This window comes from Streptomyces sp. NPDC036822, assembly GCF_055609145.1.
Genome location: NZ_JBVJPY010000003.1, coordinates 282,905 through 677,924 on the forward strand (window position 1 = coordinate 282,905; position 395,020 = coordinate 677,924).

A 395,020-nucleotide genomic window follows, 5' to 3' on the forward strand; every position below is an offset into this window, starting at 1 on the left:
CGGGGTCCACCTGCCTGGTGCTGATGTCCTCGGAGATAGGGGACGACTTCGAGGCGGAGCCGGTTTTCCGGTTCTGCTTCAAGGACGGCAAGCTGATCGAGAAGAAGTCCTACGAGGTCAAGCGGTAGCGCTGGCCGCGCCGTGTCGGTAGCCGTTGGGGAGTAGCTGTGGGGCAGCGCATCAGGGTCGTGATCGCCGATGACGAACCGCTGATCAGGGCGGGGATCCGGATGATCCTCACCTCGGACCCGGAGATCGAGGTGGTCGCGGAGGCCGCCGACGGCAGGGCGGCGGTCGACGAGGCCCGGGCGCACGCGGCCGACGTGGTGCTCCTCGACATCCAGATGCCGGTGCTCGACGGGCTCTCCGCCCTCCCCGAGCTGCGCCGGGCGGCTCCCTCGACGCGGGTGATCGTGCTGACCACGTTCGGCGAGCGGGAGAACGTGCTGCGGGCCCTGGAACACGGCGGTGCCGGGTTCCTCCTCAAGGACACCGCGCCCGCCGAGCTGATCCGGGCGGTGCGGGCCGCCGCCGCGGGAGACGCCTACCTCTCGCCGGCCGCCACCCGGCACGTGGTCGAGCGGCTCGCCTCGGGGCGGGAGGCGGCCCGTGCCGAGGAGGCCAGGGGCCGGGTCGCGGCGCTGAGCGAGCGGGAGCGGGACGTGCTGGCGCTGCTCGGAGAAGGGCTGTCCAACGCCGACGCGGGGAGGCGGCTGCACATGAGCGAGGCCACGGTGAAGACCTACGTGAGCCGGATCCTGGCCAAGCTCGGCTGCGAGAACCGGGTGCAGGCGGCGCTGCTGGCCAGGGACGCGGGGCTCTAGCCGGGAGTCCGGCGGGAAGGGAAGCGCTCCCGGCCGCCGTCGCGGGGCGGTCCGGGGGCGAGGCTGAGGGGTCGTCGGCCCGGGCCGGCGGGGGCGGGGTCAGCGGAGGGGGTCGGGGAAGCCGGCCGTGCCCGCGGCGTTGTAGCGGAGGAGATACGCGGCGAACCGGGCGAGATCGTCGGCGGACCAGTCCTTGAGGCGTTCCTGGTAGGCGGCGAGGCGGTTCGCCTGCGTGGACGAGAGAAGACCGGTGCCCGCCTCCGTCGGGTGCAGGACCTGCACGCGGTGGTCGTCCGGGTCCGGGCGGCGCTCCACCAGGCCCATCTTCTCCAGGCCGGCGACCTGCCTGCTGACCGTCGACTTGTCCAGCATGTAGTGCGCGGCGAGGTCCGTGGCCCGGCAGCCCCGCTGGTCGACGATGTGGGCGAGCAGCGTGTAGGAGACGAGCGGCAGCTCGGGGTGGAGCCGGGCCGCCGCGGCACGCGCCCGGCGGGCGAAGGCCGTGAGTTCCCGCTGGATGGTGTCGACGGAGTTCTCGCGGTCGCCGTCGGTCATGACGCTCCTCGGTGTGGCTGGCGGACTGTCCCGTGTCGGTTGTATAGTACAACGGTTGTTAGTTGTAAAAGCCAACCATGGAGGTGCGTACGTGACCGCCCGCCCCGCCCCCACAGGAACCAACCCCCCGGGTGCGCTGCGGCACACCCTCGGGCACCTGCTCACCCCCCTCCTCATGTGCATCGGCATGGGCCTCGCCTACCTCGGCGCCTTCCACGCCCCCCAGCCCCACGACCTGCACGTCGACATCGTCGGCTCCGGGCCCACCACCCAGGTCCTCGCCCAGACCCTCCACGACAAGGGCGACGGCGCCCTCGACATCAGCACCCTCGCCGACCGGGACGCCGCCGTCTCCGCGCTCCGCGAGCAGACCAGCTTCGGCGCCTACATCCCCGGGCCACACCCCGAACTCCTCGTCGCCTCCGCCTCCTCCGACACCAGCGCCATGGCCGTCGAGAAGGCATTCACCAAGGTCGCCGCCCAGCAGGGCGCGCCGCTCACCGTGACCGACGTCGCCCCTCTCTCCGCAGGCGACCCCACCGGGCAGGGCGTCTTCTTCCTCCTGGTCGCCCTGAGCATCGGCTCCTACGCGTCCGTCGCCGTGATCGGCGGCGCCGGAGCCGTCCTGGCCATGCGGATACGGGCCCTCCTCGCCGTCGGCATGTCCCTCGCCGTCAGCCTCGTCGGCACCCTCTTCGCCGGACCCGTGTTCCACCTCGTCGACCACGGCCTCGGCGGCCTCTGGGCCATGTCCTGGCTGTACTCGGCCGGCATCCTCCTCATCGGCGTCGGACTCCACACTTTCCTGCGCCGCTGGACCACCCTCGGCGTGATGGTGCTGTTCGTCATGCTCAACTTCACCAGCTCCGGCGGCATCTACCGCCCCGAACTCCAGCCCGGCTTCTTCGCCGCCCTGCACTCCTTCTGGAACGGCGCCGGCTTCGTCGAAGGCGCCCGCAGCCACGTCTACTTCGACGGCAACGCCCTCGGCGGCCACCTCCTCGTCCTTGCCCTGTGGCTCGCCGCCGGCCTCGCCCTCACCGCCCTCGCCGCACTGACCGAAACCCGCCGCCGTCAGCTCCCGGCCCCCACCACCGCATCCACGCCGGCACAGACACGGACGCAGACGAAGCGGGAAACGCAGGCCGACGCCGAGGCGGAGATGGAAGAAGCCGTCGGCGTGTAGCCGTCCCTCGTGAGGGGCACCCCGGCGTCCACACAGCACCGGTTGTCCACAGGGGCAGACGGCTCGAAGAACCCGGCGGTACGGTCGTCCCCAGTTGATGTCGGACAGATCGCACCACACGGTGGCGAGGTCGGGGGAGGACGTTCCATGAGCGAGATTCGGACAGCGGTACCGGGACAACGGGACACCGGAGACGAACGCATCCCGCACGTCCCCGGGTTCGCTCCGCGCGCCAGCGCGGGAGCGACGGACTCCCCCAAGAAGCAGGGCAAGCACCTGCGCGAACGGATCCCACGCTCCGCGCACAAGGAACTGTCCCTCCCCGCAGGCCGCCCCGACGCCCTCCGCGCCGTGGAGGAGTCGAGCCGCGACCGGGTCCCGGAACTCGCACCGATACGCGTCGGCAGAATGGCCGCCGGCCCCTTCGCCTTCCTCCGAGGCTCCGCCGGGCTCATGGCCCACGACCTCGTCGGCTCCCCTGTCACCGGCATCGCCGCCCAGATATGCGGCGACGCCCACGCGGCCAACTTCGGCCTCTACGGCGACGCCCGCGGCGGACTCGTCATCGACCTCAACGACTTCGACGAGACTGTCGTCGGCCCCTGGGAATGGGACCTCAAGCGGCTGGCCACCTCACTCGTCCTCGCCGGACGGGAGGTGGGCGCCGACGAGGACACCTGCCGGGCCGCCGCGTTCGACACCGTCGGCGCCTACCGCCGAACCATGCGGCTCCTGGCCCGGCTCCCCGTCCTCGACGCCTGGAACGCGATCGCCGACGAGGAACTCGTCTCCCACACCGACGCCCGCGACCTGGTCGGCACCCTCGAACGGGTCTCGGAGAAGGCCCGGAACAACACCAGCGCACGCTTCGCCGCCAAGTCGACCGAGACCGTCACCGACGCCGAAGGCGGCGGCCGACGCTTCGTCGACGCGCCACCCGTACTCCGCAGAGTCCCGGACGCGGCGGCGGCGGCCGTCGCCGCCTCCCTCGGCCCGTACCTCCACACCGTCTCGGAGGACCGCCTGCCGCTCCTCTCCCGCCATGCCGTCCACGACGTCGCGTTCCGCGTCGTCGGCACCGGCAGCGTCGGCACCCGCTCCTACGTCGTGCTGCTGCTCGACCACCGAGGCGAACCGCTCGTCCTCCAGGTGAAGGAAGCACGGCCCTCGGCCCTGCTCCCCCACCTCCCCGATGTCGGCTTCACCGTCCAGGAGCCCGGGCACGAGGGACGGCGCGTGGTCCTCGGACAAAAGCGCATGCAGGTCGTCAGCGACAACCTCCTCGGCTGGACCACGGTGCAGGGGCGCCCCTTCCAGGTGCGGCAGTTCCGCAACCGCAAGGGAAGCGTCGACCCGGCGGCCCTCACCGCCGACCAGGTCGACGACTACGGCCGTATGACCGGCGCCCTGCTGGCCCGCGCCCACGCGCACAGCGCCGACCCGCGCCTGATAGCCGGCTACTGCGGAAAGAACGAGGAACTGGACGAGGCGATAGCCGCCTTCGCCGTGGCCTACGCCGACCGCACCACGGCGGACCACGCCGACCTGGTGACGGCGGTACGCGACGGCCGGATTCCGGCCGAGCTGGGCGTCTGACGGCGGTGCCCGCCGCCCGGCGGCGGGCACGGCACACGGGGGCAGGGGGTGGGGAGGGGTGGGGGAGGGAGGGGGGAGGGGCCCCCGAGGGACCGTAGGCTGGTGAGGTGACGAGCCGGAGCGAGGACATGGACGTGGACCGAGACGCGGACGCAGGCGTGGACCAGGGACAGGACCAGGGCCCGTCCCAGGGTTGGGATCAGGGCTCCGCCCGGAGTGCTCACCAGGACGCCGCGCAGGGCCCCTCTCAGAGCGCCGCCCAGGGCCCCTCCGGGAGCGACGATCAGGGTTCGGGGCAGGGTCATGAGGCCGGTCCGGCCGGGGTGCAGGGTGCCGGGGAGCGGCCCGAGGCGCGGCTGGAGAAGGCCGTCAGGGTGGCCGAGCAGGCGTTGATCGAGTTCGAGATCGCGGTCGAGACGTTCCGGGTCGAGGTGGAGAACTTTTCCCGGCTGCACCACCAGAAGCTCGGTCCCATGTACGCGCGGCTCGACGAGCTGGACGCGCAGATCGCGGAGGCGCGGGCGGCCAGGACGGGCGACGCCGAGGATCTGCGGCGGGCGCGCGAGGCGCGGGCGGCCGTCATGCCGATGCCGGGCGTCGACGAGCTCTTCCATGACTGGCTCGACTCCGACGGTCTGTCCCCCGAGGCCGCCGCCATGCTGACCGATCAGCCGGTGCGGCCGCCGAAGCGGGTCAGGCCCAGTGAGGAGGCCCGCAAGCTGTACCGCGAGCTGGCGCGGAAGGCGCATCCGGATCTGGCTCGGGAGGATGGCGAGCGCAAGCGGCGCGAGGAGTTCATCACCCGGGTGAACGCGGCCTACGCCCGTGGTGACGAGACCATGCTGCGCGAGCTGTCCGCGGAGTGGGCGGCCGGTCCGACGCCGGCCGAGGAGCGGCTGAGCGAGAGCGAGGAGCTGTACGCCCGCCTCGAGTGGCTGTCGCAGCGCAAGGAGCTGCTGAGCCTGGTCGCGCGGGAGCTGGAGGAGAGCGCGATCGGCGCGATGCTGCGGATGGCGTCCGACGATCCGGACCATCTCCTGGAGGAGATCGCCGAGCAGCTGCTCGCGCAGGTTTCCGAGCGTGAGGCGGAGCTGGCCGGGCTGGTGCAGTAGTTTTCCCGGGAGGCTCGGTTTGGTTCGAGCGATCCGTACGCGTACGAGAGAAGGCACGTCCCATGAATTTCGCCCCGCTGCCCTCGGTGGACGCGGCCTCTGTGCCGGCCGATGCCCTGGTGTTGGACGTCCGGGAGGACGACGAGTGGGCGGCCGGGCACGTCGAGAACGCCCTGCACGTGCCGATGAGCGACTTCGTGGCGCGCTTCGGTGAGGTGACGGAGGCGGTGGCCGAGGGGCGTCGCGCGTATGTGATGTGCCGGGTGGGTGGCCGGTCGGCGCAGGTCACGCAGTATCTGGTGCAGCAGGGGATCGACGCGGTGAACGTCGACGGCGGCATGCTCGCCTGGGATGGTGCCGGGCGTCCGATGGTGACGGATCACGGCAGCCCGGCCTTCGTTCTCTGAGCGCTGTCCCCTGCCCTGCGGTGCTTCCGCCGCCTCTGAGCGCTCGGTGGCCTGAGGCGGGGGCACGTTTCAGGCGAGGGGATGGGCGGCCAGGAGGTCGCCCAGGGTCTCCTCGTGGGCCGCGGCGGGGCCGAGGGACAGTTCCAGCTGTTTGGCCCAGGCGTGGTAGCGGTGCAGGGGGTAGTCGGTGTCGGCGCCGAAGCCGCCGTGGAGGTGCTGGGCGGTCTGCACCACGCGGCGGATGCCTTCGGAGGCCCAGATCTTGGCGACGGCGATGTCGGCTTCCGCGGGGAGCGGGCCGCCGGCCGAGGTGCTGGTGCGCCAGGCGGCCTGCCAGAGGGTGACTTCCATGGCGCGTAGGTCGATGTAGCGGTCGGCGGCCTGGACGGCGACGGCTTGGAAGGTGGCCACGGGGTGGCCGAACTGTTCGCGTTTTCCGGTGTACCGGCTCGTCATGGTGAGGACGGCTTCACCGAGGCCCAGGGCGAGGGCGCAGGTGCCGGTGGTGAGGACGGCGCGGAGTGATTCCCAGGCGCCGTCGGTCTCGATGACGTCGGTGGGGTCGAGGCGGACGGCGTTGAGGTGGAGTCGGGCGAGGAGTTCGCCGCTGGTGGAGTACTGGTCGGCGAGGGTGACGCCCGGCTGGGTGCGGGGGACCAGGGCGAGGACGGTGCGTCCTTCGGGGGTGTGGGCGGGGACGGCGATGCGGTCGGCGCCGTGGGCCCAGGGGACGGCGCTCTGGAGGCCGTCGAGGGTCCAGTGGCTGTCGTCGCGGTGGGCGGTGACGGCCTGTTCGGCGGGGTCGTGGCCGCTGAGGCCGTTGGGGGCGGCGGTGAGGACGAGTTCGCCGCGGCCGACGCGGGGCAGGAGGCCGGCGGCGAGGTGGGCGTCGGCGTAGCGCTCGATGGTCATGGCGACGGCGCTGGTTTCGAGCAGGGGTACGCGGGCGAGGACGCGGGCGGATTCGCGCAGGACGAGGCAGAGGGCGATGGTGTCGAGGCCGGCGCCGCCGTGTGCGGGGGTCAGGACGAGGCTGAGGAGGTCGGCGGCGGCGAGGCGGGCCCAGAGGGGCCGGTCGAGGTCGTCGGCAACGGCGCCGGGGGTGAGGGCGGGGCTGGGTACGGTGTCGGGTGCGATGTCCGCGAAGGCCGCCCGGGCCGCCTCGGCGGCGGCCTGCTGTTCCTCGGTGAAGGTGAAGTCCACGGGCTTTCCCTTCCGTTGCCTGCCTGGCGTCTGTCGTGACGACCCGTCTGGCGGGTCCTGACGGGCCGTCAAGATAGAACAGGTTCTAGGCGATGGGAAGGGTCGCTCGGGCGGCGCGTGGGCGGTCAGCGGTCGAAGTCGAGCTCCACTTCGGGGGTGGCGGGGTGGGACTGGCAGGCCAGGACGTATCCGGCTTCGGTCTCCTCCGGCTCCAGGGCGAAGTTGCGGTCCATGCGCACCTCTCCGCCGACGAGGAAGGCGCGGCAGGTGCCGCATACGCCGCCCTTGCAGGCGTACGGGGCGTCGGCGCGGGCCTTGAGCACGGTGTCGAGGAGGGTCTCGCCCTCTTCCACGGGCCAGTTCCCGGAGCGGCCGTGGAGGGTGGCCGTCAGCGTGGCGTGGACCGGTGTGCCGGTGGCGGGAGCGGGGGCGTCGGTGGAGCCGTCGTCGACGTGGAAGATCTCCTGGTGGATCCGGCCGCGTGCCACTCCGAGGCCGTGCAGGGTCCGTTCGGCGCTCTGGACGAGTCCGAAGGGGCCGCAGAGGAACCAGCCGTCGATCTCGTCGACGGGCAGCAGGGCGGGGAGCAGGCTGGTGAGCCGTTCCTGGTCGAGTCGCCCGGAGGGCAGGCCTGACTGCTGTTCTTCGCGGGAGAGGACGGTGACGAGCTGGAACCGGTCGGGGAAGCGGTCCTTCAGGTCGGCGACGTCGTCGAGGAACATCGTGGAGGAGGCGGTGCGGTCGCTGCGGATGAGGCAGAACCGGGCGTCGGGCTCCTGGGTGAGGAGGGTCGCCGCCATGGAGAGGACGGGCGTGATGCCGCTGCCGCCGACCACGGCGGCGAAGTGGCCCGGGCGCGGGGTGAGGACGAAGCGGCCCATGGGCCGCATGACCTCGACGGTGTCGCCGACGGCCAGTTGCTTGAGCGCGTACGTGGAGAACTCGCCGCCGTCGACCAGGCGGATGCCGACGCGCAGTGCGGGGTCCTGTCCGGGCGGGGCGGCGGGGGCGCAGATGGAGTAGGTGCGGCGGATCTCCTCGCCGTCGCGCGCGGTGCGGCGCAGGGCGAGGTGCTGGCCGGGCGTGTGGCGGTAGGCCTCGCGCAGTTCGGGCGGGACCGTGAAGGTGACGGCCACCGAGTCGTCCGTGAGCTGCTCGACGTCGCTCACCCGGAGCGGATGGAACTCGGCCCGTCCGGCGCCTGAGGACACCATCTACAGCTCCTTGAAGTGGTCGAACGGTTCGCGGCAGGCGGTGCAGCGGCGCAGGGCCTTGCACGCGGTGGAGGAGAAGCGGCTCAGTAGCTCGGTGTCGGTGGAGCCGCAGTGGGGGCAGCGGATCGCGAGGGTGACCGCGACCGGTCCTCCGGCCGGGCCCTGGGGGCGGGGTGGTGCGATGCCGAACTCGGCCAGTTTGCGGCGGCCTTCGTCGCTGATGTCGTCGGTCGACCAGGCGGGTGCGAGGACGGTGACGACGGAGACGTCGGGGATGCCGTGCTCGTGGAGCGCGTGCTCGATGTCGTGGGACATGGTCTCGATGGCGGGGCAGCCGGTGTAGGTCGGGGTGAGTTCGACCTCGACGCGGTCGGGGCCGAGCATCCGGACGCCGCGCAGGACACCGAGTTCCTCGAGGGTGAGGACGGGCAGCTCCGGGTCGGGGACGGCGCCGGCGATGCGGCTCAGTTCCTCTTCCAGGGCGGTCATGGTCACCATGTCGCCCCCGGGTGGCTGCGGTGCAGGTGCTGCATCTCGGCGAGCATCCGGCCGAAGGATTCGGTGTGCAGTCCCTGCCGTCCGGCGCCGGCGGCCCAGGCGCCGGTGCGGGGGCCGTCCGGGAGGGTGAGGGTGGCCCGGGTGAGGACGGCGGTGAGGGAGTCGAGCCAGGCGGCTTCCATGGCCTTGTGGTCGACGTCGAGGCCGTCGACGGGCTGGAACAGTTCGCCGGTGTAGCGCCACAGGGCGTCGCAGGCGCGCTGCATGCGGTCGTGGCTCTCGGGGGTGCCGTCGCCGAGGCGGAGGGTCCAGTGTTCGGCGTGGTCCTGGTGGTAGGCGACTTCCTTGACGGCCTTGGCGGCGAGGCCGGCCAGGGGGCTGTCGCCGGTGGCCAGCTGTCCGTAGAGGAGTCGCTGGTAGGTGGAGAAGTAGATCTGGCGGGCGATGGTGTGGGCGAAGTCGCCGTTGGGCTGTTCGACGAGCTGGACGTTGCGGAAGTCCCGCTCCTCGCGGAGGTAGGCGAGCGTGTCCTCGTCTCCGACGAGGGAGAGCAGGACGCGGGCCTGGCCGAGGAGGTCGAGCGCGATGTTGGCGAGGGCTACGTCCTCTTCGAGGACGGGGGCGTTGCCCGCCCATTCGCCGAGGCGCTGGGCGAGCACGAGGGCGTCGTCGCCGAGGGCGAGGGCGGCCGCGGGGGTGAGTGCGGTGTCGCTCACAGGTGCTTCACCCCCTCCGGGATGTCGTAGAACGTCGGGTGGCGGTAGGGCTTGTCGGCCGACGGCTCGAAGAAGGGGTCCTTCTCGTCGGGGGAGGAGGCGGTGATCGCGGTGGAGGGGACCACCCAGATCGACACGCCTTCGTTGCGGCGGGTGTAGAGGTCGCGGGCGTTGCGCAGGGCCATTTCGGCGTCGGGCGCGTGCAGGCTGCCCGCGTGGGTGTGGGACAGTCCGCGGCGCGAGCGCACGAACACCTCCCAGAGGGGCCATCCGTCGGTGGTCATGCCCGTGCCTCCCCGTCCTGCCGGTCCGCGCGGGTGCCGCGCTCGTCGTGTTCGGTGTGCTGGTCGTTTGCGTGGTGTGTGGCGCGCGGGTCGTGCTTCTCGGCGTAGGCCGCGGCGGCCTGCCGGACCCAGGCGCCGTCTTCGTGGGCCTGGCGGCGCTTGCTGAGGCGCTGGTCGTTGCAGGGGCCGTTGCCCTTGAGGACTTCCCGGAACTCGTCCCAGTCGATGGGGCCGAAGTCGTAGTGGCCGCGCTCCTCGTTCCACCGGAGGTCGGGGTCGGGGAGGGTGAGTCCGAGCGCCTCGGCCTGGGGGACGGCGATGTCGACGAACCGCTGGCGCAGGTCGTCGTTGGAGTGCCGCTTGATCTTCCAGGCCATGGACTGGGCGGAGTGGGCCGACTCGTCGTCCGGCGGGCCGAACATCATGAGCGAGGGCCACCACCAGCGGTTCACGGCGTCCTGGGCCATGGCGTGCTGGGCCTCGGTGCCCTGGGAGAGGGCGAGCAGCGCTTCGTACCCCTGGCGCTGGTGGAAGGACTCCTCCTTGCAGATCCGGACCATCGCGCGGGCGTACGGGCCGTAGGAGCAGCGGCAGAGGGGGACCTGGTTGGTGATGGCGGCGCCGTCGACCAGCCAGCCGATGGCGCCGACGTCGGCCCAGGTCAGCGTGGGGTAGTTGAAGATCGAGGAGTACTTCTGGCGGCCGGAGTGGAGCTTGTCGAGCAGTTCGTCGCGTCCGGTGCCGAGGGTTTCGGCGGCGCTGTAGAGGTAGAGGCCGTGGCCGGCCTCGTCCTGCACCTTGGCCATGAGGATGGCCTTGCGCCGCAGCGAGGGCGCGCGGGTGATCCAGTTGGCCTCGGGCTGCATGCCGATGATCTCGGAGTGGGCGTGCTGCGCGATCTGGCGGACGAGGGAGGCCCGGTAGGCGTCGGGCATCCAGTCGCGTGGCTCGATGCGCTCGTCGGCGGCGACGGCGGCGTCGAACACCGCCTCATAGGCGGCCTGGGTCGCTTCCTGGGCCGTGTCCTGCCCGGGCCGCGCGTGCTGCGCGTCCGGGGTCACTGCTGTCGCTGCCGTCCCTGCGGTCATCAGATCCCCTACCGACCGATCGTTCGGTTGAATGACTTCAATGGTGGGTCGGCGGCCCGTATGGTGTCAACCCTGTGGATAACGTGGTGGGCCGATCGGGATCGGGGCGGGGATGGACGCGTACGACGGCGAGGATGTGCGTGAGGGGGTTCCGGCGCCCCCGTACGAGGCCCTCCGGCCCGGCGCCGGGATAGCGTCCCTGTCGATGCCGTACCAGGTCGTCGCCGCCGTCGCACTGGCCGTCGTCGGGGTCTTCGCCTGTGTCCACGTCGGCATGGTGTTCCTGCACGTCGCGCCGTCGAACACGCTGACCAAGCAGCACGGGGCGGCGGTCGACGGCTGGGTGTATCCCGAGTTCGAGCAGAACTGGAAGCTCTTCGCCCCCAACCCGCTCCAGCAGAACATCGCCGTCCAGGTGCGGGCCGAGGTCGCGGCCGACGACGGCCCCCGGCGTACCACCGACTGGATCGACCTCACCGCGCAGGACGCGGAGCGGATCCGCGGCAGCCTGTTGCCCAGTCACACCGACCAGAACGAACTCCGGCGGGCCTGGGACTTCTACCTCAACTCCCACAGCGCCGACCACCGGCCCAACGGGCTGCGCGGCCGGCTCTCCGAGAGCTACATGCGCAGGATCGTGATGCTCCGGCTCGCCGAGGAGGACCTCGGCGGCACCGTGGAGGCCATACAGCTCCGCTCCTCGACCCGCGCCGTCCCCGCTCCCGTCTGGAGCGACGAGAAGACGAACACCGACCCGGTCCACCGGGAGGTGCCGTGGTGGAAGGTGCGCTCCGCCGACCTGCCCGAGCGGACGCGGGACGACCGCGAGGAGGGGGACCGGTGAACCCGTCCACACCCCACGCAGCCCACGGCCGCGACGCCCGTGAGCCGATCGACCGGCGGCTCGCCCGGGCCGTCCAGCGCGTCACCGCGTCGGCCCTCGGCCCCTACCAGAGCGCCATCGTTCGCATCGGCTTCTCCCTCACCTGGCTGCTCTTCCTGCTGCGCGAGCTGCCCCACCGCCACGAGCTGTACGGACCGGACGGCCCCTGGTCGTGGGAGATGGGCCGGCAGCTGATCACGGACAACGGCGCCTTCACGGCGCTGATGTGGTCCGACGGCCGGCTGTGGTTCGAGGTCGTCTACGGGCTCGCCGTGCTCTCCGCCCTCCTGATGCTGCTCGGCTGGCGCACCCGCGCCGTGTCGGTGGTCTTCATGGCCGGGGTGCTGTCGCTGCAGAATCGCTCCATCTTCGTCGGCGACGGCGGCGACAACGTCGTCCACCTCGCCGCCGTCTACCTCGTCCTGACCCGCTGCTCCCAGGTCTGGTCCCTGGACGCGCGCCGGGCGGCGCGGGAGGCGTACGAGGCCGGGGACGAGCCGCCGCCGCGGCGGGACGTCGTCGGGCCGCTGCTGTGGACCGTGCTCGGCGGGTTCCTGCTCGCCGCCACCGCCTTCTCCGGTGTGACCGGCGAATGGTGGCTGCTGGTGCTGATGTGGGTGCTGTGGCTGGCGCAGGCGCTGTGGTGGCTGGTGTGCCGCTTCGCCCCCGGCGAGCCACGCGTCCTGCTCGACGTGCTGGCCAACCTCGCTCACAACGCCACCCTCGTCGTGATCATGGCGGAGGTGTGTCTGATCTACGCCACGGCGGGCTGGTACAAGATCCAGGGTTCGCGCTGGCAGGACGGCACCGCCCTCTACTACCCGCTCAAGCTGGACTACTTCGCGCCCTGGCCGGCCCTCTCCGACGTGCTGGGGTCGAGCGCCGTGATGGTGATGGCGCTGACCTACGGCACCGTGTTCGTCCAGGTCGCCTTCCCCTTCGCGCTGTTCAACCGCAGGGTCAAGAACGTCCTGCTGGTCGCGATGATGCTGGAGCACGCGGGCATCGCCGTCCTGCTCGGGCTTCCCGTCTTCTCGCTGGCGATGATCTCCGCGGACGCCGTGTTCCTGCCGACGGCGTTCCTGGTGGGGCTCGGCGCGGTGGTGGGGCGCGGCCGGGACCGGCTGCTGTCGCGGCTGCCGGGCCGGTCGGTGCCGAAGCAGCGCCGTACGGGCGAGGAAGTCGCCCCCCGTACCCTCGTCGGGTGAGCACCACCGAGAATCCCGAGGCCGGCGGGTCGGCCGAGCCGGTCCAGTACGACGAGGGGCACGCGCCCGAGGTCGGCGTCGGGCCGCACCCGCTGCCCTGGCCGGAGGGCGAGCGCTACGACCGCGAGCTGCTGGCCGAAGGCGACCGGCGCAACGTCGTGGACCGCTACCGGTACTGGACACGGGAGGCGATCGTCGCCGACCTGGACACGCGGCGCCACGACTTTCACGTGGCGGTGGAGAACTGGGGCCACGACTTCAACATCGGCTCCGTGGTGCGCACCGCGAACGCCTTCCTGGCCAAGGAGATCCACATCGTCGGCCGCCGGCGCTGGAACCGGCGGGGCGCGATGGTCACCGACCGCTACCAGCACGTGCGCCACCACCCGGACACCGAGTCGCTGACCGCGTGGGCCGCGGCCGAGGACCTCCCGATCATCGGGATCGACAACCTGCCGGGCGCGGTGCCGCTGGAGCGGACCGTGCTGCCGCGGCGCTGCGTGCTGCTCTTCGGGCAGGAAGGGCCGGGGCTCACCGAGGAGGCCCGCGAGCACGCGATGATGGTGTGCTCGATCGCCCAGTTCGGCTCCACCCGGTCGATCAACGCGGGGGCGGCGGCCGCCATCGCCATGCACGCGTGGGTGCAGCGGTACGCCGAGATCGACGCGAGCGCGCAGCTCGCCGCCCTCCCGGAAGGCGCGGAGGCGCCGTAAGGGCCTCCGCGCCGGTGGGGTCAGGCCTGGCGGCGGACCTCCACCACCCGGAAGCGGTTGGAGACGAACGCCCCGTCGCACAGGGCGGCGTTCGCGGCCGGGTTGCCGCCGGAGCCGTGGAAGTCGGAGAACGCGGCCGTCTGGTTGACGTACACCCCGCCCGTCAGGTTCAGCGAGAGCTGGGCCGACTCCTCCAGACAGACCTCCTCGACCGCGCGCTCGACCGACGCGTCGGTGGTGTACGCGCCGACCGTCATCGCGCCCTTCTCGCGGACCGTGCGCCGCAGCAGCTCGAGGGCGTCGTCGGTCGAGTCGACCGAGACGGCGAACGAGACGGGGCCGAAGCACTCGGAGAGGTACGCGGCCTCGGCGTCCGGCTTGGAGCCGTCCAGCTTCACGATGACGGGCGTGCGCACCACGGCGTCCGGGAAGTCCGGGTTGGCCACCTCGCGGGAGGTGAGCGCCACCTCGCCGAGGTCGGCGGCGGCCTCCAGACGCGCCTTCACGTCGGGGTTGACCAGAGCGCCGAGCAGGGCGTTCGCCCGGGCGTCGTCGCCGAGGAGCCCGCCGACCGCCCCCGACAGGTCGGCGACGACCTCGTCGAACGACTTGGGGCCGGCGTCGGTCGTGATGCCGTCGCGGGGGATCAGCAGGTTCTGCGGGGTGGTGCACATCTGGCCGCTGTAGAGCGAGAGGGAGAACGCCAGATTGGACAGCATGCCCTTGTAGTCGTCGGTGGAGTCGACGACGACCGTGTTGACGCCGGCCTTCTCGGTGTAGACCTGCGCCTGGCGGGCGTTGGCCTCCAGCCAGTCGCCGAAGGCGGTGGATCCGGTGTAGTCGATGATCCGGATCTCGGGGCGGACGGCCAGGGTCTTGGCGATGCCCTCACCGGGCCGCTCGACGGCCAGCGCGACCAGGTTCGGGTCGAAACCGGCCTCGGAGAGGACCTCGCGGGCGACGCGGACCGTGAGCGCCAGGGGCAGCACGGCGCGGGGGTGCGGCTTGACCAGGACCGGATTGCCGGTGGCGAGGGAGGCGAACAGGCCGGGATAGCCGTTCCAGGTCGGGAAGGTGTTGCAGCCGATCATGAGCGCGATGCCGCGGGCGACCGGCGTGAACTGCTTGGACAGCTCCAGCGGGTCCCGCTTGCCCTGCGGCTTGGACCAGTCGGCGCTGCCGGGGGTGCGGGTCTGCTCGGCGTACGCGTACGCCACGGCCTCCAGGCCGCGGTCCTGGGCGTGGGGGCCGCCGGCCTGGAACGCCATCATGAAGGCCTGGCCGCTGGTGTGCATCACGGCGTGGGCGAATTCGTGGGTGCGGGCGGAGATCCGGGCGAGGATCTCCACGCAGACCAGGGCCCGGGCTTCGGCCCCGGCGTCGCGCCAGGCGGCCATGCCGGCGCGCATGGCCGGCAGCAGGACGTCGATGTCGGCGTGCGGGTACTCGATGCCGAGTGCCGGGCCGTACGGCGAGACCTCGCCGCCGGTCCAGCCGTCCGTGCCGGGCTGGTCCAGCTCGAAGCGCGTGCCGAGCGCGGCCTTGTGCGCCTCGAGTCCGGCGGCGGCGTCCAGGGAGCCGTTCTCGCCGTACGCCTTGGGGTGCTCGGGGTGGGGTGACCAATAGGCACGGGTGCGGATGGTGTCGAGCGCCTGGTCGAGTGTGGACCGGTGCGTCGCGGCCAGGTGGTCGATGGTCAGCTGAGCGGCGGCCATGGGCGCAACTCCTCGTCGAGCTGGGCAGGGTCAGGCGGACAGAGTTAGAGTAACCGAACGATCGGTCGGGACAAGGGGGTCTGTCGAAGCTGTGGACACCCCATCGGGGAGGATCAGTCGTATGACCGCCAATGTGAGCGACGCGGTGCCGGACGCCGGTACCGAAGCCATCGACCGGAGCCGCGGCGTCGCTGTCGTCGGCACGGGCACCATGGGCCAGGGAATCGCCCAGGTGGCCCTGGTCGCCGGCCATCCCGTACGGCTCTACGACAGTGCCCCCGGCCGGGCCGAGGCGGCGGTGGCCGCCCTCGCGGCCCGGCTGGACCGGCTGGTCGAGAAGGGCAGGATGGACCGGGCGGAGCGCGACGGCGCGGTGGCCCGGCTGCACGCCGCCGCCGACCTGACCGAGCTGGCCGACGCGGCGCTCGTCGTCGAGGCGATCGTCGAACTGCTCCCGGTCAAGCAGCAGCTCTTCGCCGAGCTCGAGAAGATCGTCGGCGACGACACCCTGCTCGCCACCAACACCTCCTCCCTCTCCGTCACCGCCATCGCGGGCGGGCTGCGCCTGCCCGGCCGGTTCGTCGGCCTGCACTTCTTCAACCCGGCCCCGCTGCTGCCGCTCGTCGAGGTCGTCAGCGGCTTCGCCACCGACCCGGCCGCCGCCACGCGCGCGTACGAGACGGCGCGGAGCTGGGGCAAGACGCCGGTGCGCTGCGCCGACACCCCCGGCTTCATCGTCAACCGCATAGCCAGGCCCTTCTACGCGGAGGCGCTGCGGGTGTACGAGGAGGGCGCGGCCGACCCGGCCACCATCGACGCCGCCCTGCGGGAATGCGGCGGGTTCCGGATGGGGCCCTTCGAGCTGACCGACCTCATCGGCCAGGACGTCAACGAGGCCGTGACCCGCTCCGTGTGGGAGTCCTTCTCCCAGGATCCCAAGTTCACCCCCTCCCTCGCCCAGCGCCGGCTGGTCGAGTCGGCGCGGCTCGGCCGCAAGTCGGGGCAGGGGTGGTTCCCGTACGGGGAGGGCGCGACGGCCCCCGAGCCGCACACCGCGCCGCCCGCGGAACCGCCCTCCGCGGTGGTCGTGCAGGGCGATCTGTACCAGGCGGAACCGCTGGTCCGGCTGCTGCAGGAGACGGCGTCCGTCACCGTCGACCTCCGCGAGGACGCGGTCGCCGGCTACCCGGGCTGGATCGAGCTGCCGAGCGGGGCCCGGCTCTTCCTCACCGACGGGACGGCCGCCGACGACGCGGCGATGCCCGTCATCCACTTCGACCTCGCGCTCGACTTCGCCACCTGCGAGCGGATCGTCCTCGCGCCCGCCGTGACCGTGGACGAGCGGTCGCTGCGGGAGGCGATCGGGCTCTTCCAGGCCCTCGGCAAGAAGGTCAGCGTCATCAAGGACGTCCCGGGCATGATCGTCGCCCGTACCGTCGCCATGCTCGCCGACTTCGCCCTGGACGCCGCCACGCGTGCGGTGGCGGACGCCGACGACATCGACACCGCGATGCGGCTCGGCGTGAACTACCCGCGCGGCCCGCTCGCCTGGGCCGAGGAGCTGGGCGCGGACTGGGTCCTGGAGACGCTGTCGAATCTCCACGAGGAGTACCCGACGGGCCGCTACGCCCCCTCCCAGGCGCTGCGCCGCCGGGTGGCCGCCGACGCGGCCGCGGCCGCGTCGGAGCGGGACGCGGACGCGACGGGCGGGGAGGGCGCGTCGTGACGACCGCGAAGCGGGACACCTACACCCCGGAGACGCTGCTCTCCGTCGCCGTCCGGGTCTTCAACGAGCGGGGCTACGACGGCACGTCCATGGAGCACCTGTCCAAGGCCGCGGGCATCTCGAAGTCCTCGATCTACCACCACGTCTCCGGCAAGGAGGAGCTGCTGCGGCGGGCGGTCAGCCGGGCGCTCGACGAGCTCTTCGCCATCCTCGACGAACCGGGGGCGAGCCAGGGGCGGGCCATCGAGCGGGTCGAGTACGTCACCCGGCGTACCGTCGAGGTGCTGATGGCGGAGCTGCCGTACGTCACCCTGCTGCTGCGGGTCCGGGGCAACACCAGGGCCGAGCGGTGGGCACTGGAACGGCGGCGCGAGTTCGACCAGAGAGTGGCCGATCTGCTGAAGGCGGCCGCGGCCGACGGGGATCTGCGGGCCGATGTGGACATTCGGCTCGCCACCCGTCTGCTCTTCGGCATGATCAACTCGCTGGTGGAGTGGTACCGGCCGCATCCGGGCGGGGACGCGGACCGGGAGCAGCTGACGGACACCGTCGTCCACCTCGCCTTCGACGGGCTGCGGACGGCCCGCTGAGACAGCCGGGCGGGGCCCGCCGGGCGGTGGGCCGCCCGGTGTGGCCCGCCCCGGGCGCGGGGGGCGGTGGTGCGCGTGCAGGGCCCGAGGGCCGTGCCGTGGGCCGGGGCGTGGTGGGGAACCCACCCGGTCCGCCGTCACCCCGCGTGGTCGGGGTCCAGGTCCGTCTCCTCGAAGACCAGCAGCGTGCGGGTCGAAAGGACCTCGGGAATCGACTGGATCCGGGTGAGGACCAGCTCCCGCAAGGTCCGGTTGTCCGGGGTGTGCACGAGCAGCAGGACGTCGAAGTCGCCGCTGACCAGTGCGATGTGCGCCGCTCCCGGCAGGGCCTGGAGCTGCTCGCGGACCGTGCGCCACGAGTTCTGGACGATCTTGAGCGTGATGTAGGCGGAGGCCCCGTGCCCCGCCCGCTCGTGGTTCAGCCGGGCGCTGAACCCCCGGATCACCCCGTCGTCGATCAGCCGGTTGATGCGGGCGTAGGCGTTGGCGCGGGAGACGTGGACCCGCTCGGCCACGGCGCGGATCGACGCGCGCCCGTCCGTCTGGAGGATGCGGAGGATGGACCTGTCGATGGCGTCCAGCGGCCGCGCCGCGGAACCCCTCTCCCCCTCGTGGGCCATTTGTTCATCCGCCATGTCCCCCCGCCTCTCTCCCATGGACGACCTGCCTCTATCCCAGGCTGTGGAGAACCGATTGTCCACAGGCTGAGGGCGCCTGTAGCCAAAATGCCTCCACGACCGAACAATCGGTAGGTGAGGCGCGCCACATTCGCGCCACCCGTCTTCGGGTCTTATGCCCGCTCCCACGAGGAGGTGGACTCGTTGCAACAGCGCAGTTCGACAGTCCAAGAGCCCCCCGCTGCCGCCCCGGTCTACCGGCCCACCCCGCCTCCGGCGTGGAAGCCGCGCACGGACCCCGCCCCGCTGCTGCCCGACGCCGAGCCGTTCCGGGTCCTCGGCACGGACGCCGTGGCCGACGCCGACCCCGAGCTGCTGCGGCGGCTCTACGCGGAGCTGGTGCGCGGCCGGCGGTACAACGCCCAGGCCACCGCCCTGACGAAGCAGGGCCGGCTCGCGGTCTACCCGTCGACCACCGGCCAGGAGGCCAGTGAGGTGGCCGCCGCGCTGGCGCTCGAGGACCGCGACTGGCTCTTCCCCTCGTACCGCGACACCCTGGCGGCCGTCGCCCGCGGTCTCGACCCCGTGCAGGCGCTGACGCTGCTGCGCGGCGAATGGCACACCGGATACGACCCGCGGGAGTACCGGATCGCTCCGCTGTCCACCCCGCTCGCCACCCAGCTGCCGCACGCCGTCGGCCTGGCCCACGCCGCCCGGCTCAAGGGTGACGACGTGGTCGCGCTCGCCATGGTCGGCGACGGCGGCACCAGCGAGGGCGACTTCCACGAGGCGCTGAACTTCGCGGCCGTCTGGCAGGCCCCCGTGGTGTTCCTGGTGCAGAACAACGGCTTCGCGATCTCCGTACCGCTCGCCAAGCAGACCGCCGCGCCGTCCCTCGCCCACAAGGCCGTCGGATACGGCATGCCGGGCCGGCTCGTGGACGGCAACGACGCCGTCGCCGTCCACCAAGTGCTCACCGAGGCCGTGGCGCGCGCCCGTCGGGGCGGCGGACCGACGCTGGTCGAGGCCGTCACCTACCGCATCGACGCCCACACCAACGCCGACGACGCCACCCGCTACCGCGGTGACGGCGAGGTCGAGACGTGGCGGGCCCACGACCCGATCCGGATCCTGGAGCGGGAGCTGACGGAGCGCGGACTTCTCGACGAGGACGGCAAGCGTGCGGCGGCCGAGGCCGCCGAGACGATGGCCGCCGCCCTGCGCGAGCGGATGAACGCCGACCCGGTGCTGGACCCGATGGACCTGTTCGCGCACGTCTACGCCGAGCAGACCACGCAACTGCGTGAGCAGGCGGCTCAGCTGCGCGCCGAACTCGACGCCGAGAGCGAGGCGTGATGACCACCGCGCAGAAGACGGCGGACCGGGCCGCGGCCAAGCCCGCCACCATGGCGCAGGCCCTGCAGCGGGCCATGCGCGACGCGATGGCCGAGGACCCGACGGTGCACGTGCTCGGAGAGGACGTCGGCACCCTCGGCGGCGTCTTCCGGGTCACCGACGGGCTCGCCAAGGAGTTCGGCGAGGACCGCTGCACGGACACCCCCCTGGCCGAGGCGGGCATCCTCGGCACGGCGGTCGGCATGGCGATGTACGGGCTGCGGCCGGTCGTCGAGATGCAGTTCGACGCCTTCGCCTACCCCGCGTTCGAGCAGTTGATCAGCCACGTCTCGCGGATGCGGAACCGCACCCGCGGGGCGCTCCCGATGCCGCTGGTGGTCCGGGTGCCCTACGGCGGCGGCATCGGCGGCGTCGAGCACCACAGCGACTCCTCCGAGGCGTACTACATGGCGACCCCGGGGCTCCATGTCGTCACCCCGGCCACGGTCGAGGACGCCTACGGCCTGCTGCGGGCGGCCATCGCCTCCGACGACCCGGTGGTCTTCCTGGAGCCGAAGCGGCTCTACTGGTCGAAGTCCGACTGGTCGCCCGAGGCGCCGAAGGCGGTGGAGCCGATCGGCAAGGCGGTGGTGCGGCGCAGCGGCCGCAGCGCCACGCTGATCACGTACGGGCCTTCCGTGCCGGTCTGTCTGGAGGCGGCGGAGGCCGCGCGGGCCGAGGGCTGGGACCTGGAGGTGGTCGATCTGCGCTCGCTGGTGCCGTTCGACGACGAGACGGTCTGCGCGTCGGTGCGGCGCACCGGCCGGGCGGTCGTGGTGCACGAGTCGACCGGCTTCGGCGGGCCGGGCGGGGAGATCGCGGCGCGGGTGACCGAGCGCTGCTTCCACCACCTGGAGGCGCCGGTGCTGCGCGTCGCCGGATTCGACATCCCGTATCCGCCGCCGATGCTCGAGCGGCACCACCTGCCGGGCGTGGACCGCGTCCTCGACGCGGTGGCGCGGCTGCAGTGGGAGGCGGGGAGCTGATGGCCCAGGTGCTCGAATTCAAGCTGCCTGACCTCGGCGAAGGCCTCACCGAGGCGGAGATCGTGCGCTGGCTGGTGAACGTCGGCGACGTCGTCGCCATCGACCAGCCCGTCGTCGAGGTCGAGACCGCCAAGGCGATGGTGGAGGTGCCCTGCCCTTACGGGGGTGTGGTGACGGCACGGTTCGGTGACGAGGGAACCGAGCTTCCCGTCGGCGCTCCCCTGCTGACCGTCGCGGTCGGCGGCACGGAGACCGGGGCGGGGACGGTCGCCGCGTCGGCCGGCGCGGCTGCCGGGTCCGCCGGGGCGAGCGGGTCCGCGGGCACCGCCGCGGCTGCCGAGTCCTCGGAGTACTCCGGCAACGTGCTCGTCGGGTACGGCACGGCCGGACCCGCGGCCCGACGCCGCCGGGTCCGCCAGGCGAGCCCCGCCGCGGCGGCGGCCCCCGCCGCCACACCCTCGGCGCCCGCTGCCGCACCCTCGGCGCCCGCCGTTTCCGCGGAGACCGCGAACGGTGCCCACGACGGGCCCGTCCCGGTCATCTCGCCGCTCGTGCGCAAGCTGGCCCGGGAGCGGGGACTGGACCTGCGGGAGGTGCGCGGGTCGGGACCGGAAGGGCTCATCCTGCGCGCCGACGTCGAGCAGGCCCTGGCCGCCGCGGCGACCCCTGTGCAGGCCCCTGTCACCGCACCCACGCCTGTCGCCTCCGCGGCGCACGGCGAGCGGATTCCGCTGCGCGGGGTCCGGGGGGCCGTGGCCGACAAGCTGTCGCGCAGCCGGACGGAGATCCCGGACGCGACGTGCTGGGTCGACGCCGACGCGACCGAGCTCCTGGCCGCCAGGGCCGCGATGAACGCGGCCGGCGGCCCGAAGATCTCGCTCCTCGCGCTGCTCGCCCGCATCTGCACCCACGCGCTGGCCCGCTTCCCGGAGCTCAACTCCACGGTGGACACGGCCGCCAGGGAGATCGTCCGGCTGCCGTCCGTGCACCTCGGGTTCGCGGCACAGACCGAACGCGGCCTGGTCGTCCCGGTCGTCCGGGACGCCGGTACGCGCACGGCGGAGTCCCTGACGGCGGAGTTCGCGCGGCTGACCGAGGCGGCCCGGCAGGGGACGCTGACCCCGGCCGACCTGACCGGCGGGACCTTCACGCTGAACAACTACGGGGTGTTCGGTGTCGACGGCTCCACGCCGATCGTCAACCACCCCGAGGCGGCGATGCTCGGCGTCGGCCGGATCATCCCGAAGCCCTGGGTCCACCAGGGCGAGCTCGCCGTACGGCAGGTCGTCCAGCTGTCGTTCACGTTCGACCACCGGGTGTGCGACGGCGGCACGGCGGGCGGCTTCCTCCGCTACGTCGCGGACTGCGTGGAACAGCCCGCGGTGCTGCTCCGCACCGTCTGATCCACGGCCGGGGGCGGGCCAGGACGGCCCGCCCCCCCCGGACGGTGACCTTTCGACAGGGCGGCGGCCCCGGCCCCGCACGTGGCCTCCCGTCGCCGGAGGCGTGTTCGGGCGCCTCCTGTCCCCCTGAAGCCCTCTGAAGCCCCCGGACCCGGCCCGTGCCCTGGGGCGGGCCCCGGGCAGGCGGGGGATGTCTCCGTCCGTGAGACGTCGCCGATCTTCCGGGTGCATCCCGCCGGGCGCGGCCCATACTGCTGGGATGACGACCGCGTATGACGCCATCGTGCTGGCCGGAGGGGCCGCCAGGCGGCTCGGCGGGGTGGACAAACCCCAGGTGAGGGTCGGTGGGCGGGCGCTGCTCGACCGGGTGCTCGGCGGCTGTCGGGAAGCCGCCAGGACGGTCGTCGTCGGGGACCGACGTCAGACCGTGCGGCCCGTGGAGTGGACCCGCGAGGAGCCGCCCGGCGGGGGACCGCTGGCCGCGCTCGACGCCGGAGTCCGGCGGGTGACGGCCGAGCAGGTGCTCGTCCTCTCCGCTGACCTGCCTTTTCTCGACGAGACGACCGGTCGCCGTCTCCTCGACACCCTGAACAAGACGTCAGGCCCGCCCGACGCGCCGCCTGCCGAGGTCGCGCTGCTGGTCGACGGCGAAGGGCGCGACCAGCCGCTGGTCGCCGCCTACCGCACCGAGTCACTGCGGCGTGAGCTGTCTCTCATCGCCGCCGAACACGGCATCCTCAGCGGCCTCCCCCTGCGTCTGCTCACCGGAAGGCTCCGCACCACCCGGGTCACCGCGGAGCCCCTCGCCTCCTTCGACTGCGACACCTGGGAGGACATCGCCACGGCCCGGGCCCGTATCAGGGAGCATGGGAACGTGCTGGACGAATGGATCACCGCAGTCAAGGACGAGTTGGGCATCGAGATCGACGTCGACACCGGCGTCCTGCTCGACCTGGCTCGTGACGCCGCCCACGGGGTCGCCCGCCCCGCCGCGCCGCTGACCACGTTCCTGGTCGGCTACGCGGCGGCTCAGGCAGCCGCCGGTGGCGAAACCGCCCCGGAGGCGGTCGCCGAGGCCGCCCGCAAGGCCGCGGCGCTCGCGAACCGGTGGGCCGCGGAGACGGAGCAGGGCACCGCAGGATGACACCGCAGGAGCGCGGGACCGACACCCGCCCGCAAGCCGTCGCCGCCACACGTGCCACCACCGGCCTCGACCCCCGCCCCGGCCCGCGGGCCGCCACGGGGCCCGAGGCCGGCCCTGAGGCGACTCCCGGCCCTCAGGCCGCCCCCGGCCGTCGAACCGGCTCCGGACCCGAGCCCGGAGCGAGGCCCGCGACCCCCTCCAAGCCCACGACCCGCTCCGCCCCCTTGTCCGGCCACGACCCTCTGTCCGGCCTCGCCCCCGAGACCGGAACCGCCCCCGAGACCGGAACCGCCCCCCGGACCGGCACCGCCCCCCTGACCCGCCCCGGTCTCCAGGTGGCGGCCGCTCCCGAGCCGCGCCCTCGCGACACGTCCGGTCCCCAGCCCACCCCCCAGCCCGCCTCCCATGCCGCCGAGAGCGACAGCGACAGCGACGGTGTCGACGACGCGCTCGCCCTCCTCGGGCGGCCCCGCACCGCCGGGCCGCGCCCGGAGCAGGCCCACCGAGCCACCTCGTGGCCCGCGGCGCGGTCCGTCGCCGTCCGGTCGGGAGCGGAGGCCGGGGCAGGCCGCGCGCCGCGCGCCGTCCCGCTCGGGCAGGCGCTCGGCCAGGTGTTGGCCGAACCGCTGCGCGCGCTCACCGACCTGCCGCCCTTCGACACCTCCGCGATGGACGGCTGGGCGGTCGCCGGCCCCGGCCCCTGGGAGATCCGCGAGGCGGAGTCCGTTCTCGCCGGAGACGCCCCCGCCGGCGCGCTCGCCGACGGCACGGCGGTACGGATCGCCACCGGCGCCCGGATCCCGGCCGAGACGACGGCGGTCATTCGCAGCGAGCACTCCCGCACCGACACCGGCGGACATCTGCACGCCCGGCACCGGGTGGTCCACGGCCAGGACATCCGTCCCCGGGGCCAGGAGTGCCGCTCCGGCGACGACCTGCTGCCCGCCGGCACGCCGATCACCCCCGCGGTGCTCGGCCTCGCCGCGGCGGCCGGATACGACGCGTTGAACACCGTGCCCCGGCCCCGGGTGGAGATCCTGGTCCTGGGGGACGAGCTGCTCACCGCGGGCCTCCCCCACGACGGCCTGATCCGCGACGCCCTCGGTCCGATGATCGGCCCGTGGCTCAGCGCGCTCGGAGCCGAGGTCCTCGCCACCCGCCGGATCGGCGACGACGCCGAGGCGCTGTACGCGGCGGTCACCGGGTCGGAAGCCGATCTGGTGATCACCACCGGTGGTACGGCAGCAGGCCCCGTCGACCACGTTCACCCCGTCCTCGCCCGAGCGGGCGCCACCCTGCTCGTGGACGGCGTGAAGGTCCGCCCCGGCCACCCGATGCTCCTCGCCCGCCTTGACTCCCCCGACAAGGCGCAGGAAGCCGAGCGCCCCGGCAGGTATCTGGTCGGCCTGCCCGGCAACCCGCTCGCCGCCGTCTCCGGGCTCCTCACCCTCGCGGAGCCCCTGCTGCGTGCGTTGGGAGGTGCCCCGGCGCCCGCGCCGTACCGGGCACCGGTACGCGACGAGGTGCACGGCCATCCGCACGACACCCGGCTCGTCCCGGTCGTCCATCGCGGCGAGGAGGCCGTACCCCTGCACTACAACGGCCCGGCGATGCTCCGGGGCATCGCGGCCGCGGACGGCATGGCCGTAGTGTCGCCCGGCGGCGCGAAGCCCGGTGACGTCCTGGAGATTCTCGACCTCCCCTGGCCCGTGGCGCCGGCCGCAGGAGCGTCCCAAGGAGTGTGTTTCACGTGAAACTTCCCAGTCGGGACATCATGGCCCGCCATGTCGACGAAAAGGTGGTCCCCTCCCGGGTCCACATGCCCCGACAGGTCGTCGAGCGGCCGCTGCGCCAGGTGGGCAAGCGGCTGCTGATGGCGCTGGCGGTCCTCCTCGTGACGGTCCTGATCGTCTATCTCGACCGGGACGGGTATCACGACAACGCCAATGAGACGGTCTCTTTCCTCGACTGCTTCTACTACGCGACCGTGACGCTCTCGACCACCGGATACGGCGACATCGTCCCGTACAGCGACTCGGCGCGGCTCGTCAACATTCTGCTGGTCACGCCCCTGCGCGTGCTTTTCCTGATCATTCTGGTCGGCACCACTCTCGAGGTCCTCACCGAACGGACCCGGGAGGAGTGGCGGCTGAACCGCTGGAGGTCCACCTTGCGTGACCACACCGTCGTCGTCGGCTTCGGTACGAAGGGGCGATCCGCGATCCAGACGCTCTGTGCGACCGGACTGCGCAAGGAGCAGATCGTCATCGTCGATCCCTCGAGCAAGGTGATCGAGACGGCGAACGCCGACGGCTTCGTCGGTGTGGTCGGCGACGCGACCCGCAGCGATGTGCTGGTCCGCGCCGAGGTGCAGAGGGCCCGTCAGATCGTCATCGCCACACAGCGCGACGACACCGCCGTCCTGGTCACCCTCACGGCCCGGCAGCTCAACCGGGGCGCGAAGATCGTCGCGGCGGTACGGGAAGAGGAGAACGCGCCGCTGCTGCGCCAGTCCGGCGCGGACGCCGTCATCACCAGTGCCAGTGCGGCGGGCCGCCTGCTGGGGCTTTCGGTGCTCAGCCCCAGCGCGGGCACGGTGATGGAGGACCTCATCCAGCAGGGTTCGGGCCTCGACCTGATCGAACGGCCGGTGATAAAGGCCGAGGTGGGCAAGAACGTACGCGAGACCGAGGACCTGGTGGTCAGCGTGCTGCGCGGACACCGGCTGCTCAGCTACGACGACCCGGCCGCCAGTCCCCTGCAGTTGACGGACCGTGTGATCACGATCGTGCGCGCGGCGGCTGTCACGCCGTTGTCGACGCCGCCGGAGTAGCCTCGCCGCCATGCATGCGATCACGATTCCGGAACCCGGTGGTCCCGAGGCCCTGGTGTGGGCCGAGGTGCCCGATCCCGTGCCCGCCCAGGGCGAGGTCCTCGTCGAGGTGGTGGCGAGCGCCGTCAACCGCGCCGATCTGCTCCAGCGACAGGGCTTCTACGACCCGCCGCCCGGTACCTCTCCGTATCCAGGTCTGGAGTGCTCCGGACGGATCGTCGAACTCGGCCCCGGGGTGTCCGGCTGGTCGGTCGGCGACGAGGTGTGCGCCCTGCTCGTCGGGGGCGGTTACGCGGAGAAGGTGGCGGTCCCCGCAGGCCAGTTGCTGCCTCTCCCGGAGGGGGTGGACCTCGTCACGGCCGCGGCGCTGCCCGAGGTCACCAGCACCGTCTGGTCGAACGTCTTCATGATCGCCCACCTGCGGCCGGGTGAGACGCTCCTCGTGCACGGTGGGGCCAGCGGCATCGGAACGATGGCGATCCAGTTGGCCAAGGCGGTGGGTGCGCGGGTGGCGGTGACCGCCGGCGGGCCGGAGAAGCTGGCGCGCTGCGCCGAGCTGGGCGCGGACATCCTGATCGACTACCGCGAGCAGGACTTCGTCGACGAGTTGCGCAAGGCGACCGACGGAGCCGGTGCGGACGTCATCCTGGACATCGTCGGGGCGAAGTACCTGGACCGCAACGTCAAGGCGCTCGCCGTCAACGGGCGGCTCGCCGTCATCGGCATGCAGGGCGGAGTGAAGGGCGAGCTGAACCTGGCCGCGCTGCTCGCGAAGCGGGGCGCGATCACGGCGACGACACTGCGCGCCCGCCCGCTCGAGGAGAAGGCCGCCATCGTCTCCGCGGTGCGCGAGCACGTCTGGCCGTTGATCGGCGCGGGCACGGTCCGTCCGGTCGTCGACCGCACGCTGCCGCTGCGGGACGCCGCCGAGGCCCACCGGGCGCTCGATTCCGGGACGCACGTGGGGAAGGTCCTGCTGCTCGCGCAGGGCTGACACCCGTCCTATGCCAAAGGGGCCCGGCACACACGCTCGTGTGCCGGGCCCCTTCGCGCGCTGTACGGGCCGGGAACTCCTAGGCCGTGTCCGGAAAGACTCGCCTGGGTCGCGATCGACTGCACACCCCTGGAGGTCTGGGTTGCGATCGGCCGGACACCCCTAGAGGTAGGGGCCGGAGCGGATCGCGTGGCCGTGGCCCTGGTCGTCGTCCTCGTCGTGCGAGGTGCCCGGCGGGAGGGCCCGCCGCATCTGCTCCAACTGGGCACGGGCCGCCATCTGCTGGGCGAACAGTGCCGTCTGAATGCCGTGGAAAAGACCCTCCAGCCAGCCCACCAACTGGGCCTGCGCGATGCGCAGCTCCGCCTCGGAGGGGATCGCCTCGTCCGTGAACGGCAGGGAGAGACGCTCCAGTTCCTCGACCAGCTCGGGCGCGAGCCCGTCCTCCAGCTCCTTGACCGAGCTGGCGTGGATGTCCTTGAGCCTGACGCGGCTGGCCTCGTCGAGAGGTGCCGCCCGTACTTCCTCCAGGAGCTGCTTGATCATGCTGCCGATCCGCATGACCTTCGCAGGCTGCTCGACCATTTCCGTCACCGGGACCTCGCGGGATTCGTCGTCACCCTGAGTGCCGCCGAGAGCCATACCGTCCTGTCCCACGATGAGGACCTGGGGGCTCTCCTGCGACCGTTCATTCCTCGGCATCTCCATGCCGCCATTCTCTCGCACACATGCCTCACCACACGGTGTGCCCCTGTACGAGGGTGATCCACCCTCGTACAGGGGCACAGCAAGGCAACGGAACGGGCGGGAACGGCCCGGTCAGGTCGCGGCGCGGCGGGCCAGGGCTCCGCGTGAACGGGTCACCAGGGCGGCCAGGATCGCGGCGCCGAGGGGGACCAGGACCAGCAGGGCGAGCAGCGTCGCCCACGGCATGACGATCGTGACCTGCGGAGGCGTGAGCGCACCGCCCCAGCCCTCCGCGAGGGCCTGCTCGAAAAACCGCTCCCGCTGGCGCTGCTCGGTGAGACGCAGCCCGATCGCCGGCAGCACTCCGGCCATCGATCCGAGAATGACACCCATCGCCGCGACCACACCGCACTGGAATCCGCTGAGGCTACGGCGGACGCGGGGCGGTGCGCCGACCGCGGCGAGGGTCTTGAGGTCCGCCTCGGCGTCGGCCTGCGCGAGACCGGTGGCGATACCGGCGGCGCCGATGGTGACCAGGCCCGCGAAGACGGTCAGTGCCAGGAGCACGATGCTGGTGTCGCCGACGAAGCCCTCCTCCACGCGGAGGTCGACATCGCTGCCGATTTTGGCGAGCTCGCCGTCCAGCTTCTGCCGGGCCTCGGTGCCGGGCAACGTGTCGGTGGAGAAGAACGAACCGAGCGGCACGGTGGAGAACCCCGCCGCCTTGGCCGCGGCCGGGGTGATGAGCCCTTGCAGGCCGTACGCCTTGTGGTCCCCGGTCACCAGGTGGGCGGGGAGGGTCTTGACCACACCGGGGAGCGGCTTGCCCTCCTGCTCGGCCCGGTCGGCCGCCTCCGCGTCGGCGATCAGCTTGACCGAGATCGTGCTGTCCCGTCCGACCTGCGCCCGGGAGAAAGTGACGATCTTGCCGTCGGCGAGCGCCTTCTCGGCGGCCGCGTCCTTGATGCCGAGCACCTTCAGGACGGGGGCGTCACCCACGAGCAGACCGCCTTCGGCACCGATGATCCCGCCGTTGCCGCTCTCCAGGCAGCGCCAGTCCTTGGCCAGCTTCTCGCGCTCAGCCCGGGTGAACTTGGACGCCGGGTCCTCGCCGTCGGCGCTCGGACCCCACAGCGGGCACTCGTTGGCCTTCGGGATGACGATGTCGAACCGGCCGCACCCCGGCTCGCCGCCGTAGGGCGCGCAGGTGGGCTTGCCGACGTGGACGCGGGCGACGTCGGCGCGGGTGTCGACGGGGAACAGACGCTGGACGGCGTCACGGACCGCCGGAACGTCCCGGCCGCCCTCCTCGACGACGAGCGCGGAGACCGCGCCGTACGGGAGCTGGGCCTGGTACTCGGCACGGGCCTCGGCCTCGTCGCTCGCCGCGTAGGTGGAGACGGCGACGGTACCGGCGACGGCGGCGAGCACGGCGGCGACGGCGGGGGCCGTACGACCCCGGTTGCGCACCGCGTCCCGCAGGGCCAGCCGCGGTGACAACGGCAGCCAGCGGCCGATCCGCCCGAACAGGCCCACCAGGGCCGGGGTCAGGGCGACCACGCCCAGCTCGGCGATGGCGCTGCCGCCCGCGACGATGACGAACTGGTCCGTGACGACCGAGCCGTACAGGGCGATGGCCCCGCCGAGGAGCACGGCGCCGAGGCCCACCATGGGCAGCACACGGCTGCTGCGGCGGACACCGCGGCGGCCGGTGAGCGAGGCCAGGACGGTCTGCCGGGAGGCGGTGACGGCCGGGACGATCGCCGCCAGCAGGCCGGTCAGGACGGCCAGCAGGGCGATGCCGAGAAGCTCCAGCGGGCGGACGTCGAAGGCGCCGAACCGCTGGCCCATGTACTGCTCGAGGAGAGGCTGCAGGGCGAAGGTCAGGATCAGGGCCAGGACCGTGCCGACGACGGCCGCGGCGACACCGATGACCAGGCCGCCGGCCAGGACGATGGCGCGGATGTGGTTCCGGGCGCCGCCGTTGGCTCCGACGAGGCCCAGCTGGCGGCGCGAGCGGCGCGCGCCGACGGCGAAGGCGGGGCCGGCAAGGAGACAGATCTCCAGCATCGCCAGGCCCACGACGGTGCCCAGGGCGGCGAGTTCGGCGGTCTGGGCGCCGACGCTCTGCTGGTAGTCGCCCCAGCCGGCCATCTGGAGGAGCGGGACCTCCGAGTCGGCGGGCGGGTCCAGCAGGACCAGGCGCGAGAGGACCGCCACGCCCTTGGTGTTGATCTGCTGCACGCTGTTCCACGTGAAACCACCGGAGTGCTTCACCAGATACGTGGTGGAGGGCTGCGGCTTCGACAGGCCGGCGCTCTCGGCGGCCTTCGCGTACGGGGCGAGGAAGGCCCCGGGCAGGGCGTTGACCTGGTCGGTCTTCAGGTCGTTGGGCAGTTCGTAGGCGCCGACGATCCGGTACGGGCGGTCGTAGCCCCGCGCGGAGAGGGTGGAGCCGATCGACAGTCCGCTGGTCTCCAGGAAGTGCGTGGTGGCGGCGACCTCGTCGGACTTCTCGGGGAAGCGGCCCTCCTGGAGACTCATGATGCCCCCGGCGACCGGGTCGGCGGCCTTCAGTTCACGGACCTCGGTCTGGAGCAGTCCGTGGACGGTGGTGAGCTTGGCGTTGCCGGTGGTGTCGGTCAGGACAATAGAGCCGGCCGGGATGGCCTTGGTGACATCGGTCGGGCCGCTCGGCCAGACCGCGTCGCCGTAGTCCTTGGCCGGCGTGTGTATGTCCCCGTCAGGGGACTGGTAGATGGGCACGCCCGCGTACTGCGTGTCGCTGAAGCGGGCGTCGGCCGCGCCGATGCTGCGCTCCAGCTGCTCCTGGGGGGAGAGTTCGGAGCTGCGCAGGGTCAGGTCGGCGGCGCTGACGCCCAGGATGGGCAGGGCGATCATCGCGAGGACGAGAAAGCTGCGGCCTTTGAAGCGCCAGGCGTCGCGGCGGGCGATGCGGATGGCGGCGCGCCAGGAATGGAACCAGTTGTTCACCGCTCGGCCGCCTGGCCGGACAGGAGCGAGTCGGCGTCGCTGCGGACGGTCTGGTCGACGACGGCGCCGTCGCGCAGGAAGACGACCCGGTCGGCCCAGGCGGCGAACCGCGGTTCGTGGGTGACGAGGACGCCCGCGGCGCCGGCGTCGCAGCGCGAGCGGAGCAGGGCGAGGACGGATTCGCCGGTCTCGGAGTCCAGGGCTCCGGTGGGTTCGTCGGCCAGGACCAGGCGGCGGTCGCCGACGAGGGCGCGGGCGATGGCGACGCGCTGCTGCTGGCCGCCGGACATCTCGTCGGGGAAGCGGTCGGCGAGGTGGCCGAGCTCCATCTCCTCCAGGGCGGCGAGGGCCTCGGTGCGGGCCTTGCGGGCGGAGACGCCGTCCAGCTCCCGGGGCAGGGCCACGTTCTCGGCGGCGGTCAGGGCCGGGATGAGGTTGTAGTCCTGGAAGACGTAACCGATGCTGCGGCGGCGCAGGGCGGCGAGCGCCTTGCGGCCGGCGGTGGTGATGTCGGTGTCCTCGACGATCACCCGGCCGGAGGTCGGGGTGTCGAGCCCGCCCGCGATGGTGAGCAGCGTCGACTTGCCGGAGCCGGAGGGGCCCATGACGGCGACGAGTTCACCGGGGTAGACGGCGAGGTCGATGCCGCGCAGGGCGTGCACCTCGGTGGCGCCCGAGCCGTGCACGCGGGTGAGGTTCTGGAGTTGCAGCACGGGCTTCTGTGGCTGCCGTGACTGCTGTGGCTGATGGGACTGCGCTGTGGTCATGGAGGGGTCCCCCTAGGTCGTACGCGGGATCGACGCCCGGATGACGGGCGGTGGGCGCGTACGGAGCGGTCGAAGAGGCGGTACGGATGGTGGGGCCGCGGGTCGGCCCGGTGCGGTGCGGTCCGGGTGGCGGCGCGGCGGTGGGTGGAGCGGAGTCGGGCGGGGTCGGTGCGGAGGCTCCGCGGAACAGCGGCTTACCGTCCGGGGAAGACGCTTCCCGTGTGGGGAAAGAGGCTTCTCCGGCGGGACCGGCCGGCGGTCAGCGCAGGGGTGCCGGGCGCACGTCCTCGGCGGGCGTGACCGCCCCTGCGGGCGTTCCGGTCTCCTTGACGGCGGCGGCCGTCGCCGAGAGGCGGATCAGCCGGGCCTCGCAGTGGTCGAGCCAGCGGGCCTCGGCCTCCGTCTGGAAGATCAGCTGTTCCAGGACGAGCAGCCAGGCCACGTCGTCCCGTTCCCGGCTCTCCCCGCTCTCCAGCGCGGCGAGGGCCTGGGCCTTGAGCCGGGTGTAGTCCTGCATCGCCTTCACGGTGTGATGGCGCTGGGACTGGATGACGGCACGGATGTCCACGCCGGGCGCGCCGACGGCCATGGCGAGCTTGATGGCCAGTTCGTCACGGGCGGGGCTCGTGCGGTCGACGGGCTTCTCGAACCAGGACCTCAGCTCGGCCCGCCCGCCGTCGGTGATCCGGTAGAGGGCGTGGCCTGCCTCGTCCTCCCCGTCCTGGGCGACCATGCCGTCGCGTTCGAGACGGTTCAGGGTCGTGTAGACCTGGCCCACGTTGAGCGGCCAGGTGGAACCGGTGCGGGACTCGAACTCCGTACGGAGCTGTGAGCCGTACCGAGGACCCCGTTCGAGGAGGGCGAGAAGCCCGTGACGGATCGACATACTCAGTATGTATACCGAGTATGTCCACGCCGACAAGCGACCTCAGACGGAACCGTCGCGTCCGTCTCAAGGGGGACCCGGAGGCTCAGCGGCGCCGCATCCGGATGCCGAGGAAGCCGATCCCGAGGCCCATCAGGGCGAGGCCCGCGCCCAGGGTGAGGACGGGAATCTGCCGGTCAACGACGGTGGAGGTGGATTCCGTGCCCAGTCGGCGGGCGGCGGCGGGCAGGCTTTCGGGCGCTCCGGAGGGGAGCGTCGCCTCCGTCGCGGGTACCCCTTCGTGGTCCTGTGCCTCGTCCTCCGTCAACGTCGGAGGGTCGTCGGCTGTTGCGGTTTTGGTACGCGAGGGGTCGGCCGACTCGCCGGGGGAGAGCGGTACCGGCACCGGGGACGCGGCGGGGCGGCCGGGGCGCTCACGCCCCTGTCCGGCCGGGCGTCCGGCGAGCGAGGCGGACCTGCTGGGGGCGCCTGGTTCGGAGGGCCCGGGCGTCACCGAGGGCGCGGCGGGGGCGGCGGGCGCTCCGGAGGCGCCGGGCGTGGCCGCCGTCCCGCGACCCGGGGCCGCCGTGGCCGGCCGCGAGGCCGTGGCCTTTCCGGAGGCGGGCCTCTCGACACCCTTGCCGGGGGCCTTGCCGGGCGCGCCCGGCCTGTGGGTCGTGGGAGCTCCGGGGCGCTTGCCCCCGCCCGCCGCCGATGACGCGGCGGGAGCCGAGGGGGCGGAAGGTACGGGAGTCGTCGCCGGAGCCGGCTGCGCGGCGGAGGCCCCCGCCACGCGCTGGTCCGGCTGCGCGGCGGAGGCCCCCGCCCGCGCCGCGCGCACGTCCGGTCGCGCGACGGAGGACCCCGGCCCCGAGTCGGAGACCCGGGCGGCGCCGGACCCCGCTCGCGCCACAGAGGGTGCCGCCGTCCCGCTCACCGCGGGGCCCGCCGGCCAGGCGGACGCGTTCTGCGCTCCGTAGGAGAGGGGCGCGCCACTCACCACCAGCGAGCACACGAACACCGGGCCGAGGGCCCGTCGCCGTGCCCCGCGGAGTACTGGAGTCACGGGGTGACCCCCTCCCGTACCGAGCCGCCGAGGAATCGAACTCAGCGTCACATGTCGGGACACTTCCGGCATCCCGGGCGGGACAGGCGGAGGACGACCGCGGTGGGAGGAGTCTCGGCGCCCCCGTGAAGGCCCACCGCCGAGCCGCCCCCGCGAAGGCCCACCGCCAAACCCCACCGCCGAGCCCCGCCCCGCGAAGGCCGCTGAGGCCGAGCCGGCAGGAGCGGCCTGAGCGGGGGCAGGGCGGGCGGAGGCTACTGCGGCGGGTTGCCGGTCGACACCTTCAGGGTGAACTCGGCGTCTTCCTTCGAGGCGTCCTCGCCGGACGGCGGGTACTGCTCCAGGACGGTGCCCTCGCCGTAGGTGGCCTCGTCCACCGGCGTCTGCGTGGTGATCTTCCACCCGGCGGCCTGGATGCACGCCTTCACGGACTGGATGTTCTTGTAGGTGAAGTTCGGGATCTGGAACTTCGCCGGGTCGTCGTTCGACTCGGTCGGCTCCGTGCACTTCTTCGGGTCGATGGTCTTCGTCAGGTCCGGACCCTTGTGACCGGGAGCCGCCGACTGGCTCTGGCTCGGGTCGCCGGTCGCGTTGGCGTTCGGGTCGTCCTTGTTGAGGGAGATCGCCGTGATCACCCCGCCGATCACGACCAGCACCACGACGATCGCACCGACGAGCACCGGCATGTTGCGGCCGGAGCCGCCCGATCCCCCGTGGCCGCCGACGGAGGACGGCGACGCGGAGGTCGAGGGCTGCGGCGACATCGTGTACGGCCCGGGCGTGGGCGTCTGGTACGCCGGGGCCTGCGGCGGATATCCGTACGAGGGCGCGGGGGCCGGGGTGGGGACGCCGTACGGCCCGGGCTGCGGTGTCGGAGCCTGGTAGGGGTGCTGCACGCCCTGCGTGGAGGGCGGCGGGGTCTGGCCGACCGGCGGGAAGACGGCCGAGCCGACGCCCGCACCGCTGCTGACCGGACCGCCCGCGACGATCACGGGAGCGCCCGTCTGGCCCGCCGACAGCACCCGCAGGCACTCGTCCTGCATCGCCGCAGCGCTCGGGAACCGCTCGTTCGGGTTCTTCTTCAGCGCGCGGGCGACGAGCGCGTCCATCGCCGGCGTCACCGACCGGTTGATGGAGGAGGGAGCGACCGGCTCCTCCTGGACGTGCGCGTAGGCGATGGCGAGCGGCGAGTCCGCGTCGAACGGGAGGCGGCCGGTGAGCAGCTGGAACAGCATGATGCCGACCGAGTAGAGGTCGGATCGGGCGTCCACCGCGCGGCCGAGCGCCTGCTCGGGGGAGAGGTACTGCGGGGTGCCGACGACCATGCCGGTCTGGGTCATCGAGGTGACACCGGACTGCATCGCACGGGCGATGCCGAAGTCCATGACCTTGACGACGCCGCGCTTGGTCATCATGACGTTGCCGGGCTTGATGTCGCGGTGGACCAGGCCCATCTCGTGGCTGGTCTCCAGGGCGGCCAGTACGTCGGCCGTCACCTTCAGCGCCTTGTCGGCCGGCATCGCGCCGTACTGCCGCACGTCGGAGGCGAGGACCGAGCCGAGCGGCTGTCCCTCCACGTACTCCATGACGATGTACGGCATGACGGCGCCGTCGAGGGTGTCCTCGCCGGTGTCGAAGACCGAGACGATGTTGGTGTGCGACAGCTTCGCGACCGCCTGCGCCTCACGGCGGAACCGCTCGCGGAACGACTGTTCCCGGCCGAGCTCCGTGTGCAGGGTCTTGATGGCGACCTGCCGGTCGAGCGCGCTGTCGTAGGCCAGGTAGACCGACGCCATGCCGCCTTCGCCGAGCAGATCACGAAGCTGATAACGGCCGTTCGCGACCGAACCGCCCGCATAGCGGCCCTGTGCGCCGTCCTGGCTCATTCGTGCTTCCCCCTACGCGCGCGTGGCGGCGCTCCACCGATTTTTCCTGGCCAAGTCTGCCCCAGGGCACCGACACGTCAAGCCGGGTGCCCGTTCCGTGACCCTCAGCACAAGAAGCGTCTCGGAAGCGTTACAGGAACCGCCTGGAATTTGCACAGGTGTACGCGGAAGGGGTTGGATGGCCGGTCCATCTCGGACCGTGCTGTCGGACGGAGCCTGTAGCGTGACGGGTCAGACGTGACGGCAGGGCACGGCAAGACATGACGGCGAGGACTGATGGCACCCGAATCCGAAGCAGGCGGCGGCGGTGTGCCGGATGCCGGGGCGGAGTCCTGGGGAGTCGGCGGCGTGGTCGGTGACGGGCGCTACCGCCTGACCCACCGTCTCGGGCGCGGCGGCATGGCCGAGGTGTTCGCCGCCGAGGACGTGCGTCTGGGCCGGACCGTCGCCGTGAAGCTGCTCCGCGCCGACCTCGCCGAGGACCCCGTCTCCAAGGCCCGCTTCACCCGTGAGGCGCAGTCGGTCGCCGGCCTCAACCACCATGCCATCGTGGCGGTCTACGACTCCGGCGAGGACGTCGTCGGCGCCCAGTCCGTCCCCTACATCGTGATGGAGCTGGTCGAGGGCCGCACCATCCGCGATCTGCTGATCAGCGCCGAGGCGCCGGGCCCCGAGCAGGCCCTCATCATCGTCTCGGGCGTTCTCGAGGCACTCGCCTACTCCCACCAGCACGGCATCGTGCACCGCGACATCAAGCCCGCGAACGTCATCATCACGCACGGCGGCGCGGTCAAGGTCATGGACTTCGGCATCGCGCGCGCCCTGCACGGCGCCCAGTCGACGATGACGCAGACCGGCATGGTCATGGGCACCCCGCAGTACCTCTCCCCCGAGCAGGCCCTCGGCAAGGCCGTCGACCACCGCTCGGACCTGTACGCCACCGGCTGTCTGCTCTACGAACTGCTGGCGCTGCGGCCGCCCTTCACCGGCGAGACGCCCCTGTCGGTGGTGTACCAGCACGTCCAGGACATGCCGGTCCCGCCGTCCGACGTGGCGCAGGCGTCGCCGCCTGAGCTCGACGGTCTGGTCATGCGCTCGCTGGCGAAGGACCCGGACGACCGGTTCCAGAGCGCCGAGGAGATGCGGGGCCTGATCCAGTACGGCCTGCAGATGCTCCAGCAGCAGGGCGGCCACACGGGCACCTGGAACACGGGCCCGGTGGAGCTGCACGAGGGTGCCCACACGCCGGGCGGCGGCGTCACCGCGACGACCGCGCTCGGCCACCCGATGCACCACGAGACCTCGCAGGGCCCGATCCTGCCGCCGATGAACCCCGACGACGGCGGGTACGACGGCCACGGCGCGTACGGCAACGGCCGCAGGGGCCGCGGCAGGATGTGGCTGTTCGTCGCGCTCGCGCTGATCGCGATCGTGGCCGGCGTCGCCTACGCCGTGGACAAGGCGGGCGGTGGAGGCGGCGGTACGACGGACAAGCCGACCGTCACCACCTCGCCGTCCACGACGTCCCCGACTCCGACGCCGTCGCAGGACCCCACGGAGGAGACGGGCTCGCCGGACACCTCCTCGGGCGGCAACCAGGACACCTACGAGCCGTCCTACCGGCCGTCCTACCGGCCGACGACCCCGAGCACGCCGTCCGGCGACCCGTCGACGCCGCCCACCGATCCGACCGACGGCGGAACGGACGACGGGGGTACGACGGAGGGCAACACCACCGAGGGCACCACCGAGGGCACCACCGAGGGCACGACGGAGGGCAGCACCACCGAGGGCAGCACCAACCAGGGCACGTCCTCCGGTACCTCCTCCGGCACGACGACCGGCACCACGACCGGCGCCATCGGCGAGCCCACCGGGGGAACCACCCCCTGACCGCTCCTCACCTCACCCCGTGAACGCGTCGCGCACCGCCTCGTATTCGCGGGTCCACCACACCACCAGGGCCGACGCCGCGGGAAACTGCGGGTCGGCCCTTCGGTCGTGGAGCTGGTAGCGCCAGCGCAGTATCCAGAAGTCGTTGAGACGCTCCCACCACACCCGGTGCACCGCCGCCGCCAGTTCGGCCCCGTCCGCGCCCGCCGCGCGCCGGTAAGCCCGGGCGTACGCCCGCACCTTCCGCAGCGCCAGCTCGCCGGCCGGACGGACGAAGAAGATGGCGGCGGCCCTGACCGCCTCCTCGGCGCGCGGCCGGACGCCGAGGCGGTCCCAGTCGACGATCGCGGCCGGCTCGGCGCCCCGGTAGAGCAGGTTCAGGGGGTGGAAGTCGCCGTGCACCCAACCGGCCGCGGCGGCGGGCGGAGGGCGGCGGTGGGCGTGCTCGGCGAGCAGGAAGCGGCGTTCGACGAGCCGGTGTTCGGCGAGTTCGTCGAAGCTGTCACGGGGGCGCCGGGCGCGGGCGAGGCGGAGCAGTTCGTCGATGATCCGGAAGGTGTCCTCGGGCCGGGCGCTCGCGTACGGCCCGCGCTCGTACGTCCCGCCGGGCGGGGCCTCCATCACCTGCTCCAGACAGGTGTGGACGTGCCCGAGGAGGGTGCCCAGGCGGCGGGAGCCGGCGGCGGAGAGCTGGGCGCCGTCGCGGTGGCGCCCCTCGATCCAGGGGTGCAGGGCGTAGCAGCGGCCGCCGATCACGGCGACGGTGCGGCCGGCCCGGTCGGCGAGCGGCGGCGCCACGGGCAGTCCGAGGGCGTGCAGGCGCTCGGTGGCCCGGTGCTGGCGGCTGATGGTGTCCCGGTCGGCGGTCGGAGCGTCGAGGTGCTGCTTGAGGAAGTAGGAGCCGCGGGTGGTGGCGAGGCGGTAGCCGCGGTTGAGGAGGCCCTGCGAGACCGGTTCGCAGGAGAGCGGCTCGCCGGCGTGGCGGTAGCGGCGCAGCAGGTCGCCGAGAGGCGGAGCGAGCGTTTCAGATGAGCGCGGCACTCACCAGATGTTAGATCACGCTACGTGGTGGGTCTGTCGCGGGACGGAGTGCCCGCCGGGGGGAGGGTGGTGCGGCCTCGGGTGCGGCGGTGTGGCCGAGGGTGTGCACGGTCACGAAGTGGGGCTCGACGCTCAGGTAGACCGGTTCGAAGGGGGCCCCGTCCACGGAGCGCGGCGCGGGGCCGAAGGCGCCCAGCGGGGCCGGACCGGTGGGGTCACCGGGCGACGGGTCGCGTCCGGCCGGGTGACGTCCGCCCGAGTGACCCCCGGCCGGGTGACGCCGGGCGGATCCCGCTCGGGCGGGCTAGTGCCGCTCGGCCTGCATCCGGGCCACGTACGCGGCGGCCTGCGAGCGTCGCTCCATGCCCAGCTTGGACAGCAGGCTGGAGACGTAGTTCTTGATCGTCTTCTCCGCGAGGTGCAGTCGCTCGCCGATGGCCCGGTTCGTCAGGCCCTCGCCGATCAGGTCGAGGATCCTGCGCTCCTGGTCCGTCAGGTTGGCGAGCCGGTCGTCACCCTTCGGGTTGTTTCCGTCGCGCAGCCGTTCCAGGACGCGGGCGGTCGCCACCGGGTCGAGCAGCGACTTGCCGGCCGCGACGTCCCGTACGGCCGAAAGGAGCTCGTTCCCCCGGATGGCCTTGAGGACGTACCCCGAGGCACCGGCCATGATCGCGTCGAAGAGCGCCTCGTCGTCGGCGTACGAGGTGAGCATCAGGCACTTGATCTCGTCGTTCCGCGAACGGACCTCGCGGCAGACCTCGACGCCGCTGCCGTCCGGAAGCCGGACGTCGAGCACCGCCACGTCGGGACGGGTCGCCGGGATCCTGACCAGGGCGTCCGCCGCCGTGCCGGCCTCTCCGACCACCTCGATGTCGTCCTCCACGGAGAGCAGCTCGTGGACGCCGCGCCGGACGACCTCGTGATCGTCCAACAGAAATACACGGATTTTTCCATCTTCGCGCACGGGGTCAGTCTCACATATTGGCTCTTCCCGTGCCCGGGGGTGCCGGGATACCGTGCCCGTGTTCCGGCGGCCGCACGGCCGTTGCACCGCGCTGACCAGCTGTGTTCCCGTATTCCTCGATTTACTTGGAAATCCAAGCAAAATCGCAGGTCAAATGGGGTTTCGCAGGAATGCGGCGCACTGGGTAACGTGCCTATGACAGGGCGCTCGCCGGGGCACCTGTCACGCCTGTCCCCGGCTGCGTCGCACCCACCCCGTGCGCGGGTCGGATAAGGCGGAGCCTCCCCTTACCTCCGGTAGGGGGGACCCCAGGCCCACCCGGCGAACCCGGGGGCCGGACCGACGGAGGAGCACGCACGTGACCGTGGAAAGCACTGCCGCGCGCAAGACGACGCGACGCAGCAGCGGCACCAAGCGCACCGCCAGCGCGAGCGTCAAGAAGGGGCCGGGCGCCGAGCCCGAGCTCGTTCAGCTGCTGACGCCCGAAGGGGAGCGCGTCCAGCACCCCGACTACGACATCGACCTGAGCGCCGACGAGCTGCGCGGCCTCTACCGGGACATGGTCCTCACCCGCCGCTTCGACGCCGAGGCAACCGCCCTGCAGCGTCAGGGCGAGCTGGGCCTGTGGGCGTCGCTGCTCGGCCAGGAGGCCGCGCAGATCGGCTCCGGCCGGGCGCTGCGCGACGACGACTACGTCTTCCCGACCTACCGTGAGCACGGCGTCGCCTGGTGTCGTGGTGTCGACCCGACCAATCTGCTGGGCATGTTCCGCGGTGTGAACCACGGCGGCTGGGACCCCAACAGCAACAATTTCCACCTGTACACGATCGTCCTCGGCTCGCAGACCCTGCACGCCACCGGCTACGCCATGGGCATCGCCAAGGACGGGGCGGACTCCGCCGTGCTCGCGTACTTCGGCGACGGGGCCTCCAGCCAGGGCGACGTCAACGAGTCGTTCGTCTTCTCCGCGGTCTACAACGCCCCGGTCGTGTTCTTCTGCCAGAACAACCAGTGGGCCATCTCCGAGCCCATCGAGAAGCAGACCCGCGTCCCGCTCTACCAGCGAGCCCGCGGCTTCGGCTTCCCCGGCGTCCGCGTCGACGGCAACGACGTCCTCGCGTGCCTCGCCGTGACCCGCTCCGCCCTGGAGCGTGCCCGCCGGGGCGAGGGCCCGACCCTCATCGAGGCGTTCACCTACCGGATGGCCGCCCACACCACCTCCGACGACCCGACCCGGTACCGCCGCGACGCCGAGCGTGAGGCGTGGGAGGCCAAGGACCCGATCCTGCGCCTCAAGGCGTACATGGAGAACGAGGGCCACGCCGACGCGGCCTTCTTCGAGGAGCTCGAGGCGGAGAGCGAGGCGCTCGGCAAGCACGTACGCGAGGTCGTCCGCGCCATGCCCGTTCCGGAGCACATGGCGATGTTCGACAACGTGTACGCGGACGGGCACGCGCTCGTCGACGAGGAGCGCGCGCAGTACGCCGACTACCAGGCGTCCTTCGCGGGCGGAGAGGCCGAGTAGACATGGCTGTACAGAAGCTTCCCCTCGCGAAGGCGCTCAACGAGTCGCTCCGCAAGGCCCTGGAGACCGACCCCAAGGTCGTCATCATGGGTCTGGACGTCGGCAAGCTCGGCGGTGTCTTCCGGATCACCGACGGGCTGCAGAAGGACTTCGGCGAGGACCGCGTCGTCGACACCCCGCTCGCCGAGTCCGGCATCGTCGGCACCGCGATCGGCCTCGCGCTCCGCGGCTACCGGCCGGTCGTGGAGATTCAGTTCGACGGCTTCGTCTTCCCGGCGTACGACCAGATCGTCACCCAGCTGGCGAAGATGCGGGCCCGCTCGCTCGGCACGGTCAAGATGCCGGTCGTCATCCGCATCCCGTACGGCGGTGGCATCGGGGCCGTCGAGCACCACTCCGAGTCCCCCGAGTCGCTCTTCGCGCACGTCGCGGGCCTCAAGGTCGTCACCCCGGCGAACTCCTCCGACGGCTACTGGATGCTCCAGCAGGCGATCCAGAGCGACGACCCGGTGATCTTCTTCGAGCCCAAGCGCCGCTACTGGGACAAGGGCGAGGTCGACACCGAGGCCATCCCCGGCGAGCTGCACAAGGCCCGGGTCGCCCGCGAGGGCACGGACCTCACGCTCGCCGCGTACGGCCCGATGGTGAAGACCTGCCTGGAGGCCGCCGCGGCCGCCGCCGAGGAGGGCAAGTCGGTCGAGGTCGTGGACCTGCGCTCGATCTCCCCGCTCGACTTCGACACCATCCAGGCATCGGTCGAGAAGACCCGCCGCCTGGTCGTGGTGCACGAGGCCCCGGTCTTCTTCGGCTCCGGCGCGGAGATCGCCGCGCGCATCACCGAGCGCTGCTTCTACCACCTGGAAGCCCCCGTCCTGCGGGTCGGCGGCTACCACGCGCCGTATCCGCCGGCGCGCCTGGAGGAGGAGTACCTGCCGGGCCTGGACCGCGTGCTCGACGCCGTCGACCGCTCGCTGGCGTACTGAGGAGAGCATCGTGACGATCCGCGAATTCAAGATGCCCGACGTGGGCGAGGGCCTCACCGAGGCCGAGATCCTCAAGTGGTACGTCCAGCCGGGTGACACGGTCACCGACGGCCAGGTCGTCTGCGAGGTCGAGACGGCCAAGGCGGCGGTCGAGCTGCCGTGCCCCTTCGACGGTGTGGTGCACGAGCTGCGCTTCCCCGAGGGGACGACGGTCGACGTCGGCGAGGTCATCATCTCGGTGAACGTCGGCGGCGCGGCCCCGGAGGCCGAAGCGCCGGCCCAGGCGCCGGTCGAAGCGCCCGCTCCCGCCGCCGAGGAGGAGGCCGAGCCCCAGGGCCGGCAGCCGGTCCTGGTCGGTTACGGCGTGGCCGCGACCTCCACCAAGCGCCGCGCCCGCAAGGCCGCCCCGGCCGGTGCCGTGCAGGCGCCCGCCCCGGTGGCACCCGCCCCGGCGCCCGCCGCGCCCGCCTCCGTACCGGAGCAGCTCAACGGGCACGGTCCGGCGAGCGGCCGCCCGCTGGCCAAGCCGCCGGTGCGCAAGCTGGCCAAGGACCTCGGGGTGGACCTGACGACGGTCACCCCCACCGGTCCGGACGGGATCATCACCCGGGAGGACGTCCACGCGGCGGCCGCCCCGGCTCCGGCCGTTCCGGCGCCCGCCGCCGCTGCTCCGGCACCGACGGCCTCGTCGGCCGCGGCCCCGGCTTCCGCCGCTGCCGCGCCCGCGGTGGCGACGGACGCGCGGGAGACCCGTATCCCCATCAAGGGAGTCCGCAAGGCCACGGCGGCGGCGATGGTCGGCTCGGCCTTCACCGCGCCGCACGTCACCGAGTTCGTGACCTTCGACATCACGCGCACGATGAAGCTGGTCGAGGAGCTGAAGTCCGACAAGGACATGGCGGGCCTGCGGGTCAACCCGCTCCTGCTCATCGCCAAGGCCGTCCTGGTCGCCGCCAAGCGCAACCCGGAGATCAACGCGGCCTGGGACGAGGTGAACCAGGAGATCGTGCTCAAGCACTACGTGAACCTGGGCATCGCCGCGGCCACCCCGCGCGGGCTGATCGTGCCGAACATCAAGGACGCGCACGCCCAGACCCTTCCGGAGCTGTCGCGGTCCCTGAGCGAGCTGGTCGCCACCGCCCGCGAGGGCAAGACGACCCCGGGCGCGATGCAGGGCGGCACCTTCACCATCACCAACGTCGGCGTCTTCGGCGTCGACACCGGTACGCCGATCCTGAACCCGGGCGAGTCCGCGATCCTCGCGGTCGGGGCGATCAAGCTCCAGCCCTGGGTCCACAAGGGCAAGGTGAAGCCGCGTCAGGTCACCACCCTGGCGCTGTCCTTCGACCACCGACTGGTCGACGGGGAGCTGGGCTCCAAGTTCCTGGCCGATGTCGCCGCGATCCTGGAGCAGCCGAAGCGGCTGATCACCTGGGCGTGATGCGCCCGTACGTCTGAGTTCCGCTGTTTCACGTGAAACGCCCGGCCGGTGGCAGTGCCCCGGCCGGGCGTTCTCGCGTGCGGAGCGGCATCGGGCTCCTGTGGTTCAGAACGGCATCTTGCCCCGCGCCTTGCGGCCTGCGGAGCCGCTCTTGCCGACCGCCTTCTGGCTGCTGTTGAAGGGCTTGCTGAACAGGCGGCCCAGCACGCCGGGCGCCTTGCCGCCCGCGCGGGAGCCGAGGCCGAGGGTGCGCTGCGTGCCGCGCTGAGGGTGGTGGGAGAGCCGGGGCACGAGGAACGCCAGGACGGCGAGGACGACGCACACGGCGACTATGCCGACGATGAGCACGAGAAACTCCTTGTCTGCGGGTGTCGTGTTCGCGTGCCCGGCCTCACACCGCCCATGCGTCCACATCGCGGACGGGCCTGCCTGTTGCACCCCTGTTGTATCTATGCTGTGCGCATGCCTTCCGCGCCGCCCGCAGCCGACCGCGTCTACATGCACGTCAAGCAGGCCGTCCTCGACCGCCGTTACGAAGGCGGGACCCTGCTCACCGAGGGGGAACTGGCCCTGGCCGTCGGCGTCTCCCGGACGCCCGTGCGCGAGGCGCTGCTCAAACTGGAGATGGAAGGGCTGCTGAAGCTCTACCCGAAGAAGGGCGCCCTCGTCCTCGCCGTCTCCGCGCAGGAGATCGCCGACGTGGTCGAGACCCGCCTGCTCGTCGAGGAGTTCGCCGTGCGCCGGGCCGTCCCCGCCACGCCCGCGCTGATCGCGCGCCTCGAGGAGCTCCTGGAGGAGCAGAAGTGCCGGGCCGAGGCCGGGGACCTCGCCGAGGTCGCCGTCACCGACCGCTGCTTCCACGCCGAGATCGTCCGGCACGCGGGCAACCAGATCCTCGCCCGCCTCTACGACCAGATGCGCGACCGGCAACTGCGGATGGGCGTCGCCGTGATGCAGTCGCAGCCCGACCGCGTCGCCAAGAACATCGCCGAACACGCCGAGATACTGGAACGGATCCGGGAGGGCGACGTCGAGGGCGCCGCCGCCTGCGTCCGGCAGCACCTCAGCTGGGTCAAGGTCCTGGTCAGGGGTGAGGCGCGGTGAGCGGACGCGGATTCGGATCCTCCGCCGCCCTCCCCGGCGACCCGCCCGGCGGCAGGCGCGCGGCCCTCGTCTGGGGCGTCGGCGTCGCCGTCTACTTCGTCGCCGTCATCTTCCGTACGTCCCTGGGCGTCGCCGGCCTCGACGCCGCCGACCGCTTCGACGTCAACGCCTCCGCCCTGTCCACCTTCTCCATCCTCCAGCTGCTCGTCTACGCCGGCATGCAGATACCCGTCGGCCTGATGGTCGACCGGCTCGGCACCAAGAAGGTGCTGACCCTCGGCGTGGTGCTCTTCACCGTCGGACAGCTGGGCTTCGCGCTCTCCCCCTCGTACGGCATGGCACTCGCCTCCCGCGCGCTGCTCGGCTGCGGCGACGCGATGACCTTCATCAGCGTGCTACGGCTCGGCAGCCGCTGGTTCCCGGCCCGGCGCGGGCCGCTGATCGGGCAGGTCGCCGCCCTCTTCGGCATGGCGGGCAACCTCGTCTCGACCATCGTCATCGCGCGGGCGCTGCACGGCGTGGGCTGGACCGCGACCTTCGTCGGCAGCTCGGTCGCGGGCCTCATGGTGCTCGTCCTGCTGCTGCTCTTCCTCAAGGACCACCCCGAGGGGTACGCCCCCGCGCCGGTCCGGCACGCCGGATCCGCGTTCGTCCGGAAGCAGATCGCCGAATCCTGGCGCGAACCCGGCACCCGGCTCGGCATGTGGGTGCACTTCACCACCCAGTTCCCGGCCATGGTGTTCCTGCTGCTGTGGGGCATGCCGTTCCTCGTCGAGGCGCAGGGGCTCTCGCGGGGAGTCGCCGGCGAGCTGCTGACGCTCGTGGTGCTGTCCAACATGGTGGTGGGGCTCGCCTACGGTCAGATCATCGCCCGGCACCACGCGGCGCGGGCCCCGCTGGCCCTCGGCACGGTCGCGGCGACCGCGCTGGCGTGGGGAGCGACCGTCGCCCACCCCGGCGACCGGGCGCCCATGTGGCTGCTGATCACCCTCTGCGCGGTCCTCGGCGCCTGCGGACCCGCCTCGATGATCGGCTTCGACTTCGCCCGCCCGGCGAACCCGCCGGAGCGTCAGGGCACCGCCTCGGGCATCGTCAACATGGGTGGTTTCGTCGCCTCGATGACGACCCTGCTCGCCGTCGGCGTCCTCCTCGACGCCACCGGCGACAACTACCGGATCGCCTTCTCCTCCGTCTTCGTCCTGGAGGCGCTGGGCGTCACCCAGATCCTCCGCCTCAGGTCCCGTACCGCGCGACTCGAGCGGGAACGCCTGGTCGCCAGCCGAGTGGAGGCCGTGCACGTCCCGGTCTGAGCCCGGCAAGGCCCGGCGCGACCGTTCTCCGGCCGGAGCGGCCGGACGCGGGAGGGGCGTGCTACCGGGGCGTCACCGCGAAGTTGTCCAGGATCGCCGCCACCAGGTCCGCGTCGCCGTCGGTCTTGATCCGGTCGGCCACGTCCGCCGGCCGGACCCGGCCGCAGGCCAGACGGACGTACGTCTCCCAGTCCGTCGCCAGCGTCGCCGCGGGCCCGAGCGACGGCGCGCCGTCGACCGATCCGCGGCCCTCCGCGTCCACCCTGACGGTCCGCAGGAACTCGACGGGCCCGTGGACGTCGATGACGACCGCCGAGCTCGCCGGCGCGCCCGCGTCCTTGGCGACGACCTTGGGCAGCGCCTCCAGCAGCACGTCACGGGTGATCAGGGCGGCGGGGGAGTCGAGGTTGCCCGGCCGGCCGAGCGCGGCGCGCAGGTCCTGCTCGTGCACCCATACGTCGAAGGCCCGCATCCGGTAGGCGACTTCCAGGGTCTGCTCGGCGCCGAGAGGCGCACGGATCAGATGGTCGGGCTGCCGGTTCTCGTTGCGCAGCTGCCGGGCACGGCGGATCAGGACGTACTCCAGCTCCGAGGTCATCTCGGGGCCGGTGTGGTGCCGCCGCACGTCGACCTGCATCTCCATGTAGCGGGCGAACTCGGTGCGCACGTGGTAGAGATCACGAGGCAGGGAGTGGATGGGGCGCGGGTCGCCCAGCATCTCGCACTCCATGCCGATCACATGGGACACGATGTCGCGCACCGACCAGCCCGGGCACGGAGTGGCGCGGTTCCATTCGCCTTCCACGAGCGGCTGCACCAGCTCGGATATCGCTTCGATGGAGTGGGTCCAGGCGTCGGCGTAGGTCTGAAGGCTGGGATGGACGGTCACGGGACCCCTCGGCGGTTCTGCGGTGCGCGGGCTGAAAACAAGACTGCGTGGGAGGCTCGGACGCTAAGTTACGCTGCCCGAAGGCACCCCGGCAGTGCTTTCGTGTGACGATCGTAGGCCCGTGTTGACGGCTCGAATGCCAGGACGGTGGTAGTGTGCGCGCCTCGCTGATCCAGATCGCAGTAGACCCGGATGAACCGGTTGACTCCCGCCGGGCGCGCGTGGCCGCTCTCGTACGCGCGGAGCGCGGCGCCGCCGACCTCGTCGTCCTGCCGGAGCTGTGGCCCATGGGGGCCTTCGCGTACGAGTCCTTCGCCGCCGAGTCGGAGCCGCTGAACGGGCCGACGTACGAGGCGATGTCGGCGGCCGCCCGGGACGCCGGGGTGTGGCTGCACGCCGGGTCCGTCGTCGAGGCGGCGGGCGGCGAGCTCTACAACACCTCGCTCGTCTTCACCCCCGGGGGCACCCTGGCCGCGAGCTACCGCAAGATCCACCGCTTCGGCTTCGACAAGGGCGAGGCCGTGATGATGGCGGCGGGCGAGGAGCCGGTGACGGTCGCGCTGCCCGAGCTGACGGTCGGCGTCGCCACCTGCTACGACCTGCGCTTCCCCGAGCTGTTCCGGGGCCTGGTGGACGCGGGCGCCCAGGCGTTCGTGGTCCCGGCCGGCTGGCCGGCCCGCCGGCGCGCGCACTGGACCCTGCTCGCCCAGGCGCGGGCCGTGGAGAACCAGGCGTACATGCTGGCCTGCGGCACGGCCGGCACGCACGCCGGCGTCGAGCAGGCCGGCCACTCCCTCGTGGTCGACCCCTGGGGCGAGGTCCTCGCCGAGGCGGGCTCGGACGAGGAGATCCTCCGGGTCACCCTCGACCCGGCGAAGGTGACGACGACCCGGGAGCAGTTCCCCGCGCTGAAGGACCGGGTCCTGGGCGTGGCGAAGCCGCCGCGCCCCTGAGTGCGCGGCCCTGGGGCCGCGGCGGCCGGAACGCGGGCCCGCTCCGCGGCCCTGGGGCCGTCGGCCTGCCCCTCGGCGGCGCCTTGGACCGCGGGCCCCCGGCGCGGCAGGCGGGCCGGCGCGCTTCCCTCGGCCGGCGGCCGCCCCCCCGGCCTCCGCGCTCAGTCCTCCCGGTCCTCCCGCTCGCGCTCGGCCATCCGGATGACGCACACCGCCACGGCGATCAGCAGCGCCGCGTCGGCGTCCTCACGGACGACGTTCACGGCGTACGTGTCCCGGGCCCGGAACCACCGGCGGGAGATGTGGGCGAGGAGTTCGCCCTCGTACTCCACGATGAACTCCCGGTCCAGGATCCGGCCGCTGACGTCCAGCTCCGTGCCCTCGACCAGCGTGACGCGGTAGTGGTTGCGCAGCAGCGAGAGCCGCTTCCTGCGGATCGTGGCGAGCGGCCGTTCGTCCCGCTCGATCGTCATCGCGTCCCGCAGGGCGAACACCTTCTGCCGCAGCGTGACGAGGACCTGCCCGAGAGGGTCCTTCAGCTCCAGGGTGTCGCGCAGCCGCAGGGCCTTGCCGTCGACGAGGAAGGCATGGCGGCCGTTCTCGTCCTCGATCCAGTAGTCGTCGCCGACGGCGAAGAGCTTGTCGCGCACGAGGTATTTGTGGGGGATCGTCGCCTGTTCCCCGGAATGTCGCTCCATGAGGAGAGCGCTTCCCCGCAGGGCCGGCCTTCACGCGTGTCCCGACGCCCGCCCGTGCCGGACACGCCGCTTCCGCCCCACCCGTCCCCGGCTTTCACGCGTACGGCACCCTTGAACCATGAACGATGCCGTCCCGGCGCCCACCCCCGCGCCCGCGCCCCGCCGTGCCCGTGTCCGTGCCCCCGAGCTGATCGGCAAGGGTGGCTGGCTGAACACCGGCGGAGACGATCTGACCCTCGCCGACCTGCGCGGAAAGATCGTTCTGCTCGATTTCTGGACCTTTTGCTGCATCAACTGCCTGCATGTCCTCGACGAGCTGCGTGAGCTCGAGGAGCAGCACCGGGACACCCTCGTGATCGTCGGCGTCCACTCCCCGAAGTTCGTGCACGAGGCCGAGCACCAGGCCGTCGTCGACGCCGTCGAGCGGTACCAGGTGCACCACCCGGTGCTCGACGACCCGGAGCTCGCCACCTGGAAGCAGTACGCCGTACGGGCCTGGCCGACGCTCGTCGTCATCGACCCCGAGGGCTACGTCGTCGCCCAGCACGCGGGCGAGGGGCATGCCACCGCCATCCGGAGCCTCGTCCAGGAGCTGGAGGCCGAGCACGAGGCCAAGGGGACGCTGCGGCGCGGTGACGGGCCGTACGTGCCGCCGGAGCCGGTCGCGGGGGATCTGCGGTTCCCCGGGAAGGCGGTCGTCCTGCCCTCCGGCAACCTCCTCGTCTCCGACACCACACGGCATCAGCTCGTCGAGCTGGAGCCGGACGGCGAGAGCGTCGTACGACGGATCGGCGAGGGCGAGTTCCGGGAGCCGCAGGGGCTGGCCGTGCTGCCCGACGGCAAGGTCGTCGTCGCCGACACCGTGCACCACGCGCTGCGCCTCCTCGACCCGGCGACCGGCGCGATCGAGCTGATCGCCGGGACCGGCCGGCAGTGGTGGCAGGGCTCCCCCACCTCCGGCCCCGCGCTGGAGGTCGACCTGTCCTCGCCGTGGGACGTGGCCTGGTGGCGGGGCAAGGTGTGGATCGCCATGGCCGGCGTCCACCAGCTGTGGACGTACGACCCGGAGACGGGGACGGTGGAGGTCGCGGCCGGCACCACCAACGAGGGCCTGGTGGACGGGCCGGCGGCCGAGGCGTGGTTCGCCCAGCCGTCCGGGCTCGCCGCCACCGAGGACCGGCTGTGGGTCGCCGACTCCGAGAACAGTGCCCTGCGCTGGGTCGACACGGAGGGCGCGGTGCACACCGCCGTCGGCACCGGTCTCTTCGACTTCGGTCACCGGGACGGCGCCGCCGATCAGGCGCTCCTCCAGCACCCGCTGGGCGTCACCGCCCTGCCCGACGGGTCGGTCGCCGTGAGCGACACGTACAACCACGCCCTGCGCCGTTTCGACCCGGCCACCGGCGAGGTCACCACTCTCGCCACCGATCTGCGCGAGCCGGCCGACGCCGTCCTGGTCGGGGACGACATCGTCGTCGTCGAGTCCGCCCGGCACAGGCTGACGCGGCTGCGGCTGCCGGAGGAGGCGGTGCGGGTGGAGTCCGTCGCCTACCGCACCCGGCGCGAGGCCACCGAGGTCGCCCCCGGGCGGCTCCGCCTCGACGTCGTCTTCCAGGCGCCGACGGGCCAGAAGCTGGACGAGCGGTACGGTCCGTCCACCCGGCTCCTCGTCTCCTCGACCCCGCCCGACCTGCTGCTGGGCGGCGAGGGGACGGGCACGGACCTCTTCCGGGAGCTGGAGCTCAACCCGGACCTCGCCGAGGGCGTGCTGCACGTCTCGGCGATGGCGGCGTCCTGCGACGACGACCCGGCCAACGAGTACCCGGCCTGCCATGTCCACCAGCAGGACTGGGGTGTTCCGGTGAAGGTGACCGCGAGCGGCGTCGCCCGGCTGCCGCTGATCCTCGCCGGCATGGACGCCTGACCGCGCGGTCCTCTCCGGGAGGGTGACCCGCCGCGCGCCGCCCGGCGGGGCACCCTCAGGGGAGGATCCCCTGGTTCGAGGACGGGCGGCCCGCCGCTCCGTCCAGGCAGCCGGACACCCAGGCCGCCGGGTCGTGGACCGACCGGTCGCCGCCCATGCCCCGCCGTTCCATGGCGGCGCACTCCCCGGCCAGCAGGGCGCGGGTCCGTTCCCCGGTCAGGTCGTACTGCCGGATCCGGACGGCCTGGAGATAGCCGCCCTCGTACGCGATGTCCGTGCCCCACGGGGGCCGTTCGTCGAACTCCGCGATGCCGTACGCCGCGACCGCCATGCCGAGGAGCATGGCGGTCGCGGCGCAGACGATGAACTTCCGCCGGGGCGGGCCCTCGTGACGATGCATAGGGGCGATCGTGTCGCGTGGGGCCTTTCCCGGATGTTTCGCGCGTACGGGGGCGTGCCGGAGCGCACCCGCGCGTACGGCGGTGCGCCGGAGCGCACCGGTGTCAGTAGCGACGAGTGGGGTCGTCGTCCACGACGGTGGGCGCCACCGGCCGTACGACCGCCCGACGGCGCCGCGCGATGCTGGTGAAGGTCGCGACGCCGATGAGGCCGACCGCCATGAGGATCAGCCCCACGAGGTCGAGGTTGACGCCCTGGAGCTCCCAGTCCGTCGCGAACGTGAGTATCGCTCCCACGGCGATGAGGATGATGCAGCCACCGAGGCCCATGGATCCCGCCTCCTCCTGGAGTAGTGGGAGTCGCGTACCCCGGTTGTCCGCCGCTATCCCTCCAGGAACGCCACCAGCGCGTTCGCCAGCAGGAACGGGTCGTCGGCGCCGCAGAGTTCGCGTGCGCTGTGCATGGAGAGGATGGCGACGCCGATGTCCACGGTGGTGATGCCGTGGCGGGCGGCGGTGATCGGGCCGATCGTCGTGCCGCAGGGCATGTCGTTGTTGGAGACGAACGTCTGCCACGGCACGCCCGCCCGCTCGCAGGCGGCGGCGAAGACGGCCCGGCCGCTGCCGTCGGTCGCGTACCGCTGGTTGACGTTCACCTTGAGGATCGGGCCGCCGTTGACGCGCGGGTGGTGCGTCGGGTCGTGGCGCTCGGCGTAGTTGGGGTGGACGGCGTGGCCGGTGTCGGAGGAGAGGCAGACCGTACCGGCGAAGGCGCGGGCGCGGTCCTCGTAGGCGCCGCCGCGGGCGTAGACGGACCGTTCGAGGACGGAGCCGAGGAGGGGGCCCTGGGCGCCGGTGTCGGACTCGGAGCCGTTCTCCTCGTGGTCGAACGCGGCGAGGACGGGGATGTGGGTCAGGCCGGGCCGGGCCGAGACGGCGGCGAGCGCGGCGACGCCGGCGTGGACCGAGAGGAGGTTGTCCATGCGCGGCCCGGCGACCAGTTCGCGGTCGCGGCCGAGGTAGGAGGGTGCCTCGACGGGGTGGACCATCAGGTCCCAGCCGGCCACGTCGTCGGCGTCGACGTCCGCCTCGGCGGCGACGAAGGAGATCAGGTCGCCCTCGTGGACGTCACCGAGGCCCCAGATCGGCTGCATGTGGCGCTGCCGGTCGAGCTTGAGGCCTTCGTTGGCCTGGCGGTCGAGGTGGATGGCGAGCTGCGGGACGCGGAGCACGGGCCGGTCGACGTCGACCAGGCGGTGGGTCCCGTCGCGCAGGGTGAGGCGGCCGGCGAGGCCGAGGTCGCGGTCGAGCCAGGTGTTGAGCAGCGTGCCGCCGTAGATCTCGACGGCGACCTGGCGCCAGCCCTGCGTGCCCATGTCGGGCTGCGGCTTGACGCGCAGGTTGGGCGAGTCGGTGTGGGCGCCGACGATGCGGTACGGGGTGTGGGGGGCGGCGCCCTCCGGTACGTACCAGGCGATGAGCGCCCCGCCGCGGACGACGTACTTCCCGCCGGCCGTCGCGTCCCAGGCCGCGGTCTCCTCGACCTGCCGGAAGCCGGCCTTCTCCAGGCGCTCGGCGGCGGTCGCCACGGCGTGGTACGGCGACGGGGAGGCCGCCAGGAAGGTCATGAGGTCATCGGTGTGGCCGCGGTCGAACGGGTGCGACGGGCCGGAGGGTGCGCTGCTCATGCGTTCACCTTACGCACGGTCCGAAAGCCGTCGAGCGGACCCCGGAAAACGGAACGGCCCGCCCCCCTCCCCGGGGACGAGCCGTTCCTGTGTGGAGGAGGCGCGTGCTAGAACGCGGCCTCGTCCAGGTCCATCAGCGAGCCGTCGACGGCCTCGGCGAGGGCGCGCTCGGCGGAGACGCCCGGCAGGACGTTGGCGGCGAAGAACTTCGCGGCGGCGATCTTGCCGGTGTAGAACGCCTTGTCCTTGGCGGAGGCGGTCTCCAGCTTCTCGGCGGCGACGGCCGCGCCCTTCAGCAGGAGGTAGCCGACGACGACGTCGCCGGAGGCCATCAGCAGGCGGGTGGTGTTGAGACCCACCTTGTAGATGTTCTTGACGTCCTCGCCGGTGGCGGTGAGGTCGGTGAGCATCGTGCCGACGATGCCCTCCAGGTCCACGGCGGCCTTGGCGAGCGCGTCGCGGGCGGCGGCCAGCTCCTCGCCGCCGGTGCCGACCGCGAGGAACTTCTTGATCTCCTCGGCCAGCGCGTTCAGGGACGCGCCCTGGTCGCGGACGATCTTCCGGAAGAAGAAGTCCTGGCCCTGGATGGCCGTGGTGCCCTCGTAGAGGGTGTCGATCTTGGCGTCCCGGATGTACTGCTCGATCGGGTACTCCTGCAGGAAGCCGGAGCCGCCGAAGGTCTGGAGGGACTGCGCGAGCTGCTCGTAGCCCTTCTCGGAGCCGTAGCCCTTGACGATCGGGAGCAGCAGGTCGTTGAGGCCGACCAGCGCCTTGGCGTCCTCGCCGGCCGCTTCCTTGAGCTGGATCTCGTCCTGCACGGCCGCGGTGTAGAGGACGAGGGAGCGCATGCCCTCGGCGTACGCCTTCTGCGTCATCAGCGAGCGGCGGACGTCGGGGTGGTGCGTGATGGTGACCTTGGGGGCGGTCTTGTCCATGAACTGCGCCAGGTCGGTGCCCTGGACGCGCTCCTTGGCGTACTCGAGGGCGTTGAGGTAGCCCGTCGAGAGGGTGGAGATCGCCTTCGTGCCGACCATCATGCGGGCGAACTCGATGATGAGGAACATCTGGCGGATGCCGTCGTGCTTGTCGCCGATCAGCCAGCCCTTGGCGGGGTGCTGGTCGCCGAAGGTCATCTCGCACGTGTTGGAGGCCTTCAGGCCCATCTTGTGCTCGACGTTGGTGGCGTAGACGCCGTTGCGCTCGCCCAGCTCGCCGGTCTCCCAGTCGAAGTGGTACTTCGGCACGAGGAAGAGGGAGAGGCCCTTGGTGCCGGGGCCGGCACCCTCGGGGCGGGCGAGGACGTAGTGGAGGATGTTCTCCTCCATGTCGTGCTCACCGGACGTGATGAAGCGCTTCACGCCCTCGATGTGCCAGGAGCCGTCCTCCTGCTGGACCGCCTTGGTGCGGCCCGCGCCGACGTCCGAACCGGCGTCGGGCTCGGTCAGGACCATCGTGGAGCCCCACTGGCGCTCGACGGCGATCTGCGCGACCTTCTTCTGCGCCTCGTTGCCCTCGTTGAAGAGGATGCCAGCGAAGGCCGGGCCGGAGGAGTACATCCAGACGGCCGGGTTCGCGCCGAGGACCAGCTCCGCGTAGGCCCAGATCAGGGAGCGCGGGGAGGTCGTGCCGCCGATCTCCTCGGGCAGGCCGAGGCGCCAGTACTCGGAGTCCATGAAGGCCTTGTAGGACTTCTTGAAGCTGGCCGGGACCGGGGCGGTGTTCGTCTCGGGGTCGAAGACCGGGGGGTTGCGGTCGGCGTCGGCGAAGGACTCCGCGAGCTCGTTCTCGGAGAGGCGGGTCAGCTCCTCCAGGACGCTCTTGGCGGTCTCGACGTCCATCTCCTCGAACGGACCGGTGCCGTACACCTTGTCGCGCCCGAGGACCTCGAAGAGGTTGAACTCGATGTCGCGGAGATTCGACTTGTAGTGCCCCATGGCGACGGCTCCGTAAGGATCGGGGAGGCAGGTTCCTCGTACACGTACCAGCAAGTAGCTAACGCTCTCATCGATGATGCTACCCGTCGGTAATAAGAGCAACCCCTCTCGGGTCATCTGTGACGCAGTAGGCTCGTGGTCCATGTACGGCTACGACCAGAATCCGGGCTCCCAGCAGCAGTACGCCCCGCCCCCGCAGCAGCCGATGCAGGGTGGGATGCAGGGCGGAATGCAGGGTGGCATGCAGGGTGGGTACGGCCAGCAGGCCCCGCTGTACCCCGAGCCGTCGCCGCCCTCGCTCGCCGACGCCGTACGGGCCTTCACGACCGGTTCGCTGGCGGCCGAGGACTTCCAGCAGATCTTCGCGACCTCGAAGGTCTACTGCCCCCGCGGCGACAACCCCGGGTTCCTGGCCCTGCACAACACGCAGCAGCCCGTCATCCCGATGTTCACCTCGCTCAAGGAGCTGCGGCGGTACGCGGGCAAGGAGTCGAAGTACTTCGTGATCACCGGCGCCGAGGTGATCGACCTGCTGCCGACCGGCTACGGCTTCGTCCTCGACATGGAGGGCGATCACCGGATGGTCTTCGACGCGAAGGCCGTGGAGCAGATGGTCGACTTCGCGATGCGGCGGATGTACGGCTGACGCGGGCCGACGCGGCCTACGCGGGCCAGGGACGACGCGGGAGAGCGCCCGGGGGAATTCCTCCCGGGCGTTCCGCGTTCCGGGTGGCAGGAAGTTCATTGTTCAACTATTCTGGACCCACAAGGATGGAGGTCCTGAGATGCCTGCCGTGACCGTCGAGAACCCGCTCAGCCTGCCGCGCGTCGCCGCCCCCGCCGACGCCGTCTCCCGCCCCGTGCTCGCCGTGACCACGGCGCCTTCCGGCTTCGAGGGCGAGGGTTTCCCGGTGCGCCGCGCGTTCGCCGGGATCAACTACCAGTACCTCGACCCGTTCATCATGATGGACCAGATGGGGGAGGTGGAGTACGCCCCGGGCGAGCCCAAGGGAACGCCGTGGCACCCCCACCGCGGCTTCGAGACCGTCACCTACATCATCGACGGGACCTTCGACCACCAGGACTCCAACGGCGGTGGCGGCACCATCACCAACGGCGACACCCAGTGGATGACCGCGGGCTCCGGACTGCTCCACATCGAGGCCCCGCCGGAGTCCCTCGTCGTCAGCGGCGGGCTCTTCCACGGGCTCCAGCTCTGGGTGAACCTGCCGGCGAGCGACAAGATGATGGCCCCCCGCTACCAGGACATCCGCGGCGGCCAGGTGCAGCTCCTCGCCTCGCCCGACGGCGGCGCGCTCCTGCGCGTCATCGCCGGCGACCTGGACGGCCACGCGGGCCCGGGCATCACCCACACGCCGATCTCGATGATCCACGCGACGGTCCGGCCGGGCGCGGAGGTCACCCTGCCGTGGCGCGAGGACTTCAACGGCCTCGTGTACGTCCTGGCCGGGCGCGGCTCGGTCGGCGCGGAGCGACGGCCGGTCCACATGGGCCAGACCGCCGTCTTCGGCAAGGGCGGCTCGCTCACCGTCCGCGCGGACGAGAAGCAGGACGGGCACGCGCCCGACCTGGAGGTCGTCGTCCTCGGCGGCCGGCCGATCCGCGAACCGATGGCGCACTACGGCCCGTTCGTCATGAACAGCCAGGCGGAGCTGCGCCAGGCCTTCGAGGACTTCCAGGCCGGCCGGCTCGGCACGATCCCGGCGGTCCACGGGATGGGCGAGTAGGGACGGATACGGGGGCGGGCGGCCGCCCCCGTGACCGCCGGCCGGTGGGCGCCTCCGCTTGAGGGACGCGGCCGTCCGGCCCGGCGGCCGGGGCGCCATGCCAGGCCCGCCGGCCGGGGCCCGGCTCCGGCGTCCACACAGGCCCGCCGCCGCCCGGTGCCCGCACCGGCCCCTGTCGCCCGGCTGCCGGGGGTGCCTTGCCCGGCTCCGGCCCCGGCGTCCACAGCGCCCCCGGCCTGACGAGGCGTCACCCGCGCGGCCCGCCCCGCAGGACGGCGTACGGGCCGCGTGATCGGGTGGGGACCGTGCAGCAGCAACCGCCCGCGTCCCCGCACCCTCCCCCGCCTCCGTCGCCGCCCCCGGGCCCGCGGCCGCTCCTGCCCGAGGCGGTCCGGCGGGTCGCCGCCTGGTGCATCGTCGTGTTGTTGCTGACCGGGGTCGCCGCGGTCGGCGTGTGGTTGTGCGTCGTCTTCAAGACCGCCGTCACCCCCGTCCTGCTCGCCCTCCTCGGCACCGCGCTCCTCGGCCCGCTCTACCGTCGACTGCTGCGCGTCAAGGTGCGCAAGTCCCTCGCCGCCGCGATCACCTGCGTCGCCGTCGTCGCGGTCGTCGGCGGCGCCGCGTACATCGTCGTCAGCGCGCTCGTCGAGACCGGCGACCAGATCGTCGCCTCGCTGCGGCAGGCCGCCCGGGACCTGACCCGGCACCTCGGCGCCACCGGCACCTCCCTGGACGACGTCGCCGCGAACGCGAAGGAGCTGCTGGAGAAGTTCGGCGGGACCGCCGCCTCGGGGGTGATCAGCGGCCTGAGCGTGGTCGGCGAGATGATCGCCGTCGCCGTCCTCGCCCTGCTCCTGGTCTTCTTCTTCCTCCGGGACTCCGACAAGGCGGTCGGTGCGCTGCGCTCCCTCGCCCCGCGCTCCACCGGCGACACCATCGAGGCGATCGGCCGCCGCGCCTTCGAGGCCGTCGAGGGCTTCATGCGCGGCACCACCTTCATCGCGCTGATCGACGCCCTCCTCATCACCATCGGTCTGCTGGTCCTGAGGGTCCCCGGCGCCGTCGGGCTCGGCGCGCTCGTCTTCGTCGGCGCCTACATCCCGTACCTCGGCGCCTTCATCTCCGGCGCGGTCGCCGTCCTCGTCGCCCTCGCGGACCGGGGGGTCGTGATCGCGCTGTGGGCGCTCGGGGTCGTCCTGGCGGTCCAGGTGCTCGAAGGACACATCCTCCAGCCCGCGATCCAGAGCCGGACCGTGCAGATGCACCCGGCCGTGGTGATGCTGGCCATCACGGCCGGAGCGTCCGTCGCCGGAATCCTCGGCATGCTGCTCGCGGTCCCGCTGACGGCAGCCGCGTTCGGCGTCATCGGCGAACTGCGGGGGCGGTACGACGAGCAGCGCGCGCCGCTCGCGGAGGGCGACGGGGGCTGACGGCCCGCGGCAGGGCGTGTTCCGCTCCGGCGTCCGGGCGGGTCGGGGTGAGTGGCGCCGGGCCACGGGCCCGGCCGGCACCGGGGCCCGGTCACGTGCCGGGCGGGGCACGGCGGGTCAGGTGGCCGCCGGCATGCCTCCCGGCTCGAAGCCGGCCAGCATCTGCTCCAGAGCGGCCTGGTCCGGTCCCACGAACGGGTCCGAGTCCGGCGCCATGCCGATCGTGTCGAGGAGCGAGTCGATCATCCGGACGGCCGGCGGCAGATGCGTGCTGAGCACGATCTCCGGGTTCATCTCCCGCAGCGGTTCCATCGACGCCCGGTACTTCGCCGCGTCCACCATGTGCACCCACGGGCTGTCCACGGTCGCCCAGAGCAGCTGGGTGGCCCGCAGCTCGTCCGGCTTCAGGTCGGCGGCGTGTCCGCTCTCCGCCAGCTCGGCGGTCGGCATCGGCCCGCCGAAGCAGTCGGAGGTGAAGCAGGTGCGGGTCCTGTCGTCGTAGAACCCGACGGTGGCCGGGTTGTCGAAGAGCGGCGGCCTGAAGGCGCGCAGCGTACGGTCGCCGACGTCCAGCGACTGGCCGGGGTTGAGGAAGTAGACCCGGTCCGGGGGCAGCGGGCGCTCGGTGGTCATGATCCCCGCGCCGATGAAGGTGGTCACCACGCGCGCCCGGGGCGCGGCGACGAGCAGGTCGAAGATGCCGCCGGTGTGGTCGCGGTCGGGGTGGGTGAGCCAGATCCAGAGGATGTCGGCGGGGTCGACCACGCCGCCGATCGCGCTGACGAAGTCCCGGTCGGAGACGGAGAGCCCGGTGTCGACGACGACCGGCTCCCTCGCGGTGAGGACGTAGGCGTTGACGGGGATGTGTCCGATCCCCGGCACTTCGAGGCTGTCGGCCAGGACGGTGGTGTCGCTCCCGACCTTGTGGGTGTCCATGGTGTTCTCCGTGGTCCCCCCCGGCGGCGGCCGTACGAATCCAGTCTCCTCCGCCCCCGCCCGCCCCGCGCGCCCAAGGAACCGGCGGCGCGGCCGGGGCCCGTACGGCCCGCCGGAGCCGTACCGCGGGACTTATACGGCCCGCCGGAGCCGTACCGTCCACCACCCCCGTACGCCCCGGGGGTCTCGCCCGGTCGCCCCGCCTAGGCGCAGCCGGCCCCGGCCCCGTCACCGTCGTCCGGCGGCTCGTTCAGCTCGAACCAGATCGACTTGCCCTCGCCGCGCGGATCCACGCCCCAGGCGTGCGCCAGCATCTCCATCAGCACCAGACCGCGCCCCGACGAGGCCATCTCCCCCGGGTGCCGCTTGTGCGGCAGCTCGTCGCTGGAGTCCGCGACCTCCACCCGCAGGCGGCGCGTCTTCTCGTCGCAGGTCACCTCGGCGACCAGCAGCGCGTCGCCGTCCGTGTGGATGAGGACGTTGGTGACCATCTCCGAGACCATCAGGACCGCCGAGTCGACCTGGTCCGCGTCGGCCCAGTCGTGCAGCAGCTGCCGCAGGTGCTGGCGGGCGGCGGCGATGCGTTCCGGCTCGGCCTGGGCCACGGTCATCATCGTGCGGCGCGGGGCCTCCCGGGCGATCGTGCCCTGGCGGGAGACGAGCAGGAGGGCGATGTCGTCCTCGCGGCGGTCGGCGAGCGGCCCGGTGGTGTGGTGGGAGCCGGGACCGTGGACCGCCTGGACGAGCTCGTCGGCGAGCTCTTCGAGGGACTCGCCGTCGTGCCCTTCGAGGAGCTCGCGGACCCGCTCCCAGCCGCTGTCGAGATCGTGGCCGCCGGTCTCCAGGAGCCCGTCGGTGCACATCATCAGGGTCTCGCCGGGCTCCAGGGTGAACCGGGTCGTCGGATAGTCGGTGTCCGGGTCGATGCCCAGCGGCAGCCCCCCGGCGGTGGGCCGCAGCAGGACCGTTCCGTCGGCCATCCGGACCGCCGGGTCGGGGTGGCCGGCCCGGGCGATGTCGACGACCCCGGTGACCGGGTCGATCTCCAGGTAGAGGCAGGTGGCGAAGCGCAGCCCGCCGCCGTCCTCCCCGTGCCCGCCGCCGCTTCCGTGGCGGTCGCCGGGAGCGAGGTCGCCCCGCACGCGCCCGCCGCCGTTCACGCCCGCGCTCCCGCTCGCCTCGCCGTCGCCGCTGGTGATCCCGTACAGGAAGCGCGAGGCGCGGGAGAGCACGGCGTCGGGCCGGTGGCCCTCGGAGGCGTACGCGCGCAGGGCGATCCGCAGCTGCCCCATCAGCCCGGCGGCGCGGACGTCGTGGCCCTGGACGTCGCCGATGACGAGCGCGATGCGCCCGGCCCCGGCGCCGCCGGCCCGGGACGTGCCTCCGGGGAGCGGGATCATGTCGTACCAGTCGCCGCCGACCTGGAGCCCGCCGCCGGTCGGGACGTACCGGGCGGCGACCTGGAGGCCGGGGGCGCCGGGCCCGAGGACGGGCATCATCGTGCGCTGGAGCCCGAGCGACAGTTCGCGCTCGGACTCGGCGACACCGGCCCGGGCGAGGGCCTGGGCGAGCATGCGGGCGACGGTCGTCAGGACGGAGCGCTCGTCGGGGGTGAAGGCGACGCGGTGCTTGAAGGCGGCCATCCAGGCGCCCATGGTGCGGCCGGCCACGATGAGGGGGAGGTAGGCCCAGGACTGCCGGCCGAAGCGCTGCGCGAGCGGCCAGGTGACCGGGAAGCGCCGGAGGTACTCCTCCGGCGACGGCAGGTAGATCGCCCGCCCGGTCCGGGCGACCTCGGCCGCCGGGTAGTCGGTGTCGAGGGACATCGAGCTGAAGGGGCCCTCGTCCCCGGCGTGGTGTCCGTGGTGGCCGATGATCGTCAGACGGTCGCCCGCGACCCCGAAGACGGCGAGGCCGTCCGGCGAGAAGCCCGGCATCGAGAGGGAGGCGGCGACGCGCAGGACCTCGGAGGTCGACCGGGCCTCGGCGAGCGCCCGCCCCGCGTCGAGCAGGAACGCCTCGCGCGAGCGGCGCCAGTCACCGGTGACGGGGGTGCGGGCGGCGGTGCCGGGCTGCGGCTCGGCGACTTCCTGGAGGGTGCCGACGAGCGTGTAGTCGCCGCCGTCGATGAGCGGCTTGGACCGGCTGCGTACGGTACGGATCACCCGGCCCTGCTCGTCCATGATCCGCAGCCGGGCCTCCGCGAGGGTCCCCTCCGCGACGGCCAGGTTGACCACGCCGTCGATCTCGTTCCAGTCGACGGGATGAAAGCGGGAGCGTACGGCCGCCTCGGTGAACTCGGCGGGCTCGGCGGGCAGCCCGAGGAGCCGGGCGGCCTCGGCGTCGAGCGTGACGATCCCGGAAGCGTTGTCCCAGCGCCACAGGCCGGTCGCGATCGCGGCCAGGACGTCCTCGGTGCGCATTGCCCTACTTTATGAATATCGGACAGCAAGACGCCACCGAGACTATTCGAAAAGCGATCTTGGGTGGCCCGGTACCCTTGACGGGCCTGGACACGTCCCGGCTCCCCACCGATTTCGAAGACTGGATGAACGACGATGCATCGGTACAGGTCCCACACCTGCGGCGAGCTCCGCGCCTCTGACGTCGGCACCGACGTCCGGCTGAGCGGCTGGCTGCACAATCGGCGCGACCTGGGCGGCATCCTCTTCATCGATCTGCGCGATCACTACGGCATCACGCAGCTCGTCGCCCGCCCCGGCACCGCCGCGGCCGAGGTCCTCGACAAGCTGACCAAGGAGACCGTCGTCCGCGTGGACGGCAAGGTCGTCTCCCGCGGCGCCGAGAACGTCAACCCCGAGCTGCCGACCGGCGAGATCGAGATCGAGGCCGCCGACGTCGAGGTCCTCGGCGCGGCCAAGCAGATCCCCTTCACCATCAACGCCGACGACGGCGTGAACGAGGAGCGGCGGCTCGAGTACCGCTTCCTCGACCTGCGCCGCGAGCGCATGCACCGCAACATCATGCTGCGCTCCGCCGTCATCGCCGCCATCCGCTCCAAGATGGTGGCCCTCGGCTTCAACGAGATGGCGACCCCGATCCTGGCCGCGACCTCCCCCGAGGGCGCCCGCGACTTCGTCGTCCCGTCCCGTCTGAACCCGGGCAAGTTCTACGCCCTGCCGCAGGCGCCGCAGCAGTTCAAGCAGCTGCTGATGATCTCCGGCTTCGACCGCTACTTCCAGATCGCGCCGTGCTTCCGCGACGAGGACGCCCGCGCGGACCGCTCGCCCGGCGAGTTCTACCAGCTCGACGTCGAGATGAGCTTCGTCGAGCAGGAGGACGTCTTCCAGCCGATCGAGAAGCTCATGACCGAGCTGTTCGAGGAGTTCGGCGGCGGCCGCCACGTCACGTCGCCCTTCCCGCGGATCCCGTTCCGCGAGTCGATGCTGAAGTACGGCAACGACAAGCCGGACCTGCGCACCGCGCTGGAACTCGTCGACATCACCGACGTCTTCGCGAACTCCGAGTTCAAGGCCTTCGCCGGCAAGCACGTGCGCGCCCTCGCGGTGCCGGACACGGGTGACCAGCCGCGCAAGTTCTTCGACGGCCTGGGCGACTACGCCGTCTCCCTCGGCGCGAAGGGCCTGGCCTGGGTCCGCGTCGGCGAGGAGGGCGCCCTCACCGGCCCGATCGCCAAGTTCCTCACCGAGGAGAACGTCAAGGTCCTCACCGAGCGCCTCGGCCTCGCCGCCGGCCACGCCGTCTTCTTCGGCGCCGGCGACTTCGACGAGGTCTCCAAGATCATGGGCCCGGTCCGGGTCGAGGCCGCCAAGCGCGCCGGCCAGTTCGAGGAGAACGTCTTCCGCTTCGCGTGGATCGTCGACTTCCCGATGTACGAGCGGGACGAGGAGACCGGCAAGATCGACTTCTCGCACAACCCGTTCTCGATGCCCCAGGGCGGCCTCGAGGCCCTGGAGACCAAGGACCCGCTGGACATCCTCGGCTGGCAGTACGACATCGTCTGCAACGGAATCGAGCTCTCCTCCGGCGCCATCCGGAACCACGAGCCCGAGGTCATGTTCAAGGCCTTCGAGATCGCGGGCTACTCCCGCGAGACCGTGGAGACCGAGTTCGCGGGCATGCTCCGCGCCTTCGAGTACGGCGCCCCGCCGCACGGCGGCATCGCCCCGGGCGTGGACCGCATCGTGATGCTCCTCGCGGACGAGCCCAACATCCGCGAGATCATCGCCTTCCCGCTCAACGGCAACGGCCAGGACCTCCTGATGGGCGCCCCGACGGAGCTGGACGAGAGCCGCCTGCGCGAGCTGAACATCCAGCTGCGCAAGCCGGTCGAGAAGAAGGTCGTGGACGACCGCCCGGTGACGGAGTCGGTCCACCCGGACGCGGCCCGGTAGTCAGCACGTCAGTAGCCGTCCCACGGACGGGTGAAGGCCCGGGATCCTCGGATCCCGGGCCTTCGGCATATGCCACGCTGCCGCCCATGGCGTCCGTGGGGAAAAGTCTGCCGTGAGCGTCCTGACACAGGAGGGGTTCGAGGAACTCGCCCGTCTCGGCGAACGCGTGGACGAAGCGCTGCGTCTGGAGTTCATCGACGGCAGGATCGGGGAGAAGGCAGTGCCGGACGGCAACTGCGGGCGGATCATCGAGTGGCTGACGCGACTCTGCATCCGAACGAACGTCGGCTGGTGGCTCTATCCGGACCAGGGCCTACGGATCGAGAAGTACCGCAAGGGCAACGCCCGCCCCGACGGCTGCCTCGTCCCGCTGGACGCCTTCGTCGGCCAGGGCGAGTGGGCGAGCGCCGACGACGTCCTCATGGTCGTCGAGGTCACCTCCGGCGACTCCGACACCGGCCGCCGCGACCGGGTCGAGAAGCCGCGCGCCTACGCCGAGACGGGCATCCCGGTGTACCTGCTGATCGACCGGACCACCGGCGAGGTCAAGGTCCACTCCCAGCCGGACGGCGAGCGCTACGAGATGGTGGCGACGGTCCCCTTCGGAAAGACGGTCACACTCCCGGACCCGGTGGGCATGGAACTGGACACGGCGCCGCTGAAGGACTGGGCGGGCTGACGGGGCCCGGGCCCGTTGTGGACCACATTTACTTCTCGGATTGTCGTGGGAAAAGGACTGCGCAGCTCTCGATCGTGCGTCGAAACCTACCCTGTCGTCTCATTGTCCGTTTGGGTGATGCGTGGAGCGAATTCCTCCATGTAATCGCGATGTTCGACTTTGATTGCGGATTCCGGGATCTCTCCCAGGGGTGAGAGATCGACACCATCGAGCTTTCCGCACCCATCGAGATCGCTCAAGGCGTGCAGGAGGGCCTCCAGTGCAACGCGAGATTCTTCGTGCGGAGTTAGCATGGCGATCAAATCGCCTGTCACCCGAGCCTGGGTTTCCGACAGGAGGTTGACGAAGTCCTGCACGCGATCGCTCGCCTCCGTACGGACCGCTTCATTGGAACTCAGGAGGTCCGCGAGGAATTCGATGTAGTGCTTAGTCTCCATTGGTCCCACCTTCCGAACTACTGCGGGTAAGGTACTGGCAGATGGCTGGGCCATGGAATGTGGGTGTCATTGATTGCCTTTTCATTGTAGTTCGGACTATTCGGGTTTCCGATCTGAGCGTGATATAGATTACCCGCCTCGTCCTGGAACTGGTGCGATATTTGAATCCTGTAGATCGGGCCGCTGCTGGCATTGGGGCCGGCATGTGGGCCGAGGTCGGGACCGTGGACGCGCATACGAACCGTCTTTCCCGTGACATCGTCTGTCCATTTCCACTTGATGCCGTGTTCGACACCACCGGGGATGGGCTTCCAGGCTTCTTGAACGGCGTCCTTAGGGATGATGCTCAATGGGTCCACATCTCCACGAAGATCCCAGCCGCCACCCTCGATCCGGGGCGGGCACGGCGACAACCCCAGTGGGTCGCTCCACGTGTGGGGGTTGTGGACGTACGTCGACGGGTTCGGGGCCGGGCTCAGGCCCAGGGGGTCCTGGGTGAGGTAGCGGGCCGATTCAGGGTCGTAGTAGCGGAAGTGGTTGTAGTGGAGGCCCGATTCCGGGTCGAAGTACTGGCCCGGGAAGCGGAGCGGAGTGTAGGCCGTCGCGTCGCGGGTCCAGGTGGTCGTGCCCCAAAGGGTGGAGCGGGTGCGCCATGCCAGGGCGCCCGACTCGTCGACGAGTTCCGTCGGGGTGCCGATCAGGTCGGTGACGATCGCGAAGAATCGTTCGTCGTCCGTGCCCGTGCGGCGTTCCGTCTGGGACAGCGGGCGCAGGCCCGCGTGGTCCCAGGTCAGGGTGACGTCCGCGGTCGTCTGTTCGCAGAGGGTCGTGCCGTCCCAGGTGAAGTGGACCGTCTCCAGCGCCGACCGCTTGGATATTCGGCGGCCCAGGGGGTCGTACGCGTAGTGCCAGACCGTGCCGTCGGGAGTCGTGACCGACGTCAGGCGGTCCTCCGCGTCCCACGCGTACCGCCAGGTGTCCGGCTTCCGGGACAGGCGGGTCTTGCGGCGCAGGACGAGCCGGCCCTGGGCATCGTGTTCGTAGTGCACGGCGCCCGCCCGGGTGATCCGGGTTCCCTGGTAGGCGCGCGGGCCGGTCGCCGCGTGGGCGGGGTGGGTGGAAGGCCAGTCCGCCTCCGTCTGGTTGCCGGCCTCGTCGTACGCGTAGCGCTCCGTCCAGCGGTCCGCCCGGACCGCCGTGACCCGGCCCGCCGGGTCGAGGTCGAAGCGGCGCGTCCCCGAGAGGCCGTCCGTGACGGAGACCAGTCCGCCGTCCGGGCGGTAGCCGTACGCCCGGTGCTGGAGGTTGCCGGACCGGGACGTGACCTGCTGAGCCGTCAGCCGGCTCATCACGTCGTACGACGACGTCAGCGACACGAAGTCCGCGACCGTGCGCTCCACCTCGCGCCCCAGGGCGTCGAAGGCGAAGGCGAGTTCACGGCCGGAGGCGGTGAGGCCCGTCCTGCGGCCCACCGCGTCGTACGACCACGTGCTGACCGAGCCGCCCGGCGTCGTCCGGCCCACCCGACGGCCCTGTTCGTCGTACGCGTACGCCAGCGTCCGCCCGTTGACCGTCTCGGACGTGAGGCGGCCGTAGCGGTCGCGGAGGCGCTCCAGCCTCGCGTCCGTGTTGGTCGCCACCGCCAGTTCGTCGAAGACGTCGTACTCATAGGTGGTCACCGCGCCTTCGGCGTCCTTGCGGACGATCCGGCCGAGGGCGTCGCGCTCGAAGCGGACCGTCTGCCCGAGGCCGTTCACGCGGGAGACCAGCCGGCCCGCCGCGTCATAGGCGTAGCCCAGCGTCCCGCCGTCGAAGTCCGTCTCGGCGAGCGTCCGGCCCGCCCCGTCGTAGGCGTAGTCCCAGGTCAGTCCCTGCGGGTTGGTCACCCGTGTCAGCCGCAGGTTCGTGTCGTGGGAGAACTCGTAGCGCACCCCGTCCGGGCCCGTACGGGAGGTCATCAGGTCGAAGTCGGTGTAGGTGAAGCGGGTCGTGGCCCCCACCGCGTCCGTGTGGCTGAGGCAGTTGCCCTCGCCGTCGTACGTCCAGGACTCCACTGTGCCGTCGGGCGCGACGCGCCGGGACGGCCTGCCCTCGACCGTCCACTCCAGCCGCGTCACCGCGCCGAGGGGATCGGTGACGCGGACCGTACGGCCGAAGGCGTCGTGTGCGTAGCGGGTCGTGGCCCCCAGCGGGTCGGTGACCTCGACGGAGAGGCCCCGGGCGTCGAGGACCAGCCGGGTGGTGGCGCCGAGCGGGTCCGTCACCGAGGTGAGCCGTCCCGCCTCGTCGTAGGCGAACTCCGTCCGCGCGCCCGAGGGGGCGGTGACCGACGTGCGGTTGCCGCGCGCGTCGAAGGTCTGGCGCACGGTGTTGCCGTCGGCGCCGATGATCCGTACCGGGAAGCCGTCCTCGTCGTACTCGGCCCGCGCCCGCCGCCCGTCCGGACGCTCCAGCACCGTCACGCGGCCCTGCTCGTCGTAGGTGGAGCGGCTGACGTGGCCCAGCGGGTCCGTCCGTGACAGGAGGCGGTGGAAGCGGTCGTACTCGTAGCGGGTGACCGCACCCAGCGGGTCGATCTCGGCGACGACCTGGGCGCGGTCGTTGATCAGGTGGCGCTCGGTGTGTCCCATGCCGTCGGTGACGGCGGTCATGCGGAGCCCGCTCTCCGGATCGACGTCGTCCCAGGTGAACGTCGTTTCGAGGTGGCCGTTCGCGCCCGACTGGTAGGTGCAGCGGTCCCGTTCGTCGTAGACGTAGTCGAACCGGCTGTCGTTGGTGTCGGTCCACGAGGTGATCCGGCCGTGCTCGTCGCAGCCGAAGCGCAGGGGGCGGCCGGAGGAGCCGGTGACCTCGGTCAGGTGGCCGTCGGTGTAGCCGTAGCGCAGGATCTCCTGGTCGGATCCGTCCTCCGCCGCTCCCGCGAGGTGGAGGGCCGTCACGCGGCCCTCGCTCGTGGTGAGCCTCAGGTGGTAGCCGCCGTGGTGGACGATCGACGCCGGGGCGCCCGTCTCGTCGTACTCGAAGGTGATCCAGCGGCCGTTGCGGTCGTCGACCTGTGCCAGGAGCGCGAGGCCGGCGTCGTGGTCCGTGAAGTGCCAGACCCGGCGGGTGTCGGGGTCGGTGATCGTGTAGCCGTCGCCGACCCTGTCCAGCGGCCACTGCCGGCCGTGCGTGGGCATGACCGGGACACCCGGGGCCGGGTGTGGGTACGCGAGGAGGCTGCCCTCGTCGCAGCTGAAGACCACGCCCTCGGAGTCGATCTCGAGGCGCTGGTCCACCGTCGACGACCACGTCGGGCCGAACCAGCGTCCCGAGCGGCGCGAGGAGTCGTAGGTGCGCCGGAAGACGAGGGGAAGGGAGCCGGGCAGGGCGATGTCGGTCTGGGGAAGCAGCATGCGCCCGGTCGCGATGTCGACCGGGTCCTTCTTGCACACCGTCTTGCTGCACTCCTTGGCGGTGCTGTCCGGGTCCTTCTCGTGGTCCCCGCGGCTGCCGCCCGGCTTGCCGGGCCCGTCGGGCAGGTGCTTGGTGCCGTTCAGGCCGGCCCGCAGGCCGCCCCTGACGACCCCGCCGCCCTTGGTGCCGATCAGCTCCGGCAGCAGCCGGCCGAGGAACTCCGACGGGTCGCCCTTCGCCGCGTCCCAGGCGTTCTTCAACGCCCTGTCGGGGTTCGCCGCCGTGGAGACCAGACCGGCGAGCGTCATGTTGACGCCCTTGTAGTACTCCGCCGGGTGGGTCAGGTTGTACGGGTCCGTCGGATTCACCGAGCGGACGAAGTTGACCAGGCCCGCCGTGCCCTTGATGACGCCTCCGCCGAAGTGGGCCAGCTCGATGCCCTGGCTCAGGCCGTAGTCCATCAGTTCGAGCTTGGCCTTCTCGCGGCCGGTCGGCTCCTTCGGCGCGTGGGCCAGAGCGGCGTGCACCGCCGCCTTCGCCGTCTCGCCGGCCTCGTTCCGCGCGTGACGGGCGTCCTTCAGGATCTCGCGAGCGCGTCGCCGCTTGGTCTCGCCCGGGTCGGAGAACTCCCCGGGGTGGGGCAGCGGGCTGTCCCCGTGGCGGGCCGCGTCGTAGGCGGCGGCCTTCTTCTCGTAGGCGTCGTGTGCCGTCCGAGAGTCCTTGTCGCCCTCCTTGTACAGCGCGATCGCCTCGCGCGCCTTGCCCTGCGCGCTCACGATCGCCTGCGCGTACGTCTCCAGCGCCTTGGCCGCGTTCTCCATCGCGTCCGCCGCGTGCAGCCAGTCGGTCGGCAGCGTCCGGAACTTCTCCCGGAAGGCGTTGGCCGCCTCGCCCTTCCAGTGGCTGGGGTCCAGCTTCTTCATCCCGCCGCCGACGAGGTCGAACGCGCGCTGGAAGTCCCGCAGGTTCTTCACCGCCGCGGCGATCCTCTCCGGCTTGCCGTGGACCAGCTCGTTCGCTTCCTCGGTCTGCCCGAGCTGCTTCTCCCCGACCTCCGCACCGAGGGACGACGCGGTGTCGTCGCCCCAGTCCTCCACGACTTCGGCGATGCCGTCGTGACCGTAGTGCCGCAGCCCCTGGCCGGCTTTGTCGGTCGCGTAGTCGACGCCCTCGCCGACGAGCTCCTTGCCCTTGTCGATGCCGTCACCGATCTTGTCGATGCCTTTGTCGACCAGACCGCCCCAGTCCACCCCGCCCAAGCCCGCCATCAGCGGTTCTCCCCCCACCGCGGCTGCTCGGCCTGGTCGATCGTCGCCTGATCGGGATCGAGCATGTCCTTCAGTTCCTCGTCCATCCCGTCACGCAGCGCCGGATCCAGCGCGCCCGAGCGTTCCATCGAGTCCAGCAGCGAGTCCTCGACGTCGTACGCCGTGTTCTTCCAGGTCTGCTCGACCTCCTGGTGCGCCCCGGTGAACGACTCGGGGGTCCAGTCGGCGCCGTCCCACATGTGCTGGTCGCGAATGGTGTCCCAGCGCATCTGCTTGACCTCGTCCTCGGACAGGTGCGGGTTCCCGTTGAGGGAGTTCGCGCCGATCTTGAAGGAGTCCTTGATGTACTGCTCCTGCTCCGCGAACGAGCCCGCCGACAGGCCCACACCCTGTGCAAAACCGTTTCCCCGAAGGGTCAGCGCCCGTACGCCCCACTCCCACCGGTTGCAGAAGGTCTCGAACTCGGACGTCAGGCCGCCGTGCCCCAACTCCAGCCCTGACAGCGCCAGGTCGGAGAACCCCCGGCCCGTCGACGCCTCCCCGATCATCCCGAGATCCTTCAGCTCGGAATGTGCCAGGTCGATGCCCTTCACGATCTCCGCCAGCGCCGCCGCCGGCGCCGCGAGTTCCGGCTCGTTCCCACTCATCGCGTCCCTGTTCCCCCGAGATCCACCGCCACCGCGTCCGGGACGATCCCCGCCACCGGCGGAAACAGCATCCCGTCCGCACCGCCCGCGTCCAGCGCCACCCCGGCCGGTCCCGGCAGCATCGGCACCATCACATCCAGCAGCCGCGCGCCGAGGACCGTCCGGTACGCCCACTCGCGGCCCGCGTCCCCCCGCGCCCGAGCGAACCGCGCCAGGGCCTCCTCGTCGGAGAACGCGCAGATCCACCGGACGCCGTTCTGATCCGCCGTCCACAGGCTTCCGTGGTCGTCGAAGGGCACCAGGACGGCTGTGCGCCGGAATTCGCCGAGCAACCGCGCAAACTCCCGCCGCGCGAGCGCCGCTTCGGAGGCCGGCTCCCCGTCGGGCGTGGTCAGGGTCGGAGCCGCCGGGGTGTCCCTCCGGTCCCGCTCCGGCGGCGTCGCCGGGAGTGGCGTGTCCGCCAAGTCGGTCAGTCTGGAAGCCCGTTGAGGCTGCGATATGTCATCCCCGTTCACATCCACCCGCACATGCTGTCACGCGAGGATTTCCGTGAGCAACGGCCTTGTTGGCGGGCAGGCGGCGCAGGTGCCCGGTTCTGGGCCGCGGAAGGCCCGGTCGCAGGTGTCGCAGTTCTGGAGGGGGTGTCTCGTGGCCGGGGCCGTCGTGCCGAGCGGTGGCAGGGGCGGGAGCTTGGCGTCGAGGCGGTGGGCCAGAAAGGCGGCGGGGCGGTACAGCGGCTCCCGTGGCAGGTCGGCGGTCAGGGCGCGCTGGACGGCCTCGGGGGTGAGATCGCGCTCCAGCCACGCGGCGACGCCCGGCACGAGGTGGTCGGCGTCCGTGGCGGAGAGCAGGAGGCGGGGGTCCTCGCGGCGCAGTCCGGAGAGGACCCCCAGGGCGGTCCGGAGGAGGTCGGGGGCGGGGTACGCGGGCTGCGGTACGGCGGGCAGGGCGCGGCGTCGGTCCTGCCGGTCGGCGCCGCGCCGGGGCGGCGGAGAGGGCGGGGGCGGGGCCTCGGGCGTCGGTTCATCCTCGGTGCCGGTGCCGGTGCCGGTGCCGGTGCCGGTGCCCGTGCCGGTGTTGGCGCTGGTGCGGCCGGGCTGGTTGCAGGAGACCGTGCGGGTGACCATCTGGCCCCCCTCGGTGCGCACGCGCGTCCGGCGCAGATAGCCGTGGGTCTCCAACTCGCGCAGGGCGCCCGCGATCCGGGTCTTCCCCTCGGGGAAGCGGCTCGCAAGGGAGGCGATGTCGACCTGGGCGCCGCTGGGGAGGGACTGGATGTGGACGGACAGGCCGATGGCGATCAGCGACAGTGCGACGTGCTGGGCGAGGTGGTTGCCCACCACGACGAAGCGTGTGGTGTGGCGGGTGTTGTCGTGGATGACGCCGCCGTGGCGCGCTGCCTCGCGGACTCGCTCCGTGGGGTGGTTTTTCCAGTCGTTACGGGACCGGGCGTGCGGGCGCACGCTAGTGTGCTGGGTATCCATCGGGAAGCTTCTTCTTCCTTGATGGTCAGGCCCTCGCCTCGGGATTAGCGGTCCCGGCGAGGGCCGACGCATGTCAGCGGTGAGGTGGTCTGTCGCGCTGAGCGTAGATCAAGCAACCCATCCCAAAGCCAGCCGAGTTGGTGTTTTTCACCCGAGTGAGTGAGTGGCTGCCGAGCGGGGGGAGGGGTGGGGCTTGGTGCGGTTTCTTTCTCTTCCGTTGTTATGTGGGAAGACCGGCCGTCCTACCGGCGTCCGCGTTCCCGGCGTTCGGCGCCCGAGGCGTTTGGGCAGGTCAGCAGCGTAGAAGATCGAGCTCCGCCCATACGGTCTTCCGAGGGACGGGACCTGGCTCGACACCCCAGCGGTCGGCGAGCGCCTCGACCAGGAGCAGCCCGCGTCCGGAGCCCCCGTCGGGGGACGGCGGCCGGAGGCGGGGCAGCGCGTCGGCCCGCGTGTCCGTCACCTCGATCCGGAGGACAGCCTCCTGAGCCAGAAGCGCGACACGGAAGTTCCGGCCGGCGACGCGGCCGTGCGTGGCGGCGTTCGCCGCCAGCTCCGCGACGAGGTGCGCGGCGGCCTCGGTCACGCCGTAAGGCAGCTCGTGCCGCGTCCGCAGCCACTCGACGGCGAGCAGCCGGGCGAGCCGAGCGCCGCGCGGCGTGGGGGACAGCAGGACCTCGAAACGGGCTGCTGAGGAGGGCTGGGGACGGGTGGCGTTCTTCTGGTTCACCTCACCGAGCGTGGCCGCCCTCGCCTACCGTGAACAGTGACGATTCCGATGCGTAGGGTGACTGTCCGGAGCTTGTCCACTGCTGTCCGGGCTGTCCGAACTCGTCGGAGGGGTAGGGGCGTCGCGGCACGAGAGGGCGGACAGAGGGGTGCGGGCATGTCGGTGGACGGCGAGACCGGGGTACGACGGCTCACGACCGAGGCGGACGACCCGGGGTGGGAGGTCGACCCGGACGACGACTGGGGCGTGGCCGTCATCGCCACGGTGGGACGGCAGTTGCGGCTGCGGAGGGAAGCGGTGGGCATGCGCGCCGCCGAGTTCGCCCTCGCTGTCGGATACGGCGAGGACCTCATTTACAAGATCGAGAGCGGGAAGCGGATCCCCCGCCCCGAGTTCCTGGACAAGGCGGACGAGGTCCTGGGGGCGGGTGGGCTGCTCTCGGCCATGAAGGAGGACGTGGCGAAGGTCCGGTACCCGAAGAGGTCCGGGAACTGGCCAAGCTGGAGGCCCGGGCGGTGGAGATCGGCGTATACGAGTGCATCAGCCTGAATGGCCTTTTGCAGACTCCCGCGCACGCACGAGCCCTGTTCGAGGCACGGCAACCCTCGTACGCAGGGCCGGAGGTGGAGCGTCTTGTGGTCGCACGCATGGCGCGAGTGTCGGTTTTCGACCGGTCGCCGGCACCGGCGCTCAGCTTCGTCCAGGAAGAGGCGACGCTGAGGCGCCGTGTCGGCGGCACAATGGTGTGGCGGCAGCAGCTCGAACGCTTGCTGGAGGTGGGACGCATGAAGAACGTCTCGCTCCAGGTCATGCCGACGCGAAGTGATGCTCACCCTGGCCTCAGCGGGAGGATCGAGCTGTTGAAGTTCGAGGACGGCACAGCGGTGGGGCGTTCCGACGGTGCGTTCAATGGGCGCCCGACGCACGAGCCGAAACAGCTGCGGATTCTTGAGCTGCGGTATGGCACCATCCGGGCTCAGGCGCTTCCGCCAAGGGAGTCACTGGCCCTTATCGAGCAACTGCTGGGAGAGACATGATCCGCAAGGCCCCCGCCGGCGACGCCTCCGTACTGGCGTGGTTCAAGAGCAGTCACAGCAGCGGCCCGGAGGGCGACTCCTGCGTCGAGGTCGCCACCGCCCCCGGCACCGTCCACGTCCGGGACTCCAAGTGCGTCGAGGGCCCGCAGCTCGCGCTGACGCCGACTGCGTGGGCGGGCTTCGTGGCGTACGCGGTGGCCGGCCGGCCTCGGTGACGACGCGCGGCCCGCTCCTGGTGGGAACCAGGCGCGGGCCGCGTGCCGTACGTGGAGCAGCGGACGTCAGTCCTTCTTGGGCTCCTCCAGGCGCGGGAAGAGCACCGCGCCCTTCGTCACCGTCGTGCCGGCGGGGAGCTGACCCCACGTGGCGGAGGACTGGACCGGCTGGGCCGCCAGGGCGCCCAGGGTCGCCTCGGCGCCCAGCGAGTCCCACAGGGCCTGCGAGGTCTCCGGCATGATCGGGTTCAGCAGGACCGCGACCGCGCGCAGCGACTCGGCCGCCGTGTAGAGGATCGTCGCCAGGCGGGCGCGGCCCGCCTCCGAGTCGTCCTTGGCGACCTTCCACGGCTCCTGCTCCGTGATGTAGCCGTTGACCTGCTTCACGAAGTCGAAGATCGCCAGGATGCCGCCCTGGAAGTCCAGCTCCTCGCCGATCTTCCGGTCGGCCGTCTCGACCGCCTTGGCCAGGCCCTCGTGGATCGCCGTCTCCGCGTCGCCGTCGGCCGTCGAGGCCGGCAGGGCGCCGTCGAAGTACTTGCCGACCATGGCCGCCACGCGCGACGCCAGGTTGCCGTAGTCGTTGGCCAGCTCGGAGGTGTAGCGGGCGGTGAAGTCCTCCCACGAGAACGAGCCGTCGCTGCCGAAGGCGATCGCCCGCAGGAAGTACCAGCGGTAGGCGTCCACGCCGAAGTGCGAGGTGAGGTCCTGCGGCTTGATGCCGGTCAGGTTCGACTTCGACATCTTCTCGCCGCCGACCATCAGCCAGCCGTTGGCCGCGACCCTGCCGGGCACGGGCAGGCCCTGCGCCATCAGCATCGCGGGCCAGATCACCGCGTGGAAGCGCAGGATGTCCTTGCCGACCAGGTGCACGTTCGCCGGGAACGTCTCGTCGAACTTCTGCTGGTTCGAGCCGTAGCCGACGGCCGTCGCGTAGTTCAGCAGCGCGTCGACCCACACGTAGATGACGTGCTTGTCGTCCCACGGCACCGGGACGCCCCAGTCGAACGTCGAGCGGGAGATCGACAGGTCCTGCAGCCCCTGCTTGACGAAGTTCACGACCTCGTTGCGCGCGGACTCCGGCTGGATGAAGCCCGGGTTGGCCTCGTAGAACTCCAGGAGCTTCGGGCCGTACACGCTCAGCTTGAAGAAGTAGTTCTCCTCCTTGAGGATCTCCACCGGCTTCTTGTGGATCGGGCACAGCTTCGTGCCGTCCTCCGCCTCGATGAGGTCGCCCGGGAGCTTGTACTCCTCACAGCCCACGCAGTACGGGCCTTCGTACCCGCCCTTGTAGATCTCGCCCTTGTCGTACAGGTCCTGCACGAACTCCTGCACGCGGTCCGTGTGACGCTTCTCCGTCGTCCGGATGAAGTCGTCGTTCGCGATGTTCAGGTGCTCCCAGAGCGGCTTCCACGCCTCCTCGACGAGCTTGTCGCACCATGCCTGGGGCGTGACGTCGTTCGCCTCGGCCGTGCGCATGATCTTCTGACCGTGCTCGTCCGTGCCGGTGAGGTACCACACCTTCTCGCCGCGCTGACGGTGCCAGCGCGTGAGCACGTCGCCTGCGACGGTCGTGTAGGCGTGGCCCAGGTGAGGAGCGTCGTTGACGTAGTAGATGGGGGTCGAGACGTAGAACGCCTTCGCCCCCTGCTTCTCGGATCCAGTGGCCGCCATGGTCGAAATCCTAACGGTCTGCCGAAGATCCACTCACATCGCCGAGGGGGGCCGGGAGCGCGGAGAGGTCCGCGAAACGTTCCCCGGCGTAGAAAGGACCGTGCACAGCGGCGAGGGAGTGATCATGCGCGTACTGGTCGCCGAGGACGAGCAGGTCCTCGCGGAGCTTGTCGCCACCGGACTGAGGCGGGCCGGCTTCGCCGTCGACACCGTCTACACCGGTGACGCCGCCCTCGCCTACCTCGGGCTGCACGACTACGACGTCGTCGTCCTCGACCGCGACCTGCCGCGCGTCCACGGCGACGACGTCGCCCGCGCCCTGGTAGCCGGGACCTCCCGGACCCGGATCCTGATGCTGACGGCGGCAGCCTCCCTGGAGGACCGCGTCGAGGGGCTCGACCTGGGCGCGGACGACTACCTCGGCAAGCCCTTCGAGTTCCCCGAGCTCGTCTCCCGGGTCCGGGCCCTGCGACGGCGCAGCGCCCGCCCCGTACCGCCGCTGCTGGCGAAGGACGGCCTGCTGGTCGACACCGCCCGCAGGACGGCGACCAGGGACGGGCGGGGCCTCGACCTCTCCCCCAAGGAGTTCTCCGTGCTGCAGATCCTGCTGGAGGCGGACGGCGCGGCCGTCTCCGCCGAGGAGCTCCTCGAACGCGCCTGGGACGCGCACACCGACCCCTTCACCGGCGCCGTGCGGGTCTGCGTGAGCAAGCTCAGGGGCAAGCTGGGGGAGCCGGCGCTGATCCGCACGGTGCAGGGCGTGGGGTACGCCCTGTGATGGGCGCGGGCTCCACGATCCGCACCCGGATCGCGCTCGTGTACGGAGGCGTCTTCGTCGTCCTCGGCGGGTGCCTGCTGGCGGTGGTGAACCTGCTGTCGCGTGCCGGTACGGAGGGGGAGGCGGAGGCCATCGCGGCGCGGGTGCGGGTGGTGGCGCCGTTCGAGACCGTCACCGCCTACCGGCTGAGCGGTGACGTCAGCCGGGCGGCCGGCGAGCAGATGCTCATGTGGTCGTGCCTCGCCCTCGCCGCCATGGCCTTCGCGGCGGTCGCCGTGGGGTGGTGGACCGCGGGGCGGATGCTGCGGCCTGTGCACGAGATGACGGCACGGGCGCGCCGGCTCTCGGAGCGGACCCTGCACGAGAGGCTCGCGGTGAGCGGCCCCGACGACGAGCTGAAGGAGCTGGGCGACACGATCGACGCGCTGCTCGGACGGCTGGAGCGGGCCTTCGACAGCCAGCGGCGGTTCATCGCGAACGCCTCGCACGAGCTGCGCACCCCCCTCGCCACCCAGCGGGCCGCCATCCAGATCGGGATCGAGGACTCCTCGGACGTGAAGCAGGTCCTCCTCGACACCAACCGGCGCAGCGAGCGGCTCATCGAGGGGCTGCTGGTCCTGGCGCGGAGCGAGCGGGGCCTGGAGGAGCGGGAGGAGGTGGACCTGGGGGCGGTGGTCGTCGAGGAGTGCGAGAGGTACGGGATCGACTGCCGCACGGGCGGTGCCGGGACCGTCCGGGGGAACCGGGTGCTCCTGGCCCAGGTGGTACGGAACCTGGTCGCGAACGCCGTCGCGTACAACGTCCCCGGCGGCACGGTGGAGGTGACGGCGCGGTGCGGTGTGGTGACCGTCGTCAATACCGGCCCGGTGGTCGCCGCCGCCGACCTGCCCGGTCTCTTCGAGCCCTTCCGGCGGGGCGAGGGCCGCGACCGGATGGGGCCGGGCGCGGGGCTTGGCCTCTCGATCGTCCGGTCGATCGCGGGCGCCCACGGCGGGGCGGCGGACGCGGTGGCCCGGAGCGAGGAGGAGGGCGGCGGCCTGGTCGTGACGGTGACGTTGCCCGTCGCCGCGGCGGGGATCGCGGCCGCCGGCCGTCGCTAGACGGGGACCCGGGCCCCTGGGACCGGACACGAAGGAGGGGTGGCCCGCCGATCGGCGGGCCACCCCTCCTTCGTGTGTCAGACCTGCCAGTCGGCGAGCAGCCCGCGGAAGAAGGCGGGGTGCGCCGTCTCGGCGGGGGTCGGTCCGGCGAAGAACGTGCCGGTACGGGGGGCGGTGAGCTTACGGAGGTAGTCGAAGGCCTTGTTGTCCTCCTCGCCCCAGGCCACGAACTGCCAGTGGATCGGGCGGTCGGCGGCCTGGGCCAGGGCCTCGGTGGCGGCGGTCTTCGACTCGGGGGCGCCGTCGGTCTGGAAGACGACGAACGCGGGACGGGTCGGGTCGGCCTTCTCGTGGTGGGCGAGGACCTCTTCGACGGCGCGGTGGTAGTTGGTGCGGCCCAGACGGCCGAGACCCGCGTTGATCTCGTCGACGCGGCCGTCGATGCCTTCGGGGCGGAGCTCGGCGGTGCCGTCGATGTCGGTGGAGAAGAAGACGGCCGTGACGGTGGCGTCCTCGGTGAGGTGGGCGGCGAGGGCGACGGTCTGCTCGGCGATCCGCTGGACGGAGCCGTCCTTCAAGTACCCGCGCATCGAGCCCGACCGGTCCACGACGAGGTACACGGCGGCCCGCGCCCCCGTGAGCCCCTGCTTCTTGAGCACGGTCCCGGCGGCCTTGTAGGCGTCCACGAGCTGCGGCGCGCTCGCCTTGACCTCGGCGAGGGCGACGGCGGGCACGGCGCCGTCGGCGACCTCGGCCGGGGCGGTGGCGACGGGTTCGGCGTCGGGGGCCGGTTCCGCGGCGGGGGCGGCGGCGACGGGTTCGGCGTCGGGGGCGGCTTCGGCGTCCGCTTCGGTCTCGGCGTCCGCTTCGGTCTCGGCCTCCGCTTCGGCGGCGACGGCCGGTTCCGGCAGGGAGCCCTCCTCGGCGGCGGGCGCCTGCGGCTCGTCCGCGTCCGCGTCGGTCTCCGGCGCGGCCTCCGCCTCGGCGGGCTCGTCCGCGACGGCCGGCTCCTCGGCGGCCGCTTCCGGCTCCGCCGGGGCGTCGGCCTCGTCGGCCGGGGTCTCTGCCTGCTCGGGCGCCTGGTCCTCGGGCTCGTCGGCCGGGACCTCGGCAGCCGCCTCGGCGGGCTCGTCCGCGATGGTCGCCTCGGCGTCCGCGGGCGCCTCGGACTCGTCCGTGGCCACCGCCCCGGTCTCCTTGGCCGCCTCGACGGCGGACTCGGACTCGACGGCCGGCTGCTCGGCGGCAGCCGTCTCGGCGGTCGCTTCCGGCTCCGCCGGGGCGTAGGCCTCCTCGGCCTCGACGGCCGGTTCCTCGGCAGCCGGGGTCTCCACCTCAGCCGCCTGCTCGGGCGCCTGGTCCTGGACCTCGGCCTCGACGGCGGGCTCCTCGGCGGCAGCCGTCTCGGCGGTCGCTTCCGCCTCCGCTGGGGCGTCGGCCTCGGCAGCCGCTGTCTCCCCGGAAGCCTCGGCCGGCGCGTCCGCGACGGCGGGCTCCTCGGCGGCGCTCGCTTCCGGCTCCTGGGCAGCCGGGGTCTCCGCAGCCGCCTCGGCCGGCTCCTCGGCAGCCGTCTCGGCCACAGCGGTCTCCGCGTCCGCCTTCGCCTCCACGGGCTCGTCCGACGCGACCGTCTCGTCGGTGTCCGAGGGCGCGTCGGCGGTCGGTGCCGTCTCCGTCTCGGACGGCTTCCCGTGGGCGTCCGTGACCAGCGGCTCCTCGATCGCGGTCGTCTCCGGCTCCGCCGGGGCCGGGGCGCCGTCGCGGGCGGCCGGGACGCCCGCTCCGTCCGCCGGGCCCTCGGGCTCGTCGGACGAGGGTCCCGTGCCCGCCGACCCCGCGCCCGCCGGCACGCTCTCGCGGGCCGTCGTCGACGTGCGGGCCTGCGGGACCTTCGGGTTGTCGAAGGCGGCCGCCACCAGGTCGTCCGCCGCGCGCTTCGCGGCCTCGTCCGGCGGGGTCGGGGACGGGAGCGTCACCGAGCCCGCCCCGTCGGGAGTCACGCGTTCCGACGCCGTCTGGGGCGGAACGGAGGTTGCCGTAGTTTCGACGTGCTGGTCCGCACGGTCGCGTCCGAACACCTTGCGCAGCAAGCTCCGAATGCCCATGGGCGAGGCCTTTCGCATGAGTTGGGTGCGGTGTATGTCCGTACTGGGTGAATCATCCCTGGCCAGGGCGGACACGTAAGGTTAGCGGCCCCTGGTGTGTCGCCTTCGGCGCCCCGACACGCGGTGTCGCGGCGCCCCCGCCGGTACCCCCGCCGGGACGCCCGCCACCCCGGTCGCCGCGCATTCATCCGTCGTTCACTCCGGCGCCGCCCCCGCGCGGATGTGCACACATAACGTCACCGCCGGACGGATTCCCGACACCATGTCGGCGCAGGGTTGCGCCGGAGGAGGACGAAGTGCGCAAACTGCTGCCGCTGCTGAGCACCAACCCGCACGGAGGCGGCCGTTCCGCCCTCACCTGCCGGTTCCGCTGTGGCGACGCCTGCTTCCACGAGGTGCCGAACACCAGCGACAACGAGTACGTCGGCGACGTCATAGCCGGCGCCCTCTCCCGCCGCTCCATGATGCGCGCAGCCGCCGTCGTGACGGTCGCGACCGCCGCCGGGACCGGCCTCGCGGTCGGCAACGCCCCCGTCGCCGAGGCCCGTACGCCCAAGCCCGGCACTCCCGGCCGCACCGACGGCGCCCGTGGCCTGCGGTTCGCCCCCGTCGCGCCCAACACGGCCGACCAGGTCACCGTGCCCGCCGGTTACTCCCAGAACGTCGTCATCCGCTGGGGTGAGCCGATCCTCCGCGGCGCGCCGGCCTTCGACGCCGACAAGCAGACCGCCGCGGCGCAGGCCGGCCAGTTCGGCTACAACAACGACTTCCTGTCCCTGCTGCCGCTGCGCGGCGAGCACGGGCGGCAGGTCCTCGTCGCGAACCACGAGTACACCGACGAGATCCTGATGTTCAAGGGGTACGACCCGGCGAACCCGACCCGCGAGCAGGTGGAGATCGCCTGGGCCGCCCACGGCCTGTCCGTCGTCGTGGTCCAGGAGGAGCACCGCTCGGGCAGGCTCACGCCCGTCTCGCGCCACCCGCTCAACCGCCGGCTCCACACCACCAGCGAGTTCGAGCTGACCGGTCCGGCCGCCGGCTCCGCGCTGCTGCGCACGTCCGCCGACCCGACCGGCCGCAAGGTCCTCGGCACGCTCAACAACTGCGCCGGCGGCACCACCCCGTGGGGCACCACGCTGCACGGCGAGGAGAACTTCAACCAGTACTTCGCCAACGGCTCCAGCGCCACCGACAAGCGGTACGGCATCGGCACCGGCGCCACCGAGCGCAAGTGGGAGCGGTTCGACAAGCGCTTCGACCTGGCGCAGGAGCCCAACGAGGCCCACCGCCAGGGCTGGGTCGTCGAACTCGACCCGTACGACCCCGACTCCACGCCCCGCAAGCGCACCGCGCTCGGCCGCTTCAAGCACGAGGCCGCGCAGCCCCGGCTGACCGAGGACGGCCGCCCCGTCGTCTACATGGGCGACGACGAGCGGTTCGACTACTTCTACAAGTTCGTGTCGTCCAGGCGCATGAAGAAGGGCAACTCCCGGGCGGCCCGTGCCCACAACCTCACCCTGCTCGACGAGGGCACCCTGTACGTCGCCAAGCTGACCGGTGACAGCCCGCAGGACGTCGACGGCACCGGCAAGCTCCCGAACGACGGCGAGTTCGACGGCTCCGGCCAGTGGATCCCCCTCGCGACCGGCAACGTCTCGCACGTGCCCGGGATGACGGCCGAGGAGGTGTACGTCTTCACCCGCCTCGCCGGTGACAAGGTCGGCGCCACCAAGATGGACCGCCCCGAGGACGTCGAGCCGTCGCCGCGCACCGGCCGCGTCTACGTCGCGCTCACCAACAACTCCGACCGCGGCAAGGCGGGCAAGGCCCCGGCCGACGAGGCCAACCCGCGCAACCTCAACAAGCACGGGCAGATCCTGGAGCTCGCCGAGCACTGGGACGACCCGGCCTCCGACGGCTTCGCCTGGCGGCTGTTCCTCGTCGCCGGCGACCCGAACGACCCGGCCACCTACTTCGCCGGCTTCCCCAAGGAGAAGGTCTCGCCCATCTCCTGCCCGGACAACGTCGCATTCGACCCGTACGGCAACCTGTGGATCTCCACCGACGGCAACCAGCTCGGCTCGCACGACGGCCTGTTCGGTGTCGCCACGCAGGGCGAGCGGCGCGGTGAGCTCAAGCAGTTCCTGACGGTCCCGAAGGGCGCCGAGACCTGCGGCCCGATCATCCAGGACCGCCGGGTCCTCGTCGCCGTCCAGCACCCCGGCGAGATCGACGGCGCGTCCGTCGAGAAGCCGGCCTCGGTGTGGCCCGACGGACCGGGGAAGATCGTCCGTCCGTCCGTCGTCGCCGTCTGGCGCAAGGACGGCGGGGACATCGGCGTCTGAGCCCGACGGGGGGCCTCACACCACCCCCAGGCCCTCCCTGAAGCGGACGAACTGCTCGGCCGGCTCGCCGGTGAACGACCACGGCACCCACGACGCCCGCGGTCCGAGCATGCCGAGCAGTTCCCGCGCGATCTCCACCTGGCCGGCGTAGCAGGCCGCGTGGGCCAGATAGTTCAGGTCGACGACCTCCTCGGGGTCCACGGGCCGGCCCGGCTCCCGGCCGCCGATCCACCGGGCGTACGTCCGGCGCAGCTCGGTGACCGCCAGCTCGTGCTTCCAGTGCTGGTCGAAGCCGCGCACGGGGCCCCTGCCAAGGGCCCCGTCGGCGATGTAGCGGTACTCCTCGACCCGGGCCAGCTGGACCAGGACCGGCAGCGGGGAGCCGGGCGGAGCCACGCCGGCCGCGTCGCGCGCGAAGTCGTACATCGCCCCGTGCGTGCCGTGCCACCGCGCCGACCAGTAGCGCAGCAGCTGGGCGTGGCCCTCGACGTGGTACGGGTCGCGCCGCCGGACCTCGTCGAACCACTGCCGCAGCTGCCGGCGCGGCACGCCGCCTTCGTGGAGGCGGGCCACCGTGAGGAGGGAGACCCAGGGCATCGGGTCGCCGGGTGCCGCCTGCGCCGCTGCGAGGCAGGTGTCGACGGTCGCGTCGAGCCGCCCCCGGTCCACGGCGGCGCCCCGCCCTGCCGCGATGGCCGTGTCGAAGATCCGTACGACCTCGGTCGCCGCCCGCAGGACCGCCGCGTCGGGGTTGTCCGGTTCGGCGGCCCGCCAGGCCTCGACCGCGGAGCTGCCCGCTGCGGCGTGCGCGAGGAGCCGCAGGCGGTGCGTGCGGCGGGCCGGGTTCTGGGCGGTGGACGCCAGCAGGTCCCGAACGCCCTGCCAGCGGCCGATGACGATGTCCTGCCGGGCCTCGGTGAGCGGGCGGTCCCCGTGGTCCGGGTCGAAGTCGGGCGTGAAGCGGGCCGCACGGCCCGAGCGTCGGCGGACGTGCATCGGCTTTCCTCCCTCGAAGACGCGAAGACTCGGCTACGGCTGTGGTGCTGATCATCTGTGGGACCGCGGGTCCGCGAGCGGTGGGGCATGGGGCCGGCCCGATGCCGTCGACGGGCGGCGCCGGTTGTCAGAAGTCGGTGGCCAGCGACTCGTCCGCGCGGCGGGCCCGTGCCGGGCCGCCCGCGAAGGGGTCCACCGCCGCCAGCGCGCTGACCGCGTCGAGCCGGGCGGGGCGGTAATAGGCGCTGCCCTTGCGCCAGTACACGGTCATCGGGACCACCCCGACGAGGAGCCCGCCGAGGCCGATGGTCAGCGCCGTCGTCGACAGCTCGCCCAGCGATTCGACGAACGCCCAGAGCATGAAGGCCGAACCGGCCAGCGGCCACACCCCGCCGAGCAGGAAGTGCCGCAGGGAGGACAGGAGCACCGACTTGTACGCGACGACGGCGGCGATGCCCGCGAGCCCGTAGTAGAACGCGATCAGGAGGCCGATCGCGGCGACGCCGTCGCGCAGGATCCGTCCCACCGAACCGGCGGCCGCCGCCGCGCCGAACATCAGCAGCGCGGCCGCGCCGACCGCGGCGATCGCCACCCACGGGGTGTTCCAGCGGCGGTGCACGGTTCCGAGCGCGGCCGGCATGGTGCGGTCGCGGCCCATCGCGAAGAGGGAGCGGGTGACCTGGATGAGGGTGGTCTCCAGGGTCGCGACCGTGGACAGCAGCACGGCCGCGACGAGCAGCTTGCCCCCGACGCCCGGCCAGATCTCCTGGCCGAGGACCGCGAGGACGTTGGCCCCGGACGCCTCGATCTGCCCGGCGGTCAGCAGCACGTTGACCGAGATGGTGAACGCCTCGAAGAGGAGGAAGACGACGCCGACGCCGACGAGCGCGGCGATGCCCGCCGTACGGCGGCTGTCGCGCGTCTCCTCGCTGAGGTTGCTGGTGACGTCCCAGCCCCAGAAGTAGAAGGCGGCGATCAGCGCGCCCGCGGCGAAGCCGGAGGCCCCGTCGAAGTGGGAGAAGCCGAGCCAGGACCAGTCGAACGCGGTCGCGTGCCCGCGGTGGGCGAGCGCGGCGAGGACGAACCCGACGAGGATGACCATCTCGACGGCCGACATGACCAGTTGGGCTCGTACGGTGAGCCGGGCGCCGCCCAGCACCACCAGCAGCATCATCAGGAACCAGCCGGCGCCGACGGCGGCGGCCAGCGGGGTGTTCTCGGCGAGCTCGGGGTCGACGAGGGAGAGCGTGAGCGCACCCGCGGGCAGGGATCCGGCGACCATGAAGATGGTGGTCGACACGACGAGGGCCCAGCCGGAGAGGAAGCCGAGGAAGGGGTGGAGGGTGCGGCCCACCCAGGAGTACCCGGCGCCCGCGTTGACGTCGATCCGGCCGAGGCGCGCGTAGGCGAGGACGATCCCGAGCATCGGCAGCGCGCAGTAGAGGAGTGCCGCGGGTCCCGCCAGGCCGACCGCGCCGAAAAGGACGGCGGTGGTGGCGGCCAGGGAGTAGGCGGGTGCGCTGCCGGCGACGGCCATGACGATGGTGTCGAAGGTCCCGAGGACGTTGGGCTGGAGCCCTCTGCCGGTCGTGGTGCGCATGGCGATGTCCTTGGATGGCACGGGGAGATGGCGCAGGACGGGGTGACCGTGCCGGTCGGGCCGGATGGCCCGGTGGGAGCACGGGTCAAGGTGAATCGAGCGCATCGTAGTCGCCCCGGTGGATTCCGGTAACGGCGGCGGGGAGGGTTCCACTGGGTGACCGTCGGTAAGTTCCTTCCCAGGCCCCCAGGCGTGGTGCCGGGCGGCGACGCCGGCCGGGAAGGGGTGTGACGGCCCGGCGAGTTCGTTCCGTTTGGCCGGGTCCACAGGCGCCGTCGTGACGATGTCCTGCCGGGTCGGGTCGGCCGCCGTGACGATGTCCTGCCGGGTCCGGCGGCCGTCGCTCCGTCGTCCCGGGTGACGCGGGCCGCCCGGCCGGTCTACGTCGGGGTGGTCGTGCGGGACTCGCCGGGCGCCGCCTCGTCCGGGTCGGTCCGCGGGGAGGCGATCGCGCGGGCCGCCCGCACCTCGTGGCGCAGGGGCGCGAGCACGCCGTCCTCGTCCTCGGTCAGTCGCGCCCTGACCTCCACGAGTACGGCGCTGTGGCGCAGGTTGTCCGCCAGTTCGCGCAACTCCCGCTCCACCTCGGCCACCTCGGCCGGTTCCGGGGCCGGTGCCCCGTGGTCGACGCGGACGCGGGCGGCGGTGGTCGCGTCCACGATCCGCTCGACGGCCACGACCAGCGGCCACCAGGCGGAGGCCAGGGCGCCGGCCGGCGGTGGTTCGGTCAGGGCCCGCTGGAACTCCGAACGTACGCTCGACAGATCGCGGAAGAGGGCGCGCCGGGCCCGCACCCGGGCCGCCGCCCGCTCCTGAACCCGTTCCTGTGCCGACCGGTCCTCGGGCGCCCCGTCCCTTCCGCTCGCCGTGCCGGCCGCCGTGGCCGTGGCTGTGCCCGTGTCCGTGTCGAACGCGCACCGGACGTAGGTCGCGGTGTCCGCCACCGCGTCCGCGAGCCGGTCGCCGATCCGGGTGTGCCACGACTCCGGCCACAGCAGGTATCCGGCGACGAGCGCGATGCCGCAGCCGATGAGGGAGTCGTAGAGCCGGGGCAGCACCAGGTCGAAGCCCTGCCGGTTGAGGAGGTCGGAGAGCAGCAGGATGACGGGGGTGATCGCCGCCGTCTGGAAGGCGTACCCCTTCGCGGAGAAGGCGGGGATCAGGGCGGCGAGCACCATCATCACCGGCACGTCCCACCATCCCCGGGGCACCTCGGCGAGGACGAGCGCGGCGACGACGAGCCCGAGGGCCGTGCCGAACGCGCGCAGCACGGCACGGGAGAAGACCGAGCCGAAGTCCGGCTTCATCACGAAGGTGACGGTGAGCGCGACCCAGTACGAGCGGGGCACGGCGATCAGCGAGACCAGCGACTGGGCGAGTCCGATGCAGAGCGCGAGCCGCAGCCCGTACCGCCAGGACGCCCCGGAGAACAGGACGGCCCTGGCGGTGCGGCGGGCGCGGACGCGCAGCGACGCGGGGCGGCCGAGCCGGTCGGCGGCGTCGAGATGGCCGGGGTCGGCCTCGTGGACGACGCTCGCCGCGTGGCGCAGGGCCCGGTCGACGGCCTTCTCGGAGGGCCGGGTGGCCTCGGGCAGGTCGAGGACGTCGGCGCGGGTGCGGCCCTCCTCGACCGCGTCGGCCAGCGCGCGGACGGCCGCCGGGATCTCGTCGGGCAGCGGCCGGTGGAACCGGTTTGCCGCCAGATGGGCGGCGGGCGCCGCCTCGACCAGCGGGATCACCACGTTCAGCTGCGCGAGGAGGCGGACCAGGGACGGGGCCCGGCCGTGCTGGCGGGCACGGCGGCCCAGGATGAGGTCGTACGCCTGGTTGAGCGAGGTGGTGACGGCCTGCCGTCGGGCTTCGTACGTGTCGGAACCGGCGGCTTCGAGGAGGTCGGCGACCGCCCGGTAGGTGCCGGCCACGGCCGCGCGTTCGGGGACCTTGCCGCGCAGCGGCCAGCCGAGCAGCGTCAGGACGAGGACGAAGCCCCCGCCGAGGGTGAGCAGGAGCGGGGCCTTCCACCAGGGGTCGGGCATGGGCAGGCCCGCGCCGACGACGGCGTTGAGGAGCAGGACCAGGCCCGACACGGAGGCGACGGCGCCGATCGAGGAGATCATCCCCGAGACCAGCGCGACGAGGGTGAGCGCGGCGACGGCGAGCCAGCCGTGGCCGAAGACGAGGGTGCCGAGAGTGACGCCGAGGGCGCCGAAGAGCTGCGGGAGGGCGATGTTGAAGATCCGCATCCGGTACGCGTCGGCGGTGTCGCCGATGACGCCGGAGAGGGCGCCCATGGAGACCAGCGCTCCGTAGACGGTCCGGTCGGCGGCCATGCCCACGGCGAGGGGGACGGAGAGGGCGATCGAGGCGCGGGCGACGGCGGCCCAGGGCACGGGGGCGGCCTGGGGCCGCAGGCCGGCGGTGAGCCAGGAGGGCGGGGTGAGCCGTGGGGTGCGCGCCATGCGACCAACGTACGGCGCTCGTCGGCCCGTACGCGGGGCGACCGCTCCGCGTCGTGCCGTCTCGGCCGCGGGGGATCGGCGACCGGGCGCATCGTCTCAACGGAGAGCGTGCCTGGAGCGGGGTGTCGACGCCGACGGCAGCGGTGGTCGTCTCCTCCGGCCGGCCGGCCGGGCAGGCCGGGTCGGGCCTCCTTCTCAGCTGCGGTAGTTCTCCACCTCGGCCGCCGGGCGGACGGCCGCCGTGTCGGGGTCCTCGCCGAACTCGGCCTTGGCGCGGCGCTGGCGCAACAGGTCCCAGCACTGGTCCAGTTGCACTTCGAGTTCGGCGAGTCGGGAGCGCTCCTCGTCGAGCAGTCCGCCCACGCGCTGCCGCAGGGCGCGTTCCTCCTCGACGAGCGTGCCGATGCTCTCCAGGATCTGGTCGTCGTCCATGCGGTCGAAGTGGTTCATGTATTCAAGCGTGGCTGATCGGGGCCCCGAGCGCAGGTCGAGACGCCCGCGCGCCCCGCGCCGTCAGTGGCGCAGGGCCTGTCCGATCTCGGCCTTCGTCGCGCCGGAGAGCGGCCGGTTGCTGCGGGCCGTGCCGGTCTTGGACGCGCCGGGCGCGACACCGTCGACGGACAGGACGACCGAGTCGAGGAGGCCGCCTCCGTCGTCGCGGAAGTTGACCAGGACCGTGTAGTCGGCGGTCCGCGCGTCGCCGCCCGCGGGCCGGGAGACGGTGACCTCGGTGGCGACCCGGTCGCCGTCCGCCTTCACCGGCCCGGCCTTGACGTCGCCGGTGGCGTCCACGCCGTCCTTGATCTCGCCCATCTTCGACGCGGCCGCCCCGGTCGCGGACGAGACGACGCCCTCGACCTTCGCCCTGTCCTCCTCCGTGCAGGCGGAGGAGGACAGGGCGAGGAGCGCGGTGGCGGTCGCGAGGACCACGGCCCGTCGACGGTTCACCGGGGCGCCGCGCTGCCGCGGCCCGGGGTGTCGTCATAGGTGGCGAGCGCCCAGATCACGAAGATCGAGACGGCGATCGAGAGCAGCGACCACCACGGCTGGTACGGGATGAAGAGGAAGTGCGCGACGGCGTTCAGGACGGCGAGGGTGAGACCGGCGACCCGGCCCGCGTCCGAGCCCCTGAGGATCGCGAAGCCCGTGACGGCCACGACGATGCCGAGGATCAGGTGGATCCATCCCCACGTCGTGAGGTTGAACTTGAAGACGTAGTCGCCGATGTCGGCGTAGATGTCGTCCTGGGCGATCCCTGCGATGCCCTGGAAGATGTCCATGATGCCGATGACCAGCATCAGGACACCGGCGAAGAGGGTGCCGCCGGCGGCCCAGGCCGCCCCGGCGCCGGGGCCGGTCCTACGGGGTGCGGTGTTCTGGCTCATGGGCCCATCGTGGAGCCGAACGGCCGGGTCCGATCGCTCAGCGGGGCCGGACGGGTGAGCGCAGGAACGCCGCCAGGGCCGCGTCGAACTCCTCGGGCCGCTCCAGGTTGGGCAGGTGGGCGGCCCGTTCGACGACCACGAGCGTGGAGTGGGGCAGCGCCGCGTGCATCGCCTCGGCGTCCGGCACGGGGGTGTAGGTGTCGTCCCGGCCCACGACCACCAGGGCGGGCACGGCCACGGTGGTGAGCAGTTCTCGGTAGTCGGGTCGCTCGGCCCGCCCACGGAGCGCGGCGGCCGCGCCCGCCGGGTCCGTCGCGCACATCATCCGGTGGACGTGGGGCGCGGCATGGGTGTTGTACGGGGCGACCATCCGGTCGAGCACCTCGTCGGCATAGCGGCGCATGCCCTCGGCGAGCAGCCGGTCGGCGGCGGCGTTGCGGGCCGCCTTCCCCTCCTCTGTCTCGGCGGCCGGGAAGGTGTCGGCGAGTACGAGACCGAGGATCCGCTCGGGGAAGAGGCGGTAGCACTCCATGGCGATCTGGCCGCCCATGGAGAGCCCGCCGAGGACGAACTCCGCGACGCCGAGCCGGTCGAGGAGGGCGGCGAGGTCCCGGGCGAAGTCGGAGAGCGGGGTGAGGCCGGGGACGACGGTGGTCGCTCCGTAGCCGCGCAGGTCGGGGGCGATCACCCGGTGCGTCTCGGAGAAGCGGTCGATCTGCGGCTGCCACATGGTGCGGTCGAAGGGGTGGCCGTGGACCAGGACGAGCGCGGGGCCCGTGCCCTTGTCCTCGTAGCCGATCGTGATTCCGTTGATCTCTGCGGAAGGCATGGTCGGAGGCTAGGCAGGCGGCCGGTATCGGTGCAATGAAATCTTTGCTCTCGGTGCAATGGCGGTGGTCGCGGCGGTTGGATGGACGCGGGCGGGCTGTGGAGGGCGGTGGGTGGGCGTGGAGGATTACCGGAGGATCGCCGACCGGGTGGCGGAGCGGATCGCCGACGGGCGCCTGCGGCCCGGCGACCGGCTGCCTCCCCAGCGCGTCTTCGCCCGCCGTCACCGGATCGCGGGCTCCACGGCGATCCGGGTGTACGGCGAGCTGGCCAGGCGGGGCCTGGTCGTCGGCGAGGTGGGGCGGGGCACGTTCGTCCGGGCCGCTCCGCCGCTGCCCGGCCCCGCGCTCGCGGAGGCGACCGGGGCCGCGCCCGTCGACCTCCAGCTCAACTACCCGGTGGTGGCGGGCCAGGCGGAGCTGATGGCCCGGGCGCTGGCGTCGCTCGCCCGGGCCGATGTGCTGGCCGGGGCGACCGCGCGTCCCGTGGCGGCGGTCGGGACGGCGCAGGCGCGGGCGGCGGCCGTCCGCGTGCTCGGGCGGGGCGGCTGGGAGCCGGACCCCCAGGGGGTGCTGTTCTCGGGCAACGGCCGCCAGGCGATCGCGGCGGCGGTCTCCGCGCTCGTCCCGCCCGGCGGCCGGCTCGCCGTCGAGGCGCTGACGTATCCGCTGGTCAAGGCGGTGGCGGAGCGGCTCGGAGTACGGCTGGTCCCGATCGCGCTCGACGGGGAGGGCATGCGCCCGGACGCCCTCGCGGCGGCACACCGGGCGGCCCCGCTGGGCGCGGTGTACGTCCAGCCGACCCTGCACAACCCGCTGTCGCTGACGATGAGCGGACGCAGACGCGCCGAACTGGCGGACGTGCTGCGCCGCTCGGGCCTGACGGCGATCGAGGACACGACGTGGGCGTTCCTGGAGCCGGGTGCCGGGGAAGCGCGGGGGGCGGCGTCCCCGCCGCCCCTGGCCGCGTACGGCCCCGAGCACGTCGTTCTCGTGGACAGCCTCTCCAAGCGGCTGGCCCCCGGTCTCACGGTCGGGTATCTCGTGGCCCCCGCCCGGCACCGGGAGGCGCTCGCGGAGGCGCTGCGCTCCGGGGCGTGGACGGCGGGCGGTCTCGCGCTGGCGGCGGCGACGCGCTGGGCGGAGGACGGGACGGTCGCGGAGGTGGTGGCGGCCAAGCGGAGGGACATGGCGGCCCGGGGGGACCTCGTGCGGCGCCGGCTCGGCGCGTATGCGATCCGCACCTCGCCGCACGCCGCCTACTGCTGGTGGGACCTGCCCGCCCCCTGGCGGGCGGAGACCTTCGTCGCGGCGGCGGCCGAGCGCGCGGGAGTGGCGGTCACGCCGGGCAGCGCCTTCGCGGTGGGCGCCGGATCGGCCCCCGACGCGGTGCGCGTGGGGCTCGCCTCGCCGTCGCTGCCGGAGCTGGACGCCGCCCTGGCCCGGCTGGCGTCGCTGGCCGACGCAGGGCCCTGAGCCCGGAGGCTCGCCCCGATCTCCGCACCCCGTTCCACTTGCGGGTGAGCCCGTCGCGGGTGTGCCCTTGAGGAGGGAGGGGGGCGAGATGTGAAGGAGCTCCTGCCATGGCACATGCCGCGACGCAGGCCCGGCGCCGTCCTCGGCGCAAGGACCAGCAGAAGGGCCACCGGCTCGGCACCCACGGATGGATGCTGCCCGTCATCCTGGGCGTGATCTACGGCCTCTACACGTCGACCGTCGCCCGCCACGGAGGCCCCGGCACCTGGCAGCAGGCCGTCCTCGGACTGGTCTCCGCCGTGGCGCTCGCCGTCGCCGTCCACTCGCTGCGCCGTTGGCAGCGGGCCCTGCCCCGTGAACTGCGCGCGGTGGCCTGGGCGGCGCTGTCCGGCATCGCGATCGGTTTCCTCTTCAGCCTGTCCAACGCCAGCGTGCTGACAGCGGTGGTGTACTCGCTGTTCGTCGCCTTCGGCGCGTTCTGCGTCGCCTTCTACGTCTTCTACACCCACGAGGACGCGACCGGACGTCCGGCGGGCCGCCCCTCGTAACGGCCCGCGCCCGCCCCTCGTAACGGCCCCCGCCGCTCGTCACGGTCCGCCCTTCGTCATGGTCCGCCCTTCGGCACGGCTCCATCCGCGCCGCGGAGACCGGCGAGCGCACGACATCGCGTAAGCGGTGGACCGGGGCGCGTGACCGTCGGAGACTGGGGAGGAGCGGCCGGAAGGGCCGCACGGCATGTTCCGGACCCTTGGCTTCCGGGCCCGGCTCCGGCGCCCGTCGTCCCCCCGGAGGGAAGCGCGTATGACCGACCTCGCCATCGAGACCGAGGGCCTGGTCAAGGTCTTCGGCGCGAACCGCGCGGTGGACGGTGTCGACCTCCGCGTCCCCGCCGGCACCGTCTACGGCGTCCTCGGCCCCAACGGAGCCGGCAAGACCACCGCCGTCAAGATGCTCGCGACCCTGCTGCGCCCCGACGGCGGCCGGGCCAGTGTCTTCGGCAAGGACGTGGTGCGGGACGCCGACACCGTACGGGGCCGGGTCAGCCTGACGGGGCAGTACGCCTCCGTGGACGAGGACCTGACCGGCACCGAGAACCTCGTGCTCCTGGCCCGGCTCCTCGGCCACGCCCGGCCGGCCGCCCGGGAGCGGTCCGCGCAGCTGCTCGCCGCGTTCGGACTCGCCGAGGCGGCCGACAAGCAGGTCAAGCACTACTCGGGCGGGATGCGGCGCCGTATCGACATCGCCGCGTCCATCCTCAACACCCCCGACCTGCTCTTCCTCGACGAGCCGACCACGGGCCTCGATCCGCGCAGCCGCAACCAGGTCTGGGACATCGTCCGCGCGGTCGTGGCGCAGGGCACCACCGTGCTGCTCACCACGCAGTACCTCGACGAGGCCGACCAGCTGGCCTCCCGTATCGCCGTGATCGACCACGGCAAGGTGATCGCGGAGGGCACGAAGGGCGAGCTGAAGGCGTCGGTGGGCTCCGGTTCGGTCCACGTGCGGCTGCGGGACGCCGAGCAGCGTCCGGCCGCCGAGCGGGTCCTGGCGACCGCCCTGAACGCCTCCGTCCAGCTCGACCCGGACCCGGTCGCCCTGACCGCCACCGTCAACGGCCACGGCACGGACCTCGGCGCCGCCGAGCAGGCCGCTCGGGCCCTCTCCGAGCTCGCCGCGTCCGGGATCACGGTCGACAACTTCGCGCTCGGCCAGCCCAGCCTCGACGAGGTGTTCCTCGCCCTCACCGACCGGAAGGGAACGACGGCATGAGCACCGTCGCCACCAACAAGGACGCGCAGCGGAGCGACGCCCTGGACTTCGAGGCCCCCCGCGCCGAGGAGCTGACCGCGCTCCTGGTCGGGCGGGAGCGGCCGCCCCGGCCCAGCGCGCTGTCGGCGTCGCTGACGTTCGGCTGGCGCGCCATGCTCAAGATCAAGCACGTGCCGGAGCAGCTCTTCGACGTGACCGCGTTCCCGATCATGATGGTGCTGATGTACACGTACCTCTTCGGGGGCGCGCTGGCCGGGTCGGTCTCGGCGTACATCCAGTTCCTGCTGCCCGGCATCCTGGTGATGAGCGTCGTGATGATCACGATGTACACCGGGGTGTCGGTCAACACCGACATCGAGAAGGGCGTCTTCGACCGCTTCCGTACGCTCCCGATCTGGCGGCCGGCCCCGATGGTCGGCTATCTCCTCGGGGACGTGGTGCGCTATCTGATCGCCTCGGCGGTGATGCTCACCGTCGGCCTGCTCATCGGCTACCGCCCGGACGGCGGAGTGCTCGGCGTCGTGGCGGGCGTGGTGCTGCTGATGGTGTTCTCGTTCGCGTTCTCCTGGATCTGGACGATGTTCGGGCTGATGCTGCGCAGCGAGAAGTCGGTCATGGGCGTCTCGATGATGGTGATCTTCCCGCTGACGTTCCTGAGCAACGTCTTCGTGGATCCGAAGACGATGCCGGGCTGGCTGCAGGCCTTCGTCAACAACAGCCCCGTGACGCATCTGGCGACGGCGGTACGGGAGCTGATGGCGGGGCACTGGCCGGCCGCGGACATCGCCTGGTCGCTGGGGTGGTCGGCGCTCTTCGTGGTGGTCTTCGGCGCGGTGACGATGCGGCTCTACAACCGCAAGTAGCCGTGCGTCAGTCCAGGCGCAGGTCCGCGAGCTGCTGCTCGAACGGCACGACCTCGTCGTCCTCCGCCTCCCGGGCCGGCCGGGCCGCGACGAACTCCGCCAGCTCCCGCCCGGCGCGGGCGATCCGGGAGGGCAGGCCGTCGGTGTACTCGTCGCCGCCCGAGCCCCAGTCCTCCGACGCGGCGTAGACCGCGGTGGGGACCACGAGCGCCCGCAGGTAGGCGAAGAGCGGCCGCAGGGCGTGGTCGAGCACGAGGGAGTGACGGGCCGTACCGCCCGTGGCCGCGACGAGGACCGGCTTGCCGGTGAGCGCGTCCGGGGCGATCAGGTCGAAGAAGGACTTGAACAGGCCGCTGTACGAGGCGGTGAAGACGGGGGTCACCGCGATGACCCCGTCGGCGCCGGTCACGGCGTCGATCGCGGCCTGGAGACCGGCCGAGGGGAAGCCGGTGACGAAGTTCTTCGCGATGTCCACGGCGAGGTCGCGAAGCTCGACCACCCGGACCTCGACGGCGTACTCCTGCTCGGTCAGGCGCTGCTCGGCGGCCTTCGCGAGACGGTCGGCGAGCAGCCGGGTCGAGGAAGGGGCGCTGAGTCCGGCGGACACGGCGACCAGCTGGAGCGTCTGCATGGCTTACGCCTCCTGAGTGCGTACGGCGGGGTGGAGCGGGGCGGTCGCCGGGACACCGGCCGGCCGCAGGTTGGCGAACTCCTTGCGCAGCACCGGGACGACCTCCTCGCCGAGTATGTCGAGCTGTTCCAGGACCGTCTTCAGCGGCAGACCCGCGTGGTCCACCAGGAACAGCTGACGCTGGTAGTCGCCCACGTATTCCCGGAAGGACAGCGTCCGTTCGATGACCTCCTGGGGCGAGCCGACGGTCAGCGGGGTCTCCCGGCTGAACTCCTCCAGGGACGGGCCGTGGCCGTAGACCGGCGCGTTGTCGAAGTAGGGGCGGAACTCGCGGACCGCGTCCTGGGAGTTCCTGCGCACGAAGACCTGTCCGCCGAGGCCGACGATCGCCTGCTCGGCCGTGCCGTGGCCGTAGTGCGCGTACCGCTGCCGGTAGAGGCGGACCATCTTCTCGGTGTGCTGCTTGGGCCAGAAGATGTGGTTGGCGAAGAACCCGTCGCCGTAGTACGCGGCCTGCTCGGCGATCTCGGGGGAGCGGATCGAGCCGTGCCAGACGAACGGCGGGACGCCGTCCAGCGGGCGGGGCGTCGAGGTGAAGCCCTGGAGCGCGGAGCGGAACTTCCCTTCCCAGTCGACGACGTCCTCCCTCCACAGCCTGTGGAGGAGCGCGTAGTTCTCGATGGCGAGCGGGATGCCCTGGCGGATGTCCTGGCCGAACCACGGGTAGACCGGGCCGGTGTTGCCGCGGCCCATCATCAGGTCCACGCGGCCGTCGGCGAGGTGCTGGAGGGTCGCGTAGTCCTCGGCGATCTTCACCGGGTCGTTGGTGGTGATCAGCGTCGTGGACGTGGACAGGATGAGGTTCTCGGTGCGGGCCGCGATGTGGCCGAGGAGCGTCGTCGGGGAGGACGGCACGAACGGCGGGTTGTGGTGCTCGCCCGTCGCGAAGACGTCGAGGCCGACCTCCTCCGCCTTCAGCGCGATGGCGACGGTGGCCTTGATCCGCTCGTTCTCGCTCGGCGTGCGGCCGGTGGTGGGGTCGGCCGTGACGTCGCCGACGGTGAAGATCCCGAACTGCATCGTGCTCACCTCTCGCGGACCGGCTCACTCGGCCGGTGTTGGTTGAACCTTAAACTATCCACTCCAACGGCGCACCCCGCCGTCCTATTCCGCTGCGCCGGGCGCTTCCGGCCCTCCGGCCAGGGAGGACCAGCCGCCCGGAGCGGCCCGCGCGGGCTCCCGTAGAGTCGCCGACGTGAACGGTGCGATAGCGGTCGTCGGAATCGGCGCGGACGGCTGGGACGGACTGCCCGAGAGATCTCGCCGGGCCCTGCGCACCGCCGAGGTCCTCGTCGGCGGCCCCCGCCAGCTGGACCTGCTTCCCCCGGCCGAGTGCCCCGGAGAGCGGATCGCCTGGCCGTCGCCCCTGCGCCCCGCCGTCCCCGGCCTGCTCGCCGCCCACGAGGGCCGCGAGATCGCCGTCCTCGCCAGCGGCGACCCGATGTTCTACGGCATCGGCCGCACCCTCGCCGAGACGATCGGCGCCGACCGGCTCCACGTCCTGCCCCATCCCTCCTCCGTCTCCCACGCCTGCGCCCGCCTCGGCTGGCCGCTGGAGGACGTCGAGACGGTCACCCTGGTCGGCAGGCCCCTCGCCTCCCTCGCCGCCGCGCTCCACGACCGGCGCCGTCTGCTCGTCCTGAGCGCGGACGGCGCCACTCCGGCGGAGGTGGCGGGACTGCTGCGGGCGAAGGGCTTCGGGGAGACCCGGATGCGGGTCCTCGAACAGCTGGGCTCGCGGGACGAACGGATCGTCGAGGCGACCGCCGCCACCTGGCCCGAGCAGCCCGGCCACCCCCTCAACATCGTCGCGCTCGACTGCGTACGGTCCCCTGACGCACCCCGGCTCGGCGCGGCCCCCGGCCTGCCGGACGAGGCCTACGAGCACGACGGCCAGCTCACCAAGCGGTACGTCCGGGCGGCCACGCTCGCGGCGCTGGCCCCCGCCCCCGGCGAGCTGCTCTGGGACGTCGGCGGCGGTTCGGGCTCGATCGGCATCGAGTGGATGCGCACGCACCGCTCCTGCCGGGCGATCGCGGTGGAGAAGGCGCCCGAGCGGGCCGCCCGGATCGACCGCAACGCCGCCGCCCTGGGCGTACCCGCCCTCCGGGTCGTCACCGGACCGGCGCCCGAGGCGCTCGCCGGGCTGCCCGCACCCGACGCGGTGTTCATCGGCGGCGGTCTGACCGCGCCGGGCCTGCTGGACGCCTGCTGGCAGGCGCTTCCCGTCGGCGGCCGGCTGGTCGCGAACACCGTCACGCTGGAGTCCGAGGCGCTGCTCGCGGACCGGTACCGCCGGCTCGGCGGCGAGCTGGTCCGGCTCGCCGTCGCCCAGGCCGTCCCCGTCGGCGGCTTCACCGGCTGGCGGCAGGCGATGCCGGTCACCCAGTGGTCCGTAACGAAAGGTTCTGAGGCATGACCGTCTACTTCATCGGCGCCGGGCCCGGCGCGGCCGACCTGATCACCGTGCGCGGCGCGCGGACGCTCGCCGCCTGCGGGGTCTGTCTCTACGCCGGCTCCCTGGTCCCCCGCGAGCTGCTCGCCGAGTGCCCGCCGGACGCCCGCCTCGTCGACACGGCCGACCTCGACCTGGACCGGATCGTCGCCGAGATCGTCCGCGCCCACGAGGACGGACAGGACGTGGCCCGGCTGCACTCCGGCGACCCCTCCGTCTTCAGCGCGGTCGCCGAGCAGATGCGGCGCCTGGACGCGCTGGGGATCCCGTACGAGGTCGTCCCGGGCGTCCCGGCGTTCGCGGCGGCGGCCGCGGCCCTCAAGCGGGAGCTGACCGTGCCCACCGTCGGCCAGACGGTCATCCTCACCCGCATCGCCCAGCAGGCCACCCCCATGCCCGAGGGCGAGGACCTCGCGACCCTCGGCCGCAGCGGCGCGCTCCTCGTCCTGCACCTGGCGGCGCGCTACGTCGACCGCGTGGTCGGCGAGCTGCTCCCGCACTACGGCGCCGACTGCCCGGCGGCGGTCGTGGCGATGGCCAGCCGCCCCGACGAGGTGATCCTGCGGGGGACGCTGGAGGACATCGCGGCCCAGGTGAAGGAGGCCGGGATCACGAAGACGGCCGTCATCCTCGTCGGCCGGACGCTGGCGGCCACCCAGTTCCGCGACAGCCACCTCTACGACCCGGCGCGGGAGCGGCACGTCTGCTGACGCGGAACGGGGCCGGCGGTCCGTCGCGGACGACGTGCCACCGGCCCCGGGAACGCGCGGGGGAGGCCTCAGCTGTTGGGGCGCTTGCCGTGGTTCGCGCCCTTCTTCTTCCGGGCGCGTCGCTTGTTGCCTCGCTTCGACATGGGTACGAACCCTTTCGATCGGGACTCTTTGCCCTCGCGAGTCTAGGGTCGCGGGGGCCTCGCCGCATGCGGGAGCCGTGGGGCCCTCGTGGGCGCCGTGCGCTTGGATGGGCGCGTGACCGTACACGACGTAGCCCGGCGCCTGCCGGAGCCGGCCGCCCTGCGTGACCACTGCCGCGCCCTGGCGATGCTGGACGCGGTGCTCAGCCCGGAGTGGGAGGACCGCTACCACTCCTTCGACGCGCACTGGTCGCCGACGGAGGAGATGGCCTCGATGCGCGACGGCCAGGGCGACGAGTTCTCGCTCGTCATGTCCCCCGCCGGGGTGTACCTGCGGGGCTTCGCCCATGCGATCGGCAGCGGCGGGCGGCGCGCGGTCGCGCGGGTGCCGGAGGCCTTCCGGGCGTACGTGGAGGAGCCGGCGTTCGCCCACCCGGACGGCGAACCGCTTGTCACGGTCTGCCTGTGGCGGCTGACGGGGGACAGCGCCTGGCAGGTGGGGGCGGCCTCCCTCGACGAGGCGCCGGAGCAGGACACCCGGGTCGAGGACACCCCGGCCGAGGACGCCCCGGCCGAGGATGCTCGGGTCGAGGAGGGCCGGGTCGAGGGCGCCCCGGCCGAGGGCGCCCGGATCGAGACCGCCCGGGCCGCCGGTGCTTCCGCCCGTGACACGGACGACACGGACTTCCTCTTCGGCCTCCTGGTCGACCGCTCGGCCGAGGCGTACGCGCGGTGGGCCGGGGAGTACTTCGAACTCCCCGTCGACCTGGACGCCGTACGGCACGTGCTCGCCCTGCGCCCGCTCACCGACGAACTGGTCGCCGCCCTGAACCCCCGGGTGACCCTGGCCGGCCTCGCCGAGGACATCACGGAGATCGGCTACCCACGCGCCCGCTGACCCCGACGAGCCCCGGCCCCGAGCGGCCGGGTCACCGTGTCCGGGCCGGGTCCTTCGAGCCCCCCCGCGGTCCCGTCCCGTCCTGCGGTCCTCGCGGGCCCCGCCCCGTGCGGCCCCTCTGGCCCGTCGGGCGGGCTACACCTCGCGCGCCCGGCCGTGTGGCCCATCAGGCCCTCCGGCGGGCTACACCCCGCCCGGGCCCCGCGGGCCCCTGACGTCCGAGCGGCCCACGACCGTACCCGCCCGGTCGATGCAGATCACGTCGACCGCGACCGGCGCGCCCCGGAGGACCGCCAGGGCCTCGTCCCGGGCCCGGGACGCCACCAGGTCACCGAGGGGCACGGCGGCGGCCTCGCAGAGGCGCAGGGCCTCCAGGCCCGTGTTCGCCGAGGCGATCCGGTCCGCGAGGGGCTCCGGGGCGCCGCCCGCGCGGGCCAGGTCCGCGAGGAAGGGCTTGTCGACCTGCGAACGGGCCGAGTGCAGGTCGAGATGGCCGGCCGCCAGCTTGGAGAGCTTGGCGAAGCCGCCGCAGACCGTCAGCCGGTCCACGGGATGGCGGCGGACGTACTTCAGGACGGCGCCCGCGAAGTCGCCCATGTCGAGCAGGGCGATCTCCGGCAGGTCGTAGAGCGTCGTCACCGTCCTCTCGGAGGTGGAGCCCGTGCAGCCCGCCACATGGGTGAGGCCCGCCGCGCGGGCGACGTCGACGCCGCGGCGGATGGAGTCGATCCATGCCGAGCAGGAGTACGGCACGACGACGCCGGTCGTCCCGAGGACGGACAGCCCGCCGAGGATGCCGATCCGGGGGTTCCAGGTGGAGCGGGCGATCTCCTCGCCGTGGTCGATCGAGACGGTCACCTCGACGTCGCCGGGGGCGCCGTGCGCGGCGGCGACCTCGGCGACGTGCTCGCGCATCATCCGGCGCGGGACGGGATTGATCGCCGGTTCCCCGACCTCCAGGGGCAGGCCGGGCAGCGTGACGGTGCCGACGCCGGGTCCGGCCCGGAACACGACGCCGGAGCCGGGCGGGAGGAGCCGTACCGTCGAGCGGACCAGCGCGCCGTGGGTCACGTCCGGGTCGTCGCCCGCGTCCTTCACGATCCCCGCCATGGCGTGGTCGGGGCCGCGCTCCTCGGCGGCGAGAGCGAACGCCGGACGCCCGCCCTTCGGGAGCGTGATCGTCACCGGGTCCGGGAAGTCGCCGCCGAGCAGCGCCGTGTACGCGGCCGTCGTCGCCGCCGTCGCGCAGGCACCGGTCGTCCAACCGGGGCGCAGACCCGTGTGCTTGAGTTGGGCCTCGCGCCCGCCGCCGGAACTCATGAACGGACTCCCATGCACGTACTCATCCTCGGAGGCACGACCGAGGCCCGCGCCCTGGCCGCGGCGCTCCACTCCGAGGTCCGGGTCACCAGCTCCCTCGCCGGACGGGTCGCGCGGCCGCGGCTGCCGGAGGGAGAGGTGCGGATCGGCGGGTTCGGCGGGGCCGAGGGGCTGGCCGACTGGCTGCGCGCACAGGGTGTGGACGCGGTCATCGACGCCACCCATCCCTTCGCGCGGACCATGAGTTTCAACGCGGCCCGGGCGGCCGCCACCGCCCATGTTCCCCTGCTCGCGCTGCGGCGTCCCGGCTGGGTCCCGGTGGCGGGCGACGACTGGCGCTCCGTCGCCTCCCTGGAGGAGGCGGCCGCCGCCCTGGACGGCCTCGGGGAGCGGGTGTTCCTGACGACGGGACGGATGGGGCTCGCCGCGTTCGCCGACTGCCCGCAGTGGTTCCTCGTACGGTCCGTGGACGCGCCCGACGCCCCGATGCCGGGCCGTGTCGAAGTCCTGCTCGATCGGGGGCCCTTCACGCTCGAAGGCGAGCGGGAGGTGCTGCGCCGCCATCGCGTCGACGTCCTCGTCACGAAGGACAGCGGCGGCGCGGCGACCGCCCCGAAGCTCCGTGCCGCGCGGGAGGCGGGCATCCCGGTGGTCGTCGTCCGTCGCCCGCCCGTACCGGACGGCGTCCCGGTCGCCACGACCCCGGAGGAGGCCGCGGCCTGGGTCCGCGGCCGCCGCTGAGCGGTCCCGGCCGGGGGCCCGCAGCCGTTCGCGTGGGCACGCCGGGACGCGCGCCCGGCCCGCGCCGGGCGGTCCGTCCTCCGGGCGACAAAGACCGGTCCCCGTCGTTCAATGAGAGGCATGGGAAACGTCCGTGGCCTTCTCGGCGCGGGGCTCGTCGGGCTGCTCGGCGGAGCGGGGCTCGTCGCGCCCGGCCCGTCGCCGCCCCCGCCCCAGCCGCCCGCCCAGCTCGACCGGGCGGACGTACGACGCGCCGTCGACCGGCTCGACGGAGTCGTCCAGGCGGCCATGAAACGCACCGGCGTTCCGGGCGTCGCCGTCGCCGTCGTCCATGACGGCGAGGTGCTGCACCTGAAGGGGTACGGCGTGCGGAAGGCCGGCGAGAAGGCGGCCGTCGACGCCGACACCGTCTTCCAGCTCGCGTCCGTCTCCAAGCCGATCGCCTCGACCATCGTCTCCGGGGCCGTGGGCACCGGAGGCTGGACCATGCCCGTTGCCCCGCACGTGCCGGGTTTCCGGCTCAAGGACCCGTGGGTGACCTCGCACGTGACGGTCGAGGACCTCTTCTCCCACCGCAGCGGCCTGCCCGACCACGCGGGAGACCTGCTGGAGGACCTCGGCTACGACCGCGCGTACATCCTGTCCCACCTGCGCCACGAGCCCCTGGCCCCGTTCCGCGCGAGCTACGCCTACACCAACTACGGCCTGACGGCGGCCGCCCAGGCCGTCGCCGACGCGAAGGGCGTGCCCTGGGAGAAACTGGCCGCCGACACCCTCTACAAGCCGGCCGGAATGGACTCCACCAGCTCGCGCTTCGAGGACTTCGTGAAGGCCCCCGACCGCGCCTATGGCCACGTCAAGGTGGACGGCGTCTGGAAGCCGGAGTTCGTCAGGGACCCGGACGCCCAGGCCCCCGCCGGCGGCGTCAGCTCGACCGCCCGTGACATGGCCACCTGGATGCGGCTCCAGCTCGCGAACGGCAAGCTGGACGGCCGGCAGATCGTCGACGCCGAGGCCCTGGAGCGCACCCACCAGCCCGAGTCGGTGTCGAACCCGCCCCACGCCCCGGCCGCCCGGACCGGTTTCTACGGCCTCGGCTGGAACGTGAGCTACGACGACCAGGGCCGGCTCAGGCTCTCCCACACGGGAGCCTTCGCCGAGGGCGCGCACACGAACGTCACGATGCTGCCCGGCGAGCAGCTCGGCATCGTCGTCCTGACCAACACCGCGCCGGTCGGCGTCGCCGACGCCGTCGCCCTCGACTTCTTCGACATCGCGCAGACCGGCGAGGTCAGCCGCGACTGGATGCCGATCGTCGACGCGCTGTACCAGCAGGAGGCGGACGCGGGCCGTTCGAAGACCGACTACGCCCACCCGCCGTCCGGTGCGGCGCCCGCGAAGGCGGCGGAGACCTACGCGGGCACGTACGAGAACGACTACTACGGCCGGGCCGAGGTCGTCGCCGGCGCCGACGGCGCCCTGACGCTCCGTCTGGGGCCGAAGCCCCAGACGTACCGGCTCACCCACTACGCCGGCGACACGTTCAGCTTCCCGACCGCCGGCGAGAACGCCGTCGGGCTCACCGGGGTCACCTTCACCCCGGACGGGAAGTCCTTCACCGTCGAGTACCTGGACACCGAGGGCCTGGGGACCTTCACCCGTAGCGGCGGGGCGTCCAGGTGATGGTCCGGCCGTCGCCGCGCTCGACGGCCCGGGTCTGCGAGGAGCCGATCAGCAGCAGCGTGCGCATGTCGACCTCCGACGGCTCCAGCGTCTTCAGGGTCACCACCCGCACCGACTGCTCGGGCCCGCCCACGTCCCGCGCCACGACCACCGGCGTCTCGGGCGAGCGGAGTTCGAGCAGCAGGTCACGGGCGGCCGCCACCTGGTGCGTACGGGCCCTCGACCCCGGGTTGTAGAGGGCGAGGACCAGGTCCGCCCCCGCCGCGGCGCGCAGCCGTTCGGCGATGACGTCCCAGGGCTTGAGGCGGTCGGACAGGGAGATCGTGGCGTAGTCGTGGCCCAGCGGGGCGCCCGCCGCCGCGGCCGCCGCGTTGGCCGCGGTGACCCCGGGCAGGACGCGCACGGGCACGTCCGCGTAGCGCGGTTCGGACGCCACCTCCAGGACCGCCGTGGCCATCGCGAAGACGCCCGGGTCGCCGCCGGAGACGACCGCGACCCGCCGCCCGCGCCGCGCCAGGTCGAGGGCGAACTCGGCCCGCTCGGACTCGACCTTGTTGTCGGAGCCGTGGCGCCGCTGGCCCGGCCGCAGGACCGGCACCCGGTCGACGTAGGTGGTGTAGCCGACCAGGTCGTCGGCGTTGACCAGGGCGCCGCGCGACTCCGGCGTCAGCCAGGGCGCGCCCGCCGGGCCGGTGCCGACGACGACGACCTCGCCCCGTTCGCGTACGGGCGCCTCCTGGTCGATGCGGGAGGGCAGCACGGCCACCGAGAAATAGGGGACCGAGGCCGGGTCGACCTCGGCCAGCGTCGCCGTCCGCTCGCCGGCCATGAACGCCCGCTCGACGTACCGCGCGTCGTCGAGCCGGCCGGCCCGCTCCAGGGCGCGCCGCACGGTCGGGAAGGTCCGCCCCAGCTTCATCACGACCGCCGAGTCCGTGCCCGCGAGCCGGGCCGTCAGCTCGTCCTCCGGCAGCGTGCCGGGGATGATCGTCAGGACCTCCTCCGCCTCGCACAGCGGCTCCCCGAGCCGGGCGGCGGCGGCGCTCACCGAGGTCACGCCGGGGATGACCGTCGTGTCGTAGCGGTGTGCCAGACGCTTGTGCATGTGCTGGTACGAGCCGTAGAAGAGCGGGTCCCCCTCGGCGAGGACGGCGACCGTGCGGCCCGCGTCCAGGTGGGCGGCGAGCCGTGCCGACGCCTCTTCGTAGAAGTCGTCGAGCGCTCCCCGGTAGCCGCCGGGGTGGTCGGTGGTCTCCACGGTGAGCGGGTACATCAGCCGCTCCTCGACGTGGTCCTCGCGGATGTGCTCGGCCGCGATGGAGCGGGCGATGGACCGGCCGTGGCGGGCCGAGTGGTACGCGATGACGTCGGCGGCCTCGATGGCCCTCACGGCAGCGACGGTCATCAGGTTCGGGTCGCCGGGGCCGAGTCCGACCCCGTACAGCTTGCCGCTCATGCCTGGATCTCCGCCTCGGTCGCGATCGCGTTGACGGCGGCGGCCGTCATGGCGCTGCCGCCGCGCCGTCCCCGGACGACGAGGTGGTCGACGCCGGAGGCGTGCGCGGCCAGCGCGTCCTTGGACTCGGCGGCGCCGATGAAGCCGACCGGTATGCCGAGGACGGCCGCCGGGCGCCCGGCGCCCTGCTCGATCATCTCCAGGAGGCGGAAGAGGGCGGTGGGCGCGTTGCCGATGGCGACGACCGAGCCTTCGAGGCGGTCGCGCCACAGCTCCAGGGCCGCCGCGCTGCGGGTCGTGCCGAGCTCGGCGGCGAGGGCGGGCACGGAGGGGTCGGAGAGGGTGCAGACCACGTCGTTGTCGGCGGGCAGCCGCTTGCGGGTCACCCCGCTGGCCACCATCTGCGCGTCGCAGAGGATCGGCGCGCCGGCGCGCAGGGCGGCGCGGGCGCGCGAGACGACCTCGGGCGAGTAGGCGAGGTCCCGGACGAGGTCGACCATGCCACAGGCGTGGATCATCCGGACCGCGACCTGGCTGACGTCGGCGGGCAGACCCGCGAGATCCGCCTCGGCGCGGATCGTGGCAAAGGACTGGCGGTAGATCTCCGCGCCGTCCTTCTCGTAGTCGAACATCCTGTTGCTCTCGCTCATCTCGTGGTGGGTGTACGGGCTGTCGCCACAGCGGCCGCCAGTTGCGTTCTCGGGGTGGGGACGCCGTCGACCTCGTACGTTGCGTCGCCGGTGGCGACGACGTCGACCCAGGTGCCCTTGGGGTGGCCGCAGCGCCGTGCGCAGCCGGAGAAGTGGACGGGGAGCCCGCCCGCGCCGTGGCCGGGGGTCGCGTCCGCCCGGACGTCGGCGAGCGACTTGGCGCACCCGGGCCGTCCGGTGCACGCGCCCACGCCGAGCCACGGGGAGCCGGCGCGGGTGATCAGTCCGGCCTCGGCGAGCGCGTCGAGCCGCGCCCCGGCGGCCGCTCGGTCGGCGAGGCCGGTCACGACGGCTCCGCGCCACGGAGTGAGCCGCAGCTCGCCACCGCCGCCGTCGTCGTCGGGGGCGAGGGCGCGCAGCTGCGCGGAGGTGAGGCGGCCGAGCGGGACGGCGACGGCGACGGCGTGCTTCCCGGTCAGGGGGTGGGCGTGGACGCCGGGGCGCGGCCCCGCGCCGTCGGCGTCCGGGCCCGCCGTGCCGGGGGCGTCCGGCGCCAGGGGTTCGGCCGGGACGCCCGCGCGGTCGAGCGCGGCCGCGAGGTCCGGCCCGACGCCCTCCGGGAGTTCGCGCACGCGCCAGGCGCCGGTGCCGGCCTCACGGGCTGCGGCCAGGAAGGCGTCGGCGGCCGCGAGGGCGGCGCGGGGCGCGTCGGCGGCCGCGACCCGGAAGACCCGGCACCCGGCGACCCGCAGCAGCGCGCCGGATCCGGAAGCTCCTGACGTCATCGCGGACATCGCGGACGTCGTGGAGGTTGAGAACAACGTCACATCCGCGCCGAGTCCGCCGACGTCTTCGCGCCCGTCGTCCAGGGCGAAGAGAAAACGACCGGAAAGTGCCGTCGTCCAGTCCCGCGAGCACAGCAGGGCGTCCAGCTCACGCGCCCACAACTGCACGTCTTGGCAGCCTTTTCCGTCGACTCCGGCCAGGGGCGAGGCGACGATGTTCCGGACGCGCTCGTGGGTCACGGAGGGCAGCAGTCCGGCCGGGGCCAGCAGCCCGGCGAGGGCCGCCCCGCAGTCCTCGCCGAGGCCGCGCAGCTCCACGTTCCCCCGTGAGGTGACGCTGATCCGGCCGTCGCCCAGCTCGTCTGCCGCCGAGGCCAGACACCGCACCTGACGCGCCGTCAACAGCCCTGCGGGCAGGCGCAATCGCGCCAGGCGGCCGTCGTCGGCGGGGTGCAGTCGCAGCGCCCCGGGGCAGGCATCGCCACGGTCCCGTATGAGAGGTTCGCCCTGGTTGGGCGTTGTGGGTGGGGTGGGCGGCATGGCGGCGAGCATACCCACGTGGATCCGGCCGACCCTTCGGGCCGCCGCGCGCAGGATCTACTATGCAGACGGCATGGGGTCCCAGGACCCCGGGGAGGAAGCCCGGTGAGATTCCGGCGCGGTCCCGCCACTGTGAGCCCGTCCCGGGAACGGGGGCCGGGTGAGTCAGGAACTCCCGCCGTCCACACGACCACCCGGGGCGCGGACAACCCCGAGGAAGGCCTGCGCTCGCATGCGAATTCTGTTGCTGTCGCACTCCGACACCGACCTGCTCAGCGCCCGCGCGGCCGGCGGCCCGGTCGCCTACCGGTTCGCCAACCCCTCCCGCCTCGGCCTCGACGAGCTGCCGGGCCTCCTCGACGACACCGACCTCGTCGTCGTCCGCCTCCTCGGCGGGCTGCGCGCCTGGGAGGACGGCCTGGACGCCCTGCTCGCCGACGGCCAGGCCCGCCCCGTGGTCGTCCTCAGCGGCGAACAGGCCCCCGACGCCCAGCTCATGGAGGCCTCCACGGTCCCCATCGGCGTCGCCACCGAAGCCCACGCCTACCTGGCGCACGGCGGCCCGGACAACCTGGAGCAGCTCGCCCGGTTCCTCGCCGACACCGTGCTGCTCACCGGCCACGGCTTCGAGGCCCCGGCCGCCGCCCCCACCTGGGGGCCCCTGGAGCGCGAGCCGAGGAACGCCGACGGCCCCACGGTCGCCGTGCTCTACTACCGCGCCCACCACATGAGCGGGAACACCGCCTTCATCGGCTCCCTGTGCGACGCCCTCGAGGACGCCGGCGCCCGCCCGCTCCCGCTGTACGTCGCCTCCCTGCGCGCCCCCGAGCCCGAGCTGCTCGACCGGCTGCGCGGCGCCGACGCCATCGTCACCACCGTCCTCGCGGCCGGCGGCACCAAGCCCGCCGAGGCCCAGGCGGGCGGAGACGAGGAGGCATGGGACGCCGGCGCGCTCGCCGCCCTCGACGTGCCGATCCTCCAGGCGCTGTGCCTCACCGGCTCCCGCGCGGCCTGGGAGGAGAACGACGAGGGTCTCTCCCCGCTGGACGCCGCCAGCCAGGTCGCCGTGCCCGAGTTCGACGGCCGGCTCATCACCGTCCCGTTCTCCTTCAAGGAGATCGACGAGGACGGCCTGCCCGCGTACGTCGCCGACGCCGAGCGCGCGGCCCGCGTCGCCGGGATCGCCGTCCGCCACGCCCGCCTGCGGCACATCCCGAACGCCGAGAAGAAGCTCGCCCTGGTCCTCTCCGCGTACCCGACCAAGCACTCCCGCATCGGCAACGCGGTCGGCCTCGACACCCCCGCCTCCGCCGTGGCGCTGCTGCGGCGCCTGCGCGAGGAGGGGTACGACTTCGGGCCCGAGGACGAGATCCCCGGTCTGGTCTCCGGCGACGGCGACGAGCTGATCTACGCCCTGATCGAGGCCGGCGGCCACGACCGGGACTGGCTGACGGAGGAGCAGCTCGCCCGCAACCCCGTCCGCATCCCGGCCGCCGACTACAAGCGCTGGTACGCGACCCTGCCCGAGGAACTGCGCCGCCACGTCGAGGAGCACTGGGGCCCGGCGCCCGGCGAGATGTTCCTGGACCGCTCCCGCAACCCGGAGGGCGACATCGTCCTCGCGGCCCTGCGGCGCGGGAACCTGCTGATCCTCATCCAGCCGCCGCGCGGCTTCGGCGAGAACCCCATCGCGATCTACCACGATCCCGATCTCCCGCCGTCCCACCACTACCTCGCCGCCTACCGCTGGATCGCCGCCCGCGCCGAGGACGGCGGTTTCGGGGCGGACGCGATGGTCCACCTCGGCAAGCACGGCAACCTCGAATGGCTGCCCGGCAAGAACGCCGGCCTCTCCGCCGCCTGCGGCCCGGACGCCGCGCTCGGCGACATCCCGCTGATCTACCCCTTCCTGGTCAACGACCCGGGCGAGGGCACCCAGGCCAAGCGGCGGGTGCACGCCACGCTCGTCGACCACCTGGTGCCGCCGATGGCCCGCGCCGACTCCTACGGCGACATCGCGCGCCTGGAGCAGCTGCTCGACGAGTACGCGCAGATCTCCTCCATGGACCCCTCGAAGCTGCCGGCGATCCGCGCCCAGATCTGGACGCTGATCCAGGCCGCCAAGCTCGACCACGACCTGGGGATGGAGGACCGGCCCGACGACGACGGCTTCGACGACTTCCTGCTGCACGTCGACGGCTGGCTCTGCGAGGTCAAGGACGCGCAGATCAGGGACGGTCTGCACGTGCTCGGCGGGGCGCCGAAGGGCGAGGCGCGGGTCAACCTCGTGCTGTCGATCCTGCGCGCCCGGCAGATCTGGGGCGGCACGCAGGCGCTCCCCGGCCTCCGTGAGGCCCTGGGACTCGACGAGTCGGCCGCGACGCTGCGGACCGCGGACGAGGCCGAGGAGAAGGCCAGGGAGCTCGTCGAGGCGCTGGAGGCCGCGGACTGGTCCGTGGACGCCGTCGCCGGGATCGCCGGCGCGTACGGCCCCGAGGTCGCGGACGTCCTGCGCTTCGCCTGCGAGCAGGTCGTGCCCCGGCTCGCCGCCACCACGGACGAACTCACCCACGCCGTGCACGCCTTGAACGGCGGCTTCGTGCCGGCCGGGCCGTCGGGCTCGCCGCTGCGCGGGCTGGTCAACGTGCTGCCGACCGGCCGGAACTTCTACTCCGTCGACCCCAAGGCCGTCCCCTCCCGCCTCGCGTGGGAGACCGGGCAGGCGCTCGCCGACTCCCTCCTGGAGCGCTACCGCACCGACAACGGCGATTGGCCGACCTCGGTCGGTCTCTCCCTGTGGGGCACGAGCGCCATGCGCACGGCCGGCGACGACGTGGCGGAGGCGCTGGCCCTGCTGGGCGTCCGCCCGCTGTGGGACGAGGCGTCCCGCCGCGTCAACGGCCTGGAGCCGATCCCGCTCGCCGAGCTGGGCCGCCCCCGCATCGACGTCACCCTGCGGATCTCCGGTTTCTTCCGGGACGCGTTCCCGCACGTCATCGGCCTGCTGGACGACGCCGTCCGGCTCGCGGCCGCCCTCGACGAGCCGGCCGACGCCAACTACGTACGGGCGCACGCCCAGGCCGACCTGGCCGAGCACGGCGACGAGCGGCGCGCCACGACCCGTATCTTCGGCTCCCGCCCGGGCACGTACGGTGCGGGGATCCTCCAGCTGATCGACTCGCGCGACTGGCGCACGGACGCGGACCTCGCCGAGGTCTACACCGTGTGGGGCGGCTACGCCTACGGCCGCGGTCTCGAAGGCCGCCCGGCCCGGGCGGAGATGGAGACGGCGTACAAGCGGATCGCCGTGGCGGCGAAGAACACCGACACGCGCGAGCACGACATCGCCGACTCCGACGACTACTTCCAGTACCACGGCGGCATGGTGGCGACCGTCCGCGCGCTGAAGGGCACGGCCCCCGAGGCGTACATCGGCGACTCCACCCGCCCCGAGACGGTCCGCACCCGCACCCTGGTGGAGGAGACCTCCCGGGTCTTCAGGGCCCGTGTGGTCAACCCGAAGTGGATCGAGGCGATGCGCCGCCACGGCTACAAGGGCGCCTTCGAGCTCGCGGCGACCGTCGACTACCTCTTCGGCTACGACGCCACGACCGGCGTGGTCGCCGACTGGATGTACGACAAGCTCACCGAGACGTACGTCCTGGACCCGGAGAACCAGGCCTTCCTCAAGGACGCCAACCCGTGGGCGCTGCACGGCATCGCGGAGCGTCTCCTGGAGGCGGAGTCCCGCGGCATGTGGGAGAAGCCGGACCCGCAGGTCCTTGCGGCGCTGCGCGAGGTGTTCCTGGAGACCGAGGGCGACCTGGAGGACGACGGCACCGAGGACTGACGCCCCGGGCCGCCGTTCACGCCGGACACCGGGCGGCGGCCCACGGCGTCAGTTCCAGACGCCGTCCCCGGAAACCCTCCCGGAGACGGCGGTCGTGGGTGACGATCACCAGCGTGCCCGGGTACACGGCCAGGGCCGCGTCGAGCTCCTCCACCAGGCCGGGGGAGAGGTGGTTGGTCGGCTCGTCGAGGAGGAGCAGGTCCGCCGGACGGGTGACCAGGTGGGCGAGTTCCAGACGGCGGCGCCCGCCGGCCGACAGGTGCCGGACCTCGGTGGTCAGGTCCTTCGCCGTGAAGAGCCCCAGGGCGAGCAGCTCCTCGGCACGGTCCGCGCCGAAGGACTCCGCCACCGTGCGGGGGCCGTCGGGCACGGCGGGCGGGTCCTGGCGCAGCACGCCGACCCGGCGCGGGGCCGTCACCGACCCGCTGTCCGGGCGGAGTTCGCGCGCGAGGAGCCGGAGGAGCGTGGTCTTGCCCGCGCCGTTGGGCCCGGTGACGAGCAGCCGTTCGCCGGCGCCCAGGTGCAGGGAGTCCAGGCGCAGCCGCCCCTCCACCCGTACGCCGGTCAGGTCGACCGCCGCCGGCTCCCCCTCGACCCGCGCCGTGAAGCGCAGCGGCTCCGGTGGCGCCGCCACCGGGTGATCGGTGAGCCGCTGGAGCCGTTCCCGCGCCGCGCGGATGCGGCTCATCGCACCGTGCGCCCGTGACCGGGCCCGGAAGGCCCCCGCCCCGCTGAAGGAGGCCGGTGCCTTGCGCGGGATCGCGGAGAAGCGGTCGATGTGGGCGTCCGCGAGCGCCGAGTGACGCGCCAGCTCGGCCCGCCAGTCCTCGTACTCCTGCTCCCAGCGCGCCCGTTCGGCCGCCCGGCCGGCCAGATAGCCGGTGTAGCCGTTGCCGTACCGCCGCAGGCGACGCCGTTCGTGGTCGACCTCCAGGACGGTCGTGGTGACCCGGTCGAGGAAGACCCGGTCGTGGGTGACGGCGACGACCGTGCCCCGGTGGGCGCGCAGCCGCTCCTCCAGCCAGGCGACGGCCTCGTCGTCGAGGTCGTTGGTCGGCTCGTCGAGCAGCAGCAGTTCGGGGTCGGCGGCGAGCGTCGCGGCGAGCGCGAGCCGTGAGCGCTGCCCGCCGGAGAGGGTGGCGAGCCGGCGGTCGCGGTCGAGCGGGTGGGGTTCCCCGAGCCGCCGGAGCGTCGTCCCGACCCGTCGGTCGGCGTCCCGCCCGCCGCGCGCCTCGTAGGCGGCGAGCAGCTCCGCGTACCCGTCGAGGTCGCCCGTGCGCGCCAGGGCGGCCTCGGCCGTCCGGATCCGCCGCTCCAGGTCCCGTACGCCGGCGAGCGCGAGGTCGACCGCGTCGCCGACGCGTGCGGTGCCGGGCAGGTCCAGGGTCTGGGCGAGGTATCCGCTGCCGCCGGGGGACTCGACGGTGACGGTGCCGTTGTCGGGGGCCTCCAGGCCGGCGAGGAGCCGGAGGAGGGTGGACTTCCCGGAGCCGTTGTCGCCGACGACGCCGACGCGTTCGCCGGCGCGGACGGAGAGGGAGACCCGGTCGAGGACGAGCCGGTCGTCGTAGCGCTTGACGACGTCGGTGAGGAGGACACGGAACAAGGGCGCATTCCTTCGGTCGGCGGCGGGGCGCGTGTAATACGAGACGAGACGTTTCGTCTTGTCTCGATCCTAGGGTGGTGCGCCCTCTTTGGCAAGACGTTTCGTCTCGTCTCGGGTCCGGAGTCCCGGCCGGAGGGTCACGGGGCGGCTCTCAGCGGTCGCCCAGGACCCGCACGGCCTCGATCATCAGGTCCCAGAACCCCGGGACGTCGACCTCCATCCCCACCTCCGCGTTGGCGGGCCGCCCCGTCACCCCGTCGAGGTCCACGAGCGTCGCGCCGCGGGTGTACGTCCCCGCCAGCTCGACCGTCACGGGCGCCCGGACCAGGCTGATCAGCGACGGGTCGATCAGGTGCGCCACGGTCAGCGGGTCGTGCAGGGGCGGGGTCTCGAAGCCGTACACCTCGCGGTAGGTCCCGGCGAAGTAGGTCAGCAGCTCGACGCAGAGCCGGGCGAGCGGGGTGCCGAGCGCCGCGATGCGCGACACGATCTCGGGGGTCGCGCGCACCTGGTGGGTGGCGTTGAGGCCGAACATCGTCACCGGGCGCCCGCAGGTGAAGACGATGTCCGCCGCCTCCGGGTCGCAGAGGATGTTGAACTCCGCCGCCGGGGTGGTGTTGCCGCGCCCGGTCGATCCGCCCATGAGCACGATCCGCTCGATCCGGTGGCTCAGCTCCGGGTGCGCGAGCAGGAGGGTCGCGACGTTCGACAGCGGCCCGGTCGCCACGAGGGTCACCGGCGCGGGGTGCGCGAGCAGGATGTCCCGGACGAGGGTGAGCGCGTCGCGGGGGTCGCGCGGGACCCGGGGCTCGTCGTCGCCGAAGCCGGGCCCGTCGAGGCCGGAGTCGCCGTGGATGTTCTCGCCGGCCAGGGGCGCGCCGTGCAGCGGCCGGTCCCGGCCGGGCGCGATGGGCACCCCCTCGATCCCGGCGACGGTGCACACCCGGCGCGCGTTCAGGGTGGTGCTCTCGACCGTCTGGTTGCCCGCGACGGTGGTGATGGCCAGCAGGTCGATCGCCGGATGGGCCGCGGCCAGCAGGATGTTGAACGCGTCGTCGTGTCCGGGATCGCAGTCGAGGATCACGGGTACGGCCATGCCTCCACGGTCCCACAACCCCGCCGCACGGTCACCCGCCGCGCCCGCGCGCCGCCGGACTCCGGGGCCGTGGCGGCCCTGGGTGCGGCGCGACGGGCGCGAGACATCACCCTCACTAGTTCCCGCCGTAACTCCACTTGTTCTAGTAGAGTACAAACAAATAGCCCGAGGGAGGCTCTCCGATGAACCGTGGCCCGACCCGTCTCAGAGTGCTCACCGCACTCCCGTTCCTGCTCGCGCTCGTCCTCCACCTCACCCTCCTCGCGCTCTGGAGCGACCGGCTGCCCGACCCGCTGGCCACCCACTTCTCCACCGCCGACGGCGGCCGCGCCGACGGCCTGACCGGCCTGACGGGCTTCGTCCTCGTCAGCTCCGGCCTGCTCCTCGCCGTCGGGACCGGCTGGACGCTCCTGACACGCCGCGGCACGCTCTGGGGAGCGTGGGCGACCGCCGGCTTCACCACGGCCCTCTTCGCCCTGCTCCTCCGGGACAACCTCGACGCCGCCGACGCGAGCCAGGTCGTCTCACCGCTGGTGAACCTCACGGTCGCGGTTGGGGCGGCGGCCCTCACGGCCCTCGCGGGCCTGGCCCTGACCCGGTGCGTACCGCAGGAGCCCGGGAAGCCAGGGGCGGGCGGCGCGGACGAGCCACGGCTGCCGCTCGGCGCGAGCGAGGTCGCCGGCTGGTCCCGCGCGACGGACTCGCGCTCCATGACGGTCGTCGGGGCCGTGGCCGCGGCAGCCGGGCCGGCCGGCCTCGCCGGGGCGTACCCGGCGCCGTGGTGGCTCGGCCTCGTCCTGCTCGTCCCCGGCCTCCTGGTCCTGCTCCTGGCGCGGGTCCGGGTCACCGTCGACCGGCGCGGCGTGACCGTCCGCCCCGCCCTGGCGCCCTGGCCCCGCGTCGGCGTCCCCCTGGAGGGCGTCGAGGGGGCCGTCGCCCGGGACGTCGACGCGCTGCGCGAGTTCGGCGGCTGGGGGTACCGCGTCCGGGCCCATCGGACCGGCCTGGTCCTGCGGTCGGGCGAGGCGCTGGTCGTCCGCCGCGAGGGCGGTCGGGAGTTCGCGGTCACCGTGCCCGACGCGGACACGGCGGCGGCCCTGTTGAACACGCTGGTCGAGCGCCGTGGGAGGGTCTGACCATGCTCTTCCGGGTCGATCCCGCCTCCGCCGTCCCCCTGGGCGACCAGATCGCCGCCTGCGTCCGGGGCGCCCTCGCCGACGGCTCGGCCACGGCCGGCGAACGCCTCCCGGCGGCCCGGGAGCTCGCCGACTCCCTGGGCGTCAACGTCCACACGGTCCTGCGGGGCTACCAGCGGCTGCGCGAGGAAGGGCTGATCGAACTCCGCCGCGGCCGGGGCGCGGTCATCGTCCCGGGGGCGGCGGTCCCGGACCGGGCGCGCCTGGTCGGCCGGGTCCGCGCCGTGGTCGCCGAGGCCCGGGAGCTGGGTCTGTCGGACGAGGACGTCCTGACCCTGGTCCGCACCAGCCTGACGGCCTCCTGAGGCACGAACCGGACGCGGCGGGGCCGGCGAGGCCGGCGGGTGCGGTCAGCCGGGCCGACGCGTGCCGGTCACCCCAGGGACTACCGGTCACCCGGGCAGCGCACGGGTCGCCCCGCGCCGCGTACCCGGCATTCCCCCGCCCCGTTCTGCCGCGTCCTACTGCCAGTTGACCCGGGCGCGTACCACCCGGGCGGCCTTCCAGCCGATGCTGACAGCGTAGGCGGACAGCGCCGACGGGGCCGCCTTGAGCCGCAGGACCAGCTCCCCGCCGCGCGGACCGACCCGTCCCGTGCGCAGCTGCTTGCCCGGACCCGGGAGCGACAGCGCGTGCTCGTCCGCCCGGCGCGAGATCCGGCCGCCGAGCGCCGCGCCGAGGCTGCCCTCCGCGCTCACCCCCTGGGCGGTGCAGCGCAGCGAGATGCGCCAGTCGCCGTTCGGGAGCGCGCCGCCGTCGGCGACGGTGGCCAGGTCGACGGCGGCCCGGAAGCAGCCCCGGCCGTAGTCGTACGTCTCCTTGCCGCGGCTGACCGTCAGGTGGGGCGAGGGCACCTGTTCGGCGCGCACGGCGAACTCCCGGCCGCCGCGCGCGTCGCGGAGCACCACGTCGGTGGTCAGGTCGTCGGTGTCCACCTGGTCGACGTAGGCGTAGCCGGAGAGTTCGAGGACGGTGCCCTTCCAGGCGAGGCGGTCCACCCAGCGGCGCGGACTGGCGCCGACCGTGACAGCGGTGATGTCGCAGAGCCGCTCGTACTCGGGGGAGTCGGCCGAGGGGAACGGCGGAGCCGCGTACACTTTGCCGTCGCGGACCCGTGCCTTGCCCGGGCGGCCCGCGAGGTCCCAGGCGACCACGCCGGCCAGCTCCTCGACGAGCCCCTCGCGCAGGCAGTGCGCGACCAGCCGCTCGGCGACGCTCAGCTTCGCCAGGACCGCCGGAGTGACCCACTCCCGTGCGTACGGCCGGGCCAGCTCGACGAGCGCCGCCCGCTCGGCCTCGTCGGCGGCGACGAACCGCGCGTCGAACCGGCGCAGCATCTCCACCCGCACATGGCGGCAGACCAAGTGGTCGCGCAGCGGACCGGGTTCGGTCATGCCGGTGACCATCTCGACCATCTCGGCCGCCTGACGCAGGGAGAGTTCGAGATCGATGCCGTCCGCGGTGATGTTGCCGTCGTCGCCGCGCTTGACGACGTAGTAGCAGGTGTAGTCGCCGACGACGGAGATCACCTTGCTGTGCAGATAGGCGCGCGCGACGAAGTGCTGGTCCTCGCTGATGCGCATGTGCTCCGGGAACCGGAGGCCGTGCTTCTCGATGAGCTCACGCCGGAACAGCTTGAACGGCATGAGGGTGTAGTAGATGTCGCCCTTCGACAGGTCGGCCTTGTCGACGTTCTTGGCGAAGACCTGCTTGGGCACGCGCCGCCCCACGCCGACCAGCTTCGCCAGGACGACGTCCGAGTCGTTCTTCTCGGCCATCGCCACGAGCCGCTCCAGGGCCTCGGGCCCCAGGCAGTCGTCACCGTCGAGGAAGAAGACGTACGTTCCCTCCGCGTGGTCGAGTCCCACGTTCCGCGGCCGGCTCGGCCCGCCGGAAGCCTCCTGATGGACGACCTTCATCCGCCAGGGGTACTTCTCCGCCCACCGGTCCAGGACCTCGCCGCTGCCGTCCGTGCTGCCGTCGTCCACGGCCACGATCTCGAGGGCGTCCATGCCGATGGTCTGCTGCGCGATCGAGGCCAGCGTCTGCTCCAGGTACGGCATGGCGTTGTAGACGGGCACGACGAGGGAGACCCTCGGTGTGCGCGGGACGTTCATCGAATGGTCCCCCTGTGTGGAAACGGTGAATACGGCGATGAGGAAGATGCGGAAAACGAGGTCGTGGTTCTGTACGGCGGGGCGATTGCCCGGAAGTACCGGCGGATCTCAGCTGCTGAGACCGGCTCCGCATCGATTGGCGCGGATCCTACCGCCTGGAATGCAGCCTTCAGGCCGGTACGTCCATGTTCTCATCCGACCGTGTGTGAAGGCCGGTTGAGCCATCCGTCGTGGCGTCAGCCGCCGATCACGGCGATGTCCAGCGCGGGCAGGCGCTCCGGGTCGGCGACGATGTCGATCTCCGTGATGAGGCCGTCGGCCGTCGTGAAGCCGAGAACCAGGAACAGCCGGCCGGAGCGGGCCATCGCCAGTCCGACGGCGCCGTCGACGAGGGCGGGACCGGTGAACCGCGCCCGTCCCATCGCCGCCATCGCACCCTCGGCCACCGTCCGGGCGCCGCGGACGACGACCGGCTCGGCGGTCGGGACGACGAACCTGTCGGCCCGCAGGACGACGTCCGGATGCAGCAGCCGCAGCAGGGCGTCGAAGTCCCCGCCGCGCGTCGCGGCCAGGAAGGCGTCCACGAGCCGGCGCTGCCGGACCCCGTCGGGGTGGGCTCCCGGAGCGGCCCCCTTGACGCGCCGCCGGGCCCGGCTCGCGAGCTGGCGGGTCGCCGCCGGGGTGCGCTCGATCATCGGCGCGATGTCGTCGAACGGCACGGCGAACATGTCGTGCAGGACGAAGGAGAGCCGCTCGGCCGGGGTGAGCGTGTCCAGGACGACCAGGAGCGCCATTCCGACGGAGTCGGCCAGCAGGGCCTCCTGTTCGGGGTCGGCGGCCTGCTGGCGGACGAGGGCCGGGTCGGACCCGTCCCGGCCGGGGGAGCCCGGCCGGTCGAAGGGGTCGAGGGGGTCCTCGCGCCGGTGCTCCCGCGAGCGGAGCATGTTCAGGCAGACGCGCCCGACGATGGTGGTCAGCCAGCCGCCCACGTTCTCGATCCGGCCGGCGTCGGCGCGGCTGACACGCAGCCACGCCTCCTGGAGGGCGTCCTCGGCCTCGCCGAGCGAGCCGAGCATCCGGTAGGCCACGGCGCGCAGATGCCCGCGGTGCTCCTCGAAACGCTCGATCGGCAGGCCGGGGTCGTCCATCGGTCGGTGTCCTCGCGCAGGGGAAAGGGGAAGCGGTACGTGTTCAACCTAGCGAGTGAGCACGGACGTTGACGCGGGTGTCCACATCCGGCGCCTACTCCCCTACGCGTACCAGCGCGAGCGTGATGTTGTCGGGGCCTCCGGCGTCGATGGCGGCCTTCCACAGCTCGAAGGCGGCCCGGCCGTCGTCGTGCACCCGCAGCAGGGCGGCGATCTCGTCGTCCGGTACGGGATCGGTCAGGCCGTCGCTGCACACCAGGCGCCGGTGCCCGACGGCCAGCGGGGCGGACGAGACGTGCGGGGTGACGGCGGTGAAGTCCGGGCTGCCGCCGAGGGTCTGCGTCACCACGGACGTGGTCCGGTGCCCGGGCGCCGGCGGCGGGCTGTCGTCCACGCTGACCTGGCGCAACGCGTCCCCGGTGGCGTCGTACACCTTGCTGTCGCCGACGTTGAACGACAGCAGGGCGTCACCGAGCACGACGACGCCGGCGACGGTGGTCCCCATCGTGGAGAGCGCCGGATCGTCGCCGGCGGCCTCGTACACCGCGCGGTTGCACAGCTCCACGGCGTCGCGGACGGCTTCCTCCCCGTCCAGCGAGGGCCCGAGCCACGAGAGCCGCCGCACGACCAGGGCACTGGCCACCTCGCCGGCGGGCTGCCCCCCGAGCCCGTCGGCGACCGCGACGACGAGCGGCCTGCCGAGCGGGAAGACGAAGGTCTGCGGGGTCTCGGTGACGGTTCCGCACAGGATCCACGGCCCCACGGCCAGGCTGTCCTCGTTGTGCTCGCGCACCAGCCCGTCGTGGCTGAGTGCGGTCACCGCGACATAGGCCACACCTTCATTGTGTACCGGCACCGGGAAGCATGTAGCGGTGAACCCGCAGGACCTTCGGCCGCCCGGCGTCCTGTGCGAAGCCCATGCTCTGCGCGATGGGCATCATCTGCTCGCCGAACCGGTCCATGTCGGCTTCGGACTCCCACAGGTCGAAGACCTCCAGGCCGCCGTCGGCCTGTACGCAGGTGTGGGAGAGGCAGCCCTGGAAGATGCCGGGCACCTCCTGGAGCCTCGCGCTGAGGGCGTCGTACTGCTCGGTCGTGACGCCGGGGAGTACGGCATGGATCAGGATCGCCATGGGTGGTCTCTCCTCGTACGGATGCGGGGGCCGTCCCCCGCCGCCCCGTGGCGGCCTCTGCCCACGCCCAGCACACCACGCCGGCACGGGCCCGGCACCCGAGCCCGTCGCGTCTTGCCCCGGACGGGTGGCACGGGCGCCACCACCGCCGCCCGTGCGCACCGGCGCGCCGCTCGTCCCCCCGGCCCGCATCCGTGCCCCGTCACTCGGCCAGGTGGACCTCCAGGGCGGTCCGGACCGCCGACTCCAGCGCGCCCTCGATCCACGCGGGCTTGATCGACGTGTGGCAGCCGGCGAAGTGCAGGCTGCCCTCGGGCCTGCGGATGTGCGGGAACAGCTCGGTGTGCTGGCCGGGGAGGAGGACGGAGGCCTCGCCGTAGGCGTACGGGTCGCGCATCCACGACTGGGTGCGGCCGACGCCGGTGTAGAACACCTCGATCCGCTGCCCGTACACCTCCTGCAGCCCGGCGAGCGCCCGCGGGTAGCGCTCCTCGTCGTCGAAGGCGTCCCACTTCAGAGCGTCGTCGGACCAGCTGTAGGAGGCGAGGACGACTCCGCCCGGGCTGCCCTCGACGGGGTAGGACGGCTGGAACATGAAGCGGTTGGGGTTGTCGGTGGCCGAACCGCCGCCGACGACGTGGGCCGCCTCGGGCTGGTCGCGGGCGACGTGGCGGCAGGCGGCGTAGTGGGTGCGCTGCCCGGCCGAGATGTGACCCCGGGGGACGGAGGGGTGGGCGCCCAGCAGGCTGCCGTCGTGCGGGGTCCGGCCGAGCCGGTACGCGCGGTGCAGCCCGGGCCGTACGGCCTCCAGCTCGCGCTTCCAGTCGGCCTCGTCGAACTCCCACCAGCGGCGGCTGAACTCCAGGAGCACCTTGGTGGCGGCGTCGTAGTGGAGCTCGGTGACGGCCCGCCGCTTGCCGTAAGAGAGGGCGGGGGTGACGGGGATGTGGCGGAGGCCGGAGAACGGGACGGTGATGATCGCGGTGTCGCCGGTGAACGTCTCCCGCTCGACTCCGCGGCGGCCGCGGCCCTCCGAGACGGTGTCGATGGTGACCTTGCCGTCCCCGTGGGTGATCCGGGTGGCACGCCGGTCGAGCCGTACGAGGTCCTCCACCCGCTCGTAGAGCGCGTCGACCAAGGTGCCCGTGCCGTCGGGGAGTTCGAAGAAGGCGGTGTCCGGGCTGATCAGGGAGGCGCCGATGAAGCTGTGGATGAAGGCGAGGTGGAGACGGGAGGTGAGGTTCTCGACGGTCCCGACGAGGTCGACCGTCCGCTCGTCGAGCTTCGCCTCGTCGGTCAGGTAGCGGTACATGGACATGTGGCCGTACCGCTGGACGACGCGGGCCCAGCCCTCGACGAGGGCCTTGCCCTGCTTGCCCTCGATCTCCGCCCGTACGGGGGCGAAGGCCTCGCGCACGATCCGCGAGGCGGGGACGGACTCGTAGCGCGCGGGCACGCCGAAGGAACGGTTGACGGCCTGCGGTGCGGTGGCGTAGTCGGCGCGGCGGACGCGGATGCCGTTGACGAGGATCCAGGTGCGGTAGGCGGGGCGGCCGGTCGCGTCGACATCCACGAGGTGGAAGCGCCGGCGCTTGAGGCCGAGGCTGTCGATGAGCCCGGTGACCAGGGGGTGGCTGTCGGGGATCCGCATCGCGCCGGCCTCGGCGTACTGCTTGGGGTCGGCGAAGGGCGGGGCGGCCTGCTCGTGCCCGCCCGCGCGGAACGTCTTGATCCGCCCGCCCACGCGGTTGCCGTTGGCCTCGATGACGGTGACGCGGTGCCCGGCCTCGCGCAGGAGGTGCGCGGCGGTGAGCCCGGCGGGCCCGGCTCCGACGACGAGCACGTTCCTGCGGCGCCGGCCCCGGGGCAGCCCGTCCCGCAGCAGGATGTCCGCGTAACGGGGCGCCAGCGGCTCGTCCTCCTCGTCCCGTACGAGGATGGCCCGGGCGACCGTCAGGCAGGCGGCCCAGTCCGTCCCCGCGGCGACGGGCGCCGCGACGGCCTCGGCCCCACCTGAGGCCCCGACGGCGACGGGCACGACCCCCGCCCCGGCGACGGCGCCCGCCCCGGCGATCAGGGTGCGGCGGGACGGCCCGGGCGAGGGCGAGGGGGACGGCTGGTCGTGGGGCGCGTCGGAGGGGAGAGGGCTCTGCGCCGGCTCGATGATCATGGAGTAACTCTGGCGGGTCGCCGAGGCGCGGAACGCCCGGAAGCGGTTTTTCGGTCGGTAATCACCCGAACGTGGCGCTACCCTCCGTAAAGCTGACGAACAGACCGCTCCCGTCCCCCGCGCCGGCCCGGGCGGTTCCTCTCGCGCGCCGCCGCCGCGGGCCCGCCCCGGCCCTGCGGTGGCGGGCCTGAACCGCCCCCCGCGCGCGTCACGCGCACCTCGGCCGATGATGGGAGTACGGCCGAACACGCGGAGCTGATCATGACGGGTTGGCGGGTCAGGGACTACGCCCAGGACGATCTCGAAGCGCTGGTCCGGCTCGACGCGGAGAGCGGTACGGCCGAGGAGCCGCCGCTCTTCCCCCTCTCGGACACCGTGGCGGCCCTCCAGGCCCTCCACCCGGCGGTGGTGGCCACGGCGGACGAGGTGGTGGTCGGCGCCGCGGTGAGCCGGGTGGAGGGTGACAGGGCGTGGATCCTGCGCATCTGCATGGCGCCCGCCTGGCGGCGCAGGGGACTCGGCAGCAACCTGGTCACGGCTCTGGAGCACCGGCTGTTCGCCGGGGGCGTCCGGACGGTGCACGCGGCTCTGCCCGAGGGCGGGACGGGCGCCGCCGCCCTGCGCAACTGCGGCTTCGGCGACCGCCCGGACCTGGTCTTCTTCGAGAAGCGCGGGCCGGTGACCGCTCAGGAGGTCGGCATGCTCGCCTCGATCGGGGCGGAGCTGCCGCCCGGGGGGCTGTGGCAGAAGGTCGCGGGCATGCAGAGGGAGAAGCGGCTCGTCGAACGACGTCTGGTGCTGCCGCTGGCCCATCCGGAACTGGCCGCCCAGCACGGCGTGGAGCCGCCGCGCGCGGTGATGCTGTTCGGTCCGCCGGGGACCGGGAAGAGCACGTTCGCGCACGCGATCGCGAGCCGCCTGGGATGGCCGTTCCTCGAACTGTTCCCCGCGCGCCTGGCCGCCGAGTACGGGCTGGCGAACGGGCTGAACCGGCGCTTCGACGAGATCGCCCAGCTCGACCACGGCCTGGTCTTCATCGACGAGGTCGAGGAGGTCGCCGGGACACGCAGCGGTGCGGACGCGACCGCGGTCGGCGTCGTCAACGAACTGCTCAAGGCGATCGTCCGGTTCCGCGGGCAGGAGGGGCGGCTGCTCGTGTGCGCCACGAACAACGTGACCACGCTCGACCCCGCGTTCCTGCGGCACGGCCGTTTCGACTACGTCCTGCCCATCGGCCCTCCCGACCACCGTGCGAGGACCGCGCTGTGGGAGAGCTACCTGGACCGGGCGGGCGCGGAGGCCGACAGCGCGGCGCTGGCGTCCGCCAGTGAGGGCTTCACCCCCGCCGACATCGCCCATGTGGCCCGTACCGTCTCGCAGCTCCAGTTCGAGCGCACCTTCGACACCGGCACCCGGGCGCGCCCCACCACCGACGACTACCTGGACACCCTCGGCGACACCAGACCCACCGTCAGCGCCGCCATGACCCAGGAGTTCGCCCAGCAGACGCGGGACTTCGCCCGCCTCTGACGCCTGGCGTCCGGCCGTCCGGCGTCGGGTGTCGCGGCGTCCGACGTCCCGGCGATGTCCGGCGTCGTGGCCTCCGGTCTCTCGGCGTCCCGGGCGTCCGGCGTCGCGGCGTCCCGGCTCAGACCTCGTCGACGTGGGTACCGGTGAGGGCGGACGCCTCGCTGGTGGTGAGCCAGGAGAGGCCGGACGCGGCGGCGGATCCGGTGTCCACGGTGAGGTGGAGCCGGGTGCCGCCGTCGGGAACGGGATAGCTGCGCTGTTCCGTCCCGGCGAAGGAGTTCCGGATCACTTCGGCGACCGCGCGGGCGGCCTCGGGGGTGGCGGCGACGATCCGGATCTCGGCGTGGCCTGCCTGCGGCAGTGTCTCGTTCTCGTCGGCGAACTGGTTCTCGACTGCGTGTCGCATGGGTCCCCTTCGGGGCGAAGCGAGAGGCCGGCGGGTGGGTTGTCCCGGGTGTCGGGTGCCCCACCCGCGGCCTTCGGTCGGAGGAGTGGTCTGTGGGGATCAGGGCCAGGTGCCGGTGCGCCGGTGGCCGGGAGTCTGCCCTTGCTGCTTCTGATGGCCCCGGCCGGGCGGCCGGGCGAGGGCGGGGTACGGGGCGCTGAAGTGGTAGGCCGCGATGCGTGCCTCGTGCTGGGCGTTGAGCCGGTGGATCAGGGTCATGCCGAGCATGATCAGGAAGGCGCCTGCCGCGAGCGTGATCAGGATCTCCATGTCGTCATCTCCCCGTGACGCCCGGCACGGAAATCATCCGCGCGCCGATGACGGGGTGCCGGACGGGCGGCGGGGCCGACCCGCCGTCGGTCTCCCAGGCGTCCTCACGGCCTCGGGCCTCCCGCATGCGGCGTTCGGTCGTTCCTTCGTCGGACATCAGCACACCGGCCGGGAGGGCGCTGCCGGGGACGGCGGCGACGGTCATGAAGCGGGCCGCGGCGGCGGGTTCGGTCTCGGGCGGGATCACCAGCAGGTCGCAGCGGCCGACGGTGTAGGAGAGCAGGATGACCTTGTCGGGGTCCTGCTCGGTGAACCAGCCGACGTGCACGGTGTGCCCAGTGACGGGGACCTTGTGCGGGATGACGGGCCAACGGGTGGGGTTCACCATGACGCGCGTGATGCGTCCGAAGCGGGCCTCCAGCGCGTCGACCAGCGCGGGAAGCTCGGCCGCGAGGTCGCGTGAACGGGGCCACCAAGCGCCGTCCAGCAGGCCGGAAAGGGAGGTCTTCGGCGTCAGCGACAGGCGCGACGGCAGCGGGGGTGCGAGGGTGGCGGTCATGATCGCGGACCCGTCTCCGGGCCGTCCTGCAGGACGGCCCAGTGTCTTGATCGCCGGAAACGACGTCCGCGTGGGAGCGGGTGTTCGAGTTACTCCCGGTACTTGAAGCGTACTCCGCCCCGGGGGCGGACGAGTGGTGTCCGTAGGACGACATCGGGGGGAGTACCGCGTGGGTGACCCACCGCCGGGGGCGGCAGCCCTGAGAGGAGCCAGGGACCGGTGTCCGGAAAGGTCCGGGAACCGGCGAAGCCCCAGGTCGACGAGACGACCTGGGGCTTCGGTCACGAGCGCATGTCCCGCCTCGGGGTCACCAGCCGCCCGTCACGTCCCGGGCCGCACCGAACGTGGTGTCGCCCCGGCCCGACCATGCCTTCAGCTTTCCCGTGGCGTCGTCCCGGGCGAGCAGGTCCGCCTTGCCGTCGCCGTCGATGTCGCCGGCCGCGGTGGTCTGCGAGAACTTCCAGCCGTAGGTGACGTGGACGGGGGCGTTGAAGTAGCCGCCCGCGTTGTGGGTCCACATCTTGAGCGAGTCGGTGGCGGGGTCGCGGGCGATGATGTCGGCCCGCCCGTCCTCGTTGAAGTCGGCTGCGATGGTCTGGGCGAAGTCCCAGCCGGCGGTGAGGTGCGCCGGGGCGTTGAAGGTGCCGTCGCCGCGGCCGGCCCAGATCTTGAGGTCGCCGTCGGCGTCCTTGGCGATGAGGTCGGTCTTGCCGTTGCCGTCGAAGTCGGCCGCGGCGGTCTGGGTGAAGTTCCAGCCGCCGGTCACGTTGGTGGGGCTGAGGAATTTGCCGTCACCCTGGTTGATCCACAGGCGGAGCGTGTTCCGCGGCACACTCGCATCAGGGCCCTCGTAGCGAGCCATGATGTCGGCCTTGCCGTCGCCGGTGAAGTCCCCGGCGACGGTCTGGGAGTAGTTCTGCCAGCCGCCGGTGAGGTCCTTCGCGGCGGTGAAGGTGCCGTCGCCCCGGCCGAGCCACATCTTCAGGGTGCCCGTCGGATCGTGCCGCGCCAGGAGGTCGGAGATCGAGTCGCCGTTGAAGTCGGCGGACACGGTCTCTCCCATGGGGAGCGACGCCCGAGGGATGCGGTCGGCCAGCGTGCGGCCGAGGAGCTCCGTGCCGGCGTCGTTGAAGTGCAGCTTGTCGGTGCCCGCGACCGAAGGCCGAAGGGCGTAGGGGTCGTCGAGGTCCTTGGTGGCGACGTCGAAGTCGATGTAGTCGTCGATGTCGCTCGTGGTGCGGATGTAGTCGTTCACCGTCTGCCGGACGGCCTCCCGAACGCGGAAGTTCGATGCGGTCTGGCTGTAGCCGGAGAAGCCCGGAATGGTGGCGACGGTGACCCGGACCCCTCGGGCGCGGGCCTGGGACGCGATTGTCCGGATGGCGTGAGTGACCGTGGCCGCCGACGCGCCGTCGATGATGATGTCGTTCACGCCCTCGTAGAGAACGACCTCACGGACGTTGGGCTGGGAGAAGACGTCGCGGTCGAGGCGGGTGACCGCGCTGGGGCCGAGTCCCCCAGTGCGGTCCTCGGCGATCCGGTTTCCGTTGAGGCCGGCGTTGAGGACCCCCCTGCCGTCGCCCTTCTGCTTGAGGAAGCTCGCGTAGAAGTCGGGGTAGCGCTTGTTCGCGTTCAGGCTGCTGTGGCCGGCGTCGGTCTGGGAATCTCCGAGGGCGACCACGGTTCCCGGGTTTCCGCTCGTGGCCACGTCGACACCGCTGACCACGCCCCAGAATTGGACCTTGTCGTACGGGAAGGCGTTCTGATCCACGGAGGTCGTCCGGTCGCCGCCCTTCCAGACGGTGGAGTACGAGGTGGCCTTGGTGTACGCGTGGTGGGCGAAGAACTTCACCGTACCCGGCAGGTAGTAGCTGACCAGCAGGTTCTTCCCGGCGGTGACAGGGAAGGCGACCGGGTCGCTGACGAGTTCGCCGCCGGCCGGAAGGGTGGCCTGCTGACTGCCGCCGAACGTCAGGGTGACCGGGGTCTGCGTGGCGGTTCCCCCGGCGGACTGCGTGGCGACCGTGACGTGACCGAGCTTCAGCGGGTCGGGAGAGAACGTGTTGGCGAACCGCAGGCGGACCGTGCTGCCGCTGGTGTGCGGGTTGACGACCATCCGGAGGGTCTGGTTCGTCCAGTCGGGGTATCCGATATCCATGGAGGTGGACGCCGCGTTGCCGAAGGACGCGGCCCAGCTACCGGTCCAGGAGGCTCCGCCGGGCGCGGCCGGTGTGCTGCGTACGGCCACGGAGAAGACGTGCAGACGCTGTCCGCCGGCGGGGGCGGTGGGCAGGGTGACCGAGGCGACCGTCTTGCCCGCGGTGAGGGGGACGGTGACCGCGAACAGCTTCACGGGGGTGGTGCCGCGCGCCGAGCGGTCGAGGACGACGGCCGCGGCGACCGTGTTCCCGGCCTCCCAGTCACCGACGCCGTCCAGCGTGTACGCCGAGGTGCTGCCGTCGCTGTAGTGCACCGTGCCGGACCCGGTCACCGCGCCCCCGGTGGCCGTGAGCAGGAAGCCGAGGGCGTTGCCGGCACCGGCCACGGGGACCCGCTGGCCGTCGGCGACGACGTTGTCCGGCTGGCCGGGCGCTACGTCGGGGAGCGTGTAGGTGGTGCCGTTGACCGTGACGCGCGCTCCCCGCGTCCACCCGGCGGCGCTGAGCGCGTCGGCCGACAGGCTGTCGCCGCTGCCGTCGAGGTTCGCCACACCCGGATCGGCCTGCGTGGCGATACCCGCGTTGTTGAAGGCGCTGCCGAACGTGGGGTAGGTGGTGGTCTCGGCGGCGGCCACGGGTATGGCTGCGAGCCCGGTGGTGGCCAACCCGAGAACGAGGGCGGTCGCCACGACTCTCGTCCTGCTGGACCCGAATGCGGTGCGGGGCATGGAGGGAACTGCCTTTCCTGGCTTCGTCGAAGTCTTGAGCGCTGCCGCCAGTCTGGTGGTTACCAGCCGCCGGTGACCTTGGCGGCGGTGCCGAAGGTGGTGTCGCCGTGGCCGGCCCAGATGGTGAGGTCGCCGGTGGTGTCGTTGCGGGCGATGAGGTCGGCCTTGCCGTTGCCGTCGAAGTCGGCGGCGGTGGTCTGGGAGTAGTTCCAGCCTGCGGTGACGTGGACGGGGGCGTTGAAGTAGCCGCCGGGGTTGTGGGTCCACATCTTGAGGTTGCCGTTGGTGTCCTTGGCGATGATGTCGGCCTGGCCGTCTTCGTTGAAGTCGGCGGCGGCGGTCTGGGTGAAGTTCCAGCCGGCGGAGAGGTGCGCTGCGGCGTTGAAGGTGCCGTCGCCTCGGCCGGCCCAGATCTTGAGGTTGCCGTCGGTGTCCTTGGCGATGAGGTCGGTCTTGCCGTTGCCGTCGAAGTCGGCGGCGGCGGTCTGGGTGAAGTTCCAGCCCGCGGTGACGTTCACGGCGGCGTTGAAGGTGCCGTTGCCGCGGCCGGCCCAGATCTTGAGGTTGCCGTTGGCGTCCTTGGCGATGATGTCGGCCTTCGCGTCGCCGTTGAAGTCGGCGGCCACGGTCTGGGTGAAGTTCCAGCCGCCGGTGACGTTGACCGGGGAGTTGAAGTAGCCGCCCGGGTTGTGGGTCCAAATCTTCAGCGTCGCCGAGGCGTCGCGGGCGATGATGTCCGCCTCGCCGTCACCGTTGAAGTCCGCCGCCGCCGTCTGCGTGTACACCGCGGCCGGGGGTACGTCCACGGGGAACGGATCGGCGGGGTCGGAACCGAGTCCCACCTGAGGGCCGCAGACGGGCCACTGGTTCTCGCCCGCGGCGTCGAGGAGCTTCTCGCCCATCAGGATCTGCTCGTTCTTCGTGGCCTGGTGCGGGTAGGCGGCGTACTGCGTTCCGCCGATCGACTGCCAGGTGGCGAGGCTGAACTGGATGCCTCCGTAATAGCCGTTGCCGGTGTTGATCGACCAGTTGCCGCCACTCTCGCACGCGGCGAGCTTCTCCCACGTACTGATCGAGGCGGCGTGGGAGCTTCCGGCCGCGCCGCCGAGCGCGACGATCGCGGAGCAGGTCGCGAGGGAGAGGGCGAGCGTACGGCGGCGGACGGTGGAGGTGCGAGAGGGCATGGCGAAGGAACCTTCCGGGCGGAGAGCGGGGAGAAGAGCGAGGAGGACCGGCCGCGTCGCGGGCCGGGGGCCGGTGCCGTACCGATCACGTCCGTACGGCACCGGCGAAGGTGGGTGCATGGGTCACCGGGTGCCGGTGATCCGGGCGGGGCGCCGAAGGTGGTCACCGGCCGCCGGTGAGCTGGGTGCCGGTGTGGTGTTCACCGGCCACCGGGCAGCTCGGTTCTGGTGTGGTGGTTACCAGCCGCCGGTGAGCTTGGCGGCGGTGCCGAAGGTGGTGTCGCCGTGGCCGGCCCAGATGGTGAGGTCGCCGGTGGTGTCGTTGCGGGCGATGAGGTCGGCCTTGCCGTTGCCGTCGAAGTCGGCGGCGGTGGTCTGGGAGTAGTTCCAGCCTGCGGTGACGTGGACGGGGGCGTTGAAGTAGCCGCCGGGGTTGTGGGTCCACATCTTGAGGTTGCCGTTGGTGTCCTTGGCGATGATGTCGGCCTGGCCGTCTTCGTTGAAGTCGGCGGCGGCGGTCTGGGTGAAGTTCCAGCCGGCGGAGAGGTGCGCTGCGGCGTTGAAGGTGCCGTCGCCTCGGCCGGCCCAGATCTTGAGGTTGCCGTCGGTGTCCTTGGCGATGAGGTCGGTCTTGCCGTTGCCGTCGAAGTCGGCGGCGGCGGTCTGGGTGAAGTTCCAGCCCGCGGTGACGTTCACGGCGGCGTTGAAGGTGCCGTTGCCGCGGCCGGCCCAGATCTTGAGGTTGCCGTTGGCGTCCTTGGCGATGATGTCGGCCTTCGCGTCGCCGTTGAAGTCGGCGGCCACGGTCTGGGTGAAGTTCCAGCCGCCGGTGACGTTGACCGGGGAGTTGAAGTAGCCGCCCGGGTTGTGGGTCCAGATCTTCAGCGTCGCCGAGGCGTCGCGGGCGATGATGTCCGCCTCGCCGTCACCGTTGAAGTCCGCCGCGGCCGTCTGCGTGAAGACCGGGGCAGGCGCGGGGTCCACCCCGCCGATCGGCGAGACGTAGCCGCTCACCTTCTGGGAGTTGTAGTAACCGTTGCTGATGGTGCCGTAGGTCACGGCGCCGCTCTGGTTGCCGCCGATGGTGGTGATGGTGCCGTCGGCGTTGATGGACTTCACCAGCGCCACGTGGTCGGCGTATCCGGCGCCGTTGTAGTTGAAGACCACCGCGTCACCGACGTGCGGGGTGCTCTGGAGTCCACCGTTGTACTGGCCGAAGCTTCCGGCTGCCGCGGTGAGACCGGTGACGTTCACACCGGCCTGGGCCCAGACCCACTTCGCGAAGTCGGCGCACCACGCTTCCGAGCAACTCCCGTAGTAGCCGGAGCCTCCTGCGCTGTTCGTGTCGCACGGCCCGTTGCCGAGGTTCTGCTCGGCTATGCCCGTGATCGTGGTGCCCACACTGGCCGAGGCGGGATGAGCGCCGGCGAAGACGAGGGCGGGAGCGAGGGCCGCGGTGGCGAGCATGGCCTGCAGCGTGCGGCGAAGAGCGAGCTTTGACATGGTTTTTCTCCTGTTTTCGGGCATGGTGAAGTTCGTGTGGGCACGTGGGTGCCGGGGTGGTGCCGGGTGTGTGAGGAGCGGTCGGTCGGGCGAGGGAGCTGCCGGTCACGGACGGCTCAGGGGGCGATGGCCACCTTGGCCGCGGCCACGCCGGCCTGCTGGTTGGACGGCTGGGAGACGGCATGCACCTGGAGTTCCGTGACACCGGCGCGCAGACCGGCGTCGAGCGCGACCCGGTAACGGATCCTCGTCACCGCGTCCCTGGGCAGGGGCGCACCGCCGGTGGCGGCGAGAAGATAGTCCATGCCCGATGCCTGCGGCAGCGGGGCGGGCTGCCAGGCGTGGGTGGCCGGATCGAAGCGCTCCAGGCGGCCGGGGACGGATCCGAGGGGCGCGAGCCCGCCGTCGTACTGGTCGAACCGCACCACGGGGGCGATCAACGGGAAGTCGGTGTCCCCGGAGTTGCGCAGCGTCACGGTGAACTCCACCGGTGCGCCGCCGGAGACCAGCCGGGGTGAGGCCGGCAGGCCGTCGATCTCGACCGTGAGCCGCGCGGTGTCGGCGACTGTCAACCGTCCCTCGGGGAGACGCTGCGCCTGCCCCGCGGGCGGGGTGGGAATCGGAGCCGGGGCGTGCGGAGCCGTCCGCGAACCCTGGGGTTCGTCGGGGGTGCCCCCGCGCTTCGGAGGGAGCACCGCCTGCGGTGACCGGGCGGCCGGCGAGGTGGCCGACGGCTTCGAGCCGCCGGGAGCGGCGGTCTGGGCCGGTGCGGCGCCCGCGGTCAGGGCATGGGGAGGTGACGGTTGGGAGCTTCCGCAGGCGGTGAGCGGGCCGGTGAGTCCGACGGCGATCAGAACGGCTGCGGCGAGGCGCCGGGGGGAACGAGTGCGGGAGCTGACGGACGGCATGGTGGCTCGATTCCTCTGCGGGGGCCGATGAGGGGTGAAGGCCGGGCGTGGGACCTAGCCCCAGATCACGAAGTCGTCGGAGGTGATCGACAAGGCGAGGACGGCGCTTCGGCGGGAGGTGAAGGGCTTGGGCATGACAAACCTCCCGGTGGCGAAGCGGTGAGGACGGGTCGAGGGGCGGCGGCGAGGACCTCGGGCCGCGGTCGCGTCAGGTGGCCGGACGCGCTCTCGTCAGGGAATCCGCCCCGGCGGGCGGGCACTGCTACTGCCAGGTCATGTTGTCGGTCCCTGTGGCCGGAGGAGCGTCCGTGGTCGCAGTGGCGACGACGGACTCGGAACCCGCCGCGGCGGTCGCGGCGGCGGTGCCGAGGAGGACGGCGCCGAGGGCGAGGACGGTGACCGCGGCGGTCTCGGCGATACGGGTGCGCAGCATGACGTGGTTCCTTTTCCTGAGTGGGCGGTAGGACTCCGGATCGCATCCCGCGGTGATGCCGCATCCAGTGGCCCGACCGGGTTTCCCCGGCGGCGAGTTCTAGCTTTCCCCCAGCTCAGGCCCGGGAGAAGAGGTTTCCTGTGGACGGAATCGGCCCTGGACGGTTTCGTCCACGGCGACCGGACCGGCAACGCCGACGAAGGATTCGTAGACGGGGGCGAGGAGCGGCACGTATCCCTCGACGACCTGCCACCCCCGCAGCTCGGGCCGTTCGGCCACCACCCGCCGACAGGCCGTCAGCGCCAGCTCCTCGGCCTCCTCCAGGCGGTCGGCGAGCAGGTAGACGCCCAGGACGGGGCGGGCGGGAGTCGTGAGGTGCACGGCGACGTGCTCGACTCGCCCGAAGGCGGCGACGTCGCTCACCCAGACGCCGATCTCCTCGGGAACGTGACCGCCCACGGGTCGGCGCAGATGGACGTGAACGAGATACATGTCCGTCAGGCTTTCAGCTGCGGCAGCCGTTGACCTGCCCGCTTTCGGGCCGATTGGGGACATGGCCGGAACAGGCCAAGGGGTTGGTACAACCCCAAGTCCGGAATCGGCCAGGGGGTTGGAACAATCTTTTCTGCCTGGTCACCCGATGGGTGTACCTGGCATGATCCTCGTCCGTCGATCTACCTGTCGAAGACGTTCCGGGGGGGATGTTAGAGATGCTCGTCGAATTGGGCCTGGACAGCACGGCAGAGGCTGTCTACCGGATCATGCTCGCCCACCCACAGCACGGCGTGCGGGCCATCGCCGAGAACCTGGATCTGGCCGAGGGCCAGGTCCGCACCGCGTTGGACACACTCAGCGAACTGACGCTGATCCGGCCGTCGTACGAATCCCGCAGCCAGCTGAGGGCCGTGCCGCCGGCCCTCGGCATGGAGGTCCTGATGGCCCGCCAGCAGGCCGAACTCGCCGCACGCCAGCAACGCCTCGAAGCCTCAAGGGAGGCGGCGGCTCGTCTCATCGCCGACTACGCGACCCTGACGCCCACGGTCAGCGGACCCGGCGTGGAACAGCTCGACGGCCTCGACCAGATCCGCGAACGCCTCGCGATCCTGACCCGGGACGTACAGGAGGAGGTGCTGGGGTTGAACACCGACGGAGCCCAGACCGCCGAAGCCATGGAAGCGTCCCGTCCGCTGGACCAGGAACTCTTCGACCGCGGCGTCCGCATGCGCACGGTCTACCTCGACAGCGTCCGCAACGACGAACCGACCCTCGGGTACGCGGACTGGCTCACCACACGCGGCGCCCAGGTGCGCACGGCGCCGATGCTGCCGACCCGGATGATCGTGATCGACCGCAAGACCGCGGTCATTCCACTCGCCAGCCAGGACACGGCGGTCGGAGCGGTGGTCCTGACGAGCGACGGCATCGTCACCGCCCTCTGCGCGCTCTTCGAGACCATCTGGTCCTCGGCCCAGCCTCTCGGCAGCGGCTCCGTGCATGACGAACACGGCCTCACCGCCCAGCAGAGCGCGACGCTCCAGCTCCTTGCCGCCGGTCACACGGACGACGCCATAGCCAAACGCCTGGGAGTCTCCTCCCGCACGGCCCGGCGCATCGCCACCGACCTCATCGACCGGCTCGGCGCCCGCAGTCGCTTCGAAGCGGGCGCCCGCGCGGTCCAGCAGGGCTGGCTTCCCCAGTCGGCCTGACGGGTCGCGCCGGGCCCTGACAGGCCTGGACGACTGGACGACGACGAAGCCCCAGGTCGCTGACCTGGGCCTTCGTAGAACCGATCACGCGGACGCGTACGCGCCCGCCCCCGATCACCTGCGCCGGCGCGCTCCCGCAGTCGGGGGCGGCGCATGCTTGGTGTGCGGGGTCGGCGGGACCGGGTAACGTCTTTGGCATGTTCTTCCAGACGCCGATTTACGAGTGAGAGCGTGACGGGCTCCCGCTGACGTCCTTCGACGTCGCCGCGCCCGTCCCCCACCGATGCGTCCGTAGATCACTTCACATCGTTACCGGGAGAACCCATGACCGTGAGCAAGAACATCAACAACCCCGTGGGCCAGGGCGGCGGCCAGCGCAAGAGGCTGTCCCGCGCCGAAAGGCAGAACAACGGCCCGCACCGTAATCTCGACCGTCAGGGTGCCGCCGACAAGAAGGCGGAGCTGGTGCGCAAGATGCGCGAGAAGGCGGAGTCGGCCGAGGCCGCCGGTCGGACGGGCGACGACACCGCACAGAGCTGACGCCCCGCCGCCGTGGGGTGGCAGCGCACCGGGCAGCCACAGGTGCGGCGGCCCCGGCGTCGGACCCTTACGGGCACGCGAATGGCGCGCGGGTCCGAAGAGGTCAGGACACGAATGAAGCCCCAGGTCGCCGACCTGGGGCTTCGTTGTGTGACAGATACACGGGTCACCGTTGATGTCGCTCCGGCCAGTGGCCTGAACAAGCCCCTGCCTGGCCCTGCGGCGCTGCCCTACAGTCGTGCGATCACCGCCAGCTGCCACAAGGGGGCACCGCATGCGCACCGCACTCGGCCTTGATGCCATGTCGGAAGCCGTGTACCGCGGCATGCTCGCTCATCCACAGGAGGGCCTGAGCGCCCTCGCCGAGCGTCTCGGGACGACCCTGACGGTCGTACGCCAAGCCGTGGACACCCTGAGCGAGCTGTCTCTCCTGCGCCCGTCCGGCGAACACGAAGGGCTGCGGGCTGTCTCCCCCGACATCGGGATGGAGATCCTGATGGCTCGGCAACAGGAGGAGCTCGCCGCTCAACAGCTGCAGGTCGAGGCTTCCCGCATCGCAGCGGCCCAGCTCATCGCCGACTACGCCGATCTGCGCCCCGACCACATGCACCCGGGCGTCGAGCAGCTCATCGGCATCGACCAGATCCGTGACCACCTGAGGCGACTGACCCGGGACATGCGCGAGGAGGTCATGACGTTCGCGCCTGCCGGCGCCCAGAAGCCCGAACACATCGAGGCGGCCAAGCCGCTCAACCGCGACCTTCTGGAACGCGGCGTCCGGATGCGCACGGTCTACCTCGAGAGCGTTCGCAACAGCCCCCATACGGTCGCGTACCTGAACTGGCTCGCCGACCTCGGTGGCCAGGTCCGTACCGTCCCCTCGCTGCCCACCCGCATGATCGTGGTCGACCGGGCCACCGCCGTGATTCCGGTGAGCAGCGACGACACCGCGGCAGGCGCCGTCGTCCTGACCGGTCAGGGCACGCTCACGGCGCTCTGCGCCCTGTTCGAGCGCGTGTGGGATGCCGCTCAGCCGCTGGGCGACACGGCCGGCGTCAATGATCGGGGGCTCAGCGCCCAGGAGCAGAGTGTGATCGAGCTTCTCGCCAAGGGCTGCACCGACGAGGCGATCGCGACGCGCCTCGGCGTGTCCCCACGCACCGCCCGCCGCCTGGCGAGCGACCTCATGGAGCGACTGGGGGCGCGCAGCCGCTTCGAGGCAGGTGTCCGCTCGGTCCAGCAGGGCTGGCTCCCCGCCCGCTGACCGGGAGGCGCCCGGAACGCGGGGTGGTGCGAAGAAGGTGCACCGCGCACCACATCGCCGTCCTTCTCGCCGCTCACCGACAGCGATGACCTTCTTGCTCTCCGGCCAGGCCCCGTCCCTCCGCGACCGGAAAATCGGTGGCAGGGCCGGTCCGCCGCCGGTGACGATCGTGGCATGCCCCCCTTCCTGGAGACCGACCGGCTCGTCCTGCGCGCGTTCACGGCGGCCGACATCGACCATCTGCTCGCCCTGGACAACGACCCCGAGGTCATGCGCTTCATCAACGGCGGCCGCCCCACGAGCAGGGAAGTGATCGAGACGAGAAGTCTCCCGCGGCTCCTGCACGACTACCCGTGCTGGAGGGCCCGCGGCTACTGGGCCGCGCAGGAGAAGCCCACCGGCGCCTTCCTGGGCTGGTTCGAGTTCCGGCCGTTGCAGGAGGGCAGCTCCGCCGTGGTGGAACTCGGCTACCGCCTGAACCGGGCGGCGTGGGGACACGGCTACGCCACCGAGGGGTCGCGGGCCCTGGTCCACAAGGGGTTCACGGACCTGGAGGTGGAGCGGGTCACCGCCAACACGATGGCCGTCAACACCCGCTCCCGTCGCGTCATGGAGAAGTCGGGCCTGTCCTTCGTCCGGCACTTCACCGGGGACTGGCCGGAGCAGATCGAGGGCTCCGAGCACGGGGAAGTCGAGTACGAACTCTCCCGGGCCCAGTGGGAGCGGTCTCGATAGACGTCGGCGGACCGGCGTGCGGCCCGGTCTTCGCGTGCTACCGGGAGAGGGCGTGGCCGCCGCAGCTTACGAGGTGACCGGAGCGCGGTACGCCGCGAGGAAGGTACGCACGCCGGCTGTCGCGTAGAGGTCGAGGTCGGCTTCCGTGTGCCGGGCGCTGCCGTGGAACATGGCCTGGTTCACGGGGATCCACAGCAGGAGCCCCGCGAAGTGGTGCGCGGCCAGCACGGGGTCGTCGGTGCGGATTACGTCCTCGTCGGTGAGGCGCCGGAAGGTGGCGGCCAGGGTGACCAGGACCCGCTCGAAGCCCTGCTCGTACCAGGCGGCGCCGAGCGTGGGGAAGGCGTCGGCGTTGGCGATGATCAGCCGGCGGAGCCGGATGACCTCGGGTCGGGTGAGGGCCGCCAGGAGCCGGCGGGCGAGACGGGTCAGGTTCTCGTCCAGTTCGCCGGCCGTGGCGGGGACGTCGGCCACCAGCTCGATCATGCCGTCGATACGGTCGGTGGTCGCCAGGATGATCTCGGAGAAGAGCTTCTCCTTGTCCGCGAAGTGCTTGTAGACGGTCTGCTTGGAGACCGCGGCCAGCTTCGCGATGTCGTCCATGCTCGTTCCCGCGTACCCCTTGTCCAGGAACACGGTGGTCGCGGCGTCCAGGATCGCCTGGTGCTTGCGTGCCGAACGGCTGTCCATTGCCGACTCCTCTTGCCCTTCGTCTTCCCGGTCTCCCGAAGAGTACTGGACTGACCAGTACTCGAATCGGTACTGTACCGTCCAGTTCCGAAGCGGTGGAGGCTTCCGGCCGGACCGCGTACCTATGGGGGGTTGCACATGGACAAGGTCTTCTCGGCCGACGGCACGGCCATCGCGTTCGAGCAGCGGGGCTCCGGCCCCGCGCTGGTGCTCGTCGGCGGCGCCTTCATGACACGGCACGCGTCCGCGGAACTCGCCGCTCTGCTCGCCGACCACTTCACGGTGCTCACCTACGACCGGCGGGGCCGTGGCGACAGCGGCGACGGGCCGTCCTACGACGTACGGCGTGAGGTCGAGGACCTGGACGCGCTGATCGAGCACGCCGGCGGCGAGGCCATGCTCTTCGGTATGTCCTCCGGCGCCGTGCTGGCCCTTGAGGCCGCGGCCCGGGGCAGCGCCGTGACCCGGCTCGCCCTGTACGAGCCGCCCTTCGTCACCGACGACAGCCGTCCGCCGCTGCCCGCCGACTACGTCCCCCACTTGGAAGGACTCGTGGCGCAGGGCGCGTGCGGCGACGCGGTGGCCTACTTCATGACCGCGGCCGTGGGCCTGCCGGCCGAGGTCGTCGCCGGCATGCGACAGGCCCCCTTCTGGGCGGACATGGAGGCCACCGCCCCCACGCTGCCCTACGACGGACGGATCATGGGCGAGACCATGTCCGGCCGCCCCCTGACCGGCGACCGCTGGCGGACGGTGACGGTCCCGGTCCTCGTCGGCAGCGGCGACGCGGGCGCCCCGCACATGCTCACCGGCGCACGCGAACTGGCCGCGATCGGAGAGAACTTCACCCTCCAGGTCTTCCCCGGCCAGGAGCACGACATCGACCCGAAGCTCCTCGCCCCGGCCCTGACGGCCTTCCTCGCCGCCGGATAGCAGGCATGAGCAGGGTCTTCGCCGGTCTGGGCCCTACAGAGCGCCGCAGGGGGTCCTGCCGAGCAGGACGATGAGATCGTCCGGCAGAACGTCGCCCGTTCCGGCGCCCGGGGCATGCGGCGCCACCTGTTCGCCGAGGGGGAGGCCGGCCGGCCTCCCCCTCGGGTGTTCCGCGCTCCCGTTGCCCCGGGGGGCATCGCCCATCGCGGGGCCGCTCGACCACCCGCGCGGCGGCACCGCTGTTCACCGCCCGGAAGGGCTCGGAGGGCTTCTTCCGGCGCTGGATCAGCCCCCCACACCCGCTACGCCTTCCGCGCGGACGTCCAGCCCTGGCGGCGGAGGTTTTCGAAGCCGTCCAGGAGGAGGTCAAGGGCGAATTCGAACTCGAACTGGTCGTCGCAGCCGCCACCCACCGTGGACCCCCCGTCGTGTGCGGCCGTCGCGGCCAGTTCCGCGATGTTCGGGTAGTGCGCCGCCGACCCGGGGTCCGGCGGGCCGGAGGGGCCCGAGGTGTCGAACAGTTCCTGGCTGAAGCCGAGGAGGCGGCTGCCCATCGCGTGCATGACGTGGTGCGTCAGGTCGGCGGAGAGGCCACCGCCCCGGAAGCTCCCGGCCATCGAGTCCAGGTACGCGAGCACGGCCGGGGTGGGGGCGGTCCGCGACTCGATGACCCGGACCGCCCAGGGGTGGCGCAGCAGGACCCGCCGGGCCGAGAGGATCCGCCCGCGGACCACGCCCCGCCAGTCGGGGCCCTCGGCCGGCGGGTCGATCTCGCCGACGACGGCGTCGGCCATGCCGTCGAGCAGCTCCTCCTTGTTGGCCACGTGCTTGTAGAGAGCCATCGGTACGACGTCCAGCTCCTGGGCGAGCCTGCGCATGCTGAGCGCGTCGATGCCGGTGGTGTCGGCGAGCGCGACGGCCGCGCGCAGGACGCGGTCCCTGTTCAGGGGGATCCGTTGCGCGCGTGCGGCTTCCTGCCGGGTCATTCCGGTTCGGCCCTTCCCTCCTCGACCACTGTCTCCTTGACGAGTGTACGTCGTACACCTATGGTCGCTGGCAGGTGTACGGCGTACACCAGGCTTCGAGTGAGGGGTACTGGAGAAGATGAGTCCGGACCGGAGAACCGCGGTGGCCACCGGGTCGCTGTTCCTGTTGACCGAGGCCGCGGCGATAGCCGGGGCGATCCTGTACCGCCCCCTGCTGGGCGCCGCGGACGGCCGGCTCGCCCAGGGCGCCGACACGCGGGCACTGCTCGGGGCGCTCTGCGAGGTGGTGCTGGTGGTGGCGGTGGCCGGTACCGGGGCGGCGCTGTTCCCCGTCCTGCGGCGCCACGGCGAGGGGCTCGCGCTCGGGTACGCCTTCGGGCGGCTGCTCGAGGCGGCCGTCATCGCCCTCGGGATCGTCGCGGTCCTGGCGCTCGTCACCCTGCGGCGGGACGCGGGGGCGGCGGGCGGCGCCGACGCCGCGCTGGTGGCGGTGCACGATTGGACGTTCCTGCTCGGGCCCAACATCGCCCTCGGCCTGAACACCGTCCTGCTCGCGTACATCGCGTACCGCGCCCGGCTCGTACCGCGCTTCATCGCGGTGCTCGGACTGGTCGGCGGACCACTGATCTGCGCCTCGGCCGTCGCCGTGATGTTCGGGGCCTACGCGCAGCTCTCCGTGGCGGGGGCGGCCGCCGCGCTCCCGGTGTTCGCCTGGGAGCTGGCACTGGCCGGCCGGCTGATCGTCAGGGGATTCGGGCCCGGCACAGGCGCCGCGTCCCGGGCGGACGGAGACGTGGTCGTCGCCGCCGTCGTGAAGGTCTGAGGGATCCCGGCAACGACGAAGCCCCAGGTCGCTGACCTGGGGCTTCGTTCACGAGCGGATGACGGGAATCGAACCCGCGCTACGAGCTTGGGAATCACCGAGGACCAGCTTGGTCACCCCCTGCCTGACCTGCAGAAACGGTTCCTCTCGTGGCGCTTCTCGCTGGCTCGGCGATCTCCGTGGTGACCGCTGTTCACCGCCTCGAAGGGCACGGATGGGGCACGACCGGCTTCCTCGGAGATGGGGCGCTTCCTCCGCGGGCCGGATGCCCGGTGATCAGTCGTCGGGTGGGCTTTCCGCTTCCTGGAGTCTGTCGGCGATGTCATCGGCCCACTCCTGAGCCCACCGGCGCAGCTCGATGGTCTGCTGGTCGTCGAGTCCGTAGGCCGCGAATTCGGTGTCATCGATCCAGTCCGCACCGGCGAGCCGGGCCTGAAGGTCGGAGAGGTCGAAGCTGTCACGGGCGTGGCGGCGGCCGAGCTCTTCGAGCTCGATGTGACTCCAGCGATCCCTTGCCGCTCGGACGTCGATCAGGTCACGCGCCAGGCCCCGGTCTGCCAGCGCGCGAACCTTCGTGCCGACCACGTCCTCCAGGGAAAGCACCAAGCCGTGCCGAGTCCTCACAGGCGGACGCCAGAGTGCTTCCTTGAGGACATCGACCTCGCACTCCTCGCCCGTGGAGTTGTCGGTGACGATCAGCCGCGCGGACAGCGGGTCGGTTTCCAACGCTCGTACCTGCCAGCCGCGTTGTTCCAGCCCGGCGCGCACGGCGGCGGCGATCTTCTCCATCGGTTCCGGGTTCTCGGTGGCGACATCGAGGTCCTTGCTGAGCCGGTCGACCAGTCCGTGTGCCTGGACGGCGTAGCCACCCGTGAGCACGAGCGGGTAGACATCGCCCACGGCGAGGACATCCGCGAGGAGCCGCCGGTGCAATTCCGTGAGATTCACGCAGCAGCCTGGGCGTCGGGCCTCAGTTCGTCGAAGGCGTCCTCCCAGACATCGCGGATGTCCCGGCTGATCAGTGTGCGCAGGGCGGGCCACATGGCGACGAGCAGTTCCCGGTTCAGGTATTGAACCAGGTCATCGTGCTGCCCTTCGGCCAGCACGATCCGATAGCAGCTCATCCGCAATCGGGGCTGGTCGAGGTCGAACCGAGACAGGCCGGACCACGCGAGGTGCAGCGGAAGGTCGACGTGGCCGTGGGCGGGGCCGCCGAGCTCCGAGAGCTTGGCGGGAAGCCGCCTGGCGAATCTGGTGCGGCGGAGCTCGGGAACGCTGGGTGCGGCTGCCATGTCTCGATTATTCCGCAGGAGGGCGAGGCGGCTCCTGTTTCCGGTACAGGTAGCACCCGGCTCAGAGCTTCCGCCTGGCCGCAGTGGCGCTCACTCCGTCGTAAGGGCAGGTCAGAGTATGGATGCGACGTCTCCGGCGAGACGATGCGATGTTCATGCCCCTCCGCGTGCCCCCTCTCGCGGGGCTGAAGGGTGTACGAACGGTGAGACCGGCCTGCCAACGACGAAGCCCCAGGTCGCTGACCCGGGGCTTCGTCAAGAGAGGATGACGGGAATCGAACCCGCGCTACAAGCTGGGAATCACCGCTGCTATGGCCGTCCATACAGCCTCTGACCTGCGGACATGCCTCTTCGCGGGTCCTTCCGGGAGGCTCTGCTCACACCCGTGGTGACCGCTGTTCACCGCCCTGGAGGGCACGGATGGGGCACGCGCCGGCCCCCGCTCGGCGGTCCGGTGCGGCTGGACGGGTGTAGTTCGGCGCATGACTCCGGCGCCGTCCGCCGGGTGCGCCGCTCGGCCGGATTACATGGGCCTGCGCCTCGGCGTGGGGCGTGCCGGTGCCCTTCACGGTCCCGGACCCGACGACTGGAAGAGCACCATGGCAGAGCGCCACCCTCGCAACCGCACCGGCCGCGGCCCGCTACGTCGCGGGCTCGCCGCCGCCGTGCTCGCGGTCGGCATGCTGACGGCTTCAACGGCACCCGGATACGGGACCGGCCCGACCACGCCGGCGCCCGGCCCCCAGTTCACGCCGTTGACGGCGGCCGTGATGACCGAACCGGCGCCGTTCCGCGCCACGGACGGCAAGACGCACCTCTCGTACGAACTGCTGACCACGAACGCGCTGCCCAGCAGCGCACGGGTGCGGCTGGACCGGGTCGAGGTGAGGGACGCCCGCACGCACCGGGTGGTGGGCTCGCTGAGCGGGCAGGCGCTGGCCGATGCCGCCAACCCGGTGGGCGACCCCCTGCCGGGGGCGGACGGGTACACGCCGGCGCCCCCGGGGCCGACGCCGACCGTCATTCCGGGCTCCCAGCAGTGGGTCGTCTGGCTCGACCTGGTCCTCGACCACGGTCAGCGGGTGCCCAAGGTCCTCGAGCACCACCTCTCGGGTGCCGTCCTCACCGCCTCCGGCTCCTCCCCGTTCGAGGAGACGGTCCAGATCACCCCGACCGACCGCACCGCGCCGCTGAACCTCGACGCGCCGGTCCGTCCCGGCACCTGGTACTCCAGCGAGTCGTGCTGCGGCAACACCCACCACCGGCGCGGCCTCGGCCCGATCAACGGCCGCTTCTACGTGCCGCAGCGCTTCGCGATCGACTGGTACCGGGTCGGCGAGCAGGGACAGACGTGGGAGGGCGATCCCGCGCTGCTCACCAGCTACCTGAGCTACCGGCAGCCCGTCGTGGCGGCGGCGGGCGGCAGGGTGGTGGAAATCCAGGACGGGATCCCGGACAACACGCCGCCCGTCACGCCGCCGGTCCCGCCGATCGGGGAGACTGTCGGCAACCACGTCACCGTGGAGGTCGCGCCCGGCCGCTACCTGCTCTACGCCCACCTGACGCCCGGCTCGCTCAAGGTCCGGGAAGGCGACCACGTCGAACCCGGCCGGGTCCTCGGGCTGATCGGCAACAGCGGCAACTCGACCACGCCGCACCTGCACTTCCAGGTGACGACCACGCCCGAGTTCTTCCCGACCGACAGTCCGCCGTTCACCTTCCGGAAGTTCCGCGTCGTCGGACACGTCGACCCCCGCCTCTGGGACGACAACCTGGGCACCCAGCCGACCGGCGTCCTCCCGATCACGCCCTCGCCGTACGACGGCCTCCACCACGCGCGCTATCCGCTCGACCGTGAGGTGCTGGAGTTCTGACCGCTCCCGGCCGGCCCGGCGCGTGACGCCCGGAGAGCCCCGGACAACGACGAAGCCCCAGGTCTCTGACCTGGGGCTTCGTTCACGAGCGGATGACGGGAATCGAACCCGCGCTATAAGCTTGGGAATCACCCGGTACTTGGTCCGCGCATAGCCGATGACCTGGGAAAACACCCACAGGGAGTAGTGTCGGACGTTCCGGTGAGCCCCTTGTTGACCGCCATGTACCGCTCCTACTGGCACGTTGTGGCACGGCATCCCGAGGGGCGTCATGGGAGACGGGTCTTCACTGCTTCACGGTGCCGCCGGGTCGTCCAGCGCCGGCGTACCCGGCCGCCGGTTTCGCCGAGGGCGACCAGGAGGGCGGCGAGGTAGGTGGTGTCATCGAGCTTGCCCGATGTCACGCGCCCATTCCGTACATCAAACCGGTACATGGGTTAGTCTTGGTACATGTCGATGAAGCGCACCAACGTCTACGCCGACCCGGAAGACCTCGCGATCATCAAGGAAGCGGCCAAGCGTCGCGGTATAAGCGAAGCCGAGATCATCCGGCAGGGCATCCACCTTGCCGCCATGGCCAACCGTGTCTGGGACGAGCCGCTGTTCTCCCGTACCTTCGCGGGCCCGGGGCGCACCCTCGCCAAGGGCGAGATCCGTGACGTCGTCGCCGACGCCGTCCAGCGTGACGCCACCCCTGGAGCCACAGTCGCGTGATCATCGTCATCGCCGACACGTCCGGCCTGTTGGCCGCGCTCGACTCCACACATCCCGAGCACGAGGCGGCGCAGGAGGCGATCATGGCCGCAGGACTCCTGGTCATGTCTCCGCTTCTGCTTGCCGAGCTCGACCACGTGGCCACCCGTGAACTCGGCCGCGAGGCCGCGTTGAGCGCGATCGACGACATTCGCGGCTGGATGCGCCGAGGCAGGGTCTCGGTGCCCGAGATCACCGAGACCCATCTGAGCGTCGCCCAATCCGTTCGCGTGCGTTACCGGGGGCTGGATCTCGATCTCGCGGACGCGGTGAACGTGTCCCTGGCCGCGGACTACGACACCGCCGCAATCCTCACCCTGGACCGCCGGGACTTCCGCGCCGTACGCCCCCTGGGGCGGCACAAGGCGTTCCGTGTCCTGCCTGATGATCTCCCGCTCTGAATCGGCAGTGCCATCTGGGAGTTCAAGGCAACAAGCAAGCCCCAGGTCTCTGACCTGGGGCTTTGCTGTGGAGCGGATGACGGGAATCGAACCCGCGCTATAAGCTTGGGAAGCTCATGTTCTACCATTAAACTACATCCGCGCGGCGGACCGAAGATCGGTACCGCAGACTCGGACACTGTACCCCATGCCGATGTTCGCGGCGAAGCCCGTCATCGCGGAGTGCCGCCTGGAGCGGTGTCCTCTTGGTCCCCTAATGTGGCTGTCTCGTCCAGCACTTGTCGGGGAAGGGACTTGATGGGTTCGATGGAGCGCACCGTCGTCCGTTGTGCCGAAGGGCACGTGTTCAGTACCGCTTCGTTCCCGCTGCAGCAGCTCGGGGCCGGGCGGATCGGGCCCGGGCGGCTCGTCCGGTGTCCGCGGTGTGCGCGGTTGCGGCATGCGGTGCCCGTGGAGCTTGAGCAGCGGTGATGTCCGTGGGCGCGGTCCCTGCCCGAGTGGGGCGGGCCCGCGCCCTCTGCGTATCGTGGGGGGGTGCTTCTCTCAGACAAGGACATCCGGGCCGAGATCGACGCCGGACGGGTACGCATCGACCCGTACGACGAATCCATGGTGCAGCCCTCGAGCATCGACGTGCGGCTTGACCGCTTCTTCCGGGTGTTCGAGAACCACCGCTACCCCCACATCGACCCCGCCGTCGAGCAGCTCGACCTGACGCGTGAGGTCGAGCCGGAGGGCGACGAGGCGTTCATCCTCCACCCCGGTGAGTTCGTACTCGCCTCGACCTACGAGGTCATCTCACTGCCCGACGACATCGCGTCGCGCCTGGAGGGCAAGAGCTCCCTCGGGCGGCTCGGGCTCGTCACGCACTCGACCGCCGGGTTCATCGACCCCGGGTTCTCCGGGCACGTGACCCTGGAGCTGTCGAACCTCGCGACCCTGCCGATCAAGCTGTGGCCGGGGATGAAGATCGGTCAGCTGTGCATGTTCCGGCTGAGCTCGCCCGCCGAGTTCCCGTACGGCAGCGAGCGGTACGGCTCGCGCTACCAGGGGCAGCGGGGGCCGACGGCCTCCCGGTCGTTCCTGAACTTCCATCGGTCCCAGGTGTGAGGCGGCTGTCGTCATGAGTGAAGTACGCGAGAACCTGACGTACGAGGGCTTCGGGATCGCCGTCCGCGAGCTCGCCCAGAGCATCGCCGACGACGGCTACGAGCCCGACATCGTGCTCTCCATCGCCCGCGGCGGCGTCTTCGTCGCCGGCGGGCTGGCCTACGCGCTGGACTGCAAGAACATCCACCTCGTGAACGTGGAGTTCTACACCGGCGTCGGGACCACCCTGGAGATGCCGGTCATGCTGGCGCCCGTCCCGAACGCGATCGACTTCTCCGACAAGAAGGTCCTGATCGCCGACGACGTCGCCGACACCGGCAAGACCCTCAAGCTCGTGCACGACTTCTGCGTCGACCACGTCGCCGAGGTCCGTTCCGCGGTCGTCTACGAGAAGTCGCACTCGCTCGTGAAGTGCGAGTACGTGTGGAAGAAGACCGACGAGTGGATCAACTTCCCCTGGTCGGTCTTGCCGCCCGTCATCCAGCGCGAGGGCCAGATCCTCGACGCCTGAGCCGCGCCGCCTGCCCCCCGGCCGCCCGACGAGCGGCACCCGGGCGTACGAGGCGGCCAGGCTGACGTGACGCCCAGGCACAGGAGAGGGGCCCCACCGCAGCCGGTGAGGCCCCTCTCGTGCGTTTCGTGGGGTCCCTACAGCGTGCCCAGCTTGATGATCGAGAGCAGCGCGACCAGTTGGATCGCCGACGCGCCCAGCGCCTTCGGCCACGGCAGGTCGTGCGAGCGGCTCACCATGGCGGTGAGCAGCGCGCCCGCCGCCAGCCAGGTGATCCAGCCGAGCACCTGCACCAGGCCGTTCTCGCCGCCCAGGAACATCGCGAAGATCAGCCGGGGGGCGTCCGTGATCGACATGATCAGCATCGACAGGCCCACGGTCGGCTGCCAGGAGCCGTCGCCGCCGAGCTGGCGGGCCAGCGTGTGGGTGACGGCGCCCAGGATCAGTCCGCCGACGACGAAGCCGACGCCGGTCATCAGGACGTACGGGATCGCCGTCGACAGGGTCGCGTTGATCGCCTCGTCGCGCGCCTGGTCGAAGCCGAAGATGGCGAGCAGGCCGTAGAGGAAGGTCACGACGAGCGCGGGGCCCCAGACGGCGTAGTCCCGCATCTGCAGGAACGTCGGCGCGGGGCGCAGCACGATGCCGCTCAGCAGGGCCTTCCAGGGCAGCCGGGGGCCCGTGGGGGCGGGGGCGGCCTGGTAGGAGGCGCCGTCGCCGTACGGGTCGTCGTGGATGCTGAACGCCCGTGTGTGGCCCGGGTTGTCCGCCGCGCCCGGGTGCGGCTGCGGGGCGTGCTGCGGGTGTGGTGCGTGCGGGTCGCCGAAGTACTCCGGCTCGCCGTACGCCTGCTGTTGCCCGTAGTTCTGCCCGTACTGCTGTCCGCCGGGGCCCTGCTGGGGCCACTGCTGCTGCGGGTACGGCGGCGGGGCCGCGTTGTACCCGTTCGGCGCCTGCTGCGGTCGTTGTTGCGGGGGGCGGTTGTCCCGGCCGCGTCCGTTCCTGAATCCAGCCACGTCATCGAACGTACCCGGTCGCGCCGCGAGGGGCTCGATCAGCACCGACCTTGCCGCTGAGCTGTGACATCCCCTAAGGGGTACCCCGGGGCCGTCAGGGGCGCGGGGCGGGCCCCGGAGACGACGGGAGGGCCGCCCCGCCGGATCGCGGGACGGCCCTCTCGTACGGACGGCGGTACGGGACTACTGCGCGGGCTCCGGCTCCGGCTCGGGCTCGGCCGGCAGCTCTTCGACCGGCTTCTTCACCGAGTCGAGGAGCAGCTGGGCCACGTCCACGACCTGGACGGACTCCTTGGCCTTGCCGTCGTTCTTCTTGCCGTTGACCGAGTCGGTCAGCATGACGAGGCAGAACGGGCAGGCGGTGGAGACGATGTCGGGGTTGAGGGACAGGGCCTCGTCGACGCGCTCGTTGTTGATGCGCTTGCCGATCCGCTCCTCCATCCACATCCGCGCGCCGCCGGCGCCGCAGCAGAAGCCGCGCTCCTTGTGGCGGTGCATCTCCTGCTGGCGCAGGCCGGGGACGGCCGACATGATCTCGCGCGGGGGCGTGTAGACCTTGTTGTGGCGGCCCAGGTAGCACGGGTCGTGGTAGGTGATCAGACCGTCGACGGGCGTCACCGGGATCAGCTTGCCCTCGTCGATGAGGTGCTGGAGCAGCTGCGTGTGGTGGATGACCTCGAACTCGCCGCCCAGCTGCGGGTACTCGTTCGCGATCGTGTTGAAGCAGTGCGGGCAGGTGGCGACGATCTTCTTCGCCGACTTCGGCTTCTTGGTCGACTCGTCCTCGTCGTCCTCGCCGAACGCCATGTTGAGCATGGCGACGTTCTCCTGGCCGAGCTGCTGGAACAGCGGCTCGTTGCCCAGGCGGCGGGGCGAGTCACCGGTGCACTTCTCCTCGCCACCCATGATCGCGAACTTGACGCCCGCCATGTGCAGCAGTTCGGCGAAGGCCTTGGTGGTCTTCTTGGCCCGGTCCTCCAGGGCGCCGGCGCAGCCGACCCAGTAGAGGTAGTCGACCTCGGTGAGGTCCTCGACGTCCTTGCCGACGATCGGGACCTCGAAGTCGACCTCCTTGGTCCACTCGACGCGCTGCTTCTTGGCCAGGCCCCAGGGGTTGCCCTTCTTCTCCAGGTTCTTGAGCATCGTGCCGGCCTCCGAGGGGAAGGCGGACTCGATCATCACCTGGTAGCGGCGCATGTCGACGATGTGGTCGATGTGCTCGATGTCGACCGGGCACTGCTCGACGCAGGCGCCGCAGGTGGTGCAGGACCACAGGACGTCCGGGTCGATGACGCCGTTCTCCTCGGCGGTGCCGATCAGCGGGCGCTCGGCCTCGGCGAGGGCGGATGCCGGGACGTCCTTCAGCTGCTCCTCGGACGCCCGCTCGTTGCCCTCCATGTCCTTGCCGCCGCCGGCCAGCAGGTACGGGGCCTTGGCGTGCGCGTGGTCGCGCAGCGACATGATCAGGAGCTTGGGGGAGAGCGGCTTGCCCGTGTTCCAGGCGGGGCACTGCGACTGACAGCGGCCGCACTCGGTGCAGGTGGAGAAGTCGAGGATGCCCTTCCAGGAGAACTGCTCGACCTGGGAGACACCGAAGACGGCGTCCTCGGCCGGGTCCTCCCAGTCGATCTCCTTGCCGGCCGTCGTCATCGGCAGGAGCGGGCCGAGCGCGGTGGAGCCGTCGGCGTTCCGCTTGAACCAGATGTTCGGGAAGCCGAGGAAACGGTGCCAGGCCACGCCCATGTTCGTGTTGAGCGAGACCGTGATCATCCAGGTGAAGGACGTGACGATCTTGAGCGCCGCGAAGAAGTAGGTGAGGTGCTGGATCGTGTTCAGGTCCAGCCCGTCGAGGGCGGCGATGAGCGGGTACGAGGCGAAGAAGCCGGGCTCCCAGCTCGTCACGTGGTGCTGGACGCCTTCGAGGGCGCGCAGCGTCATGATGCAGACGCCGACGATCAGGATGACGGCCTCGACGAAGTACGCCTGGCCGGTCTTCGAGCCGGTGAAGCGGGACTTGCGGCCCGCCCCGCCCGGCCGGTTCAGCTGCCGGATCACGATCAGGGTGAGGATGCCGAGGACGGTCATCAGGCCGAGGAACTCGGTGAAGACCTCGTAGGGCAGCCAGTCACCGATGACCGGGATCAGCCAGTCGGCCTGGAACAGCTGGCCGAAGGCGTTGACGATGGTGAGCAGCAGCGAGAAGAAGCCCACCGCCACGAACCAGTGCGCCACGCCGACGATGCCCCAGCGGTTCATGCGGGTGTGGCCGAGGAACTCCTTGGCCAGGGTGAGGGTGCGCTGCGTGGGGTCGCCGGTGCGGGTGCCCGTGGGGACGGGCTGACCGAGCTTCACGAAGCGGTAGATCTGCGCGATGGCGCGCCCGAACAGCGCGACGGCCACCACCGTGATGACGATCGACACGACGATCGCGGCGAGTTGCATGAGGGGCTCCTCGGGCGGGCCTGCGAGGCGGAGTGCCGACACTGCCGAGTGTGGCACTACTAAGCGGTAACTTATTCAGTCCGTGCTGAGATTACCGCTTCGGGGCGCCCCGCTGTAGCGGCGCCCGCGGTGATCTGTGTCGCTCAGGCAAGCCTTGCCGGCGGAGTGGTTCCCGCCGTCGCGCGACGTCTGCGGACTGCTGGAAGCGTACGCGCCAGGATGGCCAGATCCATGCCGAGCCAGTGGTGGTCCACATAGTGGAGGTCGAGCAGTTCGCGCTCCTCCCACGGCAGCTCCGAACGGCCGCTGACCTGCCACAGGCCGGTGACCCCCGGGCGTACGGAGAGACGGCGGCGGGCCTCGCCCGCGCATTCGCGGTGGCCGGGGACCAGCGGGCAGGGGCCCACGAGGGACATCTCCCCCCGGACGACGTGGAGCAGCAGCGGCAGCGCGGCGAACGGTCCGGGCGTGCGGAAGGTCAGTATCCGGAACGTCCTGCCCTGGCGGCCGGCCATCGTCCGCCGGCACAGCACCGCGCCGGGGCGCTCCTCCTTGCCGGGGCGCTCGGGGCGCTCGGGGCGCTCCGGGGGTTCGGAGGGCTCGGTGCGCCCGGGGCGTCCGCCCCCGCCGTGGGCCCGTTCGCCGTCGGGGCGCCGCCCCTCGCCCGCCGGGCGCGTGGCGAGGAGCAGGGCGACGCCGAGGAGGAGGGGGGACAGGAGGAGCAGCAGGGTCAGTCCGCCCATGAGGTCGAGTGCGCGCTTGGCCGTCATGCCCCCACCACACCCTTTCGTGGGATATTCGTGAGGTATCGGACTCTCTCACGGAGCGGTGTCCGGGCCGGGGGACCGACGCGCCCGAGGGCCGGTCGGACGGCCCCCTTTGAGCCATCCGCAGGACGAAGAGTTGAGTCGGGGACGCTCAGGTCTGTTGACGCGATGGGGCCCGTGGTGCATCCTTGAGTCAGTTCCACTCAAGTCGGTAGCTGGAGGAATCGAAATGGCACGTGCGGTCGGCATCGACCTGGGCACGACTAACTCCGTCGTCAGCGTTCTGGAAGGCGGCGAGCCCACCGTCATCACCAACGCCGAGGGCGCCAGGACCACGCCGTCCGTCGTCGCCTTCGCGAAGAACGGTGAGGTGCTCGTCGGCGAGGTCGCCAAGCGCCAGGCGGTCACGAACGTCGACAGGACCATCCGGTCGGTCAAGCGCCACATGGGCACCGACTGGAAGATCGACATCGACGGCAAGAGCTTCAACCCGCAGCAGATGAGCGCCTTCATCCTGCAGAAGCTGAAGCGCGACGCCGAGGCCTACCTGGGCGAGAAGGTCGTCGACGCGGTCATCACCGTCCCGGCGTACTTCAACGACTCCGAGCGTCAGGCGACGAAGGAGGCCGGTGAGATCGCGGGCCTCAACGTCCTGCGCATCGTCAACGAGCCGACCGCGGCCGCCCTGGCCTACGGCCTCGACAAGGACGACCAGACGATCCTCGTCTTCGACCTCGGTGGCGGCACCTTCGACGTGTCGCTCCTGGAGATCGGCGACGGCGTCGTCGAGGTGAAGGCCACCAACGGTGACAACCACCTCGGTGGTGACGACTGGGACCAGCGTGTCGTCGACTACCTGGTGAAGCAGTTCGCCAACGGTCACGGCGTCGACCTGGCCAAGGACAAGATGGCTCTCCAGCGTCTCCGCGAGGCCGCGGAGAAGGCGAAGATCGAGCTGTCGTCCTCCACCGAGACGTCGATCAACCTGCCGTACATCACGGCCTCCGCCGAGGGCCCGCTGCACCTGGAGGAGAAGCTCACCCGGGCGCAGTTCCAGCAGCTCACGGCCGACCTGCTCGAGCGCTGCAAGACCCCGTTCCACAACGTCATCAAGGACGCGGGCATCCAGCTCTCCGAGATCGACCACGTCGTTCTCGTCGGTGGCTCCACCCGTATGCCCGCCGTCGCCGAGCTCGTCAAGGAGCTGACCGGCGGCCAGGAGGCCAACAAGGGTGTGAACCCGGACGAGGTCGTCGCCATCGGCGCCGCCCTGCAGGCCGGTGTCCTGAAGGGTGAGGTCAAGGACGTCCTGCTCCTCGACGTCACCCCGCTGTCCCTCGGTATCGAGACCAAGGGCGGCATCATGACCAAGCTCATCGAGCGCAACACCACGATCCCGACCAAGCGGTCCGAGATCTTCACGACGGCCGAGGACAACCAGCCGTCCGTGCAGATCCAGGTCTACCAGGGCGAGCGCGAGATCGCGGCGTACAACAAGAAGCTCGGCATGTTCGAGCTGACCGGTCTGCCGCCGGCGCCGCGTGGCGTCCCGCAGATCGAGGTCGCCTTCGACATCGACGCCAACGGCATCATGCACGTGACCGCGAAGGACCTGGGCACGGGCAAGGAGCAGAAGATGACCGTCACCGGCGGCTCCTCGCTGCCGAAGGACGAGGTCGACCGGATGCGCCAGGAGGCCGAGCAGTACGCGGACGAGGACCACCGTCGTCGCGAGGCCGCCGAGTCCCGCAACCAGGGCGAGCAGCTCGTCTACCAGACGGAGAAGTTCCTCAAGGACAACGAGGACAAGGTCCCCGGTGACGTCAAGACCGAGGTCGAGACCGCCGTCGCCGAGCTGAAGGAGAAGCTCAAGGGCGAGGACACCGCGGAGATCCGTACGGCCACCGAGAAGGTCGCGGCCGTCTCCCAAAAGCTCGGCCAGGCGATGTACGCCGACGCCCAGGCCTCGCAGGCCACGGGCGGCGAGGCCCCGGGCGCCGACGCCAAGGCCGACGACGACGTCGTCGACGCCGAGATCGTCGACGACGAGAAGCCGAAGGGCGGCGCTGTCTGATGACGGAGGAGACCCCGGGCTTCGAGGAGAAGCCCGACGTCCCCTCCGGCGCCGAATCTGACGACGCCGTCGAGGCCGCCGAGACCCCCTCGCAGGAGGAGGGCTCGGCGGCCCCGGCCGGGGACGCAGCCCAGACGGCCGGCCTGACGGCCCAGCTGGACCAGCTCCGCAGCGCGCTCGGTGAGCGCACCGCGGACCTCCAGCGGCTCCAGGCCGAGTACCAGAACTACCGCCGCCGCGTGGAGCGGGACCGGGTCACGGTCAAGGAGATCGCCATCGCGAGCCTCCTGTCCGAGCTCCTGCCTGTGCTCGACGACGTCGGCAGGGCCCGGGACCACGGCGAACTCGTGGGCGGGTTCAAGTCGGTGGCCGAATCGCTGGAGACCGTCGTCGCCAAGATGGGACTCCAGCAGTTCGGCAAGGAGGGCGAGCCCTTCGACCCGACGATCCACGAGGCCCTGATGCACTCGTACGCGCCGGACGTCACCGAGACGACCTGCGTGGCGATCCTGCAGCCGGGGTACCGAATCGGCGAGCGGACCATCAGGCCCGCGCGCGTGGCGGTGGCCGAGCCCCAGCCCGGGGCGACGCCGGCCGCGAAGGAAGAGAAGTCGGCAGACGAGGAGAGCGGTGGCCCCGAAGAGAGTGCGTGACACGACCCCGCGAGCACACGCGGAGCCGGATCGCACCCCCTGCGGGCCGACGTGAAGATCGTCCGGGAGGAGGGACGTCGATGAGCACGAAGGACTTCGTCGAGAAGGACTACTACAAGGTTCTCGGCGTCCCCAAGGACGCCACCGACGCCGAGATCAAGAAGGCGTACCGGAAGCTCGCCCGCGAGAACCATCCGGACGCCAACAAGGGCGACATCAAGGCGGAGGAGCGCTTCAAGGAGATCTCCGAGGCGAACGACATCCTCGGTGACCCCAAGAAGCGCAAGGAGTACGACGACGCCCGCGCGCTCTTCGGCAACGGAGGCTTCCGTGCCGGACCGGGCGGCGCGGGCGGAACGTTCAACTTCGACCTGGGCGACCTCTTCGGCGGCGCCCAGGGCCCGGCCGGAGCCGGCGGCTTCGGGGGCGGCCTCGGAGACGTCTTCGGCGGACTGTTCAACCGCGGCGCGGGCGGCCCCGCCGGTGCGCGGACGCAGCCCCGCCGCGGCCAGGACATCGAGTCCGAGGTGACGCTCAGCTTCACCGAGGCCGTGGACGGGGCCACCGTGCCCCTCCGGATGTCCTCCCAGCAGCCCTGCAAGGCCTGTTCCGGCACCGGCGACAAGAACGGCACCCCGCGCGTCTGCCCGACCTGCGTCGGCACCGGCCAGGTCTCGCGCGGCGGCAGCGGCTCCTTCTCGCTCACCGACCCCTGCGTGGACTGCAAGGGGCGCGGCCTCATCGCCGAGACCCCCTGCGAGGTCTGCAAGGGCAGCGGCCGGGCCAAGTCCTCGCGCACGATGCAGGTCCGCATCCCCGCCGGAGTCTCCGACGGCCAGCGGATCCGGCTGCGCGGCAAGGGCGCGCCGGGCGAGCGCGGCGGCCCGGGCGGCGACCTGTACGTCGTCGTCCACGTCGACACGCACCCGGTCTTCGGCCGCAAGGACGACAACCTCACCGTCACCGTGCCCGTCAGCTTCGACGAGGCGGCGCTCGGCGGCGAGATCAAGGTGCCGACCCTGGGCGGACCCCCGGTCACGCTGAAACTGCCCGCCGGCACGCCCAACGGCCGGACCATGCGCGCCCGCGGCAAGGGCGCGGTCCGCAAGGACGGCACCCGGGGCGACCTGCTGGTGACGGTGGAGGTCGCGGTGCCCAAGGAGCTGGACGACAAGGCCCGCGAAGCCCTCGAGACGTACCGCGAGGCGACGGCGGGCGAGGACCCCAGAGCAGAACTCTTCCAGGCCGCGAAGGGAGCTTGACGCGATGGACATCCGACCGGGGCGCAGCCGCAATCCGTACGAACTGACCGACGAGACACCGGTGTACGTCATCTCGGTGGCGGCCCAGCTGTCGGGTCTGCACCCGCAGACCCTGCGCCAGTACGACCGTCTCGGCCTGGTCTCCCCGGACCGTACGGCCGGGCGCGGCCGGCGCTACTCGGCCCGTGACATCGAACTGCTGCGTACCGTGCAGCAGTTGTCGCAGGACGAGGGCATCAACCTGGCGGGTATCAAGCGCATCATCGAGCTGGAGAACCAGGTCGCGGCGCTCCAGGCCCGGGTGGCCGAGCTGTCGGCCGCCGTGGACGGCGCGGCGATGGCGATGCAGCAGCGCGAGGCGCAGGTGCACGCCTCGTACCGGCGCGATCTCGTTCCGTACCAGGACGTGCAGCAGGCGAGCGCGCTGGTGGTCTGGCGGCCCAAGCGCGGCGAGTGACCCGGGCGCGACGTCGACCGTCAGGGCTTCAAGGTTCCGGCCGACCCGGGCGCGACGCCGACCGGGAGGGCCGTAAGGCTCCGGCCCCCTCACGACGCCAAGGCCCCCTCCGTTCCGGTTCTCCCGGCGCGGAGGGGGCCTTTGCGCTGCCCGGGGTCCCCGGGTGCCCTCACCCGTGTCGGGGGGCCTCTCGGGCCCGCCAGGAGACGCTCCCGGACCCCTGCGGGGATGGGCCTGGCCCGCGGCCCGGCGGACCGGCTCGTTCCCGCCCTCGGGGGTGGCTCAGGGGATCAGTTCCCCCACGATGTCCCCGACCGTCTCCCACGAGGGTGCCGCGCCCGTGCCGAAGGCGGCCGCGAGGGCGGTGCCGACGGCGATGTCCAGGGGGCTCGGGGCCGCCGGTGTCGTCCAGTCGGTGTCGACCCTGCCGTCGCCCGAGGACTCCAGGGTGCCCAGGCGGCGGCCGTCGCGCAGGAGCCGGCTGGCCACGTGCGAGCAGGGGAGGAGCCGGTAGCGGGTGCCCAGGACCGTTGCGTCCACGCGGTAGGACCGCCGCAGCAGGCGGCCCCGGGCGGGCCGGACGCGGGCGGGCCGCCCGTCGACGGTGAGCGCGAGCGCGGCGCGGTCACGGGTGCCGATGGGCACCAGGCGGTTCACGCGGGCGCCCGGCGCCCGCACCAGCTCCACGGTGGGCAGTCCGTGGCCGGACACCCGCAGCCTTCCGGCCGGGCCGTCCAGGTCGATCCGTACGTACATCGTCAGCCGTCCTGCTCCAGGATCCCGGACTGGGCGATCAGGAAGCCGAGCTGCGCCCGGCTGCCGCTGCCGAGGGCGGCGGCGAGCTTGGCTATGTGGGCGCGGCAGGTGCGGACGTTCATGCCGAGGCGGCGCGCGATGGCCTCGTCGACGTGGCCCTCGACGAGGAGCTTGGCGATGGAGCGTTGGACTCCGCCGATGCCGTCCACGGACGGGCTGTAGGGGATCTCCTCCTCCCACGGCACGCCGTGCAGCCAGAACTGGTCGAAGACGCCGACGAGGTACTGGACCAGGCCCTCGTGGCGCAGTTCGAGCGCCACCCGCCGGTCCGACCGGGCCGGCACGAACGCGATCTTGCGGTCGACGATGATCAGCCGGTCGATGATCTCCTCGAGGGTGCGCACCTCGAGCCCGTACGGCGCGATCCGTTCGACGTACCCCATCGTGGCGGAGTGGTGCCGCGCGGTGTGCTGGTAGAGGGTGCGCATGCGGATCCCGCGGTCGAGCAGGGGCTCCACCCGCCGCAGGCCCGCCTGCACGACCTCCGGCTTGCGCCCGCTGCCCGGCTGGATGGTGAGCAGCTCCTCGGTGCACTCGTTGATGACCCGGTCGAGCGTGGCGTTGATGAGGCTGAGGCCCTCCAGGACGGTGATCGCCTGGGTGGCCGACGGGTCGGGCGCGTTGATCGTCATGAATGGCTCGAACGTGTCCGCCAGCGAGATGGCCAGCTGCCGACGCTGCTGGATCTCCCGCTCGATGGGGTGTATGAGCTTGTTCAACGCGATGGACGGCGGGATGGGCCGCAGCCACTGGGAGTCGTCCGGGTCGGGGTGCAGCAGCGACAGTTCGATCAGGCAGGGGACGGGTTCGACCTCCGCCCGGGCGATCCGTCCGGCCCGCAAAGCGGTCGCGTACACACGTTTTCCGGCGTCGCACAGCTCGCCCGGACCGTGCCGTGTGTCGGTATCACCCTGCTTCGGCTCCATTTGCACCCCCCTCAGGGTCCTGAATTACAGGAACATGATGCCTGGCATCGCTGGTGGAAGGGTTCGGAGTGAGCCATCGTCTTATTCGCGGGGGAGGAGGTAATGATCAAAAGAGGTGGAGATCGGCCATGACCAGGATGGTTCGTGCACTTGGCGCCATAGCTTTCGCTGCTGCGGCTGCCCTCGGCGCTCTCGCCCTCGACGGCGAGCCGACGTGGGACACACCGCCCGCGAACAACGTTGTCGCCGCCCCGGGCGAACCGACGTGGGACTCCACGCCGACGGTCGCGGGGGAGCCCACATGGGACTTCGTGCCGACGGTCAAGGGGGAGCCCACGTGGGACTCCGTGAAGACCGTCGAGCGCGAGCCGACGTGGGACTCCCTCCCGGCGGGCGCGGACGCATGACCGTGCCGCCGGACGACCGGGTCTTCCGGCGGGAGATGGCCTCGGCCTACCGATCCGGGTGGCATTTCATCGACCTCGTCACGGCCATTCCCCACCGTGGTGATTCGTTGATGGTCACTCTCTTCGGAGAACCGATCGTCGTCGCTCGTGAGCAGGACGAGGACGTCCGCGCCTACCGGTGCCTGCGGAGGCCGCGTGGCGCCCCGCAGCCGGTCCGCTGTGCCATCCGGTACGGCATGATTTTCGTCAATCTCGACCAGCGTGACCACCAGCTGCTCGAGCCCGAGACCATCACCGCCACCCCCCGCAGTGCCTGAGCGATTCCCCCGTCGTTGTAGATCGCTCAGGTGCTTCCCCCACACAGCGGCGCCATCGCGGACCTGAAACGCGATGGCGCCGTTGTGCTGTCCGGGTTCGGGTCGTCGGGCGGACGAGACCCGCGCGCGGTCGCCCGGGTGCGGCAGGGGCGGGTGTCCCCCCGGGTGCCGGCTGTCTCCCCGGATGCCGGCGAGGTCCGCCTCAGGCCCGGCCCATCGCCCGGGTCAGGGCGATCTCGATGACCACCCGGTCGGGGTTCGGCGTCGGGACCCGGCCGTAGCGCTCGGCGTAGCGGTTCACCGCGTCCGCGACGACCTCCGGCTCGGTACGGATGCGGGCCACGCCCTCCAGGGTCGCCCAGCGCCCCTTGTCCACCTGGCAGACCGCCACGCGCGCGCCCTCGGACCCCGCCGCCAGGACGTTGGCCACCTTGTGGCTGTGCTTGTTGGTGATCACCCGGGCGATGCCGTTCTCGCCGCCCTCGGGGTCGTAGGTCACCCCCACCGCCACCACGTGCGGCGTCCCGTCCGGGCGGGGCGTCGTCAGGGTGCACATGTGGTAGTCCCGCCAGAAGCTGAGGTACGAGTCGTCCGGGTTCCTCGGGTCAGTCGCCATGCCGCCAAGGCTATCCTTGAGTGGAATGGACTCAACTTTGTGTACGCTATAGGAGTCATACGAGGCCAGCCCGCTGTGACAGGAGGAGAGACCGCACGTGGACGCCGAACTGACCAACAAGAGCCGGGACGCCCTCAACGCCGCGAGCAGCCGCGCCGTGTCCGAGGGCCATCCCGACCTGACCCCCGCGCACGTCCTCCTGGCGCTGCTCGCCGGCCAGGACAACGAGAACGTCACCGACCTGCTCGCGGCCGTCGAAGCCGACCAGGCCGCTGTACGGTCCGGTGCGGAGCGGCTCCTCGCCGCCCAGCCCAGCGTGACCGGATCCACGGTCGCGCCGCCGCAGCCCAGCCGCGACCTGCTCGCCGTCATCGCCGACGCCGACCAGCGCGCCAAGGAGCTCGGGGACGACTACCTGTCCACCGAGCACCTGCTGATCGGGATCGCGGCGAAGGGCGGTCAGGCGGGCGAGCTCCTCGCCCAGCAGGGGGCGAGTGCCACGAGCCTCCTGGACGCGTTCGAGAAGAGCAGGGGAGGGCGCAGGGTGACCACACCCGACCCGGAGGGTCAGTACAAGGCGCTGGAGAAGTTCGGTACGGACTTCACGGCGGCCGCGCGGGAAGGAAAGCTGGATCCCGTCATCGGGCGCGACCAGGAGATCCGGCGCGTCGTCCAGGTCCTCTCGCGCCGGACCAAGAACAACCCGGTCCTCATCGGCGAGCCCGGGGTCGGCAAGACCGCCGTCGTCGAGGGCCTCGCCCAGCGGATCGTGAAGGGCGACGTGCCCGAGTCCCTGCGGAACAAGCGCCTGGTCTCGCTCGACCTCGGCGCGATGGTCGCGGGCGCCAAGTACCGCGGCGAGTTCGAGGAGCGCCTGAAGACCGTCCTCTCCGAGATCAAGGCCAGCGACGGCCAGATCATCACCTTCATCGACGAGCTGCACACCGTCGTCGGCGCGGGCGCCGGCGGCGACTCCGCGATGGACGCGGGCAACATGCTCAAGCCGATGCTGGCCCGCGGCGAGCTGCGCATGGTCGGCGCGACGACCCTCGACGAGTACCGCGAGCGGATCGAGAAGGACCCCGCCCTGGAGCGCCGCTTCCAGCAGGTCCTCGTCGCCGAGCCCACGGTCGAGGACACCATCGCGATCCTGCGCGGTCTCAAGGGCCGGTACGAGGCCCACCACAAGGTCCAGATCGCCGACTCCGCGCTGGTGGCCGCCGCCACCCTCTCCGACCGGTACATCACCTCCCGGTTCCTGCCCGACAAGGCCATCGACCTCGTCGACGAGGCCGCCTCGCGGCTCCGGATGGAGATCGACTCCTCGCCCGTCGAGATCGACGAGCTCCAGCGCGCCGTGGACCGGCTGCGGATGGAGGAGCTGGCGCTCAAGAACGAGAGCGACCCCGCCTCCGTGCAGCGCCTGGAGAAGCTGCGCCGCGACCTCGCCGACAAGGAGGAGGAGCTGCGCGGCCTGACCGCCCGCTGGGAGAAGGAGAAGCAGGGCCTCAACCGCGTCGGCGAGCTGAAGGAGAAGCTCGACGAGCTGCGCGGCCAGGCCGAGCGCGCCCAGCGCGACGGAGACTTCGACACCGCCTCCAAGCTGCTGTACGGCGAGATCCCCTCGCTGGAGCGGGAGCTGGAGGAGGCCAGCGAGGCCGAGCAGGAGGCCGCCAAGGACACCATGGTCAAGGACGAGGTCGGCTCCGACGACATCGCGGACGTGGTCGGCTCCTGGACCGGCATCCCGGCCGGCCGCCTCCTGGAGGGCGAGACGCAGAAGCTGCTGCGGATGGAGGACGAGCTGGGCCGGCGCCTGATCGGCCAGACCGAGGCGGTCCGGGCGGTCTCCGACGCCGTGCGCCGGACCCGCGCCGGCATCGCCGACCCCGACCGGCCCACCGGTTCCTTCCTCTTCCTCGGCCCCACCGGCGTCGGCAAGACCGAGCTGGCGAAGGCACTCGCCGACTTCCTCTTCGACGACGAGCGCGCCATGGTCCGCATCGACATGTCGGAGTACGGCGAGAAGCACAGCGTGGCCCGGCTCGTCGGCGCGCCTCCCGGCTACGTCGGCTACGAGGAGGGCGGCCAGCTCACGGAGGCGGTCCGCCGCCGCCCGTACAGCGTGGTCCTGCTGGACGAGGTGGAGAAGGCGCACCCGGAGGTCTTCGACGTCCTGCTGCAGGTCCTCGACGACGGCCGGCTGACCGACGGCCAGGGCCGGACGGTGGACTTCCGCAACACCATCCTGATCCTCACCTCGAACCTGGGCAGCCAGTACCTGGTCGACCCCCTGACCGGTGCGGAGGAGAAGAAGCAGCGGGTCCTGGAGGTGGTCAGGGCCTCCTTCAAGCCGGAGTTCCTCAACCGTCTCGACGACCTGGTGGTCTTCTCTGCCCTCGACAAGGCCGAACTGAGCCGGATCGCCCGGCTCCAGATCGAGCGGCTCGCCAAGCGGCTCGCCGAACGCCGGCTCACGCTCGACGTCACCCCGGCGGCGCTGGAGTGGCTGGCCGACGAGGGCAACGACCCGGCGTACGGCGCCCGCCCGCTGCGCCGCCTGATCCAGACGGCGATCGGCGACCGGCTCGCGAAGGAGATCCTCGCGGGCGAGATCACGGACGGCGACACCGTCCGCGTCGACCGCTTCGAGGACGGTCTGATCGTGGGACCGGCGACGTGACAGCGGTGGCCTGACCCGGTCACGGACAGCTCCGCCTCTCCGCCATGGGGAGCAGATCTTGTCAGCCCGCAGCGGATCGCGGGAGGCGGGGCTTGCCACGGACCGCCCGGCATGGGAGAGGATGGCGGCAACCGTACGAAGGGATATTCACGGTGAGCATCGACCCGTCCTCGATTCCGAATTTCGGGGGCCAGCCCCAGCCTCAGGCCGCAGGACCGGCGGGCCCCGTCGTCCCCGACCAGGACCTGGTCAAGCAGCTCCTCGACCAGATGGAGCTGAAGTACGTCGTCGACGACGAGGGTGACCTCGCGGCGCCGTGGGAGGAATTCCGCACGTACTTCATGTTCCGCGGTGAGGACGAGCAGAAGGTCTTCTCCGTGCGGACGTTCTACGACCGCCCGCACTCGGCGGACGACCGCGTCAGGATCCTCGACGCGATCGACGACTGGAACCGCCGCACCCTGTGGCCCAAGGTCTACACCCACCTGCACGAGGAGGAGGACGGTTCCGCGACCCTCCGCCTCATCGGTGAGGCGCAGATGCTGATCGGCACCGGCGTCGCCCTGGAGCACTTCGTGTCCTCCACGGTCAGCTGGGTCCGCGCCTCGATCGAGTTCGACAAGTGGCTCGTGGAGCAGTTCGGCCTGGAGTCCCCCGAGGACAAGGAGTCCGGCGAGTCCGAGTAGGACTCCACGCCGGACTCGCGGGGCCCGGGCGCGGGCCTCAGAGCGCCATGTGCGCGAGCGTCAGCAGATAGACGCCGTAGCCGAACGAGAGCCCGGCCAGGGCCGTGATCACCACGATCGCGGCCCTCGGCCGGGCTCTCGTCAGTGCCAGGGCCAGCGGCAGCAGCAGCGGGAACGCGGGCACCAGGAAGCGCGGCTTGGACTCGAAGAAGCCGGAGCCGCCGACGGTGATGAGGACCAGCACGCCCGTGTAGACGAGGACGGGCAGCGGCGGGCGCTCGGCCACCGCGAGCAGCGCGAAGAGCACCACACCGGCCGCGGTGATCACCAGGGCCATCGCGAAGCCGAACTGCGTCGGCCCCTTCAGCATCTCCCGGACGAAGCGCAGCGCGCCCTCGCCGAAGTCGAAGCGCGAGGTCCAGCCGTCCTGGACGGCGAAGTAGCCGCCGAGCGGATCGCCCCGGCGGGCGCCGACCCACAGCACGTACGAGAGCCAGCCGGCGGGGGCCAGCGCGGCGGCGGCCCACACCGCCCCGTCCACCCGCCCGCGCCGCCGCCACAACTCGTAGCCGGCCGCCGCCAGGACGGCGGCCGCGACGGCGATGCCGTTGGGCCGGGAGAGCCCGGCCAGGGACGCGAGCACGCCCGCCCACAGCCAGTGGCGGGTGAGCAGCGCGTACAGCGACCAGGCGGCGAAGGCCGTCATCAGGGGTTCGGTGTACGCCATGGTCAGCACGATCGAGTGGGGCAGCAGGCCCCACAGCAGCACGAGGACGACTCCCGTGCGGCGCCCGTGCAGCCGTTCGCCGACCAGGTAGACGCCCCAGGCGGCAGCCCCCGCGGCGAGCCAGGACAGGAGCAGGCCGGCGGTGCCGCCGGTGACCGGCAGGATGGTGGTGAGGGACCGGACGAGCCCCGGGTAGAGCGGGAAGAACGCCAGGTCGGACTGGACCACGCCGTCGGGCCAGCGCAGGGTCCGGCCGTAGCCGTGCGCGGCGATCCGGACGTACCAGTCGGAGTCCCAGGACTTCGCGAGCAGCGCGCGCGGCGAGCGGCCGGTGTGCCAGGCGGCGAGGGCGAGGACGAGCATCCCGGTGAGCCGCGCGGCGGCGAAGAGGCCGAGCGCCGGCGCGGCCCGGTGCAGGGCCGCCCGCGAGCGGGGGACGCCGCGGACGCCGGCGGACGCCGGGCGGTCGAGAGTCTCGGCGGACAGGGTGCACCTCCGTGCGCGCGGGAATCAGGTCGGCCCGACAAATCGGTCTACCTGACAATCCGCGCGGCACGGAGGGGGCGCGCGAGCGCGACGGGCCCACCCGGGTGAAAGATTTCCGGCTCAGGGTGTGCGGGGTGATCGGGCCGGGGTCCGGGGTGAGCGGGTCAGGACGCCAGGGCCTTCAGACGGCCGACCGCCTCCTCGAGGACGGGACGCCGCTTGCAGAAGGCGAAGCGGACGAACGGGGCGCCGGCGTCACGGTGGTCGTAGAAGACGGCGTTCGGGATGGCGACGACGCCGGCCCGGTCGGGGAGGGAGCGGCAGAAGGCGATGCCGTCGGTCGCGCCGAGGGGCCGGATGTCGGCGGTGACGAAGTAGGTGCCGGCCGGGCGGTAGACGTCGAAGCCGGCGGCGGCGAGGCCGTCGCTCAGCAGGTCGCGCTTGGCGAGCAGGTCGGCGCGCAGGCCGTCGAGGTACGTGTCCGGCAGGCGCAGCGCCTCGGCGATCGCGTACTGGAAGGGGCCGGAGGCGACGTACGTGAGGTACTGCTTGGCGGAGCGGACCGCGGTGGTCAGCGCCGGGGTGGAGGTGAGCCAGCCGACCTTCCAGCCGGTGAAGGAGTAGGTCTTGCCGGCCGAGCCGATGGTGACCGTGCGCTCCCGCATGCCGGGGAAGCTCGCGAGGGGGACGTGCACGGCGTCGTCGAAGACGAGGTGTTCGTAGACCTCGTCGGTGACGACGAGCAGGTCGCGCTCGACCGCCAGTTCGGCGACCGCGGCGAGTTCGGCGCGGGTGAGGACGGTGCCGGTCGGGTTGTGCGGGGTGTTGAGGAGGATCAGCCGGGTCCGGTCGGTGACGGCGGCGCGCAGCTCGTCCAGGTCGAGGACGAAACGCCCGTCCACCGGACGGAGGGTGACCGGCACGCGGGTCCCGCCCGCCATCGCGACGCACGCGGCGTACGAGTCGTAGTAGGGCTCCAGGGCGATCACCTCGTCGCCCGGCTCCACGAGGGCGAGCAGCGCGGCGGCGATCGCCTCGGTCGCGCCCGCCGTGACCAGCACCTCCGCGTCGGGGTCGTACTCCAGTCCGTACCGCCGGCTCTGGTGTTCGGCGACGGCGGTGCGCAGCTCGGGGACGCCGGGCCCCGGCGGGTACTGGTTGCCGCGCCCGTCACGGAGCGCCCGGACGGCGGCCTCCCGGATCTCCTCGGGCCCGTCGGTGTCGGGGAAACCCTGGCCGAGGTTGATCGCCCCGGTCTTGACGGCCAGTGCGGACATCTCGGCGAAGATCGTCGTTCCGAACTCGGCGAGCCTGCGGTTGAGCAGCGGTCGTGTCATGGCGGCCATCCTGGGCCGAAGCTCTGGAGTTCCTCAAGTGCGCTTTGGGCGCCGACGGGGAAGGGCATCCCCCCTCCACAGCGAATACACGGGGGTGGAACGAATGGAAGTACTACTGATCGCGGGTGTGGTGCTCCTCGTCGGAGTGTGCGTGCTCTCCGGCCGGGGCGGGCGGAGCCGGTCGCGCGGCCGGCGGCGCAGCTGGTGGGAGGGCGGTGGCGGTTCCGACGGCGGTGGTTCGTCGTGCGGCTCGTCCTGCGGGAGCAGCTGCGGAGGTGGCGGCGGCGGGGGCGACTGACCCCGGCGGGACGGCTCCCCCCGGGGCGGGGACGGGGTGAGCGGCCCGGGGCGGACCGCTCCGGGGGGTGGCGGGGGCGACCGGCACGGGGCCGGTCGCCCCTCGTCTCCGAAGGGGCCCGGTGGGGCGCAGGGGCCTGGTGGGGCCAACGTCCCCCAGGCTCCTTCTTGTTGCGGACGCGCTGTCGATTCGCCTTGAACAGTTGAACCGTGGGGCCCCCGAGGGGATGGAAACCACGTCAAGTTGGGTAAAAACGCTGTGAGCTTCCCGCAGTTCATGATTCCCTCGCTGTTGGAAACATCCAGCCCTCGGACCGTGTGTGGACCCGAGTCGGCGATCCCCCACTCCCGTTGGACCCTTCTCCGGGGCGCCCCCGGCCCACCCGTCAAACCGTGTTTGCGGAGCCGACCCATGCTCACGACCCTGAAGACCTCCTACACCGACACGCGCGCGGCCGACCTGGCGTGGGCGCTCGGGCGCGAGCCGCTGCCCGCCCTCGCCGTCCTCGATCTCGAACTGGCCGGAGCGAAACTGCAGTTGCGCCTGCTCGGCGCCTCCCACCAGGTCCTTCTGCAAGAAGAGGGCCGCAGCTGTTCGGAGACGGTGGCCTGCATGCCCGGCAGCAGTACACCGCTGCCGCTGGGCGTCTCCAAGCGGGTGGGCGAGTGGGACTACGAATTCGCGGCGCGCGTCGAGACGCTGTCGCACGGCTCCTTCGCGGGCCGCGCCCAGGAGCTGCTCGCGCTCGTCGCCGACCACCCGAACGGCCTTGCGGGGACGTTCCCCGGCTCGCCGCACGCCTTCACGGCCATGCTGGCGCAGCGCCACGAGGGCCAGGTGCGGTGGCGCACCTGGCACGCGTACCCCCAGGAAGGGCAGCTGGTCGTCACCCGGACACGGATCGGCGTTCGTATGCCTGCCGCACTCTGATGCGCCCCTCGGGTGCGTCAGGTGCACTCGTGTGGGTGACAGGAAGCGATACGGGTGTGACGTAGCGTTACGTGCATGATCGATCCGCCTGTCACCATGCCTCCCAAGAGGGTGACGCGGCTGCCTGTGCGGCCGAGTGCGGTGCGGTCTCCGGTCCTCGTGGTGGTCTTCGTCTGCGCGGCCTGCGGACTGGTCTACGAACTGGAGCTGGTCGCGCTCGCCTCGTACCTGATCGGCGACTCGGTCACCCAGGCGTCCGTCGTGCTGTCCGTGATGGTCTTCGCGATGGGCCTGGGATCGCTGCTCGCCAAGCGGCTGCGCTGTCGCGCGGCGGTCGGCTTCGGCCTGGTCGAGGCCGGCCTCGCGCTGATCGGGGGCTGCTCCGCGCTCGTGCTGTACGCCGCGTTCGCCTGGCTCGGCGAGTCCCGGTACGTCCTGGTGGCGTTCTCGCTCGCCATCGGGGTGCTCATCGGCGCCGAGATCCCGCTCCTGATGTCGCTGATCCAGCGGGCCGAGTCGGCGCGCGCCCCCGGCGCGCGGGACGAGGACGACCCCGCCGGGACGGTGGCGGACCTCTTCGCCGCGGACTACGTCGGAGCGCTGGTCGGCGGCCTCGCGTTTCCCTTCTTCCTGCTGCCCTGGCTCGGCCAGCTCACCGGGGCGCTGGTGACCGGCGCGGTGAACGCCGTGGCGGGCGGCGGCCTCGTGCTGTGGCTGTTCCGGCGGGACCTGACCGCCCGGTCCCGGGCACTGCTGATCGGTGCCAACCTCACCGTCCTCACCGTCCTCGCCACCGCGACCGTCCTCGTCGACGACTTCGAGCAGGCTGCGCGGCGCGCGGTCTACGGCGACAGCGTGCGGGTCGCCGTCCGCACCGGGATGCAGGAGGTCGTGCTGACCGGCGAGCGCGGCGGGCCGCCCGAGCTGTTCCTGGACGGACGGCTCAGGGGCGGAGGCCGGGACGAGTACCGCCACCACGAGTCGCTGGTGCACCCCGCGATGAACGGGCCCCATGCGCGCGTGCTCGTCATCGGCGGCGGGGACGGCCTCGCCGCGCGCGAAGTGCTGCGGTATCCGGCAGTCCGTTCGGTCACCGTCCTCGCGCTCGATCCCGGAGTCGTCCACCTCGCCCGGACCGACCCTCAGCTCGCCGCGCTCAACGGCAACGCCCTGCGGGACCCGCGCGTGCGGGTGGTCCACGCCGACGCCTTCCACTGGCTGCGCGGGGCGGGGACGGGCTCGGAGCCGGTGCCCGAGCCGCGGTACGACGTGATCGTCTCGGACCTCCCCGACCCGGGGATCACCTCCAGCACCAAGCTGTACTCGGAGGAGTTCTACGGACTGGCCGCCCGGATCCTCGCGGACGGCGGACGGCTCGTCGTCCACGCCGGACCGGCCTCCGGCCGCCCCCGCACCTTCTGGACCGTGGAGGCCACGCTGCGGTCCGCCGGGTTCGCGGTCCGGCCCTACGGCGCGAGCGGGGGCGGCAGCGGCTTCGCCGGGGGCCCCGACCGGGCCGGGCGCCCCGGCCGTGAGGGCGCCGGAACGGCGGACCGGGGGTACCTCCTCGCGGCCCCCGGCCCCTACCCGCCCGCGCTGGGCCTCGCCGCCGACGCGCCCCGGCTGCGGTCCGTCACGGTGGGCGGACTGGAGGCGGAGGCGCGCAGGGTGGAGCGGACCCGGCCCGGCGACCTGCCTCCTTCGACGCTCGTCCACCCGCGCTACGGCGGCTGACCGCGGTCGGCGAGGCGGTCGGCGGGCATTCCGGCGGGGGCCGGGCGCCTGCCGACGCCGGCCCCGGGCGGGTTCGGAGGCTTCCGCCGTGCCGCGGGGTCCTCGGTGCGGGCTGCGCGACCGGGGGTCCGCCGGGCGGGTTCGGAGGCTTCCGCCGTGCGCGACGCCGTGCCGTGGCCGTCGAAACAGGCGACGGGGCGACCGGGGCTGAGTAGGCTCGGTTTCCATGGAGCATGAGGTGTTCGTTCCGGTTCCGGCCGAGGTCCTGCGCGAGACGCTGACGGACCCGGCTCGGGTGGCGCGCTGCGTCCCCGGCCTCCAGCAGGACGCCGACGCGGAGGCGGGCCCGCTCTCGGGCCGCCTCAAGGTCCGGGCCGGCGGTCACACGATCACCTACCGGGGCGCGCTCCGGCTGACCGAACGCGACGGGGTCCTCTCCGTCGACGGCGAGGGCACGGAGGTGCGGGGCAAGGGCTCGGCGAAGCTGTCCCTGACGCTCAGGCTCACGCCGGTGAAGGACGGCACCTCGCTCGGCTTCAGCGGGACGCTGACCGCGGACGGCCGCCTCGCCGAGCTGTCCGAGGAGACGCGTGCCTCGGCCGGTGCCCGGCTCTGCGACCGTCTCGCGGAGAGCCTGACCGCCGCGGCGGTCGCCCACCTCCGGACCGACGCCGCCACCGACGAGACGGACGCGGACCTGGAAGCGCACGAGGACGCCGCTGCCGCCGCTGCCGCCGCGGCGCAGGCCGGATCAGGCGCCCGTCCTGACCTGTCCGGGCCGGACGCGGAGGACGAGGCCGACAGCGACAGTGACGGTGTCGACGACGGGGTGGAGGAACCCCACCGGCCGTCCGTCTACGACACTCCCGTCCCACCGCCCTCCCTCGACCCCCTCCTGGGGGACGACTTCGAGGACGCGCCGGTGGAGTACCCCGCCGAACCCGCCGCCGCCGAGGCCGCGCACGCCCGCCGGACGATGATCGGGCGCAGTGCGGAGGAGGTCGACCACGCCCCGCCGCGGGGCCGGTACGCCCCCGTCCCCGCTCCGGACTCCAGCAGCGCCGGCGCCACCCTGCGCTGGATCGCCCCCGCGGCCGCACTCGCCATCGCCTCCGCGGTCGTCGTCGGCCGAGCCCTGCGTCGCCGCCGCTGATCCCGTCTAAGGTCGGACCGTGACCAAGCAGACGCGACTGACGGCGGGCGACGCCGAGTTGACCATCGACCCCGACAACGGCTGCCGGATCGAGAGCCTGCGCATCGGCGGCACCGAGCTGTTGCGGCAGGGGGAGCGGTACGGGTGTTTCCCGATGGTTCCGTGGTGTGGCCGTACCGCGAACGGGCGCTTCCAGGACGGCGCGACCAGCCACCAGCTGCCCCTCAACGCGCCCCCGCACGCCATCCACGGCACCGGCCGTGACACGGCGTGGAAGACGGCCCGCGCCGGTGAGCGCGAGGCGGCCTTCGCCTACGACCTCGCGGCGCCCTGGCCGTACCAGGGGCGGGTCACCCAGCTCTTCGAGCTGACCGAGGACAGCCTCACGCTCACGCTCGGCGTGGAGACGGCCGGGGACAGCTTCCCGGCTCAGGCCGGCTGGCACCCCTGGTTCCTGCGGAACCTGGGCGGCGACGGCCAGGACGTGCGGATCGACTTCACCGCCGACTGGCAGGAGGAGCGTGGGGCGGACCACCTCCCCACCGGCCGGAGGATCGACCCCGCCCCCAGCCCCTGGGACGACTGCTTCGGCATGCCCGCCGGCGTCGACGTCACCCTCACCTGGCCGGAGCAGCTGGAGCTGAAGGTGACCAGCCGGTCCCCCTGGGTCGTCGTCTACGACGAGCCGAAGGAGGCGGTCTGCGTGGAGCCGCAGTCCGGTCCGCCCAACGGCCTCAACACCCACCCGCGGTACGTGACCCCCATCGATCCCCTGGAGATCTCGGCGACCTTCGCCTGGCGGCGGCTCTGAGCGGCCCCGAGGACAGCGCGGCGGGTCCCCGGCCGGCGCCGGCCCGCCGCGGGGCCCCGAGGGTCTGCGCGGGGGAACTCGACCGGCCTGATCGGCAGGTCACCCCCTAAGCTCATGGTCATGACTGACGTACGTGCTGACCTGCTCCAGCAGATCAAGGACAAGGCCGTGGTGCACGGCAAGGTGACCCTCTCCTCGGGGCGGGAAGCCGACTACTACATCGATCTGCGCCGGATCACTCTGGATGGCGAGGCCGCGCCGATGGTCGGTCAGGTCATGCTCGACCTCACCGCGGAGCTCGACTTCGACTGCGTCGGCGGGCTGACGCTGGGCGCCGACCCGGTGGCCACCTCGATGCTGCACGCCTCCGCCGCGCGTGGGCAGCGTCTGGACGCCTTCGTCGTCCGCAAGGCGCAGAAGGCGCACGGCATGCAGCGCCGCATCGAGGGCACGGAGGTCAAGGGCAAGCGCTGCCTGGTCGTCGAGGACACCTCCACCACCGGCGGCTCGCCGCTGACCGCGGTCGAGGCCGTGCGCGAGGCGGGCGGTGAGGTCGTCGCCGTGGCCACGATCGTGGACCGGGGTGCGGCCGGCGCGGTCGCCGAGGCGGGGCTGCCGTACCTCACCGGATACCAGCTGAGCGACCTCGGGCTCGTCTGACCGACGCGAAGTCGTGACGTAGCCCTGGGGGTGCTTCTGCATCGCCTCTGACCTGGGGTTTTTTCAAGGGGTGGAGTGTTTCACGTGAAACACTCCACCCCTTCGTCATGGTCTCCGGACGAGAGTCTGGAAAGATGGGCCCCGACGATGACGTCGCCCCAGGTCAGGGTCAAGCACGCCACGCACACACCGCACATCACAAGGAGCGGACGAATGCCCATCGCAACCCCCGAGGTCTACAACGAGATGCTCGACCGGGCGAAGGCAGGCAAGTTCGCCTACCCGGCCATCAACGTGACCTCGTCCCAGACCTTGCACGCTGCGCTGCGCGGCTTCGCGGAGGCCGAGAGCGACGGCATCATCCAGATTTCGACCGGCGGCGCCGAGTTCCTGGGTGGCCAGCACAAGAAGGACATGGTCACGGGCGCCGTCGCCCTGGCCGAGTTCGCGCACATCGTCGCCGCGAAGTACGACATCACGGTCGCGCTGCACACCGACCACTGCCCGAAGGACAAGCTGGACGGCTATGTCCGCCCGCTGCTCGACATTTCCGCCGAGCGCGTCAAGGCCGGTCGCAACCCGCTGTTCCAGTCGCACATGTGGGACGGCTCCGCCGAGACCCTCGCCGACAACCTGGCCATCGGCCAGGAGCTGCTGGCCAAGGCCGTAGCCGCCAAGATCATCCTTGAGGTCGAGATCACCCCGACCGGCGGCGAGGAGGACGGCGTCACCCACGAGATCAACGACGAGCTGTACACCACCGTCGAGGACGCCATCCGTACCGCCGAGGCCCTGGGCCTGGGCGAGAAGGGCCGCTACCTGCTGGCCGCCTCCTTCGGCAACGTCCACGGCGTCTACAAGCCGGGCAACGTCGTGCTCCGCCCCGAGCTGCTGAAGGACCTCCAGGCGGGCGTCGCCGAGAAGTTCGGCAAGGCCTCCCCGTTCGACTTCGTCTTCCACGGCGGCTCCGGCTCCACGGCCGAGGAGATCGCCACCGCACTGGAGAACGGCGTCGTGAAGATGAACCTCGACACCGACACCCAGTACGCCTTCACGCGTCCGGTCGCCGACCACATGCTGAAGAACTACGACGGTGTGCTCAAGGTCGACGGCGAGGTGGGCACGAAGTCCACCTACGACCCGCGCACCTGGGGCAAGCTGGCCGAGGCGGGCATGGCCACGCGCGTGACCGAGGCGTGCGCGGCGCTGCGCTCGACCGGTACGAAGCTGAAGTAACCGCTGTTGTGCGACGGGCCCGGCACCACGAGAGTGGTGCCGGGCCCGTCGGCGTATCCGGAAGTGAGGCGTGGTGTTCGATTTCGACCGGGAGACGGACCGGCGCGGTACCTGGTCCGTCCAGTGGGACGGCATAGCGGACCGCTTCGGCGTCCCCGAGCTGCTGCCCTTCACCATCTCCGACATGGACTTCGCCTCCCCGCCGGCCGTCCTCGACGCGCTGCGCGCGCGGGTGGACCACGGGGTCTTCGGCTACACCGACTGGCGTCTCGGGGAGTTCCGGGAAGCCGTACGGGAGTGGTACGCGACGCGGTACGACACCGAGGTCGACCCGGAGGCGCTGGTCTACGCCCCTTCCGTGCTCAACCAGCTCTCCCAGCTCCTGCGGATGTGGACCGAGCCAGGGGACGGCGTCGCCGTGCACACCCCCACGTACGACGGCTTCCGCAAGGCCGTCGCCGGCCTCGGCCGGGAGCTGCGGGGTGTGCCGATCGGTGACGAGGAGGCGCTGGAGGCGGAGCTGGCCCGGCCCGGCACCCGGATGCTGCTGCTCTGTTCGCCGCACAACCCCACGGGCCGGGTGTGGCGGGAGGACGAACTGGCGCGGTTCGCCGCCCTCGCCGAGCGGCACGGCGTCGCGGTCGTCAGCGACGAGATCCACGCGGACATGGTGGCCGAGGGCCGGCGCCATCTGCCCTGGACGCGCTTCGCCGAGGCGGGGCGCGGCCGGCGGTGGGCCGTGGTGACGTCGGGGACCAAGTCGTTCAACTTCCCCGCGCTGACCGGCTCGTACGGGATCATCGGCGACCCCGGCGAGCGCGAGGCGTTCATCCGGCGCATGGAGACCGGCGAGGGTCTCGCCTCTCCGGCCGTGCTCTCCCTGACCGCGCACATCGCCGCGTACCGGCGGGGCGGGCCCTGGCTGGACGAGCTGCGGGCGTATCTGGCCGGCACCATGCGGATGCTCGCCGGGCGGCTGTCCGACGGGCTGCCGGGGGTGCAGTGGTCGCCGCCGGAGGCCGGCTATCTGGCATGGATCGATCTGCGACCGCTCGGCATCGACGAGAGCGCGCTCCAGCGCGAGCTGATCGAGACGGAGAAGGTCGCGATCATGCCGGGCGGGGTGTACGGAACCCCGGGCTTCGTCCGGCTCAACGTGGGCTGCCCCCGGGCGAAGGCGGAACGGGGCGTGGACGCCCTGGTGAGAGCGGCGGGCAGGCTGCGGACCCGCTGACCGGACGGGGGAACCGCTCACCCGATACCGGGAGGCGGGCTGTCGGCGCGGTGATCTACTCTTCGCTCACCGGCCCCTGACGTAACGGGGCCGGGGACCATTGGGGGGTCACATCATCGTGCGCAAGCGCACTCTTTCCGCCGTGACGTCGCTCGCGGTTCTCTTCAGCTCCGCGGCGCTCGTCGCGGGTTCGGCAGGCTCCGCCGCTGCCGACGGCAGCAAGGTCCTGCCGGTGTCGTCCGTGGGCGACATGGTGGTGGACGGTGTCCACCAGAAGGTCTTCATCAGTGACCCGACCGGCGGCAAGCTGGTCGTCACCGACTACGCGGGCACGGTCCTGACGACCGTCGTGGACCTGCCCGGCGTGAAGAGCCTGGAGCTCTCCGCCGACTCCTCCCGCGTCTACGCGGCCGTGGCCGGCAAGGACACGATCGTCGAGGTCGACACGCAGACCGCTCAGGCCGTGTCGTACGCCGTGGGCGCCGACGTCCAGGGCGCTCTCGCCCAGGCCGGCGGCAAGCTCTGGTTCGCGTACGCCGGGGCCGAGGTCGGCTCGCTCGACCTGACCGGCGGGGAGCCGGTCGTCGCCCTCGACCAGGTCGAGGGTGGTACGTGGTCCAGCGGCGCCACGCTGCTGCTCGGCTCGGACCCCGCGGCGCCGCACGTGCTGGCCGTCGGGGACAAGGACTCGTCGCCGACGACCCTGGCCGTCTACGACGTCTCGACCGGCGTCCCGGCCGTGAAGGCGAGCAAGTCGGTCAACGGCAGCCTCCAGGAGCTGGACGTCACGCCGGACGGGCAGCAGGTCATCACGTCCAGCGGCGCGCCGTACCACCACCCGGCGTTCTCCGCCACGGACCTGTCCGAGCAGATCCAGTACACCAGCAACCCGTACCCGAACTCCGTGGCGATCGCGCCGAACGGAAGCATCGCGGGCGGCACGTTCTCCTGGTACGACCCGGACGTCCACGTCTTCGAGCCGGGCACGGCGAAGCCGGTGCGGCAGTACGACTTCCCGAACACCGGCGGCAACAGCGGCGCCGACACCCTGCTGCCGGGCGCCCTGGCCTGGGCTCCCGACGCCGCCAAGCTGTTCGCGGTCTCGGAGAACAGCTACGGCGTGCGCACCCTGCGCGTGTACGACGACTCCACCAAGGCGCTGCCGGTCATCACGGTCAAGGCGCCCGCGACCGCGGCCCGCGCCAAGCCGCTGACGGTGACCGGCACGGTCACCGCCACGCGGCCGCTGCCGGCCGGGACGACCGTCGCCGTGACCCGGTACGACGTCGAGGCGCCGCAGGGCAAGGCCCTCGGCACCACGACGCTCTCGGCCGGCGGGGCGTTCTCGCTCACCGACACCCCGACCGCGGCCGGGAACGTCACCTACAAGGTGGCGTACGCCGGAGGCGCCGCGCACGCCGCGGCCTCCGGGACGGCCCTCGTCAAGGTGGCGCACGTCAAGACGGCGCTGACGCTGGACCGGAACGGCCTCACGGTCAACTACGGCACCAACGTGACGTACACGGCCACCCTCGGCCCGACGTACAAGAACCGCACCGTGGAGATCTGGGCCGACCCGTGGGGCCCCGAGCCCAAGCGGCTGCTCAAGCGCGGCACGGTCAACTCGGTGGGCAAGCTGTCCGCGACGATGTGGATGAGCCGCGACACCACGGTGACGGCGGTCTTCACGGGCGACGCGCGCAACGCGTACGCCTCGGCCAAGTCCGGGGTCTACACCCGGGCCGGCGTCACGACGGCGCTCTCCCGCCACTACAAGTGGACCAAGCTGGGCAACGTCTGGCACCAGACCTACCGCCAGTCGGCCGACGCGCTGATCACGACGTGGCACAACGCCTACCCGGACCGCCACACCCGTCTCGACCTGCAGTACTACTACGCCGGTGCCTGGCGTGACGGGGGCTCGGAGTACTTCCGGCTCGCGTCCGACGGCAAGTCGTACGTGACGCTCGACGGCGACGGGGCGGCCGGCATGAGCTTCCGCGTCCGCTCGGCGTACATCGACGGCGCCGCAGGCGACAACGTGAACGCCACGGTCTACGGCCCGTGGAAGTACTTCAACTTCACGCGCTGAGCCGTCCGGCCGTTCCGGGCCCCGTCCGCCGTCCGGCGGGCGGGGCCTTCGCGTTCGGGGCAGCATGCAGGCATGGAGGACATCAGGCTCGCCTCGCGAACCGGGCGATGGATCATGCTCACCACCGTCCTCGGCTCCGGGATGGCGTTGCTCGACTCCACGGTCGTCAACGTCGCCCTGCCCCACATCGGCGAGGACTTCGGCGCGGACATGGCCGACCTCCAGTGGACCGTCAACGCCTACATGCTGACGCTCGCCGCCCTGATCCTGCTCGGCGGCGCCCTCGGCGACCGGTACGGGCGGCGGAAGGTGTTCGTCGTCGGGGTGGTGTGGTTCGCGGCCGCGTCGCTGCTGTGCGGGCTCGCCCCGAACGCCGGGATCCTGATCGCCGCCCGCGCCCTCCAGGGCATCGGCGGCGCGCTGCTCACCCCCGGTTCCCTCGCCCTGATCCAGGCCAGCTTCCACAAGGACGACCGGGCACGGGCGGTCGGGCTGTGGTCGGGGTTCGGCGGCGTGGGGGCGGCCGTCGGCCCGTTCGTGGGCGGCTGGCTGGTCGACGGGCCAGGCTGGCGGTGGGTCTTCCTGCTGAACGTGCCCCTGGCCCTGCTGTGCGTGCCGGTGGCGCTGCGGCACGTCCCCGAATCGAGGGACGAGAGCGCCCACGGCCGCTTCGATGTCGCCGGTGCCGTGCTCGGTGCGGCGGCGCTCGCCTTCGTCACCTACGCGCTGATCGCCGAGGCGTGGTGGGCGGGAGCCCTCGGCCTCGCGGTCGGAGCCGGGTTCGTGGCCCTGGAGCGGCGGCGTGAGGAGCCGATGGTGCCTCCGTCGATCTTCGCGTCCCGGCAGTTCACGGTCGTCAACCTGGTCACGCTGTGCGTGTACGCGGCGTTCGGCGGCTTCTTCTTCCTGGCCACGCTCCAGCTCCAGGTGGTGTCGGGGTACACCGCGCTCGGCGCGGGCACGGCGCTGCTGCCGACGACCGTCCTCATGCTGCTGCTGTCGGCGAAGTCGGGCGAGCTGGGGGAGCGGATCGGACCGCGGATCCCGCTGACCGTGGGGCCGCTGCTCTGCGCCGCCGGGATGCTGCTGATGCTGCGGGTGGGGGAGGACGCCTCGTACGTGAGCGACGTGCTGCCGGCGCTGCTCGTGCTGGGCCTCGGGATGACCGCCCTGGTCGCGCCGCTGACCGCGACCGTCCTGTCGTCCGTGGACGTCTCCCGGGCGGGCCTGGCGAGCGGGATCAACAACGCGGCCGCGAGGGCGGCGGGGCTGCTCGCGGTGGCGGCGCTGCCGACGCTGGCGGGCATGGGCCCGGAGGCGTACCGCTCGGCGGAGGAGTTCGGGGAGACCTTCCGGCGGGCGATGCCGATGTGCGCGGGGCTGCTGGTGGCCGGCGCGGTGCTGGCGTGGGCGACGGTCCGGAACCCGAAGGCGGCCGCGGAATGCCATCCGGGCTGCCGGGTGCACTGCGGGGTGACCGCGCCGCCGCTGGAACCGGGGGAGCGGGGGCGGTCCGGCGACCGTTGAGCCGGGCGGGCGGGGGCGGTCCGGCGCTCGTCGATCCGGGCGGGCGTCGGAGGTTCGCGGGGATCCGTCGATCGCCGGGCGAGCCGGGGGCGGTCCTGGGCCGGGGGTGGCGGCGAATCCGGCGACCACCGAGCGGCGGCGCTGAGGCAGACTGGGGCCATGGCACTCCACGAGAACCTGCTGGGCGGACCGCCCCCCACCCACCTGCCCGACGATCCCGAGCCGCGCGAGCTGCTCGCGAGCGGCACGGCACCGGCGGACGTCGCCGCGAAGTACCCGACCTCCTCGCTCGCCTGGGCCCAGCTCGCCGACGAGGCCTACGACGGCGGCCGGGTCATCGAGTCGTACGCCTACGCCCGTACCGGGTACCACCGGGGCCTCGACGCGCTGCGCCGCAGCGGCTGGAAGGGCCACGGCCCGGTCCCGTGGGAGCACGAGCCGAACCGCGGCTTCCTGCGGGCCCTGCACGCGCTGGCGCGGGCGGCGGGCGACATCGGCGAGAAGGACGAGTACGAGCGCTGCTCGACCTTCCTGCGCGACTCCTCCCAGACGGCGGCCGACACCCTCGGCTGAGCCCGCGCTTCCGTACGAGACGGCACCCACCCCGAGCGAGCGACACCGCGCGCCCGGGGTGACGCGTCTGCGCCGCACCCGAGCGGCGCGGCCGGCCGCACGCCCGCGCCGAGCCGGAGGACCCGCCGGATACCGGCCCGGGTCCGGCCACGGACCCCCGCGAGCCGCCCCGCGCCACGGGACCCGCGCCCGCCCCGGGACCCGCCCCGCGCCCCGCCCGGCGCCGGGCCCCGGGCCCCGGGCCCGCCCCCGTCGGCGCCCTCTCCCGGACCCCCTTCCATCAAAACCGGTCATAGTCCGCCGGTCGTTCGAGGCGCGTTCGAAGGGGCGGTTACGATCCTTCGGACCGTTGGACCGAGCCGCCGGCGCGGAGGCCCCACCCTCTCCCCCATCCCGGCACACGCAGGGGAGAAGTCTGTCTTGGGCAAGCGCGCGGCCGCACCCGCTGGACGGCGACGAGCACCGGACCGCCGCCGAGGGCGCGGCCGGGCCGGACGGCGCCCCGTGGCGCGGCTGTTCCTCCTCGTGCTCGGCCTGGTCGCCCTGTCCCTCGGCGGCGGCGCCGCCCTCGCCCACCTCCGGGACGACCGGAGCGCCGGCGCCGCGGCCGCCCCGCCGCCGGACCCGGTGGCCACGACCACCGCGCCCCGCCCCACGCCGCCGGCGCCCCCGCCCAAGCCGACGACCTCCCCGAAACCCACGCCCAAGCCGAAGCCGACGGCGAAGCCCGGAAAGCCGACGGTCCCCACCAGCGGAGCCGGGACCTTCACCACCGCCCGGGCCTCCGGCGCCCCCGTCGGCACCGGAGGCTCGCTGCGCCGCTACCGCGTCCAGGTCGAGGACGGCATCACCCTCTCCGCACGTGAGGCCGCCGCCGAGATCGAGCGGATCCTCGCCCACCCCCAGGGCTGGGCGGCCCATGGCCGTGGCCGGTTCCAGCTGGTCACCGAGAACGCCGACTTCGTCATCCGGATCGCCACCCCGGCCACCGCCGACAGGCTCTGCCTCGCCAACGGCCTCAACACCCGCGGCGAGCTGAACTGCGAGACCACGAGCGGTGTCGTGGTCAACCTCCGGCGCTGGACGCTGGGTTCCCCGACCTTCGCCGGCCCGCCCTCCGCGTACCGCCACCTGATCATCAACCACGAGGTCGGCCACGAGATCGGCATCCGCACGCACATGGGCTGCCCCGGCGAGGGGAAGCTCGCGCCCGTGATGATGCAGCAGATCAAGGGCCTCCACGGATGCAAGTCGAACGCGTTTCCGTATGACGAAGACGGTAGCTACATCAGCGGTCCGATCGTGTCATGATGCGGAGGGGACGCGTGCGACGCAGCTCGCGCACCCGAGGGGACCGGGGCTCCACTGCCACACGGAAGGAGCGGACCGCTACCCGGTAATACGTATCGAGGAGACAGAAATGTCCACCTTCCCCGATGCCTCTGGAGCCGGTTCGGTCGATGACCCGAACCTCGACTTCGCGGGCACGACGCCGTACGAGGACTACGTCCAGGCGGACGTCCTCACCCACCTCCAGCACCTGCGCTCCGACGATCCGGGCGAGATGGTCTTCCTGGTCACCACCCAGGTCATGGAGCTGTGGTTCACCGTCATCGTCCACGAGTGGGAGACCGCCGGCCGCGCGCTGCGCGAGGACCGCGTGCCCGTGGCGATGGACGCGCTGAAGCGCTCCGTACGCGAGCTGGAGGCCCTGAACCACTCCTGGCGGCCGCTCGCCCAGCTCACCCCGGCCCAGTTCAACGCCTACCGCGGGGCCCTCGGCGAGGGTTCCGGCTTCCAGTCGGCGATGTACCGCCGGATGGAGTTCCTGCTCGGCGAGAAGTCGGCGTCGATGCTGGTGCCGCACCGCGGCGCGCCCCGGGTCCACGCGGAGCTGGAGAAGGCGATCCAGGAGCCGAGCCTCTACGACGAGGTGCTCGGGCTGCTGGCCCGGCGCGGGCTGCCCGTGCCGGCCGCCGTCCTCGGCCGCGACCTGTCGAAGAGGTACGAGGCGTCGCCCGAGATCGAGCGGGTCTGGGCCGGGATCTACGCCGATCCCGACCAGAACGCCGAACTCGTGCGCCTCGGCGAGGCGTTGAGCGACGTCGCCGAACTGGTCTGGCGCTGGCGCAACGACCACCTGGTGGCGACCCGGCGCGCCATGGGGTCCAAGACGGGCACGGGCGGTTCCGCGGGCGTGGCCTGGCTGGAGAAGCGGGCCCAGAAGAACGTGTTCCCCGAGCTGTGGACGGCCCGCAGCCATGTCTGAGTCCTTGCGCGAGAAGGCGCTGCGGCGCGACGCCGAGGACGATCTCGGCAAGCTGCGCGAGAAGTTCGCCCTCGACGAGGTCGTCTATCTCGACGGGAACTCGCTCGGGGCCCTGCCCGCCCACGTCCCCGCCCGCATGGCGGACGTCCTCACCCGCGAGTGGGGCGAGCTGCGCATCCGGTCCTGGGACGAGAGCGGCTGGTGGACCGCGCCCGAGCGGATCGGCGACCGGCTCGCCCCGCTCGTCGGCGCCGCCCCGGGCCAGGTCGTCGTCGGCGACTCGACCAGCGTGAACGTCTTCAAGGCCGTGGTGGGCGCCGTCCGGCTGGCCGGCGACGACCGGGACGAGATCCTCGTCGACGCGACGACGTTCCCCACCGACGGGTACATCGCCGAGTCGGCGGCCCGGATGACCGGCCGCCGGCTGGTGCCCGTCGACCCGGCCGGCATCCCGGCCGCGGTGGGCCCCCGCACGAGCTGCGCACTCGTCAACCACGTCGACTACCGCACCGGACGTCTCCAGGACCTGCCCGGCATCACGGCGGCGCTCCACGCGGCGGGCGCGCTCGCCGTCTGGGACCTCTGCCACAGCGCGGGCGCGCTGCCCGTCGGCCTGGACGCCCACGGCGTCGACCTGGCGGTCGGCTGCACGTACAAGTACCTCAACGGCGGGCCCGGTTCGCCGGCCTACCTGTACGTCGCCGAACGCCATCAGGCCGCCTTCGACTCGCCGCTCCCCGGCTGGAACTCGCACGCCGACCCGTTCGGCATGACGTCCGGCTTCCGCCCGGCCGAGGGCGCGCGGCGCGGCCGCGTCGGCACCCCGGACATCCTCTCCATGCTGGCGCTCGAAGCGGCGCTGGACGTGTGGGAGGACGTCTCCCTCGACGCCGTGCGGGCCAAGTCGCTCGCCCTGACGGACTTCTTCCTGGAGTGCGTACGGGAGTACGCGCCGGCGGGCCGGGTCGCGTCCCTCACCCCCGCCGAGCACGGTGAGCGCGGCAGCCAGGTGGCCCTGCGCTGCGCCGAGGCGCCCGCCGTGATGGCCGAGACGATCCGGCGCGGGGTGGTCGGCGACCTGCGCCGCCCGGACGTGCTGCGGTTCGGCTTCACCCCGCTCTACGTCGGCTTCGCGGACGTGGAACGGGCCGCCCGGGTCCTCGCCGAGGTCCTGGCGGACGTGCCGCCGCACGGCTCGCCGGAGGCGCGCGCCGACGCTCCCGCCGACGGGCACGGGAAGGCGGGTGCGGGGGTCCTCTCGGAGGCGGTCTCCGACTGAGGGCCGAAGGTCCGATGATCGCTCGATCTGCGGGGGCCCCGGTCCTGGTACGGTCCCCGCAGGTCAGGCCAATTCGGCCCCGTCCCCGAGAGGTTGGAGCAGCATGCCGGACCCCGCCGCGCGCGACGCAGCCGAAGAGGCATCGGCCTTCTCGCACCCGGCCGTCGCCCCCGACGCGTCCGCCGCCTACGGCGAACACCCCGACCAGATCGTCGACTTCTACGCGCCGCGGGACGGCCGGCAGCGGGCTCCGCTCGTCGTCGCGCTGCACGGCGGCGCGTGGCGGGCCCCGTACGACCGGTGGCATCTGACTCCTTTCGTGGACTTCCTGGCCCGCCGCGGCTTCGCCGTCGCCAACGTCGAGTACCGGCGCGGCAGCGACATCCCCCGGCAGGGCGGCACCACCCCGGTCGCCGGGCGATGGCCGGAGACCTTCGACGACGTCGCCGCCGCGCTCGACGCCGTCCCCAGGCTGGCCGCCGAGCACCTGCCGCAGGCCGACCCGCGGCGGATCGTGCTCACCGGACACTCCGCGGGCGGCCACCTCGCCCTGTGGGCCGCCTCCCGGCACGTCGTCCCGGCGGACTCGCCCTGGCGGCTGCCGGCCCCGCCCTCGCTGCGCGGGGTCGTCGCCCTGGCCCCCATCGCCCACTTCGACCGGGCGGTCGAGCTGGCCGTCTGCGGTGGCGCCGTGACCCAACTCATGGGCGGAGACGGCGAGTTCGATGTACGGGCCCGGTACGCGGACCCCGCGCTGCTGCTGCCGACCGGGATCGCGACCACGATCGTCCAGGGCCGCGACGACGTCGTCGTCCCGCAGGCCGTGGCGGAGGCGTACGTGGACGCGGCGGCCAAGGCGGGGGAGACGGTCGGGTTCACCCTCCTGCAGGACGTCGGCCACTTCCCGCTGATCGACCCGGCGGCGGACGCGTGCGCGGTGGTGGCGGAGGAGATCGCCCAGCTCGCGTTCTGACCCTCGGCGTCGTCCCCGGTAGTACTCAGGGGGGAGGCGGAAGGATCCATATTCCTGGTGACGACCGCGCCCCCCGGCCCGCCTACCGTGGACGACGTGACCCAGACCCGTGAACAGAGCCGCAGCCCCGAGTTCCGCCTGGCCCAGGGCGCGCTCGGAGGGCTGCGCAAGGACCTCTTCCGCAACGCCTTCGCCTACCGCCCGCTGCCGATGGCGGCACTGGACGGGCGGATCGCGAGACGGCTGCCGGACCGGATACGCGCCCGAGCGGGATGGACCCCGCACGCGGTGGTCGCCGGCTGGGCCTTCCTCGTCTTCCTGATCGGCGCCGCCGCCGCCGAGGGCTCGGCGCCTCCGCTGATGGCGATCTACGCCTTCGGGCCCGCGCTGATCGTGCTGATGACCCTCGTCCGCCCGGTGCTCGCCTTCTGGGCGTCGCTGGCCGCCACCCCGTTCCTGGGGTTCGTCGGCGGCTTCGGGGACGGCTGGCCCTGGTCGCCGAACATGTTCGCCGCGCACGTCATCGTCATGACGGTGGTCGCCGCCCGCACCCGGCCCCGTACCGCCGCCTGGATGTGGCTGATGACCTGCGGATACGCGGTCTTCGCCGAGTTCTTCCTGGGGATGGGCGGTGACACCACCGACGCTGCGCCGCTCCTCTTCGTCGCCGCGCTCGCGCTGCTCGTCGTCACCGTCGTCCAGGTCCGCCGGCAGGCCGATCAGGAGGTCACCGCCCAGCAGACCGTGACCGCGCACGAGCGCTCCCGCCGCACCCTCCTGGAGGAGCGCACCACCATCGCCCGCGAGCTCCACGACGTGGTCGCGCACCACATGTCGGTGGTCGCCATCCAGGCGGAGGCGGCACCCTACCGGGTGGAGAACCCGCCGCCGGAGCTGGAGCAGGCGTTCGTCACGATCCGCGAGAACGCGGTGGCGGCCCTCACGGAGCTGCGGCGCGTCCTCGGGGTCGTACGGGCGGAGGACTACGAGGCCCCCGACGCCCCGCAGCCCACCCTCGCGGACCTGGACGGGCTGGTGGCCAACGTGCGCGACGCCGGGCTCGACGTGGAGAAGACGGTGACCGGCGCCGTCCGCGAGCTGCCCCAGGGGGTCGAGCTCTCCGCGTACCGGATCGTCCAGGAGGCGCTGAGCAACGTGCTGCGGCACGCGCCGGGCGCCGGGGCGAAGGTCGAGGTCAGCTACGTTCTGGGCGGTCTCGGGCTGCGGATCGTCAACGGACCCGGGCGCGGCGTCTCCAAGCCCTCCCCCGGGGCGGGCCACGGGATCACCGGCATGCGGGAACGTGTCACCATGCTGAACGGCGAGATGACGGCCGAGCCCACCGAGGACGGTGGCTACGAGGTCACGGCGTTCGTCCCGGTGGCGCGCGAGGAGGCCGAGCAGTGATCCGTGTACTGATCGTCGACGACCAGATGATGGTCCGCGAGGGCTTCTCGGTGCTGCTCGGCGCGATGCCGGACATCGAGGTCGTCGGCGAGGCCGTCAACGGCCGCGAGGCGGTCGCGCAGGTCGCGGCGCTGCGCCCGGACGTGGTCCTCATGGACATCCGGATGCCGGAGATGAACGGCATCGAGGCGACCCGCGAGATCGTGGCCGCGGACGCCGACGCCAAGGTGCTGGTCCTGACGACCTTCGATCTCGACGAGTACGTCTACCAGGCGCTGCGCGCCGGGGCCTCGGGCTTCCTGCTGAAGGACGCGTCGGCGCGGCAGCTCGCGGACGGGGTACGGGTGGTGGCCGCGGGGGAGGCGCTGCTGGCGCCGACGGTCACCAAACGGCTGATCACCGAGTTCGCGAAGGCGGTCGAATCACCCAGGCAGCCGGCGTTGTCGCAGGTGGGGGAGTTGACCGAGCGGGAGACGGAGGTCCTGGTGCTGATCGCGCAGGGGCTCTCCAACGCGGAGATCGCGGACCACCTGGTGGTGGCCGAGTCGACGATCAAGACGCATGTGAGCCGGATCCTGGTGAAGCTGGGTCTGCGGGACCGGACGCAGGCGGCGGTCTTCGCGTACGAGGCGAGGCTGGTGCGGGTGGGCGGGTAGCGTCCGGCCATGGACGTTGCCTTCGACCCGTGGTCGCCCGAGTTCGTCGCCGATCCCTATCCCGCGTACGCCGAGCTGCGGGCCCGTGGCCGCGCGCACTGGTTCGCGCCGACCCGGCAGTGGCTGATCCCGCACCACGCGGACGTGTCGGCGCTGCTGCGGGACCGGCGGCTCGGCCGCACCTACACCCACCGCTTCACCCATGAGGAGTTCGGCCGCGAGGCGCCGCCGGCCGCGCACGAGCCCTTCCACACCCTCAACGACCAAGGGCTCCTCGACCTGGAGGGTGGGGACCACACGCGGATCCGGCGGCTCGTCTCGAAGGCGTTCACGCCGCGGACGGTGGAGAACCTGGCGCCGATGGTGGGGCGGCTCGCCGGGGATCTGGTCGGGGGCCTCGTCTCCCGGGGCGGCGGGGACCTGCTCGCCGAGGTGGCCGAGCCGCTGCCCGTCGCCGTGATCGCCGAGATGCTGGGGATCCCGGAGGAGGACGAGGAGCGGAACCGGCTCCGGCCCTGGTCGGCCGACATCTGCGGGATGTTCGAGCTGAACCCGTCCCCGGAGACGGCGCAGCGGGCGGTACGGGCGTCGATCGAGTTCTCGGACTATCTGCGGGAGCTGATCGCCCGGCGGCGGAAGACCCCGGGTGGCGATCTGATCTCCGCGCTCATCGGCGTGGAGGAGCTGACGGAACAGGAGATGATCTCCACCTGCGTCCTGCTCCTGAACGCCGGCCACGAGGCGACGGTGAACACCACGGTCAACGGCTGGTGGACGCTTCTCCGGCAGGACGCCCGTCCGGAACCCGGAAAGTTGTCCACAGCTGTGGAAGAACTTCTGCGGTACGACACCCCGCTCCAGATGTTCGAGCGCTGGGTCCTCGACGACATCGAGATCGGCGGCCAGGTGATCCCGCGCGGCTCGGAGGTCGCCCTCCTCTTCGGCTCGGCCAACCGCGACCCCGCCCGCTTCGGCCCGACGGCGGACGTCCTGGACCTCTCCCGCGCCGACAATCCGCACATCACCTTCGGCGCGGGCATCCACTACTGCCTGGGCGCCCCGCTGGCCCGGCTCGAACTGACGGCGATCTTCGGCGAGCTGCTGCGCCGGGCGCCGGGGCTGCGCCTCGCCGCGGAGCCGACGTGGAAGCCGGGTTTCGTGATCCGCGGCTTCGACGAGCTGCTCGTGGAGGTGTGACGGCCCGGGGGTACGGAGCCTCGGCGGATGCCGGGGCGGCGCGGCATCCGTCGAGCCACCCGGCCCGGACTCCCTAGCTCCTCGCGTCCTGCGGCTTCCTCGCCTCCTTCGGCAGCGTCAGGCCCCAAGCCCCCGGCAGGACCGTCCAGGTCCGGCGGCGCACGGGGCCCGCCACCACGGAGTCGGCCTGGTAGCGGAAGTCCGGGCCGGACACCGTGAGGACGTGCGCGGTGGTGTGGAACGACGGCGCGGACGGGAGAAGCACCGTGACGTCGGCCATCCCGCCCAGGGAGCGGACCGTCACCCCCTCCACCGGCGCGTTCACGTCGCTGAGCAGGACGCCGTCCGCCTCCACCCGGAGCCGGTACGTGCGGACCGCCGGATGGGCGGGAGAGGGCCGCACCAGGGTGCGGACCAGCGAGCGGCAGGTGCCCCAGACGGTCGGCGGGGCGAGGCCCAGGACGTCGCCCGGCACCGCCGGGACGCGCAGATCGCCCAGGACGACCCCGTCACTGTCGTCCACCAGGAGGTCCAGGCGGCGTACCGCCCCGTCCAGGACCGCGCGGGCCGCCGCCACCGCGCTCTGCGGCACGCCGAGGGCATGCGTCACTTCGAGGGAACCCGGAGCACCGATCGGAACGAACGAGAGCTCCCCGTGCGCGAGCTCACGCTCCCGGTGCAGCAGGGTCACCGTGCGTAGCAGGGTGCGGTCGTCGCCGACCACCACGGGGCGGCGCGACCCCCGCCGCGCCAGGGCCCGGGAGAACTCTTCCGGGCTGTTCGGGAGGCAGATCTTCGCTTCCGCTCCCGCACACAGGACATCTTTCGCGATCCGTACGGACTCGCCGTCACTTCGGCGGGCGACCGGGTCGATGACCACCAGCAGCTGGTCGTGAGCCGACACCTCGGTCCTTCCTCGGGTAGCATCTTTGTGCAAGAGCCCCTTGCGCTATTGCGCCAGGGGCTTCGTCTATTCCGGGGCACACCGGTGAGGCGGCGGACGCCCGCTGACCTTGACATGCCCCGCCCGGAAGGGGTGTACGCCTGTGCCCGCACTTGTGCTGCTCGGTGCTCAGTGGGGTGACGAGGGCAAGGGAAAGGCCACCGACCTCCTCGGTGGATCCGTTGACTATGTGGTGCGTTACCAGGGCGGCAACAATGCCGGCCACACCGTCGTCGTAGGCGACCAGAAGTACGCGCTGCATCTTCTCCCTTCCGGAATCCTCTCCCCGGGGTGCACCCCGGTGATCGGAAACGGTGTCGTCGTCGACCCGGCGGTCCTGCTCTCCGAGCTGAGCGGGCTGAACGAGCGTGGCGTCGATACGTCCAAGCTCCTCATCAGTGGTAACGCGCATCTCATCACGCCGTACAACGTCACCCTCGACAAGGTGACGGAACGGTTCCTCGGGAAGCGCAAGATCGGCACCACCGGCCGGGGCATCGGCCCGACCTACGCCGACAAGATCAACCGCGTCGGCATCCGGGTCCAGGACCTCTACGACGAGTCGATCCTCAACCAGAAGGTCGAGGCGGCGCTCGAGGGCAAGAACCAGCTCCTCGCCAAGCTCTACAACCGCCGCGCCATCGATGCCGCGCAGATCGTCGAGGAGATGCTCCAGTACGCGGAGCAGATCAGGCCCTTCGTCGCCGACACCACCCTGATCCTCAACCAGGCGCTGGACGACGACAAGGTCGTGCTCTTCGAGGGCGGCCAGGGCACCCTCCTGGACGTCGACCACGGCACGTACCCCTTCGTCACCTCCTCGAACCCGACCGCGGGCGGCGCCTGCACCGGTGCCGGCGTGGGCCCGACGAAGATCAGCCGGGTCATCGGCATCCTCAAGGCCTACACGACCCGTGTCGGCGCCGGCCCGTTCCCGACGGAGCTGTTCGACGAGGACGGCGAGGCGCTGCGCCGCATCGGCGGCGAGCGCGGTGTCACCACCGGCCGTGACCGTCGCTGCGGCTGGTTCGACGCGGTCATCGCCCGGTACGCCACCCGCGTCAACGGCCTGACCGACTTCTTCCTCACCAAGCTCGACGTGCTGACGGGCTGGGAGCAGATCCCGGTCTGCGTCGCGTACGAGATCGACGGCAAGCGCGTCGAGGAGCTGCCGTACTCGCAGACCGACTTCCACCACGCGAAGCCGGTCTACGAGATGCTGCCGGGCTGGTCCGAGGACATCAGCAAGGCCAAGACCTTCGCCGACCTGCCGAAGAACGCGCAGGCGTACGTGAAGGCCCTGGAGGAGATGTCGGGCGCCCCGATCTCCGCGATCGGCGTCGGCCCCGGCCGCACCGAGACGATCGAGATCAACTCGTTCCTGTAGGACACGCGGGAGCACCTGCGCGAGGGCCCGCACCCCGATCCCCGGGGTGCGGGCCCTCGCGCGTCCGTCAGCGCTTGCCGGGCCTCGCGCGTCCGTCAGCGCTCCCCGGGCCTCGCGCGTCCGTCAGCGCTCGTCCAGCCGGGTGTCCCGGCCCACCTTGTCCCATGCCTCCAGATCCCCCCGCACCCGGTCGAGGTGGCCCAGGATGGTGTCGATCGAGTCGTCGCCGAGGGCCAGCCGCAGCGGGGTGCGCTCCGCGTCGAGGGCCTTGAGGACCGCCGCCGCGGCCTTCGCCGGGTCACCGGCCTGCGTACCGCCGCCGGTCTCCACGTACCGCCGGGTCGCCCCCACCGTCTCCGCGTAGTCGGGGATGTCGTCCCCGCTGAGGGTGTGGCTGCCGAACAGGGCCGTGCGGAAGGCGCCCGGCTCCACGATCAGGACGTCGATGCCCAGCGGGCGCACCTCGTCGGCCAGCGCCTCGGACATCCCCTCCAGGGCGAACTTGGTCGCGCTGTAGGCACCGAAGCCGGCCATCGACATCTGGCCGCCGACGCTGCTGAGCTGCACGATCGCGCCCGAGCGGCGCGCCCGCATGGAGGGCAGCACCGCGCGGGTCAGCGCCGCCGGGCCGAAGACGTGCAGGTCGAAGAGGGAGCGCAGCTCGGCGTCGCCGGTCTCCTCGACCGACCCCACGTGCGTGCGTCCCGCGTTGTTCACGAGCACGTCGACGCGCCCGTGCCGCTCGACGACGTCGCGGACGACCGTCTCGATCGCGGCGGTGTCCGTGACGTCCAGGGTGACCGCGTCGACCTGGTCGGGGTGGGCGGCGACCAGGTCGTCCAGCGTGCCGACGCGACGGGCCGCGGCGACCACGACGTCGCCGGCGGCGACCGCGGCCTCGGCGAAGGCGCGCCCGAAGCCGCTGTTGGCGCCGGTGATCAGCCAGACCTTGCTCATGTCCGTACTCCCTCGTCCGTGTCCTCGCCGGATGCCCGGTCGCCAACAAGCCTGCGCCCAGAGGCTGTTGCCCGTCCAAGATCCGTCGTGATAACCCATGGGCATGACCACGGACGTGCACGGGCGGGAGCTGCGGTACTTCGTCGCGGTCGCCGAGGAGCTCCACTTCACCCGGGCCGCCGAACGGCTCTTCGTCTCGCAGCCCGCGCTGAGCAAACAGATACGGGCCCTGGAACGACAGCTCGGCGCCCCCCTCTTCGACCGGAGCCGGCAGGGGGTGCGGCTCACGTCCGTCGGCGCGGCCCTGCTCCCGCACGCCCGCGCGGTGCTCGCCTCCTGGGACGAGGCGTGGGCGGCGACCCGGCGCGCCAAGGAGGCCGCGGACGCCACGCTCGTCGTGGGGATGAGCACCAGCCCCGGCCGGGGCGGCCTGCTGCCCGCCATCCGCTCCCGCTTCACCGCGACGCACCCACGGGCGCGGCTGAGGCTCCGGCAGGTCGGCTGGGACGACCCGACGGCCGGCCTCGCCGACGGCACGAGCGACGTGGCCTTCGTCTGGCTGCCGCTCGCCGCGCCGGAGCGCTTCCGCTGGGTCGTGGTGGCCTCCGAGCCGCGACTGGTGGCCCTTCCCGAGACGCATCCGCTCGCCGGCCGCGAGAGCGTCGACTTCACCGAGCTGCTCGACGAGCCCTTCCTCGCCCTGCCCGCGCACGCTCCCGAACTGCGCGCCCACTGGCTCGCCCTGGACGCCCGCGAGGGACGCCCGCCGGTCGTCGGCGGTGAGATCGCCAGTACGGACGAGACCTACGAGGCCCTCGTCGACGGTCTCGGCATCTGCCTGGTGGCCGCCGGCAACGCGCCCCTGCTCACCCGCGGCGGTGTCGTCACCCTTCCCGTCCACGGCGTGGCCCCGAGCCGCTTCGCCCTCGCCTGGCGTGCCGACGACCCCCGGACCCTCGTCCGCGACTACGCCCGCGCGGCGGCCGCGGGCGTCAACATGCCCGCAGGTCAGTGGCCTTGAGACGGAAATCCACCTTGTGCGGAGATCACGTCGGGTACTTAATGGGGGCTTCACCGACGACCCGACCCGACGAGAACGGGTCCACCCTCAGGGGGAACCATGGACACCACCGGGGCACCGCCGCCGAAGCCTCCGTCTCCGCCTCCGCCTCCGCCCCAGCAGGCGCCGCAGCACCCGCCCTTCCCGGCGGCGATGCCGGGGAACGGCATCGATCTGAGCATCAGCAAGCGGCTCTTATGGGTGGGCGGCGCGGCCTATCCGCTCCAGAACATCGCCCGCGTCTACACCTTCACCCTGCACCCCCGCCGCAAGGAGGCCGTCCTGCGCTTCCTGAAGCGGGTGGCGCTCACGCTCTCGGTGGCGGCCGTGCTCACCCTGCTCGGCGGGCTGGCGACCATGGGCAGCGAGGGGGCCGAGACGGTCCTCACCTGGGTCTGGCTCCTCGCCTTCGGCGTCCTGGTCTACGCCCTGGTGGACATGATCACCGTGCTGTCCGCCCAGTCCCACTTCGTCCTGGCCGTGGAGACGTCCGGGCCGTCGACCGCGCTGGTCACGGCGCAGAACCCCGACCAGCTGCGACAGCTCGTCCACTCCATCGCGCACGCCATCGAGAACCCGGAGACGGAGTTCCAGGTGAGGGTGGAGACGCTGACGATCAGCCCCAGCAACTACTACTTCGGCGACAACGTCAACATGTACGGCGGAACGGGCAACGTGGGGATGGCCGGCGCATGAGCGAGAACAACTACTACTACGGCAACACCGTCAACATGCACGGCGGGACGAACAACACCGGCATGGTCAACCACCAGTCGGGCACGGTCGGCGCGCAGGCCTCCTCACCCGCCCTCGAGGCGGCCGTGGCGGAGCTGCTCCAGCTCGTCCGGGAGCTGCGCGGCAACGTACCGTCCGCGACGGCGCAGTCCATCGACGAGGCGCTCCCCGCTCTCGCCGCTCCCGCGTCCGACACACCGCCGGAGGACCGGCGTCGCGCCCTCATGACCGTCGCGGGCATCGCGGCGACGGCCGGGGCCATCGGCCAGCCCGTCCTGGACTCCGTCCGGGCCGTCCTGGAACTCATCGGAGCCTGAGCACCGCCGGCCGCGGCTGTCCCGGCCGTTCCCGTGGCAGCCCTCAGCGGCGGTAGTACTCGTTCGGCTCCCCGTCGAGCATGGGGTACACGAGCAGCCGGTCGCGGCCCTTGAAGCGGTCCATGGCCACATAGCCGGCCGTGCCGCTGTGCTCGCAGTCACGGTCCGAGGAGTCCGGGTCGGGGGTGTGCGGGCCGATGATCAGGGGTGTGCCGGCGCCGGCCAGGAGCGCCGTGGAGGAGCAGTTGACCGCATCCGGTGTCGGATTGCCCTCGTCGTCCAGGCGGGGGAATCCGCGCTGGAAGCGGAAGAGCGGCGCCCCCACGGGGCCCTGGGTGATGGTCAGCTCGTCGGAGTAGCGGTCGGCGTTCGGGCCGAAGACGAGCGGGTCCGGTTCGGTCCTCCAGGCCCCCACGAACCGCGCGGGGACGATGTCCGTGCCGGTCCCCGCCTTGCGGAAGGCGGCCTTCGCGGTGCCCGAGGTCCACTCCAGGACGTCGGGCGAGCGCAGGCTGAGGGTCTGGTGGGCGGCGGCGGTGCAGCGCTGGGCGGGAACGCTGGTGGTCACGTCGGACGCGCCCAGAACGACCTTGTCCTCGTCGGCGGAGACGAGCCGCGAGCGCCCCATGCACAGCCGCTCGTCGGTGACCTGGACGTACACGACGCTCTTCGCCCCCGCCGCGCCCTGGGTGATCTCGATCCGGGAGGTCTCCCTGGGGTGGTCGGCGGAGCCGCGCATCACGCCCTCCCACGCACCGAGGAACGCGGCCGGGACGATGCCGGCCGGGCGGGCCGCCACGCTGCCCGTCTCGCCGCGTGCCCGGTTCTTCCGCTCGTCCGGCCCGGTGGAGGGATCCGGCCAGAAGACGTACGTGAGGCCGGCCGCCACGGCGACGGCGAGCGCGGTGGCGGCCGCGACCACGGCCGTGCGGCGGCGGCGGCGCGGCGGCCCGGGAACGGGCAGGGGGGTCGGCTCGTCACCGGAACCCCTGCCGGAGGGGACAGGGCGGGTCGAGCCGTCGTCAGTGAGCGCTCCGCCCGCGACCGGGGCGCCGTCGGTCCGCGCCTGCGCGGTCGCCCGCGCGCTCGTCTCCGTAGGGGTCTCCGCGGCCGTCTCCGCCTCCAGGAGCCGGGCCGCGTGCCGGCCGAGGCGGGCCAGCAGATCGGCGGGGAGCCAGGGGTCGGCGACCGTGATCGTCCCGGCCAGTTCGGACGCCTCGGGGCGGCCGGAGGGGTCCTTGGCGAGGCACGCCCGTACCAGCCCGGCCAGTTCGGGCGGCAGCCCCGTCAGGTCGGGTTCGTCGTGGGCGATGCGGAACATGGTGGCGTGGACGCCGCTGTCCGCCGTACCGAAGGGCGAGCGGCCCGTGGCCGCGTAGGCGAGGACCGAGCCGAGGGAGAAGATGTCCGAGGCCGGCGTCAGCTTCTCGCCCCGCACCTGCTCGGGCGACATGAAGCCGGGGGATCCGACCACCGCTCCGGTGCTGGTCAGCCCCCCGTCGGTGACGGTGTCGACGGCGCGGGCGATGCCGAAGTCGATGAGCTGCGGGCCGTCGACGGTCAGCAGGACGTTGGAGGGCTTGAGGTCGCGGTGGACGAGCCCGGCCGCGTGGACATGGGTGAGCGCCCGGGCGAGCCCGGCCGCCAGCGCCCGTACGCTCGACGCAGGGAGCGGCCCGGGCTCCTCGCCCACGACCTCCCGCAGCGAGGGCCCCGGCACATAGCCGATGGCGACCCACGGCGGCTCGGCCGCCGTGTCCGAACCGAGCACCGGGGTCGTCCCCGTGCCTCCGACCCGCTCCAGGGCGGCGACCTCACGGGCGAACCGGCGCCGGAACTCCTCCTGCGCGGCCAGCTCCGCGTGCACGACCTTCACCGCGACCGTCCGGCCGCCGGCCGAACGGGCCAGGAACACCCGTCCCATCCCGCCGACCCCCAGGCGGCCGAGCAGACGGAACGGGCCGATGCCGACCGGGTCTTCCGGGTTCAATGGCTCCACGTCGAAAGAGGATGCCAGACGGCACCCGCCGGTTCTCGTGGCCCGCTCAGCCTTCACCGCAGATCCGCAGGCCCTGGGGCGTCGCACACGGCAGGTGGCCCTGGGCGCGGATGATGTCCTGCCCTCCGCCGCGGCTCAGATAGGTGAGGAAGCTCGCGGTCAGCGAGCCGGCCGCCGGCTGCCCCCAGGTGTACGCGTACTCGATCTCCCGGTACGGGTACGTCGACTCGCCGATCTCGTCCACGGAGGGGAGGCGGCCGTCGATGGCGATCCGGTGCAGGCCCTTCCGCCCGCCGGCGGCGCGCAGCTCCGCGTAGCCGATGGCGCCGGGCAGCCGGGCGACGGTCGCGAGCACCTGTTCCGTACTGTCGAGTTCGCAGCGCAGGACCCGCGCCTCCAGGTCGTCCCGGGTCTCGCAGTCGCGCGAGGAGTTCGCCGGCTCGTTGCGGCCGAGCACCCGGCGCTGGAAGACCTCGCGGGTGCCGGAGTTGGCGTCCCTGCTGACGAGCAGGACCCGCCGGCTCGGGCCTCCGTCCAGCACGCTCCAGTCGGTGATCTCGCCCCGGTACAGGCGGCGGACGTCCTCGGTCGACAGGTCGCCGACCGCCGTCCCGTCGTGGAGGACGAGGGTGAAGAGGGAGACGGCGACCCTGTTCTCCCGCAGCTGTGGATAGCCGCCCGGCTTCGGTCCGTCGGAGAGCGCGATGACGGCCGGGGAGCCCTTCCCGCCCGCGGCCCCGGCCGCCGCCAGCTCCCGGATGCCCGCCGTCGACCCGTGGGCGTCGACCAGGACGGTGGAGCCCTCGCAGTCCTCCTCGTACGTCTTCGCCGCCTGCCGCACCACCGGCGCGAAGGCCGTCGAGCCGGTGACGGTGAGCGTGCCCCGGGCGCAGCCGATGGGCGGCGGTGTCTCGTTGCGCACGATGATCGTGGCGAGGGTGACCACACAGGCGGCGAGGACGAGGGCGATGTTGCGGGCCGCCGGGCTGAACGTCGGCGTCCGGTCGTCGACGCTCCTGCTGTGGTTGCGGTGGACGTCCGTCTCCCGGAGCGTGCCGGTGAGCTCGATCTCGTCGAGGTCCACCCGGCCGGACAGCAGGACGAGCAGCTTGAAGTACTGCTTGCGGCCGAGCGCCACCTTGGGCATCAGGACCGCGTTGCCCTCCTTGCGCAGCCGGGGCTCCGCCTCCAGGTGGCGTCTGATCCGTTCGAAGGGCTGGGGGACGGTGGCGACGACGGCCTGCACGGTCTTGTCGTCGAAGGTGACCCTCAGCCCTTCGAAGCCGTCGGACCGCTCGTAGTCCGCGTGGTGGATGTCCTTCAGGCCGTCGTTCTCGATCCGCAGCAGGACGAGCGTCGAGCCGTCCGTGCCGCCGACCTCGCCGACCCGCACGGTCATGTCCCCGACGGTCTGGTCGCCGTCGCGCAGGGGGGTGTTGAGCTGGACGCGGTAGCCGAGCCGCCGGCCCCGCTGCATGAAGCGCTCGTAGGTGACGACACCGGCCGAGACGAGGACACCGATGAGCGCGGTGACCACGGCGATGACGTTCTCTGCGGTAATCCACTCCATGGCCGGGACGGTACGGACGTCTGTGCGAGCGCGGGGGCGGTGTCGCCTGCCGCCACCTGGAGTTCTCCCTTCCTTCAGGTGGCGGCGCTGCTGTTGCTGGGGACCGGGGGCGTGGGTGTAATGGCCACGAGGGGGCCCCGTCGGAGAGGAACCCCATGCGTGTCGTCGAAGTGACCGCCTACGGCGGTCCCGAGGTGCTGAGAATGGCCCGCCGGCCCGAGCCGGAGACCGCCGACGCCCCCGGGCGGGTACGGGTCCGGGTGAAGGCCGCCGGGGTGAACCAGACGGATCTGAAGATCCGCTCCGGCCGGTTCGCCGCGGGTCTGGGCGACCTCGCGCCGCCGTTCGTCCTGGGCTCCGACTTCGCGGGCACCCTCATGGACCCGGCCCCGGGCATGCCCGCCGGCACGCGCGTGGCCGGGTTCGTGCCCTGGGCGGAGGAGCGCACCGGCGCCGGCACCTACGCGGAGATCATCCAGGTCGAGCCGGCCTGGCTGGCCCCGGTGCCCGACGAGGTCGACTTCACCACCGCGGCCTCGGTGCCGCTCTCCTCGCTGACCGCCCAGCAGGCCGTCGATCTGCTCCGCCTCCCGGCGAACTCCGTGGTGCTGGTCACGGGCGCGGGCGGGGTGGTGGGCAGGTTCGCGGTGCAGCACGCGGCCGCCGCCGGTCATCGGGTGCTCGCCGTCGCGAACGAGGGGGACGAGGCCGAGCTGCGGGTCCTCGGCGCCGAGCACACCGTGCGCCGCGGGGCGCCCGAAGACGTGATCACCCAGCTCCTGGCGGCCGCCCCGGAGCGCGTGGACGGCGTCTTCGACGCCGCGCTGATCGGCGACCCCCTGCTGCCGGTGCTGAAGGACGACGGCGTCTTCGTCTCGGCCTCGGCCGAGCGGATGCCGACCCCCGAACGGGGCATCTCGGTGACGGCGGTGCGCGGCACGCCGGACGCGGCCCGGCTGAAGGAGACGCTGGAGCTGGTGGCCTCGCGCGACCTGGTCACACGGGTGGCCGACGTGATGCCCCTGGAACTCGCGGCCGAGGCACACCGCCGCGTGGAGGCGGGCCACCGCCCGGGTCGCCTGGTGCTCCTGGTGTGAGAACCCGGTCTGGGGCGCCCGGTGCCCCTGGTCCGGGAACCCCGCCCGGGGACGCCTCCGGGCCAAGGACCGTGGGCGCCGGCCCGGGTGGCGGATCTGCCGCCCGGGCCGGCGCCATGCGACCGTGCGTGATCGTTCGGGGCCCTCACGCCGACGGGTAACCTGCGGCCATGAACCCCGACGCCGCGGACGGCGCCTCCGAGGCGGACGAGCGGCGGACCCCCGCCCGCCTCCGCGCGCTGCCCAGCCGCCTCCTCGCCCTGACCGCCGCGCGGGCGGACCGGCTGGTGAGCGCGGGCCTGGCCGAGGAGGGCGCCCGTAAGTGGCACTACGCGGTGCTGGTCTCCCTCGACGAGTTCGGGGCGACCAGTCAGGCCGGACTGAGCCGCCGCACCGGCATCTACCGCAGCGATCTCGTCGCCGTCATCAACGAGCTGGCCGGGCAGGGCCATGTCGAGCGCACCCCCGACCCCGGGGACCGCCGCCGTAATGTCGTCACCCTGACCCCGGGCGGCCGGGCGCACCTCCAGCGCCTCGACGGAATCCTCGACGGCGTCCAGAACGAGCTGATGGGAGCCCTGTCGGCGTCCGAACAGGCGCTGCTGACAGGCATGTTGGAGCGGCTGCTGACGCACTGACGGGCGGCGGGGAAGTGTCACGAATTTTGGTCTAGACCTTGACAGGTCCAGACCAAAGCCGCTTCGCTTGGCCTTCCCCCACGGAAGGACGAGCGCATGCTGCGACGCCTGCTCATACTCGTGTCCGCTCTCTGTACGGCCGTCGGACTGGCCGTCTTCCTCCCCGTCGCGTCGGCGGGCGCGGCGCCCGCCTGTGTGACCGCGTGGAACTCCTCCAGCGTCTACACCGGCGGGATGACCGCCTCCTACAACGGCCACAACTGGTTCGCCAAGTGGTGGACGCAGAACGAACGTCCGGGCTCCTCCGACGTCTGGCGCGACGAGGGCACGTGCGGCGGCGGTGGTACGACCCCGCCGCCGACCTCCGGATTCGTCGTCAGCGAGGCCCAGTTCAACCAGATGTTCCCGAGCCGGAACTCCTTCTACACGTACAGCGGCCTGACGGCGGCCCTCAGCGCCTACCCGGGCTTCTCGAACACCGGCAGCGACACCGTGAAGAGGCAGGAGGCCGCGGCCTTCCTCGCCAACGTCAGCCACGAGACCGGCGGTCTGGTCCACATCGTCGAGCAGAACACCGCGAACTACCCCCACTACTGCGACCAGGGCCAGCCCTACGGCTGCCCCGCCGGCCAGGCCGCCTACTACGGCCGCGGCCCCATCCAGCTCTCCTGGAACTTCAACTACAAGGCCGCGGGTGACGCGCTCGGCATCGACCTGCTCAACAACCCGTACCGCGTGGAGCGCGAGTCGGCCGTCGCCTGGAAGACCGGCCTCTGGTACTGGAACACCCAGAACGGTCCCGGCACGATGACCGGCCACAACGCGATGGTCAACGGCGCCGGCTTCGGCCAGACGATCCGCTCGATCAACGGCGCCCTGGAGTGTGACGGCAAGAACCCCGCCCAGGTCCAGAGCCGGGTGAGCAAGTACCAGCAGTTCACCCAGATCCTGGGCGTGCCGACGGGTGCCAACCTGTACTGCTGACGCCGTGACGGCCGCGCCTCGCGCGGCTCCGTGGAGGGGGCCGACGCCCCCTCCACACGTCCGTCCGGCGTGTGACCCGGGCGAGGCTGTACGGACACGACCTAGGCCGGGCCGCCCGCCTCGACCGCCTCCAGCGCCGCCGACAGCCGGTCGAGGACCCGCGCCGTCTCCGCGAGCGCCTCAAGGCCGCCCAGCTCCGCCGCCAGACGCCCGGCCAGTTCCGCGTGGCCGGGATCGATGCGGCCGATCGCCGCCCGGCCCTCGGCGGTCGGGGTGAGGAGCTTGGCGCGGCGGTGGGCCGGGTTCGGCTCGTACGCCGCGAGCCCCCGGGTCACGAGGAGGTCCGCGATCCGCTGGACGCTCTGGCGGGTGATGCCCATGGCCCGGGCGATCCCGGCGACCGGCAGCGGCTCCCGGAGCACCGCCCCCAGCACCTGCCACCAGGCCGCCGTGAGGCCCGCGGGCTCGGTCAGCCTCTCCGACACGGCGAGGAACTGACCGTTCAGACGGAAGACCCCGAGCGCGGTGCGCGAGAGGGCGTCCTGCTGCTCCCGGCTCACGACCGCCCCGGCTCCTCGGCCGCGCCCGTCGCCGCGTCGGCGCTCCCGCCCGCGGCCTCATCCTCGTCCTGCGCGTTGAGCGTCTCGTACGCCGCCGGGTCCGAGTCGTGGAAGAGGCGGTACCAGGCGTCGAGTTTCTCGCCCTCGAAGGCGGCCATCCGGCCCAGCACCTCGCGGGCGAAGGCGACCGGCTCGGTCGGCCCTGCGGTGATCAGGTCGCCGGCGCCGTCCGCACCCCTGTCCGTGACGGCGTCCGCGTCGACGTAGTGGGCGGCCCCCTTGTAACCGGTGGCGGCGAGGTAGAAGGAGATGGCGCTCGTGTGGGCGCGGTCGTCGAGGAGGCCCTCGCGGGCGAGGCCGGCGGTGGCGCCACAGATCGCCGCGACCGGCGTGCCGGAGTCGAGGAGTGCGCGGGCCTTGGCCGCGAAGGGGGCGAGCGCGTCGCCGGTGTCCCAGAGGTCGGCGCCCGGGAGGATCAGGAGCGCGGTGTCCTGCGGCCGCAGGTCGGCGAGGGCCAGGTCGGGGGTGACGCGCAGCCCGCCGAGGGTGGTGACCGGGTCGGTGGTGGGGCCGACGGTGCGGATCTCGTGGCCGGCGCGGGCGAGCCAGGCCGTGGCGTGACCCGTCTCCCAGTCGGCGAGGGTGTCGTAGACGGCGAGATGGACGGTGCGGGGCATGTCGGGCCTCCTGCGGAGTCGGTGCCGTGCCTTATGACAGTAGGCTGTCATTTCGACAGCTTGCTGTCAATAGGCCCCGTGGTGCGCCCGTGCCCCCGTCCGCCTCACAAGGTGTCGCGTCCCGGTCGGTCTCGGTGGACAAGATGGTCATGGCCGCTCCGACCTGCGCGTCCTTACCCTGGGCCCATGACCCCTCATGTCGAACCCGACCCCCAGGCCGGCGCGGCCGTGAAGGCCGCCGACCGCGCGCACGTGTTCCACTCCTGGTCCGCCCAGGGCCTGATCGATCCGCTCGCCGTCGCCGGCGCCGAGGGTTCGTACTTCTGGGACTACGACGGCAACCGCTACCTCGACTTCACCAGCGGCCTCGTCTACACCAACATCGGCTACCAGCACCCCCGCGTGGTCGCCGCCATCCAGGAGCAGGCCGCGAAGCTCACCACCTTCGCGCCCGCCTTCGCCATCGACGTACGCTCCGAGGCCGCACGCCTCATCGCCGAGCGCACCCCCGGCGACCTGGACAAGATCTTCTTCACCAACGGCGGTGCCGAGGCCGTCGAGAACGCCGTCCGGATGGCCCGTCTGCACACGGGCCGCCCCAAGGTGCTCTCCGCCTTCCGCTCGTACCACGGCGCGACCTCCACCGCGATCAACCTCACCGGCGACCCGCGCCGCTGGGCCTCCGACACCGGCTCCTCCGGCGTCGTGCGCTTCTGGGCGCCGTTCCTCTACCGCTCGCCGTTCTACGCCACCACGGAGCAGCAGGAGTGCGAGCGGGCGCTCGCGCACCTGGAGGACACCATCGCCTTCGAGGGTCCGGCCACCATCGCCGCGATCATCCTGGAGACCGTCCCCGGCACCGCCGGCATCATGACCCCGCCGCCCGGTTACCTCGCCGGGGTCCGCGAGATCTGCGACAGGTACGGCATCGTCTTCGTCCTCGACGAGGTCATGGCCGGCTTCGGCCGCACCGGAAAGTGGTTCGCCGCCGAGCACTTCGGCGTCGTGCCCGACCTGATCACCTTCGCCAAGGGCGTCAACTCCGGTTACGTGCCCCTCGGCGGTGTCGCGATCAGCGCCGAGATCGCCGCGACGTTCGACAAGCGGCCCTACCCCGGCGGCCTGACCTACTCCGGACACCCGCTGGCCTGCGCCGCGGCCGTCGCCACCATCCAGGTCATGGAGGACGAGAAGGTCGTCGAGCACGCCGCCCACATCGGCGAGACCGTCCTCGGCCCCGGCCTGCGCGAGCTCGCCGAGCGCCACCCGTCGGTCGGCGAGGTCCGCGGCATGGGCGTGTTCTGGGCCCTCGACCTCGTCAAGGACAAGGAGACGCGCGAGCCGCTCGTCCCGTACAACGCGACGGGCGAGGCGAACGCCCCCATGGCGGCCTTCGGCGCGGCGGCCAAGAAGCACGGTCTGTGGCCCTTCGTCAACATGAACCGCACCCACGCCGTACCCGCCTGCAACGTCTCCGAGGCGGAGGCCAAGGAGGGCCTCGCGGCCCTGGACGCGGCGCTGAGCGTGGCCGACGAGCACACCGCGTAACCGCCGGATCGCGGCCCGAAGCGGCCGCTCCGGGCGTCCCTCCGTCTGGTCTAGGGTGTCCCAAGCCGGACGGAGGGGGCCGACGATCATGGCCGCGAGCGCAGCTGTCACCCGCAACACCCTGCGGCGGCAGATCGCGGACGCGCTCCGTGACGAAGTCCTCGCTGGGCGTCTGCGACCGGGCCAGGAGTTCACCGTCAAGCAGATCGCCGAGCAGTACGGGGTGTCGGCGACGCCGGTTCGCGAGGCCCTGGTCGACCTGTCCGCGCAGGGGCTGCTCGACTCCGACCAGCACCGCGGTTTCCGCGTGCACCAGTTCACGGTCGACGACTACCGCGGCATGGTCGAGGCCCGGATGCTCGTCGTCGACGGCATCTTCCGCCGTCACGCCCCCGCCCCGGCTCCGCTCACGGCCGCCGTGCCCGACGTGGGCATCGGCGTCGCCCTCGTCTCCGTACGGCGCCGCGGCGAGGCGGCGGCGCGGGCGGCCCGCGCCGGGGATCTGGACATCCTCATCGGCTACGACATCCGCTACTGGCGCGAACTGGGCCGGCTGGTCTCCGCGAACGACTACATCGCCGACTTCCTGCACCGGCTGCGCGTCCAGGCGTGGGTGTTCTCCGTGCCGTACCTCCGCTCCGACCGGGACCGGCTGGGCTGGCTGTGGAGCGGACACGTGGACCTCGTCGACGCCATCACCCGCGGGGACGCGGAGGCGGCGGTCGCCTATGTACGGGCGCACAACGCGCAGTCGCTGGAGTGGGCGGACCGCCTGGACCGACAGGCGGGTTGACCCGGGGCCTCCACGGGCAGGTCACCAGCGGGTGTGCGGCGTGTCCCGCGCCGATTACCCTGGCCGTCCCTGCAACTGACGGAGAGCGAGCCTCCCTTGGCCTGTGACCTGTGGCTGGTCCCCCTTGTCGACGTGCTGTGCCACAGCCCCGACAATCCCTTCGCCGAAGAGATCGCCGCCTACGACAAGGCCCTCACCGCGTCCGGCCTTCCGACCGTCCCCGTGTTCGCCTACATGCCCGGGCTCTCCGGTGACGTGGCACCCGTCGCCGGATTCGACTACGACGCCCTCCACTTCCTGCGCCGCGCCTACCTGCTGCAGATCTGCGGCCTCCCCGTCGAGCCGGTCGACGAACTCGGCGGGGACTACGAGCAGCTCCTGGAGATGTTCGAGACGACCGCGCAGCAGTCCCACCTCGTCTGGCACTACGACCACGCCGGTGCGTACGTCCCCGTGGACTTCCCGGCCCCCCTCTCCAACGACGAGCTCCTGGAGGGCGGAGGCCCGCTCGGGTCCTCGCAGGGGCTGCTGCGCGAGCTGGAGTTGGTGGCGCCCGCGCTCGGGATCGATCCGGCCAACCCGCCGGCCGCGCCGCTGCCGCCGGAGCGGCCGACCTCGCTGGAGGAACCGGCGGTGCCGGTCGCGTACGACGACAATCCGTTCGCCCGGGAGCGTCATGTGTGGCTGGGGCTGCACGCGGCGGCGACGCGGAGCCTCGGGCAGGGATCGATGATCATCCTCAGCTGATCCGTCCCCGGTCCGGCGGAGGGGCGCGCGGAGACCGGCGCCCCTCCGGTCAGCGCGGCTCCGGCGGGCGCTGCCTCGGCATGTTCGGGCGGGTGCCCGGGGGCAGCGGGAAGCGGTGCGTCGGAGGGCCGGCGTCCGGACGGGAGGGGCCGGTGCCGACCGACTGCAGGGCCAGCGGCGCGGGACCGGAACGGAACTCGACCATCCAGTCCACCGTCTCGGCCCGCACCAGCTCCGTCACGTCCTCCGAGAAGCGCCGCAGCACTCCCAGGCACCGCTCCGCCGCCTCGCTCGCCGTCCCCTCGGTCGGCCCGAGCACCTCGCGCACGTTCTCGGACGCCCAGTCGAACTGCAGCACCTGGAGCCTGCGCTGCACGGCCTGGGCCGTCGCCACGTCCCTTATCCAGCCGGACGTCAGCCCGAAGTACCGGTCGCACGCCAGGCAGGCCGCCGCGAGCAGCAGGGACAGATAGCCCCACCCGGCCGCCCCGTGCGCCGCGACCCCCGTCAGGTCGAGGAGCGGCAGCGCCGCGCCCGCGATGACGCCCAGCGCCGTACCGACCCGGAGCGCGCGTGCGCAGCGGCGCTTGCGGGCGCGGTCGGAGAGGTACCACTCCGCCGTGCGCAGGGCGTTCGTCTCGACCCACCGGTACAGCTCGTCCAGCCGTTCGGCGGGCTCGCCCCAGTCGCCGAGCGGGAAGGGCGCCCCGGTCAGGTCACGGGACGCGGCGGGTTCTCCGGGCAGTCCCGCACGCCCCTGCTGCCCGTGCTGCCCCGGAGGCGGCTGCGGCGGCTGCATCTCCGGCTGCTGGCTCACCGGGGAACTCCTCTGTTCAGCTCAGCGACGCTCGTGTCCATCTGTGACGTGCGGTGCACGTGGTGCCTGCCCTTCCTACCGCCGAATGGTGGGCTGTGGGCCCGGAATCCCGGGATTTCCGCCCGCAAGAGGGTTGTGATCAGGTAGAGGAGCCCGCAGTTTCTCACTCGAAAGAGTTGTGGCGGCGTCCCGGGCGGGGACCACGTAGGCTCGGCCTACCGAACATCAGCCGTCCGGATGCCCTGCGTATCCGTCGAAATGCCAGGAGTGACCGTGATTCCCGGTGGTGGCCAGCCCAACATGCAGCAGCTCCTCCAGCAGGCCCAGAAGATGCAGCAGGACCTCGCGCGCGCTCAGGAGGAGCTCGCCGCGACCGAGGTCGAGGGGCAGGCGGGCGGTGGTCTCGTCACGGCGACCGTGAACGGCTCGGGCGAGCTGCGCGGCCTGGTGATCGACCCCAAGGCCGTGGACCCGGAGGACACCGAGACGCTGGCCGACCTCGTCGTGGCCGCGGTCAAGGCCGCCAACGACAACGCCCAGGAGCTTCAGCAGGCCAAGCTGGGCCCGCTCACGCAGGGCCTGGGCGGCATGCCGGACCTCGGTTTCTGAGCCCTCGCGAGCCCTTCCGGGCCCTCCTGGGGCCACGGTTCCCGCCCCGGCTTCCGCGCCCGCACTTCTAAGCCGCCCCCGCAGCTACTACCGTAAGAATCAAGCAGACCCGAGAAGGGCGTTCCGTTGTACGAAGGCGTGGTTCAGGACCTCATCGACGAACTGGGCAGGCTGCCCGGCGTCGGTCCCAAGAGCGCGCAGCGGATCGCCTTCCACATCCTCCAGGCCGAGCCGACCGACGTGCGCCGGCTCGCGCACGCGCTGCTCGAAGTGAAGGAGAAGGTCAGGTTCTGCGCGGTCTGCGGCAACGTGGCACAGCAGGAGCAGTGCAACATCTGCCGCGACCCCCGCCGGGATCTGACGGTCATCTGCGTGGTCGAGGAGCCGAAGGACGTCGTGGCGATCGAGCGGACGCGCGAGTTCCGTGGGCGGTACCACGTGCTCGGCGGCGCGATCAGCCCGATCGAGGGTGTCGGCCCGGACGATCTCCGTATCCGGGAGCTGCTCACGCGGCTCGCGGACGGCACGATCACCGAGCTGATCCTGGCGACCGACCCGAACCTGGAGGGCGAGGCCACCGCGACGTACCTGGCGCGGATGATCAAGCCCATGGGACTGAAGGTCACGCGCCTCGCGAGCGGCCTGCCGGTCGGCGGCGACCTGGAGTACGCCGACGAGGTCACCCTGGGCCGTGCCTTCGAGGGGCGGCGCCTGCTAGATGTATGACGACAGGGCCGACACGGCCCGTGCGCTCGTCCGTGAGCTCAAGGGAGGCACCCTCGATGTCTGACGCCACGCTGCACTCCATCACGCAGGACCCGGACGACTTCGCGGTCCAGATCGCCGACTCGATCGAGTCGTTCATCGTGGCCACGACGGAAGTGGCCAAGGGCGACGAGCCCGACAGCGCGGTCCCGTTCCTGCTCCTGGAGATCTCGCAGCTGCTGCTCGCGGGCGGGCGGCTCGGGGCGCACGAGGACATCGTCCCGGACGAGCGGTACGAGCCGGACACGGGCCCGGACGTGGACGTCGACGACCTGCGCATGAGGTTCGCCATGCTCCTGGAGCCGGTGGACGTCTTCTCCGAGGTCTTCGACCCGTACGAGCCCCGCAAGGCGCCGGTGCCCTGCCGGATCTCCGACAACCTCGCCGACATCGTCACGGACCTGCGGCACGGCTTGGCCCACTACCGGGCGGGCCGCACGAGCGAGGCGCTGTGGTGGTGGCAGTTCTCGTACTTCTCCAACTGGGGCCCGACGGCCTCCGGCACCCTGCGCGCCCTGCAGTCCCTGGTCTCCCACGTCCGCCTCGACCAGCCGCTGGCGGAGCTGGACGGCCTCGACACGGACGAGGACCTGGCGGAGGACGACCTCGCGGAGGAGGCCGGCCGCGTCATGGCGGCGGAGATCGGCGGCCCGCTGGGCATCGGCGTGCGCGTGGTGAAGAAGTAGCGTCCCGTGCGTGGGGCGAGGGGACGGCGGCCCACCGGGCCGCAGGCGTTCCGGCCCCGGAAAGCCACTCGCCCCGCCCCCGTCCGCGGCTTCGGCCTGTGACCCCGCCCACAAGTCCGCGTAGCGCGTCCCACCCTGGGCAGGGAGTCGTCCACGGGCGGCCCGGGCCGACGGCCGTGATCACTACCTGAGCGGGACATCTCAGGATGTGATATAGGGTCGGTGATTCCGGGCTGCTCGTTAAACTGAGCCGACCGCAGTGATGACTGCGGCAGACACTGAGCGAGGAGCGCACGTGGGCCTTGTCGTGCAGAAGTACGGAGGCTCCTCCGTTGCCGATGCCGAAGGCATCAAGCGCGTCGCCAAGCGAATCGTGGACGCCAAGAAGAACGGCCACCAAGTGGTCGTCGTGGTTTCCGCGATGGGCGACACGACGGACGAGTTGATCGATCTCGCCGAGCAGGTATCCCCGATCCCTGCCGGGCGTGAGTTCGACATGCTGCTGACCGCCGGAGAGCGGATCTCCATGGCGCTGCTGGCCATGGCGATCAAAAACCTGGGCCACGAGGCCCAGTCGTTCACGGGCAGCCAGGCCGGCGTCATCACCGACTCGGTCCACAACAAAGCGCGCATCATCGATGTCACGCCGGGCCGGATCCGTACCGCCCTCGACGAGGGCAACATCGCGATCGTCGCCGGCTTCCAGGGTGTGTCCCAGGATAAGAAGGACATCACCACCCTGGGGCGCGGCGGGTCCGACACCACCGCCGTGGCGCTGGCCGCCGCCCTCGACGCCGAGGTCTGCGAGATCTACACCGACGTCGACGGTGTGTTCACGGCCGACCCGAGGGTCGTCAAGAAGGCGAAGAAGATCGACTGGATCTCCTTCGAGGACATGCTGGAGCTCGCCGCCTCCGGCTCCAAGGTGCTGCTGCACCGGTGCGTCGAGTACGCACGCCGCTACAACATCCCGATCCACGTCCGCTCGTCCTTCTCGGGACTTCAGGGCACATGGGTCAGCAACGAGCCGCAAGGGGACCGCAAGGTGGAGCAGGCCATCATCTCGGGCGTCGCCCACGACACCTCCGAGGCGAAGATCACCGTCGTCGGCGTGCCGGACAAGCCGGGCGAGGCCGCGGCCATCTTCCGTGCGATCGCGGACGCCGAGATCAACATCGACATGATCGTCCAGAACGTGTCCGCCGCCTCCACCGGCCTCACGGACATCTCCTTCACCCTCCCCAAGGCCGAGGGCCGCAAGGCCATCGACGCCCTGGAGAAGGCGAAGGGCGCGATCGGCTTCGAGTCGCTGCGCTACGACGACCAGATCGGCAAGATCTCCCTGGTCGGCGCCGGTATGAAGACGAACCCGGGCGTCACCGCCTCCTTCTTCCAGGCGCTGTCCGACGCGGGCGTGAACATCGAGCTGATCTCGACCTCCGAGATCCGCATCTCGGTCGTCACCCGCGCGGACGACGTGAACGAGGCCGTGACGGCGGTCCACACCGCCTTCGGTCTCGACAGCGACTCGGACGAGGCCGTGGTCTACGGCGGCACCGGTCGGTGACGAACCGGTGTCCCCGGTGTACCTCCTCGCGCACACGGCGCTCCTGACGGCCGCGCGCACGGGATCGGCCCCGGCCTCGGGGCCGGTCCCGGCCGGTCCCGGCGAGCCGTCGACGGGCCGCCGATGAGCGGCAAACCGACGCTCGCGGTCGTGGGAGCGACCGGAGCCGTCGGCGCGGTGATGCTCCGGCTCCTCTCGCAGCACGCCGACGTCTGGGGCGAGATCCGCCTCGTCGCCTCCCCCCGCTCGGCCGGCCGCAAGCTGGCCGTGCGCGGGGAGGAGACCGAGGTCCTCGCGCTGAGCGAGGAGGCGCTGGAGGGCGCCGACCTCGCCCTCTTCCTCGCGCCCGAGGACATCGCGGCCCGCTGGGCGCCGATCGCCGCGGCCAAGGGCGTGGTGGTCGTCGACACCTCGGCCGCGTTCCGGCTGGACCCGGACGTCCCGCTGGTGGTGCCGGAGATCAATCCCCACGCCGCACGGGTACGGCCCCGCGGGATCGTCGCCGGCCCCGGCTGCTCCACACTGGCGCTGATCGTCGCCGTGGGCGCCCTGCACGCCGAGTTCGGCGTCAGCGAGCTGGTGGTGACCGCCCAGCAGGCCGCGAGCGGTAGCGGGCGGGCGGGCGTCGCCGCCCTGCGCGAGCAGCTGTCCCTGGTGGCCGGGACCGAGCTGGGCACCCACCCCGGCGACGTACGACGCGCCGTCGGGGACGGCACCGGTCCCTTCCTGGGGCCCGTCGCGCTCAACGTCATTCCCTGGTCGGGCGTGCCGATGGAGGACGGCTGGTCCTCCGAGGAGCTGCGCATCCGCCACGAGACACGCAAGATCCTCGGCCTCGCCGGGCTGCCCGTCGCCGCCACGTGCGTGCGCGTGCCGGTGGTGACCGCCCACTCGGTCTCCGTCCACGCGCGCTTCGAGCGGCCCGTCACCGTCGCCCGCGCCCACGAGATCCTGGCGACCTCGCCGGGCGTGGTGCTGTACGACGATCCGGCCGCCGGTGACTTCCCCACACCCGCAGACGTCGTGGGCACGGATCCCACGTGGGTGGGGCGGGTGCGCCGCTCGATGGACGACGAGCGGGCGCTGGAGTTCTTCGTCTGCGGGGACAATCTCCGCAAGGGCGCGGCCCTCAACGCCGTGCAGATCGCCGAATCGGTCATTCGCCACGAGGCCCCGGAGCGTCCGGAAATCGGCGTCGGGTGACCGCACATTTTCGTAGAATCTGTGAACGTCCTGTGATCAAGGCGTCAGCAGATGGCTCTTGAACTGGGCCGATGCGATGTTCGAGGATTATCTTCCCCCCATTCTGCAACCGTAGTTCGGGCGGGACGCGTCTCAGCGTGCGCCCCTGCGGTGCCTCGCGAGCGCGCTGCGACGTGCTGCGAATTCGGGGCATTGGGGAAGAACGGGTGCGCATGACGGCAAACGGCACACCGTCGAAAACGGTGGCGTACGCGTACAACCCTGACGGGGGGAAGCGTGTCCAACAGGCGTGGCAGAGGTACTGGACATCTCAGGGGTCGTCCCGCTCCGCGGCGCGGCGGTCGCCCCGGCACGGGGCACGGTCGTCGTCCCCGTACGCGGCACGGTGGTGCGCCCGCTCCGGCGGCCACGGCCGGCCGGCGGCATGCCGGTGATCGCCCCCATGCCCACCAGAAGCCGGACGACCGGAATGATCGGCATCCCCGCGCCGCGCGAGAGCGCTGACGATGTGGCCGCCGGGACCACCGTCGACCACCTGACGGAGACCTACCGCGCCCACTACCGCTCGCTGCTCGGGCTCGCGGCGCTGCTCCTCGACGACACGGCCTCCTGCGAGGACGTCGTCCAGGAGGCGTTCATCCGGGTCCACTCGGCGCGCAACCGCGTCCGCGACCCCGAGAAGACGCTCGCCTACCTCCGCCAGACGGTCGTCAACCTCTCCCGCTCCGCGCTGCGCCGCCGCATCCTCGGACTCAAGCTCCTCTCCAAGCCGATGCCGGACATGGCGAGCGCGGAGGAGGGCGCGTACGACCAGCTGGAGCGCGACGCGCTCATCAAGGCCATGCGCGGGCTGCAGCGGCGGCAGCGCGAGGTGTTGGTCCTGCGGTACTTCGCCGACATGACGGAGGCCCAGGTCGCCGAGACCCTGGGCATATCCCTGGGCTCGGTGAAGGCGTACGGGTCGCGTGGCATCGCCGCCCTGCGCGTCGCGATGGAGGCGACGGCATGAGTTCCGGCGACACGCACTCCGACGGTCTGCGACCGGACGGTCCGCGACCGGACGACGGTCCGCCACAGCACGGTCTGCCCCCGAGTGGCTCGGAGCCCGGGGGCCGGCAGCCCGGCGGTACGAGTGAGCTGCCCGACGGTGATCGCGACGACATGGGACACGGGATTGTGAACGACGGGCCCGACAAGGCGCAGGCCGACGACCTCTTCGGGGGCGACGGCCCCTTCGGCGGCGAGGAACGCGCGCTGCGGCAGCTGCTCCACAGCGCTGTCGCCGACATCGAACCCACCGACGGCGCCCTCGACCACCTGCGGCGCGCGGTGCCCGCGCGCCGCGCCCGCAAGCGGCAGGCCGTCGTCGGCGTCGCCGCCGCCGTGGTCCTGATCGGTACGGCCGTCCCGGCGTTCGTGCACGTCGCCAACTCCGGAGGGACCGCGTCCGACAAGGCCGTCAACGCCGGTCACGGCGAGCAGGCCCAAGGCGGCACCGGCTCCGAGACCGGCGTGGAGGGCGGCGAGAAGGGGCCGGGCACACCGACCGGCGCCACGACTCCCAGCCAGGGCGAGGCCGCGGGGGCCGGTGAGCCCGAGACATCGGCCACCGGCGAGACGGGCGGCACGGTCCCCGGCTCCCCGCCCGCCGCCGACGCCGAGTCGGACTCCGCCCGCGTGTGCGAGGCCGGTCAGCTCGGCGTCAGCTCGGTCCAGGCCGGCGCGCCCGACGCCGACGGCAAGGTGTACGGCACCTTCCGCATCGCCAACATCTCCGGCAGCGACTGCGTGGTCAGCGGCGCCGGCAGCGTGGGCTTCGAGGCCAGGGGGGCCGCCGACCCGTCCAGGATCACGGTCGTCGCCCACGCGGCCGGGGACGCGGCGAGCGGTCTGCCCGACCCCGCGCAGGAAGCGTCGGCGCTGGTCCTGAAGCCGGACAACGCCTACGAGGTGAGGTTCGCCTGGGTCCCCGCCGAGACCTGCCCGACCACGGGCACCTCGCCCGACCCGACCACCCCGTCGGACGCCGGCGGCACCTCGGCCGGGTCCACGGGATCGACGGGCACGGACACCACGAACAACGAAGCGGCGACCCAGCTCGGCGCGGAGGACGGCACCCCGGCCGAAGGCAGCGTCGCGGTCAGCCACACCGCCGAACCCGGCGGCCCCTCCGCCGCGGCGACGATCCCCAACGCCTGCGCGGGGACCATCTACCGCACAGGCGTCATCGACGCCTCCTGACGCGTCCAAGGGCTCACGGGAGAGCCCTCAGGCAAGACCCAGTTCCTCGTCCCGCTGGGCCTCCGCCTCGCGGCGCAGCAGACGGAACCACATGAAGACGACGAAGCCCGCGAAGACGAACCACTCCGCGGTGTAGCCCAGGTTCTGGAAGGCCTTCAGGTCCAGGGACGTGCCCGCCGCGGCGGTGGCGGGGACCGGGGTCAGGCCGGCGGGCGACTTGGTGAGCGTCACCCATGCGTCGTAGACGTCGTCGGTGACCATGTTCAGCAGGGCACCCGCGCTGATCATGCCGAGCTGGCCCTCCGGCAGACCGCCCGCAGCGTGCACGCCCTGGGTACCGGCGCTCTCGGACGCCTGGAGGGCGCCCACCACGGTGACCTTGCCCGACGGCGGGGCCGGCGCCTTCGCGCCGGCCGGCAGCCAGCCCCGTACCACCGGCAGGGACTTGCCGCCGTCCGTCTTCAGCATCGTCAGGACGTAACTGCCGCTGCGGCCGTCCAGCTCACGGTCCGGGACCAGGAACTGCTCGCCGTACCGGCCGCTCGCCTTCGCGTGCCGGCCCGAGGTCTCCTTGTCCACCGGGAGCAGCCGCTCCAGCGGCTCGGTCCGCAGCGTCCCCGGCTCCGGAGCCCGCTCCGCCTCCTGGTGGGTGTCGACGCGGTCCTCGAACTTACCCAGCTGCCACACGCCCATGAACAGACAGAACGGGATCGCCAGCAGGACGAAGACGTTGATCCCCCACCAGCGGGGCGTTCTCAGGAACCGGTACACCCCTCCACGGTACGCAGCCCCCTCACCCCGCGACCGGCCGGGTCCCCAGGTGACGCGCGGCGAAGTCCAGCTCAAGCCGCACCTGCTTGATCCGCTCCTCCACCACCAGGGAGCCGTGCCCCGCGTCGTACCGGTACACCTCGTGGACCGCGCCCCGCGCCGCGAGCCGCTCGACGTAGTTGTCGATCTGGCGGATCGGGCACCGCGGGTCGTTGACGCCCGCGGAGATGTACACCGGGGCCGTGACCTTGTCGACGTACGTCAGCGGGGACGAGGCCTCGAACCGGCCCGGCACCTCCTCGGGCGAGCCCCCGAAGAGCGTGCGGTCCAGCGCCTTCAAGGCCTCCATCTCGTCCGCGTACGCGGTCACGTAGTCCGCGACGGGGACGGCGGCGAGCCCCACCGACCAGGAGTCCGGCTGGGTGCCGAGCCCCAGCAGGGTCAGATAGCCGCCCCAGGAGCCTCCCGACAGGACCAGCCGCGCCGGGTCCGCGAGCCCCGACGCCACCGCCCACTCACGGACCGCCGCGATGTCCTCCAGCTCGATCAGCCCGACCCGGTGCTTCAGCGCGTCCGTCCACTCCCGGCCGTACCCCGTCGAGCCCCGGTAGTTGACCCGGACCACCGCGTACCCGTGGTCGAGCCACGCCGCCGGGCCCGAGGCGAAGGCGTCGCTGTCGTGCCAGGTCGGGCCGCCGTGCACCTCGAACACCGTCGGGTAGGGCCCCTCGCCCTCGGCCGGCCGCTGGACGAGGGCGTGGATACGGCCGCCCGGGCCCTCCACCCACACGTCCTCCACCGGCACCGAGTCCGGCGCCTTCGGGCCGGGCGGGTCCAGGACGACCTCGCCCGTCGTCGAACGCACCACCGGCGGGCGGGCCGCCGACGACCAGAGGTACTCCACACTGCCGTCGGGGCGGGCCGTGGCGCCCGACACCGAGCCCGCCGGGGTGTCCACCCCCACCAGAGCCCCGGTCGCGATGTCGTACCGCCACAGCTCGCTCCGCGCCTCGTAGCTGTGCGCGATCAGCAGCCCCGAACCGTCCGGATACCACTCCGCCGAGACGTCCCCCGGCAGGTCGAGCCGGAGATCCCGCTCCTCGCCCGTCGCCACGTCCCAGAGGAGCGGCTCCCACCGCCCCCGCCGCTGATGTCCGACGAGCAGCCGGGTGTCGCCTTCCACCGGCGCGAAGCCGAGGACCGCGAGCCCCAGCTCCTGCGTGCCGCCCCTGGTGTCGTCGAGCTCGGCCAGGACCGACGCGTCCTCGGCCCGCAGGACGCGCAGCGCGGAGTGCATGGCGTCGCCGTGCTCGGTGTGCTCCACCACGATCAGCGACCCGTCGTGCGACAGGTCGCCCACGCCCGCCGACTCCCGGTGCCGGTAGATCTCCACCGGCTCCTGCCCGCCCCGCACGAGGTGGATCGTCGAACCCTCCTCGTCCGTGGAGCGGCCCACGACGAGTGTGCCGTCCCGGCCGATCGCGAGCCCCGCCGGATAGGAGGGAGCGAGACCCGGCACCGCGGGCTCGTCGGCGCCCCCCTCGAACGGCTGGCGCATCCACACGCCGAACTCGTCCCCGTCCTTGTCCGAGAACCACCAGATCCACCGGCCGTCCGGGGACAGCGTGCCGTCCGTCGTTCCGTTCGGCCGGTCCGTGACCTGCCGCTGTGTGCCGCGCGCCCGGTCCCAGGCGTACAGCTCGTACGTGCCCGTGGCGTTGGACACGAACAGCGAACGGTCCGGCGCCTCCTCCGCCCACTCGGGCAGGGACACGCGCGGCGCCCGGAAGCGCTGCTCCCAGCGGGGGATCTCGGTGAAATCGTTGCTCTCCGTCATGGCACCCATGATGCGCTGCGCCACCGACGAACGGTCCGCCCGCCCGCGATCTGTGGATAACCTCCGCGGCGGCCGTCGGCCGCTGCCTCCCGGAAGACGTCGGCGGCTCGCGCCCCGGCCTCGGAACGGCCGGTCTCCGCAGGGGCGTTGTCGGCGCGACTGTCTACGATTCCGTCATGACCGCATTCGTCGTGGCCGCCGTCTTCCTCCTGCTCTTCGGCATCGGCGTGCTCCGCGACCGCCGGCGGTTCGGCAACGCCGTGTACCTCGGCCTCGCCGTCACCTTCCTCTGCCTCGGCCTGCTCGCCGAGATCGACGCGGCGCCACCGGGCGTGGCCGAGACGGTGATGGTCGTCGTGCTCCTCGTGCTCTGCCTCGGCCCGGTCGTCCTCGCCGGGCTGCTGTGCGCGAACGGCGTGAAGATGGTCCGCAAGGAGGGCAGGCACCCCTCCAACCTGCTCTCGCTCCTCGTCGGCCTGGGCATATACGGGCTGATAGGCCTGATGATCGTCGCCGTGGTGACGCGTTCGAGGCCGCTGGGCATCGCCGTCGGGACGACGCTGGTGGTCATGGCGTACGTCTCGTTCCTCTTCGTGTGCTTCGTCGGCTACGCCTACCTCTACGGCCGCATGCGGGTGCGCCGGGACGCCGGCTTCGTCGTCGTCCTCGGATCCGGCCTGATCGGAGGGACGCGCGTCCCGCCGCTGCTCGCGAGCCGGCTGGAGCGCGGACGCGAGGTGTACGACGCGCTCGCCGCGCGGGGCGGGAGGCCGCCGGTCCTGATCGTCTCGGGCGGGCAGGGCCCGGACGAGGGCGTACCGGAGTCCCACGCGATGGCGGACTACCTGGTGGAGCGGGGCTTCCCCGAGGACCGGATCGTCCGGGAGGACCGCTCGGAGACGACCGAGGAGAACATGGTCTTCAGCAAGCGGCTGATGGACGAGATGGACCCGGGCGCCCGCTGCGTGATCGTCACCAACAACTTCCACGCCTTCCGTGCCGCGCTGATGGCGCGTCGGGCCGGAGTGGAGGGCCAGGTCGTCGGGTCGCCCACCGCCGCCTACTTCTGGCCGACCGCGACCATCCGGGAGTTCGCGGCGGTCTTCCTGCACCACGGCAAGGTCAATCTGGGGATCTGCCTGATCCTGGTCCTGCTGGGGGCGGCGGTGAGCCTGGCCGGCTGAGGACGGCCCTGATCCCGCGGTTGCGTACGACGGTGGTGGCGACCGCGGCGGCCAGCGCGGCGGCGCCGAGGCCGAGCGCCACTCCGGACGGGCCCGACTCGTCGACGCCCTCGCCCCGCGGCTCGGACCGGACTCCGGCGGGGGCCGGCTGAGGAACGGGTCGATCGGCTGCGGTGGCCGTCGGCCCGCCACCAGCGAGGACGAGCGCGACGGCGGCGGGTACGGCGGCCCGTGCTATCTGCCTGGTGTCCATGTCTCCCAGAGGAACGGAAACCGCCCGTCCGGGCCAGCCGGCAGCGCCCGTTCGGGTCAAGCGGGCCACCGGGACACGGTCACCGGGGTGCGGTCACCGTCGGGTCGGCCACCGGCGTGTCCGCCTCGCTGCCGTCCGGCGAGAGCCAGGCCATGCCGATGAGGAGGAAGACGACGAACGCGATGCCGCCGGCAGCCGCGGCCGTCTTGCGGGGGCGGCGCCGGGAGAGCTCGGCGAGTCCGCTCTCGCCCCGCCGCGTGGCCTGCCGCCGTGCCTGCGGCCCGCCCACCGGTCTCGTCTGCGGCCCCCCCTGGAGCCCGCCCTGAGGCGCGGTCCGGGCGGGGGCGGGGTGCGGCGCCCGGGCGGGGTACGGCCCGCTCTGGTGCGGGGCCTGCTGCCGGGACGCGCGCTGGTGCTGCGCAGGCGCCTGCGCGTGCGGCCGGGGGTGGGACGGGGCGTGGGGCTGCGCGAGGGGCTGGGGGTGCGGCTGGGGGTGCTCGCGCCAGGCGCCGGAGGCGAACCAGTCGGCGATGTCCCGCGCGGCGGGCCGCTGTTCCGGCTGCTTGGCCAGCATCGAGAGGAGGTACGCCTCGAACGCGGCCGGCAGCCCCACCCCGAGCTGCCGGGGCGGAGCCGGAGGGGTGTCGATGTGCTGGTACAGCAGGGCCGTCGCCGTGTCGCCCTGGAACGGGGGCCGCCCGGTGAGGAGTTGGTACAGCACGCAGCCGAGCGAGTACACGTCGGACGCCGACGAGGCCGGCTGTCCCAGCGCGCGCTCCGGGGCGAGGTAGAGGCCGGTGCCGACGATCTGTCCCGTGGTCGTCAGCGCTGCCGACGGGTCGTCGACGAACCGGGCGATGCCGAAATCGGCGAGCTTCACGGCCCCGCCGGCGTCGACGAGCAGGTTCCCGGGCTTGATGTCCCGGTGCACCACGCCCTCCCGGTGCGCCGCGGCGAGCCCGGCGGCGGCGTGCGCGGCGATGACGGCGACCCGCTCCGGGGGCAGCACCGCGGGGGCGCCGGAGTCGGTGGCGAGGCTCGGTCCGTCGACCAACTCCATGACGAGGTACAGCTTTCCGTCCCACGTACCGAAGTCGAAGACGCCCACGACATGGGGGTGACTCAGCCGGGCGGCGGTCTGCGCCTCCAGCCGGAACCGCTCACCCGCCGACGGGTCCGCCTCGTGCCCCAGCATCAGCTTCACGGCGACGGACCGGCCGAGGACCTCGTCCGTGGCGTGCCACACCTCGCCCATGCCGCCACGCCCGATACACATCCGGAGCCGATATCGGTCCGCGACCAGCACCTGAGACCCAGCCTTTCGTCGGTCACCCCACCTGACAGGAACACTCCAGAGTAGAGCGACCCGATCATGGGCCCGATGCCGAGGCACCCCTCGGAACGACCTTGAAACAAGCGGGGGACCAGCACGGGGGGACCCCCGGGCCAGGGCCCGGCCGCGAGGCGGAAACGAGTCAGGGGCCCGACCCGCTTTCGCGGATCAGGCCCCTGACCTGGTGTTTCAGCTGTCGGGGTGGCGGGATTTGAACCCACGACCTCTTCGTCCCGAACGAAGCGCGCTGCCAAGCTGCGCTACACCCCGATGTCACTGCTCAGTTCTTCACGTCGCGGCGACATCGATTACTTTAGCCCACCCGCGCCCTGAGACGAAATCCGGTTTTCGCGGAGTCGCACCGCAGGTCGGACGCGGTCCAGGCCGACGATCAGCAGGCCGCCGGCGTAGAAGACGAGCCCGAGGACCGCCGCGTTGAGCAGGACGCTCGCGTAGCCGTGCTCGGCGACGTCGAGGAAGGGGTACGTGTAGCGGGTGCGGGCGTCCGGGGAGAGGAGGGCGCCGCGGGTCAGGGCGAAGGCGAGGTAGGCGGCCGGGGCGGCGAGCCACTGGGCCGCGTGGCGCCACCGCAGGGCTCCGGGGAGGGTCAGGACGAGCCAGTCGAGCGCCGCGCCGATCGGGGTGACCGTGTGGAGGAGCTGGTTGGCGACGGCCTTCCCGCCCCTGAGCCCGGCGATCTCGGCGGCCTGGTTGAACGCGCTGGACTCGTTCGCCAGGACCAGGTGGAAGACCAGGCCGACCACGCCGATGCACAGCAGTACCCCGCCGGTCCACGGCGCGGGCAGCGGGGGACGGCCGTTCCAGGCGCGCAGGGCCGAGAGCGCGAAGACGACCGCGACCGCGATGTTCGACCAGATCGTGAAGAAGCTCAGGACGACGGGAACGCTGCCGAGGACGCATTCGATCACCACGCCGGTCGCGGCGGCCAGCGCGATCAGTGCGCGGAAGGCCGCCGCGACCGGCCGGCGCACGGCGGGCAGGACGGCGGAGGCGGGCACGGCTGCGGTCTTGGGCGTGAGCATGCCCACCACCGTAAAGGCTGACCCCCGTAAGGGGACGAATCGCTCAGGCGCGCGCCGTCAGCGTCAGCAGCGTCGCCTCCGGCGGGCAGGCGAAGCGGACCGGGGTGAACCGGTTGGTCCCGCATCCCGCCGAGACGTGGAGGAAGGACGTCCGCTCCGCCACGGTGTGCGTGGACAGGCCCTTGACCCGGTCCGTGTCCAGGTCGCAGTTGGTCACCAGAGCGCCGTAGAAGGGGATGCAGAGCTGGCCGCCGTGCGTGTGGCCCGCCAGGACCAGTTCGTAGCCGTCCGCCGTGAAGGAGTCGAGCGTGCGCAGGTACGGGGCGTGGACCACGGCCATCGAGAAGTCGGCCGAGGTGTCGGGCCCGCCGGCCACCCGCTCGTAGCGGTCGCGCTTGATGTGCGGGTCGTCCAGGCCGGTGAAGGCCAGCTCCAGGTCGGGCAGCTTGAGCCGGCCGCGGGTGTTGGTGAGGTTCACCCAGCCCGCCGCGTCGAAGGCGTCGCGCATGCCCTCCCACGGGTTGTGGACCGCTCCGACCACGGGGGCGTTGCCGTTGAGGCCGTGCCGCCCCTGGGCCTTCTCCAGGAGGTAGCGGGCGGGGTTGCGCAGCCGGGGCCCGTAGTAGTCGTTGGACCCGAAGACGTACACGCCCGGGAACTCCATGAGCGGGCCGAGCGCGTCCAGGACCTCCGGCACCGCCTCCGTGTCGGAGAGGTTGTCGCCGGTGTTGACCACGAAGTCGGGGCGCAGCCCGGCCAGCGACTGCAGCCAGGCCCGCTTCTTGCGCTGACCGCACACCATGTGGATGTCGGAGACCTGAAGGACCCGCAGATCCCGCATGCCCCGCGGCAGTACGGGGACGGTCACCCGCCGGAGGCGGAACGAGCGGGCCTCGAAGCCCGCCGCGTAGACGACTCCGGCCGCTGCCGTCGCCGTGAGACCTGCCGTGATCTTCAGGGGGATCCCGTACCGTGCGCGCATCTCCCCATCGTCGCAGACGGAGCGTGCGCGGTCGCCGCGCGGGCGGCAGTCGGGCGGCACGGGACCGGCACCCGGGGCGGGGCTGGGGCGGTCGCCCAGGGGGCCCGCGCGTTCCCGGGCGTTAATGCGGGGGCGTCCGGCGCGTCCCACCTGACACACTTGCACCCATGACCACGCTCAAGGCCAAGCTGCAGGAAGACCTCAACGCCGCCATCAGGGAGCGCGACGAGCTGCGCTCCTCGACGCTCCGGCTCACCCTCTCCGCGATCACCAAGGAGGAGGTCGCCGGCAAGACCAAGCGCGAGCTCTCCGACGACGAGGTGCAGAAGGTGATCGCCAAGGAGGCGAAGAAGCGCCGCGAGGCCGCGGACGCCTTCGCCGCGGGCGGTCGTGCCGAGTCCGCCGAGCGGGAGAAGGCGGAGGGCGTCCTCCTCGACGCGTACCTGCCGCAGCAGCTCGGCGACGACGAGCTGGAGCAGATCGTCGCCGCGGCCGTCGCCGAGGCCGCGGGCGCGGGCGCCGAGGGGCCCCGTGCGATGGGCGCCGTCATGAAGATCGTCAACCCGAAGGTCGCGGGCCGCGCCGAGGGCGGCCGGGTCGCCGCCACGGTGAAGAAGCTCCTCGCGGGCTGAGCCCGCCGAGCGGGGCGGGCCGCGCGGGTCGAGCGCGTGGCGACCCGTGCGTGATGCCGCGCGCGTGACCCGCCGTGTGACACCCCCGCCGCATATGAGGAAGGGCGCCCCCTCCCGGGGGCGCCCTTCCTCATATCCGTGACCGTCGGTCGTCGGCCGCCTGCCTACCGACCGCCGCCGCCATTGCCGCCGCGACCGTTGCCGCCGCCGATCAGGTCCGGCGGGAGGGTGATCCCCGGGAAGATGTCGTCGTCGTCCCGGCCGCCGTCGCCCGGCTTGTTGTCGCCCGGCTGCCGGGGCTTGCCCTTCTCCTTGTCCTCGGGCTTCTCGCCACGCGGTACGGAGATGGGGGCGAACTGGGGCGTCTCGGAGGCGCTCAGCGCGCCCGTCATCGCGATCTTCCAGATCGGGCCCGGCAGACAGCCACCGCAGACCTTGTCGTACACCTCGCCGCCGATGGTGATGTCGTACATCGACGTCTTCTCGCCGACGTCGTCACCGACCCAGACCGCCGTGGACAGGTTCGGCGTGTAGCCGACGAACCAGGCGTCCTTGCGGTCGTTGGTCGTACCCGTCTTGCCGGCGTTGTCGCGGTCGCTCAGACCGGCCTTCGTACCGGTGCCGTCCTCGACGACGCCCTTCAGCATCTGGTTGATGAGGTCAGCGGTCCGCTCGCTCATCGCCCGCGAGCACTCGCTCCGCGGCACCTTCAGCTTCTGCCCGGTCGCCGTCGTGATCGACTCGATGGCTACCGGGGTGCAGTACTCGCCCCGGTTGGCGAAGGTGGCGTACACGGCCGCCATGTCCAGCGGGGTGGCCTCCTGGCCGCCGAGGGTGATCGACGGAAGCTCCTTGAGCTTCTTGCCGAGCTCACGCTCGTACCCCATCTTCTTGGCCATCTCGATCGTCTCGCAGAGGCCGGTCAGCTGCTCCAGCTTGGCGAAGTACGTGTTGATGGACTTGCCGAGCGCGCTCGTCATGTCCCAGCTGCCGGCCTCGGACTCCAGCTCGTTCTGCAGGACCCAGTCGCCGGCGCCGGCCGGGCCGCCGGCGCAGGTGTTGTACGAGCTCATCGGCAGCGTGATCTTCCACGGCGTGGCGAAGGACTGCGCCGGGCTCAGCCCCTTCTCCAGCGCCGCCGCGGCCGTGATCGGCTTGAAGGTCGAGCCGACCTGGAAGCCGTAGGTGGTGCCGCCCATCTTGCTGCCGACGGCCAGGTTGAGTGTGGTCTGGTGCTGCTTCTGGTCGAGGCCGTACGGACGGGACTGACCCATCGACAGGATCTTGCCGCTGCCCGGCTGGACCTGGACGACGGAGGCGGCGACCTTGTCGTCCTCGTAGATCTTGGCGACGGCGGCCTCGTTGGCCGCCTCCTGCGCCCGCGGGTCGAGCGTGGTCCGGATGGTCAGACCGCCGAGGTTCCAGAGCTTCTGACGCTCCTCGGACGTCTTGCCGAAGACCGGGTCGCTCAGGATCGTCTTGCGGACGTAGTCGCAGAAGAAACCGGCGCCGTCGACCGCGGTGATGCAGCCGTTCTTCGGCGCCTTCACCTTCAGCTTGATCGGCGTGGCCATGGCGCGGTCCGCCTCCGCCTGGCTGACGTCCTTCACGTCGGCCATGCGCTGCAGCACGATGTTGCGCCGCTTGGTGGCCTCCTGGACGTCGTTGACCGGGTCGTAGCGGCTCGGCGACTGGACGAGGCCGGCCATCATCGCGGCCTCCTCCAGCTTGAGGTCCGCGGCGGGCTTGGAGAAGTACCGCTGGGAGGCCGCCTCGATGCCGTACGCCTGCTGCCCGAAGAAGGTGATGTTGAGGTAGTTCTCGAGGATCTTCTTCTTCCCCAGCTCCTCCTCGACCTGGATCGCGTACTTCAGTTCGCGCACCTTGCGGCCGATGGTCTGCTGGGTGGCCTGGGCGACCTTCTCGGGGTCGTCACCGGCCTCCTCCACGAAGACGTTCTTGACGTACTGCTGGGTGAGCGTGGAGGCGCCCTGGGCCACGCCACCCGACTGGGCGTTGCGGTTGATCGCGCGCAGCACGCCCTTGAGGTCGACGGCGCCGTGCTCGTAGAACCGCGAGTCCTCGATGGCGACGATCGCCTTCTGCATGTACGGGGAGATCTTCTCCAGCGGCACGACCTTGCGGTCGCGCGAGTACACGGTGGCGATGGCGCCGCCCTCGGAGTCGAGGATCGTGGTGCGCTGACTCAGGGGCGGGGTCTTCAGGTTGGACGGGATCTCGTCGAACCCCTCGACCGTGCCCTTGGCGGCCAGTCCGAGTGCTCCGGCCGCGGGCAGGGCGATGCCCGCCAGTACGGCTCCGGAGAGCACACTGACACCCAGGAACTTGGCGGCCTGCTGGGTCCGGGTCAGACCTCCGCCGGAGCGCTTGTTTGCCATGAGGGGCAGCCTAATCCGTCGATGGCGGCGTTCAACGGGAGCGGGGGCCCCTCGGAGCGTTCGAGTACCAGACCGTGACATCCGAACGGCGGCGGCGGGGGTGACGGGCGTGTCGGGAGCGACGCGATCGCGGTGCCGAGGGGGGCGCACGGCGGAGTGCGGCCGGGGGCACGGGGGCGCGAGGGGGAGTGCAGCCGGGGGGCGGACGAGGTACGGAGGGGGCGCCGGCCCGGTCGGAGGAAGGGGCCTCGCGCGACCCCGCGCCTTCGTTCCGATTCGCCGGACAGGCGCACAGGCGTTGGCCTAAGCTGCTCTCGACTGTCACGGCGGTGTGGTTCTGCCTCAAGACCCGGGCGTGACATCGGCCTTGCGCACCCCACGAACCCGAGCGTGGAAAGCCATGCCCGATTCCGCCCCATGTGTCACCCGGCGCCCCAAGTGACTCCGGCAGAGAAGAATGAACTGTACCGGTATGCCGCTTTGGGCCCGCATGTCCTCGGGTCACTCCTCTGGGTGATCTGCCGCGTACGCATAGTCCGTTCGGGCCATTCAAGATTGGGCCCGAAGGGGGTGTTGCGCTGTGCCCACCTTCCGTAACGTCACCAACTGGCAGCGGTGAATATGCCGCTACCGCCGTGGGGGAGCCTCGATTCGGGAGAGGACGGCGCCGGTATGGGCTGGGTAGCTGACTGGAGTGCGCAGGCGGCCTGCCGCACTACCGATCCGGATGAACTTTTCGTGCAGGGCGCGGCGCAGAACAGGGCGAAGGCGGTGTGCACCGGGTGCCCGGTGCGGACCGAGTGCCTGGCCGACGCCCTCGACAACCGCGTGGAGTTCGGCGTGTGGGGCGGCATGACGGAGCGCGAGCGCCGTGCACTGCTGCGCCGGCGGCCGACCGTCACCTCGTGGCGGCGACTGCTCGAGACGGCGCGCACGGAGTACGAGCGCGGAGCGGGCCTGCTGCCCGTGGCGATGGAGGACGACGCGACCTACGAGGCGTACGCGGCGGTGGGGTAGCTCCCGCGCCACGTACGAGAGGTACGGGGTCGGTGGGATGGCTCCCGCGCCACCGGCGAGAAGTACGGGGTGCGGGGACGTGGCGGCGGTGAACCCGTTCGCGGCGCACCGGGTGCGCGGCGGGTGGGGCGACCCTGGTCCGGCCGCTCACCCGCGGATCCGGTGGCTTACGCGGGGGGAACGCGCCCCGCCGTGAGCCGATCACCGATGGCGCGCAGCCCCGCGAGATCGTGCACGTCGCCGGGCAGGGCCGCCACTTCGGCGACCGCCACCTCGGGGTGGAGCGCCGTGAAACGGTCGCGGGTGCGCTGCTCGCGTGCGAGCACCTGCATGCGCTCGGCGTGCAGACGCAGCAGTCCCGCGGTCAGCTGCCGAATGTCCTCGGCGTCGGGGTCGTGCGCGGCCGTGGGGTCGGCCCGGTGTTCGGCCGTGGGGGCGGCCTCGTGCGCGGCTGTGGGGTCAGCCTGGTGCTCGTCCTGCGAGTGCTGCGTGTCCTGCTGGTGCGGGGATGGTGCGGCGGCGGTGGCGAGGGTCGACGGCTCGGGGGAATTCACCCGGGAGCCACGAACACCAGTCTTCCCGGCCCCCTGATCCACAATGCGCCCCTCCTCAAGATTTTCAGCGGCGGCCCGCGCCCGCTCGGCCGACAGCCGGGCGGCGCCGCTGCCGTGGACGCGGTTGAGGACCAGACCGGCCAGGGGCATCTCCTCGGCGGCCAGCCGCTCCACGAAGTAAGCGGCCTCCCGCAGCGCGTCCCGCTCCGGCGTCGCGACCACGAGGAACGCCGTCCCCGGCGCTTGGAGCAGCTTGTACGTCGCGTCCGCCCGGGTCCGGAAGCCGCCGAACATCGTGTCCATGGCCCCCACGAACGTCTGGACGTCCCTGAGGAACTGACCCCCCAGCAGCTTCCCCAGCGTCCCGGTCATCATCGACATGCCGACGTTGAGGAACTTCATCCCCGCCCGGCCGCCCATCTTCGCGGGCGCGATGAGGAGCTTGATGAACTTCCCGTCCAGGAAGGAGCCCAGCCGCTTCGGCGCGTCCAGGAAGTCGAGCGCCGAGCGCGAGGGCGGGGTGTCGACGACGATCAGGTCCCACTCGTCACGGGCTCGCAGCTGGCCGAGCTTCTCCATCGCCATGTACTCCTGCGTACCGGCGAAACCGGCCGACAGGGACTGGTAGAAGGGGTTCTCCAGGATCGCCCTGGCCCGCTCGGCGTCCGCGTGCGCCTCGACGATCTCGTCGAAGGTCCGCTTCATGTCGAGCATCATGGCGTGCAGTTCCCCGCCGTCGGACCCCTTGATGCCGTCGACCTTCCGGGGGATGTTGTCGAGCGAGTCGATCCCCATCGACTGGGCGAGCCGCCGTGCCGGATCGATCGTCAGGACGACGACCTTCCGGCCCCGCTCGGCGGCCCGTACCCCGAGGGCCGCCGCGGTCGTCGTCTTGCCGACGCCGCCGGCCCCGCAGCAGACGATGATGCGGGTTCCCGGGTCGTCGATGAGCGGATCCAGCTCCAGGGCGGGGGCGGAATCGATTCCGTTCGACGGCACGACGCCCGCCGTCCCGGCCGCCGCGTCCGTGTCGCTCACCCTCGCCGCCTCCGTCTCCGGCTCCGTCACGCTCCCGCCCCTTGCTTCCGCAGTTCCTTCGCCAGCCGGTACAGGCCCGCGATGTCCCCTCCGTCCCCCAGGAAGGGGAGCTCGTACGCCGGCACGTCGAGCCCGGTGAGGACCGCCCGCTGCTCGCGTTCCAGCTCCACGCGCTGCGCGTGCTGCGCCGCCTGTTCGAGGAGCGGCCCGACCAGCTTCGTACCGCCGCCGACCCCCGCGGCGGCCAGGGTCCTCGCGACCGCGTCCCGGTGGTCCCCGGACGCCGCCCGCACCGCCGCCTCGTCGAGGACGTGCGGGCGGACCATGTTCACGATGACGTTGCCCACCGGCAGTTCGGCGTCCCGCAGCTCCGCGATGCCGTCCGCGGTCTCCTGGACCGGCATCTCCTCCAGGAGCGTCACCAGGTGCACCGCCGTCTCGGGCGACTTGAGCACCCGCATCACGGCCTGCGCCTGGTTGTGTATCGGGCCGATCCTGGCCAGGCCCGCCACCTCGTCGTTGACGTTGAGGAAGCGGGTGATCCGGCCGGTCGGGGGCGCGTCCATGACGACGTGGTCGTAGGTGTGGCCGTCGTGCTTCTCGCGCCGCCGGACCGCCTCGCACGCCTTGCCGGTCAGCAGCACGTCCCGTACGCCCGGGGCGATGGTGGTCGCGAAGTCGATCGCGCCCAGCTTCTTCAGGGCCCGGCCCGCGCTGCCCAGTTTGTAGAACATCTGGAGGTAGTCGAGGAGCGCGCGTTCGGCGTCGATGGCCAGCGCGAAGACCTCGCCGCCGCCCGGGGCGACGGCGATCTTGCGTTCCTCGTACGGAAGGGCCTCCGTCTCGAAGAGCTGTGCGATGCCCTGTCTGCCTTCGACCTCGACGAGGAGGGTCCGCTTGCCCTCCGTCGCGAGGGCGAGCGCGAGGGCGGCGGCGACCGTCGTCTTACCGGTACCACCCTTGCCGCTGACGACCTGGAGCCTGCTCACGCCGTCGAGCCTAACCACTGGCACCACGGCCCGGGCGCGCACGGGGCGGATTGGGCGGTCGAAGGAGCCCGCCGGACCCCCGACACGTGCGCGCGGACCCCCGCCACGTGCGCGCGGCCCCCGCCACGTGCGCGCGGCCCCCCGCCACGTGCGCGCGGCCCCCCGCCACGTGCGCGCGGACCCCCGCCACGTGCGCGCGGCCCCCCGCCGCGCCCCGCCGGCCGGCCCGGCTTCGGGGGCGCCGGGACGGGGAGCCCGGCGGGGCAGCGGATACAGTCGGCTCCATGACCAAGTGGGAGTACGCGACTGTGCCGCTTCTGGTGCACGCGACGAAGCAGATTCTGGACACCTGGGGCGAGGACGGCTGGGAGCTCGTCCAGGTCGTGCCCGGGCCGAACAACCCCGAGCAGCTCGTGGCCTACCTGAAGCGGGAGAAGCCGTGAGCGGGGCCGTGGAGGCCAAGCTGGCCGAGCTGGGCCTGACCCTGCCCGCCGTCGTCCCGCCGCTGGCCGCGTACCAGCCGGCCGTGCGGTCCGGTGCCTACGTCTACACCTCGGGCCAGCTCCCGATGGTGGACGGCAAGCTTCCGGTGACGGGCAAGGTCGGCGCCGAGGTCACCGCCGAGGAGGCCAAGGAACTCGCGGCCACCTGCGCGCTGAACGCGCTCGCCGCCGTGAAGTCGGTCGCCGGTGACCTGGACCGGATCAAGCGGGTCGTCAAGGTCGTGGGCTTCGTCGCCTCCGCCGCCGACTTCACCGGCCAGCCTGCCGTGCTCAACGGCGCCAGCGAGCTGCTCGGCGCCGTCCTCGGCGACAAGGGCGTGCACGCGCGCAGCGCGGTCGGCGTGGCGGTGCTGCCGCTGGACGCCCCGGTCGAGGTCGAGGTCCAGGTGGAACTCCAGGACTGACACCCGGGCCCGCCGCCGCGACGGCGGCGGTACGGCGTCGCTTCCCGGTGACGCCGTCCGTACCGCGCCACGTCGGTACGTCCCCGGTACGTCGCCACCGCGTCCGTACCCGCCGAACATCGGTGAAGAGCCGGTTCCCCCACCCCGGGGGGATCGGCTCTCGTGCATCCCGGGCGCCCGGCATACCATCCGGCCATGGCGAATGGTCAGTGGTACCCCCCGGAATGGCCCGACCGCATCCGCGCTCTCGCGGCCGGCGAGCTCGTGCCCGCGGCACCCAGACGCGCCGCCACCGTCCTGCTGCTCCGCGACGGGGCCGAGGGGCAGGGGCCGAGCGTCCACATGCTGCGGCGGCGCGCCTCCATGGCCTTCGCGGGCGGTGCGTACGCCTATCCCGGCGGCGGGGTCGACCCGCGCGACGAGCACCCGGTGCGCTGGGCCGGGCCGTCCCGGGAGACCTGGGCCGAGCGGCTCGGGGTCCCGGACCCGGCGCAGGCCCAGGCCGTCGTGTGCGCGGCGGTGCGGGAGACGTACGAGGAAGCGGGCGTGCTGCTCGCCGGGCGGACGGCGGACTCGGTGGTCGGCGATACGACCGGCGACGACTGGGAGAAGGACCGCGAGGCGCTGGTCGCCCGCGAGCTGTCCTTCGCCGACTTCCTCGACCGGCGCGGCCTGGTGCTGCGGTCCGACCTGCTCGGCGCGTGGGCGCGCTGGATCACGCCGGAGTTCGAGCCCCGGCGGTACGACACGTGGTTCTTCGTGGCCGTGCTGCCTGCCGGGCAGCGCACCCGGAACGCCTCCACCGAGGCGGACCGCACCGTCTGGATCCGTCCCGCCGACGCGGCGGCGGGCTACGACCGGGGCGAGCTGACCATGATGCCGCCGACGATCTCCACCCTGCGGGGCCTGGAGCGCTTCTCCACGGCGGCCGAGGCCCTGGCCGCGGCGGCGGAACAGGACCTGGCTCCCGTCCTCGCACAGGCCCGCCTCGACGGCGACGAGCTGATCCTGAGCTGGCCCGGCCACGACGAGTTCACCAAGCACATCCCGAGCGGGGGCGAGGCCCGATGACGGACGCGGCGGCGCTGCCCGGACAGCCGAGGGGCGGAGCCCTCTCCGGGCGCGCGACGGCGCGCGCCTACAACGTGCTCGCGCCGAATCCCTCGGCGATGACCCTGGACGGCACCAACACCTGGATCGTCGCCGAGCCGGACTCCGACGTCGCCGTCGTCATCGATCCCGGCCCGCTCGACGACGCACATCTGCGCCATGTCGTGGACACCGCGGAGAAGCTCGGCAAGAGGGTCGGGCTGACGCTGCTCACCCACGGCCATCCCGACCACGCCGAGGGCGCGAGCCGGTTCGCGGAACTGACGGGGACGCGCGTGCGCGCCCTCGACCCGGCGCTGCGGCTCGGTGACGAGGGGCTCGGGGCCAGGGACGTGATCGACGTCGGGGGTCTGGAGCTGCGGGTGGTGCCGACGCCGGGGCACACCTCGGACTCGCTCTCGTTCCATCTTCCCGCCGACCGGGCCGTCCTGACGGGCGACACGATCCTCGGCCGGGGCACCACGATCGTCGCCCACCCGGACGGGCGGCTCGGTGACTACCTCGACTCGCTGCGCCGGCTGCGCTCGCTCACGGTGGACGACGGGGTCCACACGGTCCTCCCGGGCCACGGGCCGGTGCTAGAGGACGCCCAGGGGGCGGTGGAGTTCTATCTCGCCCACCGCGCCAACCGGCTCGCGCAGGTGGAGACGGCCGTCGAGAACGGCCGTACGACCGCCGCGGAGGTCGTCGCGCACGTGTACGCGGACGTGGACCGCTCCCTGTGGCCGGCGGCCGAGCTGTCCGTACGGGCGCAGCTCGAGTACCTCAGGGAGCACGGCCTGATCTGAGTCATGGCCTTCCGTGCCACCCCCGGGAAAGATCTTCGGCTCGTGCCTTACGCTCCGCTTACTTGTGGCCGTAGCTTTCGGGGGGTAAGCCCGTGTTCGTCATATCCATCCTGCTGCTCATCACGGCGGTGGTGCTCTTCTTCGTCGGTCGTGCCCAGGGCACGACCGGACTGAAGCTCGGCGCCCTCGGCGCCCTCATCGCCGGTGTCTTCTCGCTGCTGGGCTCCATGGTGTACGTCATCAGCGCGTACGAGGTCGGCGTCCCGGTCGCCTTCGGCAAGGTCGGCTCGCCCATGACGTCCGGGATGCACATCAAGTCCCCGTTCACCGACGTCACGACCTTCTCGACCCGTCCTGTCGACCTCAACCTCTCCGACAAGGACGTGGTGGAGGTCCGCTCCTCGCAGGGCGGTGTCATGTACGCCGAGGTGACCGTGAAGTGGGCGGTGACGCCGGCCAAGTCGGTCGAGCTCTACCGGCTCGCCGGCAGCGAGGACGCCATCCAGCAGCGGCTGGTCTATCCGGACAGCCGCGAGATCGTCCGCAACGTCTTCGCCCGTCACACCAGCGAGCAGGGCTACGCCAGTGACCGCGAGAAGATCAACGCCGAGATCGGCGAGCTGATCAAGGAGCGTCTCGCGCCCCGCGGGATCGCCGTCACCACGGTCAACCTGCGCAACGTGAAGCCGTCGGACGCGCTCCAGGGCCAGATCGACCGCAAGATCCAGCAGCAGCAGGCCACCGAGCGCGCCACCGAGGCCGCCCGCACCGCGAAGGCCGAGGCCGACCGGCGCCGCATCGAGGCCGAGGGCATCGCGCGGGCCAACAAGATCCTGAACGAGTCGCTGACGGACAAGGTCCTGATGAACCAGTGCATCGACGCGTACAAGGAGGCCGCGGCGAAGAACCCGGTGTACGCGGTGCCGTGCGGCAGCGCCGGCGGGAACCCGTTGATCGTGGACGGCACGAAGAGGTAGGACCGTCCCGGCGCGCGAGCCCTCGCGCGCCGGGACCCGGCACACGGAAAGGGCCGCCCCGGTTTCGACCGGGGCGGCCCTTCTCGTACGAATGGGGTACGGAGCACGGCGTACGGGGCGCGGTGGGCGCCGGTGTACGCCCCCGCCTACCGCGAGCGCTTCGCGAGGCGCTCCACGTCCAGCAGGATCACCGCGCGCGCCTCCAGGCGCAGCCAGCCGCGCTGGGCGAAGTCCGCGAGCGCCTTGTTGACCGTCTCGCGGGAGGCGCCGACCAGCTGGGCCAGCTCCTCCTGGGTCAGGTCGTGGACGACGTGGATGCCCTCCTCCGACTGCACGCCGAAGCGGCGCGAGAGGTCGAGGAGGGCCCGGGCGACACGACCGGGAACGTCCGAGAAGACCAGGTCGGACATCTGGTCGTTGGTCTTGCGCAGCCGGCGGGCGACCGCGCGCAGCAGGGCGGTGGCCACCTCGGGGCGGGCGTTCAGCCAGGGCTGGAGGTCGCCGTGGCCCAGACCGAGCAGCTTCACCTCGGTCAGCGCCGTGGCGGTGGCGGTGCGCGGGCCCGGGTCGAAGAGCGACAGCTCACCGATCAGCTCGCCGGGGCCGAGGACGGCCAGCATGTTCTCGCGGCCGTCGGGTGAGGTGCGGTGGAGCTTCACCTTGCCCTCGGTGACCACGTACAGGCGGTCGCCGGGGTCTCCCTCGTGGAACAGCGCGTCGCCACGGGCGAGCGTCGCTTCACTCATCGAGGCGCGCAGCTCCGCGGCCTGCTCGTCATCGAGCGCCGCGAAGAGCGGGGCGCGCCGCAGAACGTCGTCCACGAGTTCTCTCCTATGTCGACCTGCTCAGGGGATCTTGATCCCATGATGCCGGACGCACAAAACAGTGCGATCAATCACAACAAGTTTGACGTACCGAACCGCCCGTCCGTACGCCAGGGGCCCGATTGGGTCGTGATCGGCCGTGCCCGGGGCGGATGTCGGTGGTGGCCCTTAGGCTGGCCGGGTGTCCAACTCGCCGGTGAGAGCGCAGGCTAAGGGGGCTGGGAGAGTGTCCGCGAAGGGTGATTCCGCTGTGGGCGAACAGGGTGGGTCCAATCGGGCAAATGCGACAAAAGGCCCGATGAAGGCGACGGAGAAGAAGACTCCGACGGCCTCCAGGGCGACCCGGGCGGCCTCGAAGAAGCCTTCCACGACCTCGAAGAAGGCCACGGCGGCCCCGGCGAGGACTCCCGCGTCGAAGAAGGCCACGGCGGCCTCGAAAGATCCCTCGGCGGCCGTGAAGAAGGCCCCGGCGGCCTCCAAGAAGTCCTCGACGGCCGCCACGAAGGCCCCGGCGGCTGCGCGGGTGGAATCCCGGCTCGGCATGGTCAGGCGGGCCCGGAAGATCAACCGGGAGCTTGCCGACGTCTATCCGTACGCCCATCCCGAGCTGGACTTCCGCAACCCCTTCGAGCTGCTCGTCGCCACGGTCCTCTCCGCCCAGACCACCGACCTGCGGGTCAACCAGACCACCCCCGCCCTCTTCGCCCGCTATCCCACGCCCGAGGACCTCGCCGCCGCCGTCCCCGAGGAGGTCGAGGAGCTCATCCGCCCGACCGGCTTCTTCCGGGCCAAGACCAAATCGATCATGGGCCTGGCCACGGCCCTGCGGGACGACTTCGGCGGCGAGGTCCCCGGCCGCCTCGACGATCTGGTGAAGCTGCCCGGTGTGGGCCGCAAGACCGCCTTCGTCGTCCTGGGCAACGCCTTCGGGGTGCCCGGCATCACGGTCGACACCCACTTCATGCGCCTCGCCCGGCGCTGGCGGTGGACGGAGCAGGACGACCCGGTCAAGATCGAGGCGGAGATCGCGGAGATCTTCCCCAAGAGCGAGTGGACGATGCTCTCCCACCGGGTGATCTTCCACGGCCGCCGGATCTGCCACGCCCGTAAGCCCGCCTGTGGCGCCTGCCCGATCGCCCCGCTCTGCCCGGCGTACGGCGAGGGCGAGACCGACCCCGAGAAGGCGGAGAAGCTCCTGAAGTACGAGAAGGGCGGTTTCCCCGGCCAGCGGCTCAACCCGCCGCCGGACTATCCGGGCCGCCCGGCCCCGCCCGCTGCCGGCGTCGCCCCCGGGGCGGACACCTGACCGGGCCCGGAGGGAACGAAGCCATGCTCCGATCGCGTTGGGAAACACGGGGGTGCCTATGACGCGCACTGACGAAGAGACAGCGGCCGACCCGACACACGGTGTCGGGACCGGAGGGCTGCTCAGCCGGGCCGGGCTTCCGGAGTGGCTGGGCCCCGTCGAGCGGGCCGCCCGCACGGTCCGGCCCGAGCAGCTGAGCCGCTTCCTGCCGCCCTCGGACGGCGCGGGACGCCAGTCCGCCGTGCTGATCCTCTTCGGCGAGGGCGAGCGGGGGCCCGAGCTGCTGCTGATGGAGCGCTCCGGAAGCCTGCGCTCGCACGCCGGGCAGCCGTCCTTCCCCGGCGGCGCCCTCGACCCCGAGGACGGGGACCCGGCCGACGGCGGTCTGCTGCGGGCCGCCCTGCGCGAGGCCGAGGAGGAGACCGGACTCGACCCCTCCGGCGTCCAGATCTTCGGCGTACTGCCCCAGCTCTACATCCCGGTCAGCCGGTTCGTCGTCACTCCCGTCCTCGGCTGGTGGCGCGTCCCCAGCCCGGTCGGCGTGGTCGACCCGGCCGAGACCGCCCGGGTCTTCACCGTCCCCGTGGCGGATCTCACGGATCCGGCGAACCGCGCCACCACCATCCATCCCAGCGGCCTCCAAGGCCCCGCGTTCCAGGTCGCATCGGCCCTGGTCTGGGGTTTCACGGCCGGAGTGATCGACAGGATCCTGCACTACGCCGGCTGGGAGAGACCGTGGGACCCCGCCAAGCAGCTCCCGCTCGACTGGCGGTCATGACAGGCTGACCCAGGCGACCGAGACGAATCTGCGAGGCTATCGACGGTGAACGTGCTGGACATCCTGCTGCTGCTCGCCGCCGTGTGGTTCGCGATCATCGGTTACCGCCAGGGTTTCGTGGTCGGCATCCTGTCGGTGATCGGGTTCCTCGGCGGCGGCCTCGTCGCCGTCCTCCTGCTCCCCGTCCTCTGGAAGCAGCTGACGGACAACTCGCCGGTCAGCACCACGGCGACCGTCCTCTTCGTGATCGTGGTCATCGTCTGCGCCTCGGTCGGGCAGGCTTTCACCACCCACCTGGGGAACAAGCTGCGCCGGCACATCACGTGGTCGCCCGCGCGCGCCCTGGACGCCACCGGCGGCGCGCTCGTCAACGTCGTCGCGATGCTGCTCGTCGCCTGGCTGCTCGGCTCCGCGCTCGCCCGCACCTCGATGCCCACCCTGGGCAAGGAGGTGCGCAGCTCCAAGGTGCTGCTCGGCGTGGAGCGGGTGATGCCCGATCAGGCGTCCACGTGGTTCGCCGACTTCACCTCCACGCTCGCCCAGAACGGCTTCCCGCAGGTCTTCAGCCCGTTCGCCAACGAGCCGATCACCGAGGTCCGGCCCCCGGACCCGGCGCTCGCGGGCAGCCCGGTCGCCGCCCGCGTCCAGCGGTCGATCGTCAAGGTCGTCGGTACGGCCCAGAGCTGCGGCAAGGTCCTCGAAGGCACCGGCTTCGTCTTCTCCGACCGTCGCGTCATGACCAACGCCCACGTCGTCGGCGGTGTCGACGAGCCCACCGTCCAGATAGGGGGCGAGGGCAGGCTGTACGACGCGAAGGTCGTGCTCTACGACTGGGAGCGTGACATCGCCGTCCTGGACGTGCCGGACCTGGACGCCGAGCCCCTGCGGTTCACCGAGGACGACGCCCGCAGCGGCGACAACGCGATCGTCGCGGGCTTCCCCGAGAACGGCTCCTACGACGTCCGCTCGGCGCGCGTCCGAGGACGCATCAGCGCCAAGGGGCCGGACATCTACCAGCGCGGCGAGGTGCGCAGGGACGTGTACTCCCTGTACGCGACGGTGCGCCAGGGCAACTCCGGCGGCCCGCTGCTCACCGCGGACGGCGAGGTCTCCGGCGTGATCTTCGCCCGCTCACTGGACGACGTGAACACCGGCTACGCCCTGACCGTCGACGAGATCCGCGAGGACATCGCCCAGGGTCGGGCCGCGAACCAGCAGGTGGACAGTCAGGGCTGCGCGCTGTAACCGAAAGGGCGCGTACGGTCAGTCGCGCGTGTGGCGGAGCCGAGCCGAGACCCAGCGGGCCCGGCGGCGCAGGATGAGCGGGATGCCGATGTCGTCCTGCGCGGCATGGGAGCGACCCTGGTCCTGCGGGCCACCCCTCTCCAGAGAGCTCGGCCGAGCGGCCGAGCGGCGGTTGCGTGCTGTGTCACCGTAGTCGTGCGTCCAGCCCATACTTCGACGTCTGCCCGGGGCCCAAGGTCGGTAACCGCCCTGGGACCCGCCAATTGGAGTATGCGCCCGGCAATTGGCCGTTCGAGCGACGGAACTGCGTTCGCATGTACGGGCGTCGGCTCAGCGGTCCGGCTCGGGGTCCTTGAGCCAGTTGATGAGCTCCGTGGAGAACGCCACCGGGTCCTCCTCGTGCGGGAAGTGACCCAGTCCGTCGAAGAGCCGCCAGCGGTAGGGCGCTTCCACGTACTCGCCAGACCCCGCGGCACTGCGCGTGCGCATCGCCGGGTCCGTCGAGCCGTGCAGGTGCAGGGTCGGTACCCGCACCGGGCGCTTCATACGCCGGTTGAACTGGATCCCGTCGGGCCGCGCCAGCGAACGCACCATCCAGCGGTACGGCTCGATCGAACAGTGCGCCGTGGACGGGATGCACATCGCCCGCCGGTACACCTCGATCGCCTCCTCGTCCGGCAGACCGGGGCCCGACCAGTCCTGGATCAGCCGGCCGACCAAGGCCCCGTCGTCCGCCACCAGCTGACGCTCCGGCAGCCAGGGGCGCTGGAAGCCCCAGACGTAGGAGCCGGCCCGTGACTGCGCGAAGTCGGAGAGCATCGCCGAACGCCAGCGGCGCGGGTGCGGCATCGAGGAGACGGCGAGCCGGCGCACCAGCTTCGGGCGCATGACCGCCGCCGTCCAGGCGAGGTAGCCGCCGAGGTCGTGCCCGACCAGCGCCGCGTCCGGCTCACCGAGGGAGCGGATGACGCCCGTGACGTCGAGCGCCAGGTTGGCGGGGTCGTAACCCCGCGGCGTGCGGTCGCTGCCACCCACGCCCCGCAGGTCCATCGCGACGGCGCGGAATCCGGCGTCGGCCAGCGCCGGCAGCTGGTGGCGCCAGGTCCACCAGAACTGCGGGAAGCCGTGCAGCAGCAGCACGAGCGGCCCGTCACCCATTTCCGCGATGTGGAAACGCGCGCCGTTGGCGGCCACATCGCGATGGGTCCAGGGTCCGTCGATCCGTACGGGACTGCCGGTGCTGCTGCCGTTGCCGTTGCCGGCGCTGCTCTGGGGGGCGGTCATGCAGACGAGCGTCCCACAACGACGGCCTTGTCCTGGACCGTCACCGGCAGGGCCGGCCGCTCGGGCCGGGGGTGCGGCTTGGCGTTCTGCAGGACGGCGGCCGTCTTCTTCGCCGAGGCGATCGACTTCTCCGGGGGCTTCACCTTCTTGAACTTGCCGTAGGCGATCAGCCCGAGCAGCCCCGCGAGCAGCACGTTCGCCGCGAAGGAGAGCAGGAAGCAGACCGAGATGTGCCAGCCGCTCCATGCCTGGATGCCGTAGGCGAGCGCGAAACTCAGCATGGGCAGCGAGAACAGCAGCACCGTGGCCGCGGTCCCGCCGGCGGCGCCGCCGATCGCGCCGCGCTTGACGTCCTGCCGGATCTCGGCCTTGGCCAGGGCGATCTCGTCGTGCACCAGTGCGGACATCTCGGCGGTCGCCGAGGCGACCAGCTGGCCGAGGCTGCGCTCGGCTCCGTTGACCGGGTCGCTCATCGCTGCTCCCTTTTCTCTTGACGGTCCGACCTCAGATCATGCCGGACGGTCGGCGTCATCGCGCGGTGCCCCCGCCAGTCGCGCCCTTTCGCGATGTTCGGCGGCCTTCCTCTCGTGGATCGCGGCCATCCGGAGGTGGTACTCCGGGTTGTCCTCCTCGTACACGTCGGGGATGCCGTCCTCGTCCTCGTCGCGCTCCTCGTCGGCGAGCAGCGCCTCGTACTTCCGTACCCGCAGTTTGAGCAGAACCGTCGCGCAGACGGCCGCGATCAGCGAGCCGATCAGGACGGCGGCCTTCACCTCGGCGGTCTGGGCCGTGTCGCCCTCGAAGGCCAGCTCGCCGATGAGGAGGGAGACGGTGAAGCCGATTCCGGCGAGAGTGGAGACGGCGAAGACGTCGGCCCAGGCGAGGTCGCGGTTGAGCTGCGCACTGGTGAACCGGGCGGCGAGCCAGGTGCCGCCGAAGATGCCGACCGACTTGCCGACCACCAGGCCGAGGACGACCCCGAGGGTGACGGGCTGGGTGAAGACGTCGCCGAGCGACTTCCCGGTGACGGCGACCCCGGCCGACAGCAGGGCGAACAGCGGCACGGCGAGAGCGGCGGAGAGCGGTCGGACCAGGTGCTCGATGTGTTCGCCGGGCGAGTGCTCCTCGCCCTCCCGCCGGGTGCAGCGCAGCATGAGGCCCATGGCGACACCGGCGATGGTGGCGTGGACTCCGCTGTTGTACATCAGGCCCCAGATGACGAGGGCGAGCGGGACGTAGACGTACCAGCCGCGGATCTCCTTGCGCAGCAGCAGCCAGAAGACGGCGAGGCAGGCGACGGCGCCGCCGAGCGCGGCGAAGTTGAGGTCACTGGTGAAGAAGACCGCGATGATCAGGATCGCGAACAGGTCGTCGACGACGGCGAGGGTCAGCAGGAACGCCCGCAGCGCGGACGGCAGCGACGTGCCGATGACGGCGAGGACGGCGAGCGCGAAGGCGATGTCGGTGGCGGTGGGCACGGCCCAGCCGTCCATCGAGCCGCCCCCGAGGGCGTTCGTCAGGACGTAGACCAGCGCCGGCGCGGCCATGCCGCAGAGCGCGGCGATCACGGGGAGCGCGGCTGCCTTGGGGTCGCGCAGTTCGCCGGCGACGAGTTCGCGCTTGAGCTCGATGCCGGCGACGAAGAAGAACACCGCGAGGAGGCCGTCGGCCGCCCAGTGCTGGAGGGAGAGGTCGAGCCCGAGGGCGGCGGGGCCCAGGTGGAAGTTCTGGACGGAGGTGTAACTGGCGCCGATCGGGGTGTTGGCCCAGACGAGCGCGGCGACGGCGGCGACGAGGAGCAGCACACCGCCGACGGTCTCGGCCCGCAGCGCGTCGGCGACGATCCGTCGCTCGGGGAGCGGCAGCAGGCCGAGGAACTTGCGGTCGCCGGGGGCGGGCTCGGGAGTGGGCACGGGGGGAGACCTCCGGTCGGTTGGGCAGCACGAACCACATGCCGACCAGACTTCCCGGCGCACCTAGGTCATTCCTGTCGCGTCACTGACGCGTTCCTTACCGTACCTAACGACGCGGGGGAGTGTCCGGTGATCGTCACTGTAGGGAAGAACGACCGGCCCGGCCCGTCGCCGCGTCGGAGGGCGCCGAGGTTCGACGGCAGAGGCCCCCGAGCTTCGGCCGAGGCCGCCGCGTGGCAGCCGAGGGACGGCCCCGGCCCGCGGCATGGGCGGGGCGGCGGCCCCACGGGCGCGCGCCCGGCCCGGAAGCCGGGGCGGGCGCGCGCGTGAGTCGTCGGGCTGGGGTGACCGTTCCTCAGTCCTCGCTGGTGGCGGTGGGGAGCTGGGTCTGGATGAGGGCCATGACGGAGGAGTCGGTGAGGGTGGTGACGTCTCCGAGTTCGCGGTTCTCGGCGACGTCGCGCAGGAGGCGTCGCATGATCTTGCCGGAGCGGGTCTTGGGGAGTTCCTGGACGGGGAGGATCCGCTTGGGCTTGGCGATCGGGCCGAGAGTGGTGCCGACGTGGTTGCGCAGGTCGGCGACGAGGGAGTCGTCCTGGTTCGCCGAACCGCGCAGGATGACGAAGGCGACGATGGCCTGGCCGGTGGTCTCGTCGGCGGCGCCGACGACGGCGGCTTCGGCGACGGAGGGGTGGGAGACGAGGGCGGATTCGACCTCGGTGGTGGAGATGTTGTGACCGGAGACGAGCATGACGTCGTCGACCCGGCCGAGGAGCCAGATGTCGCCGTCGTCGTCCTTCTTGGCGCCGTCGCCGGCGAAGTACTTGCCCTCGAAGCGGGACCAGTAGGTGTCGAGGAACCGCTGGTCGTCGCCCCAGATGGTGCGCAGCATGGAGGGCCACGGCTCGGTGAGGACGAGGTAGCCGCCGCCGCCGTCGGGGACCTCGTTGGCCTCGTCGTCGACGACGGTGGCGGAGATGCCGGGCAGCGGGCGCTGGGCGGAGCCGGGCTTGGTCTCGGTGACGCCCGGCAGCGGGGAGATCATCATGGCGCCGGTCTCGGTCTGCCACCAGGTGTCCACGATCGGGGTCTTTCCGGCGCCGATGTGCTCGCGGTACCAGACCCAGGCCTCGGGGTTGATGGGTTCGCCGACCGAGCCAAGGACGCGCAGGCTGGAGAGGTCGAACTTGGCGGGGATGTCGTCGCCCCACTTCATGAAGGTCCGGATCGCGGTGGGCGCGGTGTAGAGGATGGTGACGCCGTACTTCTGGATGATCTCCCAGAAGCGGCCCTGGTGCGGGGTGTCCGGGGTGCCCTCGTACATGACCTGGGTGGCGCCGTTGGCGAGCGGTCCGTAGGTGATGTAGGAGTGGCCGGTGACCCAGCCGATGTCGGCGGTGCACCAGTAGACGTCGGTGGCCGGCTTGAGGTCGAAGACGGCGTGGTGGGTGTAGGCGGCCTGGGTGAGGTAGCCCCCGGAGGTGTGCAGGATGCCCTTGGGCTTACCCGTGGTGCCGGAGGTGTAGAGGATGAACAGCGGGTGCTCGGCCTCGAACGCCTGGGGGGTGTGCTCGGCGGACTGGCGGGCGACGATGTCGTGCCACCAGACGTCGCGGCCCTCGGTCCAGGCCACGTCCTGGCCGGTGCGGCGCACGACGAGGACGTGGGCGACCTTGTCGGTGCGGGTGAGGGCCTCGTCCACGGCGGGCTTGAGGGCGCTCGGCTTGCCGCGGCGGTAGCCGCCGTCGGCGGTGATGACGAGTCTGGCGTCGGCGTCCTGGACGCGGGTGGCGATGGCGTCGGCGGAGAAGCCGCCGAAGACCACGGAGTGCGCGGCGCCGATGCGGGCGCAGGCCAGCATCGAGACGACGGCCTCGGGGATCATCGGGAGGTAGATCGCGACGCGGTCGCCCTTGGTGACGCCCAGCTCGGTCAGGGCGTTGGCGGCCTTGGAGACCTCGTCCTTCAGCTCGGCGTAGGTGATGGCCCGGCTGTCGCCGGGCTCGCCCTCGAAGTGGATCGCGACCCGGTCGCCGTTTCCGGCCTCGACATGACGGTCGACGCAGTTGTAGGCCACGTTCAGCTCGCCGTCGGCGAACCACTTGGCGAACGGCGGGTTCGACCAGTCGAGGGTCTCGGTCGGCTCGGTGGCCCAGGTGAGCCGCCTCGCCTGCTCGGCCCAGAAGCCAAGCCTGTCCGCCGCGGCCTGCTCGTACGCCTCCACCGTCACGTTGGCGTGCGCGGCCAGCTCGACAGGCGGCGCGAACCGCCGCTCTTCCTTGAGCAGGTTGGCCAGGCTTTCGTTGCTCACGACATCTCCCTTTCCCAGGGCGTCCTATGTGCCTATGTGTCCCGCGTCCTAGCTCATCAGTCAGGAGCCCGGGTGACAAGAGTCTCCAGGAAATTGGTTTAGACCTATGAGCCGGCGGGCGTGCGGTGGCCCCTCCTTCCCGGGCGGCGGAAAGAAGGGGCCACACACTCTCACGGACGGGCGGGACGGATGGTTCAGGACGCGCGCACTTCCTGGGCCGCGGTGGGCAGGACCCGGTCGAAGACGTCGTCGTAACCGTGCGGTTCCTCGGAGTCGGCCAGCAGATACGCCTGCGCCTCTCCGACGTGGAAGTACATGCCGTGCAGGGTCAGACTGCCGTCGGCCAGCCGCCGCGCCACCGGTTCGTACGCCCGCAGGTGCTCCAGCTGCTGGACGACGTTGGTGAGGCAGAGCTGCTCGACGGCGTCGGCGGGCAGCCGTCCGGAGATCCGGGCCCAGGCGTGCCGGCGGTTCGTCATCCGCTCCAGGCTGGGCAGGCCGTGGCGCAGCCAGCGCCGCAGGGGCGTCTGTGGGGCGTCCGGTCTGCTGCTGAGCAGGGCCTGCATCGCCCCGCATCCGGAATGTCCGCACACGGTGATCGAGTCGACGCGCAGGATGTCCACCGCGTACTCGATCGCCGCCGCCACCGAGTCGTCGCCGTTCTCCTCGCCGGGCAGCGGGACGAGATTGCCGACGTTCCGCACGGTGAACAGGTCGCCCGGCCCACTTGAAGTGATCATGCTGGTGACGAGCCGGGAGTCGGCGCAGGTGAGGAAGAGCTGGGAGGGCCGCTGGCCCTCGCGGGCGAGGCGGGCCAGCTCGTCGCGCACGAGGGGCGCGGTGTTGCGCTGGAACTTGCCGATGCCGCTGGCCAGGTGGTGGCCGTTCGTGCTCGGGGTCTCGTCCGTCGGGTGTTCGCCGCAGTGGTGGTTGCGCCAGGGGGTCCAGGGGCGGCAGCAGGCGTGGGCCTCGGAGGTGGGTTCGGTGATGCGGACCCCGCGGGGGCCGGTGATCTCCACCGTGCCGCCGCCCCGGACGTGGGCGGCCTGCCAGTCGTGGAGCGTCTCGTAGGCGGCGTGGTCCATGAAGGATCCGTCGAGCTCGACCACGACGTGGCTGCCCCGGGGCATCTGGTGCAGCACCCGGCTCAGCCGCGGGACGGCGAGGAACGTCAACTGCCCTCGTACGCGGACGAAGTGGCCGCTGTCCCTCTCCTCGCCGGTGACGCGGGTCTTGGCCAGACGGCCCATGGCGACCGCGATGGCCACGGCGATGCCGAGCGCGACGCCTTCCAGGATGCCGATGAGCCCCACGCCGGCCAGGGTGACGCCGTAGACGAGGACTTCGCGGTGCCGGGTGACGCTGCGGATGTGGGTGATGCTCACCATCTGGATGCCGACGACCATGACGAGCGCGGCGAGCGCGGGCAGCGGGATCAGGTCGAGGACGGGGACGAGGAAGAGCGAGGCGAGCACGACCCACAGGCCGTGCAGCATCGTCGAGTCGCGACTGACCGCGCCCGCCGAGACGTTGGCGGCGCTGCGGACGGCGACGCCCGCGACCGGCAGTCCGCCGAGCGCCCCCGAGACCACGTTCGCCGCTCCCTGGCCGGCGAGTTCGCGGTCGAGGCGCGAGCGGGGCACCCCGTGGCCGTGGTCGGCGCGGCCGGCGACGAGCTTGTCGACGGCGACGGCCGAGAGCAGCGACTGCACGCTGGTGACCAGCGTGATGGTCAGGACGCCGGCCGCGATGCCGAGGACGGGGCCCTGGGGCAGCTCGGGAAGGGCGTGGCTGCGCCAGGAGGGCAGGTCGACGCGCGGGACGGCGAGTCCCGCGAGCGCCGCTCCGGCCGTGGCCGTGGTCACCGCGGCGAGCGCGGCGGGGACCTTCCGCAGGATGCGTCCGGCGCGTCCGGGCAGCCGGGGCCAGAGCAGCAGGACGGCGACGGTGAGCGCGCTGATGGTGAGCGCTGCCGGGTGGAGGTCCGCCAACTGGTCGGGCAGACCGATGACGTTGTCCAGGACGGAGCTCTGGGGGCTGCCGCCGAGCACGATGTGGAGCTGGGCGACCGCGATGGTCACGCCGATGCCGGCGAGCATGCCGTGCACGATCGCGGGCGAGACGGCGAGCGCCGAGCGGGCCACCCGCAGCGCGGCGAGACCGAGTTGGGCGAGGCCTGCGAGGACGGTGATGGCGCAGGTGGTGCGCCAGCCGTAGATCTGGATCAGTTCGGCGGTGACGACGGTGAGGCCGGCGGCGGGGCCGCTGACCTGGAGCGGGGCGCCGCCGAACCAGCCGGCGACGAGTCCGCCGACCGCGGCGGCCACCAGGCCCGCCTGGAGGGGCGCTCCGGTGGCGAGCGCGATGCCCAGGGAGAGGGGCAGCGCGATCAGGAAGACGGCGATCGAGGCGGAGAAATCGGCGCCCGCGATGCGGAAGCGGCGGCCGCCGGGTGGGCTGTGGGGGCGCTGGAAGCGTGGCGGGGGTGTGGTGCGGTCGGGTGTGCAGAGGGTCATGGTCCCGTCTCCTCCGGGGCGGCGCGGTCGCGGCTCGTGCGGCACGAACGTCGGGGTCGCGGCCGTGGGTCACGGCGTGCAGTGGCGGGATGCCGGGCGCTGATACTCGAAGCGAGTGTCAACGCTCGGTAAATGGATCGTAATGGAGAGTAAAGACTGGGGCATTAATTTCGGGGCAAACAGGGCAATGTTTCACCGATTCGGGTGATGAGTCGGCGCTTTGCCGCTTGTCGTTTCATCTCTCCGGCGGCGGTGGTGCGACGTTGACGTCGCTCGCAGAGGACGCTCGCACGGAACCGAGGAGAGGTGGGCGGATGAACGCCGCCGGGAGCAGGACCGCCGGGAGAAGGACCACTGTCCACAGGAGGACGCTCGCCGTCGGCGCCCTCGCCACCGCCCTGATCACCGGCCTCGCCGGATGTTCGGGCTCCGAAGGGGCCGGCCCGAGTGGTGCCCCGGGCGCCAGGAAGGGGCAGGCCGCGGCTCCCCAGAGCGCCGTGCGCCTGATCGGCGACGGCTCCACCGCCTTCACCGGCGCCCAGCCGAACCAGGCCACGTGGCAGCGGATGAAGCCGGGCCAGAAGCCGCCGCAGTTCGTGGTGTTCTCGTGGGACGGCGCCGGCGAGGACAGCCAGAAGCTCTTCTCCCACTTCCGCAAGGTCGGGAAGAAGTACAACGCGACCATGACGTACTTCCTGAGCGGCGTGTACCTGCTGCCCCAGGAGAAGAGCAAGCTCTACGAACCGCCGCAGCACGCCGCCGGCCGCTCGGACATCGGCTTCAACGACACCGAGGGCATCCGCGCCACCGTCCGTGAGCTGCGCGGCGCCTGGCAGGAGGGCAACGAGGTCGGCACGCACTTCAACGGGCACTTCTGCGGCCCGGAGAGCGGTGTCGGGAACTGGTCCGTGGAGGACTGGAAGAGCGAGATCAGCCAGGCCAAGTCCTTCGTGAAGAACTGGAAGACGAACTCCGGCCTGACCGCCGAGCAGCCGCTCCCCTTCGACTACGAGAAGGAGCTGGTCGGCGCCCGCACGCCGTGCCTGGAGGGCCGCAAGAACTTCGTGCAGGCGGCGAGCCAGCTGGGCTTCCGCTACGACACCAGCGGCGTCAACGACCACATCTGGCCGAAGAAGGACCACGGCCTGTGGGACCTGTCGATGCAGCTGGTCCCGGTCCCGGGCCGCGCGTTCCAGACGCTGGCCATGGACTACAACTTCCTGGTCAACCAGTCCGGCGGGAAGACCCAGGGCGACCCGTCCATGCACCAGTTCTGGGGCAACCAGATGCGCGACGGGCTGGTCCAGGCGTTCAACCGCTCGTACCACGGCAACCGGGCGCCGCTGATCATCGGAAACCACTTCGAGTCGTGGAACGGCGGCACGTACATGCGTGCCATCGAGGAGACGATCGCCACCGTCTGCGTCCAGAAGGACGTGAAGTGCGTGTCCTTCCGGCAGCTCGCGGACTGGCTGGACGCGCAGGACCCGGCGGTCCTCGCCAAGCTGAGGACCCTGAAGGTCGGCGAGGCCCCGCCGGGCGGCTGGGCGACCTTCCTGGGCCCCCAGCCGATCCCCCCGGCGAAGCAGAACGTCAAGCAGGCCGGGCCTCAGGCGGGTTGAACAGCGCACGTCGCCGGTGAACGGCGGGCCGGCCGGCCGTCACGCGGGCTGAGCGGCGCCCAGGGCCTCGCTCAGCACGAACCCGGGGTCGACCTGCGCGGCCAGGTCGGCCCCCGTCTTCTCGTTCCCCCAGCTCTCCGCGTTCCTCAGGTGGAAGTGGACCATCTGCCGCGTGTAGCGCTCCCAGTCACGATGGACGTACGAGTCGTCCGCCGCGTCCTGGAGGGTCTGCAGCGCCATCCGGTTGTCCGCCTCCAGAAGCTCGAAGCGCGGCGGGCGGCCCTTCTCCATCGCGCGGACCCAGTCCGAGTGCCCGACCGTCACCAGCAGGTCGTCCCCGACCTCGTCCCGCAGGAAGTCCAGGTCGTCGAGGCCCTGCACCTTGTTGCCGACGACCTTGAGCGCGACCCCGAAGTCCCGCGCGTACTCCTTGTACTGGCGGTAGACCGAGACGCCCTTGCGGGTCGGCTCGGCGACCAGGAAGGTCATGTCGAAGCGGGTGAACATCCCCGAGGCGAACGAGTCGGAGCCCGCCGTCATGTCCACCACGACGTACTCGTCCTGCCCGTCGACCAGGTGGTTGAGGCACAGCTCCACCGCGCCGACCTTGGAGTGGTAGCAGGCCACCCCGAGGTCCGACTCGGTGAACGGCCCGGTCGCCATCAGCCGGATGTCCCCGTCGTCCAGCCGGACGGTCCGGGCGCACGCCTCGTACACCGGGTTGTCCTCGCGGACCCGCAGCAACCGCGAGCCCTCTCCGGGCGGGGTCGTCTTGATCATCGTGTCGGCGGAGGCGATCCGCGGATTGCAGCCCCGCAGGTACTCCTTGATCAGCGGCAGGTGCGCGCCCATCGCGGGCAGGGCCGCCGCCTCGGTCTCGTCGAGCCCGAGCGCGGCCCCGAGGTGCTGGTTGATGTCGGCGTCCACCGCGACGACATGGGCTTCATTGGCGGCGAGGTGGCGGATGAACAGCGAGGACAGCGTGGTCTTCCCGCTGCCGCCCTTCCCTACGAAAGCGATCTTCATGTTCACCTAGCGTAGTGGCATGGTCGCGGCATGTGGTCAAGAGGCGTGAAGAAGACCACTCGAACGTGGGCCGGGGGTCGCGGGCGCGTAGCCTCGCTACTTATGAGTACGCACGCCTCTGACCCCTTGGCCGCTCTCGGCTCCCTGCCGGGTGTCGCCGACTCGGTGGACTCCGTACGCAAGGCCGTGGACCGCGTCTACGGCCACCGTGTGATGCGGCGCCGCAGCAACGAGATCACCTCCGAGGCGGCGCTGCGCGGTGCGCGCGGCTCGGCCGCGCTGTCCGGAGCCGACTGGGCCCTCGAAGAGGTCCGTCGACGCACCGACTTCAGCGGCGACGCCGAGGCCCGCACGGTGGGCGCGGCCCTGCGCCTGAGCGCCGAGGGCGGTCAGCTGCTCTCCATCTGGCGCCAGTCACCGCTGCGGGTGCTCGCCCGCCTGCACCTGGTCGCCGCGGGGGACGCGGGACGCGGGAACGCCGCCGAGCGCCCGGGCGGGGAGCGGGACGGGGCGGCCGACGCGGTCGGCAGGCCCCGGCTGGCGGGCGAGGCCGTGGACGAACCGCTGATCGAGGCGCCCCTGCCGGATCCCGCGGAGGTCGCGGGCCGGCTCGACGGACTCTCGGAACTGATCATCGCCGGCGGTACGGCTCCGGCGCTGGTGACGGCGGCCGTGGTGCACGGCGAACTCCTCGCGCTGCGCCCGTTCACGTCCTGCAACGGGCTGGTCGCGCGGGCCGCCGAGCGGATCGTGCTGATCGGCAGCGGCCTGGACCCGAAGTCGATCTGCCCGGCGGAGGTCGGGCACGCGGAGCAGGGCCGCGCGGCCTACGTGGCGGCCTTCGAGGGCTATCTGTCCGGAACGCCGGAGGGTGTGGCCGCGTGGATCGCCCACTGCGGGCGGGCGGTCGAGCTGGGCGTACGAGAGTCGACGGCGGTCTGCGAGGCGCTCCAGCGCGGCGCCGCCTGAGTCCGCAAAGGGTTGCGGCGGTACCCGTTCAGGTACCGCCGCTGGCACGTCGGCCGAGTTACCAAGCGTCCTCGATATGTGCCCATCAGGCGGGGATCTTCGCCCTACGCCTGGTGCGGCTGGCCCGTAATCGACGGGTCGACGTCGCGTGGGTGCCCGACTTCGGTGCTGGGTCCGTGGGGCCTTCTTGCTCAACAGGTCATCCTCTCGGATGTCCCAGGTCTCGCGGGCCTGATTCCTTTCTACTCCTGTCGGAGTGGAAGGGAAAGTGGTGGCTCCACTTCTTTACTTCCGGATCAAATTCGGGCAAAGCGATCGGCAAGTGCGGCCTGCCGACGACGGCTGGCGTACCAGACGAGACCGGCGGTCGCCGCCGCCGCGCCCACGGCCGCGGCGGCGACGAGCGCCGGCCGTGGCGGCATCCTGAAGCCGGGCAGGCGCTGCTTGAGCCGGACGGGCTTCTCGAAGAGCAGCACCGGCCAGTCCCGGGCGGTGGCCTCCCGGCGCAGCGTCCGGTCCGGGTTGACCGCGTAAGGGTGGCCGACGGCCTCCAGCATCGGAACGTCGGTCGCCGAATCGCTGTAGGCGAAGCAGCGCGAGAGGTCGTACCCCTCCGACTCCGCGAGCTCCCGGATCGCCTCCGCCTTGGTGGGTCCGTAGGCGTAGTACTCCACCTCGCCGGTGAAGCAGCCGTCGTCGCCGACGACCATCCGGGTGGCGACGACCCGGTCGGCGCCGAGCAGCTCGCCGATCGGCTCCACGACCTCGGCCCCGGAGGTCGAGACGATCACGACGTCCCGTCCCGCGGCGTGGTGTTCCTCGATGAGGGACGCGGCCTCGTCGTAGATGAGGGGGTCGATCAGGTCGTGCAGGGTCTCGGCGACAAGCTCCTTGACCTGCGAGACGTTCCAGCCTTTGCAGAGCGCGGAAAGATATTCGCGCATCCGCTCCATCTGATCGTGGTCGGCGCCGCCCACGAGGTAGACGAACTGGATGTAGGCCGTCCGCAGGACGGCGCGGCGGTTGATCAGCCCGCCTTGGTAGAAGGACTTGCTGAAGGTCAGCGTCGACGACTTCGCAATGACCGTCTTGTCCAGGTCAAAGAAGGCGGCTGTGCGCGGCAACGAGTGGTTTTCCACGAGCCTGAGCATAGGTGCCCGCCATTCGGCGTACGCTCGGGCGTGTGGGTTTGCCTGAGAAGGCTCTCGGGTACACCATGGAAGTCACGGATCGTTCGCGACCGTGCTAACCCGGTCCGGCTCCTCCCCCCCCGAGTCGGCCGGAAAGACGACCCCCGCTCTCCCCCCCGGCGGGGGTCGTCGCATGTCCGGACGCGTTTTCGTCCCTCGGACGGTCATCCCTTCCCCTCTCGTCGGTCTGTCGGCCGCGAAGTCGCCATGCCCTGATTTCGTCACCCAACGTAATCGAGGTGCTGCTCTCCGGGAAGCCCCCGCAGGGGGCATGGAGATATTCACAGCGACGGGGTTATCCACAGATTCTGAGTGAGATCCCCAAGATTTCCGGCACTGCCCCACGGTGATTCCAGCCGCGATGTTCGCGGACGACAGGAATCACCGATTGATCCCGTCCCCGCCACCGACGCGGACGGGATCACACCGACAGGGGGAGTGGGACGTGACGGGATCCATCGCGTACCGGACATCGAGGACCTCGCGGTCCATGAGGGCCTCACGGTCCTCGGACGACGGCGGCGGGCCGGCCGGCCAGGAGCGGCGGGCCGGGCCGCTGATCGTGACCGAGGACCTCGCGCTCCTCGACGACCTGCTGCGGCTGTGCGCCGCGGCCGGAGCCGAGCCCGAGGTGCACCACACGGTGCCGGAGCGGCGCGCGGACTGGTCCGACGCCCCGCTCGTCCTGGTCGGCGAGGACGCCGCTGACCGCTGCCGGGCCGCCGCGCGCCGCCAGGGCGTGATCCTGGTCGGCAGGGACCGGGACGACCCCGACGTCTGGCGGCGGGCCGTCGAGATCGGAGCGGAGTGCGTGCTGCGGCTGCCCGACGCGGAGAGCTGGCTGGCCGACCGGATCGCCGACGGGGTCGAGGAAGCGGGACGGCAGGCCCTGACCATCGGCGTCATCGGCGGCCGCGGCGGTGCGGGCGCGTCGACACTCGCCTGCGCCCTCGCGCTCGCGGCCGCCGGAACGGGGCGCCGCACGCTGCTCGTCGACGGCGACCCCCTCGGCGGCGGTCTCGACATCCTGCTCGGGGGCGAGCGGACCGAGGGCCGACGCTGGCCCGACTTCGCCGCCTCGAAGGGGCGGGTGGCCGGCGGAGCCCTGGAGGAATCGCTGCCGTCGGTGCGAGGCCTGCGGGTCCTCAGCTGGGACCGTGGCGACTCCGTCCTCGTGCCGCCCGAGGCCATGCGTTCCGTCCTCGCGGCGGCCCGCCGACGAGGCGGGGTGGTCGTCGTGGACCTGCCGCGCAGGCTCGACGAAGCGGTGACCGAGGCACTGGCCCAGGTCGACCTCGGCCTGCTGGTCGTCCCCGGAGAGCTGCGGGCCGTCGCCGCGGCCCACCGGGTCGCCTCCCTGGCCGGGATGGTGCTGAGGGACCTGCGCGTGGTCGCGCGCGGGCCGTACGCCGCGGGGCTGGACGCGCGGTGGGTGGCGGACGCGCTGCGGCTGCCGCTCGCCGGGGAGTGCCCCCATGATCCGGACCTCGCGGCCGCCCTCGACGCCGGCTCCCCGCCCGGCGCCGGGGCCCGCGGACCGCTGAGCCGGTTCTGCGCGGAGTTCTGGGAGCGGGCGCTGGCGACGGAGGGCGTGGCATGAGCGGCGACGGACGGCCCGTGAGCGGCGCCGGACTGCTGGACGCCGTCCGGCAGCGGCTCGCCGAGAGCGGTGCCGAGCCGACACCGGCGAGGGTGGCGGCGGCGCTGCGGGCCCAGGGGCGGCTGCTCGGCGACACCGAAGTCCTCGGAGCGGCCGAGGCCCTGCGCTGCGAACTGGTCGGCACGGGACCGCTGGAGCCGCTGCTCACCGATCCCGAGGTCACCGACGTGCTGGTGTCGGCGCCGGACCGGGTCTGGGTCGACCGGGGAGCCGGTCTCGAGCTCACCGGCGTCTCCTTCGCGGACGCGGCGGCGGTACGACGCCTGGCGCAACGCCTCGCGGCGGTGGCGGGCCGCCGTCTGGACGACGCCAGGCCCTGGGTGGACGCCCGGCTGCCGGACGGCACCCGGATGCATGCCGTGCTGCCGCCGGTCGCGGTCGGCTCGACGTGCCTCTCCCTCCGGGTCGTGCGCCCGAGAGCCTTCTCCGTGGCGGAGCTGACGGCGGCGGGCACGGTCCCGCCCGGCGGGGAGCGGGTGCTGCGGGCGCTGATCGAGGCCCGGGTCTCGTACCTGATCAGCGGCGGCACGGGCTCGGGGAAGACCACGCTGCTGTCCACCCTGCTGGGGCTGGTGGGGGCGGGGGAGCGCATCGTCCTCGCCGAGGACTCGGCCGAGCTGCGCCCCGACCACCCCCATGTGGTGCGCCTGGAGGCACGGCCGGCGAACCAGGAGGGCGCGGGCCTGGTGACGTTGCGGGACCTGGTGCGCCAGGCGCTGCGGATGCGGCCCGACCGGCTCGTGGTCGGTGAGGTCCGGGGCGGCGAGGCGGTCGATCTGCTGGCCGCCCTGAACACCGGGCACGAGGGCGGCTGCGGCACCGTCCACGCCAACACGGCGGCGGACGTCCCGGCCCGGCTGGAGGCGCTGGGGACGGCGGCGGGGCTCGACCGGGCGGCGCTGCACAGCCAGTTGGGTGCCGGGCTGTCGGCGGTGCTCCATCTCGTGCGGGACAGGGCGGGCCGGCGGCGGATCGCCGAGGTCCACGTCCTCGAACGGGACCGGGAGGGCCTGGTGGTGACGGTGCCCGCGCTGCGCTGGGACGTGGACGGGTTCGAGCGGGAGCGGGGCTGGGGGCGGCTGCGGTCGCTGATCGGGGGCGAGCGGTGGTGAGGGACCCAGGGGTGCCGGCCCAGGTGGCGGCCGTCCTGTGCGCGGTGGTCGTGCTGTGGAGGCTGTACGAACGCGAGCGGGGGCGGCGCCGGGTGGTCGCGGTGCTCGCGGGGATGGGGGCGCGGGGGAGCGGAGGCGTCGGCCAGGAGGCGGCTCCGGGCGCCGGGACGAGGGCGTGGTGGACGGCCGGTCCGCGCTGGTGGGGCCTGCTGCGGGAGCGGCGCGAGTGGCTCTGTCTGCCGGCTGCGGCGGTCGTCGCGCTGCTCGGGGAGTCACCGCTGCCGCTGGCGGCGGGGGCCGTCGCGGTGCCGCTGGTGGGGCGAAGGCTGCGCGCGGTGGCGCTGCGCGGACGGCGGGAGGAGCGGTCCGACGGGGCGGTGGCCTTATGCGGCGCGGTCGCCGGTGAGCTGAGAGCCGGTCGGCAGCCGGCCCAGGCACTCGTCTCGGCGCTCGGCGAGGCGGGGGCGGCCGGGGCGCTGGGCCCGCGTGAGGAGGCCGCGCTCCTCGCGGCGGCCCGGTTCGGCGGGGACGTGCCCGAGGCACTGCGCGAGGCGGCCCGACAGGACGGCGCGGACGGCCTGGCCGGGATGGCGGCCTGCTGGCAGGTGGCCGTGGACGGCGGGGCGGGCCTGGCCGCCGGGCTCGACCGGCTGGAGTCCGCGTTGCGGGAGCGCCGGGACCAGCGGGAGCGGATGAAGGCGCAACTGGCGGGCGCCTGGGCGACGGTGGCCGTCCTCGCGGTCCTGCCGCTCGTCGGCCTCGCGCTCGGCACGGCACTGGGCGCCCGACCGCTGCACGTGCTGCTGCACACACCGGTGGGCTGGGGCTGCCTGGCCGTGGGCGCGGTCCTGGAGACGGCCGGCCTCTGCTGGGCCGCGCGGATCGTCCGGGGAGGTGAGGAGGGGTGACCGACGTGACGGGGCCGTGGGCGGGAGCCCTGATCGCGGTGGAGTTCCGGGAGTTCGGGGGGTTCGGGGAGTTCGTCCACAGGCTGGGGACGGCGCTCCTGGTGGCCGGAGCTCTCGCCGGGGCGGTCACGGCCCTCGCCGAGCGGCGGCGCGGACGGCGGACGCGGAAGCGCCTCGCGGCGCTCCTGGGGGCCGGGTTCGCCACCGTACGGCCGCGAAGGACGGGCCTTCCGCCGTGGTCGCGGACGTGGGCCGCACCGCTCGCTGCCGCCGGCCTCGGATACGCATTGTTCGGCGGCGGCGTCGGCTGCCTGGTGGCGGTCGGGGCGGCGTACGGGCTGCGGAGGTGGTCGGCCCGTCGCGCGGCCACCGTGGGCGAGGCCGAGGAGGTGGCGCGGCAACTCCCGCTCGCCGCGGATCTGCTGGCGGCCTGCGCCTCGGCCGGTGCGGGGCCGGGGGAGGCGGCGGAGGCCGTCGGCCGCTCGCTGGGCGGGCCGGTGGGCGAGCGGCTGGCACGGACGGCCGCCGAGCTGCGGCTGGGGGGTGAACCGGCCGAGGTGTGGCGGAGGTTCGGAGCGATACCCGGCGCGGGAGGACTGGCCCGCTGCCTGGAACGGGCCGGTTCCTCCGGGGCGCCCGCCGCCGAGGCGATCGCGAGGCAGGCGGCCGGACTGCGGGCCGAACACGCCCGACGGGCGGCGACGCGGGCGCAACGGGCCCAGGTCCTGATCACCGCGCCCGTGGGCCTCTGCTTCCTGCCCGCCTTCCTGGCGGTGGGAGTGGCCCCGGTCGTGATCGGCCTCGCGACCGGACTACTGCGGAGCTGAGGGGCGACGCATGCCTCCGCCGCAGACGAAGAACAGCCAACGCAGCACAGAACAACGAACGCATCCCACACACACACCCACGGGGGTTGGCATGAAGAACACGAGGAACGGCGAGAGCGGGTCGGGCATGGCGGCCCTCCGGACCTGGTGGCGGGCCCGGAAGGCGGCCCGTTCGGACGCGGGGATGACCACGTCCGAGTACGCGATGGGGACGATCGCGGCGGCGGCCTTCGCCGCCGTGCTGTACAAGATCGTGACCAGCGGATCGGTCTCGGCGGCGCTGGAGTCGGTGATCGGGAAGGCGCTCGATGCGCCGTTCTGACCGGGGCTCCGTGCGGGACCGGGAGTTCCGGGACGGGGAGTGCCCGCAGGGGCGGAAGTCCGTGAAGGACCAGAGGTCTGGGAAGGGCCGGGAGACCCGGCGCAGGGGCGGGCATCCCTTGCGGGACCGGGGCCGGGACCAGTGCCAGGACAGGGGCTCGGTGACGGTGGAGGCGGCGATGGCCCTGCCCGCCTTGGTGGCCTTCACCGTGGCTCTGGTCTGGGCGCTCGCCGCGGCCGCCGCGCAGATCCAGTGCGTGGACGCGGCGAGGGCCGGGGCACGGGCCGTGGCCCGCTCCGAGCCGGTGACGACGGCCGAGGCGGCCGCCCGGGCAGCGGCCCCGGAGGGCGCCACGGTGGCCGTGGAGCGCTCGGGGGAGCTGTGGCGGGTGACCGTCCGGGCGCCGGCCCCCGGGCCCGGCGGGATGGGCCTCACGCTGCGCGCCGGGGCCGCGGCGCTCGCCGAGGACACGATCCTGGGCACGCTCCAGGGCACCGCCGGGGACACCACCGGTGGGACGGCCCGGCCGATGGCCTCGCTGGGAGACACGCCGGTGCGGGGTGCGTCGTGAGGGGCCTCGGGCTCGGGCGTGGTCCGGTGAAAGCCGGCCGAGGGCCGATGGCGCGCGTCGTGAGGGGCCTCGTGTTCGGGCGTGGTCCGGTGGGTGCCGGCCGGGTGGTGGCCCGCATGGCGAGGGGCCCCCGGCGGGCGGTGTGGACCCGCCGGGGGCGATCGGGGGGTGGCGACCGTGTGGACCGCGTTCGCGGCCTGTGTCCTGTGCGTCGTGTTCGGGGCCGTGCTGGCCCTGGGCCAGGCGGTGGCGGCGCGGCACCAGGCGGGCGGGGCCGCGGACCTGGCGGCCCTCGCCGCGGCCGACCGGGCGCTGTGGGGCGAGGAGGCCGCCTGCGCCGCCGCGGCCCGGGTGGCGGCCGCTCAGGGGGCCGAGGTCCTGCGCTGCTCGGTGCGAAGCGATGTCGCCGACGTGACGGCATCGGCGCGCCTGGGGCCGTATGCCCCGGCGGTCAGGGCGCGGGCGGGGCCTCCGCAGGCGCTGCCGGGGCTTCCCGGAGCAGTTCCGTGAGGAGCCGGACGGCACCGCGCTTGTGGAGCGGGTCGTTGCCGTTGCCGCACTTGGGGGACTGGATGCAGGACGGGCAGCCGGCCTCGCACTCGCAGGAGGCGATCGCCTCGCGGGTGGCCGTCAGCCACTCCCGGGCGGTGCGGAAGGCCCGCTCGGCGAAGCCCGCGCCACCCGGATGGCCGTCGTACACGAAGACGGTCGGCAGCAGGGTGTCGGGGTGCAGCGGGACCGAGACCCCGCCGATGTCCCAGCGGTCGCAGGTGGCGAAGAGCGGCAGCATGCCGATGGAGGCGTGCTCGGCGGCGTGCAGGGCGCCACCGAGGATCTCCGGGTTGATCCGGGCGGCGTCGAGCTGGTCCTCGGTGACCGTCCACCACACGGCCCGGGTGCGCAGGGTGCGGGGCGGCAGGTCGAGCTTGGTCTCGCCGAGCACCTCGCCGGTGATCAGACGGCGGCGCAGGAAGGAGACGACCTGGTTGGTGACCTCGACGGAGCCGAAGCAGAGCCGTCCCGCGCCCCAGGGGATCTCGGTGTCGGTCTCCAGGACGGAGATGGCGGTGGTGTCGCGGGCGGTCGTGGAGTACGGCGGGGAGGCCTCCTCGACCAGTGCCACCGAGTCCTTCAGGTCCAGGTGCTTCACCAGGTAGGTGCGGCCCTGGTGGAGGTGGACGGCGCCGTCGTGGACGGCGGTGTGGGAGGCGGCCTCGTCGACCGTGCCGAGGAGGCGGCCGGTGGCGGCCTCCACGATCTGCACCGGGCTGCCGCCACCGCCGCGGATGTCGGTCAGATCGGCGGCCCGCTCCCTGCGGGTCCAGTACCAGCCGCCGGTACGCCGGCGCAGCAGGCCGGCGGCCTCCAGCTGGGGCAGCAGGTCGGGGGCGGCCGGGCCGAAGAGCGCCAGGTCGGGGTCGGTCAGCGGGAGCTCCGCGGCGGCCGCGCACAGATGGGGTGCGAGCACGTAGGGGTTGTCGGGGTCCAGGACGGTCGACTCGACCGGCTGCCGGAAGAGCGCCTCGGGGTGGTGGACCAGGAAGGTGTCCAGCGGGTCGTCGCGGGCGATCAGGATCGCCAGGGCGCCCTCCCCGGAGCGCCCGGCCCGGCCCGCCTGCTGCCACAGGGAGGCGCGGGTGCCGGGGTAGCCGGCGATCAGGACGGCGTCGAGGCCGGAGACGTCCACGCCGAGCTCCAGGGCGGTCGTGGCGGCCAGGCCGAGGAGCTCGCCGGAGTGCAGGGCGCGTTCCAGGGCCCGGCGCTCCTCGGGCAGGTAGCCGCCTCGGTAGGCGGCCACCCGGCGGGCCAGGGAGCGGTCGACCTCGGCGAGGCGTTCCTGGGCGATGACGGAGATCAGCTCCGCGCCGCGCCGGGAGCGGACGAAGGCGACGGAGCGGACGCCCTGCACGGCCAGATCGGTCAGCAGGTCGGCCGTCTCGGCGGTGGCCGTGCGGCGCACCGGGGCGCCCTGTTCGCCGTGGAGCTCCGTCAGCGGCGGCTCCCAGAGGGCGAAGACCAGCTCGCCGCGCGGGGAGGCGTCGTCGGAGACCTCCGAGACCGGCAGCCCGGTCAGCCGGCCGGCCGCCACTGCGGGCTCGGCGGAGGTGGCGGAAGCGAGGAGGAAGACGGGGTCCGCGCCGTAGCGGGCGCAGACGCGGCGCAGCCGGCGCAGCACCTGGGCGACGTGGGAGCCGAAGACGCCCCGGTAGGTGTGGCACTCGTCGATCACGACGTAGCGCAGGGAGCGCAGGAAGGAGGACCACCTGGGGTGGCCGGGGAGTATGCCCCGGTGCAGCATGTCGGGGTTGGTCAGGACGTAGTTCGCGTACTGGCGGACCCACTCGCGTTCCTCGACCGGCGTGTCGCCGTCGTAGACGGCAGGCCGGATCCGGTTGCCGAGCGGGGCGGCCAGCTCTCGTACGGCGCGCCGCTGGTCGGCTGCGAGGGCCTTGGTGGGGGCGAGGTAGAGGGCGGTGGTGCCGCGCCCGTTCGCGGCCTCGGAGCCGTCCAGGAGGGCGGAGAGGACCGGGGTGAGGTAGGCCAGGGACTTGCCCGACGCCGTGCCGGTGGCGATCACCACGGATTCGCCGTCCAGGGCCCGCTCGGCGGCCTCTGCCTGGTGGGCCCAGGGGTGCTCGATGCCGGCCGCCTGGATCGCGCTGATCACTTCCGTACGGATGCGATGCGGCCAGACGGCATGGCGACCCGCCCGGGCGGGCAAGTGCTCCGTATGAGTGATGCGCGCTGCCCGGCTCTCGCCCTGGGTGAGCCGGTCGAGGACCACGCCGGGAGACGGGCGACTGCCCGGGCTTTCAGCGGGTCCACTGGGGCGGTGATTCTTGGCCATCGGCACCGAGTGTGTCACTGGCGTGACGGACAATGCTCCCAAGGCGTCGTGCATGGCTGCTGGTAAGTGATTGAATGCCATCGCGGCTGGCGATCCGTCCCCCGACTCCGCCCGGGAGACCCGAGGGGCGACCGCTCGATAGCAAGGTGCTGGAGGATCCGTGGACCTGTCCCTGTCGACTCGCAATGTGTCCGGCCCGAGTGGCGACCGTACGGTCGTCGAGGTCGGTGGCGAGATTGATGTGTATACCGCGCCCAAGCTGCGCGAGCAGTTGGTCGAGTTGGTGAACGACGGCAGCTACCACCTGGTTGTCGACATGGAGGGCGTGGACTTCCTCGACTCGACCGGCCTCGGCGTGCTGGTGGGTGGCCTGAAGCGCGTGCGCGCGCATGAGGGCTCGCTGCGCCTGGTCTGCAACCAGGAGCGCATTCTCAAGATTTTCCGGATCACCGGCCTGACCAAGGTGTTCCCCATCCACACCACGGTCGACGAGGCCGTCAACGCCACCGACTGAGGTCGGAAGAAGGTCGAGGAGAGCCGGGCCGGCCAGGCCCGGTCCTCCGAGTTGCCCGTCCATCGTTCCTAGGGGGACCGCATGGCCACCGTTGAACTCCGCTTCAGCGCCCAGCCCGAGCACGTCCGCACGGCCCGCCTGGTGGCGGCCGCGGTGGCACGCCGGGCCGGGGTCGACGAGGCGGTTCTCGACGAGGTCAGACTCGCCGTCGGCGAGGCGTGCTCCCGGGCGGTCGGGCTGCACCGCGGCCATGGCGTGACCACCCCGGTCCGCGTCGTGCTGACCGAGGAGGAGAAGAGCTTCTCCATCGAGGTCGGCGACGAGGTGCCGGGCGCGGGGGTGGCGGCGGCCGACGCCGCCGGTGTCCCCGGCGCGCGGTCCGCGGCGCCGGTCGAGGAGTTCGAGGACCCGGACGGTGAGGACGAGATGGGCCTCGCGGTCATCCGCGGGCTCGTCGACGACGTCGAGGTGAGCGCCGGCGAGCAGGGCGGAGTGATCCGCATGAGCTGGCCGACGACCGCGACGGCCGTGCTTCCCTGAAGCGGCGAGAACCGAAAAAGAGGCCCTGCTGAGCAGGGCCTCTTTTCATTTCTCTAGATCATGGATCATGTGTTCATGCTTTTGCCCCATTACTGCTTCCGGTGGGGAAGTGTGAGGCAATGGGGAATTCCATTTGCGGCGCCCTGTTTTGATCGGGTTCCGCTCCCTACAATCCGTCCACATCTTGAGCTCGCAACGTCAAGGAGGACGAATGGCGGGGCTCTTCAACCCAGAACTGGCCGGACACCCCACTTCTCTCGCCGCAGCGGTACTCACCGACGGAAACCGGACGATCGTGATCGTCATCGCGGCCGTCGCGCTCGCGGCCCTGCTCGTCGCCCAGCTACTGGTCCGCCAGGTGCTCTCCGCAGGTGAGGGCACCGACGCGATGAAGAAGATCGCGGCCGCCGTACAGGAAGGCGCGAACGCCTATCTCGCGCGGCAGTTGCGCACTCTGGCGATCTTCGCCGTCGTCGTGTTCTTCCTGCTGATGCTGCTCCCGGCCGACGACTGGTCGCAGCGCGCCGGGCGCTCCCTCTTCTTCCTGGTGGGTGCGCTTTTCTCCGCGACCACCGGATACATCGGTATGCGGCTCGCCGTACGGGCAAATGTGCGCGTGGCCGCCGCCGCGCGTGAGGCGACCCCGGCGCCGGGCGAACCGGAAAAGGATCTGACGGCCGTCTCGCACAAGGCGATGAAGATCGCTTTCCGCACCGGCGGAGTGGTCGGCATGTTCACCGTGGGACTCGGCCTGCTCGGCGCCTCATGCGTCGTCCTGGTCTACGCCGCCGACGCGCCCAAGGTCCTGGAGGGCTTCGGCCTGGGCGCCGCCCTCATCGCCATGTTCATGCGTGTCGGCGGCGGCATCTTCACCAAGGCCGCCGACGTCGGAGCCGACCTCGTCGGCAAGGTCGAGCAGGGCATCCCCGAGGACGACCCGCGCAACGCCGCCACCATCGCCGACAACGTGGGCGACAACGTCGGCGACTGCGCCGGCATGGCCGCCGACCTCTTCGAGTCGTACGCGGTGACGCTGGTCGCCGCCCTCATCCTCGGCAAGGCGGCCTTCGGCGACCTCGGCCTCGCCTTTCCGCTGATCGTCCCGGCGATCGGCGTGGTCACCGCGATGATCGGCATCTTCGCGGTCGCCCCGCGGCGCGCCGACCGCAGCGGAATGAGCGCCATCAACCGCGGATTCTTCATCTCCGCGGTGATCTCCCTCGCGCTCGTCGCCGTCGCCGTCTTCGTCTACCTGCCCTCCTCCTACGCCGACCTCAAGGGCGTCACGGAGCCCGGGATCCAGGCCCACGAGGGTGACCCGCGGGTCCTCGCGCTGGTCGCCGTCGCCATCGGCATCGTCCTGGCCGCGCTCATCCAGCAGCTCACCGGCTACTTCACCGAGACCTCCCGGCGCCCCGTCAGGGACATCGGCAAGTCCTCGCTGACCGGCCCCGCCACGGTCGTCCTCGCCGGCGTCTCCATCGGTCTGGAGTCCGCCGTCTACACCGCCCTGCTCATCGGGCTCAGCGTCTACGGCGCCTTCCTGCTCGGCGGCACCTCCATCATGCTGGCCCTCTTCGCGGTCGCCCTGGCCGGCACCGGGCTGCTCACGACCGTCGGCGTGATCGTCGCCATGGACACCTTCGGCCCGGTCTCGGACAACGCCCAGGGCATCGCCGAGATGTCCGGCGACGTCCAGGGCGCGGGCGCGCAGGTCCTCACCGACCTCGACGCCGTCGGCAACACCACCAAGGCGATCACCAAGGGCATCGCCATCGCCACCGCCGTCCTGGCGGCCGCCGCCCTCTTCGGCTCCTACCGCGACGCGATCGCCACGTCGGTCGCCGAGGTCGGGGCCAGGGCCACCGAGGCGAACCTCGTGATGGACATCTCCCAGCCCAACAACCTCTTCGGGCTGATCCTCGGCGCCGCGGTCGTGTTCCTCTTCTCCGGGCTCGCGATCAACGCCGTGTCCAGGTCGGCGGGAGCGGTCGTCTACGAGGTGCGGCGGCAGTTCCGCGAGCACCCGGGGATCATGGACTACTCCGAGCAGCCCGAGTACGGGCGCGTCGTCGACATCTGCACCAAGGACGCGCTGCGCGAACTCGCCACGCCAGGGCTGCTCGCCGTGCTGGCCCCGATCGCGGTCGGCTTCTCCCTCGGCGTCGGCGCCCTCGGCGCCTACCTCGCCGGGGCCATCAGCACGGGTGCGCTGATGGCGGTCTTCCTGGCCAACTCCGGCGGCGCCTGGGACAACGCCAAGAAACTCGTGGAGGACGGCCACCACGGCGGCAAGGGCAGCGACGCCCATGCCGCGACCGTCATCGGGGACACCGTCGGTGACCCGTTCAAGGACACCGCGGGACCGGCGATCAACCCCCTCCTGAAGGTGATGAACCTGGTCGCCCTGCTGATCGCACCGGCCGTGGTGCAGTTCAGTTTCGGCGACGACGCGAGCGCCGGACTGCGGACGCTGATCGCGGTCCTCGCGATCGCCGTCATCGTCGGCGCGGTCTACGTCTCCAAGCGGCGCTCGGTGGCGATGGGTGACGAAGACAACGCCGACGACCGCTCGGACACCCCTTCGAGCGCGCCCCTCGTTCCGTAGCACCTGGTCAAGGAGAAGGCGGACGGCACGTCCTGACGTGCCGTCCGCCTTTTTACGTGCGGACGTGAGGCGTGTCTCCCTTGGTGCAAAAGGCTGCAATACGGGATGAACCAGTCCCACGAAAGGTGGATGTCGCCCGCTTGGCGTGTATGTTCCGGGGCCGAGAGCCTTGGAAGGGACCGATCCGGTGAACAAGAAGCTTGCGGCCGCACTGTCCGGCGGCGCGGTACTGGTACTCGCGCTGTCCGGGTGCAGCGACGACGGCGACAAGGTAAACGACTGGGCCAAGACGGTCTGCGACCAGGCGAAGCCCCAGATCCAGAAGCGGGCCGACGCCCAGCAGCTGATCATCTCGACGGCGGCGGACGGAAAGCCCGCCGACATCCAGGCCGCCGACTCGAAGGCGTTCCAGGACATCGCCGACGCCGACCGGGCGCTCGCCAAGGCCATCGACGGGGCCGGTGCGCCGCCCGTCGACAACGGCGAGAAGGTCCAGCAGGACGCGATCAAGGAACTCAACGCGACCGCGGTGGCGTACGAGGGTCTGAAGAAGCAGGTCGACGCGCTCGACCCGAACAACCAGCAGAAGTTCGCGGACGGGCTGCAGGGCGTCGCCGACGGTCTGAAGAAGATCGAGAAGATGGACCAGGACGCGCTGGCGAAGCTGCAGGGTGGTGAGCTGGGCACGGCGATGGCGAAGCAGCCCGGCTGCCAGAAGGCGAAGCCCTCGACGCCGGCCGCGAAGCCGGGCTCGAAGCCCTCGAAGCCGGCCGCCACGGCGGCAACGACCGCCAAGCCGTCGGCGACCGCGAGCAAGAGCGCGGAGTAGCGGGAACGCGGAGCCGCGAGCGAGAACGCTGAACGGCGAGAACGCTGAACGGCGAGCGGGAGCGCGGAGGGCCGATGGAGCGGAGCCGGGCCGGAACGCGGGGGCCGTGCCCGCCCCGTTCCGGCCCGGCTCGCTCATGTCCGGGGCCGTGCCCGGCCGTTCTCGCGGACGTCGCCGCGGCCGTGCCCAAGCCGCCCCCGCCATCCGGTCGTCGTCGGCCGGGAGTGACGGGCCGGGGTGCGCCACGCGCGTGCCGCCGGGCGTGGGGATTGTCGGTGGGGGCGGTCACAATGGGCGGGTGAGTACGACCAGCCTGACCACCAGCCTTCCGGTGCCCGCGCACGCCGCCCGACTGCGCGAGGCGCTGCTCGCCGCCGACTTCACCGCCGACGGGCTGCTCGAGCTCCTCGGCGCTTCCGCCTACGCCGCCCTCGCCCGCAGCGAGACCGTGCCCGCGCTGAGGGCCACCCGCGGCGACTCCCCGCTGGAGACGCTCGTACGGCTCTTCCTGCTCCAGGGCTCCGTCCCCGGCGAGCGGGCCGCCGCCGCGCTGCCGCTGAAGGAGGCGCTGGCCGACGGCTGGATCGAGGAGGCGGGCGGCGGGATCCGGGCGACCGTCGACGTACGGCCGTACGGCGGGCCCGAGGGCGAGGACTGGTTCATCGTCTCCGACCTGGGCTGCGCGGTCGGCGGAGCCGGCGGCATCGGCAGGAAGGACGAAGGGGTCGTCCTCGGCGTCGGCGGCGCCTCCACGACGCTCGCGGGCATCACCGTCCGTACGCCGGTCGCCTCCGCGCTCGACCTTGGTACCGGCTCCGGGATCCAGGCCCTGCACGCCTCCCAGCACGCCACCCTGGTCACCGCGACCGACCTGAACCCGCGTGCCCTCGAGTTCACCCGGCTCACGCTCGCCCTCTCAGGGGCGCGCGAGGCCGAGCTGCTCCAGGGCTCCCTCTTCGAGCCCGTCGACGGCGACACGTACGACCTGATCGTCTCCAACCCGCCGTTCGTCATCTCTCCCGGCGCCCGGCTGACCTACCGCGACGGCGGGATGGGCGGCGACGACCTGTGCCGCACGCTCGTGCAGGAGGCCGGGGAGCGTCTCAACGACGGGGGATACGCCCAGTTCCTCGCCAACTGGCAGCACGTCGAGGGTGAGGAGTGGCAGGACCGGCTGCGCTCCTGGGTGCCGCGCGGCTGCGACGCGTGGATCGTGCAGCGCGAGGTCCAGGACATCACCCAGTACGCCGAGCTGTGGCTGCGGGACAGCGGTGACCATCGCGAGGACCCGCGGCGGTACACCGATCGGTACGAGGCGTGGCTGGACGAGTTCGAGGCCCGCGGGACCAAGGCCGTCGGCTTCGGCTGGATCACCCTGCGCAAGAACGCCGCCGTGGCCTCCGGCGCCGTGGAGCCGTCGATCGTTCTGGAGGAGTGGCCGCACCCGGTCGAGCAGCCGCTGGGCGACACCGTGCGGGCCCACTTCGAACGTCAGGACTATCTGCGGACCCGGGACGACGCCGCCCTGCTCGCCGAGCACTTCGTCCTCGCCCCCGAGGTGGTGCAGGAGCAGGTCGGGCTTCCGGGCGCGGAGGACCCGGAGCACGTGGTGCTGCGTCAGAACCGCGGCATGCGGCGCGCGACCAGGGTGGACCACGTGGGGGCCGGCTTCGCGGGCGTCTGCGACGGGTCGCTCAGCGCCGGCCGGATCCTGGACGCGATCGGGCAGTTGACCGGCGAGGACCCGGTGCTGCTGCGGGACCGCACTCCCCAAGCGATCCGGCTCCTCGTGGAGGAGGGCTTCCTGCTGCCCGTCGCCGAGGCCGGCGGCGCCTGATCCGGCGGCGCCGCCCTGAAGGGGCGTCAGCGGGTGGGCTCCGCGGCGGCCGGCGAGGGGCTCGCAGGCGCGGACCGGTTCCGTTTCCGGTTGGTCGCCCGACTCGTCGTGGCCGGCGGCGCGACCTCCCGCCGCGCCCTGCCCCCGCAAACGGCCCGGCCTCCGCTTCTCGCAACGCCGCTGGTCAGGGCGCCGACCCAGGTCTCCTGCCCGGCTTCCCCCGGCCGAAGGCCGGGCCTCGCCGACGACCCGTTCCACCCCGGCGGCGCCGCCGACCTCGCGGCTTCCGCCTCCCGCGCGTCCGCGGCGACGACCGGGCCGCCCCTGACCACCGCGCCGCCGTGCCCCCGCGCGTCCGCCAGGGGGCGGCGCTGCTCCCCTCCGAGCCCGCGGTGCCCGCCGTGGCGCTTCTCACGTCCTCCGGAGGACAGACGGACGGACGGACAGACGGACAGACGCACGGCCCGAGGCCGGACGCCACCGCCGGTCCGCCCACTCGGCGCGATGTGACGAACCCGTCCCAGGGACTCGCTCCGCGCCCGCTCCGACCGGCCGGACGGCCTTCCCGGTCAGCCGCTCGGCGCCCGCTCCGACCGTCCGCACGTTCCGGCCGGACGCCATCGCCGGTCCGCCCACTCGGCGCGATGTGACGAACCCGTCCCCGTCAGCCGCTCCGCGCCCGCTTCGATCGGCCGGGAGTCGTTCAGTACCGGCCATCTTCGTGAACCGGGGCGGCCGCGCCCGCGCCGTTCACCCGGAATTCGCGCCCTCGACGCCGGAAGGTGCCAGCCTCTGCGAAGGGATGACCGGGGCATGACGGACGAACGGGGTACGGGCATGGAGAGCGGGCCTGCGATCTTCGCCGGGACGGCGTTCGCGCTGTTCGGGGCCGCGCTGCTGCTGTGGACGGGGGCGCGGGTGCTCCAGAGCGAACCCGTGGCGCACGGAGTCGCGCCGGGCACGGCGGCCGTCCTCACCACCCTCTTCGGGGCCGTCTTCCTTCTTCTCGGGGTCTGGTGCTTCGGCCGCCTCTGAGCGCGCCCCGCCCCGCCCGGCCGGAGGTCCGGGCGGCAGGAATGCCAGGAGTCGGGTTACCGTTCGAGTGGCCGTTGCGGGCTTTCGCCGTTTGACACGGGGGCGGGTTGTACCGTCACACTCCGCAGCGACGACAGCGTCAGCGTCACCGTGACGTGCAGCTGCCGTGTGTGCCAGGGCCAGTGCCGTACATGCGTACGTGCCACCGAGCGTCGACCGGAGAGAAGAGCGAAGTTGTCCCCGACCAGCGAGACCGCACAGGGCGGCCGCCGACTCGTCATCGTCGAGTCGCCTGCCAAGGCGAAGACGATCAAGGGCTACCTCGGCCCCGGATACGTCGTCGAGGCGAGCGTCGGGCACATCCGCGACCTCCCCAGCGGCGCGGCCGAGGTGCCGGAGCAGTACACCGGCGAGGTGCGCCGCCTCGGAGTCGACGTCGAGCACGACTTCCAGCCGATCTACGTCGTCAACGCCGACAAGAAGGCCCAGGTCAGGAAGCTCAAGGAGCAGCTGGCCGGGGTCGACGAACTCTTCCTCGCCACCGATGAGGACCGCGAGGGCGAAGCCATCGCGTGGCACCTCCTCGAGGTCCTGAAGCCCAAGGTCCCGGTCCACCGGATGGTCTTCCACGAGATCACCAAGGACGCGATCCAGGCCGCCGTCGCCAACCCGCGCGAGCTGAACAAGCGCATGGTCGACGCGCAGGAGACCCGCCGCATCCTCGACCGGCTCTACGGCTACGAGGTCTCGCCGGTCCTGTGGAAGAAGGTCATGCGCGGCCTGTCCGCGGGCCGTGTGCAGTCCGTCGCGACCCGTCTCGTCGTCGAGCGGGAGCGCGAGCGCATCGCCTTCCGCTCCGCCGAGTACTGGGACCTGACCGGCACGTTCTCCACCGGCCGCGCCGGTGACGCCTCCGACCCGTCGTCGCTGGTCGCGCGCCTGGCGACGGTCGACGGGCGGCGGGTCGCCCAGGGCCGTGACTTCGGCGCGGACGGGCGGCTGAAGTCCGAGCAGGTGCTCCACCTCGACGAGCAGAGCGCCCGGGCGCTCGCCGCGGCGCTGGCCGAGACCTCGTTCAGCGTGCGTTCGGTCGAGTCGAAGCCGTACCGCCGCTCCCCGTACGCCCCGTTCCGGACCACCACCCTCCAGCAGGAGGCGAGCCGCAAGCTGGGCTTCGGGGCCAAGGCGACCATGCAGGTCGCCCAGAAGCTGTACGAGAACGGCTTCATCACGTACATGCGTACGGACTCCACGATCCTCTCGGACACGGCCGTCGCCGCTGCCCGGGCGCAGGTCACGCAGCTGTACGGCGCCGACTACCTGCCGGAGAAGCCGCGGGTCTACGCGGGCAAGGTCAAGAACGCGCAGGAGGCGCACGAGGCGATTCGTCCTTCGGGTGATCGTTTCCGCACTCCGGCGGAGACCGGCCTCACCGGCGACCAGTTCCGGCTCTACGAGCTGATCTGGAAGCGGACCGTCGCGTCCCAGATGAAGGACGCGACCGGTAACTCGGTCACCGTGAAGATCGGCGGCCGGGCCGCCGACGGCCGCGACGCGGAATTCAGCGCCTCGGGCAAGACGATCACCTTCCACGGCTTCATGAAGGCGTACGTCGAGGGGGCCGACGACCCCAACGCGGAGCTGGACGACCGTGAGCGCCGGCTGCCGCAGGTCGCCGAGGGCGACGCGCTGTCCGCCGAGGAGATCACCGCGGACGGCCACGCGACCAAGCCGCCGGCCCGCTACACCGAGGCCTCGCTGGTCAAGGAGCTCGAGGAGCGCGAGATCGGCCGCCCGTCGACGTACGCGTCGATCATCGGCACGATCCTGGACCGCGGCTACGTCTTCAAGAAGGGCACGGCCCTCGTGCCGTCCTTCCTGAGCTTCGCCGTCGTCAACCTGCTGGAGAAGCACTTCGGCAGGCTCGTCGACTACGACTTCACGGCCCGGATGGAGGACGACCTCGACCGCATCGCGCGGGGCGAGGCCCAGGCCGTGCCGTGGCTGAAGCGCTTCTACTTCGGCGAGGGCAGCCAGGACGCGGCGTCCGGCGGCGCGGCCGACGCCGGCAACGGCGACGGCGACCACCTCGGCGGTCTGAAGGAGCTGGTGACCGACCTGGGCGCGATCGACGCCCGGGAGATCTCCTCCTTCCCGGTCGGCGACGGCGTCATGCTGCGCGTCGGCCGCTACGGCCCGTACGTCGAGCGGGGCGAGAAGGACTCCGAGGGGCACCAGCGGGCGGACGTCCCCGAGGACCTGGCTCCGGACGAGCTGACCGTCGCCTACGCGGAGGAGCTTTTCGCCAAGCCGAGCGGCGACTTCGAACTCGGCGTCGACCCGGTCAGCGGGAACCGGATCGTGGCGAAGGACGGCCGGTACGGCCCGTACGTCACCGAGATCCTGCCCGAGGACACCCCGAAGACCGGCAAGAACGCGGTGAAGCCGCGGACCGCCTCGCTCTTCAAGTCCATGGCCCTCGACACGGTGACCCTCGAGGACGCGCTCAAGCTGATGTCCCTGCCGCGCGTGGTGGGCACGGACGCCGAAGGCGTCGAGATCACGGCGCAGAACGGCCGCTACGGCCCGTACCTGAAGAAGGGCACGGACTCGCGGTCGCTGACGGACGAGGAACAGCTCTTCACGATCACGCTGGAGGAGGCGCTCGCGATCTACGCGCAGCCCAAGCAGCGTGGCCGGGCGGCGGCCAAGCCGCCGCTCAAGGAGCTGGGCGTCGACCCGGTGAGCGAGAAGCCGGTCGTCGTGAAGGACGGGCGCTTCGGCCCGTACGTCACCGACGGCGAGACGAACGCGACCCTGCGGACCGACGACAGCGTCGAGACGATCACGCCGGAGCGCGGCTTCGAGCTCCTCGCGGAGAAGCGGGCCAAGGGCCCGGCGAAGAAGGCCGCCAAGAAGGCGCCGGCCAAGAAGACGGCGGCGAAGAAGGCGACGCCCGCGAAGAAGGCGGCCACGGCGAAGAAGACCGCGGCCAAGAAGACGACGACGGCGGCGAAGAAGACGACGACCGCGTCGGCCGCGGCGAAGAAGACCGCGACGAAGAAGACGACGACGGCGGCGAAGCCGGAGTAGCGCCCGCGGGCGCGAACCGATCGAGCGCCACGAAGGGGCGGGGGCGGAAGCCTCCGCCCCTTCGGCGTTCCCGGGCCGGGGCCCGGCCGATGCGATGCACGGGTGCTCGCCGGTGCTCGCGGGTCGGGTTCGGGGTCGGGCCGGTGCGTTTCCCGCCCGCTCCGGGGCCGGGGGCCGACCGGTCCGCTTCCGTCCGTTCCCGGGCGGGGCCCGGCCGGTCCGTCCCCCTCACTGTGCGACCGTCCCCTCCTCTCTCCCCCGACGTTTGTTCGGGTGGAGGCCACGGGGAGTGAAGGCGTCCGGATAGGGTGGACGGATGACGCGAGCAGAGCAGCCAGACTCCGACGTCGCCCTTGTCGCGGACTCCCGCGAGCGTGCCGTACGCGCCCTTCTTCGCCATCAGCCCTTGCGACGCTTGTGGAGCGCGCAGTTGGCCGGGAGTACGGGCGACGCCCTCGCCCTCTTGGTCCTGGTGCTGTTGGGGTACCAGGCCGCCGTATCCGAGGGCGCCCTCGGCGGCGGGTACCGGGGGGCCGCGTTCGCCGTCGCCGCCGTCGTCGGCGCGAGACTGCTGGCCGCCGTGCTGTTCGGGGCCGTACTCCTGGGTCCGCTCACCGCGCTGACCGGGCCCGCGGGCCCGCTCGACCGCCGCTGGACCATGATCGGCGCCGACGGCCTGCGGGTCGCGCTGCTCGTGGTGGCGCCGCTGTGGATCGTCTGGACACCGGACAAGGCCCTGTGGTTCGTGCTCGGGACCGTCTTCGTCGCCGGCGCGGCCGAGCGGCTGTGGACCATCGCCCGGGAGGGCGCGGCCCCCGCGCTGCTGCCCGCGCCGCCGCCGGAGGGCGCCGCCGTCCGGCCGCTGCCGGACCACATGGACGCGCTGCGCCGGCTCTCGCTGCGGACGGGGTTCCTCGCGGTCCCGGCGGCGGCCGCCGTGCTGCTCGTCGCGACGCTGATCGGGAACCTGCTGGCCACCGGCATCGACTGGTTCTCGCTGCACCAGGCCGCACTCGGCGCGTACGTCGCCGCCGGCCTGTTCGCCGCCTCCGTCTCCGTGCTGTACGTCATGGAACTGCCCGGCGGACACACCCCGCGGCCGCGTTCGCCCCTGGAGGGCCTGCGCCGGCCCGCCGCGGAGAAGGGACGCACGGGCGCCGTCCCGCTGTTCGTCCTCGCCTGCGCCACCGTCGCCGGAGCCGTCACGGCCGCCGCGGCCGTCGCCGTCCTGCACGCACATGACCTCACCGGCGGGCCCGTCACCTTCGCGCTCCTCATCCTCGCGCTGAGCGGCGCCACCGCCGTCGGCATCCGCACCGGCGGCTCCGTCGTCCCCGCGCTGTCCCGGCGCCGACTCCTCGCCCTCGCGATCACCGTCACCGGCATCGCGCTGCTCGCGGCGGGCCTCGTGCCGGACACCGCGACGGTGCTGCTCCTCGCCGTCCTCGTCGGATACGCGGGGGGCGTCGCCGCCCACACCGGCCACACCCTCCTCGACCAGGAGACGGAGGAGGCCCGCCGCCCCCGGATGACCGAGCACCTCCAGGCGGTCGTCCGGGTCGCCATGGCGGTCGGCGCGCTCGGAGCGCCGCTGCTCGCCGCCGCGATCGGCCCGCACCGGCTCGCCTCCGGCGACTTCGTCTTCGCGCACGGCGGCGCCGCCTTCACCCTGATGCTGGCCGGCGCGCTGCTGCTGCCGGTCGCCGCCCTGGTCCTCGCCAAGACCGACGACCGGGCCGGCGTACCGCTGCGGCGCGATCTGCGCGACGCGCTGCGTGGCGCCGACCCCGTGCAGGCGCCCGCCTCGACCGGCTTCTTCATCGCCCTGGAGGGCGGCGACGGAGCCGGCAAGTCCACGCAGGCGAAGGCGCTCGCCGAGTGGATCCGGGCCAAGGGCCACGAGGTCGTCGTCACCCGCGAGCCTGGGGCCACCCCGATCGGCAAGCGGCTCCGCTCGATCCTGCTCGACGTCTCCTCGGCCGGGCTCTCGAACCGCGCCGAGGCGCTGCTGTACGCCGCCGACCGCGCCGAGCACGTCGACTCGCTGGTCAAGCCCGCCCTGGAGCGGGGCGCGGTGGTGATCTCCGACCGCTACATCGATTCGTCCGTGGCCTACCAGGGCGCCGGGCGTGACCTGTCGCCGACCGAGATCGCCCGCATCAACCGCTGGGCGACCGGCGGCCTCGTCCCGCACCTGACGGTGCTGCTCGACGTCGCGCCGGAGACGGCGCGGGAGCGGTTCACCGAGGCGCCGGACCGGCTGGAGTCGGAGCCGCCGGAGTTCCACGCGCGCGTGCGGGCCGGTTTCCTCGCGCTGGCCGCGGGCGACCCGGGCCGTTACCTGGTCGTCGACGCCGGCCAGGAGCCGGAGGCCGTCACCACCGTCGTACGCCACCGGCTCGACCGCATGCTTCCGCTCTCCGAGGCCGAGGTGAAGGCCCAGGAGGAGGCCCGCCGGAAGGCCGAGGAGGACGCCAGGCGCCGGGCCGAGGAAGAGGCCGCGCGCAAGGCGGAGGAGGAGCGACTGGAGCGCGAGCGCCAGGAGCAGCTCGCCCGGCTCCGTGCCGAGGAGGAGGAGCGCAAGCGCCGCGAGGAGGAAGAGGCGCGGCAGCGCGAGGCCGAACGGCAGGCGGCGGAGGCGCGTCGGCGTGCCGAGGAGGCCAGGCTGGCCGCCGAGGAGGAGCGCAAGCGCCGCGAGGCCGAGGAGAAGGCCCGCCGCGAGGAGGACGAGCGCCGTCGCAAGCAGGCCGAGGAAGAGGCCCGGCTGCGTGAGGAGGCCGAGGAGCGCCGCCGCGAGAAGCAGCGCAAGGCCGAGGAGGCGCTGGTCAGGGCCGAGGAGGCACGGCGTCTGGCGGAGGCCGCCGCGGCGAAGGCCGCGGAGGAGGCGGCGCGGAAGGCCGCCGCGGAGGCGGCGGAGAAGGCGGCCCGGGAGGCCGCGGAGCAGGCCGCCGCTCGGAAGGCGGCCCAGGAAGCGGCGGCGGAGAAGGCCGCTCAGGAGGCCGCCGCTCGCGAGGCCGCCGAGGCCGCCGCGGCGGAGCAGGTCGCCGCGCGCGAGAAGGCGGCACGGGACGCGGAGGCCGCGAGGGCGGCCCGCGAGGCCGCCCGGCAGGCCGCCGAGGTCGCCGAGGTGTCGCCGAACGAGGTCACGGTCGCGACGCCGGTCGTGCGGCCCGAGGAGCCGGGGTCCGACGACGTCACGCAGACCGTGCCGAAGGTGTCGCCGAACGAGATCACCGTCCCCACGCCGATCGTGCGGCCGGAGCCCGAGGACGTTCGGCCCGAGGAGGAGACGACGGTCCTGCGGCCGGTGCGGGACGCCGGCCGGACCGCCGTACCGCCGCCGGTGCGGGACGCCGACGAGACCGCTGTGCTGCCGCCGGTGCGCAGGGACGCCGACGAGACCGCCGTGCTGCCGCCCGTACGGGACGCGGGTCCGGCCGACCGGGTGCCGCCGGGCTTCTTCCGGGACGAGCGGCCCGCGGCCGACTCGCAGGGCGCGAACGACCGGACGCGTGAACTTCCGCAGCTCGACGAAGAGGGCCGGCCGCGCCGCCGCTCGGACTGGGCGGAGGAGACGCCGCTCGACGACCTGCCGACCCTGGCGGACGAGCTGCTCGGCCCGCACGACGACGAGGACGACGGCCGGCGCCGCCGCCGCTAGGTCGTGCCTGTCAAGGGAACGGGTTCCCCAGGGGGGCTCACGAGGGGGCCGAGCCCTCTCGTGAGCCCCCCGTCCGCTTCCCGCCCGTCAGGGGTCAGGCGTACGGGAACCGGTGTCAGTCGGGTGCTCCACAATGGAGGGCGTACCTGAGGAGGGCACATGGCCGTATGGGACGACCTGGTCGGACAGGCGAAGGTCGAGGAGCAGCTCGCCGCCGCCGCGCGCGACGCCGACGCGCTCGTGACCTCCCATGCCGCCGGTGAACCGGACCCCGAGGCCTCCAAGATGACCCACGCGTGGCTGTTCACCGGCCCCCCGGGCTCCGGGCGGGCGACCGCGGCGCGTGCGTTCGCCGCGGCGTTGCAGTGCGTCAGCCCCGACCGGGCCCTGGGCGGAGCCCCGGGGTGCGGATTCTGCGACGGCTGCCACACCGCCCTCGTCGGGACGCACGCGGACGTCGAAGTGATCCGTACGGACCTCCTCTCCATCGGTGTGAAGGAGACCCGCGAGCTCGTCCGCCGCGCCCAGCTGTCCCCCGCGGGCGGCCGCTGGCAGGTGATCGTCCTGGAGGACGCCGACCGCCTCACCGAGGGCGCGGGCAACGTCATCCTGAAGGCGGTCGAGGAGCCCGCGCCGCGCACGGTCTGGCTGCTCTGCGCGCCCTCGCTGGAGGACGTGCTGCCCACCATCCGCTCCCGCTGCCGGCACCTGACCCTGCGCACGCCCCCGGTGGCCGCGGTCGCCGACGTCCTCGTCCGCCGCGACGGCGTCGAGCCGGCCGCCGCCCTGGCCGCCGCCCGGGCCACCCAGGGCCACATCGACCGCGCCCGCCGCCTCGCGACCGACGAGCGGGCCCGGTCCCGCCGCGCCGTCGTCCTCAAGCTGCCGCTGCGCGTCGGGGACGTCGGGGGCTGCCTCAAGGCCGCCCAGGAGCTGATCGACGCGGCCGGCGAGGACGCCAAGGAGGTCGCCGAGGAGATCGACGTCAAGGAGACCGAGGAGCTGAGGGCCGCCCTCGGCGGCGGGCAGGGCTCGCGGATGCCGCGCGGCACCGCCGGCGCGATGAAGGAGCTGGAGGAGCGCCAGAAGCGGCGCAAGACGCGTACCCAGCGCGACAGTCTGGACCTCGCCCTCACCGACCTGACCGCCTTCTACCGCGACGTGCTGACGCTGCAGCTGCGGGCGAGGACGCAGCTGGCCAACGAGGACGTACGCGACGCGGTGGAGCGGATCGCGCGGGACACCACCCCCGAGCGGACCCTGCGCCGGATCGAGGCGGTGCTGGCCTGCCGCGACGCCCTGGAGCGCAACGTGGCACCGCTGCTCGCGGTGGAGGCGATGACCATGGCGCTGCGCGACTGACACGGCCATGACGGCGGCCGGCACCGGGACGACGACCGGAGAATCCCGGCCACGACGCGGCCGGCACGTCGCGACGGCCCGGAGAATCCCGGCCATGACGGCGGCCGGCACCGGGATGACGGCCCTGAGGTGCCCACCGTCGTCACACCGAAGACGCCGGACGACAGTCCCGGAACGTCCCACAGGCGCCCCGTGGTTGTCCACAGGATGAAGTCCGACTGGACACGCTCCGTACGCATGCGGATACGCTCCGGTCATGGACTCCAGGCGTTTCCTCCGTACGTCCGCCACGGCCCTCGCGGCCGCCGGCCTGATCCTCTCCGGCTGCACGGGCGGGAGCGACGCCGCCGCGCCCGGGGCGGCGCCGGCCCCCCGGGCGTCGGTCGCCGGTCTGGAGGGGTTCTACGCCCAGAAGCCGGTCTGGCGCGACTGCGGGGTGCCGAAGTTCGAGTGCGCCACGCTGCGGGCCCCCCTCGACTACGCCCGTCCGGACGCCGGTGAGATCGAGCTCGCCGTCTCCCGGGTCAGGGCCACGGGCCCGGGCAAGCGCCTCGGTTCGCTCCTGGTCAACCCGGGCGGGCCGGGCGGCTCCGCCGTCGGCTATCTCCAGGGGTACGCGGGCATCGGCTACCCCGCCCCCGTCCGCGCCCGCTACGACATCGTCGCCGTCGACCCGCGCGGGGTGGCCCGCAGCGAACCCGTCGAGTGTCTGACGGGCCCGCAGATGGACGCGTACACCCAGGTCGACCAGACCCCGGACGACGCGCGCGAGACGGCCGCGCTCGCGACCTCGTTCAAGACGTTCGCGGCGGGCTGCGAGAAGCGCTCGGGGAAGATCCTGCCGCACGTCTCCACGGTGGAGACGGCCCGCGACATGGACATCGTGCGGGCCGCCGTCGGCGACCGGAAACTGACCTATGTCGGGGCCTCCTACGGCACGTTCCTCGGCGCCACCTACGCCGAGCTGTTCCCGGAGCGGGCGGGGCGCCTCGTCCTGGACGGGGCGATGGACCCCTCCCTGCCGGCCGTGGAGCTCAACCGCGACCAGACGGCGGGCTTCGAGACCGCGTTCCGGTCCTTCGCCGCGGACTGCGTCGCGAAGCCCGACTGCCCGCTCGGCACGACGTCCGTCGCCGCCGCCACCGACAACCTCAAGGCGTTCTTCCGTGCGGTCGACGCCCAGCCGGTGCCGACCGGTGAGAGCCGCAGGCTCGGGGAGTCGCTGGCCACGACCGGCGTGATCGCCGCGATGTACGACGAGGGGGCCTGGCCGCAGCTGCGGGAGGCGCTGACCCGGGCCATCGGCGGCGAGGGCTCGGCCCTGCTCGCCCTGGCCGACAGCTACTACGAGCGCGAGCCGGACGGCTCCTACGCCAACCTGATGTTCGCCAACGCCGCCGTGAACTGCCTCGACCTCCCGGCCTCCTTCTCCGGACCCGCCGAAGCCGAGGGGGCGGTGCCGTCCTTCGAGAAGGCCTCCCCGGTCTTCGGCGCGGGCCTCGCCTGGGCCGCCCTGAACTGCACCTACTGGCCGACTCCCGCCACCGGCCGCCCCCACCGCATCACCGCCGCCGGCGCCCCGCCGATCGTCGTCGTCGGCACCACCCGCGACCCGGCCACTCCGTACAAGTGGGCCCGCTCCCTGGCCGATCAGCTCACCTCGGGCACGCTGCTGACCTACGAGGGCGACGGCCACACGGCGTACGGCCGCGGCAGCGACTGCATCGACACCGCGATCAACACCTACCTCCTGGAGGGCGCCGTCCCGGAGGAGGGAAAGCGCTGCTCATAGGGGTGGTCGGAGCACCCCCGGAAACTGTGTAGACTTGGCGAGGCCGCTGCGCCCACCATGGGAACGCACGGCATGCCGCCTTAGCTCAGTTGGCCAGAGCAACGCACTCGTAATGCGTAGGTCTCGGGTTCGAATCCCGAAGGCGGCTCGGATCAGCCCCAGGACTCACTCGCCGTGACCTGGGGCTTTTTCATGCCCGGGACGTGCCGGGCATGAGCGACGGGATCTCGCCGGCCTGCGTGAGCGAAGGGGCCCGTAAGGCGCCCGGGGCGGGCCCGGCCGCCGTCGCCGGCGCTCACGTCGCGTAGTCCTCCACGTAAGTGGCGATCAGGCCGAGCAGGGCGTCGGCCCGGTTCCGGTCCTCGTCGTGGGCGCGCAGGGTCGCGTCGGCGGCGCGGAGGCGGGCCAGGGCGGCCGGTTCGCCGTCGACCACGTCGTCGACCAGCGGCGAGGTGACCAAGTCCAGGCATTCGGTGAGCAGACGACGCGTGGCCGGGGACGGGGGGCTCGCGTCGGGGACGGTGTACGCGGCGGTGAGGTACCGCGCCGGGTCGGTGAGGCTCCAGCCGACCACGGCGCCGTCCTTGACGAGCAGTGCCACGTCGGGGGCGATGCCGACGCGGGCGTCCAGGGGGCCGTCGAGGACGTCGAGGTCGCGCAGGCAGGCCAGCTCGGCATCGCCGGGGGCCCGGCACAGCACCGTGCACATCTCCTGGCGGAAGTCCCGGACCTCGTCCGCGCGGAGCCCGCCCGGGCGAACCGCGGGCAGGACGGGGATGCGGGGGACGGCCTCGGCGTCCGCGGACACGTACGGCATCCGGAACTCGGTCCCGGCCAGTTCCCGGGTGTCCGGGTCGAACCGGAGGGCGTCGAGGGTGTCCCACAGCAGGTCCTGGCTGCCGAAGGTGCCCGAGAGGAACCGCTCACGCTCCTCCCCGTCCGCGTAGCGGGCCACGTCCACGGAGTCGCCCGTGAAGCGGGGGGTGATGCGCAGCGGGTCGTCCGTCACCGTTGCGCGCCAGTCTCCGTCGAACGACAGTTTCATGGCCACTCTTGCCTCATCTGATCTGCCGCGCCGGGGCCAGGAAGCCGCCGTCGGTCGGGATTCTGCCCTGCACGATGTCCTCGTGGGTGACCGGCTTGCCGGGGTCCGTCGGTTTGCCGCCGAGCGCCGCCGCGCCGGAGTCGCCCTTGATGCCCGAGTCTCCGTACGCCGTGATGGCCTGGCCCTGCTTGGACCCGGGGCCGTAGGCCACGACGATGTCGTTGTCCTTGCGGAAGACGAAGTTACCGGCCTGGCCCGAGGACTGGTACACGGCATCGGGGTTCTTAAGGATCTCCAGGACCCGCTCGTCGGTGAAGCCGTGCCGCGTGTCCCCGTGGTACTTCGGGTGCTTGTTGATCTCACCGTTCTCCGCCCTCTCCGCGATCCCGTCCAGGATCTTGTCGATCCGCTGCTGGGCCTTCTCCTCCTTCGTGTACTTGGGCATGAGGCCGTGCGGGTCGTACCCGCTGAGCGGGTTGTCCACGTAGGCCACGGGGTTCGGAGCGGGAGCCAGACCGAGGGGGTCCGGGGAGGTGTAGCGGCCGGTCTCCGGGTCGTAGTGGCGGAAGTGGTTGTAGTGGAGGCCGGTCTCGGGGTCGTAGTACTGGCCGGGGAAGCGCAGAGGCGTGTAGGCGCCGCTCTCCCGGGTCCAGGCCGTGGTGCCCCAGAGCGTGCTCCGGGTGCGCCAGGCGATGTCGCCCGCCTCGTCGACGAGTTCGGTCGGCGTGCCGATGAGGTCGGTGGCGATGGCGAAGAACCGCCGGTCGATCTCCTTCTGGCGGTCGTCGGCGGTGAGGATGCGCTCGGTCTGGGTCAGGGGGACGTCGTGACGGTGGTCCCAGGTGAGGGCGACGGTGTTCGGCTGGTCCGGCCGGTGGGTGGTCTGCTCGCACAGGGTGAGGCCGTCCCAGGTGAAGCGGACCTCCTCCACGACGCTCTCGCCGCCGGCCGCGAGGCGCTGTTTGGCGGTGCGGCGGCCCAGCGGGTCGTAGCGGTACGTCCACCGCGTCCCGTCGGGGGTGGTCACCGAGGTGAGGCGGTTCTCCGTGTCCCATGTGTAGCGCCAGGCGTCGGGCTTGCGGGAGAGACGGGTCTTCTGCCGCAGGGTGACACGGCCGAGGGCGTCGTGCTCGAAACGGATGCCCCCGGCGCGGGTGAGCGTGGTGCCGGAGTAGGCGCGCGGTCCGGTGGCCTCGTGGCCGGGGTGGTGGGACGGCCATGACGCCGAGCTCTGGTTGCCCGCGGCGTCGTAGGCGTACCGCTCCGTCCAGCCGCGCGCGTGGACGGCGGTGACGCGGCCCACGCTGTCGAGGTCGAAGGTGCGGGTGCCCGACAACCGGTCCGCGACGGACGTCAGCTGACCGTCGGCGCGATAGGAGTAGGCGCGGCTGTTGACGGCGCGCGCCCCGGCGGTGATGTGCTGGGCGGAGAGCCGTCCGGCCTCGTCCCAGACGGAGGTCATGGTGATCGTGTCGCCGATGGCCCGGGTCAGTTCGCGTCCGGCGGCGTCGTGCGTGAAGTCGACGCGGTGGTCGCCGGTGGTGAGGCGACGGGCCCGTCCGTCGGCGCCGTAGGCGTAGGAGGTGACGTGACCTGTGGGGGTCGTCCGGCGGGTACGACGGCCCAGGACGTCGTAGGCGTAGGCGAGGGGGCGGCCGTCGACCAGTTCGGTCTTGACCTGGCCCCGGCGGTCGTACTGGTAGCGCAGCTCGCCGTCCGGCCCGCACGCCTCCAGCAAACGCCCGGCCCGGTCGTAGGCGTAGGTCGTCACGCGGCCGTCGACGTCCTTGCGGACGACCTGGCCGAGCGGGTCGCGCGTGAACGAGACGGTCCCGCCGAGCGCGTCCGTGCGCGCGGCGAGCCGGCCCGCGGGGTCCGTCCGGTAGGTGAGGGTGCGGCCGTCGAAGTCGGTCTCGGCGACGATGTGGCCGGCCGCGTCGTAGTCGTAGGTCCAGGACAGGCCGTGCGGGTCGACGACGCGGGTGAGGCGCAGCTCGTTGTCGTGCTCGAACTCGTAGCGGGCGCCGTCGGGCCGGGTACGGGCGGTCAGCAGGTCGAAGTGCGTGTACTCGAGGCGGGAGACGCCACCGGACGCGTCGGTGTGGGTGAGGAGGTTGCCTTCGCCGTCGTAGGTCCACGACTCGGTGGCGCCGTTCGGGTCCGTGCGCCGGGCGAGTTGCCCGTCGGCGTGCCACTCCATGAGGGTGACGCCGCCCGTCGGGTCGGTGACGCGGACCGGCCTGCCGAGGAGGTCCCGCTCGGTGCGGGTGACGGCGCCGCCCGGGTCGGTCACCTCCACGGGCAGTCCCGCGGCGTCGCACACCAGCCGTGTCGTCGCCCCGAGGGCGTCGGTGACGGAGGTGAGGCGGCCGCGGTCGTAGGTGTAGTGGGTGGTGGCCCCGGCCTCGTCGGTGACCGCCGTACGGTTCCCGAAGGCGTCGTACGCGTGGACCCTGCGCGAACCGTCCGCCGCGACGACCTCGACGGGGAGGCCGAAGGGACCGCGCAGGGTGCGCAGTTCGCTTCCGTCGGGGCGGGTGGCGGCCACCACCCGGCCGTCCTCGTCGTACGAGAAGGCGGTGGTGCCGCCCAGCGGGTCGGTACGGGTCAGGAGGTTGCCGCGGGCGTCGTAGGTGAAGCGGGTGGTGTGGCCGAGCGGGTCGGTGAGGGCCAGGAGGCGGCAGCCGGGACCGAAGAGGTGGCGCGTCGCGTGCCCGTCGGCGGTGGTCAGCGTGGTGGTGTGGTGACCCGTCAGCGGGTCGGGCTCGGTGTAGGTCAGGGTGAGCTGGACGTGGCCGGCCTCGCCGCCTTCGGCGACGACGCGGTCGCGTTCGTCGTAGACGTAGTCGTAGCGGCTGTCGTTCGAGTCGATCCAGGCGACGACGCGGCGGCGGTCGTCGTAGACGTAGGTGGTGGTGGCGCCGGACGGCTTGGTGACGGTGGTGAGATCGCCGTTCTCGTAGCCGTAGGACATCAGGGGCACGCCGGCGCCGCTCTCGCCCGTGCGGGCGAGGGTGAGGCCGGTGACCAGTCCGCCGGCGGACGACAGCGTCACCTGGTGGCCCGCCGAGTGGACCAGGGCCAATGGCAGGCCGTCCTCGCCGCGGTCGATGTGGATCGTGTGGCCGTTGCGTTCGGTCACCTCCGACAGCCAGGCGACACCGTCGTCCCCCGGTTCGCCCCCGGACGGCGCCCTGAAGTGGAAGGTCACGCCGCTGTCCGGGACGGTCACGGTGTAGTCGCCGTCGGCATCGCGGGACAGCAGGGTGCGGAACCTGCCGGCCGTGGGCGCGGTGGGGACGCCGGGGGCCGGGTGGGGGTACGCGACCAGGAGCCCGTCGGCGGTGACGTGGAGGACGCCGACGGCGTCGATCTCCAGCCGCTCGTCGACGGTGGAGGTCCAGGCGGGGCCCAGGAAACGGCCGACCGCGCAACCGGACTCGGTGCGGCGGGTGAAGACCAGCGGCAGGACACCGGGCAGGTCCACGTCGGTCTGCGGCAGGTACATCCGGCCCGTGGCGAGGTCCACGGGGTCGCCGCCGGCGGTGCGCTCGCCGTCCGGGGTGTCGTGCGTGCCGTCCGGGGCGTCGTCGAGCAGCCTGCGCGCCTTCGCGGCGTCGGCCATGTCGGCGGCGACGCGCACGCCCTTCACCGCGGCGCCGCCACCACCGGTGGCCACGGTCAGCGCGGCGTCGGGCAGCAGACGGCCGAAGCCCTCGTAGGGGTCCTTCATGAAGTCGTCGATCATCTGCTTGCCGGTGCCCACCGGGTCGTTGGCGGCGACCACGAGCCCGGCGGCCAGGCTGTTGAGGGACATCGCGTACTCGGCGGGGTGCGTGATGTTGTACGGGTCCGTCGGGTTGACGCTGCGGACGAAGTTGAGCAGCCCCGCCGTGCCCTTGATGACGCCGCCGCCGACGTGGTCCCCCATGATCTGGAGTTCCTGCAGCCCGTCGCCCAGCTGGTCGGCGTACGAGGGCTTCTCGGGCGCCTTGTCGCGGGCGGCGCGGACCGCCGTCCGGGCGGTCTCCGCGGCCGTGTTCCGCTGCCTGCGGGCCTCGGCGAGGAGGTCCTGCGCCTCCTGCATCAGCTTCTTGCCGGGGTCGTCGAACGTCGGGGCGGGACAGGGCGGCAGTGAGGACGGGTCGCGCTTGTCGGCGGGCTGGGCGTTGTACCGCTCGACGGCGCTCCGGTAACCGTCGATCTTCCTGCGGTGGGCGTCCGCGGCGTTCTCGGACGCCTTGACGCCCTCCTTCCACTTGTCGATCGCCGTCTGGGCCTGACCCTGCGCCCAGGTGACGGTGTCGGCGAACGCCTCCAGCGCGGCCGCCGCCTTCTCGCAGGCGTCGGCGCCGGTGTACCACTTGGGCGGCTGGGTGCTCACGGCGGTCCGCAACGCCTGGGCGGTCGCGCCCTCGAGCCGGGAGGCGTCGAGGCCCTTGAGGCCGTCGCCCGCGCTGTCGAAGGCGGTCTGGAAGGCGCGGAGCTTCGATGCGGTGGAGTGGAGGGTGCTCGCGCTGCCGTAGATCAGCTTGGTCTTGTCCTCGGTCTGCCCGAGGTCCATCTCGTCGACCTCGGCGCCCATCCGGTTGGCGACCGACCGGGACTGCTCGCGCACCCAGTCCGCGCCGGACTCCCAGCCGACGTCGTCCAGCCGGTCGGCGGTCCAGTTCCCGGCGTCCTCGACCCGGTTGCCCACCCACTCGGCGCCGTCCTCGACCACGTCCTCGACCGCGTCGGGCGTGATGTCGCTGATGAAGTCGCCGATGCCCATGCTCAGTTCCCCCCGGAATCGCCCTGGTGCTGCGCCTGTCGGGCACGCTCCTGCGGCGAGGGGCCGAAGGTGTCGTCGAGCGCCCGGTTCCACTGGTCGTCGGAGATGCCCAGCGCGTCGTTGAGCATCTCGGACCGCTGACCGCCCTGCCCCTCGGTGAGGACGGCGCGACCGGTGTCCTTCCAGGTCTGCTCCATCTCCTCCCCGGCCTTCTCGAACGACTCGGGGCTCCAGTCCGGGTCGAGGGCGTCCGGCGTGAAGACGTCGCCCCAGTCCTGCCGGGTGATCTCCTCCTCGGAGGCGTGCGGGTTGCCGCCGATCACGGCGTTGACGCCCACCTTCAGCGTGCCCTCGACGTACTGGTCGTGCTCCCACTGGGTGCCCGCCGCCAGACCGAGGCGGTCGGCGATCCCGCTCGCGTCCCGCACCAGGGCGCGCACACCCCACTCCCAGCGCTCGCAGAAGTCCTCGAAGTCGACCGCGAGGCCGTGGTGCCCGGCCTCCATCCCGGTCATCGACAGCTCGGAGAAGCCCTTGCCCATCACCGAACCGGTGGCGCCGCCGAGGTCGCCGAGCTGGTCGATGGTCGCGCCCACGCCCTGCGTGAACTTGACGACGGACGCCTTGTCGAGATTCAGGTCGGCACCGTCACCGCCCATGGCCCCGCACCTCCTCCGCGGCGCCGAGGTCGACGGCGACGGCGTCGGGGACGATGCCGGCGACCGGGGGGAAGAACATCGACGCGTCCTGCGTGGCGATGTCGACCGCGAGGCCGGCGGGCTCGCCCAGGGACGGCACGATCTCGTCCACGATCCGCGCGCCCCGCAGCGCGGCGTACTCCACGGGCCGGTCACCGGGCCCGTGGCGGAGGGCGAACCGGGCCAGCGCCGTCTCGTCGGTGAACCCGCAGATCCACCGCACCCCTCCCGAACGCACCGACCACAGGCCCCCGTCGGCCACCGGCACCAGGAGGATCGATCGCCGCATCTCGCCGACCAGCGCGCGGGGGTCGTCGCCTCCCCTTCTCCGCTCGGCGATCCGCTCGGCGAGTGCCGCCCTTGGCTGCCGCACGCTACCTCCCCGTCCGTCGTGGGTGACTGATGGCACCGTAGAGCAGGACACCCGGCATGGCACGGCCGGTTCCGTGCGGGGGCCGGGCTCCCGGTCCGTCCGCCAGGCGGGCGGCGGTGGCGGTCCGTGGGTGGAGGACGTGACAATCCCGGATCGAGATCATGGAACGGAAAGAACGAGGGGGCACCATGACCACCGCCGACGAGCGGGCGTCCGAGCCGGGAGAGCCGGACGTCACCGAGCGGACCAGGTTGCGGCGCATGCGGCACAAGGGAAGCCACCGGCGGGAGGACCTGGAGGCCGTGCTCGACGCCGGGTTCCTGTGCCATCTCGGGGTCACCGTCGACGGGACCCCGATGGTCGTGCCGACCGTCTACGGCAGGGACGGCGAGCGGCTGTACCTGCACGGGTCGGTCGCGAGCCGGAGCCTGGTGCAGGCGCCCGAACGGGCCGTCTGCGTCACCGTGACGCACGTGGACGGGCTGGTCCTCGCCCGTTCCGTCTTCGAGCACGGCGTCAACTACCGGTCCGCGATGATCTACGGCGTCCCGAGGACGGTCACCGACCCCGAGGAGAAGCTGCGCGGGCTGCGGGCGCTGACCGAGCAGTGCACGCCGGGGCAGTGGGAGTACGCCCGGCAGCCCAGCCGCAAGGAGCTCGCCGCGACCGCGCTGGTCGCGCTCGATCTCGCCGAGGCGTCGGTGAAGACGGCGAGCGGGCCGCCGGACGACGGGGACGGGCCCGACGCGGAACTGGGCCTGTGGGCCGGGGTCCTTCCGGTGGTCACCACGCTGGGGGTACCGGTCGCCGACCCGGTCCTGCCGCCCGGCATCGAGCCGCCGGCCCATGTGGTGGAGCGGACGGGGCAGATCATCGGGGGCGGGGCTCCGGCCTGACGCGTACAGATGCATGGACGGCGTTCGCGCCGCCTCGCGCAGAACCCGTCGGCCGAGCCGCCTCGTGCAGCGCCCCTGCGGCCGCGCCGCCCCGTCCCGCGCCCCGGCGTCCGCCCCGCCCCGCCCGTCCCGCGCCGACCGATCGCGCCGCCCCGCCCTGCCGCGACCTGACGAAGTCGGAGGCGAAGCGGCGGCCCGTCGGCCCCCGCGGGGCGCTCCGGGCCCTGGGGGCGGCGGCGGGGCGTCCCGGGGAGCCGCGCAGTTCCGGAGCGGTACCGCCATCCCGACCGGTCCGTTCGGCCTTCGCCTTTCGGCCCGGGTTTCCCGGAGCCGGGCGTGCACCACCTGATTGCGCACGGTCCCCATATCCGCTCCCGTCCTGTAACGTCGAACACCCAAAAGGGCACCCCGATCTCCGTACCGGGATCGACCATCCGGGGCCGAATGGTTCGGGGCGATCAAAGGATTGACCGACTTTCGATCCGTTGAGTGAGGATGGGTCACATGGGGGGCTTCGCCGACCCGGGCCGCGGTACCCGCGCGGATACGGACTTCTCGTCGCTCGCGGCGCTGATCGGCCAGGACGAGATCTGCGTCGACGTCTACCGCCTGGTGATCAGTGAACCGCGCTGGGGGCTCGCGGAGATCGCCAAGGAGCTCTCCGTCGAGGAAGCCGCGGTCCGGGTCAGCCTGGACAAACTGGCCGAGTTGTCGATGCTCTACCCCACGAAAGACGCGACGGATGTCGCCCCGATAAGTCCCGAAGTCGGACTCGCCGCCTACATTCACCGCCGGGAAACCGAAATCCATTCCCAGCAACTGGAGTTGGCGACAATTCGGGCGGCGACCGCCGAACTCACCGCGATCTACGCCGCCCAGCGCGCCCGGCACGGCAACGCCGGTCTCGAACAGCTCGAAGGCGTCAACGAGGTACGGGCCCGGCTCTCCGAACTCGCCCGGCACGCCGACACCGAGATCCTCGCCTTCATGCCCGGCGGCGCGCAGAGCCCCGAGGCGCTGGAGGCCAGCCGTCCGCTCGACGAGCAGAGCCTGTCCGCCGGCGTGAAGCTCCGGACCATCTATCTGGACAGCGTCCGCAACGACCGGGCCACCACCGAGTACGCCCGCTGGCTCTCCGAACTCGGCGGCGAGATCCGCACCATGCCGTCCCTGCCCCTGCGCATGCTGATCGCCGACCGGTCCGTGGCGCTGCTGCCGGTCAGCCCCGAGGACACGCGCGCGGGAGCGGTGATCCTGCGCGCCCCCGGCGTCGTGACCGCGCTCCTCGCGCTGTTCGAGCTGGTCTGGGAGCGGGCCACACCGCTGCACGGCCGGCAGCGGCCCGCCGCGGGCGCGCCCTCGGAGCAGGAGATCGAGCTGCTCCGGCTGTTGCAGAAGGGGCTCACCGACGAGGTCGCCGCCCGGAAGCTGGGCCTCTCGCTCCGCACCGCCCGCCGGATGATGTCCGCCCTCTCCGCCCGCCTCGGCGCACGCAGCCGCTTCGAGGCCGGTGTCCTGGCCGAGCGGGCCGGCTGGCTCTGAGTCCCTCGGCGGCTCCGAAGCGCCGCGAAGGGTCAGCCGTCATCAGCGCGCATGCCTCTGACGCTTTGTCATCGGAGCCGGGAGGCCCTTTGCTGCCATGGCACCAAGCTGCCCGGAGCGCGGGGACGTACCCCGTGAATCGGCTGGGATTCTCTTCGCCATGTACGCCATCCATCTCGAGGTCCCGTCCGGCGAATTCGGGTCGGCGCGGATCGATCCCGACGATCTGGCCAGAGTCGTCCGCCAGATCTCCAGCTGTCAGGTGGAACACGTCTATCTGCCCCGGCCGCCGGAACCCGATCGGCGCTCCGTCGTCTTCGTCTCCGCCGCCTCCGCCCCCGAGGCGGGGACGGGGGTCCTCGCGGCCGTCCGTTTCCTGCTGCGGCCCCCGTCGCAGCGGGTGCGGGTCGAGCTGAGGATGCCCCGGAAGGGGCGGGATCTCGGGCTCTGCCACGGGATCGTGTGCGTCGTCGACGACCGCGCGCCCTGACGCTGGCCACTTGCAGCCACTGCACCTTGGTGCCAGGAGATTCCCTTGAAGGGCCCCGCGGGCGGCTGACACATTCATGAAGACGCCGCCGGGTCCCGAGAGCGTCGGACTTCCTCAGAGTTTCGCAGGGTCCGCGGCATCCCGCGAGCGCCGCGCATCCCGGGAGTTACGTGCCGCCCGAGAATCCCGCGACATCCGAATCCTCCTGATCCACGACTGGGAAAGGCTCCACGTCTATGAATCCTGGTGCGATTTCCAGCGAATCGCTCGATGATTCGCTCACCCTGCACGAGAACTTCGAGCGGACCGCCGCGCGCTTCCCGGAATCCGTGGCCGTCACCGACGGCCGTACGCGACTGACCTACCGCGAACTCGACGTACGTGCCGAGCGGCTGGCCCGTACGCTGCGGGCGGCCGGCGCCGGGAGGGACCGCCGGGTCGGGCTCTGCGTGGAGCGCGGGACCGATCTCGTCGTCGGAATACTCGGCATCCTCAAGTCCGGTGCCGGATACGTGCCGGTCGACCCGGCCTATCCCGCCGAGCGCCGCGATTTCGTCCTGGCCGCCTGCGACGCGGGCGTCGTCGTCGCGAGCGGTGCCACGGCCGGCCTGCTGGACGGGCAGCGGGTCGTCCTCGTGGACGCCCCCGCCGAGACCGGCCCCGAGGGCGACCGGGCCCCGGCCGGCCACCAGGGCGCGGACGGGTCGAGCCTGGCGTACGTCATCTTCACCTCGGGCTCCACCGGCGAGCCCAAGGGCGTCATGGTCGAACACCGCAACGCGGTCCGGCTCTTCACCGCCACCGAGCCGGTCTTCGGCTTCGACGAGAGTGACGTCTGGAGCGCCTTCCACTCCGCCGCCTTCGACTTCTCCGTCTGGGAGATCTGGGGCGCGCTGCTGCACGGCGGGCGTCTCGTCGTCGTCGGTTCCGACACCGCCCGGGACCCGCGGGCCTTCCACGAGCTGCTGCGCCGCGAGCGGGTGACGGTGCTCAACCAGACGCCGTCGGCGTTCCGCAACCTCGTCCAGGCGGACGAGGCCGCCCCGGCCGACGACCCGCTCAGCCTGCGGTACGTCGTCTTCGGCGGCGAGAAGCTGGACCACCGCGCGCTGACGCCGTGGACCGACCGGCACGGCCTGGAAGCGCCCGCGCTGATCAACATGTACGGCATCACCGAGACCACCGTGCACGTCACCTGGAAGCGGATCTCCGCCGCCGACCTCGCGGGCGACGGCGAGGGCCGCAGCCTGATCGGCGAGCCCCTCGCCGACCTGCGGATCGACGTCGTCGACGAGCGGGGCCGCTCCCTGCCGATCGGCGAGGAGGGCGTCCTCCACGTCTCCGGCGCCGGTGTCGCCCGCGGCTATCTGGACCACCCCGCCCTCACCGCCGAACGGTTCGTCGAAAGGACCGCCGCCGACGGGACCACCGCGCGGTGGTACGACTCCGGCGACCGCGGGGTCCAGATCGCCCCCGGCACCTTCGCCTACGCGGGCCGCGCCGACCGGCAGCTGAAGGTCCGTGGCTACCGCGTCGAGCCCGGGGAGATCGAGGCCGTCCTCACCCGGCACCCCGACGTCCGGGACGCCGTCGTCCTCGCGGCCGACTTCGGCGAGGGCGACCCGCGCCTGGTCGCGTACCCCGTGACCACCGCCGAGCCGGAGCGGCTCGTCGCCGAGCTGAAGGACGCCGTCGCCGACGCGCTTCCGCGCTACATGGCGCCCTCCGCCTACCTCCCGCTGGACGAGCTGCCGGTCACGGTGAACGGCAAGCTCGACGAGGACGGCCTGCGCAAGCGGCTGGAGCTCCGGCTCGCCGCGACGTCGAAGACCGGAACGGGCGCCGTAGCCGGCGACGCGGTCACGGTCGCGGCCGGTTCCGGGGACGAGTCCGTCGAGGACGTCCTGCGTGACGTCTGGACGGAGGTGCTCGGCACCGACGGCATCGCGGACACCGACGAGTTCTTCGACCTCGGCGGCACGTCCTTCTCCCTGATCCACATGCTCAGCGTCGTCAACGAACGGTTCGAGACCGACCTCAACGTCGGGACGCTCGCCGAGGGCGCGAACATCGCCGCCCTCGCCGCCGCCATCCGCAGCCGGCTCGCCCTCACCTCCCGCTAGGAGCACAGCACATGACCACGCACGCCCAGAAGTCCCAGAAGTCCTTCGCCCTCTCCGACGAGGAGCTGGCCACCTTCCACCGGCAGGGGTTCATCGGCCCCTTCACGCTCTACCAGCCCGACGAGATGCGGGAGATCTGGCGCAAGACCCGGCTGCAGATGCTCGACCGCAGCCACGCCGTCTACCCCGACGACGAGCTGTCCGGGGCCACCAACATCTCGAACTACGACCGTCACCTCGACAACGACTTCCTCGCCGCCCACATCGGCAAGCGGGAGATCGTCGAGCGGGTCGCCTCCATCCTCGGCCCGGACGTCATCTGCTGGCGCACCGAGTTCTTCCCCAAGCACCCCGGCGACGAGGGCACCGACTGGCACCAGGCGGACACCTTCGCCAACGCCTCGGGCACGCCGCAGATCCTGTGGCCGGACAACGCCGAGTTCGGCGGGACGATCACCGTCTGGTCCGCGTTCACCGACGCCAAGGTGGAGAACGGCTGCCTGCAGTTCATCCCCGGGACGCATCAGCAGATGAACTACGACGAGACCAAGCGGATGCACTACGACCCGAACTCGATCAACGGGGTCGACAAGGACGGCGTGCGCCGCGGCTTCTTCGGCTACGACTACCGTGAGCTCCAGGTCGACCCGGACTGGAAGCCCGACGAGGACGCCGCCGTCTCGCAGGTCATGGAGCCGGGGCAGTTCATCATCTTCTGGTCGACGCTGATGCACGCGTCCCACCCGCACGAGGGCCTGACCAACGAGATGCGGATGGGCTTCGCCTCCCGGTACGTCCCGTCCTCGGTCTCCGTCTACCCGGGAAGCGACCACATCGAGGAGTACGGCGGCCGGATCAGCCTGGAGCGCTACGGCAGCGTCCTGGTCAACGGCGCCAACAACAACCCCTCCAACCGCATGGTCACCGAGACCACGCGCGGGAAAAAGTTCTGAGATGACCACGACGACCCTGAGCGTGGTGGAGGCGCTGGAACTGTGCCAGCCCCTCCTGGGATCGGCCCGCGAGACGCTGCGCGTGTTCCCCGCGAACGGCCGGGGCGGCGACGCCCTCGGCCCGCGGGACGTCGAGCGGTGCAACGAGGTCCTGGCCGGCATCGGCGCCTCGTACGGGCTGACGGTGCCCCGGTTCGTCTGGCCGGCCCCGGACAAGCCCTCCAGCCTGGAAGTGGCGCTCAGCAACTTCCTCGACCTGGAGCCCGGGGCCTGGCGGCCGGTCGCCGACCGCTCGGGGGAACCGTCCGGCGGCGCGGCGGGCCTGGCCGGGCTCGCCGCCCTCCCCGGCCGCCGCCGGGTCCGGACCGAAGGGCTGCCGTCCTTCGACTCGTTCTCCTCGGGGGCCGCCTCGCCGGACGGCGAGGCCGTCGTCCTCGTCCTGCCCTGCGGCGTCCCGGCCGCCCTGTTCCGCCCCTGGCTGGACGAGCTGTCCCGGGACCGGCAGGTCGTGACGTACGAGAACCCGTACCTCTTCGGCGACTGGGAGTCCCTGGACACCCCGGACGGCGACTTCGGCGAGGAGGTCGCCCTCGTGGGGGCGGTGCTCGCGGAGTACGGCCTGCGGCGGGCGCAGCTGATCGGGATCTGCGGCGGCGCCCCCGTGGCGCTCGCGGCGGCCGCCGAGTTCGGGGACCGGGTGGAGACCCTGACCGTCCTCCACCCCGACCTGAACTTCGGCGAGGGGGTCATGCGCACCCCGTTCCAGAAGCAGTTCCAGGGCCTGCTCGCCGGCGCGGCCTCCGGCCACCGCCGGGCCCGGGAGGTGCTCGACCTGTTCCTCGACCCGAACATGCTGTTCGGCGTGCCGACCCGGCTGGCGCCCTACGTCCTCTATCCGTACGGCGACCTGGAGCTGTTCCACCGGTACGCCCGGCTGAACAACGCGCTCATGGCGTACGACGCGAACGAGTCCGCGCGCCGGATCGGGCAACGGGTGCTCATCGCCACCAGCCGTACCGACCGGATGACCCACCCGGAGACGGCCCACCACTTCCACGGGCTCGTGGCGGGGGCGGCCAGGGTCGCGGAGCGGGAGTCCGGCAGCCATCACGACGTCCTGATCCCGGACCAGGAGATCTACGCCATGATCCGGGAGTTCGTCGGCGGTGGTGCGTGAGCGCCGAGGCGGAGCCGGAGCGGGGCCCGGGGGCGGAGCGCGTGGCCGTGGTCACCCATGTGACGCGCTACGCCGGGCCCGGCTGCGTCGAGGCCCTGCGCAAGGCCGGCTACACCGTGCTCTGCCACGACGAGACCTTCCTCGACGAGGCCGCGCGGACCGCGTACGAGGACGGCCGCGACGGGGCGGTGGCCTCCCCGGCCAGGACCGCGACCGGCGCGGTCGGGCAGGCCGTGAAGCGGTACGGGCGGCTCGACCTGGTCGTCAGCAACGACGTCCACCCGGCCCGCTACCTGCCGGTCGACCAGGCCGATCCGGCGGAGCTGCGGCAGGCGGCGGAAGCGCTGCTCGTCACTCCGGCGGCGGTCCTCGCCAAGGCCGCCGCGCACATGAAGCGCCGGGGCGGCGGACACATCGTGCTGATGACCTCCGCGGCCCCGCTGCGGCCCGAGGCGGGGTTCTCGACGTACAGCTCGCTGCGGGCCGGAGCCTCCGCCTACGCGCGGGCGGCGGCCCGGGAACTGGCGCCGCACGGCGTCACCGTGCACGCCGTCGCGCCGAACTTCCTGCGCAGCGAGACCTACTACCCGCCCGAGCTGTGGGAGACGGAGGAGGGCCGGGCCCGGCTGCGAGACCTGCTGCCCGCCGGCCGCCTCGGTACGGCGGAGGAGATCGGCGACCTGGTGGTCTTTCTGGGCAGCGGCTCCGCCGACTTCCTCACCGGCGACGTCCTGCACTTCACGGGCGGCTGGATGTAGCACCGCCGGGCCCTGACCGCCCGAGCCCCGCGCCCGGCCCCGTCACCCGTCCGACCGATCCGCCCGAACCGATCAGAAGGAGAGTCCCGCTGTGAGTGCTCGGCAGACAGCACCCGAGGAGAGCGAGGTCACGCCCGGGCAGAGCCTGGTGGAGCAGGCCCTCGTCGAGATCTGGAAGACCACGCTCGACCGGCCGTCGGTCGGTCTCGACGACGACTTCTTCGCCACCGGGGGCGACTCCCTGCTCGCCCTGGTCACGATCGAGCAGATCAACCAGCGCCTTGGCTGGTCCCTCAACATGGGCGACCTGCTGCGCCACCGGACCATCCGGGCCCTGAGCGCCCACAAGGCGCTGCTCCAGGCCGCCAACACCGAGCGGTCGGTGATCCGGATGAGCAACCAGGGCTCCCGCACGCCGCTGCTGTTCATCCACCCCGGTCTCGGTCTGGTCGACGGATACGCCCGGCTCGTACGGCTCCTGGGGACGGACCGCGGGTGCTTCGGTCTCCAGTCCCCGCACATCAGCGCGGTGGACGTGCCGGACGACATGCGGGCGATCGCGGAGCAGTACGCGGACCTCATCGAGGACGAGTTCGGCGAGGACGACTTCCACCTCGTGGGCGCCTGCGCCGGCGGCGTGATCGGCTACGAGATCGCCCGGATCGCCGAGGAACGCGGGCTCGGCCTGCGCAAGCTGGTGATCGTCGACGGCTACCTCGACGGCTCGGCCGACCCCGGGGACGCGGAGGACGAGGCCGCCCGGCTCGTCGAGTTCCGCGACGACGTCCTGCGGGTCGTCGACCCGCACACCACGCACCCGCCGCTCGCCCCGGCCGACGCTACCCGGGAGGGCGTCTACCGGGAGATCACCACCGTGCTGTTCGGGGCCGAGGCCGCCGGCGCGGGGGCGGCCACCCGGTTCGCCGAGCGCCTCCACAAGGCGTTCCGCACCACCGCCCGCGCCCTGGAGACCCACCGCCCCGAGCCGCTCGACATCGACGCGCTGATGCTCCTGGCGAAGGACAACGAGACGCTGCCGCACTGGCGGTCGGTGATCACGGGCGAGCTGACGACCGAGGTCATGGACTCCGACGAGCACGGGGTGCGGCTCTGCGTGACGGACGCGGCGCACATCGCCGCACGCATCGACGACTTCGTGGGCGAGGGATAGGGCGACATGGACCAGCCGAGCAGCAACCCCTTCGAGGACGAGTCGGGCGTGTACCGCGTCCTGGCCAACGAGGCCGGCGAGCACTCGCTCTGGCCCGACGCCGTCGCGGTCCCGCGGGGCTGGGACACCGTCTTCGGCCCCGACGCCCGGGCCGCCTGCCTCGGGTATGTCGAGGAGCACTGGACCGCGCTCGCGCCGGCGGGCTCGCCGGGAAGGGACGGCCGCTCATGACCGCGCGGACGGAGAGCCCCGCCGGGCCCGGCGCCACCTGGACCTCCGGACTCGTCGCCCGGTTCGAGGAGCAAGTGGCCCTGGACCCGTCGGCGGTCGCCGTACGCGGGGAGGGCGCCGCCCTCACGTACGAGGAGGTGAACGAGCGGGCCAACCGCGTCGCGCACTGGCTGATCGACCGGGGGATCGGCCCCGAGGACACCGTCGCCGTCGCCCTGCCCTCCTCGCCGGACCTGGTCGCCGCCCTCCTCGGCACGCTCAAGGCCGGCGCGATGTACCTCCCGCTCGACCCCGGATATCCGACCGAGCGCCTCGCCTACATGACGGCCGACGCCCGCCCGCGCGCCCTGATCACGACCACCGCGATCGCCCCCGGCCTGGGCCCCGTCGACCCCTCCACCGCCCTGCTCGCCCCCTCCACCGGCCTTCTCCGGGGGAGCGAGGCGGCCGGGAACCCGGTGGACCGCCGCCCGGGCCCCGGCCAGGGGGCGTACACCATCTACACCTCCGGTTCGACGGGCCGCCCCAAGGGTGTGGTCGTCACCCACCGCTCGCTGGCCAACTTCCTGGCCTTCATGTCCGCGCACCATGGCGTGCACCCCGGGGACGTGGTGCTGTCCACCACCCCGATCTCCTTCGACATCGCGGGGCTCGAGCTCTACGTCCCCCTGGTCAACGGCGCCACGCTCCACCTCGTCCCGCGCGCGACCGCCGTCGACGGCGCCGCCCTGCGCCGCCGCCTCGCCGAGGCCCGGCCCACCCTGGTCCAGGGCACCCCCGCCCTGTGGCAGCTGCTCCGGGAGGCAGGCTGGACACCGGCCGACGTTCCCGCCGGGACCCGGCTGCTGTGCGGCGGCGAGGCGCTGCCGAAGGACCTGGCCGACTTCCTGTCCGCCGACGGCCACGCCGAGGTGTGGAACCTCTACGGCCCCACCGAGACGACCATCTGGTCCCTGGTGGCCCCCGTGCGCCCGGGCCGGCCGGTCACCATCGGCACGCCGATGTGGAACACCGGAGTCCATGTCCTGGACGAGCGCCTGGCGCCCGTGGCGCCCGGCGAGCCCGGCGAGCTGTACCTCTCGGGCGACGGCCTGGCGCGCGGCTACCACGGCCGGCCCGCGCTCACCGCCGAGCGGTTCGTGGCCTGCCCGTCCGGCCCTCCCGGCACCCGGATGTACCGCACCGGAGACGTCGTACGCCGCCGCGCCGACGGAGCGCTGGACTTCCTCGGCCGGGTCGACGAGCAGGTCAAGATCCACGGCTACCGCATCGAGCTGGGCGAGATCGAGGAGGCGCTGCGCCGCCTGCCCGAGGTCGCCCAGGCACGCGTCGTCGTCCGCGAGGACGCGCCCGGCGCCGGCGGGGAGGACCGCGCCCCCGGCAGCCGCCACCTCGCCGGCTACGTCGTCCCCGCCCCCGGGCACACCCCCGAGCCGGCCGCCCTGCGCGACGCGCTGCGCGCCTGGCTGCCCGCGCACATGGTCCCCGCCGGCATCGCCGTCCTCGACCGCTTCCCGCTCACCCCGGCCGGCAAGGTGGACCGCAAGGCCCTGCCCGCGCTGGAGTTCGCGCACTCCACCCCGTACCGCGCACCCGACACCGACCGCGAGCGGGCCGTCGTGGACCTCTTCCGGGAGGTGCTGCGCGTGGCCCGGGTCGGCGCCGACGACAGCTTCTTCGACCTCGGCGGCAACTCGCTGCTCGCCACCCGCCTCGTCGCCCGCTTCCGCTCCGCCCTCGCCGTCGAACTCCCCCTGCGCGCCGTCTTCGAGGACCGCACCCCCGCCGCTCTCGCCCGGCGACTCGACGGCGGCGCACCCGCCCGCCCCGCGCCCGGCGTGCGGGAGCGCGGCGCCCGCGTGCCCGTGTCGTACGCCCAGCAGCGCCTGTGGTTCCTGCACCGCCTGGAAGGACCCAGCGCCACCTACAACCTGCCCATCGCCGTCCGCCTCACCGGAGAGCCGGACCTCGACGCCCTGCGCGCGGCCGTCGACCACCTGCTCGTACGGCACGAGAGCCTGCGGACGTACTTCGCCGAAGGGCCGTCGGGCGCCGAGCAGATCGTCGTCCCGGCCGGCGAGGCGCGGGTCGAGATCACCCTCCACGACGTGTCCGAGGACGCCTTGCGCGCGGCGGTCGACCGGGCCGCCGGGCACCTCTTCGACCTGGCCGCCGACATCCCGGTCCGCGTCGACCTCTTCCGCACCGGCCCCCGCGACCACGTCCTGCTGCTGTGCATCCACCACATCGCCAGTGACGGCTGGTCCCTCGCCCCGCTCGTGAAGGACCTGTCCGACGCCTACACCGCCCACCGCGCCGGCACCGCCCCGGACGCCCCCGCGCTCGGCGTGCAGTACGTCGACTACACCCTCTGGCAGCGCGAGCTGCTCGGCTCCGCCGACGACCCCGGCTCCACGATGTCCCAACAGCTCGCCTACTGGCGCGAGCGGCTCGCGGGCGCCCCCGCCCTCCTCGACCTGCCCACCGACCGGCCGCGCCCCGCGCTCGCCACCTTCCGCGGGGACGTCGTCCGCTTCGACGTGCCCGCCGCGCTCACCGAACGGCTCCAGACGCTCGCCCGACGCGAACACGCCAGCCTCTTCATGGTGCTCCAGGCGGCGGCCGCGACCCTGCTGACCAAGCTCGGCGCGGGCACCGACATCCCCCTCGGCTCCCCGCTCGCCGGCCGCGCCGACAGCGCCCTCGACGACCTCGTCGGCTTCTTCGTGAACACGCTGGTCCTGCGCACCGACACCTCCGGCAACCCCGCCTTCACCGAACTCCTCGCCCGGGTCGGAGCGTCGAACCTCGGCGCGTACGAGCACCAGGACCTGCCCTTCGAGTACCTCGTCGAGGTCCTCGACCCGGCCCGCACCACCAGCCACCACCCGCTGTTCCAGGTCATGCTGGTGCTCCAGAACAACATCGAGCCCGACTGGCGGCTCGCCGGCCTCGCCGCCGTCCACGAGACCGTGCCCACGCACACCTCCAAGTTCGACCTGACGATCGAGCTGACCGAGCGCTTCGCGCCCGACGGACGTCCCGGCGGCCTGCGCGGCGAGATCGAGTACGCCACCGACCTCTTCGACCGGGAGACCGTCGAACGGCTCGCCCGCCGGTTCCTGCGCGTCCTCGACACGGTCGCCGCCGACCCCGACCGCCGCCTGGACGCCATCGACCTCCTCGACGAGGAGGAGCGCGCCACGCTGCTCGACGGGTGGAACGCCACCGCGCTCGACCTGCCCGACACGACCTTCCCCGCCCTCTTCGAGGCCCAGGTCGCCCGCACCCCCGACGCGCTCGCCCTCGTCCACGAGGACACCGAACTCGGCTACGCCGACCTCGACCGGCAGGCCAACCGCATCGCCCACTGGCTGATCGCCCACGGCATCGGCCGGGACGACGTCGTCGGGCTCTCCCTGCGCCGCTCGCCCGAGCTGCTCGCCTGCCTCCTCGGCATCCTCAAGGCCGGCGGCGTCTACCTCCCGCTCGACCCCGACTACCCCTCCGACCGGCTCGCGTTCATGGTCGAGGACACCCGGCCCAAGGCGCTCCTGACCACCGGCGACCTGCTCGCCAAGCTGCCCCCCGAGGCGGCCGACGTGCTCCGGCTCGACCTCGCCGACCCGGACGTACGCGCCGGGCTGGCCGCGCTTCCCGGCCACGCCCCCACCGACGCGGAGCGGCGCGCCCCGCTGCGGCCCGAGGACCTCGCGTACGTCATCTACACCTCGGGCTCCACCGGCCGGCCCAAGGGCGTCGCCGTCACCCACCGCGGCATCCCCAACCTGGCCCGCGGCTACATCGAGCGGTTCCGGCTCGACGCCGGCTCCCGCTTCCTGCAGTTCTCCTCGATCAACTTCGACCCGACGTTCTGCGAGATGTGCTGCACCCTCCTCGCGGGCGCGGCCGTCATCCTGACCTCCCCCGAGGAACTGCTCTCCCCGGACCGCCAGCGCGCCCTGACCGCCCGCTTCCGGCCCACCCACATCACCTTCTCGCCGACGATCCTCGGCTCCATGGCCGAGGACGCCCTCACGGACGTGCCGCACCTCATGGTGGCCGGCGAGGCCTGCCCGCCCGGGCTCGCCGCGACCTGGTCGCACGGGCGCACGATGATCAACGCCTACGGCCCGACCGAGGCGACCGTCGACTCCCTGTACTGGGAGTGCGGCAGCGCGGGCCCGGAGTTCGAGGCCGACTCGGTGCCGGTGGGCCGCCCGCTGCCCAACACCCGCGTGTACGTCCTGGACGCCGCGCTGCGGCCGGTCCCCCCGGGCGTCACCGGCGAGCTCTACCTCGCGGGGCACGGACTGGCCCGCGGCTACCTCAACCGCCCCGGCCTGACCGCCGAACGGTTCGTCGCCTGCCCCTACGGTCCGCCCGGCGGCCGCATGTACCGCACCGGCGACCTCGCGAAGTGGCGCACGCTCCCCTCCGGCCAGGGCGTCGTGGACTTCGTCGGACGCGCCGACGACCAGGTCAAGATCCGCGGCATGCGCATCGAACCCGGCGAGATCGAGGCCGTCCTCGACACCCACGAACGCGTCGCCCAGTCGGTCGTCGTCGTCCGCGAGGACACCCCCGGCCACCAACAGCTCGTCGGCTACGTCGTACCGAGGACGTCCGACGCGGCCGGCCGCGCCCGGGCCGGGCTCGCCGACGACATCGCGCACGTCGACAGGTGGCTGGAGATCCACGAGCAGGGCTACAGCGAGCAGGAGGACCTGGGCGTCGAACAGGACTTCACCGGCTGGAACAGCAGCTACGACAACCGGCCCATCCCGCTGCCGGAGATGCGCGAGTGGCAGGCCGCCACCGTCGGCCGCGTCCTCGGCCTGAGGCCCCGCCACGTCCTGGAGGTCGGCGTCGGCTCCGGGCTCGTCCTGTGGCAGGTCGCCCCGCACGTGGAGACGTACACGGGCGTCGACTTCTCGCCCTCCCTCATCCAGACCCTCGGTGCCCGGGTGAAGGAGTCGGACGCGCTGCGCGACCGGGTCGTGCTGCGCAGCCTCGCCGCCCACGAGATCGGCGACCTGGCCGGCCGGCGCTTCGACACCGTCGTCGTCAACTCGGTCGCCCAGTACTTCCCCAGCGTCGCCTACCTGGTCGACGTCCTCAGGCAGGCCATGGAACTGCTGGAGCCGGGCGGCCGGATCTTCCTCGGCGACATCCGCCATCTGCGGCTGCTCCACCCCTTCCTCACCGCGACCGCCCTGCACGGCGGCGCCCACGCGGACGACCCGGTCACCGCCGTACGCGACCTGGTCGACCACACCGTGCGGCTGGAGGGCGAACTCCTGCTGGATCCGGCGTTCTTCAGCCGGATCGCCGAGGAGATCGAGGACGTCACGGGCGTCGACATCCAGCTCAAGCGCGGCCACTTCCGCAACGAACTGACCGACTTCCGCTACGAGGTCGTCCTGCACAAGCGGGGCGCCGCACTCGTCTCCGTACGCGACGCGGAGGAGCTGGCCTGGCAGGATGCCACCGGCCCGGACGGACCGGACACGGCGGGTCTGGACGCTTCGGACGCCACCGGCCCGGACGGCCCCGGTACCGCGGGCCTCGACGCCCTGCGGGACCGGCTGGAGCGCACGCGCCCGGCCGTGCTCCGCGTCACCGGCATCCCCAATCACCGGGTCGCCGCCGAGGTGGAGGCCGCGCGCCTGATGCGCACCGAACAGTCCGCCCGCGTGCGCGACCTGGGCCTCGCCACCCGCGCCCGCCCCGGCGTCGACCCCGAGGCCGTCCACGCGCTGGCCGGGCGGCTCGGCTACACCGCCCGGCTGACCTGGACGGACACCCCGGGGGGCGACCGCTTCGACGCGGTCCTGCTCGCCGGGGACACCGCCCACCCGCTGCTGACGGACCTCTACGTCCCCCGGGCGTCCGACGGCCGGTCGCTGTACGACCACGGCAACGACCCGCGTGCGCAGGACCACGGCCGCGCCCTCGCCCTGGACGTCCGGCGCCACGCGGCCCGGACCCTCCCGGAGCACATGGTGCCCGCGGCCGTCGTCCCCCTCGACACGCTCCCGCTCACCCCCAACGGCAAGCTCGACACCCGCCGCCTGCCGGCACCGGACTTCACCCCCCGGGCCGCCCGGCCGCCGCGCACCGCACAGGAGATCACCCTCGCCCGCCTCTTCGCCGAGGTCCTCGGCCTGGAGACAGTCGGCGTCGACGACCGCTTCTTCGACCTCGGCGGCGACTCCATCCGCTCCATCCAGCTGGTCAGCCGGGCCCGGGCCGAAGGGTTCGTGATCACACCCCGGGACGTCTTCCGGCACCAGACCGTGGAGACGCTGATCGCCCACGCCGGCCGGCAGACCGCCACCTCCGCCCCGGACACGACGGAGGCGGCAGAACTGCCCTTCTGGCACAAGGTGCTGGAGACCCCCGACCCGGCGTACGGGACACCGGGCGGCGTCCGGGCCGAGTCGGTCCGCGTGCTCCCGGCGGACCTCGCGGAGGCGCTGCTGGGCGCCCTGCCGCGGATGTTCCACGCCCGGCCCGCGGACATCGCGCTCGCCGCCCTCGCCCCGGCGCTCATCGAGTGGCGCGGGCGGAGGATCCCCGAGGCCCTGTCGGCGCTCCGCGTCGACCTCGCGACGCCGTCGGTCCCCGACCCGGTCCCGGTCCGGCTCACCCCCGGCCTGGCCGACCTCGACCGGAGCCTGACCGACCCGCGCGCCCTCGCCCGCGCCCTGAAGCGGGTCAAGGAGCAGGTCAGGGCGCTGCCGGACGAAGGCCGCCGGCACGCCGCACTGCGCCGGGCGAGCGCGGACGCAACCGGGCCGGAAGGGGTGTTCGCGCCCTCGCAGGTCTGCTTCCGCTACGACGTGGACGCCGCGCCGGCCCCGTACCCCCTCCTGCTCGACGTCCGGCGGCGCGAGGACGGCGGGGCCGAGGCCGTCTGGCGGTGGGACACGGCGCTCTTCCCGGAGCAGGACGTCGCCGCGCTCGCCGAGCGGTGGACCGGGCTGCTCGCCGGCCTCGCCGGGCTCACCGACCACCCGGATCTCGGCGGGCTCACCCCTTCCGACGTGACGCTCCTGCCGCTCAAGCAGTCCACCCTCACCGCACTTGAGCGGACCTACCCCGGCCTCCAGGACGTCCTCCCGCTCGCCCCGCTCCAGCAGGGCCTGCTGCTGCACGCCATCGCCGCCGACCCGGAGAAGGGCGACGACCCCTACCAGGGGCAGACCCTCTTCGACCTGGAGGGCCCCCTCGACCCCGACCGGCTGCGGCACGCCGCGCACGGCCTCCTGGCCCGCCACGCCAACCTGCGGGCGAGCTTCGCCGTACGCGGCCTGGAGACACCCGTCCAGGTGGTGCGGGACGCCGTCGAGCCGCCCTGGAGCTTCCACGACCTCTCCGGGCTCACCCCCGGCGGGCAGGCCGCGGCGGCGGACCGGATCGTCGCCGAGGACGCGGCGCTCCGCTTCGACCTGGCGGCCGGCCCCATGCTCCGCTTCTCCCTGCTGCGCTTCTCCGACACCCGCCACCAGCTGCTCGTGGCGGACCACCACATCCTCCTCGACGGCTGGTCCATGCCCGTCGTCTGGCAGGACCTGTTCGACCTGTACGCGGGCCGCGCCGCCGACCTGCCGCCGGTCACCCCTTTCCGCGCCTACCTCGCCTGGCTGGCACGCCAGGACCGCCAGGGCGCGCTCGACGCCTGGCGGGAGTACCTCGCGGGCGTCGGGGGGCCGACCCTTGTCGGCCACCCCGGCCTCGCCTCCCACGTCCTGCCCGTCACCACCACCGCCGTCCTCCCGGCGGCACTGACCCGGGACCTGGAGCGGGCCTGCGCCCGCCTCGGCGTCACCCTGAACACCGCGCTCCAGGCGGCCTGGGGCATCCAGCTGGGCCGGCTCACCGGCACCACCGACGTGGTCTTCGGCACCACTGTCTCGGAGCGTCCGGCCGAGATCGACAACATCGAGTCCGTCGTCGGCCTGCTCATCAACACCGTGCCCCTCCGAGTGCGTTCGCAGCCCGGCGAGCCGCTCCGCGAGACCCTGCGGCGGGTCCAGTCCGCCCAGCTGGAGGTGTTCCCGCACCGCCATCTCGGCCTGACCGAGATCCAGCGGCTGGCCGGGGCGGGCGAAATCTTCGACGCGTACTACGTCTTCCAGAACTACCCTGACCAGACCGGCCCGTCCGCCGGTGCCGACGGGCCGCGCGTGCGCGAGCGGACCCAGGGCGCCAAGGGCGTCTCCCACTATCCGCTCGGCATCACGGTCATCCCGGGGGAGCGGCTGGAGATCCTGTTCGGCCACCACCCCGACCTGTTCGACCGGCGACGGATCGACACCATCAAGGAATCCCTCATCGACATCATCGAAGCGATCGCGGGGGAGGGGCCGGCGTGAAGAACCTGCTGACGCTCGTCCGTGAACTGCCCATCGCCGTCCGGATCCTGCTGCTGTGCGCCATGGCGCGCTCGGTCAGCTTCTTCGGCATCCTGGCCTATCTGCCGATCTACCTGAACGACTCGCTGGACATGAACGGCGCCACCGTCGGCTACGTCCTCGGCGTGTGCCTGCTCGTGGGCACGATGGTGAGCGTCTACGGCGGCTACCTCGCCGACCGGTTCGTGAAGGTCCACTTCATGATCGTCCTGGACGTCGTGCTGACCGTGCTCTACGCCGCTCTTCCGATGGTCGGCTCCCCGCTCCTGGTCGTCGGCATCCTGCTCGTCGCCAACACCGCCTCCTCCTCGATGAGCGTCACCGCCAACGCGCTCCTCGCCGACCTGCTGCCCTCGGAGAACCGGGCGAAGGTCTTCTCGCTGCGCTACTCCCTGCAGAACATCGGCGCCGCCGTCGGGCCGTTCCTCGGCGTGTGGACCGTGCAGGCAGGAACGGGAGGCCCGTTCCTGCTGGCCGCCGGCGTCATCTTCGCGGCCCTGCTGCCCCTGGTGATCTATCGCAGGCTGTTCACGGCGACCGACGCGCCCGAGGACCGGCCCGCCGACGCCGCCGCCTCCGACGAGGAGTCGATGAACTTCCGGGAGGTCCTGCGGGTCATGCGGGCCGACCGCCGGCTCGGACTCTTCACCCTCGGCGGCATCCTCAGCATCGTCGTCTACGGGCCCCTGCTGACCTACATGTCGCAGTACCTGGTCCTCGTCGAGTCCCGCGACTCCGCCTACCGGCTCGTCGCCTACATCTCGGCCGCCAACGCGATCGTCGTCATCTCCACGCAGTACGTCATCGGCAGCCGGCTGAAGGAGAAGACGCTGCTGCGCTGGCTGACCTGGGGGACCGGGGCGTTCGTCCTCGGACTCATCGGCATGGCCCTGTCGACGGAAGCGTGGATCATCGTCGCCGCGATCGTCGTCTTCACCATCGGCGAGGTCATCGTCGTGCCGGCCGAGTACATGTTCATCGACGCCATCGCCCCGAGCAATCTGCGCGGCAGCTACTTCGGCGCCCAGAACCTCGTCCACATCGGTGTGGCCATCGGCCCGATCATCTGCGGATTCCTCCTCGTCCACGCCTCCCCGGCCGCGATGTTCGCCGCGCTGATCGCCCTGGTGATCGCCGGCTGGTGGTTCTACGTCCTCGGCTGCCGGGCCGCCGTCCCCCCGACGGCCACCGCCGGCCTCCCCGACGCCCGGAAAGTGAACCCGTGAGGTGACCATGAGCTTCGACCGGATCGTCCAGACCACCCTGTGCCCGTTCGCCAAGCCGTCGAGGATGGGCCCGCCCCTGGCCGTGACCTCCGCCGACGTGGAGGCGGAGCTGCTCGCCCACCGCACCGCCCTCGCCGACTTCTTCCGCACCGCGCGGGCCGAGGAACGCGACGGCATGGTCCTCACCTTCGAGGACCCCACGCTGGGCGCCACCCTGGAGTCCCTGACCCGGCTCACCCGGCGGTTCTTCGAGGCGCTCTGCGCGATGTACCCGAGCGTCTACATCCAGGACTCCCCGGACCCCGACGAGACCTGGTACGCGATGATCGAGGGCGAGCGCTTCTTCGTCGTCTCCTTCGCGCCGTGCTACCCCGAGCACTCGCCGCGCCACAACCACGGCAGCCCGCACACGTACTTCCTGCTCCAGCCGGCCTCCACCTTCGAGCGCCACGCGCCCGCGATCGACAAGCGGCGCGAGCGCATCCACCGGGCCTTCTCGGCGGTCGGCAGGCCGTACGACGCCCACCTCGCCAACGTCGAGAACGACATGTTCAAGTCCGTCATGCCGATCGCCCCCCTCGACCGGCCCGTCCGGTGGTGGCAGGACGGGAGCGACGAGGACACCGGGGAGGTCGCGGCGACCGGGGCGGCGGAGGCGCACCGGGCGGGCCGGGAGGTCGCGGCGGCCGGGGCGCACCGGGCCGTCCGGTCCGTCGCGGCGGAGAAGGCCGGGTAGGAGGAGGGATGCTGGAGGAACTGCTGCCCCGGCCGGTCGCGACCGCCGAGGCGTTCGGCGACCCCGCGGGCCCGCCCGTCCCCTACCCCGGGGAGGAGCACCTGCTGCCCCACGCGGTGCCCGCGCGGCGACGGGAGTTCACCACGGCACGGGCCTGCGCCCGCCGGGCCCTCGGCCGGCTCGGCGCGCCGCGGGTCGCCATCCCCCACGACTCCGCATCGGCCCCGGTCTGGCCCGCCGGGATCGTCGGCGGCATCACCCACTGCGCCGGCTACCGCGCCGCCGCGGTGGCGCGCGCCGCGGACGTCGCCGCCCTGGGCCTCGACGCGGAACCGCACCGGGCGCTCGACCGCACCGGCGTCCTGCACATGGTGACGGACGCCGCCGAACGCGCGCACCTGGCCGAACTCGCCGCGCTGCGGCCCGACGTGCACTGGGACCGCGCGCTGTTCAGCGCCAAGGAGAGCGTCTACAAGGCGTGGTCGCCGCTCACCGGCCGCTGGCTCGACTTCCTGGAGGCCACGGTCGCCTTCCAGCCGCGTACGGAGACGTTCACGGCCCGGCTGCTCGTGGACGGGCCGCTGGTCGACGGCGTGCGGCTGGGCGGCTTCGAGGGGCGGTTTCTGGTCAGGGAGGGGCTGCTGGTCACCGCGACGACGGTGTGCCGGTCCCCCGGCGCGGGCCGCCGTGCCGACAATGACCCCGACCTGGCCCGATCGAGGGGAACTCCGTGACCCGTGCTGCCGATTCACCGCTCACCGCCTACGGGTGGGACACCGACTGGGCGGCCGCCTTCGCCCCGTACGCGCCGACGGGCCTGGTGCCCGGCCGGGTGGTGCGGGTCGACCGGGGCCGCTGCGACGTGGTCGTGGCGGCCGACGACGACCCACCCGGCACCCGTGCCCCGCTGCGTACGTTACGGGCCGAGAGCGATCCCGCGAGCGGCCTGTGCACGGGCGACTGGGTGGCCGTCGACACGGCGCCGCCGGCCGGCCCCGTGGTACGCGCCCCGCTGCCCCGCCGCACCCGCTTCACCCGCTCCACCTCCTCGGCCCGCTCCGAAGGCCAGACCCTCGCCGCCAACATCGACCTCGCCGTGATCGGCGTCTCGCTCGCGGTCGAGCTGGACCTCGGCCGGCTCGAACGGTTCCTCTCCCTGGCCTGGTCCAGCGGCGCCCAGCCGGTGGTCGCCCTGACCAAGACCGACCTCGTCCCCGACATCACCCACCTCGTCGCCGACGTCGAACAGGCGGGCCCGGGCGCCGGGGTCTTCCCCGTGAGCTCGGTCAGCGGAGCCGGCCTCGACGCCCTCGCCGCCGAGCTGTCGGGCCGTACCTCCGCCCTCCTCGGGCAATCGGGCGTCGGCAAGTCCACCCTCGTCAACGCCCTGTTGGGGACGGAGGAGCAGGAGTCGGGGCCCGTGCGGGGCAGCGACGGCAAGGGCCGCCACACCACCACCGCCCGCGAGCTGCTGCTCCTGCCCCGGGGCGGGGTCCTCATCGACACCCCCGGGCTGCGCGGGGTCGGCCTGTGGGAGGCCAACGACGGTCTCTCGCAGGTCTTCTCGGAGATCGAGGAGCTGGCCGTCCACTGCCGCTTCCACGACTGCGAACACCACGCGGAGCCGGACTGTGCCGTCCTCGCGGCGGTCGAGGCCGGCACGCTGTCCCACCGCCGGTTCGAGAGCTACCGCAAACTGCTGCGCGAGAGCGCCTGGATCGCCTCCCGCACCGACGCCCGGCTGCGCGCCGAACTGAGCAGGGAATGGCGGCGCCGAGAGGCCGCGGGGCGCGAGATGTACGAGCGCAAGCGTGGCGGGAAACACCGCAAGGCGTTCTGACGGTGGTCCCGCCACCACCCCCGCGGATACCCGTCTGGCCACTTGCAGCCACTGCACCTTGGTGCCACCGCAACTTCTTGTGACGCCCGTTCGGACCCTGACAGATTACCCATCGGCGGCCGGTGAAGGAGAGCCACACAAATGGCAGGCTCACCGGCCCGTCCGGGGGAGGGGAATTTCCTCCCGTCACTTCGACGGAATCGGACGAGAAAATGCGACGCAAGGCATTCGTCTACCTGATCTCCTGCGCTGCGGCCGTCACCACGACGGTCCTGGGAACCACCACGGCGCGGGCCGCGGACACCTACCCGGTGACCTCCGCGGCGCAGAGCGGCCCGACCACCGCCGCCACCGGTCCGAACGACGACGGCGACAGCTGGGGCTGGGACTGACACCCCCGGGCAGCAGGGGCCTCGGCCCCGCCCGCCCCGCCACCACCCACGCCAGAGAGGGCGAATTCCAGTGACCCATGACCAGGGCGTACTCCACTACGACTTGTCCACCGGCGAAGTCGCCCAGCTGGACGCGCTGATCGCCGAGCTGAAGGCGGGGGACTGCGACCCGGGCGACCCGCTCTTCCACGACCGGGCGTGGGAACTCGCCACGCGGCTCCCCGTCGGACTGCGCAGGTTCCTGGCCGATTTCCGCCGCGAGGACCCCGCCGCCGCTTTCAAGATCAGGGGATTCGTCGTCGACGACACCGCCGTCGGCCCCACCCCCCGGAACTGGGCGGAAGCCGCCCGGTCGGTCCGCACCCGCCGCGAGGAACTCTTCCTGTCGCTGATCGGCACATGCCTCGGGGAAGTGTTCAGCTGGCCGACCCTGCAATCCGGAAGAATGATCCAGAATGTGCTGCCGATCGCCGGCGAGGAGAACGAGCAGAGCGGCCACGGCAGCGATGTCCTGCTCGAATGGCACACCGAGGACGGCTTCCACCCGTACCGCTGCGATTATCTGGCGCTGTTCGGAATCCGAAACCACGACCGAGTTCCGACCACCGTGGCCTCCGTACGCGATGTGACCCTCGGCGAGGACACCCGCAAGATCCTTTCCGAACCGCGTTTCTACATTCTTCCCGACGACGAACACCTGCGGCAGCTGGCCGCCCAGCAGCCGGACCACCCCGGACTGGCGCGCATGCGGGCCATGCGCGAGACGCCGGAGCCCGTGGCCGTCCTCTTCGGCGCCCCGGACTCGCCGTACCTGCGGATCGACCCCTTCTTCATGCGCTGCGTCGAGGGGGACGCCGCCGCCGAGCAGGCCCTCAAGGAGCTGGTACGGGAGCTGGAGTCCGCGACCCGGGACATCGTGGTCGAGGCCGGCACCCTGCTCGTCGTCGACAACTACCTCGCCGTGCACGGCCGCAAGGCCTTCACCGCCCGCTACGACGGCACCGACCGCTGGCTCCAGAAGGCGATCATCACCCGGGACCTGCGCAAGTCGCGCGAGACCCGCGACACCGCCGCCGGCCGCGTCCTGATCTAGTACCAGCGGCCCCGTACCCTGCCGGCCGACCACGGCCGCGTCCTGGTCGGGACCAGCGGTCCGAGCGCGGCCGCGTCCTGTTCCACCGGTTCCACGCCAACGGCCGCCTTCGGCCCGTGGACCGACGACACCGCACGAGGCAAAGGGAGGTGAGGCGCGTGACGGCAGCGTCGACGAGTGTGCCGCTGGACGCGATCGTCATGGCGGACGTCGCCGTCGTCCTGCTCGTGGGCGCCCTGATGGTCGCCCTCGGCCGACGGCTGCACCAGCCACCGGTGGTCGCGGAGATCGCGGCCGGGCTGATGCTCGGCCCGAGCGTCCTCGGGCTGCTGCCGGGCGACCTGCCCGTACTGATCTTCCCGCCCGAGGCGCGGCCCGCGCTGTCGGCGCTCGCCCAGGTCGGCCTGGCCCTCTTCATGTTCCTGGCCGGATGGGAGCTGGACCTCGGCCGGCTGCGCGGCCGGACCCGGTCCGTCGGCTCGACCGCCGTCCTCGCGATGGCCGTGCCGTTCGCGGTCGGCGCGGGCGCGGCGGCACTGCTGTACCGCTCCACGGCCCCCGACGGCGTCGGCGCCGACATCTTCGTCCTCTACCTCGCGACCGCGTTCTCCATCACCGCGTTCCCGGTCCTCGCCCGCATCATCCGCGACCGCGGGCTCGGCCACACCCGTGTCGGCACCCTGGCAATGGCCTGTGCGGCGGCGGGCGACGTCGTCGCCTGGTGCGTCCTCGTCCTCGTCGTCGCCCTGGCGGGCGCCGGCGGCACCGGCGGCTTCTTCACCGTCCTCGCCCTGACCGCCCTCTACGCCGCGGTGATGGTCCTCGCCGTACGGCCCCTGCTGCACCGGCTGCTGCGCGCGGCCACCCCGGGCCGGCCCGAGACCGGCGTCCGGCTCGTCCTGGTGGTCGCCGGAGTGCTGCTCTCCTCCTACGCCACCTCGTGGATCGGCATCCACGCCATCTTCGGCGCCTTCGCCTTCGGCCTGGTCATGCCGCGACCGGAAGAGCCCCGCCTGCGCCGGCAGCTCGCCGCACCGCTGGAGAAGACCTCCTCCCTGCTGCTCCCGGTCTTCTTCGTCCTCACCGGCCTCTCCGTCGACATCGGCGACCTCGGCGCGTCCGGCTTCCTCGCCCTCCTGCTCGTCCTGGTGGCCGCCGTCGTCGGCAAATACGCCGGCGCGGCCATCCCGGCCCGCCTGTCGGGGATGAGCTGGCGCGACGCCGGAGCGTTCGGCACGCTGATGAACACCCGGGGGCTGACGGAACTCGTGATCCTCGGCGTGGGCCGTGAACTCGGCCTGATCGGACCGGAGCTCTTCACCATGATGGTGCTCATGGCCCTGGTGACCACCGCGATGGCCGGGCCCCTGCTGCGCCTGCTCGGCGTGGGGGACGCGGCCCCGCCGGCCGGGGGAGGCGACGGCGGCGACCAGGCCCACGACAGCCGCAAGCAAGTGATCGGAGTCCCCTGATGCCCGCGCCCGTCTCCCGGACCCGCCTCCTCGGCTACGAGCACCGCGCCGACGGCACGGTCGTCATCACCCGTGCCTGCCGGATCGTCGCGGTCGTACGCGGCGACGCCCGGGTCCTGCGCCTCCTCGACGACCTGGAGGACGGCGACGCACAGGACGTGCTCGCCCGCTGGGCGACCCTCACCGCCGCGGCAGCGCTCTGACGAGAGCCCCTCGGGACCGGCGGGGCTCTGACGAGAGCCCCGCCGGTCCCGAGGGGCTCTCGTCACACGGCTCATGGCACGGCCGAGCGCCGGGCGGCCCGGGCAGGTCCGGGCCGCCCGGCGCGGTCGAGAGGACGAGCGCCGTACGGAAGAGCCTCAGTCGCCGTGGCCGGGCCCGCCGCTGCCGAAGCCGCCGCTGGAGATCCCGCCCCACTTGCGCTTCTCCTCGGTGGGCGGTTCGGACGACGTCTCGCCCGAGTTCTTCAGCTGGTACGGCATGAGACGGTGCTCGCCGTCCGACTGCGGCACCTCGGCGGACGTGCGGTACTCCGACTCCTCGCCGGGCAGCCCCGCGTCGTCCGGCCGGTGCGGCTGCTCCTCGGGCGTCGGGGGCCGGGGCTCACGGTCGCGGATCCTTCGACCCCAGGCGAAGGCACCGATGAGCACGGCGACCACGACAAGGCCGCCCAGGAGCTGGCCCAGGCCCCGGTTCCAGACGCCCGCGGCCATCGTCACCTCTGCCGACTGCATCACGAAAGCGTTCATATGCGCCGAATACCCTCGTTCGGTCCGCTCAGACATTCCAGAGCCCGAACCTTTTTCCCCGGTACCTGAAACATTCCCCGGGGGCCGTCGCATCAAAGAGGTGTAGCGACGAGGACGAGGAAGGGGAGGGTATGCAGAAGTCCCGCGCGGACGAGTTCATGGAATTCGCGTCCGCCCGATCGGGGCACCTTTTCCGGTCCGCATGCCTCATGACCAGCGGCGACACCCATCTCGCCGAGGACCTGGTGCAGGAGACGCTCGGCCGGCTGTACGCCATGTGGGGACGGATGGGACGGATCGGCAACCCGGCCGGATACGCCCAGACCGTGCTCGTGCGCACGTTCCTCGGCCATCAGCGGCGGCGCTCGGCCACCGAGCGGCCCCTCGGGGAACTCCCCGACCGGGCCCCCGAGGGAAACGACGACCCCGCCCTGCGGATCGCCCTGCTCGACGCGCTGGCCGCCCTGACGCCCAAGGACCGGGCGGTCGTGGTGCTGCGGTACTGGGAGGACCGCAGCATCGAGGAGACCGCGGAAGCGCTGCAGGTCAGCTCGGCGGCGGTACGCACGCGGTCGGTCCGGGCCCTGGGCAAACTGCGGGACGGGCTCGGCGGCAGCATCGCCGCCTTCGCCTCCCGCTGAAGCCCCCGCTTCAACAGCTTCATCTCGAACCTTCGAACCTTCGAACCTTCGAACTTTCACTCTTTCACTCAGGACGGAGACGGTGATTCGGCATGCCTCTGAACGAGGGACCCGGCCGGCACGGACAGCACGAGGAATTCGAGGAGAGGCTCGGTGAGGCCCTGCGCCACACGGGTGACGGCTTCGCCGCGGACGACCGCCACGAGCTCGCGACCGGCGGCCTCCGGCGCGGCCGACGACGGCTGGCGCGCCGCCGCGCGGGCATGGTGACCGGCAGCGTGCTGGCCTTCGCCCTGGTCGGCGTCGGCGGCGTCTACGGCGGCGACCTGCTGGGCTCGGGCGACGGCACCGTGGAGGGGACGGCCACGGTCGGCGCGTCCAAGCCGACCGCGGCCGGCGCCGAGACTCCGGCCGAGCGCAAGCCGGACGAGGCGCGGATCCCGGTCGAGGACATCGCCGCCGTCGTGAAGGCGAACACCCCGGCCGGCACCTGGACCTTCCAGGGGCTGGAAGGGACGGGCCAGTCCGTCACCGGCGTCTACGACGACGGCCGCGGCAAGGCCGGCTTCTCCCTCGGCCTGTACCGCGCCGGGAACACCGGCGAGGCGGGCTCCGACCAGGTGGAGTGCCCGGACAAGACCTACGTCCCGTACGACGACTGCGTCAGCGAGCAGCTGCCGAACGGCTCCCGTCTGATGGTCCTCCAGGGGTACGAGTATCCGGACAAGCGCGTGGAGACCAAGAACTGGCGGGCGGTGCTGCTCACCAAGGACGGCATCCTCATCGACGCGAGCGAGTGGAACGCCGCCACGCAGAAGGACTCCCCGATCACCCGCGAGAACCCGCCGTTCGACGCCGCGCAGCTGAAGACGCTGGTCACGGCCCGGGGCTGGCTGCCGCTGATCAAGCAGCTGCCGCCGGACAGGAAGGCGGCCCCGGTCGACCAGGCCGACCCCGGCACCCCGCCCCCGGCGGCCGAACTCGGCAAGGGCGAGATCCAGGCGATCCTGGACGCACTCCTCCCCAAGAAGCTGCGGGTGGTCGGCCGGGGCGGTGACGTCGGGTTCGGCCATGTCGTCGTGAATGACGGCAAGGGCAAGAGCCTCGTGCAGATCAACGTGCAGCCCCGGATGGGCGACGTCGCCGGCGAGCTGTTCGGCAGCGGCGACGTCACCACCCTGCCCGACGGCCGGAAGGTGAAGCTCACCCAGCAGCCCGGTGAGAAGGGCGGCGCGGGCGTCGTGTGGTGGACGGTCGACACCATCACGCCGGACGGCTTCCGGGTCGTGGTCTCCGCGTTCAACACCGGCGCCCAGCACGAGGCCGCCACCCGTGCCGAGCCCGCGCTGACGATGGAGCAGCTCAAGACGATCGCGCTCAGCCCGAAGTGGCAGCAGCCGTCCGCCGGCTAGAACCGGCCGACAGGGCCCCACGCCCCTGAACGGGCGCGGGGCCTCGTCCGCCTCAGGACGTGGCCGCGTGCCCGGGACCGGCGTGGTGGCCGGTGCGTTGCGGTGCGGTGCGTTGCGGTGCGGTGGCCGGGACCGGGGCGCGGGGCCAGGCGGCCGGGTGGGCCGGGACCGGTGCGGTGGCCGGGACCCGGGCCCGGCCACCTGGCACGCCCCGGGCCCTTGCCCAGGGTCCTTGCCCGGGCCCCTGGCCTGCGCCCCGCCCCGCCCTTTCCCCGGCTCACTTCGCGTCCGAGTACCGCTCCACCGTCGCCGTCGTGAACGGGAACCGCACCGGCGTCACCCCGAACACGATCCGTCCGGCCTCGTCCCCCGCCGCGCGGATCGCCTCCGTCACCGCCTCCGCCTCCCCGGCCGGGCAATGCACGATCACCTCGTCGTGCTGGAAGAAGACCAGCTCCGCGCGCATCCCCGCCGTGGCACGGCGCAGCGCGGCGAGCACCAGCAGCGCCCAGTCGGCGGCGCTGCCCTGCACCACGAAGTTGCGCGTGAACCGGCCGCGCGCCCGTGCGTTCCCGGAGGCGTGACCGGGCGTGAAGTCGCCGCCCGCCCCCGGCAGGTCCCCGCCCTCCTGAGGGAGGCCCCCCTCCTGCGGCAGGCCGGCCTCCTCGTCGTCGCCCGCGCCCACCGCGCGCGGGCTCGTGCGGCCGAGCCAGGTCCGCACGAGCCGGCCCTCCTCGCCCGCCTTCGCCGCGTCGTCGACGTAGGCCACCGCCCGGGGGAAGCGGCGCCGCAGCGCGGCCAGGTTCTTCAGGCCGTCCCCGCTGGTCTGGCCGTAGACCGCGCCGAGCAGCGCCAGCTTGGCGTGCTCGCGGTCACCGGAGAAGGCGCGGTCCGACAGCCGGGTGTACAGGTCGTCGGGGTGCCCGGCGACCTCCATCAGGCCCGGGTCGCGGGAGATCGCCGCCAGCACCCTGGGCTCCATCTGATCGGCGTCGGCCACCACGAGCCGCCACCCCTCGTCGGCGACGACCGCCTGCCGTATCACCTTGGGGATCTGCAGCGCCCCGCCGCCGTTGGTGGTCCAGCGCCCGCTGACCGTGCCCCCGGGGACGTACTCGGGGCGGAAGCGGCCGTCCCGGACCCAGTCCTGGAGCCACGACCAGCCGTGCGCGGTCCAGATCCGGTACAGCTTCTTGTACGCGATCAGCGGCTCCACCGCCGGGTGGTCCAGCTCGGCCAGCTCCCACCGCCGGGTGGACTTCACCCGGATGCCGGCCTGCGCGAAGGCCCTGATGACGTCGGCGGGCAGATCGGGCCGGACACGGCGGCCGAAGGCGGCGGAGACCTCGTCGGCCAGCTCGGCGAGGCGGCGCGGCTCCCCGCCGCCCGCGTACCGCTCGCCGAGCAGGCCGTGCAGCACCTCCCGGTGCACGTCCGCCCGCCAGGGCAGCCCCGCCCGGTGCATCTCGGCGGCGACGAGCATGCCCGCCGACTCGGCGGCCGTCAGCAGCCGCATCCTCCCGGGATGCTCGGCCCGGTCATGGCGGCGCTGCTGCTCGGCGTACACCTCCAGGAGGCCCTCGAAGGGGACCTCGGCGGCCGGGGCGGGCTCGAAGAGCGAGTCCTGCGAGCCCGGCTCGGCGGACCGCTGCGGCGGGTCGGGCGGCACGGGGGCGTTCCGCAGCCGGGCGAGGGCGGCCGCCGCCGACCGCGGCTCACCCAGGCGCCCCTCGTGCCCGAGGAGGAGCTGCTCGGCGCCCTCGATGTCGTAACACCGCTCGACGCGCACCCCGGCGGCGAGGAGACGCGGATAGACCTCCGGGGTCGAGCGCCAGACCCAGCGGGTGACGTCGGGCCGCGAGCGCACGGCCTCGACGAGGTCCGGCTCGTGTCGCACGGGCCCGGCGGGCAGCCCCTCGGGGCCGAGGGGGACGAGCCGCGCTCCGCCACCCTCCGCCTCTCCGGCCAGCGCCCACCTCTCGCTCATGGGCGCGAGTCTGGCACCCGCCACTGACAGCGGCAGGCGCCGACGGGACGCGCCGGGGGGCCTACGCCGCCTTGTGGAAGAGGGCGGCCGCCTCACCCCGTGACGCGACCCCCAGCTTCGTCAGGATGTTGGCGACGTGGAACTTCACCGTGGACTCGCTGATGTGCAGTTCGCCGGCGATCTGCCGGTTGCGCAGCCCGAGCGCCAGACGGGTGAGGACCTCCAGCTCGCGGGCGCCGAGAGCGGTCAGCGGGTCAGCCGCCCCGGCCGGCGCGTCCGGGGTCGCCAGCGGGGATCACGGCGGTGATCGTCGTGCCCCAGCCCGGCACCGCCTCCATGTCCAGGTGCCCGCCCAGGACCTCCAGACGGTCGGTGATGCTGCCCGCGCCCAGGTCGCACGGGTCCAGGCCGCCGGCCCCGTCGTCCCGCACGGCCGCCCGCAGCTCGTGCTCGGTCAGCTGCCAGCCGACGTGGACCCGGCGTACGGAGTCCTGCTCCAGGATCACCAGCAGCAGCGCCCGGACGATCGCCCGCGCGCTGTGCGCGACGTCCGCCGCGAGCGAGCGCTCGGTCTCCGGGGGGCCGAGTTCGAGCCGTACCGCGCTGTGCCGCAGCATCGGCCGCAGGTCGTCGGCGAGCCGGGCGAAGGCCTCCCGGGCCGGCTCCTCGGCGATCAGCCGGTCGCGCTTGGTCTCGGCCCGCATGTCGACCAGCGCGGAGACCGCCAGGTCGGTGGCGGTCGCCCGGGCGGTCGCGTCGTCCAGGGCGCGGCTGCGCAGCACCCCGAGGACCCCCGAGAAGGCAGCGGCGTGAGCCGTCGACAACTCCGCGATCACCCGCGCCCGGGTGTCGGCCGCCGCCCGGGAACGGGCGAGCGCCCCCGGCAGCGCCTCGACCGCGAACCGGTCGAAGTGGCTCGTCACCAGGTCCCACAGCGCCTGCACCACGGCCAGTCCGTCCCCGGCGACGTGCGCCGAGCCCTCGTCGCGCAGGAGCACGAGCACCGACCGGCGCGCGGTCGCGTCGCTCGTGACGGCGACGACCTCGCGTACGGCCCCGCCGACGACCACCCGGCCCTGCCACGGGCTGCCCGGGACGCCGGAGCCGAGCAGCGGGGCGAGGTCGGAGGCGACCAGCGGATCCGTCTCGCCGACGGCCTTGAACGGCGAGTGGGCGCAGTGGGTGGAGAGTTCGGCGGCGCCCCGGTGCGGGACGAGGGGCGCGAGGGCGGCCGAGAGCCGGGGGAGGATCTCGCCCAGCGGCTGCCGGATGATCTCGTACGCGGTGGTCAGCGTGGTCGCGTCCATGCGCTTCAGCGTAGTCAGCGGGCGGGGGAGCGGGGCTGGTCTTCCGGCCAGGTGGGACTGGCCGTCGGGAGGGCCTGGCGGCACCGTCCGGGATCGCACGCTTGAGCCGTCACCGGCGGACGGTGACGGAGGAGGGCGAGATGGAAGCGATCGTGTACGAGGAGTTCGGCGGCCCGGAGGTCCTGCGCCACGCGAGCGGGGTGGCCGTGCCGGAGCCGGGGACCGGCGAGGTACGGGTGAAGGTGGCGGCGGCCGGCGTCAACCCCCTCGACCACAAGCGTCGTCGCGGCTGGGTCGAGGCGTTCTACCCGACGGTCTTCCCGGCCGTTCCCGGCCTGGAGTTCGCCGGGACGGTGGACGCGCTGGGCGAGGGCGTCGTCGGGGTGGACGTCGGTGACGAGGTGTTCGGCTGGACGACGACCGGCGCCTACGCGCAGTACGCCCTGTCCTCGCTGTTCCTGCCCAAGCCCGCCGGGCTGACCTGGGAGCAGGCCGCGAGCCTGCCGGTGGCCGGGGAGACGGCGGCACGCGTCCTGGGCCTGCTCGGCGTGAAGGAGGGCGAGACGCTGCTCCTGCACGGGGCGGCGGGTGTCGTCGGCGCGGTCGCCGTCCAGCTCGCGGTCGCGGCCGGCGCGACGGTCGTCGGCACGGCCTCGGAGGCCAACCACGCCTACCTACGGGAGCTGGGCGCCGTGCCGGTGGCGTACGGGGAGGGTCTGGCGGGCCGGATCGGGGCGGCGGCCCCGGACGGCGTCGACGCGGTCTTCGACGCGGCGGGTCACGACACACTGCCGCTCTCGATCGATCTGATGGGCGGAGAGACGCGGCGGATCGTCACGATCGCGGCGCCGGACGCGGCGGAGCTGGGGATCGTCTTCTCGGGCGTCACCGCGCCCGCGCCCGAGGTCCGGGCCTGGCTGACGCACCACGCCCGCCTGGCGACGGAGGGCCGCCTGTCGGTCCGCCTGGCGCAGACGTTCCCGTTGAAGGAGGCGGCCCGGGCCCAGGAACTGAGCGAATCGGGGCACGCGCGGGGGAAGTTGATCCTGGTGCCGTAGGGGGCGGGGCTACGGGTACCGGGGCAGGTCGGCGGTGGAGATCGTCCAGTGGGCGATCGTGATGTCCTCGCCGTAGTAGAAGTCCTTGCGAGTGGCGTAGCGAGGTCCCTCAGGGGTGTCGTGGATGTCGGACAGGACGGCCCCGGAGCCGGTTCGCGGATCGAAGATCACGTACAGGGGGACTCCGAGGAGGGGGTAGTCGCGCACCTTGCCGACCCAGTCGTTGTCGGGGTCGGACCGCGAGACGACCTCGATTGCGGCGAGCAGGGTGCGAGGGTCGAACGATCCGTCGCCTTGGAGCGCGCGGGCGCGCTGGGGTTCTGGTTATCCATCAGGAAGGTCTTGCTTCCTCGGTGGTCAGGCCCTCGATCGGGATCGCTAGTCCCGGCCGGGGGCCGTCGTATGTCCGGAGCTGTCGGCGCGAGCATATGCCAGGCAACCGGTCCCCAATCCGGCCCAGTTGGCCCAAGTCGCCCATGTGAGTGACGCGGTCCGCCGGGGAGGCTGGGAGGGTGGGGTTGGTACTTTCCCTGGGTTCTTTAAAGCTTTTCCGTCGTGGGTCACCGGGGCGCGGCCACCCGTGTCGCGGCGCCCTCGGGGGCAGCCACCCAGGACGTGGGACGGCCGACGCGGACCGGGTCACCGCGCAGTGCGAGGACGGGGCGGTGACCCGGCTCCGACCCCGGTCACCGCCCCGTCCCACCACCTTCGCCGCTCAGCGCGTCAGGCGCCACGCGGGAAGGACCGCCGATCCGGCGGCGACCAGGGCGCAGATCCCCGCCGCCGCCCCGACCGCGTCCCAGGGAAGGGCGAGCGCGACCGGTGCGGACAGGGCCGCGAGGCCCGCGCCCAGGGCCGCGAGGTGCACCGCCGTCACCGCCAGTCCGAGGACCGTGCCGATCGCCACGGCCAGAGCCGCCTCGCCCGTCACCACCCGCAGGATCTGCCCGCGCGTGGCCCCCGCGAGCCGCAGGGACGCCAGCTCCCCGCCCCGTACCGACGTCGCCATCAGCAGCGTGTTGGCCAGCGCGATCACGGTGTAGACGAGGGCGATGCCCAGGACCAGGAGCAGCCCGAGCCGCGTCTGCGGGCTGGTCACCGGGTGAGTGGCGGCGGCCCACTCCTCGACGGTCCGCACCGTTCCGCCGGCCGCCGCCAGCGCCCGCGGGCCGTCCGTGCCGCGGGCCTCGATCCGGTCGACCACCGCGCCGGGGGCGTTCGCCCGGGTCACGTACGGCCCGTTGTCACCCGTGCCGCGCGCCAGGACGGCCACGACCCGCAGCCGTACCGGCCCGCTGCCGTCCGCGCGCCAGACGTCGACGTCCGCGCCGACACGGGCCCGCTCCCACTCCTCGTCGACCACGATCGACCGGTCGTCGAGAGCGGCCAGGTCCCCGGCGACCACCGGCAGCCGCGCCAGGTCCGCGAAGGCCGCGGGATCGGTCACCGCCCGCGCGCCGTACCTCACCAGCGCCTCGGCCCCGTCCCGTACGAAGACGGAGGTCGTCGCGCTCGCCGAGACGGTCGCGCCCGGGACGGACACCGGGCGCAGGTCCGCGCCGCTCACCACGTACCGGGCCGCCGTCTGTTCGCGTGCCTCGGCCGCCCGGGTGCTCGTCACCGTCGTGGCGGAGCCGAGCAGGGAACCGGCCAGCGCGACCGTCACGAGGACGGGCGCGGCGACGGCCGCGGTGCGGCGCACGGCCGCCGCGCTGTTCTCCCGTACGAGCATGCCGGTCACCCCGGGCAGCCGCAGGGCCCGCGCCACCGGGCGCACCAGCACGGGGGCGAGCAGGGCGACGCCGCTGATCAGGAGCATCGGCTGGGTCGTGTACGTCTTGCGCTTCATCAGCTCCGACGGCTCGGTCAGGCAGGTCCACACGAGCAGGCCGAGGCCCGTGACCAGCAGACCCGCGCCCAGCAGCGCCCGGCCGGGCGGCAGGACGTCCGTGTCGACGTCCGCGTCCCGCAGAGCCGCTGTCGGGCCGATCCTGCCGGCCCGGCGGGACGCGGCGACCGCGCCGGTCACGGCGACCGTGACACCCGTCCAGAACGCGGTGTGCAACGGCCAGGCGGCGCCTCCGATCGCGAACCAGTCGGGGGCGAGGCCCCCGTCGACGAGCACCCGCGCCAGCCGGGGAGCCCCCAGGGCGCCGAGCGCGCACCCGGCGGCCGAGGCGACGACGCCGAGGCCCACGGCCTCGGCGAGCAGCATCCGCCGTACCTGCCCGGGAGTCGCGCCGGCCGTGCGCAGCAGCCCGAACTCGCGGCGCCGCAGGGCGACCGCGAAGGCGAAGGTGGAGGCGACGACGAAGACCGAGACGAAGGTGGTGACACCGCCGGCGGTGCCGAGGAGGGCGTTGAGGGCGACGAGCGCCTCGGCGTCCTGCCGCGGCTCGGGGTCGGCGAGCCGCCGCTCGCCGCCGGTGAGCACCCGGGCGCGGTCGCCCACGACCGCACGGACGGCGTCGGCCGGGCCGTGGACCCCGACGGCGTCGGGGGCGCGGCCGGGTGCGGCGGTGTCCCGGCCGTCGGCGCCGCCGCCGCGTGGGCCGGCGGCGCCGGCCGTCCCCGTGTCCGCCGGTCCGTCCGCCGTCTTCACCGCCGCCGTGCCTTCGGCGGTGGTGACGGTCCAGCGGGCCTTCAGCTCGCGCAGCAGTTCGGTATCCACAGGCTGTGGACGGTCGAGTCGCTGCGACACCCGCGCGGTGTCCGGCCCCCGCCGTACGTCGACGGTGAGCGCGTCCCGCCCCATGACGACCACCGGTGCGGAGGCGAACCGCCGTGGCTCCCGCTCGGGGGCGTCGAAGGTGGCGGAGAGGCCGAGGCCCATGACGGTGAGCAGCCCGACCCCCAGGGCGAGGGCGACGAAACCGCCGAGGAACGCGGCCCAGCGGGCGCGCAGGCCGGAGAGGACGACGGTCAGCACGCCACGGCCTCCGTCTCCGGACCCGCCATGCGCGCGGCGACCCGCTCGACGGTGGGGGAGGAGAGCTCGCCCGCCACCCGCCCGTCGACCAGGAACACCACCCGGTCCGCGCGGGAGGCCGCCACCGGGTCGTGGGTGACCATCACGATCGTCTGACCGTCCCGGTCCACCAGCTCCCGCAGCATCGTCAGCACCTCGCGCCCGGTCGTGGAGTCCAGGGCGCCGGTCGGCTCGTCCCCGAAGAGCACCGCCGGGCGGGTGATCAACGCCCGGGCGATCGCGACCCGTTGCTGCTGTCCGCCGGAGAGCTCCCCCGGCCGGTGCTTCTCCCGGCCGGCCAGCCCGACCCGGTCCAGCGCCTGCCGCACCTCGGTACGGGAGGGGCGCCGCCCGGCCAGCCGCAGCGGCAGCGCCACGTTCTGCGCGGCCGTGAGCGAGGGCAGCAGGTTGAACGACTGGAAGACGAAGCCGATCCGGTCCCTGCGCAGCAGGGTGAGCCGCCGCTCGCTCAGCCCCTCCAGCGCGACCCCGCCCACCTCCACCCGCCCGCCGGTGGGCCGGTCGAGCCCCGCCGCGCACTGCAACAGCGTGGACTTGCCGGAGCCGGAGGGACCCATGACGGCGGTGAAGGTGCCGGTGCGGAAGTCCAGGTCGACCCCGTCGAGGGCGCGGACGTCATGGTGGTGGCGGTGGAGGTCGACGAGCCGAACGGCGCTTGAGGTCATGACGCAAGCCAACCGTCCGGCGGCCCCCCGATCACGACCCCTGGAGGGCGTCTCGGGGGTAGGGCCGGCCCTACCCCTTCCGTGCCGCCACCGCCCGTGACTCCCCCGATTTCGCGATCGTGTTCGGTGAGGACCATGCTGGTGGGGCGGTCGTGGTCGCACGAGGCGGGCACGCGAGGAACGGGACGCGAAGCGGTCGTGAGTACGCAGACGGTGACGGAGGCGCTGAAGGCGCTGTACGGGGACGACGACAGGGCGCTGGACACGGCGGCGTCGCTGCTGGCCGCCGACCCGGGGGCGGACGCGGAACTGGCCCGCCGGGGCGAGGAGTTCGTCCGCCGGGCGTGGGAGCGCGGCTGGCAGCCGGCGGATGTCGTACGGCTCGCCCGGCGGGACCTGGAGGAGGCGCACGTCCGCCTGCTCGGCGCGCTGGTCGTGGCCGAGACGGCGGGCTACGAGCGGCTGCCGGCGCGGTGGTCGGCGCAGCTCGCCGAGCTGGACGCGCGGCCGTGGAAGGCCGACCGCTTCTCGTACGCGACGGCGGTCCTGGAGCTCTACCGGCTGCTGGTCCGGCTGCCGTCCCTCGACCCGGTGGGACCGATGCCGGGCGACGCGCTGATCCCGCCCCCGGTGGCGGGCGAGCCGCGCATGCTGACCCGGATCCGGGCGCTGCTGGCCAAGGCGGAGGCCACGGGGTACCCGGAGGAGGCGGAGGCGCTGACGGCCAAGGCGCAGGAGCTGATGGCCCGGCACAGCCTGGACGAGGCGGCGCTGGGCGCGTCGGGTGCCTCGGGGACGCCGGGGGCGGAGACGCCGGGGGCGGTCCGGATCGGGGTGGACGCGCCGTACGAGCAGGCCAAGGCGATCCTGCTGGACGCGGTGGCGACGGCGAACCACTGCCGGGCGGTGTGGAACGAGCCGTACGGCTTCTCGACGGTGGTCGGCTTCGAGACGGACCTGGAGCCGGTGGAGCTGCTCTACACGTCGCTGCTCGTCCAGGGCACGTCGGCGATGACGCGGGCGGAGGCGGAGCAGCGGGCCGGGGGCCGCAAGCGCACCAAGTCCTTCCGCCAGTCGTTCCTGCTGGCGTACGCGAACCGGCTGGGGGCGCGGCTGGCGTCCACCTCGCGCCGCGTGGCGGCGGAGGCGCCGACGCTGCTGCCGGTCCTGGCGTCGCGGGAGGTGGCGGTCGCGTCCCGCACGGACGAGATGTTCCCGCAGACACGGACGACGCGGGTACGCGCGATGTGGGACGAGGCAGGCTGGACCCACGGCACCACGGCCGCTGACCGCGCCGGCCTCCACCCCACCCGCCCAGCGGTCCCCAGGCGCCCCTGAACCACCCGGTGGCGCGCCCAGCCGCCCCTGAACCACCCCGTCGCGGCGGACCCGCCTCGCCCCGTTGCGGGCATACGCTCCGCCGCCCTCTCCCGCCCACCCCGTTGCGGGCTTACGTTCCGCCGGGGCGGAACGGGTGGGCGCAGCGGACGGCGCCCTTGCCGGGCCCAGGCTCCCCGTGCCGGCGGTGCCCAGGGGCGCGGCGCGCCTCGTGAGGTGGGCCCACCCCGGCCGCCGCCACCCGGCGGGTGCCCACGGCTCCGCCCCCGCCCGGGCCCCGCCCCCGCCCGGGCCCGCCCCCGCCCGGGCCCGCCCCCGCCCGGTGGCGGGCCCCCCGACGACCCCCACCCAAGGGCGGTACGCCCCTTTCGTACCGCTTCGCCGATACGCTCGAGCGCATGAGCTGGCTCCGTGCCCTGAGGGAGACCGCCCGTTCCGGGTTCGCCGTCGAGCGGCGGCGGCTCGATCCTCTCGTCGCCGCCCGCGGCGCCCTCGGCCTCGCGCTCGTCGTCGGCGTCTCCCTCGCCCTCTTCGGCCCCGGCGTCGCCATCTCCTCCGCCTTCGGCGCCTTCCAGGCCGCCATCGCCACCTTCCAGCGCTCCTGGCGCCCCCGCCCCACCCTCGCCCTCGCCTCCGGCGCCAGCCTCGCCGTCTCCACCTTCCTCGGTTACGTCACCAACGCCGGCGCCCACCCCGCCCCCTTTCTCGCCCTCCTCGCCCTGTGGACGTTCCTCTCCGGGCTCGCCTGGTCCGCCGGCCCCACCGTCGGCATCATCGCCTCCTCCAACGTCGCGATCATGCTGGTCACCGTCACCCTCCCCACCTCCGTCGCGGGAGCCGCCGGCCACGCCGCCATGATCGCCGCGGGAGGTCTCGTCCAGGCCGCGCTCGTCGTCCTCCTGCCGATCCGCCGCTGGGGCGCCCAGCGCGACGCCCTCGCCGACGCGCTCGCCGCCGAGGCGGACTACGCCCGGCGCCTGCGCCAGGACCCCATCGCCTCCTTCGACCCCGTGCCGCTCATGACGGCCCGCAACGCCGCCGCCGTCACCTCCCGGCAGGCCCGCCGCCGCCCCGCCGAACTGCAGGGCCCCCGGGGTCTCGCCGAGCGGATCCGCCCCGTGCTCGCCTCCCTCGCCGACCCGGCCGTGGGCGTCCCCGCCGAAGGCCCCCAGCGCGGCCGGGTCCGCGAACTGCTGGCCGCCGCCGGTGCCGTCCTGGACGCCGCCGCCCACGCCATCCGCCGCGGTGAGCCGGTGGACCTCCCGCCCGCCGCGCTCGCCGCCCTCCGCACCCCCGACACCGGCGCGATCCTCACCGGCCCTCCCCGCAGGGCGGCCGTCCGGCTCGCCACGCTCCTCGACGACGTCGTGGAGACCGCCGACCCGCGTACGGAGGCGGCCGCCGAGGCCCGCTCGCTGCCCACGCTCCTCCGGCTGACGCCGGTGGCCCTGGCCCGGATGCGCGGCGAACTGCGCCACGAGTCCCCGATCCTGCGCCACGCCGTCCGTGTCTGTGCCGTCACCGTCGTCGGCTACGTCATCGGTACCGTCCTGCCCCTGGGGCACGGCTACTGGGCCCCGATGGCCTCCGTGATGGTCATGCGCCCCGACTTCACGCAGACCTACGCCCGTTCCGTCGCCCGCTTCGGCGGCACCCTCGTCGGCGTCGCCCTCGCCACCGGCATCGTGCAGGCCGCCCACCCCGGCATGTACGCCTCCGCCGCGCTCGCCGTCGTCAGCGCCTTCGGGATGTACCTGCTGATGCGCACCGGATACGCCGTCAGCCAGGTGTGCGTCTCGGCGTACGTCGTCTTCCTGCTCGGCGTGGGCGGTTCGGAGTGGACCCAGACCGTCCCCGAGCGGGTCGTCCTCACCCTGCTGGGCGGGATCCTCGCGATGATCGCGTACGCCGTCTATCCGGCCTGGGAGACGCCCCTGCTGCGCCACCGCCTCGCCGACTGGCTGGTGGCGGGCGGGAGGTACGCCGCCTCCGTCGTCGCCCACTACGCCGCCCCGGTGGGCGCCGTCTCCCCGGACGTCCGCGAGGCCCTCCTGGAGGCCAGGACGGCCCGGATCGCCTGGCAGGAGGCGGTGGACCGGGCCACCCACGAACCCGTGCGCCACCGGGGGCTGTCCCACGCGGCCGCGGACGAGGCCGGCCACGCCCTGGCGCAGTTCGGCCGGGTCGCGATGCTGATGGAGGCCCACCTTCCCGAGCGCGGCGCCCCGCCGGTCCCCGCCGCCGCCACGCTCGCCGAGGCGCTGCGCCGGGCGACGGAACGGGGCGCGAAGGAGGTACGGGAGCGCGGCGAGCCGGCCTGGGAGGACGTACGCGAGACGGTCGAGGCATGGCGCGCGGCCCCGCCGGACCACTTCCTCCTCCACAAGGGGGCCGAGCTGCTCCTGGACGCCCTGGACGACCTCACGGCAGCGCTGCAGGACTCCGCCCGGCGCTCCTGAAGGACCGCCGCGCCCCCGAGCCGGCCCCCGCGAGCCCTCCGCCCCCTTCCGAGCCCCCGGCGCCCCGAGCCCTCCGCCCCCGGCCCCGCGCGCCCCCGAGCCCCCGGCCCCCCCGCGTCCCCGTGCCCCCGCCTTCGTGCCGTCCTCCCCCCGGCCCGATTCCCGGGCCGTCTGCCCGCCCGTGTCATCCGGCTCCGCCCTGAAGGGAGTTGAGAGGAGTGGAGACCCACCCGAGGAGTGGAGACCCACCCGACACCCCAGGAGTCACCGGATGAAGAAGCACCTGCTGACCGCGGCCGTGGTCGCGGCGGCGTTCGTCACCGCCGCGCCCACGGCCGTCGGCGCGCCGGCCGCCCACCCCGCCGACGCCCGACCGGCGGCGAGCGCCGCCCCGGCCGCGCCCGCGCCCGCCGCCGTGTCCCCGTCCCCGATCGAGGTCGTGCGGCCCGATGAGCGGGTCGACGCGGGGAAGGGCTGGACGGTGTGGCTGACCCGCCAGGGCAAGCACTGGGCGGGGGAGGACGGCTATGAGAACTTCCGTAGCGTGGTCGACGGCAACATCGACCTCTCCGAGCCGGGAGTCAGCCACCAGTCGGAGGGCGACGCGAACGGGGCCTTCCACTCGGGGATCTTCTACGGGACCCACCGGGCGGGCCGGGTGGAACTCACCGAAGCGGACGGCACGAAGACCGTGGCGGCACTGCTGTCGCTGCCGGGCCGCCCGGGCTGGGGTGTCTGGTACGCGCACACCCCGCCGGCCGAGAGCGGCTCGGCGGTCGCGCTCTACGACCGCGAGGGCCGGCTCCTCGCCGACCTGCCGGCCTGGGACCGCTGACCGGACGCGACTGTTCCGCGGCGGTGGCGCAGTTTGCCCTGTGCCACTTCCGCAGCCGCTCCGCGGCGGTTCCGCAGCTGTCCCACGGCTGTTCCGCGGCGGTTCGGCGGCAGGGCCCGGCACGGGGCGGGCCCTGCCCCCGCCTTCCACCACCGAACGATCGTGAGGTCCCCCCACCGTGTCGCACGAGTTCGCCGCGCCGCACGAGTCCGATGCCGAGGACGACGGCTTCGCCGCGTTCGCCGTCGCGGCCTGGCCCCGCCTGGTGCGCACGGCCCAGTTGCTGACCGGCGACTTCCACGAGGCCGAGGACCTGGTGCAGACGACGCTGGCGAAGGTCTACAGCCGGTGGCGGAGGGTGCCGCGCTCGGAGATCGACTTCTATGTGCGCCGCGCCCTGATCAACAACAACCTCAGCCGGCTGCGCCGCAGACGGGTGGCCCACCTGCTCACCCCGGTGTTACCGGACTCGGCCCGGCACGCCCACGCCGGCCACGCGGAGGCGGTCGAACAGCGCACCGCGATCCTGGCGGCCCTGGCCGACCTCCCCGGCCGTCAGCGTGCCGTGATGGTGCTGCGCTACTGGGAGGACCTGAGCGAGCAGGAGATCGCGAACGTGCTCCACTGCTCGATCGGCACGGTCAAGACCCACGCCCGCCGCGGGCTCGCGGCGCTGCGCGCCCATCCGCTGCTCGCCGCCGCACCCGTCCCGCAGTTCCCCGCCTCCTCCGGAGCACGACGATGAACCCCTCATCCCCCCCCGAGCCCGAGCCCGTGCCGCAAGCGGCAGCGGAGGACGACGCGGTCGTCGCCGGGCTGCTGCGTCAGGCGTTCACGCGGGTCGCGCACGACGTCACCCCGAGCCCGGTGCCGCTGGCGGCCGTCCGGCGAGCGGGCCGCAGGCACCGCCGGCGCCGGACGGCGGCCCTGGCCGCGCTGGCGGTGCTCGGCGTCGTGACGGTCACGGCCGTGACCGTCGGCCGGCTCGGCCCCCCGGCCGTCCCCCGGGTCGCCGCCGCGCCCACCGCCGGACCGACCCCGACCGCCACCCGCGCGGTCACCGTCCCGCCGCCGGCGGCGAGCCCGGTCCGCGTGGTGCGCTCCGGCGAGCGGGTGGACGTGGGGAAGGGCTGGACGGTGTGGCTGACCCGCCAGGGCAAGCACTGGGCGGGGGAGGACGGCTATGAGAACTTCCGTAGCGTGGTCGACGGCAACATCGACCTCTCCGAGCCGGGAGTCAGCCACCAGTCGGAGGGCGACGCGGACGGGGCCTTCCACTCCGGGCTCTACTACGGAACCTCCCGGGCGGGCCGGGTGGAGCTGACCGGAGCGGACGGCCGGAAGACCGTTGCACAGTTGCTCGAACTGTCCGACCGCCCGGGGTGGGGCGTCTGGTACGCGCACGTCCCGCCGTCGCAGGACGGCCTCGGACTCGCGCTGTACGACCGCGCGGGCCGCCTCCTGACCGACCTGCCCCCCGTTTCCCGCGTCCAGGGCGTCCAGGGCGTCCAGGGCGCCCCCGGCGGCGCGCCGGACACGCCCTGAACCACCCCGGCCTACCTCCGCGCCCCGGGGGGACGGCCGGCCGTCCCCGTCACCACGACGCCTTCCGTACGCCCGGCAGGAACCCGGCGTGCGCCTGCTCCCTCAGGCGTACCCGGGAGATGCCGAACTTCCGCAGGTGCCCGCGCGGCCTGCCGTCCACGGCATCCCGGTTGCGGACCCGCGTCGCGCTCGCGTCGCGCGGCTGGCGCCGCAACTCCCGCAGGGCGTCGGCGCGTTCGGTGTCCGGAGTGGACGGCCGGCGGATGATCTCCTTCAGCTCGGCGCGGCGCGGGGCGTACCGCGCGACGACCGCCCTGCGCTGTTCGTCACGCGCGATCTTGCTCTTCTTCGCCATCAGACCGTCCCGCCCCGGGCGCGGATGCGGGCCACGGCGGCCTCGATCCCGATCCTGTCGACGGTCTTGATCGCGCGGGCGCTGAGCGTCAGCCGGACGTGCCGGCCCTCGCCGGGCAGCCAGTAGCGCTTGTGCTGGACGTTGGGGTCGAAGCGGCGGGACGTGCGCCGGTGGGAGTGCGAGACGCGGTTGCCGAATCCGGGACGGGCGCCGGTCAGCTGGCAGTGGGCGGACAAGGGTGACCTACCTCTCCGAGGGCTTATTGGCAATGGGAACCATGTTCATTTACTCTACACACCATGGCCCGCAACGAACTCCGCCCGATCGTCAAGCTCCGGTCCACCGCCGGTACCGGCTACACCTACGTGACCCGCAAGAACCGCCGGAACGACCCCGACCGCCTCACCCTGCGCAAGTACGACCCGGTCGCCGGCCGGCACGTCGACTTCCGAGAGGAGCGCTGAACCATGCGGAACGGCATCCACCCCCCGTACCGACCCGTCGTCTTCCGCGACAAGGCCGCCGGCTTCGCCTTCCTGACCCGCTCCACCCTCGGCAGCGACACGACGGTGGAGTGGGAGGACGGCCTGACCTACCCCGTCGTGGACGTCGAGATCTCCTCGGCGAGCCACCCCTTCTACACCGGCACCGCGCGGGTCCTCGACACCGCCGGGCGGGTGGAGCGCTTCGAGCGGCGCTACGGCCGTGAGCGGGAACGGCGCGAGGGCAACTGATGCCCCACCACCCCCACGACCCCCACCACCCCCACGACCCCCGCGAGCCCCACGACCCCTCGGGCTCCGACGAGCCCGCCCGCCCCCGCGCCTCCGACGCCCGCTCCGGCGCCTCCGGTGGCGACCTGACCGTCGCGCTCGTCGGGGGACTGCACGCCGACGCCCGCCGCGCCGCCGTGGACCGGCTCCTCGCCGCCGTCCCCGGCGCGGTGGCGCTCCACCACGACCTCGCGACCGCCCCGGAGACCGGGACGGTCGCCCGGACCGTGCGGGACGCCACCGGCGTCCTGTCCACGGGTGACACCCCGCTGGTCGACGACTGCGCCTGCTGCGCCCTGCGCGAGGACCTGGTCCCCGAGCTCCGCCGGCTCGCCGACCGTCCCGCCGGAGGTCCGCCCCGCCTCGCGGTCGTCGAGCTCTGGGACTCGGTCGAGCCCAAGGCGATGGCCGAGGTCGTCGCCGCGGCCGGGCTCCGGATCGGGGCGGTGATCACCGCCGTCGACCCGGCCCTCGTCCTGCCCTACCTCGGCAACGGCGACGACCTCGCCGACGCCGGGCTCGCGGCCGCCGCCACCGACCGGCGGACCGTGGCCGACACCTGGGCGCGCCAGCTGGAGTACGCACCCGTTCTCGCCCTTCTCGACGGCCCGGACGCCGACGACGAGGACCGCGCCCTCCTCACCCAGCTCCACCCCACCGCCCTGCGCGTGCCGATCGGCCGGGACGAGGAGCTGGTGGCCGCCGCCTTCGCCGGCTTCGACGTCGAGGCGGCCGGCGCCGCCCAGCATCCGGCCTGCGCCCTGTTGCCCCAGGAGGGCGACGCCCGCGGGGTCGCCACCCATGTCTGGCGCCGGCACCGGCCCTTCCACCCCGGCCGCCTGTACGCGGCCCTGGAGGAGCTGACCTGCGCCGCGGTCCGCAGCCGCGGGCGGTTCTGGCTCGCCGACAGGCCCGACACCCTGCTCGCCTGGGACGCGGCCGGCGGCGCCTTGTGCGTCGAGAGCGCAGGGCCGTGGCTGGCCTCGCTGCCCGACGCCGCCTGGGAGATGGTCCCGCCCGTCCGGCGGGCCGCCGCCGCCCTGGACTGGCATCCCGAGCACGGTGACCGCTGCCAGCACCTGGTCTTCACCTCGCCCGGCCTGGAGCCGGAGGCCCTGACAGAGGTCCTCGACTCCTGCCTGCTCGCCGACGCCGAGTACGCCGCGGGGCGCGAGGCGTGGAAGCGCCTGCCGTCCGCCTTCGACGCCTTCCTGGAGGTCTGAGAAGTCCCGCCGTGCCGTGCCGGCCGACACCGGTCGCCGCGTCCGGCGGCCGGGAGATGGCACCCTTGGGTACCCGCCGGTAGGGCGGCGGTACGCAGAGTCGCGTAGTCGACACAGCACCCCACGTGCACGTGCATCTGCTCATGCAGGGGCATATGAACACAGCTATGATCCGAGGAAGTTGACACGTGCACCAAGCAACTCGGGGAGCTACCAGTGCATCATGCGCATCATGCGTACAACGGCATGGCGGCCACGGAACTGTGTGGTGTCGTGTGGCAGAAGAGCCGGCACAGCAACTCCCAGGGTTCCTGCGTGGAGTTCGCCAAGTTGCCGGGCGGGAACGTGGCGGTGCGCAACTCCCGCCACCCCGACGGGCCCGCGCTCGTCTACACGCCCGCCGAGATCGAGGCGCTGCTGCTCGGGGTCAAGGACGGGGAGTTCGACCACCTCGTGTGAGACCCGCTCACGCGGGAGGAGGGCCCCGGCGTCCGCCGGGGCCCTCCTCCCGCGTGAGCGGGTCTCCTCGCGCCTCCCCCGCCCGTCGGCCGGGAGGCGCGGGCGGGCCTACTCGGGACCCAGCCGGAACAGCGCCCAGACCACCTTGCCCTTGAGCGTCCCGGCCAGCGGGTGCCATCCCCATCCGTCGCTGAACGAGTCGACGAGGAAGAGCCCCCGGCCCGACTCGGCGGCGCAGTCGTCGTCGACCTCGCGCGCCTCCGGGCTCTTGTCGCTGGGGTCGCGCACCGCGCACACCAGCCGCGAGGTCCAGCGCATCAGGTGCAGCCGGACCGGCGGATTCAGGCCTTCCGTGTGAGGTGCGTCCGCCGGCAGCGCGTGGCGCAGGGCGTTGGTGACGAGCTCGGAGACGACCAGGGCGACATCGTCGAAACGGTCGCCCAGGTCCCACTGCGAGAGCGTGGTCCGGGTGAACGTCCGGGCGCCGCGCACCGCGTCGTAACGGGGTGGCAGGGTGCAGGAGACCGAGGTGGAGACGGCGGCGGGGTCGATCGGCGGAAGCCCCTGCCGTAACGGCTCGAGCATGGTCGATCCATTCGTCCCCATGCGAGGCACTCCCGGAGATCGCGGCGAATCGCGGCTGTGGTGCGACGGCGTGGTGCTGGTGGTGCGACGACACGAGGTGGTACACGCGGCTGCGCGGGGTCCATGGTTCCGAAAGCGACCACCGGATGCAAGGGCAGATGCACGTGCACGCGGCGAAGCTGTCCCTCCCGTGCCGGATTCTGCGGAAATCTCCTGCCGCATCATTTCGCGCCGTTCCCCAACGGCCCCTGGACGTGGCCCCTTTCCGTAATCGAGTGTGTACGGGCCGAAGTGTTTAGTGGCAGAATCCGGGCCCGAGATCCCCGAACGGAAGGCTGGAGCCGTGACCGCAGGCGAATCGAGCGGCGCGAGCGGGAGCGTGGTGCGGCGCATCCTCCTCGGCTCGCAGCTGAGGCGACTGCGCGAATCGCGCGGAATCACCCGCGAGGCGGCCGGCTACTCGATCCGCGCGTCCGAATCCAAGATCAGCCGTATGGAGTTGGGAAGGGTGAGCTTCAAGGCCAGGGACGTCGAGGATCTGCTCACCCTCTACGGCGTCAGTGACGACATGGAGCGCGGCTCGCTCCTCGGCCTCGCCCGCGAGGCCAACGTGGCCGGGTGGTGGCACAGCTTCGGCGACGTCCTGCCCGGCTGGTTCCAGACGTACATCGGACTGGAAGGAGCCGCCTCCCTGATCCGTATCTACGAAGTGCAGTTCGTGCACGGTCTGTTGCAGACCGAGGCGTACGCCCACGCGGTCGTCAGCCGCGGCATGCCCGGGGCATCGCACGCCGAGATCGAGCGCCGGGTCGCGCTGCGCCTGGAGCGCCAGAAGATCCTCGTCTCCGAGCGCGCGCCGCACTTCCACGCGGTCCTCGACGAGGCCGCCCTGCGCCGTCCGTACGGCGACCGCGCGGTGATGCGGGGGCAGTTGAGGCATCTCATCGAGATCTCCGAGCACCCCGGCGTCACGCTCCAGGTCATGCCCTTCAGCTTCGGCGGGCACGCCGGCGAGAGCGGCTCGTTCACGATGCTGAGCTTCCCCGAGTCGGACCTGTCCGACATCGTCTATCTGGAGCAGCTCACCAGCGCCCTCTACCTCGACAAGCGCGAGGAGGTCGGCCAGTACGCCCGCGTGATGGAGCGCCTGCAGAAGGACAGCCCCGATCCGGCCGAAAGCCGTGATCTCCTCCGAGGCCTCCTCCAACTCAGCTGATACGTCAGTACGATGACGTCACATCAGTTGACGCCAGTACTACGTCCGTATCCGCGGGTTAAGGGGTCTCGTTCCATGTCCTACTTCACCGACCTGGCCCATCAGTACATCGACGGCGAGTGGAAGCCGGGCAGCGGCTCGTGGGACATCATCGACTTCAACCCGTACACGGGGGAGAAGCTCGCCTCGATCACCGTCGCCACCGCCGACGAGGTCGACCACGCCTACCGCGCCGCCGAGCGCGCCCAGACCGCGTGGGCCGAGACCAACCCGTACACCCGGCGGCTCGTCTTCGAGCGCGCGCTGCGGATCGTCGAGGACCGCGAGGAGGAGATCTCCGAGACGATCGTCGCCGAGCTGGGCGGGACGCGGCTGAAGGCGGCCTTCGAGCTCCACCTCGCCAAGGAGTTCCTGCGCGAGGCGATCCAGCTGGCGCTGCGCCCGGAGGGCCGGATCCTGCCCTCGCCGGTGGACGGCAAGGAGAACCGTGTCTACCGCCTTCCGGTCGGCGTCGTCGGCGTCATCTCGCCGTTCAACTTCCCCTTCCTCCTCTCCCTGAAGTCGGTCGCGCCTGCGCTCGCGCTGGGCAACGCGGTCGTCCTCAAGCCGCACCAGAACACCCCGATCTGCGGCGGCACGCTGGTCGCCAAGGTCCTGGAGGACGCCGGTCTGCCGGCCGGCCTGCTGAACGTCGTCGTCACCGACATCGCCGAGATAGGCGACGCGCTGCTGACCCACCCGATACCGAAGGTCATCTCCTTCACCGGCTCCGACAGCGTCGGCCGCCACGTCGCCACCGTCTGCGCGCAGAACTTCAAGCACGCCGTCCTCGAACTCGGCGGCAACAGCGCCCTGATCGTCCTCGACGACGCCGACGTCGACTACGCCGTGGACGCGGCCGTCTTCAGCCGCTTCGTGCACCAGGGACAGGTCTGCATGGCCGCCAACCGGATCCTGGTGGACCGCTCGCTGGAGGAGGAGTTCACCGAGAAGTTCGTCGCCAAGGTACGGACGCTGCGCGTGGGCGATCCCGCCGACCCCGCCACCCACATCGGGCCGCTGATCAACTCGCAGCAGGCGGAAGCCGTCTCGGCGCTCGTCGAGCAGACGGTCGAGTCGGGCGCGACGGCGCTGCTGCACGGGACGGCGGACGGCAACGTCGTCTCCCCGACCGTCCTGACCGGCCTCGCGGCCGACGCGCCCGTCCTGAGCCAGGAGATCTTCGGCCCGGTGGCGCTGATCGTCCCCTTCGACGGCGAGGAGGAGGCGGTGCGGATCGCCAACGACACCCCCTACGGCCTGAGCGGAGCCGTCCACACCGGGGACGTCGAGCGCGGTGTACGGGTCGCCAAGCGCATCCACACCGGCATGATCCACATCAACGACGGCACCGTGCACGACGAGCCGATCGTGCCGTTCGGCGGCGAGAAGCACTCCGGCATCGGGCGGCTGAACGGCGACTCGATGATCGACGCCTTCACCACCCAGAAGTGGATCTCGGTCCAGCACGGCCGGAGCCGGTTCCCCTTCTAGGTCCAGGGCGCCTCCCGCGGGGGGCGCCTCTTCACGTGTCCCTCGGGGCATCCGGCGAGAGCCTCCCCGGCACCCACCGGCAGTTTCGTGCGTGTGAGCGCGGGTGTGAGAGCCCGCGCCGTGAAAGGCGGACATCATGGTTGCCCTTGTTCCCGCGGAGGCCCCCGGCGACGAGCGCGGAGCGTTCCTCAACTTCATCGAGGCGCAGCGGGCCGCCGTCCGGCGCGCGTCCCTCGGCCTCACCGAGGAGCAGGCGGCGAGCCGCCCCAGCGCGAGCGAGCTGACCCTGTCCGGACTGATCAAGCACGTTGCCGAGGTCGAGCTGAACTGGCTGCGGCTGGCGCAGGGGCGGCCGAACGAGCGGCAGCGGACGAAGGAGACCTGGGGCGAGGCGTTCGTCCTGGTGGGCGACGAGACCGTTCCCCAGGTGCTGGCCTTCTGGGAGGCGGTGGCCAAGGAGACCGAGGAGTTCGTCCGCGAGGTGCCGAGCCTCGACGAGACCTTCCCGCTGCCGCCGGCCCCGTGGTTCCCGAAGGACGGGCGGGTGTCGGTGCGCTGGATGCTGCTCCACCTCGTCCAGGAGATCGGCCGGCACGCCGGGCACGCCGACATCATCCGGGAGTCCCTCGACGGCCAGGACTCCTTCTCGCTCATCGCGCGGGAGCAGGGGGCCTAGGGGGCCGGGCCCGCGGGCCGGTCGCCCCGCTACGCTCGTCAAAATTGACGAGTGGAGGTGGTGGGGATGTCGGCGATCCGGCTCCTGGTCCTCGGCGCGGTCCGCCAGCACGGCCGCGCCCACGGCTACCAGGTCCGCAACGACCTGGAGTTCTGGGGCGCGCACGAGTGGTCGAGTGCCAAGCCCGGCTCGATCTACCACGCGCTCAAGCAGATGGCCAAGCAGGGCCTGCTGCGCGCGTACGAGATCGCGCCGAGCACGGCCGGCGGGCCGCCGCGGACCGAGTACGAGGTGACCGACAAGGGTGTGGAGGAGTACTTCGCGCTGCTGCGCGAGGCGCTGACCACGTACGACCAGAAGATGGACGTGCTGTCGGCCGGCATCGGCTTCATCGTCGACCTGCCCCGGGCGGAGGTCGTGGAGCTGCTGCGCCGGCGGGTGGCGGCGCTCGACGAGTGGCGTACCGCCGTCACCGAGTACTACACCCCCGAGGGCGGCCCCGAGCAGCTCGGGCACATCGGCGAGATCATGCACCTCTGGGTGCACTCGGCCGACGCGGGCAAGGAGTGGACGCTCGGCCTGATCGCGCGCATCGAGGCGGGGGCCTACTCCTTCGCCGGTGAGGGCGGTGAGCCCTTCGTGGGGGTTCTCGCGGAGGGGCAGGAGAACCCCTACGCGACGGGCGACGGGGAAGACGCAAGCTAATCAAGTTTGACTAACGAGGGTCGACCGGCTTACCGTCGATCGAGTGGTCAAGTTTGACTACTAGGGTGTTCCGGCTGGAGGAGACTGATGACCGACGCGATCGTCGTCGAAGGCGCACGGAAACGGTACGGAGACAGACAGGCCCTCGACGGCCTCGACCTGGTGGTCGGCGGCGGCACGGTGCACGGTCTGCTCGGGCCCAACGGAGCGGGCAAGACGACGACGGTACGGATGCTGGCCACCCTGCTGCGGCACGACGAGGGGCGGGTGCGGGTGGCCGGCTTCGACGTCCGAACCCAGGCGGACCAGGTGCGCCGCAGGATCGGCCTCCTCGGCCAGCACGCCGCCGTGGACGAGGAGCTCGGCGGCCGGCAGAACCTGGAGATGTTCGGGCGGCTCCACCACCTCGGCGCCCGGCGCGCCGGAGCACGGGCGGACGAACTGCTGGAGCGGTTCGGGCTCGCGGACGCCGGCCGCAAGGCGGTGAAGCGGTACAGCGGTGGCATGCGCAGGCGTCTCGACCTCGCCGCCTCCCTGATCACCGAACCGGACGTGCTCTTCCTCGACGAGCCCACGACCGGCCTCGACCCGCGCGGCCGGGGCGAGGTGTGGGAGTCCGTACGCTCCCTCGTCGGCGGAGGGACGACGGTCCTGCTGACCACGCAGTACCTGGAGGAGGCCGACCAGCTCGCCGACCGCATCTCGGTCGTGGACCGGGGGCGGGTCGTCGCCGACGGCACCGCCGACGAGCTGAAGGCGAAGGTCGGGGGCGACCGGATCGACGTCGTCCTGCGGGACGCGGGCCGGCTCGCCGAGGCGGCCCGGCTGCTGCCCGCCGCCGACGTGGCGGTCGACACCGACCTGCGGCGGATCAGCGCGCCCGTGACGGACCGGATGGGCGCGCTGTCCGAGACCGTCCGCGCCCTGGAGGCGGCCGGGATCGAGGCGGAGGACATCGCCCTGCGGCGGCCGACGCTCGACGAGGTCTTCCTGCACCTGACGGACGCGCCCGGCCAGGCCCCGAGCGAGAAGGAGATGGCCGCATGAGCGCCGCGTACGTGATGAGCGACTGCTGGACCATGACCCGCCGCGAGCTGGCCCACTGGGCCCGGCAGCCGGTCCAGGTGGTCGTCGGACTCGTCTTCCCGATCATGATGCTGCTGATGTTCGGCTATCTCGTCGGCGGCGGCCGGGGCGTCGAGGGGGAGTACGTCGACTTCCTCGTGCCCGGCATGCTCACGCTGACCATGGTCTTCGGCCTCGAAGGCACCATGACCGCCGTCACCCAGGACCTGAACAAGGGCGTGATCGACCGGTTCCGCTCGATGCCGATGGCCGACGGGGCGGTCCTGGTCGGCCGTTCGTCCGCCGACATGCTCCAGTCGGCGGCCGGACTGCTGCTGATGATCGGCGTCGGCCACGCCCTCGGCTGGCGGGCGACCGGAGGCGCCGCGGCCTTCCTCGGGGCGGTGGGACTGCTGCTCCTGCTGCGCTTCGCGATGCTCTGGATCGGGATCTACCTTGCCCTGGTCGCGGGCCGCGCGGAGCTGGTCCAGGCCGTGCAGATCCTGGTCTGGCCGATCGGTTTCCTCTCCAACGCCTTCGCCCTGCCCGGGAGCATGCCCGGCTGGCTGGGCACGGCCGTGGAGTGGAACCCGATGTCCGCCACTGCGACGGCGGTACGGGACCTCTTCGGGAACCCGGGCGGGGAGCCGGGGCACGTGATGGCGGCCGTGGTGTGGCCGCTGGCGCTTCTCGTCGTGTTCTTCCCGCTGGCGGTCCGCAGGTTCAGGCGACTGAGCTCCTGACGGAGGCGACCCGGACCGAGGTGGGGGGCGCCCCGGCCCGGGGCGCCCCCCACCTCGGTCAGTGGTGGAAGGCGGTGGCGGCCGCCTTGTCGTGGGTCGACGGGGCCGTCTGGCGGCGCAGTTCGGGAAGCAGCTGGCCCAGGTCCTCGATCAGCAGGTCCGCGAGGTCGGCCGAGAAGCCGTTGCGGCAGACCACGCGCAGCACGGAGAGGTCCTCCCGGTTGGCCGGGAAGGTGTAGGCGGGGACGAGCCAGCCCCGTTCGCGCAGCCGCCGCGAGACGTCGAAGACGTCGAAGTTCGTGACGTCCTGCGCGGTGGTGAAGGCGAAGACGGGCAGCTGGTCGCCGCGGGTGATCAGACGGAAGTCGCCCATGGCGTCAATCCGTTCGGCGATGCCGCGGGCGACGTCCCGGGCGGTCTGCTGGACCGCCCGGTAGCCTTCCCGGCCCAGCCGCAGGAAGGTGTAGTACTGCGCCACGACCTGGGCTCCCGGCCGGGAGAAGTTGAGGGCGAACGTCGGCATGTCACCGCCCAGGTAGTTGACCCGGAAGACCAGCTCCTCGGGGAGCTCGGCGGGTGACCGCCACAGGGCCCAGCCCACGCCCGGGTAGACCAGCCCGTACTTGTGGCCCGAGGTGTTGATCGAGGAGACGCGCGGCAGCCGGAAGTCCCAGACCAGGTCCTCGTCCACGAAGGGGGCGACCATCGCGCCGGAGGCCCCGTCCACGTGCACCGGGATGTCGAGGCCGGTGCGCTCCTGGAGGGCGTCGAGGGCGGCGCAGACCTCGGCGACGGGCTCGTAGGAGCCGTCGAAGGTCGAGCCGAGCACGGCGACCACGCCGATGGTGTTCTCGTCGCAGAGGTCGGCCGCCGCCTGCGGGTCCAGATGGAAGCGGTCACCCTCCATGGGCACGAGCCGGGCCTCGACCTCCCAGAAGTTGCAGAACTTCTCCCAGCAGACCTGGACGTTGACCCCCATCACCAGGTTCGGCCGCGCACCGCCCGGGTACCGGTCGGCGTTCCGCTGGGCCCAGCGGCGCTTGAGGGCCATGCCGGCCAGCATGCACGCCTCGCTGGAGCCGGTGGTGGAACACCCGACGGCGACCGAGGGGTCCGGGGCGTTCCAGAGGTCGGCGAGCATCGCCACGCACCGCCGCTCCAGCTCGGCGGTGCGCGGGTACTCGTCCTTGTCGATCATGTTCTTGTCGCGGCACTCGGCCATCAGGACGCGGGCCTGGGGCTCCATCCAGGTGGTGACGAACGTGGCGAGGTTCAGCCGTGAGTTGCCGTCGAGCATCAGCTCGTCGTGGACGAGCTGATAGGCGCTCATGGGCGGCAGCGGCCCGTCGGGCAGGCGGTGGCGCGGGGGTGCCTCCGCCATCCCGCCGACGGGGTCGGCCGCGCCGAAGAACGGGTTGAGGGCGAGGCGCCGGTCGGGCTCGGGGTCGTCGGGACCCTTGTGCAGCGGCATGGGGACTCCTTCCGGGCGGGCCGTCTCAGCGCAGGGAGGCGCCGGACGGCTCCAGTTCGAGCTGGGGGCGGCCGGTGACGACCAGCCAGGCGGGCAGCGAGGCGAGACAGAGCAGGGCGATGATCGAGGTCGAGGAGGCGAGGACGGCGGCGACGAAGAGGCTCACCCAGCCCTGCCGGGTGGTCGCGAGCAGGATGCCGAGCACGCCCGCGGAGACGGCGACGGCCGGCGGGATCTCCGGGACGAGCGCCTGGGCCATCAGGCCGAACGCGACGCCGATGAAGACGGCGGGGAAGATCCGGCCGCCCCGGAAACCGCAGGAGGCGGCGATCACCAGGGCGACCAGCTTGACCGCGGCCATCTTCGCCAGGTCGCCGGAGGACCAGCCGCCGACGTTCGAGGTGAGCTGTTTGACCTCCTCCAGGCCCTTGAAGAGGGTGAGCGGCCCCCCGAGGGCGCCGAGCAGACCGAGGACGACACCCCCCAGCGGCAGCATCACCATGGGGTGGCGCAGCCGGCCGAAGGCGCGGTGGACATGGGGGAAGGCGTAGCAGCCGAGGAGGCCGAAGAGCGCCGCGAGGGTGGCGATCACCAGCGCGGCGAGGAGGTCGCCCCACCCCGGGTGGGTCACCGGCGGCAGCGACGTCTCGAAGCTCGGGTGGTCGACCAGCCTGGTGGTCAGCGCCCCGGCCCCGGCGGCCGTCAGCGGGGCGAACAGCCGGTCCCACAGCGAGCCCTGCCCCGGACGCTGCACCAGGGCCTCGGAGATGACCAGGGCGGCGGCCACGGGCGTGCCGAACAGGGCGCCGATGGTGGCGGAGGAGGCGAGCGCCACCCAGGCCGCCGCCGGCGCCTGCGGGGCGACCTTGTGGCCGAGCCAGTAGGCGAGCGCGATGTTGGCGGCGATGATCGGGTTCTCCGGGCCGAGGCTGACCCCGCCGGCCAGCGCGAGCATGCTCGCCACCAGCAGTCCGGGCACCACCCCGGGTGGGAGCGGTGAGCCGCCGAGCCCCATGGAGGCCGGATCCGGGCCTGCGTGCCCGTACACCTTCCAGACCACGAGCCCGACGGCGATGCCGGTCGCGGTGAGCATCACGATCATCCAGAGCGAGGAGTACCCGCCGATGCCGAGGGCGTCCGGCAGGGTCGTCCACAGCACGTCCCGGAGCCGGTCGGCGGCCTTGCTGATCCCGACGTAGAGCAGGCTCGCCCCCACGCCGATCACGAGGGCGGGCAGGACCTGGGGGAGCAGGACGTGGACCGGTGTGGGCGGTGCGGGCGGAGCTGAAGGGGTATCAGTAGCCACGGACCTCACCATAAGTGCACAAAAGCCGCATAAGGCGCCTCGGTTCGGCGACGCGCGCCTCACCGCCGACGGAACGCGCTCCCGGACGCGCGTCCGGAGGGTTTCGCCGCCTCCGGCCCCGGACCGGCTCCGCTGTCGAGGAGCATCAGCTCCGGGGGCGATCACCGCCGCCGTGGCCGGCCTCAGCTCCGGGGGGCGATCACCGCCGCCGTGCCGTACGCGCAGACCTCCGTGCCCACGTCGGCCGCCTCCGACACGTCGAACCGGAACATCAGCACCGCGTTCGCGCCCCGCGCCTGCGCCTGCTCCACCAGCCGTTGCATCGCCTGGTTGCGGGTCTCCACCAGGGTCTTGGTCAGCCCCTTCAGCTCCCCGCCGATCATCGACTTCAGGCCCGCGCCGATCTGGCTGCCCAGGTGGCGTGAGCGCACGGTCAGCCCGAAGACCTCGCCGATCACCTGCCGGACCTCGTAGCCGGGCACGTCGTTGGTCGTGACGACCAGCACATCCGACTGCGGCCCCTGGCCGCCTCCGTAGTCCTCGATGCCCATCCGCATCCACCTCCTGCTGCCGGTCGGGTCGTCCCCCCAGCCTCGGGCCGGCGGGTCACGGCCGCATCCCGGAGCGGTCCGGGAGAGGGCACTGGAACCCGGGGCCTCGAGAAAGCGTTGATACTTTGGGGCAGCCGTCCCCCCTTGCCCCACCGACCGCAGGAGCCCGGAACCCGTGAATACGCTTGCCCTCGGACCGAGCTGGCTGGACCCGGACTATCTGATCCAGACCTTCGGTCTCATCGGTGTCCTGGTCATCGTCTTCGCCGAGTCCGGCCTGCTCATCGGGTTCTTCCTGCCCGGTGACTCGCTGCTCTTCACCACCGGCCTGCTGGTCACCACCGGCAAGCTCGACCAGCCCCTGTGGCTGGTCTGCACGCTGATCGTGGCCGCGGCGATCATCGGCGACCAGGTCGGCTACCTCTTCGGCCGGAAGGTCGGCCCGGCCCTCTTCAAGCGCCCCGACTCCAAGCTCTTCAAGCAGGAGAACGTCGAGAAGGCGCACGAGTTCTTCGAGAAGCACGGACCGAAGTCGCTGATCCTCGCCCGCTTCGTGCCGATCGTCCGTACGTTCACGCCGATCATCGCCGGTGTGAGCCGGATGAACTACCGCTCGTTCATCACCTTCAACATCATCGGCGGCGTCCTGTGGGGCGCGGGCGTGACGCTGCTCGGCGCCTCGCTCGGCAAGGTCGAGTTCGTGCACAAGAACATCGAGGCGATCCTGATCCTGATCGTCGCGATCTCCGTGGTCCCGATCGTGATCGAGTACCTGCGCGCCCGCTCCCAGTCCAAGAAGGCCGCCCGCACCCAGGGCGCCTCCGACGACGCCCCCGACGCCCCCGAGCGCGGCCGCCACGCCAAGCGCTGAAGCCCCGCCCGGTATGACCACGCCCCGGCCCCCGCCCTTCCGGCGGGGGCCGGGGCGTTTCTCCACACGCCCTAGAAGCCTCGGGTCCGCTTCGCCGCGCGGCGGGCCGCCGCCGCGGCCGGAGCCTGCATGAAGAGCCGCGCCAGCTCCCCGCCCAGGTTCACCCCGATCGCGATCGCCAGGGACAGCGCCGCCGCCTTCGCCAAGGACGCGAACCCCTGGTCCAGATTGTTCTGGGCGATCGCGAGGACACCGAAGTAGGTCGCCGAACCGGGCAGCAGCGGCCCGATCGCCGCCGTCACGTACGGCAGCGAGGACGTGTGCTGGTACCGCGCGATCAGCTGCCCGAACAGACCCACCAGGCCCGCCGCCACCGCCGTCGCCATCACCGTCGACCCGTCCGCCGTCACCGCGATCGACGCGTAGATCACCCACGCCACCCCGCCGTTCAGCGTCGCGAACAGCACCGTGTCCCGCGACTGCTGCAAAAGGATCGCGAACGTCGCGCACAGCACCATCGACGCCAGGATCTGCACCACCGGCCGCTCGACCGGGTCCAGCACACCCTCCGGATTCAGCTGAGCGTCGAACTGCACGGCCACGTACAGCACCGACAGCACACCCACCACGATCGCCACGAAGAAGTACCCGACCTCCAGCAGCCGGGCCGAGGCCGTGATGTAGAAGCCGGTCAGACCGTCCTGGACCGCCGCCACCAGCGCCCGCCCCGGGATCAGCGCGAACAGCCCACCCGTGATCACCGCCGACGGCAGCAGATCCGCGTGCAGCAGCGTCAGCAGCACGCCCATCGCCGCCGGCGGCATCGCCGCCACCAGGAACTGGTAGAACTCCGGCAGCCCGCGCCCCGCGCACAGCCACGCCAGCCGGTCACCGAGCACCGCGCCCAGCGCCGCCACGAAGAAGACCGTCGCCCCGCCGCCGAGCAGCAGCGACGCCGCGCCCGCCAGCACACCGGCCGCCGCCGTCAGCACCCAACCGGGGTACGGATGCCGGTTACGGCGGATCTCCGCCAGCCTCCGGTACGCCTCCTCCGGCGTGACCTCGTGCGCCTCCGCGTTGATGTCCGCGAGCAGCTGGTAGACCGCCGCCAGCCGCGTGTAGTCGGTGCCCCGCCGCCGTACCGTCCGGTTCGCCGTGATCGGATCGTCCACCAGCGACGGCTGGTACGTGATCGACAGAAGCGTGAAGGTGACCGTCGGCTCGCACCGGTCCAGGCCGTACGAACGGCAGATCGCGAACATGGCCGCCTCGACGTCCTCGGCGCCCTCGCCACCCGCCAGGAGCAGCTCACCGATACGCAGCGTCAGGTCGAGCACACGCCCCACCGACGGCCCGGTCTCGTCCTCCTTGCGCGCCGCCTCCGGCACCGGCCGCTCCCCGACCGGCAGCCGCAGCATGGTCCGCATCCGGTCCTGCCACGGCGCGTCCTTCGACAGCCTCACCAGCGGGATGCCGTGCGCGGGGGTGAAGACCGGCGGCGAGTGCTTCGCGGAGTACGTCGACGGCGGCGCGAACGCCGAACCCTCCTGCTCCGCCGGCGGCTCGGGCGCCAGCCCGTCGGGAAGAGCGAACTCGGAGGTCGGATGCTCCTCCTCCGGCGGCACGGGCTGCTCGACCCCGGCCGGCGGGGTGAAGGCGCTCCGTGCCTCGTCCGACTGCGGCTTGCGGTCCTCCGGCCCGTCTGGCTCCGCCACCACTGCGCTGGTCCTCATTCCCATTCGCCCCGTCTGCCCAGTATGGGCATGGGCATACGGCGTGACGCGAGACGGGCGGCGCACCCGAAGGTGCACCGCCCGTCACGACGTGGACGCGGACCCACTCAGTGGGCGCCGCCCTGCGCCTCCAGGCGCTTGTAGGAGGCCTCGATCTCGGCCTCGGCCTCGGCGCGGCCGACCCAGTCGGCGCCCTCGACCGACTTGCCCGGCTCCAGGTCCTTGTAGACCTCGAAGAAGTGCTGGATCTCCAGGCGGTCGAACTCCGACACGTGGTGGATGTCGCGCAGGTGCTCGACGCGCGGGTCCGAAGCGGGGACGCACAGCAGCTTGTCGTCGCCGCCGGCCTCGTCCGTCATGCGGAACATGCCGATCGCGCGGCACTTGATCAGACAGCCGGGGAAGGTCGGCTCGTCCAGGATGACCAGCGCGTCCAGCGGGTCGCCGTCCTCGCCGAGGGTGTTCTCGACGAAGCCGTAGTCGGCCGGGTAGCTGGTCGAGGTGAAGAGGCGACGGTCCAGGCGGATGCGACCGGTCTCGTGGTCGACCTCGTACTTGTTCCGCGACCCCTTCGGGATCTCGATGGTGACGTCGAACTCCACGGGTGGCTCCTCCTGAATCAACACATGTGAATGCCTGCGGCAACGCGCAGTGATTAAGTGTCCCTCACGCCTGTGTGTGATCGCGAAAGGGGCTGGTCAGCAATGCCGGAGCCGAGGACGTGGCAGCTCACGGCGTGCTCTGCGGTACTCGGTCTGGCACTGGCCGCCGGAGCGGTGGCCACCGCCGGCCCGTGGGACACCGGTCAGCGTAAGGCCGAGCGGGCCCGGGCAGCCGCCACCTCCCCCAACGGTGGCGCACATCACGCACCGCCGCCCCTCGCCGCCGCCCCGCCGCGCCCGGCCCCCGCCCCCAGCGCCGCCGGCGTGCTGCGCGCCCTCGGCGCCCCCGTCGCCACCCGTCCGGGGGACCTCGCGGCCGTCCTCGTCCCCCTCCTCGCGGACCCCGGCCTCGGCCCGCTGCGCACCGCGTCGGTCGTCGACACCACCACCGGCAAGCAGCTCTACGGCGAAGGCGCCACCACCCCCATGACCCCCGCCTCCACCGTCAAGATCGCCACCGCCGTCGCGGCGCTCTCCGCCCTCGGCCCCGACCACCGCATCCCCACCACCGTCGTCGCCTCCGCCGACGCCCGGACCGTCACCCTCACCGGCGGCGGCGACCCCACACTCGACCGTGCCCGCCTCACCGCCCTCGCCACCGACACCGCCCGCGCCCTGAAGAGCCGCGGAGTCACCTCCGTACGGCTGGCGTACGACACGAGCCTGTACCGCGGACCCGCCCGCCACCCCATCGGCCGCAACGACAACATCGCCCCCGTCAGCCCCCTCATGCTCGACGCCGGACGCCTGGACGCCTCCACCTACGGACCCGCCCCGCGCAGCGACGACCCGGCCCAGGACACCGCACGCGCCTTCCGCGACCTCCTCACCGGCGCCGGGATCACCGTCCGCGGCGCGCCCGCCCCCGGCCGCGCCCCGAAGACCGCGGGCCCACCGGCCGCCGACCCCACCCGCGTCCCCGACCCGAAGGCCACCGGCCCCCGACCGGCCGCCTCCGCCACCACCGACCCCAAGGCCACCGCCCCCCGCGCCACCGTCCTCGCCCGCACGCACTCCGCCCCCCTGGGCGACCTCGTCGAACGCACCCTGACCCACAGCGACAACGACCTCGCCGAAGCACTCGCCCGCCAGACCGCCCTCGCCCGCAAGCAGCCCGCCGCATTCGACGGCGCCGGCAGGGCCGTCCGGGCGGAACTCGCCGCCCTCGGCCTCCCCGTCGCGGGAACGCACTTCGCCGACGGCAGCGGCCTCTCCCGCGCCGACCGGGTCTCCGCCGCCCTCCTCACCGGCCTCCTCACCCGCGCGGCCGACCCCGCCCGCCCCACGCTGCGCCCCGTCCTCACCGGACTGCCCGTCGGCGGCTTCAGCGGCACCCTCGAAAACCGCTTCGGCACCGGACCCGCCGCCACCGGCGCCGGCCTCGTCCGCGCCAAGACCGGCACCCTGACAGGCGTCAACGCCCTCGCCGGAACCGTCGTCACCGCCGACGGCCGCCTCCTCGCCTTCGCGTTCCTGGCCGGCCGGACCACCTCCCCCACCACCGCCCAGTCCGCCCTGGACCGCCTCTCCGCCGCCCTCGCCCCCTGACACGGGCGCCGCACCGAGCCTGCCGGTCGCGGCGGCCCACCCGGCCCCGGCACCCCGACGCCCCACGGCTGACCCGCACCGATCGCGTACCGAACCCACCCCGATCACGCCCCGAGAACGTACGGTTGACGCATGACGAGCATCGGTGGTGCCGAGATGGTCGACTGGAATCTCGCGGTGGCGACCGCGACCCGCCTGGTCAAACCAGGCCCCGAGGTGAGCCGTGAGGAGGCCCGCGAAGTCGTCGCGGAGCTACGCCGGCACGCCAAGGCGTCCGAGGAACACGTGCGCGCCTTCACCCGGATGATCCCCGAAGGCCACGAACCACGGGACACCCCCGTCCTCGTGGTGGACCGCGCCGGCTGGATCAAGGCCAACGTCGCCGGCTTCCGCGAACTCCTCGCCCCGCTCCTCGACAAGATGCGGGAACGCCGCTCCACCACCCCCGGCGGAGCCGTCCTCGGCGCCGTCGGCGGCAAGGTCACCGGCGTCGAGCTCGGCATGCTGCTCTCCTTCCTCGCCTCCCGCATCCTCGGCCAGTACGAGACCTTCGCCCCCGCCACCCGCGACCTCCCCGCAGGAGAGGAAGGCGGCGGACGCCTCCTCCTCGTCGCCCCCAACATCGTCCACGTCGAACGCGAACTCGGCGTCGACCCCCACGACTTCCGCCTCTGGGTCTGCCTCCACGAAGAGACCCACCGCACCCAGTTCACCGCCGTCCCCTGGCTCCGCGACCACCTCCAGGGCGAGATCCAGTCATTTCTCGGCGCCACCGAGGTCGACCCCTCCACCGTCGTCGAACGACTCCGCGAAGCCGCCCAGGCCCTCGCCGGCGGCCGCCCCGAAGGCGAGGAGGGCGAACCCGGCCCCTCCCTCGTCGAACTCGTCCAGACCCCCGAACAGCGCGAGATCCTCGGCCGGCTCACCGCCGTCATGTCCCTGCTCGAAGGCCACGCCGACTACGTCATGGACGGCGTCGGACCCCAGGTCGTGCCCTCCGTCGCCGAAATCCGCGAGAAGTTCCAGCAACGCCGCGCCCGCGGCGCCTCCCGCCTCGACCTCGCCCTGCGCAAACTGCTCGGCCTCGACGCCAAGCTCCGCCAGTACCGCGACGGAGAGCGCTTCGTCCGCGCTGTCGTCGACGAGGTCGGCATGGACGGCTTCAACCGCGTCTGGACCTCCCCCAACACCCTCCCGACCAAGGCCGAGATCGCCGCACCGGCCGAATGGGTGGCGAGGGTGCACCGTAAGGCAGACTCGTGAGACGGGTGCGACGCACGACGGAAGAACACCGCCCCAATCACCCATCCGAGGGACCCTAGGCAAGGGGTGGGGCGTGCAATGCTCGGGTAACGGCCAGGTTCTGTCACCATCGACGCACTCTGAGTGACCGAACCCCCTCTTCCGACCGTTAAGACTCCGACCGAGGCACCCCACTCCTTCACGAAGGGCACCGGACATGGGTCCCCATCCTGCGGTCGCGGCGATACGCCTGGCGGTCCGCCGCGTACTCCACGACGTCCTCACCGAACACCGCACCCACACCACCGGACGCACCGACGAGCCACCCCTCGTCCTCGTCGCCTGCTCCGGCGGCGCCGACTCCATGGCACTCGCCTCCGCGCTCGCCTTCGAGTCCCGCAAACTCGCCGTCCGCGCCGGCGGCATCACCATCGACCACGGCCTCCAGGACGGCTCCGACCTCCGCGCCACCGAGGTCGCCGGCCGCATGGCCGCGCTCGGACTCGACCCCGTCGAAGCCGTCGCCGTCACCGTCGGCCGCGCCTCCATGGTCGGCGCCCACGGCGCCTCCTACGCCGGCGGCGAGCGCCGCGTCGGCCCCGAGGCCGCCGCCCGCGACGCCCGGTACGCCGCCCTCGACGCCGCAGCCGAACGCCACGGCGCCGCCGCCGTCCTCCTCGGCCACACCCGCGACGACCAAGCCGAAACCGTCCTCCTCGGACTCGCCCGAGGCTCCGGCATCCGCTCCCTGTCCGGCATGGCGGCCGTCTCCGGCGCCACCAGGCGCTACCGCCGGCCCTTCCTGGAACTCGACCGCCAGACCGTCCGCAAGGCCTGCGTCGCCCAGGAACTCGCCGTCTGGGACGACCCCCACAACGCCGACCCCGCCTACACCCGCTCCCGCCTGCGCCACGAAGGACTCCCCGCCCTGGAGAAGGCCCTCGGCAAGGGCGTCGTCGAAGCCCTCGCCCGAACGGCCCAGCTCTCCCGCGACGACGCCGACGCCCTCGACTCCTGGGCCGCCGACGCCGAAGCCTCCGTACGCGACGAGACCGGGCGCCTCGAATGCGCCAAACTCTTCGGCCTGCCCCCCGCCGTCCGCCGCCGCATCCTGCGCCGCGCCGTCATCGCGGAGGGCGCCCCCGCCGGCTCCCTCTTCGCCCGCCACATCGAGGAAGTCGACCGGCTGATCACCGGCTGGCGCGGCCAGGGCGCCATCAATCTGCCCGGCCGCGTCGAGGCGCGACGCCAGGGTGGCAGACTGGTCATTCGGCAAGGCTGACGCAAGCTGCAACGAAAGTGACCCGGGTGAACGAGAAGGACATGGGCACCGACCTCCAGTCGGTGCTCATCACCAAGGAAGAGATCGACGCGAAGCTGGCCGAGCTGGCCGCGAAGATCGACGCGGAGTACGCGGGCAAGGACCTGCTCCTGGTCGGAGTCCTCAAGGGCGCCGTGATGGTGATGGCGGACCTGGCGCGCGCGCTGTCCACCCCCGTCACCATGGACTGGATGGCCGTCTCCTCCTACGGCGCCGGCACCCAGTCCTCCGGCGTCGTCCGGATCCTCAAGGACCTCGACACCGACATCAAGGGCAAGCACGTCCTGATCGTCGAGGACATCATCGACTCCGGACTCACGCTGTCCTGGCTGCTCTCGAACCTCGGCTCGCGCGAGCCCGCCTCCCTCGAGGTCTGCACCCTGCTGCGCAAGCCCGACGCCGCCAAGGTCGCGATCGACGTGAAGTGGATCGGCTTCGACATCCCCAACGAGTTCGTCGTCGGCTACGGCCTCGACTACGCCGAGAAGTACCGCAACCTCCCCTTCGTCGGCACCCTCGCGCCGCACGTGTACGGAGGCTGACCCAGGGGAACCCGCGCCGCCCTCCCGCCGTTGAAGCAAGGGAAGGCGGCCGCGGGTGACAATGCTGGGGTACCGTCCGAAGAACAGCTTTTTCTCATAGCAGCATTTACCTACGGGCAGGAGGGACGGAGCGTTCTCGCTCCGTATGGATGGACGTGAAGCGATACTTCCGTGGGCCGGTCATGTGGATCGTGCTGGCCGTCCTCGCCGTGGTCGTGCTGATGCAGGTCGTCGGCTCGTCCGAGGGCTACAAGACGGTGGACACCAGCAAGGTCGTCCAGGCGATCAATGACAAGCAGGCCGACCAGGTCAAGCTGACGACCGGCGACGAGCAGGTCATCAAGGTCGAGCTCAAGAAGGGCGCCGACAAGGACAAGTACGGCGGCAGCACCAAGATCCAGGCCAGCTACATCGGTGACCAGGGCGCCAACCTGACCACCACGCTCCAGGACCAGGCCGCCTCCGGCGCCCTGGACAAGGGCTACACCGTCTCCCCGGAGCGGCAGAGCCCGTTCCTGTCGGTGCTGCTCTCGCTGCTCCCCTTCGTCCTCATCGTCGTCGTCTTCCTGTTCCTGATGAACCAGATGCAGGGCGGCGGCTCCCGAGTCATGAACTTCGGGAAGTCCAAGGCCAAGCTGATCACCAAGGACACCCCGAAGACGACCTTCGCCGACGTGGCGGGGTCCGACGAGGCCGTCGAGGAACTGCACGAGATCAAGGAATTCCTCCAGGAGCCGGCGAAGTTCCAGGCCGTCGGCGCCAAGATCCCCAAGGGCGTGCTGCTCTACGGCCCGCCCGGCACCGGCAAGACGCTCCTCGCGCGCGCCGTCGCCGGCGAGGCCGGCGTGCCGTTCTACTCGATCTCCGGCTCCGACTTCGTCGAGATGTTCGTCGGCGTCGGCGCCTCCCGGGTCCGCGACCTCTTCGAACAGGCCAAGGCGAACGCCCCGGCCATCGTCTTCGTCGACGAGATCGACGCCGTCGGCCGACACCGCGGCGCCGGCCTCGGCGGCGGCCACGACGAGCGCGAGCAGACCCTCAACCAGCTCCTCGTCGAGATGGACGGCTTCGACGTGAAGGGCGGCGTCATCCTGATCGCCGCCACCAACCGGCCCGACATCCTCGACCCGGCGCTGCTGCGCCCCGGTCGCTTCGACCGGCAGATCGCCGTCGACCGCCCGGACATGCAGGGCCGTCTGGAGATCCTCAAGGTCCACCAGAAGGGCAAGCCGGTCGCCCCGGACGTCGACCTGGGCGCGGTCGCACGCCGCACCCCCGGCTTCACCGGTGCCGATCTCTCCAACGTCCTCAACGAGGCGGCGCTCCTCACCGCCCGCAGCGACAAGAAGCTGATCGACAACCACTCGCTGGACGAGGCGATCGACCGCGTGGTCGCGGGCCCGCAGAAGCGGACCCGCATCATGTCGGACAAGGAGAAGAAGATCACCGCGTACCACGAGGGCGGACACGCCCTGGTCGCGGCGGCCTCACCGAACTCCGACCCGGTCCACAAGATCACCATCCTCTCCCGCGGCCGTGCCCTGGGCTACACGATGGTGCTCCCGGACGAGGACAAGTACTCCACCACCCGCAACGAGATGCTCGACCAGCTGGCGTACATGCTGGGTGGGCGCGCGGCGGAGGAGCTCGTCTTCCACGACCCGACCACGGGCGCGGCGAACGACATCGAGAAGGCCACGGCCACCGCCCGCGCGATGGTCACGCAGTACGGCATGACCGAGCGGCTCGGCGCGATCAAGTTCGGCGGCGACAACACCGAACCCTTCCTCGGCCGCGAGATGGCGCACCAGCGCGACTACTCCGAAGAGGTCGCCGCGCTGGTCGACGAAGAGGTCAAGAAGCTCATCGAGACCGCGCACAACGAGGCCTGGGAGATCCTGGTCGAGAACCGCGACGTCCTCGACAACCTGGTCCTGGCGCTCCTCGAGAAGGAGACGCTGAACAAGGAGCAGATCGCCGAGATCTTCGCCGGCATCGTGAAGCGCCCCGCCCGCCCCGCGTGGACCGGCTCCTCACGGCGCACGCCCTCGACCCGTCCGCCGGTCCTCTCCCCCAAGGAGCTGGCCCTGACGAACGGCGCGAACGGCACCAACGGCGCCACCCCGGTGGACACCGCCAAGACGCCGACGCCCGGCATCGAGGTCGCTCCGGAGGAGACCCCGGAGCCCTGACCCCGGCGACCCGGAATGGAAGCCGCGCCCCCACAGGTTTTAGCCTGTGGGGGCGCGGCTCATTTTCGCGTACATCAGTCAGACGGAACGAGGCACAGATGACCGACCCGGTGACGCTGGACAGCGAGGGCACGATCGGCGACTTCGACGAGAAGCGTGCCGAGAACGCCGTTCGGGAGCTCCTCATCGCGGTCGGTGAGGACCCGGACCGCGAGGGACTGCGAGAGACGCCGGCGCGTGTGGCGCGGGCCTACCAGGAGATATTCGCCGGTCTGCGCCAACAGCCCGAGGACGTCCTGACCACCACGTTCGACATCGGCCACGACGAGATGGTGCTGGTCAAGGACATCGAAGTCTATTCGACGTGTGAACATCATCTTGTACCGTTCAGGGGAGTGGCCCACGTCGGCTACATCCCCTCGACCTCCGGCAAGATCACCGGGCTGTCGAAGCTGGCTCGCCTCGTCGACGTCTACGCCCGGCGCCCGCAGGTCCAGGAACGGCTGACCACGCAGGTCGCGGACTCGCTCATGGAGATTCTGGAGCCCCGCGGCGTGATCGTCGTCTTCGAGTGCGAGCACATGTGCATGTCGATGCGGGGCATCCGCAAGCCCGGCGCCAAGACGATCACCTCTGCCGTACGTGGCCAGCTGCGCGACCCCGCGACCCGTAACGAGGCGATGAGCCTCATCATGGCCCGCTAAGGGCGTGGACGCTCCTCGGCTTCCCGTGCCCGGGCCCCCGAGGGGCTACGCCGCCGGGGACGTGCCCGGGGTGTCGTCGTCCTCCGGGAGTTTGCAGACGCGCTCCAGGAAGAGGGCCGCCGCGATCACGCCGATGCCCGCGAGGACCGCGAAGCCGGCGTAGATCGCCTGGTCGCGGCGGGCCGGGATGTCCAGGGAGCCGAGCAGGAAGACGCCCGTCCCGCCGTACATGCCGGAGACCAGCGCCGCGACCAGGGCGCTGGCCTGGCCGAAGACCACCGCGCGGGCCGCCATCAGCGGCTCGACGCCCTTCGCGCCGGGGCGGCGCTCGCGCTGGGCCTTGAGGCGGGAGCGGAGGGAGAGCGCCGTCGCCGTCAGGACGACGGCGATCGCGGCGAGGACGATCGGGGCGGCGAGTGGGACGCTCGGCAGGGTCCCCACCGCGTCCCAGAGCCGCGCGCCGCCCCAGGACAGGACTCCGGCGACGACGAACAGTCCGGCGAGCACCTTGAGCCGCAGTTGTTTCACCGGGTGTCCTTCGTCTCTTCGTCCGGGGGCAGTCGATCTCTGACGAGACTAACGACTACTCGGGCAGACGGAGTTCCAGGTCGGCACGCGGCACGACTCCTTCACGGCCGACCGCGGCGAGCAGCGCCGCGACCGTGCCGTGGCCCGGCAGCTGGGCCTCGGGGTCGACGTCGTGCCAGGGGGCGAGGACGAAGGCGCGTTCGTGGGCGCGGGGGTGGGGCAGGGTGAGGACGGGGTCGTCGGAGACGACGTCGGCATAGGCAACGATGTCGACGTCGATGGTGCGGGCGCCCCAGCGCTCCTCGCGGACGCGGTGGAAGGCCTCTTCGACGGCGTGGGCCCGCTCCAGGAGGGAGGAAGGCGGCAGGGTCGTCTTCACCAGGGCGACGGCGTTGAGGTAGGCGGGCTGGGTGCCGGGGTCGACGCCCCAGGGCTCCGTCTCGTACACGCCGGAGACGGCTTTGACCCGGAGGCCGGGGGTGTCCTCGAGGGCGTCCACGGCTCCCTGGAGGGTCTCCAGGCGGTTGCCGAGGTTGGCGCCGAGGGCGATGACGGCCCACTTGGGGTTGGAGAGGGTCACGTCGGCGGCGTCGACCGCCTCGACGACGGAGGCCGGTACGGGCTGCACGGTGGGGTCGCTGTGCGTGACGTTCATACTCGGCTCCGGGTGATGGTGATGGTCACGTCGTCGAAGGGGACCGTGATCGGGGCGTCCGGCTTGTGGACGCACACCTCGACCTCCTGGACTCCGGTGTGCTTGAGGCACTGCTCGGCGATCCGCTCGGCGAGCGTCTCGATGAGGTCGACCGGTTCTCCCTGCACGACGTCGACGACTTCCTCCGCGACGACGCCGTAGTGCACGGTCTTCGTCAGGTCGTCGTCGGCGGCCGCGGGGCGGGTGTCCAGGCCGAGGACGAGGTCCACGATGAAGGTCTGGCCTTCCTCGCGCTCCTTGGGGAAGACGCCGTGGTGTCCTCGGGCCTTGAGGCCGCGCAGCGCGACACGATCCACGCGAATCACTCCTGCTGTCGTAGTTCTTGCGGCCACGCAGCCGGGTGCGGACGGCCGGGTGTCCATCGTCGAATCTACCTGCGGGCACCGACAGCACGTGCCCACGGGGGCAGGAGGACCGGGCCGCAGGGGCTGGGAGCGGCCCCTACCCAGGCCTCGGAGTTCCAATCCGGATGGCACCCGAAAGGCGCACGATTCCGTCAGGCGCCTGGCTCCTCGTCCTCCTCGTCGTCGGATTCGGTGAGCACGGGGGAGCCGTGGTGGGACCAGATCCGCCAGCCTGCGGATGTGCGGCGGAACACATTGGTGGCGACGACGAGCTGGCCCACGAGGGGGCCCAGTTCGGCGCCGTCCTCGGCGGGTCCGCCGCTGAGGATGTTCTCGGTGCAGGTGACGACGGCCACGTCGCCGCCGAGGGAGACCTGGACGTCGGTGAGGAAGAACTGGATGTACTCGGTGTTCGCCATGATCAGGGCGTACGAGCGGAGTACCTCGCCGCGGCCGGAGAGGACCGGCCAGCCGGGGTGGACGCAGGAGATGGGGGTGGCTCCGTCGTCGAGCCAGAGGGAGGAGACCTCCTCGAAGTCGCCGCGCTCCATCGCCTCGTAGAAGGCGGTGTTGGCGGCCTCGACCGCGTCGGTGTCGGTCCGGGGGGTCACGCGGCTCCCTCGACGGCTCTGGCGACCCGTACGGCGTCGGCGGTGGCCCTGACCTCGTGGACGCGGACGGCCCAGGCGCCCTCGTGGGCGGCGATGGCGGAGACGGCGGCGGTGGCCGCGTCGCGTTCGCGTGCGGGGGGTGGGGCGGAGCCCTCGTGGGCCAGGACGTGGCCGAGGAAGCGCTTGCGGGAGGCGGCGACGAGCAGGGGCCGGCCGAGTGCGCGGAGTGCGGGGAGGTGGGCGACGAGGGCGAGGTCGTGCGGGGCGTGTTTGGCGAAGCCGAGGCCGGGGTCGAGGACGATCCGCTCGGGGTCGATGCCGCCGTCGACGACGGCTTCCATGCGGTGGCGCAGTTCGGTGACGACTTCGGCGACGACGTCCTCGTAGACGGCGAGGCGGTTCATGTCCTGGCTGAAGCCGCGCCAGTGCATGACGACGAAGGGGACGCCGGCGGCGGCGACGGCGGGGACCATCTCGGGGTCGGCGAGGCCGCCGCTGACGTCGTTCACGAGGGTGGCGCCGGCGGCGACGGCGGCGTGGGCGACGGTGGCGCGCATGGTGTCGACGGAGACGGTGACGCCTTCGGCGGCGAGGCCGCGGACGACGGGGACGACGCGGCGCAGTTCCTCGTCCTCGTCGACGCGGCTGGCGCCGGGCCGGGTGGACTCGCCGCCGACGTCGACGAGGTCGGCGCCTTCGGCGACGAGGTGGAGGCCGTGTTTGACGGCGGCCGTGGTGTCGAACCAGCGGCCGCCGTCGGAGAAGGAGTCGGGTGTCACGTTGACGACTCCCATGACCGCGCAGCGATCCCACTCCGGCAGGCCCCGGGCCGTGCCCCGTCCGCTCAACGTACTCATACGACCAGCCTAGGGCCTGTCGTTCGGATCTTGCCGGGCTGATCGGCACGACAGGCCCGAGGGGGTGCGGGTGGGGGTGCGGGGCTCAGGCCGCGCGGACCTCGTGTTCGGGCTGCGGGGTGACGATGTGGGCGCAGGGGCGGGGTGCGGGGGTGGTGCGGTGGCGGGCGAAGGGGCGGGGTGGGGCGAGGTTGACGAAGCCTTCCGCCTGCATGGCGGCGAAGCCGATGCGGGGGAGGTCGCGGCTCTTGCGGTAGACGACGAAGCGGGGTTCCCAGCGTGGCTGGAACTTGGCGTTGAACTTGTAGAGGGACTCGATCTGGAACCAGCGGGAGAGGAAGACGAGGAGTCCGCGCCAGAGGCGCAGGACGGGGCCGGCGCCGATCTTCTCGCCGCGGGCGAGGGCGGCGCGGAACATGGCGAAGTTGAGGGAGACGCGGGTGATGCCGAGGCGGGGGGAGTCCTGGAGTGCGGCGACGATGAGGAGCTCGTTCATGCCGGGGTCGGCGGAGCGGTCGCGGCGCATGAGTTCCAGGGACATGCCGTCGGTGCCCCAGGGGACGAAGTGGATGATCGCCTTGAGGTCGCCGTAGGGGCTTGCGGTCGTGTCGTCGTCGGTCTTGTGGGCGGTGGCTATCACCGCGTCGCCGTCGCCGGGGTCGCCGATGCGGCCGAGGGCCATGGAGAAGCCGCGTTCGGTGTCGGTGCCGCGCCAGTCGGCGGCGGCGCGGCGGACGCGTTCGAGTTCGCCGTCGGAGAGGTCACGGACGCGTCGGACCTTGGTGGTGTAGCCGTTGCGTTCGATGCGCTTCACCATTTGGCGCACGTTGCGCATCGCGCGCCCGGAGAGGGAGAAATCCGCGACGTCCACCACCGCCTCGTCGCCGAGTTCGAGGGCGTCGAGGCCGGTTTCGCGGGTCCAGACATGGCCGCCGGTCTCGGAGCATCCCATGACGGCGGGGGTCCAGGAGTGGGCCTTGGCCTCGTCCATGAAGCGTTCGATGGCGCCGGGCCAGGCTTCGACGTCGCCGATGGGGTCGCCGCTGGCGAGCATGACGCCGGAGACGACGCGGTAGCAGACGGCGGCCTTGCCGCTGGGGGAGAAGACGACGCCTTTGTCGCGGCGGAGGGCGAAGTGGCCGAGGGAGTCGCGGGCGCCGTGCTTGTCGAGCAGGGCGCGCAGCCGGTTCTCGTCGTCCTCGGTGAGCCGGGCGGCGGGGTGTTCGGGGCGGAAGGCGAGGTAGATGGTGGTGAGGGCGGTGAGCATGCCGAGGGCGCCGAGGGAGTAGCCGACGGTCCAGTCGACGTCGCCGGTGTAGCCGACGGGACCCTCGAAGCCGAAGAGTCCGTAGAGGACGTGTTCGAGGCGGTCGGTGAGGCTGGGGTTGCCGATGACGCGGCGGGGGTGGGCGCTGACGATGACGAGGCCGAGGGCGAGGGATCCGGCGCCCATGAGGACGAGGTTGGCGAGTGCCTTCCAGCGGCTGCGGGGGTCGGGGAGGGCGGCGAATTGGCCGCGGTGGCGCAGCAGGAGGGCGAGCAGTCCGAGGGAGAGCAGGGCGCCGAGGATCGAGTGGCGCCAGACGAACTGGGCGAGGGCGCCGAGGGGGAGGAGGATGACGGCGGCTCGCCAGGCGCGGCGCTTGTGGCGTTTGAGGCCGTGGGCGAGCAGGAGGAGGAGGACGCCGGCGCTGAGGGAGAGTGCGGCGGAGAGTGGTCCGAGGGTGCCGGGGAGGACTTCGGCGACGGCGTGCATGCGGCTGGTGCGGAACCGGGGGAAGACGCCCGCGGCGATGTCGATCAGGCCGATGAGTGTGCAGGCCGTGCCGACGAGCGAGGGGACCTTCTCCGGTCGAGGTCCGTGCAGAATCCGGCGTACCCGATCCGGAACCGATCGTGATTTGTCCCCATCTACCGTGACAGACATCGCTTCCCGTGCTTCCCGTGATCCGCGAAAGATTCTTTGGTCCAGCGGCCGCGTGGTGGTCAGGAGCGGGCCGAGCCGGAGGTTTTGCGCCCTCTAGGACGGCTCGGCGGCGATGCGGGTTCATTCGCGCACGGGAAATTCTCACGGAAGAAAGCTCGATCGACTCATGGGTCTCACCAGCAACAATGTTCTGGCGCTCGCCGTCGCGCTGGCGGTGGTGCTGTTCGCCGCCACGGTCTGGCTGTGGCCCCGGCTCGCCCGCGGGGGCTGGCGGGCGGTGCTGGGGAGGGTCGGGCTGCTGCTCGCGACGCAGCTCGCGCTGTTCGCCTCGGTCGGTCTCGCGGCGAACAACTCCTTCCTGTTCTACGGCTCCTGGGCGGACCTCTTCGGGCAGGAGCAGGACCTGGGGGTCGTGGTCGACCACTCGGCCGGCTCCAAGGACGTCAAGGTGGTGGGCACGCAGGCGCTGGACGTCCCCGGCGGCGGGCGTCCCGCGGTCGGCGGGCAGATCCAGAAGGTCGTGATCGCCGGCGAGACGTCGGGGATCGACTCCCCGGCGTACGTCTATCTGCCGCCGGAGTACTTCCAGCCGGCGTACGCGAAGAGCACCTTCCCGGCCTCGGTGGTGCTCACGGGCTACCCGGGTACGGCGGAGAACCTGATCAAGGGCCTGAAGTACCCGAAGACGGCGTTCCAGCAGGTCAAGGCGGGCAAGATGCGGCCGATGATCCTGGTGATGCTGCGGCCGACGGTGGCGCCGCCCCGGGACACCGAGTGCGTGGACGTCCCTGGCGGCCCGCGGACCGAGACCTTCTTCGCCGAGGACCTGCCGAAGGCGGTGTCGGAGACGTACCGGGTGGGGACCGAGGCGCGGAACTGGGGCTTCATGGGGAACTCGACCGGCGGCTACTGCGCGCTGAAGATCGCCCTGCACCATCCGGACCGGTTCGCCGCGGGCGCGGGCTTCTCGGCGTACTACAAGGCGGCCGAGGACGTGACGACCGGTGACCTCTTCCACGGTGACGACAAGGCGCGCAAGCGGGCCGACCTGCTGTGGAGCCTGGACCACGCGCCGCGGGGGAAGTCGTCGTTCCTGGTGACGACCTCCCGGCAGGGGGAGGGGAACCTGAAGGGGACCCTCGACTTCATCAGGAAGGTGAAGTCCCCGGCGAGGGTCTCCTCGATCACGCTGGACAGCGGCGGGCACAACTTCAACACCTGGAACAGGGAGATCCCGCCGGGCCTGGTGTGGATGAGCGGGCGGCTCAGCGCGAGCTGAGCCCGGGGGCGCGCTCCTGTTCCGTGTCCGTGCCGGGGTCCGCCGTGGCGGCCGCCACGGGGGAGGCCCGGCGCAGCGCCCGGTGGACGGCGGCCGGGGTGAGCACGCCCGCGTACCGGCCGCCGTGGGCGGGGTCGGTGACGGGCAGCCAGCCGGTGTCGTCCTGGAGGAGCGCGGCCAGTGCGTCCCGGAGGGAGGCGCCGAGGGGGACCGGCCGGGGGGCGGGGCGGGTGCCGCCGGACGTGCCGCCCGTCGTACCGGCGGGGGAGGGCACGGGTCCTGGGGCGGCGGTCCAGCCCTCCAGGTGTCCTTCCGCGTCGAGGACGACCGCCCAGGGCGCGTCGAAGCCGTCGCCGGGGCGCCGTACACCGGCGGGTGTTCGAGGTGGCCCGCCTCCACGGGTGTGACCGAGAGCCGCTTCAGGCCGCGGTCCGCGCCGACGAACTCGGCGACGTACGGGGTGGCGGGGGCGCCGAGCACGGCGGCCGGCGTGTCGAACTGCTCGATCGTCCCGTGGCCGTAGACGGCGATCCGGTCGCCGAGGCGGACGGCCTCCTCGAGGTCGTGGGTGACCAGCAGCACCGTCTTGCGGACCTGCGACTGCAGGCGCAGGAACTCGCTCTGCAGACGCTCGCGGACCACGGGGTCGACCGCTCCGAACGGCTCGTCCATCAGCAGGACGGGCGGATCGGCGGCCAGGGCGCGGGCCACGCCCACCCGTTGGCGCTGCCCTCCGGAGAGCTGTTCGGGGTAGCGGTCGCCGTACTTCCGCGGATCGAGGCCGACGAGGTCGAGGAGTTCGGCGGCGCGGGCGCGGGCCTTGGCACGCGGGGCGCCGAGGAGGTGCGGGACGGTCGCGGTGTTGTCGAGGACCGTCCGGTGCGGGAAGAGGCCGACCTGCTGGATGACGTAGCCGATGCGGCGGCGGAGGCGGACCGGGTCGACGCCGGCTATGTCCGTGCCGTCGAGGAGTATGCGCCCCTCCGTCGGCTCGATGAGCCGGTTCACCATCTTCATCGTCGTGGTCTTGCCGCAGCCGGACGGGCCGACGAGCGTGACCAGTTCACCCTCGGCCACCTCGAAGGAGAGGTCCTTGACGGCGGTGGTGCCGTCCGCGTAGCGCTTGGTCACGTGCTCGAACCGGATCATGGTTCCCCATTCTGGCCTCTTCCGGCCGGGTGCGTGTGAAGGGCGTGTTGCCGGAACGTGGCGGTCCTCGGAGATTGTCGGTGGCGGGGGCTAGGGTCGATCCATACGTACGTTCGGGCATGCGGAGGGCCGGGGGAGGCACATGAGCGCGGCGAACTGTCTGGTGACGAACGACTGGATATGCGGCGAGTATCTGCGCTCCCGCAGCCAGGAGTTGACGGACGCGACGGTCCAGCACGTCGGCACGACACTGGTGTCCGTGCTGATCGGGGTCGCGGTCGCCTTCCCGCTCGCCCTGCTCGTCCGGGCGCGGCCGCGGCTCGCCGGGCCGGTCCTGGGGCTGACGACCCTGCTCTACACGATTCCGTCGCTGGCCCTGTTCTCCCTCTTGCTGCCGTTCCTCGGCCTCTCGTCGGCGCTGGTGGTGACCGGCCTCGTGCTGTATTCGCTGACGATTCTCGTACGGAACATCCTGGCCGGGCTCGCGGCGGTGCCCGCCGAGGCGCGGGAGGCCGCCCGGGGCATGGGGTACGGCCCGGGACGGATGCTGTGGGAAGTCGAACTTCCGTTGTCGCTGCCCGCCTTGATGGCGGGCATACGCATGGCGACGGTGTCCACGATCGCGCTGACGACGGTCGGGTCGATCGTCGGCCGGGGCGGGCTCGGCAATCTCATCGAGGACGCGCTGCCGACCTTCTTCAAGGCGCAGGTGCTGGCCGCCTCGGTGCTGTGCGTCCTGCTCGCGGTCGCCGCCGATCTGCTGCTCCTGGGGATCCAGAGGCTCCTCACGCCGTGGACACGCCTACGGACCGCGCCGGGGGGTGAGTGAGGTGGGGGTCGTGACGGACGCTTGGGCCTGGCTCACCACCGGCGCGAACTGGGCGGGGGACGGCGGGATAGGGCACCGGCTCGCCGAGCACGTGTACGTGAGCGGGATGGCGCTGCTCATCGCCTGCGCGATCGCGCTGCCGCTCGGACTGTGGCTGGGGCACCTCGGCAGAGGCGGGGCGCTCGCCGTCAACGTCTCCAACGTGGGGCGGGCGGTCCCCGTCTTCGCCGTCCTCGCCCTGTTCATGGTGTCGCCCCTGCGCACCGCCGGCTATGTGCCGACCGTGATCGCCCTGGTGCTGTTCGCGGTGCCGCCGCTGCTGACCAACGCCTATGTGGGTATGCGGGAGGTGGACCGGTCGGTGGTGGAGGCCGCGCGGGGGATGGGGATGTCTGCCGGGCAGCTCTTCTCCACGGTCGAGCTGCCCCTCGCCCGGCCGCTCGTCATGACGGGTCTGCGGTCGGCGGCCGTGCAGGTGGTGGCCACCGCGACCATCGCGGCGATGGTCGGCCAGGGGGGCCTCGGCCGGATCATCACCGCCGGATTCAACACGTACAACACCCCGCAGGTGGTGGCGGGCGCCCTGCTCGTCGCCGCGCTCGCCCTCCTTGTGGAGGCCGTACTGGTGGGAGCGGACCGGCTGCTGGGCCGGCGCGCGTGAGACGACCGAAGAACGACTGGGATGGGTGATCTCGTGAGCAGGACCTCGCGTATCGCGGGTGCGGTGCTGGGCGTGGCGGCGCTGACCGCCGGGCTCGCCGCGTGCGGCGGCGACAGCCTGGAGAAGGAGAAGGCGGGCGGCGGCGACTCCGCGGGCTCGGGGAAGGGCTCGCTGGTCGTCGGCGCCGCCGCGTTCACCGAGTCCAAGGTGCTGGCCGAGCTCTACGCCCAGGTGCTTCAGGACGCCGGATACTCCGCGACCGTCACCACCGTGAAGAACCGCGAACTGTACGAACCCTCGCTGGAGAAGGGCGAGATCGACGTCGTCCCGGAATACGCGGCGACGATCGCGGAATTCCTCAATGCGAAGGTGAACGGGCCGAAGGCCCCCGAGGAGAAGCCGGTCGCCTCCGGTGACGCCGCCGCCACGGTGGGGGCGCTGAAGAAGCTCGCCGAGCCGCGCGGTCTGAAGGTGCTCGCCTTCGGCGAGGCCGTCGACCAGAACGCCTTCGCGGTGTCGAAGGAATTCGCCGCGAAGAACAAGCTCACCAGCCTTTCCGATCTCGGCCGGGCCAAGCTCAAGGTGAGGATCGCGGCCGGTGACGAATGCACCGTACGGCCGTTCTGCGCGCCCGGCCTGAAGAAGACGTACGGGATCGACGTCACCGGTGTCGACCCCAAGGGGGTCGGTACGCCGCAGTCCAAGCAGGCGGTCAAGGACGGCGTGGACCAGCTGGTGCTGACCACCACCACGGACGCGACGATCGACAGCTTCGGACTGGTCTTCCTGACCGACGACAAGAAGCTGCAGAACGCCGACAATGTGCTGCCGGTCGTCCATGCGGAGGACGCCGGATCGCCCGAGATAGCCGCGGCCCTCGACAAGATCACAAAGGTCCTGACGACGGCCGATCTCGCCGAACTGAACCGCAAGGTGGACGCCGAGCGGGCGAAGCCGGAGGACGTGGCGAAGGACTATCTGGAGTCGAAGGGGCTGGTCAAGAAGTAAGCCTCCGCTAAGGGGGCTCGTCCCTCCCCGGCGGGGGCGCCGGGGAGGGACGGCGACGACGGCGAGAAGTGGCCAAGAGATTGCCGGGCCGACCCCCCATGGAGCGCCTACGCACGGTAAATTTCAGGCCATGCCACGTGGACGCCACCGCCATTCCCCGCCCCTGCACAAGCTCCTGCCGCCCTCCGCGGTCGCCGGAGCGTCGGTCGTCTGTGCCGCGGGCGCCTGGCTGCTCGCCGATCCCGTGGCACTGCGCGCGCTCGTCGCCGCCGCGGCCGCCGCCGCGGTGACCGGCGCCGTCCTCATGCGCAGTTGGGACCGCGGCGCCGGCCGCCAGGTCGCCGAGCTGACCCGGGCGCGGTCCGCGGACCAGTGGAAGACCGAGGAGCGGATAGCCGAGCTCGAGTCCGACATCGAGGAGTCCCGCGAGCTGCGCGCCAAGCTCGACGCCAAGCTGCGCGCCAAGCGGGTCGAGCTCGCCGGGCTGCGCGGCGAGCACGCGGAGCTGCTGCGCCGGTACGCCACCGCCGAGACCGAGCGGGCCAGCGCCCTGGAGGGCCGCAGGCAGCTCGCCCTGGAGGCCGGCTCGCCCGCCGAGGCCCTCCCGGCGGTCGGAGCCACGCCGACCCCCGAGCTGTACCGGCAGGCCGCGGCCGCGCTGCGCGACCTCGCGCGTAACACCGCGGCCCAGCAGGCCCGCAGGACCGTCGAGGCCGCCCGCAGCCGGGATCTCGCCGAGCGCGCCCGCGAGACGGAGGAGCCGCAGGGGAAGCACGCGGCGGCCGCCGGGGCCGAGCAGCACGCTCGCCCGTCGACCGCCGCCGTCGCCACCGTCCCGGCCGTCTCCAAGGCCCCGGCCGTCCGCGCCGTCCCGGCCGCGTCGGCGATCGTGCCGTACGCCGCCCGCCGGCCCGCCCCGCGCCCTGAAGGGGGCTTCGACTTCTTCGGCATGCAGAAGGCGGCGGCCGCGATCGAGGCGGTGCAGAACACGGACCTCGCGGACGTGGTGGGCGAGGAGGTGCTGGCCGCGGTTTCCCGGCCCGCCCCCGAACAGCGGGCGATCGGCCAGGTCATCGACCTCACGGCGCACGACGAGACCGAGCAGCTCGACGTGGCGGAGCTGCGCGGCGCCGTCAACTCGTGACCCCGCCGGCTACTTGTCGATGTCGCCGACGACGAAGAAGAGCGATCCCAGGATCGCCACCATGTCGGCGACGAGCGTGCCTGGCAGCAGCTCGGTCAGGGCCTGGATGTTGTTGAACGACGCCGAGCGGAGCTTGAGCCGGTACGGCGTCTTCTCGCCCTTGGACACCAGGTAGTAGCCGTTGATGCCGAGCGGGTTCTCGGTCCACGCGTACGTGTGGCCCTCCGGGGCCTTGAGGACCTTCGGCAGCCGCTGGTTGATGGGCCCCGGCGGAAGGTCGGCGAGCCGGTCCAGGCAGGCATCGGCGAGGTCCAGGGAGTTGTGCGTCTGGTCGAGGAGGCACTCGAAGCGGGCCAGGCAGTCGCCCTCCTCGCGGGTGACCACCCGGAGCGTGTCCCGCAGCTCGCCGTAGGCCAGGTAGGGCTCGTCGCGGCGCAGGTCGAAGTCGACGCCCGAGGCGCGGGCGATGGGGCCGCTCACCCCGTACGCGTGGGCCGCCTCGGGGGTCAGGACGCCGACGTCCCGCGTACGGCCCCGGAAGATCTCGTTCCCGAGGACCAGCTTGTCGTACACGTCCATCCGCGACCGTACGTCGGCGACGGCGGCGCGGGCCCGGGCCTGCCACCCGGCCGGCAGGTCCTCCTTCAGGCCGCCGACCCGGTTGAACATGTAGTGCATCCGGCCGCCGGAGACCTCCTCCATCACGGCCTGGAGCTCCTCGCGCTCCCGGAAGGCGTAGAACACCGGGGTGATACCGCCCAGTTCGAGGGGGTACGACCCGAGGAACATGAGGTGGTTGAGCACCCGGTTCAACTCGGCGAGCAGGGTCCGGGTCCAAACGGCCCGCTGCGGGACCTCCATGCCGAGCATCCGCTCGACGGCCATCACGACGCCCAGCTCGTTGGAGAAGGCCGACAGCCAGTCGTGGCGGTTGGCGAGCATGATGATCTGCCGGTAGTCGCGCGCCTCGAAGAGCTTCTCCGCGCCGCGGTGCATGTACCCGATGACCGGCTCGGCGTGCCGGATGACCTCGCCGTCCAGGACCAGCCGGAGACGGAGCACACCGTGGGTCGAGGGGTGCTGCGGCCCGATGTTCAGCACCATGTCGGTGCTCTCCGCCGCCCCGCCGATTCCGACCGTCGTCTCCGTCATGGGGACAGTATCCCTGCCCACCCCCGCACCGTGGGAAGCCGTCCCGCCCGCCGGACCCACCCCGCCGCCCGGACCGCCCCTGGGCGCTCCCGCCCTCGGGCCCCCGTCGGCCTTCCGGTCCTTCCGGCACCCCGCCGGACCGCCCAGGGGCGGCTCCACCGCCCGGGCCCCCGCCGGACCGCCCGAAGGCCGTCCTGGCGTCCCGGCACCCGCCGGACCTAGCGCCCCGGCACCTCCTGCGTGAGCCAGAGGAAGTCCCCGAGCCCGCCCCGCGCCGTCAGCTCCGCCGCCTCGCCCGCCGAGGCGAGGGCCCGGACGTACGCCGTCGGGTCGGTCGACGCCAGCGTCAGCGGCGGCCTCTCCGCGCGCACGCCGAGCCCGTGCAGGGCCTCCCGCTGCGTGACCAGGGTGACCGGTTCAGCCGCCCCCTCGCCCCGATCCGCCACCGGGCCCGAGGGACCGCCGGCCTGCCCCGCCGCGCCCCCGCCCCGGTCCGCCTGCCGGCCCCCGACTTCGGACGCGATCGCCGCCGCGCCCGCCGCCGCCACCGCGTCCATCGCCACGTGCGCCGTCAGGTCGCAGGACCCGTCCGGCACCGGCTCGACCTCCCGCCCCGCCCGGAACCCGGTCAGCGTGCCGAAGGGCGGCCGGGACTCCCGTAGATGCGCGTAGTCCACCGCCACCGCGAGACCGGCCCCCATCGCGCCCACCGCCCGCGCCCACGCCTCGTCCCGGGGCCGCCCGATCTCCGCCCGCTCGCCCGGCTCCCGCAACGGCCACCACCGCTCAAGCCACCGCGCGTCCGGGCCCTCGACCACCCCGCCGAGGCGTTCCGTGCCGTCGACGCGCACCTCGACGTAGCGCACCGCCCCCGATTCGTCCGCCTGCGCCAGATCCACGGCCACGTTGTCGAGCCACTCGTTCGCGAACAGCAGTCCGTGGGCCCCCTCCGGCACCCGGTCCGTCCAGACGACGCGCGGGTCGAGCCCTTCGGGCCGGGCGGCGCGTTCCACCGCGTACGCGCGGACCGACAGCCCCGCCGGAGCGGCGGCCAGCACGCCCGTCAACAGCTCTCCCCGCCCCGCACCCACGTCCACCAGGGCGACCTCGTCCGTGTCGAGGGCGAGCGCCGCCCGTGTCAGCAGACCGGCGACGGCGCCGGCGAACAGCCGGGAGGCGTGCACCGAGGTACGGAAGTGGCCGGCCGGGCCCTCGGGGCGCAGATAGAAGCCGCCCGCCCCGTACAGCGCCCGCTCCGTGGCCTCGCCCCAGCGCCGCCAGCCCTGCCATTGACACGTCTCATCCGTCACGGGCCTCAGTCTCCACCTTGGGGAGTACGGGCCTCACGTCAAGGATCGACCCCACGGTTGACCCCTGCACCTATCCGCCTTCCCTACGCTGGGTCACGTGCAGCGCCTCTACGACTTCATCCGCAGACACCCCACGGGCGTCGACACCTTCTGGGCGGTCGTCCTCCTCGGGTTCTCCCTGCTGTGGGTCGGGTCGACCTATCCGGCGGTCGGCAATCCCGTCGCGTACGGCGTCGTCGCCGTGCTGTTCGGCCTGGTCGTCGCGCTGCGCCGCCGTGAGCCCGGGAAGATGCTGCTGCTCGCGCTCGCGTTGTCCCTGGGCCAGGTCGCCTTCGGGGTGGTGCCGTTCGTCGCGGACTTCGCGATCCTGGTGATCATCTACACGGTCGCGGCCCACGACGGCCCGCGCTGGACGTCCCGCCTGGCCCTGGCCGCCGGTCTGAGCGCGGCCACCGTCTCCATGCTCCGATGGCCGTCCGACGCACCGGACTCCGCCCTCGCGATCGTCTTCTTCACGGTGATGATGACCGTGCCGTTCGCCCTCGCCTGGGTGCTCGGGGACTCCCTGCGCACCCGCCGCGCCTACTTCGCGCAGCTGGAGGAGCGGGCCACCCGCCTGGAGCAGGAACGCGAGGCGCAGGCCAAGGTCGCCGTCGCCGCCGAACGCGCCCGGATCGCCCGCGAGCTCCACGACGTGGTCGCCCACAACGTCTCCGTGATGGTCGTGCAGGCGGACGGCGCCGCCTACGTCCTGGACGCCTCGCCGGACACCGCCAAGCAGGCGCTGGAGACCATCTCCTCCACCGGCCGCCAGGCGCTCGCCGAGATGCGCCGCCTCCTCGGCATCCTGCGCACCGGCGAACACCAGGAGGCCGGGGAGTACGTCCCCCAGCCCGACGTCCAGCAGATCGAGGACCTGGTGGAGCAGGTCCGCAGGTCCGGCCTGACCGTCGACTTCAGGGTCGAGGGCACGGCCCGGCCGCTGCCCAGCGGCGTCGAGCTCACCGCGTACCGGATCGTCCAGGAAGCCCTCACCAACACCCGCAAGCACGGCGGCCCGGACGCCGGGGCCAGCGTCCGCCTGGTGTACTTCGACGACGGCCTCGGCCTGCTCGTCGAGGACGACGGGCGGGGCGCGACCACGGAGATGTACGAGGACGGCGGCGCCGACGGCCGGGGCCACGGCCTGATCGGCATGCGCGAGCGGGTCGGCATGGTCGGCGGCACCCTGGACGCGGGGCCGCGCCCCGGAGGCGGCTTCCGCATCAGCGCCCTGCTCCCCCTGAAGCCCGCCCACTGACCCGCCGCCATCGGCCACTAGAGGACCTGAGGAAACACATGTCCATCCGCGTGATGCTCGTCGACGACCAGGTGCTGCTGCGCACCGGCTTCCGCATGGTGCTCGCCGCCCAGCCGGACATGGAGGTCGTGGCCGAGGCGGGCGACGGCGTGGAGGCCCTGGAGGTGCTCCGTTCCACCACCGTGGACGTGGTGCTGATGGACGTACGGATGCCCAAGCTGGACGGGGTGGAGGCGACCCGGCGGATCTGTTCGCAGCCCGGCGCGCCCCGGGTGCTGATCCTGACCACCTTCGATCTCGACGAGTACGCCTTCTCCGGTCTGAAGGCGGGGGCCAGCGGCTTCATGCTGAAGGACGTGCCGCCGGCCGAGCTGCTCGGCGCGATCCGCTCGGTCCACAGCGGGGACGCGGTGGTGGCCCCGTCGACCACGCGCCGGCTCCTGGACCGTTTCTCCCCGATGCTGCCGTCGTCGGGGAAGGAACCGCAGCACAAGGAGGTCGACCGGCTGACCGACCGTGAGCGCGAGGTGATGCTCCTGGTCGCGCAGGGGCTGTCGAACGGTGAGATCGCCGCGCGGCTCGTGCTCTCCGAGGCGACGGTGAAGACGCACGTCGGCCGCATCCTGACCAAGCTGGACTTGCGCGACCGCGTGCAGGTCGTGGTCCTCGCGTACGAGACGGGCCTGGTCCGGGCGGGCGGCGGGGCGGGCTGAGAGCCGTGCTCCTGTGGATCAACGGCCCGTTCGGCGGCGGCAAGACGCAGACGGCGTACGAGCTGCGGCGACGGCTGCCGGGCAGCGTGGTGTGCGACCCGGAGCACATCGGCTTCGGTCTGCACCGCACGCTCCCGGCGCGGCTGAGGGCCGACTTCCAGGATCTGGCGGCCTGGCGGCACGGCGTGTACGAGGTCCTCGACCTGGCACTGCGCGAGCATCGGGGCGGCCCGGTGATCGTGCCGATGACGCTGGTGGAGCCGGCGTACTTCACCGAGACCGTGGGCCGGCTGCGCGAGCGGCACGGCGCGGACCGGGTGCGGCACTTCGCGCTCCTCGCACGCCGGGAGACGGTGCTGGGGCGGCTGACCGAGCGGGGTCTGGGGCGCGGCCTGAAGCGCGAGAGCTTCGCCGTGGCGAAGCTGGACCTCTGCCTGGAGCGGCTGGAGGGGCCGGAGTTCGCGCATCACGTCCGTACCGACCGCCTGACCGTGCCCGAGGTCGCGGACACGGTGGCGGCGGAGGCCGGGCTGACGCTCCTGCCGAACAGGGACGGGCCGCTTCGGCACCGTCTGCGGCGCGTACGGGTGGGCCTGGCCCACCTCCGTCTGGACTGAGCCCGGCCGGGCCCGAGGGGCGCCGCTGCGGCTATCGCTCCACGCTCTCGGCCACGCTCTCGGCCGGTCGGCGCACCCGTGCCAGGAAGGCGCCGACCGCTTCCCGCACGTCGTCCCGCGTCCAGGCGAGACCCGGTTCCCCGACCGTCACCTCCGTCATCGCCACCCCCGGCGGGCCGCCGGCGGAAGGCGGGGACCACCGGCGGAAGAGCACCGTGTCCGTCTCCTCCGTCAGCGCCAGGGACGCCGCCGTCAGCTCTTCGTGGGAGTACGGGAGCCAGACCTGGAACTGGTGGGTCTGCGGGGTCTCGGGGTGGACGCGGAACCACGGGACCCCCGCCTCCTCGAACCCGGCCCGCAGGCCGTCCGCCACCACGCGCGCGTGGGCCACGTACGAGGGCAGCCGCGGCAGCTCGACGGCGAGCCCGCGCAGCGCGGCCACGGCCGCGGGGAACTGCTGGAAGAGCAGGCCGCCGTAGCGGTGGCGCCACACCCGGGCCTCCTCCATCACGTCCACCGGGCCGGCCAGCGCGGCCCCCGAGATCCCGCCCAGGGACTTGTAGAAGGACACGTACACGCTGTCGGCGAGCCCGGCGATCTCCCGCAGGTCGCGCCCGAAGTGAGGGGCGCACTCCCACAGCCGCGCGCCGTCGACGTGCACCACTGCGTCCCGCTCGCGGGCCGCCGCCACCACGTCCACGAGTTCGTCCCAGGTCGGCAGGACGAACCCCGCGTCCCGCAGCGGCAGCTCCAGCATCAGCGTGCCGAAGGGCTCGGTGTGCCCCCGTACCTCCTCGGCCGTCGGCGGCCGCGGCTCGTCCGTCAGGTGGACCGTCCGCAGTCCGCTGACCGTGCCCAGCGCCCCGCCCTCGTGCACCTCCGGATGGGCGAGCGGGTGCAGGGCGACCACCGGGCTGCCGGTCCGCCCCGACCAGCAGCGCAGAGCCACCTGCTGGGCCAGCGTGCCGGTCGGGAAGAACACCGCCGCGGGCAGGCCGAGCACGTCCGCGACGCGCTGTTCGAGCTCCTCGACCGGGCCGTCGCCGTAGGCGTCGAGCGGCAGGTCCGCGCAGTCGTCGGCCTCCGCCCAGTCGGCCAGCTCCCGCAGCCGCCGCCCCACCGTCGCCTCGACCGGGGAGTACGACAGCCGCCGACGGGCGGCGCCCCACACACGTGCCCGGTGCCGCCGGGCCTCCTGCTCGCTCATGCTCCGATCATCACACCGTCGTCCCTGCCCTGTGGACAGTCACGGAGACGGACGAAACGCTGGCGTAGCATGACGAGAAATCGTCCGGTACCCCCCGCGGACTGGAACGGAAGGCCGTTGCCGCGTGAACCAACCAGCAGAACCCCGAGCGGAAGACCGACCCGCGCGACTCACCGTCGGAGTCGTGGGAGCCGGCCGTGTGGGGCCCGCCCTCGCCGCCGCCCTGCGGCTCGCGGGGCACCGCCCCGTCGCCGTCTCCGCGGTCTCCGACGCGTCCGTGCGCCGCGCCGCGACCCTGCTTCCCGACGTTCCGATCATGGCGCCGGCCCAGGTGCTGGCCCATGCCGACCTGGTCCTGCTGACCGTTCCCGACGACGCCCTGCCCGCCCTGGTCGAGGGCCTGGCCGAGACCGGAGCCGTACGCCCCGGACAGATCCTGGTGCACACCTCCGGGCGGTACGGCGTCAAGGTCCTGGAGCCCGCCCTGCGCGCCGGCGCCCTGCCGCTCGCCCTGCACCCGGCCATGACCTTCACCGGCACCGCGGTCGACGTCCAGCGGCTGGCCGGCTGCTCCTTCGGCGTCACCGCGCCCGAGGAGCTGCGCCTGGCGGCCGAGGCCCTGGTCATCGAGATGGGCGGCGAGCCGGAATGGATCCGCGAGGAGGCCCGCCCGCTGTACCACGCGGCCCTGGCCCTCGGCGCGAACCACCTGGTCACGCTGGTCGCCCAGTCCATGGAGCTGCTCCGCACGGCCGGGGTCGCCGCCCCCGACCGGATGCTCGGCCCGCTCCTGGGCGCCGCCCTGGACAACGCCCTGCGCTCCGGCGACGCCGCCCTGACCGGCCCCGTCGCGCGCGGTGACGCCGGCACGGTCGCCGCCCACGTCGCCGAGCTGCGCAAGCACGCGCCGGGCACCGTCGCCGGCTATCTGGCGATGGCCCGCACGACCGCCGACCGGGCGCTCGCGCACGGCCTGCTCAAGCCCGAGCTGGCCGAGGATCTGCTGGGCGTGCTCGCCGAGGGGGAGTCCCGATGAGGTCCGCGTCCGTCCCGCCCGAGGAGGCCGGGGCCTCCGGCCCGTCCGGAGCGTTCGCGCCCGTGCGCACGGCGGGCGAGCTGCACGCCCTGCCCGGCCGCGGCAGGCGCGCCGTCGTCATGACGATGGGCGCCCTCCACGAAGGTCACGCCACCCTCGTCCGTACGGCCCGCGCGTGCGTCGGCCCCGACGGGTCCGTCGTCGTCACCGTCTTCGTCAACCCCCTGCAGTTCGGCGCGGGCGAGGATCTCGACCGGTACCCCCGCACGCTGGAGGCCGACCTCGCGACCGCCCGCGCGGCGGGGGCCGACGCGGTCTTCGCGCCCTCCGTCGACGAGGTGTACCCCGGCGGGGAGCCGCAGGTCCGGATCACCGCCGGCCCCATGGGGGAGCGCCTCGAAGGCGCCTCCCGCCCGGGGCACTTCGACGGCATGCTCACCGTCGTCGCCAAGCTCCTCCACCTCACCCGCCCCGACGTGGCGTTCTTCGGCCAGAAGGACGCCCAGCAGCTGGCGCTGATCCGCCGCATGGTCCGCGACCTGAACTTCCCGGTCGAGATCGTCGGCGTGCCGACCGTCCGCGAGCCCGACGGCCTCGCCCTCTCCAGCCGTAACCGCTATCTCTCCACCGCCGAGCGGCACACCGCCCTCGCCCTGTCCCGGGCGCTGTTCGCCGCGAGCGACCGGCTCGCCGCGCAGCAGGCGCTGTGCGCGCGCGCCGCCTCGCTGCCTGGTTCGGAGAGCCGGGCCGAGGCGCTGTCGCGGCTCGGCGAGGCCCGCGCCGCGGCCGACGCGCACGCCGTCGCCCAGGCGCCGGACGGCACCGGGGCCGCCGCGGTGCGGGCAGCGGCACGCTCGGTCCTCGACGACGCGGCGAAGGCCGAGCCTCCGCTCGCCCTCGACTACCTCGCTCTGATCGACCCGGCCGACTTCACCGAGGTAGCCGACGACCACGACGGCGAGGCGATCCTCGCCGTCGCCGCGCGGGTCGGCGCCACCCGGCTGATCGACAACATCCCGCTGACCTTCGGAGCCACCAAGTGACCGGAATACGGCTGCACGCGCCCGCACCCGGCTGGGCCATCGACGCCGATGTCGTCGTGGTCGGCTCCGGCGTCGCCGGACTGACCGCCGCCCTGCGCTGCACCGCCGCGGGACTGCGTACGGTCGTCGTCACCAAGGCCCGCCTGGACGACGGTTCCACCCGCTGGGCCCAGGGCGGCATCGCCGCCGCGCTCGGCGAGGGCGACACCCCCGAGCAGCACCTGGACGACACGCTCGTCGCCGGCGCCGGGCTGTGCGACGAGAAGGCCGTGCGCGCCCTCGTCACCGAGGGCCCCGACGCCGTCCGCCGGCTGATCGCCACCGGCGCCGACTTCGACAAGGACGCCGACGGGGAGATCGCCCTCACCCGCGAGGGCGGCCACCACCGGCGCCGCATCGCGCACGCCGGCGGCGACGCCACCGGCGCCGAGATCTCCCGCGCCCTGGTCGAGGCCATACGGGACCGGGCGGTGGCCACCGTCGAGCACGCCCTCGTCCTGGACCTCCTCACGGACGCCGAGGGCCGTACGGCGGGCGTGACGCTGCACGTCATGGGCGAGGGTCAGCACGACGGTGTCGGCGCGGTCCACGCCCCGGCGGTGGTGCTGGCCACCGGCGGCATGGGCCAGGTCTTCTCCGCCACCACGAACCCGGCCGTCTCCACCGGTGACGGCGTCGCGCTCGCCCTGCGGGCCGGCGCCGAGGTCTCCGACCTGGAGTTCGTGCAGTTCCACCCCACCGTGCTCTTCCTGGGCGCGGACTCCGAGGGGCAGCAGCCGCTGGTCTCCGAGGCGGTGCGCGGCGAGGGCGCCCATCTGGTCGACGCGGACGGGGTCCGCTTCATGCTCGGTCAGCACGAGCTGGCGGAGCTGGCCCCGCGCGACATCGTCGCCAAGGCGATCATGCGCCGGATGCGGGAGCGGGGCACCGAGCACATGTACCTCGACGCCCGCCACTTCGGCTCGGAGATGTGGGAGCACCGCTTCCCGACGATCCTGGCCGCCTGCCGCGCCCACGGGATCGACCCGGTCACCGAGCCGATCCCGGTCGCCCCCGCGGCGCACTACGCCTCCGGAGGCGTCCGCACCGACCTGCGGGGCAGGACGACCGTCCCCGGCCTGTACGCGTGCGGCGAGGTCGCCTGCACGGGCGTGCACGGCGCCAACCGGCTCGCCTCGAACTCGCTCCTGGAGGGGCTGGTCTTCGCCGAGCGGATCGCCGAGGACATCGCCGCCCACGCCGGGCGCGCGCCCGGCGTCCCCGCCCCCGACCCGGCGCCCGTCGTCGTGCCGCTGCTCGACCCCGCCGCCCGGACCTCCGTCCAGCGGGTCATGACGGCGGGCGCCGGCGTCCTGCGGTCCGAGGCGAGCCTGCGCGAGGCCGCGGACGCGCTCGACGCCCTGCACATCGGCGCCGTCGCCGACGGGACCGCCGACCGGAAGTCCGCCGAGCCCGGCACGGAGTCCTGGGAGACCACGAACCTTCTCGCGGTCGCGCGCTTCCTGGTCGCCGCCGCGCACCGCCGCGAGGAGACCCGCGGCTGCCACTGGCGCGAGGACCACCCCGAGCGCGACGACACGGCCTGGCGCCGTCACCTCGTCGTCCGCCTCACCCCGGAGCGGACGCTCGACGTCCGGTTCACCGACAGCCAAGACTTTCCCCCCACCGCCGCCGACGCCCCCAGGGAGCCGTAACCGTGAGCACGCCGAGCACCCCCGAAGAAGAACGCCCGCAGCCCGTGGACGTACCCCTGATCCAGATCAGCGCGCCCGCCGAGAGCGCGGGCGGCTGCGGCGAGGGATGCGGCTGCGCCGACGGCGACGAGGTGTACGAGTGCGGTCTGGACCCCGCCCTCGCCCAGCTGCTCGCCGACGCCGGTCTGGACCCCGTGCAGGTCGAGGACATCGCCCACCTGGCGATCGAGGAGGACCTCGACGGCGGCGTGGACGTGACCACGGTCGCGACCGTCCCCGAGGACGCCGTCGCCACCGCCGACTTCACCGCTCGCGAGGCCGGCGTGGTGGCCGGCCTGCGGGTCGCCGAGGCGGTCCTGTCCATCGTCTGTACGGAGACCTTCGAGGTCGAGCGGCACGTGGAGGACGGCGAGCGGGTCGAGGCCGGCCGCAAGCTCCTGTCGGTCACCACCCGCACCCGCGACCTGCTCACGGGCGAGCGCAGCGCGCTGAACATCCTGTGCCGCCTCTCCGGCATCGCCACCGCCACGCGCGCGTGGGCGGACGCCCTGGAGGGCACCAAGGCCCGGGTCCGCGACACCCGCAAGACGACGCCTGGCCTGCGCGCCCTGGAGAAGTACGCGGTGCGCTGCGGCGGCGGCGTCAACCACCGCATGTCGCTGTCGGACGCCGCCCTGGTGAAGGACAACCACGTGGTGGCCGCCGGCGGTGTGGCGCAGGCGTTCAAGGCCGTGCGGGAGCTGTTCCCCGAGCTGCCGATCGAGGTCGAGGTGGACACCCTGCCCCAGGTCCGCGAGGTCCTGGACGCGGGTGCCGACCTGATCCTGCTCGACAACTTCACCCCGGAGCAGACCGAGGAGGCCGTCGCCCTGGTCGCCGGCCGGGCCGCCCTGGAGTCCTCCGGCCGGCTCACGCTGGAGAACGCGGCGGCCTACGCCGCGACGGGCGTGGACTACCTCGCGGTGGGCGGTCTCACGCACTCGTCCCCGATCCTGGACATCGGCCTCGACCTCCGTGACGCCTCGGAGGCGGCGGTCTGATGCTTCTGACCATCGACGTCGGCAACACGCACACCGTCCTCGGGCTCTTCGACGGCGAGGAGATCGTCGAGCACTGGCGCATCTCGACGGACCCGCGCCGCACGGCCGACGAGATGGCGGTCCTCCTGCAGGGCCTGATGGGCATGCACCCGCTGCTGGGTGTGGAGCTGAGCGACGGCATCGAGGGCATCGCGATCTGCGCGACGGTCCCCTCCGTCCTGCACGAGCTGCGCGAGGTGACGCGGCGGTACTACGGCGACGTTCCCGCCGTCCTCGTGGAGCCGGGCGTCAAGACGGGCGTCCCGATCCTCACGGACAACCCCAAGGAGGTCGGCGCGGACCGCATCATCAACGCGGTCGCCGCGGTCGAGCTCTACGGCGGTCCGGCGATCGTGGTCGACTTCGGCACGGCGACGACGTACGACGCGATCACCGCGCGCGGTGAGTACGCCGGCGGCGCGATCGCGCCGGGCATCGAGATCTCGGTCGAGGCGCTGGGCGTCCGGGGCGCCCAGCTCCGCAAGATCGAGCTGGCCCGGCCGCGCAGTGTGATCGGCAAGAACACGGTCGAGGCGATGCAGTCGGGCATCGTCTTCGGCTTCGCGGGGCAGGTCGACGGCGTGGTGGCCCGGATGAAGCGGGAGATCGTGGGCCGGGGCGGCGACCCGTCGGACGTGACGGTGATCGCGACGGGCGGTCTGGCCCCGATGGTGCTGGGCGAGTCGACGGAGATCGACGAGCACGAGCCCTGGCTGACCCTGATCGGGCTCCGCCTGGTGTACGAGCGCAACGTGTCCCGGATGTAGGGCACGCGCGCCGACGGGCCGGGGGCCGGGGGAGCCCCGTCGGCACGGGGGCGGGGCGCTGCGGCGGCCGGTCGGAGGCAACGCGCCCGGGGGATGATCGGTAAACGAAATTTGTCCGATTAGCGCGTATTGTCACCTCATGCCCACGCCATACGGATCCCGCGGCGGCATGGCGTTCAGCGCGGACGAGCTGCGTGTGCTCCGCCGCGCCCTTGCCACCGCCCTCAACCCCGCCCCCCTCCAGGACGAGGACGTCCAGGACTGCCTGCGTCTCGCCGAAGCCGTGGACGACGCCGTCCGCGAGGCCGGCCGGCTGCGCGCCTTCCTCCTGGCCGACCTGGCCCGCTACCGCGAGGCCCTGCCCGGCTCGCTCCCCGGATACCTGGAGCTCCTCCAGGACGCCCTCGCCGCGGGCTACGACCCCGCCGTCGACGATCTCGCCGCCCTGCGCGCGCTGCGGGCCAACCCCCGCGCCGCGGTGCTCCTGGATCGCTGCCAGGTTCTCGCGGAACGCTCCGTACGCGCCCGCCTGGCCCGGGTCACGCAGACGGCCGTGGCCACCACCCCCCGCCCGCGCGTCCGGCTGCTCGCCCTGCCCGGCGGCCGCGCCGCCGACGAGCCCAAGCCGGAGCCCACGCCCCCGCCCGCAGAGCGCCCCGTCCCCAAGCCCTCCGAGGTCTTCCCGCCGCGCCGGCGCCCCGTCCCCCCGCCCCCGCCCGAGGAACGCGCCGCCGGCTAGCTACCCTGGACGCCATGGACTACGTATCCGCGCTCGTGCCCCCGGTCGTGATGGCCGCGTTCTTCATCGCTCTCGTGGTCACCATCGTCAAGAGCCAGGGCGGCCCGAACAAGGCCAAGGAGGACGCGGCCGTGGACGCCGCCCTCGCCCGCGCCGAGGCCGCCCGCCAGGCGGACGGCCCCGCCGCCTAGCCCCCGCGCGGTCGCGTGACCCCGTTTCCGTAGCCCGCGCCACCGAGGACGTACGCCCGCTTTAGCGGCGTACGTCCTTTTTGTTGCGTTTCCTACGTCAATAACCGGCCCTTCCCGCCTCGCCCACTATGGTGGCGATGTGCCCCGTCAATTGGGAGAGCTCGAAGACGCCGTCATGACACGCGTCTGGCAATGGAACCGCCCGGTGACCGTCCGGGAAGTACTGGAGGATCTCCAGCAGGAACGGTCCATCGCCTACACCACCGTCATGACCGTAATGGACAATCTCCATCAGAAGGGCTGGGTGCGGAGGGAAGTCGAGGGCCGCGCCTATCGATATACCGCCGTCTCCACCCGCGCCGCCTACTCCGCCGCCCTCATGAACGAGGCCTGGTCCCAGAGCGACAACCCGGCCGCCGCCCTGGTCGCCTTCTTCGGGATGATGTCGTCCGAACAACGCGACGCGCTCAACGACGCCATCCGCGTCGTCGGCTACAACAGCGCCGACGCGCCGCCCGCACCGGCCGAGGGTGCCGACGGGACCGAGGCCCCGGGGCGATAACGTCCCCCCATGCCGTCGTCCCGCGCCTCCGCGCCCCTCTCGAAAGCCGTCACCGTACGCAGGGCCCGCACCAGCGACGTCGCCGCGGTCCGCCGCCTCGTCGATCCGTACGTCGGCCGGGGCATCCTGCTCGACAAAGCGACCGTGACGCTTTACGAGGACATCCAGGAGTTCTGGGTCGCCGAACGCGACGAGGACGCGGTCGTCGTCGGATGCGGCGCACTCCACGTCATGTGGGAAGACCTCGCCGAAGTGCGTACTCTCGCCGTCGATCCCGAGTTCAAGGGCGCCGGCGTCGGACATCACGTGCTCGACAAGTTGTTGCACACCGCCCGATGGCTCGGGGTGCGCCGCGTATTCTGCCTGACCTTCGAAGTCGACTTCTTCGCGAAGCACGGCTTCGTCGAGATCGGCGAGACTCCGGTCGACGGAGATGTCTACAGCGAGCTCCTGCGTTCCTATGACGAGGGTGTCGCCGAGTTCCTGGGTCTCGAACGAGTGAAGCCGAACACCTTGGGCAACAGCCGGATGCTTCTGCACCTGTGACCGTAACGGCCAACCGGATCCCTATGTCCGAATCGCGCACGTTTCCCGCGTTCCCGGGCTTCTGAACCTCTGCCAGGGGTTTGTGTTTTTCCGGGAAAAGCGGTTTCCTTTCCGCGTACTGCATTTTCGATGAAAGGAAATCCGGTGGCACAGAAGGTTCAGGTCCTTCTTGTCGATGACCTCGACGGTGTCGAGGCGGACGAGACCGTGACGTTCGCGCTGGACGGCAAGACCTACGAGATCGACCTCACCACCGCCAACGCGGACAAGCTCCGTGGCCTGCTCGAGCCGTACACGAAGAGCGGCCGGCGTACCGGTGGCCGCAGTGCCGGCACGCGCGGCAAGGGCCGGGTCGCCGCCGGCGGAAGCCCGGACACCGCGAAGATCCGCGCGTGGGCGAAGGAGAACGGCTACAACGTGAACGACCGCGGCCGGGTGCCCGCGGAGATCAAGGCGGCCTACGAGGACGCGAACCGCTGACCCGTCAGCTGCCTGGACGCCTGGCCACGCGTCCGGGCGCCCAGCAGCCGCGCCCGGTGGCACTCCCCGGCCGCGGCGGCCACGAGCCGTACGAGACAGGGGGCGCCCGCATCGCCCCGCACGGCGGTCTGCAGGGCCGGCAGCGAGGATTCCACCTCGCGGCCGGGCTCGGGAGCCCGCAGCCACACAGCGGCGCCCGGCGCGCCGGAACCGCTCCATCCAGGGGGGATGGGGGCGGTCATCCGGCCGCCCGCGCCCAGCATCGCGAGATCCAGCGTGATGCCGCCCCACTCCAGCCAGTCGAGCAGTCCGGGAAGCTCCTCCGCGCTTCCCGGGGCGACCAGTAGCCGCATCCTGCGCCCCATGAGGGCCACCGGCCCCACGGCGCCACCCATCCTTCGCAGCACCTCACGACCGGCCACGGCGGGCATTTCCAGGACGTCGAAGCGCAGCCCCGTCACCAGCTGCACCGGCGGGCCCTCGACGGTCGCCCAGCCGAGCTCGTGCGCGTACCACCGCGCGGGGCCGTCTTCGAGCGGCGAGCGGGGAAGCGGGACGGTGAAGGCCATGCCCGGGGAACTCCCGCCGGGAGCCGTTGGTTACGCCCGAAGCTGACACAGCGTTCCCGAACCACTGCGCGGAGTGTCCCTGATGGGGGCGTACGGGTGCATTCGAGAGCGCAAGGGTGTTCGCCCGTAGCGGAGGGAACCGGGGTGTGCTGCATGGAGTGTCAGTGCTTACGGGTAAGACATTCCTAGTGGGGAGGGGCGACTCGCGGGCTTTGGCGTCTCACGTTCGCCATCGGCGTACAGAAGCCGGGGCTAACAGCTTGGCCTGCGGGAACATCGTCTCGCACCATCGGGTTGGAGCATTTGTCGGCTGTTCGGCAGCAGGTCTCCCCGCCAGAGAGGGGGTGATCCGGACGGATGTCGGCAGTTGGAATGAGCGGTCCCCGCTTGCGGGACTAAGCTGCGGAAGGACAGGGAGGGGATCGACCCCTAACTGACTGACCGCTCTGAGGAGCGATTAACGATGTTCGAGAGGTTCACCGACCGCGCGCGGCGGGTTGTCGTCCTGGCTCAGGAAGAAGCCCGGATGCTCAACCACAACTACATCGGCACCGAGCACATCCTCCTGGGCCTTATCCACGAGGGTGAGGGTGTCGCCGCTAAGGCCCTGGAGAGCCTCGGGATTTCGCTCGAGGCGGTCCGCCAGCAGGTTGAGGAGATCATCGGTCAGGGGCAGCAGGCCCCGTCCGGGCACATCCCCTTCACCCCGCGTGCCAAGAAGGTCCTGGAGCTTTCGCTCCGCGAGGCCCTCCAGCTCGGCCACAACTACATCGGCACCGAGCACATCCTGCTCGGCCTGATCCGCGAGGGCGAGGGCGTCGCCGCCCAGGTCCTCGTGAAGCTGGGCGCCGATCTCAACCGGGTGCGGCAGCAGGTCATCCAGCTGCTCTCCGGATACCAGGGCAAGGAAGCCGCCACGGCCGGCGGTCCTGCCGAGGGCACCCCCTCGACGTCCCTGGTCCTCGACCAGTTCGGCCGGAACCTCACCCAGGCCGCTCGCGAGTCCAAGCTCGACCCCGTCATCGGGCGCGAGAAGGAGATCGAGCGGGTCATGCAGGTGCTGTCCCGCCGCACGAAGAACAACCCGGTCCTCATCGGCGAGCCCGGCGTCGGCAAGACCGCCGTCGTCGAGGGCCTGGCGCAGGCCATCGTCAAGGGCGAGGTGCCCGAGACCCTCAAGGACAAGCACCTCTACACCCTCGACCTCGGCGCGCTGGTCGCCGGTTCCCGCTACCGCGGTGACTTCGAGGAGCGCCTGAAGAAGGTCCTCAAGGAGATCCGCACCCGCGGCGACATCATCCTGTTCATCGACGAGCTCCACACCCTCGTGGGTGCGGGCGCCGCCGAGGGCGCGATCGACGCCGCCAGCATCCTCAAGCCGATGCTGGCCCGCGGTGAGCTGCAGACCATCGGTGCCACCACGCTCGACGAGTACCGCAAGTACCTGGAGAAGGACGCCGCCCTCGAGCGCCGCTTCCAGCCCATCCAGGTCGCCGAGCCGTCGCTGCCGCACACGATCGAGATCCTCAAGGGTCTGCGCGACCGGTACGAGGCCCACCACCGGGTCTCCATCACCGACGAGGCCCTCGTCCAGGCCGCGACCCTGGCCGACCGGTACATCTCGGACCGCTTCCTGCCGGACAAGGCGATCGACCTGATCGACGAGGCCGGCTCCCGGATGCGCATCCGCCGGATGACCGCGCCGCCGGACCTCCGCGAGTTCGACGAGAAGATCGCCGGTGTCCGCCGGGACAAGGAGTCCGCGATCGACTCCCAGGACTTCGAGAAGGCGGCGTCTCTCCGCGACAAGGAGAAGCAGCTGCTGGCGGCGAAGGCCAAGCGGGAGAAGGAGTGGAAGGCCGGCGACATGGACGTCGTCGCCGAGGTCGACGGCGAGCTGATCGCCGAGGTCCTCGCGACCGCCACCGGCATCCCGGTCTTCAAGCTGACCGAGGAGGAGTCCTCGCGTCTGCTCCGTATGGAGGACGAGCTCCACAAGCGCGTCATCGGCCAGATCGACGCCGTCCGTGGTCTGTCGAAGGCGATCCGCCGTACGCGTGCCGGTCTGAAGGACCCGAAGCGCCCCGGTGGCTCGTTCATCTTCGCCGGCCCGTCCGGTGTCGGTAAGACCGAGCTGTCCAAGGCGCTCGCCGAATTCCTCTTCGGCGACGAGGACGCGATGATCTCCCTCGACATGTCGGAGTTCAGCGAGAAGCACACGGTCTCCCGTCTCTTCGGTTCTCCCCCCGGATACGTGGGCTACGAAGAGGGCGGTCAGCTCACCGAGAAGGTGCGCCGCAAGCCGTTCTCCGTCGTCCTCTTCGACGAGGTCGAGAAGGCCCACCCCGATATCTTCAATTCTCTTCTCCAGATCCTGGAGGACGGTCGACTGACCGACTCCCAGGGCCGGGTCGTGGACTTCAAGAACACGGTCATCATCATGACGACCAACCTCGGGACCCGGGACATCTCGAAGGGCTTCAACCTCGGCTTCGCGGCCCAGGGCGACACGAAGTCCAACTACGAGCGGATGAAGGCGAAGGTCAGCGACGAGCTGAAGCAGCACTTCCGCCCGGAGTTCCTGAACCGTGTGGACGACGTCATCGTCTTCCCGCAGCTCACCCAGGACGACATCCTCCAGATCGTCGACCTGATGATCGGCCGGGTGGACGAGCGCCTCAAGGACCGGGACATGGGCCTCGAGCTCTCCCAGTCCGCGAAGGAGCTGCTCGCCAAGAAGGGTTACGACCCCGTTCTGGGCGCCCGGCCGCTGCGCCGGACGATCCAGCGCGAGATCGAGGACACGCTCTCGGAGAAGATCCTCTTCGGCGAGCTGCGCCCCGGTCACATCGTGGTCGTGGACACCGAGGGCGAGGGTGAGGAGAAGAAGTTCACCTTCCGCGGCGAGGAGAAGTCGGCTCTGCCCGACGTCCCCCCGATCGAGCAGGCGACCGGCGGAGCCGGCCCCAACCTCTCGAAGGACGCGTGACGCCGCACTGAGCGGCTGAAGGGGCGGCCCCGGACTCGCAGGAGTCCGGGGCCGCCCCTTTTCCGTGTCCGGGCCCGCCCCCTGGCGCGGACGTCTCCGGTCAGGTCACGTCCGGACCTCCCCGGTCAGGTCACGTCCGGACGTCGACGGTGGCGGGGAGGCGCTCGGCTCCGGTGATCGGGACGTGGGAGGCCAGCACGGACGCGAGGCCGGTCACGCCCGCGAGGGGCGCGAGGTCCTGCGCGGGACCGTGCGGATCGATCCCGATGAGGTGCAGGTGGCGGAGGCCGGGGAAGGTCCGGGCGACCAGGTCGCCGAGCCGCACGCTCCGGCTGTGGTTGTCGACGAGCACGTAGAGGGAGTCGACGCCGGGGACGCGGACCGTGTCCGGGCAGCTGGCGGGTGTGGCCCCCTCCAGGAAGAGACTCCGCAGGCCGCCCAGGGCCGCGATGCCGCTCCAGTCGTCCCCGGTCAGTCCTCCGACGGGGCCGAGGATGAGCACCTCCAGCTGGGCGAAGGCGCTCAGGATCCCCAGTCCCCGCGGGGGGCGGGAGTCCAGGCGGAGGGAGCGGAGCCGGTCCTTGCCGGGTATCGATTCCAGGGCCCAGCCCATGCCGGCCCCTAGCGCGAGGATCCTCGCCTCCGCGAGGAGCGGGGCCAGCTGGGCCACGCCGTGATCGGAGAGGGCGGGCCGCAGATCGAGTGACTGCGGTCGCAGCCCCAGGCGCACGAGTTCGGCGGCCTGCGCGTCGGAGCGGACCGTGAAGTCGAGCCCGGTCGGATCGAGTCCGGCGATGATCTCCTCGCCGTACGCCGCCGGGTCGAACCGGGACCACCCCCACACGAGCTGGGAGCGGACGCGCAGTTCCGGACGGCGGGTGAACCGCCTCAGGTAGGGCAGCGCGGCCTCGTGGGTGACGTGGGTCGCCGTGGTCACCGCCATCAGGGCCGCCTCCTCGTCCAGGCCCTCCGGTCCCGGGAGTAAGTCGAGCACCGCCCGTCCCACCGATGCCAGCTCCCGCGCCTCTCCCACGTCGCGGGGCGGGATCACCTCGGCCGTGCGCGCCAGAATCCGTTCTCGGACGTCCGGCGACACCTCCGTCGCCTCCTCCAGGGCCGTCGCCGCCACGACGAGGATGCGGAGCTGGGTGCGGCGGTCCTCCGCCGCGTCGGCCGCCTTCAGCAACTCGGTGAAGATCTCCTCGCCTTCGCGCGGGCGGGCGTGGCCGACCGCCATGCGGACGACGTCCTCCCACTGGTCGTCCGCCGCGTGCCGGACCAGCACACCGATGTCCCAGCGGTCGACGAGGGCCTTCGCCGCCAGATAGTCCTGGAAGGTGCGGTGCACGAAGTCGACCGTGTCCGCGGTCGGTTCACGCAGGAGGCCGCTGCGGTGGAGGAGGTGGGTGAAGACCGCGCCCGGCTCGTACCCGGCCGCCTCGGTGACGGCCGGCACCGCCTCCTGCACGACCGACTCCGCGAGCGAGCGGTCCATCGTCGTCCGGCCGTTCAAGGTCAGCCAGTACGCGATCCGCTGGATCAGCTGGATCTGAGGGGCCTCGCCGAGCTCGATCCCGTACGGCGCCCCCATGTCCCGCTCGCGGTCCCGTCGGGTGAGGAGCATCGACAGGGCGGCGTCGTACAGCGCCTTGCGGCCGCGCGGCAGAAAGCCCCGGCGGTTGCGGTGCAGGGCGCAGATCAGGCCACACATCAAGGGGTTCGTGGCGAGCTGGGCGACCTCGGCGGTGGTGCGCAGGGCGTCGAGGAGGGGCCGTTCGTACGGTGCGGCCGTCGGCCCGGCCGCCTTGTGCCAGCGTTGGACGAACGCCGAGACCTCGGCGGTGGACATCGGCGCGAGAGTGAGCTCGGCGAAGCCGTCGGAGGCCAGCCAGTCGTCGCGTACGGCGGTGGGGCGCGAGGTCACGAGCCAGCGGTTGCCGCCGTAGGAGTCGAGAAGGTCGCGGAGCCAGCGACGGGCGCGCTCGCGCTCGACCTCGGGGATCTCGTCGATGCCGTCGACGAGGACCAAGCCGCGGCCGGCGGCGAGGACCCGGTCGGCCCAGCCCTCGGGAGGGGTGAGCGGGCAGCCGGCGGCGGCGAGGAAGCGGTCGGGGTTCGGGAGCCGCTCGCCATGGCGGGTGAGGGTCCGCAGCGGGAGGACGAAGGGGATCCGGTCACGGAGGTACGCCATGTCGTGCGCGAGGTCCTCGCGGGTCGCCGATACGGCGAGCCACTGGACGAGCGTCGTCTTGCCGGAGCCCGCCAGGCCGCGGAGCAGCACCTTGTCCTGCCGGGCGAGGGCCTGGTCGGCGCGGCCACCCGCCGCGTGGGCGTCGAAGGCGCGGTGCTGATCGGGAGGCAGCGCGGGCAGAGCGCCCTCGGGACCGGAATCCGGGTACGCCCGGTGGCGGATGCGTCCGGCCTCGGCCCACGGGCCGGCGTGGGCACCGGACCGGCTCCCCCGGCGCGGGGCGGTCGCTTCCTGGGGCCATGTGCGGTCCATCGCCGCCGTCGCCTCCAGTGACAGGTACGCGACGTCCAGAGGCCACTTCTCCGGCGCGTCCTCCAGGTCCACCCCGTAGATCGTGACGCTGCCGTGCTTCTTCGCCACATACGACAGATAGCGCCGCTCGAACTCGGTGTCCTGCCCGTCCGCCCTCGGTGTACGGGTGATCAGCGTGTCCACCTTGGCCGTCAGCTCGGCCTGGCCCCGCGTCTGCTCCACCAGCGTCCGCGCGACGAAGGTGGTGCGCTGGGTGAAGAACTCCAGGATGTGCAGGCAGGCCCACTCGGTGAGCGAGCCGAGGAAGAGGACGGAGTCCGTCGAAAGGCCGTCGGGGGCGGGTGCCGCGGCGCGCAGGCGGCGGGCCAGGTCGCGGTGGCCGAGGCGGACGGCCTGGACGTCGTCCATGTCGAGGTCGCCCAGGGCCAGGAGCGTGCCGGCCAGGGTGTCGGCGACGGCCTCGGCCTCGTCGGCGGGGAAGGGGGGCTCACCGGGGCCGGTGCGTGCCCGCTCGACCAGGGTGGCCGCCAGGGTGCGGACCTCCTTGTCCGTGAGCGTGCGCTGCTCGCCGCGGAAGGAGACCAGGCGGGAGAGGCGGATGCGACGGGCGGTGCCGGTCAGGCCCGCGCCGGGGCCGTCCTGGACCAGGAGTTTCCTGAGCAGCGGTCCGATCACGCCGGAGGCGAGCCGTGTGCCGATGAGTGCTGGTTCCACTTCCGTCCCCCGATGCAGCCGCGCCCCGAACCGTGCCGTCAGCGTAGTCAGGGACGGGCCCCGGAGGCCCTCGGTTGCGTGACCCAGGTCGCAATGCGGGGGCGGCCGCCGTGACAAGGCGCACAGGCGATTTCGGGTGTACTAGCCGGAATAGTGATGACGTTTGCGGTCGATTCGGGACGTTCAGGGGCGGGGGCGCGGGACTTTCGTCCTGCTGTGTCCCGAACCGTACGAGATATGGCCTCTCGGGCCCTGGGGGACAGGTCGGACGTGCGGGTAAACAGCTTCGCTTGGGCAGGTTTGTCCGTTTTTCGAGAGGGGTCCTCCAGGTCGTCAAGACCTGAACTTCCCCGGAGATCGCTACGACGACATGTCGTAGATGGGGGGTTTGAGCCGGGATGGGCGTCCGGGTTACCAAGGTGGAGCAAGCCCGGCGCACCCCCCGCATCGGGTCCCGCTCAACCCGGAGGTTTTCCCCCGTATGTCGAAGCGCGTTATGAACCCCGCCGCCCGCGTCACCGCCGTTGCTCTCGCCACCGCGGGTCTGGGAGCGTCGCTGGTGGCCGGAGCAGGGTCCGCCTTCGCCGCCGAGGGCAAGGCCACCATCGCGTCCGTCGCCGCGACCGGTGCGTCCGCTGCCGTCGCCGCGCAGGCCGACGCTCAGGCCCAGGCCGCCGCCCATGCCGCCGCTGTGAAGAAGGCGGCCACCGAGGCCGCCGCCGCCAAGCAGACCGCCGCCAAGGCCGCCGCCGTGAAGAAGGCGGCTCCGAAGGCCGCCAAGAAGAACGCCGCCTGGGTCAAGCCGGTCAGCTCCTACACCCTGACCGCCAGCTTCGCCCAGGGCGGGGCCATGTGGTCCCACAAGCACTCCGGCCAGGACTTCGCCGTGCCGGTCGGCACCGCGGTCAAGGCCGCCGGCGCCGGCACCGTCGTGAAGGCCGGCCCGAACGGCGGCGGTGACGGCCCGGCGTATGGCAACGCCATCGTCGTCAAGCACGCCAACGGCAAGTACTCGCAGTACGCCCACCTGTCGAAGATCAACGTCGGCATCGGCCAGAAGGTCGCCGCCGGCCAGAAGATCGCGCTGTCGGGCAACACCGGAAACTCCTCCGGCCCGCACCTGCACTTCGAGATCCGCACGACCCCGAACTACGGCTCCGCCCTCAACCCGTCCGCGTTCCTGCGTTCGGTCGGCGTCACCCTCTGACCGGTTCGGACCGGCCGGGACTCCACCGACCGCCCTACGGGGCGCGGTGTGCCTGAGCGATGAGATCGAGGGCGACCTCGAGGACGGCTTCGTGCTTCTCCTCGGGGTCGCCCTCGACGTTCTGCATGAAGAACATCCCGGCGTGCATGGTGAACATCGCGCTGACGCAGCGCACCCGGTCGGTCATGGAGAAGTCCGGCTCCTGGATCAGCCCGGTCAGTTCGAGCATGCGCTCCTTGAAGGTCAGGCCGATGCTCAGCTCCCGCACGGTGGCCTGGTTCTCCTGCATGAAGCGGAACAGCGGCGCCGCCCCGACCAGCGCCTCCTGGTAGCGGCGCAGGATCTCCTGCTTCGTCTCCAGCGTGCGCGGCTGCTCCCGCGCCCAGTCGATCAGCTCGTCCATGGGCCGCGTGAGGTCGTGGAAGATGCCGATGATGATGTCTTCCTTGGTCTTGAAGTGGTAGTACAGCGCCGCCTTCGTGACCTCCAGCCGCTCCGCGATCTCGCGCAGCGAGGTCTTCTCGTATCCCTGCTCGGCGAAGAGTTCGAGAGCGACGTCCTGGATGCGCTGGCGGGTGTTGCCTCTGGCCATGGTCTGCTCGCTCCCACCGACTTTTACTTACTTGACGCCCGGCTAGTGACGGGTCTACCTTCCAAGTCTAGTAACTAGCCGGGCGGCAAGTAAGCGCCCGGGCGGGTGTACGGAACGGACCGGGGAGACGGGGACATGGCGACGACCGAGACAGGCGGCATACCGGCGGAGGGGGCCGCGCCACCGGCGGACGAGAAGACGGGGCGGCAGCGCAGCGTGCGCGTCGTCCTGCTCGCCCTCATGATCGCGATGCTGCTCGCGATGCTGGACAACATGATCATCGGCACCGCCATGCCGACGATCGTCGGCGAACTGGGCGGCCTGGAGCACCTGTCCTGGGTCGTCACCGCCTACACCCTGGCGACGGCCGCCTCCACGCCCATCTGGGGCAAGCTCGGCGACATGTTCGGCCGCAAGGGCACCTTCCTGATCTCGATCGTGATCTTCCTGATCGGCTCGGCGCTCAGCGGCATGGCCCAGGACATGGGCCAGCTCATCGGCTTCCGCGCGGTCCAGGGCCTGGGCGCCGGCGGTCTGATGGTCGGCGTCATGGCGATCATCGGCGACCTGATCCCGCCCCGCGAGCGCGGCAAGTACCAGGGCATGATGGCGGGCGTGATGGCCCTCGCCATGATCGGCGGACCGCTCGTCGGCGGCACCATCACGGACCACTGGGGCTGGCGCTGGTCCTTCTACATCAACCTGCCGCTGGGCGTCGTCGCCCTCGCCATGGTCACCGCCGTCCTGCACCTGCCGAAGAAGAAGCGCGACCGCTCCACCCGGATCGACTTCCTCGGCGCCGGACTGCTGACCGTCGGCATCACCGCGATCGTCCTCGTCACCACCTGGGGCGGTACGGAGTACGCCTGGGGCTCCGCCACCATCGTCGGACTCTCGGTCGGCGGTGTCGCCGCGCTCGCCGCGTTCCTGTGGGCCGAGACCCGCGCGGCCGACCCGATCATGCCGCTGCACATCTTCCGCAACGGCAACTTCACCCTCATGTCGGTGATCGGCTTCCTCACCGGCTTCGTGATGTTCGGCGCGGTCCTCTTCCTGCCGCTGTTCCAGCAGTCCGTGCAGGGCGCCTCCGCCACCAACTCCGGCCTGCTGCTCCTGCCGATGCTGCTGGCGATGATGGTCGTCTCGCTGGTCTCCGGCCGCATCACCACCAACAGCGGCAAGTACAAGATCTTCCCGATCATCGGTACGGCGCTGATGGTCCTCGGCCTGTTCCTGCTCGCCCAGATGGACACCGGCACCTCCCGGCTCACCTCGGGCGTCTTCATGGCCGTGCTCGGCGCGGGCATGGGGTTCCTGATGCAGATCACCATGCTCGTCGCGCAGAACAGCGTCGAGATGAAGGACATGGGCGTCGCCTCCTCCGCGACCACCCTCTTCCGGACCCTCGGCTCCTCCTTCGGCGTCGCGATCATGGGCGCGCTCTTCACGAGCCGCGTCCAGGACGAGATGGCGGCCCGCGGCGGCTCGGAGCTGACCCAGCGGTCGGCCCAGCTCGACGCGGCCTCGCTCGCGAAGCTGCCGGAAGCGCTGCGCGAGGCGTACCAGCACGCGGTGGCCGCGGGCACCCACTCCGCCTTCCTGGTCGGAGCGGCGGTCGCGGTGAGCGGCTTCGTCCTCTCCTTCTTCGTCAAGGAGGTGGCACTGCGCGGCGCCGGCCCGGAGCGCAAGCCCGCCGCCGCCGAGGGCGACGCCCCGAAGGTCGCCGAGACGGTCTGACCGGCACGGAGACACTCCCCTACGGGATACGGAAGCGGCCCCGGCGTTCTCGCCGGGGCCGCTTCGCCGTGCCGAAGAAGGCCGGGGACCCAGGACACGGGGCCCGTCAGGGGCAGGGCCGCCGGGAGCCGGGGCGTCGAGGGACAGGGCCGTCGGGAGCCGGGGCGTCGACGCGCTCCGAGGCCGTGCCCTCAGTCCGGGAAGCTGATCATCGGGAAGCTGCCGGTGTTGGTCGGCGCGTGGTCCGGGAGCCAGAGCACCGCGATCGCGCCGCCCGCCCCCTCGGGGGTGCCCTCCGGGGCCGCGTTGCGGAAGGTCAGCCGCGCGCCCAGCACCCTGGCCTGTCCCGCCGCGATCGTCAGCCCGAGCCCGTGCCCCTGCCCGGCGCGGTCGCTCGCACCCGTACGGAACCGGCTCGGGCCCTCGCGCAGCAGCGCCTCCGGGAAGCCGGGGCCGTGATCCCGTACCCGTACCACCCGGCCCTCGACCGTGACCTCGACGCCCGGCTTGCCGTGCTTGGCCGCGTTGGCGAGGAGATTGCCCAGGATCCGCTCCAGCCGCCGCGGGTCGGTGCTGACCCAGGACTCGTGGACCACGTGCACGGCCACCGCCGGGTCGAGCGCCCGCACCCGCCGCTCGACGAACTCGCCGAGCGCGATCTCCTGGAGTTCGGCCCGCTCCGACGCGCTGTCCAGCCGGGCGACCTCCAGCACGTCCTCGACCAGGGTCCGCATCGCCTGCGCCCGGTCCCGTACCAGCTCGGTCGGACGCCCCGGCGGCAGCAGCTCGGCCGCGGTCAGCAGTCCGGTCACCGGGGTGCGCAGTTCGTGCGCGATGTCCGCCGTGACCCGGCGCTCGGCCTCGATCCGCTCCTGGAGCGCGTCGGTCAGGGCGTCGACCGCCCGGGCGAGCTCGTCCGTCTCGTCGCGCACCACGCCGCCGATGGCATGGCGTACCCGTACGTCCGTGTTGCCCTGGGCGACCTTGCCGGCGGCCGCGGCCGCCTTGCGCAGCCGGCGCGAGAGCTGGCCGCCGATGAGCACACCGAGCGCGCAGCCTCCGACGACCACCGACACCGAGCCGATGATCAGGGCGCGGTCGAGGTCCTTCATGATCGCCGCGCTGCGGTCGGCGAACGGGATGTGCAGCGACAGCACGTCGCCGTTGGCGAGCGGCACGGCCGCCCACACGTCGGGCGGACCACCGTGGCGGTGCTCCTGGACGAAGGTGCCGCGCCGCCTGTCCCGCATCAGCTGGTCGAGCTGCGGCGGCAGCATCGGGTCGTTGATCTTGGTGCCGAAGCGCGGTTCCTTCGGCTTGGAGCCCTCGTACATGCGCTGCGCGAAGAGCAGCCGCTCCATCTGCACCTCGCGCGCGTTGTCGAGCATCGAGACGCGGGCCGAGTTGTGGACGACCAGGCTGAGGGTGACCGCGATGAGCGCGCCCACGGCGGCGATGGCGACGGAGATCTTCCAGCGGACCCCCGTACGCAGGGCGACCCGCCTCATCGCTCGGACCTCATCGCCTGGACCTCACTGCTCGGACCCCACCCCTGGACCGCATCGCCCGGTCCGCGTTCCCCGCTCGTCATCCCTTGAGCTTGTAGCCGAAGCCGCGGACCGTCTCGATCCGGTCCTGGCCGATCTTGGTGCGCAGTCGCTGGACGTGCACGTCCACCACCCGGGTGTCGCCGCCCCAGCCGTAGTCCCACACCCGCTCCAGGAGCTTGTCCCGGGACAACACCGTGCCAGGGGCGGAGGAGAACTCCAGCAGCAGCCGCATCTCGGTGGGGGTCAGCGACACCGGCGCCCCGCCCCTGAGGACCTCCATGCCGTCGGTGTCGACCTCCAGGTCGCCGAAGACGAGGACCCCGCCCCCGGCCCCGTCGGTCCGCCCCGCCTCGCCGGTGGCGAGACCGCCCGCGTGCCCGAAACGGCGGAGCACCGCGCGGATGCGCGCCACCAGCACGGACCCGTCGAAGGGCTTGGTGACGTAGTCGTCCGCCCCGGCCTCCAGGCCCAGCACCACGTCGATCGAGTCGGCCCGCGCGGACAGCATGATCACCGGCACAGTCGACTCGTCACGGATCCGCCGGCACAGGCTGACGCCGTCCATCCCCGGCAGCATCACGTCGAGCAGCGCGATGTCGGGCCGGTCGGCCCGGAACGCGTCGAGACCGGACAGCCCGTCCGGCATGGCGGTCACCGTGAAGCCGTCCCGCTCCAGCGCGAGCTGGGTCGCCTCGCGGATGACGTCGTCGTCCTCGACGAACAGCACGTGGGTCTCTGCCATCGCGTGCCTCTCCGTTTCCGTCAGTTGCCGTCCGGGCCGGTGGGCGCGGGGCCGTCGATGCCGCCGTCGCCGACCGCGCGGCTGTAGTCGTTGTGCACCCAGTCGTGCTGGGTGAACTTGTTTCCCGACCAGCGGTACGTGATCACGTCCTCGCCCGAGGGGTACGTCACCGGGTCGCCCTCGGCGTACACCTGCTTGGTGACGACCAGGTCGCCACGGTCGATCGTGGCGTAGACGGCCGCGTCCTCGGCCATGAAGACGTTCGTGTACCGGTCGTTCTCCTCGCGGTACACGTACGTGCCGATCCCCACCGCGTCGCCGCACGTCATCACGTTGACGACGACGTCGGGCGAGGTCCCGCCGGTGAGGTTCCCGTAGGAGGTGTCCACGGGGTAGGCGTCCGCGACGCAGGGCTTCAGATCGTCCTTGAGCCGCTCGCCGATCTTCGGGTCGGACTTGATGAGCGCGATCGGGTCGACCCTCTTGGCCGACGGCGGCCCCGGGGACGCCGAGGGGGAGGCGGTCGAGGGGGCGGAGGCCACCTCGTCCGCGCGGGCGGCGCCCTCGTCGCGGGAGCCGGTGCCGCCGGTCGAGCAGGCGGTCAGGGACAGACCGACGGCGACGAGCCCGGCCAGTGCCGTGGTGCTCGCCGCCCGGATCGTGCGCTCCGCACGCTCCCTGTGGTGGTCGCGGTGGTCGCGGTCGTGGTGGGTGTCGGATCTGGCGCTCAGGCCGCGCACCGCTCCCGCCCCCGTTCGTTGCCTCGTGCCGTCGCCCGCTCGGTGCTCCGCTCGGTCGTCCGCTCCAGAGCGCGGGCGTCGGCGACACCGCGGCTCTCCAGTTCCTGACGAAGCCGGGCCAGGGCCCGGTGGAGCGTGCTCTTCACCGTACCGGTCGACATGCCGAGCGCCGCCGCCGTCTCCTCCGTGCTCATCTGCTCCCAGTGGCGCAGGACGACGACACTGCGCTGCTTGGGGGCGAGGACCCTGAGGATGTCCATGAGCAGGGCGCGGTCGGCGTGCTGCTCGGTGGCGTCGTCGACGGAGGCGTCGGGCAGCTGCTCGGTGGGGACCTCGTCGAGCTTGCGGGCGCGCCACCACTCGGTGCGCGTGTTGATCATCACCCGCCGGAGGTAGGCGTCGGCGAGCGACTTGTCGGCGATCCCGTCCCAGCGGCCGTACGTCCGGACGAGCGCGGTCTGCAGCAGGTCCTGCGCGTCCACCGGATCGGGCACGAGGCGCCGCGCGCTGCGCAGCAGCGCGTCCTGCCGAGTGCGTACGTACTCCTCGAAGTCGAGCACCTCGCCGTGCGCCATCCCGAACCGCCTCCGAACCCCGTGACCTGCCTGTTTGCGTGACGTCGACGACGCTACGGAGCGGTTGTCACGGGGTTGTGCGGGGCAGCCGTCGACGGACGCACGGCTGTCCATCGGTTGTGTAACAGACGGCCGGAGGCGGGCCGCCGGGCCCGGGGCGGCCGGTGCCCCGGGCCCGGCCGTCAGGACATCGGCAGGCGGTAGAAGCCGTTCTCCAGGGGTTCGACCAGGCCGTCCGCGACCAGGCCGTCCAGGGCGCGGGCCCGCTGGACCGGCTCGTGCCAGACCGCGTCGAGCGCGGACTGCGGCACGGCCGCCACCGCCTCCCGCAGGACGGCCAGCAACTTGCCGCGCACCTGGCGGTCCGTGCCGGCGTACGTCTGGCCCCGTCGCGCCGGGCCGTCGTGCGCCGGCTTGCCGGCGAGCCGCCAGACGCACCGCGCCGCGATCGGGCATCGCCCGCAGTCCTCGTTCTTCGCCGTGCAGACCAGCGCGCCCAGCTCCATCGAGGCCGCCGCCCAGCGCGCCGCCGTCGCCTCGTCCTGCGGCAGCAGCTCCCGCGCCAGCCTGCGCTCCGCGGCCGTCGTGGCGTTCGGCGGGTACTGCACCCCGGCCGCCGCGCGGGCGAACACCCGGCGGACGTTGGTGTCGAGGACCGCGTGCCGCTGCCCGTACGCGAACGAGGCGACCGCCGCCGCCGTGTACTCACCGATCCCCGGGAGCGCGAGCAGCTGGCCGTGTTCGCTCGGTACGTCCCCGCCGTGCCGTTCCTTTATGGCCACGGCCGCCGCGTGCAGCCGCAGCGCGCGCCGCGGGTAGCCGAGCCTGCCCCAGGCGCGCACGGCCTCCCCGGGCGCCTCCGCGGCCAGGTCGGCCGGACGGGGCCAGCGCGCGAGCCACTGCTCGTACACCGGCAGGACCCGCACGACGGGCGTCTGCTGGAGCATGAACTCGCTGACCATCACGCCCCAGGCCCCCGCCTCGGGGCGGCGCCAGGGCAGGTCGCGGGCGTGCCGGTCGAACCAGGCGAGGACCGGCGCGTGCAGCTCGCAGGGCGCGGCGGCCGGGGGAGCGCCGGCGACGGAGCTGTCGGCGGCGGGCCCGGCCGTGGAGGCGGCGACGGAGGTGTCGGCGACGGGGGCATCGGTGTCGGGAGCGTCGGTGGAGGGACCGTCGGTGAAGGGCGCGTCGATGGAAGTCATGGCACCTCCGATCCTGGCACGTTCAGTGCGCGCCGTGGCGCACGCCCTCGGGGCGTGTGGAGGCGTGTGGGCGCGGTCCACGCCCCACGCACCACACCACCGCGCCGGTCCGGCTCGTGCGGACGCCGTCGACCAGCACCCGGACGGGCCGGGTCGCGGCCTTGACGATCACCCACGCGATCGCGCCCCCGAGCAGCAGACCGACCGTCACGTCGTGGGGGTAGTGGACGCCGACGAAGACCCGGGACAGGGCCATGAGCAGGGCCATCGGAAGGGTCAGCAGGCCGAGGCCGCGCCAGGAGAGCGCGAGCGCGACCGCTCCGGCGCCCGCGATCGCCGCGTGGTTGCTGGGGAACGACCAGTCGCCGGTCGGCGGGCACGGGACGAGGGAGGCGACCGCCCCCGCCACCGCCCGGCACGGCCGCTCCTCGTCCACCAGCGACTTGAGCGACTCGCTCACCACGTAACCGAAGGCGGTCGCGAGGGGCGCGAGCAGGGCGAGCGCCATCAGTTCGCCCGACCCGGATCTGGCCCGCCACCAGCCGGCCACGAACAGCGCGCCGAAGAGCAGCAGCCCCAGCTCGGTCCACACCTCGGCGAGCTGCTGGAACCAGTGCGGAGTGGAGTGGGCGAAGTCCGTGACGTCGAGGTACAGGTCGCCCGAGATGTCCGAGGGGGCCGACAGGGCCGTGGGGTCCGGAAGGGGCGCGGGGGCGGAGAGGCTGTCCATGGCGGATGACGCTAACGGGCCTCCGGCGGGCGGCGCCCGCGGCGAAGGACCACGACGACCCCCGACGAAAGTGGGGGGTGACCGGGTCCCAGGTGTGATCATCGGCAAAACTTGTTGCCTGAGGCGGCGGGTGGGGCGGGAGTTGGCGTCGATCTCTCGTAAGGTTCGTGGCGTGGGATCACTGCGCAATCCGGTCGGGCCGCTTCCCTCCTCCATCTACTGGCGACGGAGGGCGGTCGCGCTGTGCCTGATCGCGCTTGTCGCCCTGCTCGCCCTGTGGGCCGTCACCTTCGGCGGCGGCGGGAAGAAGACGAACGACGGTGCCAACGGCGCCTCCCCCGCCCCCTCGATCACTCCCGGGCCCTCCGGGTCCGGTCCCGCGATCAGCCAACAGCCGGGCGGGCGCGACGAGTCGGGCGGCACCGACTCCGCCGGCAGCTCCGGGGAGAACTCCGGCGGCGACTCCGGCGGCGGTACGAACGCGGGCGCGGCCACCGGCGGTGAGGGCGTCGGCAAGAACGGCGACACCGACGGAGCGGGCGGCGACGGCGGCGCCGGGACGAGCGCGGGGCAGCAGGTCCCGGCCAACTCCCCCCTGCCGAACTGCGCCTCCGGCGCGCTCCAGTTGACGCTCAAGAGCGTCAAGGTCTCCTACGAGCCGGGCGAGAAGCCGCGGTTCCAGCTGGTCGCCAAGAACACCTCCGCCGTCGACTGCAAGGCCGACCTCGGCCCCAGGAACGCCGTTCTGACGATCAGTGACGCCAAGGACGACGCGGTGTGGTCCTCCCAGGACTGCCCGCGCCCGGCCACCGGAGTCCTGCTCCGGGTCCCCGCCCGCGCCACGGTCACGCACACCGTGGAGTGGGACCGCGCCCGCAGCGCCCCGCGGTGCGCGACGGCCCCGGTGGGCCCGGTGGGCCCGGGGACGTACCTGGTGGAGGCGGCGATGCCGGGCGTGAAGGTGCTTCCCGCGTCGTTCACGCTGGCGAAGGACTGACGGCTCCGTACGCCGTAGCCGGAGGTGGGCCGCGGGGGAGCGGTCCCGCCGCATTCGCCGCCGTGCGGCGTCGTCCTACACGTACCGCTCGAGGATCGAGGACTCGGCGAGCCGGGACAGGCCCTCGCGGACGCTCCGCGCCCGGGCCTCGCCGACACCGTCCACGGCCTGGAGGTCGTCGACGCTCGCGGCCAGCAGCTTCTGCAGCCCGCCGAAGTGCTCGACGAGCCGCTCGATGATGGCGCCCGGAAGCCGCGGGACCTTGGCGAGGAGCCGGTAGCCGCGCGGGGAGACCGCGGAGTCCAGGGTCTCGGGGGAGCCGCTGTAGCCCAGGGCCCTCGCCACTATCGGAAGTTCCAGCAGCTCGGCGTGGGTGAGCGCGTCGAGCTCGGTGAGCGCCTCGGAGACCGTACGGGACCGCTTGGCCGTCGGCTCGGGTACGTAGTCCCGGATGACGAGCTCGCGCTCGGGCTCGACGCCCGCGATCAGCTCGTCGAGCTGGAGCGACAGCAGCCGGCCGTCGGTGCCGAGCTCGACGACGTACTCGGCGATCTCCGTGGCGATCCGGCGCACCATCTCGAGGCGCTGGGCGACCGCGGTCACGTCGCGGACGGTCACCAGGTCCTCGATCTCCAGGGCGGAGAGCGTGCCGGCGACCTCGTCGAGGCGGAGCTTGTACCGCTCCAGGGTCGCGAGCGCCTGGTTGGCACGGGAGAGGATCGCGGCCGACTCCTCCAGCACCCGGCGCTCGCCGTCGACGTACAGCGCGATCAGGCGCATCGACTGGGAGACGGAGACGACCGGGAAACCGCACTGCTTGGAGACACGGTCCGCGGTCCGGTGGCGGGTGCCGGTCTCCTCGGTGTGGATGGACGCGTCCGGGACGAGCTGCACCCCGGCCCGCAGGATCTTGGTGATGTCCTTGTCGAGGATGAGCGCGCCGTCGAGCTTGCACAGCTCGCGCAGGCGCGTCGCGGTGAACTCGACGTCCAGCACGAAGCCGCCCGTACACATCGACTCGACCGTTTTGTCCATGCCGAGGACGAGGAGACCACCGGTGTTGCCCCGGAGGATGCGCTCCAGACCGTCGCGCAGGGCGGTGCCGGGGGCGACGGCGCTGAGCGAGGCGCGCATGAGCGCTTCGACGCCGGAGCCCGCGCCGGACTTTCCGGGAGCTGCTGCCCCGTCCTTGGCTGCCACTGCACTCCTCCGGCTCGTACGGATGGGCGAGACCAGGGCAAAGTCTAGCGACACGACCCGAGGCCCCTCTGCCGCGCGCCGCGCGACCCCGTGCGGGGCCTGCCCCGCCGACGGGTGCGCTACACCGCCGCACGGGCCCCGTGGCCAGGTCGTGTCCTGCGCGTCCGCCCGGCCGGACCCGCGATCCGGACCTGCGGCGATGCCCGGAAAGTCCCCCTTCCGTGGCCCCGGACTCCGTCCTCGGCGCCGCACCTGCTCCCGTCGGGGGGCCGCCGGCTCCGGGAGCGCCGCCCCAGGGCGCTTGTCTCCTCGCCCCGTGGCGACCCCCTGGCCGTTCCCGCCCTCGCCGCCTCCGAGGCTCCCCGGAGCCTTCCCCGGAACGCCTCTCCCGGTGCTGCCGGCCCTCCCAGCCCTCTAGCCCTCCTCGGCCTTCGCGCCCTTCGCGGCGGACGGGCGGCGGGTCCGGGGCAGGACCTGGAGCGCGTCGCCCATGTCCGCCACCTCGGTCACCTTCATGCCGGCGGGGACCCGGCCCGGGTCCGTCGGGACCAGGGCATGGGTGAAGCCGAGGCGGTGCGCCTCGGCCAGGCGGCGCTGGACGCCCGTCACCCGCCGGACCTCGCCCGCCAGACCGACCTCGCCGATGGCGACCAGGTTCTTCGGCAGCGGGGTGTCGCTGGCGGCTGAGGCCAGGGCGAGGGCGATCGCCAGGTCGGCGGCCGGTTCGGAGAGCTTCACCCCGCCTACCGTCGCCGAATAGATGTCCCGCTTGCCGAGCGCGGTGATCCGGCCGCGCTGTTCGAGCACGGCCAGCATCATCGAGACCCGGGAGGTCTCCAGACCCGAGGTCGTGCGCCGGGGCGAGGGGATCTGCGAGTCCACGGTCAGCGCCTGGACCTCGGCGACGAGCGGCCGGCGGCCCTCCAGGGTCACCGTCAGGCAGGTCCCCGGCACGGCCACGTCGCGGCGGGTCAGGAAGAGACCGGAGGGGTCGGCCAGCCCCGTGATCCCCTCGTCGTGCAGCTCGAAGCAGCCGACCTCGTCCGTCGCCCCGTACCGGTTCTTCACGCCCCGGACCAGCCGCAGGCGCGCGTGGCGGTCGCCCTCGAAGGAGAGCACGACGTCGACGAGGTGCTCCAGGAGCCGCGGACCGGCGATGGCGCCGTCCTTGGTCACATGGCCGACGAGGAGCGTGGACATGCCCCGCTCCTTGGAGGCCCGGATGAGGGCCCCGGCGACCTCGCGGACCTGCGCCATGCCGCCCGGCGCCCCGTCGATCTCCGGCGAGGCCACCGTCTGCACGGAGTCCATGATCAGCAGCGACGGCTTGACGGCGTCGAGGTGCCCGAGGACGGCCGACAGATCGGTCTCGGCCGCCAGGTACAGATGGTCGCTGAGCGCGTTGATCCGGTCCGCCCGCAGCCGGACCTGGCTCGCGGACTCCTCGCCCGTCACGTACAGCGTGCGGTGCTCGTCGCTCGCCGCCTTCGCGGCGACGTCGAGCAGCAGCGTGGACTTGCCGACGCCCGGCTCCCCCGCGAGCAGCACGACCGCGCCGGGCACCAGCCCCCCGCCCAGGACCCGGTCCAGCTCGTCCACGCCGGTGGAGCGGGCGGTGGCCTGCCGGCCGTCGACCTGACCGATGGGGAGGGCGGCCGTGGAGACGCGGCCGGCGGCGGTGGTGCGGACGGCGGGCGCGCCGTACTCCTCGACCGTCCCCCAGGCCTGGCATTCGGGACAACGGCCGAGCCATTTGGCGGTCGTCCAGCCGCACTCCGTGCAGCGGTAGGACGGCCTGTCCTTGGCGGATTTCGTACGGGCAGCCATGGACCGAACCGTAGCGGTCCGCACTGACAACCCGTTCCCGGCGGGTCGCCGTCACCGGCTCACCCCACGGAATGAACGATTCCTGTCCCCTTTCGAGGGATACCTTCACCCGTACGGATTAAAAGTGTTCAAGGGGTGCGAAGAGGTCGCTCCGCCTTGCCTACGGTCGCCCAGTGACGAGCAGCAGGCTGGAACCCCCTACCCACACCACCGGCGCACACCGGGCGCACCGCCGCGCGCCGTCCCACGCCGCCGGGAACGCCACGTCCGGCACCACGTCCGGCGCGAGGGCGGCCGCCACGACAGGCGCCAGGGCCGACGCCCGTACCGGAGCGGCGGCCGGCGCGCACGGCGACGTCCTCGCCGGCTCCCGGACGACCCTCGGCCGGCCGTCGGCCCGTTACGAGCCGTATCTCGACGGCCTGTTCACCTACTGCCTGTCCGTGCTCTGCGAACACGACTCCGCGACCGCCGTCCTCGTCGACGTCCTGGCCATCGCCGAACGTCACCACGGCCGCTGCCCCTCCGACGAGGACGGGCGCGGGGCGTGGCTGTACGCGCTCGCCCGCTGGGCCTGCCTGCGGACGCTCGGCGAGCAGCGCCGCAGGCGCCAGGGCGCGCACAGCGGCCGCCCCGCCGCCGGGACACGGCCGGCCCGGGGCGCCGAGGGGACCGCACCCGAGGACGGTTCCGGTGGGGACTCCGCCCGCCGCCGGGCCGAGCTGGCGTCGCTCGCCTGGCCGGAGGCCGCCGGGACGACCCCCGAGCAGCGCGAGGCCCTGGAGCTCGCCGTCCGCCACGGCCTCGGGCACCGCGGGGTCGCCGCCGTGCTCTCCCTCGATCCGCTCGCCGCGCGCGAGCTGCTCTCCTCCGCCGCCTGCGAGGTGGAGCGGACCCGGGCCGCGCTCGCGGTGGTCGAGACCGGCGGCTGCCCCGCCGTCGCCCGGCTCACCGGCGACCACCAGGTGCTGCTCTCCGCCGCCCTGCGCGCCGAACTCGTCCGCCATGTCGACGACTGCCCGCGCTGTCGCCGCGCCGCCGAACGCGCGGGCGCGGGCGGCCCGTGGCCCGGCGCGACCGCGGCCTCCCAGACGAGGCTCCCGCTGGTCGAGGCGCCCCGCGCCGCCGCGTACGCGGCGGCGGCGCACGTCTCCCGCGCGCGTGCCGGCGCTCCTCGCTTCGGCCCCACCGGGTTCCCCATGGACCCCAAGGACCACGCCGCCCGGCGGGACCGGATGCGGGCCCGCGCGGTCACGACCACGGTCGTCGCCGCCGTGGTCGCCGCACCGGTTTTCGCCCTGTGGGCTTCCTACCGCGGCGCCCCGGCGACGGGGGAGGACCGGGCCGGAGCGCCCGTCTCCGCGCGCGAGGCGGACGGGTCGGACCTGGACGGCGCCCCCAACGACCGTTACGAGAACACGGGCAACGCACGCACCACCCCCGACCCGCGCTTCACCCAGGGCAGCCGGGCACCCGACGTCTCGGTCGAGGTCATCAGCCCGGGCGGCCCGGTCGGCCCGACCCTCCCCGGACAGCCCGGCCCCGGCCGGATCACGGTCGCCGCCCAGGGCCACGGCGACACCACGGCCCTCACGCTCACCAACAGCGGCGGCTCACCCGTCGAGTGGTCCCTGTGGACGGACGGCCCGTGGCTGTACGTCTCGCAGGCCTCCGGCACCCTGCGGCCCGGGGAGTCGGTGACGGTCCGCGTCTTCGTGGACCACGCGCACGAACCCGCGGGCGCCTGGTCGGCCCGTGTCGGAGTGAACCCCTCCGGTGCGGTGGTCCGGATCGGCGGCCGCGGCGCCACCACCCCGCCGCCGACGACCGAGGAACCCGCGCCGACCACGGACCCGACGACCCCGCCACCCACCACGGACCCGACCACGCCGCCGCCGGCCACCGAGGAGCCGCCGCCGACGACGGATCCCACGGACCCGACGAGCCCCCCACCGACGACGGAGGAGCCGCCCCCGACGACCGGGGAGCCGGCCCCGTCCACCGAACCGGGGACCCCGAGCGGCCCGGAATCCCCGCCACCGTCCTCATGAGGTCAGGGGCGGAGGCCGCTCCGGTCGGGGTCGCTCACGTCGGAGGCTCCCGGGTCGGCGCCGCCCTCGGAGCGGGCGGTCACGCGGGTCGGAGGCACTCAGGCCGGGGTCACCGGGTCCGCCGGGTGCGGGGCCACCAGCGGAAGCTGCGACGACAGCCGGGCCTCGCACAGCCCCACGAGCACGTCGTACGCCGCCTTGCCCATCAGCTCCGTCAGCTCGGGCCGGTACGTCACGTAGACCGGCTCCCCGGCCCCGTGCGCCGAGGTCGCCGAGGTGCACCACCAGTGCAGGTCGTGCCCGCCCGGGCCCCAGCCCCGGCGGTCGTACTCGCCGATCGACACCTGAAGCACCCGGGTGTCGTCGGGCCGGTCGATCCAGTCGTACGTACGCCGCACCGGCAGTTGCCAGCAGACGTCCGGCTTGGTCTCCAGCGGCTCCTTGCCCTCCCTGAGTGCCAGGATGTGCAGCGAGCAGCCGGCGCCCCCCGCGAAGCCCGGACGGTTCTGGAAGATGCAGGACCCCTCCCAGCGGCGGGTCTGCCGGTCGCCGTCCTCGTCGAGCTGCGTCCAGCCCGTCGCGGTCCCGACGTCGTGGAACTGCCACAGCTCGGGCGTGAGCCGGGCCACGTGCGAAGCGACCCGCTTCTCGTCGTCCTCGTCGGAGAAGTGGGCGCCCAGGGTGCAGCAGCCGTCGTCGGCGCGGCCGGCCTGGATGCCCTGGCATCCGCTGCCGAAGATGCAGCTCCAGCGCGAGGTGAGCCAGGTCAGGTCACAGCGGAAGACCTGCTCGTCGTCGGCCGGGTCCGGGAACTCCACCCACGCGCGCGCGAAGTCCAGGCCCTTCTCGTCGGGTTCGGGCGAGGGGCCCTGCTTCGTGGGGATCGCGGGCTCCTTGGAGGCCTTGCGAGCCTTGAGCGGGGTGGTGGCGCTGTCGCCGCCACTGGCTTTGTCCGGCTTCGCCTTTTTCGTCTTGGGCACACCCCCAGCGTATGCGCGCGGGCGCAGTAGCGTTCCGCCCATGAGACTCGGAGTCCTCGACGTCGGTTCGAACACGGTGCACCTGCTCGTGGTGGACGCCCACCACGGGGCGCGGCCCCTGCCCGCCCATTCCCACAAGGCGGAGCTGCGCCTCGCCGAGCTGCTCGACGAGCACGGAGCCATAGCGCCCGCCGGGGTCGAGCGACTCATCGCCACGGTCGTGGACGCGCTCCAGGCCGCGGAGGACAAGGGCTGCGAGGAGGTGCTGCCGTTCGCGACCTCGGCCGTGCGCGAGGCGACGAACGCCGACGCGGTCCTCGCCCGGGTCAAGGAGGTGACCGGCGTCGACCTCCAGGTCCTCACCGGTGAGGAGGAGGCACGTCTCACCTTCCTCGCCGCCCGGCGCTGGTTCGGCTGGTCCTCCGGAAAGCTGCTCCTGCTCGACATCGGCGGCGGTTCCCTGGAGATCGCGTACGGCATCGACGAAGAGCCGGACGCGGCCGTCTCGCTTCCGCTGGGCGCGGGGCGGCTCACGGCCGGCTGGCTCCCCGGCGACCCGGCGGACGCCGCGGACGTGAAGGCCCTGCGCCGCCACGTCCGCGCCCAGATCGCCCGTACGGTCGGCGAGTTCACCCGCTTCGGCAAGCCGGACCACGTGGTGGCCACCTCCAAGACCTTCAAGCAGCTGGCCAGGATCGCCGGGGCGCCCGGCTCCGGCGAGGGGCTCTACGTCCAGCGCGACCTCAGCCGCCGGTCCCTGGAGGAGTGGGTCCCCAAGCTCTCCGTGATGACCGTCCAGGAGCGCGCGAGCCTCCCCGGCGTCTCGGAAGGCCGCGCCTCCCAGCTGCTGGCGGGCGCGCTGGTCGCGGAAGGCGCGATGGACCTCTTCGGCGTGGACGACCTCGAGATCTGCCCCTGGGCGCTCCGCGAGGGCGTGATCCTCCGCCGCCTGGACCACCTCCCGGAGGGCTAGAGCCAGAGCCCTGGGCGCCCGGACGTACGCGGCCCCCTGGCCCGAACCCCCGCCCCGGCAGGCGACCCCCGCACGCCCCCTCCGCGCCCCCCCGCGCGCCGCCCCTCCCACCCGCCCGGGTGTGTGGTGTGCGCCACGCGCGCGGGCACCCGTTCGTCCCAGGTGAACGCCCGGGACGCCCGCCACGCGCGCGTGCCCGGTGCCGGGGAGGGCCGCCGTCGGGCGCCCCACGTGACCGGAACCACCTCCCCGGGGCCCCGGCCCGCCCCGTACCCTGTCCTTCGTGGCAGAACCAGTGGTGCGCGTCCCGGATGCGAAGGTCGCCCTGTCGACGGCCTCGGTCTATCCGGAGTCGACGGCGACGGCCTTCGAGATCGCCGCGCGCCTCGGCTACGACGGCGTCGAGGTCATGGTCTGGACCGACCCGGTCAGCCAGGACATCGAGGCCCTGCGCCGGCTCTCGGATTACCACCAGGTCCCGATCCTCGCCGTCCACGCCCCCTGCCTCCTCATCACCCAGCGCGTCTGGTCCACCGACCCCTGGGTCAAGCTCCAGCGCGCCCGGGCCGCCGCCGAGAAGCTCGGTGCCTCCACCGTCGTCGTCCACCCCCCGTTCCGCTGGCAGCGCCAGTACGCCCGCGACTTCGTCACCGGCATCTGGCGGATGGCCGGTGAGACCGACGTCCGGTTCGCCGTCGAGAACATGTACCCGTGGCGCTACAAGGACCGCGAGATGCTCGCGTACGCCCCCGAGTGGGACGTCACCAAGGACGACTACCGCCACTTCACCGTCGACCTCTCCCACACCGCGACCGCCCGCACCGACGCGCTCGCCATGGTCGACCGCATGGGCGACCGCCTCGGCCACGTCCACCTCGCCGACGGCAGGGGCTCCGCCAAGGACGAGCACCTGGTCCCCGGCCGCGGCACCCAGCCCTGCGCCGAGGTCCTCGAGCGCCTCGCCCTCACCGGGTTCGACGGGCACGTCGTCATCGAGGTCAACACCCGCCGCGCGATGTCCGCGGCCGAGCGCGAGGCCGACCTCGCCGAGGCCCTGGCCTTCACGCGCCTCCACCTCGCCTCGGCGACCGCGAAGCCGACCCGGGTCCCCCGCTCATGACCGCACCGGCCCCGCGCCGGCGCGGCCGCCCCTCCCGGTCCGCCGAGGACGCCGGACCGGGAGCCCGGCAGCGGATCATGGAGGCGGCCCGTGAGCAGTTCGCCGAGCGCGGCTACGACAAGACGTCCGTACGCGGTATCGCCAAGGCCGCCGGGGTGGACCCGGCTCTGGTGCACCACTACTTCGGCACGAAGGACGAGCTGTTCGCGGCCGCCGTCGAGGTCTCCTTCGAGCCCGCCCTCGTCGTCCCCGCGGTCCTCGGGGGCCCGCTCGACGGCATCGGCGAGCGCCTCGCCCGCTATTTCATCGGCGTCTGGGAGAACCCCACGACCCGCGCCCCCCTGCTGGCGATCATCCGCTCCGCCCTCACCCACGAGGCGGCGGCGAAGGTGCTCCGGGGCTTCGTGCTGCGCCGGCTCCTGGAGCGCGTGGCCGCCGACCTCCAGGTGCCGGATCCCCGGTTCCGCGCGGAGCTGGCCGCCTCGCACATGATCGGCATCGCGATCCTGCGGTACGTCATCCGGGTGGAGCCGCTGGCCTCCGCCGACCCGGAGGACATCGTGGCCCAGGTGGCCCCGACCCTCCAGCGGTACCTGACCGAAAGCTGAACAGCCGGTCCGGCATACGGACACTCTGTCCAGATCTTGGAGCGTCGGCGTACGCTCGAAAGCAAGCACACCCATCACGAGGAGCGAGCGACGATGCCCGAGCTGAGGTCCCGCACAGTCACCCACGGCCGCAACATGGCGGGCGCACGCGCCCTTATGCGCGCCTCCGGTGTACCCGGCGCGGACATCGGCCGGAAGCCGATCATCGCGGTGGCCAACTCCTTCACGGAGTTCGTCCCGGGCCACACCCACCTCCAGCCGGTCGGCCGGATCGTCTCCGAGGCCATCACGGCCGCCGGGGCCATCCCGCGCGAGTTCAACACGATCGCCGTCGACGACGGCATCGCGATGGGCCACGGCGGCATGCTGTACTCCCTGCCCTCCCGCGACCTGATCGCGGACAGCGTGGAGTACATGGTCGAGGCGCACTGCGCCGACGCCCTGATCTGCATCTCCAACTGCGACAAGATCACCCCCGGCATGCTGATGGCCGCCCTGCGGCTGAACATCCCGACGGTCTTCGTCTCCGGCGGCCCGATGGAGTCCGGCAAGGCGACGCTGGTCGACGGCACGGTCCGTACGCTCGACCTGGTCGACGCGATCTCCGACGCCGTGAACGACAAGATCTCCGACGAGGACATCCTCCGCATCGAGGAGAACGCCTGTCCGACCTGCGGGTCCTGTTCCGGCATGTTCACCGCCAACTCGATGAACTGCCTGACCGAGGCCATCGGCCTCTCCCTGCCCGGCAACGGCTCGGTCCTCGCCACCCACACGGCCCGCAAGGCGCTGTACGAGAACGCGGCCCGCACGGTCGTCGACATCACCCGCCGGTACTACGACGAGGACGACGACTCGGTCCTGCCGCGCTCCGTGGCCACCCGCGCGGCCTTCGAGAACGCCATGGCGCTCGACATCGCCATGGGCGGCTCGACCAACACGATCCTGCACCTGCTCGCCGCCGCGCAGGAGGCCGAGCTGGACTACGGCCTGTCCGACATGGACGAGGTCTCCCGCCGCGTCCCGTGCCTGGCCAAGGTCGCGCCGAACGTGGCGCCCGGCGGCACGTACTACATGGAGGACGTGCACCGCGCCGGCGGCATCCCCGCCATCCTGGGCGAGCTGTACCGCGCGGGACTCCTCAACGAGGACGTCCACACCGTCCACTCCCGCTCCGTGAAGGAGTGGCTGGAGACCTGGGACGTGCGCGGCGGGTCCCCGTCCGAGGAGGCCGTCGAGCTCTGGCACGCGGCGCCCGGCTGCGTCCGCTCCGCGACCGCCTTCTCGCAGTCGGAGCGCTGGGACTCCCTCGACACGGACGCCGCCGGCGGCTGCATCCGCGACGCCGCCCACGCGTACTCCAAGGACGGCGGCCTGGCCGTCCTGCGCGGCAACCTCGCCGTCGACGGCTGCGTGGTGAAGACGGCCGGCGTCGACGAGTCGATCTGGACCTTCGAGGGCCCGGCGGTCGTCTGCGAGTCGCAGGACGAGGCCGTCGAGAAGATCCTCAACAAGCAGGTGAAGGACGGCGACGTGGTCGTCATCCGCTACGAAGGCCCGCGCGGCGGCCCGGGCATGCAGGAGATGCTGTACCCGACCTCGTTCCTCAAGGGACGCGGCCTGGGCAAGACGTGCGCGCTCGTCACGGACGGCCGCTTCTCGGGCGGTACGTCGGGTCTGTCGATCGGCCACGCCTCGCCCGAGGCGGCGTCCGGCGGCACGATCGCCCTCGTGGAGGACGGCGACCGGATCCGTATCGACATCCCCACCCGCGCGATCGAACTCCTCGTCGACGAGGACACGCTGGCGGCCCGGCGCGAGGCGCTGGGCGGGGTCTACGCCCCGAAGAACCGGGAGCGCAAGGTCTCGGCGGCGCTGCGGGCGTACGCGGCGATGGCGACGAGCGCCGACAAGGGCGCGGTGCGGGACGTGACCCGCCTGGGCTGAGGCCGGGGCGAAGGACGACGTACGACCGGCGCGGGGAGTGAGCGAAACGGCTCGCTCCCCGCGTTCGTACGTCAGGAGCGCACGGAACCCCCGACGAACCGATCCCGCGCCGGAGCCACCGCCGGGACCTCGCTACGGACCCGCACGCAAGCGCTCGGCCCCACTCGTGGCTCCGCCCGCGGCTCGTCCCCCGAGCGGCCCTCCACCAGGCGCCCGGACGAGTTCTCATCCGGCTCTCCCCGGATCCGCCCGCGTCCCGCGCGCGGCTCGTCCCTCGAGCGGCCCTTTCACCAGGCGCCCGGCTCAGCCCTCGTCCGGCCTACCGGCTCCCGCCTGCCGCCTCACCCGCTGAGCGGCCCCTCACCACGCGCCCGGGTCCCGCCCGTCCACGGCGAAGACCGAGCCGTCGGGCGCGGTCGCGAACACCCGGCCCCCGGCCACGACCGGCGCGGGCACGGCCATGGCGTAGGCGAGCCTGCCGTCGCGGAGGCGCGGTTCCGTCTGGCCGAGCAGCGCGCCGCGCACCGTGTCGACGGCGAGGAGCCGCCCGTCGGACGCGGACAGGTACAGCCGGTCGCCGTCGGCGGCGACGACGGGCGCGGAGACGTTCCCGGCGGCGGTCTCCAGCTCCCACAGCACGCGCCCGCCCGGGGCGGCCGTGTCCAGGGCGGTCAGCTGGCCGTTCCGGGTCAGCAGATAGACGGTGTCGCCCCGGACCGCGATCGTCGGCTCGTCCAGCCGGAACGGCAGCGCCACCCGGCGGACCGCCCCCGGCCCGCCGGTCCCGGGGTCGTAGCGGACGATGGCGTCGATCTGCGAGTCGCTGTTCGCCGAGCGCAGGAACACCGCACCGCCCGGGCCCGTCCCCACCGGCACCAGATCACCGTCCAGCCGCTTCTGCCAGACCAGCTCGCCGGTGCGCGGCCGCAGCGCGCCGACCCGCGTCTGCGTCCCGCCGTCCGTCGTCTCGAAGACCGGCAGGAGCCCGGTCGCGCTGTCGTACGGGCCGAAGCGGGGAGCCGTGAAGCCCTTCAGGCCGTGCCGCCAGCGCTGCTTGCCGGTCTCGCCGTCGACCGCCCTGACGGCTCCGGTCGAGGTGAGGAAGAGGAAGGTGTCGCCCGCGGGAGTGGCCCCTTCCTGGCGGGCGGCGGCGCCGGTGTCCCAGCGCGCGGTCCCGCGCTCGCGCTCGTACGTGCGGAGCGTGCCGTCGGCGGCGACGACGCCGAGCAGGCCGCCGGCCGGCATCGGCCCCGCCACCGGATCGTCGGCGCCGGTCGGGTGCGACCAGGCGACCCGGCCGGTCAGCGGGTCGAGCCGCGCCAGGCCGATGCCGCGCGCGGAGCAGAACAGGGCGCCGTCGAGGTGCGCGCAGGCGGGGGCGGTGGGCTCGCCCGCCTTCTGCAGCACGGTCTGCCAGCCGCTGAAGGCCGTGGCCACCGCGGTCTCGCGCGGCTCGGGCACGGGGGAGTCGTCCCCCGCCCCGAAGGCCCCGAAGAGGCCCCCCGCGGCGAGGACGGCCAGCGCGGTGACGACGACCGGCCGACGGGACAGCCGGGCCAGGCCCGACGGACGACGAGGCCGGGACGGCGCGGTGACCCGTACGGGCGTGTCGGCGTCCCAGGAAGCGGGAGGACCGGCCGCCGGTTCGGGCAGGACGAGCGGCCGGCGCTGCGCCGGTATGAACGCCGCCGCCTCGTAGGAGGGCGGGAGCAGCGCCGCCATGATCTCGGCGGGAGTCGGACGCTCCGCGGGCTCCTTGGCGAGGCACCGGGCGACCAGCGGCGCGAGCTCGTCCGGCACCCCCGACAGGTCGGGCTCGTCGTGCACGACCTGGTACGCCACGATGTACGGGCTGTCGGAGTCGAACGGACCGTGCCCGGTCGCCGCGTGCACCAGGACCGCGCCGAGGGCGAACACGTCCGCCGCCGGCCCGACCTCGCGGGGCCGCTGGAACTGCTCGGGCGCCATGAACGGCGGCGATCCGATCAGCTTCCCTGTCTCCGTGTGCAGATCGCTGTCCACCGGCCGGGAGATGCCGAAGTCGATGACCTTCGGCCCGGTGTCGGTGAGCAGTACGTTGCTCGGCTTGAGATCCCGGTGGACGACCCCCGCCCGGTGGATGTCACGCAGCGCCTCCGCGAGCCCCGCCGTCAGCCTGCGCAGCTCCGCCGGGGAGAGGGGCCCGTTCCGCTTCACCTGGTCGGCGAGGGTGGGGCCGGGGACGTAGAGCGTCGCCATCCAGGGGCGCACGGCATCGGGATCGGCGTCCACGACGGGCGCGGTGAAGGCTCCGCTCACCCGCCGGGCGGCCGCCACCTCCTGCCGGAACCGCGCCCTGAACTCCGGGTCCTCCGCGTACTGCCCGTGCACGACCTTGACCGCGAGCCGCAGCCCGGAGGCCGAGGTGGCCAGATGCACCACGCCCATCCCGCCCGCGCCGAGACAGGCCTGGAGGCGGTACGCGCCGGCGTATTCAGGCTCTTCCGCTTCCCGGTCGGCGCCGGTGCTGCGCAACGGCGGCATAGCCCACCCCCGTGTGGTTCCCCGTCGTGTTCGCGCGCGTGCGCGACGCACGGAGCCTAGTCGATGGCATCCGTACGACCGAGGGGGCTTGCTAGCCTGCGCGCGTCGCGGAACGTGACGGTCAGCGGAGCGCTTCGTGCGCCGAACGGGGGAGGACGCCATGGGCGTGGACGAGAAGGACCGGATGAACGAGAAGATCCGGACGGACGAGGACGGCCGGGGGGACGGGGGCCACGCGGCGACGGCCGTGGCGGAACCCGCGGTCGTCTCCCTGGACGTCGCCGCGGGGGAGGTCGCGGCACTCGACGGGGTGGCCACCATGAGCGTCACCCGCTACCCGGTCGCCCCCGGCTACCGGGTCAACGTCCGCTCGGGCCCGGGCACGCAGTACCGGATCGTGCGGACCCTGGCCCTGGACGTACGGGTGGCGATCTACTGCCAGACGCCGGGCGAGTGGATCTCCGGCCCGTACGGCACCACGAACATCTGGGACAACATCGCCACGGGCGAGTTCATCTCCGACGCCTACGTGAAGACGGGCTCCGACGGCTACGTCGCCCGCCACTGCGGCTGAGGCCCGGACCGGGCTGCTCGTCGAAGGCCCCTCGATCGTCCCCTCGGCCGTGCCGCCGAGGGGACGAGCCGGGGATAATCGGTCCTGTGAGCGACGACGACGGTACCGACCGGCCCGAGAACCCCCGCACCACCGGCGCCGCCGAGGGCGCGGCCGACGGCACTCCCGCCGGGCCGCGGCCCGAGGAGATCCGTTTCTTCGGCACGAGCTGGGTCGACCACTCCGGCCACTACGGCCTGCGCCGCGCCGGCCTCGCGGTCGGCGCGCTCGTCGCGGCGGCGGCCGGCTGCCTCGTGCTGCGCTTCGGCTACCAGGGCCTGGAGATCGCCGACGTCGGCGGCTTCGTCAACATCCTGGTGATCGTCATGTTCGCGATCTGCAGCGCCATCGCCTTCCGCGGGACATGGGAGGGATTCGACCGGCGCCCCGCCGACCCGGCCCGCGAGGACTCCCTGCGCAGCCTCAAGGCGATCGGTTTCATCGGCTCCCTCCTCGCCTACGCCTTCCGCTGCCTCAAGGAGGCGCCGGGCGAGAAGCTGCGGCGCACCGAGTACGAGACGGCCCGCGCGCGGTACGAGAAGCGGCGCGGGACCCGCACGGGCAACCCGGCGGCCCGCAAGAAGCCGAAGCGGAAGTAGCCCCGCCGCGCCGGTCGAAACCGGCGCGCCCGAGCCCGCAGCGCTCTCCCGGGGCCCGCCCCCCGGCCCACGCCCCGCCCAGGCGCGCGCCCGCGTCCCAACGCTTGACGCCCTCCGCCCCGCGCGCAATATTCATCGCATGGTGAATTACCCCGAGCGTGTCCCGGAACAGCTCGCGGAACCGGCCGCGGAACAGGCCCCCACCGCAGCGATCGTCGCCCGCGGCCTCACCGTCCACCGAGGCGACCGCACCGTCCTGCGCGGCCTCGACTTCGACGTACGGCCCGGCCGGATCACCGGCCTCCTCGGCCCCTCCGGCTGCGGCAAGTCCACCCTGATGCGCGCCGTCGTCGGCACCCAGGCCAAGGTCACCGGAACCCTCGACGTCCTCGGCCGCCCCGCCGGCGACGCCACCCTGCGCTCCCGCATCGGCTACGTCACCCAGGCGCCGTCCGTCTACGACGACCTCACCGTCGCCCAGAACCTCGACTACTTCGCCTCCGTCCTCCTCCCCGGCCGCGCCCACCGCGAGGAACGCCGCACCGCCGTGACCCGGGCCATCGACGACGTCGACCTCGCCTCGCACGCCGGCTCGCTCGCCGGCCGGCTCTCCGGCGGCCAGCGCAGCCGCGTCTCCCTTGCCGTCGCCCTCCTCGGCACCCCGGAACTCCTCGTCCTCGACGAACCCACCGTCGGCCTCGACCCCGTCCTCCGCCGCGACCTGTGGAACCTCTTCCACCGCATCGCCGACCGCCGGGGCGCCACGATCCTCGTCTCCTCCCACGTCATGGACGAGGCCGAGCGCTGCCACCGGCTGCTCCTCATGCGGGAGGGCGAGATCCTCGCCGACGACACCCCCGAAGCCCTCAGACGACGCAACGACACCGCCACCGTCGAGGACGCCTTCCTCCGACTGGTCGACGCCGCCGCCGCCCGCGCGGACGCACGCACCGAGGAGCCCCAGCGATGACCGACGGCCCGTCCCCCGCCACCCCCCTGCCCCGACCGAGCCGAGCGGCCGCCCTCTCCCTCTCCTTCTCCCGCGCCCTCGCCACCGCCGCCCGCGTCCTGCGCCAGCTGCGCCACGACCCGCGCTCGATCGCCCTGATGCTCGCCGTCCCGTGCCTGATGCTCTTCCTGCTCCGGTGGGTCTTCGACCGGAGCCCGGCGACCTTCGACGGCATCGGCGCCTCACTGCTCGGCATCTTCCCGCTGATCACGATGTTCCTCGTGACCTCGATCGCCACCCTGCGCGAACGCACCTCCGGCACCCTGGAGCGGCTGCTCGCCATGCCCCTCGGGAAAGCCGACCTCATCGCCGGCTACGCCCTCGCCTTCGGACTCCTCGCCGTCGTCCAGTCCGCCCTCGCCACCGGCCTCGCCCTGTGGTTCCTCGGCCTCGACGTCGTCGGCTCCCCCTGGCTCCTCCTGCTGGTCGCCCTCCTCGACGCGCTCCTCGGCACCGCCCTCGGCCTCTTCGTCTCCGCCTTCGCGGCATCCGAGTTCCAGGCCGTCCAGTTCATGCCGGCCGTGATCTTCCCCCAGCTGCTGCTCTGCGGACTGTTCACCCCGCGCGACCGGATGCAGCCCGCCCTGGAGGCGATCTCCGACGCCCTGCCCATGTCGTACGCCGTGGACGGCATGAACGAGGTCCTCCGCCACCCCGAGGTCACCGACGCCTTCCTCCGCGACGCCCTCGTCGTCGCCGGCTGCGCCCTCCTCGTCCTCGTCCTCGGCGCGGCCACCCTCCGCCGCCGCACCGGGTGACCGCCCCTCGGACACCCGAAGCCGCGGCGCCCTCACGGTGCGAGGATGGCGGCACGTACCCCCTCCGGCGAGGTGAACAGAGCCATGACCCAGACCGTCGCAGTCCTCGGCACCGGCAAGATCGGTGAAGCGCTCCTCAGCGGCATGATCCGAGCCGGCTGGCGCCCCGCCGACCTCCTGGTCACCGCCCGCCGCACCGAACGCGCCGAAGAGCTGCGCGCACGCTACGGCGTCGAGCCGGTCACCAACGCCGAGGCGGCCAAGCGCGCCGACACCCTCATCCTCGCCGTGAAGCCCCAGGACATGGGCCGCCTCCTCGACGAGCTCGCGCCGCACGTCACCGCAGACCGCCTGGTCGTCAGCGCCGCCGCCGGCATCCCCACCTCGTTCATCGAGGACCGGCTCACCGCCGGCACCCCGGTCGTCCGGGTCATGCCCAACACCCCCGTCCTCGTCGACGAGGGCATGTCCGTGATCTCGGCCGGCAGCCACGCCACCCCCGAGCATCTCGCGCACACCGAGGAGATCTTCGGCGGCGTGGGCAAGACCCTGCGCGTCCCCGAGTCCCAGCAGGACGCGGCCACCGCCCTCTCCGGCTCCGGCCCGGCCTACTTCTACTTCCTGGTCGAAGCCATGACCGACGCCGGCATCCTCCTCGGCCTGCCTCGCGCCCAGGCCCACGACCTCATCGTCCAGGCCGCCATCGGCGCCGCCGTGATGCTCCGCGACAGCGGCGAACACCCCGTCAAGCTCCGCGAGGCCGTGACCTCCCCGGCCGGCACCACCATCAGCGCCATCCGCGAACTGGAGAACCACGGCGTCCGCGCGGCCCTGATCGCCGCCCTGGAGGCAGCCCGCGACCGCAGCCGCGAGCTCGCCTCCGGCAACGGCTGACCCCCTCGCCCCGCCGCCAGGCGGCCAACACCCAAGGGTGCGCGCAGGCGTCGTCATACCGACGGTGCGCGCCCCCAGGGCCGGGGTTGACACGGGATTGACCGGTCCGTAGTGTTCTCCGAGTTGTCCGACGTGAGCACCGACCCCGGTCGGCCCCGGACAGCCATTCCGCAAGAACCACTCAAGCTGACGGCGCTTCATCGTGCCGTTCTTCTTTCCGTGCGTTTTTGCGAAATGAGGAATCCACGTTCGAAGGTTTGAGCGTGCGCCGCCCGATTAGCGTCGGGGGCGGGGAATCCGCTAAAGTCTCACTCGTCGGAACGGCCCAACAGCCGCGAGGACAACCCCCTCTGACTGGGAATCAGGCCCGAAAGGATCTGATAGAGTCGGAACCGCCGGAAAGGGAAA

The 395,020-nt window shown here is 72.5% G+C and carries 349 protein-coding genes, 3 tRNA genes, 3 pseudogenes and 1 riboswitch (1 of these 356 only partly in view); of the genes and pseudogenes, 209 read left to right on the forward strand and 146 right to left on the reverse strand.

What is annotated here, in order from left to right; translation table 11 throughout:
• Window positions 1-128 carry the 3' end of a sensor histidine kinase gene (locus ACZ68P_RS08815; RefSeq protein ID WP_471004901.1) on the forward strand. Its footprint begins 1,549 nt before the window's first position, so 128 of the gene's 1,677 nt are visible here — the last part of the coding sequence; the start codon falls outside the window, past its left edge; it ends in the stop codon at window positions 126-128.
• A gap of 39 nt (window positions 129-167) precedes the next feature.
• Window positions 168-824: a response regulator transcription factor gene (locus tag ACZ68P_RS08820; RefSeq protein ID WP_471004300.1), complete on the forward strand. Its 657-nt coding sequence runs from the start codon at window positions 168-170 to the stop codon at window positions 822-824.
• A 99-nt stretch (window positions 825-923) separates the two neighbouring features.
• Here the strand turns inward: ACZ68P_RS08820 and ACZ68P_RS08825 are convergent, their stop codons facing one another.
• Complete coding sequence (locus ACZ68P_RS08825) at window positions 924-1,379, reverse strand: MarR family winged helix-turn-helix transcriptional regulator (protein ID WP_365713217.1); 456 nt, start codon at window positions 1,377-1,379, stop codon at window positions 924-926.
• Between the two features lie 175 nt (window positions 1,380-1,554).
• Here ACZ68P_RS08825 and ACZ68P_RS08830 point away from each other — a divergent pair, with 175 nt between their 5' ends.
• The 4 genes from ACZ68P_RS08830 (at window position 1,555) to ACZ68P_RS08845 (ending at window position 5,680) form a co-directional block, all read left to right on the forward strand.
• Window positions 1,555-2,565, forward strand: a complete 1,011-nt coding sequence (locus ACZ68P_RS08830) for an ABC-2 transporter permease (RefSeq protein ID WP_471004903.1) — start codon at window positions 1,555-1,557, stop codon at window positions 2,563-2,565.
• A 147-nt stretch (window positions 2,566-2,712) separates the two neighbouring features.
• Window positions 2,713-4,161: a DUF2252 domain-containing protein gene (locus ACZ68P_RS08835; RefSeq protein ID WP_471004302.1), complete on the forward strand. Its 1,449-nt coding sequence runs from the start codon at window positions 2,713-2,715 to the stop codon at window positions 4,159-4,161.
• Window positions 4,162-4,268: 107 nt separating this feature from the next.
• Window positions 4,269-5,273 carry a J domain-containing protein gene (locus tag ACZ68P_RS08840; RefSeq protein WP_471004304.1) on the forward strand — a complete coding sequence of 335 codons (1,005 nt, stop codon included), beginning with the start codon at window positions 4,269-4,271 and terminating at the stop codon, window positions 5,271-5,273.
• A gap of 62 nt (window positions 5,274-5,335) precedes the next feature.
• Entirely contained in the window at window positions 5,336-5,680 is a 345-nt protein-coding gene (locus tag ACZ68P_RS08845) for a rhodanese-like domain-containing protein (protein WP_471004306.1), read from the forward strand.
• A gap of 69 nt (window positions 5,681-5,749) precedes the next feature.
• On the opposite strand, the gene ACZ68P_RS08850 is transcribed toward ACZ68P_RS08845, so the two are convergent.
• The 6 genes from ACZ68P_RS08850 to paaA all read right to left on the reverse strand — a co-directional run bounded on the left by ACZ68P_RS08850 (window position 5,750) and on the right by paaA (window position 10,683).
• Window positions 5,750-6,883 carry an acyl-CoA dehydrogenase family protein gene (locus ACZ68P_RS08850; protein ID WP_471004308.1) on the reverse strand — a complete coding sequence of 378 codons (1,134 nt, stop codon included), beginning with the start codon at window positions 6,881-6,883 and terminating at the stop codon, window positions 5,750-5,752.
• A 125-nt stretch (window positions 6,884-7,008) separates the two neighbouring features.
• Window positions 7,009-8,097, reverse strand: coding sequence for a 2Fe-2S iron-sulfur cluster-binding protein (locus tag ACZ68P_RS08855; RefSeq protein WP_471004310.1), 1,089 nt, complete (start codon window positions 8,095-8,097; stop codon window positions 7,009-7,011).
• Window positions 8,098-8,595: a 1,2-phenylacetyl-CoA epoxidase subunit PaaD gene (paaD, locus tag ACZ68P_RS08860; protein ID WP_471004312.1), complete on the reverse strand. Its 498-nt coding sequence runs from the start codon at window positions 8,593-8,595 to the stop codon at window positions 8,098-8,100.
• A complete protein-coding gene (gene paaC, locus ACZ68P_RS08865; RefSeq protein ID WP_471004314.1) occupies window positions 8,589-9,311 on the reverse strand; it encodes a 1,2-phenylacetyl-CoA epoxidase subunit PaaC in 723 nt (240 codons plus the stop codon). The genes paaD and paaC overlap by 7 nt, the downstream gene beginning before the upstream one ends.
• The gene (gene paaB / locus ACZ68P_RS08870) at window positions 9,308-9,595 is read right to left on the reverse strand and encodes a 1,2-phenylacetyl-CoA epoxidase subunit PaaB (protein ID WP_356887161.1); all 288 of its coding nucleotides are present in this window, start codon (window positions 9,593-9,595) and stop codon (window positions 9,308-9,310) included. The genes paaC and paaB overlap by 4 nt, the downstream gene beginning before the upstream one ends.
• Window positions 9,592-10,683, reverse strand: a complete 1,092-nt coding sequence (paaA, locus tag ACZ68P_RS08875) for a 1,2-phenylacetyl-CoA epoxidase subunit PaaA (RefSeq protein WP_471004316.1) — start codon at window positions 10,681-10,683, stop codon at window positions 9,592-9,594. The genes paaB and paaA overlap by 4 nt, the downstream gene beginning before the upstream one ends.
• Window positions 10,684-10,795: 112 nt before the next feature.
• Between paaA and ACZ68P_RS08880 the strand changes: the two genes are divergently transcribed.
• Genes ACZ68P_RS08880 through ACZ68P_RS08890 form a run of 3 tightly spaced genes read left to right on the forward strand, consistent with a single transcriptional unit; the run spans window position 10,796 to window position 13,487 of the window.
• On the forward strand, window positions 10,796-11,527 hold the full coding sequence (locus ACZ68P_RS08880) for a DUF5819 family protein (RefSeq protein WP_365713196.1): 732 nt from the start codon (window positions 10,796-10,798) through the stop codon (window positions 11,525-11,527).
• On the forward strand, window positions 11,524-12,774 hold the full coding sequence (locus ACZ68P_RS08885) for an HTTM domain-containing protein (RefSeq protein ID WP_471004318.1): 1,251 nt from the start codon (window positions 11,524-11,526) through the stop codon (window positions 12,772-12,774). Before ACZ68P_RS08880 ends, ACZ68P_RS08885 begins: the two co-directional genes overlap by 4 nt.
• Window positions 12,771-13,487 (forward strand): TrmH family RNA methyltransferase, encoded by a 717-nt coding sequence (locus ACZ68P_RS08890; protein WP_471004320.1) that lies wholly within the window; start codon window positions 12,771-12,773, stop codon window positions 13,485-13,487. The genes ACZ68P_RS08885 and ACZ68P_RS08890 overlap by 4 nt, the downstream gene beginning before the upstream one ends.
• Before the next feature lie 20 nt (window positions 13,488-13,507).
• On the opposite strand, the gene paaN is transcribed toward ACZ68P_RS08890, so the two are convergent.
• Window positions 13,508-15,202: a phenylacetic acid degradation protein PaaN gene (gene paaN / locus ACZ68P_RS08895; RefSeq protein ID WP_471004322.1), complete on the reverse strand. Its 1,695-nt coding sequence runs from the start codon at window positions 15,200-15,202 to the stop codon at window positions 13,508-13,510.
• Between the two features lie 121 nt (window positions 15,203-15,323).
• On the opposite strand from paaN, the gene ACZ68P_RS08900 reads away from it, so the two are divergent.
• Together ACZ68P_RS08900 and ACZ68P_RS08905 are read left to right on the forward strand one after the other, a co-directional pair.
• A complete protein-coding gene (locus ACZ68P_RS08900; RefSeq protein ID WP_471004324.1) occupies window positions 15,324-16,928 on the forward strand; it encodes a 3-hydroxyacyl-CoA dehydrogenase in 1,605 nt (534 codons plus the stop codon).
• Entirely contained in the window at window positions 16,925-17,518 is a 594-nt protein-coding gene (locus ACZ68P_RS08905; RefSeq protein ID WP_365713186.1) for a TetR/AcrR family transcriptional regulator, read from the forward strand. The genes ACZ68P_RS08900 and ACZ68P_RS08905 overlap by 4 nt, the downstream gene beginning before the upstream one ends.
• Before the next feature lie 137 nt (window positions 17,519-17,655).
• On the opposite strand, the gene ACZ68P_RS08910 is transcribed toward ACZ68P_RS08905, so the two are convergent.
• Window positions 17,656-18,153: an Lrp/AsnC family transcriptional regulator gene (locus tag ACZ68P_RS08910; protein WP_365713184.1), complete on the reverse strand. Its 498-nt coding sequence runs from the start codon at window positions 18,151-18,153 to the stop codon at window positions 17,656-17,658.
• Between the two features lie 177 nt (window positions 18,154-18,330).
• Between ACZ68P_RS08910 and pdhA (ACZ68P_RS08915) the strand changes: the two genes are divergently transcribed.
• The 7 genes from pdhA (ACZ68P_RS08915) to ACZ68P_RS08945 all read left to right on the forward strand — a co-directional run bounded on the left by pdhA (ACZ68P_RS08915) (window position 18,331) and on the right by ACZ68P_RS08945 (window position 26,890).
• Entirely contained in the window at window positions 18,331-19,491 is a 1,161-nt protein-coding gene (gene pdhA / locus ACZ68P_RS08915; RefSeq protein ID WP_471004905.1) for a pyruvate dehydrogenase (acetyl-transferring) E1 component subunit alpha, read from the forward strand.
• Window positions 19,491-20,516: an alpha-ketoacid dehydrogenase subunit beta gene (locus ACZ68P_RS08920; RefSeq protein ID WP_365713182.1), complete on the forward strand. Its 1,026-nt coding sequence runs from the start codon at window positions 19,491-19,493 to the stop codon at window positions 20,514-20,516. The genes pdhA (ACZ68P_RS08915) and ACZ68P_RS08920 overlap by 1 nt, the downstream gene beginning before the upstream one ends.
• Complete coding sequence (locus ACZ68P_RS08925) at window positions 20,516-21,919, forward strand: dihydrolipoamide acetyltransferase family protein (protein ID WP_471004327.1); 1,404 nt, start codon at window positions 20,516-20,518, stop codon at window positions 21,917-21,919. The genes ACZ68P_RS08920 and ACZ68P_RS08925 overlap by 1 nt, the downstream gene beginning before the upstream one ends.
• Window positions 21,920-22,178: 259 nt before the next feature.
• The gene (locus tag ACZ68P_RS08930) at window positions 22,179-23,063 is read left to right on the forward strand and encodes an NTP transferase domain-containing protein (protein ID WP_471004329.1); all 885 of its coding nucleotides are present in this window, start codon (window positions 22,179-22,181) and stop codon (window positions 23,061-23,063) included.
• A 314-nt stretch (window positions 23,064-23,377) separates the two neighbouring features.
• Window positions 23,378-24,817, forward strand: a complete 1,440-nt coding sequence (locus ACZ68P_RS08935; RefSeq protein ID WP_471004907.1) for a molybdopterin molybdotransferase MoeA — start codon at window positions 23,378-23,380, stop codon at window positions 24,815-24,817.
• 20 nt (window positions 24,818-24,837) lie between these two features.
• Window positions 24,838-25,896 carry a potassium channel family protein gene (locus ACZ68P_RS08940; RefSeq protein WP_471004909.1) on the forward strand — a complete coding sequence of 353 codons (1,059 nt, stop codon included), beginning with the start codon at window positions 24,838-24,840 and terminating at the stop codon, window positions 25,894-25,896.
• 10 nt (window positions 25,897-25,906) lie between these two features.
• The gene (locus ACZ68P_RS08945; protein WP_471004331.1) at window positions 25,907-26,890 is read left to right on the forward strand and encodes an NAD(P)H-quinone oxidoreductase; all 984 of its coding nucleotides are present in this window, start codon (window positions 25,907-25,909) and stop codon (window positions 26,888-26,890) included.
• 162 nt (window positions 26,891-27,052) lie between these two features.
• Here ACZ68P_RS08945 and ACZ68P_RS08950 read toward each other — a convergent pair whose 3' ends face one another.
• From ACZ68P_RS08950 to ACZ68P_RS08970, 5 genes are all read right to left on the reverse strand, one after another.
• Window positions 27,053-27,598 (reverse strand): bacterial proteasome activator family protein, encoded by a 546-nt coding sequence (locus ACZ68P_RS08950; protein ID WP_471004333.1) that lies wholly within the window; start codon window positions 27,596-27,598, stop codon window positions 27,053-27,055.
• 111 nt (window positions 27,599-27,709) lie between these two features.
• Window positions 27,710-30,571 (reverse strand): ABC transporter permease, encoded by a 2,862-nt coding sequence (locus tag ACZ68P_RS08955; protein ID WP_471004335.1) that lies wholly within the window; start codon window positions 30,569-30,571, stop codon window positions 27,710-27,712.
• Entirely contained in the window at window positions 30,568-31,338 is a 771-nt protein-coding gene (locus tag ACZ68P_RS08960) for an ABC transporter ATP-binding protein (RefSeq protein WP_471004337.1), read from the reverse strand. The genes ACZ68P_RS08955 and ACZ68P_RS08960 overlap by 4 nt, the downstream gene beginning before the upstream one ends.
• Window positions 31,339-31,597: 259 nt before the next feature.
• Window positions 31,598-32,224 carry a PadR family transcriptional regulator gene (locus ACZ68P_RS08965; protein WP_471004339.1) on the reverse strand — a complete coding sequence of 209 codons (627 nt, stop codon included), beginning with the start codon at window positions 32,222-32,224 and terminating at the stop codon, window positions 31,598-31,600.
• Between the two features lie 85 nt (window positions 32,225-32,309).
• Window positions 32,310-32,531: a hypothetical protein gene (locus tag ACZ68P_RS08970; protein WP_365713161.1), complete on the reverse strand. Its 222-nt coding sequence runs from the start codon at window positions 32,529-32,531 to the stop codon at window positions 32,310-32,312.
• A gap of 367 nt (window positions 32,532-32,898) precedes the next feature.
• Here ACZ68P_RS08970 and ACZ68P_RS08975 point away from each other — a divergent pair, with 367 nt between their 5' ends.
• Window positions 32,899-33,183 carry a hypothetical protein gene (locus ACZ68P_RS08975; RefSeq protein ID WP_471004341.1) on the forward strand — a complete coding sequence of 95 codons (285 nt, stop codon included), beginning with the start codon at window positions 32,899-32,901 and terminating at the stop codon, window positions 33,181-33,183.
• A gap of 340 nt (window positions 33,184-33,523) precedes the next feature.
• Here ACZ68P_RS08975 and ACZ68P_RS08980 read toward each other — a convergent pair whose 3' ends face one another.
• A complete protein-coding gene (locus ACZ68P_RS08980; protein WP_471004343.1) occupies window positions 33,524-35,155 on the reverse strand; it encodes a Stk1 family PASTA domain-containing Ser/Thr kinase in 1,632 nt (543 codons plus the stop codon).
• Window positions 35,156-35,431: 276 nt separating this feature from the next.
• On the opposite strand from ACZ68P_RS08980, the gene ACZ68P_RS08985 reads away from it, so the two are divergent.
• On the forward strand, window positions 35,432-37,048 hold the full coding sequence (locus ACZ68P_RS08985) for a protein kinase domain-containing protein (protein WP_471004345.1): 1,617 nt from the start codon (window positions 35,432-35,434) through the stop codon (window positions 37,046-37,048).
• 12 nt (window positions 37,049-37,060) lie between these two features.
• Here ACZ68P_RS08985 and ACZ68P_RS08990 read toward each other — a convergent pair whose 3' ends face one another.
• Both ACZ68P_RS08990 and ACZ68P_RS08995 read right to left on the reverse strand, forming a co-directional pair.
• Complete coding sequence (locus tag ACZ68P_RS08990; protein ID WP_471004347.1) at window positions 37,061-38,089, reverse strand: phosphotransferase; 1,029 nt, start codon at window positions 38,087-38,089, stop codon at window positions 37,061-37,063.
• 304 nt (window positions 38,090-38,393) lie between these two features.
• The gene (locus ACZ68P_RS08995) at window positions 38,394-39,053 is read right to left on the reverse strand and encodes a response regulator (protein WP_471004349.1); all 660 of its coding nucleotides are present in this window, start codon (window positions 39,051-39,053) and stop codon (window positions 38,394-38,396) included.
• A gap of 358 nt (window positions 39,054-39,411) precedes the next feature.
• On the opposite strand from ACZ68P_RS08995, the gene pdhA (ACZ68P_RS09000) reads away from it, so the two are divergent.
• From pdhA (ACZ68P_RS09000) to ACZ68P_RS09010, 3 genes are read left to right on the forward strand one after another with little or no spacing between them, the layout of a single operon-like run.
• Entirely contained in the window at window positions 39,412-40,578 is a 1,167-nt protein-coding gene (gene pdhA / locus ACZ68P_RS09000) for a pyruvate dehydrogenase (acetyl-transferring) E1 component subunit alpha (protein ID WP_471004351.1), read from the forward strand.
• 2 nt (window positions 40,579-40,580) lie between these two features.
• The gene (locus ACZ68P_RS09005) at window positions 40,581-41,561 is read left to right on the forward strand and encodes an alpha-ketoacid dehydrogenase subunit beta (protein WP_365713147.1); all 981 of its coding nucleotides are present in this window, start codon (window positions 40,581-40,583) and stop codon (window positions 41,559-41,561) included.
• 31 nt (window positions 41,562-41,592) lie between these two features.
• Window positions 41,593-43,002, forward strand: a complete 1,410-nt coding sequence (locus tag ACZ68P_RS09010) for a dihydrolipoamide acetyltransferase family protein (RefSeq protein WP_471004911.1) — start codon at window positions 41,593-41,595, stop codon at window positions 43,000-43,002.
• Between the two features lie 105 nt (window positions 43,003-43,107).
• Here ACZ68P_RS09010 and ACZ68P_RS09015 read toward each other — a convergent pair whose 3' ends face one another.
• On the reverse strand, window positions 43,108-43,350 hold the full coding sequence (locus ACZ68P_RS09015) for a DUF6411 family protein (protein ID WP_471004353.1): 243 nt from the start codon (window positions 43,348-43,350) through the stop codon (window positions 43,108-43,110).
• Between the two features lie 114 nt (window positions 43,351-43,464).
• Between ACZ68P_RS09015 and ACZ68P_RS09020 the strand changes: the two genes are divergently transcribed.
• The gene (locus ACZ68P_RS09020; protein ID WP_471004355.1) at window positions 43,465-44,106 is read left to right on the forward strand and encodes a GntR family transcriptional regulator; all 642 of its coding nucleotides are present in this window, start codon (window positions 43,465-43,467) and stop codon (window positions 44,104-44,106) included.
• Window positions 44,103-45,416: an MFS transporter gene (locus ACZ68P_RS09025; RefSeq protein ID WP_471004357.1), complete on the forward strand. Its 1,314-nt coding sequence runs from the start codon at window positions 44,103-44,105 to the stop codon at window positions 45,414-45,416. The genes ACZ68P_RS09020 and ACZ68P_RS09025 overlap by 4 nt, the downstream gene beginning before the upstream one ends.
• A gap of 61 nt (window positions 45,417-45,477) precedes the next feature.
• Here the strand turns inward: ACZ68P_RS09025 and ACZ68P_RS09030 are convergent, their stop codons facing one another.
• Window positions 45,478-46,305 (reverse strand): maleylpyruvate isomerase family mycothiol-dependent enzyme, encoded by an 828-nt coding sequence (locus ACZ68P_RS09030; protein WP_471004359.1) that lies wholly within the window; start codon window positions 46,303-46,305, stop codon window positions 45,478-45,480.
• Window positions 46,306-46,460: 155 nt separating this feature from the next.
• On the opposite strand from ACZ68P_RS09030, the gene ACZ68P_RS09035 reads away from it, so the two are divergent.
• Window positions 46,461-47,258, forward strand: a complete 798-nt coding sequence (locus ACZ68P_RS09035; protein ID WP_471004361.1) for a carbon-nitrogen family hydrolase — start codon at window positions 46,461-46,463, stop codon at window positions 47,256-47,258.
• 161 nt (window positions 47,259-47,419) lie between these two features.
• Here the strand turns inward: ACZ68P_RS09035 and ACZ68P_RS09040 are convergent, their stop codons facing one another.
• Complete coding sequence (locus tag ACZ68P_RS09040; RefSeq protein WP_471004363.1) at window positions 47,420-47,956, reverse strand: LURP-one-related/scramblase family protein; 537 nt, start codon at window positions 47,954-47,956, stop codon at window positions 47,420-47,422.
• 118 nt (window positions 47,957-48,074) lie between these two features.
• Between ACZ68P_RS09040 and ACZ68P_RS09045 the strand changes: the two genes are divergently transcribed.
• Entirely contained in the window at window positions 48,075-49,880 is a 1,806-nt protein-coding gene (locus ACZ68P_RS09045; protein WP_471004365.1) for an NHL domain-containing thioredoxin family protein, read from the forward strand.
• A gap of 55 nt (window positions 49,881-49,935) precedes the next feature.
• Here the strand turns inward: ACZ68P_RS09045 and ACZ68P_RS09050 are convergent, their stop codons facing one another.
• The 4 genes from ACZ68P_RS09050 to ACZ68P_RS09065 all read right to left on the reverse strand — a co-directional run bounded on the left by ACZ68P_RS09050 (window position 49,936) and on the right by ACZ68P_RS09065 (window position 53,900).
• On the reverse strand, window positions 49,936-50,280 hold the full coding sequence (locus ACZ68P_RS09050; RefSeq protein ID WP_471004367.1) for a hypothetical protein: 345 nt from the start codon (window positions 50,278-50,280) through the stop codon (window positions 49,936-49,938).
• Between the two features lie 103 nt (window positions 50,281-50,383).
• Window positions 50,384-50,608 (reverse strand): DUF6458 family protein, encoded by a 225-nt coding sequence (locus ACZ68P_RS09055; RefSeq protein ID WP_471004369.1) that lies wholly within the window; start codon window positions 50,606-50,608, stop codon window positions 50,384-50,386.
• A gap of 53 nt (window positions 50,609-50,661) precedes the next feature.
• Window positions 50,662-51,966, reverse strand: coding sequence for a M18 family aminopeptidase (locus ACZ68P_RS09060; protein ID WP_471004371.1), 1,305 nt, complete (start codon window positions 51,964-51,966; stop codon window positions 50,662-50,664).
• A 107-nt stretch (window positions 51,967-52,073) separates the two neighbouring features.
• Window positions 52,074-53,900: an acyl-CoA dehydrogenase gene (locus ACZ68P_RS09065; protein ID WP_471004373.1), complete on the reverse strand. Its 1,827-nt coding sequence runs from the start codon at window positions 53,898-53,900 to the stop codon at window positions 52,074-52,076.
• Window positions 53,901-54,042: 142 nt separating this feature from the next.
• Between ACZ68P_RS09065 and ACZ68P_RS09070 the strand changes: the two genes are divergently transcribed.
• The 3 genes from ACZ68P_RS09070 (at window position 54,043) to ACZ68P_RS09080 (ending at window position 57,078) form a co-directional block, all read left to right on the forward strand.
• Window positions 54,043-54,546 (forward strand): SseB family protein, encoded by a 504-nt coding sequence (locus ACZ68P_RS09070; RefSeq protein WP_365713123.1) that lies wholly within the window; start codon window positions 54,043-54,045, stop codon window positions 54,544-54,546.
• Between the two features lie 139 nt (window positions 54,547-54,685).
• Complete coding sequence (locus ACZ68P_RS09075; RefSeq protein WP_471004375.1) at window positions 54,686-55,648, forward strand: pirin family protein; 963 nt, start codon at window positions 54,686-54,688, stop codon at window positions 55,646-55,648.
• 305 nt (window positions 55,649-55,953) lie between these two features.
• Window positions 55,954-57,078: an AI-2E family transporter gene (locus tag ACZ68P_RS09080; RefSeq protein ID WP_471004377.1), complete on the forward strand. Its 1,125-nt coding sequence runs from the start codon at window positions 55,954-55,956 to the stop codon at window positions 57,076-57,078.
• A 117-nt stretch (window positions 57,079-57,195) separates the two neighbouring features.
• On the opposite strand, the gene ACZ68P_RS09085 is transcribed toward ACZ68P_RS09080, so the two are convergent.
• The gene (locus tag ACZ68P_RS09085; RefSeq protein ID WP_471004378.1) at window positions 57,196-58,014 is read right to left on the reverse strand and encodes an MBL fold metallo-hydrolase; all 819 of its coding nucleotides are present in this window, start codon (window positions 58,012-58,014) and stop codon (window positions 57,196-57,198) included.
• A gap of 203 nt (window positions 58,015-58,217) precedes the next feature.
• Window positions 58,218-60,437 carry an ATP-binding SpoIIE family protein phosphatase gene (locus tag ACZ68P_RS09090; protein ID WP_471004380.1) on the reverse strand — a complete coding sequence of 740 codons (2,220 nt, stop codon included), beginning with the start codon at window positions 60,435-60,437 and terminating at the stop codon, window positions 58,218-58,220.
• A 135-nt stretch (window positions 60,438-60,572) separates the two neighbouring features.
• Between ACZ68P_RS09090 and aspS the strand changes: the two genes are divergently transcribed.
• Together aspS and ACZ68P_RS09100 are read left to right on the forward strand one after the other, a co-directional pair.
• Window positions 60,573-62,390 carry an aspartate--tRNA ligase gene (aspS, locus tag ACZ68P_RS09095; protein WP_471004382.1) on the forward strand — a complete coding sequence of 606 codons (1,818 nt, stop codon included), beginning with the start codon at window positions 60,573-60,575 and terminating at the stop codon, window positions 62,388-62,390.
• 112 nt (window positions 62,391-62,502) lie between these two features.
• Window positions 62,503-63,069 carry a Uma2 family endonuclease gene (locus tag ACZ68P_RS09100; RefSeq protein ID WP_471004384.1) on the forward strand — a complete coding sequence of 189 codons (567 nt, stop codon included), beginning with the start codon at window positions 62,503-62,505 and terminating at the stop codon, window positions 63,067-63,069.
• An 86-nt stretch (window positions 63,070-63,155) separates the two neighbouring features.
• On the opposite strand, the gene ACZ68P_RS09105 is transcribed toward ACZ68P_RS09100, so the two are convergent.
• The 6 genes from ACZ68P_RS09105 to ACZ68P_RS09130 all read right to left on the reverse strand — a co-directional run bounded on the left by ACZ68P_RS09105 (window position 63,156) and on the right by ACZ68P_RS09130 (window position 71,031).
• Window positions 63,156-63,506 (reverse strand): Rossmann-fold NAD(P)-binding domain-containing protein, encoded by a 351-nt coding sequence (locus tag ACZ68P_RS09105; protein WP_471004386.1) that lies wholly within the window; start codon window positions 63,504-63,506, stop codon window positions 63,156-63,158.
• 17 nt (window positions 63,507-63,523) lie between these two features.
• Window positions 63,524-68,170: a putative T7SS-secreted protein gene (locus tag ACZ68P_RS09110; RefSeq protein WP_471004388.1), complete on the reverse strand. Its 4,647-nt coding sequence runs from the start codon at window positions 68,168-68,170 to the stop codon at window positions 63,524-63,526.
• A complete protein-coding gene (locus ACZ68P_RS09115) occupies window positions 68,170-68,817 on the reverse strand; it encodes a hypothetical protein (RefSeq protein WP_471004390.1) in 648 nt (215 codons plus the stop codon). The genes ACZ68P_RS09110 and ACZ68P_RS09115 overlap by 1 nt, the downstream gene beginning before the upstream one ends.
• Window positions 68,814-69,212: an SseB family protein gene (locus tag ACZ68P_RS09120; RefSeq protein ID WP_471004913.1), complete on the reverse strand. Its 399-nt coding sequence runs from the start codon at window positions 69,210-69,212 to the stop codon at window positions 68,814-68,816. Before ACZ68P_RS09120 ends, ACZ68P_RS09115 begins: the two co-directional genes overlap by 4 nt.
• A 138-nt stretch (window positions 69,213-69,350) precedes the next feature.
• On the reverse strand, window positions 69,351-70,301 hold the full coding sequence (locus ACZ68P_RS09125; protein ID WP_471004392.1) for a helix-turn-helix domain-containing protein: 951 nt from the start codon (window positions 70,299-70,301) through the stop codon (window positions 69,351-69,353).
• Window positions 70,302-70,593: 292 nt separating this feature from the next.
• The gene (locus ACZ68P_RS09130) at window positions 70,594-71,031 is read right to left on the reverse strand and encodes an ATP-binding protein (protein WP_471004394.1); all 438 of its coding nucleotides are present in this window, start codon (window positions 71,029-71,031) and stop codon (window positions 70,594-70,596) included.
• A 156-nt stretch (window positions 71,032-71,187) separates the two neighbouring features.
• Between ACZ68P_RS09130 and ACZ68P_RS09135 the strand changes: the two are divergent.
• A pseudogene (locus ACZ68P_RS09135) lies at window positions 71,188-72,068 on the forward strand (helix-turn-helix domain-containing protein).
• On the forward strand, window positions 72,065-72,283 hold the full coding sequence (locus ACZ68P_RS09140; protein ID WP_471004396.1) for a DUF397 domain-containing protein: 219 nt from the start codon (window positions 72,065-72,067) through the stop codon (window positions 72,281-72,283). Before ACZ68P_RS09135 ends, ACZ68P_RS09140 begins: the two are co-directional and overlap by 4 nt.
• 66 nt (window positions 72,284-72,349) lie before the next feature.
• Here ACZ68P_RS09140 and metG read toward each other — a convergent pair whose 3' ends face one another.
• A complete protein-coding gene (gene metG / locus ACZ68P_RS09145; protein WP_471004398.1) occupies window positions 72,350-73,957 on the reverse strand; it encodes a methionine--tRNA ligase in 1,608 nt (535 codons plus the stop codon).
• 124 nt (window positions 73,958-74,081) lie between these two features.
• On the opposite strand from metG, the gene ACZ68P_RS09150 reads away from it, so the two are divergent.
• Both ACZ68P_RS09150 and ACZ68P_RS09155 read left to right on the forward strand, forming a co-directional pair.
• Window positions 74,082-74,735, forward strand: a complete 654-nt coding sequence (locus tag ACZ68P_RS09150; RefSeq protein ID WP_471004400.1) for a response regulator transcription factor — start codon at window positions 74,082-74,084, stop codon at window positions 74,733-74,735.
• A complete protein-coding gene (locus ACZ68P_RS09155; protein WP_471004402.1) occupies window positions 74,735-75,835 on the forward strand; it encodes a sensor histidine kinase in 1,101 nt (366 codons plus the stop codon). The genes ACZ68P_RS09150 and ACZ68P_RS09155 overlap by 1 nt, the downstream gene beginning before the upstream one ends.
• A 77-nt stretch (window positions 75,836-75,912) precedes the next feature.
• Here the strand turns inward: ACZ68P_RS09155 and ACZ68P_RS09160 are convergent, their stop codons facing one another.
• On the reverse strand, window positions 75,913-77,835 hold the full coding sequence (locus ACZ68P_RS09160) for a VWA domain-containing protein (protein WP_471004404.1): 1,923 nt from the start codon (window positions 77,833-77,835) through the stop codon (window positions 75,913-75,915).
• Between the two features lie 401 nt (window positions 77,836-78,236).
• Between ACZ68P_RS09160 and ACZ68P_RS09165 the strand changes: the two genes are divergently transcribed.
• A complete protein-coding gene (locus ACZ68P_RS09165) occupies window positions 78,237-80,285 on the forward strand; it encodes a PhoX family protein (protein ID WP_471004406.1) in 2,049 nt (682 codons plus the stop codon).
• A 15-nt stretch (window positions 80,286-80,300) separates the two neighbouring features.
• Here ACZ68P_RS09165 and ACZ68P_RS09170 read toward each other — a convergent pair whose 3' ends face one another.
• From ACZ68P_RS09170 to ACZ68P_RS09200, 7 genes are all read right to left on the reverse strand, one after another.
• Entirely contained in the window at window positions 80,301-81,281 is a 981-nt protein-coding gene (locus ACZ68P_RS09170) for a hypothetical protein (RefSeq protein ID WP_471004408.1), read from the reverse strand.
• 127 nt (window positions 81,282-81,408) lie between these two features.
• On the reverse strand, window positions 81,409-82,881 hold the full coding sequence (locus ACZ68P_RS09175) for an APC family permease (protein ID WP_471004410.1): 1,473 nt from the start codon (window positions 82,879-82,881) through the stop codon (window positions 81,409-81,411).
• A gap of 380 nt (window positions 82,882-83,261) precedes the next feature.
• A complete protein-coding gene (locus ACZ68P_RS09180) occupies window positions 83,262-85,340 on the reverse strand; it encodes an FUSC family protein (RefSeq protein ID WP_471004412.1) in 2,079 nt (692 codons plus the stop codon).
• 195 nt (window positions 85,341-85,535) lie between these two features.
• Entirely contained in the window at window positions 85,536-85,772 is a 237-nt protein-coding gene (locus ACZ68P_RS09185) for a DUF2630 family protein (protein ID WP_365713626.1), read from the reverse strand.
• Between the two features lie 81 nt (window positions 85,773-85,853).
• Window positions 85,854-86,288, reverse strand: a complete 435-nt coding sequence (locus tag ACZ68P_RS09190) for a hypothetical protein (RefSeq protein ID WP_471004414.1) — start codon at window positions 86,286-86,288, stop codon at window positions 85,854-85,856.
• Window positions 86,285-86,725, reverse strand: coding sequence for a DUF7144 family membrane protein (locus ACZ68P_RS09195; protein WP_471004416.1), 441 nt, complete (start codon window positions 86,723-86,725; stop codon window positions 86,285-86,287). The genes ACZ68P_RS09190 and ACZ68P_RS09195 overlap by 4 nt, the downstream gene beginning before the upstream one ends.
• Before the next feature lie 37 nt (window positions 86,726-86,762).
• Window positions 86,763-87,554, reverse strand: coding sequence for an alpha/beta fold hydrolase (locus tag ACZ68P_RS09200; protein ID WP_471004418.1), 792 nt, complete (start codon window positions 87,552-87,554; stop codon window positions 86,763-86,765).
• Between the two features lie 118 nt (window positions 87,555-87,672).
• On the opposite strand from ACZ68P_RS09200, the gene ACZ68P_RS09205 reads away from it, so the two are divergent.
• From ACZ68P_RS09205 to ACZ68P_RS09220, 4 genes are all read left to right on the forward strand, one after another.
• Window positions 87,673-89,028, forward strand: coding sequence for an aminotransferase-like domain-containing protein (locus tag ACZ68P_RS09205; protein ID WP_471004915.1), 1,356 nt, complete (start codon window positions 87,673-87,675; stop codon window positions 89,026-89,028).
• Between the two features lie 107 nt (window positions 89,029-89,135).
• Window positions 89,136-89,576 (forward strand): hypothetical protein, encoded by a 441-nt coding sequence (locus ACZ68P_RS09210; RefSeq protein WP_471004420.1) that lies wholly within the window; start codon window positions 89,136-89,138, stop codon window positions 89,574-89,576.
• A gap of 253 nt (window positions 89,577-89,829) precedes the next feature.
• Complete coding sequence (locus ACZ68P_RS09215; RefSeq protein ID WP_471004422.1) at window positions 89,830-90,798, forward strand: ATP-binding cassette domain-containing protein; 969 nt, start codon at window positions 89,830-89,832, stop codon at window positions 90,796-90,798.
• Window positions 90,795-91,661: an ABC transporter permease gene (locus tag ACZ68P_RS09220; RefSeq protein WP_471004424.1), complete on the forward strand. Its 867-nt coding sequence runs from the start codon at window positions 90,795-90,797 to the stop codon at window positions 91,659-91,661. Before ACZ68P_RS09215 ends, ACZ68P_RS09220 begins: the two co-directional genes overlap by 4 nt.
• A gap of 7 nt (window positions 91,662-91,668) precedes the next feature.
• Here the strand turns inward: ACZ68P_RS09220 and ACZ68P_RS09225 are convergent, their stop codons facing one another.
• Window positions 91,669-92,292: an FMN reductase gene (locus tag ACZ68P_RS09225; protein WP_471004426.1), complete on the reverse strand. Its 624-nt coding sequence runs from the start codon at window positions 92,290-92,292 to the stop codon at window positions 91,669-91,671.
• 3 nt (window positions 92,293-92,295) lie between these two features.
• Window positions 92,296-93,372 (reverse strand): LLM class flavin-dependent oxidoreductase, encoded by a 1,077-nt coding sequence (locus tag ACZ68P_RS09230; protein ID WP_471004428.1) that lies wholly within the window; start codon window positions 93,370-93,372, stop codon window positions 92,296-92,298.
• Window positions 93,373-93,547: 175 nt separating this feature from the next.
• Between ACZ68P_RS09230 and cbiE the strand changes: the two genes are divergently transcribed.
• Together cbiE and cobM are read left to right on the forward strand one after the other, a co-directional pair.
• Window positions 93,548-94,771, forward strand: coding sequence for a precorrin-6y C5,15-methyltransferase (decarboxylating) subunit CbiE (cbiE, locus tag ACZ68P_RS09235; protein WP_471004430.1), 1,224 nt, complete (start codon window positions 93,548-93,550; stop codon window positions 94,769-94,771).
• Entirely contained in the window at window positions 94,768-95,517 is a 750-nt protein-coding gene (gene cobM / locus ACZ68P_RS09240; protein ID WP_365713062.1) for a precorrin-4 C(11)-methyltransferase, read from the forward strand. The genes cbiE and cobM overlap by 4 nt, the downstream gene beginning before the upstream one ends.
• 68 nt (window positions 95,518-95,585) lie before the next feature.
• Here cobM and ACZ68P_RS09245 read toward each other — a convergent pair whose 3' ends face one another.
• Window positions 95,586-95,660 (reverse strand): 50S ribosomal protein bL37, encoded by a 75-nt coding sequence (locus ACZ68P_RS09245; protein WP_403856427.1) that lies wholly within the window; start codon window positions 95,658-95,660, stop codon window positions 95,586-95,588.
• Between the two features lie 115 nt (window positions 95,661-95,775).
• Here ACZ68P_RS09245 and ACZ68P_RS09250 point away from each other — a divergent pair, with 115 nt between their 5' ends.
• Window positions 95,776-96,558 carry a hypothetical protein gene (locus tag ACZ68P_RS09250; protein ID WP_471004432.1) on the forward strand — a complete coding sequence of 261 codons (783 nt, stop codon included), beginning with the start codon at window positions 95,776-95,778 and terminating at the stop codon, window positions 96,556-96,558.
• A gap of 183 nt (window positions 96,559-96,741) precedes the next feature.
• Here the strand turns inward: ACZ68P_RS09250 and ACZ68P_RS09255 are convergent, their stop codons facing one another.
• On the reverse strand, window positions 96,742-97,878 hold the full coding sequence (locus tag ACZ68P_RS09255; RefSeq protein WP_471004434.1) for a cobalt-precorrin-5B (C(1))-methyltransferase: 1,137 nt from the start codon (window positions 97,876-97,878) through the stop codon (window positions 96,742-96,744).
• Window positions 97,879-97,890: 12 nt separating this feature from the next.
• On the opposite strand from ACZ68P_RS09255, the gene ACZ68P_RS09260 reads away from it, so the two are divergent.
• Together ACZ68P_RS09260 and ACZ68P_RS09265 are read left to right on the forward strand one after the other, a co-directional pair.
• Window positions 97,891-98,619, forward strand: a complete 729-nt coding sequence (locus ACZ68P_RS09260) for a cobalt-precorrin-6A reductase (protein ID WP_471004436.1) — start codon at window positions 97,891-97,893, stop codon at window positions 98,617-98,619.
• A gap of 120 nt (window positions 98,620-98,739) precedes the next feature.
• Window positions 98,740-100,302 carry a serine hydrolase gene (locus ACZ68P_RS09265; RefSeq protein WP_471004438.1) on the forward strand — a complete coding sequence of 521 codons (1,563 nt, stop codon included), beginning with the start codon at window positions 98,740-98,742 and terminating at the stop codon, window positions 100,300-100,302.
• On the opposite strand, the gene ACZ68P_RS09270 is transcribed toward ACZ68P_RS09265, so the two are convergent.
• From ACZ68P_RS09270 to cobG, 3 genes are read right to left on the reverse strand one after another with little or no spacing between them, the layout of a single operon-like run.
• On the reverse strand, window positions 100,274-101,758 hold the full coding sequence (locus tag ACZ68P_RS09270) for a precorrin-2 C(20)-methyltransferase (protein ID WP_471004440.1): 1,485 nt from the start codon (window positions 101,756-101,758) through the stop codon (window positions 100,274-100,276). The two genes, ACZ68P_RS09265 and ACZ68P_RS09270, sit on opposite strands and share 29 nt — an antisense overlap.
• On the reverse strand, window positions 101,755-102,390 hold the full coding sequence (locus tag ACZ68P_RS09275) for a precorrin-8X methylmutase (protein ID WP_365713624.1): 636 nt from the start codon (window positions 102,388-102,390) through the stop codon (window positions 101,755-101,757). Before ACZ68P_RS09275 ends, ACZ68P_RS09270 begins: the two co-directional genes overlap by 4 nt.
• A gap of 14 nt (window positions 102,391-102,404) precedes the next feature.
• Window positions 102,405-103,745, reverse strand: coding sequence for a precorrin-3B synthase (cobG, locus tag ACZ68P_RS09280; RefSeq protein WP_471004442.1), 1,341 nt, complete (start codon window positions 103,743-103,745; stop codon window positions 102,405-102,407).
• Window positions 103,746-103,788: 43 nt separating this feature from the next.
• A riboswitch (cobalamin riboswitch) is annotated at window positions 103,789-103,927 on the forward strand.
• 38 nt (window positions 103,928-103,965) lie between these two features.
• On the opposite strand from cobG, the gene cobN reads away from it, so the two are divergent.
• Window positions 103,966-107,583 (forward strand): cobaltochelatase subunit CobN, encoded by a 3,618-nt coding sequence (cobN, locus tag ACZ68P_RS09285; protein WP_471004444.1) that lies wholly within the window; start codon window positions 103,966-103,968, stop codon window positions 107,581-107,583.
• Window positions 107,584-107,599: 16 nt separating this feature from the next.
• Here the strand turns inward: cobN and abc-f are convergent, their stop codons facing one another.
• Entirely contained in the window at window positions 107,600-109,189 is a 1,590-nt protein-coding gene (abc-f, locus tag ACZ68P_RS09290) for a ribosomal protection-like ABC-F family protein (protein ID WP_471004446.1), read from the reverse strand.
• Between the two features lie 151 nt (window positions 109,190-109,340).
• Window positions 109,341-110,285: a nucleoside hydrolase gene (locus ACZ68P_RS09295; RefSeq protein WP_471004448.1), complete on the reverse strand. Its 945-nt coding sequence runs from the start codon at window positions 110,283-110,285 to the stop codon at window positions 109,341-109,343.
• 182 nt (window positions 110,286-110,467) lie between these two features.
• On the opposite strand from ACZ68P_RS09295, the gene ACZ68P_RS09300 reads away from it, so the two are divergent.
• Window positions 110,468-111,421, forward strand: coding sequence for a hypothetical protein (locus ACZ68P_RS09300; protein ID WP_471004450.1), 954 nt, complete (start codon window positions 110,468-110,470; stop codon window positions 111,419-111,421).
• Between the two features lie 2 nt (window positions 111,422-111,423).
• Window positions 111,424-111,786 (forward strand): GntR family transcriptional regulator, encoded by a 363-nt coding sequence (locus ACZ68P_RS09305; protein ID WP_471004452.1) that lies wholly within the window; start codon window positions 111,424-111,426, stop codon window positions 111,784-111,786.
• A 156-nt stretch (window positions 111,787-111,942) separates the two neighbouring features.
• Here ACZ68P_RS09305 and ACZ68P_RS09310 read toward each other — a convergent pair whose 3' ends face one another.
• From ACZ68P_RS09310 to ACZ68P_RS09330, 5 genes are all read right to left on the reverse strand, one after another.
• The gene (locus ACZ68P_RS09310; protein WP_471004454.1) at window positions 111,943-113,598 is read right to left on the reverse strand and encodes a glycosyltransferase family 2 protein; all 1,656 of its coding nucleotides are present in this window, start codon (window positions 113,596-113,598) and stop codon (window positions 111,943-111,945) included.
• A 236-nt stretch (window positions 113,599-113,834) separates the two neighbouring features.
• Window positions 113,835-114,746, reverse strand: coding sequence for a sigma-70 family RNA polymerase sigma factor (locus ACZ68P_RS09315; RefSeq protein WP_471004456.1), 912 nt, complete (start codon window positions 114,744-114,746; stop codon window positions 113,835-113,837).
• A 94-nt stretch (window positions 114,747-114,840) separates the two neighbouring features.
• On the reverse strand, window positions 114,841-115,581 hold the full coding sequence (locus ACZ68P_RS09320; protein ID WP_471004458.1) for a PP2C family protein-serine/threonine phosphatase: 741 nt from the start codon (window positions 115,579-115,581) through the stop codon (window positions 114,841-114,843).
• Between the two features lie 4 nt (window positions 115,582-115,585).
• Window positions 115,586-115,879 (reverse strand): hypothetical protein, encoded by a 294-nt coding sequence (locus ACZ68P_RS09325; protein ID WP_471004460.1) that lies wholly within the window; start codon window positions 115,877-115,879, stop codon window positions 115,586-115,588.
• A gap of 202 nt (window positions 115,880-116,081) precedes the next feature.
• Complete coding sequence (locus ACZ68P_RS09330) at window positions 116,082-118,049, reverse strand: flavin monoamine oxidase family protein (RefSeq protein ID WP_471004462.1); 1,968 nt, start codon at window positions 118,047-118,049, stop codon at window positions 116,082-116,084.
• 261 nt (window positions 118,050-118,310) lie between these two features.
• On the opposite strand from ACZ68P_RS09330, the gene ACZ68P_RS09335 reads away from it, so the two are divergent.
• A complete protein-coding gene (locus ACZ68P_RS09335; RefSeq protein ID WP_471004464.1) occupies window positions 118,311-119,579 on the forward strand; it encodes an ATP-binding protein in 1,269 nt (422 codons plus the stop codon).
• A 118-nt stretch (window positions 119,580-119,697) separates the two neighbouring features.
• Here ACZ68P_RS09335 and ACZ68P_RS09340 read toward each other — a convergent pair whose 3' ends face one another.
• The 9 genes from ACZ68P_RS09340 to ACZ68P_RS09380 form a co-directional block, all read right to left on the reverse strand.
• On the reverse strand, window positions 119,698-119,985 hold the full coding sequence (locus ACZ68P_RS09340) for a hypothetical protein (protein ID WP_471004466.1): 288 nt from the start codon (window positions 119,983-119,985) through the stop codon (window positions 119,698-119,700).
• Window positions 119,986-120,084: 99 nt separating this feature from the next.
• On the reverse strand, window positions 120,085-120,294 hold the full coding sequence (locus ACZ68P_RS09345; RefSeq protein ID WP_471004468.1) for a hypothetical protein: 210 nt from the start codon (window positions 120,292-120,294) through the stop codon (window positions 120,085-120,087).
• A 4-nt stretch (window positions 120,295-120,298) separates the two neighbouring features.
• Window positions 120,299-120,853, reverse strand: a complete 555-nt coding sequence (locus ACZ68P_RS09350) for a DUF5994 family protein (RefSeq protein ID WP_471004470.1) — start codon at window positions 120,851-120,853, stop codon at window positions 120,299-120,301.
• Between the two features lie 307 nt (window positions 120,854-121,160).
• Window positions 121,161-123,740: an FG-GAP-like repeat-containing protein gene (locus ACZ68P_RS09355; RefSeq protein ID WP_471004472.1), complete on the reverse strand. Its 2,580-nt coding sequence runs from the start codon at window positions 123,738-123,740 to the stop codon at window positions 121,161-121,163.
• Window positions 123,741-123,799: 59 nt separating this feature from the next.
• Window positions 123,800-124,924, reverse strand: a complete 1,125-nt coding sequence (locus ACZ68P_RS09360) for an FG-GAP-like repeat-containing protein (protein ID WP_471004474.1) — start codon at window positions 124,922-124,924, stop codon at window positions 123,800-123,802.
• Window positions 124,925-125,161: 237 nt separating this feature from the next.
• Window positions 125,162-126,427: an FG-GAP-like repeat-containing protein gene (locus tag ACZ68P_RS09365; protein ID WP_471004476.1), complete on the reverse strand. Its 1,266-nt coding sequence runs from the start codon at window positions 126,425-126,427 to the stop codon at window positions 125,162-125,164.
• Window positions 126,428-126,543: 116 nt separating this feature from the next.
• Complete coding sequence (locus tag ACZ68P_RS09370; protein WP_471004478.1) at window positions 126,544-126,999, reverse strand: hypothetical protein; 456 nt, start codon at window positions 126,997-126,999, stop codon at window positions 126,544-126,546.
• 598 nt (window positions 127,000-127,597) lie between these two features.
• Entirely contained in the window at window positions 127,598-127,768 is a 171-nt protein-coding gene (locus ACZ68P_RS09375; RefSeq protein WP_471004480.1) for a hypothetical protein, read from the reverse strand.
• Between the two features lie 99 nt (window positions 127,769-127,867).
• Entirely contained in the window at window positions 127,868-128,260 is a 393-nt protein-coding gene (locus ACZ68P_RS09380; RefSeq protein ID WP_471004482.1) for a hypothetical protein, read from the reverse strand.
• Between the two features lie 218 nt (window positions 128,261-128,478).
• Here ACZ68P_RS09380 and ACZ68P_RS09385 point away from each other — a divergent pair, with 218 nt between their 5' ends.
• From ACZ68P_RS09385 to ACZ68P_RS09400, 4 genes are all read left to right on the forward strand, one after another.
• Window positions 128,479-129,474 carry a helix-turn-helix transcriptional regulator gene (locus ACZ68P_RS09385; RefSeq protein WP_471004484.1) on the forward strand — a complete coding sequence of 332 codons (996 nt, stop codon included), beginning with the start codon at window positions 128,479-128,481 and terminating at the stop codon, window positions 129,472-129,474.
• 324 nt (window positions 129,475-129,798) lie between these two features.
• A complete protein-coding gene (locus ACZ68P_RS09390) occupies window positions 129,799-130,014 on the forward strand; it encodes a DUF6243 family protein (RefSeq protein ID WP_471004486.1) in 216 nt (71 codons plus the stop codon).
• A gap of 274 nt (window positions 130,015-130,288) precedes the next feature.
• Window positions 130,289-131,278, forward strand: a complete 990-nt coding sequence (locus ACZ68P_RS09395) for a LuxR C-terminal-related transcriptional regulator (protein ID WP_471004488.1) — start codon at window positions 130,289-130,291, stop codon at window positions 131,276-131,278.
• 174 nt (window positions 131,279-131,452) lie between these two features.
• Complete coding sequence (locus ACZ68P_RS09400; RefSeq protein WP_471004490.1) at window positions 131,453-132,013, forward strand: GNAT family N-acetyltransferase; 561 nt, start codon at window positions 131,453-131,455, stop codon at window positions 132,011-132,013.
• A gap of 66 nt (window positions 132,014-132,079) precedes the next feature.
• Here ACZ68P_RS09400 and ACZ68P_RS09405 read toward each other — a convergent pair whose 3' ends face one another.
• Window positions 132,080-132,703 carry a TetR/AcrR family transcriptional regulator gene (locus tag ACZ68P_RS09405; RefSeq protein WP_471004492.1) on the reverse strand — a complete coding sequence of 208 codons (624 nt, stop codon included), beginning with the start codon at window positions 132,701-132,703 and terminating at the stop codon, window positions 132,080-132,082.
• A 138-nt stretch (window positions 132,704-132,841) separates the two neighbouring features.
• On the opposite strand from ACZ68P_RS09405, the gene ACZ68P_RS09410 reads away from it, so the two are divergent.
• On the forward strand, window positions 132,842-133,636 hold the full coding sequence (locus ACZ68P_RS09410) for an alpha/beta fold hydrolase (protein WP_471004494.1): 795 nt from the start codon (window positions 132,842-132,844) through the stop codon (window positions 133,634-133,636).
• Between the two features lie 302 nt (window positions 133,637-133,938).
• On the opposite strand, the gene ACZ68P_RS09415 is transcribed toward ACZ68P_RS09410, so the two are convergent.
• Window positions 133,939-134,622: a TetR/AcrR family transcriptional regulator gene (locus ACZ68P_RS09415; protein ID WP_471004496.1), complete on the reverse strand. Its 684-nt coding sequence runs from the start codon at window positions 134,620-134,622 to the stop codon at window positions 133,939-133,941.
• A 142-nt stretch (window positions 134,623-134,764) separates the two neighbouring features.
• Here ACZ68P_RS09415 and ACZ68P_RS09420 point away from each other — a divergent pair, with 142 nt between their 5' ends.
• Complete coding sequence (locus tag ACZ68P_RS09420; protein ID WP_471004498.1) at window positions 134,765-135,445, forward strand: DUF4386 domain-containing protein; 681 nt, start codon at window positions 134,765-134,767, stop codon at window positions 135,443-135,445.
• Window positions 135,446-135,721: 276 nt separating this feature from the next.
• Here ACZ68P_RS09420 and ACZ68P_RS09425 read toward each other — a convergent pair whose 3' ends face one another.
• Both ACZ68P_RS09425 and ACZ68P_RS09430 read right to left on the reverse strand, forming a co-directional pair.
• Window positions 135,722-136,393, reverse strand: coding sequence for a nucleotidyl transferase AbiEii/AbiGii toxin family protein (locus ACZ68P_RS09425; protein WP_471004500.1), 672 nt, complete (start codon window positions 136,391-136,393; stop codon window positions 135,722-135,724).
• Entirely contained in the window at window positions 136,390-136,737 is a 348-nt protein-coding gene (locus tag ACZ68P_RS09430; protein ID WP_471004502.1) for a transcriptional regulator, read from the reverse strand. The genes ACZ68P_RS09425 and ACZ68P_RS09430 overlap by 4 nt, the downstream gene beginning before the upstream one ends.
• Before the next feature lie 599 nt (window positions 136,738-137,336).
• Here ACZ68P_RS09430 and ACZ68P_RS09435 point away from each other — a divergent pair.
• On the forward strand, window positions 137,337-138,611 hold the full coding sequence (locus ACZ68P_RS09435; protein WP_471004504.1) for a M23 family metallopeptidase: 1,275 nt from the start codon (window positions 137,337-137,339) through the stop codon (window positions 138,609-138,611).
• A gap of 269 nt (window positions 138,612-138,880) precedes the next feature.
• Here the strand turns inward: ACZ68P_RS09435 and ACZ68P_RS09440 are convergent, their stop codons facing one another.
• A complete protein-coding gene (locus ACZ68P_RS09440; protein WP_471004506.1) occupies window positions 138,881-139,015 on the reverse strand; it encodes a hypothetical protein in 135 nt (44 codons plus the stop codon).
• Window positions 139,016-139,061: 46 nt separating this feature from the next.
• Between ACZ68P_RS09440 and ACZ68P_RS09445 the strand changes: the two genes are divergently transcribed.
• Together ACZ68P_RS09445 and ACZ68P_RS09450 are read left to right on the forward strand one after the other, a co-directional pair.
• Window positions 139,062-139,325, forward strand: a complete 264-nt coding sequence (locus ACZ68P_RS09445; RefSeq protein ID WP_327375385.1) for a ribbon-helix-helix domain-containing protein — start codon at window positions 139,062-139,064, stop codon at window positions 139,323-139,325.
• Window positions 139,322-139,765, forward strand: coding sequence for a PIN domain-containing protein (locus ACZ68P_RS09450; RefSeq protein WP_471004509.1), 444 nt, complete (start codon window positions 139,322-139,324; stop codon window positions 139,763-139,765). Before ACZ68P_RS09445 ends, ACZ68P_RS09450 begins: the two co-directional genes overlap by 4 nt.
• A gap of 68 nt (window positions 139,766-139,833) precedes the next feature.
• On the opposite strand, the gene ACZ68P_RS09455 is transcribed toward ACZ68P_RS09450, so the two are convergent.
• Window positions 139,834-139,907 (reverse strand) — tRNA-Gly (locus ACZ68P_RS09455).
• 392 nt (window positions 139,908-140,299) lie between these two features.
• Here ACZ68P_RS09455 and dcd point away from each other — a divergent pair.
• Both dcd and ACZ68P_RS09465 read left to right on the forward strand, forming a co-directional pair.
• Window positions 140,300-140,875: a dCTP deaminase gene (gene dcd / locus ACZ68P_RS09460; protein WP_365712993.1), complete on the forward strand. Its 576-nt coding sequence runs from the start codon at window positions 140,300-140,302 to the stop codon at window positions 140,873-140,875.
• Window positions 140,876-140,888: 13 nt separating this feature from the next.
• The gene (locus ACZ68P_RS09465) at window positions 140,889-141,386 is read left to right on the forward strand and encodes a phosphoribosyltransferase (RefSeq protein WP_471004511.1); all 498 of its coding nucleotides are present in this window, start codon (window positions 140,889-140,891) and stop codon (window positions 141,384-141,386) included.
• A 137-nt stretch (window positions 141,387-141,523) separates the two neighbouring features.
• Here ACZ68P_RS09465 and ACZ68P_RS09470 read toward each other — a convergent pair whose 3' ends face one another.
• From ACZ68P_RS09470 to ACZ68P_RS09480, 3 genes are all read right to left on the reverse strand, one after another.
• Window positions 141,524-142,402: a Yip1 family protein gene (locus ACZ68P_RS09470; protein WP_471004513.1), complete on the reverse strand. Its 879-nt coding sequence runs from the start codon at window positions 142,400-142,402 to the stop codon at window positions 141,524-141,526.
• Between the two features lie 183 nt (window positions 142,403-142,585).
• Window positions 142,586-144,844, reverse strand: coding sequence for a (Fe-S)-binding protein (locus ACZ68P_RS09475; RefSeq protein WP_471004515.1), 2,259 nt, complete (start codon window positions 144,842-144,844; stop codon window positions 142,586-142,588).
• Between the two features lie 143 nt (window positions 144,845-144,987).
• Window positions 144,988-145,614 carry a sugar transferase gene (locus ACZ68P_RS09480; protein ID WP_471004517.1) on the reverse strand — a complete coding sequence of 209 codons (627 nt, stop codon included), beginning with the start codon at window positions 145,612-145,614 and terminating at the stop codon, window positions 144,988-144,990.
• Between the two features lie 226 nt (window positions 145,615-145,840).
• On the opposite strand from ACZ68P_RS09480, the gene dnaK reads away from it, so the two are divergent.
• The 4 genes from dnaK to ACZ68P_RS09500 all read left to right on the forward strand — a co-directional run bounded on the left by dnaK (window position 145,841) and on the right by ACZ68P_RS09500 (window position 150,057).
• Window positions 145,841-147,685, forward strand: a complete 1,845-nt coding sequence (gene dnaK, locus ACZ68P_RS09485; protein WP_471004519.1) for a molecular chaperone DnaK — start codon at window positions 145,841-145,843, stop codon at window positions 147,683-147,685.
• Window positions 147,685-148,338, forward strand: a complete 654-nt coding sequence (gene grpE / locus ACZ68P_RS09490; protein ID WP_365712978.1) for a nucleotide exchange factor GrpE — start codon at window positions 147,685-147,687, stop codon at window positions 148,336-148,338. Before dnaK ends, grpE begins: the two co-directional genes overlap by 1 nt.
• An 80-nt stretch (window positions 148,339-148,418) precedes the next feature.
• On the forward strand, window positions 148,419-149,600 hold the full coding sequence (gene dnaJ / locus ACZ68P_RS09495; protein WP_471004522.1) for a molecular chaperone DnaJ: 1,182 nt from the start codon (window positions 148,419-148,421) through the stop codon (window positions 149,598-149,600).
• A 4-nt stretch (window positions 149,601-149,604) separates the two neighbouring features.
• Window positions 149,605-150,057 (forward strand): heat shock protein transcriptional repressor HspR, encoded by a 453-nt coding sequence (locus ACZ68P_RS09500; protein WP_471004524.1) that lies wholly within the window; start codon window positions 149,605-149,607, stop codon window positions 150,055-150,057.
• 282 nt (window positions 150,058-150,339) lie between these two features.
• Here the strand turns inward: ACZ68P_RS09500 and ACZ68P_RS09505 are convergent, their stop codons facing one another.
• Both ACZ68P_RS09505 and ACZ68P_RS09510 read right to left on the reverse strand, forming a co-directional pair.
• Window positions 150,340-150,813 (reverse strand): hypothetical protein, encoded by a 474-nt coding sequence (locus tag ACZ68P_RS09505; RefSeq protein ID WP_471004526.1) that lies wholly within the window; start codon window positions 150,811-150,813, stop codon window positions 150,340-150,342.
• 2 nt (window positions 150,814-150,815) lie between these two features.
• Window positions 150,816-151,799, reverse strand: coding sequence for a helix-turn-helix transcriptional regulator (locus tag ACZ68P_RS09510; RefSeq protein WP_365712970.1), 984 nt, complete (start codon window positions 151,797-151,799; stop codon window positions 150,816-150,818).
• Window positions 151,800-151,927: 128 nt separating this feature from the next.
• Between ACZ68P_RS09510 and ACZ68P_RS09515 the strand changes: the two genes are divergently transcribed.
• On the forward strand, window positions 151,928-152,206 hold the full coding sequence (locus ACZ68P_RS09515) for a hypothetical protein (RefSeq protein WP_471004529.1): 279 nt from the start codon (window positions 151,928-151,930) through the stop codon (window positions 152,204-152,206).
• Window positions 152,203-152,523, forward strand: coding sequence for a (2Fe-2S)-binding protein (locus ACZ68P_RS09520; RefSeq protein WP_329118791.1), 321 nt, complete (start codon window positions 152,203-152,205; stop codon window positions 152,521-152,523). Before ACZ68P_RS09515 ends, ACZ68P_RS09520 begins: the two co-directional genes overlap by 4 nt.
• Window positions 152,524-152,725: 202 nt before the next feature.
• Here ACZ68P_RS09520 and ACZ68P_RS09525 read toward each other — a convergent pair whose 3' ends face one another.
• Entirely contained in the window at window positions 152,726-153,139 is a 414-nt protein-coding gene (locus ACZ68P_RS09525; protein WP_471004531.1) for a pyridoxamine 5'-phosphate oxidase family protein, read from the reverse strand.
• Window positions 153,140-153,236: 97 nt separating this feature from the next.
• On the opposite strand from ACZ68P_RS09525, the gene clpB reads away from it, so the two are divergent.
• Window positions 153,237-155,822 (forward strand): ATP-dependent chaperone ClpB, encoded by a 2,586-nt coding sequence (clpB, locus tag ACZ68P_RS09530; RefSeq protein WP_471004533.1) that lies wholly within the window; start codon window positions 153,237-153,239, stop codon window positions 155,820-155,822.
• Between the two features lie 152 nt (window positions 155,823-155,974).
• Window positions 155,975-156,508 (forward strand): type III secretion system chaperone family protein, encoded by a 534-nt coding sequence (locus ACZ68P_RS09535; RefSeq protein WP_365712962.1) that lies wholly within the window; start codon window positions 155,975-155,977, stop codon window positions 156,506-156,508.
• Between the two features lie 37 nt (window positions 156,509-156,545).
• On the opposite strand, the gene ACZ68P_RS09540 is transcribed toward ACZ68P_RS09535, so the two are convergent.
• Window positions 156,546-157,598: a glycosyltransferase family 39 protein gene (locus ACZ68P_RS09540; protein ID WP_471004536.1), complete on the reverse strand. Its 1,053-nt coding sequence runs from the start codon at window positions 157,596-157,598 to the stop codon at window positions 156,546-156,548.
• Between the two features lie 287 nt (window positions 157,599-157,885).
• Complete coding sequence (locus tag ACZ68P_RS09545; RefSeq protein ID WP_471004538.1) at window positions 157,886-159,067, reverse strand: pyridoxal phosphate-dependent aminotransferase; 1,182 nt, start codon at window positions 159,065-159,067, stop codon at window positions 157,886-157,888.
• A 700-nt stretch (window positions 159,068-159,767) separates the two neighbouring features.
• Here ACZ68P_RS09545 and ACZ68P_RS09550 point away from each other — a divergent pair.
• The 17 genes from ACZ68P_RS09550 (at window position 159,768) to ACZ68P_RS09630 (ending at window position 179,087) form a co-directional block, all read left to right on the forward strand.
• On the forward strand, window positions 159,768-160,286 hold the full coding sequence (locus tag ACZ68P_RS09550; protein WP_365712956.1) for a DUF2617 family protein: 519 nt from the start codon (window positions 159,768-159,770) through the stop codon (window positions 160,284-160,286).
• A 75-nt stretch (window positions 160,287-160,361) separates the two neighbouring features.
• Window positions 160,362-162,020 carry a polyamine aminopropyltransferase gene (locus tag ACZ68P_RS09555; protein WP_471004540.1) on the forward strand — a complete coding sequence of 553 codons (1,659 nt, stop codon included), beginning with the start codon at window positions 160,362-160,364 and terminating at the stop codon, window positions 162,018-162,020.
• Window positions 162,021-162,246: 226 nt separating this feature from the next.
• Window positions 162,247-163,173: an SRPBCC family protein gene (locus tag ACZ68P_RS09560; protein ID WP_471004542.1), complete on the forward strand. Its 927-nt coding sequence runs from the start codon at window positions 162,247-162,249 to the stop codon at window positions 163,171-163,173.
• Between the two features lie 19 nt (window positions 163,174-163,192).
• A complete protein-coding gene (locus ACZ68P_RS09565) occupies window positions 163,193-163,984 on the forward strand; it encodes an aldose epimerase family protein (RefSeq protein ID WP_471004544.1) in 792 nt (263 codons plus the stop codon).
• Window positions 163,985-164,104: 120 nt separating this feature from the next.
• Window positions 164,105-164,644, forward strand: a complete 540-nt coding sequence (gene pyrE / locus ACZ68P_RS09570; RefSeq protein WP_471004546.1) for an orotate phosphoribosyltransferase — start codon at window positions 164,105-164,107, stop codon at window positions 164,642-164,644.
• Between the two features lie 213 nt (window positions 164,645-164,857).
• Window positions 164,858-165,880 carry a class II fructose-bisphosphate aldolase gene (gene fbaA, locus ACZ68P_RS09575; protein WP_471004548.1) on the forward strand — a complete coding sequence of 341 codons (1,023 nt, stop codon included), beginning with the start codon at window positions 164,858-164,860 and terminating at the stop codon, window positions 165,878-165,880.
• A 73-nt stretch (window positions 165,881-165,953) separates the two neighbouring features.
• Window positions 165,954-167,114, forward strand: a complete 1,161-nt coding sequence (locus tag ACZ68P_RS09580; RefSeq protein WP_471004550.1) for a MalY/PatB family protein — start codon at window positions 165,954-165,956, stop codon at window positions 167,112-167,114.
• Window positions 167,115-167,256: 142 nt separating this feature from the next.
• Window positions 167,257-169,206 (forward strand): Ig-like domain repeat protein, encoded by a 1,950-nt coding sequence (locus tag ACZ68P_RS09585; protein WP_471004552.1) that lies wholly within the window; start codon window positions 167,257-167,259, stop codon window positions 169,204-169,206.
• Between the two features lie 72 nt (window positions 169,207-169,278).
• The gene (locus ACZ68P_RS09590) at window positions 169,279-170,733 is read left to right on the forward strand and encodes an MFS transporter (RefSeq protein ID WP_471004554.1); all 1,455 of its coding nucleotides are present in this window, start codon (window positions 169,279-169,281) and stop codon (window positions 170,731-170,733) included.
• Window positions 170,734-170,892: 159 nt separating this feature from the next.
• Entirely contained in the window at window positions 170,893-171,306 is a 414-nt protein-coding gene (locus ACZ68P_RS09595) for a DUF3151 domain-containing protein (protein WP_365712940.1), read from the forward strand.
• Between the two features lie 504 nt (window positions 171,307-171,810).
• Window positions 171,811-172,617, forward strand: coding sequence for a DUF3152 domain-containing protein (locus tag ACZ68P_RS09600; protein WP_471004556.1), 807 nt, complete (start codon window positions 171,811-171,813; stop codon window positions 172,615-172,617).
• A gap of 109 nt (window positions 172,618-172,726) precedes the next feature.
• Entirely contained in the window at window positions 172,727-173,575 is an 849-nt protein-coding gene (locus tag ACZ68P_RS09605; RefSeq protein WP_471004558.1) for a tryptophan 2,3-dioxygenase family protein, read from the forward strand.
• Window positions 173,568-174,854 (forward strand): kynureninase, encoded by a 1,287-nt coding sequence (kynU, locus tag ACZ68P_RS09610; RefSeq protein ID WP_471004560.1) that lies wholly within the window; start codon window positions 173,568-173,570, stop codon window positions 174,852-174,854. Before ACZ68P_RS09605 ends, kynU begins: the two co-directional genes overlap by 8 nt.
• A gap of 103 nt (window positions 174,855-174,957) precedes the next feature.
• On the forward strand, window positions 174,958-175,827 hold the full coding sequence (locus ACZ68P_RS09615) for an alpha/beta hydrolase (RefSeq protein ID WP_471004562.1): 870 nt from the start codon (window positions 174,958-174,960) through the stop codon (window positions 175,825-175,827).
• 57 nt (window positions 175,828-175,884) lie between these two features.
• Window positions 175,885-177,234, forward strand: coding sequence for a sensor histidine kinase (locus tag ACZ68P_RS09620; protein ID WP_471004564.1), 1,350 nt, complete (start codon window positions 175,885-175,887; stop codon window positions 177,232-177,234).
• Window positions 177,231-177,890, forward strand: a complete 660-nt coding sequence (locus ACZ68P_RS09625) for a response regulator (RefSeq protein WP_471004565.1) — start codon at window positions 177,231-177,233, stop codon at window positions 177,888-177,890. The genes ACZ68P_RS09620 and ACZ68P_RS09625 overlap by 4 nt, the downstream gene beginning before the upstream one ends.
• A gap of 9 nt (window positions 177,891-177,899) precedes the next feature.
• The gene (locus ACZ68P_RS09630; protein WP_471004567.1) at window positions 177,900-179,087 is read left to right on the forward strand and encodes a cytochrome P450; all 1,188 of its coding nucleotides are present in this window, start codon (window positions 177,900-177,902) and stop codon (window positions 179,085-179,087) included.
• 73 nt (window positions 179,088-179,160) lie between these two features.
• Here the strand turns inward: ACZ68P_RS09630 and ACZ68P_RS09635 are convergent, their stop codons facing one another.
• Entirely contained in the window at window positions 179,161-179,991 is an 831-nt protein-coding gene (locus tag ACZ68P_RS09635; protein WP_471004569.1) for a diacylglycerol kinase family protein, read from the reverse strand.
• Window positions 179,992-180,133: 142 nt separating this feature from the next.
• Between ACZ68P_RS09635 and ACZ68P_RS09640 the strand changes: the two genes are divergently transcribed.
• The gene (locus ACZ68P_RS09640) at window positions 180,134-181,417 is read left to right on the forward strand and encodes an adenylosuccinate synthase (RefSeq protein WP_471004571.1); all 1,284 of its coding nucleotides are present in this window, start codon (window positions 180,134-180,136) and stop codon (window positions 181,415-181,417) included.
• Between the two features lie 123 nt (window positions 181,418-181,540).
• Here the strand turns inward: ACZ68P_RS09640 and ACZ68P_RS09645 are convergent, their stop codons facing one another.
• A complete protein-coding gene (locus tag ACZ68P_RS09645) occupies window positions 181,541-182,374 on the reverse strand; it encodes an oxidoreductase (RefSeq protein WP_471004573.1) in 834 nt (277 codons plus the stop codon).
• A gap of 103 nt (window positions 182,375-182,477) precedes the next feature.
• On the opposite strand from ACZ68P_RS09645, the gene ACZ68P_RS09650 reads away from it, so the two are divergent.
• The 3 genes from ACZ68P_RS09650 to ACZ68P_RS09660 all read left to right on the forward strand — a co-directional run bounded on the left by ACZ68P_RS09650 (window position 182,478) and on the right by ACZ68P_RS09660 (window position 184,486).
• Window positions 182,478-183,395, forward strand: coding sequence for a LysR family transcriptional regulator (locus tag ACZ68P_RS09650; RefSeq protein WP_471004575.1), 918 nt, complete (start codon window positions 182,478-182,480; stop codon window positions 183,393-183,395).
• A gap of 192 nt (window positions 183,396-183,587) precedes the next feature.
• Entirely contained in the window at window positions 183,588-184,130 is a 543-nt protein-coding gene (locus ACZ68P_RS09655; RefSeq protein ID WP_471004917.1) for a DUF6232 family protein, read from the forward strand.
• On the forward strand, window positions 184,127-184,486 hold the full coding sequence (locus tag ACZ68P_RS09660; RefSeq protein ID WP_471004577.1) for a hypothetical protein: 360 nt from the start codon (window positions 184,127-184,129) through the stop codon (window positions 184,484-184,486). Before ACZ68P_RS09655 ends, ACZ68P_RS09660 begins: the two co-directional genes overlap by 4 nt.
• A 43-nt stretch (window positions 184,487-184,529) precedes the next feature.
• Here ACZ68P_RS09660 and ACZ68P_RS09665 read toward each other — a convergent pair whose 3' ends face one another.
• Entirely contained in the window at window positions 184,530-186,485 is a 1,956-nt protein-coding gene (locus ACZ68P_RS09665; protein WP_471004579.1) for a serine/threonine-protein kinase, read from the reverse strand.
• Between the two features lie 46 nt (window positions 186,486-186,531).
• Window positions 186,532-188,055 carry a PstS family phosphate ABC transporter substrate-binding protein gene (locus ACZ68P_RS09670; protein WP_471004581.1) on the reverse strand — a complete coding sequence of 508 codons (1,524 nt, stop codon included), beginning with the start codon at window positions 188,053-188,055 and terminating at the stop codon, window positions 186,532-186,534.
• A gap of 155 nt (window positions 188,056-188,210) precedes the next feature.
• On the opposite strand from ACZ68P_RS09670, the gene ACZ68P_RS09675 reads away from it, so the two are divergent.
• The 3 genes from ACZ68P_RS09675 (at window position 188,211) to ACZ68P_RS09685 (ending at window position 190,774) form a co-directional block, all read left to right on the forward strand.
• The gene (locus ACZ68P_RS09675; RefSeq protein ID WP_471004583.1) at window positions 188,211-189,152 is read left to right on the forward strand and encodes an NADP-dependent oxidoreductase; all 942 of its coding nucleotides are present in this window, start codon (window positions 188,211-188,213) and stop codon (window positions 189,150-189,152) included.
• Between the two features lie 170 nt (window positions 189,153-189,322).
• A complete protein-coding gene (locus tag ACZ68P_RS09680; protein WP_471004585.1) occupies window positions 189,323-189,790 on the forward strand; it encodes a MarR family winged helix-turn-helix transcriptional regulator in 468 nt (155 codons plus the stop codon).
• Between the two features lie 96 nt (window positions 189,791-189,886).
• On the forward strand, window positions 189,887-190,774 hold the full coding sequence (locus ACZ68P_RS09685) for a glycoside hydrolase family 19 protein (RefSeq protein WP_471004587.1): 888 nt from the start codon (window positions 189,887-189,889) through the stop codon (window positions 190,772-190,774).
• 101 nt (window positions 190,775-190,875) lie between these two features.
• On the opposite strand, the gene ACZ68P_RS09690 is transcribed toward ACZ68P_RS09685, so the two are convergent.
• Window positions 190,876-191,334 (reverse strand): MarR family winged helix-turn-helix transcriptional regulator, encoded by a 459-nt coding sequence (locus tag ACZ68P_RS09690; protein WP_471004589.1) that lies wholly within the window; start codon window positions 191,332-191,334, stop codon window positions 190,876-190,878.
• Window positions 191,331-192,011 (reverse strand): DJ-1/PfpI family protein, encoded by a 681-nt coding sequence (locus tag ACZ68P_RS09695; RefSeq protein ID WP_471004591.1) that lies wholly within the window; start codon window positions 192,009-192,011, stop codon window positions 191,331-191,333. Before ACZ68P_RS09695 ends, ACZ68P_RS09690 begins: the two co-directional genes overlap by 4 nt.
• A gap of 186 nt (window positions 192,012-192,197) precedes the next feature.
• Between ACZ68P_RS09695 and ACZ68P_RS09700 the strand changes: the two genes are divergently transcribed.
• From ACZ68P_RS09700 to ACZ68P_RS09710, 3 genes are all read left to right on the forward strand, one after another.
• The gene (locus tag ACZ68P_RS09700) at window positions 192,198-193,559 is read left to right on the forward strand and encodes an aminotransferase class III-fold pyridoxal phosphate-dependent enzyme (protein ID WP_471004593.1); all 1,362 of its coding nucleotides are present in this window, start codon (window positions 192,198-192,200) and stop codon (window positions 193,557-193,559) included.
• An 88-nt stretch (window positions 193,560-193,647) separates the two neighbouring features.
• Window positions 193,648-194,352: a GntR family transcriptional regulator gene (locus ACZ68P_RS09705; protein ID WP_471004595.1), complete on the forward strand. Its 705-nt coding sequence runs from the start codon at window positions 193,648-193,650 to the stop codon at window positions 194,350-194,352.
• 96 nt (window positions 194,353-194,448) lie between these two features.
• Window positions 194,449-195,099 carry a hypothetical protein gene (locus ACZ68P_RS09710; RefSeq protein WP_471004597.1) on the forward strand — a complete coding sequence of 217 codons (651 nt, stop codon included), beginning with the start codon at window positions 194,449-194,451 and terminating at the stop codon, window positions 195,097-195,099.
• 49 nt (window positions 195,100-195,148) lie between these two features.
• On the opposite strand, the gene ACZ68P_RS09715 is transcribed toward ACZ68P_RS09710, so the two are convergent.
• Window positions 195,149-195,898, reverse strand: coding sequence for an SLATT domain-containing protein (locus tag ACZ68P_RS09715; RefSeq protein ID WP_471004919.1), 750 nt, complete (start codon window positions 195,896-195,898; stop codon window positions 195,149-195,151).
• Between the two features lie 291 nt (window positions 195,899-196,189).
• Here ACZ68P_RS09715 and ACZ68P_RS09720 point away from each other — a divergent pair, with 291 nt between their 5' ends.
• The 7 genes from ACZ68P_RS09720 (at window position 196,190) to ACZ68P_RS09750 (ending at window position 202,987) form a co-directional block, all read left to right on the forward strand.
• Window positions 196,190-196,525: a YbaB/EbfC family nucleoid-associated protein gene (locus ACZ68P_RS09720; RefSeq protein ID WP_471004921.1), complete on the forward strand. Its 336-nt coding sequence runs from the start codon at window positions 196,190-196,192 to the stop codon at window positions 196,523-196,525.
• 126 nt (window positions 196,526-196,651) lie between these two features.
• Complete coding sequence (gene recR, locus ACZ68P_RS09725) at window positions 196,652-197,251, forward strand: recombination mediator RecR (protein WP_471004599.1); 600 nt, start codon at window positions 196,652-196,654, stop codon at window positions 197,249-197,251.
• Between the two features lie 56 nt (window positions 197,252-197,307).
• Window positions 197,308-197,976, forward strand: coding sequence for a DUF5063 domain-containing protein (locus tag ACZ68P_RS09730; RefSeq protein ID WP_471004601.1), 669 nt, complete (start codon window positions 197,308-197,310; stop codon window positions 197,974-197,976).
• Between the two features lie 295 nt (window positions 197,977-198,271).
• Entirely contained in the window at window positions 198,272-199,543 is a 1,272-nt protein-coding gene (locus ACZ68P_RS09735; protein ID WP_365712889.1) for an aspartate kinase, read from the forward strand.
• A 123-nt stretch (window positions 199,544-199,666) separates the two neighbouring features.
• Complete coding sequence (locus ACZ68P_RS09740) at window positions 199,667-200,746, forward strand: aspartate-semialdehyde dehydrogenase (RefSeq protein ID WP_471004603.1); 1,080 nt, start codon at window positions 199,667-199,669, stop codon at window positions 200,744-200,746.
• A gap of 424 nt (window positions 200,747-201,170) precedes the next feature.
• Window positions 201,171-201,755 (forward strand): SigE family RNA polymerase sigma factor, encoded by a 585-nt coding sequence (locus ACZ68P_RS09745; protein ID WP_471004923.1) that lies wholly within the window; start codon window positions 201,171-201,173, stop codon window positions 201,753-201,755.
• Between the two features lie 152 nt (window positions 201,756-201,907).
• The gene (locus ACZ68P_RS09750) at window positions 201,908-202,987 is read left to right on the forward strand and encodes a hypothetical protein (RefSeq protein WP_471004605.1); all 1,080 of its coding nucleotides are present in this window, start codon (window positions 201,908-201,910) and stop codon (window positions 202,985-202,987) included.
• Window positions 202,988-203,014: 27 nt separating this feature from the next.
• On the opposite strand, the gene ACZ68P_RS09755 is transcribed toward ACZ68P_RS09750, so the two are convergent.
• Both ACZ68P_RS09755 and ACZ68P_RS09760 read right to left on the reverse strand, forming a co-directional pair.
• A complete protein-coding gene (locus ACZ68P_RS09755; protein WP_471004607.1) occupies window positions 203,015-203,758 on the reverse strand; it encodes an SURF1 family protein in 744 nt (247 codons plus the stop codon).
• 22 nt (window positions 203,759-203,780) lie between these two features.
• Window positions 203,781-205,604, reverse strand: coding sequence for a S9 family peptidase (locus ACZ68P_RS09760; RefSeq protein WP_471004925.1), 1,824 nt, complete (start codon window positions 205,602-205,604; stop codon window positions 203,781-203,783).
• Between the two features lie 167 nt (window positions 205,605-205,771).
• Here ACZ68P_RS09760 and ACZ68P_RS09765 point away from each other — a divergent pair, with 167 nt between their 5' ends.
• Window positions 205,772-206,779 (forward strand): YdcF family protein, encoded by a 1,008-nt coding sequence (locus ACZ68P_RS09765; RefSeq protein ID WP_471004609.1) that lies wholly within the window; start codon window positions 205,772-205,774, stop codon window positions 206,777-206,779.
• A 332-nt stretch (window positions 206,780-207,111) separates the two neighbouring features.
• Here ACZ68P_RS09765 and ACZ68P_RS09770 read toward each other — a convergent pair whose 3' ends face one another.
• The 4 genes from ACZ68P_RS09770 to ACZ68P_RS09785 all read right to left on the reverse strand — a co-directional run bounded on the left by ACZ68P_RS09770 (window position 207,112) and on the right by ACZ68P_RS09785 (window position 210,390).
• A complete protein-coding gene (locus tag ACZ68P_RS09770; RefSeq protein ID WP_471004611.1) occupies window positions 207,112-208,308 on the reverse strand; it encodes a serine/threonine-protein kinase in 1,197 nt (398 codons plus the stop codon).
• 253 nt (window positions 208,309-208,561) lie between these two features.
• A tRNA-Pro gene (locus tag ACZ68P_RS09775) sits at window positions 208,562-208,635 on the reverse strand.
• A gap of 38 nt (window positions 208,636-208,673) precedes the next feature.
• Window positions 208,674-209,408: a Pr6Pr family membrane protein gene (locus ACZ68P_RS09780; protein WP_471004613.1), complete on the reverse strand. Its 735-nt coding sequence runs from the start codon at window positions 209,406-209,408 to the stop codon at window positions 208,674-208,676.
• Window positions 209,409-209,451: 43 nt separating this feature from the next.
• Window positions 209,452-210,390 carry a metallophosphoesterase gene (locus tag ACZ68P_RS09785; RefSeq protein ID WP_471004615.1) on the reverse strand — a complete coding sequence of 313 codons (939 nt, stop codon included), beginning with the start codon at window positions 210,388-210,390 and terminating at the stop codon, window positions 209,452-209,454.
• A gap of 167 nt (window positions 210,391-210,557) precedes the next feature.
• Here ACZ68P_RS09785 and ACZ68P_RS09790 point away from each other — a divergent pair, with 167 nt between their 5' ends.
• Window positions 210,558-211,022 (forward strand): GatB/YqeY domain-containing protein, encoded by a 465-nt coding sequence (locus ACZ68P_RS09790; RefSeq protein WP_365712876.1) that lies wholly within the window; start codon window positions 210,558-210,560, stop codon window positions 211,020-211,022.
• A 164-nt stretch (window positions 211,023-211,186) separates the two neighbouring features.
• Here the strand turns inward: ACZ68P_RS09790 and ACZ68P_RS09795 are convergent, their stop codons facing one another.
• Window positions 211,187-213,421, reverse strand: coding sequence for a transglycosylase domain-containing protein (locus ACZ68P_RS09795; protein WP_471004617.1), 2,235 nt, complete (start codon window positions 213,419-213,421; stop codon window positions 211,187-211,189).
• A 672-nt stretch (window positions 213,422-214,093) separates the two neighbouring features.
• On the opposite strand from ACZ68P_RS09795, the gene ACZ68P_RS09800 reads away from it, so the two are divergent.
• Entirely contained in the window at window positions 214,094-214,438 is a 345-nt protein-coding gene (locus tag ACZ68P_RS09800; RefSeq protein WP_026058363.1) for a WhiB family transcriptional regulator, read from the forward strand.
• A 167-nt stretch (window positions 214,439-214,605) separates the two neighbouring features.
• Here the strand turns inward: ACZ68P_RS09800 and bagB are convergent, their stop codons facing one another.
• Together bagB and bagA are read right to left on the reverse strand one after the other, a co-directional pair.
• Window positions 214,606-215,991 (reverse strand): ATPase BagB, encoded by a 1,386-nt coding sequence (bagB, locus tag ACZ68P_RS09805; RefSeq protein WP_471004927.1) that lies wholly within the window; start codon window positions 215,989-215,991, stop codon window positions 214,606-214,608.
• 65 nt (window positions 215,992-216,056) lie between these two features.
• Window positions 216,057-217,019 carry an ATPase BagA gene (bagA, locus tag ACZ68P_RS09810; protein WP_471004619.1) on the reverse strand — a complete coding sequence of 321 codons (963 nt, stop codon included), beginning with the start codon at window positions 217,017-217,019 and terminating at the stop codon, window positions 216,057-216,059.
• A gap of 284 nt (window positions 217,020-217,303) precedes the next feature.
• Between bagA and ACZ68P_RS09815 the strand changes: the two genes are divergently transcribed.
• The 5 genes from ACZ68P_RS09815 (at window position 217,304) to ACZ68P_RS09835 (ending at window position 220,801) form a co-directional block, all read left to right on the forward strand.
• Window positions 217,304-217,462 carry a DUF4177 domain-containing protein gene (locus ACZ68P_RS09815; RefSeq protein WP_019992579.1) on the forward strand — a complete coding sequence of 53 codons (159 nt, stop codon included), beginning with the start codon at window positions 217,304-217,306 and terminating at the stop codon, window positions 217,460-217,462.
• On the forward strand, window positions 217,459-217,926 hold the full coding sequence (locus tag ACZ68P_RS09820; RefSeq protein ID WP_471004621.1) for a RidA family protein: 468 nt from the start codon (window positions 217,459-217,461) through the stop codon (window positions 217,924-217,926). Before ACZ68P_RS09815 ends, ACZ68P_RS09820 begins: the two co-directional genes overlap by 4 nt.
• Window positions 217,927-218,121: 195 nt before the next feature.
• Window positions 218,122-218,997 carry an NUDIX hydrolase gene (locus ACZ68P_RS09825; RefSeq protein WP_471004623.1) on the forward strand — a complete coding sequence of 292 codons (876 nt, stop codon included), beginning with the start codon at window positions 218,122-218,124 and terminating at the stop codon, window positions 218,995-218,997.
• A complete protein-coding gene (locus tag ACZ68P_RS09830; protein ID WP_471004625.1) occupies window positions 218,994-219,824 on the forward strand; it encodes an MBL fold metallo-hydrolase in 831 nt (276 codons plus the stop codon). The genes ACZ68P_RS09825 and ACZ68P_RS09830 overlap by 4 nt, the downstream gene beginning before the upstream one ends.
• A 92-nt stretch (window positions 219,825-219,916) precedes the next feature.
• A complete protein-coding gene (locus tag ACZ68P_RS09835) occupies window positions 219,917-220,801 on the forward strand; it encodes a prohibitin family protein (protein ID WP_471004627.1) in 885 nt (294 codons plus the stop codon).
• A gap of 146 nt (window positions 220,802-220,947) precedes the next feature.
• Here the strand turns inward: ACZ68P_RS09835 and ACZ68P_RS09840 are convergent, their stop codons facing one another.
• Window positions 220,948-221,622 (reverse strand): Crp/Fnr family transcriptional regulator, encoded by a 675-nt coding sequence (locus ACZ68P_RS09840; RefSeq protein ID WP_015034542.1) that lies wholly within the window; start codon window positions 221,620-221,622, stop codon window positions 220,948-220,950.
• Between the two features lie 301 nt (window positions 221,623-221,923).
• Here ACZ68P_RS09840 and nth point away from each other — a divergent pair, with 301 nt between their 5' ends.
• From nth to ACZ68P_RS09855, 3 genes are read left to right on the forward strand one after another with little or no spacing between them, the layout of a single operon-like run.
• Window positions 221,924-222,931, forward strand: a complete 1,008-nt coding sequence (gene nth, locus ACZ68P_RS09845) for an endonuclease III (protein WP_471004629.1) — start codon at window positions 221,924-221,926, stop codon at window positions 222,929-222,931.
• Between the two features lie 58 nt (window positions 222,932-222,989).
• Window positions 222,990-223,709 (forward strand): NUDIX hydrolase, encoded by a 720-nt coding sequence (locus tag ACZ68P_RS09850; RefSeq protein ID WP_471004631.1) that lies wholly within the window; start codon window positions 222,990-222,992, stop codon window positions 223,707-223,709.
• A gap of 45 nt (window positions 223,710-223,754) precedes the next feature.
• Window positions 223,755-224,954 (forward strand): MarP family serine protease, encoded by a 1,200-nt coding sequence (locus ACZ68P_RS09855; RefSeq protein ID WP_471004633.1) that lies wholly within the window; start codon window positions 223,755-223,757, stop codon window positions 224,952-224,954.
• A gap of 18 nt (window positions 224,955-224,972) precedes the next feature.
• Here the strand turns inward: ACZ68P_RS09855 and ACZ68P_RS09860 are convergent, their stop codons facing one another.
• The 6 genes from ACZ68P_RS09860 to ACZ68P_RS09885 form a co-directional block, all read right to left on the reverse strand.
• A complete protein-coding gene (locus tag ACZ68P_RS09860; protein ID WP_471004635.1) occupies window positions 224,973-225,164 on the reverse strand; it encodes a hypothetical protein in 192 nt (63 codons plus the stop codon).
• A 120-nt stretch (window positions 225,165-225,284) separates the two neighbouring features.
• On the reverse strand, window positions 225,285-226,238 hold the full coding sequence (locus ACZ68P_RS09865) for an alpha/beta fold hydrolase (RefSeq protein WP_471004637.1): 954 nt from the start codon (window positions 226,236-226,238) through the stop codon (window positions 225,285-225,287).
• Window positions 226,235-226,711: a phage holin family protein gene (locus ACZ68P_RS09870; RefSeq protein ID WP_471004639.1), complete on the reverse strand. Its 477-nt coding sequence runs from the start codon at window positions 226,709-226,711 to the stop codon at window positions 226,235-226,237. Before ACZ68P_RS09870 ends, ACZ68P_RS09865 begins: the two co-directional genes overlap by 4 nt.
• Window positions 226,712-226,747: 36 nt before the next feature.
• On the reverse strand, window positions 226,748-228,151 hold the full coding sequence (gene nhaA / locus ACZ68P_RS09875; RefSeq protein ID WP_471004641.1) for a Na+/H+ antiporter NhaA: 1,404 nt from the start codon (window positions 228,149-228,151) through the stop codon (window positions 226,748-226,750).
• 355 nt (window positions 228,152-228,506) lie between these two features.
• Window positions 228,507-230,462, reverse strand: a complete 1,956-nt coding sequence (gene acs, locus ACZ68P_RS09880) for an acetate--CoA ligase (protein WP_471004643.1) — start codon at window positions 230,460-230,462, stop codon at window positions 228,507-228,509.
• Between the two features lie 194 nt (window positions 230,463-230,656).
• A complete protein-coding gene (locus ACZ68P_RS09885) occupies window positions 230,657-232,978 on the reverse strand; it encodes a SulP family inorganic anion transporter (RefSeq protein WP_471004645.1) in 2,322 nt (773 codons plus the stop codon).
• A 314-nt stretch (window positions 232,979-233,292) separates the two neighbouring features.
• On the opposite strand from ACZ68P_RS09885, the gene ACZ68P_RS09890 reads away from it, so the two are divergent.
• Entirely contained in the window at window positions 233,293-234,600 is a 1,308-nt protein-coding gene (locus tag ACZ68P_RS09890) for a polysaccharide deacetylase family protein (RefSeq protein WP_471004647.1), read from the forward strand.
• A gap of 39 nt (window positions 234,601-234,639) precedes the next feature.
• Here the strand turns inward: ACZ68P_RS09890 and ACZ68P_RS09895 are convergent, their stop codons facing one another.
• Complete coding sequence (locus tag ACZ68P_RS09895) at window positions 234,640-235,626, reverse strand: ATP-binding protein (RefSeq protein ID WP_471004649.1); 987 nt, start codon at window positions 235,624-235,626, stop codon at window positions 234,640-234,642.
• 102 nt (window positions 235,627-235,728) lie between these two features.
• Here ACZ68P_RS09895 and ACZ68P_RS09900 point away from each other — a divergent pair, with 102 nt between their 5' ends.
• Entirely contained in the window at window positions 235,729-236,595 is an 867-nt protein-coding gene (locus ACZ68P_RS09900) for a Fic family protein (protein ID WP_471004651.1), read from the forward strand.
• 296 nt (window positions 236,596-236,891) lie between these two features.
• Here ACZ68P_RS09900 and ACZ68P_RS09905 read toward each other — a convergent pair whose 3' ends face one another.
• Complete coding sequence (locus ACZ68P_RS09905) at window positions 236,892-237,746, reverse strand: HAD family hydrolase (protein WP_365712835.1); 855 nt, start codon at window positions 237,744-237,746, stop codon at window positions 236,892-236,894.
• A gap of 529 nt (window positions 237,747-238,275) precedes the next feature.
• Between ACZ68P_RS09905 and ssd the strand changes: the two genes are divergently transcribed.
• From ssd to ACZ68P_RS09940, 7 genes are all read left to right on the forward strand, one after another.
• The gene (gene ssd, locus ACZ68P_RS09910) at window positions 238,276-239,385 is read left to right on the forward strand and encodes a septum site-determining protein Ssd (protein WP_471004653.1); all 1,110 of its coding nucleotides are present in this window, start codon (window positions 238,276-238,278) and stop codon (window positions 239,383-239,385) included.
• Entirely contained in the window at window positions 239,382-240,557 is a 1,176-nt protein-coding gene (locus ACZ68P_RS09915; RefSeq protein WP_471004655.1) for a TadA family conjugal transfer-associated ATPase, read from the forward strand. Before ssd ends, ACZ68P_RS09915 begins: the two co-directional genes overlap by 4 nt.
• A gap of 11 nt (window positions 240,558-240,568) precedes the next feature.
• Window positions 240,569-241,465 carry a type II secretion system F family protein gene (locus ACZ68P_RS09920; protein WP_471004657.1) on the forward strand — a complete coding sequence of 299 codons (897 nt, stop codon included), beginning with the start codon at window positions 240,569-240,571 and terminating at the stop codon, window positions 241,463-241,465.
• Window positions 241,466-241,503: 38 nt separating this feature from the next.
• Window positions 241,504-242,292: a type II secretion system F family protein gene (locus ACZ68P_RS09925; RefSeq protein WP_471004929.1), complete on the forward strand. Its 789-nt coding sequence runs from the start codon at window positions 241,504-241,506 to the stop codon at window positions 242,290-242,292.
• 127 nt (window positions 242,293-242,419) lie between these two features.
• Window positions 242,420-242,614, forward strand: coding sequence for a DUF4244 domain-containing protein (locus ACZ68P_RS09930; RefSeq protein ID WP_471004931.1), 195 nt, complete (start codon window positions 242,420-242,422; stop codon window positions 242,612-242,614).
• Window positions 242,601-243,185 carry a TadE family type IV pilus minor pilin gene (locus ACZ68P_RS09935; RefSeq protein WP_471004659.1) on the forward strand — a complete coding sequence of 195 codons (585 nt, stop codon included), beginning with the start codon at window positions 242,601-242,603 and terminating at the stop codon, window positions 243,183-243,185. The genes ACZ68P_RS09930 and ACZ68P_RS09935 overlap by 14 nt, the downstream gene beginning before the upstream one ends.
• Window positions 243,186-243,353: 168 nt before the next feature.
• Window positions 243,354-243,695, forward strand: coding sequence for an Rv3654c family TadE-like protein (locus tag ACZ68P_RS09940; protein ID WP_471004661.1), 342 nt, complete (start codon window positions 243,354-243,356; stop codon window positions 243,693-243,695).
• Here the strand turns inward: ACZ68P_RS09940 and ACZ68P_RS09945 are convergent.
• Window positions 243,637-246,114, reverse strand: coding sequence for a DEAD/DEAH box helicase (locus ACZ68P_RS09945; RefSeq protein WP_471004663.1), 2,478 nt, complete (start codon window positions 246,112-246,114; stop codon window positions 243,637-243,639). The two genes, ACZ68P_RS09940 and ACZ68P_RS09945, sit on opposite strands and share 59 nt — an antisense overlap.
• A gap of 79 nt (window positions 246,115-246,193) precedes the next feature.
• On the opposite strand from ACZ68P_RS09945, the gene ACZ68P_RS09950 reads away from it, so the two are divergent.
• From ACZ68P_RS09950 to ACZ68P_RS10000, 11 genes are all read left to right on the forward strand, one after another.
• On the forward strand, window positions 246,194-246,547 hold the full coding sequence (locus ACZ68P_RS09950; protein WP_137988538.1) for an STAS domain-containing protein: 354 nt from the start codon (window positions 246,194-246,196) through the stop codon (window positions 246,545-246,547).
• Window positions 246,548-246,628: 81 nt separating this feature from the next.
• The gene (locus ACZ68P_RS09955; RefSeq protein ID WP_471004666.1) at window positions 246,629-247,087 is read left to right on the forward strand and encodes an ATP-binding protein; all 459 of its coding nucleotides are present in this window, start codon (window positions 246,629-246,631) and stop codon (window positions 247,085-247,087) included.
• A 211-nt stretch (window positions 247,088-247,298) separates the two neighbouring features.
• Window positions 247,299-249,695, forward strand: a complete 2,397-nt coding sequence (locus ACZ68P_RS09960; RefSeq protein ID WP_471004668.1) for a sodium-translocating pyrophosphatase — start codon at window positions 247,299-247,301, stop codon at window positions 249,693-249,695.
• A 187-nt stretch (window positions 249,696-249,882) separates the two neighbouring features.
• Complete coding sequence (locus tag ACZ68P_RS09965; protein ID WP_471004670.1) at window positions 249,883-250,524, forward strand: small secreted protein; 642 nt, start codon at window positions 249,883-249,885, stop codon at window positions 250,522-250,524.
• Window positions 250,525-250,822: 298 nt separating this feature from the next.
• Complete coding sequence (locus tag ACZ68P_RS09970) at window positions 250,823-252,361, forward strand: DUF7059 domain-containing protein (protein WP_471004672.1); 1,539 nt, start codon at window positions 250,823-250,825, stop codon at window positions 252,359-252,361.
• An 837-nt stretch (window positions 252,362-253,198) separates the two neighbouring features.
• The gene (locus ACZ68P_RS09975) at window positions 253,199-253,396 is read left to right on the forward strand and encodes a hypothetical protein (RefSeq protein ID WP_471004933.1); all 198 of its coding nucleotides are present in this window, start codon (window positions 253,199-253,201) and stop codon (window positions 253,394-253,396) included.
• A 234-nt stretch (window positions 253,397-253,630) separates the two neighbouring features.
• A complete protein-coding gene (gene topA, locus ACZ68P_RS09980) occupies window positions 253,631-256,489 on the forward strand; it encodes a type I DNA topoisomerase (protein ID WP_471004674.1) in 2,859 nt (952 codons plus the stop codon).
• 316 nt (window positions 256,490-256,805) lie between these two features.
• The gene (gene tmk / locus ACZ68P_RS09985; protein ID WP_471004676.1) at window positions 256,806-260,150 is read left to right on the forward strand and encodes a dTMP kinase; all 3,345 of its coding nucleotides are present in this window, start codon (window positions 256,806-256,808) and stop codon (window positions 260,148-260,150) included.
• Between the two features lie 159 nt (window positions 260,151-260,309).
• A complete protein-coding gene (locus tag ACZ68P_RS09990; RefSeq protein ID WP_471004678.1) occupies window positions 260,310-261,512 on the forward strand; it encodes a DNA polymerase III subunit delta' in 1,203 nt (400 codons plus the stop codon).
• A gap of 256 nt (window positions 261,513-261,768) precedes the next feature.
• Window positions 261,769-263,304 carry an alpha/beta hydrolase gene (locus ACZ68P_RS09995; protein WP_471004680.1) on the forward strand — a complete coding sequence of 512 codons (1,536 nt, stop codon included), beginning with the start codon at window positions 261,769-261,771 and terminating at the stop codon, window positions 263,302-263,304.
• A gap of 74 nt (window positions 263,305-263,378) precedes the next feature.
• Window positions 263,379-263,452: transfer RNA gene (locus tag ACZ68P_RS10000), tRNA-Thr, on the forward strand.
• 147 nt (window positions 263,453-263,599) lie between these two features.
• Here ACZ68P_RS10000 and ACZ68P_RS10005 read toward each other — a convergent pair.
• Genes ACZ68P_RS10005 through ACZ68P_RS10020 form a run of 4 tightly spaced genes read right to left on the reverse strand, consistent with a single transcriptional unit; the run spans window position 263,600 to window position 270,194 of the window.
• The gene (locus tag ACZ68P_RS10005) at window positions 263,600-264,349 is read right to left on the reverse strand and encodes a hypothetical protein (protein ID WP_471004682.1); all 750 of its coding nucleotides are present in this window, start codon (window positions 264,347-264,349) and stop codon (window positions 263,600-263,602) included.
• Window positions 264,350-264,362: 13 nt separating this feature from the next.
• Window positions 264,363-269,123, reverse strand: a complete 4,761-nt coding sequence (locus ACZ68P_RS10010) for a putative T7SS-secreted protein (protein WP_471004684.1) — start codon at window positions 269,121-269,123, stop codon at window positions 264,363-264,365.
• A gap of 2 nt (window positions 269,124-269,125) precedes the next feature.
• The gene (locus tag ACZ68P_RS10015; protein WP_471004686.1) at window positions 269,126-269,782 is read right to left on the reverse strand and encodes a hypothetical protein; all 657 of its coding nucleotides are present in this window, start codon (window positions 269,780-269,782) and stop codon (window positions 269,126-269,128) included.
• Window positions 269,772-270,194 carry a hypothetical protein gene (locus tag ACZ68P_RS10020; protein ID WP_471004688.1) on the reverse strand — a complete coding sequence of 141 codons (423 nt, stop codon included), beginning with the start codon at window positions 270,192-270,194 and terminating at the stop codon, window positions 269,772-269,774. Before ACZ68P_RS10020 ends, ACZ68P_RS10015 begins: the two co-directional genes overlap by 11 nt.
• A 188-nt stretch (window positions 270,195-270,382) precedes the next feature.
• Here ACZ68P_RS10020 and ACZ68P_RS10025 point away from each other — a divergent pair, with 188 nt between their 5' ends.
• The 18 genes from ACZ68P_RS10025 (at window position 270,383) to ACZ68P_RS10110 (ending at window position 294,917) form a co-directional block, all read left to right on the forward strand.
• A complete protein-coding gene (locus ACZ68P_RS10025; RefSeq protein WP_471004690.1) occupies window positions 270,383-271,090 on the forward strand; it encodes a pyridoxamine 5'-phosphate oxidase family protein in 708 nt (235 codons plus the stop codon).
• 504 nt (window positions 271,091-271,594) lie between these two features.
• Window positions 271,595-272,632, forward strand: coding sequence for a helix-turn-helix transcriptional regulator (locus ACZ68P_RS10030; protein ID WP_471004692.1), 1,038 nt, complete (start codon window positions 271,595-271,597; stop codon window positions 272,630-272,632).
• A gap of 160 nt (window positions 272,633-272,792) precedes the next feature.
• A complete protein-coding gene (locus ACZ68P_RS10035) occupies window positions 272,793-273,122 on the forward strand; it encodes a hypothetical protein (RefSeq protein ID WP_471004694.1) in 330 nt (109 codons plus the stop codon).
• A gap of 236 nt (window positions 273,123-273,358) precedes the next feature.
• Window positions 273,359-275,245: an amino acid adenylation domain-containing protein gene (locus ACZ68P_RS10040; protein ID WP_471004696.1), complete on the forward strand. Its 1,887-nt coding sequence runs from the start codon at window positions 273,359-273,361 to the stop codon at window positions 275,243-275,245.
• An 11-nt stretch (window positions 275,246-275,256) separates the two neighbouring features.
• The gene (locus tag ACZ68P_RS10045; protein ID WP_471004698.1) at window positions 275,257-276,198 is read left to right on the forward strand and encodes a chlorinating enzyme; all 942 of its coding nucleotides are present in this window, start codon (window positions 275,257-275,259) and stop codon (window positions 276,196-276,198) included.
• A gap of 1 nt (window position 276,199) precedes the next feature.
• Window positions 276,200-277,375, forward strand: a complete 1,176-nt coding sequence (locus ACZ68P_RS10050) for an alpha/beta fold hydrolase (RefSeq protein ID WP_471004700.1) — start codon at window positions 276,200-276,202, stop codon at window positions 277,373-277,375.
• Complete coding sequence (locus ACZ68P_RS10055; protein WP_471004702.1) at window positions 277,372-278,133, forward strand: SDR family oxidoreductase; 762 nt, start codon at window positions 277,372-277,374, stop codon at window positions 278,131-278,133. The genes ACZ68P_RS10050 and ACZ68P_RS10055 overlap by 4 nt, the downstream gene beginning before the upstream one ends.
• A gap of 91 nt (window positions 278,134-278,224) precedes the next feature.
• On the forward strand, window positions 278,225-279,304 hold the full coding sequence (locus ACZ68P_RS10060; protein WP_471004704.1) for a thioesterase domain-containing protein: 1,080 nt from the start codon (window positions 278,225-278,227) through the stop codon (window positions 279,302-279,304).
• 6 nt (window positions 279,305-279,310) lie between these two features.
• On the forward strand, window positions 279,311-279,535 hold the full coding sequence (locus ACZ68P_RS10065) for an MbtH family protein (protein ID WP_365712784.1): 225 nt from the start codon (window positions 279,311-279,313) through the stop codon (window positions 279,533-279,535).
• Window positions 279,532-287,916, forward strand: a complete 8,385-nt coding sequence (locus tag ACZ68P_RS10070) for an amino acid adenylation domain-containing protein (protein ID WP_471004706.1) — start codon at window positions 279,532-279,534, stop codon at window positions 287,914-287,916. Before ACZ68P_RS10065 ends, ACZ68P_RS10070 begins: the two co-directional genes overlap by 4 nt.
• Entirely contained in the window at window positions 287,913-289,181 is a 1,269-nt protein-coding gene (locus tag ACZ68P_RS10075; protein WP_471004708.1) for an MFS transporter, read from the forward strand. The genes ACZ68P_RS10070 and ACZ68P_RS10075 overlap by 4 nt, the downstream gene beginning before the upstream one ends.
• A 7-nt stretch (window positions 289,182-289,188) precedes the next feature.
• Complete coding sequence (locus ACZ68P_RS10080; protein WP_471004710.1) at window positions 289,189-289,917, forward strand: YqcI/YcgG family protein; 729 nt, start codon at window positions 289,189-289,191, stop codon at window positions 289,915-289,917.
• Between the two features lie 8 nt (window positions 289,918-289,925).
• On the forward strand, window positions 289,926-290,651 hold the full coding sequence (locus tag ACZ68P_RS10085) for a 4'-phosphopantetheinyl transferase family protein (RefSeq protein ID WP_471004712.1): 726 nt from the start codon (window positions 289,926-289,928) through the stop codon (window positions 290,649-290,651).
• Window positions 290,648-291,757 carry a ribosome small subunit-dependent GTPase A gene (gene rsgA / locus ACZ68P_RS10090; protein ID WP_471004714.1) on the forward strand — a complete coding sequence of 370 codons (1,110 nt, stop codon included), beginning with the start codon at window positions 290,648-290,650 and terminating at the stop codon, window positions 291,755-291,757. Before ACZ68P_RS10085 ends, rsgA begins: the two co-directional genes overlap by 4 nt.
• 212 nt (window positions 291,758-291,969) lie before the next feature.
• Window positions 291,970-292,149, forward strand: a complete 180-nt coding sequence (locus ACZ68P_RS10095; protein WP_365712772.1) for a hypothetical protein — start codon at window positions 291,970-291,972, stop codon at window positions 292,147-292,149.
• Between the two features lie 70 nt (window positions 292,150-292,219).
• A complete protein-coding gene (gene gntD, locus ACZ68P_RS10100; protein ID WP_471004716.1) occupies window positions 292,220-293,242 on the forward strand; it encodes a guanitoxin biosynthesis L-enduracididine beta-hydroxylase GntD in 1,023 nt (340 codons plus the stop codon).
• A 158-nt stretch (window positions 293,243-293,400) separates the two neighbouring features.
• The gene (locus ACZ68P_RS10105; RefSeq protein ID WP_471004718.1) at window positions 293,401-294,714 is read left to right on the forward strand and encodes a cation:proton antiporter; all 1,314 of its coding nucleotides are present in this window, start codon (window positions 293,401-293,403) and stop codon (window positions 294,712-294,714) included.
• Window positions 294,714-294,917, forward strand: a complete 204-nt coding sequence (locus ACZ68P_RS10110; protein WP_471004720.1) for a hypothetical protein — start codon at window positions 294,714-294,716, stop codon at window positions 294,915-294,917. Before ACZ68P_RS10105 ends, ACZ68P_RS10110 begins: the two co-directional genes overlap by 1 nt.
• 156 nt (window positions 294,918-295,073) lie before the next feature.
• Here the strand turns inward: ACZ68P_RS10110 and ACZ68P_RS10115 are convergent, their stop codons facing one another.
• The gene (locus tag ACZ68P_RS10115) at window positions 295,074-295,463 is read right to left on the reverse strand and encodes a DUF6479 family protein (RefSeq protein WP_471004722.1); all 390 of its coding nucleotides are present in this window, start codon (window positions 295,461-295,463) and stop codon (window positions 295,074-295,076) included.
• A 131-nt stretch (window positions 295,464-295,594) separates the two neighbouring features.
• On the opposite strand from ACZ68P_RS10115, the gene ACZ68P_RS10120 reads away from it, so the two are divergent.
• On the forward strand, window positions 295,595-296,104 hold the full coding sequence (locus ACZ68P_RS10120) for a SigE family RNA polymerase sigma factor (RefSeq protein WP_365712762.1): 510 nt from the start codon (window positions 295,595-295,597) through the stop codon (window positions 296,102-296,104).
• 92 nt (window positions 296,105-296,196) lie between these two features.
• Window positions 296,197-297,516: a hypothetical protein gene (locus tag ACZ68P_RS10125; RefSeq protein ID WP_471004724.1), complete on the forward strand. Its 1,320-nt coding sequence runs from the start codon at window positions 296,197-296,199 to the stop codon at window positions 297,514-297,516.
• Between the two features lie 277 nt (window positions 297,517-297,793).
• Here the strand turns inward: ACZ68P_RS10125 and ACZ68P_RS10130 are convergent, their stop codons facing one another.
• The 3 genes from ACZ68P_RS10130 to ACZ68P_RS10140 form a co-directional block, all read right to left on the reverse strand.
• Window positions 297,794-299,503, reverse strand: a complete 1,710-nt coding sequence (locus ACZ68P_RS10130; protein ID WP_471004726.1) for a bifunctional 3'-5' exonuclease/DNA polymerase — start codon at window positions 299,501-299,503, stop codon at window positions 297,794-297,796.
• A gap of 61 nt (window positions 299,504-299,564) precedes the next feature.
• Complete coding sequence (locus ACZ68P_RS10135) at window positions 299,565-299,792, reverse strand: LuxR C-terminal-related transcriptional regulator (protein ID WP_471004935.1); 228 nt, start codon at window positions 299,790-299,792, stop codon at window positions 299,565-299,567.
• Window positions 299,758-300,810, reverse strand: a complete 1,053-nt coding sequence (locus ACZ68P_RS10140; protein WP_471004728.1) for a sensor histidine kinase — start codon at window positions 300,808-300,810, stop codon at window positions 299,758-299,760. Before ACZ68P_RS10140 ends, ACZ68P_RS10135 begins: the two co-directional genes overlap by 35 nt.
• A 140-nt stretch (window positions 300,811-300,950) precedes the next feature.
• Between ACZ68P_RS10140 and ACZ68P_RS10145 the strand changes: the two genes are divergently transcribed.
• Complete coding sequence (locus ACZ68P_RS10145) at window positions 300,951-301,868, forward strand: NADP-dependent oxidoreductase (RefSeq protein WP_471004730.1); 918 nt, start codon at window positions 300,951-300,953, stop codon at window positions 301,866-301,868.
• Window positions 301,869-301,877: 9 nt separating this feature from the next.
• On the opposite strand, the pseudogene ACZ68P_RS10150 reads toward ACZ68P_RS10145, so the two are convergent.
• The 3 genes and pseudogenes from ACZ68P_RS10150 to ACZ68P_RS10160 form a co-directional block, all read right to left on the reverse strand.
• Window positions 301,878-302,168: pseudogene (locus ACZ68P_RS10150) on the reverse strand (Uma2 family endonuclease); the annotation flags it as partial.
• Window positions 302,169-302,583: 415 nt separating this feature from the next.
• On the reverse strand, window positions 302,584-304,797 hold the full coding sequence (locus ACZ68P_RS10155; RefSeq protein WP_471004732.1) for an ABC transporter permease: 2,214 nt from the start codon (window positions 304,795-304,797) through the stop codon (window positions 302,584-302,586).
• Entirely contained in the window at window positions 304,791-305,522 is a 732-nt protein-coding gene (locus ACZ68P_RS10160; protein WP_471004734.1) for an ABC transporter ATP-binding protein, read from the reverse strand. The genes ACZ68P_RS10155 and ACZ68P_RS10160 overlap by 7 nt, the downstream gene beginning before the upstream one ends.
• A gap of 135 nt (window positions 305,523-305,657) precedes the next feature.
• On the opposite strand from ACZ68P_RS10160, the gene ACZ68P_RS10165 reads away from it, so the two are divergent.
• The 5 genes from ACZ68P_RS10165 to ACZ68P_RS10185 all read left to right on the forward strand — a co-directional run bounded on the left by ACZ68P_RS10165 (window position 305,658) and on the right by ACZ68P_RS10185 (window position 311,699).
• The gene (locus tag ACZ68P_RS10165; protein WP_471004736.1) at window positions 305,658-306,860 is read left to right on the forward strand and encodes a DUF2786 domain-containing protein; all 1,203 of its coding nucleotides are present in this window, start codon (window positions 305,658-305,660) and stop codon (window positions 306,858-306,860) included.
• Window positions 306,861-307,258: 398 nt separating this feature from the next.
• Window positions 307,259-309,319 (forward strand): FUSC family protein, encoded by a 2,061-nt coding sequence (locus ACZ68P_RS10170; RefSeq protein ID WP_471004738.1) that lies wholly within the window; start codon window positions 307,259-307,261, stop codon window positions 309,317-309,319.
• Window positions 309,320-309,590: 271 nt separating this feature from the next.
• Entirely contained in the window at window positions 309,591-310,154 is a 564-nt protein-coding gene (locus ACZ68P_RS10175; protein ID WP_471004740.1) for a hypothetical protein, read from the forward strand.
• Between the two features lie 178 nt (window positions 310,155-310,332).
• Window positions 310,333-310,899, forward strand: coding sequence for a SigE family RNA polymerase sigma factor (locus ACZ68P_RS10180; RefSeq protein WP_471004742.1), 567 nt, complete (start codon window positions 310,333-310,335; stop codon window positions 310,897-310,899).
• On the forward strand, window positions 310,896-311,699 hold the full coding sequence (locus tag ACZ68P_RS10185) for a hypothetical protein (RefSeq protein WP_471004744.1): 804 nt from the start codon (window positions 310,896-310,898) through the stop codon (window positions 311,697-311,699). Before ACZ68P_RS10180 ends, ACZ68P_RS10185 begins: the two co-directional genes overlap by 4 nt.
• Before the next feature lie 49 nt (window positions 311,700-311,748).
• Here ACZ68P_RS10185 and rpsN read toward each other — a convergent pair whose 3' ends face one another.
• Both rpsN and rpmB read right to left on the reverse strand, forming a co-directional pair.
• Window positions 311,749-312,054 (reverse strand): 30S ribosomal protein S14, encoded by a 306-nt coding sequence (gene rpsN, locus ACZ68P_RS10190; RefSeq protein ID WP_471004746.1) that lies wholly within the window; start codon window positions 312,052-312,054, stop codon window positions 311,749-311,751.
• Window positions 312,054-312,290, reverse strand: a complete 237-nt coding sequence (gene rpmB / locus ACZ68P_RS10195) for a 50S ribosomal protein L28 (protein ID WP_471004748.1) — start codon at window positions 312,288-312,290, stop codon at window positions 312,054-312,056. The genes rpsN and rpmB overlap by 1 nt, the downstream gene beginning before the upstream one ends.
• 63 nt (window positions 312,291-312,353) lie before the next feature.
• On the opposite strand from rpmB, the gene rpmG reads away from it, so the two are divergent.
• From rpmG to ACZ68P_RS10215, 4 genes are all read left to right on the forward strand, one after another.
• Entirely contained in the window at window positions 312,354-312,518 is a 165-nt protein-coding gene (gene rpmG / locus ACZ68P_RS10200) for a 50S ribosomal protein L33 (protein ID WP_329877375.1), read from the forward strand.
• 3 nt (window positions 312,519-312,521) lie between these two features.
• Window positions 312,522-312,788 carry a type B 50S ribosomal protein L31 gene (locus tag ACZ68P_RS10205; protein ID WP_471004751.1) on the forward strand — a complete coding sequence of 89 codons (267 nt, stop codon included), beginning with the start codon at window positions 312,522-312,524 and terminating at the stop codon, window positions 312,786-312,788.
• Window positions 312,788-314,050, forward strand: coding sequence for a CobW family GTP-binding protein (locus tag ACZ68P_RS10210; protein WP_471004753.1), 1,263 nt, complete (start codon window positions 312,788-312,790; stop codon window positions 314,048-314,050). Before ACZ68P_RS10205 ends, ACZ68P_RS10210 begins: the two co-directional genes overlap by 1 nt.
• 246 nt (window positions 314,051-314,296) lie before the next feature.
• A complete protein-coding gene (locus tag ACZ68P_RS10215) occupies window positions 314,297-314,509 on the forward strand; it encodes a DUF397 domain-containing protein (RefSeq protein ID WP_471004937.1) in 213 nt (70 codons plus the stop codon).
• A gap of 108 nt (window positions 314,510-314,617) precedes the next feature.
• Here the strand turns inward: ACZ68P_RS10215 and ACZ68P_RS10220 are convergent, their stop codons facing one another.
• Window positions 314,618-315,115, reverse strand: a complete 498-nt coding sequence (locus ACZ68P_RS10220; RefSeq protein ID WP_471004755.1) for an ATP-binding protein — start codon at window positions 315,113-315,115, stop codon at window positions 314,618-314,620.
• Between the two features lie 322 nt (window positions 315,116-315,437).
• Here ACZ68P_RS10220 and ACZ68P_RS10225 point away from each other — a divergent pair, with 322 nt between their 5' ends.
• The 6 genes from ACZ68P_RS10225 (at window position 315,438) to ACZ68P_RS10250 (ending at window position 321,032) form a co-directional block, all read left to right on the forward strand.
• Window positions 315,438-316,310: a helix-turn-helix domain-containing protein gene (locus tag ACZ68P_RS10225; RefSeq protein ID WP_365712714.1), complete on the forward strand. Its 873-nt coding sequence runs from the start codon at window positions 315,438-315,440 to the stop codon at window positions 316,308-316,310.
• Window positions 316,311-316,385: 75 nt separating this feature from the next.
• Window positions 316,386-317,843: an aldehyde dehydrogenase family protein gene (locus tag ACZ68P_RS10230; protein WP_471004757.1), complete on the forward strand. Its 1,458-nt coding sequence runs from the start codon at window positions 316,386-316,388 to the stop codon at window positions 317,841-317,843.
• Between the two features lie 136 nt (window positions 317,844-317,979).
• Window positions 317,980-318,519: a DinB family protein gene (locus ACZ68P_RS10235; protein WP_471004759.1), complete on the forward strand. Its 540-nt coding sequence runs from the start codon at window positions 317,980-317,982 to the stop codon at window positions 318,517-318,519.
• 66 nt (window positions 318,520-318,585) lie between these two features.
• Entirely contained in the window at window positions 318,586-319,224 is a 639-nt protein-coding gene (locus ACZ68P_RS10240) for a PadR family transcriptional regulator (protein WP_471004761.1), read from the forward strand.
• 87 nt (window positions 319,225-319,311) lie between these two features.
• On the forward strand, window positions 319,312-320,271 hold the full coding sequence (locus ACZ68P_RS10245; RefSeq protein WP_471004763.1) for an ATP-binding cassette domain-containing protein: 960 nt from the start codon (window positions 319,312-319,314) through the stop codon (window positions 320,269-320,271).
• Window positions 320,268-321,032 carry an ABC transporter permease gene (locus ACZ68P_RS10250; RefSeq protein WP_471004765.1) on the forward strand — a complete coding sequence of 255 codons (765 nt, stop codon included), beginning with the start codon at window positions 320,268-320,270 and terminating at the stop codon, window positions 321,030-321,032. The genes ACZ68P_RS10245 and ACZ68P_RS10250 overlap by 4 nt, the downstream gene beginning before the upstream one ends.
• A gap of 58 nt (window positions 321,033-321,090) precedes the next feature.
• On the opposite strand, the gene ACZ68P_RS10255 is transcribed toward ACZ68P_RS10250, so the two are convergent.
• From ACZ68P_RS10255 to ACZ68P_RS10265, 3 genes are all read right to left on the reverse strand, one after another.
• Window positions 321,091-322,503, reverse strand: a complete 1,413-nt coding sequence (locus ACZ68P_RS10255; protein ID WP_471004767.1) for a glutamate decarboxylase — start codon at window positions 322,501-322,503, stop codon at window positions 321,091-321,093.
• Window positions 322,504-322,528: 25 nt separating this feature from the next.
• Window positions 322,529-323,809 (reverse strand): ion channel protein, encoded by a 1,281-nt coding sequence (locus ACZ68P_RS10260; RefSeq protein ID WP_471004769.1) that lies wholly within the window; start codon window positions 323,807-323,809, stop codon window positions 322,529-322,531.
• Between the two features lie 182 nt (window positions 323,810-323,991).
• On the reverse strand, window positions 323,992-324,360 hold the full coding sequence (locus tag ACZ68P_RS10265) for a YbjQ family protein (protein WP_365712698.1): 369 nt from the start codon (window positions 324,358-324,360) through the stop codon (window positions 323,992-323,994).
• Window positions 324,361-324,535: 175 nt separating this feature from the next.
• On the opposite strand from ACZ68P_RS10265, the gene ACZ68P_RS10270 reads away from it, so the two are divergent.
• Complete coding sequence (locus ACZ68P_RS10270) at window positions 324,536-325,231, forward strand: DedA family protein (protein ID WP_471004771.1); 696 nt, start codon at window positions 324,536-324,538, stop codon at window positions 325,229-325,231.
• A 71-nt stretch (window positions 325,232-325,302) separates the two neighbouring features.
• Here the strand turns inward: ACZ68P_RS10270 and ACZ68P_RS10275 are convergent, their stop codons facing one another.
• Entirely contained in the window at window positions 325,303-326,949 is a 1,647-nt protein-coding gene (locus tag ACZ68P_RS10275; RefSeq protein WP_471004939.1) for a threonine/serine exporter family protein, read from the reverse strand.
• Window positions 326,950-327,071: 122 nt separating this feature from the next.
• Window positions 327,072-327,566: an inorganic diphosphatase gene (locus ACZ68P_RS10280; protein WP_003968257.1), complete on the reverse strand. Its 495-nt coding sequence runs from the start codon at window positions 327,564-327,566 to the stop codon at window positions 327,072-327,074.
• A 102-nt stretch (window positions 327,567-327,668) separates the two neighbouring features.
• On the opposite strand from ACZ68P_RS10280, the gene dacB reads away from it, so the two are divergent.
• From dacB to folE, 6 genes are all read left to right on the forward strand, one after another.
• Window positions 327,669-329,174: a D-alanyl-D-alanine carboxypeptidase/D-alanyl-D-alanine endopeptidase gene (gene dacB, locus ACZ68P_RS10285; protein WP_471004773.1), complete on the forward strand. Its 1,506-nt coding sequence runs from the start codon at window positions 327,669-327,671 to the stop codon at window positions 329,172-329,174.
• A 132-nt stretch (window positions 329,175-329,306) separates the two neighbouring features.
• Entirely contained in the window at window positions 329,307-330,437 is a 1,131-nt protein-coding gene (locus ACZ68P_RS10290) for a zinc-dependent metalloprotease (RefSeq protein ID WP_471004775.1), read from the forward strand.
• Between the two features lie 196 nt (window positions 330,438-330,633).
• Entirely contained in the window at window positions 330,634-331,698 is a 1,065-nt protein-coding gene (gene tilS / locus ACZ68P_RS10295; protein WP_471004777.1) for a tRNA lysidine(34) synthetase TilS, read from the forward strand.
• A gap of 41 nt (window positions 331,699-331,739) precedes the next feature.
• Window positions 331,740-332,279 carry a hypoxanthine phosphoribosyltransferase gene (hpt, locus tag ACZ68P_RS10300; RefSeq protein WP_362015860.1) on the forward strand — a complete coding sequence of 180 codons (540 nt, stop codon included), beginning with the start codon at window positions 331,740-331,742 and terminating at the stop codon, window positions 332,277-332,279.
• Window positions 332,280-332,428: 149 nt separating this feature from the next.
• Window positions 332,429-334,471 (forward strand): ATP-dependent zinc metalloprotease FtsH, encoded by a 2,043-nt coding sequence (gene ftsH, locus ACZ68P_RS10305; protein ID WP_365712688.1) that lies wholly within the window; start codon window positions 332,429-332,431, stop codon window positions 334,469-334,471.
• Window positions 334,472-334,569: 98 nt separating this feature from the next.
• Entirely contained in the window at window positions 334,570-335,175 is a 606-nt protein-coding gene (folE, locus tag ACZ68P_RS10310) for a GTP cyclohydrolase I FolE (RefSeq protein WP_471004779.1), read from the forward strand.
• A gap of 45 nt (window positions 335,176-335,220) precedes the next feature.
• Here folE and ACZ68P_RS10315 read toward each other — a convergent pair whose 3' ends face one another.
• The 6 genes from ACZ68P_RS10315 to ACZ68P_RS10340 all read right to left on the reverse strand — a co-directional run bounded on the left by ACZ68P_RS10315 (window position 335,221) and on the right by ACZ68P_RS10340 (window position 340,157).
• Entirely contained in the window at window positions 335,221-335,703 is a 483-nt protein-coding gene (locus ACZ68P_RS10315; RefSeq protein ID WP_471004781.1) for a DUF3180 domain-containing protein, read from the reverse strand.
• Between the two features lie 55 nt (window positions 335,704-335,758).
• Window positions 335,759-336,358: a 2-amino-4-hydroxy-6-hydroxymethyldihydropteridine diphosphokinase gene (gene folK / locus ACZ68P_RS10320; protein WP_471004783.1), complete on the reverse strand. Its 600-nt coding sequence runs from the start codon at window positions 336,356-336,358 to the stop codon at window positions 335,759-335,761.
• Window positions 336,355-336,714: a dihydroneopterin aldolase gene (gene folB, locus ACZ68P_RS10325; RefSeq protein WP_365712680.1), complete on the reverse strand. Its 360-nt coding sequence runs from the start codon at window positions 336,712-336,714 to the stop codon at window positions 336,355-336,357. Before folB ends, folK begins: the two co-directional genes overlap by 4 nt.
• 200 nt (window positions 336,715-336,914) lie before the next feature.
• A complete protein-coding gene (locus ACZ68P_RS10330) occupies window positions 336,915-337,373 on the reverse strand; it encodes a nuclear transport factor 2 family protein (protein ID WP_471004785.1) in 459 nt (152 codons plus the stop codon).
• On the reverse strand, window positions 337,370-338,230 hold the full coding sequence (folP, locus tag ACZ68P_RS10335) for a dihydropteroate synthase (protein ID WP_471004787.1): 861 nt from the start codon (window positions 338,228-338,230) through the stop codon (window positions 337,370-337,372). The genes ACZ68P_RS10330 and folP overlap by 4 nt, the downstream gene beginning before the upstream one ends.
• Window positions 338,231-338,315: 85 nt before the next feature.
• Window positions 338,316-340,157: a phosphatidylglycerol lysyltransferase domain-containing protein gene (locus tag ACZ68P_RS10340; protein ID WP_471004789.1), complete on the reverse strand. Its 1,842-nt coding sequence runs from the start codon at window positions 340,155-340,157 to the stop codon at window positions 338,316-338,318.
• A 166-nt stretch (window positions 340,158-340,323) separates the two neighbouring features.
• On the opposite strand from ACZ68P_RS10340, the gene ACZ68P_RS10345 reads away from it, so the two are divergent.
• Window positions 340,324-341,436 carry an alpha/beta hydrolase gene (locus ACZ68P_RS10345; RefSeq protein ID WP_471004792.1) on the forward strand — a complete coding sequence of 371 codons (1,113 nt, stop codon included), beginning with the start codon at window positions 340,324-340,326 and terminating at the stop codon, window positions 341,434-341,436.
• Here ACZ68P_RS10345 and ACZ68P_RS10350 read toward each other — a convergent pair.
• Window positions 341,423-342,585 (reverse strand): annotated as a pseudogene (locus tag ACZ68P_RS10350) (ABC transporter ATP-binding protein). The gene ACZ68P_RS10345 and the pseudogene ACZ68P_RS10350 sit on opposite strands and share 14 nt — an antisense overlap.
• 142 nt (window positions 342,586-342,727) lie before the next feature.
• Here ACZ68P_RS10350 and ACZ68P_RS10355 point away from each other — a divergent pair.
• The 4 genes from ACZ68P_RS10355 to ACZ68P_RS10370 all read left to right on the forward strand — a co-directional run bounded on the left by ACZ68P_RS10355 (window position 342,728) and on the right by ACZ68P_RS10370 (window position 346,227).
• A complete protein-coding gene (locus tag ACZ68P_RS10355) occupies window positions 342,728-343,414 on the forward strand; it encodes an ABC transporter permease (RefSeq protein ID WP_471004794.1) in 687 nt (228 codons plus the stop codon).
• Window position 343,415: 1 nt separating this feature from the next.
• Window positions 343,416-344,075, forward strand: coding sequence for an ABC transporter permease (locus ACZ68P_RS10360; RefSeq protein WP_471004796.1), 660 nt, complete (start codon window positions 343,416-343,418; stop codon window positions 344,073-344,075).
• 21 nt (window positions 344,076-344,096) lie between these two features.
• Window positions 344,097-345,083 carry an ABC transporter substrate-binding protein gene (locus ACZ68P_RS10365; RefSeq protein ID WP_471004798.1) on the forward strand — a complete coding sequence of 329 codons (987 nt, stop codon included), beginning with the start codon at window positions 344,097-344,099 and terminating at the stop codon, window positions 345,081-345,083.
• A gap of 130 nt (window positions 345,084-345,213) precedes the next feature.
• Window positions 345,214-346,227 carry a hypothetical protein gene (locus ACZ68P_RS10370; protein ID WP_471004800.1) on the forward strand — a complete coding sequence of 338 codons (1,014 nt, stop codon included), beginning with the start codon at window positions 345,214-345,216 and terminating at the stop codon, window positions 346,225-346,227.
• A 9-nt stretch (window positions 346,228-346,236) separates the two neighbouring features.
• On the opposite strand, the gene ACZ68P_RS10375 is transcribed toward ACZ68P_RS10370, so the two are convergent.
• Together ACZ68P_RS10375 and ACZ68P_RS10380 are read right to left on the reverse strand one after the other, a co-directional pair.
• Complete coding sequence (locus ACZ68P_RS10375) at window positions 346,237-347,379, reverse strand: NADH-quinone oxidoreductase subunit D (RefSeq protein ID WP_471004802.1); 1,143 nt, start codon at window positions 347,377-347,379, stop codon at window positions 346,237-346,239.
• Between the two features lie 218 nt (window positions 347,380-347,597).
• Window positions 347,598-348,689 carry an SAM-dependent methyltransferase gene (locus tag ACZ68P_RS10380; RefSeq protein WP_471004804.1) on the reverse strand — a complete coding sequence of 364 codons (1,092 nt, stop codon included), beginning with the start codon at window positions 348,687-348,689 and terminating at the stop codon, window positions 347,598-347,600.
• A 97-nt stretch (window positions 348,690-348,786) separates the two neighbouring features.
• Between ACZ68P_RS10380 and ACZ68P_RS10385 the strand changes: the two genes are divergently transcribed.
• From ACZ68P_RS10385 to ACZ68P_RS10395, 3 genes are read left to right on the forward strand one after another with little or no spacing between them, the layout of a single operon-like run.
• Entirely contained in the window at window positions 348,787-349,989 is a 1,203-nt protein-coding gene (locus ACZ68P_RS10385) for a sensor histidine kinase (RefSeq protein ID WP_471004806.1), read from the forward strand.
• 38 nt (window positions 349,990-350,027) lie between these two features.
• Complete coding sequence (locus tag ACZ68P_RS10390) at window positions 350,028-350,702, forward strand: response regulator transcription factor (RefSeq protein ID WP_471004808.1); 675 nt, start codon at window positions 350,028-350,030, stop codon at window positions 350,700-350,702.
• A gap of 5 nt (window positions 350,703-350,707) precedes the next feature.
• A complete protein-coding gene (locus ACZ68P_RS10395; protein WP_471004810.1) occupies window positions 350,708-351,319 on the forward strand; it encodes an AAA family ATPase in 612 nt (203 codons plus the stop codon).
• A 31-nt stretch (window positions 351,320-351,350) separates the two neighbouring features.
• Here ACZ68P_RS10395 and ACZ68P_RS10400 read toward each other — a convergent pair whose 3' ends face one another.
• The gene (locus tag ACZ68P_RS10400) at window positions 351,351-352,526 is read right to left on the reverse strand and encodes a threonine aldolase family protein (RefSeq protein ID WP_471004812.1); all 1,176 of its coding nucleotides are present in this window, start codon (window positions 352,524-352,526) and stop codon (window positions 351,351-351,353) included.
• Window positions 352,527-352,650: 124 nt separating this feature from the next.
• On the opposite strand from ACZ68P_RS10400, the gene ACZ68P_RS10405 reads away from it, so the two are divergent.
• The 10 genes from ACZ68P_RS10405 (at window position 352,651) to ACZ68P_RS10450 (ending at window position 360,663) form a co-directional block, all read left to right on the forward strand.
• Window positions 352,651-353,562: a Rossmann-like and DUF2520 domain-containing protein gene (locus tag ACZ68P_RS10405; protein WP_471004814.1), complete on the forward strand. Its 912-nt coding sequence runs from the start codon at window positions 352,651-352,653 to the stop codon at window positions 353,560-353,562.
• A 119-nt stretch (window positions 353,563-353,681) separates the two neighbouring features.
• Window positions 353,682-354,605 (forward strand): pantoate--beta-alanine ligase, encoded by a 924-nt coding sequence (gene panC, locus ACZ68P_RS10410; protein WP_471004941.1) that lies wholly within the window; start codon window positions 353,682-353,684, stop codon window positions 354,603-354,605.
• Window positions 354,602-356,299: an L-aspartate oxidase gene (locus ACZ68P_RS10415; protein ID WP_471004816.1), complete on the forward strand. Its 1,698-nt coding sequence runs from the start codon at window positions 354,602-354,604 to the stop codon at window positions 356,297-356,299. Before panC ends, ACZ68P_RS10415 begins: the two co-directional genes overlap by 4 nt.
• A 2-nt stretch (window positions 356,300-356,301) precedes the next feature.
• Window positions 356,302-357,339 carry a carboxylating nicotinate-nucleotide diphosphorylase gene (gene nadC, locus ACZ68P_RS10420; RefSeq protein ID WP_471004818.1) on the forward strand — a complete coding sequence of 346 codons (1,038 nt, stop codon included), beginning with the start codon at window positions 356,302-356,304 and terminating at the stop codon, window positions 357,337-357,339.
• Window positions 357,339-358,145 (forward strand): type III pantothenate kinase, encoded by an 807-nt coding sequence (locus tag ACZ68P_RS10425; protein ID WP_471004820.1) that lies wholly within the window; start codon window positions 357,339-357,341, stop codon window positions 358,143-358,145. The genes nadC and ACZ68P_RS10425 overlap by 1 nt, the downstream gene beginning before the upstream one ends.
• A gap of 169 nt (window positions 358,146-358,314) precedes the next feature.
• Window positions 358,315-358,884, forward strand: a complete 570-nt coding sequence (locus ACZ68P_RS10430) for a hypothetical protein (RefSeq protein WP_471004943.1) — start codon at window positions 358,315-358,317, stop codon at window positions 358,882-358,884.
• Window positions 358,885-358,898: 14 nt separating this feature from the next.
• The gene (locus ACZ68P_RS10435) at window positions 358,899-359,075 is read left to right on the forward strand and encodes a hypothetical protein (protein WP_471004822.1); all 177 of its coding nucleotides are present in this window, start codon (window positions 358,899-358,901) and stop codon (window positions 359,073-359,075) included.
• 139 nt (window positions 359,076-359,214) lie between these two features.
• On the forward strand, window positions 359,215-359,637 hold the full coding sequence (locus ACZ68P_RS10440; protein ID WP_471004824.1) for a BlaI/MecI/CopY family transcriptional regulator: 423 nt from the start codon (window positions 359,215-359,217) through the stop codon (window positions 359,635-359,637).
• Window positions 359,638-359,646: 9 nt separating this feature from the next.
• A complete protein-coding gene (locus ACZ68P_RS10445) occupies window positions 359,647-360,183 on the forward strand; it encodes an amino-acid N-acetyltransferase (RefSeq protein ID WP_471004826.1) in 537 nt (178 codons plus the stop codon).
• A 144-nt stretch (window positions 360,184-360,327) separates the two neighbouring features.
• Window positions 360,328-360,663: a histone-like nucleoid-structuring protein Lsr2 gene (locus ACZ68P_RS10450; protein WP_147979058.1), complete on the forward strand. Its 336-nt coding sequence runs from the start codon at window positions 360,328-360,330 to the stop codon at window positions 360,661-360,663.
• On the opposite strand, the gene ACZ68P_RS10455 is transcribed toward ACZ68P_RS10450, so the two are convergent.
• Complete coding sequence (locus ACZ68P_RS10455; protein WP_471004828.1) at window positions 360,642-361,232, reverse strand: SCO3374 family protein; 591 nt, start codon at window positions 361,230-361,232, stop codon at window positions 360,642-360,644. The two genes, ACZ68P_RS10450 and ACZ68P_RS10455, sit on opposite strands and share 22 nt — an antisense overlap.
• A 463-nt stretch (window positions 361,233-361,695) precedes the next feature.
• Between ACZ68P_RS10455 and ACZ68P_RS10460 the strand changes: the two genes are divergently transcribed.
• Window positions 361,696-364,221: an ATP-dependent Clp protease ATP-binding subunit gene (locus ACZ68P_RS10460; protein ID WP_365712632.1), complete on the forward strand. Its 2,526-nt coding sequence runs from the start codon at window positions 361,696-361,698 to the stop codon at window positions 364,219-364,221.
• Window positions 364,222-364,351: 130 nt separating this feature from the next.
• On the opposite strand, the gene ACZ68P_RS10465 is transcribed toward ACZ68P_RS10460, so the two are convergent.
• Window positions 364,352-367,438, reverse strand: a complete 3,087-nt coding sequence (locus tag ACZ68P_RS10465; protein WP_471004830.1) for an NACHT domain-containing protein — start codon at window positions 367,436-367,438, stop codon at window positions 364,352-364,354.
• A gap of 481 nt (window positions 367,439-367,919) precedes the next feature.
• Between ACZ68P_RS10465 and ACZ68P_RS10470 the strand changes: the two genes are divergently transcribed.
• Complete coding sequence (locus ACZ68P_RS10470; protein WP_471004832.1) at window positions 367,920-368,645, forward strand: M23 family metallopeptidase; 726 nt, start codon at window positions 367,920-367,922, stop codon at window positions 368,643-368,645.
• Window positions 368,646-368,679: 34 nt separating this feature from the next.
• On the opposite strand, the gene ACZ68P_RS10475 is transcribed toward ACZ68P_RS10470, so the two are convergent.
• Window positions 368,680-369,237, reverse strand: coding sequence for a TetR/AcrR family transcriptional regulator (locus ACZ68P_RS10475; protein WP_471004834.1), 558 nt, complete (start codon window positions 369,235-369,237; stop codon window positions 368,680-368,682).
• A gap of 135 nt (window positions 369,238-369,372) precedes the next feature.
• On the opposite strand from ACZ68P_RS10475, the gene ACZ68P_RS10480 reads away from it, so the two are divergent.
• Window positions 369,373-370,974, forward strand: a complete 1,602-nt coding sequence (locus ACZ68P_RS10480) for an MDR family MFS transporter (RefSeq protein ID WP_471004836.1) — start codon at window positions 369,373-369,375, stop codon at window positions 370,972-370,974.
• Window positions 370,975-371,165: 191 nt separating this feature from the next.
• Here the strand turns inward: ACZ68P_RS10480 and cseC are convergent, their stop codons facing one another.
• The 6 genes from cseC to ACZ68P_RS10510 all read right to left on the reverse strand — a co-directional run bounded on the left by cseC (window position 371,166) and on the right by ACZ68P_RS10510 (window position 376,513).
• Window positions 371,166-372,482 carry a two-component system sensor histidine kinase CseC gene (cseC, locus tag ACZ68P_RS10485; RefSeq protein WP_471004838.1) on the reverse strand — a complete coding sequence of 439 codons (1,317 nt, stop codon included), beginning with the start codon at window positions 372,480-372,482 and terminating at the stop codon, window positions 371,166-371,168.
• Window positions 372,483-372,561: 79 nt separating this feature from the next.
• Window positions 372,562-373,266 (reverse strand): two-component system response regulator CseB, encoded by a 705-nt coding sequence (gene cseB / locus ACZ68P_RS10490; protein WP_471004840.1) that lies wholly within the window; start codon window positions 373,264-373,266, stop codon window positions 372,562-372,564.
• Between the two features lie 20 nt (window positions 373,267-373,286).
• The gene (locus ACZ68P_RS10495) at window positions 373,287-374,006 is read right to left on the reverse strand and encodes a hypothetical protein (RefSeq protein ID WP_471004842.1); all 720 of its coding nucleotides are present in this window, start codon (window positions 374,004-374,006) and stop codon (window positions 373,287-373,289) included.
• Window positions 373,994-374,581 carry a SigE family RNA polymerase sigma factor gene (locus tag ACZ68P_RS10500; protein WP_471004844.1) on the reverse strand — a complete coding sequence of 196 codons (588 nt, stop codon included), beginning with the start codon at window positions 374,579-374,581 and terminating at the stop codon, window positions 373,994-373,996. Before ACZ68P_RS10500 ends, ACZ68P_RS10495 begins: the two co-directional genes overlap by 13 nt.
• A gap of 182 nt (window positions 374,582-374,763) precedes the next feature.
• The gene (locus ACZ68P_RS10505; protein ID WP_471004846.1) at window positions 374,764-375,783 is read right to left on the reverse strand and encodes an HhH-GPD family protein; all 1,020 of its coding nucleotides are present in this window, start codon (window positions 375,781-375,783) and stop codon (window positions 374,764-374,766) included.
• Between the two features lie 22 nt (window positions 375,784-375,805).
• Window positions 375,806-376,513, reverse strand: a complete 708-nt coding sequence (locus ACZ68P_RS10510; RefSeq protein ID WP_471004848.1) for a phosphatase PAP2 family protein — start codon at window positions 376,511-376,513, stop codon at window positions 375,806-375,808.
• Between the two features lie 172 nt (window positions 376,514-376,685).
• Here ACZ68P_RS10510 and ACZ68P_RS10515 point away from each other — a divergent pair, with 172 nt between their 5' ends.
• Window positions 376,686-377,510, forward strand: a complete 825-nt coding sequence (locus ACZ68P_RS10515) for a hypothetical protein (RefSeq protein ID WP_471004850.1) — start codon at window positions 376,686-376,688, stop codon at window positions 377,508-377,510.
• A gap of 75 nt (window positions 377,511-377,585) precedes the next feature.
• Here ACZ68P_RS10515 and disA read toward each other — a convergent pair whose 3' ends face one another.
• Both disA and radA read right to left on the reverse strand, forming a co-directional pair.
• Complete coding sequence (disA, locus tag ACZ68P_RS10520; RefSeq protein WP_365712608.1) at window positions 377,586-378,710, reverse strand: DNA integrity scanning diadenylate cyclase DisA; 1,125 nt, start codon at window positions 378,708-378,710, stop codon at window positions 377,586-377,588.
• Window positions 378,711-379,124: 414 nt separating this feature from the next.
• Window positions 379,125-380,537, reverse strand: a complete 1,413-nt coding sequence (gene radA / locus ACZ68P_RS10525; RefSeq protein ID WP_365712606.1) for a DNA repair protein RadA — start codon at window positions 380,535-380,537, stop codon at window positions 379,125-379,127.
• 173 nt (window positions 380,538-380,710) lie between these two features.
• Here radA and ACZ68P_RS10530 point away from each other — a divergent pair, with 173 nt between their 5' ends.
• Entirely contained in the window at window positions 380,711-382,588 is a 1,878-nt protein-coding gene (locus ACZ68P_RS10530; protein WP_471004853.1) for a BACON domain-containing protein, read from the forward strand.
• A 98-nt stretch (window positions 382,589-382,686) separates the two neighbouring features.
• Here ACZ68P_RS10530 and ACZ68P_RS10535 read toward each other — a convergent pair whose 3' ends face one another.
• Window positions 382,687-383,568 carry a DUF3109 family protein gene (locus ACZ68P_RS10535; protein WP_471004855.1) on the reverse strand — a complete coding sequence of 294 codons (882 nt, stop codon included), beginning with the start codon at window positions 383,566-383,568 and terminating at the stop codon, window positions 382,687-382,689.
• Between the two features lie 40 nt (window positions 383,569-383,608).
• On the opposite strand from ACZ68P_RS10535, the gene ACZ68P_RS10540 reads away from it, so the two are divergent.
• The 4 genes from ACZ68P_RS10540 to ilvD all read left to right on the forward strand — a co-directional run bounded on the left by ACZ68P_RS10540 (window position 383,609) and on the right by ilvD (window position 388,216).
• Window positions 383,609-384,541 (forward strand): Ppx/GppA family phosphatase, encoded by a 933-nt coding sequence (locus ACZ68P_RS10540; protein ID WP_471004857.1) that lies wholly within the window; start codon window positions 383,609-383,611, stop codon window positions 384,539-384,541.
• Window positions 384,542-384,824: 283 nt separating this feature from the next.
• Entirely contained in the window at window positions 384,825-385,661 is an 837-nt protein-coding gene (locus ACZ68P_RS10545) for a sugar phosphate isomerase/epimerase family protein (protein ID WP_365712598.1), read from the forward strand.
• Complete coding sequence (locus tag ACZ68P_RS10550; RefSeq protein WP_471004859.1) at window positions 385,658-386,269, forward strand: TetR/AcrR family transcriptional regulator; 612 nt, start codon at window positions 385,658-385,660, stop codon at window positions 386,267-386,269. The genes ACZ68P_RS10545 and ACZ68P_RS10550 overlap by 4 nt, the downstream gene beginning before the upstream one ends.
• Before the next feature lie 93 nt (window positions 386,270-386,362).
• Window positions 386,363-388,216 carry a dihydroxy-acid dehydratase gene (ilvD, locus tag ACZ68P_RS10555; RefSeq protein WP_365712594.1) on the forward strand — a complete coding sequence of 618 codons (1,854 nt, stop codon included), beginning with the start codon at window positions 386,363-386,365 and terminating at the stop codon, window positions 388,214-388,216.
• Window positions 388,217-388,576: 360 nt separating this feature from the next.
• Here ilvD and ACZ68P_RS10560 read toward each other — a convergent pair whose 3' ends face one another.
• Entirely contained in the window at window positions 388,577-390,739 is a 2,163-nt protein-coding gene (locus tag ACZ68P_RS10560; RefSeq protein WP_471004861.1) for a protein kinase domain-containing protein, read from the reverse strand.
• 160 nt (window positions 390,740-390,899) lie between these two features.
• Here ACZ68P_RS10560 and ACZ68P_RS10565 point away from each other — a divergent pair, with 160 nt between their 5' ends.
• The 5 genes from ACZ68P_RS10565 (at window position 390,900) to proC (ending at window position 394,612) form a co-directional block, all read left to right on the forward strand.
• The gene (locus ACZ68P_RS10565; protein ID WP_471004945.1) at window positions 390,900-391,313 is read left to right on the forward strand and encodes an SH3 domain-containing protein; all 414 of its coding nucleotides are present in this window, start codon (window positions 390,900-390,902) and stop codon (window positions 391,311-391,313) included.
• A gap of 86 nt (window positions 391,314-391,399) precedes the next feature.
• Window positions 391,400-391,951: a hypothetical protein gene (locus ACZ68P_RS10570; RefSeq protein ID WP_471004863.1), complete on the forward strand. Its 552-nt coding sequence runs from the start codon at window positions 391,400-391,402 to the stop codon at window positions 391,949-391,951.
• A 139-nt stretch (window positions 391,952-392,090) separates the two neighbouring features.
• Complete coding sequence (locus ACZ68P_RS10575; protein ID WP_471004865.1) at window positions 392,091-392,921, forward strand: ABC transporter ATP-binding protein; 831 nt, start codon at window positions 392,091-392,093, stop codon at window positions 392,919-392,921.
• A complete protein-coding gene (locus ACZ68P_RS10580; RefSeq protein ID WP_471004867.1) occupies window positions 392,918-393,718 on the forward strand; it encodes an ABC transporter permease in 801 nt (266 codons plus the stop codon). Before ACZ68P_RS10575 ends, ACZ68P_RS10580 begins: the two co-directional genes overlap by 4 nt.
• Window positions 393,719-393,802: 84 nt before the next feature.
• Entirely contained in the window at window positions 393,803-394,612 is an 810-nt protein-coding gene (gene proC, locus ACZ68P_RS10585) for a pyrroline-5-carboxylate reductase (RefSeq protein ID WP_471004869.1), read from the forward strand.
• Window positions 394,613-395,020 lie beyond the last annotated feature (408 nt).

Bases quoted from the DNA above. Each gene is read 5' to 3' on its own strand.
- ACZ68P_RS09615 (WP_471004562.1), top strand. From the start codon at position 174,958: ATGCCGGACCCCGCCGCGCGCGACGCAGCCGAAGAGGCATCGGCCTTC.
- ACZ68P_RS09415 (WP_471004496.1), bottom strand. From the start codon at position 134,622: ATGACCCGGCAGGAAGCCGCACGCGCGCAACGGATCCCCCTGAACAGG.
- ACZ68P_RS09175 (WP_471004410.1), bottom strand. From the start codon at position 82,881: ATGCGCACCACGACCGGCAGAGGGCTCCAGCCCAACGTCCTCGGGACC.
- ACZ68P_RS10130 (WP_471004726.1), bottom strand. From the start codon at position 299,503: ATGAGCGAGAGGTGGGCGCTGGCCGGAGAGGCGGAGGGTGGCGGAGCG.
- ACZ68P_RS10080 (WP_471004710.1), top strand. From the start codon at position 289,189: ATGAGCTTCGACCGGATCGTCCAGACCACCCTGTGCCCGTTCGCCAAG.
- ACZ68P_RS10365 (WP_471004798.1), top strand. From the start codon at position 344,097: ATGGGTGATCTCGTGAGCAGGACCTCGCGTATCGCGGGTGCGGTGCTG.
- ACZ68P_RS08910 (WP_365713184.1), bottom strand. From the start codon at position 18,153: ATGGCGGATGAACAAATGGCCCACGAGGGGGAGAGGGGTTCCGCGGCG.
- ACZ68P_RS08940 (WP_471004909.1), top strand. From the start codon at position 24,838: ATGGCCCGCCATGTCGACGAAAAGGTGGTCCCCTCCCGGGTCCACATG.
- tmk (WP_471004676.1), top strand. From the start codon at position 256,806: ATGACGCGAGCAGAGCAGCCAGACTCCGACGTCGCCCTTGTCGCGGAC.
- ACZ68P_RS10430 (WP_471004943.1), top strand. From the start codon at position 358,315: ATGGCGTTCAGCGCGGACGAGCTGCGTGTGCTCCGCCGCGCCCTTGCC.
- ACZ68P_RS09060 (WP_471004371.1), bottom strand. From the start codon at position 51,966: ATGAGCAGCGCACCCTCCGGCCCGTCGCACCCGTTCGACCGCGGCCAC.
- ACZ68P_RS09065 (WP_471004373.1), bottom strand. From the start codon at position 53,900: ATGGGGCACTACAAGTCGAATCTCCGCGACATCGAGTTCAACCTCTTC.
- ftsH (WP_365712688.1), top strand. From the start codon at position 332,429: ATGGACGTGAAGCGATACTTCCGTGGGCCGGTCATGTGGATCGTGCTG.
- ACZ68P_RS09515 (WP_471004529.1), top strand. From the start codon at position 151,928: ATGACCAGGATGGTTCGTGCACTTGGCGCCATAGCTTTCGCTGCTGCG.
- ACZ68P_RS09310 (WP_471004454.1), bottom strand. From the start codon at position 113,598: ATGAACGTCCCGCGCACACCGAGGGTCTCCCTCGTCGTGCCCGTCTAC.
- ACZ68P_RS09090 (WP_471004380.1), bottom strand. From the start codon at position 60,437: ATGCGCACCGAGGACGTCCTGGCCGCGATCGCGACCGGCCTGTGGCGC.
- ACZ68P_RS09105 (WP_471004386.1), bottom strand. From the start codon at position 63,506: ATGGAGACTAAGCACTACATCGAATTCCTCGCGGACCTCCTGAGTTCC.
- folK (WP_471004783.1), bottom strand. From the start codon at position 336,358: ATGAACGTCACGCACAGCGACCCCACCGTGCAGCCCGTACCGGCCTCC.
- ACZ68P_RS08825 (WP_365713217.1), bottom strand. From the start codon at position 1,379: ATGACCGACGGCGACCGCGAGAACTCCGTCGACACCATCCAGCGGGAA.
- ACZ68P_RS09400 (WP_471004490.1), top strand. From the start codon at position 131,453: ATGCCCCCCTTCCTGGAGACCGACCGGCTCGTCCTGCGCGCGTTCACG.
- ACZ68P_RS09990 (WP_471004678.1), top strand. From the start codon at position 260,310: ATGGCCGTATGGGACGACCTGGTCGGACAGGCGAAGGTCGAGGAGCAG.
- ACZ68P_RS10550 (WP_471004859.1), top strand. From the start codon at position 385,658: ATGACCGCACCGGCCCCGCGCCGGCGCGGCCGCCCCTCCCGGTCCGCC.
- ACZ68P_RS09155 (WP_471004402.1), top strand. From the start codon at position 74,735: ATGGGCGCGGGCTCCACGATCCGCACCCGGATCGCGCTCGTGTACGGA.
- ACZ68P_RS09800 (WP_026058363.1), top strand. From the start codon at position 214,094: ATGGGCTGGGTAGCTGACTGGAGTGCGCAGGCGGCCTGCCGCACTACC.
- ACZ68P_RS09300 (WP_471004450.1), top strand. From the start codon at position 110,468: ATGAACCGTGGCCCGACCCGTCTCAGAGTGCTCACCGCACTCCCGTTC.
- ACZ68P_RS10115 (WP_471004722.1), bottom strand. From the start codon at position 295,463: ATGAACGCTTTCGTGATGCAGTCGGCAGAGGTGACGATGGCCGCGGGC.
- ACZ68P_RS10255 (WP_471004767.1), bottom strand. From the start codon at position 322,503: ATGCCGCTGCACAAGGGTCCCGACGACCCCGAGCCCGACCGGCGCCTC.
- ACZ68P_RS10560 (WP_471004861.1), bottom strand. From the start codon at position 390,739: ATGCCGCCGTTGCGCAGCACCGGCGCCGACCGGGAAGCGGAAGAGCCT.
- ACZ68P_RS09505 (WP_471004526.1), bottom strand. From the start codon at position 150,813: ATGTACGTACGGATCGACCTGGACGGCCCGGCCGGAAGGCTGCGGGTG.
- ACZ68P_RS09195 (WP_471004416.1), bottom strand. From the start codon at position 86,725: ATGAGCCAGAACACCGCACCCCGTAGGACCGGCCCCGGCGCCGGGGCG.
- ACZ68P_RS10435 (WP_471004822.1), top strand. From the start codon at position 358,899: ATGGACTACGTATCCGCGCTCGTGCCCCCGGTCGTGATGGCCGCGTTC.
- ACZ68P_RS09955 (WP_471004666.1), top strand. From the start codon at position 246,629: ATGGCCACCGTTGAACTCCGCTTCAGCGCCCAGCCCGAGCACGTCCGC.
- cobM (WP_365713062.1), top strand. From the start codon at position 94,768: ATGACCGTCTACTTCATCGGCGCCGGGCCCGGCGCGGCCGACCTGATC.
- ACZ68P_RS09655 (WP_471004917.1), top strand. From the start codon at position 183,588: ATGCCGGGGAACGGCATCGATCTGAGCATCAGCAAGCGGCTCTTATGG.
- ACZ68P_RS10475 (WP_471004834.1), bottom strand. From the start codon at position 369,237: ATGGCCAGAGGCAACACCCGCCAGCGCATCCAGGACGTCGCTCTCGAA.
- ACZ68P_RS10460 (WP_365712632.1), top strand. From the start codon at position 361,696: ATGTTCGAGAGGTTCACCGACCGCGCGCGGCGGGTTGTCGTCCTGGCT.
- ACZ68P_RS09945 (WP_471004663.1), bottom strand. From the start codon at position 246,114: ATGGCATTCAATCACTTACCAGCAGCCATGCACGACGCCTTGGGAGCA.
- ACZ68P_RS09645 (WP_471004573.1), bottom strand. From the start codon at position 182,374: ATGAGCAAGGTCTGGCTGATCACCGGCGCCAACAGCGGCTTCGGGCGC.
- ACZ68P_RS09305 (WP_471004452.1), top strand. From the start codon at position 111,424: ATGCTCTTCCGGGTCGATCCCGCCTCCGCCGTCCCCCTGGGCGACCAG.
- ACZ68P_RS09960 (WP_471004668.1), top strand. From the start codon at position 247,299: ATGGCGGGGCTCTTCAACCCAGAACTGGCCGGACACCCCACTTCTCTC.
- ACZ68P_RS10370 (WP_471004800.1), top strand. From the start codon at position 345,214: ATGCCACGTGGACGCCACCGCCATTCCCCGCCCCTGCACAAGCTCCTG.
- ACZ68P_RS09770 (WP_471004611.1), bottom strand. From the start codon at position 208,308: ATGTGTATCGGGCGTGGCGGCATGGGCGAGGTGTGGCACGCCACGGAC.
- ACZ68P_RS08930 (WP_471004329.1), top strand. From the start codon at position 22,179: ATGACGACCGCGTATGACGCCATCGTGCTGGCCGGAGGGGCCGCCAGG.
- dnaK (WP_471004519.1), top strand. From the start codon at position 145,841: ATGGCACGTGCGGTCGGCATCGACCTGGGCACGACTAACTCCGTCGTC.
- ACZ68P_RS09905 (WP_365712835.1), bottom strand. From the start codon at position 237,746: ATGCTCAGGCTCGTGGAAAACCACTCGTTGCCGCGCACAGCCGCCTTC.
- ACZ68P_RS10010 (WP_471004684.1), bottom strand. From the start codon at position 269,123: ATGGGCATCGGCGACTTCATCAGCGACATCACGCCCGACGCGGTCGAG.
- ACZ68P_RS09220 (WP_471004424.1), top strand. From the start codon at position 90,795: ATGAGCACCGTCGCCACCAACAAGGACGCGCAGCGGAGCGACGCCCTG.
- ACZ68P_RS09360 (WP_471004474.1), bottom strand. From the start codon at position 124,924: ATGCCCTCTCGCACCTCCACCGTCCGCCGCCGTACGCTCGCCCTCTCC.
- paaN (WP_471004322.1), bottom strand. From the start codon at position 15,202: ATGGCCGCCGCTCAGCTGACCATCGACCACCTGGCCGCGACGCACCGG.
- ACZ68P_RS09365 (WP_471004476.1), bottom strand. From the start codon at position 126,427: ATGTCAAAGCTCGCTCTTCGCCGCACGCTGCAGGCCATGCTCGCCACC.
- ACZ68P_RS10340 (WP_471004789.1), bottom strand. From the start codon at position 340,157: ATGTCTGTCACGGTAGATGGGGACAAATCACGATCGGTTCCGGATCGG.
- ACZ68P_RS10345 (WP_471004792.1), top strand. From the start codon at position 340,324: ATGGGTCTCACCAGCAACAATGTTCTGGCGCTCGCCGTCGCGCTGGCG.
- ACZ68P_RS09765 (WP_471004609.1), top strand. From the start codon at position 205,772: ATGACCGCATTCGTCGTGGCCGCCGTCTTCCTCCTGCTCTTCGGCATC.
- ACZ68P_RS10510 (WP_471004848.1), bottom strand. From the start codon at position 376,513: ATGGACAGCCTCTCCGCCCCCGCGCCCCTTCCGGACCCCACGGCCCTG.
- ACZ68P_RS09740 (WP_471004603.1), top strand. From the start codon at position 199,667: ATGAGCGGCAAACCGACGCTCGCGGTCGTGGGAGCGACCGGAGCCGTC.
- ACZ68P_RS10565 (WP_471004945.1), top strand. From the start codon at position 390,900: ATGGGCGTGGACGAGAAGGACCGGATGAACGAGAAGATCCGGACGGAC.
- ACZ68P_RS09675 (WP_471004583.1), top strand. From the start codon at position 188,211: ATGCGTGTCGTCGAAGTGACCGCCTACGGCGGTCCCGAGGTGCTGAGA.
- cseB (WP_471004840.1), bottom strand. From the start codon at position 373,266: ATGGCAGAGACCCACGTGCTGTTCGTCGAGGACGACGACGTCATCCGC.
- ACZ68P_RS09110 (WP_471004388.1), bottom strand. From the start codon at position 68,170: ATGGCGGGCTTGGGCGGGGTGGACTGGGGCGGTCTGGTCGACAAAGGC.
- ACZ68P_RS10445 (WP_471004826.1), top strand. From the start codon at position 359,647: ATGCCGTCGTCCCGCGCCTCCGCGCCCCTCTCGAAAGCCGTCACCGTA.
- ACZ68P_RS09260 (WP_471004436.1), top strand. From the start codon at position 97,891: ATGCACGTACTCATCCTCGGAGGCACGACCGAGGCCCGCGCCCTGGCC.
- ACZ68P_RS09705 (WP_471004595.1), top strand. From the start codon at position 193,648: ATGGCCGCGAGCGCAGCTGTCACCCGCAACACCCTGCGGCGGCAGATC.
- ACZ68P_RS10050 (WP_471004700.1), top strand. From the start codon at position 276,200: ATGACCACGACGACCCTGAGCGTGGTGGAGGCGCTGGAACTGTGCCAG.
- ACZ68P_RS09750 (WP_471004605.1), top strand. From the start codon at position 201,908: ATGGGACACGGGATTGTGAACGACGGGCCCGACAAGGCGCAGGCCGAC.
- ACZ68P_RS10235 (WP_471004759.1), top strand. From the start codon at position 317,980: ATGGTTGCCCTTGTTCCCGCGGAGGCCCCCGGCGACGAGCGCGGAGCG.
- ACZ68P_RS09650 (WP_471004575.1), top strand. From the start codon at position 182,478: ATGACCACGGACGTGCACGGGCGGGAGCTGCGGTACTTCGTCGCGGTC.
- ACZ68P_RS09630 (WP_471004567.1), top strand. From the start codon at position 177,900: ATGGACGTTGCCTTCGACCCGTGGTCGCCCGAGTTCGTCGCCGATCCC.
- ACZ68P_RS10015 (WP_471004686.1), bottom strand. From the start codon at position 269,782: ATGGGCGGTGACGGTGCCGACCTGAATCTCGACAAGGCGTCCGTCGTC.
- cobG (WP_471004442.1), bottom strand. From the start codon at position 103,745: ATGCTCGCCGCCATGCCGCCCACCCCACCCACAACGCCCAACCAGGGC.
- ACZ68P_RS10375 (WP_471004802.1), bottom strand. From the start codon at position 347,379: ATGACGGAGACGACGGTCGGAATCGGCGGGGCGGCGGAGAGCACCGAC.
- ACZ68P_RS09265 (WP_471004438.1), top strand. From the start codon at position 98,740: ATGGGAAACGTCCGTGGCCTTCTCGGCGCGGGGCTCGTCGGGCTGCTC.
- ACZ68P_RS08920 (WP_365713182.1), top strand. From the start codon at position 19,491: ATGACCACCGCGCAGAAGACGGCGGACCGGGCCGCGGCCAAGCCCGCC.
- paaB (WP_356887161.1), bottom strand. From the start codon at position 9,595: ATGACCACCGACGGATGGCCCCTCTGGGAGGTGTTCGTGCGCTCGCGC.
- ACZ68P_RS09270 (WP_471004440.1), bottom strand. From the start codon at position 101,758: ATGAGCGGCAAGCTGTACGGGGTCGGACTCGGCCCCGGCGACCCGAAC.
- ACZ68P_RS08980 (WP_471004343.1), bottom strand. From the start codon at position 35,155: ATGAGCCAGGACGGCGCACAGGGCCGCTATGCGGGCGGTTCGGTCGCG.
- ACZ68P_RS09465 (WP_471004511.1), top strand. From the start codon at position 140,889: ATGAGTGAAGTACGCGAGAACCTGACGTACGAGGGCTTCGGGATCGCC.
- ACZ68P_RS10095 (WP_365712772.1), top strand. From the start codon at position 291,970: ATGCGACGCAAGGCATTCGTCTACCTGATCTCCTGCGCTGCGGCCGTC.
- ACZ68P_RS09975 (WP_471004933.1), top strand. From the start codon at position 253,199: ATGGAGAGCGGGCCTGCGATCTTCGCCGGGACGGCGTTCGCGCTGTTC.
- ACZ68P_RS09525 (WP_471004531.1), bottom strand. From the start codon at position 153,139: ATGGCGACTGACCCGAGGAACCCGGACGACTCGTACCTCAGCTTCTGG.
- ACZ68P_RS10140 (WP_471004728.1), bottom strand. From the start codon at position 300,810: ATGGACGCGACCACGCTGACCACCGCGTACGAGATCATCCGGCAGCCG.
- ACZ68P_RS09435 (WP_471004504.1), top strand. From the start codon at position 137,337: ATGGCAGAGCGCCACCCTCGCAACCGCACCGGCCGCGGCCCGCTACGT.
- ACZ68P_RS10005 (WP_471004682.1), bottom strand. From the start codon at position 264,349: ATGAAACTGTCGTTCGACGGAGACTGGCGCGCAACGGTGACGGACGAC.
- ACZ68P_RS09900 (WP_471004651.1), top strand. From the start codon at position 235,729: ATGAGTACGCACGCCTCTGACCCCTTGGCCGCTCTCGGCTCCCTGCCG.
- ACZ68P_RS09005 (WP_365713147.1), top strand. From the start codon at position 40,581: ATGGCTGTACAGAAGCTTCCCCTCGCGAAGGCGCTCAACGAGTCGCTC.
- ACZ68P_RS08880 (WP_365713196.1), top strand. From the start codon at position 10,796: ATGGACGCGTACGACGGCGAGGATGTGCGTGAGGGGGTTCCGGCGCCC.
- ACZ68P_RS09200 (WP_471004418.1), bottom strand. From the start codon at position 87,554: ATGCCTTCCGCAGAGATCAACGGAATCACGATCGGCTACGAGGACAAG.
- ACZ68P_RS09215 (WP_471004422.1), top strand. From the start codon at position 89,830: ATGACCGACCTCGCCATCGAGACCGAGGGCCTGGTCAAGGTCTTCGGC.
- ACZ68P_RS10575 (WP_471004865.1), top strand. From the start codon at position 392,091: ATGGTGAATTACCCCGAGCGTGTCCCGGAACAGCTCGCGGAACCGGCC.
- ACZ68P_RS09385 (WP_471004484.1), top strand. From the start codon at position 128,479: ATGCTCGTCGAATTGGGCCTGGACAGCACGGCAGAGGCTGTCTACCGG.
- ACZ68P_RS10170 (WP_471004738.1), top strand. From the start codon at position 307,259: ATGAGCTGGCTCCGTGCCCTGAGGGAGACCGCCCGTTCCGGGTTCGCC.
- ACZ68P_RS09210 (WP_471004420.1), top strand. From the start codon at position 89,136: ATGGCACATGCCGCGACGCAGGCCCGGCGCCGTCCTCGGCGCAAGGAC.
- fbaA (WP_471004548.1), top strand. From the start codon at position 164,858: ATGCCCATCGCAACCCCCGAGGTCTACAACGAGATGCTCGACCGGGCG.
- ACZ68P_RS09695 (WP_471004591.1), bottom strand. From the start codon at position 192,011: ATGCCCCGCACCGTCCATCTCGCCGTCTACGACACCCTCGCCGACTGG.
- ACZ68P_RS09140 (WP_471004396.1), top strand. From the start codon at position 72,065: ATGATCCGCAAGGCCCCCGCCGGCGACGCCTCCGTACTGGCGTGGTTC.
- dnaJ (WP_471004522.1), top strand. From the start codon at position 148,419: ATGAGCACGAAGGACTTCGTCGAGAAGGACTACTACAAGGTTCTCGGC.
- ACZ68P_RS09790 (WP_365712876.1), top strand. From the start codon at position 210,558: ATGACCACGCTCAAGGCCAAGCTGCAGGAAGACCTCAACGCCGCCATC.
- ACZ68P_RS09680 (WP_471004585.1), top strand. From the start codon at position 189,323: ATGAACCCCGACGCCGCGGACGGCGCCTCCGAGGCGGACGAGCGGCGG.
- ACZ68P_RS09590 (WP_471004554.1), top strand. From the start codon at position 169,279: ATGGAGGACATCAGGCTCGCCTCGCGAACCGGGCGATGGATCATGCTC.
- ACZ68P_RS08830 (WP_471004903.1), top strand. From the start codon at position 1,555: ATGTGCATCGGCATGGGCCTCGCCTACCTCGGCGCCTTCCACGCCCCC.
- ACZ68P_RS10230 (WP_471004757.1), top strand. From the start codon at position 316,386: ATGTCCTACTTCACCGACCTGGCCCATCAGTACATCGACGGCGAGTGG.
- paaD (WP_471004312.1), bottom strand. From the start codon at position 8,595: ATGGTGACCATGACCGCCCTGGAAGAGGAACTGAGCCGCATCGCCGGC.
- ACZ68P_RS08845 (WP_471004306.1), top strand. From the start codon at position 5,336: ATGAATTTCGCCCCGCTGCCCTCGGTGGACGCGGCCTCTGTGCCGGCC.
- ACZ68P_RS09040 (WP_471004363.1), bottom strand. From the start codon at position 47,956: ATGGAGCGACATTCCGGGGAACAGGCGACGATCCCCCACAAATACCTC.
- ACZ68P_RS09410 (WP_471004494.1), top strand. From the start codon at position 132,842: ATGGACAAGGTCTTCTCGGCCGACGGCACGGCCATCGCGTTCGAGCAG.
- ACZ68P_RS10470 (WP_471004832.1), top strand. From the start codon at position 367,920: ATGTCGAAGCGCGTTATGAACCCCGCCGCCCGCGTCACCGCCGTTGCT.
- folE (WP_471004779.1), top strand. From the start codon at position 334,570: ATGACCGACCCGGTGACGCTGGACAGCGAGGGCACGATCGGCGACTTC.
- ACZ68P_RS10110 (WP_471004720.1), top strand. From the start codon at position 294,714: ATGCCCGCGCCCGTCTCCCGGACCCGCCTCCTCGGCTACGAGCACCGC.
- ACZ68P_RS09825 (WP_471004623.1), top strand. From the start codon at position 218,122: ATGGCGAATGGTCAGTGGTACCCCCCGGAATGGCCCGACCGCATCCGC.
- ACZ68P_RS09330 (WP_471004462.1), bottom strand. From the start codon at position 118,049: ATGATCATCGAGCCGGCGCAGAGCCCTCTCCCCTCCGACGCGCCCCAC.
- ACZ68P_RS09500 (WP_471004524.1), top strand. From the start codon at position 149,605: ATGGACATCCGACCGGGGCGCAGCCGCAATCCGTACGAACTGACCGAC.
- ACZ68P_RS10390 (WP_471004808.1), top strand. From the start codon at position 350,028: ATGTCCATCCGCGTGATGCTCGTCGACGACCAGGTGCTGCTGCGCACC.
- ACZ68P_RS09380 (WP_471004482.1), bottom strand. From the start codon at position 128,260: ATGTATCTCGTTCACGTCCATCTGCGCCGACCCGTGGGCGGTCACGTT.
- ACZ68P_RS09685 (WP_471004587.1), top strand. From the start codon at position 189,887: ATGCTGCGACGCCTGCTCATACTCGTGTCCGCTCTCTGTACGGCCGTC.
- folP (WP_471004787.1), bottom strand. From the start codon at position 338,230: ATGAGTACGTTGAGCGGACGGGGCACGGCCCGGGGCCTGCCGGAGTGG.
- metG (WP_471004398.1), bottom strand. From the start codon at position 73,957: ATGGCGGCCACTGGATCCGAGAAGCAGGGGGCGAAGGCGTTCTACGTC.
- ACZ68P_RS09150 (WP_471004400.1), top strand. From the start codon at position 74,082: ATGCGCGTACTGGTCGCCGAGGACGAGCAGGTCCTCGCGGAGCTTGTC.
- ACZ68P_RS09340 (WP_471004466.1), bottom strand. From the start codon at position 119,985: ATGCGACACGCAGTCGAGAACCAGTTCGCCGACGAGAACGAGACACTG.
- ACZ68P_RS09795 (WP_471004617.1), bottom strand. From the start codon at position 213,421: ATGGCAAACAAGCGCTCCGGCGGAGGTCTGACCCGGACCCAGCAGGCC.
- ACZ68P_RS09010 (WP_471004911.1), top strand. From the start codon at position 41,593: ATGCCCGACGTGGGCGAGGGCCTCACCGAGGCCGAGATCCTCAAGTGG.
- ACZ68P_RS10355 (WP_471004794.1), top strand. From the start codon at position 342,728: ATGAGCGCGGCGAACTGTCTGGTGACGAACGACTGGATATGCGGCGAG.
- ACZ68P_RS09870 (WP_471004639.1), bottom strand. From the start codon at position 226,711: ATGAGCGACCCGGTCAACGGAGCCGAGCGCAGCCTCGGCCAGCTGGTC.
- ACZ68P_RS09745 (WP_471004923.1), top strand. From the start codon at position 201,171: ATGCCGGTGATCGCCCCCATGCCCACCAGAAGCCGGACGACCGGAATG.
- ACZ68P_RS09430 (WP_471004502.1), bottom strand. From the start codon at position 136,737: ATGGCAGCCGCACCCAGCGTTCCCGAGCTCCGCCGCACCAGATTCGCC.
- ACZ68P_RS10215 (WP_471004937.1), top strand. From the start codon at position 314,297: ATGGCGGCCACGGAACTGTGTGGTGTCGTGTGGCAGAAGAGCCGGCAC.
- ACZ68P_RS10045 (WP_471004698.1), top strand. From the start codon at position 275,257: ATGACCACGCACGCCCAGAAGTCCCAGAAGTCCTTCGCCCTCTCCGAC.
- ACZ68P_RS09595 (WP_365712940.1), top strand. From the start codon at position 170,893: ATGGCACTCCACGAGAACCTGCTGGGCGGACCGCCCCCCACCCACCTG.
- ACZ68P_RS09935 (WP_471004659.1), top strand. From the start codon at position 242,601: ATGCGCCGTTCTGACCGGGGCTCCGTGCGGGACCGGGAGTTCCGGGAC.
- rpsN (WP_471004746.1), bottom strand. From the start codon at position 312,054: ATGGCGAAGAAGAGCAAGATCGCGCGTGACGAACAGCGCAGGGCGGTC.
- ACZ68P_RS09475 (WP_471004515.1), bottom strand. From the start codon at position 144,844: ATGCAACTCGCCGCGATCGTCGTGTCGATCGTCATCACGGTGGTGGCC.
- ACZ68P_RS09780 (WP_471004613.1), bottom strand. From the start codon at position 209,408: ATGCTCACGCCCAAGACCGCAGCCGTGCCCGCCTCCGCCGTCCTGCCC.
- ACZ68P_RS09930 (WP_471004931.1), top strand. From the start codon at position 242,420: ATGGCGGCCCTCCGGACCTGGTGGCGGGCCCGGAAGGCGGCCCGTTCG.
- ACZ68P_RS10290 (WP_471004775.1), top strand. From the start codon at position 329,307: ATGACGAGCATCGGTGGTGCCGAGATGGTCGACTGGAATCTCGCGGTG.
- ACZ68P_RS09185 (WP_365713626.1), bottom strand. From the start codon at position 85,772: ATGGACGACGACCAGATCCTGGAGAGCATCGGCACGCTCGTCGAGGAG.
- ACZ68P_RS10400 (WP_471004812.1), bottom strand. From the start codon at position 352,526: ATGAGCGAGCAGGAGGCCCGGCGGCACCGGGCACGTGTGTGGGGCGCC.
- ACZ68P_RS09350 (WP_471004470.1), bottom strand. From the start codon at position 120,853: ATGACCGCCACCCTCGCACCCCCGCTGCCGTCGCGCCTGTCGCTGACG.
- ACZ68P_RS09605 (WP_471004558.1), top strand. From the start codon at position 172,727: ATGTCCACCTTCCCCGATGCCTCTGGAGCCGGTTCGGTCGATGACCCG.
- ACZ68P_RS09480 (WP_471004517.1), bottom strand. From the start codon at position 145,614: ATGACGGCCAAGCGCGCACTCGACCTCATGGGCGGACTGACCCTGCTG.
- ACZ68P_RS09225 (WP_471004426.1), bottom strand. From the start codon at position 92,292: ATGCAGACGCTCCAGCTGGTCGCCGTGTCCGCCGGACTCAGCGCCCCT.
- ACZ68P_RS09560 (WP_471004542.1), top strand. From the start codon at position 162,247: ATGGAGCATGAGGTGTTCGTTCCGGTTCCGGCCGAGGTCCTGCGCGAG.
- ACZ68P_RS10425 (WP_471004820.1), top strand. From the start codon at position 357,339: ATGCTTCTGACCATCGACGTCGGCAACACGCACACCGTCCTCGGGCTC.
- dacB (WP_471004773.1), top strand. From the start codon at position 327,669: ATGCCGGAGCCGAGGACGTGGCAGCTCACGGCGTGCTCTGCGGTACTC.
- ACZ68P_RS09355 (WP_471004472.1), bottom strand. From the start codon at position 123,740: ATGCCCCGCACCGCATTCGGGTCCAGCAGGACGAGAGTCGTGGCGACC.
- ACZ68P_RS09325 (WP_471004460.1), bottom strand. From the start codon at position 115,879: ATGGCGATCCTGATCCATGCCGTACTCCCCGGCGTCACGACCGAGCAG.
- ACZ68P_RS10085 (WP_471004712.1), top strand. From the start codon at position 289,926: ATGCTGGAGGAACTGCTGCCCCGGCCGGTCGCGACCGCCGAGGCGTTC.
- rpmG (WP_329877375.1), top strand. From the start codon at position 312,354: ATGGCCCGCAACGAACTCCGCCCGATCGTCAAGCTCCGGTCCACCGCC.
- grpE (WP_365712978.1), top strand. From the start codon at position 147,685: ATGACGGAGGAGACCCCGGGCTTCGAGGAGAAGCCCGACGTCCCCTCC.
- ACZ68P_RS09295 (WP_471004448.1), bottom strand. From the start codon at position 110,285: ATGGCCGTACCCGTGATCCTCGACTGCGATCCCGGACACGACGACGCG.
- proC (WP_471004869.1), top strand. From the start codon at position 393,803: ATGACCCAGACCGTCGCAGTCCTCGGCACCGGCAAGATCGGTGAAGCG.
- ACZ68P_RS10240 (WP_471004761.1), top strand. From the start codon at position 318,586: ATGTCGGCGATCCGGCTCCTGGTCCTCGGCGCGGTCCGCCAGCACGGC.
- ACZ68P_RS09390 (WP_471004486.1), top strand. From the start codon at position 129,799: ATGACCGTGAGCAAGAACATCAACAACCCCGTGGGCCAGGGCGGCGGC.
- ACZ68P_RS09405 (WP_471004492.1), bottom strand. From the start codon at position 132,703: ATGGACAGCCGTTCGGCACGCAAGCACCAGGCGATCCTGGACGCCGCG.
- ACZ68P_RS10160 (WP_471004734.1), bottom strand. From the start codon at position 305,522: ATGACCTCAAGCGCCGTTCGGCTCGTCGACCTCCACCGCCACCACCAT.
- ACZ68P_RS09715 (WP_471004919.1), bottom strand. From the start codon at position 195,898: ATGCAGCCGCCGCAGCCGCCTCCGGGGCAGCACGGGCAGCAGGGGCGT.
- ACZ68P_RS09660 (WP_471004577.1), top strand. From the start codon at position 184,127: ATGAGCGAGAACAACTACTACTACGGCAACACCGTCAACATGCACGGC.
- ACZ68P_RS10505 (WP_471004846.1), bottom strand. From the start codon at position 375,783: ATGACTTCCATCGACGCGCCCTTCACCGACGGTCCCTCCACCGACGCT.
- ilvD (WP_365712594.1), top strand. From the start codon at position 386,363: ATGCCCGAGCTGAGGTCCCGCACAGTCACCCACGGCCGCAACATGGCG.
- aspS (WP_471004382.1), top strand. From the start codon at position 60,573: ATGCATCGGTACAGGTCCCACACCTGCGGCGAGCTCCGCGCCTCTGAC.
- ACZ68P_RS09890 (WP_471004647.1), top strand. From the start codon at position 233,293: ATGAACGCCGCCGGGAGCAGGACCGCCGGGAGAAGGACCACTGTCCAC.
- ACZ68P_RS10040 (WP_471004696.1), top strand. From the start codon at position 273,359: ATGAATCCTGGTGCGATTTCCAGCGAATCGCTCGATGATTCGCTCACC.
- ACZ68P_RS09070 (WP_365713123.1), top strand. From the start codon at position 54,043: ATGTACGGCTACGACCAGAATCCGGGCTCCCAGCAGCAGTACGCCCCG.
- ACZ68P_RS09850 (WP_471004631.1), top strand. From the start codon at position 222,990: ATGACGCGCACTGACGAAGAGACAGCGGCCGACCCGACACACGGTGTC.
- ACZ68P_RS09885 (WP_471004645.1), bottom strand. From the start codon at position 232,978: ATGACCCTCTGCACACCCGACCGCACCACACCCCCGCCACGCTTCCAG.
- tilS (WP_471004777.1), top strand. From the start codon at position 330,634: ATGGGTCCCCATCCTGCGGTCGCGGCGATACGCCTGGCGGTCCGCCGC.
- panC (WP_471004941.1), top strand. From the start codon at position 353,682: ATGACGATGGGCGCCCTCCACGAAGGTCACGCCACCCTCGTCCGTACG.
- ACZ68P_RS09995 (WP_471004680.1), top strand. From the start codon at position 261,769: ATGGACTCCAGGCGTTTCCTCCGTACGTCCGCCACGGCCCTCGCGGCC.
- ACZ68P_RS10120 (WP_365712762.1), top strand. From the start codon at position 295,595: ATGCAGAAGTCCCGCGCGGACGAGTTCATGGAATTCGCGTCCGCCCGA.
- paaA (WP_471004316.1), bottom strand. From the start codon at position 10,683: ATGACCGCAGGGACGGCAGCGACAGCAGTGACCCCGGACGCGCAGCAC.
- ACZ68P_RS09555 (WP_471004540.1), top strand. From the start codon at position 160,362: ATGATCGATCCGCCTGTCACCATGCCTCCCAAGAGGGTGACGCGGCTG.
- ACZ68P_RS10175 (WP_471004740.1), top strand. From the start codon at position 309,591: ATGAAGAAGCACCTGCTGACCGCGGCCGTGGTCGCGGCGGCGTTCGTC.
- ACZ68P_RS09860 (WP_471004635.1), bottom strand. From the start codon at position 225,164: ATGGGCTGGACGCACGACTACGGTGACACAGCACGCAACCGCCGCTCG.
- ssd (WP_471004653.1), top strand. From the start codon at position 238,276: ATGAGGGCCTCACGGTCCTCGGACGACGGCGGCGGGCCGGCCGGCCAG.
- ACZ68P_RS10500 (WP_471004844.1), bottom strand. From the start codon at position 374,581: ATGGCGCACGGCGAGGTGCTCGACTTCGAGGAGTACGTACGCACTCGG.
- ACZ68P_RS08965 (WP_471004339.1), bottom strand. From the start codon at position 32,224: ATGTCGATCCGTCACGGGCTTCTCGCCCTCCTCGAACGGGGTCCTCGG.
- ACZ68P_RS09230 (WP_471004428.1), bottom strand. From the start codon at position 93,372: ATGCAGTTCGGGATCTTCACCGTCGGCGACGTCACGGCCGACCCCACC.
- ACZ68P_RS08835 (WP_471004302.1), top strand. From the start codon at position 2,713: ATGAGCGAGATTCGGACAGCGGTACCGGGACAACGGGACACCGGAGAC.
- ACZ68P_RS09050 (WP_471004367.1), bottom strand. From the start codon at position 50,280: ATGCATCGTCACGAGGGCCCGCCCCGGCGGAAGTTCATCGTCTGCGCC.
- pyrE (WP_471004546.1), top strand. From the start codon at position 164,105: ATGACTGACGTACGTGCTGACCTGCTCCAGCAGATCAAGGACAAGGCC.
- ACZ68P_RS09540 (WP_471004536.1), bottom strand. From the start codon at position 157,598: ATGCTCGTCCTCGCCCTCGCCGCCTGGCACACCGGCCGCTCGCCGCGC.
- ACZ68P_RS09335 (WP_471004464.1), top strand. From the start codon at position 118,311: ATGACGGGTTGGCGGGTCAGGGACTACGCCCAGGACGATCTCGAAGCG.
- ACZ68P_RS09895 (WP_471004649.1), bottom strand. From the start codon at position 235,626: ATGAAGATCGCTTTCGTAGGGAAGGGCGGCAGCGGGAAGACCACGCTG.
- ACZ68P_RS09545 (WP_471004538.1), bottom strand. From the start codon at position 159,067: ATGGCCGCCATGACACGACCGCTGCTCAACCGCAGGCTCGCCGAGTTC.
- ACZ68P_RS09785 (WP_471004615.1), bottom strand. From the start codon at position 210,390: ATGCGCGCACGGTACGGGATCCCCCTGAAGATCACGGCAGGTCTCACG.
- ACZ68P_RS09865 (WP_471004637.1), bottom strand. From the start codon at position 226,238: ATGACCGCCCCCCAGAGCAGCGCCGGCAACGGCAACGGCAGCAGCACC.
- ACZ68P_RS10245 (WP_471004763.1), top strand. From the start codon at position 319,312: ATGACCGACGCGATCGTCGTCGAAGGCGCACGGAAACGGTACGGAGAC.
- cobN (WP_471004444.1), top strand. From the start codon at position 103,966: ATGCGAATTCTGTTGCTGTCGCACTCCGACACCGACCTGCTCAGCGCC.
- ACZ68P_RS10165 (WP_471004736.1), top strand. From the start codon at position 305,658: ATGCTGGTGGGGCGGTCGTGGTCGCACGAGGCGGGCACGCGAGGAACG.
- ACZ68P_RS09395 (WP_471004488.1), top strand. From the start codon at position 130,289: ATGCGCACCGCACTCGGCCTTGATGCCATGTCGGAAGCCGTGTACCGC.
- ACZ68P_RS10455 (WP_471004828.1), bottom strand. From the start codon at position 361,232: ATGGCCTTCACCGTCCCGCTTCCCCGCTCGCCGCTCGAAGACGGCCCC.
- ACZ68P_RS09315 (WP_471004456.1), bottom strand. From the start codon at position 114,746: ATGGACGACCCCGGCCTGCCGATCGAGCGTTTCGAGGAGCACCGCGGG.
- ACZ68P_RS09700 (WP_471004593.1), top strand. From the start codon at position 192,198: ATGACCCCTCATGTCGAACCCGACCCCCAGGCCGGCGCGGCCGTGAAG.
- ACZ68P_RS09815 (WP_019992579.1), top strand. From the start codon at position 217,304: ATGACCAAGTGGGAGTACGCGACTGTGCCGCTTCTGGTGCACGCGACG.
- ACZ68P_RS09075 (WP_471004375.1), top strand. From the start codon at position 54,686: ATGCCTGCCGTGACCGTCGAGAACCCGCTCAGCCTGCCGCGCGTCGCC.
- ACZ68P_RS10065 (WP_365712784.1), top strand. From the start codon at position 279,311: ATGGACCAGCCGAGCAGCAACCCCTTCGAGGACGAGTCGGGCGTGTAC.
- ACZ68P_RS09730 (WP_471004601.1), top strand. From the start codon at position 197,308: ATGTCTGACGCCACGCTGCACTCCATCACGCAGGACCCGGACGACTTC.
- ACZ68P_RS10250 (WP_471004765.1), top strand. From the start codon at position 320,268: ATGAGCGCCGCGTACGTGATGAGCGACTGCTGGACCATGACCCGCCGC.
- ACZ68P_RS08925 (WP_471004327.1), top strand. From the start codon at position 20,516: ATGGCCCAGGTGCTCGAATTCAAGCTGCCTGACCTCGGCGAAGGCCTC.
- ACZ68P_RS10480 (WP_471004836.1), top strand. From the start codon at position 369,373: ATGGCGACGACCGAGACAGGCGGCATACCGGCGGAGGGGGCCGCGCCA.
- ACZ68P_RS08945 (WP_471004331.1), top strand. From the start codon at position 25,907: ATGCATGCGATCACGATTCCGGAACCCGGTGGTCCCGAGGCCCTGGTG.
- ACZ68P_RS09170 (WP_471004408.1), bottom strand. From the start codon at position 81,281: ATGCACGTCCGCCGACGCTCGGGCCGTGCGGCCCGCTTCACGCCCGAC.
- ACZ68P_RS10205 (WP_471004751.1), top strand. From the start codon at position 312,522: ATGCGGAACGGCATCCACCCCCCGTACCGACCCGTCGTCTTCCGCGAC.
- hpt (WP_362015860.1), top strand. From the start codon at position 331,740: ATGGGCACCGACCTCCAGTCGGTGCTCATCACCAAGGAAGAGATCGAC.
- ACZ68P_RS09085 (WP_471004378.1), bottom strand. From the start codon at position 58,014: ATGGACACCCACAAGGTCGGGAGCGACACCACCGTCCTGGCCGACAGC.
- ACZ68P_RS10220 (WP_471004755.1), bottom strand. From the start codon at position 315,115: ATGGGGACGAATGGATCGACCATGCTCGAGCCGTTACGGCAGGGGCTT.
- ACZ68P_RS10125 (WP_471004724.1), top strand. From the start codon at position 296,197: ATGCCTCTGAACGAGGGACCCGGCCGGCACGGACAGCACGAGGAATTC.
- ACZ68P_RS10265 (WP_365712698.1), bottom strand. From the start codon at position 324,360: ATGGGCATCGAGGACTACGGAGGCGGCCAGGGGCCGCAGTCGGATGTG.
- ACZ68P_RS09255 (WP_471004434.1), bottom strand. From the start codon at position 97,878: ATGAGTTCCGGCGGCGGGCGCGAGGCCCAACTCAAGCACACGGGTCTG.
- cseC (WP_471004838.1), bottom strand. From the start codon at position 372,482: ATGAGGCGGGTCGCCCTGCGTACGGGGGTCCGCTGGAAGATCTCCGTC.
- ACZ68P_RS09125 (WP_471004392.1), bottom strand. From the start codon at position 70,301: ATGGATACCCAGCACACTAGCGTGCGCCCGCACGCCCGGTCCCGTAAC.
- ACZ68P_RS09760 (WP_471004925.1), bottom strand. From the start codon at position 205,604: ATGGGTGCCATGACGGAGAGCAACGATTTCACCGAGATCCCCCGCTGG.
- ACZ68P_RS10580 (WP_471004867.1), top strand. From the start codon at position 392,918: ATGACCGACGGCCCGTCCCCCGCCACCCCCCTGCCCCGACCGAGCCGA.
- ACZ68P_RS10070 (WP_471004706.1), top strand. From the start codon at position 279,532: ATGACCGCGCGGACGGAGAGCCCCGCCGGGCCCGGCGCCACCTGGACC.
- ACZ68P_RS10145 (WP_471004730.1), top strand. From the start codon at position 300,951: ATGGAAGCGATCGTGTACGAGGAGTTCGGCGGCCCGGAGGTCCTGCGC.
- ACZ68P_RS10035 (WP_471004694.1), top strand. From the start codon at position 272,793: ATGTACGCCATCCATCTCGAGGTCCCGTCCGGCGAATTCGGGTCGGCG.
- ACZ68P_RS10185 (WP_471004744.1), top strand. From the start codon at position 310,896: ATGAACCCCTCATCCCCCCCCGAGCCCGAGCCCGTGCCGCAAGCGGCA.
- ACZ68P_RS08950 (WP_471004333.1), bottom strand. From the start codon at position 27,598: ATGGAGATGCCGAGGAATGAACGGTCGCAGGAGAGCCCCCAGGTCCTC.
- ACZ68P_RS09020 (WP_471004355.1), top strand. From the start codon at position 43,465: ATGCCTTCCGCGCCGCCCGCAGCCGACCGCGTCTACATGCACGTCAAG.
- ACZ68P_RS09375 (WP_471004480.1), bottom strand. From the start codon at position 127,768: ATGCTGCGCACCCGTATCGCCGAGACCGCCGCGGTCACCGTCCTCGCC.
- ACZ68P_RS09345 (WP_471004468.1), bottom strand. From the start codon at position 120,294: ATGGAGATCCTGATCACGCTCGCGGCAGGCGCCTTCCTGATCATGCTC.
- ACZ68P_RS08900 (WP_471004324.1), top strand. From the start codon at position 15,324: ATGACCGCCAATGTGAGCGACGCGGTGCCGGACGCCGGTACCGAAGCC.
- ACZ68P_RS09115 (WP_471004390.1), bottom strand. From the start codon at position 68,817: ATGAGTGGGAACGAGCCGGAACTCGCGGCGCCGGCGGCGGCGCTGGCG.
- ACZ68P_RS09510 (WP_365712970.1), bottom strand. From the start codon at position 151,799: ATGGAGCCGAAGCAGGGTGATACCGACACACGGCACGGTCCGGGCGAG.
- ACZ68P_RS09670 (WP_471004581.1), bottom strand. From the start codon at position 188,055: ATGGAGTGGATTACCGCAGAGAACGTCATCGCCGTGGTCACCGCGCTC.
- ACZ68P_RS10030 (WP_471004692.1), top strand. From the start codon at position 271,595: ATGGGGGGCTTCGCCGACCCGGGCCGCGGTACCCGCGCGGATACGGAC.
- ACZ68P_RS09275 (WP_365713624.1), bottom strand. From the start codon at position 102,390: ATGTTCGACTACGAGAAGGACGGCGCGGAGATCTACCGCCAGTCCTTT.
- ACZ68P_RS09445 (WP_327375385.1), top strand. From the start codon at position 139,062: ATGTCGATGAAGCGCACCAACGTCTACGCCGACCCGGAAGACCTCGCG.
- ACZ68P_RS10210 (WP_471004753.1), top strand. From the start codon at position 312,788: ATGCCCCACCACCCCCACGACCCCCACCACCCCCACGACCCCCGCGAG.
- nth (WP_471004629.1), top strand. From the start codon at position 221,924: ATGAAGGCGACGGAGAAGAAGACTCCGACGGCCTCCAGGGCGACCCGG.
- ACZ68P_RS09045 (WP_471004365.1), top strand. From the start codon at position 48,075: ATGAACGATGCCGTCCCGGCGCCCACCCCCGCGCCCGCGCCCCGCCGT.
- ACZ68P_RS10540 (WP_471004857.1), top strand. From the start codon at position 383,609: ATGAGACTCGGAGTCCTCGACGTCGGTTCGAACACGGTGCACCTGCTC.
- ACZ68P_RS10025 (WP_471004690.1), top strand. From the start codon at position 270,383: ATGACCACCGCCGACGAGCGGGCGTCCGAGCCGGGAGAGCCGGACGTC.
- ACZ68P_RS08985 (WP_471004345.1), top strand. From the start codon at position 35,432: ATGGCACCCGAATCCGAAGCAGGCGGCGGCGGTGTGCCGGATGCCGGG.
- kynU (WP_471004560.1), top strand. From the start codon at position 173,568: ATGTCTGAGTCCTTGCGCGAGAAGGCGCTGCGGCGCGACGCCGAGGAC.
- ACZ68P_RS08855 (WP_471004310.1), bottom strand. From the start codon at position 8,097: ATGGTGTCCTCAGGCGCCGGACGGGCCGAGTTCCATCCGCTCCGGGTG.
- ACZ68P_RS09520 (WP_329118791.1), top strand. From the start codon at position 152,203: ATGACCGTGCCGCCGGACGACCGGGTCTTCCGGCGGGAGATGGCCTCG.
- radA (WP_365712606.1), bottom strand. From the start codon at position 380,537: ATGGCTGCCCGTACGAAATCCGCCAAGGACAGGCCGTCCTACCGCTGC.
- ACZ68P_RS08960 (WP_471004337.1), bottom strand. From the start codon at position 31,338: ATGACCACAGCGCAGTCCCATCAGCCACAGCAGTCACGGCAGCCACAG.
- ACZ68P_RS09055 (WP_471004369.1), bottom strand. From the start codon at position 50,608: ATGGGCCTCGGTGGCTGCATCATCCTCATCGCCGTGGGAGCGATACTC.
- ACZ68P_RS09915 (WP_471004655.1), top strand. From the start codon at position 239,382: ATGAGCGGCGACGGACGGCCCGTGAGCGGCGCCGGACTGCTGGACGCC.
- ACZ68P_RS09550 (WP_365712956.1), top strand. From the start codon at position 159,768: ATGCTCACGACCCTGAAGACCTCCTACACCGACACGCGCGCGGCCGAC.
- ACZ68P_RS09830 (WP_471004625.1), top strand. From the start codon at position 218,994: ATGACGGACGCGGCGGCGCTGCCCGGACAGCCGAGGGGCGGAGCCCTC.
- ACZ68P_RS09180 (WP_471004412.1), bottom strand. From the start codon at position 85,340: ATGGCGCGCACCCCACGGCTCACCCCGCCCTCCTGGCTCACCGCCGGC.